Genomic DNA, 461373 nt, shown 5'->3' on the forward strand with positions numbered 1-461373 from the left:
AGCCCCCGAATCAGTGGCCCATATGACAACCAATACAAAAATGAACTTGGATAACCCTGTCACGATATGTCCTTCGATCACTTCATTCGGCGCATTCCTCGTAATGATGAAATAGAGGAAGCCAAAAGCTATGTACACGACCGTAATCAGCAGGAAACCAGCATCCTCAAACGTGAAACGGTTCTTTGCGAGTACTGTGTAGCTCAATAGAAGAATGACGGAGAATAACAGGATGTCCGTTTTATTGATATGTATGTCGAATATTGCGTTAATCTTGCCCAGTTCAGGGGACAAAAGCCCCCATAGCAGCAGGACACTCACGAAGGATGGTATTTTGTACTTCGCTATTTTGCGCATGCGCAAAAGCTCGATGAAGGCGATGGTCGCGATCAAGTAAATGAAAGCTTCGAACCATGCCCCGCCAAGCAGTACGAACACCATGAAAAATATACCTGCAATTATCGCTGTGATCAAACGTTGCTTCATTGTTAATTATTCACCTCAAATACCGCCATAGCGCCGTTTTCTGTTCTGGAAATCACTGATTGCCTGTTCGAATAGCATCTCGTCGAAATCAGGCCATAGTACTTCCGTGAACCAGAGCTCAGCATAAGCACTCTGCCAAAGCAGGAAATTGCTCAATCGGTGCTCACCGCTAGTACGGATAATCAAATCAGGATCTGCCAACTTTTCAGTATATAAATAGCGGGAAATACACGTCTCATCGATATCTGCCATCTGCAGTTTATTGTCGTGGATGTCCTGCATCATATTTTGCACAGCATGTACAAGTTCATACCGCCCGCCATAATTCAACGCAAAGTTGAGGATGAGACCATCATTATGTTTGGTCTTTTCCATCGCTTCTTTAACAGCTTCCCTCGTGAAAGACGGCAGTCCTTCCAAATCTCCGATCGTCTGTACTTTGACGTTCTCTTCGATAAGCTCCGGCAAATAAGTCGTCAGGAACTCTTTCGGGAGCTTCATCAAGAAATCCACTTCTGCTTGCGGCCGTTTCCAATTTTCCTTCGAAAAGGCGTACAAGGTAAGTACCTTTACATTGATCCGGTTGGCTGCTTTCACAATGCGCCGGACTGTCGTCATCCCTTCCTTATGTCCTGCAATCCGCGGAAGTCCCCGTTTTTTTGCCCAGCGGCCGTTTCCATCCATGATGATGGCCACATGTTCAGGGATATTCTCCAGCTTCAATGTCGATGGCTGTAACTCTATTCTTTTTTTCCTATTGAAAAAAGGAAGTTTAATCATCTTGAATCCTCCATTGGGCTTTATTCTCTGATGACTGGATAGCCATAGGCGCCCTGTGCAGTACTGCTCTTTCCCCTTCTCTCACAAAAAGAGCAAAAACCCCCTTTGGCAAGAGGGTCTTGTACTACTTATTTTACATGGTTAAGGGTCAAACTTCCATTATTTCTTTTTCTTTGTCCTTCGCAAGACTTTCAAGCTGGCTGATATGCTTATCCGTTTCCGCCTGCACATCATCCTGGAAGCCCTTCAAATCATCTTCTGTGATTTCTTTATTCTTTTCGGATTTCTTAAGCTGTTCGTTGCTGTCACGACGAATATTGCGGATTTGCACTTTGGCTTCTTCCAAATACTTGGATACAACCTTGACCAATTCTTTTCGGCGTTCCTCTGTCAGTGCAGGGATGCTCAAGCGGATCAAATTACCGTCACTGGATGGAGAAAGACCCAGGTCTGCTTTTTGAATCGCTTTTTCGATGTCGGAAATCGCTGTTTTGTCATAAGGTGTGATCACAAGCATACGCGCTTCCGGAGCAGTTACGCTTGCCAGCTGGTTCAATGGTGTGGAAGCACCATAATAATCTACAAAGACACTATCCAAAAGCGATGGATTTGCACGTCCTGCACGAACAGTGGCCAGCTGTCTCGAGAAAGCCTGCACTGCTTGTGCCATTTTGCTTTTCGCATCAGAAATGATTGCTGTTGACATTAGTTATTCCCCCTGATAATCGTTCCGATGCTCTCACCGGAAACTGCTTTTTTGATATTTCCTTTTTCACTGATAGAGAAGACAAGCAATGGAATATCATTATCCATGCAAAGTGAAGACGCAGTCGAATCCATGACGCCAAGTCCTTCATTCAAGACATCCAAATATGTCAACGAGTCATACTTCACCGCATCTGCCACTAGCTTGGGATCTGCGTTGTATACTCCATCGACATTATTCTTAGCCATCAAGATGACTTCCGCTTCGATTTCAGCTGCACGCAAGGCCGCAGTCGTATCTGTTGAGAAATATGGATTACCTGTACCCGCTGCAAAGATGACAACACGTTTTTTCTCTAAATGACGGATTGCCTTGCGGCGGATATAAGGTTCAGCTACCTGACGCATTTCAATGGAAGTCTGGACTCTGGTCGGAATGCCAAGGTTCTCCAAGCTATCCTGCAGTGCAAGGGAATTCATAACCGTTGCCAGCATCCCCATATAGTCAGCATTCGCTCGGTCCATCCCCATCTCGCTGCCGACTTTGCCGCGCCAGATATTACCGCCGCCGACAACAACTGCAACTTCCACACCCATTTCAGCTACTTCTTTCACTTGTTCCGCGATTGAACGGATGACTGCAGGTTCGATACCATAGCCAACCTGCCCGCTCAATGCTTCTCCACTCAGTTTCAATACGATTCGTTTATAGCGTGCTGTAGTCATCAGATCCTCCAAAGGTATGTATTTTGTAAAAAAGGGAACACCAAGTGTCCCCTCTTTTTTGTCGTCCTTATTTTTTAACTTGGCTCATTACTTCATCAACGAAGTTATCTTCGCGTTTTTCCATACCTTCGCCAACTTCATAACGAACAAAGTTCACTACGGAAGCACCTTTGTCGGTTACGTATTTCTTCACTTTTTGATCTGGATCTTTGATGAAGCTTTGTTCAAGCAAGCAGATCTCTTCGAAGAATTTACCAAGGCGGCCTTCCACCATCTTCTCAACGATGTTTTCCGGCTTACCTTCGTTCAGAGCTTGTGTTTTCAGTACTTCGCGCTCGCGTTCCACTTCGTCGGCGGCTACCTCATCACGGGAAACGTAGCGAGGGTTTACCGCAGCGACATGCATTGCGATATCTTTGCCAAGCTCGGCATCAGTGGTACCGTCAAGCAATGCCAATACACCGATGCGTCCGCCGCCATGGATATAAGCACCGAATGCTTGGTTTTCTGTTTTGCTTACTAGAGCGAAACGGCGAAGGGAGATTTTTTCTCCGATTTTCGCGATTGCAGCATTGACGTACTCGCCGACTGTCTGCTCATCATTGATTTTTTGATCAAGAGCTTCTTCCACACTTGCCGGTTTGTTAGCAAGGATGTGCTGCGCAAGTTCGTTAAGCAAGGATTGGAACTGTTCGTTTTTTGTAACGAAGTCAGTTTCACAGTTCACTTCAAGCAATACAGCATGATCGCCTTCTGTTGCGATGAAAGTGGAACCTTCAGCAGCGATGCGGTCTGCTTTTTTAGCAGCTTTCGCAATACCGTTCTCGCGAAGGTAATCGATCGCTTTCTCCATATCGCCGTCTGTTTTTGTCAATGCTTTTTTACAGTCCATCATACCTGCGCCAGTTTTTTCGCGCAATTCTTTTACCATTTGTGCCGTGATTGCCATCATAAATGCCTCCTTAGGGGTTTGGACAATTTATTTCTTGAAAAAAGGGTGATAAAAGGTCCCCCCTTATCACCCTTCATCCATTACTCGCTTACAGCTTCTGTAGCTTCTTCTTCAGTAGCTGGAGCTTCTTGGTCTTCCAATTCTTCACCTTGCTTGGATTCCAGGATAGCATCCGCCATTTTGGAAGTAAGCAATTTGACAGCGCGGATTGCGTCGTCATTCGCAGGGATCACGTAATCGATTTCGTCCGGATCACAGTTCGTATCTACGATACCGATGATTGGGATGTTCAATTTGTGAGCTTCTGCAATTGCGATTCTTTCTTTGCGTGGGTCGATAACGAATAGAGCGTCTGGAATTCTTTCCATGTCCTTGATACCGCCAAGGAATTTCACAAGACGTTCTTTTTCTTTAAGCAAACCTACTACTTCTTTCTTAGGAAGCACTTCGAAAGTTCCGTCTTCTTCCATGCGTTCGATGGATTTCAAACGGTTGATGCGTTTGCGGATAGTCTGGAAATTAGTAAGTGTACCACCCAACCAGCGCTGGTTGACATAGTACTGGCCAGAACGGATAGCTTCTTCTTTCACAGATTCCTGAGCTTGTTTCTTCGTACCTACGAAAAGAATAGTACCGCCATCAGCAGCAAGCTCTTTTACGTAGTTATAAGCTTCGTCGACTTTCTTGACTGTTTTCTGAAGGTCGATGATGTAGATGCCGTTACGCTCAGTGAAGATATATTTCTTCATTTTTGGGTTCCAACGGCGAGTCTGGTGACCGAAATGAACACCAGCTTCAAGCAATTGTTTCATTGAAATGACTGACATAGTGTTTTCCTCCTAATGGTTTTTTCTCCTCCGACTGCTTCATCTTTTATCGGGAACTGACAGATTGTCAGCACCTCCCGTAAAAATCGGCAGACGTGTGTATTAACACCAAAAATAAATATAGCACAGCTATTTCCGTCAATCAAGCATCTTAGACATGTTTTTGAACTTTCTTAGCTTTTTCCGTTCTTTCCCCCATTTTTCTTCATTAATAGGATCAATTCCACTTCCGTTTTTCCCATTCCAAGCTGTTTGGCAATTGCCGCAGGAGGGAGACCTTCGTCGTTAAGCTGGAGAACCCGCCCAAGATTGGACATGGTAATATCATCTTCTTCCTCGGTCGGCTGCGGAGGGGAATAATCTGATACAGGCTCTGTATCCACCACTGATTCCGGCTGGGGAGCAGACTGACTGTTTTCTTTTTTTGCAGCGGGGGTTGCCGGGGCCTGCGGCGACTCCCCTTTCAGAAGCCGTTCATTCTCTTCCCTTAGTTCCGCAAGAATACTGCCTAGCATTGCTTCGTACGCTTCCTTCTCCTCTTGATGCTGGCTTTCCTGCTGCGTCACCTTCGACTGCAACGCACGAATGGCAAGGAATGTCAGTACATGAAGGAGAAGGCTGGCAAATACTAATAATGTGAGCATGGAGACCCTTCTTTCTATATAAAGTGGAAATAGCTTTCAGCTGATTGCTGAAAGCTTGGCTAAGGATTCCCGTAATTTAAAGACGGCACGTTTGTGAATTTGTGAAATTCGCGATGTTGTCAATTCCAGTATGTGACCGATTTCCGTGAACGTCAATTCTTCCTTGTAAAAAAGGCTGATCACGAGCTGTTCATGATCATTCAGCTGCTTGATGCTGTCTGCCAGCTGACTTATGAGTTCCTTTTGCAGCATTGCTTCTTCCGGCTGCGGAGTCTTGAGATCTGGCAGGACATAGCTTGCATCCTGCTTGTCCTGCTTTGGCAAAGCCGGTTTGTCATCCATCGAAAGGACATTGGAAAATAACGCATCCCGCACCGCTTCTTCGACTTCTTCCCGGCTTAATCCAGTATGCTTGGCAATTTCCAGGCTGGTCGGTTTCCTCTCCAGCGCTTGTTCAAGTGCAGCGGCTGCTGCTTCTATTTTTTTCACTTTATCCCGCACCGTCCGGGGGAGCCAGTCTTCCTTCCGCAGCCCGTCCATGATGGCACCCCTGACACGGAAGGAAGCATAGGTTTCAAATTTGAGATCCCTGCTTGGCTCGAACTTTTGTAAAGCATCATACAACCCTGTATAACCGAAGCTTCTGACATCATCCCTGCTCACACTGGAGGGAAGGTGAGCAGCGATGCGCTGCGTATGGTATTCGACAATATGCATATACATCCGCATCAATTCATTGGCAGCTTCGCTATCTTTCTTATAAAACCAGCTGTTCCAATACTGCTGTTCTGTTTCCGATCCACAACTGATCATGAAACTCCCTCCTTTGTTTGCTGTTGTGTCCAAAGCTTGAAGCTGCTCCATCAGATGATCGCTTCCTCTTTATTGACTGTTTTGATCTTCAATCCGCATGTCTCTGTGTCAAATTCAATCGTACGTCCATTCGTTCCCCCGACATCCTTGCTCTCGATGGGAATGCGATATTCCCGGAGCTTCTGTTCCACTGCTTCGATATTACGCGGCCCGATCCGCATCTTTTCATCCGTCGACATAAAGGAAAACATCTGTGCCCCCCCTGCCAGCTTGGCTTTGCAGCGGCTGGTGCTCGCACCTAGTTCCAAAAGATTTGCAATCAAATCATCTAAGGAAGTGTCTGCATATTTATTGCGGTTCATCTGTGATTGCTTTGCCATGCTCGAATCAGGAAGCATGACATGCGCCATGCCTGCCAGTCTTTTTTGTTTATCATAAATGACAACCCCGACGCAGGATCCAAGCCCGGCAGTCCGGAGATGCTGCGGATGGACGGCGATCTTTGCATCCGCTATGCCTACATGCAAGATTTCCGATTCAGTCATTTTCCCCTACTCCTAAAGCAAGGAATAAATGGCTGAATGCATCGGGATCGAGCAGGAGCAGGAATTTACCTTCGACCAAATGCTGCTGCCGATTCGGATGGCTGAGTGAGATGACAGTATCGATGACAACTGTAAAATCACTTTCTTGCGCGATTTCAATCAAACCATTCGCCAGGATGGCTCCGCCCATATCGACACTGATCTGCGGAACCGATGGCTGCATATTCACCTTCGAAAAGTCGCTTATTGCGGACAGATAGCTTCCTGCCAATATGTTTCCCATCTCATGCAAAGCAGAAAGGTTGATGTCATCCTGGGATGTATTGGACCATGAGAAGCTTTCATCACCAGTTATATAATGTACGAATAGTTCCGCTTCCTTGGGCTCCAGGAGGAAAAACATATTTCCGGGTGCATCCCCCTGGACCCTAAGATAAATGGCTGCCAGCGGCTGTTCGGCTCCGCCGATTGATTCGATCAATTCATTGAAGTGACAAATCCGGACTGCCGGGACCTTCATATCGATGTCCTGCTGAAGCAGCGTGGAAAGAGCGGTGGCAGCATTGCCTGCCCCGATGTTTCCCGCTTCCTTCAATGCGTCCAGCTGATCCTCCGTTATACGCTGAAGATCATACATCAGCTTTCGATAGACTTGATCGCTTCGATCTCATGGAATTTCAGTACTTTTCTAAGATCAAGCAAAATGACAAGTCTGTCCTCCAAATTCACTACTCCATCAATGTAATCTATATCGATTGCCCCGATCACACGCGGTGCTTTTTCTATTTTGTTGACTGGGATATCGACAACATCATTGGCAGCATCCACAATCAAGCCGATCGATGTTTCGTCCAAGTCCACGATGATGATCCTAGTGTTTTCATCGACTGGGGTTTCCTCCAATCCAAGACGGCTTCTCAGATCAACAATCGGTGTGACGACCCCGCGCATGTTGATGACGCCTTTGATGAAATCTTCCGTATTCGGCACTCTTGTAATATGCTCCATCTTCTCGATTGAACCCACCTGTGTAACAGGCACTGCGTATTCCTCGTTTTTCAGCTGGAAAACGATCACTTTAACATCTTGTACGATTTCTTCTGCCATGATAAACCCTCCTTATTTGATCAGCGCATTGCTGTCGATGATAAGTGCAACTTGTCCATCCCCCAGAATGGTAGCCCCGGAGATGGCAAATATCTCAGTCAAGTAGTTTCCGAGAGATTTAAGCACTATTTCCTGCTGTCCGATGAAGCCATCCACAATCAAGCCGGCCGACTTATCACCTTTTTTGATGATGACGACAGAATAATGATCTGTCTCCTCATACACATTCGGTACTTGGAATACATCTTTCAAAGAAACAAGGGGAACGACTCTTCCGCGAAAATCGATTACAGCTTGGTTATGGACATGCATTACCTCCGATTTCGGAATGATTGCTGTCTCGATGATGGAAGAAAGCGGAACAGCGTATTTCTCTTTTTGGATTTCCACCAGCAATACACTGATGATGGACAAGGTCAGCGGCAGCTCGATGCTGAACAAGGATCCTTTTCCTTCTTCGGAGCTTATGGTAATCGTGCCGCCGAGTGATTCGATGGTATTACGGACGACATCCAACCCTACACCCCGGCCGGAAATATCCGAGATGGTATCAGCAGTGGAAAAACCGCTTTCCATGATCAAGCCGAATATTTGACTGTCATTCATGATTGCCGCTTGTTCTTTTGTGATAAGGCCGTTGTTTATCGCTTTCTCCGTGACTTTCTTCCGGTTGACCCCGGCGCCATCATCACTGATGTCGATAAAGACATGATTGCCTGAATGATAGGCTTTCAGCTTGATGGTTCCAGTTTCCGGCTTTCCTAGTTCCCGTCTTACTTCCGGAGTCTCGATACCATGATCCAGGCTGTTTCGTATCAAATGCACCAGCGGATCACCGATTTCATCGATGACTGTGCGATCAAGCTCTGTTTCAGCACCTTCAATCTGCAAATCGATTTTCTTGCCCAAATCCTTGGCAAGCTGACGGACCATACGCGGAAATCGATTGAATACCTGATCGATCGAAACCATCCGCATTGTCAATACGATGCTTTGAAGGTCGCCGGAAATCCTGGCCATTCGCTCCACGGTCTCATGCAGTTCAGGATTTTTAACATCCTCTGCGATCTGCTCGAGCCTGCCTCGGTCGATCACCAGTTCCTCGAACAGGTTCATCAGGATATCAAGTCGTTCAATATTCACACGGATCGTCTTATTGCTATGCTGCGCTTTTTTCTCGGTGGTTGTTTCGTCGGCTTTTTCTTCAGCAGCCGATGCTGCTGCTTCTTCTTTTGCCTCTTCCTGTGCATGCTTATATGTATCGATGTAGAAGTTTTGGATGTCAACTGCATCGATTTCGGATACTTTCAGGATTTTTTCTTCGATAAGCTCCTTCGACTCTTTCGTCACGACCAAAACTTCAAACGTCTGTTCGAATGCCTCATCCTCAAGCTGCGAAACATCAGGATTGGATTTGACCACTTCCCCCAATGATTCAAGCACTTCGAAGACCATATAGACCCGGGCAGCCTTCAGCATGCAATCTTCACGCAGCGTAACCTTCGCATAAAAGTTCTGAAATCCTTTTTCCTCGCTTTCCCGAAGTACCGCCAGCTCGAATTCGTCCAAAATCAGACCTGGTGTTTCATCAGTTTTTCCTTCGGCAGCCGTTGCTGTACTTTCCAGGGGTGCCTCGCCGGATTCAATCGCTTCCAGCTGGCGGACCAGTTCCGTCACCTCTTTGGTCCCTGCTCCCCCCGACTCGATATCCAGGACCATTGCTTCGAGACTATCGACAGCGTCGAAGACGACATCCAGTATGTCAGGATTGATCGTGATCTGGTGATTCCGGATTGCATCCAGTACGTTCTCCATCTGATGTGTCAAATTCGCCAAATCCTGATAACCCATCGTAGCCGACATACCTTTCAGCGTATGTGCGGAACGGAAGATTTCGTTGACCAATCCGATATCCTCGGGCTGTTTTTCCAATTCCAGCAAATGCTGATTCAAGCTTTGCAGATGCTCTTTGCTTTCTTCGATGAACACGCCTAAATACTGATCTATTTCCATTGGTTGACCCCCTCTAAAAGATTGACTCTCTGCTGTATAGCGGAAGCGATGGACTGTACCGGACATACGTGATGGAGCAATCCTGCCTCGGCAGCAGCCCTCGGCATACCATACACGACACAGGATTCCGCTGATTCTCCGATGCTGTAGACCGACGGATGCTTATCCCTGATCATGCGCAGACCATCCGTGCCATCCGCTCCCATGCCCGTCATGATGACAGTGCAAATATCCACATTTTCCAAGCTGCTGATGGATTCAAACATACGATCCACGGAAGGACGATGCCCTTTCACCGGTTCTTCCATCGTCAATTTCGCAATAAGCCGGCTGTCCGCCTGCTCAATCGTCAGGTGCTGACCTCCAGGAGCAATGTAAACCACACCATTTTTCAAGATTTCATTCTGCTGGGCTTCCTTTACACTTATCGCACTCAAGCCATCCAGCCTTTCCGCCAGGGACTTGGTGAATCCCACCGGCATATGCTGGACGACGACAACTGGCGCTGCGAGTGCAGAAGGAAGCTTTCCGACTACTTCCTGCAAAGCTCGCGGACCTCCAGTGGATGTACCGATCGCCACAAGACTGCGATCCGCCCGTTTCCTCTCAGGCGCCTTGGCGATCATCTTCACGTCAGCCGCTTTGACACGCTGTTTAACGGAGAGCCGGGAGGATGATGCAGCTACGACTTTGACAACCAACTCATCCCGCACCTTATCCAAATCCAAGGATATCGAGCCGGAAGGTTTCGCAATGAAATCAACTGCACCAAGTGACATGGCATGAATGGTCATGTCTGCACCTTGCTTTGTCAGGCTGGAAAGCATGACCACAGGCAGCGGATGCTTCCGCATGATTTCCTTGAGTGCTTCAAGTCCGTCCATAATCGGCATTTCAACATCCATGGTCACAACATCAGGTTTCAGCTGACTGATTTGCTCCAGTCCATCCTTGCCGTTCCGGGCTGTTCCGATAACTTCAAGCCGTTCATCACCATTCAGGAGGTCGGAAATGATTTTTCGCATAAAAGCGGAATCATCAACGACCAAAACGCGTATTTTTTCCATTGGGTGTCCCTCCTTTCATCCAGATTTCTTTTAATTTGCCGATGAATGATGTCCTTCCTTTAGCTGTCATGCCTTCTGCGGGTTTCAGATAATCGGAGGCAAGCTGTTTCATGATGGCTCCTGCTTTTGAATCCTTCTGATTGATAAACGGCTCCTGCATCTTTACCGATTTAGGGATCTGTTTATCCTCAGGAAGAATGCCCAGGAGAAGGATTTCAGCATGGAGGAATGTTTGTACAACTTCCTTCATGCGGTCAGCGGTATCCTGCCCTTCCTGCCTATCCATAGCCCGATTGACGAGGAGGTTCATGGGCAGATCAGCATTCATGCTTTTGATATGTTTAATCAGCGCATAGGCATCCATCATACTTGTAGGTTCTGTGGTCGTGACGATGATACTTTCGTCCGCTGCCAAAATGAAACCTGCACTTTCTTCTGTTAAACCGGCTCCCATATCAAGGATCACAAAGTCATATCTCTGCTGAGCCCTTTCAAATTCCTGCTGGAAGTGGGCAAATCCCCCACCATCCATCCGGAAAAATTCATCCATGGCGGCACCGGCAGCTATGAAATCAAGGTCATCGGGACCTGTTTCCACAATTTCTTCCATTCTCAATCTGTTCTGGATCATATCCACAAAGGAACGTTTGGCTGAAATGCCGAGCAGTATTTCGATGTTTCCCATGCCAAGATCCAGATCGATAAGAAGAACCGATTTCCCAAGCTTACCCAGAGCCAATGAAAAGTTCAGCGCAACATTCGATTTGCCCACTCCGCCTTTTCCGCTGGCTACAGCTATGGTACGCGCCAGCGCATTCCGCTTGACGCTCGCCCGGAGTTTGGCTGCTTGATCATACACGCGCAGTCGCCTCCATCACACTTTTTGCCAAATAGGATGCGGATGGGACGAGAATATCATCAGGTACATCCTGACCATGTGTCAGATAAGCCACTCCTATATGCGCTTGCTGAACCAAATTCAAAATAGCGCCATAACGGCTTGCTTCATCCATCTTCGTGAATATGAACTGCTTGATCGGCAAGTGGGCAAATTGTTCATAAACCTTGGACAGATCAGATGCCCTGGTTGTTATGGACAAAGCCAGATAAGTTTCCGCTTCGTGATCTAAGTCGAGTGTACGTTCCAGCTCTTTTACATAACCTGCATCCTTGAAATTCCTGCCTGCAGTATCAATGAAAACCAAGTCATAATCTTCCAGCTTCTTCCTGGCAGCCTGGTAATCTTCCAGCGAATAAGCAACTTCCAGCGGCACTTCCAGTATCTTGGCATATGTCCGCAGCTGATCGATGGCTGCGATCCTATATGTATCTGTCGTGATGAATGCAACCCGTTTTTTATCGACCAAAGCACTTTTTGCAGCAAGCTTGGCAATCGTCGTTGTTTTGCCTACCCCGGTCGGACCGACCAGATGGATGAACTTCTTCTCGAACCCGACAGGCTGCTGAACCTTTTCAAATCGTTTCACCAGGATTTCATAGAGTATTTGTTCTGCATCCTCATTCGAGTCGTTTCCCAAAAGATGCTCCATCAGTCCGGAAGCGATCTGCGGATGAACCTCGTTGTGCAGAAGCCGATCATATAAGCCTTGCAGCGGCAGGGCATAATGCCGAGTCTGGGTAGAAAGGGCAGATTTCAATTCCTGCTTCAGGGCTGTGATTTCAGCGGACAAATCCCTTTCAGCTGGACCATGCTCCATTTTTGACAAAGGGGCGGCACTTGAAATATCAGGTTTCTGATCTGCTTGACTGCCGCGGGTGACATCGGGATCAAGCGCCGCGATGACTTCGATCCGCTTCTTCTTGAAAAGACCGAGAAAACCGCCGCTTGTCAGTTCTTTGGTGCGCAGGATGACTGCATCCTTGCCAAGCTCCCGTCTGATTTGAATCATCGCTTCAGGCATCGTATCCGCTGTATACTTCTTCATTTTCATGCAACATTCACCATCCCGACACTCCTGATTTCTGTTGTATTATCCAATTCATTATAGGATAGGACGACTGCATGAGGCAGGCTGCGATCAAGCAGCTGGCGTATGTACATGCGGATCGTAGGAGAACACAGCACGATGACTGTCTCTTCCCGCAATGACAGACGCTCTGCCTGTTCCATCACTGACTGTACGATTTTTTGCTGAGACTCCGGATCCAAGGACAAATAATTCCCATGCTCTGTTTGCTGAATATGATCCGCTATCAATTTCTCGACAGCTCCGGAAACGGTGATGACTTGTAATGGCTGCTTATCCTTGGCATATTGCTTTGTGATCTGGGGCGCCAGCGCTTGGCGAGCATATTCTGCCAGCAAGTCGGTATCGGTCGTCATCCGGCCGAAATCAGCCAATGTCTCGAATATTACCGGTAAGTTCCTGACAGACACATGCTCACGAAGCAGTTTCGCCAGCACTTTTTGCACGTCTCCGACAGATAGCGGCTCTGGCGTGACTTCTTCCGCCAAGATGGGATACGATTCCTTCAAATGATCGATAAGCTGCTTCGTTTCCTGTCTGCCCAGCAACTCATGGGCATGGCGCTTGATCGTTTCCGTAAGATGAGTCGATACGACGGATGGAGGATCAACGACAGTGTAGCCGGAAAGCTCTGCTTCATCCTTCATTTCCTCACTGATCCATTTAGCAGGCAGGCCGAAAGCTGGTTCAAGGGTATCTATCCCATCCAAACCGTCATCTTCGACTCCCGGACTCATCGCTAAGTAATGATCAAGGAGCACTTCACCGGAAGCAACTTCATTTCCTTTGATCTTCAAACGATATTCATTTGGTCCAAGCTGGATATTATCGCGTATGCGAACCACAGGAATGACGATACCAAGCTCGATCGCAAGCTGCTTACGGATCATGACGATCCGGTCAAGCAAGTCGCCGCCTTGATTCGTATCAGCCAGCGGTATAAGTGCATAGCCGAATTCGAACTCGATCGGATCCATACTGAGCAGGTTCACCACATTGTCGGAAGATTTCATGGAAGTCTCTTCCTGTACTTCTTCCGACTCAACGTCCATTGTCTCTTCTCGCTTCTGTGCCCTTGATAGGAAGAAAGCAGAACCAGCCAGCACGGCAGCAATGGAAGTTGTCAGGAAGAAGTTGATCGGTGTCAAACCAAGCAAGAAAATTGTACCTGCTGCAATGTACAGCAAGCTGGGAAAACGGAATAGCTGTTTGGTCACATCGCTTCCGAGATTCCCTTCGGAGGCTACCCTTGTCACAACGATACCTGTTGCAGTGGAGATGAGGATTGCCGGAATCTGCGTCACCAATCCGTCCCCTACCGTAAGACGCATATACGTATTGATGGCATCCTGGAAACTCATCCCCAATTGCATCATCCCGATGATCAAGCCGAAGATGATATTGATCAATACGATGATGATACCAGCGATGGCATCACCTTTTACGAACTTGCTCGCACCATCCATCGCCCCGTAGAAATCCGCCTCATTTTCCACTTTTTCACGACGTTTTTTTGCCTCGACATCGGAAATCATGCCTGCATTCAAGTCGGCATCGATGCTCATTTGCTTTCCTGGCATCGCATCAAGGGTGAAACGGGCAGCCACTTCGGAGACCCGCTCCGATCCCTTTGTGATGACCAGGAATTGAATGATGACCAAAATGATGAAGACGACAAAGCCGACTAACGGATTATCCCCGATGACGAAACTGCCGAACGTCTCTACTACCCCGCCGGCATGGCCATCTGAGAGGATGGCTCTTGTGGTGGAGATATTCAGTGCCAATCGGAACAGCGTCAGCAAAAGTAAGAGAGAAGGGAAGATCGAGAATTGCAGCGCTTCCTCTGTATTCATCGCCACAAGGATGACAATCAAAGCAAGCGAGATATTCGTCAGGATCAAGATGCTCAAAAGCCAGCCCGGCATCGGGATCACGAGCATGACAATCACTAAAATTACTGCTATAAGTACTGACATATCCTTAAGTTTCATGTTGAAATTCCTCTTCTCTTACATTTTACGCTCCGTGCGGTATACGAAGGCGAGCACCTCTGCAACCGCTTGGAAAAATTCTTCCTGAATCGGCTGATTCAGCTCCACTTTTTTATATAATCCGCGTGCCAGCGGCTTGTTTTCCACCATCATTACATCATTCGCCTTTGCTATTTCCTTGATTTTAAGCGCTACATGATCCATGCCCTTGGCAATGACGATCGGCGTATCCGACTTTTTCTCGTCATACTGGATGGCAATCGCAAAGTGCGTCGGGTTGGTAATGACGACATCGGCTTTTGGAACCTCACTCATCATCCTCATCATGGACATCTGACGCTGCTTTTCTTTAATTTTGGAACGAATCAATGGATTACCTTCCGTGTTTTTATATTCATCCTTGATATCCTGTTTGGACATCCGGATATTCTTCTCAAAATCAAATCGCTGGTAAGTATAATCCAGCACTGCAATGAACAGCAAAGCCAAAGCAGCTGCAAAACCCATATATAATGTTGTCTTGCCGAAAAACTGCATGGCATTTTCCGGAGCTTTCGTAAACATGGTCATGACCGTGTCCATATTCTCCCAAAGCATATAGAAAGTCACTGCTCCTACCAAGCCGATCTTCAGCAAGGATTTCACAAGCTCCACCAATGCCCGGACAGAAAAGATACGTTTTGCTCCTTGGATTGGATCGATCTTCTTCAGATCGAATTTGATGTTTTCCCCGCTGAAAAGCAATCCGAATTGCGCAAAATTGGAAACCAGACCGGCAAGGATGGCGATACCCATCACCGGCCCGACGATCTTAGCCAAGGCTATGCTCATCTCCACAAGCAGTGTCTGCACGGTATTGGCGGTGATTTCCTGTGTGAGATATTCATCAAATACAATGGTGAATAGCTGTAAGAACTGATCTTTGAAATATCCGCCCATCAAAGCCAAGGCTCCCAAGGAAAATAAAAGCAATATGGCGGTATTGACATCCTGACTCTTGGCAACCTGCCCTTTTTTCCTTGTATCCTTACGCTTTTTCGGTGTCGCTTTCTCTGTTTTCTCACCAGCGAAAAACTGCAGATCCAAGCGGTATTTCATTTAAGACCCTCCAAACAGAACCATCAAATCACGCATCGTCACAAGCATATAATCAAACAGCTGCCGAACCACTGTCATATAAACGCCGATCGAAAGGAATAACAGGACAAATGCTACAAGTATCTTAATCGGCAGGCCCACGACAAACACATTCAGCTGCGGCACGGTCCTTGCTATTATTCCGATGGCTACATCAACCAGGAACAGACAGCCGACAATCGGTATACTCATCTGGAAGGCGATGAGGAACATCTGCCCGAAGGATCGGAGCACCAATTCCACAAATGACTGATCTCCAAATGGCACCATTTCATCCAAAGGAATCAGTTGATAGCTGTAGAAAATACCATCGATCAAGAGCAAGTGCCCATTGACGGACAGCAGGAACAGCGTTGCAATCGTGTAAAGGAATTGTCCTGTCAGAGGGCTCTGGGCTCTCGTAACCGGGTCGATGACATTGGCAATCGCAAAACCCATCTGAAAATCAATCAATCCCCCGGCAACATTGATTGCCTGAATGACGATGAAAGCAAGCAGGCCGATTGTCAGGCCGACCATTGCTTCTTTAAAAAGCAAAAGAAAGTACGTATGATCGACCGGAACTGTCGGACGATCGATCGTAAAGAAAATGATCAAAGCAAGGAAAAAGCTGAATCCAATCTTGAATGTCGTCGGCACATTCCGGTAAGAAAACAGCGGTACAGTCACAAAAAAAGCGACGAGACGGACCAATATCAATGCAAATGCCGGTACAACGGTATAATCAATCTGAGACAGCATCTGCTCAGCCCACAAATCGATCCAAATTCTGCAGTATGCCTGCAGTGAACTCGACCATTCTTGTCAGCATCCACGGACCGAAGAATACCAAACCGACCAATACGGCGACTATTTTAGGAATGAACGCAAGCGTCTGTTCCTGAATCTGCGTCGTCGCTTGGAATATGCTGACGATCAAACCGACAGCAAGGGCTACGATAAGCAAGGGTCCGCTGACAATCAGGACTGTATAAATACCGCGTTCTGCGATGGAAATAACAAATTCACTGCTCATAATACCTTACGCTCCTTCATTCGCTAAAACCCTCGCAGCAACGAGGATGTAACCAAATACCAGCCATCCACCAGGACGAATAACAAAATTTTAAATGGCAATGAAATGATTACCGGCGGCAGCATCATCATCCCCATCGACATAAGGATGCTGGCTACAGCCATATCGATAACAAGAAATGGGATGAAAATCATGAAACCCATTTGAAAAGCCGTCTTCAACTCGCTGATAGCAAAAGCCGGCACAAGTGTTGACAGCGGAATATCCTCGACTGATTCCGGTTTTTCCAGACCGGCATAATTCATGAATAAAGATAAATCCTTTTGTCGCGTTTCCTCCGCCATGAACGTCTTGATTGGTCCGCTCGCTTCCGTATAGGCCTCATCAAGCGATATTTCATCGTTCATCAATGGCGTGATGGCCTGGTCATTAATTTCACTGAAGGTCGGCGCCATGATGAAGAAGGTCATGAATAAAGCAATCCCGATCAAAACCTGTGTCGGCGGTGTCTGCTGTGTGCCTAAGCTCATCCTTACGAAGGATAGCACGACAACGATCCGTGTAAAACATGTCATCAGGATGAGAATCCCTGGTGCCAAAGAAAAAATGGTCAATAATAGCAGCAATTTTACCGAGGTCGATACATTCTCGGGGTCGGTTCCAGAAAATATATTGATAAAATCATTCATCGTCCGTATCCTTCCTTTGCTGCTGTTCCAATCTGTTGCGTGACTGCTTCAGCTTCCTTATTTCCTCTTTGAACTGTTCCTGGAAGCTGGATGCAGCCCCATCACTTTTCGCCGATTCTTCCTGCTGCTTCTCTTCCTGCTGTTTTTTGCCCGGCAATATATTGGCCAATAAGGCCGATGCCTTCATTTCCTGCTGATCCTGTTCCGTCAATTCCTTGATTGTCTGCTCATCTTCGATTTCAGTCAGTAAATCGACATTGTCCCCGACTCCAAGCATATAAACCTTTTCACCAACCCGGACAATCTGGACGGATTTATTGTTGCCAAGTGCAATACCGCCAATATTCTCCATCGCCCGGACTTGCTGGAACAGGCGATTCCGTTTATTCAAAAACTTGAGTAGGACATAGATCAGTCCGAGCACGACTGCCAGTGCCAATGCAAGCTTTACTAGATTCATAAAGGTAGATGTGCCTCCAGCTGCCGCATCGGCCGAATCAGCTGCTGGTGTATTCTCTTGTTGATTTCCGGCTTCATTCATATCTTTGCAGTCTTCCGATTGTGCAGCATCTTTCTTTAAACAATCCTCCACACTCGCTGCCGCTTCGGCAGATATGGGAGAAATGACTAGATGCATCAATACAAGGAGCATGCATGCCCAGACTGTTCTTTTCATCATTTCCTACTCACCTTTTTTAGCTCAATGCTTTTTGGATTGCCTCTACAACACGATCTGCCTGGAATGGTTTAACGATAAAGTCCTTCGCACCAGCTTGAATGGCATCGATGACCATCGCCTGCTGCCCCATGGCAGAACACATGATGACTTTCGCATCTGGATATTGGCTTTTGATTTCCTTCATAGCTGCAATACCATCCATTTCAGGCATTGTGATGTCCATCGTCACCAAATCAGGAGTCAATTCTTTGTATTTCTCTACAGCCTGCTGGCCATCTTGTGCTTCCCCTACTACTTCAAAGCCATTCTTTGTCAAAATATCCTTGATCATCATACGCATGAATGCAGCGTCATCTACGATTAGAATTCTGTTTCCCATATTTTCTCTTCCTCTCAATGGTCGAATTAGTTGATTGATTTTAATCTATCGGATTGACTAAGGATATCCGTCACACGTACACCGAAATTCTCTTCGATGACGACAACTTCACCTTTTGCAATCAATTTATCATTAACGTGGATATCCACTGGCTCACCCGCAAGCTTGTCCAATTCCACGACGGAACCGACAGACAGCTCCAGGATTTCCTTGATGGTGCGCTTTGTACGGCCCAGCTCGACGGAAACTTTCAAAGGGATGTCCATCAGCAAATCCAAGTTGCGCGGATTCCCAGACGTCGGTGCTGCTGGTGTATCAAAGCTTGTGAAAGCTGCTTGCTGCACATTCGGAGCAGGCTGGGAAGTCTGTGTCTGCTGCATGGTTTGTACAGGTGTTTCCCGGACAGACGGCTGTGCTTGGCTTGGAGCTTCCTGTACCGGCGGTGCTGTGACTTCCGGCTCCGACGCAGCAGGATGCAGCAGCTCATTCACCATATCCTTGGCAAAATCCGTTGATAGCAGCTGCATGATGGAAGAGTCGATCAAGTCACCGATTTTCAAATCGAATGACACACTTACTACCTGATCATCAGCAGGCAGCTTATCGGCTCCAGTACCCTCGGATAGATTCATCAATGCAATGGAAGGCGGAGAAATATCCACTTTCTTGCTGAATACGGTGCTCATGCTTGTAGCAGCTGCACCCATCATTTGGTTCATCGCTTCCTGTACAGCACTTTGATGGATCTCATTGAATTCTTCGGCTGGTGCATTTCCGTCACCGCCAAGCATTAAATCCGCAATGATTGCAGCATCCCGCTGCTTGATGACGAATAGGTTCGTCCCGGAAAATCCTTCGGTATAGCTGACCTCTATCGCCACATTCGGCTGCGGGAATTTTTCGTATAAATCAGACCGTTTGACGATGGAGGTTTTAGGCGTTGTGATGTCCACCTTTTGATTCAAAAGTGTCGATAATGTAGTTGCTGAACTTCCGAACGAGATATTGCCTATTTCTCCAAGTGCATCCACTTCCATCGAATCCAAATCTTCTTTAGGGAGGATCTGCTCATCATCTGTGCTGGTCGAACTATCATCTGATCCCTTCAATAATGCATCTATCTCTTCTTGGGATAACATATTGTCAGTCATTTTCTTCCCCCCCTGTTTCAATCTCTTCCATTATTTGTATCGCCATTCTATTTTTTTGTTTGCCTGGCTGTGCTTTAAACTTCACTTGGTTGTCCACTTTTATATCAAGCGGATGATCGATCGCCTGGTTCAGCATCAGTACATCGCCTTCCTGGAGCTTCATCAATTCCTCTACCTGAATCGAAGTCTCTCCAAGGATCGCCTTCAAGTCGACCGAAGCTTGCTGTATGCCAGTAGACAGGTCCCTCCACTCTCTCTCATTGCCTTGTCTGTCCACAGGAGCCTGCATCCAGTAATGAACGGAAAGCTTCGATACAATCGGCTCCAGGACGACATGAGGAATACAAATATTGATCATTCCTGACGTTTCACCGATTGTTGTGTTCAGTGTCACAACGACGACAGTCTCATTTGGTGACACCATTTGGAGGAACTGCGGGTTGATCTCAAACTCTTCCAATAAAGGATCCACATCCTCTATCGATTGCCATGCTGCTTTAAGGTTTTCCATTCCGGATTCGAATAATTGCGTCATGAGTATTGTTTCGATTTCAGTCAGATTGTTGATCTTGTTGACACTGCTGCCGCGACCGCCAAGTGTTCTATCAAGCATCGCAAAAGCGATGTTCGGATCATACTCCATCAAAATCTTGCCTTCCAGCGGTGACAGGCTATATGTGTTCAGAATCGTCATCGCCGGGATGGAACGAATGAACTCCTCATATGGTAGCTGATCGACGGATGCTACTGATATTTGGACAAATGTCCTTAGCTTGGCTGAGTAGAATGTCGTCAGCAGCCTGGCAAAATTTTCATGGATACGCGTAATGCTGCGTATCTGATCCTTCGAGAAGCGGAGTGCCCGTTTGAAGTCATACGTTCTCACTTTTTTGGCTTTCTCGTCCTGTTTCAGCTCATCTGCATCCATTTCACCGGAAGATATTGCGGATAACAGTGCATCGATCTCATTCTGTGATAAGACCTCTTCTGCCATGCACGTCACCTCCGTTCCTGCTTTTCAGTGATTTATTGTAAAACTTTGCTGACCGTATAGACATCCTCGATCGAGCCTTCTTGCATTTCTTCGTTCAATTTTTTCTTCAGATTTTTCTCCAAGTCTGTCAAGCCGGCTTGGAAATCTTCCTTATTCATCGCGGTCATTTCCTTGATCACGATATTTTTCAGCTGAAACTGTCTTGCAGTCACTTCTTCCTTCGCTTTCTCACCGTCGGTGATGAGCTGGAATTGGATTCGGACGATACTGCCATCCTCCAAGTCCGTCGTTATTTCATCGGTTGTCACGGAATTCGCAGCAAGCTCACTCGCCGAAGGTTCCTTCGCTTCCGATGTGGGGCTCGTGAAGAAGCTCCAAGCAGCATAGCCGCCAGCGCCCAGGATGATGACAGCCGATAAAATGATAATGATAACTTTAGCGTTCATTTTTTTCTTGTTTCTCCTTTGTTCCGATCAAGCCGATAGATTGATAGAATTCACGGATTTTCCTCGCCACTTCTATCTCTGACTCCCGAACGATGATCTTTTTGCTGGATGTGAGTGTGATTGTCGTATCGGGAAACGATTGGATTTGCTCAATGAAAAGCGCATTCAACGTAAATGTCTCTCCATTTAATTTAGTTAATTTGATCACTTTGAAAAGGGAGTAAGGCTACTCCCTTCACCTCCTGTTTATCGTTTCAGGTTGACAAGCTCTTCCAGGATCTGGTCGGAAGTCGTGATGATCCTTGTGTTCGCCTGGAATCCACGCTGGGCGATGATCATGTTTGTGAATTCCTCGGAAAGATCGACATTGGACATTTCCAATGCACCTGATACGATTTGGGCAGTACCATTCTCGCCAGGAGCAGAAATCTGCTCTGCTGACAGACCGGCATTCGGGCTATTCCGGTACGTGCTGTTACCATTTTTGATCAAGCCATCCGGGTTGGAGAACTTAGCCAGACCGATGGTTCCAGCTACAGCTACCTCTCCGCCTTCAGCAGTGTAATTAACCTCTCCTTGCCCGTTAATGCTGATGCTGGTAGCGCCTTCTGGAACCGTTATCGCCTCGCCGTTTACATCGAGCAGGAATTGACCGCTGCTATTCACGATCCTGCCGTCCCCATCCAAGTAGAAGTTACCAGCTCTTGTAAATCCGATATCGGCTGAATTCATATCATCATTCCCTGTCGGATTAGCGGATACGATGAACATTCCTTCACCTTCAAGCGCCAAATCAAGTGTCCGATCGGTATTCTGGCGGTTACCTTGGGTATGTACATTATCAATGGAACCGACTTTCGAACCTAGACCAACCTGACTTGCATTTGTACCGCCTGTTTGAGCTGTCGGATCAGTGGAAGCTTTGATTTGCTGATTCATCATATCCTGAAAAGTGATTCTGCTTTTCTTGTAACCGGATGTATTGACGTTTGCAATATTGTTACTGACTACATCCAAATTTGTTTGAAAACCTTTCATTCCTGAGATACCAGAGTAAAGTGAACGTAACATGCTTCATCATCCTTTTCTTTTTATTCGTTGCTTACCTTCGTAACAGCGTCTGCATAAATCGACTTTCCATTTTCAAGCTCCAAAACAGCATAGCCGCCTTGCTGTGTCACAGCCTTCACCTTGCTTGTGATGGTGTCCGTGATTTCACCTGTATCCAAATCGTATTCGTTGTAGGTGACATTTTTATCAATCATATGGCTGTACTCGATAACCGGAGACGTGTATGACGAATTGCCTGCCATATATTCGACAACCTCGGTCATATTCATTATTTGTTCCAAAGTGGTGAAGGAAGTCATTTGGTCAATGAACTTCGATTCATCCATTGGGTTTGTCGGATCCTGGTTCTGGAGCTGTACCATCAGGATCTGAAGGAAATCATCTTTATCAAGCGTAGAACTTGGTGTCCTCGTTTTTTGTGAATCCAGATAATAGCTGGAATCGATTGTGCTTGTGGTCGTCATATCCTAATTCCCTCCTGCTCAGAAAGAATTTCTGCAAAACTTGTATCCATGCTGTCTTGGATTTCCTGTTGCTGCTGTCTTTGCTGTCGGTCCTGCTGTCCTTCATTGTCATCCTGGAACTGCTGCTGGCTGTTTCTCTCAGGTGAGGTTGCTTGGAGCTGATCCACTCGCTCGGTAATGCTCACTTGATGAGGGGAAAACATATGCTTGAGGCTCGATATGTTGGAATCAAGCATGTCCTTCGCTTGTTTGGAAGCTGCAACGATCTGAACGGTTATATCCCCGTTCTCCCGGACCAATTTCACTTGTAAGTCACCTAGATTGCCAGGACGAAGCTGGATCGATAATTCCTTCAATCCGTTTCTGTCCGACAGCATACCGCTGAACTTTACAGCCTGTTCCAATTTTTGGACCAGCTCTTTGCCAGCTTGCTCCGGAGCCAGGTCAGCTTGCTTAAGATGGAAAACAAGCTGCTCTTGTTTCGATACTTGAAGCGTGCTTATTTGTTTGGGATCAAATGTCTGAAAATCTTGTTTTTGCTGTGTTGATACCGACTTGCTTGCTAAAGTTTTTTCATTGCTGCCTGCAGAGGCTTCCACAATCCGCCTGATAGCGCTCGCCATTTCTGTCAGCTTGGGCTGTGACTGCGCCTTTGACTCTTGCAATGCTGTTTGGCTTCTTGCGGACTCGCTATCCATCGTATTAGCGGCGGATACCAGCTTTGAAGTCTGCAATGCGGTTGATGGGTCTCGTTTATCAGAATGGGAAGATATGCCGGTAAGCATTGCCAAATCCTTTGATGAATTCTGATTGATGCCGGCAGCATCCGTCTGATTCTTGGATGGATTTCCTGCTTTTGTTACAGCAGATGACACCATTGAGCCCGGAGGCAATGTCTGCTGCAAGGCTGCTGTGATTCCATCAGCGTTCGCTGTAGCATTGCTTCCATTCAGTTGAGCCTGTAATTCTGCAAGCTGAGTCAACATATCATCGACCGCTGATTCCTGTCCCGATGGTTTGATATTTCGCAGAACTTGTTCCGCCTTGTCCCTTAACTGGCTTGGCAGGAATGCAGCCAAATTATTTTCCCCAAGCACTTGCCCGACAAGTTCCCATGCATCTTCAGGCAGCTCTTTGGGTTCAAGGGATTCCCCTGAACCCATCTTATTGAAGAATGCCTCCAAAACGACTTGCATATCCTGCTTATCCTGTAAATCCTTTATCACAGGAACGGAACTATCCGGATAGCTTATAGTCTCGTTAGCCGTGCCGGAAGCAGCTTGCTGAAACAGGCTTTGAAATAGATCACTACCAGCGGGCGTCCCCTTCTGCACATTTACAGCAGGAGCAGTCTGGAGTGAAGGAAAAGATGGGATCATATTATTCAACTTTCTCCCCCTCCTTCTCTGCTTCATCAACCATGGCACTGGTGTAGGATGCTGCTGCCTCAGGATCCATCGCAGCCAGGATCGTCCCCCGCTTTTTACCGGAAAGCTCCTGAAGAACTCCTAAAGCCTTCTCGTTATCCAGCTTACTGATGATTGCCGCTGCTTTTTCGTCATCCATCTTACTGAAGGAGGTCGCTGCTTCCTTGTATGGCGTCGCTGCTTCTTCCTCTTCTGTTGCTCCATCTCCGGAAGTGCCTTGCGCCTTTGCGGTATTGCTTGCTGGTTCGGTGCCGTTTAGCTGATTCTGCAGTTTGACGATCTGTTGATTGAGATCATCGATTTCTGCATTTTTTGCATCCTCGGTCTCTTTCATCATATCGATTGTTGCTTGCTGTTCCTTCAGCTGTTTTTTTAGTTTATCCGCATCAGCGGGGCTGCTTGAAGAAGATGCAGATTCATCATTGACCATATTGCCGATGACCGGAATACCTGATGCGAGCTTTGCAACAGATACACCCGAAAATTCCAATATTGCGATAACAAGTGCTGCTGCCAGTACAACCGGCAATAAAAAATAGAGAAAGAATCCTTTTCCTTTGCCTTTCTTCTTTTGTTGATCGTTTTTTTGCTTTGCCATATCCTATCGTGCTCCATTTGCTAAGAATTGGCGGATTGATATGTCATCCATCTGCCTTTTTTCTTCATCCTGCAGTTTCCGCCATGCTTCCTGCCGCTTCTTTTCCAGAAGCTTTTCGATTTTTTTCACTTCGATATAAGCTTCCGAAAGCAGTTCCTGCTTTTCCATCATGGCGTTGCGAGCAAATTGTACTGCTATCTGGGCCCGGTCTATCTGCCGGTTGATCGATTCCAGGAAGGCATGATGTTCGGATAACCGCTGGATAGGAACAGAAGCTGCCAAGCCTTTTGACAGCTGCTCTTCAGCACCTTCTTTTTTCTTGAGCAGCTCATATAAAGTCGTTGCCGCTGATTCGAACTGCTGCTGCTTCTCCGCAAAGGCCTGCTGTGCTGCTTTACGCTCACGCTCTTTCATACGCAGGATTTTTTCGAAAATCTTCGTGTCGGCCATCAGATCATTCCTTTCCTATCAGCTGCCTCATTTGCTGAATTGCGTCTGGACGACTTGTAAACTCATGCATCCCTTGCTTAAGGAAATCGAGAATCGGTTTTTGATAGCTGATTGCTTCATCGATTTCTTTATTCGTGCCTTTCTTATAAGCCCCGATTTGAATCAATTCCCGATTCTCTTCATATAGGGCCAGCAGCGTCCGAAGCCGCTGTGCGAGCCGATACACTTCTTCATCGGTGATTTGCGGCATGACCCGGCTGATTGATTTGAGAACATTCAGCGCCGGGAATTGTCCTTGCTCCGCCAATTTCCGATCCAGGACAAAGTGTCCATCCAAAATGCCTCGCACCGTATCCGCTATCGGTTCATTCATGTCGTCTCCATCTACAAGCACGGTATAAAATGCTGTAATAGCACCTGTTTCATTCGTCCCCGTGCGTTCGAGCAGCTTAGGCAGGGCAGCGAAGACAGATGGCGTATACCCTTTTGTGGTGGGCGGCTCACCAGAAGCAAGGCCAATTTCCCGCTGTGCCATCGCCACCCGGGTGACCGAATCCATCATCAAGTTGACATGCATTCCTTGATCGCGGAAATATTCACAGATCGCCGTTGCAGTGTACGCACCCTTAATTCGCATCAGGGCAGGCTGATCGGATGTCGCCACAACGATGATCGATCTTTTGATGCCTTCCTCACCTAAATCCTTTTCAATGAACTCACGCACTTCTCTTCCGCGCTCTCCTATCAAGGCAATGACATTGACATCGGCACTTGATTTGCGAGCTATCATCCCAAGAAGGGTGCTTTTGCCCACTCCGCTTCCGGCGAAAATACCGACGCGTTGTCCTCGACCGACCGTCAAAAGGCTGTCGATCACACGCACACCTGTTTCGAGCGGTTCCAGGATTCGCGGCCTCGTCATCGGATTCGGCGGATTCCGGTCCGTCGTAAAGGATTTCAATCCTTTCGGGAGCATGCTGCCATTCAATGGCTGACCCAACGGATCGATGATGCTGCCGATCAATCCATGGCCTATCTTGATTGACAATGGTGAACCGGTTGCTTCAACCAAGCAGCCAGGCCCGACATCCTTCAACGGTGCAAATGGCATCAGCAGCACTTTCTCGTCATCGAAGCCTACCACCTCGGCCAGGAATCTTTCTTCGGAAGCCGAAGATGGATGGATATAACATATTTCCCCGACACTGGTCACCGGTCCATGCGACTCAATCAGCAACCCGACGACTCTGTGAATCCTTCCGTATCGTTTGTAGGTATCCAAATTATCCAATTCATTTATGTATCGTCCGAGCATCAGTCCGCTTCCTCTCGCCTTAGCTCAAAGAGCTTCTCCCGAAGGACAGCCAGCTGCGAATCGATGCTTGCATCAATTCTTCCATGCTTGGTTTCCAGGATACAGCCGCCAGACGGCAAATCATGCTGCGGCATGATCATGAGCTCGAAATCCTTGCCTGTCAGCAAAGCCAGCTCCTCTTTTTGCTGGAGGACAAGCTCATAGCTGTCTGGATGGACATAAAGACGTAAATCGCTGCGCTCCTTCCAGTCGGCAATCGCGCCTTTTACAAGTGCCAAATAGCTTTCCGGATCAGCTGTCAATGTCTGATGCATGATTTTTTCCGCCAATTTCAGCCCAAGATCCAATAAAGCATCCTCACTTGCTTCGACTGTTTCTTTATAATCCTGCTGAGCCAGCTCGACAAGCTGCTTTGCTTCTTCGAGCTTTGATTCATACGATTGCAGCCCTTCTTGCTGTCCGGCAGCAAAGCCCTTCTGATATCCCTCGAGCTGAGCTTGTTCCATCAAATCCCGCTTTTGCGACTCCCATTGACTTCGCTCTTTTTCAACTGCCTGCCTTGCGGAAGTCAATATCTGCTCCGCTTCGTCTTTTGCATCCTTTATATGCTGCTGGCACCGCTCTTTCTCTGCTTGCCAGGATGCTGTGTCCTCAGTATCATCCCCGGTCTCCAGTGTCAGCTTGACCGGCCTGATATCAATCACTTTCGATTCCTTCACTGATACGGATTGCCAAATATTAGACAATGATGTCATCTCCTCCGCCGCGGGATATGATTATCTCGCCGACTTCCTCCAAACGCCGGATGACGGATACGATACGGCTTTGCGCTTCTTCTACATCTTTCAGACGGACAGGTCCCATGAATTCCATCTCCTCTTTGAATGTCTGCACCATCCTGTCAGACATATTCTGGAATACAATGTCTTTCACTTCGTCGCTCGCCACTTTCAAAGATAGCTTCAGATCATCATTCTCAACCTCGCGTATGACACGCTGAATGGCGCGGTTATCCAATGTGACGATATCTTCAAAGATGAACATACGTTTCTTGATTTCCTCGGCAAGCTCGGGATCCTGAACTTCCAATTCATCCAATATCGTCCTTTCGGTGCTTCGATCCACACCGTTAAGCACTTCTACCACTGCCTGGATACCACCGGTCTGTGTGAAATCCTGTGTAGCGGTAGTGGATAAATTCTTTTCGAGAATCTGCTCGACCTGACTGATGATTTCTGGTGATGTACTGCTCATCGTGGCAATACGCTTTGCCACATCTGCCTGCATATCCTGCGGCAATTCAGACAATATCTGACCGGATTGCTCTGGCTCCAAATAGGAAAGTACCAGTGCTATGGTCTGCGGATGCTCATTTTGGATGAAGTTAAGAATTTGTGTCGGATCTGCCTTTCTTGCAAAATCAAAAGGTCTTACTTGCAGCGTGGAAGTCAGCCTGTTCATGATTGCAGCAGCTTCTTCTGCTCCCAGAGCTTTTTCCAGAATCGTTTTTGCATATGCGATTCCGCCTTGGGATATATAATCCTGTGCAATGGCTATCTGATGAAATTGATCTATTATCGATTCTTTCTCTGCGCTGTCCACTTTCTTTACAGAAGAAATCTCCAATGACATTTTTTCGATTTCTTCTTCTGTCAGATGCTTATATACATTCGCAGCCGTATCAGCTCCAAGAGAGATCATCAAGATCGCTGCTTTTTGTTTTCCTGTCAAACGTCCTTTCACAGCTGCCATTCCTTCATTGCTCCTTTAATCTTCAGCCATCCAGCTTCGCAGCAGTTTGGCGAAGTCTTCTGGTGACTCTTTCGCTAATTTTTCCAATTGTTTTTGTTTCAATGTCGCTTCCGTTTCCGGTGTATCCTCTATTTCTTCAACCACAATTGGTTCTGGTGCCACTTGATCCTCCAGCAATTCGTCCTCATCTTCTTCCTGATTCCTCCTGGAACGGATAAGCATGAATACGAGTACTGCTACCGCGGCCAATAGGACACCGCCGGCAACATATGCCCATACTGGTATTCCGGAACCTGCTGCATCATCTGATTGTGCGCTTTGATTGTCAGCAAATGGCTGGAATACGACGGAGACACTGTTTTCCGGATTGATTGCCTCTGCAGCTTCCCTATCCACAGATGTCGACACGATCGAGTTCAGGATGGAGGTGATGCTGTCTTCTACTTGGGTTTGCTCTTGCTGCGTCAGCTGTTCAGCTTCCCCGTTTTCTCCAGTGGCATTCTTATTGCTGTCAACCGCGACTTGAATTCCGATATCGCGGATGCTGTAAGGACTTTCCGTTATTTCTTTCTTGATCTTATTGAACTCATAATTGACGGATTCTTTGACATTATTGTAGGCTCCATCGCCAGCTGCTTCATCTTCAGCAGCTACATTCGGCACCTCTTCTTCACCGGTCCCGGCCACTCCGCCGTTTTCTGCCGGTTCGCCTTCATACGTCTCTGTGATAGTCTCCACACTGACCGGCAAGCCTTCATTATTTTCTTCATCGACAGGCTCCACAAGTTCTTCCGTACGTGTCTCCTGGTCGAAATCGATATCCGTTGTCACGGATACGCGGACATTATCAGCTCCGACCATGGCTGCAAGCATTTGTTGCACACGCTGCTGAATCCCTTGTTCGACTTCCTTTTTGATGCCCATTTGGTTTGTATAGGCATCCCCGCCTGCTTGTGCCGTTTCCATGTTTATGTACTCAAAATCTTGGTTCGTTATGACGATGTTTTCTTCCGGAAGATTCGGTACGGTCTTGGATACCAGACGATACATCGCTTCTACTTGACTAGGCTCAAAATGGTACCCAGTCTCTGTGTTCAGTACAATGGAAGCCGATGCCTCTTCCTGTTCATCCGTGACAAAAACAGGATCCGAGGGCTTATTTATCATGACATCCGCACTCTTGATACCGTCTATATTGGTCAATAATGTGGATAATTCCGTTTGAAGGGCATCAAGTTTGATCACATCGAATTCATTATCCGTCATACCCCATGAAGCATTGTTGCTGAAGAACGAATAATCGATGCTGCCTGTTTCCGGCAGCCCTTCTGCCGCTAAATCAACGAGCAGCCCTTCTGCCTGTTTATCCGGAACAAGGATGGTGGTCCCATTTCCCTCGAGTTCATATTTAACACCTTGTGCGTCCAGCTCTTCCTTGATCTTGCCAGCTTCCTGGGCAGAAAGATCTTTATACAAAGGCACCATCGTCTCTTTCGTAGCAAAATATGAACTGATACCGATGATTAAAACAAGTACGATCGGGGTACATATCAACAGTGCCTTTTGCCAAACTGGTCTTGTCTGCCAGAAATTAGTTATCTTTTCTTTGTAACTTGCAATTCGCTGATTCATCTGGTTCCCCCAAAGCATAGGTCAAATTCATAATAAAAGCATATCTACTTTGACTGAGGATAGATTACCATCCTTATTCTACATAGACATGCGCATCATTTCAGTATAAGCATCGATTGCTTTCTTTTGCACTTGGACTGCCGCGTCCATTGCTACACTTGCTTTTTGAGACGCAATCATAACATCGTGCAGGTTATCCACTTTTCCCGCAGCAAGGGCCTGTGTCATCTTATCGGATTCCTGCTGCGTTTCATTCAAGCTTTCAATTGCGGATTTCAAGCTCTCCGTGAAGCTTGCTTGCGCCTCGGCTGGTGTCGACTGCTTTACTGCAGTAAGACTGTTGGTTCCTGCCAGGCCGCTGATCCCTTCAATTGCCATTTGTCACCCTCCTCTATTTTCCGATTTCCAAAGCTTTCTGAAGCATACCTTTTGTTGCATTCATTGCCGTGACGTTAGCTTCATACGATCTGGTAGCGCTAATAAGATCAGTCATTTCCCGTAATGGATCGACATTCGGCATTGCTACATATCCTTCTTCGTTCGCATCAGGTGAAGCAGGGTTATATACCATCTCGAACGCTGTGTCGTCTTCCGTGATTTCCGAAACCCTGACACCGCCGGAGCCACCTTTACCTCCTTGAGCCCGTTGCAGAAAGGAAGAAAAACCATTTGTATCCTTGGATTCCAGGGAAACCATTTTCCGTCTGTACGGAACATAATTTCCATCTTCATCAATGGTGGCCCGTGTCGTTTCAGCATTCGCGATATTGGATGACACAACATCCATACGCAGCCGCTGGGCCGTCAGCGCGCTAGCGCTTGTATTCAAGGAAGAGAAAATAGTCAAAATCAATTACCTCCTTTAATGACTTTGGAAAGACTGTTAAACTTACCGCTCATTCGATCAACAAGTGCTTGATAGTATAATTGGTTATCCGCTAATTCGGACATTTCCTTATCTATATCCACATTGTTGCCGCTATTCGTATAAGAGGTGCCTTCCTTTTTTGTCACCTGGAATTCAGATGTGTCAGTCGTACTGCCAAACGCAAGATGTTTAGGATTCGTACGCTTCGCAGTGAATGCAGAATCCATTGTGTCCTGCAGCGTTTCTTTAAAAGAAACGGTTTCCGCTTTATATCCGGGTGTATCAGCATTCGCTATATTATTGGCAATGGTTTGATTTTTTAGATTGGCATAATCCAGTGAACGATCCAATGCTTGAATCGTTTTGCCATATAGGTCCATTGTTACCCCTCCCAGAGTGCTATGTATGCCGTCGAATCAGCTCTAATGTACACGATTATTGTATTGAAAGGAGGAAGTTATGTCTATATGTTCTATGATAATTTTCTTATATTTGTAAAAATGGTCTAAGCATACTAAAACTTTTAACCTATTAAACATACATTTAATTACAGTTTTGACCGTATTTTAGATGTTAACTTTTTTGATGACATGATTAAAGCCTACTAAAGTTGATTCATATCCCGGTTTTTTTCCTTTCTGCACCAGAAAAACTAAATATATTTTACTACTCCCCCGAACGGAAAACGCGCGTTTTTTTGAAAGGGCTTTCTATTACATGAAATAAATATAGTATAAGAGTCATGAATAGCCACAAAAAAAGGGAAACAGGCTTTTTGGCCTGCTTCCCTTTTGATTAGCTTGTATGTTTTTGTAATTCAACCAGGAATTTATTATTAAGGACTTTAATGTACGTTCCTTTCATTCCTAAAGAACGGGATTCAATTACCCCTGCACTTTCCAATTTACGCAAAGCGTTGACAATGACAGAACGTGTAATACCTACACGGTCTGCCACTTTACTTGCAACCAGCAAACCTTCGCTGCCGTCCAATTCTTCGAAGATATGCTCGATGGCTTCCAATTCACTGTAGGAAAGGGAACTGATTGCCATTTGCACGACAGCTTTACTGCGAGCTTCTGTTTCGATCTCTGCTGATTTCTGATGAAGGATTTCCATACCGACTACCGTTGCACCATATTCGGCAAGCAGCAAGTCATCATCACTGAAATTCTCTGCAACCCGGCTGAGGATCAAAGTCCCAAGACGTTCACCACCGCCGATGATCGGAACAATCGTCGTCAATCCGCCTTGGAAAAGATCTTTGTTCTCCACCGGGAATGCTGTATAAGGACTGTCGATACCGATATTTGCAGTCGTCTGCTGTACTTGGAAAAGACCTTCCGTATACTCTTTAGGGAACTGTCTTTCCTCGAGCATTTGCTTCATCCTGTCATTCTCGATTGCCTGGTTGATCGAAAATCCCAGCAATTTGCCGCGGCGGCTTACGATGAAGATATTGCTCTCGATGACCTGCTGCAAGGTCTCGGACATATTGTTGAAGTTGACAGCCTTTCCTGCTGTCTTTTGCAGCATAAAGTTTATATCTCTTGCCTTATCTAATAATTTCATGATTTCCTCCTGTTATTTTATAAAATATACTGACTCAAATCTTTATTCTTTGCGATCGATGCCAGTTTGTCATCTACATAGCTAGGTGTGATCTGAATCGTTCCCATGCTTATATCCGCTGCCTCGAAACTTAAGTCCTCCAGCAGCTTCTCCAATATGGTATGAAGGCGGCGTGCACCGATATTGTCTGTTTCCTGATTCACCTCAAAGGCCACTTCCGCCAGTCTGGTAACAGCTTCGTCCGTAAATTCCACATTTATACCTTCTGTTTCCAATAAAGCCTTATATTGCTTCAGCAATGCATTGGAAGGCTCAACAAGTATCTTCTTGAAATCTTCGACAGATAGCTTTTCCAACTCTACACGGATCGGGAAACGTCCCTGAAGCTCCGGAATTAAATCAGAAGGCTTTGCCATATGAAAGGCACCTGCTGCCACGAACAGAATATGATCTGTTTTGACAGGTCCGTACTTCGTAGTCACAGTAGACCCTTCTACAATCGGCAGGATATCTCGCTGGACACCTTCTCGGGATACGTTGGCACCTTGGTCGCCCTTTGCAGCGACTTTATCGATTTCATCGATGAAGATGATGCCTGCTTGTTCCACGAGCTGAACGGCTTCCTGGGATACTTCGTCCATATCGATCAGCTTCTGCGCTTCCTGCTGCACAAGCAAGGGACGCGCCTCGGAGACAGGCAGGCGGCGCTTTTTCTTCTTCTTCGGCATGAATTGACCCAAGGCATCCTGCATATTCATGCCCATCTGCTCCATGCCCGAACCTTGAAGCATATCGAACATGGAGGCCTGCTGCTCCTCGATTTCAATTGTCACCATCGTATCTTCCAATTCCCCCATGGCAAGCATCCGCTCTGTACGGGCGCGCTTGGATTGGATTTCCTCAGAAGGCTTTTCATCCGGCTCTTCATTCTGCTGCTGGTTGAAAAGCATCTCAAATGGATTTTTGAAGTTATTCGACTGTTTCTTCGTTTCTGGCACAAGAAGCTTGAGCAAGCGTTTCTCCGCTTGTTCCCCGGCTTTGTCCTGCACAGCTTCCATTTTCTTTTCCCGGACGAGCCGCACAGAAGCTTCGACTAGATCCCGTACCATCGATTCCACATCACGGCCGACATAGCCGACCTCCGTGAATTTCGTTGCTTCCACTTTGACAAATGGGGCACCGACCAGCTTTGCCAGCCTTCTGGCTATCTCCGTCTTACCCACGCCGGTCGGTCCGATCATCAGAATATTCTTCGGCGTTATTTCATCGCGCAATTCACTATCGAGCTGCATGCGGCGATAACGGTTCCGTAATGCCACGGCTACTGATCTCTTTGCATTTTGCTGACCAATGATATAACGATCCAGCTGGGCCACGATTTGTTTCGGGGTCAAATTTGCCTCCATCATTACGCCTCCAATGTTTCCAACGTGATTTGATCATTCGTGAATACACAAATCTCTCCAGCGATTTCAAGTGCAGCCTGTGCGATTTCAGCTGCAGACTTTTCTTCGGAGTACCGTTTCAATGCCCGGCCTGCGCTGAGGGCAAAATTGCCTCCAGACCCGATTGCCAAAATATCATCATCGGGTTCGATGACTTCGCCGGTTCCCGAAACGAGGAACATCTGCTCCTTATTCATCACAATCAGCATCGCTTCCAGTTTCCGAAGGACTTGATCACTGCGCCATTCCTTCGCCAATTCCACCGCAGCCCTGGCAAGATTGCCATTATATGTTTCCAGCTTGCCCTCAAACTTTTCGAATAATGTGAAGGCATCGGCAACCGAGCCTGCAAAACCTGCCAGCACCTGACCCTTGAAAAGTCTTCTGACTTTCTTCGCTTTATGTTTCATGACGACTTGATTGCCAAGCGTCACCTGTCCATCTCCAGACATTGCGCATTCACCTTTATGGCGTACAGCGAAAATAGTGGTTGCATGAAATTCGGAACTCATGGCTATCCATCTCCTTTATTCCCGATTCGCTCTCGGATGGGTATTCATATATATCGTACGAAGTCGATCTTTCGTCACATGCGTATAAATCTGCGTGGAGGATAGATGTTCATGACCAAGCAGCTCCTGCACAGCACGCAAATCAGCACCCTCATTCAGCATGTGCGTGGCAAATGTGTGGCGCAGCTTGTGCGGATGCAGGTGCATATGTACAGCGGACTGCTCAACCAGTTTATTCAGGATGAGACGGATCCCCCGTTCCGTAATCGGTTTTCCCCGGCTGTTCAAGAACAGCTTGCCGGTTTCTTCCTTCGATTTCTCCAAGAGGCGCTCACGTCCGTCCTGTAAGTATCTGCGGATTGCTCTCTCCATGAAACTGCCAAACGGGACATATCTTTCCTTGCGTCCCTTTCCCCTTACAAGGACCGTACCGATGGACAGGTCTACGTCATCTATCTCAATCCCTGCACATTCACTGACACGCATGCCAGTTCCGTAAAGGCATTCGAGAATGGCTTGGTCCCTCTGGCCCAGCGGAGTCCCAAGATCCGAAGCCTCGAACAATTTCTCCAGCTCCTGTTCATAAAGGAAGCTGGGGACATAAGCAGGTGCCTTCGGCTGGACGAGGCGCAAGAACGGATTTGCCGAGACGACGTCTTCCCTCTCCAAAAACTTATAAAAAGAACGGAGACTTGATATCTTTCGCGATACAGTCCTTCTTGACAGCTTTTTCTCATACAGCCTGGTAAGGAATACACGGACGGCGGCAGGATCTGCTTGTTCAAATGATATAGATTCTGAATGGAGAAATCCCAGGAAAAAATTCACATCATTCAGATAATAATACACGGTATGCGGAGAAGCATGCTTCTCCACCTGCAGATAAGATTTGAACTCTTGGACGTACTGTTCTGCATTTTTCAAATTGATCGCCTCACTTCAAGCGTATAAAGCTTAACATAACTTCAAGCGCAGAAGCAAACGTTAGAAATCAAATTGTAGAAAAATTCTGAATCGGTGTCGATGCACATCAAGCATAGGGCAGTGTATGTGCCTATGCTTGTCTGCCTGCTCCAATTCCTGAAAGCAACTGTCTGTATGCGTGCTATGGTGCGAAAGACTCCGAGGATGATCGATGCTTCTGTGCTGCTTTTCGCGGAAGCATGGAACCCTGTTCGCCTGTAACGTTCGTCTTACGATTTCCTCTCAAGTGTGTCAAGCAAAATCCCTTTCCAATCCGTTATTATAGACCTCGTACAAAACTGTGTCAAATCATTTCCGGTTTATACTCTTATTTTCACAGAGTCTTAACAATTCAAGCAAAAAACCCCAGCTTTGAAAGCAGGGGTCATGTGTTTTACTGCTGAACTTCTTCCTTATAATCACAGCTGGAGCATGTGATCTGCGTTCCTTTTTTCGCTTTTTTCTCGACCAGCATGGAAGCGCATTTCGGACATGGTCTCGAGATCGGTTTATCCCAGCTGAGGAAGTCACAATCAGGATAACGATCGCAGCCGTAGAATACACGGTTTTTCTTCGACTTCCGTTCGACGACTTCGCCTTCCTTACATTTCGGGCAGGTTACCCCGATTTTTTTCAGGATCGGTTTTGTGTTGCGGCAGTCCGGGAAATTGGAGCAAGCAAGGAACTTACCATAGCGTCCCATCTTGTACACCATTTCATGACCGCATACCTCGCAATCGATTCCGGCTGGTTCATCACGTATCTCGATTTTTTCCATTTCCTGCTCGGCTTTTTTCAATCTGACATCAAAGCCTTTGTAGAAATCGTCAATAATCGATACCCACTCCGCTTTGCCTTCCTCGATATAGTCCAGGTCTTCTTCCATCTTGACGGTAAATTCCAGGTCGACGATTTCCGGGAAGAACTCTACCATTATGTCATTGACTATTTCCCCCAATTCGGTTGGGACAAAACGTTTATTATCCAACGTGACGTAATTCCGCCGCTGGATGGTATCCAAAGTCGGAGCATAAGTGGATGGTCTTCCAATACCCTTCTCTTCCATCGTACGGACCAATCGCGCCTCCGTATAGCGCGGAGGCGGCTGGGTGAAATGCTGATTCGGCTGGATTTCTTCAGCTTTCACTTTCATGCCTTCCTCCAGGTTCGGAAGTATGCGGTCCTTTTCGTTCTTATTATCATCGTTTCCTTCCACGTATACCTTCATGAAACCCTTGAATTTGACCTTGGAACCGGTGGCGCGGAATTCCACTCCTTCATTGAGGAGATGCACAGTCATTGTATCCAATACTGCCTGTGCCATTTGGCTTGCGATGAAACGTTCCCAGATAAGCTTATATAGTCTGTACTGATCACGCGATAAGATAGACTTCAGGCTATCTGGATGACGGTAAGCGGATGTCGGGCGGATACCTTCGTGTGCATCCTGCGCCCCTTCCTTCGCCTTGGCTTTCGCCCCGCTGCCAATATATTCTTCTCCAAAGGTTTCTTTTATATAGTTGGCGGATTCTGTCTTCGCAGTCTCGGAAATACGTGTCGAATCCGTACGCATGTAAGTGATCAGACCTGTAATGCCGCCTTCTTTACGGCCTAAATCGATTCCTTCATATAGCTGCTGTGCGACCATCATCGTTTTCCTGGCGCGGAAGTTAAGCTTCCTGGCTGCCTCCTGCTGCAGGGAAGAAGTGGTGAAGGGTGCTGCCGGATTGCGTTTGCGTTCCCGCTTGTTCACCTTGTCGATCAGGAAATCTTCGCCTTTGAGCTTCGCCAGTATCTGATTGACCTCTTCCTCTGAAGCAATATTCATTTTTTCTCCATCAAGGCCGTAAAAAGCGCCTTCGAAGTTCTTTTTGCCGGATTGGAAGACCGCATCGATCGACCAATATTCTTCCGGGATAAACTCATTGATTTCCTTTTCCCGGTCAATGATCATCTTCATTGCCACTGACTGGACACGTCCGGCACTTAATCCCTTTTTCACTTTTTTCCATAGCAGCGGGCTGATATTGTAACCGACAAGCCGATCCAATATCCGCCGTGCTTGCTGTGCATCCACTAAATCCTTATCTATGCTGCGCGGATGCTTAAAGGATTCCTTTATTGCATCCTTGGTTATTTCATTGAAGACTACCCGGCAGTCAGAATTTTCATCAATATTCAAACTATGGGCCAAATGCCAGGCAATTGCTTCCCCCTCACGATCGGGGTCGGCTGCAAGGAAGACCTTTTTCACTTTTTTGGCTGCGCTTTTCAATTCCTTCAAAACCGGTCCCTTGCCGCGTATCGTAATATAACGAGGCTCATAAGAATCCTCGACATCTATAGCCATTTGGCTTTTGGGTAAATCCCTGATATGCCCCATGGATGCTTTCACTTTATATTTTTTCCCTAGATAGCGTTCGATTGTTTTCGCTTTTGCTGGAGATTCCACGATTACAAGATAATCTGCCATATTATTTCCTCCCAAGAGGTTTTCTTTTTCTGTATGTCTAATGTAAACATGCTGTTCGATAAATCTTCCCTATTATTGAATACTTATATTCCGTTTGTCAAACATAATTTGTTATTTCTTGTAACGGAACATACATAAAAAAGCTAGTTTCTACTATATAAATTGTATCCATTTCGACTTATTACGTTCCCATTCATCAAGCAGCTGACCAGGCTCGAAAATGATCCCGGCTCCATCTGAAATCATCTGATGACAGCCCGCCGTCTGGTCCTCATAAGGATCCCCAGGTATGGCAAATACATCCTTTCCTTGCTCCAAGGCATGCATCACGGTATGCATCGAACCACTCTGTTTTTTTGCTTCGATCACGAGGGTACAGAAGCCCAGTCCGCTGATGATGCGGTTTCTTTCCGGGAAATGATGCTGCCTTGGATGCTGATCCGGGTAATACTCACTGACTACAAGCTGCCCATCCTCCAGGCAGTCGAATAAGTGCCGATTAGAACGAGGGTAAACGTGACGCAAACCGCTTCCCAATACGGCTATCGTATTGCCTCCGTTACGAATCGCTGCATGATGGGCCATACTGTCGATCCCCTTCGCCATTCCGCTCACAATCGTCCATCCGGCAGCTGCTAATGGATCCAGGATATAAGCGATTTTGGCCGATGCCGACGTTGTTGGCTGACGAGTTCCCACTACGCTGATTGCAGGCTGTCTGTTGAGCAGCTCGATTCTGCCGGCAGCATAAAGGACCAGCGGCGGGTCCGGAATATGGCTTAGAATAGCAGGAAAAGCATCATCAAAGCAAGTCAGCGTCTGGAACTGCTGCATGTCCTGTTCCAACACAGCCATATGTCTTTCCTCCTGCAATTCATGGAACAAGGTGAGGGCAAATGTTTCCGGGAGCTGATAATGAAGCATCAGTTCATGAGGGGATGCATGTAGAAGATTTTCCAGTTGGGGATCGCATGTGAGGATACGCTGCATGACCTTGCGGCGTCCCCGCAGTACACGATGCAGCAGCAGTAATTTTTCACGTTTGTCCAATTTTCCACTCCTGTCTCCAAAAGATAAGAAAGCAGGCCGGCAATCGGCCCACTTTCATCTTAATGCGTTTGACAGATTTCGTACAGTCCCTTTTCTTTCAATACCTCAATCAAAGTCTCTCCCATTACCGCTGGTGTATCCGCTACTTTTACACCGCATGCTTCCAGGACCTTGATTTTTTCAGCGGCAGTTCCTTTCCCTCCGGAAATGATCGCACCTGCATGACCCATACGTTTTCCTGGAGGCGCTGTCGCACCGCCGATGAAACCGACAACGGGCTTATTCATATGCTGACGGATCCATTCGGCTGCCTCTTCTTCCGCTGTACCGCCGATTTCTCCGATCATGATGACCGCTTTTGTCTCACGATCTTCATTGAATGCCTTCAGTACATCGATGAAATCCGTTCCGTTGACCGGGTCCCCGCCGATACCTACTGCCGTGGATTGGCCAATGCCAGCCTGTGTGAGCTGATGCACCGCTTCATACGTCAATGTACCAGAGCGCGATACGACCCCGATATGCCCTTTCTTATGGATATATCCAGGCATGATGCCGATTTTGCATTCTTCCGGCGTGATGACACCCGGGCAGTTCGGTCCGATCAGTCTGGTCTTCTTGCCTTCCATCGCCCGTTTGACACGGACCATATCCATGACCGGAATATGCTCCGTGATGCAGATGACCAAATCAAGCTCGGCATCGACGGCCTCCAAAATGGCATCAGCCGCAAATGGAGCTGGCACATAGATCACAGATGCAGTGGCGCCGGTTTCATGAACTGCCTCTTTGACAGTATTATAAACAGGCACGCCTTCCACCTCGGTACCGCCTTTTTTCGGCGTGACACCAGCAACGATGCGGGTGCCGTATTCAATCATCTGCTTTGTATGGAATAACGCAGTAGACCCCGTAATACCTTGTACGAGTACTCTTGTGTCCTTATTAATAAATACACTCATGATTCATGCCTCCCCCGTTAGTTTACAAGTGCGACGATTTTCTCTGCTGCATCTGCCATGGACGCTGCTGAAGTGATATTCAATCCGGACTCATCAAGAAGCTTCTTGCCCTGCTCCACATTCGTCCCTTCCAAGCGCACGACAAGCGGAATATCCAATCCGACTTGACGGGACGCCTCAATGACGCCTTCAGCGATGACGTCGCATTTCATGATACCTCCGAAAATATTCACCAAGATGCCTTTTACATTCTGATCGGCAAGAATGATTTTGAAGGCTTCGGTTACTTTCTCTGTCGTAGCACCGCCCCCAACATCAAGGAAGTTCGCCGGATCCCCGCCGTAATGCTTGATGATGTCCATCGTAGCCATGGCAAGGCCCGCTCCGTTAACCATGCAGCCGATATTCCCATCGAGGGAAATATAACTCAAGTCATGCTTGGAGGCCTCGATTTCCTTTTCATCTTCTTCATCCAAATCGCGCAATGCGACGATATCTTTATGTCTGTACAATGCATTTTCATCAAAATTCAGCTTCGCATCCAGTGCGAGTACTTGACCATCGCCAGTGGTTACAAGCGGATTGATTTCAGCAATGGAACAATCCTTCTCAACGAAAGCCTGATACAGGCTCATCATGAACCCGACAGCTTTGTTCAGTGATTCTGGCGGAATATTAATGGCAAATGCCAATCTTCTGGCTTGATAGCCAGTCAAACCGACAACAGGGTCGATCGTTTCCCGGAAAATCTTTTCCGGTGTCTCTGCTGCAACCTCCTCGATCTCTGTACCGCCTTCTTCTGAGGCCATCATCACGACCCGGGATGTGCTGCGGTCGAGAACAAGACCGATATAATATTCTTTCTGGATATCACAGCCCTCTTCGATGAGGAGCCGCTTCACTTCTTTTCCTTCCGGGCCTGTCTGATGCGTAACAAGCGTCTTGCCTAGGATTTCCTCCGCATATGTACGAACCTCATCCAAGCTTTTCGCGACTTTTACGCCGCCTGCTTTTCCGCGTCCGCCGGCGTGGATCTGCGCTTTGACAACGCATACATTTGTGCCCAGGCTTTCAGCCGCTTCCACTGCTTCCTCGACACTGAATGCCACTTTACCAGCAGGAACAGACACACCAAATTCACGCAAAACCTCTTTGCCTTGATACTCATGAATATTCATTCTGTACCCTCCCCGTCAGATTCCGTGCAAGACCATTGTAAACGATTACTTCTGCAAAAGTCTACCAAAAACTATAGAAAAGACAGAATCTACATAAAACTTATAACAAGGGATCAGGAAGAAGGTGCCGTTTTCTGTGAAAATGCATGAAAATGCTTTCATAAGAGAATTTATGGAATAAGCGCCCGGAAATCCGGACGCTTATTTTCCCGCCTGCTTGTCTGCCTGATAAATGAAAGCGAAGACCTCGGCTACCGCTTCATAAAGATCGGCCGGAATCATTTCGTTTACTTCCAGCTCCGACAATAGGCCGACCAATGCCGGATCTTGCTGGATCGGCACCCCGTTATCCCTGGCGCGTTTTATGATGGCCTCTGCTGTCAAACCTTTTCCGCTTGCAGTGAGGACAGGTGCCCGCCGTTTGGCTGCATCATATTTCAAGGCAGCTGCTTGGCGCATGTTCCTTCTATCTGTCATATACGATAATCGACACCTTTCTGTTCGGATGATCCAGCCGCCGGACCTGTACTGATACGTTCGGATTCCTTGACATCAGCGCCGCTGATTGTATATTTAACGGAAGACAGATGATAGCCGCTTGCCTCAAGGGCGGATTTCAGCTTGTGCTGCAGCGGACGCATCACTCGTTCCGCTTGCCCATCGGCTGTATAAATATGCAGGCTGACTGTTTTTTTCTGTACATACATATCGACTGCCATGTCGTTCAAAATTGGTAAATGCAAATAAAACAAAATCCTGCAATGGTCGGAGGATAGTTTTCCATCTTCTTCTTTTCTCCCCTCAAGTTCCATCAGCAGATCTTTATCGAATCCAAAAGGCGCTCCAGGCAGCTGAAGCTGGATATAGGTCATCTGCTTATCATCATGCACTTGAAGCAGCTGGCTTCCGGTGATTTGCTGTAGAAGCGGAGCAGATAGCTCAGCTCTTTCGGCACTATGCGCTGCGTGCTGCAGCAGCAAGCCTTTCAGTGGCAATTCGGCAGTTTTCGCTTCTTTTATATCATGTTCGAATGCATATCCCACTTGCCGGAATATATCCTGCAGCAGCTGTTTGAAAAAGGCTCCATCCTTGCTCTGCTCATTCATGCTCGAAGCTTGCAGCAGATGCAGCAATTCTGTTGTCTTTGCCAATAACTGCCCGTTGCCCATTTGGCCTTTTTGCAGCTGGCTGGATATGCCTTGAACCAAGGAAACCGATTGGAAAGCTTCCAAGGAATTGCGCAGGCTTAACACAACATCGTCCGGCAGCGCACGGTCAGGAAACATGGCGAGCAGCTGCCGTACTGTCGCCAGCACAGTCTGCAAGCCATCCCGGGCTGCTGCAGTATGCTTCCCGGCACGTTGCAGCTCCGTCAGGAAACCATCCATGACAGAAGCATATGGGGATGCAGCCGCCAGCCTAGCCGTCCCCATTGCAGGTTTGTGCTGCATATTCCGGGTATCCGACAACTGCTTTTCGAATGCCAGCCATTCTTTCTGCCATGCTTCAAACGATGGGGCATTGGATGGAAAAGAGGGACGGATGGCCAGGTACAAATCCTGTTTGCCCGCCTTTGCTTCCTGGATGATCTGTTGAATCAAATGCGCCTCATGGACTGCTGGTCCGGCAGGTGAAAGCTTGCCCAGTATTTGTCTGAGCGGCATAGCCCCGTCATTTTCAGCAGTCAGGTTATCGTTCAGCTGATTCAGGGAAGCTGTCATATCCCAAGTCTGACGAGCCGCGATTGCCTGCAAAATATTTCCCGTCAAAGGCAGCTTCCGATTCATCATCAGCTGCAGCGCATCCTGCCTTGCCTGCAATGGCTGCGAGTGCGGCTGCTGCAGAAGCTGGAGGGCTTGTTTCAGCTGCGGCATAGTAAACGGCGTCTGCTGCTTCAATAAGCCTTCGACAAAGGTGCTATTCATTTTATTCGGCTTATTGCCGGTAAGCTCTATCAATTGCGGAACGCCGTTTTCCTTTCCTGGAACCTGGGGCAGGACCTGCAATAGAGGGCGATCGCCGCCCTTCTTCACTTCAAACCAGTAAGTGCCGCCTGCGGATAAAGAAGTCTGCAATTCTGCTATGACTTGCTTGGCGCCGATTTGCAGCAGCGCTTTATTGTCCGGGAAAAACTTATTTATCCTGCCGGTAACGACCTCACCCTGCTGAAAGCTTTTCTCCTGCTGCGGGTGGGTTGCAGGCGGCAGGTGACACGGCCTTTGAATGGATAAATGATGCATGATACCCCTTCCTTCTTAAGCGCGGGAAAGTTCTTTTACAGGTGCAAAACTCAATCGATGCAAGGGTGTAATACCCTGCTTTTGCAATGCCTCCAGATGCTGCTTTGTCCCATATCCCATGTTTTCCTTGAATCCATAGCCTGGATATTGTTCATCAGCCTCTTTCATCAAACGGTCCCGTGTCACTTTGGCAATGATGCTTGCAGCTGCAATGGAGACACTCCGCTGATCCCCCTTGATAAGCGATTCATGGGTACAAGGCAATTCTGCAAGCGGCATGGCATCCACAAGTACATGGTCCGGCTGGCATTTTAGTTCCGCTGCCGCTTCCAGCATTGCTTGTTTGGCAGCTTGATAGATATTTACTTCATCGATCCTTCGGCTGTCCACGATCCCCACACCATAGGAGATGCACGTATCCATGATTTGATCATATAATGCTTCCCGCTTCAGCTCGCTCAGCTGTTTGGAGTCATTCAATCCGGCTATGTAAGCATCTTTGGGCAAAATCACGGCAGCAGCAACGACAGGGCCTGCAAGCGGTCCCCTGCCAGCTTCGTCTATACCTGCGATATACTGTTTTCCTTGCTCATAACAGTCGTTTTCAAAACTGCACATCCGATTGTATCGTTCGCGAAGTTCCCTTTCCTTCTCCGCTTTTCGTCTATGCGCATCCATCAGCTTTTTGACACCTGCACGATGATCCTCTTGCCAGGAGGAGAGCATTTCCTCTGAATATGTACCATCCTGTAAATGATTACGGATCTGCTGGATCGTCAATACATCTTTCATGAACAATCTCCCTTTTCTCTATTTATCGGTCATGCACAAAAAAAATAAAGACATACATAAAGAAATATGTATGTCCGTCCTTTCATTCCGCTTCTGGCTTTTCGAAAGTCACATTCGCAATCCGTTTGCTGCGGAGATCACGAATGATGATTTCATAAGTCTTTTCATAATTGATGACGCCGCCAGCTTCCAGCGCACCTCTGAATCGCCCGATATGCGTGAACATATCGACTGTATCCATGGAAATATCCTCGATTGCATATCTTTCTGCCAATTGAGCCGGATAATGCTCTTTCAAATAACCAAGGATGAAGGTCGCCACTTCTTCCATCGGCAGAATCTGGTCCTTGATCGTTCCAATGGCAGCCAGGACAAGACCAACCTGCGGATCCTCGAATTTCGGCCAGAGAATACCCGGTGTATCAAGCAGCTCGAAGTCTTTCTTTACTTTGATCCATTGCTGCTGGGTAGTGACACCTGGGCGATCGCCTGTCTTGGCTATTTTTTTACTTGCCAGACGGTTGATGAGCGTCGATTTCCCCACATTCGGAATACCAATGATCATCGCCCTGCCCGGCGGCGGATTCTGGACACCTTTACGCTTCCATTTTTCCCGTTTGGCAGCGTGCATATCGTGTGCGCGCTGAATGACATGCTGGATGTCGCCTTTTTCATCTGCATTGACTGCGAGAGCCGGCGTTCCTTGTTCCTCATAATGACGGATCCAGGCATCGGTAGCCGATTTATCCGCCAAGTCCTTTTTCATGAGTACAACCATTTTCGGTTTGCTGCCAAGCACCTTGCGAAGCATCGGATTCTGTGATGCTTCCGGCGCCCTTGCATCCACCAGCTCGATGACAAAGTCCACGAGCTTCAGTTTTTCTTCCACTTCTCTTCTAGCTTTGGCCATATGGCCGGGAAACCATTGAATCGTCACGAGAATATGTTCCTCCTATTTTGTAAGACCGATGCGATCCAGCGGCCAGAACGTCAGCTGTACTTTACCGACAATCTTATCTTCCGGTATCAAGCCGATGTATCTGCTATCGGTTGAATTTCTGCGATTATCCCCGAGTACGAGTACATAGCCTTCCGGAATCTCCTCGTAATTGCCCGGCAAATCTTCAAGCGTGAAATCATTCGTCAAATTACCGCCATCCGTAAGTGAGGCTTTCTCACTGTCCAAATAAGGCTCATCCACGACCTCTCCGTTGATATACAATGTATCATCGATCATCTCTACATGATCTCCCGGCACACCGATGACACGTTTGATATAATCCTTCGATTCAGTCGCATGAAAGACAATGATGTCCTTCCGTTCTGGATCACCGAAGCGATAGCTGAGCTTATTCACAATCATGAAATCATTATCATGCAAGGTTGGCTGCATGGAAGGTCCGTCGACTACAATCGGAGCAAACAGGAACATCCGAACGACCACTGCAATTATTACGGCAATGATCAAAGCCTTCAGCCAATCCAGCCACTCATTTTTCTGTTTGGCCATCTATAAGCCTCCAATTGTTTAGTGAATCTATTTCGTCTATATAGCAAAAAAAGAGCTTGACGAAGCAAGCTCTCTTTTCTGGTACTTAGCGGATTTCTTTGATACGAGCAGCTTTTCCGCGAAGTTTACGTAGGTAATAAAGTTTCGCACGACGCACTTTACCACGGCGGCTGACTTCGATTTTTTCCAAGCGCGGGCTGTGAAGCGGGAAAGTACGTTCCACACCGACACCAGAGGAAATCTTACGTACAGTGAAAGTCTCTGAAATTCCACCGTTTTGACGTTTGATAACGACACCTTCGAATACCTGGATACGCTCACGTGTACCCTCTACTACTTTAGCGTGAACTTTGACCGTATCTCCGGCACGGAATTCAGGATGATCAGCGCGAAGCTGTTCTTTTGTAATGTCATGAATTAGATCCTGCATTCTATTCAACTCCTTCTCACCAATGCTCATTCTCGCAAAAACACGACAGCGGAACATCGTAATATGGCACTCACCTTTGTAAGCACAGCATTAAATATATCATATTTGCATCTTGAATTCAAAGCATTATTTAATCTTTTTGCCACTTTTTCACTAATTCCCGCTCTTTATCGGTAAGTTCTGCGTCGACAAGGAGATCGGGTCTTCTCGTAGCTGTCCGGTACAGCGATTGCTCCCGGCGCCAAGCCTCGATTTTGCCATGATCACCCGAAGTGAGGACCTCAGGCACCTGCATGCCTCGGAAATCGGCTGGCCGGGTATAATGGGGGTGCTCCAGGAGACCGGTGGAGAAAGAGTCTTCCGGGGCAGATGAAGCATTGCCCAGTACATCCGGCAGGAGCCGGACGACACTGTCGATCACTGCCATGGCACCGATTTCCCCTCCTGTCAGGACATAGTCCCCGATGGAAATTTCGTCCGTCACGAGATTCTCGCGAATGCGTTCATCATATCCTTCATAATGACCGCAAATGAAAATGAGATGCTCCTCTTTCGCAAGTTCCTCAGCCTTCTTTTGGTTATACGGCTCACCCTGCGGGCACATGAGTATGACACGGGGCTTGGCTGATCCTTCGGTCACATGCTCTATTGCATCGAATATCGGCTGGGGGGCCAAGACCATGCCAGCTCCGCCGCCGTATGGATAATCATCGACTTTTTTATGCTTGTTGGTCGTGAATTCCCGGAAATTCACAAGATTCGGCTGAAAGGCCCCGAGGTCTTGGGCCCGTTTCAGGATGGAGTGCTGCAGCACGCCGTCGAACATCTCCGGAAATAGTGTCAGAATGTCAATTTTCATAGATCCAGCAATCCTTCCATCGGTTCGATCACGATGCGCTTGCCATCGACATCGATTTGCTTGACGACCGGCTCGATATACGGCACCAGCAAATCTTTCTGTTTCGGACGCTGCACAACCCATACATCATTTGCGCCAGGGGACAGGATTTCTTTCACCTTGCCAAGCTCCTCGCCTTCGACTGTCTCCACTGTACAGCCGATGATCTCATGATAATAAAACTCATTTTCTTCCAATTCACCAAGCTGATCCTCGCGCACTTTCAGGATGCCGCCTTTCAATCCTTCCACTTGATTGATGGAGGTATACCCTTGGAAAGTAAGCAAATCGAATGATTTATGCTGTCTATGCGTATTCACAATCAGCTTTTGCGGTTTGCTGTCCTCATCCTGGAACCAGTACAGTTCTTCCCCAGGCGCGAAGCGTTCATCAAAATCGGTGATCCGAACGACCCTGACCTCTCCTGCTATGCCATGGGTATTGACGACTTTTCCTACATTAAACATCTTCATTTCCATTGTATATCACCTTCATTATTCGATCCGGATGACAATGCCATCTTGGATGACGATTTTCTGCGTTGTAAGCTCGTCCCACTTCATGCCTACTTCAACTTCAACAAGAGCTTCAACCTCTTGGATCATGATTTCACTGCCGATCGGCAGCACATCCAGCTGCGTCAGCTGGAAAGCGATCGAAGACGCTTTTTCCTTGCGCTTTTGGATTTCTGCTTGGAAACGTCTGTGTACATCCTGCTTGGATACACCTTGTTTCTTTTCAAGTTTTCGTTTCTCGAACAACAGCTGTTGACACTCTTGGTCAAGTTGATGCGCCGATCTTTGAAGACGTTCCCTTATGGCTGCTTTGCTGGATTCGGTGATTACTTCATCGACGCGCAAGCTTCTGATTATCTTCATCGGTCACCTGGCTTTCTGCTGACAAAGCTTTTTTGACATGGTAAAAAAGGGAAAGGTTTCCCTCTCCCTTTTACAATATGTCCAGATAAATGCGTTTATCGTGATTGTCGGATGCGGCGCGCAGCACTGTACGCAGGGCACGTGCATTGCGGCCGTCCTTACCGATCACCTTGCCAATATCAGATTCATGCACTTGAAGCTGATAGATGACCTTATGCTGTTCTTCCCTTTGGTGCACGACGATCTGCTCGGGAAAATCAACAAGCGGAGCAACCATCGCTTCAATGAGTGCTTTCAGAATCGATCAGCCCTTTACTTCTGGTTTTTTGATTCGTGGAACTTTTTCAAAATACCTTCGTTAGAGAAAAGGTTGCGAACTGTGTCGCTTGGCTTCGCACCTTTAGCCATCCAGTCGAGTGCTTTCGCTTCATCCATTTTAACCTCAGCCGGGTTGACTGTAGGATTATATGTTCCGATTTGCTCGATAATACGTCCGTCACGAGGAGAACGAGAATCAGCAACTACGACACGATAGAAAGGGTTTCTTTTGGAACCCATACGTTTTAGACGAATTTTAACTGCCATGTTGTTGCACCTCCAAAATAATGTTTCTCACAAGATATGATTGTATCAGATTAAATAATCACTGTAAAGGGTTTTTACATTACATAAAAGGAAATTTCATTCCGCGCCCTTTTTTGCCCTTTTGCATGTTCGTCATTTGCTTCATCATTTTCTTCATATCCTCGAATTGTTTCAGCAGACGATTGACTTCGGAAACACTGCGCCCGGAGCCTTTGGCAATCCGTTTCTTGCGGCTGGCATTGATCAAGGACGGCTCCTGCCGCTCCTTGCGCGTCATCGATTGGATGATGGCCTCCACATGCACGAGCTGCTTCTCATCCAGCTGGACGTTCTTCATATTCTTCATTTTGCCTGCGCCCGGGAGCATGCTCAATAAATCATCAAGCGGCCCCATCTTTTTCACCTGGCTCATCTGCTCGAGGAAATCATCGAATGTAAAGCTCATGCTGCGCATTTTCTCTTCCAATTCGCGCGCCTGCTTTTCGTCCACATTTTCCTGGGCTTTCTCGATCAGGGACAGGACATCCCCCATACCAAGGATACGGGACGCCATCCGTTCTGGATGGAAGGCCTCCAGCTGATCTGTCCGCTCGCCCATACCGACGAACTTGATCGGTTTCCCGGTGACAGCCCGGATGGATAAAGCGGCCCCGCCTCGTGTATCACCATCAAGCTTGGTCAAAACAACCCCGGAAATGTCCAGTTGCTCATCGAAGCTTTCGGCTACGTTCACGGCGTCCTGACCTGTCATCGCATCGACGACGAGGAAGATTTCCGCCGGGTTCACATCCGTCTTGATCTGTATCAGTTCATCCATCAGCTTTTCATCTACGTGCAGACGGCCGGCTGTATCGATGATGACATAATCATGATGTTCTTCTTTCGCTTTCTTGATTGCCTCGTTGGCAATATCGACTGGATTCGCATCCGTACCCATGGAGAATACCGGCAGATTCAGCTGTCTGCCAAGTGTCTCCAGCTGATCGATGGCAGCCGGACGGTAGACGTCCGCTGCAACGAGCAATGGGTTCCGGTTATGCTTTTTGCGCAGCAGGTTCGCCAGTTTCCCTGTCGTGGTCGTTTTACCTGCACCCTGCAATCCGACCATCATGATGACAGTCGGCGGCCTATCGGCAACCGCGATCTTGCTCTGCTCGCCGCCCATGAGCTGTGTCAGCTCCTCCTGGACAACCTTGATGACCTGCTGACCAGGTGTAAGGCTCTCCATCACTTCCTGACCGACAGCCCGTTCCTTGATTTTATTGATCAGCTGCTTGACAACCTTGAAGTTGACGTCCGCTTCCAAAAGCGCAAGCCGTACTTCCCGAGTCATTTCTTTTACATCTTGTTCAGTGACTTTACCGCGCCCGCGTATTTTTTGGATCGTGCTCTGCAGTCGGTCGGCTAATCCTTCAAATGCCATGGAATCGACCTCCTAATCTAATTCTTTTATCTTTTGGATGAGATCTTTTGCACCAGACTGGTCATTGGCATCAACTGTTCCTTCCAATTCATCCAGCAGTGCGCTTCTCTCCTTGAAGCGATCATACAGATGCAGCTTTTTCTCGTAGCTTTCGATCATCGCTTCGGTGCGCCTGATATTATCATAGACTGCCTGGCGGGATACATCGAATGATTCGGCAATCTCCCCCAATGACAGATCCTCTAAATAATACATTTCCATATAACTGCGCTGCTTCGGCGTAAGCAGTGCCTGATAAAAATCGAATAAATAATTCATACGAGTCGTTTTCTCCAACATGCGCCGCACCCCTTGTTAAGTGAAATGCCTTTACAAAAATTGTAGCCAAATGAGCGTGCAGCTGTCAAGAAACTGCTACTCTGCCTGCTCCTCATCCTGCATCAAGTCGGCGAACAAGCCGTATACGAAGGCATTCGGATCGAATTCCTGCAAGTCCTCCATCTGTTCACCAAGCCCGACGAACTTGACTGGAATCTGCATCTCATTACGGATGGCCAGGACAATACCACCCTTGGCTGTCCCATCCAGCTTGGACAGCACGATACCGGATACCTTTGCCGTCTCCTGGAATGTCTTCGCCTGTGCGAGTGCATTCTGTCCCGTAGTCGCATCAAGGACAAGCAATACTTCATGCGGCGCACCTGGTACCTCGCGTTCGATGACGCGATGCACTTTGTTCAGCTCATTCATCAGATTCACTTTATTCTGCAATCGGCCGGCAGTATCACAAAGAAGGACATCCGCACCGCGTGCTTGCGCCGCCTTGATGCCATCATAGATGACGGCTGCCGGATCACTTCCGGCATTATGGCGGATCACTTCGACACCTGTACGCTCTCCCCATACTTGCAGCTGTTCGATCGCACCGGCTCTGAATGTATCCCCCGCCGCCATGACGACTTTCTTGCCTTCCTGCTTGAGCTTATATGCCAGCTTACCGATGCTGGTCGTCTTTCCGACACCGTTGACACCGACAAATAAGTAAATCGTAAGGCCATCCTCGTTGACGGTCAGTTTCTGCGGCTGTTCCTCTTCGTCCCCCTGGTAGATTTCCACCAGTTTTTCCGAGATGACGTCCTTCAATTGACTGCTGTCCTTGATATTCCGGCGCTTTGCTTCCATCCGTAGCTCATCGACCAAATCCATCACGGTGTTCACACCGACATCGGAGGCGATCAAGACCTCTTCTAATTCCTCGAAGAAGTCCTCATCCACTTTCCGATAGCGCGCCATCAGATTATTCATCCGGTCGGAGAAGGAGGTACGTGTCTTCTTGAGACCTTCCTTGTATTTTTCGGGTGTTTTTTCTTCTGTTTCATTGTTCGTGTTGGAGAATCTGTTTTTCAATTTCTGAAAAAAGCTCATATTGTTCTTCCTTTCTTATACCTTCACTAATGCCGGTGCATCCTCCAGACGGACAGATACTAGCCTGGAAACTCCAGATTCCTGCATCGTCACACCGTAAAGGACATCTGCCTCCTCCATTGTACCCTTTCTGTGGGTGATGGCAATGAACTGGGTCTTTTCACTGAATTGCTTCATATATTGCGCAAAGCGGCTGACGTTTGCATCATCCAGTGCTGCCTCCACCTCATCCAGGATACAGAATGGCACAGGCCTCACCCGCAGGATGGAGAATAGCAAGGCAATTGCTGTCAAAGCACGTTCCCCGCCTGAAAGCAGCCCCAGATTCTGAAGCTTCTTGCCTGGTGGCTGGGCGATGATATCGACCCCTGTCTCCAGCAGATTGCCAGAATCGGTCAGCTTGAGTTCTGCATGGCCGCCGCCGAAGAGCGAGCGGAATACTTCCGTGAATTCCGTTTTGATCTTCGTGAACACATCCTCGAACAGACGCTTCATCTCTTCATCCATTTCATCGATGACAGCAAGCAGTGTCGCTTTCGCTTGATAAAGGTCGTCCTTCTGTTCGGTAAGGAAGCTGTACCTTTCATTGATTCTGTCAAACTCCTCGATCGCTCCCACATTGACTGTACCAAGTTCTGAAATAGCACGCTTGATGAGTTTCACTTCTGTTTGGGCAGCTTCGATATCTTCCGCCCTCCCGAATGCAGCCAGTGCTTTCTCAAAGGTCAAGGAGTAGCTTTGCTGCAAGTTCATCAGACGATTCTCAAGCTCCACATCCAAACGGTTGGAACGGACCTCCTGATCCTGAACCTGCTGGACCAGGTTCTGATGGAGACGATTCGCTTCCTTGACAGAGAGTTCCTCTTGCTGCACCAGCTCATGACGCTCCTGGCGCTCGGCTTTACGCTCTTCGATCAAGGTTGTCGTTTGCTGCTTATGCAGCTGCTTCACCTTGATCAACTCGATTATCTCTTCCTCCGTCTGGCCATTCCCGGTAACCTCGGCCATTTGCTGCAATAGCTGCTGCTGTTCTTCGTATTTCCGTTTGGTCTCCTCCAGCTGCTTTGTAAGCTCCGCCAGTCTTTGCTGCTGATTCTCCAGCTTCGCAAGACTTTCTGCTGAACGTATCTGAAGGGCTTGCTGCTCTTTTCGTTTGGTCTCTTTCGTCTGCTGCCAAGCCTGATGGGCTTCTGTCAGCTCGCTGATTTCCTGCTGTATATCCTGAAGCTGCCCATCCAAATCGGCAAGCTCGGCCTCGAGCTGCTCAATGCGTTTCTCGACCTCTTCCCGTTCTGCATCATACTGGGCATTATCCTGATCATACATTACAAGATTATCATTGGCATGCATGAACCGGATATTCGTTTCGGTGTATGCAGCTTGAAGCTCCTGCTCTGCTTCCTGCAGCTGCTTCAAGTCCTGACGTGTTTCTTCTGCCGAAGCCTCCAACTGCTGAAGTTCTTCTTTCAGCTGGGCTACTTTCCGTTCGAAGACTTCCGTCCTTGCTTGGAAATCGGACAGTTTTTCCGTAACTTCCTGCATTTCCTTCTCCCTGGTGAACAATGATTGCGTGTTGCGCTTCTGCGCTCCCCCAGTCATCGATCCACCCGGATTCACCACATCTCCAGTCAGCGTAACGACACGATACCTCCTGCCCAAGGCAGCGGCAATCGCATTGGCATGCTGAAGATCTTCTGCGATGACAACATTGCCCAAAAGGAAGTCCACTGCCGGCTTATACACTGCATCGACCCGGATAAGATCTGCCGCAATGCCGACAAACCCTTCCCGATTAGCAGCATTCGCCACTACATTCGCCGGAATCTGCTTCGGCTGAATCGAAGATAGCGGTAAAAATGTCGCCCGGCCATTGGACGTCTGCTTCAGCCAGTTGATTGCCTGACGCGCACTGGCTTCGTTATCGACCACGATATGCTGCGCTTGTCCGCCAAGTGCTGTTTCCATCGCAGTCACATATGCCGAAGGCACATCGATCAATTCGATGACAGCTCCTTCGATGCCCGCGAGCTTTTCTTCCTGGCGTGCCTTGAGCACTGCTTTCACTCCTTGGAAGAAGCCCTGGAACTCTTCCTTCATTTCCTGCAGCATCTCCTGCTTCGAACGGAGCTTCTCGATATGCTGGTATCCAGTATAGAGCCTGCTCTGTGCATCCTGATACTGCTCACGCTTTTTGGCAGCTTCCAAGCGGAGTGAATCCGCCTTTTCCTCAGCCTGCTCCCTATTGGCAGCAGCCTCTGCCAAGCTTGCTGCCAGCTCATCCCGCTTCGCACTGATCTCGTCACGATTCTGAACGACATCCTTGTATTTCGTACGCTGACGATCCTTTTTCGCATCGATCCCTGTAAGCTGCTGCCGGAGTGAATTCGTTTCATTCCGCTTGGCGGCTTGCTCATTCAGCAAATCGATATAATCACTTTTCTTTTCCTCGATCTGTTCACTCAGATCCTCCTGCGTACGGGACAGCTGCTTGTCCAAGGTCCTGAGATCCGACTTGATCGCCTTGTTTTCCGTTTCCAACGCTGCCAGTGCAGCTTGTTCCTGCTCCAGCTGTTTCAATTGCTTTTCGAGCGTATGTCCCAGCTGCTCCGTGTCTCTCTCCAGCTTCTCCTTGTTCTCCGCCAGGTGCTTGGATCGTTCGTTCAGCAGCTGTTTCTTTCCTTCGAGATTCTCCAATTCCTGTGTGACGATGAGCAAGGAAGCCTGCAATTCATCTATGGAAGCATCCAGTGCCTGCAGCTCCGTTTTCTCAGACTCCAGCAGCTGCTCTTTCTCATTGATTGATTGCTTCTGACTTTCCAGCTCCTGCTTATTCTTCCCGAGCTCCTGGAGGACAGCTTGCCATTCCTTATGTAATTGCTCGATTTCGGCAACAAGCAATCCAATTTCGACATCCTTCAGCTGTGCTTTTTTCTCCAGAAAATCTTTTGCGATGGCAGCCTGTTCCCGCAATGGTTCAAGCTGACCTTCAATTTCATACGTAATATCTTCCACCCGGTTCAGGTTTTCCTGTGTTTCGGCTAGTTTATATTCTGCTTTCTTTTTGCGCTGCTTATATTTCAAAACGCCGGCAGCTTCTTCAAAGATCGATCGCCGCTCCTCCGGCTTGGAGTTCAGGATTTCCTCCACCTTCCCCTGACTTATGATGGAAAAGGCTTCCCTGCCCAGTCCGGAACCCATGAACAAATCAATGATATCCTTCAGGCGGCAGCTTTGGTTGTTGATCAAAAATTGGCTTTCCCCAGAACGGAATACCCGTCTGGTCACACTCACTTCCTGATACTCCAGCGGTAACGTCTGGTCAGCATTGTCCAATACGAGTGTCACTTCCGCTACATTCAGTGCTTTTCTCGTATCACTGCCTTGGAAGATGATATCTTCCATCTTGGATCCGCGCAGGCTTTTTGCCGACTGCTCGCCTAATACCCAGCGGATGGCATCGGTAATATTGCTTTTACCGCTCCCGTTCGGACCTACCACTGCTGTTACCCCTGGCACGAAATCCAGGGTCACTTTTTCGGCAAATGATTTGAATCCGACGGTTTCTAATCGTTTCAGGAACATACTCATTCTCCTATATGAAAGCTTTTCGCTTATTTCTGCATTGTGATTGATTTTTTCTTTCGTTTTTAACTTGTTTATTTTATCATAAACTAAAGGTACATAATAGGTATCAATTACGTCAAAGGAGGCTCACCCATGAAGCTCGAACAAGCATCAGAGGAGAACCTGGCCACGCTCATCAACGGCATTGCCGACCGGCTTGTCGTCGTCAACCGCTCCATCATGCAGCCGGAGGATTACCAGCTTGCCAATTACCATGAAATCAAGGAATTATATGATCATATCGAATCAAAAGGACAGCTCACCGTCTCGGAGACAGAGGCATTCATCCAGGAGCTGGCGAATTACCGTAAATAAAAAACGGCGGAGAGCAGCTTTGTTCTCCGCCGTTTTTCTATCCTTGCAGGGCTTCCAATGCAATCCTGGCAGCCTGCTGTTCTGCTTCTTTCTTCGTGCGGCCGACACCTGTACCAGCCAGATCCCCTTGGATCCTCAGCTCCGCCACGAACTCCCGATTGTGGGCAGGGCCCCTTTCATCGATGATCGAATACGTGATCACTTTGTCCTTGTCCTGCTGGATGACCTCCTGCAGCTTGCTCTTGTAATCCATCGCATGTGAAAAAGCACCTTGGCTGATTTTCGGAAAGACGATCTTTTCGAAGAATCCAAGCACCACCTCGAAATCCTGGTCGAGATATAACGCACCGACAAACGCCTCAAAAACATCGGCCAGCAACGCAGGACGAGTTCTGCCGCCGGTGCGCTCTTCCCCTTTGCCGAGAAGCACATAAGCACCAAGATCCATTTCTTTGGCGAACAGGACAAGGGATTCCTCCCTGACGATAGCAGCGCGGAGCTTCGTCATATTCCCTTCCGGCATATCCGGATAATGCTTGTACAAGAATTGGGACACACCAAGCTCCAGTACCGCATCGCCCAGGAATTCCAAGCGCTCGTTATCCGTCTTTTTCAGGTGGCGATGTTCATTCACATAAGATGAATGGGTCAAGGCATTCTGCAACAAAGCTTCATCATGGAAATGTATCCCGAGCTTCTCCTGCAGTGTAGATAAGTTCATTCTGCTGTCCCCACTTTCCAATTGGTGTGATGATGCGGAGAAAGTCCCGCCTGGATTCAAGCGGGACTTTCCTATGCATCATATTTAAATCTTACTGTTTGCTGTTTATGTAGTTTACAGCGTCGCCAACAGTAGCGATTTTTTCCGCATCTTCATCAGAAATTTCCATGTCGAATTGATCTTCCAATTCCATAACCAATTCCACCACATCAAGGGAATCTGCTTCTAGATCTTCTTTGAAAGAAGCCTCTAGTGTTACTTTGGATTCGTCTACATCAAGACGATCAACTACGATTTGTTTTACTTGCTCGAATACATCTGCCATAGGAAATTCACCTCCCTTCAGTATTATAGGACATTTTGTCCCGGAACACTATAGTTTTTTCAATCAGTTACATTACCATACCGCCATCGATATGCAGCGTCTGGCCCGTCATGTAATTACTGTCCTCGGATGCAAGGAAGCGCACGACACGTGCGACATCTTCCGGTTTGCCCGGCTTGCCAAGCGGAATCATGCTTTGCATAGCCTGTTTTTGCTCATCCGTCAGCTCATCCGTCATATCTGTCGTGATGAATCCGGGAGCGACAGCATTCACAAGGATATTCCTTGCGGCTAATTCCTTGGCAGCTGTTTTGGTGAAGCCGATGACACCAGCTTTGGCTGCAACATAATTCGCCTGTCCAGGATTGCCGCTCACACCAACGATGCTGGCTACATTGATGATGCGTCCGGATTTTTGTTTCATCATCTGACGTGTGACTGCTTTGGTACAGAGGAACACGCCCTTGAGATTTGTCTGGATGACCGCATCGAATTCGGATTCTTTCATGCGCATCAGCAGGTTATCACGTGTGATGCCGGCGTTATTCACTAGTATGTCCAAGCTGCCGAAAGCTTCGATGGTCTGCTTGACCATTTCTTTAACGCTTTCTTCTTCTGCTACATTCGCCTGGATCACAATCGATTCCTGCCCGAGAGCGCGGACTTCCTCGGCAACCGCTTCTGCCTTTTCTTTGCTTCCCGAGTAGTTCACCGCTACGTTCACGCCATTACGTGCTAGTTCCAAGGCGATTTCCCTGCCGATTCCCCGGGATGCACCTGTAACAAGTGCCGTTTTGCCTGTAAGCATCATTCTTCCTCCTTGTACCACGCCAAGAATGCTTGCAATGATTCAGGATCTTGCACATTGAAAGTAGTCGTACGGCGGCTGATTTTTTTCACTAATCCGCTGAGCACTTTGCCATTCCCCACTTCCACGATGGCATCCAGCTCATCATTTTGAAGCATGTTGACAATTGTCTCTTCAAAGCGGACCGGAGAGTATAACTGCTGCACGAGCAGCTGTTCGATTTCTTTTTGATCCAATACTTTTTCTGCTGTCACGTTCGCATAAACCGGAATCGATGCATCTGCTTTTTCCACATCTGCCAATACAGATGCGAATTCCTCTGCAGCTTGTTTCATCAATCTGGAATGGAATGGACCGCTCACATTCAGCGGAAGCACACGTTTTGCCCCTGCTTCTTTCAAAAGCGGTTCGGCAAGCTCGATTCCTTTTTTCGTACCGGAAATGACAACCTGGCCAGGACAGTTGATATTGGCAGCATCGACGATTTCGCCATGCTCCTTGTCAACCGTCTCAAGAGCAGCCCTGATATCTTCCAAACTTAATCCCAGCACTGCAGCCATGGAGCCTTGTCCTGCAGGATATGCTTTTTCCATCAGCTGTCCGCGTTTGTTGACGAGCACAGCCGCATCCTCGGCGCGAAATACGCCCGCTGCAACAAGTGCACTGTATTCACCCAAGCTATGTCCAGCCGCAACGACAGGTCGAACGCCCTCGTTTTGCAGTACTTGATAGATGGCAGCGCTTGTCAGGAGCAATGCCGGCTGGGCATTTTCCGTCTTTGTCAGCTCTTCGGCCGGTCCGTCGAACATCAGCGGTGTAATCGGCTGGGGCAATAGTTCATCCGCAGCCTGGAATAGACTTTTCACTTCTTCATATGCATGATACATTTCCTGTCCCATACCCACTGCTTGTGAGCCTTGGCCGGGAAATACAAAAGCTACTCGTTTCACTTATGCTTCCTCCTCATCTTTCTTGATGCCTTGTATGGTCTCTTCAATGATTTTTGTAACATTCTTTTCAGCCATTTGCTTTGTTTGCTGGATGGCAACCTGGATGGCACGCGCATTGGAGGAGCCGTGCGCTTTTACAACAGGTGCAGCTAGCCCGAACAAAGCCGCCCCGCCATATTCGGAATACTCCGTGCTGGCTTTGAGTTCCTTCAGCTCGGGTTTCATCATTCCGGCAGCAAGTTTTGTCTTCATATTCTTCAGGAAGGCTTTCTTGATCATCGAGAAGAACATCATTGCTGTACCTTCCGTCGTTTTCAGGGCGATATTGCCGCTGAAACCATCTGTAACCACCACATCATAATCTCCGGAAAGGAAGTCCCGTCCTTCGACATTGCCGACGAAATTGATCGGTGCTTTGCTGAGAAGCTCGAATGCCTTTTTCGTCAGGTCATTGCCCTTGCCGTCCTCCGTACCGACATTGAGCAATCCCACCCGCGGATTTTCTATTCCCCGGACCTTCTCTGCATAGATGGAGCCCATTACGCCGTATTGTAATAGATGATTCGCTTTTGCGTCAATATTGGCACCGACGTCGAGTAAAACAAAGCCTTTACCATCCACTGTCGGTAGTGTCGGTGACAACGCTGGACGTTCAATGCCTTTGATACGGCCTACGATCATCAGCCCCGCCGTCATCAGCGCACCTGTATTCCCTGCCGAAATGCAAGCATCCGCACGTCCTTCTTTCACTTCCTGTGCGGTCAATACAAGTGATGACTGCTTTTTGCGGCGGATGGCCCGTACAGGCTCGTCATCAGCTGTTATGAACTCCTCGGTATGTATGATCCGGATATTCGCCGGACGGACCTCGCCGAGATGCGGTTCGATCTTATTTTGATCCCCAACAAGTGTCAGCTCCAAAGAAGCATCTTTTGTTGCAGCAAGCACGGCACCTTTGACTATTTCTTCCGGTGCGTGGTCGCCCCCCATTGCATCGATTGCGATTCGCATAACTTATTTCCCTTCTTTGACGCTTGAGCGGAACATCTCAAACGTACCTTTGAATACTTGTTCTTGATCCACAGCACTATCCACCTGGATGACCGTCCGCTTCCTGTCCTGCCGGATCACCTTTGCTTTTGCCACTACCCTCTCATGGAGTTTCACTTGTCTGGTGAAGGTGATCTCGGAATGGAAAGTGAGTGCTAACGGATCATCGATCAGCGCGACAGCCAGGGAATTGGCCTGCGCAAACAGATGATGCCCCCTGGCAATCTGGTTCCGCGTGAAAACATGCTCTGGTTTGATATCCAATATGCTGATTGCCCGTTCATCCAGTTCCAAATCTATGATTTCCCCGATTACTTCATCGATATTGATGGATTTCACGGTTTCATTCCATTGGGAATTGGCAACGTGCTTGATTCGCTCCCTTAATTCCGGAATCGTCAGTTCCATCCTGTCCAGCCGGATCGTCTGGATGCTGACGCCGAATTTCTTAGCCAATTCCTCGTCTGTGATGAACGGTGTTTTTTCAATCGTTTCCCGGAGTAAGTCCTGTCTTTCTTTTTTGCTTCTTCTCATATCTCCACCGCCAAAATTAAGACTAGGTACTAAAAGTAATATATAATAGCAGCCCAGAATTTGCAACCGCCGTTTTAGTCCAATACGTTCCCATTCAGGGAAAACTCTGCGTCCAGGGCTTGTAATAGATTGCGATAAGACGGATCATTTTCCAGTCTGTTCTCCGCAATGATCTCTTCTGCATCTTTGCGTGCCGTTTCCAATGCACGATAGTCATGAACCATATCGCCTACTTTGAATTCCGGTATACCGCTCTGTTTTTTACCGAAGAAATCGCCAGGTCCTCGAAGCTGCAGATCTTGTTCGGAAAGCTCGAACCCATTATTTGTTTCTGTCATGATGCGCATCCGCTCTTTGCCGATTTCCCCTTTCGGTTCGGCTATCAGGATGCAATAGCTTTGGGCATCTCCCCGGCCCACACGACCGCGAAGCTGATGCAGCTGGGATAAGCCGAAGCGCTCCGCATCATAGATGATCATCAAGGTGGCATTTGGCACGTTGACCCCTACTTCGACTACCGTGGTCGAAACCAGCACTTGCGTCTCATTGGCCGCGAATTCCTTCATCACTTCTTCTTTTTCATCGGCCGGCAGACGCCCGTGCATGAGTCCGACACGGATATCAGGCTCAAACACCGCCGAGAGCATCTGATGCAAATCGACTGCATTCTGGATGTCCAGCTTGTCCGATTCTTCGATGAGCGGGCTGATCACATATGCCTGATGACCTGCTGCAACCTCCTTCCTGATGAAATCCAGCACCCTGTCAATCGTATTTTCCTTCACCCAATAGGTTTCTATTTCTTTACGGCCGGCCGGCATTTCATCGATGGCCGAAACGTCCATGTCGCCGAAAGCAGTGATTGCAAGGGTTCGCGGTATCGGAGTGGCTGTCATGAACAGCACATCAGGATGCAGACCTTTATCACGAAGCGTCCGTCTCTGGGCAACCCCGAAACGATGCTGCTCATCTACGATAGCGAGAGCAAGGTCACGGAAATGGACTTCCTCCTGGATCAGTGCATGAGTCCCCACCAAAATATCCACTTCCCCATTGGCAATTTGTTCAAGGACAGCTTTGCGGCGTTTCCCTTTGACGCTCCCGGTCAAAAGTGCCACTGTAGCAAAACCATCGAGCATGCCTGCAAGGGATTCGGCATGCTGTTCAGCCAGGATTTCAGTCGGCACCATGATCGCCCCCTGTTTCCCCGCTGTCACTGCCGCATACAGCGCAACCGCTGCAACCGCTGTTTTACCCGAGCCAACGTCCCCTTGCAGCAGACGATTCATTCGATATGGTGATTTCAGATCACGCATGATTTCCTTCAATACACGCTGCTGCGCGTTGGTCAGCGTAAAAGGCAATGTGGCAACGAATGCTTGCACCCTCTCATTGTCAAAGTCCAAGCTTCCCCCGGCAGAAGCTTCCCGTTTCCGTTTTCGGATGAATTGCATCTTCAGCTGGAAAAGAAGGAATTCTTCATATGTGAAGCGCCTCCTCGCATGGGCCAATGCCCTTCTGTCAGGTGGGAAATGCATATGCTGCAGCGCTGTTTTGCGATCAGGCATTTTGTATGCTGTCAAATAGGATGAAGGAAGGATTTCTTCGATTTCTTCGTCATATTGTTCCAGTGCCTGTTTCACACTTTTTTGCAGCTGTCTAACCGTCACCGACCCCTTCACTCCATAAACAGGCTGGACAGGCGTCAGTTCATCCGCTCCGCCGACCTTGAAGTTGCTGACCGTGATCTGCAGGCGGTGCTGATCCCATTTTCCCGTCATCGTCACTTTCCGGCCCGGCAGCAGCTGTTTCTGGGCAAATGCACGATTGAACATGATCGCCTTCACCGCAACATTTTCAACCAAAAGCGTCACAGTCAATTTGTTTTTCTTCCGTCCATAGTATTGCACATGGGCCGGGGAGGCGATTTCACCTTCAATCGTCACTTTATCGTCATGAATCAGTTCTGCGAGCGGCTGTACATCGAAAATGTCATAGCGATATGGCAGATGAAAAAGGAGATCTTCGACTGTGAAGATCCCCATATTCGCCAATCCTTCCGCAAGCTTCGCACCGATCCCCTTGACCTGATCAACCGGTTGCTTCAACACATTCCTCACTCTTTCCCTTTCTTAATTCCATTGATCATAGCCGCCAGTCTCCGTCCAGTCGGCGTGTCTGCCAGACCGCCTTCTGCTGTTTCGCGAAGCGCCGATGGCATAGACTGACCGATCCGATACATGGCTCCGATCACCTCATCACATGGAATCCTGCTCGTGATGCCTGCCAGAGCCATGTCAGCTGATACGATGGCATTGGAAGCGCCAGCTGCATTCCGTTTCACACATGGAACTTCCACCAAGCCAGCCACCGGATCACAAACAAGCCCCAGCATGTTCTTCAGCGTTATCGCGAATGCCTCCGCGCTTTGCTCCGGTGTGCCTCCTGCCATTTCCACAACGGCTGCGCTGGCCATGGCAGCAGCAGACCCAACCTCAGCCTGACAGCCTCCTGCAGCACCGCTGATGGAGGCATTGTTCGCCACAACGAATCCGAATGCCCCGGCGGTAAACAGAAAACGAACCATTTGTTCGCGTGTGGGATTCAATCTTTCCTTCACTGCGAACAATGCTCCAGGCACGCATCCGGCGCTGCCTGCAGTCGGTGTTGCACAGATCATCCCCATTGCTGCATTCACTTCATTCGTCGCGACAGCTTTACTCACCGCATCCAATAACAGATGACCGGAAAGCGTATTGCCTTTTGCCATGTATTGCTGCAGCAAAACGGCATCATTCCCAGTCAATCCAGAATGGGAGGTCACTCCCTTCAGTCCTCGCTCCACCGCTTCTTCCATTATCTTCAGATTGCGTTCCATCTGTCCCATGACGTCCTCGCGGGAACGCTGATGGATATCCATCTCCTGCCGTATCATGACCTCCGATATCGATATGCTGTCCGCATTTGCTTGTTCAAGCAATTCCGCTACATTGCGAAACATATGTCACTCCTCCTGTTCAATTGATCAATCGCGATACACGATTGATATGAGACGCTTTCTCCAGAATGTGCATGACATCATCCTCCACATTCTGATCCGTCTCGATCACCATAAGCGCATCCTTCCCGACATCCTTCCGGGAAACCTCCATATGCGCAATATTGATTTCGTGCTGTGCCAATATTTGTGTCACAGAAGCTATTGCACCAAAGCGATCATTGTGCATGATCAAAATAGCCGGTTTATTTCCTGACATACGCAGTTCAAATCCGTTAAGCTCCGTGATTTCCACTTTTCCGCCGCCGATGGAAACACCGACCAGCTCCATGCTGCCATCGTCTGTACCCAGCTTCACCCTTGCCGTGTTTGGATGTTCAGTGGCAGCTGTATCTTCAATGAATTCTATTTTCATATTTCGTTTGTCAGCTGTTTCCAGTGCGAACCTGATCCGGTCATCATCGGTGTCATAACCAAGCAAACCGCCGACAATCGCCAAATCAGTACCATGCCCGCGATACGTCTTTGCAAATGAACCGTATAAATGAATCGTCGCCCAAGTCGGCTCTTTCCCGTAAATCAATCTTGCGGCACGCCCGATACGGGCAGCGCCGGCAGTATGGGAACTGGATGGACCGACCATGACCGGTCCGATGATATCGAATACGGATTGATATTTCATAGGCTCACTCCTCCTGTGTCTATTTTATCATGCATCACACATATGTTCCTACTGCAACCAATGAAAAAAGCTCCTGTCAAGGAGCTTTCCCCACTCTTATTCAACTGCGACCAAGTACGTGTATACAGGCTGATTGCCTTCATGGATTTCCAGCTCCGCCTCCGGGAATTCCTCTTCGACGAAATCCTCCAGGCGGTCATCCGTTCCGGCCGCATCTTCCCCGCGGATAACCGTAATCAATTCATCTTCGTCAGTGACCATCTGCCCAAGCAAGAGCTCAAGGGCTTCGTCCGCAGAAGAAGCAGCGGAAATGATCTTACCTTCCAAAATAGCAATGAATTGTCCTTCCTTGATTGCGACACCTTCGATTGTCGTATCACGAACAGCATGTGTCACTTGTCCGGATTTCACTTGCGAAATTGCTTCTATCATAGCTTCGGCATTGTTGTCTGCCTCTTGGGAAGCATCAAAGGCAAGCAAAGAACGCATACCTTGAGGAATCGTCTTCGTCGGGACAACAAATGCTTGCACTTCCGCCATTTTAGCTGCCTGCTCCGCTGCCATTATGATGTTCTTGTTATTGGGCAATATATAGACAGAATCAGCATTCGCTGCTTTGATGGCATCGGCAATATCCTGTGTGCTCGGGTTCATCGTCTGTCCGCCTGAAATGACGATATTCGCCCCAAGGCTTTCAAACAACGCCTTCACGCCATCCCCCATCGCAACGGTGACAATGCCATGGCGGTTGCGTTCCTGCTTTTCTTTTTTACCGACGATCGCTGCATGCTGTTCCCGCATATTCTCGATCTTCATATTGATCAAGCTGCCGAACTTCTGGCTGTATGTCATGACTTCCCCTGGATATTCCGTATGGATATGCACCTTCACGACATCCTCATCAGCCACGACCAGCAAGGAATCACCTCTACCGTTCAATTCCTCCCGGTAAGCCTGTTCATCGAATGGATTCTCCTTCAGCTTGTCCGCTTCGAATTTGACCATGAATTCCGTGCAATAGCCATATGTGATATCGGCTGTATCCAAAAAGTCCTGCGCTTGCTTGTGATGCTCTGCACTCACAAGATTCTCCATCTTGCCATGCTGCACCTCAGCCGGAAGTTCTTCACCCGTCAAAGCAGCAAGGAAACCTTCATAAACCGTGACCAGTCCTTGACCCCCGCTATCCACAACACCGACTTCCTTGAGAACAGGAAGCAAATCGGGTGTACGGCTCAGGCTTTGCTTTGCAGCTTCCACCACAAATCTGAACAGCTCGACCGGATCGGCTTCCGCCCTTGATTTTTCAACAGCTGCCGCCGCTGCATCCTTCGCTACTGTCAGGATCGTCCCTTCGACAGGTTTCATGACTGCTTTATATGCAGTTTTAACACCAGCATCCAATGCATGGGCAAACTTGCCTGCAGTCAGGTCCTTATTTCCTTCCAGCGCTTTTGCAAAACCTCGGAAAAGCTGTGAGAGAATGACACCCGAATTCCCCCTTGCTCCCATCAGCAACCCTTTGGCAAAGGCCGAAGCGATCACACCGACTTCCTCACTGTCCGTTTCCTGGACAGCCTTCGCCCCCGATGTAATCGTCAAGTTCATGTTTGTACCTGTATCGCCATCCGGTACGGGAAATACATTCAATGCATCAATCGTCTTGGCGTTATCAGCCAGATGCTGTGCACCGGTCAGCAGCATTCCCGCAAATGTCTTCCCATCCACATTTCCAACACTCAAACTGTTTCCTCCTTAAATCTGCCGGCTATTCTAGTCTGCAGAAACACTGACGCCTTGAATATAAATGTTCACAGAGCTCGTCAGCACGCCCAATGCCCGATCCAATGTATATTTCACTTGGGATTGCACATTATGTGCGACCTCGGATATTTTGGTTCCATAACTTACAATGATGTGCAAGTCGATCTGGACTTTGTTGTCCGCCTGGGTCACGACTATTCCTTTTGAATAGTTCTCCCTGCGGAGTATTTCTGCTATGCCGTCACGTAATTGATGTCTGGAAGCCATACCGACGATGCCATAGCATTTTACCGCGGCACTTCCAGCCAATGTTGCGATTACATCCGTTGCAATCGTGATTCTTCCATCCTCTGTAGTCAGATGAAGGCTCATGCGGCTCCTCCTAACGCTTCTCAAATATATTCCTACTATACTATATGGAAGCTTCATTTGAAAGCGGATTAAAAATAGCCCTTTCTACAATGCCAGCTAAACATCATACTGTCAAGTAAATTTTCTTGATATATTTTTGTTAGATTATTGCATTACATGCCGAGTTGTGATAAATTTGTTTAGTGTTACAAACTACTCGTCATATTAGGAGGGATAACATGGGACGCAAATGTGTAATCACAGGACGCACTACTCGTTCTGGTAATGCTCGTTCTCATGCCATGAACGCTAATAAACGTACTTGGAAAGCAAACGTTCAAAAAGTTCGCATCCTTGTTGATGGTAAACCCAAAAAAGTTTACGTATCAGCTCGTGCGCTTAAAAAAGGTAACATCGAACGCGTATAAATAGCATTTCTAAAATACTTTTATGGTAGCATTCGCATGCGACAAAAAAAGCACCCTTTTTCGAAAGGAGTGCTTTTTTTCGTGCTAATCTTTTTTAAACGTTCCGATAATGACGCGGACAAAGCCACCGATGAACCTCGGGAGTTTAAAGGTATAGAATTTCATAAGTTCCCCTTCCTCCTTTTTCCTGAGCAGCCTAACGCTGTAGCTTTTAAACATCCTTGCTCTTTATCATTATTACTATGCCTGAGGTGAATGAATAAGTACCAGTTTGTGCAACAAGCTCATTGGAGATGGACAGTGTCCCGCCCCAATGGATCGAAGCATCTGTTAAAGGATATTTAAAGCCGGTCAAGGTTAGACCATCAACTTGCTCGGAGAAGGAAAGAAATGATACATAACGGTATGCATCATCTTGTTTTGTTTGGTATGTACCTGGCCGATGCATGCGGATCATGTTCTGCCTGTCGATGATGACAGCCTCATCGAATGCATCAAGCAGCCTGTACAGCATCTGGATGTTGATGAGCTCATGATCAAGCCTTCCGCCAGTCACTCCATAGACCGTCACTTCACTTGCACCGAGTTCTTGCGCGTGACGGATTGCCAGTTCGAAATCCGTTTCATCTTTTTCCGGAGGATACACAAGGACTTGATCGGCATATTGCCGGATCATCGCCAGGTCCTCCTCCGACACCGAATCGAAATCCCCTACAGCCAGTTTCATCCGGATGCCGGCAGATGCCAGCGCTTTTGCACCAGCATCCGCCCCTATCCAGATATGATGCTGTTCAGCGTGTAAATCCGGCAGGCTGCCCGCTCCGCCGACCAGCCCGATACTCCGCTTTGCTCCCATCTGTCATTCAGCCGCTTCCCGGATTGCTGCAATTGCCGCAGCCCGGTCTTCCTTGCCATAAACCGCACTGCCGGCAACAAGTACATCCGCACCAGCATCCGTACATAGTTTAGCCGTTTCAGTGTTCACACCGCCATCGATTTCGATTTCGAAATCGAGTTCAAGTGCAGCACGAAGCCTTGCTAATTCTTCCACCTTCTTCAATACGGAAGGGATGAAGCTTTGGCCGCCAAAACCTGGATTGACCGTCATCAAAAGCACCATATCTACCTCAGGCAACATTTCTTCTATCAAACCGACAGGCGTTGCCGGGTTCAACACGACCCCCGCCTTGACTCCCTGTTCCTTGATCATCATGATCGTCCGGTGCAGGTGGATGCAAGCTTCCTGATGGACAGTGATGATATCGGCACCGGCCTTGGCGAAAACTTCGATATATTGCTCGGGCTTCTCTATCATCAGATGAACATCCAGCGGAAGATCAGTCACAGGACGAATCGCCTCCACGATAAGCGGCCCGATCGTAATATTCGGAACAAAATGGCCGTCCATCACATCGACATGGATGTAATCGGCTCCGCCTTTTTCCACGTCACGGATTTCCATAGCCAAATTGGCAAAGTCAGCTGAAAGAATGGATGGTGCGATTTTTGTCATCATTAATACCTCGGCTTTCTCGATTTGATTTCCTCAAGGAACTGCAGGTAATGCATATAGCGGTACTCTGGAATCTCCCCTGCGCCGACCGCTTGCTTCACTGCGCATTTAGGTTCCTTGTGATGCATACAGCCCCTGAATTTACAGCTATCTTCCCGCTCCCTGAATTCCGGGAAGCATGACGGCAGTTCTTCGGCTTCCAATTCAGTGAACTCCAGTGAACTGAATCCTGGTGTATCTGCGACAAGGCCGCCTCCAATCGGTATAAGCTCCACATGCCTTGTCGTATGGCGGCCGCGTCCAAGACTTTCGGATATTTCTTTTGTTTCCAGCTCCAGCCGCGGATCGATCGCGTTGAGCATCGATGATTTACCGACCCCAGACTGTCCCGCAATCACCGAGATTTTGTCTTTCATATGCAGCTTCACTCGATCCAAGTTTGTCTCTTCCTTGGAGGACAGCATCTCGACCGGGTATCCGATCTGTTGATAATCGTCCTTGAACGCTTCTATCTCGGCCATCCCATCGGCAGACAGCATGTCCATTTTCGTAATGAAAATGACTGGCTCGATATGCTTCGATTCCACTAAAACAAGGAATCGATCGAGTAATGCCGTACTGAAATCCGGCTGTGCCGCCGATGTTACGATGATGGCCTGATCGATATTTGCGATCGGCGGCCTGACGAGCTCGTTTTTCCGCGGAAGGACGTCCAGCACATAGCCCTCCTGCTTTGTTTCCGCTTCGAATTCCACTTCATCACCGACAAGCGGCGTTATTTTTTGTTTGCGAAATACACCTCTGCCACGACATTGATAGGTCTCTCCCTCATCCGTGAGAACATAATAAAACCCGCTCAATGCTTTCATAATCTTACCTGATGGCATTTATTCACCTTCCCTGTCTTCATACGGAACCGTTTTTTCCAAGAATACTTCATCATCCCGCAGTACGCGGTATTCGGCTTCACCGCCTGCCGGTATGCTCAGTGTCAGTGTAATCTCCTCATCCTCCGTGATCGCCCGTTCATCATAAAGCTCCGTGACATCATGATCGGCATCGCCGACATAAATCTGAACAATCTGAGGGACCGAATCCTCCTGTCCCTCATCCGTCTGTTCCTCATCCCCCATCCCTGCATCTTCAGGCTGATAAGGGACAGTGAATGTCACTGTGTGCGTGGCAGGAGGCAGATTCTCCGGACCGGTCGAGACATACAGATCGACACTGCCATTTTCTTCAATCGATTGCCCCGCTCCCGGATCGTGACGGATCACGACACCTTCATCGACTTCGTCCGATGGCTGTTCGATGAAATTGCCATCAAGATCATTCTTATCCAGATAGGATTGGGCCTCTTCCTCCGTCATCCCGGTCAGATCCGTCAATGTCACTGCCTCTGGTCCCTTGCTCACTTCAAAAATGACCGTCGTGTCCTCCGGAACCACTTTGGATCCTGCCTGAGGCTGGATCTGGGAGATGATTGTCCCTACCGGTTCATCCGAGAACTCTTCATATGAGCGTACATTTTTATAGCCCTTATCATTCAACAGTTTTTCCACCTGGGAGAATGATTTGCCCTCGTAATCATCGAACTCTTCTTTTTCCTTGCCGATGCTTGTGTAGACCGTGACACTGGTTCCTTCCTTGATTTTACTGCCGGCTGAAGGATCCGTTTTGACGACATTTCCTTCTTCCACTGTATCCGATGCCGTTGCTTCACGTTTCACATGCAGATCCCGTTCGGACAGCTTATCAACCGCATCCGCATAAGAATCCCCAGTCACATCGATCATCGTGACTTCCTTCGGGGCCGTCGCCAGTACCAAGCCTACACCGGTACCAGCAAGCACTAAAATAATGACAGCTATCCACAAAAGGACCTTCCAGCGCTTTTTCTTCTTTTTCGGCTTCTCCGCTTGCCCCGGCGGATTCGTATGACCGTTATGTACGATCGTGTCGGCCAATGACGCCTTGTTAAGGTCCTTCTCCGAAATGATCGGAATGGCTTTGGTCGTTTCCCCATCGTCCTTAGGCGGCGTGAACCGCGGTTCATCCGCTCTTGCCGGATCAAGGCATGTTTCCAGATCGGCTTCCATATCATAGGTGCTCGTATAACGATAAAAAGGATCTTTCGTGGTGGCCTTCAGCACGATATTCTCCACGCTTTGGGGAATATCCCCCGTCCAGCGTCTGACGGATGGCGTTTCCGTCTGCAAATGCTTCAAAGCAATGCTCACCGCTGATTCCCCGGAAAAAGGCAGACGGCCGGTAAGCAGCTCAAACATGACGATACCAAGGGAATACACATCCGACTTCTTTGTTGCGATGCCTCCCCTTGCCTGTTCAGGGGAAAGATAGTGGACAGAACCCAGCATGGCATTCGTCTGAGTCAAAGACGTCGCACTCAAGGCTGTGGCAATTCCAAAGTCAGTCACCTTCACCTTGCCATAATCATCGATCAGGATATTCTGCGGCTTGATATCGCGATGGACGATTCCATTGGCGTGGGCATGGGAAATAGCAGAGGTGACCTGTTTCATGATATCTACAGTGTCAGGCACCACGACGGAACCATGGGTGTGTATGTATTGCTTCAATGTCATTCCGCTGACGTATTCCATGACCATGTAGTAAATGCCATCTTCATCGCCGACGTCATATATCGTGACGATATTCGGATGTGAAAGACTGGTAGCCGCATGGGCTTCCCGGTGGAATCTGGCGATGAATTCATCATCGTTGGCATATTCCAATTTCAGGACTTTGACGGCAACTTCACGATCGAGAATGATATCCTGGGCCAAATAGACATTTGCCATACCGCCTCCGCCGATCAGACGGTGTATTTCGTACCGTTCATTCAGCGTACGTCCTTCGAGCATGCTAAGCACCCTCCCGGACAGGTGTATCAGCCAAATCGGCTATGATCAATGAAATATTATCTTCCCCGCCTCGCTCGTTGGCAATCGTCACGAGCCGCGAAGCAATATTTTCGATCTCTTCCCCGGATGTGAGATATTGCAGAAGCTCCTGCTTATCCAGTTTATTTGATAGTCCATCCGAGCATAACAGCAGGCGGTCGCCAGCTTCCCAGGTGATGGACACCAGATCCATCTCCACTTCCTGATCGGTTCCCAGCGCGCGCAGCAGAACATTCTTGCGTGGATGGTGCTCGGCATCCTGTTCCGTGATCTGGCCTGATCGTACCAATTCATTTACAAGGGAATGGTCTTCCGTCACTTGCTTGAAGCCCTCTTCATTCAGCAGATAGCAGCGGCTGTCCCCGATATGGGCAATCGTCACAAAATCATCCGTACAAACGGCTGCAACAATCGTCGTTCCCATCCCCGACAATTCCTCGCTCTGACGCGACTCTTCATAAACACGAAGATTGACATCCTTGATTGCCTGCTTGATTGCCTCTTCGGCCTGCTTAGGGGAATCGAAGCTCTCTGCTGATTCCCACCAGCTGCGCAAATTGGAAATCGCCAGCTGACTGGCGACATCACCTGCTTTATGTCCGCCCATTCCATCGGCAATCACAGCTAGATGCTGTTTATGGGAATTAGAGAACACTCCGCCTGCATCCTCATTATGACTTCTGATCTGGCCACGGTCGGTAATGAAAAAACCTCTCACGCTTTTCACCTCATCTATATGCAGTCTGTTTGCTGCTCCAAGTTTATCCTACCACATTTCTTACCCTTTTCTAACAAGCCGGACAAGGAAAAAGCCATCCGTATTGAAATCCTGCGGGAAAATCTGCAAACCCGCCTCTGTCAAACCTGGCGCACCCTGAATGGCCTGCGGCAAATCATCACGGAAATCCGGGTCGACTTCGAATTCGGGGTGCTCCATCAGGAAAGCGCGGACAACTTGTTCATTCTCTGCTTGATCTACAGTACAAGTACTGTAGACAAGCTTCCCGCCTATTTTCAAAAGCGGTGCTACCTCTTCCAGTAAGTCAGCCTGAATGGAAGTAAGCGACAATACGTCTTGTTCGGACTTGTGATACTTGATATCTGGTTTTCCCCTGAGCACACCCAGTCCGGAACACGGGGCATCAAGCAAAATGCGGTCGAAACTTTCTTGTTCATGTTTTTCCTGCAGGTTGCGGGCATCTGCCTGGTTGGCCTCGATGATCGTCAGCTTGAGCTTCTCTGCTTTCTGCTGGACCTGTTTCGCTTTCTTGGCATGCAGGTCATATGCAAAAAGCCTGCCTTGATCCTCCATCGTTTCCGCAATATGGGTCGTCTTGCCGCCTGGCGCACTGCACGCATCCAGCACTGTCATACCGGCTGCCGCATCCACCATCCGACCGGCAAGCATACTCGTTTGATCCTGCACGGTAACTTGATTGGAGAGGAATAGGTCGCTTTTCAGGATATTGCCTTTCTCAATGATGATTCCTTGCGCATCGATGACAGAAGGACGGACAGTGAATCCTTGGGATTCCAGTTCCTCCATCGCCTCCTCACGCGAAGTAAGCAGCGGCTGCACCCGGACGCTTATCGGTTTCTCCACCTGATTCACAGCACACATCTCACGCGCTGTTTTCTCTCCGTATTGTGCGATCCAGCGCTCCACCAACCAGCGAGGATGACTCGTCTCCAATGAAATGCGCTCTGCCGGGTCCTTGATCTCATCCAGATCCGGAAAACCTTTTCGCTGCACATTGCGCAGTACAGCATTCACGAGTGATGCAATCCCTTTATGGCCCCGCTGTTTGGCGATTTCGACAGATTCATGGATGACTGCATGATCAGGTACCCGATCGAGCGCGTACATCTGATAAAAAGCAGACAGCAGGAGCCATTTTGCCCATGTTTCCAATTTCTTTGACACAAACTGGCCAAGGAAATACTCCAATGTCAATTTATAAGACAACGTTCCATAAACGATTTCGGTCAGCAGGGCCGCATCCCTGCTGTCAAAATCTTTGTTTCGAATCGCCTGGTCAAGGAGCAGATGGCTGTAACCGCCTTGATCCCCGATCCTGGTCAGCAATGTGACAGCTGTGTCACGCAGTTCATACTTCTTCATGCTCGCCCAGCCTTTCCCCGACTTGCATATCCTTGCCGACACCCCGCAAATAATCACCTGCAGTCATTTGTTTCTTGCCTGCCGGCTGCACCTGGGTCAATTTTACAGCTGTATTGTCCCCGCAAATAACGACGATGCCATCTGACCCGATTGCAGCGATTTGCCCTGGTTCCCCGTCGTACTTCCGTTCCAGAAGCTCGCTCCACCATACTTTGAAGGGCTTCCCTTTATAAGTGGTGAAGGCGACCGGCCATGGATGCATGCCGCGGATATGGTTGAATACTTCCCAATTCGAACGGCTCCAATCAATCACTTCCTGCTCCCGTTTGATTGTCGGGGCAAAGGTCACCTTGTCCTCATCCTGCTTGATCGGGGTCACTTTTCGAGCAAAGATATCAGGAAGGATATCATGGACCATTTCCGCACCCAGGACCGCCAATTTATCATGCATCGTACCAACATGATCTTCCATTGTAATCGGGACGGAACGCTGCAGCAGCATATCGCCTGCATCCAGTTTTTCCACCATGTACATGATGGTGACGCCTGTTTCCGCTTTCCCTTGCTGGATGGCGTAATGGATCGGCGCCCCTCCGCGGAGTTCCGGCAGCAAGGAGGCATGCACATTGATACAGCCATACTCCGGAAAATCAAGCAGCTCCTTCGGCAATATCTGGCCGAACGCAGCCGTTACGATCAAGTCAGGCTCATAGGAAAAGATTTCTTCATAACTTTCCTTGATTTTTTCCGGCTGATAAACCGGGATCCCGTGTTTCAGAGCTTCCTCCTTCACAGGTGAGCTGGTGAGGATGCGTTTGCGTCCTTTCGGGCGATCAGGCTGGGTGACGACGAGCACCACCTCGCAATCTTCCTCTGTCAGCTGTTTCAGTACGGGCACCGCAAAGTCCGGTGTACCCATGAATACGATTCGTTTCATTCTAATAAGCTCCTTTCCTACATGAGCGAATACGGCTGTAAATCAACATGTATTTGCAAATCTTCTTTTTTCCGTGCGTCTTCGTAGTGATGGAGGATCCTCCTGATCACATCCCGAAGGTTCGGTTCGTTTTTGTATTTTACCATGCACTGGAAGCGATATCTATCCTTGATCCGCGCCAGCGGCGATGGAGTCGGCCCGAGTATCCGGACTTGGTCGGACAGATGCTTCCGCAGCAGCTGGACGATCGTCTGTGTCGTCTGCATCGCCTTCACTTGGTTCTGGTGGCTGATGGTCATCAGGGCCAGATAATAGTAAGGGGGATATTGGAAGGTCCGCCGTGTTTGCATTTCCGTTTGGAAAAACGGGCGGTAATCGCCTGCTGCAGCTAATTCGACACTATAATGTTCCGGAGAATAAGTCTGGATGATGACTTCACCGGGCAAACTATGCCGTCCTGCCCTCCCGCTCACCTGTGTCAGCAGCTGGAATGTCTTCTCCGCCGCCCGGAAGTCAGGCAGATGCAGCATCGAGTCCGCTGCCAGGACACCTACAAGGGTCACTTTTTCGAAATCCAGCCCCTTAGCGATCATCTGGGTGCCGAGCAGAATATCAGCCTCGCCTCTGCCAAAGGCCCCAAGCAGTTTTTCATGTGCACCTTTTCTTCTTGTCGTATCGACATCCATCCGAATGACACGTGCTTCCGGGAGCAGCTGCGTCAGCGCTTCTTCCACCTTTTGGGTACCCGTTCCGAAGTAGCGGATCGTATCACTCTCGCAAGCCGGACAAATCGAAGGAATCGGCTCTTCATAGCCGCAATAATGACATTTTAGCTGTTCACTGCTCCGATGGTAAGTCAATGTGATATCACAGTGCGGGCACTCCACCGTATGTCCGCAGTCGCGGCACATGACAAATGTGCTGTAGCCGCGGCGATTCAGGAACAGTACGGTTTGTTCCTTCCTGACGAGCCGCTCCTTCATCTGTTCCAGCAAATCCCGGGAAAAGATCGATCGGTTGCCTGCATGCAGTTCATCACGCATATCGATGATCTGATAATCCGGCATCGCCGCCTGGTTCACACGTTCCGGCAGCTCCAGCATATGGTAGACTCCTTTTTCAGCTCGGGCAAACGATTCCAGGGACGGAGTCGCACTGCCAAGAACAATGGGAGCATGATGATATTTCCCGCGAAAAACAGCAATGTCCCTGGCGTGGTATTTCGGATGATCTTCCTGCTTGTAGCTTGTTTCATGCTCTTCATCAATGATGATGATACCTACATTCTCGAAGGGAGCGAAGATGGCAGATCTTGCGCCTACAGCCACTTTCACCTGCTTGCGCTGAATTTTCCGCCACTCATCATATTTCTCACCAGCGGATAATGCACTATGGAGAACGGCAACATCAGAACCGAATCTTCCTTTGAATCGATTCACTGTCTGGGGGGTAAGTGCAATTTCGGGAACGAGCACAATGGCTTCCTGACCTTTTTCCAGTACCTGCTGTATGGCCTGCAAATATACTTCCGTTTTCCCGCTCCCCGTCACGCCATGCAGCAGGAATACCTCATGTGATTCTGTCTGGATGCTTTCCAGGATCGGTTCGAGTGCTTTTGCCTGTGAATCGGAAAGCTGCAGCGGCTTTGTGCGTTCAATCTGCCTATCCTCGTATGGATCGCGGAGCACTTCCTTGTCATATGTCCGGAGCAAGCCCGCTTCCAGCAATGGCTTGAGGGTAGAAGCTGTCGTCTCATACATGTCGAGCAATTGCTTCTGCGCGATCGGTGCTGGCTCTTCGATGAAATGCTCAAGCAGCGCTCTTTGTTTCATGGCACGGGCATTCACGGACTCCAATGCCTCCTGAAGTTCTTCTGCACTCTTCTTGGCATCCACCATCCGGATTGTTTTCTTCGTTTCCTTGGAGTTGACTTGATAGTGCAGCTCGATCTGCCCGGCCTTGATTGCTTGCTGGAGCGTGGCCAAGGATACGCCGCTATGCTCGAACTGTTCGAAATCAGCAGTGTCTCCCTCCAGGAACAGCGGCTGCAGTGGTTCTGGCACCTCCCCTGTCCGAATGAGCAGTTTCCGATATTTCGCCTTCATTGCTTGGGGCAGCATCGCCTGGAGGGCAGTGATGTGGAAGCTCAAAGTCTGCTCTCCCATCCATACTCCCAAATCGAGCAATTCAGGTGTCAGTGCCGGAAGCAAATCCATCATTTCCTGTATTTCCTTGAGCCTGTCCACTTCGGCAGAACTGCCGATCTCCAGGACAAAACCCATGATGCGGCGATTTCCGAAAGGTACGACGACACGCATGCCCGGCTGCAGGACGCCGATCATATTCTCGGGAATCAGATAATCATACACGCGGTCGGTCTGACTGGCCGGGACGTCGACAACAACCTTCGCGATGTTCATTTTCTGTCAGCCTCCATATCTTCCAGGATTTCATCCAAAATCCGGTGAGCGATCTGTTTCTTCGTTTCAGAAGGGAGATGCTTTTCCTTGCCTACTTTATTCAAGTAAATCACTTCATTGGTGTCGGACTGGAAACCGCTGTCCGCTTTCCCGACTGTATTAACGCAAATGGCATCCAGCCGCTTGCGCTCTAGCTTGCCTTTGCCGTATGCCACGGCGTTATCTGTCTCTGCCGCAAAGCCGACAAGGAATTGATGCTGCTTCCGCTGTCCAAGCGTTTGAAGGATATCGGTCGTTCGTTCCATTTCAATGGACAAATTGCCATCCTTTTTCTTCATTTTGGAATCAAATGTCCGCGCCGGCCGGTAATCGGCGACTGCGGCAGCTTTAATGACAATGTCCTGCTCTTCATAAACTGCCAGCACTTGCTCGAGCATCTCCTGGGCGCTCGTGATATCCAGCCGCTTGACTCCCTGCGGTGCAGCCAGCTGGGTCGGTCCGCTCACAAGGGTGACGTCTGCCCCGCGCTTTGCGCAAGCTTCGGCAAGGGCATAGCCCATTTTGCCCGAGGAATGATTCGTAAAGAAACGAACCGGATCGACCGATTCCTGCGTCGGCCCGGCAGTGATCAACACGCGTTTACCTTCCAAATCACGTTTGGACTCCGTTTGTTCTTCAAGGATCCGGATAATGGACTCCGGCTCCTCCAATCTGCCTTTGCCGACATAGCCGCATGCCAGATAACCTGCTTCCGGTTCGATGAAGCGATAGCCCCAATCATCCAGCTGCTGCACATTACGGATTACGGCAGGATGCGCGTACATATGGACATTCATGGCAGGCGCTATATAGACAGGGGCCTCGGTCGCAAGCAATGTCGTCGTCAGCATATCATCCGCGATACCATTGGCAAGCTTCCCGATCAGGTTGGCTGTTGCCGGAGCCAATAGGAATATATCTGCCTTATCAGCCAAATCGATATGGGCGATTTTTTCCGGATGCTTTTCATCAAAAGTATCCATATATACCGGGTTACGGGATAAGGCTTGGAACGTAAGCGGCGTTACGAATTCGGCGGCATGCTTTGTCATGATGACATGCACATCCGCTCCCTTTTGCGTCAGTTTGCTAGTCAGTGCACAGGCCTTATATGCAGCGATCCCTCCGGACACACCCAGACAAATCGTTTTTCCTGCTAAATTCATTTCGCTTCCCCCTTCTGATGGACAATAAGAAAGAAACCCCCGCTTGGTGTTCACCATCGCGAGGGCATCTCAATCGGATGCACCTGGCATCCTCACCGTTTATTCTTCTGTATATTCCAATTGGTCAGCTTGAATTTCTTCCAGGGCAATACCAACATATTTATGCGATTTCGGGTTTGCAATCTTCGTTGTTTTCGTCTCCTGCAGCTGACGTGCACGCTGCGATGACAAAGTAACCAAAGTGTATTTAGAATTGATTTTTTCCTGTAGTTTATCGATAGACGGTTCTAGCATCATATCAATTTACCTCCAATGCTTTCTTGTATTCTTTTGCGACACGCTCGCGTTTGCAATGTTCGCTCTGGACGATGGACTGGATTTTCGACACGGCATTGTCCAGCTGATCATTGACGACGACATAATCATATGCATCCATCATCTCGATTTCATCCCGGGCTGCATTCAAACGATTCTTCACAAGATCCGGTGTTTCCGTACCTCGGCCGACGATGCGGTTTTTCAATTCCTCGAGACTCGGCGGAATGAGGAAAATGAAAACGCCCTGAGGGAAGTTCTCTTTCACCTGAAGCGCACCCTGGACCTCGATTTCAAGGAAGACATCATGGCCTGCCTCCAATGTCTCTTCTACATAATCACGCGGAGTGCCATAATAGTTATCCACATACTTCGCGTATTCCAGGAGCTTATTCTGTTCGATCAGCCCCTCGAATTCTTCCTTCGATTTATAGAAATAGTCCACCCCATCTTGTTCGCCCGGCCGCATGTTCCTGGTTGTCATGCTGATTGAGTAGCGAAGATGTGTGTCCTGTTCGAATAAAGCCTTCCTTACTGTCCCTTTTCCGACACCGGAAGGTCCGGACAGGATGAAAAGGATTCCTTTCTGTTCAATCATGTGCTTCCTCCTAGCTATTCCTCAGATAGTTCATCGTCACGCAGGACACGCTGTCCCACCGTTTCAGGCTGTACTGCCGAAAGGATGACGTGATCACTATCAGTGATGATGACAGCTCTTGTTCGCCGACCATATGTAGCATCCACCAGCTTATTCGCATCACGGGCGACCGTGATGATGCGCTTGATGGGAGCCGATTCAGGAGAAACTATCGAGATAATCCTGGTTGCAGAAACGACATTTCCGAACCCGATATTGATCAATTTCAGACTCATCATGCTTCTCCCTTCCTGCTGTACTGCTCTTTTGACTGGCGCTGCAAAATAATTATAATGATCTCTCCATCAAACAGAGGGATGATTATAATTATTTTACCTTTATCATTAAATAAAACATACTCATTCTACTTAATGAGACTATCCTATATATTATAAGTATACTCATGCATAAACTCAATACTATTCTATATTTTGCACTTGCTCTTTTATTTTCTCCAGCTCCGATTTCAGGCTGACAACGATTATACTGATGGAAGAGGCAGTCGACTTGGAACCGATCGTATTCACTTCCCGCTGCATTTCCTGCAGGATGAAATCACATGTCCTGCCGACCGCCCCCTCCTTCTCCAGGTTTGCAGCAAGCTGATCCAGGTGACTCTCCAGGCGAATGAGCTCCTCTGTTATATCGCCTTTTTCAGCAAGCAGTGCGATCTCCTGATGCAGGCGGCTTGTTTCCGGTAGTGCGCCGTCAACATAGCTTGCAATCCGGTCCTGGATGCGCTGCCTATATGCATCCATCACTTGGGGACGCAGCTCTGTCAGCTGTTTCAGCATCGCTTGAATGGCAGACATCCTGTTTCGGATATCACTTGCCAAAGCAGTTCCCTCTGTCGTACGCATCGATAGGAAAGCTTCCAGTGCTTCATCCAGCGCCTGGCCGACCAAATCAGGCAGTTCTGTCAGTTCGGGCTGCGCTTCTTCCACAAGGATATCCTCCGATTGCAAAAGCAGTGTGTCGAGGCTGATTTCGCCACGCAAATCAAAAGCGGATCTTATAGCCTTCAGCTTAACCATATAAGCCTCCGCCAATTCCCAGTCAATGGATATTTCACGTTTTTTCAATGCCCCGCCTTCCACATCCACTGACAGCTCCAGCTTCCCCCTGCTGACGTTTTCCTGCAGCCGCTCCTTCACAGCTGTCTCTAAAAAAGCAGCCGCTTTCGGCAGCTTGCATTTGATATCCAGATATCTGGAGTTGACACTCTTCAACTCGGCTGTAACCGTCAGGCTGCTTCCGGACGCTGTACCTCTTCCATATCCTGTCATACTTTTAGTCAAGCTGATCCCTCCGGCTTTTTGGTAGTCACAGTGTATCAAAATCCAGCCTGTTTGTCCTGCTTCAGCAACGAACCAAAAAAAAAGCATGCTGTCCGGATCAACAGCATGCCCGATGGACTTATCTTTTAATAAAACCAAATAAAACAGTCGGCACTGCACTAAGGGACAAAATCAGCATCCAGTCACGCATGAGCAGATCTGTCGTATGGAAAATCGGCTGCAGCGGACTGACGTAGATGACGGCGAGCAAGAGAATGATGGAGGAAAGAACGGCTCCGATAAGCCAGACATTCCCCAAAGGATTACGAGCGAATACCGATTTTTCACTCCGGCAGTCAAAAACATGGATCAGCTGTGCCATTACCAATGTAGCGAACGCTGCTGTCTGTGCATAAATGAGTCTTTCCGGATCTCCTTGATACATCAGCATGAAAGCAATGATGGTAACCGATCCGATCAAAATACCGCGAGTGACGATTTTCGTCCCCAGCCCTCTGGCAAACACCCCTTCATTCGGATGGCGCGGCTTTTGTTTCATCACTTCATCCTCCGCTTTGTCCATACCAAGGGCAATAGCCGGCAGACCATCCGTCACCAAGTTCACCCATAAGATCTGGATAGGGACAAGCGGCATCGGCAATGCCAGAATCATGGCAAACAGCATGACCAGGATCTCACCTACATTGGAGGCCAGCAGGTAACGTACAAACTTCCTTATATTGGAGTAGATTGTGCGTCCTTCCTTGATAGCTGCTTTGATCGTGGCAAAGTTATCATCCATCAATACCAGCGCGCTTGCCTCCTTGGATACATCCGTACCCGTCACACCCATGCTGATGCCGATATCACTGGCTTTGATTGCCGGCGCATCATTGACACCGTCCCCAGTCATGGCAACGATATGGCCCACCTTTTGCAAAGCTTGGACAATCCTTAGCTTATGCTCCGGCGTAACCCGGGCGAACACATACATTTTATCCACATCTGCCTGCAGCTCTTCGTCTGACATATGATCCAGGTCCTTCCCCTCCACCACCTTTCCGCCAGGCGGCAGGATGTGCAGCATATTGGCAATCGCCGTTGCCGTTTTGACATGATCCCCTGTGATCATGATCGTTTTGATGCCGGCTTTGCGGCAATCGATGATGGCATCCCTTGCTTCCTTGCGCGGCGGATCGATCAAACCGTTCATCCCGATGAAGATCATTTCTTTTTCCAGCTCTTCTTCTTTCGGTTCGTAGCCTGCCGGGAAATGGCGGACACAGATAGCAATCGTCCGAAGCGCTTTGGCTGCCATTTGATCGACAGCTTGATATAATTCCTTCTTATCTTTGTCGGCAAGCAGCTTTTTCTCCGTTCTGTGATATGCGGCTTTTTCGATTAAAATATCCGGCGCTCCCTTGGTGATTGCAACCAGGTTGCCTTCTGGATTCCTTACCAAGACGGTCATCCGTTTGCGTTTGGAATCAAAAGGTATTTCATGCACGATTTCATAACCGGAAAGCTTGTCTTCCTCGATTCCTGCTTTCTTGCCAGCGACAACCAATGCACCTTCAGTCGGATCACCATCGATCATCCAGCGTTTCTTTTTCCGGAATACCTTGGCATGGCTTGATAATACGCCATATCGAAGGAATTGATACAAAGTTTCCTCCTTTGAATCTTTTCCATCCCGGTAAAAACCGCCAGATGGATCATAGCCATCCCCAGTGACCGTGTACGTATTTCCATCCAGGTAAATCTCCTTGACCGTCATTTGGTTTTCGGTGAGTGTCCCGGTTTTATCTGAACAGATCACCGTAGCGGAGCCGAGGGTTTCCACTGCGGATAATCGTCTGACGATTGCCTTCTGCTTGATCATTCGCTGTACGCCGAGCGAGAGGGCGACGGTCACGATTGCCGGAAGACCTTCCGGAATGACAGCAACCGCAAGGGATACGCCGGCAAGCAGCATCTCGTATACAGGATTGCCGCGGTAGACGCCTGCCAAGACGGTCAAAGCTGTCAGGAGCAAGGCGATGACGATCAAGACCTTCCCCAGCTTTTCCAGCCTTCTTTCCAGCGGCGTCTGCTTACGTTTCGTGTCTACAAGCATTTCAGCTATTTGACCGACAGCCGTATCGGAGCCTGTCCCAATGACAATGCCGGTACCGCTTCCCCTTGTGACAAGCGTGCTCATGAAGGCGATATTCAGCTGATCCTGAGGCCCCAGCTGGTCAGAGTCGAGTTTCTCCGTCACCTTGGCTACCGGCAGCGATTCCCCGGTAAGGGCTGATTCCTCCGTTTCCAAGCTTGTCACGGAAACCAAGCGCAGGTCAGCAGGCACACGGTCGCCCGCCGACAGCGATACAATATCACCGACCACCAGTTCAGCGGACGAAATTTTTTCCCATTGTCCATCACGCAGCACCCTGGCCATCGGTGCATTCAATTCCTTCAGCTTGCTGAGTGACTTCTCGGCATTCCTTTCCTGGAAAAAACCGATCAGCGCGTTCAGCACGACGATCAGCAGGATGGCGATACTATCGATATACTCGCCCAGCATACCTGAAATGACTGTCGCAACAAGCAGCACCAGAACCATGAAGTCCTTGAATTGTCCAAAGAACAGCGCAAGCTGCGAAATGCCTTTCTCTTCTTTCCATTCATTCCTTCCGTCCCGCTTCAGCCGCTGCTGTACTTCTTTTGTGCTAAGTCCTTTGTGAGGATCGGAATTTGTTTGTTCAGCTGTTTCATCTGCTGAAATCTGATACCATCGCACATTGCATACCTCCACCCTTATTTCTAAAGTAAATGTATGCGTGCTTGTCCGATAAAATGCTATACTAGCAGAGAATGAGGTGAAACATTATGGCATTTGACGGAATCGTAACCAGGGCAATGGCCAAGGAGCTCCACGACACATTGGCAACTGGCCGTTTATCAAAAATATACCAGCCGACCGATACAGAAATCGTGCTCACCTTCCGCAGTCAAGGGAAGAATCACGCACTGGTCCTATCGGCGCATCCGAGCTATGCACGTGTGCATATCACAGACGATACTTACCAAAATCCGCAGAACCCGCCAATGTTCTGCATGCTTCTAAGAAAGCATCTGGCAGGCGGATTCCTGGAAAAAGTGGAGCAATATGAGAACGAACGGATCCTCCAGCTGAGCTTTGTCAGCAAGGACGAGCTTGGAGACACGACATCCAAGCGGATCATCATGGAAGTGATGGGAAAGCATAGCAACATCATGCTGGTCGATAACGAAACGGACATGATCATCGACAGCATCAAACATATATCCTCCAGTGTGAACCGGCACCGCACCATCCTGCCGGGGCAGACATACAAACTGCCGCCGAGTCAGGAAAAGCTGAATCCATTTAAGCTGGAAGCCGCCGAGTTTGCTCGGAAGCTGGACTTCAATGCAGGGAAAATGAACAAACAGATTTTGAACCTGCTGCAAGGCGTATCTCCTGTTTTGGCCAATGAACTCGCAGAACGGGCCTATATGGGCGATACAGAAAAATATGCGGAAGTTTTCGCCGGATTCTTCGAAAAGCTTAAGCAGGATGATTATGAGCCTACTTATTTCAAAGGCAAAAAAGAAGACTTTTATGTCATGGATCTCACTTCCATCGAAGGCAGCCGGGAACATTATGATTCGATGAGCGAGCTTATCGACAGCTTCTACTCCGGAAAAGCAGAACGCGACCGGGTCAAACAGCAGGCAGGCGACTTGATCCGCTTCCTGAAAAATGAACGGGAAAAGAACATCCGCAAGCTCAGCATCCACGAGAATACGCTGAAAAAAGCCGAAGAAGCGGACATCTATCAGCGTAAGGGAGAATTGCTCACAGCCCATATGCATCAAATCAAGCAAGGTGATACCGAAGCTGTCGTCACGGATTATTATGATCCGGAACAAAAGCAGCTCACCATTGCACTAAACCCGCATAAAACACCGAGCGAAAACGCCCAAAGCTATTTCAAACAGTATAACAAGCTGAAGAAATCGCGTACGATGGTCGAATTGGAGCTGGAAAAAACGAATGCGGAAATCGACTATCTGGATCAGCTGATCCAGCAGGTCGAAGGCGCCCGGGAGCAGGATGTCGAGGAGATCCGGGAGGAGTTGCGGGAGCAAGGTTATCTGAAAGCAAAAACGCAGCAGAAGAAAAACAAGAAATCAAACCTTCCAGAACCGGAAACATACACTGCAACCGACGGTACGACCATACTTGTGGGACACAATAACAAGCAGAATGAATATTTGACGATGAAGCTTGCAAACAAGCAAGATACTTGGCTTCATACGAAGGATATCCCAGGTTCCCATGTGGTGATCCGCTCTGCAGAACCGTCCGAGGAAACGTTGGAAGAAGCAGCTAAACTGGCTGCGTGGTTCAGTAAATCCAGACTTTCCTCCTCTGTGCCTGTCGACTACACAAAGATTCGGCATGTGAAGAAACCGAATGGCGCCAAGCCTGGTTTCGTGACATATGACCAGCAGAAGACATTATACGTCACGCCGGAGGAGAATCTCGTAAAACGATTGGCAAATAAATAAGGAAGTGCGCTCTGACAGCGCACTTCCGTATTTTATTATCTTGTAATAAAAGTTGCCGGCCAGATATGTACCGTATGCATCCTGTGCAAAATCCGGCACTTCCCCAAACAATACATACCCCTCCGACTTATAAAGCTTATTGGCAGGTCCCTCTTTTTCCGTATCAAGCAAGAGCAAGGTCTTGCCATCTTGCTTCGCCACTTGCTCCGCATGCTGCAAAAGATTCCTGGCAACGCCTTTCCTTCTCGCTTTCGGACTTGTCATCAATTTGGCAATTTCCGCCCGATGCTGCCCGTTTTCCTTATCGCTGTAATGGAGTTGGACAGTCCCGGCGATTCGGCCGTCAAGCAAAGCGATGAACAGACGGACATGTTCCGATAGCACTGACTTCCAATAGTTCAAAGCAGTCTCTTTGCTCATCGGATGCAAGTAATTCATCGATGCACCGTCAGCGACAACAGTTTGGAACAGACTTGCCAGTTCTTCTTTACATGGTTCGATCTGTGTGATTTCTTGGAATTCCATAAGTCCTGCCTCCTATTCGGATAAAATTCGCTTCAATGCCTCTGGCGCAATTCCAGCGAAATACCGAGCTGCCGGAAGCAAAGCAGCTTCTTGTAATGTATATCGTGCATGATGGAGGCCATATTCCTGTTCCACGCCTATCCGCACAAATGCTCCTTTGATTTTTTCCTGGTAAAAAGAAAAGTCTTCTCCTCCTGCAGAAGGCTCTAACACAGTCACTTTATAGCCATTTGACTTTGCTTTCTCCATCAGGAATTCCGTCCATGCCGGATCGTTATCGACCGATGGCGGGCCTGCTTGATAATCCAGTTCTGCTTCAGCACCATGAGAAGCCGCCTCATATCTGACGAGCAGATCCATCTGCTTTCGAATCTCAGAGCGGACATCTTTATTGAATGTCCGTACTGTTCCTTCAAGAAAGGCTGTTTCCGGAATGACATTCCAGGTGGAGCCGCTATGGAACTGCGTTACACTTATCACGCCGCTTTCGGTAGCGGGTATTTGTCTGCTGACCAGAGTCTGGAGACGATGGATGATATCCATCCCCACAATAATCGGATCCGTGCCAAGATGAGGTCTGGCAGCATGGGCTCCTTTTCCAGTGATGGTGATTCGGAACCGATCGACAGCGGCTGACAGAATACCTGGTTTTGTGCCAAGCTCTCCCAATGCCAAGTGAGGATCATTATGTAAGCCGAATATAGCTTGTACATCATCCAGCACACCAGTTTGTAAAACTGCTTGAGCACCGGTGGCGGTTTCTTCGGCTGGCTGAAAAATAATTTTCACCGTACCTTCCAGCTCCTCCTGCTGTTCCTTCAGCAATAAAGCTGCTCCCAGCATGACAGCTGTATGAAAATCATGACCGCAAGCATGCATGACACCTGGATGGACCGAACGAAAAGTCTCCTCTGCTTCTTCCTGAATCGGCAATGCATCGATGTCTGCTCGCAGTGCGATCACCGGACCAGGTTTACCAGCAATCTGTGCTACCACACCTGTTTCAAGTGAAGTATCGAGAATATCAATCCCTGCTTCCTCCAGCCATCTGCGTATACGCTCCGTCGTTTTGTATTCCTCGTGTGACAACTCAGGAAATCGATGCAGCGTACGCCTTGCTTCAATCAGTTTTTGTTCTAATGAGTTCTGAAATGCTGTCATCTTGCTCACATCCTTTTCTACCAGACTACCATAACCAATAAAAAAAGGATGCATATCTGCACCCTTTATAATGTATTACGCCAGTCCAGCAGTTCCTCTTTCTCCCGAGAAGTTATCGTCCCTTTTTCGACCAGTATATCCGCAAGCGCATCAAAATCAGTCAGCGTCTCAAATGGCACGCCAGCCGCTGAAAAATTATCATCCGCTTTCTTCAAATTATAACTGAAGATTGCCAGTACCTTCGTGACAATAGCTCCGGCTTCCTTTAGTGCATCGACAGTGTTGATGACTGAGCCACCAGTTGAAATCAAATCCTCGATGACGACGACATGTTTGCCTGCAACGTCAGCTCCTTCAATTTGATTGCCTTTTCCATGGCCTTTTTTGCTGGATCTAACGTAGACCATCGGCAGATTTGCTTTATCGGCAAGCCATGCCGCATGCGGAATCCCGCCTGTCGCACATCCGGCGATCATTTCGGTTTCCGGCAATTCGGCAAGCTTCTTCTGGAATTGTTTTGCTATGGCTGTGCGCACTTCCGGATGCCCCAATGTCAGCCGGTTATCACAGTAAATCGGCGAGTGGATGCCAGATGCCCAGACAAAGGATTTAGTGGGATCAATCTGGATCGCATCGATAGCCAGCAATGCTTCGGCAATATTAGTTGTAGTTGTCATAGTTTTTCCACTCCTCGATCACTCGTTCGTATGCTTGTTTCGGATCGGCAGCTGCCGTTACGCTTCTGCCGATCACCAAATAGTCCGCTTGCATTTTCCTGGCGTCCGCAGGTGTTGCAATGCGATGCTGATCGTTTTTGGCAGAGCCGGCAAGCCGTATCCCTGGTGTGACAGTGAGAAAGTCCGCTCCGCAAGCCGCTTTGATGCTGGCTGCCTCATGCGGGGAGCAAACCACGCCATCAGCACCTGCTTTTTGGGATAGCTCTGCCAGATGGAGCGCATATGCAGCCAGTTCCATCGGCTGCTTTAAATCGCTCTGTACCGTATGTTCATCCATGGACGTCAGCATCGTGACAGCTATTAATTTAGGTATCTTGCTGCTGGCTCCTTGCGACAGGCCTTCCTTTGCCGCTTCGATCATTTTAAGTCCGCCCAAGGCATGGACGTTGACGATATCCGCGCCCAGTACTGCTAGATTGCGCATGGCGCTTTTTACTGTATTCGGGATATCATGCAGCTTCAGATCAAGGAAAATCGGATGATCATTCTCTTTCAGCTGGTGAATGATGGATACCCCTTCTCGATAGAAAAGCTCCATGCCTACTTTCACCGGTACCCCGGTAAGCTCATGCCGGGCAAGGAATTGCAGCGCTTCTTCCCCGGTCGGGAAATCAAGCGCGAGATAGATTGGTGCCTGCATGTTCATGCCCCTTTCCGATGGCGTCCTCGACACTGGCAAAGCCATATTTTTGCAATACATCCGGCAAGTTCTGGATGATTTCAGGGCAGATGAATGGATGCTGGAAATTGGCTGTACCGACTGCCACTGCCGATGCTCCGGCGAGAAGGAATTCCAGTACATCCTCGGCCGTCGTGACACCGCCCATGCCGATGATCGGCAGATTGGTCATCTGGCGTATTTGGTATACCATACGGATGGCAACCGGTTTTACGGCCGGACCGGACAAGCCTCCGATTTTGTTGGCAAGCAGCGGCTTCCTTCCAGCCAGGTTGATTTGCATGCCTGTCAATGTATTGATCAGTGACAAGCCATCGGCTCCGCCTTCTTCGACGGCACGTGCAATGACTGTTATGTCGGTGACATTCGGTGAAAGTTTGACGTAAAGTGGTACGTCACTCACTTCCTTCACCGCAGCCGTGACCGTTTTGGCTAGTTCGGGATCTGTCCCGAACTGGACGCCTCCTTCTTTCACATTCGGACAGGAGATGTTCAGCTCCAGCGCTTTGATCACTGGATGCTTGCTGATTTTCTGTGCCACTTCTGCATACTCTTCTACGGTGCTGCCGGCTACATTGGCAATGATCGGCGTGTCATATCCGGATAAGAACGGCAGCTCTTTTTCCAGGATCTGATCCACTCCGGGATTCTGCAAACCGATTGCATTCAGCATGCCGGCATTTGTCTCGGCGACACGCGGCGTCGGATTACCGTACCGGGCCGTACCGGTTGCCGCTTTGATGGTGATTGCTCCCAGTAGATTCAAATCATACAGCTCGGCATATTCCTTGCCGAAGCCGAAACAGCCTGAGGCTGGCAGGATGGGATTCTTCATTTCCAGACCTGGAAGATCGACAGCTAGATTCATGAGAGCACAACCTCCTTGGCCCGAAAGACAGGTCCGTCTTTGCATATCTTTTTATAGCCGCTCGGACTATCCGGTGCCGGGACGACACATGCAAAGCAGGCGCCGATGCCGCAGCCCATCCGCTGTTCGATGGAAATGAATCCTTCCCGTTCCTGAAGTTGCGTCGAAACAGCTTTCAGCATGCCGGTGGGGCCGCAAGTAAAGTACTGATCGAAACCGATGGACCCCCTTGCCAGGATATCCGTGACAAAGCCTTTCTCTCCCGCACTGCCATCGTCTGTCGCCAGATGGTAGCTTCCGAGATTCCGGAAAGCTTCTTCATAGAATACTTGCTCTTTATTTTGGAACCCTGCCACCATCGTGACCTCCACACCTTTTTCCTTCAGGCATTGCGCCAGGTAGTACAGCGGAGGGACACCGATACCGCCTCCTACCAAGAGTGCCTTTTCCAGCTGCAGGCCATCGATCGGATAGCCTTGCCCGCAAGGACCCAGCGCATCAAGATATTCGCCGGGCTCTGCTTTGGCAAGTGTATTGGTTCCAGTACCGAGCAGCTTGAAAATGATCGTGATCGTGGAGTCCTGCTTGTTCACACCCGCAATACTGATCGGACGCCGAAGCATATGATTGTTCCCATCTCCGACAAGCAAATGAAGGAATTGACCGGGCAGGATATCCTCCTGCGCCATCTTCCCATGGAAGGTCATTTCCACAGTATCCTTCGCAATCGTTTTTTTGCTGATAATCTGGAGCTGTTCGTTGATCAAGAGAGGATACCTCCTGCAACAACAGGTTTTGCAGTGAATGTCATCGATTCGATGATCGTTGCAATCGCTTTGGCTGTATCCAGGCTCGTCAGGCAGGCAATGCCATGCTCGACCGCTTCACGGCGGATAAGGAAACCATCTGATCTAGGCTGTTTGCCGGAAGTGAGTGTGTTTACGACAAATTGCACCTCGCCATGTTCGATGATGCTGATGACATTCTGCTCGGAAGCGCCTACCTTACCTACTGTCGTGACTGGAAGACCTGCTTCTTCGACTGCTGCGCTCGTTCCTTCGGTAGCGTACAGCTGGAATCCGAGCGCATAAAACAGTTTGGCGATTTCCATCGCTTCTTCCTTATCTTTATCCGCTACCGTAAGCAGGATGGCTCCTTCCTGCGGTACGGACAGTCCGGATGCAAGCAGTCCTTTGTACAGTGCTTTTTCCAGCGTACGGTCATGTCCGATGGCTTCACCCGTTGATTTCATTTCCGGTCCGAGCAGGGTATCGACACTGCGCAGCTTCTCGAAGCTGAATACAGGTACTTTCACATACACATCCTCTGGTTCTGGCATGAGTCCGGAACCATAGCTCATATCAGCTAGCTTTTGACCCAGGATTGCTCGTGTTGCAATATTGGCCATCGTTACGTGCGTGATTTTCGATAGGAAAGGAATCGTGCGGCTGGCGCGCGGATTCACTTCCAGGACATAGGCTTTGTTTCGGTGGATGACGAACTGGATATTGATCAAGCCTTTTACTTTCAGTGCCTTGGCGATTTGCATTGTTGCATCGATGCATTGCTGGCGGCATTCTTCCGATATTGTCTGTGTCGGATAGACGGCGATCGAGTCACCAGAATGGACGCCTGCACGTTCGATATGCTCCATGATGCCAGGTATGATCGTTGTTTCTCCGTCACTGATGGCATCCACCTCCACTTCGATCCCAGTCAAGTATTGGTCGATCAGCACCGGATGGTCATGCCGGACATGCACACGTTTTTCCATGTAATGCTGCAATTCGCCTGCATTATAGACGATCTCCATATTGCTTCCGCCGATGACATATGATGGTCGGACAAGTACTGGATACCCGATTCTTTCCGCTGCAGCTGCTGCATCCTCCAATTTGGTGATGGATGCTCCTTCTGGTTTTGCAATCTTCAATTCCTCGAGCAGCTTTTCAAATTTATCCCGATCCTCTGCGGCATCGATTGCCTCTAATGACGTTCCGAGGATGTTCACCCCGCGGCGCTGCAATCCTTCGGCAAGATTGATTGCTGTCTGTCCGCCGAATTGCACGATCACACCAAGCGGATTTTCCAGATTCACGACGTGCATGACATCCTCCAGTGTAAGCGGCTCGAAATAAAGCTTATCGGATACGCTGAAATCCGTTGAAACCGTTTCTGGGTTGCTGTTGATGATGATTGCTTCATATCCCGCTTCCCGGATGGCCAGGACGCTGTGGACTGTTGCATAGTCGAATTCAATACCTTGCCCGATACGGATTGGGCCCGATCCCAGCACGATGACTTTCTCTTTATCAGAAGCGACCGATTCATTTTCTTCCTCGTAAGTGCTGTAGAAATAAGGTGTCTGTGATTCGAACTCGGCAGCGCAGGTGTCGACCATCTTGTACACAGGCTGAAGACCATTTTCAATCCGGAATTCATATACTTTGTCCTCTGCCGTATTCCACCAATGTGCGATTTCCCGGTCGGAGAAGCCTTTCTGCTTTGCTTCTTTCAATAAATCAAGCTCCCATGGCCGTTCCGCCAGGGCCGTTTCCAGACTGATCAGCGCTTCGATTTTCCAAAGGAAGAACCGATCGATTCTCGTCAGTTCATACAGCTGCTCCACGGCATACCCGCGGCGGAAGGCTTCTGCAAGAACGAACAAGCGCTCATCATCCGCTTTGACAAGCCGGTGCTCCATCTCTTCGTCGCTCATGCCATCCAAGCTGATGGACGCAAGACCATTCGCTTTGTTATCCAGGGAGCGTACTCCTTTCAGCAAAGCTTCTTCCACATTCCGACCGATCGCCATGACTTCCCCGGTTGCTTTCATCTGTGTACCTAATTTACGGTTGCCGCTGACGAATTTATCGAATGGGAAGCGCGGCAGCTTTGCGACCACATAATCCAATGCCGGTTCAAAGTATGCATACGTCGTACCGGTCACCGGGTTTTTGATTTCATCCAACGTCAATCCGACAGCAATTTTGGCAGCCATCTTGGCAATCGGGTAACCTGTCGCCTTGGAAGCAAGCGCACTGGAACGGCTGACACGAGGATTCACCTCGATGATGTAATAGTTGAAGCTGTGCGGATCCAAAGCAAGCTGTACATTACACCCTCCTTCGATTTGCAGCGCTTTGATGATTTTTATGGATGCATTGCGCAGCAGCTGGTATTCCCGGTCACTCAGTGTCTGGGAAGGCGCGACAACGATGCTGTCACCGGTATGGATACCGACAGGATCGATATTCTCCATATTGCAAACGACGATTGCCTGGTCGTTTTTATCACGCATCACTTCATATTCGATTTCCTTGAAGCCGGCAATATTACGCTCGATCAGGCATTGTGTCACTGGTGAGAGCGCCAGCCCGTTCTTCGTGATTTGTTTCAATTCTTCCAGATCATAGCACATGCCGCCGCCTGTGCCGCCTAGTGTATAGGCAGGGCGGACAATGAGCGGAAACCCGATTTCTTCGGAAAATGCAACAGCTTCCTCCACCGTCGTAACGATTTGGCTTTCCGGTACTGGTTCGCCGAGCTGATGCATCAAGTCGCGGAATTGCTCCCGGTCCTCCGCCTGCTGGATTGCCTCAAGGGAGGTACCCAGGAGTTCGACACCATATTCCTTCAGGATGCCTGAGTTATCCAGTGCAACTGCCAAGTTCAATCCAGTTTGACCTCCAAGGGTCGGCAGCAAGGCATCAGGCTGTTCCTTACGGATGATCTTGCTCAGGAATTCCACCGTGAGCGGCTCCATGTAAACCGTATCCGCAACAGTATGGTCGGTCATGATCGTGGCTGGATTGGAGTTGGCCAGGATGACCGTATAGCCTTCTTCACGCAATGCTTGGCATGCTTGTGTGCCGGAATAATCAAATTCTGCTGCCTGCCCGATTACAATCGGACCGGAACCGATGACGAGGATTTTTTGGATATCTGTACGTTTAGGCATAAGTGGCTTCCCCCTTGGCTGTCTGCTTGCTTTGTGCTGTCATTTTCAGAAAATCATCGAATAGATGGCGGGTATCCTCCGGACCTGGTGCAGCTTCCGGATGGTATTGGACACATATCACCGGGTGAAGCCGATGCTTCAGCCCTTCTACAGTGCCATCATTCAAGGCCTCTTGCGTCAGGATAAGATCCGTCGCAGCCAGTGATTCCTTGGTTACTGTAAACCCGTGATTTTGTGAGGTGAGGTAGGTTTTCCCTGTTTCCAGGTCTTTGACAGGGTGATTGGAGCCCCGATGTCCGAATTTCAGTTTTTCTGTATTGGCACCGGATGCCAATGCGATCAACTGGTGGCCAAGGCAGATACCGAAAATGGACACTTGCCCGATCAGCTCACGAATTGCCTGGATGGCCGGCTCCACATCTTTCGGATCTCCAGGCCCATTCGTCAGCATGATGCCATCAGGGTTTAAATGAAGGATTTGTTCGGCAGTGTAATGCCAAGGTACGACAGTGATATGGCAGTCGCGGGCAGCCAGTTCCCGAAGGATGCCATGCTTCATGCCAAAGTCCATGACCACGATACGTTTGCCGCGGCCGGGCACTACATATGGTTTAGCAGTACTCATACGTTGTACTTGATCGTTTGGAAGTGTGATCGATTCCCAAGAAGCGTGATTTTCTAGTGAATCTACTGCTTCTGTCAATCTAGCTTTCATCGCACCTTGCTTCCGGATGATTTTTGTCAGTTTACGAGTATCGATACCTGCAATACCAGGAATCTGATGGAACTGCAGGAAACCGTCAATTGTATGCTGTTTACGGAAATTGGAGGGTGCGATACTGGCTTCTTTTACGACTAGCGCTTGAATGGATGGCTGAATGCTTTCGAAATCATCGCTGTTGATGCCATAGTTACCAATCAATGGATATGTCAGCGTCACTATCTGACCGCAGTAGGAAGGATCGGAAAGAATCTCTTGATAGCCTGTCATGCCTGTGTTGAAGACGATTTCCCCAGTCGTTGCGGCATCGCTGCCGAACGCCGTTCCAGAAAATACAGTACCGTCCTCCAGGATTAATTGTCGTTTCTTCATTTTACCGCTTCCTTTCTGTAGACGATTTCCCCGTTGTAAATGGTCATCACCGGCTCCCCTTTATAACGCCAGCCGATGAATGGTGTATTCGTTCCTTTGGATTGGAATTGAGCCGGATCCACTTCTCCCTCAGCCTCTAGATCTAGTACTGTCAAATCTGCCGAAGCTCCCTCTTGGAAACGGCCGAATGGCAGTCCGAATGCTTCGGAAGGCTTGATGGTCAGCCAATCTATCAGCTGATGGAGCGTAAAGATGCCAGTCTCGACAAAATGTGTATGGAGCAAACTGAAAGCCGTTTCCGATCCAACAATGCCAAATGATGCGTCCAGCATGCTGACGTTCTTCTCTTCTGCTGTGTGCGGGGCGTGATCGGTCGCAATCATATCGATCGTTCCATCAAGCAGTCCTTCGATCAAAGCCTGACGATCAGCCTCCGACCGGAGCGGCGGATTCATTTTGAAGTTCCCATCATCCGTTTTGATATCTTCATCAGTCAGCAGCAAGTGATGCGGCGTCACCTCGGCAGTCACGCGGATGCCGGCACGTTTAGCATCCCGGATCACCCGGACCGATTCCTTTGTGCTCACATGACAGATATGATAGTGACAGCCAGCTGCTTCCGCCAGGAGGACATCGCGGGCGATATGTACGGACTCGGACACGCTGTTGATACCTGGCAGGCCAAGTCGCGCGCTTGCTGTACCTTCATGCATGACCCCGCCTGGTACCAGGCTGTCGTCTTCACAATGGGCTACGACCGGTATTCCCAATTCAGCTGCCCGTTTCATCGTTTCGAGCATCATCCCGGCTGACTGGATACCTAGACCATCATCTGTGAAAGCAAATGCTTCCCGCATGTTTTCCATGTCGACGATTTCACGTCCCAGCTGCTGCTTCGTGATTGCCGCATACTGCAGCACGCGGATCACGCCGCTTTCTTCATTTCTTTCCATGATGCTGGCAAGCGTCTCTGGACAATCTGGTGCAGGTCGGAGATTAGGCATCGCAGCGACAGTCGTGAAGCCGCCTCTGGCTGCCGCCTTTGTGCCTGTTGCAATCGTTTCTTTCTTTTCTGCCCCTGGTTCACGCAAATGCACGTGCACATCCACAAAACCTGCTGTCACAAGCTGACCTTCCAAATCTTCCACATGATCTTGTTCTGTTATCTCTATTTGACTGGCGATTTCTTTGATGATGCCATCCTCGATTTTCACCATTACATCTTCCAGTTTCCGATCAGCTGTTAACTGCTTCGCGTTTGTCAAGATTGTAGCCATGCTTGATTCCCCATCCTTCCAATAATGTTAAGATCACTGCCATCCTGGCTGCTACGCCATTTTCCATCTGACGGAAAATCCTCGAGCGTGGTGCTTCAACCAAGCCATCGTCGATTTCGATGCCGCGGTTGACTGGTGCAGGGTGCATGATGATGGCATGACGCTTCATCCTCTTTTCTCTTTCGACAGTCAATCCGTACTTCTCCAGATACCCCGTTTCTTCCCGCTTCGTTTCATGACGTTCAAACTGGATCCGGAGCAGCATCATGACATCACATTGTTCCACTGCTTCATCCATGTCCAGGACCGGTATCCCGATGGTATCGTCCATCCATTCAGGTTTGCCCGCCGCATAGACTTGCGCCCCCAATTTGCACAAGGCCATGGCATTGCTTCTGGCAACACGGCTGTGACGGATGTCCCCGGCAATCACGACTTTCAATCCCTCAAAGCGTCCATATTCCTGGTAAATCGTCATCAGATCGAGCAAGCATTGTGTCGGGTGCTCCCCTTTTCCGTCACCGGCATTGATCACCGGGATATCCAGCCTATCCGCAAGCATTGCGGCTGTGTGCTCTTCTGGATGACGGATGACAAGGACCGAAGCGCCGATCGATTGAAGGGTCTTCGCAGTGTCATAGACGGTCTCGCCTTTGGTCATGCTGGATGCCTCTGCGGCGAAGTCCAGCACTTCAAGCCCGAGTTTCCGTTCTGCTACGGTAAAGCTCATCTTCGTCCGTGTGCTCGGCTCGAAGAAAAGATTGGCTGCAAACAGCTGCTCCCTGTATCCAGATACCCCCTGTGCCTGTATGTCTGTAGCGAGCTGTACGAGCTGCAGCAGTTCCCCTGCGGTAAGATGCTTCATCGATACAAAATGCTTCATGTCCTTCTCCTCCTTAGTTGGATGCTTGTTTCTGATCTTCGACTGTGAACAGACTGCCATTTCCCAGGCCGGATTCCTTGCCCGGCAAAACAAGGTTCAAAATGACGCCGACTAGTGCTGCCAGGGCCATGCTGTTGATCTCGAGGTCAAGCTCGGCGATTTGGAAACGCAGGAACGCTCCTCCGATTCCGATGACCAAGATGATCGAACTGATGATCAAATTACGTTTATCACCTAAATCGAGCTGACTGTCGATCATCGTCCGGAGTCCGCTGGCAGCGATGATCCCGAACAGCATGATGCTCACACCGCCCATGACTGCAGATGGTACCGAACTGATCAGCGCAGTGATAAGACCAGTGAATCCAAACAAGATGGCAAGTATCGCCGTACCTCCGATGACGAAGACACTGAATACTCTCGTTATTGCCAGGACACCGATGTTTTCCCCGTAAGTTGTGTTCGGCGGTCCGCCAAGCAAGGACGCGATCATAGTCGCCACCCCATCACCTGCAAGTGAAGCGTGCAGTCCTGGCTTGACGAGCATATTCCGATCGACGATCTTGGACAAAGCCAGCTGGTGGCCGATGTGCTCGGATACCGTCACGACAGCGATTGGCACCATGGTGAAGAAGAGCTGCCAGCTGAATACATCTGCGACATTATAATCGACGAACGGAATGGTGAAATCCGGCACCGTGAAAATCCCGCTGAAGAAAGCGCCGATGGAATCAGCGGCTGCAATTTGGTTCCAAGCATCCTGTACGCCGCTCGTATCGACGATTCCCTGCGTGAGGGCGTAGATATATCCCCCGATGATCCCGATCAGGACCGGAATAAGTCCGAGGAAGCCCTTCAGGAAAATGGAAGCTGCCACTGTGATTGCCAGTGTGACGAGTGCCACGATGAAATATTTCGTGCTGTATTCTCCTGTATCAGGAGCATTCATTGCCATGTCCACTGCAGTCGGTGCCAAGGCCAGACCGATGACGATGATGACTGGTCCGACGACAATCGGCGGGAGGAGTTTCATGATTCCTTTCATTCCGCCCAATCGAATTGCGATTGCCACGATTCCGTATGCAAGACCTGCCAGAAAGCTGCCGATCATGGCCCCGCCGACACCGGCGGTTTCAATCGACTGCGTAATCGGGTAAATGAAAGCAAAACTCGAGCCTAAATAAGCTGGCACCGTCCCCCTTGTGATCAAAATGAATGCGAGTGTACCGACGCCGCTTGAAACCAGTGCCACCGCCGGATCAAGTCCGGTCAGCGCCGGTACAAGGATGGTTGCACCAAACATGGCAAATAAATGCTGTAAGCTGAAGATGACCCATTGGTTCCATTTTGGTACGTCGCGTATGTTAAGTGCTGGTTTCATTTTTACTCTCCTCTTTCCCTATAAAAAAAGCCCCTTTGCGATTTAGGTCGCAAAGGGGCACACGTCTGCCACTTCCCGTGACGACGTTGTTGCTTGCGACCTTGTAAGCCTCTCTGGACTTCCGTTAAAGGTCCTTATTCATTTTCATAGATATCCACGCTCTCGTGATCATCCGTCTCCTGTAATTCGACGACGATGACTTCCGATTGCGATGTCGGAATGTTTTTCCCGATATAATCGGCCCGGATAGGCAGTTCCCGATGGCCTCGGTCGATCAGTACAGCTAATTGGATCTGCGCCGGACGTCCCGCGTCCATGATCGCATCCATCGCCGCTCTCACTGTTCGTCCCGTATATAACACGTCATCGATCAAGATGACAGTCTTATTCGTCAAATCCGTTGCGAGCTTCACTGGCTGCACCATCGGCTCTTGATCCTTGGATGCATGTGCCAAATCATCCCGGTATAGTGTGATATCCACCTCTTCAAGCGGTACCGTCACTTGGTCGATTCCTTCGATTTTCTGCTGCAGACGCTGCGCGATGGGAACCCCTCTGGTCTGGATCCCGACAAGCACCAGATCCTCCGGTCCTTTATTACGTTCCAGGATTTCATGTGCAATCCGAGTCAGTGCACGCCCGATAGCAGCCTGATCCAGCAGGGCAGCCTTCTTGTTCATTTTTTCCCCACCTTTCCTTGACACGATGAAAAAGCCCCTTACCGCCATGAGACGATAAGGGGCAAGGATACACACACGTATCCCGTTTCATATCCGTTTCCTTATCAGCCTCTCTGGACTGTCTTAAAGGTTCTTATTCAGCTTCATTCAGTATCGCATGCCAGTGTATATCTGTCAAGCGTGGAATTTCAGCTTGTCCAATTCCTCTTGGAACACTTCCGGAACAGGGGCCTCGAAATGCAGCCATTCCCCTGTTATCGGATGATGGAAACCAAGAACCGCAGCATGCAGCGCTTGTCCATCGATATCCAATGTCCTGCGCGGTCCATATTTTGGATCTCCGGCAAGCGGATAGCCGATATATTGCATATGCACACGGATTTGATGCGTCCTGCCTGTCTCCAGCTTACATTCAATGTATGTAAACTCCTCAAAACGCTCCAGCACTTCAAAATGCGTCACGGCAGGCTTTCCATTTTCGACTACCGCCATCTTCTGACGATCATTCGGATCACGTCCAATCGGAGCCTCCACTGTACCGAATTCATGGTCGATGACACCATGGACGATTGCCCGGTATTTCCGTTCGATGTCATGATCCTTCAGCATATCCGCCAATTTTTGATGTGCTTTATCATGCTTGGCTACAACAAGCAGACCGCTGGTATCTTTATCGATACGATGCACGATGCCTGGACGCATCATTCCATTGATACCGGATAGATCCTTCAGATGGTAAAGCAGGGCGTGAACCATCGTACCGGACTGATGGCCATTCGATGGATGTACGACCATGCCGCGCGGCTTGTTCACAACTGCGATATCTGCATCTTCGTAAATGATTTCAAGAGGAATGTCCTCTGCTTCGATTGTCATCTCTTCAGGTTCAGGGATCGACCAAGCGATTACATCTCCCTCTTGGACAGTATATTTATTTTTCACCTTGGCGCCGTTCACCGTGACCAGATCATCCTTGATCCAGCTCTGGGCCTGACTCCTGGAGACATCCTCCTGGATATCGGACAACAGCTTATCGATGCGCAAGCCTGCTTCCTCGGCTGCGACTGTATGTTCCAACTGACTCATGCTTCTTTTCGTCCTTTCTTCTTTCGCTCATCCAGCAGCATCGCAAGGATGATGAGGATGACACCTACAACCAGACAGGAATCCGCCACGTTGAAGATTGGATAATGATAGTCACCGAATCGTGTATCGACGAAATCGACGACTTCTTTACGGAACAGCCTATCGATGAAGTTACCGACCGCTCCGCCCAGAACAAGCGACAGACCTGTACCCATCAATTTGCTTTCTTTGCTATATTTCACAATATAATAGCTGACTATGACAATGACTATCGCTGTCACAAGATAAAAGAACCAGAAATGCCCTTCTAAAATGCCCCATGCCGCCCCTCGATTGCGGTGTGACGATAAATACAGGAAGTTATCGATGATCGGGATCGACTCTCCCTCTGTCATATTCTTTACTACTGCCAATTTTGCAAGCTGATCGATTATGATCAGGATAATCGCGATGACAAAATACATGGACCCATTTCCTCCGTTCCATACAATCTATCTTGCATTTTACCATAGATACGGTGAAAAAGATTGCAGAGATAAAAAGAAAGCTCCGCCCAAAAGCGAAGCTTTCCATCCATTACGCGTGATAATGTGCTTCCACGATCTCTGCACAGCGTGAGCATAGATCCGGATGCTTCTCATTCTGTCCGACAGTCTCAGAAGCAACCCAGCAGCGTTCGCATCTGTCTGCAGGATGTTTCTCCACTCGGACGGCCACATGCTCATAATCTGCGGCTTCTGGATCTGCGTCCACCACATTGGCTTCGGATACGATAAGCAGCTGATGCAGATTGTCGATACCTTGAAGCAGCTGTTTTGTTTCATCATCTTTCGCAACGATTGTCAGTTTGGATTCAAGCGATTTACCGATCACTTTTTCACTGCGTGCGATTTCCAATGCTTTCAAAACGTCATCGCGGACTTTCATGAAATGATCCCATTTTGCAAGCAAGGCATCATGATCGGCAATTGCTGCTGCTTCAGGGAAGTCTGTCAGCTGGACGCTTTCTGCTTTTTCACCTGGGATATAGCTCCATGCTTCCTCTGTTGTATGGGCAAGGATCGGTGCAAGCATTTGTACAAGCGCTTTGACGATTTCATAATAAGCAGTTTGGATGCTGCGGCGGGCTGGGTTATCAGCAGCTTCGATATAAAGGATATCTTTACCGAAGTCCAGATAGAATGCACTTAATTCCACGGAACAGAAGCTCAAGACAGCAGAGTACACGTCGGCAAATTCAAATTTATCGTAGCTTTCGCGTACATGCTTGATCAAGTCGGATAGCTTCGCAAGCATGTAACGATCGACTTCGGTCATGTCAGCATGCGCCACACTATCCTTGGCAGGATCGAAATCATGCAAGTTGGCAAGCAGGAAGCGGAATGTGTTCCGGATCTTACGGTAGCCCTCTGATGTCTGCTTGATGATTTCATCGGAAATCCGGACATCGGATTGATAATCGACCGACGCCACCCATAGGCGAAGGATATCAGCACCATACTGCTTCATGATTTTCGACGGCACGACGATGTTGCCGAGTGATTTACTCATCTTCTTGCCTTTTCCGTCCAAAGCGAACCCATGGCTGAGGACAGCTTTATACGGAGCTTTGCCAGTTACGGCCACAGCAGTTGTCAAAGAAGAGTTGAACCAGCCGCGGTATTGGTCGGAACCTTCCAAATAAAGATCAGCCGGACGCTGCAATTCAGGGCGGTTTTCCAATACACCTTGGTGCGAGGATCCGGAATCGAACCATACGTCCATGATGTCTGTTTCTTTCGTGAAGATGCCGTTCGGGCTGTGCTCGGAAGTGAATCCTTCCGGAAGCAAATCTTTCGCTTCCCTTTCGAACCAGACATTGGAGCCATGTTCAAGGAATAGGTCGGACACATGCTGGATCGTTTCTTCCGTGATGATCGGTTCACCGTCTTCACCGTAGAATACCGGAATCGGGACACCCCACGCACGCTGACGTGAAATACACCAGTCTTCGCGGTCACGGAACATGTTATAAAGACGTGTTTCGCCCCATTTCGGGAACCATTCCACCTCTTTGATCTGCTCGATGATCTGATCACGGAATGCTTTGATGGAAGCAAACCATTGTGCTGTCGCACGATAGATGACTGGTTTCTTCGTCCGCCAGTCATGCGGATAAGAATGCGTGAAGAAGTCGAGTTTCAATAATGCGCCTTTTTCTTCAAGCAGTTCCGTGATGTTCTTGTTTGCCTTATCATAGAATACCCCTTCGAAACCAGGAGCTTCTTTGGTAAATACGCCTTTGTCATCCAATGGGCTGATGATCGGCAGTTTATATGGCTGGCTGGCGAAGAAATCCTCTTCCCCATGTCCTGGTGCTGTGTGCACACAGCCAGTACCGCTGTCTGTCGTAACATGTTCACCAAGGATGATCAATGAATCACGGTCATAGAAAGGATGCTGTGTCGTCACGTATTCCGCTTCTTTTCCTTTGAACGTTTTCAATACTTGCAGATCATTCCATTCAAGCGTTTCCGCTACACTATTGAGCAGATCTTCCGCAACGACATATTTCTCCGCACCGACTTGCGCTACCACGTATGTCACTTCCGGATGAAGGGAGATCGCAACGTTTGCAGGCAATGTCCAAGGAGTCGTCGTCCAGATGATGAACTTCTCATCACCCTCGAAAAGATTTTTACCGTCTTTGACTTGGAAGGCAACATAAATCGATGCAGAACGTTTATCCTGATACTCGATTTCAGCTTCAGCCAAAGCCGATTCAGAGGATGGGGACCAGTAAACCGGCTTCATGCCTTTATAGATGTAACCTTTTTTAGCCATCTCCCCGAATACCTTGATTTGTGCTGCTTCATAGTCTTTCGTCAATGTGATGTATGGATTGTCCCAATCACCGCGGACACCAAGCTGCTTGAACTGGCTGCGCTGGTTATCGATTTGCTGCAAGGCATATTCCGCACAGAGACGGCGGAATTCCGCAACCGTCATTTTTTTGCGGTCGACTTTTTTCTTGGTCAGCGCCTGCTCGATCGGCAGGCCATGTGTATCCCAGCCTGGAACATATGGTGCATGGAAGCCAGACATGGATTTATAGCGGACGATGAAGTCTTTCAATACTTTATTCAACGCATGCCCCATGTGCAAGTCGCCATTGGCATATGGAGGTCCGTCATGCAATACGAAGAGCGGACGCCCTTCTGTTCTGTCCTGCACTTTTTGGTAGATATTTTTTTCTTCCCATTCCTGCTGCATTTTCGGTTCTTTGTTCGGCAGATTGCCGCGCATCGGGAATGCCGTTTCCGGCATCAGCAGTGTGTCTTTGTAATCCAATGTTCTTCCTCCTTGTCATGACCGAGCTTGGGGTAAAAAAAGAGCCCCTCAGCATCCCAAAAGGGACGAGAGAGACTCGCGGTACCACCCTTATAGACGGATTTCATCCGTCCACTCGAAATTCGTAACGTGAATGAGACGTCCATTTCTACTGCTTGCGGTTCGAATGGAAACTAACGGGTGATGTTCGGAAGAAATACCCTGCCAGGCTCTCACCTTCCCCGGCTCGCTTTGAAGCGTATGGACTTCCTACTGTCCCGATCACAGTCTTTTTATCTTGGTCATGTTGTTTGCTAATAATAGTAAAATTATATGTAAGTTTGTGAAAAACGTCAAGCGGGCTTTATTCCGCCGGCTCTTCCTCAGGCTCATACGCAACCTCTGTGGCGAATAAACCATCCCAATCATCCGTTTCAATCATCTCAAGCTGTGCTTCCACAAGCATCTTCAAGCGTGTCCGGAATACTTTCGCCTGCTTTTTGAGTTCCTCGACTTCCAAGGCAATCTGACGTGATTTCGTGAGGGACTCGTTGATGATCCGGTCTGCATTCTTCTCCGCTTCCTTGATGATCAGCTTGGACTCTTTCATTGCATTGCCCTTCACTTCTTCTGCCGTTTCCTGCGCTACAAGGATCGACTTATTCAAAGTCGTTTCAATGTTATTGAAATGACCAAGGCGTTCCTCCAGCTGCTGGACCCGTTCTTCCAAGTCCTTTTTCTCCCGGATGATGATCTCGTAATCCTTGATCACCCTGTCGAGGAAGTCGTTTACATCATCTTCATCATAACCGCGGAATCCGCGGGCGAACTCTTTATTGTGGATATCCAAAGGTGTTAATGGCACGACGGCCACCTCCTGTTAAAAGATCTAATAATTGCTGTTATTCGACAAAGATAGCATAAAACAGCCATTTCGGCTACTTTAATTTTTCCAATGTGATACGCAGCTTGTCCTTCTTGGTCGTACCCTTCACTTGTGCAAGCTTGCCCCGCCCTTTGCCGCGCAGGGAAATGAGATCCCCTTCAGCCAGCTGATAGCTGACATCTTCGACAATCCTGAAGTTGACTTTGACGAGGCCTTTTTGAATCCGCTCCGCCGCCTGCTGCCTTGACAAACGGAAAAGCTCCTTCATCACAGCATCCAGCCTGAGGGAGGATACAGTGGCTTCCACACGCAGCCACTCCAGCTTTTCCGGCCTGAAATTCGCCGGATCGACTGTCTCCCATGATACCTTCGCTCGTTTGACTTCCACTAAATTCGCACGTATGTAGACGGCGATGTCCGAAGTGGTGAAAAGCTGGATGACACCATCACTCACACTGATATCGCCCAGCTTCTTGCGATCGATGCCCAGGGAAAGAAATGAACCCATCACATCACGATGTTCAAGCGTGACAAATTTGGCGGGATAGGCGGCTTCGAGCAGCTCGATGCTGAAATCCTCCGGTGTTATCGTGTCATAGATCGGGGCGATGATGCCCCGCTTTCTTTCTGCGTCCTCGGATCCGCCCGAAAAAGCCCACTGCAGTTCTGGCTGGCCGCTTAGCAGCTGCCGGAAAATAAGCTGTTCCCGTGGATCCAGGAAATCGGTCACCCGAGGCTGGTACTGACGTTCCACTTGTTCCATCCAGGAAAGGATCTGGTCGATGAAAGGACGCTCCTCTTCCCGGTAATGCTGATAGATACTCACGTAGTCATATACTCCTTAATCAATAGAAAATCATCGCGTAAATGGTATATAACCCACTCCGTGCCAAATTGAGGACGATGATCGCAACGATCGGCGACAGATCGATCATCCCCAGCGGCGGAATGAACCTGCGGAATACATCCAAATACGGCTCACAAATTCGTCCCAGGATCTCCCCGAACGCTGACTGCCTGGCTCCAGGGAACCACGACATCAGGATATAGACGATCAATGCCAGGGAATAAACCTGGAATGCTGCACTAATTATGTTCCAAAGCATCTGCTTTTACCACCTCTTATTATAGTCATCCTGTTCCTCTACCATATCGGATATACTGCCGGTAAGCTCGATATTGTCCGGAGCGCATAGGAACGTCTGACTGCCCAGCTTTTGAATATCACCATTGAGAGCGTAAACCGTTCCGCTGAGAAAATCAACGATTCGCTTCGCCTGATGGTGGTCGACACGCTGCAAATTGAGCACGACTGCCCTTCTGTTCACCACATGATCAGCAATTTCCTGCGCTTCATTATAAGTCCTTGGCTCACAGAGGACGACTTTGGAGGAGGATTGTACACTTTTCAGGCTCACAACATTCTGAGCCTGGCTCTGATTCCGCCCGCCTTGTCGGTAAGGCTCGATTTCTTCTTGTTCTTCAGCCTGTTCCTCGACGTATTCATACTCCTCGTCATCCACAGTAAAGAAATTCTTCATCTTATTCTTGAAACTCATATTATTCACCTCGCTTATTGATATGGACCTACAAGGGCAGAGCCGACCCGGACATGTGTCGCTCCTTCTTCTATTGCAATTTTGAAATCATTACTCATTCCCATGGATAACATGGTGCACGGTGCATGGGCCATATTTTCAGCTGCCGCTTCATCACGCAGCTTCCTCAATCCGCTGAAAACACCGCGGAGCACATCTTCATCCTGTGTATTGGGTGCCATTGTCATCAACCCGACAACCTCGATCGCAGGATATGCCGCAAGCTTCCGGATGAAAGCAAGTGTTTCATCTGGTGACACGCCGGATTTGGTTTCTTCTCCGCTTACGTTGACCTGCACAAAGCACTTGATTTTCCTGGCAGCCCGTTTCTGTATTTCCTTTGCCAATGAAAGCCTATCGAGTGCATGCAGATAATCCACTTGATTGATGACATCTTTCACTTTCCTGGATTGCAGATTGCCGATGAAATGCCAATTGGCTTTTTCCCCGATTGCGGCCTGCTTCTCCAGGAAGCCCTCGATCCGGTTCTCACCCAAATCGACAATCCCAGCATCGACAGCTTCTTTTGTTCGTTCAATTGTAACATATTTCGTGACTGCAAGGAGTGTAATATCCTCGGATTTCCGGCCGGATTGGGCCGCTGCCGAGCTGATCTCCTCCCTGATCCGTTCCAGATTCTGTTTTACTGTATTCATACTTGCTCCTCTTTCATTCCGATAAAACCGAGCATTCTGCCGGTTTTCCCCTGATCCTCCCGGTGTGAATAAAATTCCGGGGAATCATATGTACAATAGGCTGCTGTCAGTATGTTACCGCTCATGATTCCTGCCCGCTGCAGATAAAGTCGGTTGAGCGCCTGCAAATCAAGCTGGAATCGGCCATGAGCATGGGAATCAAGCACCTCATCCCGGAATTGTACCGGAATCTGCTGAACGATACGACCGTCCACTTCATACCTGTTTTTGGAAATGCACGGTCCAATCATTACCTGCAGATTATCCTTGTCTGCTCCACGGGCACAAAGCGCCTCGACCATTTTCCCTGCCATATCGGCGACGGTTCCGCGCCAGCCAGCATGCGCCATCCCGATCCATCCATTGGCTGCATCACAGAAGTAAAGCGGCACGCAGTCGGCAAAGAATGCAGAAAGCAGTATTCCTTTTTCCTTGGTGATCAGGCCATCGACTGCCGGCAGGCTGTCTGCCAAATCCCTGCTGCCGCGGCCAGCTTCCTGTTTTGTGACGACTGCTATTTCCGTTCCATGGACCTGTTCCCCCAGGACCCATTTATCCAATGGAAAATGAATGGCGTCTGCAAGCAGCTCACGATTCCGGATGACATCCTTTGGATCATCCCCGACATGCAGCCCCATATTCAGACTATCAAAAGGTGCTTTGCTCACACCATGGTATTTTGTCGTAATCCCGCTGACGATGCTGTCAGGAGCTGACCATCCGCCAAGCTCCATATACAGCCCCTTCAGACTGGAAGCTGTTTCCTTCATATGGTACCCACTCCTCTGATTGCTTTTATAGTACCATATTTCCGTCTGTTTCTGTACAAGATTACTTGCCAGCTTCTTCGGTGATCGATACTTGCTCTGGACTCTTGATCAAAATGACATCCGTCCCGATTGTGATGATCTGATTCCACGGGACAACCAATTCTTCTTCCTTGCCGAACAGCCCCATCATTTTACCGCGGAGTGTCACGACGATCGCTGAAATATGCCCGTTTTGTGCATTGATTTCCAAGTCGGATACATTCCCTACCCTTTTCCCGTTTTCCATCAAAATTATATCCTTCATCTGCAATTCGGTAAGCGTCATGATTACTTTGCTCCTTTGCTGCTTTTTTCTAGTCTATGCGGCCAAGCTGGTCATTTAGCATCCAAACATAAAAAAAGACACCGGACAGAGGTGTCTTTCATTCGAACATTTGTTTATTCATCTCTTCGATTGCGGCTTTTTCCAGGCGTGATACTTGTGCTTGGGATATTCCGATTTCATCTGCCACTTCCATTTGCGTCTTTCCTTGGAAGAAGCGCTTGTTAAGTATCATTTTCTCCCGCTCGTTCAAGCGATGCATACCTTCTTTTATCGATAGGTTATCCAGCCAGGCCGCATCATTCTCCGATTCGCTGCGCAGCTGGTCCAAAACGAAGATAGGGTCGCCTCCATCATTGTAAATCGGCTCGAATAAAGAGACCGGATCCTGGATGGCATCCATGGCAAAGGTGATGTCTGAGGGCTGTACGCCCAGCTCTGCTGCAATTTCTGCCGTTGTCGGATCCTTCGATGTCTGAGCAATCAGCTTCTCCCTCACTTGCAAAGCTTTGTATGCTGTATCGCGTAAGGAACGCGATACGCGGATCGGATTATTGTCCCTGAGGTAGCGACGGATTTCCCCGATGATCATCGGCACTGCGTATGTAGAGAAACGCACATTATGCTTCAAATCGAAATTATCTATGGATTTCATTAGTCCGATACAGCCTACTTGAAAAAGATCGTCGACATATTCCCCTCGGTTATTGAAACGCTGGATGACACTGAGAACGAGACGGAGATTCCCATTGACGAGTTCTTCCCGGGCTGACATGTCGTCCTCCTGCTGCATGCGGATGAATAGCTTTTTCATTTCTTCATTTTTGAGCACTGGCAGTTTCGAAGTATCTACTCCACATATTTCAACTTTCTGTCTCGACATATTCCTTGACCTCCCGATTGAAGATGCGATGCAAGCACAGTATCTCCCCTCGGGAATTTTTTTATGCAAAGACAAAAAGTGCCTGACATTGTCCGGGCAGGGACAAATACAGGCACCAGTAAGGGTTAAAGCATTTTATTAAATTCTTTTTGCAGTCTGCGGATGATTTTCTTTTCCAGCCTGGAAATATACGATTGGGAAATGCCGAGCATATCGGCCACATCCTTTTGGGTCTTCTCTTCCTGGCCGACTAGCCCGAAACGCAGCTCCATGATTTGCTTTTCCCTGTCATTCAGCTGTTCCAGTGCTTTTTTCAATAAGTTTTTATCCACATTTTTTTCGATATCCTTGGTGATGATATCATCATCTGTCCCCAGAACATCCGACAATAATAATTCATTGCCATCCCAATCGATATTGAGCGGTTCATCGAAGGAGATTTCCGATTTCAATTTGCTGTTCCTGCGCAGGTACATGAGAATTTCATTCTCGATACAGCGGGACGCGTATGTCGCAAGTTTGATTTTTTTCTCTGGGTTGAAGGTATTCACCGCTTTGATCAAACCGATTGTTCCGATACTGATCAAATCCTCGATGTTGATCCCGGTATTTTCGAACTTCCTTGCTATATACACTACCAAACGCAGATTCCGTTCGATAAGCATCGCCCTGGCAGATTTATCTCCTGTCGGCAAAAGCTGAAGCAATTTGAATTCTTCTTCCTTCGACAGTGGGGGAGGCAATGCCTCGCTGCCGCCGATGTAATAGATTTCCTTCCGCTTGATCCCCAGCTTTACAAGAATCTTATACCACCATAATTTCAGCTTCCATGCTCTTTTCCCCATGTTTATCTCCCTTCTTCTTAGCCCGCTTGCGTGCTGGCATCATGTACAAGTGACGGATGGAGCAGACAGTGATACCGATGATCGGTTGTCAGATTGCCGAATTGAATGCCGATCCAGACCCGATCTGTTTCGATTATCTTTTGATCCAACTCAATCAGAATGCTGTCCGGCTTTAAGACAAGCATAAGTGCTCCTTCCCCATTGACACCCTGATACGGAACGACAGAAAATTCATATGCCCAGTTCTTCGGCAGCAAATCCAAGTCCAGCTGCTTGTTCGCCTCCTCCAGCAGCCGCCATTCTTCTTCATCGAACCAATTTTGCAAAAAGAGGCGATCACAGATTATGACTGGCCGCTTCGTCAGCGGATCCGATAAGTGATTCCCGCTATCGATGAAGCCCTCTGTCTTATGTGGAATGCCATTGATGCTCACTTGGACGGCATGCAGCTGATCATAACGGAATTGTTCAAAACGCTGCTTGTCCATCCTGCTCTTGGTAAAATACAATGCGATCGGAAACATGATGGCTACGAACAGCCAGCTGACGTGATCACCATATCCTGTGCTTACCGTCAAAAAGGAGGCAGGGGTAAATGCAGCTTGGGTCTGCAGCATATAATGGATGGCGAACAGGCTGCCTCCCGCTGCAAAGGTGATGAAATAAAAAAGCAGCAGCAGTTTTAAGAAACGGGTGACAGAACGGAATCCAAAAGCAGCCCAAATGATCACCATGGAAAAAAGCAGCTTTCCTGCCGGGTGGACCAGATAGCTTTCTGGAAAATAGACAGTTACTGGAACGATGAGCGAGGCAATGAAGGCGCCAGTGAATATACGGAGCTTGTGTACTTGAAGCCTTGCAATAGCCTGTGTGGATAATAGCAGCAGCCAGTCCAAAAACAGATTGAGTGTCCAGACCGCATCCAGATAGATTGTCACGTCAGCTCTTCCTTTCTCCTTTGATAGATGAAGCTAGTATAACGGAGAGCCGATTCAAATACTGTCAGTTTATGCATGATATGCCGCACTATTTTTATGTATTTTCCGTCTAATTTGTCTAACATTTTTCTGCATAAAAAAAAGGATAGCATCATAGGATGCTATCCTTTTAGAATCATCTTCTGCGGTTGCGGTTGCGAAGGAATGTCGGGATATCCAATGTATCCTCTTCCTGCTTGCGCGGCTGCGGAGACGGTGCTTCGCGGCGCGGCTCTTCCCGTTCTCTCCTTCTTTCCGTCGGAGCGGGCTGCTGCGTGCTTTGTGTCTCTTTTTGTACCGGGCGGGCTTTCGGACGGGGTGCGTTCATCGCTTGCTGGATCTGCGCCTCATCGAAACCTGTCGCAATGACCGTCACGACGATCTCGTCTTTCAGATCTTCATTGATGACGGAACCGAAGATCACGTTCACTTCCTGATCGGCTGCGCTTGTTACGATATCGGCAGCTTCCTGTACTTCATACAGGCTCAAGTTCGCTCCGCCGGAGATATTCATCAGGACACCATGCGCCCCATCGATCGACGTTTCAAGCAATGGAGAGCTGATGGCTTTCTTTGCAGCTTCCGTCGCCCGATTCTCACCCGTGGCGATACCAATGCCCATGAGCGCCGATCCTTTGTCAGCCATGATTGTCTTCACGTCAGCGAAGTCGACGTTGATCAGACCAGGAACCGCAATCAATTCGGAAATACCTTGTACACCTTGACGGAGGACATTGTCCGCTTCGCGGAATGCTTCAAGCATCGGTGTATTTTTATCGACGATTTCAAGCAAACGGTCATTCGGGATGACGATCAGTGTATCAACACTGCCTTTCAGGGCATCTGTACCTGCCAGAGCCTGTGTCTGACGCTTCCGTCCCTCGAAGGAGAATGGACGGGTCACGATTCCGACTGTCAATGCACCGAGCTCCTTGGCCACTTGTGCGATGACCGGGGCAGCACCGGTACCAGTACCGCCTCCCATACCAGCTGTAACAAATACCATGTCAGCGCCTTGCAATGCTTCCTGGATTTGCTCTTTGCTTTCCTCAGCAGCTTTACGGCCCACTTCCGGATTGGCTCCTGCACCAAGACCGCGTGTCAATTTTGCGCCAATTTGCATCTTGACATCTGCTTTTGATAGATTCAATGCTTGCGAATCAGTGTTCACCGCAATGAATTCGACGCCTTGGACGCCATGTTCGATCATCCGGTTGACGGCGTTGCTTCCGCCGCCGCCGACGCCGATGACTTTTATCGTAGCTAATGTTTCCATATTTGTGTCAAACTCTAACATCTTAACGTCCTCCTATTTACAAACCGTCTCCCTTTCCCGAGTTGACGTGTCTGTCTTAATCGAAAAAGTACTTGAACAGGTTGGCGATACCTGATTCTTTCTTTTTTTCTTCGCCTTTTTTCTTTTCTGATTTAGCAGGTTTAGCCGGTCTTCTTTCCGGTTCCTCGAAGTCTCCTTCTGTCACGGCAGAGAAGATTTCCTTACCTTGTATTCTCGCATTCCGATAGGCAAATTGCAAGATTCCAACGGCACTTGTGAACTGCGGTTCCCTCACTCCCAGATAATCCGGGATCGCAAGCCTCACATTCGCTTGAAAACAATCCTGCGCAAGCTCCAGCATGCCAGGCATCATGGATGTTCCTCCAGTGAGGACATATCCGCCCGGCAATTCGGGGAAGCCCATCCGCTTGATTTCACTGTCTGCATATGCATAGATTTCCTCTACACGGGCTTCTGCAATATCAGCGACATCAAGCTGGGAAAAAGTCTGTTTCTTATTGCTGCCAATGATGGAAGCTTCGAATGTCTCTTCCTCCCTGGCGTCATCATAGAAGGCATGTCCATATCCAATTTTGATTTCTTCCGCTTCTTCTGATGAAGTCTTCAAACCGATCGAGATATCCTTGCTGATGTTGTCACCGCCAAGCGGAACGACACTTGTCGCCATCAGCTGGCCATTGCCGAACACAGACACGGTCGTATTGCCCCCGCCGATGTCGATCAAGCCCACTCCAAGGTTCTTTTCATCCTCCGAAAGGGCTACAGCCCCTGCAGCCAAAGGCTGCAGACATATATCCATCACTTCTAAGTTGGCTCTCTCGACGCATTTCAATAGATTATGTAAGACTGTGCGGGAACAAGTAATGATGGTCCCTTCCATTTCCAGCCGCACACCGATCATACCGCGCGGGTCATTGATGCCGTCCAAGCCATCCACGATGAACTGCTTCGGAATGACATCGACGATTTCCCTCTCCGGCGGAATGGATACGACCTGAGCCGCATCAATTACACGCGCGACATCCTCATCGTCTATTTCCCTTGTTTCACTGGAAACAGCAACCACACCGTGACAGGATTGCAGCTGGATTTGATTCCCATTCACCCCGACGACTACACGCTCGATTTGCATGCCTACCATCCGCTCGGCCTGCTCCACTGCATTCCGGATTGATTGGACGGTCTGATCGATATCAACGATGGCGCCTTTTTTCAAACCTTTTGATTTTGCCGTACCGACACCGATTATATTAAGGGAATCAGGAAAGACTTCCCCGATAATCACTTTAATTTTTGATGTTCCTACATCTAAGCTGACTAAAATTTCACTGTTGTTCACGTAAGGCACCTCCTAATCCTAGAGACATGTCGCCCAGCATTGATTTTTTTCACGTTTTCATTGAAATGTAACTATTTGTATGCAGACACTAGACACGCATCATTATAACAAATATCACGGTGAAAATTGCCGAAAAAGCGACATTCTAACAGAAATTAGCCAAATATACACTTATTTGATTCGACTATACCGCATATAGCTTGTTTATTCTACATAAATTGACAAAATGCTATGATTTTCTGCTTATTGTCCCTCTTCTGTCTCTTTATCTTTGTCTTTGTCTTTTTTCCCGGAAGGCTCGAAATAAGTGCCCACTCCCATATGGAGCACTCCATCCACCTCTGGGTCAAGCTGTGCTGCGATGCTTGGATAAGCCTCCATGTTGGTGGCAAATGTACGAATCGTGCCTTGGACTTCCCTTCCGTCATTCATGAATAGCTGGATGACATATGGATTGTCCTCGGTAGGCTTGTAGTAAATCTCAGAAATGAGCCTGGTGATCGAATCTGGCAGCTGATCAAGCTCCTCTGCCATCTCATCCAGATATTCATCATCCGAAAAACCATAAAGAATCGGGGCATCGGATTTTGGCTGGTCCCACTTTTTCTCCGAAATGCTTCCATTCGTGAGCAGTGCGCGATAGCTGCCGTCCAGCTGGAGATAGCCCACTCTCCCAAGCTCTGTCACATTAATCGTGACAGTTGCGGGAAAGCCTCGGCTGATCGACACTTTCTCGACTTCCTCATTCTTCTGTATCCGCTTGATCACCTTATCCTTATCGATCCGCCACATATTATCCGACGTCGTCAACCCGCTGCTTTGAATGATAGTATCATCCGGAAGGAAATCATTCCCTTCCACTTCCAAACGATGGATATTGCTGAGTGGTGATTGCAAGTAGACAATGATGGAGATAAGTACGAAGAAGATAGACAAGTAGAATATCAGCCTTCTATTCGCCTTCTTTTTCCTCGCTTGCTTTAATTTTGGAATGCGGTCCTCAATGGAAACAATTTTCTTTTTTTCGCTCATTTCCTCTTCTTCCTATGCTGTACAGTCAAAAACTGCTTGTATTGTAATTATAAAATTATAACACATTCGTATAATGGAAGGAGTCTGTAACCAACAAATTATCTGGAATTCAGTGTCTGAGAAGGTCTCTTTACCTAATTATATAAGAAGTCGCCAATCTCCTTCTTCAATAGCCAAGAAATAAAACTTCCATCCATCTTCTATCGTTTGATTCTATTTCCATTATTTTTCCTCTGCTGCCTTCTCCCCTATTCTATCATGACATTCGTTTCCGCGTGCCCTCTTTTGTCGGTCTGGCTTCGCTTTTTCAAGGTGGTAAAAATACCCAGATTCCATCTGATGCCCTTCCTTTCCCGAATCGCTGTTGCTATGTAAAGGTTAATGGGTCCTTGCAGCAATGCATGGACCCATATGCAGAAAAAGAAACCTCTCCTCAGGAGGTTTCTTCCCACAAATCATCCGATGATCCTACGATCTGCTTTGCCAGAATATCACGGGCCAAATTGTTGGAAGGACCCATAACAATACCCGCTCTGGCATCACGGTAAAACCTTTCCAGCTTACCAATTTTATAGCCATAGCCGCCGGTTATGTCCATGGCAGCCTGCGCAATCACATTCACTGTTTCCGAAGCATGGATCTTAAAGGATAGCAAATCTTGCCGGGTGGATGGGCACAGCTCTTTCGATCCGCTGGTCAGCTGCTGATCGATGTCCGTGCGGAGTTTATGCAACCACGCAGCAAGCCCTTTATATTGAATGGCAGCTTTGGCGAGCAGACCACGGATAACCTGGTAGTCGGCCAGACTTTTGTCCACATCACGATGGTGATTCCGTTTGGCATATGCTGTGACCTCTTCGACTATTCCGCCAGCCAATCCTGTCCAGACAGAGCCGAGGCCGAGCAAATAAGCGACACTCCCTTCTACAATGGACCTGCCAGCTCCCTCGCCCCCGAGCAAATTTTCCTCAGGCACTTGCACGCTGTCCAATGTCAGCGAGGAACTATGGTTTCCTCTCACTCCGAGGGCATCCCAGCTCCCGAAGCTGAGACCAGGATTAGTTCCTTCAATGATGAAATAACTCAAATCATCGGCAGCGCAAGCACCAGGGGACCCGGTTTGAACAATATAGAAATCAGCAAAGCCGCTGCTTGTCGTAAAGGATTTTTCCAAATGGAGCTCATAACCGCCCGGTGTCCGCTTTGCTTGGCTTGTGTTTATCCAGTACCTGCCTCCTGAAGACCTTTCGCTTGTTGAAGTGGTGCCAAACCAGCCATCTTGTACAGGTTTCAGCCACTTCTCGTGCTGCTCCTCCGTGCCGAAACGGTAAATGGCATCGGCCGCCTCTACGTGCATGGTGTAGACAAGACCCGTGGATGGGCAATGAGCGGCAATTTTCTCGGCCACAATCGAAAATGCTTCATAGCCTGCACCAAGCCCGCCCAGATCCTCCGGAAGCAAAATTCCATTCAGCCCTTTTGCTGCAAGCGCCTGTATATTCCCCTTCGGAAAAATTTTCTCCCTGTCCATCCGGTCCGCCGAAGGGGCGATGGTTTGTTCCACTACTTCATCAATGAGAGACTGAATGACCTTTAGTTTTGTTTCATATATTTTTTCCATGACGTTACACCATTTGCTTTCCTTGTTCCTGAACTGCTCTCCCGGCCAGACGTGCCGGATGATGTCCCGGCAGTCTGCTGCTTCCGCTTAAATTCTCACGCAGCGTAGTACCTTCATAGTTCTTTCTGATTCTTCCCCGCTCCTGGAGGATCGGCACTACATGATCAGCTAAATCTTTAAATGTTCCGGGTGTCACTGCATAGGCTATATTGAAACCATCCACGCCGGTCTGTTCCACCCAATCCTCCATCGCATCTGCAACTTGTTCAGGTGTTCCGGCCACCACCGGCCCCATCCCCCCGACACCAACGAATTCGGCCACTTCCCGTACAGTCCATTTTTTATCCGGTTCTATTTTCGTGAATATCTCCACTGCCGAGTGGATCGCTTCATTCTCGACAAAACGAAGCTCTTCGTCCGGGTCATATTCGGAAAAATCGATGCCGGTCCAGCCCCCGAGCAATACCAGACCTCCTTCATAGCTTGCATGCCTCCGATAATCGGCCAGTTTCTCCCGGGCTGCTTCCTCTGTCTCCCCTACAATCGGAGTGAAGAGACTCATCACTTTAATTTCCTCCCGATCACGGCCTTGACGTTCCGTCTCCTCGCGAAGTTTATCTACATAGCTCTTTGTCACGGTGACAGTAGGCGTACTGATAAAGACACACTCCGCATGCTTGGCGGCAAATACCCGTCCCTTTGACGATGATCCTGCCTGGAAAAGCACAGGTGTCCGCTGCGGGGAAGGCTCGGAAAGATGCGCCCCAGGAACTGTGAAATACGTGCCTTTATGGTGGATATCGTGTACCTTTTCGGGATCGGTGTATACTTTGCGTTCCGTATCGCGGACGACCGCTCCGTCTTCCCAGCTGCCTTCCCAAAGTTTATAGCACACTTCCACGTATTCCTCAGCAATGTCATAGCGCTCATCATGTTTGATTTGAGTATGCAGACCTAGATTTTTGGCTGCACTCTCCAGATAGGAGGTGACAATATTCCAGCCCACTCTCCCCTTGGTCAAATGATCCAAGGTGGATACCCGGCGTGCAAAGCTGTACGGATGCTCATATGTGACCGAGGCTGTGATGCCAAAGCCTAAATGCTTTGTGACTTGAGCCATCGCCGGAACCACGAGCAGCGGGTCATTGACAGGCACTTGCGCAGCCTGGCGCACTGCCCCATCACGCGAATCCTGGTAGACATCGTATGTCCCCAATACATCCGCCAAAAATAATGCATCGAACTGACCGCGCTCCAATATCTGCGCAAGTTCCGTCCAATAATCCAAATCCTTGTAGCGATGCGCCTGATCCTCAGGGTGTGTCCAGAGCCCGGGTGATTGGTGTCCGACGCAATTCATATCAAATGCATTCAAATAGATCCGTTTATTTGTCATTTGGTGATCCTCCTTTGATTATCTGACAGCAAGCTCATCCATCGCATGTATTTGAGCTTTCGCAGCTGGGGCCAAAAATGGCGTCAATAGAAAACTAAGTGCATAAAGAATGGCAAATCCCCATACAACGCCGATGATGCCCAGGTAATTGTTCAGTATCCCGACAAGCACGGGCCCCAGGAACTGACTGGCTCCTGCGCCCAAATTGAGTACGGATATCGCCGCACCGCGATTGGCAGGAGCAAGTGTCGGCAGGATGGCAGACAGTGGGACAAAGGCTGCAATCGCCGCACCGAATAGGATGGCGTTCAATAAAAGCAGCGGGATGTTTGCTCCGAAGGCCGCCGGAATGTAGTAGTAAAGCAGCGAGCAGACAGCAGCTCCGACACAGCCGAACCAGCGGACCACCTTCACCCAGCCGATCCGGTCGCCAAGCATGCCGAACAGAACCCCTGCTGCCATATTGCTGACAGACTGTACAGCCCACAGCTGCAGCCATTGACTCGTTGATATATCCAAGAAACTGGTGAAGAATCCAGGCATGACAACGACAAATCCGTACCATCCAGCTGTATTGATTGTCCGGAGCAGACCGCCGGCAGCAACCCGCGGGCTTTCCCATAGGATCGTGATCCCCTTCAGCGCTTCGGCCCATTTATTTTCTTTAAGCTGATCCTGGATCCTAAACCCTTCCCGATCTTTATCATCCACCAAGGCAATTCCCAGAATCCCCCCCAGGATGATCCAGATAAGCGAGCTCCACAGCGTGGCCATTTCCCCGATGAAAGGAAGGAGGACACTTGGATAATAGGAGCCAAGAAACCCTATTCCGCCCGCGAACATAAAGAAAAACCAGCCCATTGCCGTTGCCAGCTTTTGCTTCTCGGTACGGTAGGCAATCCACACGATGAAAGCAAAGGCAAACAGCGGATAGCCGAAACCGCGGAGGCCGTACATGAGCACCATCATCGAAAAGCTTTCTAAATAAAGACCGAGATACAGAAAACCGATTTCGAAAACCACCCATGTGAACAGCCCGATCAGCATCGTCTTGCGCGGTCCGATGACCTCCCCAAGCACACCGGCAAGCCAGGAAGCGAAAGTAAGCACAATCCCATAAGCGCTGAACATGATCGCTGACTGATTGGCAGTGAAGCCGATATCGACCACATACTTAGACAAAAATGCTTGCTCGATACCATCACCGGTCATGAATAATAAAATGGCAAGCAAACCGCCAATGACTTGAACAGGCATCCCAAACAGTGTTCTCTTAGCTAATGGTGCGCTCATCATTCTCCTCCCTCACTTTACAGCCGCAGCAGCATGAGTGCGGCGGATCGCCTCAGCCAGCTGATTCGTCTGTGTTCTGAGCCTTTCACCGGTTTCTTCATCTGCAATCGGATTCTCCGGGTTCTCCTTGTTGATGTGATGATCGCATAGATACACACCCTGCAATGCTTCACCCTTAAGATTGGCGATAAGCGGCTTTAATGCATAATCTATCGCGAGCAGATGTGCCGGGCTGCCGCCTGTCATGATCGGAAGCACTGGCTTATTCCTGAATGCGTCCTGCGGGAATAAATCAAGTAGAGCCTTCAATATGCCTGTATAGGCTGCTTTGTAAACAGGGGAGGCAATAATCAATCCTTTCGCGTTTCTGACTGCCTGGCTTGCCGCCGAGATTGCCGGACTGTCGAATTTCGCATACAGAAGATCCTCCGGCTCAAAATCGGTAACACAAATCTCGCTTACGGAATAACCTTGCTCTTTTGCCTGCTTGCCGGCATACTTTGCTGCCAGCTGCGACCGCGAATGTTTGGATGGACTTCCTGAGAGAATAATAATGTCAGTCAATTTGTCATTTCTCCTTTTTCCGTGGTAGAGTGACTAAACGAAAAAAAGCTCCCTTTTCCGAAGAAAAGAGAGCGTGATATAATCGCCCGCACTCTTATCTTCCAAGAATTTAATCTTGCTGGATTTAGCACCTTTCTGACATCGTCAGAGGTTGCTGAAGCTTCATCGGGCCAGTCCCTCGGCTTCTCTTGATAAGAACTGTATGAAATTGTCTTCAATGATACGTGCACCGCTCAAAAAAGTCAATGCTAATTGTGCGAAAATTTCCAATATAGTACTTTTGTCATTTCGTTTGTTCTGTTCATATCCCTTCCATCCTGATCCGTGTTGCCCATACTGACTTTTAGAGTCTGCTATACCTGCTGACATTCAATAGAATGCCGACGGAACTCAAGGTAAGTGTCAGCGACGATCCCCCATAGCTCAAAAACGGAAGCGTAATGCCAGTAACCGGTATCAAACCAATGACCACACTGATATTGATCATGCATTGAATGGCTATCATCCCGGTGATGCCCAATGCCAGCAAGCTGCTGAAACCATCCGGGGCCCGGAGTGCAACTTGGATGCCGCGCCATAAAAACAGCAGGAAAAGCAGCATGACGCCAGCACCGCCTATGAAGCCTAGCTCCTCTGCTAAAATAGCAAAGATGAAATCCGTTTGCGGCTCCGGCAGATAGAAAAATTTCTGCAGGCTATTCCCTAGCCCAAGCCCCATCAAGCCTCCTGGACCGATTGCATATAGGGACTGGATGATCTGAAATCCTTCACCCAAAGGATCTTGCCATGGATCGAGGAATGCGGTGATGCGCTGGATGCGATACGGCGCTGACAAAATCAGCGCAGCAAATGCAGCCAAGCCCAATATGCCCAGTCCGACAAAGTGAGTGATCCTCGCTCCGCTGACCAGAATCATCACCATGCATGTAAGCACAAGGACAACGCCAGTTCCAAGATCCGGCTGGAGCATGATCATTCCGAATGCCGTAAAGACGAGCAGGAGTGATGGCAGGAACCCTTCCTTCAGGGAAGTTATATATTTCTGTTTAGCCGACAGATAGACGGCCAAATAGATGATCAAACCCAGCTTGGTGAATTCCGAAGGCTGGATGCTGAAGGCCCCTACACCGATCCAGCTCCGCGCACCGCCCCGAACCATTCCGATACCGGGAATGAGGACGGCGATAAGTAAAATGAAGCAAATCAGCAGGAGTATCTTGGCATATTTCCGCCAATTTTCATAATGCACCCTGGATATGATGAGCATCGCTCCCAGCCCCACCCCGGCAAACAGCAGCTGCCGTTTCGCAAAAAAGAAGCCATCGCCGAATTTATACTCCGCCCATATCGCAGAAGCACTGTATACCATGATGATGCCGATTGTCAGCAAGCCCCCTATGGATGAGAGCAATAGCCAGTCCGTCTTCGGAAGATTAGATTTACGCAAAGAAAAACCCCATTTCCTTGGATTGGAATTGGGGGTCCGCATGCAGCGAAGCGGCTGAGCAGGACAAGCCCCTACTCTAATGTATGCACCGCTTCAACAAACATGTCTCCTCTTTCTTCGAATGTCCGGTACTGATCCCAGCTTGCACAAGCCGGCGACAGCAGGATGACATCGCCGCTTTCCGAAATGCGATAGGCGATGGAAGCTGCCTCTTTGACATCCTTGGCGTGTTCGATAAGTTCGATGCCAGCCATATAGGCAGTCTCCCGCAGTTTTTCAGCCGTTTCACCGAACACGATCAACGCCTTGACATGTTCCATGAAAGGAACGAGTGTTTCAAATGTATTACCGCGATCCAAGCCGCCTGCAAGCAGGATGGTAGGCTGGTCGAAAGAAGATAATGCCTTGGATGTTGCCAGGATATTGGTGGCCTTGGAATCATTATAGAATGCCCGGCCATTGATATGTTTGATATACTGCAGACGATGTTCGACGCCTGAGAATGTCTTCAATACTTGCTGGATGCCTTCATTGGTCGCCCCTGCCAGCTTGGCAGCGGCAACAGCAGCGAGGATGTTTTCCAGCTGATGGCCGCCGACAAGGAGAATGTCCTTGATTGCTGCCACTGGCTCTTCCTTGAAGTATACATGCGTATCATCATACCACGCACCGTCTTCCAGCTTTCGTGCACCGGAAAAAGGAACCAGCGTCGCTTTTGCCTCTTTGACGATTTCACGCAGACGTTCATCCTCCGCGTTATAAACAAGATAATCGCTCTTATCCTGATTGCGGAAGATGTTCGCTTTTGCCTGCACATAGTTCTCGAGGGAATGGTGATAATCCAAATGTGCCTCAAAGATGTTCAGCATCACGCTGATATGGGGACGGAACTGATCGATGCCTTGAAGCTGGAACGATGAAAGCTCCAAAACAAGCCGGTCGTCCTCAGTTGTCCTATTGGCCACTTCAGAAGCAGCTGTTCCTATATTACCGGCGACGTAGGTGCTTACCTGACTTTCCTTGAGCATCTCATAAGCAAGCGTTGTCGTAGTCGTTTTCCCATTGGAACCGGTAATGCCGATCAATGTGCCCTTATGGAGCAGCCCGGCCAGCTCCACTTCCGTCAGCACAGGAATATTCCTCTCCATGGCTGTCTGTACGATCACATTTTCATAGCGGATGCCTGGATTTTTGATTAAAACATCAATACCATCCAGAAGCTCCACTTCCTGCGGACCAAGCTTCACTTGGGCACCTTTTTGTTCCAGTATTCGGACCAGCTCTTCCTGGTTGGATGCATTCAAATCACTTACACGGACATCGCGCCCATGGGCAAGCAATGTAGTGGCAGCTGCAAAGCCGCTTTTGGCCAATCCAAGTACAAGGACGTGCTGATATGGGAAGTTTGTTTCGAAATCACGCATCATAATCCCACCTTCATGTAAACACCGATGACAGCAAATAATAGTCCGACAGCCCAGAATGTCGTGACGACACGCCATTCAGACCATCCGGACAACTCATAATGGTGGTGAAGCGGACTCATCTTGAATACCCGTTTCCCAGTCGTCTTGAATGAAATGACCTGGATCATGACGGAAAGTGTCTCGATAACGAAAACACCGCCGATGACAATCAGCAAAATTTCCATTTTAGTAAGGATGGCTACCGCTGCAATCGCTCCGCCGAGACCCAAGGATCCTGTATCCCCCATGAATACCTTCGCCGGGTGTGCGTTGAATACAAGGAATCCGAGCAATGCACCGACTACAGCCAACGCAAATATTGTGATCTGTGTCTGCTGGACGTCGTAGTATGCCACGACAGCAAAAGCCCCAAAGGCGATTGCTGCAGTACCTGCAAGCAAGCCATCCAGACCATCTGTCAGATTGACGGCATTGGAAGCGCCGACCAGCATGACAAGGATCAAGAAGAAATAGCCCCAGCCAAGGTCCCACTGAATCGATGTCCCCGGAATTTGTATGTACGTACCGAAATCATTGTATCGAAGCAGTGCATAAAAAATAATCGCAATGATGATCTGACCGATCATCTTTTGTTTGGATGTCAATCCAAGGTTCCGTTTCATAGCTACTTTGATGAAATCATCCAGGAAACCGAGTAAGCCATATCCGATCAAAACGAATAGAAGCAGCCACGTTTCCAGGCTCATTTGAATATTTCCAACTGCATGCATGATCCAGGTGGATACGACAATGCTGATCATGATCATCACGCCGCCCATCGTCGGTGTACCCGACTTCTTCATATGGGATTGTGGTCCTTCCTCACGAATACTCTGACCGAATTTCAACCTGCGTAGAAATGGTATGATTATTGGAGAAATAAGGACGGTGACGATGAATGCTACCGCAATTGTCACAAGTAATAGTGCCACGTTCATTGATGTTTTCCTCCTTTAAAAAAGCACCCGTCCAGTTAAATGCCGGCGCCAGTGGCGCCATTATTCTGATTACCAGCTATTAATTCTCTTCCATAACAGCGATTGTGTCAAGTATGGATTCCATCTTCATGCCTCTTGATGCTTTCAGCAGCACAATCGTATCTTCCTGCAGCAGCGGCACCAATGCCTCTGCCAAGGATTGCTTATCATGGAAGTGGACTGCAGTGATTTGTTCACCTTTCAATGCATCCGCTATCTCAGCTGCGTCCTCACCGACGGTAAATACATGGGAAGTATCCGTCGTTATCGCATTGGCAATTTCCCGATGATAGCGTTTTGATTCTGCCCCTATTTCATAAATATCCCCAAGTACAAGGATACGTTTTGCATACGGCATCTCCTGCACTGTCCGTATTGCTGCCTTCATCGAAGTCGGGGAAGCGTTATAAGCATCATTGATGATCTTGCTTCCATTCAGTCCAGCAAGCAGTTCCATTCGCATTCCCGTCATGGATGGGGCATTCAATGCGTGCTGAATAAGATCCCGGCTCAGTCCCAGCTGTCTGCCCAGCACAATCGCATAGCCTGCATTCCGTACATTATGCGTCCCAAGCAAGGAAAATGTATATTTTTCACCGTTCACTGAAAAAACAGTCGCTGCATCACGTGTCTGTTCGATGTGCAGATGCTGCTTATTATGCTCTTCGAAACCACAAGTGACTGTCGTCTTTTTACCATGATGATAGGATAAAAGAGGCTCGTCACCATCGATGATCAACATGCCATCCTCAGCCAGGCCGGCAGTTATCTCGCTCTTTGCCTTGGCAATGCCTTCCCTGGAACCAAGGAATTCAATATGTGATTCACCGATATTCGTTATGATTGCGTAATCCGGCTGCGCAATGCGGGATAATAATTCAATTTCACCGAAATTGCTCATCCCCATTTCCAATACCAGCACCTCACAGGAAGGCTGCATGGATAAAATTGTGAGCGGCAAACCGATATGATTATTCAAATTCCCCTTGGTCGCGAGAACTTCGTATTTTTCTTTCAAGACACTCGTCACCAAATCTTTGGTAGTCGTTTTACCATTGGAACCAGTGATGCCGACAACGATGGGGTCGACTGCTTCCCGATGCGCTTTTGCCAGTTCCTGAAGGGCTTCCAGCGTATCATCGACAAGAAACAGGACAATCGCAGCAGCTGCTTCCGGAACCGGGACTGATTTGTCCCAAAGGGAAGCGACTGCCCCTTGCGCTATTGCCTGTTCGATGAAAGCATGCGCATCGAATCTTTCTCCCCTGATCGGGACGAATAAACTGCCCGGCGCTTCCTTTCTGCTGTCGGTATTTACTTGTGCAATCTCAAAATCCTGCTGCTTCGTTGCATCTGGGAAAAGATCATATAAGAAATCACTTGTAAATAGCATGGTCATTCTCCTAATCCCGCTCTTTTGATAGCTTCCGCTGCGACAAGACGATCATCGAAATCAAGCACCTGATCGCCGACGATTTGATACGTTTCATGTCCTTTTCCTGCAATCAGCACGATATCATCCGCTTGTGCAAGCCCGACGGCACGTTGGATTGCTTCTTCGCGATCCGGGACAACGACGTATTTGTCGGATTCCAAACCTCGGATCATATCCTCAAGGATCGCTTGTGGATCCTCCGTGCGTGGGTTATCGGCAGTGAAAATGGCTGTATCCGAATATTGGACGGCTTTTCCTGCCATAAGCGGGCGCTTCGTCTTGTCACGGTCGCCGCCGCAGCCTACCACTGTTATTATCTTGCCCTTCACAAAGGATTTTATCGTCGTCAGGACATTCTCCAAGGAATCCGGTGTATGTGCATAGTCGACAATCACACCAAATGACTGTCCAGCCATGACAGGTTCGAATCTCCCCGCCACTCCGGTCGTCTCTTGCAATGCCTTGCAGATTGTGTCAAAAGGTACGCCGCTGCATATAGCTGCACCCACGGCAGCAAGCATGTTGTAGACATTGAACTTGCCCATCAGCTTACTGGTGATTTTTGCTTCGCCCTTTGGCGTCTGCAGCAGGAAGCTAGTGCCATTGGATGCAAGCTGGATATCCTTGGCCATGATATCTGCCGGTTTATCAATTCCATAAGTGCAGACCGGCTGAGCAGTCGATTTTATCAAAGCCTCTGCATAATGATCATCCGTATTGATGACTGCGTATTTCGGATGCCCCGGATCGAAGGTATTGCCCAGCTGGGAGAATAGGAGACTTTTCGCATGGAAATAATCCTCGAAGCTAGCGTGATAATCCAGATGATCCTGAGATAGATTCGTGAATACCGCCACATCGATATCGGTACCATGCACCCGCCCCCTGTCCAATGCGTGGGAGGAAACCTCGATGACAGCCGTATCGACTCCTTCATCGACCATCTTCCGGAATCCTTTCTGGAGGAAGACAGCGTCCGGTGTCGTATTTTTCACCGGATATGCCTCGTCCTTGATCTTCATCTGGATCGTCCCGATGACACCTGTTGCTTCTTGATTGGCACGGAATATGCTTTCCAGCAAATAGGTCATGCTCGTCTTGCCATTCGTACCAGTGATACCGATGACACGCATTTCCTTCGATGGATGATTGTAGAAAGCATTCGCTATTGGAGCCAGAGCACGCAGAGTGTCCTTCACAAGTATGACTGGAATGGATACATCAAGCGGGCGCTCGGCAAGTATTGCAGCCGCTCCTTGATCCTGCGCCTGTTTGGCAAATGTATGTCCGTCGACTACGGCACCATCTATACAAATGAATAGATTGCCAGATTTGACTTCCCGGGAATCGATCGTCACACCAGTGATGTCAATTCGTTCATGGTCCGCCTGCTGTTCGTAGAAAGGCAGTGCGGATAATAAAACTGCAAGTTTCAATATTGCCACGTCCTTCATTTTTCCTTACAAAATGCAAAGTATAGTTTTTTAATCGATTGAAGCCTAAAAACCTTTCCCCATTATACCAGAATTTATGTCTGCAGTAATGGTTCATCTGATTTATTCAGGCGGGTTTTCCGATAAATAAAGACGGACAGTGGAGCCTGATTCCAGCTTTGTCCCAGCTTTTGGTTCCTGATCGACGATATATTCGCCGCTTCCGCTCAATTCCAGATTAAGCGTCGTATAGTATTCTGTCAGCTCGCGCTTACTCATCCCAATGAAGTCCGGTGCTTCTGCCGGAGGTTCTTCAGGCCAGCTGTATGATTTCTCCAAGCCGTCCGTCTGCGGCTCCACTCCCATGGAGCGAAGACTGTCCTCCAGGATCGTACCCACGATCGGCGCAGCCACTTTACCACCGAATTGAATGGTGTTCTTCGGATTATCGATTGCGACATAGACGACTATTTCCGGATTATCGGCCGGAGCGAATCCGATAAAGGAAAGAATATAGTTATTCTCCATGTAGGTGCCGTTCGCTCCCACTTTTTGCGCTGTTCCCGTCTTCCCGCCAATCCGGAACCCTTCACGGTAAGCACCGCGCCCAGTCCCTTTCGCTACCACGTTTTCAAGTGCATAACGCACCTGTTCCGAGGTATCCTCGGAAACAACCCGCCGTTTCATCACGGACTCGGTGGCTGTCTCCGTCTTACCCGTGACCGGATCCTTCCAAGACTTGGCGATATGCGGCTGATAAAGGTATCCCCCATTGATGGCTGCCGATACACCCATCACCTGCTGGATCGGCGTCACGGATACTCCTTGTCCGAAAGCAGTGGTGGCTGTCTCTACCGGTCCTATCTGTTCGGGATCGAATAGGATGCCTTTGCCTTCCCCCTGCAGGTCGATACCGGTTTTCTCACCGAACCCAAAGTCCTTGATATAAGAGAACAGACGCTCCGTGCCAAGCTTCTGCCCCATGGATACAAATCCCGGGTTGCAGGAATTCTGCACGACCTCCAAATAGGTTTGATCACCGTGGCCGCCGCGCTTCCAGCAATGCAGTGTAGCACCGTCCACCTTGATGGCGCCGCTGTCATGAAAGTGATCATTCTCCAAATCGATCACCTTCTCCTCCAACGCCGCTGCGAGTGTGATGATTTTGAATGTACTACCAGGCTCATAGGAACTCCAGATCGGCAGATTCCTGTTATATGTGTCAGGGTCGGCTTCCTTATAATTCTCCGGGTCGAATGAAGGTCTGGACGACATAGCGAGCACCTCTCCTGTATCAGGATCCACCGCCAAGGCAATCGCACCATCCGGATTATATTTCGCTTCTGCATTATTCAGTTCCCGCTCCACTATGGTCTGGATGTCGGAATCGATTGTCAGCTGAAGGTCCTTGCCATCGGTCGGGGGCTGATAGACATCGGCCATATCCTCCAGTCGACGCCCTTTTGCATCCGAAAAGAACGACAGACTGCCGGCTTCCCCGCTCAGCTCCTCATCATAGTTAGCCTCCAGTCCCATCAGCCCCTGATTATCGATACCGCTGAAGCCAAGGACATGGGACAAATAATCCCCATTGGGGTAGTGCCGTTTTGAGTCTTTGGCAATATAAACGCCTTCCATGTCGAGGGCTTGAATCGCTTTTGCCTGTTCTTCTGAAATTTTCCTCCCTTCCGGATGAATCCTTTCAATCGAGGCCTTCTTCGTCACATGCTGCAAAGCCTTGTCCTTTTCCATCCCAAGAATCTCCGCAAGCTTCTCGGCCGTTTCATCCGGATCCTTGATTTGACGCGGCACGACCATGACGGTCGGCGCAGAAACATTTTCTGCCAGCACTTCCCCATTCCGATCGAGTATTTTTCCTCTTTCAGGTTCGAAGGTGATATTACGGCTCCAGGAATCCTCAGCCTTGTCCACTAGGTCCTTGCCAAGGACGAACTGAACATATGCTAATCGGATCCCGATGACAAGGAACACGATGAAAGCCAAAATAAAAACAGTGACCAACCGCTTGCGCATCGTAACATTGGATACTCTCTTCAAACAAATCTCTCCCTCGTATACAAAGGTAGGCTTGTATCCATGTTATGTACGTTTGCAAGCGGATAGACCACTGTTAGTTTTACGTCGAGAATTCGACAGCCAGATAATCGTTCTTATTCAGCTTCGTTCCCTTTTTGATACTTTGGGTTTTTGCATAACCGGTGTGGATCGTCTCCACATCCAGCTCCAACAGCTCGCCCAATTCCAGTACTTCACGCATCGACCAGCCTTTGATATCCGGCATTGTCGGTTCATCCGTGACGATGATGGCTCGTTCGCCTTCGATAACCTCATCGCCGCTTGAGACATTCGTTTTGGCAACTTTGTCTCCTTCACCGACGACAACCACTTCCATGCCAGTGTCCTCCAATGCTTTCTTCGTTGCCCGAGTGGACATACCAGCAATATCCGGGACGCGTTTTTCTGTCACTTCTTCCTGATTATCCGTTTTATCCGGGCTGATATCCATATAGTGCAGCGCATTTTCCATCACATTCTTGAATATGAAGGAAACAGGTTCACTGCCGGTTTCCGTATCGCTCAATTCAGGCTGCAGCACGGAAACATACATGATCAATTCCGGATCATCGGCAGGCGCCATGCCAAGGAAGGAGAATAAATAATTATTCTTACCCTTCATATACCCGCCGCCTTCTGGATTGGGGATTTGTGCGGTACCGGTTTTTCCGGCCACACTATAATCATCCAGTTTGTACGGTTTACCAGTACCATGCTCGGAGGTCACGACCGATTCAAGGATTTTCAATGTCTCGTCTGCCGTTTCTTTCGAAATTGGTTCCGCTTGAACCTTCGTCTTTTTCTGCTTGACTACTTTTTTTGTGTCCGGATTGACGATCTTATCGATGATATGCGGTGTCACCATCTTCCCGTCATTCGCAATGGCACTTGCGGCAGTGATCATTTGGATCGGAGTTGCCGTCGTCCCCTGCCCATATGCTGTGCTGATTCTTTCAGCTTCGTAATTATACAGGATCGTACCCGGTATCTCACCTGGCAAATCAATGCCCGACTTTTGATCAAAATGGAATCTTTTCAGGTATTCAAGGAACTTATCTTCTCCGATTTTATTCGCCACCAGATTAGCGACCGCAACGTTGGACGAACGCTGAATCCCTTCCAGATAGCTGATCGTACCCCAGGATTTATTATAATCCCCGATCGTCGTATCCTTATCGACCTTATATGTTCCGGATTTATATGTTTCATCCGGATTCCATTTCCCTTCTTCGATTGCAGAAGCGACCGTGAACATTTTCATGGTCGATCCTGGCTCCATCGGATTGGAAATGGCGTCATTATACCAGTTCTCCACATTTTCCGGATTATTTGGATCATAGCTTGGGCGGTTGCTCATCGCTACGATCTCACCGGTTTTTGGGTTCATGACGATAGCACTGATTTTCTTGGGATTCCACTTATCATCTACCTGAGTGAGTGTATCCTCCAGTAAAGTCTGGATTTTCTGATCGATGGTCAGATAGACATTATCTCCATCTTGGGCTGCCTTCACTTCTTCATCCGGGTTCAGCAGCTTGAATCCATAACCATCCCGTTCATAGGATATATTTCCGTTTTTGCCCGAAAGCTGATCATTCAGCTGCTGCTCAATTCCTGTCATCCCTGTGATGACTCCATCTTTTCGCTGGGCAAGGCCGATGACCTGGGAGGCAAACGTCCCGTTTGGATAAAAGCGCTCAGCTTCTTCCGTAAACTGGATGCCTGGTAAATCCAAAGCTTCGATCTCTTTTTTTTGATCTTGGGAAAGTCCGCTTCCTGCAGAACCGAATTCCACTTGCCATAGACCTTTATCGATACCCTTTTGCAGACGTTCCTTTAAATCTTCGGGATCAGCATCGATGATTTTCGCTAGTTCCTCTGCTGTCTTGTCAACATCTGTCACATGGATCGGATGCTCTTTATCCGCGGAATACTTTTCACTGACAATCGCATAAATAGAATAAGTTGGCTGATCATACGCCAACTCCATTCCATTGCGATCCAGTATTTTCCCTCTCGTCGCCTCCAGCGTATACGAGTCGGTCCGTTTATTTTCCGCAAATTCTTTTAAATTGACTCCGGCAACTTCCCCGGAGGCTTGTATGAACAAGAAACGTCCAGCTATGACAAGAAAGAGCACGGCAAAGAAGGATAACAGAATCATCGCCATTCTTTGTGACGTCTTGTTTCTTTTCATATTAACAGTACCTTTCTCATTCCGAGACTTTATTGGCCTCTTTTACTTTTGCACTTTGCACTTTAAGACCTGCATCACGTGCGATATCGATGATGCGTTCAGGCTTGCTCAGTTCCTTTACTTCATAAGTCAGATCTTTGTTGGCAACCTGTTGATGGCTGATTTCGGTATCCAGTGCTTCCAAGTCGCGGTTCAGATTATATGTGGAAGCCGCGAAGGTTACGAAATAAGCTGCTGCAGCCAAGATGACCAAGCTGAAGAATGTATAAAGAATCTTCTCCCCTGGCGTAATCCATGTTTTCTTGTGGACCTTTACTTTTACCTGCCGTTTTGGCTGCTGCTGCGGTCTTTGCGCCGGACTGCCTTGCTGCCAGCTTCTTGCTCGTTCTGCGCTCAAGCTTATTCCTCCCCTTTTTTAGAATTCGAATTTGGAACTCCATGGTTTTATCTTCTCGGCTACACGGAGTTTGGCGGAACGGGATCTTCTGTTATCTTCCAGTTCCTCGACACTAGCAACTATCGGCTTTCTCGTGATAAGAGCAAATGGCGCCTTACTGTCTTCCGGTAAAATCGGGATATTCCGCGGTACCGGCAGGGGCGTGCTCCAAGTCTTGAACGCCTGCTTGCACATCCTGTCTTCCAGTGAGTGGAAGGTGATCACAGACACCCTTCCCCCAACTGCGACCAGCTCCGCTGTTTGCTGCAGCGCTTCCCGGAATGCTTGCAATTCATCATTCACTGCAATCCGGATCGCCTGAAAAATCCTTTTGGCGGGATGACCGCCTTTCCTTCTTGCTGGTGCAGGAATTGCTTCCTTGATCACTTCGACCAGCTCGAATGTCGTTTCAATCGGTTTCGTTTCTCGTCTATTCTCTATTTTTCTTGCAACCTGCTTGGAAAAATTCTCTTCGCCATATTGGAAGAATATCCGCACAAGCTGTTCGTAAGACCACGTATTGACCACCTCGTAGGCAGACAGCGCCTGATTCTGATTCATGCGCATATCAAGCGGCGCATCGTGCTGATAGCTGAATCCTCTTTCTGCCTGATCAAGCTGCGGGGAGGACACGCCGAGGTCGAATACAACCCCATCCACTTCCGTGACGCCCCTTGCCTCCAACTCGCTTTTTAGGTGACGGAAATTCGCCTGGATATATTCGATTCGATTGCCATACTCCGCCAATCTGGCCGATGTGGCCTCGATGGCTTGCTTGTCCTGGTCAAAAGCATACAGTTTTCCTTTTTCGGATAACTGCTTCAAGATCACTTCGGCGTGACCGCCTCCACCCAAGGTGCAATCCACATATGTACCTTCCGGCTTCACAGCGAGCCCTTCAACCGTCTCCCTGTTCAGCACACTATAATGTTCAAACAAGCTTTTACATCCTTTCGGCTGCCATCAAATATCGAAATCAAGCATATTTTCAGCGATTTCAGCAAAAGATTCCTCAGATTCATCAAAATAGGAATTCCATTCGCTCTCCGCCCAGAATTCGATCCGGCCGGACACGCCAATGATGGCGACGTCCTTCTCCAGCTTCGCGTATTTCCTAAGCGGTGCAGGGATATTGATTCTTCCCTGCTTATCAAGCTCGCATTCGACTGCTCCTGAAAAGAAGAAACGAGTGAATGCACGGGCATCCTTCTTGGTCAATGGCAGCTTTTTCAATTTTTCTTCCAGGAGTCTCCATTCCTCCATAGGGTATCCAAACAAGCATTGGTCCAATCCTCTTGTCAGTACGAACTTCTCGCCCAAGTCTTCTCGGAACTTGGCAGGCACGATAATACGTCCCTTCGTATCGACCGTATGCTGGAATTCCCCCATAAACATAGACTCCGCCCCCACTTTCCACTTTCATAGTACCACATCCCCCCACATTTCACCACCTCAATATTCACACTTTTTATTAGCATTTTCTCCCTTACCCAGCGTTATTTCGGACGTTTCTGCACAAAAAAACGTGCCTGGTCGTCGACCAGGCACGCATTCTGTTCCATTATAACTTTACGATATAGTGAGAGGTTGTGAAATCATAGTTTTTTTGCGATAATTCGCGCCAAATCCCCACTCCATGACTATTCCAGAACGAAAATACATTCCATGTCCGCTCTTGAAGCCCATTTTGCGGGTGGAGAGCGCATTGTATATGATCAAAATGGGATAATGCCACCCTATGCTGTTCTTTGATCCTGGATTCCATTCGCTTAACGAGAAAATCGATGTCCTCTTCCAGATGACGAAGATTCTTTTCCGCCAAGCTGCCAAGATCGTCGGCAATGGATGCAGCACTATGCCGCAGCGGTGCATGCAATTCAGCCATCGCCTGCTTCACTTGTTCGGATATGACTGCAATCGGCGGCTGCTGCTGTGCAGCAAGATAGTGGATTTTTTCAGCTTCGACACCTGCAGTGATGGCTTTTTCAAGACTTAATCGATAACGTCCGAGCAGCTTCTCCACCTTGCTGTCAAGCAGCGTGAAAGAAAGGCGCGGCATGACGGGCGGCATTTTGAAACCAACTGCCTCAAATCCCGGCTTCAAATTCGCCCAATATTGGATTTCCCCGGGACCGGCGATGAAAGCAAGTACCGGCAGCAAGTAATCCTGCATGAGCGGACGGGTGACGACATTATTACTGAGTCTTTCCGGGGAGGATTCTGCTATATGCAGCAGCTCTTCCTCGGTGAAGATTGCTTCATCACTTTTGCCTCGCCACTTGCCTTCGGCGTCACGGACGAGCAGCGTCCTTTCTCCTTCGATATAACAGAACAGGTTGCCATCTTCCATTTCTGCACCCAGGACGTCTGTATAACCCATTTGCTGAAGCCTCTGGGATGCACCATAGACACCATGGCTTATTTCGCGCTGCTTTTCGATCAGCTCACGGAAGAATGGGCGCTCTATATTGCGCAGTTCCGGATCACCCGAATCAAGCAGGACGAGTCCGCTATCTTTATATAGATAATGGATGAGCTTGGCGAAGAAATCGACGAATGTTTCAGACTGATGAAGGATATCACCGATGATCCGGTGCATATCCTTCGTATGAGCCGTTTCCGGCAAAGAAGCGATCACTTCCTCCAAGAAAGCATGCGTCAATCCATTGTCCAGCTTTATATCGGAAGCAGCTATTTTTCCCGTCAGGTGCTGTTTCCACTTTAGTTTCTTCATATCATTTCGGATCGGGAGGAATATGTGATTGATTTCCTCCACATCATGATCCTCACCCGCTATCCAGAAAACCGGTATGACAGGCGCGCCAAGTTTTTCACTTTGCTCCGATGCAAGCGCGATAATCGAAGTGATCTTATGCAATGTCAATAAAGGGCCTGTGAAAAGTCCAGCCTGCTGGCCGCCGACGACAGCGACAGCTTGGGGATCTGCCAATCTGTCGATATTTTGGAATGTTGCTTGATCGGCTCCCCACTCCTTATTTCGTCTATGGAGCAGTTCCGCCAATTCCTCCCTCGGATATTTTCTAGCTTCGAGCTCTTTCAGCCTGGACTCATAGCTATCCTGATGAAATGGGGTGAAATCGAAACTTTCCATTATCGAAGGAAGCTCTGCCCGATAATCAGCCACCAATTTGTTTGGACTTCCCAGTCCCATTGGTTGTATTACCATAATAAGTACTCCTTTTTATTTACATGTGAATATATGTATTATTGTCTGATGAAAGTGATGATGACACCTGCCACTAACAGCAGGATGTACAGCGGACCGAACAAAAGGAAGCAGATGCGCAAGAATACCCGCCACACATGCTTGAATACGATTTCGCCTCGGTATTTATGATGCATCAGCACGATCACGATGAACAATACCGCAAGGAATCCAATCATATATCCGATTACTGTATGCTGTAAAATTATTTGCAACATAATCATAACAGAAAAGATATAGAATACGGCAGTAGTTTGCACGCTATGAAGAAAAGCATTCCGCCTCTTCCGGATGATCCGTCCTGCAATCATATAATATATCCAGGTTGCAAGCGGCGGGACAGTGATTGCCGCCGCCAGGAGGTAAGCAATTAAGTGGGTCATAGATTAGTCCTCTCCTGCCGTTTTCGTAAGTCCATGTATACTATGATAAACAAAGTCCGTATAAGGGACATCATGTTTTGCATGTTTGCGGATATAGCCGGATATGGCTTCGATCTCGGTAAATGCGCCAGCTTGTATATCCTTATACATCGAGGAACGATTGGCTTTTGTAGCCTGTATGATCCGCCGCACATTTTCCCATTGCTCTTTCCTATCGAAACCGAGTGTTTCAGCGGCTTCCTTGCATAACATCCGCGCAATATGCTCAAATGGCTGCCGCTCCAACAGTTCACCATTTTCAATCCGATAAATGGCAGTCAGCGGATTGATCACGGCATTCGCAATCAGTTTTGTCCCCAGCATCTTATACCAATCACGCTCATATATAAAAGGGAAATCAGCTTCATGGAGCCGTCCTGCCAACTCAAAAGCGTGCCCGCCTGACAAATCAGCCAGCCGGATCACAGCTTCTCCTGTATGCTCCACCGTACGGGGATCCATTCTTAAGGCTCCATGTTCGACAGACCCAACGATAATCGGATAATCAACATCCACCTTGCGCAGCATATCTGTATGCCCCATCCCATTTTGGAGGAATACGACTGCCGATCGGGCATGCAGCTTTACCTTATCCCAAATCTCCGTCAAATCATATTGCTTCACACAGATAATCCATGCATCCGCTTCTGTTGATTCCTGTAAATCCTCAAAAGCTGATGCCGTAACTGCTATCACTTCTTCCCCGATACGCAGGCCTTCAGCTGCAATCCTCTTGGACTGGTGCCGTGTCCTTGTCAGAAGACGCACATCATGAAATCTGCCGAGTTTAGCGGCGAGAAGCAACCCGATCGCCCCTCCGCCGATCACATTGATTTTCATCCCCGTTCCCCCATTCGTCCTTTACCTAATTGTTTATTTTAGCAAAAGAACCGACATAATGGATACAAGAAATATAACGCTTGAATTTGTAAACGTTTTCATATATATTGGAAATATGGAGCACAGAGCAAAATTTTTTAATACGGAGAGGGGATTCTGTATGACATTTGCTAAAGTGGAAAAACTGCCGGTGAACTATAAAACTGCCGAGGATTTTGAACGCTTTGCGGCACAGGGGAATGCAGAGCTTTCCATGCTGGATGAATTCCGGCTGAGTCTGATCGAATGTGAAGATGACACGTTATTTTATGGTATCTACATGGACAATGAGCTAGCGGCCAGAATGGCTCTGACCTTCGTGGATGAACAGCGCGACAACACCTTTTATCCTCCAAAGGGCTACGTGGAAATAACCAAACTGGAGGTGCTTCCAGCTTATCAAGGCAATAAGCTTGGTTCCTCCCTGGTTGAATTCGTCCAGTCCTTCGCCAAGCCAGTCCGCACGAAAGCAAGGATCAACTCGGAAGCCTTTTGGACGAAACTTGATTTTAAGGATAGCCAAAAACAAGAAAATGGCTTGTCCGTCATGACATGGCAGCCGACAAAATGAAAAAGCCCGATCGGGCTTTTTTTATTTTGTCTCGGCTTCGTCAATCACCCAGCGGCAAAGCTTTTCCATTTCGATGCATGCATCCTGATATCGTTTGAGTTGATCCTTCAGCTTGGCATTCTCTGCTTGGAGCGTCCGCAGCTCTTCTTGCGGTTCCTTTTTCGGCACTTGAATGTTCTGCTTGACCTTCTCAAGCAAATCGATCGCTGCTTCCAAACTGATGGATTCCTTTTCCTCTTTCACCTGCGCAGCTTCTTTATTGGATGCAGGGAGCTGCTGTTTGCGCTGCTGCTTGGCAATTTCGATATCTGCTTGATAATACTGACGGAGCGAGGCATTCCAGCGAAAACCGCAGGCTGCTGCTGTTCGGTTCAGCTTCACTGCGACATCCCGGAAGGCATCGAGCTGGGTCTTACCTTCCTGGATATAGTCCAATACTGTATTTGCCAGCAGTACATCCTCTTTATCCGACCATGCATCTTGTCTAGTACTCTTCAAAATGCTTCCCCCCTCTTCCATTCTGCTATCAATGTATGCAAGAGGGGAAAATACTAGACTAGAAAAAGGACGATAGAATATAAAAAAACATCTGCCGGCAATATTGCCGGCAGATGTCGTCTTTCTTACGCCTCAACCACTGCTTTTCCATCGTAATGTCCGCAAGATCTGCAAACGTGGTGTGGTTTTGTAAGTTCTCCACAGTTAGAGCATTCTACCATTCCAGGTACATGCAATTTTTTGTGTGTACGGCGTTGGTTTTTGACTTTTTTAGAAGTTCTTCTTTTAGGTACTGCCACGGTCCTACACCTCCTTCAATCGTTACAATGCTTATTCGTCGTCCTTCTTCAAGAGAGCCTGCAGCTTCTCAAGTCTCGGATCGATCTTGTCCTGCTGGGCTTCCTCACTGGCAAGCTGCCAGCCTTCTCCCTCTGTCACGGCATCATCATATACCTGCTGATCATCGGAAAATACACGAAAAGGAACATCCAAGAGGATATTTTCCTCTATATACGGTTTCAAGTCAAGCAGTTCTCCCTCAACAGGATGAATCTCCGACTCGTCATCCGCACTTGCATAAGGAGACAGCGTAAACAATTCAGTCGCGTCGATATGAAATTCGTACGGCACATCCACCAAAGTACGCGCACATGGCAAAATCATCTTGCCATCGATTGCGAACTTGACAGTAATGTCGTTTCCATATGATGTAGCCTGACCGCTGACCTTCACCGGATCAATTCGACGAATGTCATTCTTGCCCTGGATGTCTGACACATCCACTTGCTCTGTAAATTCGAAAGGTTCAAGACCTTTGGCTTTAAGCTTTTGAACCGGAATTTTCACGTTAATTCACCTCATGGCAACAAAAGTAATTGTAAAAAAAAACAGAAGCTTTGTCAATATATTTTCTTTACACCACGGCAATAATTAGCCTATATTCATAGTAACAGAAACGAAAAGTGAAGAAAACCGTTCAGGAGCGAAGAAGGAAGCGAGAAAGCCCGGAAGGAGGCGTCCTTCCTCCTGCAGGGATTTATCACTTCCGGCGCAGCTCCTGGTTTTCGGAACTGGACAACACCCGAAAAGCGAAGAAAACCGTTCAGGAGCGAAGAAGGAAGCGAGAAAGCCCGGAAACTTCACCTGACACAACACACACCGAAAGGAGCCTATTTATGAAGTCATGCGGCCTCATCGTCGAATATAACCCTTTGCATAACGGTCATGTTTATCATATACAGCAGGCGCAGAAATTAACCGGCAGCGACTGTATGATTGCGGTGATGAGCGGGAATTTCACACAGCGTGGTGAACCTGCCATTTTGGATAAGTTCAGCCGGACAAAGACGGCGCTTTCTGCCGGGATCGATTTGGTTATTGAATTGCCTTTCCTATTCGCCGTCCAGCATGCCGACCTGTTTGCCAAAGGAGCTGTTTCCATTCTGCATGCCCTGCAAGCTGACCATTTGGTTTTCGGTTCTGAAGATGGATCGATTGCAGCATTCCATCGGGCATTGTCCGGCCAGCAGGCGAATCAGGCAGCATTTGAGTCGGTTTTGAAACAGAAGCTCGGCAATGGGTTATCCTATCCTGAAGCAAACCGGGCAGCATATGAAGCCGTCGGGATGGATTCCTCCCTTGATCTTGGCAGTCCGAATAATATTTTAGGTTTCGCTTATATGAAGGCCGCCGAGGAGCTGGGCACCCGTTTGCAGGTACATACAATCCGCCGTATCGAAGCAGGCTATCATGATCAGTCCATTTCCGGTCCTATTGCAAGTGCCACCTCTATCCGGACTGCTTGGCTCGACAATGATAAAGAAGCAGTCAAACAAGCAGTACCCGGGAGCACATATGAACTATTATCTGGAGAATATCTTCATGGCTGGGAAGAATATTTCCCGCTTTTACGCTATCTCATCCTCACTCGGCCTGCAGAAATGCTGCGCCAGATCCAGGGAATGGAGGAAGGATTGGAATATCGATTCAAGAAATATATAAATCAGTCGCAGGATTTCAAACATTTTCTGACGCTGATCAAAACAAAACGATACACATGGACGAGGCTGCAGCGCGTATGCGTCCATTTGCTTTCCAATACCCAAAAACAATTCGCCGACGAGCATCTGGAAGGACCTGCATGCCCTTATATCCGTGTACTTGGCATGACTAAAAAGGGACAGGCATTCCTCGCTTCCCGAAAAAAACAGCTTGATGTGCCGCTTTATACACAATTGAAGGATGGCGTGCATCCAATTTCCGATTTGGAGCTGCAAGCAGCAGATGCGTATTACAGTATCTTGCCACCTGAAATTGCAGCTGCATCCCGAAGGCAGGAAATTTCCCCGCCCATCTTCGTATAATAAAAAAGGATGCATCGCTGTGATGCATCCTTTTTGTTTATTTGGCCGGCATTTGTTCTAAGTAGTCTTTCGCATCTTCAAATGTATCGACCGGTATGATTTTCATATCTGTACCGATGTCTTCTGCAGTTTGTTTGGCCACTTCAAAGTTGGAATCTTCAGCCCCTTGCTCATTCGGGGCAAAGAAGATATCACAGCCCTCTTTATCCGCTGCTACAACCTTTTTATCGATTCCGCCGATGCGGCCGACATTGCCTTCATAATCCACTTCACCTGTCCCGCAGATCTGATAGCCCTTCGTCAAATCTTCTTCTTCCAGCTGATCATAGATTTCCAAACTGAACATCAGCCCGGCACTCGGTCCGCCGATTTGGCCGCTTGAGAAAGTGACTTTCGGATCCTCTGTCACATCGCGATCGGTGACGAGTGTTATACCGATTCCAGGTATTTGGGTATCAGGAAGCGCTTGGAGCTTCAGCTTCTTCTCCAGCTGTTCATCATCCCGCTCTATTTGCAGGGTAATGGTATCGCCTATTTTTTTGGAAGTGACATAGTCGGTCAGATCAGCTGCTTCTTTCACTTCCTGGCCATCCACGGCTGTAATGAGATCGCCCTGCTTCAGCTGGCCGTCCGCAGGCAGGCCTTTGACTACGGAGACGACGTACACGCCTTTATAATCGATTTGCAAATCCGCACCAGCTGCCTTGTAGGCAACGACTGTGGATGCTTCCTGCGAGCTTTCCATTTGCATCAGCTGTGCTTGTGTATATTCCTCTTCGGAAATCCCCTCCGGTATGACATCTTCCAATTTTTCTATTTGGTGATAAGGAAGTATTTTAGCCATCACATATTGGAATGGTGTCGCCTGTCCGCCACGCACGGTGACTAGATGCATATCGCCTTCGCTCTTGTCGCTGCCCTCTACGGATACGATCGGATCAAGAGCATCTGCTGCACCCGGCTTGTATACATAATACGGCATTCTGTAAACACCGGAGAAACAAAAGACGATAAGCAGCAGCAGAATGACGAACAGGATATAACGTTTGTTCTGTTTCATCTGTTCAGTTCCCCTTCTGTGCCCGCTATCTTCACTTATTCAGAAGAAGAAGCATATTTCCCTTTTGAGCACGCGTATAGTTAAGATAGCCTGTACAAATCGGCTGTATTTAAGTGTACTACTTCGAATTCAAGAAGTACAGTTGTCACAAATCGGAGGGATAGTTGTGCAAAAAATGAAATCGGTTCTGCTGGCTGGTTCTGCATTATTGTTGGCATTCAGTCTTATCATGTATCCTGACCCTTCCCTGCAGGCCAGCATTCGTGGATTGAATATGTGGTGGGAAGTGGTTTTTCCATCCCTCCTGCCTTTTTTCATAACTGCAGAACTGCTGATTGCTTTTGGCATGGTACGTTTCATCGGTGTTTTCTGCGAACCGATCATGCGGCCATTATTCAATGTCCCTGGCGTCGGCAGTTTCGTATTGGCTATGGGCATGGCAAGCGGCTATCCTTCAGGCGCAAAGCTGACAAGCCGCCTCCGTCAGGAAAAACAGCTTACGAAAATCGAAGCTGAGCGACTTGTATCATTTACAAATGCCAGCAACCCCCTTTTCATCGTCGGCGTCATTGCCGTGAGTTTTTTCGGAGATGCAGAGCTGGGCATCCTGCTTGCCATTGCGCATTATGGAGGGAATATCCTGGTGGGGATTTGCATGCGTTTCTATGGCCGTACGGAATCCCGCTCTAGTTATGTACGGGAAAAAGGATTGGTCAACAGAGCTTTCCGGGAGCTGCACGAAACGAGAATGGCGGATAAAAGGCCATTCGGTAAGATCTTTGGGGATGCCGTCGTCAATTCCATCCAAACCTTGCTCATGATCGGCGGATTCATCATTATGTTCTCTGTTTTCAATAAGCTATTATTCATTTTAGGTATCACGGATTTACTGGCCAATGGGCTCCGGATCGTGACGGCTATCTTCGGTGTTCCGGCAGACTTGGTCGTCCCGATGTTTTCCGGCTTATTCGAAATCACGATGGGCGGCCAAATGATTGCCCAAGCAGCGGGATCGAACTTCTTTTTCCCCATTATCGTCGTCAGCTTCATCCTTGCTTTCAACGGCTTTTCAGTACAAGCTCAAGTAGCCAGCATCCTTGCCGAGACAGATATCCGTTTCGCCCCTTATTTCTTTGCACGCCTGCTGCATGGATTCATTGCAGCCGGATTAGCCGCCACCCTATTCGGGCCGCTTTATGGCAACCATCAAGAAACAAGCCTGGCTGCATTCTTACAAGAAAAAACAGCTCCCGATACAATTACGGAGCTGCTTCATGAACTAGCATCTGTCGGACCTGCTTTCACCATCATCATGCTTGCCATGGCTGCATTGATCCTGATGAAACGCCGAATGATGGATTAAAACTTTTGCTTGATGGCTTCCTGTACAGGAGCCGGCACGAGCTTGCTGACATCGGCACCAAAGCTTGCCGCCTCCTTGACGATGCTGGAGCTCAGGAAGCTGTAGGCCGAATCTGCCGTAATGAAGAGCGTCTCCAATCCGGGTTCCAAGTGACGGTTGATTCCGCTGATTTGCATCTCACTTTCAAAATCGCTCACAGCCCGCAATCCGCGGATCAATACCTTAGCATCATGTTTCCTGGCAAAGTCGACAGTCAAACCCTCGGCCCTGGCAACCGATACATTCGGTAAATGTTTAACCGACTGCCTTAAAAGCTCCATTCGCTCCGCTTCATTAAAAAGCGGTTTCTTCTTGCTGTTGACTGCCACGGCAACAATCACTTTCTCGAATATAGCTGCCGCCCGCTGAATGATATCGACATGGCCATTGGTTACCGGATCAAAGGATCCTGGGTACATTGCAATCGTCATTGCTCATCCTCCCGCGCAACTTGATAGATCGTAATTGCAGTTGTATTTCCATAGACATCCCTTTTCACTGCTTGCAATCCAGCGATGAACTCTGGCAGCTCCTTCTTGGCATCGTGTTCACAGACAATGCGGCCATGTGGCTGTAGTATGCCAGCTTCGCTGATTCGCTCGAGCAAGTCCTCGTATGACATCTTTTGATAAGGCGGATCCAAAAAAATCAGGCTGAATCGTTTTTCCCTTTTCGCGACGGCCTTCAGTGCGCGCAGAGCATCGTTCCGATAAACTTCCGCCTGATGTGTCAGCCTTAGTGCAGTCAGATTCTGCTTGATCGTTTCGACGGCTTTGCCTTGCTTATCGACAAAAATACAATGTGTCATTCCCCTGCTCAATGCCTCGATGCCCAGTCCGCCGCTCCCTGCAAACAAATCAAGGCATTCCCCTCCATCAAAAAAAGGACCAAGCACTGAGAACAGGCTTTCCTTCACTTTGTCCGTCGTCGGTCTTGTAAGCTGGTTCGGCACAGCCTTCAATGCCCTTCCTTTATGCTCCCCTGCAATAACTCGCATCACATTACACTCCTTCAAAAAAACGATGTATATTCCTTCCTGAACCGGACCATACTGTACTATTGAAGCGGCTATCACGCTAATAGCTGCTTCATGAACACGGAGAAGACTTACGTTTCCCCATAAGCTCTTCCTCCGGTTTCTCCTCTCCCTTTGCCTGTTGTTTTCACTGGAAACAAAGGCGCCTGCAGGGCATTTCCCTGCAGGCTTTTTTTATATCCCGATCTTATAATCGTATTCTTTCGCTTTATCCTGTTTCGCATTCTCGAAATCGGTACGAACGAATGGACGATAGCTCAGGGCAGTCCTGGAAACGAACGGCAGTCTTTGCAATGCCGCTTCCTTCTCTTCGGCCTCCTCCATATTCACATAAATCATTGCATACTTCTGCTTCTTGGATACGAAAACCAAATGTCCGTGCCGCTTCAGCTGCTTGATATTTTTCATATGCTGGAACCATACGACGATTCCCTGCCGTTTTGTCAACATAAATGATGTTCCTCGCTTTACAGCTTTTTTCTTAGTGTAGCAAAGCCTGGCCCCTCGGAGCAACACAAAAAAACCGGCAAGCTAAAAAGCTTGCCGGATAATGTCAGGAAGCACACCCGCAGGCGCCGCCGCTTCCGCAGCCGCAGCCGGAGTCCTTCCAAGCTGCCCCTGCCCGTGGTGCCTTGACATTCTCGCTCACTGTTACAGCGAGTTTGGCACTAATATCATCAAGCAGTTTTTGCAGATTCCGTTCTGCTATCTTAAAGGCCGCAACGTTGGCATCCATATCCATCTCACGCTTCTTGCTGCGGATTTCCTTCATGATGAAGCTGTAATCAGGGTGGTATCGGCCGAATCGCTGCACTTCTTCATATTGTTCCTTTATTGCTGTGAATGCGTCGATTTTAGCTTTCGTCTCACTATCCTGGTAGAGCTTGGCTTGCGCGGAGCTATATGCTGCCATGACATCTGATTCACGAATCATCTGCCCCAATCGCTCAGATTTCTCCAATAGTTCAACGAATTCCATAGTTGCAAACATAGAACCACCTCCCCTACTATCATACCAAATAATAGGGAAATGAAAAGTGTTTAATCCCGCATCGCCCTCGCCATTTGTATCAGCATATTGACCATGCTCAGCTGCTCCCCGAATTGTCCGATGCGCTGTGGTACCGTTTTGCCGTAGAAATGCTTCGCCTGTTTTTCCAGCTCGGCGAATGCGTCCGGATCACGGGCGAGTGTACGATACCATATCGGATGAAGCCTGACAAAACGGAGCAATTCCTCCCGATGCTGCAGCCTTTGATATATTTCCTGCCGCATCATTCAACCTCCCTTTAGTCCCTGTGGAAAAATGTGGGTGCCTGCTTCTTTGCCGGCAGCTGCTGCTTGACTCCTTGATATTGGGCTATCAATTGCTTGATATTATCCAGTGCACCATTCAGCTGATGGATATGACCCTGCAGTTTCTGCAAATCGAATTGATTTGCCATGCCCATCACCTTATTGAACATCTCTTTGCCTGCTTCCTGTGACTCTGTATCCGCTCTCCCTGTCTGTTCTTCGTTTTCTTTATATGCCTGCCAGCTTGGATCCTCCTCACCCAACAATACCCACTTTTCATAGTAAGGCTGCCATCCTGTCTGATTTTGCCTGACCTCACGGATCAGCTTTGGATGCTGTTGGACGAATTGTCTGAATGCCTGGATCGAAGGATGCAAATTCGTATCTGACATTGCCATTCATCTCCTAACCTGAATATGACCCTCTCTGCCCAATATATGAAAAAACAGGTGCAATGACACAAATGACCGGGATCCTTTAACGGAAACCCGGTCATTGCAAGAGGAAGTTCTGGGTATAGTAATAACGATACACACCCACCCCAAGTTCTTCATATGTTGCATCAAGCATCGTTTTTCGGTGACCCTCGCTGTTCAGCCAGCCGATCATTGCTGCCAGGGCATCTGTATAGCCAGCGGCAATATTCTCCCCCGCACTTTGGAAACGCACTTGACCATCTGCCAGTCTGTCACCCAGCTCCTCGCCATTCGGCGTCACATGTGAGAAATACTGCTGTTTTTGCATATCCTCACTATGACCGAGGGCAACCGCCGCAACTTCGTCATTCCATTTCAATGGCGGGACATCGAAATGTGCACGCAAGACATTGGTTATATCGATGATTTGCTGCTCCATCCCATCCTGCACTTGCTGCCAATCATCGTCGGAAAGCTGCGGCTGCTCAGGCAGCCCGCCTGTATAGGTCACATCGTATGGCCGTTCCAAGATCAGCTGTTCGTCAGTCAGCACACGGACTGCCGTAAGTTCATCATCGAAGGTATCAAAGTAAAATTGGGCGAACAGCCCATCCCCGATTTGGGCAAGCGGCTGGATCTGCTGATCCTTCTCCTTTAGCTTGAATGTGTACCGATTGCTTCCATAACGAAAAGATACCTCTTCCTCAAGAGGATAATCCTCTTCCACTTCCTCACGGCTTGCGCCGATTTCTGTTTTGGCAAGCGATGCTTCGCCGACTGCGAAGGCAGTGATGATACGATCATCCTTTACGCCATACTGGGCATAGGCATCGCCTTTATCATATATATACCAATCATAGCCGTAAGAGGATTTGTCAATTCTATCCGGTTCGCCTTGATCCTCTTTTAATGTTTCCGGTTCCTGGTTGATCCACCGTTCCATATCGCCGTTCGGCTTCTGGGCAGCTTCTGCTTTTTGCGCATTCTCAGTATTTTTCTGTCTTGCATCCTGGGCTGGGCCAAGATAATCATCTTTATTCCAAAAGAACAGAACACCCGCCCCCACTACGAGAAGCAATAACACAATTCGCAAGCTCTTCAAGCATCCTGCCCCCTTTCCATCAGTTGCCCCCTATTATAATATAAATCCCAATCCAGAGATAGCCGACTCCTTCGACAAGCTTCACATACCATCTGCTGGCAGCAGGTGACCGTATGTCCTGAACTGGACCAAACCGTCAATCTCACCAAGCTTCCGGAAGCCGCATCTTGTCAAAACTTGCTGCTTATTGCTTCCTCCGGTTTACAGAAGGCATGGATCGTTTCGATGCCATGCTGCAAAAGCCAATCGCAAATGCCCACGATTGCTTCATCCTCATACCTTTTTCCTGACATCTCCTTGCGAATATGGAAATGCAGCTCCGCTTGCATCGAGTCATATACCGGTTGTTTAACCATGATATGCCCGACCATTTCCTTCTTGTATTTTGTATGCAGGATCCACGGTCCGAATCCGGATTTTATCAGCCCAGTTTCCATTTCCTCTAAATAAAAGGGCAGCTCTGCTTTCAAAGCATTCGTCGGCCAATCGGTCACATGCGATATACCCTGCTCATAGAAGAAGGTGACCGGGTAGCGAACGAGCTGCTTCCCCATTTCCAGTGTCATAGCTTTCAAATTCAAGCGCGGTGTTTCCATATCCATTCCATTTCCCTCTCTCCAAAAAAGCACATTTACCATTCTATTCCCGTAATTTCCATCTCCATAAACACAAAAAAAGACACCTCCTTATAAAGGAAGCATCTTCGCAATAGGATCAGAATATCGCAGGAGTTGTAAATACTACAAGTGCGATAAAGAAAATCATCAAGTAATTCAGGCTGTAGACAAACATCCATGTAGCCCATTTCAAGTCATCTTTCATGAAGAATCCAGCAATGCCGATCGCAAGCCACCCAACATTCAATACGCTGGCAATGGCGACGAACACGGTTCCTAGCGTTGTTAAGTAAAATGGCAGCGGAAGCAAACATGCTGTGTAAACGACAATCTGACGTTTCGTGATTCCGAAGCCATAAACCGATGGCAGCATCGGTATATTCGCAGCCTTGTAATCTTCCGCTTTTCTCATGGCCAAGGCCAAGAAATGCGGTGTCTGCCAGATGAACATGATGGCGAAAACGATCCAAGCCTCTGTGCTCAAGCTTCCATCGATGGCGGCATAACCGATCAGCGGCGGAACCGCGCCGGAAAAGCTTCCGATCGCTGTATTGATTGTGTAGCGGCGCTTGGACCACATCGTATAAAGCACTACATAAGCAAACCAGCCGAACATGCCGATTAGTGCTGCTTGCCATGTTGTAAGGAAAAGGAATCCCACACCGAGGACCGTGAAGCCGATCCCCATCGTAAGTACGACAGAAAGAGGGATGGTACCTGTTACAGTCGGCCGTTTCTTCGTCCTCTGCATGATATGATCAATGTCACGATCATAATAGTTATTGATGACACAACCGCCTGCAATGACCAGCCCGCTGCCGATCATCATGTAAATAAATGCGGGGATATGGTCGACAAATTGCTCATTTGTCATATAAAGTGCGAGCCAGAAACCACCGAAAGCGGTCAATAGATTCGAATTTATAATACCTGTTTTTATAAGTGCTTTAAAGTCTGTCCAAAGACTAGTGGCAGAATCAGCCTGTTCGGCGCCATTCAACACTTGTGAAGAAGTTGATTCGATTTTTTCCACACCAGCACATCCTTTCTGCTTGGTTACACATAATTCTTGTATTCTATCACACTTTTTACATTGTAACACGTCAGACTTCTTCAAATGAAACGGTTTATGACAATTTGCTGAACTAACTCCAGTCTTTACAGCTTATTGCTAAAATAGACGGTCACAGGTCATAAAATTGACAAGAAATTCTTCTATTTTAAAAGCCCTTTCGTGTTACGATAGGCATGATTGTTTTTATCATTGCTTAAAGTCTGTATAAGAGGTGTTCATACATGAAATTATTGAAATTCTTATCGGTGATCGGCAGTGTGGGGATGCTGTTCGTCCTATTGGGCGGCGCCCTGGTCACCAAAACGGGATCCGAAGATGGATGCGGACAGAGCTGGCCATTATGTGAAGGGGCTTTGACCAATATCACACCGGAATTGGTCATTGAATCCGCCCATCGTTTCGTTTCTTCGGCAATGGGCGTCGTCATCATCTTGCTTGCAATCCTCGCATGGCGAAAAATCGGACACATCCGCGAAGTGAAATTCCTGTCCGTAGTGGCTGTATTCTTTCTGATTCTCCAAGCACTGATCGGTGCTGCAGCAGTTGTTTGGCAGCAATCGGACACCGTGCTGGCACTTCATTTCGGCATTTCGCTGATTTCTTTCGCTTCTGTCCTGCTGCTTACCCTTTTGGTTTTCGAAGTGGACAAGAAGTTTGATGCGCGCGCACTTGTGATCAGAAAAGGAATGCGGATCCAATTTTATCTGCATACCATTTTCATTTATCTCGTCGTCTATACCGGAGCCCTTGTACGGCATATGAATGCCAGTCTTGTATGCGGGGACTTCCCGCTCTGTTCCAACTCTGATCCAGGTCTCTTTGGGTTAAGCACGGCACAGATGGTACAGATGCTCCATCGCGGCGCTGCCATGCTGGCGCTTGTCTGGTCCTTCATCATCATGGTGCAAGTGATCCGCCGTTACAAAGAGCATGCAGTGATGTCCAAAGGCTGGATCATCAGCTTCTGTCTCTTGGCAGCACAAGCAATAGCCGGTGTGCTTGTCATTTTCACCGGTATGAATCTATTTGTAGCCCTGCTCCATTCTTTGATCATCAGCGTCTACTTCGGAATAATGACGTATTATATCATGCTGTCCTTCCGCAGCGCGAAATATGAAAAGGAATAAAAAAATCCACTGCCGTGTCGGCAGTGGATTTTCCTTTATTCAAATTCCAAAAGCAGATCTCCGACTTGAATTGGCTCTCCATCCTTTACATGGATATCTTTGATGGTTCCATCGAATGGCGCCTGCACCGTCGTTTCCATCTTCATTGCCTCCGTGACGAGCAGCTGCTGCCCTTTTTGCACTTGCTCACCAGCAGCTACCAACGCCCTGATGACAGTTCCAGGCATCGTTGCACCAATATGCTTCTTGTTCTGTTTATCCGCTTTCGGTGTCGTTTTGACTGTTGCCTGCACCTGTTCATCACGCACAAGCACCTCACGAGGCTGCCCATTGAACTCAAAGTATATCGTCCGCATTGCATCCGGACCGGCCTCGCCTATTGCGACCAGCTTGACGATCAAGGTTTTCCCTGGTTCGATTTCCACTTCGATTTCTTCATCCAGCTTCATGCCGTAAAAGAATGTCGGTGTAGTCAGAACGGATAGATCTCCATAGGCTTCCTTGAATGCCGCATACGTTTCGAACACCTTCGGATAGAGGGAATATGCCACGATATCCTGCTCGGTAGCTTCATCCACCATCTTTTCCTGGAGCTCACTCCGCAGCTGATCAAAATCCACTGGCGGAAGCAATTCACCAGGGCGGGCTGTAATCACTTCCCGATCCTTCACGATCACCTTCTGCAGCTCTTTCGGGAACCCGCCATATGGCTGTCCAAGATAGCCTTGCGCGAATTCGATTACAGAGTCCGGGAAATCGAGTGAAGCTCCTTTTTCAATGACACTATTTTCATCCAAGTCGTTTTGCACCATGAATAATGCCATATCGCCGACCACCTTGGAGGATGGCGTTACTTTGATGACATCCCCGAATAAGTCATTCACCCTTCTGTACATGACTTTCACTTCGTCCCAACGATCGCCCAGCCCGACCGCATTTGCCTGCTGCAGCAGATTGCTGTATTGACCGCCCGGCATTTCATGCAAATAGACTTCTGCATGCGGGGCTTTCATGCCGCTCTCGAAGTCACTGTATTGATTGCGCACATCTTCCCAATATAATCCGAGTTCATCATAATTCCCGACATTGATGGATGGTCGGCGCTCCATCCCCTGCATGGCGTGATAAAATGTGCTGGCACTCGGCTGAGAAGTCAGACCCGCCATGGAACCTGCTGCAACATCGACTACATCCACACCAGCTTCTACGGCCTTCACATATGTCAGTACGCCATTTCCGCTTGTATCATGCGTGTGCAAATGAATCGGCAGCGATACGGCATCCTTCAAAGCACTGACAAGGTCATAGGCAGCCTGCGGTTTAAGGAGACCTGCCATATCCTTGATCCCGATGATGTGGGCACCGGCCGCTTCCAGCTCCTTCGCCATCTTCGTATAATATGCAAGATCGTATTTCGTCCGGGATGGATCGAGGATATCTCCGCTGTAGCAAAGCGCAGCTTCTGCCACCTTGTTTTGATTGCGCACGGCTTCGATTGCCGGCTTCATATTTTCAATCCAGTTCAAGCTGTCGAAGATACGATATACGTCGATACCGGCTTCTGCGCTTTCTTTGATAAACTTCTCCACGACGTTGTCCGGATAATTCTTATAACCGACTGCATTGCTTGCACGGAGTAGCATCTGGAATAATACATTCGGCATTCTGTCCCGAAGTTTGGCCAGCCTCTCCCAAGGATCTTCCTTCAGGAATCGATAAGCGACATCGAAGGTCGCTCCTCCCCACATCTCGACTGAGAATAAGTTAGGCAATAGCTTGGAAGTCGGTTCGGCAATCGCCAATAGATCTTTTGTCCGGACACGAGTTGCAAGCAGTGATTGGTGTGCATCGCGGAAAGTAGTATCCGTCAGCAATACCTCTTCCTGTTCCTTCAGCCAGTTTGCCAGCCCTTCAGGACCATGGGCATCCAGGATTTGTTTCGTACCATTTTGATATTCGAGCCCTTTGTCAAGCTTAGGAATCCTCGGTTTCGGAAAATCAGGCTTTTCGACTTTACCGCTGCCATCGAACCCATTCACGGTTGTATAGCCAATATACTGAAGCATCTTCGTTCCTCTATCCTGCCGTTTAGGGAAAACGAATAATTCAGGTGTTTCATCAATGAAGTTAGTCGTATAGTCAGCTGACAGGAATTTTTCATGCAGGATGACATTTTCAAGGAACGGTATGTTGGTCTTGATACCGCGAATCCTGAACTCCCGCAGGTTCCTTTCCATCTTGTAAGCTGCTTGTCTGTAGTCCGCGGCCCAAGTCGATACCTTTACCAGCAGGGAATCATAGTAGGAACTGATGACGGAACCCTGGAAGGCATTTCCGCCATCCAGACGGACACCGAATCCACCGCCGGAGCGATAAGCCATGATTTTACCTGTATCGGGCATAAAGTTATTAAGCGGGTCCTCCGTTGTGACACGAGCCTGGATTGCATAGCCATTCGTTTTGATCTCAGATTGCGGGGGAATGTTAAGGCGTTCATCCGACAGGCTGTACCCCTGTGCCAGAAGCAGCTGCGTTTGAACGATATCCACGCCGGTGACCAATTCGGTGATTGTATGTTCCACTTGCACACGCGGATTCACTTCGATGAAGTAGAACTTATCATCTGCCACAAGGAATTCGACTGTCCCAGCATTCAAATAGGAAACATTTTTCATTAATTTGACTGCCGCATCACAAATATCGGCCCGAAGCGTTTCAGGAAGTCCGACACTCGGAGCTACTTCGATCACTTTTTGATGTCTTCGCTGTATCGAACAGTCACGCTCGAACAAATGGATGACATTCCCCGCATTGTCCCCTAGGATCTGCACTTCGATGTGCTTCGGATTTTCGATTAATTTTTCCACGTATACTTCATCACTGCCGAACGCAGCTTTCGCTTCTGATTTCGCTCGCTCGTACGCTTCAGCCAGCTCCTCGGCAGATCGAACGACACGCATGCCGCGGCCTCCGCCGCCCAAGGAAGCTTTGATGATGATTGGATAGCCATGGCTGTCGGTGAATGCTTTCGCTTCATCCAGGCCTTTGATCGGTCCGTCACTTCCGGGGATTACCGGTATTTCCGCAAGCAGGGCTTGCTGTCTTGCTTTCACTTTATCCCCGAACATATCAAGCTGTTCACTGCGCGGACCGATGAAGATTATGCCTTCCTCTTCACAGCGTCTGGCAAAATGAATGTTTTCCGATAGGAATCCATAACCCGGATGGATGGCATCTGCACCGGAAGTTTTTGCAATTTCTAGAATATTCTCGATATCAAGATAGGCATCGATCGGCTTCTTGCCTTCGCCCACCAAATATGCTTCATCCGCTTTGAAGCGGTGACTGGAAGATTTGTCCTCCTTTGAATAAATCGCGACCGTCTGTATCCCAAGCTCGACACAAGCCCGGAATACACGGATCGCAATTTCACCTCTGTTTGCTACCAGTACCTTATTGATTCCCCTTAGTTCGTCCATCGTTCTCCTCCTCTAGTCTTTCCCCTTGTTTGTGTAGTTGTACTAGTGGTGCGGATCCTCTGTCGATTGGAGGGACGTCTGCCCCGCTTGTCCTGCGTGAAGGTACTCTCTGTCACGAAAAGTTCTTGTGAACGTACATGCCTTGCAATATTATTCAGAATACCCATCGAAGCGAATAAAATCATCAAGGATGTACCGCCGTAACTGACAAATGGCAGTGTCACACCTGTAATTGGCAATAGACCGGTGATTGCACCCAGGTTGATGAAAGTCTGGATCCCCACCATCGACGAAATGCCTATTGCCAATAAAGAACCGAAGCTGTCACGGCATTGCTTGGCAATGTAGAAGCCGCGCAACACGATGATCGCCAGCATAGCCAAAACAGCGGCCACACCGATGAATCCCAGCTCTTCGGCTATGACGGCCATGATGAAATCCGTATGCGGTTCCGGCAAATAACCCAGCTTCTGGACTCCCTGTCCCAGCCCATCGCCGAAAATGCCGCCATTGCCGATTGCAAGATAAGATTGGACCAATTGAAACCCGTCATCCTGTACATGCTCCTCATCGAATGGCTGATAGGCACCTGTAAAACGGGAAATCCGTTCTTCATTGACCATGTGGGGCAATACAGCCAATATCAATACAACACCAGCCAATATCAGGATAGACAAATGCTTGAACCGTATCCCCGCACTAAGGATGATCGAGCAGGAAATCAGGAATACAATCGATGCAGAGCCTACATCAGGCTGGATGACGATCAAGCCTAATACCATCCCCAATACAATCAAAGGCGGCAGGACACCTTTTGAAAAGCTATGCAGATATTTCTGTTTTTTGGCGTAAACTGCCGCCAGATAAATGATCATACCCACTTTCGCCAGCTCTGCAGGCTGCAGGCTGAAGAACCCAAGATTGAACCAGGACCTTGATCCATTCACCTTGCCCGTGAACAAGACGCCCACAAGCATGATGATGATGATGACCATGATCGGCTTGATCCATTTCTGGAATTTTTGATAGGGCACAAGGCAGAAAAAGGCAAAGACAGGCAGTGCCAAACATATCCAAATCAAGGTCCTGACAAAGAATGCAGTAGCTGGTTCGCCGAACTTGACAACCGCAACTGTATAGCTTGCACTGTAAACCATCACGGCTCCGAAAGCTGTCAGCAGCAATGGTGTGAATAGTAAAGTAAAATCGAAATTACGCAATCTTTTTTTCATCTTAAAGCTCCCATAGTATGTATTTTACGAACTTCTTAATCCGCCAGATTCATAGAATAATAAAAAAACCCCGCCAAATTAAAGGGCAATGGGGTTTCATCTTTCATATGGGATGCCCGTACAAACAATTGCAGACGGCCTGCCGGTCCTGTTACGGACGCATAGACCGCTGTGCCGCTTCATGCAGCACATTCAACTGCCTTTCCAAGTTTTCAAGAAGCTCTTTTCCATCCTCTTCTTTCACAAGGTTCAATCGAATTGCAAAATCTATTTCACGTGACAAACCAAACATTTGTGTATCGAGTACTTCTTCATATAGCGGACACTGCGGCATCGTCAAATTGTCCATCTGTACTTTGATTAATTTAAGTATTTTATCAGCATCCGCCAAAAGAAGGGCATATGCTTTCTCTTGATTACTAACGGTGATCTCAGATATCAATATTATCCCTCCGTTAAACAGACTTCTTCTTTACAATTCTAGCGGTAGTCCTGGTAAATTGCAAGACACGTCCACCTATTAATTTTGTCGAATCATTGTCACTTGTCACATTCTTTATGTTAAGCTATATCTATAGATACTCTGGAAAAGGAAGTGTCGTTTATATGGTAATCACCTTGACAGGGAAAGTGGATTTCCCGCTAACACTCGATCCATCAGTCTGGATTTTCGATGATCGCAAAATCCTTTTTGAAAACGCTTTTAAAGAAATCGAGCCAGTTCCCGCCGCCGAAGAAAAGCATTGGGACCGCTCTGTCTATCAGCAAAAGATGAAGCCCCCCATCAATAAAAGCCTTACAAGAGAAGAGAGAAAACAGGCATTGGAGAACAGCTATGTCATGCCCATCGCTGATTTTCTCTCCACGGCCGGCATACAGGATGATGCCACGCATGCCGTATTCGTGACAGAAAACGGGGAGGAAATCGTTCCTTTGGACGAGCTTGAGGCCAGTCTGTTCCTATTTGCCATAGATGGTCGCAGCATCAAAGAATCCGGTCCTGCCCACTGCTACCTGCCAAGCAGGAAAGAAGACCCGATCAAGGCCATCCGGCAGATAAAGATCTGCTGAGCTTTCGGTATAGGAACTTCCCCGGGCGGATATGACTGGTAGAGTCTGTCGGCAGCATACGCACATTGGCTCATCGTATGGTAAACTGGAAAAGTATTATACTCTTTGAGGTGATAGCATGCGTGTGCAATGTGTACTCTGCGATAAAGTAGAAGAAATAGATGATGGAAGTCCGCACGCAAAGAAATTGCGGAACCGCCGTAATACGATGCATCTATGCAGCGAATGCTCGGATCGCATCTCCCAGCGGACGAAGGAACGAAAAGCGACCGGTAATTTCAATCTGTACCGGGAAAAGAAGACGGATGAACCTTTAATTTGATAAATGAGGTGAGACGATGTCAAAAGGATTGGCTTTGTTGACCGCCATATTGGTGATTGCCTGCTTCGTAGCCGCAGGTGTGACAATCAGCTACCAAAATTACGGCTGGATGACTTTCGCGATCATTGCCGGATTCTTCATCATGGGGGCCGGAATCTTCGCAAAACGAAAAGGGCAGTAAAAAAAGACGGGATTTCCCGTCTTTTTTCATTTCAATTCAATATAATCCTCGATCAATTCCCGATGGATGCTGCTGTTGGCTGCAACTATCGTTGTCCGATTAAGGAAGTCGACCGGCTCGCCGGCTGCATCAGTCAGCTTGCCTCCTACTTCCTGCAGAAGCACGAAACCGCCTGCGTAATCCCATGGCTGAAGACTGAAGGTCAAATAAGCATCCGTTATCCCTTCAGCAAGGAAGGCAAGCTCCAATGCTGCCGATCCATAAGCACGAGAGCCCATTGCACGATAAATGAGCTGCTGCAGCTTTTCCTCATTCACACGTCGATTAGGACAGAGCCAGAAGTGATTCAGCTCGATGATGGATTGATCGATCGTCTTTTCCGGGAGCATGGGCAGCTTGACATCATCCTTGTAAGCTCCTTCTCCTCGTTTCGCATGATAAAGCGTATCCTCCATCACATTGTAAACTATCCCGATTTCCGCTATACCGTCATGTATGATCCCTACCGATATGGCAAAATTGGTTTTCTGATGGACGAAATTCATCGTACCGTCAATTGGATCGATTATCCAGACTGTTCCTTTCGTTTCGGATACAGCCTCGCCGATGCCTTCCTCCCCCAACACTTTGTGTGATGGGTAGTTTTCCCGGATTTTCTCCAAAAAGAAGGATTCCACTGCCTTGTCCATCTTTGTCACAAGATCTTTCGGGCTTGACTTTGTCATGATCTCCAATGGTTCATCCATCTTCCCTTTGATAAGCCGCCCCGCTTCCAGTACCCACTGCCGTGCTTGCTTATGCAATGTATGCTTCATTGATTGCTCCATCATGTGGTCCCCCATTCTTTCCACTAGCTTATCACAAATATGCTCAGGATTCGAACCGATTCAATTGCTCACTCAGCAACCGAAGCTTCTCCTTCGTTTCCCGAACTGCCTTGTCATCATCTTCCTGCATGGCATCATGCAGTGTCATAAGATAATAATCGATTTCCAGACGTATGGCAGGCACCTTTTCCTCTGCTTCCCTTTTCCTTAAAGCCTCCATCACATCACGCATCTTCGCCCCTCCCATCCTTTGATTCCAATCTGTGAAGTTGTTTCTTTTTACCACTGCAGCGCGGTTTGTAAACCTTTCCTTGCTTGCAATTTACTTTTTGGACAGGTATGATGAAGGGAGATTTCTGCAAGGAGTGACAATGATGACCGCATTATTCACGAAAGAAGATTTCGACGTTTTTTCAATAGATGGATTGGAAGAAAGAATGGAAGTGCTCCGCAGCCGCTTGTCCCCGAAATTGGAAATGCTCGCTGCAGAGCTTGCGCCTTATGCGGAGCAAGTGACAGATCATGATATGTACGTCCATGTCGCAAAGCATGCACGCCGTACGAAGAACCCCCCAAAAGATACATGGTCCGCCCTTGCTTCCAGTAAACGCGGCTATAAGAAACTGCCTCACTTCCAAATCGGGCTTTGGGGTACACATGTATTCGTCCAATTTGCACTTATTTACGAAAGCCCATTGAAGGAAACTGCCGGACGTAAAATGACGGAAGCGAAGGAACAGATTTTGGATTCCATCCCTTCCCACTATGTCTGGTCGATGGATCATATGAAGCCGGATGCTTCCCCTATATCCGAAGAGCTTTTCGACAAGATTGCAGACCGCTTGCAGCATGTCAAAAAAGCAGAGCTTGTCTGCGGCGTCCATTTGCAGCCTGAGGACCCAGCGCTTGCTTCGAAGGAAGCATTCCTTAAAGTATGCAAGGACGTACTGAAGCATACAGCCATCTTGTACGAGCAAGCTGCGTTTGAACCTGTATAACACGGAATCCCCCTCCCGATTTAAGGGAGGGGGATTCTATTTACATTTTAATTTTTTCACCTGAGGCTGCTGCCCTTGCTTTTTTCACCGCTCTATAGCTGGAGTAGCCGGAGTCTTTCTCAAATCTAGCGTCCAGCTGCTTTTCTTCCGATTTGGAAGGTACAATCTGTTTGAAACGTTCGTATGCCAGCAGCAGGTCCTCCCGAAGGATGCCCTCTTCATACGTACGTTCCACCAAAGAAAAGAAATTCACGACATCAATGATTTCCTCTTTTGTCCAAGTTTCATCTATTGGATAGCTGTAATTCATCCTACCCCTCCTTTTCCCTGGATAATAGTGTAACACGAAAATAACTTTCCATGCGATGCTAGCAATCCGGATGCAGTTTTGCTATAATTCTTTTGTTTTTAACATGTAAAGAGGTGTCAGCTAAGATGTTTTCACAAGAACAAGCACCACTGTTCGATGGTTTGCGCAGGCATGCTGCCAACAAACCATTACAGTTCCATATCCCAGGACATAAAACCGGAAAGGGAATGGATCAGGAATTCTCAGCATTCATAGGTGAGAATGCCCTTTCCGTCGATTTGATAAATATAGAACCACTGGATGACTTGCATCACCCTCATGGTATGATCCAAGAAGCACAGCAGCTTGCAGCCAAAGCCTTCGGAGCGGATTACACATTCTTTTCCGTCCAAGGTACAAGCACACCGATCATGGCTATGGTCATGAGTGTATGCAAACCGGGAGATAAGATCATCGTCCCCCGAAACGTCCATAAATCCGTGACAAGTGCGCTCATCTTTTCCGGCGCCATTCCTGTTTTTGTACATCCTCAGCTGGATCACAAGTTGGGCATTTCACACGGTATCACGCCAGAAGCTGTTGAGAAGGCTTTGGAGGCGAATCCGGATGCAAAAGCTGTACTAGTCATCAATCCGACATATTTCGGGGTGGCTGCCGATTTAGCCCGTATCGTCGATATATCCCATCGTTTTCAAGTGCCTGTCCTCGTCGATGAAGCACACGGCGTCCACATTCATTTTCATGATGACATGCCTGTTTCGGCGATGGCTGCAGGGGCAGATCTTGCCGCTACCAGTGTGCATAAGCTTGGCGGTTCTTTGACACAGAGCTCGATTTTGAATTTGCGTGAGGGGTTGGTGCGGCATGAACAAGTACAAACGGTGCTTTCCATGCTCACTTCCACGAGTACTTCTTACATCCTGCTGGCATCCCTCGATGCTGCGCGCCGGCAGCTTGCCACCAAAGGGCGGGAAATGAACGCCCATGCCATCAGGCTGGCAAATGACGCCCGAAAGCAAATAAATGACATAGACGGTCTGTATTGTGCAGGGGAAGAAATCTTGGGCTCAGAAGCAGCATTCGCCATGGATCGGACCAAACTGCTGGTATCGGTGAAACAGCTCGGTATATCAGGAAGTGACGCAGAACGCTGGCTGCGGAAGGAAAAAAATATCGAGGTCGAGCTTTCCGACTTGTATAACCTGCTGTTCTTGATTACACCTGCTGATACAGAAAATGAGATCCGGCAGCTCGTGGATGCACTGGCAGATTTGGCAGATCTTCACCAAGCAGATATCTCGTCCGCGGAATTGGAAGTGTCCGTTCCTGAAATACCGGTCTTGTCTTTAAGTCCGCGCGATGCTTTTTATGCTGACACCGAAGCCATTCCGCTTGCAGAAGCAGAGGGACGGATCAGCGCTGAGTCCATCATGGTCTATCCGCCAGGAATCCCCATCTTCATTCCAGGTGAAATCATCAGTCCTGATAACATCAGCTATATCAGAAGAAATCTGGATGCAGGATTGCCGGTCCAGGGATTGATGGATGAGTCGATAGAATATATTCGCGTCATCAAAGAACATCGTGCCTTTCAATGAAAAACTCCCCGAATGGGGAGTTTTTTTATGATGGCCGCTCTATTGTGTCCGGATCGACAAGCTGATATCCCTTTGCCCTCAGTCCATTTACGATGTCTGGTACGGCACTGGCTGTCCATTCCCGATCATGCATAAGCAAATTGGCGCCATTACCCAACAATTCAGTATTGACCATGATATCAGCCAAAGCTGCACTGTCCTGGTATTGGCTTTCCCAATCATAACCATAGGTCCAGTTCATCACTGTCATCCCCTCATCTTCTGCCAGCTGTCTGCTGTAATCCGTATTTTCACCGAATGGCGCTCGGAAAAACGCAGGCTTCTCCCCTGTGATTTCCTCTACCTGCTCATCCACTTCAAGAATCTCCTCTTTTATCTCTTCTTCCGTCAGGTCATTTAGATTGGCATGACTGTATGTATGGTTTCCGATCGCAAATCCCATGTCATGTATTTTTTTCAATGTATCTTTCGCATCATCCGTCGTCAGGAAATGACCATTCACAAAGAAGATTGCCGGTGCATCGGCTTCCTTCAATGATTTCGCTATCTCAAGTGCATGCTTATCCGGAGCGTCATCGAAGGTCAAAAGCGCGACCTGTGGTTCGGCATCGTCAAGCGGAACAATGGAAGATACTTCCGACACCTTATATTGTGCCTCCTGCTGCTCTTCTTGCTTTTTTTCCTGCGCTTCCTCAGTCTGCTCCTTTTCAGGAGCTTGTTCTTGATCAACTGAAGTACTCGCCCTTGTTTCGGTCTGTTCAGCCTCATTCCCTGCTTGCTCCGAACTTGCACAGCCGCTGATCAATACACCGGATAAGCATAGGAGCATTGGAAATAATAAAAATTGCTTCACTGTAAAACCCTCCATTTTGACATATTACTGCCATTATAGTGGAAAGTTTTGGACTTGTAATGCAAAAACGTCAAAATATGTCGAGCCCGGGAGAAATATGCAGGTTAAGGTTTATGAATTTGGCAGAACGGGTAGGAAGCTGAAGTAGAGATTGTTATAATGATCATTCATGCAGCATTTTTCAAACTTTAAAGCAGAAAGGATTTATTTATGAAAAAAACGACTAGTGTATTTTGGTGGGGAATTGGTATTGTGGTTGCTTTTCTTATTTGGGGAAGCATTCCACAATCCATCCTGCCGAATGGAAATACTGCAAATGTAACGAATGTCATTCAAACCTTCCTAATCGACCGATTTGGCTGGTTTTATCTGCTGACGGCCACCTTGCTGTTAGGCTTCGCCTTCTTCCTGATTTTTTCGAAGTATGGAAAAATCACGCTCGGAAAACCAGATGACGAACCGGAGTATAGCTATATATCCTGGTTTGCGATGCTATTCAGCGCCGGTATGGGGATCGGTCTTGTATTCTGGGGAGCATCGGAACCTCTCAACCACTTTAATTCCCCTCCAACCGTGGTCGACGAAGCCAGAACAGCTGAAGCTGGCACGACCGCCATCTCTTACAGCTTCTTCCACTGGGGATTGCACCCATGGGCTATTTACGCCACCCTTGCACTGGCAATTGCCTACTTTACCTTCCGCAAACAATCCAGCGGGGGAGTGATAAGTGCAATTCTGGAACCAGTATTCGGGAAAAGGATTTATGGCCCCCTTGGAAAAGTCGTCGATATAATTGCTGTATTCGCTACCATTTTTGGCGTTGCTACTTCGCTGGGCCTTGGAGCAATCCAAATCAGCGGGGGAATATCGTATTTATTCGAAGGGATCGAACCAACCTTCACGATCGAACTGCTCATCATCGTAGTCGTGACGGTACTCTTTATCGGATCAGCACTGACCGGCTTGGACAAAGGGATAAAAATCCTTAGTAACGCCAACATAATATTCGCCGTGCTGCTGATGCTTGCCGTACTTTTGCTTGGTCCCACCAATTTCATTCTTGATTCACTCGTTACATCATTGGGACAATACGTACAGCACCTTCCGGAATGGAGTTTTCGTCTGACGCCATATGATACAGATAACTCATGGATTGGAGATTGGACATTATTTTATTGGGCTTGGTGGATTGCATGGGCTCCTTTTGTCGCAACCTTCATCGCCAGGGTATCACGCGGCCGTACGATAAGGGAATTTGTGACTGGTGTACTGCTGGTACCGACCATCTTCGGTGCAATCTGGTTCGCTGTATTTGGATCTACAGGCATCAATATGGAATATTTCCAGAATATCGACCTGTTCAGCGACATTTCATCACTGGGTGAAGAAGTAGGATTGTTCGCCATGCTGTCGCATCTTCCTGGAGGAATGATTCTCTCCATTTTGGCACTGCTGCTTATCGCGACATTCTTCATCACTTCTGCAGATTCAGCGACATTCGTCCTAGGCATGCAAACGACCAATGGAGATTTGAACCCCTCCAAGACGGTCAAATTGATCTGGGGATTGGTTCAATCAGCAACTGCTGCAATCTTGTTATGGGTTGGCGGAGAGGATGGTCTTGGAGCACTCCAGACAGCTTCCATCATAGCAGCTTTCCCATTTGCGATCATCATGATTCTCGTTGTATTTTCACTCATCAAGACTTTGAAAAAGGAAGTAAAACGTCTTAATTTAATTGACAAGAAGAAAAAGCAGACACAAAGGACAGGAGATTAATATCTCCTGTCCTTTCTTTTGCAGGATGGTTCATCAAATTCAGCGAAAGCAGGCTGGCATCCTCAGAGTCCGAGACAGCGTTTATGAAATCGGAAGGAATACCGCAGCCGTTCATTCCAAGAATGCAGTACTAAAACTACTCAGAACGCTTTCCGCAAACCGATTATATCGTTGCACTCGGCTCATACTCCTCATTTACTCAGAGAACTGACAAGGATCCGGAGATTGATATGATGTATGGAAAAATAAAAAAAGAGCCTATCCGTCGGGGATAGACTCTTTTTCCAATTATCTTACGATATGGATCGGAGAGCCGATTGCAACTTCAGCAGCTTCCATAGTGATTTCACCAAGAGATGGGTGAGCATGGATTGTAAGTGCAATATCTTCAGCTGTGATTCCGGATTCAACCGCAAGACCAAGCTCAGCAATCATATCGCTCGCATTAGGACCAGCGATTTGAGCACCGAGGATGACACCGTCTTCTTCACGAGTGATAAGTTTCATGAAACCATCACTGTCGTTAAGAGATAGCGCACGTCCGTTTGCAGCGAACGGGAACTTAGCAGCTTTTACTTTGTAGCCGGCATCTTTGGCAGACTGTTCTGTATGACCGACAGATGCAAGTTCAGGCTCAGAGAAGACTACCATCGGAATGCCATTGTAATCGATCGCAGATGGTTTACCGCTGATTGCTTCCGCAGCGATCTTACCTTCGTAAGAAGCCTTGTGCGCAAGCGGAGGACCTGCAACGATATCACCGATTGCATAGATGTTTTCGATGTTTGTGCGGCATTGCTCATCGATTTCGATAAGACCGCGGTCAGTCATCTTGATACCCACTTCTTCCAAACCAAGTTCGGAAGTGTTCGGACGGCGACCTACAGTCACAAGGACATAATCAGCTTCGATGGTTTCTTCTTTACCTTTTGCTTCGTATGTCACTTTGACACCGTCAGCAGATTCTTCAACGCCTTTAGCCATTGCTTCTGTGACTACGTTCACGCCTTTTTTCTTCAGTCTCTTAGAAACAAGGCTTGTCATTTGTTTCTCGAAACCGCTAAGGATATCTTTCATACCTTCAAGGACTGTTACTTCCGTACCGAAGTTAGCGTAAGCAGTACCAAGCTCGATTCCTACGTAACCGCCGCCGATGACGACAAGTTTCTTAGGAATTTCTTTCAGGTTAAGGGCACCAGTTGAATCCAGGACGCGATCGGAGTATTTGAAAGCAGGAAGTTCGATCGGTGTAGAACCTGTTGCAATGATACAGTTGTTGAAAGTATAAGTTTGGGAAGTTTTCTCATCCATTACTTTCACTGTATTTTTGTCAACGAAGTAAACTTCACCTTTGACAACATCTACTTTGTTACCTTTTAATAGACCGCCGACACCGGAAGTCAGCTTGTTTACAACACTAGCTTTCCAGTCTTGCACTTTGGAGAAGTCCACTTTTGCACCTTCAGTGGAGATACCAAGATCAGCATCGCCATGTGCATATTCCGCTTTGTGACCTGCTTGGATCAATGCTTTGGAAGGAATGCATCCTACGTTCAAGCACACACCGCCAAGGTTTCCTTTTTCAACTACAGTTACTTTTTGACCTTCTTGTGCAGCGCGGATGGCAGCTACATAGCCGCCGGGTCCCGCACCTACCACAAGAGTGTCTAATTCGATCGGAAAGTCTCCTACTACCATTTCTTATCCCTCCATCATGATTAGTTGTGGATCAGCCAATAGACGTTTCAAGTGATTCATCGCTGTTTGAGCAGTCGCACCGTCAACGATTCTGTGGTCGAAGCTTAGAGAAAGTGCAAGTACTGGAGCTGCAACGATCTCGCCATCTTTAACGACCGCTTTTTCAGCGATGCGCCCAACACCAAGGATAGCTGCTTCAGGGTAGTTGATTACCGGAGTGAACCACTGACCGCCTGCAGAACCGATGTTAGAGATAGTGCTGGAAGCACCTTTCATTTCGTTCGGAGCAAGTTTACCATCACGTGCTTTTACAGCAAGCTCGTTGATTTCCTGGGAAATAGCGAAGATGGATTTGCGATCCGCATTTTTTACAACTGGTACAAGAAGACCTTTTTCAGTATCTGCTGCGATACCGATGTTGTAATAGTGTTTTGTGACGATCTCATCTGTCGCATCATCGATGGAAGAGTTCAAGATCGGGAAGTTTTTCAATACAGAAACAAGCGCTTTGGCAACGTATGGAAGATACGTAAGCTTGATTTCTTTTTCAGCTGCGACAGCTTTGAATTTCTTGCGATGAGCAACAAGCTCAGTTACATCCACTTCATCCATCAATGTAACGTGAGGAGCTGTTGTTTTGGAAGTAACCATCGCTTTAGCGATCGCGCGACGGATACCGCTCATTTTCTCTCTGGATTCAGGGAATTCATCACCAGAAACAACCGGAGCAGATTTTTGTTCAGCAGCAGTTTCCTGAGCAGCTTCAGCTTGTGGAGCTTTAGCAGCGCCGCCGTTTTTGAAGCTGTCGATATCTTCAGCAAGCACGCGGCCGCCTTTGCCGGAACCGGAAACTTGTTTGATATCTACGCCTTGCTCGCGTGCATATTTACGTACGGAAGGCATCGCGATGACAAGATCGCCTGAAGGAGCTTCAGCTTTAGGGCCCTCTTCCTTGACTTTTTCAACAGTCTCATTGGACTCTGTCGCATTTGCTTGAACGGAAGTCTGTTCCTGCTCAGCTGGAGCCGGAGCATTTCCGCCTTCAGCTTCGCCACCTTCACCGTCGAATGTGATAAGTGTATCACCAACGACTGCGACTTCACCTTCAGCAACGGAAATCTTGCTTACTGTACCATCATAAGGAGATGGGATTTCAACTACTGCTTTATCGTTTTGGACTTCGCAAAGCACGTCGTCCTCTGCTACTGTGTCGCCTTCTTTGACGAACCATTTTACGATTTCACCTTCGTGAATACCTTCACCGATATCCGGCATTTTGAATTCGAAAGCCAAAATAATTACCTCCTGATTTTGCTATTAGAAATTGATTACTTCGTTCGCTTTTTCTACGATGTCGTTATGGTTTGGAAGCCATACTTCTTCAGCTTGTGAGAAAGCAAAGACTGTATCCGGTGCAGTTACACGCATTACTGGAGCTTCAAGATGCAGGATAGCGCGCTCTTGGATTTCGGAAATCAAGTGAGCTGCGATACCAGCTTGACGCTGTGCTTCTTGTACAACTACCACACGGCCGGTTTTCTTGACAGAAGCAAGTACTGTATCAAGGTCGATCGGGCTCACTGTGCGCAAGTCGATCACTTCGGCAGATACGTTGTTTTTCTCAAGTTCTTCAGCTGCTTTCATGGAAGCCTGTACCATGGCACCGTAAGCGATGAGTGTCACATCAGTACCTTCACGTTTTACAGCTGCTTTGCCGATTTCCACAGTGTATTCCTCTTCAGGTACCTCTTCACGGAAGGAACGGTAAAGTTTCATGTGCTCAAGGTAGATGACCGGATCGTTATCGCGGATCGCAGAGATCAAAAGACCTTTTGCATCATAAGGATTGGAAGGGATGACCACTTTAAGACCAGGCTGCTGTGCCATGAGGCCTTCAAGGGAATCCGCATGCAATTCAGGAGTGTGTACACCGCCGCCGAATGGCGCACGGATTGTTACAGGAGCACTTTGCGTGCCGCCGGAACGATAACGCAAACGAGCCAATTGTCCGCTGATTGCGTCCATTACTTCGTAAACGAAACCAAAGAATTGGATTTCCGGTACCGGACGGAAGCCTTCGATCGCAAGACCTACAGCCATACCGCCGATTGCAGACTCAGCAAGCGGTGTATCGAATACACGCTCTTCGCCGAATTCAGCTTGCAAACCTTCAGTCGCACGGAATACACCGCCGTTTTTACCAACGTCTTCCCCGAAGATCATAACGTTTTCGTCATTCTTCAGTTCCGTACGGAGAGCATCAGTGATTGCTTGGATCATTGTCATTTGTGCCATGACTTACTTCGACTCCTTTTCTTTGTACACTTCCAATTGTTCTTCAAGGTTAGAAGGAAGGACTTCGTACATATTGTTGATCAAGTCGGATACTTTCATTTTCGGATAGTTATCCGCCTCTTTGATCGCAGCTTTGATTTCTTCTTTCGCTTGCTCGATCACTTTGTTTTCTTCTTCTTCGGACCATAGGCCTTTAGCTTCCAAGTACTTGCGGAAACGAACCAATGGATCCTGTTTTTCCCACTCGGAATCCATATCTTCGGTACGGTAGCGAGTCGGGTCGTCACCAGCCATTGTGTGCGGGCCGTAACGGTAAGTAAGTGTTTCGATCAATGTCGGGCCTTCGCCGTTGATCGCGCGTTCGCGAGCTTCTTTCGTAGCTGCATAAACCGCAAGGACATCCATGCCATCAACCACGACGCCAGGGATACCTACTGCCACAGCTTTCTGAGCAAGTGTTTTCGCTTTTGTCTGTTTCTCGCGAGGTACAGAGATTGCGAATTGGTTATTCTGTACAATGAAGATAGCCGGTGCATCATATGCCCCTGCGAAGTTCATGCCTTCGTAGAAGTCACCTTGTGACGTACCGCCATCGCCAGTATAAGTAATCGCTACGGATTTTTTACCGCGGCGTTTCATGCCAAGTGCCACGCCAGCAGCTTGTGTATATTGTGCACCGATGATGATTTGCGGGCTCAATGCGTTGACACCTTCAGGGAATTGGTTTCCATGGAAGTGTCCACGGGAAAATAGGAATGCCTGATAAAGAGGAAGACCGTGCCAGATCAGCTGCGGTACATCACGATATCCAGGCAGGATGAAGTCTTCTTTCTCCAAAGCGAAGTGCGTACCAAGCTGGGAAGCTTCCTGACCTGCTGTTGGTGCGTAGAAACCTAGTCTACCTTGTCTATTCAATGCAATGGAACGCTGATCAAGGATGCGCGTATATACCATTCTGTGCATTAATTCCTTCAATTCTTCATCTGACAAATCCGGCAAAGCTTCTTCGTTTACGACTTCGCCATTTTCGTTAAGGATTTGAAACATTTCAAACTGTTCTTCAATACCTTCTAGCGTACGTTTCAAAGCTAGTCACCTATCCTTCCTAGAACTATATTTACTGTAATAGCCTTTCCAAAAACACAGGAAGTACCACAATAGTTTACTGTACTCGGTGCATCCCCTCGTTTAACCGGTTACAACAAAAGTACACAAAACTGTTACATAAATCATGATAACGAAAAGTGATACAATTCATGTCCTGTTATAGTTTAGCTTATCTTGCCGGAAAACGTCAACATCTTAGATTGGATATTGCTGATTATTTATGAAAACGGTATTAAGGAAATCTTCACAATTCTCGGTTTGACATCTGTACTACACAATATTTTAACACTGTATCAGTAAAATCTAAAACCCTTCTCTCATTCCGAGAAAAGGGTTTCCGTTCATCCATTTTCCACATTCAGGCCAGCAGCTTCATAAAACTGCTGTTTTTGTTCATTGAATGCTTCTGTATGCTTATTGAATTCTTCATTGGCTGCTTTGATATCATCATAACCCGCATTGATCTTTTCGATTTGGCTCGTCAATTCATCCTGGGTGATATCGTCTTGCTGGAACATTTCATATAAGGCGTTATCTTCATCCAAGGCTTTTGTATACGCGTCGTGGAGCCGATCATAGGCATTGTATCTGGCTTCCATTGTATCATAGAGTGTCTGTGCCTTTTCTTTGGCGCCGTCACTTTCCAGGTCATCGATGATGGAGTCGATCTTTTTGAATTCTGCTTCCGCTTCATCCAAGCTTTCTTTTTCCTTGGCAAGGGCATCCTTGCGCTGTCTGATCAAATCGATCGCTTCCTTTGATTTGCTCTTGATCTGATCCAGCTCATCCTCGCCATACTGCAGAATCTCATTGTATAGATCCTGTTCTTTCTTTTCCAGATCCGTCAGAGAATCCTGCTGTTCGACATATCCAGATTCAAGGGATATGGCCTCCTCCAAATGATTGTATACCTGTTCCTCCGGTGACGCATTGTTGCACGCAGTGAGTCCCACGGCGCTCCCCATCAGGAGCAGGCCTATTCCTAACTTGCGCAAAACGTATCCTCCTCTGCCATGTTTCCCACAGCTTCTATGTATTCCCCTACATTGTATAACAAACCCCAAAAACGTGAAAGTGCGATAAACAAATCTGCAGATTGATTCTGGTGTCATATAAACATTCTTGTGATACACTAAGGAACGGAAAAGTAACAGCGCAAGGAGTGATCAGCATGATTACCATGGATGATATCATCCGCGAAGGCAATCCGATTCTCGAACAAGTTGCAGAAGAAGTGGAATTGCCTGCATCGGAAGAAGATAAACAAACATTGAAAGAGATGCTCGAGTATTTGAAGAATAGTCAGGACGAGAAAATAGCGGCAAAATACGACCTGCGCCCTGGCGTTGGCCTGGCTGCACCGCAAATCGGCATATCCAAACGCATGATTGCGGTCTATTTCGAAGATCCGAACGGGACTTTTTATGAATATGGCCTTTTCAATCCTAAAATCGTCAGTCATTCTGTCGAAAATACGTATCTGATGAGCGGTGAGGGCTGCCTATCCGTTGATCGCGAAATACCTGGCTATGTACCAAGATATGCCCGCATCACAGTCAAGGCGGTCACATTGGAGGGCAAGGAGGTCAAATTACGGCTGAAAGGCTATGCTGCAGTCGTCTTCCAGCATGAAATCGACCACTTGAACGGAACGATGTTCTACGATCGTATCAACAAGGAGGATCCTTTCGCACAGCCGGATAATTCCAAACCGATAGAACTATAAAAATGCGCACTCGAGACGAGTGCGCATTTTATTTATATCAATCCAGCCTTCTTCAGACCAAGTGCAAGACCATCTTCATCCACATGGGCTGTCTGGATGTCGGCCAGCTCCTTCAATTCAGGCACGGCATTCCCCATTACAATCCCAGTGCCTGCGAATTCAATCATTTCCAAGTCATTCAATCCATCTCCGCACGCATAAGCTGCATGTACGGGAATGTCTGCAGCTTCCAGCAATTTCGTCACACCGATTTTTTTGGAGCCATCAGCAGGCAGGACGTCACAGGAAAGCGGATGCCACCGGATGAAACGGACATGCTCATGATGGTCGGAATAAGCTTGCTCCTCCTCTTCCTCACAAAATAGGAGTGATTGGTAGATCGGTTCGTGATGGAAGTAGTCCTTATCGATTTCCGGATATGTAAATCCCAGGGATGCCAGGCTGTCCCGGACAAAACTGTTGTCAGTCTCCGATGCCTTCATGATCGTATCTCCCATGAATACCATGGCATGCCCTTTTTCGGACGCTTCATCATACAGATGCAGCAAATGCTGCCTTTCAATCGGATTGCGATGGATCACTTCCCCTTCAAAGACGACATATTGACCGTTATAGCTGACAAAAGAAGTAATGTCGAGTTCCTTGCGGATATCCTCAAACATGAATGGTGCCCTTCCTGTCGCTATCGCCACGTAATGACCATTATCCTTTAACGCCTGGACGGCATCCTTTGTTGCCTGCGGTATTTCACCTTTTGTATTCAGGATCGTGCCATCGATATCCAGGAATACGATACTTTTCCCCATTGTACATCCTCCTCCTAGTCTTTCCTGCCCTTGCATCTTTCCTCTCCACTTCTTATAATCGAGTATAAGTTATGCAGGTTCGTCGAAAAATATCTTTACATGAATCCCAAGAGAAAACAACCATCCCTTCCTTTTATCGGCAGTTTTTTTGAAAGTATGCTGTGTTTTAGTTTTCATCTTAGCGTTTTCATACTATACTGTAGGTAAGAGGGATTGGACCGGTAAACGTTTTTTCTTGCTTTTCTGCGAAAACGAAAGGAGTTGCTTCGTGTGCTCAAGCGTTTGAAGGAAAAGTTAAAGAAACGGTGGAAAGATTTATTTGGCCAAAAACGACGAGTGCCTACTACGTGCGGACAAGATCTAACTGAATAGCAATACGCCAGCAATTCGGTTTCATACAGACTTGCTCCGTTCGTTATGGATATAAAAGTAATTGTCAACCATGAGAATAGGAGAGATAGATATGGTATTTAAAGTATTTTATCAGGAAAACCCTTCCGAAATTCCTGTACGCGAGCGCACCAAAAGCTTGTACATGGAAGCGGAAAACGTAAGACAGGTACGGAAAGCATTGGCAGAACGTGACATCAACATCGAGTTCATCCAGCCGCTCGATGAGGCACATCTTGCATATGAAAAACAATCTGAAGACTTCAAACTGGAGCAAGCGAAATGAAATTCGTAAAAAATGACCAGACAGCTGTTTTTGCCATTGGCGGACTCGGAGAAATCGGCAAAAACATGTATGGTGTCCAATTCCAGGATGAGATCATCATCATCGATGCAGGGATCAAATTCCCGGAGGACGAGCTTCTTGGTATCGATTATGTGATTCCTGATTTCACTTATATCGTGCAGAACCAGGACAAAGTCAAAGGCTTGTTCATCACACACGGTCACGAAGACCACATCGGCGGCGTACCTTACCTCTTGAAAGAAGTCAATATCCCGATTTATGCCGGAAAGCTCGCTATGGGTATGATCAAAAACAAACTGGATGAGCATGGCCTCTTGCGTAACGCCAAGCTCAATATTTACGGGGAAGATGACATCATCAAATTCAGAAAGACTTCCGTAAGCTTCTTCCGTACTACACACAGTATTCCGGAATCATTCGGTATCGTCGTCAAGACCCCTCCTGGCAATATCGTGCATACCGGTGACTTCAAATTCGATTTCACTCCAGTCGGACAGCCAGCTGATATAGCGAAAATGGCTGAAATCGGCAAAGAAGGCGTACTTTGCTTACTTTCCGACTCAACAAATAGTGAGGTACCAGGATTCACCATGTCTGAACGTGTTGTCGGTGAAAGTATCAGCGATATTTTCAGACGTGTCGACGGCCGTTTGATTTTCGCTACTTTCGCTTCCAATATCCACCGATTGCAGCAAGTAGTTGAATCAGCAGTGAAAACAGGCCGTAAAGTTGCCATTTTCGGCAGAAGCATGGAAACGAACATCAATTTGGGGATAGAACTTGGCTTCATCAATGCACCGAAGGATACATTCATCGATTCGCATCAGATCAACCGTCTGCCGGCGAATGAGGTTGTCATCCTATGTACCGGATCCCAGGGTGAACCAATGGCTGCCCTGTCCCGGATCGCTAATGGTACACACCGCCAGATTCAGATCCAGCCTGGTGACACAGTCGTGTTCTCGTCTTCCCCGATTCCAGGGAATACAGTCAGCGTAAGCCGTATCATCAACATGCTGTATCGTGCTGGAGCAGACGTCATTCATGGCGCCTTGAACAATATCCACACTTCCGGTCACGGCAGCCAGGAAGAACAGAAGCTCATGCTTCGCTTGATGAATCCGAAATACTTCATGCCGATTCACGGCGAATATCGCATGCTGGTCGAGCATATGAAACTTGGTAAGCTTTGCGGTATTGATGAGGAACAATCATTCATCATGGATAACGGTGATGTACTGGCATTGGGTAAGGATAGTGCTGCGATTGCCGGCAAGATCCCTTCCGGCTCCATCTATGTGGACGGCAGCGGTATCGGTGATATCGGGAATATCGTATTGCGCGACCGCCGCATCCTGTCCGAAGAAGGACTTGTCATCGTCGTTGTCAGCATCAATATGAAGGAATTCAGAATTGCTTCCGGCCCGGATATCATTTCCCGCGGCTTCGTCTATATGCGTGAGTCTGAAGACCTCATCAATGAAGCACAGAAGATTGTTTCGGCTCATTTGAATAAAGTAATGGAAAGAAAAACGACACAATGGTCCGAAATCAAAAATGAAATCACGGATACCATCGCGCCGTTCCTGTTCGAAAAAACAAAACGCCGTCCGATGGTGCTCCCGATCATCATGGAAGTATAAAATGAAGCCTGAGCATGCGCTCAGGCTTTTCTTATTTCAAGAGACGTTTGACAGACTCTTTCATATCCGGAAGCTCTATTTTACCAGTAGAGAAAAATTCCTTGATCAGATATTCTGTGTATTTCACTGCTTGCTGGTAGGATATCTTTCCTGGCAGCGGAGCCATATCCTCGATCACCACATCGATAATGGCTGGTTTATCAGAAAGGAACGCTTGCTTGATGCTCGTTTCCAGATCCTCGAACTTTTCAACACGATAGCCTTCACCGCCGCATGATTGACCGAATTGAGCGAAGTTCATTTCCCCCATATCGATACCATAGTTGGGGGTCCCGATTGTTGCTTGCTCGAATTTAATCAAACCAAGCTGACTATTATTCAGCACAATTACTTTCACTGGTAAATCGTACTTCACCGCTGTGACAAAATCCTGCATATTCATACTGAAACCACCATCCCCGCAAATGGCAATCGCCTGCTTTCCAGGATAGGCCAGCTTGGCCGCGATGGCACCAGGCAGCCCGCAGCCCATCGTTGCCAGACGTCCGGATACGACAAAGTCCTGCTGGGTCAAAGGCAGATATCTTGTCGTCCAAACCGTGACATTTCCTACATCGCAGGAAATGACGGCATCCTTATCCATATTGTTCTCCAGGGCATACATTATCTGCGGAGGCTGTATCGGTGATTCCTCCCTTTTCTTTTGTATTTGCAGCTGTGTATGCCATTCCCTCATCTTTTCTTGATACTTTTCGATATAAGATGTGTCCAGCTTCTCATCCGTCATTTGTATCAGTTCCTGGAGCAATTCCTTGCTATCCCCCGGTAATCCGGCTTCCACTGGATAGATACTTCCGATTGCGCTTGCCTTGATATCTATCTGGATTGCCGGCAAATCATCCGGCAGGAATGATCGATATGGAAAACTGGTTCCTACAAGCAGCAGCAAATCCGCTTCATTTATCGCTTCATAGGAAGGTGTTGTCCCGATCTGCCCATGCTGTCCCAGATTATAGCTGTGATGATCCGGGATGATACCCTTGCCAAGCAGACTGAGAATGATCGGGGATTTAATATGCTCCGCAAATGCCATCAGCTCCGTACGCGCATGCTTTGCTCCTTTACCAGCCAGGATGATCGGTTTTTTTGCCTGGTCGATCAATTTGACTGCTTCTTGAAGATCCTGCTTGGCAGGAGCAATTCGAGGTCTGGCATAGTTGGCTGAAGTCTTGCCAGGTTTCCCTGGATGCTTCTGGGCAAACAAATCATCCGATACGACCAAGACGCTTACCCCGGAATTGGCATATGCTTCCCGGATCGCTTGATTAAGAAGATCCGGCAGCTGCTCGAAGGATTCCGCCCTTTCATTGAAGGCAGCGACATCCTCGAACATCTGTTCAAGCTTCACTTCCTGGAAAGCTCCTGTACCTAGCTCGTTGCTCGGCACTTGTCCGACGATGGCCAGGACTGGCGCCTTGTCTTCCCGTGCATCATACAAACCATTCAGCAAATGGACCGCTCCCGGCCCTGCAATCGACAGACAGACCCCAAGTTTTCCGGTCAGCTTGGCATATGCAGCGGCTGCGAGTGCACCAGCCTCTTCATGGCGGACCTGGATGAACTTCAACTCATCCTCCTTCTTATGTAAGTCGCTGATGAACTCATTGACGGAATCACCGGGTATACCGTACACATGATCGACACTCCATTCAAGCAGCTGATCTGCCAATACTTCTCCCGTTCTTCTTTCGAACATGATATCATCTCCCGTTTCTGAATTATCCTCCTTTTGTATGTAACCTTTTTGATACATAAAAAAACCCAAACAGTCTGAATCTGTTTGGGTTCATGGTTCAATCCTCGGCAATGGCACGTTCAAAACGTGCCAAATCACGGTCTGCACCAATGACAATCAATATATCCTCTGCACCGAGTTCCTCATCCGGCGAAGGACTTACATTGATTTCATTTGCCTGCTTGATGGCTACGACGTTACAGCCATATGCTGCGCGGATATCAAGTTCTATGAGAGATCGGCCAGCCATTTTCCTTCCGGCCTGTACCTCCACGATACTATGTTCATCACTAAGTTCCAAGTAATCAAGGATGTTATTGCTGACAATTTTATGGGCAATCCGTCTTCCCATATCACGTTCGGGATGGACAATGTGATCTGCCCCTATCTTGCTCAGGACCTTTTCATGGTAATCATTTTGAGCTTTGACGGTTATTTTCTTGATGCCAAGCTCCTTCAGCATGAGTGTGGTCAGGATACTGGCTTGAATGTTTTCCCCGATGGCGACAATCACATGCTCGATATTCCGGATACCCAATTCTTTCAGTACCTGTTCATCCGTGGTATCGGCAATGACTGCATGGGAAGCGATATTGCGGAACTCATTCACTTTGTCTTCTTCAATATCGATTGCCAGTACATTATATCCTTCCCGGCTAAGTTCCATGCAAATACTCCCGCCGAAGCGGCCCAGTCCAATTACAGCAAATTCTCTCTTCATCTTACTTCCTCCACTATTTCATAAACTAATCCTAGTCTATCACAAAGAGTAAAGGTTGTATCACTTCTTTCCTTTTACATACTCCGCATCGAACAAGAACATCCGCATCACAAGGATCAAAGAAGGAATCAGCATGAGAAGACCACCGGCAAATGCAATCAGCAGCGCGATTCCCATCGCCGGCAATGTTGCATCTGCCGTTACCTGGATTTCATTGTACAGCAAGTAGGGCATATGGCCGATGCCATATCCCAATAGCGCAAAGAAAAACTGCAGCATGACACAAATGAACGACAGACCATAATTCCTTTCTCTATAGACCAGATAAATGCCGATCAGGAAGAACAGCACAGAAATCCCGAACAACCACCAGAGATCGAGCATGTTGTCATAATGCTCTGGATTCTGCCTGCTGATGAATATGAACGCTGTCAAGCTTGCAATGATTTGTGGAGCAGCCCAGAATAGCGCATAAGAACGAAGCAATTTGCGGGCAGGCTCATCACCGGCTTTATTCGCATAATACGTCAAAAAATGAGCGCTGATATATAGGACAGAGACAACAGCCAAAAATACAACCGCCCAAGAGAAAGGGTTGGTCAGCAATTCTTGATGGCGTAAATAAACGCTGCCATTTTCGTGGCGTATGAACCCTCCCTCGGATATCGTCAAACCAGTGGCGATCGCTGCGGGAATGAATAATCCGCTGGCTCCATACAGGAAGGTATATAATTTACTTTTCCTCGATCCATAATTCTCAAAGGCGTAAAAAGAACCCCGTATGCCAATCAATAATAAAATGATCGAACCCGGTATCAGCATCGCAGACCCGTAATAATACCCTGCATCCGGAAAGAAGAAGGCCAGACCGTAGAAGAAGAAGATGAAGAATACATTCGTGATCTCCCACACGGGTGATAGGTATCTGGCGATCAATCGATTTAGGATATGATCTTTTTTCGTCTGCATTGCATAATAAGCGAAAAAGCCTGCCCCGAAATCAATGGATGCGATAATCAAATACGCGAACAGGAAAAACCATAGTGCCGATAATCCCAGTATTTCGTAATTCATTTTTGATCACCTCCAAATAACGTATCGGGAAAACGCATTTCCCACTCTTTCTGGATCGGATTCTTTTTATAGAGTCTGACGAGCACAAGCGTCACGAATGTACCCAGCAGTACGTAGAGGACCAAAAACGCCGCAAATACATAATGGACATATGGGGAAGAGATGGCTCCTTCCGCAACACGCATATACCCCCGCAGAATCCAGGGCTGGCGTCCCACCTCTGCATAAATCCATCCAAATTCAATCGCCAGCATGGCAAGCGGTGCATTCACTACAATCGCCCTTAATAGCCACTTATTATATTGATCCCGTTTCTTCCAGAACATAAATACGATAAAAAGCATGCTGATCAATATCCCAAAAGCTCCGAAGCAAACCATTAAATCAAACATATAATGAATCCACAGCGGCGGTATGAGGTCTTCATCGACTTTATCCAGACCAGTGACCTCACTGTTGAAATCACCGAAAGATAAAAAGCTTAACAGCTTGGGCAGATGGATGGCACCCTGGATTTCGTTATCCTCCGTAAGCCTGCCGAACAGAATCAAATCCGCTCCTTTTTCGGTCTCGAAATGCCACTCCGCTGCCGCTAGTTTTTCCGGCTGATAGCTTGCCAAAAATTTAGCCGAAGCATCACCTGCAATCGCGGTGAAAATGGAAAAAATCAGCGTCATGATCATGGTAAGCTTCAACGCTTTCTTGTAATACGCATTGTTACCGTATTTCAGGATGAAAAATGCCGTGATGGCGGCAAGTATGGCTCCGGATGTCATATAGGAAGAAGTCAGTACATGGAACACCTTTGAAGGAGTCGCGGGATTGAGCATCGCCATTATCGGTTCCACCGACGTGATGGTGCGCCCTTCCAAGGTAAAGCCTTGCGGTGTATTCATAAAGGCGTTTACAGTGGTGATGAAAACAGCACTCATCCCCCCGCCTATCACAACCGGAAGCGAAAGATACCAATGTGTATACCTGCCCTTGAATCGATCCCAGGTATAGATATAGGCCCCAAGAAAAATAGCTTCAAAGAAGAAGGCGAAGGTTTCCATGAATAACGGCAATCCGATTACATGGCCGGCAATCTGCATGAAGGTCGGCCACAATAAAAACAGCTGCAGACCGATCGCAGTTCCGGTGACAACGCCGACTGCGACGATGATGACATAGCCTCTTGTCCATCTCCTTGCCAGCAATACATATTTGGGATCCCGCTTGCGGATACCGACATATTCCGCAGCACATATCAATAATGGAACTCCCGCACCTATTGTCGCAAAGATGATATGGAAAACGAGCGTCATAGAGGTGAGCATCCGCGCTAAAATTACACTATCATAAGCGAACAAAATGTATCCCTGCTTTCTGTAAAGATAATCGCTTCTCTTGTTATGCCCAAAGAAATGAAAACTACCCAAAACAAAGAGCGTATCTCCGGTGAGATACGCTCTTTGTCATTTTCCGTCAGACTGGAATTGAGTCTTTACCAGTTCGAAATACTTGCCTCTCCCATTCATCAACACCTCATGACTGCCCTGCTCCAAGATACGTCCATGTTCCAATACGATGATATTATCCGCTTCCCTGATCGTGGATAGGCGATGGGCAATCATGATGGCTGTGCGCCCTTTCAATAAGGTCTGCAATGCATGCTGAATTTTCAGCTCCGTTTCCGTATCGATGCTGGCAGTCGCTTCATCAAGGATGATGATCCGGGGATCAGCCAGCATGGTCCGGGCAAAGGACAGCAGCTGCCTCTCTCCTGCCGAGAGGATGTTTCCACGCTCCTCCACCTCTGTATCATAGCCATCTGCCAAACGGCGGATAAAATCATCCGCCCCGACAGCCCGTGCTGCCTCCATCACTTGTTCGTCCGTTGCTTCAGGATTGCCAAAGCGGATATTCTCCATGATGGTCCCTGAGAAAATGAATGTATCCTGCAAGATGACACTGATCTGCCGTCTGATATCTTCGAGTCTTACATCACGCAAATCCTCTCCATCAATCCTCACACTGCCTGCAGTGGGGTCATAGAAACGGCTGATCAGATTGGCAATGGTCGATTTTCCCGAGCCCGTATGGCCGACAAGCGCGACCGTCTGTCCTGCCTTGATATGCAAATCGATTTCATGCAGCGCAATCCGATCCTGATCATAAGCGAACACAACTTCTTCAAAGCGGATATCACCTTCCATGTCGGGCAATGCCTTTGCATCCTCTCGAGTTTCCACATTCGGTTCTTCATCCAGGAACTCGAAGATACGCTCCGAGGAAGCCATCGCGACGAGCAGCTGATTATAAATCTGCCCCAATCGCGAAATCGGTTCCCAAAACATGCCCAAGAAGAAGGCGAAGGTAACGAATGTCCCGATTTCGATTTGATTCGTTAAAATCAAATGTGCACCATAGGCAATGAGAATGACTGTCCCGATTGCATTACTCATCTCTACGAACGGACCGAAATACGCACTCTTTTTGGTGGCGATCCGCTCACTTTCGAAGTTATCCCGATTCAACGCTTCGAAATAATCCGTGTTCTCCGGCTCCTGGGCGTAAGACTGCGTCACACGGATCCCCTGGATGGCTTCATTCAGATGTGAATTCATGCGGGATTTCTGCATCCTGACCTGCTGCCAGGAACGCCTGATGCTTTGCCGCAGCTTTGTGGAAATGAAGAACATGAGCGGCAGGATGACCAGTACTGCAATGGCCAATTTTGGACTTAAGAAGAACAATATCCCGATGATGCCGATCAGCATGATGGAATCAGTCAGCAGATTGATGATTCCATTCGTGAAAAGCTCCTGCAAGGAGTTGATATCATTAAGTATCCGTACAAGAATCGAACCAGCGGACCGCGTATCAAAAAAGCGATGCGACAGATGCTGGATATGACGGAAAAGCGTCTTCCGCAGATCATAAATAACATGCTGTCCAAGGACGTTGACCCATTTGATCCGCAGTATATTTGCCACATAGTTCAGCACATATAAAGCGCCGATCCCCGCTACCAAATAAATGAGGAATTGCGTGTCCCCGGATGCTATGGCCATATCAATCGCCACCTTACCGATCAAAATCGGTATGATCAGCCTGATGATCGTAGACAGCAGCATCGCAGCGATCGACCCCGGCAGCAGCTTCCTGCTATAGGGCTTCATAAACCCGAGCAGCCTTCTGATTTGTCCCCAGTCGAACGGCTTTTCCATCACTTGGTCCTGGGAATAATGAAATCTATTCGTATGGCGTTGCTTTTTGTATTGCAGATTTTCCATGGGCTTCCTCCTTACTGTGCCGATCGCATGATCGCGTTTTGATCTTGATACTGGATTTCGTAGATACGCTGGTATAAGCCGCCATTTTGCAGCAGAAACTCATGGGTTCCCCGTTCGGCGATCTCGCCATCATCAAGCACAAGGATTTCATCTGCATGCTTTACAGACGATATACGATGGGCAATGATAAAGGTTGTGCGATTTTTCATCACTTCTTTCAATGCCTGCTGAATCTTCACTTCCGTCTGCATATCGACAGCACTTGTAGCGTCATCCAAAATCAGGATGCTCGGATCGATCAGCAGCGCCCTGGCAATCGCTATTCTCTGCTTCTGCCCTCCGGACAGGCCCATTCCGCGTTCGCCAAGCATCGTATCGTATTGATCAGGCAGCTCCATGATGAAATCATGTGCTTGTGCACGCTTGGCTGCATCAACGATTTGCTCGAAACTGACTCCATCAGGATTCCCATATGCAATATTCTCTTTGATTGTCGTCGAAAAGAGGAATGCCTCCTGCAGGACGAAGCCGATGTGCTGCCTCAGAATCCTTAAATCATAATCTTGCACAGGCCTTCCATCTATATGGACACTCCCTGCAGTAGGTTCATAAAAACGGGTGATCAGCTGTGTGATACTCGTCTTACCCGAACCAGTCCCTCCGACAAGCCCGATGATTTTCCCTGGAGGGGCATCGAAACTGATATTCTTCAAAGCCATATCGTCATCCTTCACATATTGAAGGGTAACTTGATCAAACGTTACGTGACCGCTGATTCGCTTTATGCCGATCGGGTGCTCCCGCTGTCCGATATCTTCCTTTGCCTCCAGGATTTCCAGCAGCCTTTCTCCGGAAGCTTTGGCCTGGGAAAACATATTGATGATGAAACCAAGGTTCGCAAGCGGCCCTAGTATATAGGAAACAAGGCTGAAGAAAGCAACGAGCGCACCTAGCTCCAGCTTTCCGGAAATGACCAGATACCCTCCATAGGAAATGAGGAGGACCATGCAAATATTTCCGATCAGCTCCATGAGCGGGAAAAACTTCGCCCATACTTTTGAAGTGAAAATGTAGTTATCTCGGTAAGTGGAATTGTCAGCAGTAAAACGGTCAATTTCGAATTCTTCTCTGGCTAAAGATTTGACTGTATTCATCCCGCTGATATTTTCCTGCACACGCGTATTGAGTACACCGAGTGATGTCCTGATATTGCGGAAAGCAGGATGGACACGCTTATCGAAGCGATAGACCACAACAGCAAGAAAGGGCATGGAAACCATCGTGACAAGCGCAAGCGGTACGGAGTATGCGAACATGACAGCCAGACTGATCACAATCAGCAATACAACCCGCAGGAATTGGCCTATTCCTGCAGAGAGGAAAAAACGGATTCCTTCGACATCCGCGGTCAATCGGGACATCAAATCGCCTGTGCGCGCATTATCATAATACGTGAAGCTCAGGCGCTGCAATTTCTGGTACAGGCTGTTTCTCATCTTGAATACGGTCTGAACCCCGAATAAATCCCCAAGATATTGCTGAAGGAAATTCGCTGCACCCTTTAAAAGCATCAATAGGAGGAATCCAGCCGAGATGATCGGAATAAGCCCGTACTGATTCCCAAGGACAACATCATCGATTGTGATCTGCAAAATGATCGGATAGACGACCGTAATGGCCGTCACCACTGCAATGAATAAAAGCGATAAGTAGAAGTTGCGTCGATAAGGCCAATAAAACTCCTTCAATTTCTTGAATATATCCAAAACCTTTCCCCCTCCACGGATAGTCGCATGTTCTAATATATCGGGTTCCGAACTAATTTACCAGAGGGAAATTAACGATAATTTAAAAAAGTTTGAATTCATCACATAGAAAAAAGCATCGTTTATACGATGCTTTGGTAATGCTCCTGCAGGAAGTGTATATAGCGTTCCATATCCTCTCTTTTTTGAAAGCTCGCTTGGGCAGTCTGGGCGCTGCCGCCGCCCTTCCCTCCAAATTCGGGCAGGGACTCACGGAACAAATTCCCGCAGTGGAAACCTTCAAGTGCATGGGATACGACCAGCTTCTGTTCATCAAGGTTCGAGAGGATGACAAATTGCTTGCCAGCCTCCAGCAGCGTGACTGCCATGCGCTGCAGTGCTTTGACATTTTTCCCTTGATAGGAACGGGCAATCACGCTCGTTTCCGTTTGAGCAAGCTCGCGCAACTCCAATACTTCCAGCTGTCTTTCCAGCTCTTCTGCCTTTTTGACAGCTGATTGGAGATCCGTTGATTGCTTCTTGATCCGTGTCAGGACATCCTTGCTGCCCGTCTGGAATTGCGCGGCGACTTGATCCACGATGGCGAACATCTCCCTGGTGGTTTCCAAAGAACGCTTCCCGCATTGGAAATAGATACGCTGCCCTTGCTTTTGCTTCTCTGTTTTAAGGATTTTGATCATTCCGATTTGACCAGTGGAGGCAACATGCGTTCCGCCGCAAGGGTTGTATTCTACTCCATCTATTTCAACGATTCTTACATCTTCCGTGACGGTCGGCTGCTTGACGACGGGCAACTCGGCGAGCTCAGCGGCAGTCACATAATAATTTGATATCTTCCGATCATCATAAATAAGCTCATTGACCTTCTGTTCGACAGAGGCCAGCTCATCCTCCGTCAGCCTATCGCCCGGCAAGTCGATTGTGACATCCTCTTTCCCAAGGTGAAATCCAACCGTCCCTCTTCCGGATACCAGACGAAAAGCAGCAGAAAGCAGATGCTGTCCAGTATGCTGCTGCATCAAATCGAATCGGTGCTCCCAATCAATGCTGCAGTCGACCATACCTTCTGGTCTTGTTTCCAGTCCGTAATACGGTACACCATCTTTGCTTTCCACCGTTTTTACTTCCAATCCAGCAATTGTCCCTTGATCAGCGGGCTGTCCCCCGCCTCCTGGATAAAATGCTGTTTCCTTCAGGGAAACAAAATAAAGCCCATCCTTTTCATATGTATCGTCTATTTCTGTCTGCCAAGCTTTGCAGAATGCGTCTTCCCTGTATAGCAGCTTGCTCATATCGATCATCCTTTACTATCTGATAGAGCAAGCTTACCATGAATCATGTATGTGCAGGAAGCATGCTAGCTGTATTTTAATCCATCAAGCTGATTGAAGAGCAATGTCGTGAGGTTTCCGCCGGATTGTTTATGACGGATCCTGCCATTCCTGTCCAGTAAAACGATGCTAGGCAGCTTCTGGACCCTGAATATATTCTTCATTTGGTGTCTTTGATCGAGATAGACAGGAAGCCCGATCCTATTTTCAAACACATAATCGTCGATCAATTGCTTATCCAGATCCGCTGCCGAGCGAGGAACATGGACCAATAAGATATCGAAGAATCGGCCTTCATATTCTGCAAACTCCAGGAACAGAGGAAGTTTCTCCTTACATACAGCACAGCTTACAGACCAAAAATAAACGATGAGCGGACGTCCTCCGGCTTTTGCATCTGGCGGATAAAGCCAATTTGCCGCCTGCTGGTCGATTATATCCGGTAATTGAGGTATCACGATGAGACATCCTCCTTCGATAGCAGCTCATCACCCGGCTGCCAATTTACGCCGCAAGCTTCTCCAGTCTGCAATGCTTCCAAGACGCGCAGCAGCTCAGATGTATCCCGCCCCACCAAATCGGCATGCATCAAATAATAACAAATTTCACCCTGAGGATTTACGATTATGGTGGATCGCATAGATGTATAGCTTTGGCCATCCAGTACACCGTAGGCTTGGGATACTTTACCTGTGAAATCAGAGGCCAGCGGAAAACTGATGTGCTGGATCCCATTATGCTCGCGCGGTACTTGCTGCCAATCAGCATGGGATTGGATACTATCAGTGGAAATTGCAACTACCTCGGCATCCAATTCCCGCACTTCATCGATCCGATCTGCTAAGTCATTCAATTCAGTGGGACATACTGTACTGAAATCACGAGGATAAAAAAAGAGCACCAGCCATTTCTTCGCATCAACGCTTTGCTTCATGCTGACTACAGCCGTTTTTCCATCAGGCAAGACAGCTGGCAGCTCAAACTGCGGTGCAACACTGCCGATCACGGGCTTTCCCCTCCTTTTATACTGTGTCACTATATGCTTAACCGCGTCATTTGTTACAGGACGTTTCATCAACGTTCCATGAGGGTATCATCCTATGAGCAACAATTCGAAAAAGGAGACAGGCTATGAACTTTCTGACAGACGGACTACAATTAAACTATGATGGCTTGATTGAAAAAACCATATCAATCGGCCTGCAGCTGCTGCTGATCATCATCGGGTACTTCATCCTTCGAGCCATCGGGAAAAAACTGATCAGCTCCAGCTTGAGTAAAGCAAGCAGCAAACAGCGCATTTCGACAAGCAGAATGAAAACGCTCGAGAAGCTGCTGATCAATACATACGGGTACACCTTGATATTCCTTTTGATTGTCATGGTTTTCGGTACCTTCCATATCCAGATCGGCCCGCTGATTGCAGGTGCAGGTATCATCGGTCTTGCCATCGGATTCGGTGCCCAAGGTCTGGTAAGTGATATTGTGACTGGATTCTTCATCCTTCTGGAGCGTCAAATCGAAGTCGGCGATGTTGTAACGACGTCTGGATACAACGGTGTGGTGGAGGAAGTAGGTTTGCGGACGACACAGGTGCGCAGCTTCGATGGCACACTGAATTTCATCCCGAACCGAAATATCAACGGCATCAGCAACCATTCCCGCGGCAATATGCGGGCGATGGTCGATATCGGCATCAGCTATGAAGATGACATTGATCACGCACTGAGCGTCCTGCAGGAAATATGTGATACATTCAAGGAAGACGAACGCTTCCGAGAAGGACCTGATGTCATCGGCGTCGAAGCACTGGGAGCTTCGGAGGTCACCTTGCGGATCATCGGTCATACCGCCAATAATGAACAGTACGGGGCAGAACGTGATATGAAGAAAGCAATCAAGGAGGCCTTCGACAGAGAAGGCATCGAGATCCCTTATCCACATCAAGTTTTTCTTCAGCGGACAGCAGAAGGCGCAAAGCAATAAGCTTTGCGCCTTTTATCATGCTTGATCGATATAAGCAGAAACCGCTTCGACTCCGTAAGATAGTGCCAGTTCATCCGGCTGCAGCTTGCTGTGATGCAGACCATACGGCGAGTCTACCCCTAACCAGAACATAAATCCCGGTATTTCCTTCAGCATATAGCCGAAGTCTTCTCCAGTCATTGCAGGAGAGGCTGCTTTAAATGTCAAAGATGTCTTATCCAATGCATTTCGGAATGCTTCGACCTTGTCGCTGTCATTGAAAACTTGATAATAATTGGATCCGTAATCGATGCTGATTTCACAATCATGGCTGATTTCAAATCCCCTTGCCTGCTGCTCGATATGCTGTTTGATCAAAGCAATGGCGCCGGGATCCATCGTCCGGATCGTCCCCTCCAAACGAGCAGTTTCTGCAATCGTATTTTGAACGAAGCCGCTTTCCATCTTCCCGATCGTGATGACGGCACTTTGCAGCGGGTCCAAGTTCCGGGCGACGATTCCTTGTATATTCGTTACAAAGGTACTGGCTGCCACGACCATATCCCGTGTCAAATGCGGATATGCAGCATGTCCGCCTTTGCCCTTGAAATCGATGAACAGCTCACTCGTATTGGCGAACAATAAGCCTTCCCTGGAGGAAACCGTACCGACAGGCAGCTCAGGGGCGATATGGAGCGCGAATATTTCATCCGGCCACCATTCTTTTAAAATACCGCTCTGCATTAGAGGCAAAGCACCACCCGGCCCTTCCTCTGCAGGCTGGAAAATGAAAACGATGTTTTGTGCAGGCTGGTCCTTGGCACAAGCCGTCAATGCACCTAAAGCGATGGTCATATGCAAATCATGGCCGCAGGCATGCATACGACCTTTATGCTCTGACTCATATGGCAATCCAGTGGCTTCCGTGATCGGCAATCCATCGATATCGGTCCTATAGGCAATCGTTTTTGAGCCGACTGAACCAGCAACCCTGACGATGATGCCAGTCCGCCACAATTTGATATCCAAGTGCTCTTGCGGGAGATTGCGGATATATTCCAGCAAATAGGCCTGCGTTTTTTCTTCCTGGAAGCCTAGCTCTGGTATGCGATGCAAATCCCGCCTGATTTTGATCAATATATCTTCCATACAATCACCTGCTTTTATCTGATAATAAAAAAAGGAGCAGCAGCTGCTCCTTTTCCTTTTAGTTCAATTTACGAAGTTCCTGACGAATCTCTGTCTTGGATTTTGTCTGGTCATCGATTTCTTTCAGTACACGTGCTGGTGTTCCGCCAACGAGTGTGTTTGGAGCTACATCTTCCGTTACAATCGCGCCAGCGGCGACGATTGCTCCTTTACCTACTGTGACGCCTTCCAATACTACAACATTCGCACCGATGACAACATCATCCTCGATTACGACTGGTTTAGCGGATGGCGGCTCGATGACACCCGCCAAGACAGTTCCGGCACCGATGTGGCAGTTCTTGCCAACAGTCGCACGACCGCCCATTACGACGTTCATATCGATCATCGTACCTTCACCGATGACAGAGCCGATATTGATGGAAGCACCCATCATGATGACTGCGCCATCACCGATTTCAACTTGATCACGGATGACTGCGCCTGGCTCGATGCGGGCATTGACTCCTTTCATATCCAAGAGCGGAATCGCAGAATTACGGCGGTCATTCTCGATGACATAATCCTCGATTGCTGCAGTATCTTTCAAAAAGCCTTCCAATTCGCTCCATTCTCCGAATAGAACTGCTGTGTTCGCTTCAGGGAAAGCTTTTACACTCTCTGGGTAAGTCAGCGTGTCCAGGCCACTTCCTTTGACGTATACTTTGACTGGTGTAGATTTTTTACTATTCGAAATGAAAGAGATGATTTCATTTGCGTCCATCATTTTCACGGTTATTGCCTCCTATGTAACAACGTATGGGATTACTTTATCAAAACTTTTACTAATCAACAAGCATTTTCGGACATGCTTTCCTGCTGCCTGTACTTATATGCTCAGACATTGGTCTTATCGGCGGCCGGATGATAATGCACTTGTTCATGCAAGTACCTGTTCATCTTTTTGAGGATCGCCCGCCGAGTCAGGATACCTTCGAAATATCCCTCATCATCGAGCACGCATAGGAAAGCTTGATTCACGACAGCCTTCAGTGCTGTCAGGAAGCTATCGGATTTCTTCAACACCGGCACATCCGTCAGCATCGTTTCCGACACCTTCAGATCGGATAGCTTCTCCATTTCGAACCTTTCCATGCCGAGTACTTCATTCAGGATTGCTGTCTTTGAAATCATGCCTTTCAACCTGTACGTATGATCAAGTACGGGAATGACAGAATAACCTGATTTGACCAGCACAAGCAAAGCGTGCTCCAGCGGGTTATTCGTTTGGACATGAGCGACTTTTTCAGACTCGATCATCAAGTCCTCCACCGTCATTCCGGTGAGTTCCTGCAACTCTAATTTTGCCATTCGATCTCTCCTTTTGTCAGCGGCAGTAGAAGGAGGTCAATCACCTTTTCCAGTTTACCATATACCGCTATAGGCTACCAATTTCGACAATGTCCGCAAGCTGTCACATTTGGGCATCTGCACCATAAAATATTTCCAGGATTGACTCCGTTTTTATGGTGTAAAGCTAGAAAAAGCAGTATACTGAAACAAAGCAGAAATGAGGTAATTAATTGGAAACTTACATGTTCACGAAAAAAGAAGAAGCAGCCCACTCCATCACCCATGGCTTCGGTGCATTGCTCAGTATCGCGGCGCTTGCTGTTGCGCTCGCCTTGGCAAGCTTCACGAAAGATCCCTGGGTCATTGTCTCCGTAGCGATCTATGGGACGACAATGCTGCTTATGTATCTCTCTTCGACAATCGTCCATGCATTGCCCGAGGGGAAAGTGAAGGATGTTTTCCAGATTTTCGATCACGCAGCCATCTACCTCTTCATAGCAGGTACCTATACACCCTTATTGCTGATCAGCCTCAGAGGCTCGCTTGGATGGACGATCTTTGGCATTGTTTGGGGAATCGCTCTTGCGGGAATCATCTTCAAGATTTTCTTCGTGAAAAAATTCCTTATCATGTCGACAGTCTTTTATGTCTTGATGGGCTGGATGATCGTTTTGGTATGGGAACAGATGCTGGCAGTTTTGCCGCAGCAGACAATCCTGTATCTTATCATCGGCGGCCTTTTCTATACAATAGGCGCTGTGTTCTATGTTTGGCGCAGGATTCCATACCATCATGCGGTTTGGCATCTATTCGTACTGGCGGGATCGGCGTTTCATTTCTTCGCCATCCTATTCCTCATCTAATGAAAAAAAGGCATTCTCCCCATTGTATAGGGGAAGAGTGCCTTTATTACGAAAAAGAAGGTGCATTCATGAAGAAGACTTGGATTTCAGCAGCAGCAGGGACGATTTTAGCCGGGGCCGGCATCGGGTATACATATGCACGGTATATCGAGCCGGCCAAACTGGTGACGAAATCATATACACTGACCAGTGAACGGCTCCCCAAGGCCTTTCACGGACTGAAGATCGTCCAGTTCAGTGATCTGCATTTAGGTTATCATTACTCCATCAGAAAACTCAGACGCTTAGTGCGTCATATACAGGCTCAGCAGGCAGACGTCATTGTGTTCACCGGTGATTTTGCCGATCGGCCCATTCGGCTGAAATGGAAGCAGGAAATCGTCGATTGCCTGACTGCACTCCAAGCTCCATTAGGGAAGTTTTGGATATTTGGGAATCATGATTACCGCGACGAAAGCGATGCAATCGTTGCGAAATATATGAAAGCCGGAGGATTCACCCCCCTGCATAATACCGCTGCATTATTGAAGCGCGAACAGGAGCATATCGTGCTGGCTGGCATTGATGATATCATACGCAGTTCACCGAATTTGCATGCTGCCACCAAGCATAGCGATGAAGATTCTTTTACTATATTATTGGCGCATGAACCAGATTTGGCCGAGAACGTAAAACATCTGCCAGTGGATGTCCAGCTGTCAGGCCACTCACATGGCGGCCAGGTCCGGATTCCGTTTTACGGGGAAGTGATTGTCCCTCCTTATGGCAGGCGCTACGTGGACAGCTATTATGAAGTCGGCTCCAGGCCCCTGCATGTTTTCGTCTCGAGAGGGGTCGGTACGACAAGAATGCCCATCCGTTTCGCCTGCCCGCCGGAAATATCCGTCATTTCCTTGCAGCACGGACCGAAAGATGTGGAAATCAACTAAAAAAGAGCTTGCCAATCGTACTTCTTTTTTGTACGATAGTACCATTCTCCGATAGGGTCTATTCCTGCACTAGGAGGTTACTCGAATGAAAGTGAACTGGACATTAGAGGATATCGCAAAAGCGTTGTTCGTTGTGAATCGGCACGCGAAGACAGCTCCTGATCCAAGCCACTTGTATCAACTGAAAAAACAAGCTGTAGCAAAGCTGCTGGAGCAGAACAAAGCAAAAAAAATCGGTTTGCATTTCTCTGAACACCCAAAACTCAGCAGACAGCACTCCACCGTGCTGGTACAAATAGCAGACTATTACTTTCATATCCCAGCTGCAAAGGAAGATTTCAAGATACTCCCGCATCTGGGAGAATTGGACAAGACTTTTCGGAATCCGAAGCCGAATCTATCCCTATCCCAGGCAAAGCGGATCCTTTCCGGCTATTTGGATTTACCGCAGCAGGATACCAGGACAAAACAGCAGCCATCCATTAAAAGATCGGCATTCTATACGCCATCCTCACTCGGTCAGTTCACCTGGCCCGACAAGAAAAAGCGGCGCAGCTAAGGGACTGACCCTAAACTGTACGCTTTTTCTTTTTATTACCTACGAATACACTTAATTTAACGAAAATGAGCATGCTGCAAATCAACGTCATCACCAAAAGGACCTTGTTTTTTGAAGACTCCCACCACAGCCAGTCAAACCCAGACAAATACACCAATAGGACATGTACTGTGATTACAGCCAGAATCGAATACCATTGCTTTTTAACCAGCCAGCGAATACAAAAGAAAATCACTGCAAATATGGACAATACAGCCAACAGCCCCATCACCGGTACAATCATCATTGTCATCCCTCCCTTATCAGTTTCTGCTAAAATTCATCGATTTAAACAGAAAAGGAACCCCGCCTTGACGGGATTCCTTGTAATCTTGCACTATGGTATAATGTATCAATGGTCATTCCAAATGATCAGACTGGATGCCGTACTTATCATCCAAGGATTCTTCGATCCGAAGCATCGCCTGGTCATCCTGCAATAACTCATTTTTGTTTTGCGTGATCAATTCCTCTAAAGAAAGCTTACGGGGTCTCATTTGCATTAGCCTCCTAAATATTTTCCTTTAGCTATTCCCAATACTATCACGTTATAATCAAAATTGTTTGAACATTATGTTAAGAAAATATGTAAATGGAGGTACATAATATGGAACAGCTTATCAATTCGCATGTTAAAAACATACAGATTTCCGGCATTCGCCGTTTTTACAACTTGGTGGCAGATAAAAAAGATATGATCAGTCTGACGATCGGCCAGCCCGACTTCCCGACTCCGCTTCATGTCAAAGAAGCCGGGATCGAAGCGATTCAGTCAAATCAGACAACATACACACCGAATGCAGGGCTGATGACCTTGCGGAGTGCCATCAGTGATTTTTATTCGAAATATGCCCCCGCCTATCGGGCAGAGGATGAAATCATCGTCACTGTCGGAGCATCGCAAGCAATCGATATCACATTGCGCACCATCCTTGAGCCTGGTGATGAAGTGATTTTACCTGGTCCAGTCTATCCAGGCTACGAACCGCTCATCTCACTGGCAGGCGGCATCCCCGTTCTGGCAGATACCTCTTCCAATGGATTCAAGCTGACACAATCCATCTTGGAGCAATATATTACGCCGAAGACAAAATGCATCATCCTGCCATACCCTTCCAATCCGACAGGTGTCACACTTACCTATGATGAGTTGAAGGTGATGGCAGACTTTCTTGCTGAAAAGGATATTTTCATCCTATCGGATGAAATATACAGCGAGCTGACCTATGATGAAGCCCACGTCTCGATTGCCCGCTTCCCGCAGGTAAGGGACAAGACGATAATCATTAACGGTCTGAGCAAATCCCATTCGATGACCGGCTGGCGAATAGGCTTTACATTGGCACCTGCATGGCTGAGCGACCATATGCTCAAAGTACATCAATATAATGCTACTTGTGCCACCTCCATCAGCCAGTACGCTGCAATCGAAGCACTTACGAACGGTTTGGAAGATCCCGTCGAAATGCGTGAAGCCTACCGCGTACGCAGGGATTATTGTCTGGAGCGACTTTCGAAGATGGGGCTTGCTGTAGAGAAACCAAACGGAGCGTTCTATATATTTCCGAAGTTCCCAATCAAGAAGATGACATCATTGGAGCTGGGATTGGCACTGGTTGAACAGGCTGGACTTGCAATCGTGCCTGGAGATGCATTTTCTGAATATGGGGAAGGATATATGCGGATATCGTATGCATACAGTATGGAGCAGCTAGAGGAAGGAATGGACAGGCTGGAACGCTTCCTCGATTCCAATGCATTGGCATAATAAAAAGGACAGGTCTTTTTGGCACCTGTCCTTTTTATATCTTTCTTTTTGCTTCATATAGATTCAGCAGCTTGTCCAATTCCTGGCTTTTCGCTATCGATTCACTGCTTGTGAACCCTTTTTCGAATGCTACTTCCGCCATCTGCTCACGCAGTACTTCAATCTGCTGCGTCAGCCTATTTAAATTGATTAGTTTATTGGAGTGCTGCAGGCAATATCTGGCGTGTTCAGGCAATATCAATTTGATCACCATTATTCCTTCTATAGTTACAAATCTTTTCCATTACTTATCATGCCAAAAGATCGAATGAAAGTAAAGTTTATCAACCACTTTTCACACTTTTTACATATATACTCGACAGACATCCTCCTTCTCTCCTATCATTCGTCAATAGCTGGCGAAGCAAATCACTTCCATTTTCTTAGGCCAGCCAGTCATTTGTCACAGTCCGGCCCCATTCAGCACTTAAGGAAATCATATTGAAAAATGGGCAAACGACCATACGCCTTCCTCTGCTGCACCATATAGTAAGGTGTAAGCTTTAGGAGGTGAAACAGAATGGGTTACGGATACGGTGGCTTCGGCGGTTTCGGCGGAGGTTGCGGTTATGAAGGCGGTAATGTCGGCGGCTACGGCGGTGGCAACGGCTTTGCTTTGATCGTCGTACTTTTCATCTTGTTGATTATTGTTGGTGCAGCATTCTACTGCTAATAACCAAACAAAAGACGGCATCCTTTCCGGATGCCGTCTTTGCAATTTTTATCCGATGATGATTCGTTCCTTTGGATAATGGAAGTTGGCTGCTTGGGAATTACGGTGCAGGGAATACAGGAATGTCAGGATACCGACACGCCCCAGGAACATGAGCAGCATCAGGACAATCTTGCTTGCATCACTCAAATCAGCCGTAATCCCCAGGCTTAAGCCGACTGTACCAAACGCACTGCATACTTCGAATAGCACTTCGGTGAGCGAGAAAGGTTCGATCGAAGCAAGGATGACAGCAGATACGAATACCAGGATCATCCCGAAAATAGTCACATTGATTGCTTTGAATAAATCTTCCGGGTGGATTTCCCGGCGAAGGACCGTGATCTGCTTATTCCCCCTGGCAAAGTGGTACAGCGCGATGACAACCAATGCTAAGGTAGTGGTCCGGATACCGCCCCCTGCACTGCTCGGAGAAGCGCCAACGAACATCAGCGCAGACATGAACAACTGATTTTGTTCAGTCAAGTCCGCAATATCCATTGTTGCAAGCCCTCCGCTCCTTGTGGTCACTGATTGGAACAGGGAGTAAAACAAAGTCTCATGCCAGGATTTCCCGACAAAGAAATTCCTGGAGTCAAGCAATGCTATGATAATTGCACCAGCAATAATAAGCACCATGAAAGTTATGGTTGTCAGCTTCGTGAATAAGGAAAAACGAATAAAGCTGCGCTCTTCCTTGGAAGCAAAGATGTACTGCTTCACCTCGATAAGCACCGGAAAGCCGATTGCTCCGAGAATGATCAAAAGCATATGTACGAACTGTACGAAATAATCATGCTGAAAAGGGATGAGTGACTGCCCCGTTATATCGAAGCCTCCATTGGTCGTTGCACTGATGGAGGCGAATAGCCCTTGAAAATATGCTTCACCTGCTGTAGGGAAATACTGCAGGTAATAGGTTCCCAAAACAAGGAATCCGATCAATTCTATCGATAAAACAACGACCAGGATCTGCCGCATGAGACTGACCGCTCCGCGGAACGACATTTGGTTCTGATCCGCCATGATTAGACGGCGTTCCTTAAAGCCGATTTTCTTCCCGAACAATAGCCAGACGAAGGTGCCAAGCGTCATGACACCTATTCCGCCGAGCTGCATCGTGAACGCAATCAGTATGATTCCAGTCGTGTTGAAATATTCTTGTATGGGAACAGAGGCAAGCCCAGTCACACTGATGGCACTGACAGATGTAAAAAGTACATCCACGAAGGAGATATCCATTCCTTCTTTATGAGCTACTGGCAAGGCCAATAAGCAGGTAGAAATAACAACTGCCGTAAAATAAAAAAGAATGATCAGTCTTGTTGGCGAAATATTGTTGAGCCATCGCCAACGCGGGTCATAGGTACGCATACATGAACTCCTTCGTTGCATCTTTCAAATGTAATCTATTATAGCAGGTATGGTATAAGGAGAATAGCTCTTTTTCAGAACTGCTTACTCAGCTCTGCCGATTCCGCTTGAGAGGATTTCTCCCTCTTCCAGCCCATCCTTGCGAAGCTTTTTGATTGCAGTAAGCAAATCCAGCCGGTCTTCCCTTGCAAGTCTGCCCCGCATGATTACATTTCCTTCATCCCCTAAATCATTGACCTCCAATACTTGTATCAAAAACAAGGCCAGCCGATTCTCAGGTTTTGTGATCCTTACTTCCGCAAGCAGGACTTTGCGGTCCTCAGATAATGTCTGTACGACCTCCAAATCCTCTTTGCCAAGGACTGCTTCCAATACCCATTCGTTATCCTCCTCCTTATTGATGATCAAGCCCTCCGATAGTTTCATTTCCTTCCCTTCCATCGATCCTTGATCCGTGGAATATAAGGTTAATTCCACCAATTTGAAAGTTTTCACTGCTCCCACTCCTTTTATGTAACCAGTTATATCTTTTCTCTATCTTAATGCTTTTCGTATGTATTGGATAGGGGATGTTTCCTAAGAATATATGTGCCAATGCGCAAGAAAAACCGCCCTTCCGGCGGTTTTCTCATGCTTTGAATGCTTTTACATAATATAATTCCTCATTCAGATCCCCTGCCGTCACGTCAAACCCTGCCTTCGACAATTTATCGGTAAGCAAGCCGGCACTCTGATCCTTGCTGAAACCAAGTGCAACAACAATGCCCTTTTCGATGGTGATTCTGTATATCTCCTGAACAGCTAACTCGAGATCATCCGTATTGTCCAATACAAACGCTGCCAGCCCGCGCTGGAAGGATGCATCCGGAAAATTCAGTCTGCCCACTCCGCTCGGCATCCGATCGATATTCGATAGTGTCTCTTCCTCTGCACGGAGCGATAATTCCTCCAATAAAGCTTCATCTTCTTCAAGGGCAGTCACACGATCCTTCGTTTTATGGGCAATCGGTATAACCAGCTCCCCGTTACCAGCACCAAAGACGATCACTTTTTCTCCGCCCTCTATTTCCAGGAGCTCCAGCACCTCTGCTGCCGAAACTTCTGTTGTCTTATTCACCATACAGCTCTCTCCTTTTACAATCGATTAGTTCTGTATTGCCTATACCATACGAAACTAAACGTATCTTCCCTAGGCTTTCACGGATTCATAATTTCTATCCTCGATCGGTTCTCAACCCACCAATCATAACCTAAGTCATCTCTATCTCTGATTTCGTATGATCAAACCAAAATTGTTTCAGTATTTGCTGAGCGGGTAGATATTCCATACAAGATCAACATAAAGGAGAGATGAACATGAAACCCTATCTGAAAGAGTATACAAACGACGAAAAGCTTCAGGAAGACATTCAGCAGCTGAGTACAAAAGGTGTAAACAAAGATAATATTTATGTCTTGTCACATGATGACGACAGAACAAAGCGTGTATCCAGCAAAGTGGACGCCAATACAATCGGCCTATCCGAGATGGGTGCCAAAAGTGCGGTCGGGAGCATGTTCAGTAAACCTGGGGATGAGCTTCGTACAAAACTGAAGGAAATCGGCTTTTCCCAAGAAGAAGCCGAGGATTTCGAGGAGGATCTGGATGAAGGGAAAATCTTCTTGATTGTCACCGAAACGGAAAATGTCGAATGCTTGCTTATTTAAATGAACAGGCACTGTTCCGATGAACAGTGCCTGTTTATCATTTCTTTGGCAAAATGAATTTCGGCTGGGCCAAAACCAGAATGAGGATGACTATGATACTCGCGATGAAGCTCGGCAGCAAGTAGGAGCCATTATATATAAGTGAATATGCCCATACACTCTGCCCGGGAGCGGCTGCTGATCCGAAAAAGACCATCCCGCCTACAAAATGTGAAGCGAACCGTCCAATACTTCCAATCAGTGTTCCAATGATCAGGAATCCAACAAGCTTGGTTCGGTTATTATCTTTTGCCGCTTTACGAGCTGATCCAGCCGTCACAGCTGCCAGACCAACTAAAGTGAAGGCCAAAGGATAATCCAAAAAACCTTGGACAACATGTATGATATAGGGGTTGGTGACTAATTGAAGCAGCCCGGTAATCAACCCGGTTGCAAGTCCTCCTTTCCATCCCCAGCGAAACGCCATCAAAAATATCGGGACCATCTGCAAGGAGATACTGCCTCCCTGTGCCCATGCTTTAAATGAAAATAAGTCCAGTACGAATGCGAGCGCGGCGAATATTGCCACCTCCACTAAAAATAAAACCTTGCCTCTTGATTGCATATTGCTTCTCCCCTACTAAAAAAATGCAACAAAAAAACAATGCCGCAGGGAGATCCTTCCGATGGCCCTTACGCATTGTTTCCCCATCAAAGAAGCTACATCCCTACGCGAGTGCTAACTCACAGGTTCAAAGGGTCTGGACATATGTCCATCTCAGCCGGAATGGCTCCCCCTGCAGGCTTTTTGGTTCCGATTTGTTTTCTGTTGTCTATCTATTATATAGAAAAATGATAGCGCTAGCAACTATTATTGAAATTTCCTATATATGAAATTTTACCCAAGTGCTAATTTTAGCAATTTTATTACTTTTACTTCATATAACGAAATTGTTTGAATTCGAGAAAAACTATGACGTATAATGGACAATGTTCTTTAAAAAGGGAGGATTAAAAATGGATACACCAGCTACAATCCCACAGGGGAAGAAGCATCCAAAGGGATTGTATCTTCTCTTCTTCACGGAATTGTGGGAAAGGTATAGCTATTATGGAATGCGCTCTGTCTTGATGCTTTACTTGACTGCCGCAGTGATAAGCGGCGGCTTGGGAATGAGCACACAGCATGCTGCTTTCATTTACAGTTTATACGGAGGAGTCATTTATTTCACGCCTATCATCGGCGGCTATCTGACAGACAAATATATTGGTCTGCGTACAGCAATCACGATCGGCGGTATCACAATGGCGATCGGAGATTTCACAATATTTCTATTCAACAGCCAATTGGGTCTATATATCGGGATTCTTTTCTTGATCATCGGTAATGGTTTCTTCAAACCGAATATTTCAACCTATGTAGGTGAACTATATGACCCAAGAGACAAACGGAAAGACGCTGCTTTCACAATATTCTATATGGGAATCAACCTGGGGGCATTCTTCTCCCCATTGATCGCTGGTTTCCTTGCAGAAGATCTATTCCACTCTGTAGACGCTGATGGTATTGAACACTTTGGCTTTAAATGGGCATTCCTGGCTTCTTCCATCGGAATGATCATCGGTCAGTTGATTTTCAGCTTGTTGGGTAAACGTTACTTAGGTAATATCGGAACAAAACCTGCTCGTACTGAAGTCGCCGCGAAAAGTGTTCCAGCAGCAAAAATGACAAAAGCAGAAAAGAAACGTACTGGCGCTGTACTGATTCTATTTGTCTTTGTTATCTTCTTCTGGGCTGGTTTTGAACAAGCAGGCACTTCCCTGACACTTTATACAAGGGATTTCATCGATCGGAATATTGGCGGCTATACGATACCGGTTTCCTGGTTCCAATCTGTCAACCCGCTATTCATTGTCATCCTTGCTCCGATCATATCCGCAATCTGGTTGAAACTAAGCAAATCAAAACGCGGAGATTTGCGAACAACGACAAAAATGTCCCTCGGTATGATTCTCCTGGGATTAGGTTTCATGATTCTGGTTCCAGCAGTACTGTATACAGGCAGTGATGAAACGGATATAATGCACAAAGCTAATATTTTATTCATCATCTTTACTTATCTATTCCATACTATAGGTGAGCTTTGCCTATCTCCGGTAGGACTATCCATGGTAAGTAAAGTAGCGCCTATTAAGATAGCTTCCCTATTGATGGGTGTCTGGATGGCAGCATCCGGTATTGCCAATATCATCGGCGGACAGCTTGCTGCATTGACAGCAACTCTCGGTTATCTGGAGATATTCAGTGTAATCGGTGCCGCAGCTATCATAGTTGGTATCATCCTGCTGGCGGTTTCCAAAAAGCTGCAGTCCATGCTTGATGCCAGAGACTGATCCATAAAAACACAGTTCCTTTTTAGGAGCTGTGTTTTTTATATGTATTCCCTTTCCTTCGCTATGTAAACTGCTTGTGAACGATTCTGGGCACCCAGCTTATCCATCAGCTCCGAGAAATAGTTTCTGATTGTACCCGGCGATAAAAATAGTTCTGCAGCTATTTGTTTGGTGGAGTATCCTTTTTCCGCCAGCTGGAGGATTTGCTGTTCACGCTCACTTAACGGGGTATCCATTCCCTGTACGAATTGATACGTTATCTCGGGACTTATCACGGTGCGCCCATGATAGGCAATGTCCCTTACCGCATGTGCAAGCTGATCACTCGGCGTATCCTTCAGGAGATACCCCTCGACGGTCATCTTCATAGCTTCCTTGACATAAGCAGCAGTGGAAAAGGTCGTCAGCATCAGCACCTTTTCGGGGCGGTTATTTTCCCGCAACCATTTCACGACTTCCAATCCGCTATATTTCGGCATCTCGATATCAAGAATCAGCAGATCATATGTTTTGGTTTGAAGCGCATGCAAAACCTCCTCGCCGGTAGCCGCCTGACAAGCAACAAAGAAATCTTCCTCTAAATCTAGCATCGTTGCCATCGCACCCCGAAGCATGTTCTGATCATCCGCCAACAGCATATGAATCATGCCCAGTTCCCCCTTCGGTTTGCAGCGGTACATTTATTGTCACATGCAATCCACCATCCTGCCTTTTTTTGAAATGAACTTTCCCCTTCATCAGCCTCACTCTTTTCCTTATACCATCCACACCATTTCCTTCTTGCCATTCCCTGCCATCAAAGATCCCGTTGTCCTCCACTTCCAATTGGAGTTCGCTTCCGGACGGAATGAGGCGCATCTTACAGAATGTAGCGCGGCTATGACGGATGACATTTGTGACAGCTTCTTTGACAATATAAGCAAGCAGAGTTTCCTTCGAACCATCCTTCATCGGAGGCAAATGCTGTTCCAATTCAAAATCGATTCCCGCCTCCTCCAGTCTGGATTGAGCTGCCTCCAATTCCTCCTGTAAGGATACCAGCCGCATATCACTAACGATTTCCCGCATCTCCCGGAGCAGGGATCTGGCCAGCAGCTGAATATCATGTAATTCCTGTTCCGCCCGCTCTTGATCCTGATATACAAACTTCTTCGAAATATCACTTTTCACCGAGATGGTGGATAATGTCTGCCCGACTGTATCATGCAAATCCCGGGCGATTCGATCCCGTTCCCTTTCTTTGATTAATTCTTCTACTCGATTGTTCGCCTCGGATAACTCCTGGTTGACTGCTTCCCATTTATGATTCCATGTCTCCTGTGCCTTCCAGGCGGCAGGAGCGATTAAGGCAATCAAAATACCAGGCAATATATACCCCCAATTCAGATTCGTCAAACCAATCCTATCTACAAGCAGCAAGCCTGCTGTCACACTATTGATTGCCGCATAACCCGACCAGAATTGCCATGACTTCTTCACTCCATATAACATGCTCATTGCATATAAAAGTATATAAAAATAAGATACGGATACGAGGAAAACGAGAAAAGAGATTAGCAATATCATGACCATGGAAGCAGCAAACGTTCTTTCAGGCCGCCAATACATCTCCCGATAGCAGATAAACACAGCAAGCAGTATAAGCAAAGTAAGCCAAAAACATAAACCTTCCAGAAAAAATAGATTCACACATGAATAATAGAAATACAGCAGCCAAAGATGCGGTATATAGCCTTCCTCTTTCGGAAATAAGCGGAATTTTTTCATCTATACACTCACCTCCTTTGTCTGTAGTGCAGCGACATTGCTCCTATAAAGCATACCAAAAAATAACAAACCAGAATGATGATATTGGAAATTTCAATACCCTCACCGGATGCAATGCTCCATGCACCAAATGCATACTGGTAGGAGGGCAGCCACTTCCCGAATATCTGCACCCATGCCGGGAATGTTTCCAGAGGCATCCAAAGCCCTCCCAAAATGGCCAGCCCTAATACCACAATATTCGCTATTGCGGATGCTGTCTGTATTTTCTTGGATTGTGCAATCAAGACACCAATCGCCAGAAATAGAATCGAGCCAGCCAGCAGCCAGACACTTGTCATCATCCATTCCCCGACAGGGCGGTCAAATCGCTTCCAGGCATTTACGGCAAGGAAGAATACTGTGACAATGAATGTATGGAGCAAGAGTTGGGTAAAGATGCGCGCAACGAAGTACTGTGAGACTGTGACAGGATGTGTAAAAAGATAGTCCATCCAGGTTTGCTTGCGGTCATACATAATCTGGATACCGAATGTTTGCACAGAAGTCACAACCAAGCTATAACAGGTCATGGAGATCAGGAAAAAATAATCAAAATCCATTCCGCTGATCGTTACGCCTCTATTCATATAAGTAAATAAACTATAAAAAATGAAGGGCATCAGCAAAGAAAAAAATAGGAAATATCTATCTTTTATCATACGCTGTAACTCCATGCCCGTTGTCAGGATAATAGACTTCATAGGCCAGCCCCCTTCCTATTCAACCCTTCCACATACCTTTTTAGCGTCTCGCCTTTGATTTCCAGCTGCTTCAGTTGGATATTCCTTTGGATAAGCAATTGCAGTTCCTTATCTGCGTCATCTGTCAGCTTCTGGAATACCCCGTCCCGCAGCGTGTATCCCAGGGAGAATAACAGCTTTTCATCCTTGGAATCTGTACGGAAGCTTATCGACTGCCTAAGCCGCCTGATATCCTCAATGGCCCGATCCACCCTTATCACACCGCTTTCCAGATACAGCAATCGATCGGTAAGCTCTTCTGCTTCCGATGGAATATGCGTCGTAACCAATATGCCGATTCCATCAGCACGTATCGCTGACAATTGCCGGCGAAACAGACGCTTGGCTTCCAAATCCATTCCAGCTGTCGGTTCATCCATGATGAGCAGCTTTGGCTTTGCAGCTATAGCTAATCGGAACAACAGCCGCTTCATCTGGCCTGTACTTAAATTTTCTGCCAGCATCTTACTTTTTTCATCCAAACCGGCATCTTTCAAAACAGTGCTGATGTGTGATCGTTTGCCATGCAAGGAAAGTACATAAGAAATAAATTGCCTGATTGTCAAATTCCCCATAATGGAGGGTGACTGCGGTACATAACCAATCCGCGGCCGGGTCCCCGACCATTCCATCTCGCCATGATCTTGTTGCAGCATCCTTAAAATGATCTTAATCAAAGTGGATTTACCAGCTCCATTGGCACCGAGCAAGAGGATGCTCTCTCCCTCCGACATTCGAAACGTAATATCTCTAAGAACCGACTGTCCATGAAATGATTTACTTATATGATGCAGCATCAGCATAAAACCACCTCCTGCTAACAAGATATCACGTCAAAACGCAGCAAGTAAGAAAGGAATGTCATGAAGAAAGCTGACATTTGTCATCATATCGTCCACTCCATGAAAAAAGATGGGATACTTCCTCAAAATGAAGCCCCATCTTTTTCCAGAATCCCCCGTCACAGCATGTTTTGCCATCAAGCAATTGTATTTGATTTCAGCAATGCCTCCTCTTCTTTCTCCAACAAGCTTTGGAACGCTTTTAGGGAAACCTCTATATGTTCTTCCTTCGGTTTTGATGTTGTCAGGAATTGAGATGCGTATGTAATCCATTTGAATGGCATGACAAGCAATCGGAAGTACTTGTTTTCATTCATCATCACTTCTCCATAGAAAGGAAACCACAGCATGATCTTCAGCCAGGATGGAAATGGAATGAATACCATGATCACCGTGTACGCCATGAGTAAAAACATGCATCCCGTCCCGCACCATTCATGAATGCGGGAGGTCTTTTTCCCTTCTTCTGCATGAAGCGGCCGGCCCTGCAGATACAGGTTATGGACAATATGTTCGGCAGCATGATATTTGCTGACGGGCGTCACTTTGATGATAATTGTCATCATGATCAAACCAATAAGCATTCCGGAAATAAAGCCCGCCTCAGCATCTCCTGATTGAGAAGTGAAGAAGTCGAATACTGCCTGAATACGATAATTCATTGCAATCGGGGCAAGGAGGAATAGAAGGCCTACCCACCACTTCATATAGAAGCCATAGATGGTATCGGCGAAACCTCTGAGTCCTGGAATCAGAAGCATATGATTTAACCAATGCGGTAATGATTTAGGCCGTTTCACCTCAACACTTATCTCACCATTTTTATTTCTTGTCGCGCGAGATTGATAGTTTTTCCCGTAAAAGGAGACAGCATCACCATGTGCCATGCCGCCATTGACTGATAACTCATTTATTTTGATAACGATTCTCTCCTTAAGTCGAAGTCATTTATATCGCGTGTCGTTATATCGTTTAACAATATATCTCACTCCGATATATTAATCCTTCTTGCTCCAATTTTCAACCCCTGATCTGTCCATTGTTAAAAAATGAGCTGTTTCTGATATGCTATAATAGGAACTCGCAACAGCATATCCGACAAACATGAAACAGCTGATTGGAGGTAACCGAATGAAAAAAGCCTCACCAACGCAATACTTGCCGCTTACACATACAACTTTCTATATATTGCTTTCCCTCACCACCCCTCTTCATGGATATGGCATCATGCAAAAAGTAGAAGAGATGAGCAAAGGCGATGTGAAATTGGGTCCAGGAACTTTATATGGGGCATTAAGTAAATTGGAAAAACAAAAAATCATCGCTAAAACCGGTGAAGACGGAGAACGAAGAAAAAGCTATGTACTTACCGAACTGGGAAAACAGGTTGTGAAGTCCGAGTGGAATCGACTGCAATACTTGGTTGAGGTAAGTCGGCAAAAGGTTGAAAGTATCGAGGTGGAGGATCTATGACTGCAAAAAGAACACCCAAGCTCTTTTTCGTCTGACATGCAAAGAAATGCCGGGTATAAAATATTCTATACCTTCGAGAAAATCGAGTCTGCTTCCTAATATTTACAGACTGGATGATAAAGCCACACGCGATGACGATCTCCATGAATACAAGACGATTTTTCAGGATGCAGGCTGGGAGTATGTCACCAGGTACGGTGATTGGCATTATATCCGAACGGAAGAATCTCCGGGGCAAACTGCTGAAATTGACACAGAGCGTGAATATCAAATCGAAAAAATATAGCGGCCTGCTGTTATTGCAGCCCGGATGACACTCCTCCTGTATGGCTATTCTAAAAAATTCACTAGCATTGGATATGTCAGTTACATCATTGTCCTTGATATTTCTATGTATTTTCAAAATCAGCCAAAAGATTTCAAAGTTAACAGAATAGAAAAAGCGGTTCTTCCTGCTTTGGTTAAGCAGAGGAACCGTTTTTTTCTATCTTACAGACAAAAAGATTGCAGAGAAAAACAATTCCTCTGCAATCTGCCCACTATCACTCTGCAGTCAATCTTAAGAATTCCTCAATATCCCGCTTGCATACCTCTATAGCTTTCAGCCAGAATGCCTTCCGGGTCAAATCCTCCTGTAAATGCTTCATTGCCAAGTCTTCCACCGTCATTCGACCAGTATCCTTCAGCAAAGCATTGTAGGAGCGTTCAAAGTCTGCCGGATTCTCGGCAGCTTTTGCATAGATACCCGTACTGAACAAGTAACCGAATGTATACGGGAAATTATAGAATGGTACGTCTGTTGCGTAGAAATGCAATTTGGACGCCCAGAATGTCGGATCATATTCATCAAGCTGATCATTATAAGCTTCTTTCTGAGCTTCCACCATCAACTCACGCAGGCGAGCTGCCGATACGAGCCCGTTTTTGCGTTCTTCATAAAATCTTGTCTCGAATAGGAATCGGGCATGGATATTCATGAAGAAAGCGATACTGCGCTGAATTTTTTCCTCGATCAATGCGATTTTTTCTTCCTTCGTTTCAGCTTCTTTTACCGCAGCATCCGAAACGATCAGTTCCGCCAAAGTGGAAGCTGTCTCTGCTACGTTCATCGCATACTCCTGATTCAGCTGTTCCACATCATTCATCGCATAGCTATGGTAAGCATGGCCCAGTTCATGGGCAAGCGTCGATACATTGGAAGCAGTTCCGCTGAATGTCATGAAGATACGGCTTTCTTTTTTGTCCGGGAAGCTGGTACAGAAGCCGCCAGGACGTTTGCTATTACGGTCTTCCGCTTCGATCCAGCGCTTCTCGAATGCTTGCTGTGAGAAATCAGCCATCTGGCTGCTATATGTGCGGAAATGCTTGACGATGAAATCCGCAGCTTCATCATAAGAAACATGTTTCGTTGCAGAGGAGAGCGGCGCATCGATATCATACCAGCTCAGTTTTTCCAAGCCTAAAATCTCCGCTTTGCGCTGCAAATATTTTACGAAGGCATCCTTCTCATCCGTGATTGCTTCCCACATAGCATCCAGAGTTTCCTGGGACATGCGGTTATAAGCCAGCGGTTCTTTCAGCACATTGTCCCATTTACGGTGTTTGTATGTCTGCAGACGGAAGCCAGCCAGATGGTTGAGCGTTTCAGCAAAGAAGTCTTCCTTCCCTGTCCATGCTTCCTGCATTCTGGAAAACACGTGCTGACGGACTTTCCTGTCAGCGGCATCAAGTTTATTGGCGGCTTGGCCGACGGAATAATATTTTTCCTCCCCATCGATTGTCAATGGTACTTGGATGCTGCCGACAATCGTGTCATACATGCTTCCCCAGCCATGGTAGCCATCAATGGCCAAATCATTGAGCAGTACTTCCTGCTCAGGAGCCAGCTTCTGTGCTGCCTCTTTTTTGCGCTCATCCAGGATGAACGCATAATTGATCAATTCAGGCTGCTCAAGCAGCTGCTCCCATGTCTGCTGCGGCACTTGTGTAATGACTCTATCGACACCGGTAAGCGTACCGCTGTAAGCCGCCACCAGTTCATCTTTCTTCCCGGACCATTGCTTTGCTTTCTTATCCGTTACATCCTGTGCCACCAGGCACTCGACGAATGCAACGACCTCAAATACGTGTTTTGCCGATGATTCCCATTTCTTCAGGATACGCACCAAGCCCTCCGTATCCTCCCCTTGCTCGGGAACCTGGAAGGATTCAAGAGCCTGCTTCCATTCACTTAAGGCCTGTTCTGCTTTCCCTGCATATTCTGCCAGCGCAGGAGAATTGCTTCCTCCAGGAAAAATCACATCCAGATTCCATGTTTGTCCATATTTATTTGTCATATGTATACCTCCCTTGAACTACCTTTTCTATTATACGCTTCGCCATATTGACTGAAAAGTTTTAGTGTTCGATATTTTTCGTCACAATTGAAATTCAGGGCACAATCAATCCCATCCTAAAGAACCTGTCGACCCATGCCTTCTTCAAATCAATATGTTTCCAACCTGCTTAGGATGCGATGAGAATGCGTTTTGCCGGGATTATACATGAAATGCCTCTCATTTTTGTCTGATCTTTATCCCTAAAATATTCCCATATATATCCAAATAGGCGTTTCGTTGAAAGCAAGAGCTATAAAAAAGTTTTTTGCCAGATTATCTAACAAACATTCCCCACTACCAGCGTATTGGTAACGCTTTCAATTAGTTTGAATGATTTAAAGAATCTGAAAATTTATCCAATTAGCTGTTGACCTAGCTTTGGTTAGGCGTTATGATAACTGACAATCAATCAAATAAATGAATTTTCTAATTATTTAATCCATTTGTTTTTCGCATTCAAAAACATAAAGAAAAAGAGAACTTTTGCAGCTGGGAGGTGTTTTGATTCCATGCGCAGTGACATGATCAAAACAGGGATTGACCGAGCTCCGCACCGCAGTTTGCTTCATGCGACCGGGGTAAAGACATCAGATTTGGGAAAACCATTCATTGGTGTATGCAACTCTTACATCGATATCATTCCAGGACACATGCATCTGAACAAATTTGCCGAAGTAGTAAAAGATGCGATCCGCCAAGCAGGCGGGATTCCTTTCGAATTCAATACAATCGGAGTGGATGACGGGATTGCCATGGGCCATATCGGCATGCGTTACAGCTTGCCAAGCAGGGAGATCATTGCCGACAGCGCCGAGACCGTCATACAAGCGCACTGGTTCGATGGCGTCTTCTATATACCGAATTGCGATAAGATAACACCCGGCATGCTGATGGCAGCAGCCAGGACGAACGTACCTTCCGTCTTTGTTTCGGGAGGACCGATGGAAGCCGGGATTAGTCCTGATGGCAAGCCGCTGAGCCTTGTGTCCATGTTTGAAGGCGTAGGCGCCGTGCAAAACGGTACAATGACCGAACAGGAATTGGCGACGATCGAAACACTGGCTTGTCCGACTTGCGGATCTTGCTCGGGAATGTTCACTGCAAATTCGATGAACAGTTTGATGGAAATGCTCGGCATGACAGTGCCTGGAAATGGGACACTGCTCGCTACATCCGACGAGCGTCATGAGCTGATTTATGAAGCAGCCCGGCATTTGATCCGACTTGTCAAAGAAGATATTCGTCCACGCGATATCTTGACGAAAGAAACCTTTGATAATGCTTTTGCCTTGGATATGGCCATGGGCGGGTCGACAAATACCGTCCTCCATACAATCGCGATCGCTCATGAAGCCGGCATTGAATACAATCTGGCAGATATCAATAAAATTGCCGAAAAGGTTCCTTACCTATCCAAAATCAGTCCTGCATCCGATTATTCCATGCACGACGTCCACCTGGCCGGAGGGGTCAGCGCAATCATCAACGAGCTCTGCAAAATCGACGGACTTCTTCATAAGGAGCGGATTACCATTACCGGTAAGACGATAGCCGAGAATGTGGAAGACTCCGAAATCTTGAATAAAGAGGTCATCCGCCCGCTGGATAATCCATATAGCCCTGTCGGCGGACTGAGTGTCCTGTACGGCAATCTGGCACCGGACGGCAGTGTGATCAAGGTCGGGGCTGTGGATCCTTCCATCAAGAAATTTCTCGGGGAGGCGATCGTCTTCAATTCACAGGACGAGGCGCAGGAAGGGATCACCAATGGGACTGTGCAGGCCGGCGATGTCGTTGTCATACGCTATGAAGGTCCAAAAGGCGGCCCAGGGATGCCGGAGATGCTTTCCCCTACTTCCGCCATTGCCGGCCGCGGCTTGGCAAAAGAGGTTGCCCTCATCACAGACGGCCGCTTCTCGGGTGCCACTCGAGGTATCTCGGTGGGTCATATCTCCCCCGAAGCTGCCGAGGGCGGGCCGATCGCTTTCGTGGAAAATGGCGATCCTATCCTCATCGACTTGGAAACACGCAGCATTGAATTACTCGTCGATGAAGCTGTCCTTGAAACACGCCGCCAAAATTGGAAACAGCCGGAGCCAAAAATCAAATCTGGCTACCTGGCGAAGTACGCAAAGCTTGTTACATCCGCCAACACTGGCGGTGTGATGAAAATATAACCAACACGAAGACGGGACCATAGTGACGGAGGCATTATATTCACAGAGAGCCGGGGATGCTGGAATCCCGGCAATATAATCCGTCATCTCTCCTCCCTGAGCGCTTAGCTGAAAATATAACAATCAGTAGGCTGAGCCAGGTGTACGGCACCTGTTATCAAAACGGAGCTGATATTGATCGGCTCCATGAGGCAGCTTACCGTAAGGGAGCTGTGAACTTGGGTGGTACCGAGAAAAGCAAAGTCTTTTTTCCCCATTTCTTGCTGAATTGCTTGAATGGAGAAAAAAGGCTTTTTTATATATCAAAAACTACTGGAGGGATAAAACATGAAGGTGAAGGCACAAGCCGTACAGGAAAGAAAGCCTGCAGCCAAAGCTCCCAAAACAGGTGCAGATCTGTTCGTCGAGGCATTGCAGGCGGCTGGAGTCGATACGATTTTTGGCTATCCGGGAGGGGCCGTGCTTCCGATTTATGATGCTTTGTATCGGGCAGAACCACGGTTCCAGCATATCTTGACCCGACATGAACAAGGAGCCATCCACGCTGCCGAAGGTTATGCCCGCGTCTCCGGAAAGCCCGGGGTCGTCATCGCAACATCAGGACCTGGTGCAACGAATCTTATCACCGGAATCGCCGATGCCATGATGGACTCCCTTCCCCTTGTCGTATTCACAGGTCAAGTCGGCAGGAGCGTCATCGGTACCGATGCATTTCAGGAATCGGATGTGATTGGCATCACCACTCCGATCACCAAGCATAATTATCAAGTCCAACGGCAGGAGGATATGCCCCGGATCATCAAGGAAGCATTTTATATCGCCACAACCGGGCGGCCGGGACCTGTTGTGATTGATATCCCGAAAGATATCTCCGGTGAGGCTTATGCCTCTTCTGCTGACGTGGGTGACATCCACCTTCCAGGCTATCAGCCGACAACGAAGCCCAACAGCAACCAAATCACAAAGCTTACCCAAGCGATTGTACACGCAAAACGCCCGGTTCTTTTAACAGGGGCAGGTATCCTGCATGCCAAGGCATCCGAAGAAATCCATGCCTTTGCCAAACGGTTCCAGCTGCCCGTCGCCTCCACCCTGCTTGGCCTCGGTTGCTTTCCGGCCAGCGATGATCAGTTTCTCGGCATGGCAGGGATGCATGGGACATATGCCGCAAACCGCGCCCTGTATGAATGCGACCTGCTGATCAATATCGGTGCCCGATTCGATGACAGGCTTACTGGCAACCTGGAGCATTTTGCCCCGCAGGCAACGATTGCACATATCGATATCGATCCGGCGGAAATAGGCAAAATCATCCCTACGGCCATCCCTGTGGTGGCGGATGCAAAAGCAGCGCTGCAGGCACTTCAAGCAGCAGAAGCCGAAATACCAGACATTCAGTCCTGGCGCGATCATTTGCAGCAATACAAGGAAGAATTCCCGCTTTGGTACAATAACCCGGCGCAGGAACTCATACCGCAATGGGTGATGGAAGCTGTCCACAAGGCAACAAAAGGAAATGCCATCATCACGACGGACGTCGGACAGCACCAAATGTGGGCAGCGCAATATTACGGATTCGATCAGCCAAATCGCTGGGTGACATCCGGCGGACTGGGAACAATGGGATTCGGTTTCCCTGCTGCCATCGGAGCCCAGCTGGCAAGTCCCGACAGTACAGTCATCAGCGTGGTCGGCGATGGCGGATTCCAGATGACGATGCAGGAGCTTTCCGTGCTGCAGGAAAGGAAGCTCCCGGTCAAGGTCTTGATAGTCAATAACCAAAGCCTTGGTATGGTAAGGCAATGGCAGGAATTCTTCTATCAAGAGCGATACTCTGAATCACTGCTTGATATCCAGCCTGATTTTATCAAGCTGGCGGATAGCTACAGCATCAAGGGTATCCGTCTGGAGACACAGGAGCAGCTTATTGCAGCTCTCCCCTCCATGCTTCAATCAGACGAAGCCGTCGTGATCGACTGCCGAGTACTGCGGCAGGAAAATGTATTCCCGATGATAGCACCCGGAAAAGGACTGCATGAAATGATTGGAGTGAGTCGATGAAGCGAATCATTACCGCCACTGTCCAGAATAGAAGCGGCGTACTGAACCGGATAACCGGTCTGATGCAAAAAAGGCAATTCAATATCGATAGTATCTCTGTCGGCAAGACAGAAGTGGAGCAAGTCAGCCGGATGACATTCGTCGTCGAAGTGGAAGACATGCAGAAGCTGGAACAGCTCACAAAGCAGCTTCACAAGCAAATTGACGTCCTGAAGGTAGCCGATATCACCGATAACGCCATTGTCGCCCGGGAGCTGGCACTGGTGAAAGTCGTATGCCCCCCTGCCAGCCGGAATGAGCTCCAAAGCATCATTGCTCCTTTCCGTGCAAGTGTGGTCGATATCAGCAAGGACAGCATGATCATTCAAGTAACAGGCGACACGGATAAGATCGAGGCTTTCCTCGAGCTGGTCCGTCCATATGGTATCAAGGAATTGACAAGAACCGGAGTCACGGCCTTCCTGCGTGGGCATCAGCCGCAAGCTGCGGATGGAAACACGTATTCACTTATAACCAATTAAACATGGAGAGGAATGAATGAACAATGGCAAAAGTCATCTATCACAATGATATTCAAGAAGAGGTTTTGAGAGGAAAGAAAATCGCGGTGATCGGTTATGGTTCCCAAGGTCATGCCCATGCACAGAATTTGAAGGAAAGCGGATTCGATGTGGTGGTCGGCGTTCGTCAAGGTAAATCCTGGAATCAGGCAGCCGAGGATGGACATGATGTGCGATCTGCATCGGAGGCAGCTCAAGCCGCGGATATCATCATGATGCTTGTACCGGATGAACTTCAGCCCGCCATCTATAAGGAAAGCATCGAGCAAAACCTGGAGAGCGGGAATGCCCTGGTATTTGCCCATGGCTTCAACGTTCATTTCAATCAAATCACACCTCCATCGGATGTGGATGTATTCCTGGTCGCTCCAAAAGGACCGGGCCATCTTGTTCGCCGTACTTACACGGAAGGAGCCGGTGTACCTGCCCTATACGGTATCTACCAAGACGTGACCGGGACAGCGAAAGAAACAGCACTTGCTTATGCGAAAGGCATCGGAGCAGGCCGTGCCGGCATCTTGGAGACGACATTCCAGGAAGAAACCGAAACAGATTTGTTCGGGGAGCAGGCTGTCCTTTGCGGCGGGCTTACCAGTCTTGTCAAAGCGGGCTTTGAAACATTGACAGAGGCCGGCTATCAGCCGGAGGTTGCTTACTTCGAATGCCTGCATGAATTGAAACTGATCGTCGACCTCATGTATGAGGACGGTTTGGAGGGCATGCGCTACAGCATCTCTGATACAGCACAGTGGGGTGACTTCGTTTCGGGACCGCGAGTTGTCAATGATGAAACGAAAGCCCGTATGAAAGAAGTATTGGAAGATATCCAAGACGGGACATTCGCCAAAGGCTGGATCTTGGAAAACCAAGCCAACCGCCCGCAATTCAACGCAATCAATGCGAAGGAAACAAACCATCAGATCGAAACAATCGGCCGTGAGCTCCGTGAATTGATGCCATTCGTCAAACAAGGAAAGAAAAAACAATCCGCTGAGGAAGTGATTGTCCATGGCTCAAATAAAATTTTTTGATACAACGCTTCGGGATGGTGAACAGACTCCAGGAGTCAACCTGAACAAACTGGAAAAGCTTGAGATCGCCCGTCAGCTGGAACGCCTCGGAATGGATGTATTGGAAGCGGGCTTCCCCGCTTCCTCCGAGGGCGATTTCCTCGCTGTCCAGGAAATTGCCCGGACAATCAAGACGACAGCTGTCACGGCATTGGCACGGGCAAAGAAAAGCGATATCGATATCGCCTGGGAAGCATTGAAGGATGCGGAGCAGCCACGACTCCATGTATTTTTGGCCACCTCCCCTATCCATATGGAATACAAGCTGAAAAAAACACCGGAGGAAGTACTGCAGACGGCTGTCGACATGGTCACTTATGCCAAGAAACGATTTCCGATCGTCCAATTTTCAGCAGAGGATGCCTCCAGATCGGAGCTGCCTTTTTTGGCACGAGTCACAGAGGCCGTCATCGATGCTGGTGCCACAGTCGTGAATCTGCCTGACACTGTAGGTTATGCTGCCCCGGCCGAGTATGGGAAAATGTTTGCTTATATGAAGGAACACGTTCGAAATATAGAAAAAGCAGATCTGTCCGCACATTGCCATGATGATTTGGGAATGGCAGTCGCCAACAGCATAGCCGCAATCGAAAGCGGTGCGACTCAAATCGAAGGCACGGTAAACGGTATCGGCGAACGTGCCGGCAATGCCGCACTTGAAGAGATAGCGGTTGCCCTTCATATCCGGAAAGATGCATATCAGCACTCCTCCCGCCTCGTCCTGCATGAAATCAAACGAACGAGCAGCTTGATCAGCAAATTGACGGGGATGACAGTGCCAGGCAATAAAGCAATTGTCGGAGACCATGCATTCGCCCATGAATCCGGCATCCATCAAGACGGGATGCTGAAGCATGCCAAAACGTATGAAATCATTACGCCCGCACTTGTAGGGATGAATGCTACCAATCTGGTACTCGGTAAACATTCCGGACGGCATGCGTTCAATACGAGAGTCGCAGAAATTGGATTCATGCTTGATGAGACACAGCTGCAGGAAGCTTTTGACCGCTTCAAGCGTCTGACAGATAAAAAGAAAGAAGTAACGGATGAGGACCTTTTCACCATCGCACTGGACATCCAGACAAAGCATGACCCTGTGAAGATATATGAAGTGAAAGCCCTTCAAGTGACGATGGGACCGCAAAATTTGCCGACAGCCACCATTGCCTTGCAGACACCTGAGCAAGGGATCAAGGAGACTGCACGCACGGGGCATGGAACCGTGGAAGCTATTTACAATACATTGGCAGCCTTGATCGATGAAGAAGTGACATTGATGGACTACCGTATCCATTCAGTCGGCAAAGGAGAAGATGCGCTTGCCGAAGTCCATGTTCAATTGCAAGTCGACGGCGAAGACTATACCGGCCGCGGCACGGCAAATGATGTCTTGAAAGCTTCCAGCCATGCCTTTGTCAACGGTGTCAACCGCGCTTTGCGTGCTGCAACGCTGAGAAAAGTGCAAGCTTTAATCTAATCTGACCTGGAGAGTGCTGATCATGCAAAAGAAAATCGTACTGCTACCGGGAGATGGCATCGGGCCTTCTGTGACAGAGGCAGCTGCTTCTGTCCTGCTGCGGGTTGCCGACATTTTCTCCCACACTTTTACTTTCGATGAAAAAAATATCGGCGGCGCTGCCATTGATTCATGCGGGGAACCGCTGCCTGCAGATACACTCCAGGCTTGTCAAGGAGCGGATGCCATTTTACTCGGAGCCGTGGGAGGACCCAAATGGGACCGGCATCCTCCTCATCTGCGGCCGGAAAAAGGACTGCTGCAGCTGCGCAAGGGCTTAGGCCTCTTTGCAAACCTGCGTCCTGTCAAAACCTTCCCCTCTCTGCTTGCCAGCTCTCCGCTCAAGCAGGAAATCGTCGCAGGAAGCGATTTATTGATTGTAAGGGAACTGACAGGCGGGCTATATTTCGGGACCCCGAGCGAACGCCGCAACGAAGGGCAGACGGTTGTCGACACCCTTCATTATGAAAGGTATGAGATGGAGCGGATAGTCGAAACCGGTTTCCAAAGTGCCATGCTTCGGAATAAACGTCTCGCTTCCGTCGACAAGGCGAATGTACTGGAATCCAGCAAGCTATGGCGGGAAATCGTCGATGAAAAGAGCAAGGATTATCCCGAAGTGACCGTGGAGCATATGCTTGTTGACTCAACTGCCATGAAACTCATTACCAATCCAACCTACTTTGATGTCATCGTCACCGAAAACCTTTTCGGCGATATCCTGAGCGATGAAGCATCCGTACTCACTGGATCACTCGGCCTCCTCCCTTCAGCCAGCTTACGGGAGGATACACTTGGCCTTTACGAGCCAGTCCATGGCTCCGCTCCGGATATAGCCGGTAAGGATATTGCCAATCCGCTTGGCACCATCCTCTCGGCAGCGATGCTCCTTCGCTACTCCTTCGGCATGGAAAAAGAAGCAAAGGCCGTGGAGAAAGCTGTGGATGAAGTGCTCGAAAGCGGATACGGAACCCAGGATATGCAAGGGAATCCGGAAACAATCGTCGGTACAGAAAAAATGACCTCCCTTGTCATCGATCAGCTGATGACAGCAAAAGTAAGTTCGTAAGGAAAGGACTTGAGAACAATGGAGAAACCGAAGACGATCATCGAAAAGATATGGGAAAAACACACCGTTGTACAGGAGCCTGATAAGCCGGACCTCATGTATATCGACTTGCATCTTGTGCATGAAGTGACCTCCCCCCAAGCCTTTGAGGGGCTGCGCCTGGCAGGCCGGAAAGTGCGGCAGCCGGAGCGGACATTTGCAACTGTCGATCATAACGTACCGACGATACATAGGTCGGTGATCCGGGATGAGGTTGCGCGTAAACAGATGGAAACACTAAGGTCCAATTGTGCTGAGTTCGGCATCCGTCTAGCCGATATCGACCATCCGGATCAAGGTATCGTGCATGTCATCGGCCCGCAGCTCGGACTTACACAGCCTGGCAAAACAATCGTCTGCGGCGACAGCCACACCTCCACCCACGGAGCCTTCGGTGCCTTGGCCTTTGGCATCGGTACAAGTGAAGTGGAGCATGTCCTTGCGACCCAGACACTTTGGCAAAATAAACCGAAGACGCTGAATGTGCACATCGAAGGCACCCTTGGAACCGGCGTGACAGCCAAGGATCTGATTTTGGCTATCATCGGTAAATTCGGCGTCAAATTCGGCACCGGCTATGTACTCGAATACACCGGTGAAGCCATTCGGAACCTGTCGATGGAGGAACGGATGACAATCTGCAATATGTCGATTGAAGCAGGGGCGCGAGCCGGCTTGATAAGTCCGGATGAAACGACATTCGAATACCTTCGCGGCAGGAGATACGCCCCGGAGGGCCCTGCTTTCGAAGCAGCCGTTTCCGAATGGCGGCAGCTTGCCACCGATGAAGGTGCAGTCTATGACCATACGGTGCATTTGGATGCATCAGAAATCGAACCGCAGGTGACTTGGGGGACGAACCCAGGTATGTGTCTGCCGATATCGGCAAATGTGCCGGACCCGGCACTCATCGAGGATGAGGACGAACGGGCAGCTGTCGAGCAAGCACTGGCATATATGGGATTGGAGCCGAACCAGCAGCTGACTTCCATCGAAATCCAGCATGTTTTCATCGGCTCCTGTACAAATTCACGCATCACGGATCTGCGCAAGGCAGCAAGTGTCATCCGGGGAAGAAAGGTTCACCCTGCAGTCCGCGCCATGGTCGTTCCAGGTTCCTTCACTGTCAAGATGCAGGCGGAGCAGGAAGGGCTGGATAAGGTTTTCAAGGACGCAGGCTTCGAATGGCGGGATGCAGGCTGCAGTATGTGCCTGGCAATGAATGATGATGTCGTGCCGGCAGGCGAGCGCTGCGCTTCGACTTCGAACCGGAATTTCGAGGGGCGGCAAGGTACCGGTGCCCGCACCCATTTGGCCAGCCCGGAAATGGCGGCAGCGGCAGCTATCGAAGGAAGATTTGTCGATGTCCGGCAAATTGCGGCACCAACTGTCTAAGGAGGGATGGAAAATGGAACCGATCCATACACATAATGGACTTGTCTACCCGCTTCCAAAGCGCAATGTCGACACGGACCAAATCATACCGAAGCAATTCCTGAAACGGATAGAGAGATCTGGTTTCGGACAATTTCTTTTCTATAATTGGCGATTTGATGAGAAAGGCCAGCCACGGCAGGACTTTACATTGAATCATCCGAAATACAAAGGAGCGTCCGTTTTGATTGCCGGTGATAATTTCGGCTGCGGATCTTCCCGCGAACATGCTCCTTGGGCGCTATTGGATTATGGTTTTAAAGTGATCATCGCACCTAGCTTTGCAGATATCTTTTATAATAATACGACCAAGAATGGCATACTGGCCATCAAACTATCCGAGGAAAAAGTAAACTACCTGCTCAAACAGGCAGAACAGGATAAATTTATCCTCACGATAGATTTAGAAAAACAGAAAGTCTATGATGGGCTGGGGTTCCAGGCAGTCTTTGACATTCCTGCATATAATAAGCATATGCTATTGAATGGACTGGACGAGATCGGCATCACCTTGACCTATGCCGATCAGATAGCACAATTTGAACAGACACATAATTGAAGGAGCGTGAAGGCTTTGGGGATTGCTTAAGTCAGAAAAAAATACAAGCAGCTGCAGACTTTTTGAAGGATTTGGTACATCATACACCGATCAGGACCTCCACGACGCTTGACAGGCTCTTGGACAGGAACATTTATATGAAGATGGAGAACGAACAGAAATCAGGCGCATTCAAAGTTCGAGGTGCCTGCTTCAAGATCGGCAGTATGAAGGAAAATGACGCTAAACGAGGTGTCATCGCGGCTTCTGCAGGCAACCATGCGCAAGGCGTTGCTTTAGCAGCTGCAAAACGCGGCATCACAGCTAAAATCTATATGCCGATCCATACACCGAAGCCGAAGGTGGAAGCAACAAGGAACTATGGTGCAAAAGTCGAGCTGGCAGGCGAAACCTTCCAGGAAGCGCTACTCGCCGCCCAAAAAGAGCAGGAGCAAACAGGAGCCACCTTCATCCATCCTTTCGATGATGTGGATATCATCGCCGGACAGGGTACAATCGCAGTGGAAATGCTGGCAGATCAGCCAAATCTCGACTGCATCATCGTTCCGATCGGAGGCGGCGGGCTCATCAGCGGTATCGCTTTTGCCGCCAAGCAAATCAAGCCTTCCATCCGGATAATCGGTGTGCAGACGGAGGCAGCCTGTGCAACTTATCATGCATTCCACAAACATCTGATACCATCCTTAACTTGCACGACCATCGCGGAGGGCATTGCCGTCAAGGAGCCGGGCAAGGTAACGATGCCATTGATCCAACAATATGTGGATGATGTCGTCACTGTTTCGGAGCATGATATCGCAGCTGCCATCCTGCAGCTGCTCGAGCGGCACAAAACACTTGCAGAAGGAGCCGGCGCTGCTGCCTTTGCAGCCTTGATGCGCCATCATCAGCGTATACAGTCCAAGCATTGCGGTATCGTCATCAGCGGTGGGAACTTCGATCTTCAAAAGCTGTCTGGGCTGCATGAACTCACAATGCATCTCCCCGCCAACAGCATGGCATAAAAAAAGAAAGAGCAGGAAGCATGATGCCTCCTGCTCTATTTTTCTTTTTCCGGCTTCAGTCTGCCAGCTTGCTTCAGCTGTTCGCGAAGCAAATATTCAATCTGAGCATTCACACTGCGAAAGTCATCGTCTGCCCATTTCTGTACCATATCATAGATTTCCTGGTTGATACGCAACGGAAAACTCTTTTTCTTCGCCATAACACCCCTGCTTTAATACAGTGATCCATTGTTTACGACGGGCTGTGTCCCGCGGTCGGAAACAATGGCCACCATCAAATTGTTCACCATCTGCGCCTTACGCTCCGGATCCAGCTCCAGTTCACCATCATTCAAAGCTTCAACAGCATCCATCGACATACCGACCGCCCCTTGGACAATCATCTTACGGGCTGCGATAATCGCAGCAGCCTGCTGGCGCTGCAGCATTGCCTGGGCAATTTCGGTTGAATATGCCAAATGAGTGAATCGTGCTTCCATCACTTCCACTCCCGCTTCATTCAGGCGTGCTTCCAGTTCCGCTTGCAGCTTACCAGTGATTTCATCCCCATTCTCGCGCAGGGAGATGCCCGTTCCAGTGAAATTATCGTAGGGATAGTTGGAAGCGATATGCCGGACGGCAGTCTCGCTTTGGATAGCAACGAATTCTTCGTAATCATCCACGTTGAATGCCGCTTTCGCTGTATCAATTACACGATACACAATCACTGCAGCGATTTCAATCGGATTACCTTCTACGTCATTCACTTTAAGTGTCTTGGAATTGAAATTGCGGATACGCAATGTGATCCGCTGTCTGGTTGTAAGAGGAATAGTCAGGAACAAACCATTGGCTCGGATTGTACCGACATACTTCCCGAAGAATGTCACGACGTAGGCTTGATTAGGGGGTACAATGACGACGCCGGTTACCAGCAGTACGGCAACCATGAACAACAGGATAGCCGGGATGATCGCCTGCTGCACCAAACTGAATACACCTGCACCAGCACATATGAGGATGATCAATACACCCAGGAACCCATTCAAGGCAGCTGCTTGTTTTTCTTTCATACATGTCACTCCTACATTTTTATATTAAAGTGATATCACTTTAATATTATTATATATTCTGACAACAGACTTTGCAACACGCAGACAAGCTTATATACTGAAAATAAAAAAGAACGGGGTTTTTACATGTTCTATCACGCTTTCAGACCTTTTCGCCTGCTGCACCGCTATCTTGTCGATAAAACATATCCTCAAGGAGCTTCCATTGCCGAAAGATACCGCGTCATCCGCAAACTCGGCTCCGGCAGCTATGGAACGACTTATCTTTGCGAAGATATCGTGCAGCAGCAAACATGTACCGTGAAACAGCTTCGCCGCAGCCGACAGAAACGAAAGAAATACTTCCGCATGTTCCAGCAGGAATACGAATTGCTAAAAGAATTGGATCACCCTTCCATTCCAGCCTCTTCCTCCTTTTTCCACACGGATGACGGCTACTTTTTCGTCATGGATTTCGTTGCTGGCGAGAATCTGGAACAGCACATATTCGATACAAAAAAACAATACCGTGAAAAAGAGGCACTTGAGCTGACCATCGATATAGCAAACATTGCTGCCTATTTGCATGATCGCCGCATTTACCACGGTGACATCCGTATCCCGAATGTCATGCTGGCACATGGACATGCCTCGCTGATCGACTTTGGGCTGGCCAGACAGTTCTGCGGCCCAAGGACCCCGGCTGAACAAAATCGTCTGGAGCAGGATCTGTTCGATTTAGGGGATATTCTGCTTTATCTTCTATACACAACCTTTGAGAAAACCAATCAAAAAGCCCTTCCATGGACGGAAGAGCTTACTTTATCAAATGCATGCAGACATGTTCTTGAAAGGTTACTGGGCATCCGGGAACCATTTCGTTCCACCTCGGAAGCAATCGATGCGCTGGAAAAAGCAAAAGAAGCAGCAGATTAACTGCTGCTTCCGTATCCCCGGCGCTTGTAACGGCTGCTGCCGCCATAGCGATTACGGCCATATCCACTGCTGCCGCTCGAGCCATAATGCCTTCTGCCGCGATGGCCGCTGGAATCATAACGGCGGCCTCGATAGCCGCTGGAGTCATATCTTCTGCCACGGCGATGGCTGCTGCCGCCGGATTCTGTTATTTTACGGATGAATTTTTTGAACATAGATTTACCTCCCTGAAAGGAACTAGTCCATTTACGAAAATCATATCATGTTCGTTGCAGAAAGTATGTTTCTTTACAAAGTCTTAATAATTTGTCAGAGAAATGAAATGAGCTTCTCCAGCTTTGCTTCGAAATCCTCCATCCGGATAAATCTGCCTTCCCTGATCTGTTCCTTCCCCTCGTCGAATACCAAAATAGTCGGGGCGCCGAATGCCAGGAATCTGCCTGTCACTTCCTGCACCTCGCCAGCATCGATATATCCAAGCTGTACATTTGGATACTTTTGCAGCATTTCCTCCATACGAGGCAGCAATGCTTCACAAACACTGCACCCCGGCGAGGAGATGAACAAGACTGCAAGTCCATTGCCATTGATGAATTCTTCTGCGGCCTCGATGCTTTGCAGCTTCACTCGTATCACCTGCTTCTTTTTGGTTCTTTTCTCCATCATATAGAATGATACCCCAGTTGGCGAATGATATGGTATAGTAGGATTCGGGGATATCCAAACATATTTTGACAAAATTCCAGATTAGCAGATTAAAGGAGAAACACATACATGCCAAATGATGAAAGACAGGAGATGCGCCGCTCACGGAAAAAGCGGAAGAAATCCCGCAAGAAGCGCATCATCCGCAATATATTTCTGATTGTTTTACTTTTGATTCTCATTCCGGCAGCATATGCTGGTTATCTTTATGTAAAAGCCGGGAATTTGGCCGATGATTCCTTCGTGGACGATGGCCGGGAAAAATCCACGCTGCGTGACAGTGCAGTAGATCCTGCAAAAGATAGCGTCAGTGTCCTCTTCATCGGATCCGATTCCAGTGCCAAACGGGAACAGGATAATATCGGCAAACGATCCGATACGATGATTCTTGCCACTTTCAATAAAGATGATAAAAGCATCAAGATGCTGAGCATCCCGCGTGACACGTACACCTATGTACCTTATTTGGAACGCAATACAAAAATCAACGGTTCATACAATGGCGGCCCTACTGCCACTGCCGAAGCAGTGGAAGAACTCCTTCAAGTGCCGGTTGATTATTATATCGATGTGAATTTCGAGGCTTTCATCAGCGTAGTCGAAGCTTTGGGCGGTATCACAGTCGATGTGCCATATGAATTGAAGGAAATGAACTCCAAGGATGAAAAAGGCGCCATCCACTTACAGCCCGGTGTCCAGACATTGAACGGGGAAGAAGCCCTGGCCCTGGCCCGGACAAGAAAACAGGATAGTGACTTTGCCCGCAATGATCGTCAGCAGCAGATCATCGAAGCGATGATGGATAAAGCGACGGATATGAGCTCTGTCCTTAAATATTCAAGCCTTCTCGACGCTGTCGGCAATAACATGACGACGAATATGACATTCGATGAGATGAAGAGTTTCATTTCCTATGGCGTAAACAATGATTTGACGATCGAAAGCCTGAAATTGGAAGGGCAAGGCGGCAACGGAATCGTCCCCGGCTATAATGCCTATGCTTTCCTTCCCGATCCAACGTCATTGGCCAATGCCACACAGGAATTGCGTGACCAGCTGGAGCTCCCTGCCCTCGATGCTTCAAGCTCAACTACGACAACCTCACCTTGACAAGGTGAGGTTTTTTCATACCTCCTTTGGTACGATGACATTTATTTCCCCCGGCAAGACTTCGGCTGTAAAAGGCAGCGGCTCCCCTTCATCTCCATCGATATTGACGACAAGCTCTGTATCGGAAGCGACGCTGATGTTACTTAATTGAAAATAAGCCACTTGCTCATTGGATGCCAGATTCCCTTTAATGATGTCAGGTATCAGCTTGACCGCCTTCGGAATGGATAACTCCTCCAGAATGAAGACATGGAATAGATGGTCATCCACTTCCGCCAGATCCGCAAACTTCTCGAGACCTGCGACGGAATTAGTCAGCGCAACCAGCAGCATATAAGCTTTGCCGCCATAGACTTCTTTTTCATCAGAATGGATTCGAATACCAAAAGGAGTTTTATCACGGAACGCCTTGGCCCCCTCCATCAAATACGCAAAATGACCATACTTGCTTTTCTCTTCTGGTGTGACATCATACACAGCTTCCGCAATCACCCCCACAGCAAGTACGTTCATAAAATATCTATTTCCCAATTTGCCAACATCGACTGCTTTCGTATGATACTCCTCCAGTAAAGCCAGTGCCTGTTCAGGCTTACGAGGAATGTTCAAGGCACGGGCAAAATCATTCACAGTGCCAAGCGGAACAAAAGCAAAGTCGGGCTTTTGACTTTTTTCAGCCAAGCCATTGATGCATTCATTGATTGTCCCATCACCGCCCATTGCCAGCAGTGTCTGATATGTACCATCACAAGCAGCTGCAGCGAATTCGGTCGCATCTCCTTCTTTTTCCGTGTACTTTATCACCACTTGCTCATGCCGCTTTCCAAGTAACGCCACTGCTTGTTCCTCGTACTGCATTGCCTTTTCCTTCCCCGAGGAAGGATTGATGATGAGCATCGCCCGCACAGTTTCCGCCTCTTTCCTTTTTTCTTTTTTATACCCAAGACCGGAACGAACGAAACCAAAATATATTTGACGTCAATCTAATTAGATAGTAATTGAACCAAAAAGGAGATGAAAAGATGCAGCTCGATAAATTAGTCCGATTCCATAAAGCTGTAGGTGATGCCACACGAATGCGAATCATTGCCTTATTGAAGCGAGGCCCGCTTCATGGGCAGGCAATCGCACATAAGCCTGGCTTAAAAACCCCCACTATAACGCAGCACATGACAAAGCTGCGGGAGGATGGCATTGTCTTTCAGCACAGGGATGGCAATACTATCTATTTTCACTTGGACGAACAGCGTCTGGAAAAACTTGCAGCCAGCATCCTCCATCTCGGGAAGGAAAGAATCCATCCAAGCTACCAGATCAATACAGAAGAAAAGCTGGAGCCAGTCAAAAACTTTTTCATCTCGGACGGTAAGCTGACACAATTGCCAGCATAGCAGAAAAAAGAGCAGTGGTCCTGGCTTATATGATCCAGCACCTTAAAAGACATCATATCTATGAAGAGCAAGAACTGCATGCTTACATCCAGCAATATCATGATGATCATGCAACCATCCGCCGTGAATGAATCATGCATCATTTCTTATAGCGCGACGGCATTAAGTATCAGCTCAATCTGGAAGAAATGTGGCCAGCCTCTTTTTAAAGCAGCTTCTTTTCCAGCATCAATTAGATATATTTCAAGTTTTCAGGAATAATGCCGCCGTAAAAACCATCAATACAATCAGGATGATTCCTGTCACTTTCCAGCTCAAGCCGCCGACCAAATCAGCGAGATTGCCATTTTCATTCTTATTGAATGCATCGCTCACATTGCCAGCTGGATTCTGTTTCACTTCTTCTTGCCTCAATCTTTCTCTCCATATTTCCGGAGTTTCTGTTTCTTTACTCATACCAGCACCCCTTTTCTTTGAACAAAGCCAGCTTTCGTGATGAAAGCTGGCTTCTATCATTCAATCCAATCCCTCAATGGATATTTGTTCGATTGTGGCTGCTTTTGCCCCGTCTTGCACCGCAGCTTCAAAGCTTACTTTGTCGCCTTCCTTCAGGAAGATTGCGTACGGTGCATCGGTTGAGTTGATACTGTAGATGACATCCTGATCTTTCAGCAGGAACTGGACCGTTTTCGCCCCGGCATCATTTCCGGAAATATAAATTCGATTCACTACCCCGCTCACTTGCTGCATCGGTGCATCCCCAGTCGATTCGGCAGTACTTATATCTGCTGCGAGCTGCAGCCGATACGCTTCCAATGTGCTTTTTGCATCATCGCCGAAGACGACATAGTCGGAATCATTCGCGCGCACATACGCATACTGCTTGAAGATCCCATTGGAATCGAGCACACTGATCACCCAGGTCGGATTGCCATCGATATTGTACAGAACAGGCATCTTCCCTTCCCATTTCTTTTCGGGATATTCTTTTTCGACGACTTCGACAGCTCCCGAAGAGTCCATGATGCCATTGTTCTTCTCCCCGCCGTAGAATGTCACTTCCCCGGTACGGCCATCGACCATCGAATAACCAAGCGCAGAGTCGATATTCTCCTTCGGTGATTTGAAGTCAGTGAAGTACTGGATACTGCCGTCCTCGGCAAAAACAGCTGTGACACCGTGCTCCGTGCCATTATCATTCGGTATTTTCACACCTGCTTTCCCGAAATGACGATTCCAGAATCCGCCGCTGTACTCTCCGTAATATGTGTTCAGCTTGCTTGCCATTTCTGGTGAAATCGTGTTCTCGATGAAATCAGGAGCCTGGTCGGCGTCATATATATCAGACTCTCCATTATACGGATTGACCACGACGACCTGGATATCGTCACCATTCGCCTTTCGAGTGAATAATTTCGGCTGGTAAACAGTCTGGACGTACCATGCCTTTCCTTCTTCATCGACCTCCAGCCGTGCCTCTCCTTCCTGGATATAGGCAGGATAACGAGAATAGATGATACGCTTCAGATCCTTATGAAAATAGGCCGACGGCACATAGGATAATTCATCTTCGACAAACTCTGGCTGCGCGCCGAGATCGGTCGCATCAATGACAAAGTACCCCGTTGTTTCCCCGCCTTTCAGCCATTTAAAGAACCCATCGAATTCAACTGGAGCGATATATTCATTCGTTCCGCCCACCGTCTGCGTCTGAAGGCTGCCGAGATGATAAAGCTGGGTATCCGGCACGACACTCATTTTCTTATTCATCTTGTTCCGGACCGAGCTGGGCGCAATTGCGATGGGTGTCTTGTCCTCATCCAGCGGCTTGGCTTCTTCCTCACTCGATTTGACGACATGATCATATGTCGACTGATACACAGCAAAATTGGCAATCACACAAACGACCGCCCCGATAACAAGCAACGCTAATAGTACGCCCGCAAGCGAAATGCCTGCATTCCTCTTTTTCTTTTCGGCTTGTTTGCCGGCCAGGAGCCCAAACGCAGCGAAAAATATACCGATTGCGTTCAGCCATAGGATATTTTGAATGATGAATGCTGGTAAAACGAAATAGATAGTGATGAGCAGTACAAGGTAAGCTGCAATGCCTGCAGCTAAGTATTGCTTAAGCTTTGCCCTTCCCCCTCCAGCTGCCAAATCCGCTAAAGCGATCAGGATAAAGCCCGTAAGACTGGCTAATGCAATAAGAAAAATCATCCTGTTCCTCCTTTTGAAGTCATACCGCTTATACGGTATAGAAGACAGAAATGTTTCACATATATCAAATAATGTATTCGTAAAATGGCTGAAGCATAATAAGTCAAATGAAAGCAGGGAAGTTCTTACGTCCTTGCCGGCTGAATCGAATTTTATATGGACGAGGACAAAACGCCACTCTGTTCATCGCTCTCAAATGTGATATATTGATTTTATGAAAAGTATAAATCAAATCCCTCGCATATCTTTACGTGATCAAGTGTATCAGCAATTAAGAAACGCAATCATCAATTTGGAACTGGAGCCTGGTGAGCGCGTGAATGACAAGCTATTGGCAGAAGAATTCGGTGTCAGCAGAACCCCTGTCAGAGAAGCATTCAAACGATTGGAGGATGAAGGTTTAATCATTTCTTCCCCTGGTTCTGAAACAAAGGTCAGCCTGGTAGACAAACGGCAAGCCAAGGATGCTTTCACCGTCGTGGCCTCCCTCCACGAGCTGGCAGCCCGCCTGGCAGTTCCCCATTTGACGGAGGAACATGCTGTACATATGCGGAAAATAAATGCCGATTTTGAATCTGCCATTAAAGAAGAAAAGCGATTGGAGGCGATCCAGCTGGACGATCGATTCCATGAAGTGATTCTCAGAGCATCCCGTAATCCAGAGATTATGGTAGCGCTGGAGCGGCTGATGCCTAAGATCAGGCGGCTGGAACTTTTGAAGTTCAATGCATTCGATGGCATGAATTCGGTAAAACAGCATCATGCTATCATCCAGTCGATCGAAAAGGATAAAAGCGATCTTCCAGGATTACTGAAACAAAACTGGCTGAGTTTATCCAGTCAGCTTACCAGCGACACCTCCAGTTAAAGCTGCTTTCTTCAAAGCAGCTTTTTTGCATTTAATTGGTAATTTTTCTTACAAACTAATAGTACGGCAGCTTATTCCATGCTATGATGACACAAAACCACCAAATTGATATATTGGTTTTAGGTTTTAAAGAAAGGGGTTATTTCATGGTTACGATCAGTGAACAGGTTCAGCAGCATGAGGTACATGATCCATCCGTTCTGCAAAGGGCACGTGATATACTCAACAATTGCGCCTCTCCCCGTCTCATGCAGCAGGAAGTCATCCATGCAGTACAGCGAAATGCCATCTGGCGCGGAGAGGAATGTCTTAACCTTCTTGCTCCCGAGGCACCGACAAGCCCCACAGTCAGAAACCTTCTGGCATCAGAAGCTGGCACCCGAGCTGCTGAGGGCCATATCGGCCCCACCCAGCGCTGGTTTGCCGGAACCACTCATATCGACGAAATTGAATCGCTCTGTGTGGAATTGCTGAAAAAAGTTTTCAAATCAAATTATGCAGATCACCGACTTGTCGCAAGTATGCTTGGCAACCTGACAGTTTACACAGCATTGACCAAGCCTGGTGATGACATCATGACGATCCCGCAGCCAACAGGCGGTCACTCCAGCAATCGTAACGACGGTCCTGCGGGTATACGCGGCTTGAATATTCATGATGTTCCGATGGATCCCGCAGAATTGACAGTTGATTTGGATGCTTTCAAAGCAAAAGCACGTGAAATCAAACCCAAACTCGTGGCACTCGGAGCATCCATGACATTATTTCCCTTCCCTTTGAAAGAAATGTCCGCCATCGTGGCAGAATGGGGCGGAAAAATATTCTTTGATGGTGCGCATCAGCTCGGCCTGATCGGCGGCGGACAATTCCAGGATCCACTTCGGGAAGGTGCTGTGATCATGACTGGCTCTGCCGGTAAAACATTCAGCGGACCGCAAAGCGGCATCATCGTATGGAATGATCCAGAAATCAATAAATCGGTAACAGATGCCATCTTCCCGGCTTTGGCTGCAACACATCAAGTGAATCGAGTGGCTGCATTAGCCGCAGCGGCAGCAGAATTCCTTGCTTTTGGCGAAGAATATATGGCACAAATTGTCAAAAATGCACAAGCCTTGGGGACTGCCCTCCAGGAACGAGGGCTGACGATGCTCGGAGCCCATAAAGGCTTCACCCGCACACATCAGGTCATTGCCGATGTCCGTGCTTTTGGAAACGGACTGGACATCGCCAAAAAACTCGGACAAGCGAATATCATTACAAATAAAAACCTCATTCCGACTGACCGGCCTGAGGATTGGGATTATCCAAGCGGTTTGCGCATCGGGACGACTGAAGTGACCAGATTAGGGATGAAAGAAAAAGATATGGACACAATCGCAGATTTCATTTTAGCTGTATTGGAGGATAAAAAAACACCGGAAAAAATCCGGAAAGAGGTCATTGAATTCCGTAAACCATACCAGAAAATCCATTATTGCTTTGATTGATGGCTGCATGATAAAAGGACCCTATGGTGAACATGACTGTTCACCATAGGGTCCTTCTTTCGCTTTATTGAATCGAGCCCTTCATATTCTCGTACATACCAGCGACAGCTTCATCGATTTCTTCCCTGGTCATTTTCCTGGCTTTTTCGGATCGGGCGTAGCCCATTTCCAAGCTGCCTGCTTCCATTTGTTCAAATATCGCATCGGCAAACTCATCCACCGGGGTTCCGAATGTGTGCAGCCCTGCGCCGCCCAGATCCGTATTCACTGCTGGAGGCGCCACCTCGATTACTTGGACAGAAGTGTCGGAGAGCTGGTGTCTGATGCTGACCGTAAAGGAGTGCATTGCTGCTTTGGTAGCCGAATAAATCGGTGCGATCGCCATTGGCGTAAATCCTAAGCCGGAAGTGACATTAATGATAGCTGCAGCATCTTTCTTTGCGAAATATGGCGCAAACAGCATGGCAAGATGCATCGGCGCCTCGATATTCGCTGTTATTTCTTGATTGAAATAACTCCAGTTATCCTTCGCATCGGCTGTCAGAATATTATAGCGCTGCTGGATTCCCGCATTATTTACAAGTACATTCACCTCTGGATGGTTTTCTGTCACCCAATCGAACAGCTCGATGCGATCTGTTTCCGATGAAACATCCGCCACGCGTGTGATAAGATCCGGATACTTTTCCTTTGCTTCCTGGAGTTTTGCTTCCCGGCGTCCGCAAACGATCACCTTGCTGCCAGCTTTGATGAACCTTTCCGCAAAAGCAAAACCGATCCCGGAGGCTCCGCCCGTGATCAATACTGTATTTCCTGACAAATTCATATCCGTCCCTCTTTCCCATATATCCTTGATAAGCCTATTTATTTTATCCTAGATACAATTCAGTCATCAAATAATCCGTCTTACAGTAAATCTTAGTCGGCAAATATCTTGTCAAAACAGAAATACAACTGATTATTCACCGGCTTGGATTCGAATATAATCTTCCCAACTTTTACATAGCCTTTTTTCTCGTAAAAACCCAATGCATTTCGGTTCTTGGAAAAGGTGTCCAAGCGAATACCGGCATACCCTTGTTTCAATGCCGTTTCCTCGGCGAATTGCAGTATTTTTCCTCCATATCCTTTCCCTTGTGCCTCAGGATGTATACAAAAAGTGTGGAGAATTAAATTGCTGCCTTTTTTGCTGCGCCAATCCACTCTCTCCCATTCCGGGGATTCCCATTCATTCAATACAACCGCTCCCAGGACTCGTTCCTCTCTTTTCAGTACATATAATTCCTTGGCTTCAATTTTTTCTTTAAAGTAAGTCAGGTTGGGATAGTTTTCATCCCATTGAAATATCCCGCTTTTTTGGAGTTCCGCATTGCTTTCATCAAATAATGTTTGTATGGAATGCAAATCCATTGATGTAGCTGACTCAATGGATGCCTTATTCGCTTTGTTCACGTTTGCCCACCTTCTTCTCAGCAGCCATTTACATAGCCGGAAAGGATATTCTTTGTTGGAAAGCTGTCTTCTGATGTTTAGTATGACACCGCACTGCTAAATAATGTCGATATGATGAAAAAGAGGATCTCAGCCAAGCTGCAAGAAGATCTTTTCGTGCATTAGAAAATGATTGGCCGCACTGCTTCAGGATGCAGTTCATACACATTGTTTTCCCTCCGCATGAACCGATGCACGATCCATTCCCTCCTCATGGTGGCATAATCATCATGAAACTGCCTTCCAGAGCTTCTTGGATGGCTGTCTTATCATCCCACGAAATATGCTGATCCTTCCTTGTTCGGTAACTTAATTCCCGACGGTGAATTCATCATATACAACTATTCCCTTCCCATCTGATGAAAGCTCCTTTATCAGCCGGTAATCACCCTCGGTGAATCTGTGATCAAGGAGGTCCGTTTCAATGGATCCTTCGCTATTGGTACCGGGCTCAATGATCCAGCCATCCGATTGGACTGCACTATCCCTTTTAAAAGGAACTTGAAACCATTTTTGTTGTGCGTCATCATATTTTTCTATCACAAAATCCCGTCCCTCCGCCAAGGTTAAATCACTTTCATTCATAACTACGTAAGGTATTTCAATAGGAGCAGCAATGGTGCTGTCTTTTATCTCAAGTGATATGGACGGATTCGTTCCGCTTATGCCATTTCCATATCGACTCGGTTCCAGCTCTCTTGCGCATCCGAACAAAACCAACAGCAAGAACAGCAAAATGAATCGCTTCACCCCAACTACCCCCTTTTGACCAACTTTATCACAATTTTCACTTAGCAAAAATAACCATCACTCGTCAAATTCAGAATAAACCAAAATTAGGGGTTGATTCTGAGGGAGGGAAGCATTATCATAAAAACTTATAAGAATACTCGGGTTAAGAAGGGGTGTTTCGATGATCCAAATGATCTTAACAGGCTTGTTATGCGGAGCCCTGCTTGGCTTTGTCATGCAGCGGGGCCGTTTTTGTTTGACAGGCGGCTTTCGCGATATGTATTTAGCGAAAGATAACCGGATGTTTTATGCCCTGCTGATTGCAATTGCCATTCAAAGTATCGGCGTTTATACATTGATCAGTTTGGGAGTTTTTGAATTCAGTGCAGGTACACTGCCCATCATTGCGGTAATCATCGGTTCTTTCATCTTTGGTATCGGTATTGTTTTTGCTGGCGGCTGTGCAACAGGCACTTGGTATCGTGCCGGGGAAGGTCTGATCGGCAGCTGGATTGCACTGGCAGGTTATATGCTTACAGCTGCCATGATGAAGTCTGGTGCATTGCTGCCCTTGGACACAACGGTAAAAGAAGTACAGCTGGAGAATAACTCCATCGCCGCAACTTTCGGGGTGAACAATTGGATATTGATCGGCTTATTCACTGTGATAGTCGGGTTGATCGTTTATCGTACGCTGCGCAAACCACAAGTAAAGATTCCTGGTTTGAAGCCAAAAAGAACTGGTCTGGCACATATTCTATTCGAGAAGCGCTGGCATCCTTTCATAACGGCAATTCTCATCGGGCTCATTGCTATCCTGGCTTGGCCATTGAGTGTTGCTGCCGGACGCATCTCAGGTTTGGGCATCACGACGCCTTCTGCAAATATCCTTCAATTTTTAGTGACAGGGGAATGGAGCTTCATCAACTGGGGTGTCTTCCTTGTGCTTGGCATCTTCATAGGATCTTTGTTCGCAGCAAAAATGAGCGGTGAATTCCGGTTCAGGCTGCCTGATGTGAAAACAACCATCCAAAGCTTCAGCGGCGGAATCATGATGGGCTTCGGTGCAGCCTTAGCGGGCGGCTGTTCGATCGGCAACGGTCTTGTGATGACTGCCATGATGACGTGGCAAGGATGGATTTCGTTGGCATTCATGATTTTAGGAACATGGACAGCTTCTTACTTTGTCTATGTACGGCCGCGTAAGAAAACCAGACAATCAACACATGCAATACCAGCATAAAGGAGTGTATTCAAATGAAGAAAACATTGGAAGTAATGGGAATGGTCTGCCCCTTCCCATTAGTGGAAGCAAAGGAAGCCATAAAAGACCTGCATTCCGGCGATGAGCTGGAGGTGCAATTCGATTGCACCCAGGGAACCGAATCCATTCCCAGATGGGCTGCCGAAGCAGGTCATGAAGTAACTGCATATGAGCAATTGGGTGAGGCCGCTTGGACAATAACGATCAAAAAGAAATAGCTTGTCAAGATTATCATCATCGACTGATGCACAACAAAAAATCAGATGGTCCAACAAGAAACCCTTTACAAATCGTTTTTCTTTTTTTACTATTAACCTATCAATTGCATAACGAGCGACGCACTGGGGGAGCTGGCAACGGCTGAGAGGAATCATGTGATTCTGACCCTTTGAACTCGATCTGGATAATACCAGCGTGGGGAAGTGCAGCCAGAATGGTCCTATTCTTTTGTGTATATTCTGCGACTGCGCCCTATGGTGCCGTCGCTTTTTTATTTGCAAAAAATCAGGAGGATTCTTTATGGAAATGCAAAATCAATGCGGAACAAGCAGAATCGCAGGCTGCAGCTTTTCGGTTTACCCGATGGCGGACAGATTCAAGGAAATCATTTTGGAGGCATTGGAAGCCGTCGATACCTCAAAAGTATGGATCGAGACGGATGATGTGACAACGCTTGTGCGCGGAAGGATTCCGCATGTATTCGATGTCACCTCTGCTATATTTTTGGCAGCAGCCAAAGACGGTGAGCATGTCGTGTTCAATGGCACTTACTCGATCGGCTGTCCTGGTGATTCTGCAGGAGATGTCTATATGGCCGAAGACGAGGTCAAGCTCAACCTTCCGACCACGGGAGGCATGAAGCTGGATACCGCATCCAAATTCTCGCTCTATCCATTAGGCGGCGGCAATTATATGGACACCATCTACAGCCAGATCGAGAATATGCGCTCTCACGGTATCGCTGTATCCAAGTCTCATTATTCCACCCGGCTTGATGGCAATGCCGTTGATGTTTTTGAAGGATTGGAGCATGTATTCACCGAAACGGAGAGCTCCGGATCTTCCCATACCGTCATGACGGTCACCATGTCAGCTAACAGTCCTTCTGCCAAGGATGTGATCAAATGAAAAGCTGGCGGATGAAGGATATTGTCGTCATGGCTGCGCTTGCTGTCGTATTCGGTATTGTGTATCTATTATTCCTGCCTGTCAACGTGGTGATGATGGGGCTTGTCGGACCGATCGGGACCGATATCATCTTTGGAGTCTGGTTCCTTGTCTCCATCGTGGCTGCCTATATCATCCAAAAACCTGGTGTCGCCCTTGTTTCGGAAACGATTGCCGGCATCGTCGAGGTGCTGATCGGCAGCAGTGCCGGTCCAATCGTCATCCTTACGGCTATCGTGCAGGGACTTGGTTCAGAAGCTGTATTTGCCATGACACGCTATCGTTCTTATCATGTGTTCGTATTGATGGGTGCCGGCGTGGGCGCCGCCATCACAAGCTTCATCTGGGGATACTTCCGCGGAGGCTTTGCCGCGCTTGATCCTTCCTATGTTGCGCTTATGTTGATAGTACGGATCATCAGCGGCGCTGTCATTAGCGGCCTGATCGGTAAAGCTATCAGTGAGGCGCTGGCTAAAACAGGAACGTTGACGAGCTTCCCGCTCGGCAAAATGCATCGCCAGCGAAAAGCAGGATGAAAAAGCCGATTCTGGAAGTCGACCAGCTGACCGTTGCCTTCGCGGAAGAAAGCAGCCCCACTTTATCCAAGTTGAGCTTTAGGATGCTGGAAGGTGACAGCATGCTCCTTCTTGGACCAAGCGGTTCCGGGAAAAGCACACTCACCTATTGCCTGAATGGTTTATATCCGAAAGAGCTCGACGGGGAAATGAGCGGTGACATCTTCTTTGCCGGTACGAATATCGAGGATTACAAAAGCGGGAAAATCAATTTGGAGGTCGGGACTGTATTCCAAGATCCCGAAACTCAATTTTGCATGCTGACGGTGGAGGATGAAATTGCCTTCGGGCTGGAAAATAAGAAGCTGCCTGCAGGAATGATGGATGCAGAAATTGATCGTGTCCTCCATCTTGTCGGTTTACAGCACAGGCGAAAGGACCGGATTCATACCCTTTCCGGCGGACAGAAACAAAAGGTGGCATTGGCAGCAGTGCTGGCGCTCCAGCCTAAATTGCTCATTCTCGATGAGCCGACGGCCAATCTGGATCCGGCTGCGAGTAAAGATCTTGTGCAAACTATCCGCCGTTTACAGGAACAACAGGATATCACGCTCCTGATCATCGAACATAATATCGATTACTGGCTGCCGATCGTCAATCGTGCTTTATTATTAGATCGTGACGGCACCCTATTCTTCGATGGTGCACTGGATGATGCCATCAATCTTTATGATGAGGAACTGGGGCGGCGCGGCATTTGGCTGCCCGAAGCTGTTCGCCTCGCCAAGCAAGCACAGCTTCCGAAGCCTTGGCCGCTTACGATCAACCTGCTTCCCGATGGTTTGCAGTTCCAGGCATCAGCAGCGGAAACAATACAATCCAGGGATAAACTCATCCGTATGGAAAATGCTGTTTTTCAACATCAAGAAAAAGTCTTGCTGAACATCCCGTCCCTCGACATCCAGCAGGGTGAATTCCTGGCAATCACAGGAAAAAACGGCAGCGGCAAGACGCTTCTTTCCAAACTGCTGACCGGTCTGCTCAAACCCAATGACGGAACAGTCGAATTTCTCGGCAAAAGACTCAGCCGCTGGAAAACGGATGAGCTTTACCGGCAAATAGGCTATGTGTTCCAAAATCCAGAGCACCAGTTCCTCACCGACTCTGTCTGGGGAGAAATTGCCTTTGGCCAGGAGATAAACGAGGGAAGAATCCAGGATATCCTGGAGGAAATTCAATTAGCTGCACAAGCTGACAGGCATCCTTTCGCCTTGAGCCAGGGGCAAAAAAGACGGCTCAGCGTGGCGACGATGCTTGTCCAGGAACCACAGCTGCTTGTCCTTGATGAACCTACATTCGGCCAGGACAGCCATACGACCGACGTGCTGATGGATCTGATCTGCAAACATCACCAGCGCGGCTGCACCATTGTCATGATTACACACGATATGGAGCTGGTCGATCGTTATGCCACACGCGTTTTGATTGTCGAGCAAGGCAGCATCGTACAGGATGACAAGCCAGGGACCATTTGGTCCACGGCCAATCTGACCGACTATGGACTCTCCCTCCCTGCCAGAGAAGCTTATCGAAAGCGCAAACAGGAGGCGAGCCTTTATGCATAACATCAACCCAAGCGTCAAAGCTGGAACCGTGACGCTTGCAGCGATCATCATCGCTTTCCTTTTTGATCCGATCGCACTCCTTCTGTATATTGGCTGGACAATCGCTGTTACATTGCTGTTCGGGAGGGTACAGATAAAGAAATATCTTCTTTATCTGCTCCCCTTCACATTATTCGCGCTTGGCATGCTGGTTTCCACACTGCTGTTTGCAAAGACACCAGAAAATCCAGCCATCACCCAGCAGTTCCTGTTCTGGGATTTGCCGAAGGAAACGGTACAGGATGCACTCGCATTGGCCATCCGCGTATTCAGCTATGCCACGCTGTCCCTGCTTTTCGTCCTGACTACAGACAAAGTGGCATTCATCTTGAGCCTGATCCAGCAATGTCGTGTTTCACCCAAGCTTGCGTACGGTATTCTGGCCGGCTATCGCTTCCTGCCATTATTAAAGGATGAGCTATCGACAATCCGTTCAGCCCATCTCATCCGAGGCGCCAGAACCAAGACCAGCCGTTTTACCAGGTACAAACAATACACCCTCCCGCTGCTGGCCAGCGCCATCCGCAAAGCCGAGCGTACAGCCGTTGCCATGGAATCCAAAGGTTTCACAGGCGAGAGGGACCGTACATTTTACCGCTCCTATCACGTACGCTGGACCGATTGGGCATTTGCCATCGTCATGTTGGGAGCCCTCCTTCTCTGTATCGTTGTTTCTGGATCGTTTCAGTAACAAGCAGAAGGGTTATACTGGATGAAAAAAAGGAGAGATGACCATGTGCGGCAGATTCACCTTGCTCACTCCCTGGGAAGAGCTCCTGCGTACATATGACGCAGTCTCTGAAATGGAAGCGCTAGAGCCCAGCTATAATATCGCACCTACCCAGCAGATTGCCGCCATCATCCACGACGGAAAGAATCGACGGCTGGGAAGCCTGCGCTGGGGACTGATTCCGCCATGGGCACCCGACAAGAAAATCGGCAGCAAAATGATCAACGCCAGAGCCGAAACACTGTTGGAAAAACGCAGCTTCAAAAAAGCCTTCCAGCACCAGCGTTGTCTAATACCAGCTGACAGCTTCTATGAATGGAAAACCGAAGACGGCAAAAAACAGCCCATGCGCATCCAGCGTAAAGACAAAACTCCCTTTGCATTCGCCGGCCTTTGGGAAAAATGGCAGGATGAGGATGGCAGCAATGTCTTCACCTGCACCATCATCACAACCAAAGCCAATAGCTTCATGCAGCAGATCCATCACCGCATGCCAGTCATCCTGCCAGCCAACGCTCAAGGCATGTGGCTTGACCGGCATGAACATGACCCAGACAAATTGCAGTCATTGCTGGAGCCTTATACAGAGGAATTGACAGCATATCCAGTATCAACGCTGGTGAATTCACCGAGGAATAATAGGGAGGAATTGATTAATCCATTGTGAAAGGAGCATGTATGAAACTGCACCCCTATCAGACTTTAGCTAAAATTGGGGGTGCTTTTCATATGGTTATTTTCGTAAATCTTTCACTCATGTTGCCAGATAACCTTCCTCATTTTAGAACAATGCCATTAATGCGTCTCAACCCTTTTCTGTTTCATTTCTAACGGATAACTCACTCTTATCCCCATAGAAAAAACACCTCCAGATCTTATTTCAGTAAAAATGGTTCTTTTTCAATCTTGAAGGTACTTTATTTGTCTAGAGCATTCCCGCAAAATAAAATCTTTTTTCTTAAAACTCTTATAGTTTGCCATACGTGGTTCGATAACCTTCCTCACTTAAGGCTTCTGCTAACCTAGAAAGTGACCAATCTCTATTATCTTGCTTCAGTTGAAATAAACGTTTCACTACTTCTGCATGTTGGTTATGTATTTTTAATTCTTTATTACCCTTTTGCTTCGTGTAACCAAAAGGTGCCCTTCCTCCTGCATAGCCACCTTCCTTTGCTTCTTGTTTCTTCTCTTCGTTAATTTAAGGGCAATTACAAGCCGTTGATATTGGTCTAATAACTCCATTTAGCCATTGAATGTGTATCAAGTTCCAGCCTTGTTTCTTACAGTACGTTTTAATTTCATCTTCTTGATATTTCAAGGCTATATCCATCTTTTGCTTGTCCTTGTGTTCAAACTCGTATATACCCAATAACGTTCAAGTTTTCACCCTCCCGTTACATAAATTTTAATTTTCGTAACGCTTTTTAGCGAATAGCGAGTATTATAAGACCGTCTCTAGGAAAAATACAACCCAAAATTTATAAGCACAAGCAATATAAGAACTCTCTTTCATGTTACCTTATTGTTTATCGCCACGAGCTTTGTCAATCTCGTTATTAGTTTGTCAGCAATTCCATATCATAACTATCTCTGCCATGTGAAATGTCATCTCGCCTATTTCTCGTTCTTATTCCGTTCCTCAAAGTGTTAAAACAATGCTTCATGATGGTACAATCTTTATGAGTTATGAATTTCAATTAAGCATCATCAATGTCATACAAAGTTTAAATTTCTAACAAAAAATAAAAGCACTTGTTGCCTAATAAGGCAATCAAGTGCTTTTAGTTAACATAGTCTTGAACATTACTGCACTGGTCCCATAAATTCAGTAATAATAAGAATATGTTCCTTCAATTTTACTTTCTTTAGGTTCTCAACTTTTTCCGCGCCACCTAAACCTAATAGAGGGGTGTATCCAAAACACTCATCATAGTTAGGGGCACTGTATTTACTAATCGCTTCAGGATAAGGCTGCCACATTAATTCATCGTTCATAAAATCATTATCTTTTAAGTCATCAAAAAAGAAATCAAATCCGGATGAAACAACATTAACATATCCTTTCCTAAAGTTTAATAAATTTACATACTTATCTTTTTCCCATACTATAATATCACCCATTGCGGTTGTAAAAATAGGAATGGCCTGCTCATACCTTAGATAACTTCTCTCTAAAATATCTAAATAATCGTCTGGATTAATAACTTTTAAAAAGTCATTTACGAAAGTACCAAAACCATATTTTTTCCATGTTTCTATTAATTCTTCAGGTAGTTTATCCTTATATTTTAAAATAATATCATCATCAACTGTTTCATGTTTTATAAAATCGCTAAATATAGTTTCCAATTAACATACCCTCCTTTAATTATTGAGTTAATTTCACATTTAAATAAGTATTCTTTAGCTGCTCAGATGACATATTCTTCGCCATTTCCCTAATTTGCTCATCAACAACATCAATTCTATATTTCCATTGTGAACCTATCGAGGAATTTACTCTTTTATCCCCCATACCTCCAATAATGTCTGTTCTTCCTCCAGCTATTTGATCTGGATTATGAAGTGCTGCTTTTGTTTCCAGCCATTCTGAAGCTTGCTTTGTCGCCTCTGCTCTGGAAAGTCCTTGTTTTCGCAGTTCAGCAATTTTATCTTTAAGTGCTTCTTGTCTAGCCATTTTTTGAGCTGCATTTCCTTCTATTGCTCTACCTTCAGCAATATATCTGTCTCTATTTTTCAGATACTCATCAACTGTAAGTTCATTCATACCTTTTTCTTGATCTTTCAATTGTCTTGCAAACTCTTCGGAATCATGTTTAACATTTCTTTTAAAATTAACTTCAATTTCTTTTATTCTAGGTACATCATCTAAACCTCTTACATTACCCGTACCCTTAACAGCACTTCCATCCACCCCAGAAGTCTTCGTCCCTCCAGGATGCACTCTCCCTACATTGCCACCGCTTACCTGCCCTGCATCCGCAGATCCTTTCACTGGCCCTACGCTGTTGACGGTTGTTACGCTATTTCTCATCATGATGGGACTTACGCTGCCGGCGATATTACCGTGGCTGAATGATAGATTCTCTGCTCCGGCTGCCTTTTGCAGTTCCAGGACTTTGTCTTGCTCCCGGGCTGCCAATTGGCTATTGCGGATACGTTCTTTTGCTTTTTGTTCCGCTACTTCCTGTAGATTTACTACATTATTTCCTGAAGCTCCGATGTTTTTTGAAGCGGATGTATCTACCTTGGTTGTATCCTGGATAGGGAATTCAATGACTTTACCGGTTTCTTCAACGTTATCACTTTTCACTCTTACATCCAGCTTATTCGTCTCTGAAGAAGTTTTCAACTGTTTTAAATCATCTGCAAGGTTTTTCATTCCTTGGGTGCCTGGATTGCCTGTATTCAGTGTTATAGCGTCGGCTTTGCCCAGCAGTTTACTGCCTGTTCGGGCGCTTCCGCTGAAGCTTGTCACTGCCCGGTTCACCGGGATGATATCCAATGGTGCCAGTATACCGCGTGTCACTCGTTCAGATGTGTCAAGCTCCCGGCCGGATGCCCAGTCCTTTCCGGAGATGGCACTGCCCAATTCCACACTGGCATAGGCAGCTCCCAATACGGCACCGGCTGGAGGACATACTACGGTGACAGCGACAGTGACGACGAGAGCGGCCATATTAATCCAGAATTCCTTCGTGAACTGGTCGTCTTCAATCGATTCATATTCGAATGCCCGCGTGTTGACCGCAGCTGTCCGATAGTCTTCTTCGCTGATATCCTCATCTGGATTTTCGACCTTCCACTTTTCAAATTCAGCTTTGATCTGATCGGCGTAATAATTATCTCCGCTAAGAATATCATCGATGGAGATTTCCGTTTTCTCCGTTTCATAAGTCGAATATGCCCCATATCCATATGGCATGCTTTTCACCTCGACCGCGCCGATGTGATTTTTGGTTGTATAGTTGGAAATGGAGGCATCCCGGACCGTTTGGACAAATTCATCGATATCTTCATAAAAAGGCTGATCGATCGTGTCTTCGACGATGGTCCCAACGTCTGCGCTGAATTTCTCCAGCACAAGATAGTCCTCATAGAGCCGCTGGTACTTATCTTTGTCGCTTGTATACGAGAAGGAAACGACACCATCGGGGTCATACTTATCTACAGCGTCACTGGCCTTCTCCAAATTCTTGGTGACATCCTTCATCGTATCGATGCCGCCTTTTCCCCAGGCACCCAATTCAATGAAGCTTCGGATACTTTCTCTCGTATTCTCCCATTGCTTACTTCGATAATTTACATCCAATCGCTATACCTCCAATGCTTCGATGATTTTTGCCGCGATTGCTTCGTCGGTTTCAATCATCTTCTCGAGTGTATGGATAACCAATGTGGAAATACGAGCATAGTGATCCTGTAATTCCATGAATTTCTCATTGGCGTCCGGATAGGCTTCCATGGCTTCCATGGCTTTCCCCGCTTTGTAGAAATTCGTATCTTTGATTTTTTCGATAGCCGGGAGAGCATTCGATTCCAATTCCGTCATGATGGCAAGCAGCGTCTTGTATATGTTTGTGATCTCCGTCGGATCGATCATGATACTGCTTGCGGAACTGCCTTGTGAAGTATGCAATCACCTTACCTCCTTCTGTCGATACGGAAAGTCGAGAGCATCGAATAAAAGCTTCAAGAACCAATATTGGCTCGCTTGGTAGTATTGCTTCTGATACGTATCAATCATGATCAGTTTGCCAGCATAAGTGAGTACAAGCCATTGCTGATAATAGTTTGGATTACGGGCGATCTGCGGTTTCACCCGCGGATGGAACAGCTCGATATTGACCATGTCACTGCCTGCTTTCAATTGATTGACTGCTTCCTTCTCTTCAGGCAGCAGCTCTCTTTGCAGGAAGTTCTTTTCTCCTTCAAGCGGCTCCCGATTCATAAGAGGCATCCTCTCACCGAGAAGCTTCAGCACGAGCGGTTTTGCCATGACATATAGTCTATAGGAAGTCCCTTCTTCCGTCTCCGCCAGAATGATTACCTCATCCGCTTCTTTTTCCCGGAAGGCAAACATCAAATTATTGATTCGTACATACTTCTGACTGAAAAAGTATTGATACAAGGTTTTGATGATGACGGCACCATCTTTTGTCAGCTTGCCTTCCTCTGTGAAGATTCCTTTTTGGATGAGCTGTTCATGCGCTTTGGACCAAGGCTCTTCTCCTTGAAGCTGATAGATTTTCTTATCAGGCAAACCGAATAAGGCTTCTGCGTCAAAAGCCGCGGCAAGCAAATATAATTCCGTCACATGAAAACTGTCATTTTCCTGCTGGCTCATAGACTTTTCACTTCCCTGACCGATTTATGATTGGAAAAGTCAGCCTTATAATCTTCCAGATTATCCAGCGCTTTCTTCTGCAGGTTGGCTGCATCCTTCAAATCCGCATGATATTGGATGAGCAGCTCCAAATAGGCCAGGAAACTGTCACGTGATTTTCCCTTCCAGTTCGAACCCTGCACCAGCGCCAGCAGTTCCTCGCTCTTGGCATACGTATTATCCAATGATTCCTTGAGCTTAGCCGCAGCATCTTTGGCGGAGCTCCATCCCTCCTGATCGATCACTACATCCTCTGCCATCGCTCAATCCTCCTTTGCTTCTTCGATCGCTTTGCGCTTGTAATACAAATAGCGATCGTACGCCTGATTGCTGGCACTCACCAGCTTGCTCCGATAATCCATCTCCTTATCGATATAATCCGAGAACTTTGCATCCAGCCGTTCCTGCGCTGGAAGAAAATCATTGAACGGCATCGCATCCTCCGCCACACAAGGCATACTGCTTTTATAGGAGGAGAAGGAGGACTCTGCTTCTTTTATCAGCTTGTCGTGCTCTGCCTTTAAGTCCTCCAGCTTATTGTATAGCTTGAGATATTCATCCCGTTTACGCTCATTTTCTGTACCGAAGAGCCATTCCAACACTTTTACTCACTCCTCACTTTGCTATCAGGCAGGTGCTTTTTTCAACTGATCGAATAATTGAGCAATGTCTTTTTACACAAAACCTACGTTATTCCAGTCGCATTAATCATCAGACAACCGCTCTTATAATTACATACATACTGCGTTATACTATGAAACCACAGCAACTATCAGTAGTTGCTACCATCTTCCCATCGCAAGCTATAATCAAGTGCTTCAGCGTATTGCCAAACCAGTCTCTCAAACTGCAATATTTATGACTGTATTTAACTAAATTCCCTTTCCTATATGTGTTCTGTAACCAACACTCATCTCCACATAAGTAACGCCAGACATACTTGTCTTGTATTCAATAAATACTGGTGTATCCTGCTCTAACCGATTCACTTGTAAATAGCCGATCAAATCCCAATATCTCTTTTGAGATTCATAATTGAAATTCTCCATTATTCTCGTCATTACCATTGGGCTTAAAGTGAAATAACTGCGAAATCTAACATCTTCTTTTGGATCGACTAGACCTTTTATTGTATCTTCTTTAACTGTTAAGAAAATCTCTGCTGTCATAATTTCGCTCTGAGGATCACTAATAATAGAGAAAAACATGTTACCAGACAAATGCAGCCCGCTTCCTTCCAATATCATTCTAAAATCGTCAATAGCTTTATCGATTTCATCAGGATGGAAAGCATAATATTTAGAAGCTACATTACGATAGGCAACCTTGTGATTCGATATCAATTGGAATCGCCCCGCTTTATAGGTACATAGACATCAATGATAATGTCCTCATATACTTCTAGTAAAAAGCAATAATATGTGTCTTCCAATTCTATACCTGCTGAAATTGCATAATCCTTAACTTTGGTGTATGCAGTTTGAAAATCTAATTCTTCTGAAGCCTGGCGTAAGACTAATGCCTCTTCCACTTTAAATTCCGGCTCAAATCTAAAATTCGGATGTTCCTCTAGTTCCACCCATTCATTAATTGGGAGAAAATATTCGAACAAGCCAAACTTAGGTTCATTTTCCACTGGTTTAACTGAAAAGAAAACTGGACCATTCCGATAGATATCTTCGTTCAAGGTAAAGTTCTCCATTATCACAACGCCTTCTTGCCAGTCTTCACGCAACATGGTATTTTTATATATTAATACATTTGAAAAATAGAGTTGTTTCGCTTCAATAGTCACATGAATGTCCCCCTAATTTTCTTACCTAATCTTATATGCCTTCTTTTTCTTCTTTTTTGGGGTTTTAAATCCGAATGGTTTTAAATTCCCTTTACGATTGTGATTAAAGCTTTCATAACGAATCTTACAATATAAAATTACCAGCTGCTCTGGCAGTACAAATAGCATTGTCATATAGATAAGGATACAGAGCGTCCCCATAATGAAGATATCGAAATTCGCTATAGGAATAATCCTGAATAAGTATTGAATTATAAATACTGCACCAACACCTATAGCTATAAAGACAGGTAAATGACCTCTGACGAAATCTTCCCACTTCTTTCTCACTTTGTCTTTACGGCTATCAGCTCTGTATTCTCCTCGCTTTAGAAGTAGAAATAAACGAACGCTAGTTACTACAAAAACTAACCCTCCAGCAAACAAAGCCAATCTAGTTATCATAAGTAAATTATTTTGTGAAATCCCGTATACATTCCCAAATGCAAACAACGCAAATAAAAGCGGAAAAGCCCCAAACAAATTTTGAGAAACAATTATAGAAATGAAATATTGAATCTTTTCGTAACGTTTATAGAAGAACGGCAATCCAAAAACCAACCCAAAAAGACTTAATACAATTGTTATGTATAGATGCGCCTTGTAAATGTCCTCTTTATTTGGATAGATAGAGTATTCGAATACTACGACGTACACAAGCAAAAATAATATAGCATTAAGAAAGATTGAGACAATCAGTACGGCTCCAAGAGATGATATACTTTGACGTGTTTCAAGTGAATTTCTTAGAGCCCAGAAGTCCATCTCCTCTAAATTTCGTCTTCCCATATTTACTTACCTCCTGCTACTTAAACCACCCTTTAAATTTATGAAAACCATCCTTAACCATCCCGGTTAGAGATTTTCCTTTTTTCCATTCCTTGCTAATAGCCCAGTTTGCTACAACTCCAAGACCTACCCCTATCGCAGTCCCGACACCTGGAATTGGGATAAACGCAGTACCTGCAGCTGTAAATGCAGCTTGAACACCAGTACTTATGGCAGTGTCTATAGCAGTATCTTCTGCAGCTCTTACATGCGCCTCGGTTCCTTTTAGACCATCTTTCTTAGCATCATTATAATTACTGTAGTAACCAAGACCGACTCCCAGAGGTGCTATTGCTTTTCCGGCTGTCTTTGACATACCTTTAGCAGTATCATCCAAATCACTCACTAATGATTTTACATTAAAAGTATCTTTTATCCCGCCTTTAAATCCATTACTCCAGTCTTGTTTAAAGGATTCAAATTTTTCTCCGAAGGATGCTTTCTTTTTCCAACCATTAAGCGATGGATATTTCTCCACCACAGGCTTACCTGTAGTAGACCATATATGCTTACCTGTTTTTTTATCATAATACATTAACGTTGCTTTCTGTTTATACTTTACTCTCGTGTCATAACTCCAGTGCTTTTTTGCTATACCGGACTTTTTATGTTTCAGTTGCTGCCTCGCATGATAATCCGGTTCTACCCCTAGCTTTTTTAAAGCTTCTTCTGAAGCATAGATACGGTAAATTGGTTTGCCCGTAGTTTTATCAACTGATCGCGATACTGTTAATCCTAAATCTTTTGCCGCCTGCATTACAGGCTTATTGGTTGTATATCCAGATACAGCATCCTTGATATAGGTAATATTTGTGGTTGCCTTGTTTAGAGCAGCCATGACATTAGCTAATGATGAATCAGCGCCAGTTTCAAAACGATCAGTCCCGGATTTCTTCCCCGCCTCCGTCATTGCGTTACCTATTTGATCGATCACTTTAGCTAAATTATCGATGTCTCCATAGTTTGAGGAATGATAACTTTCCAGGTTATCATTTATAGTCTTTACAACCTCTTCCGACTTTTCTTTCTGGGTGGTCGCTTCCTTAAGCTGTGGTTTATCCACATTACAAATATCCAGAAGTCCGTCAATTGTTTTATGGATGGAAGATTCACTTGTTTCCAGTTTAGCATGTTGAGTGTCTACTTCTTGACAAGTTTCTACCAGATAATCATTCTCAATGATAGCAGCTTTATCTGTATCCACGACAGTAGCAAAAGTCTCTATATGATTGGTTAGATTCACCTCTAATTCTTCCCATAAATCCTGAAACAATTTTATAGTCAGTCCATGTACATTGGTAAAATAACTTTTTGCATTAGCAGCTGCTCTCCCCCTAAAGGAATCCATCTTTGTAATTTTGTCGATATCTGAATTTATTCGCTCCAGAACCTCTGTAATATTACTTGAAATATTGGCTAAGTCCTCCGAAAAGCGGCTAACCTCACGCATGTCCACTTTATTTCCCATTAATTAATCCCCCATGAACAATTTATTCAGCGGACGGTTGTATCATTTCTTTCCTAGCTGCTCGTCAGTGTCCCGTATTGTTTCTCCTACCTCTTTCAATGTTTGGATATCCTGGGCAAGTAATGTCTTATATTTATCCAAAAGTTCAATAGCTTTGACCATTTGTTCTAGATCTTTCGTAAAAGGGGAAATATTTGTTTTTTCAAGGATATAACTTTTATGCTGGCTAAAAAGCAATGCTTCCGCCGAAGCTTTCAGACTGCTGACATTGGTCTCGAAAACTTCCATATTAATTGCTACTTCTTTCCCCATAAACTCACTCCTTCTTCATTTCCAGCTTTATCCGACCTTCTAAACTGCTCAAAGATACAGACAGCTTCTCTGCACCTGCCAGACAGTTAGCACGGTTCGCTTCGCAGCGGACTATTTCATCATCAATTGCTTCTTTTGCTTGCTTCGTTTTTTTTACAAAGAGCTGTATTTGTTCTTGGTATTCTGCATAAGCGTCAGAGAATCGAGTTTCCTCTTTCCCCTTCCAGCGCTTTTTATCAATTTCGTGCGTGTCAATTTTATTTTTATCTGCTTCGAGTGTAGTAATATCTGCCTGAAGAAGGTTAGAAGCCTCCTGGAGGCGATTAATTTTATCGCCCCATCTGTTGGCTTGGCTTCTTGCATCACTGATTCCATTTAGCAAGGATTGCTTACGTGATTGCAAAATGCTCAGATTCTTACTCAAGGATAAGCTCCTCCTATTCCGGAATTTTCACCTTCACATGCTGGTGATCCATCGCGACATAGCATTCATACGGTTCAGGATATTTCTCCTGGCGGATGAATGGCTGCTTGAAGAGGTCCTGATCGCCAAGGCGCATGCCGACAAGGCCAAAGATGGCCTGGCTGCGCAGATACTTCGGTACTTGTTCGTAGCTGGTGCCAAGATAATTGTAGACACTGCAAATAATGAAGTAGATGCCGGCTTTGGCTCCCCGTTCCATCATGAGTGTCGCTTCTTCGAGTGTGAGTCCGGCACGTTCGGTGAAGTCCTGCAGATCCGCAACCTGGACAAGCCACATAGGTTCCGTGATACCTTCTGCGTTGCGCTGCTTGATTTCGTGGATGATTTCATTTTTTATCGTGGCGACTCCAATGCTGTCGGAAACGTATGCATGCATATCTTTTCCGATACCAGCAAAATCCTGATCCTCCGTATCGATCAGCATGGTTTGATAGACATCTTTCAATAAGGTCATATTCTTTGCCACCGAGTTGATCATGCGATCCAGTCTGTCCTTTCGATCGCTGATGACAGTCAAATGATCATATAGGGCCGGATTGTAGGCAACAGGCAATACTTCCTCGAAATCCAGTCCAAGCGGTACTTTCTTTTCTTCCACGATCCGTTTCGTACGGCGCTGCTCCTTGAACTGCTGGAAGTCGACGACGCCTTCTGGCATCATCGGGATGGCATCCGGATAATCACCATCCCACGCTTCATTCATATCATTGGCCAAATCTTGGATCCGATCGAGGATTTCCAATACTTCCTGACCGTGTTCAGGCAGCATTGTCTGGAATAGTGCCGGATCCTCGATTTTCATAAGGCCCCGCCCTGGTATCTCTTCGATTTCGATGTCGGTCCGGCCGACAATCGATCTTGCTTCGTTGGAATCAATCAAGTACAGCGCGATTTGGGTCTTGATATTGGACAGCAGCGGCATTCGCATTGCACTCTGACGGCCGGCACTGATGATCAGATGGATCCCGATGCTGGCACCTTCACGAGCAATCTGCGTGATGACTTTTTCGAAATCATCATTGAAATCACTGTCCCTGACAGATTCATAGTTATCGATCACAAGGCAAATATTCGGTACTGTTTCGCCGCTTGCTTTTTCGAACAGCTCTATGTTGGCTACGCCAAATTGACTAAGCTTTTGTTTACGCTGCCTCATGACATCTGCAAGCATGCGGGTTAGTTTCCCCACCTTTTCCACCTGGTCGATAAGGAAGGTATCTGCCACATGCGGCAGGTTTTTCAATGGAAGCAGACCGTTCGTGCCAAAATCAAGCAGGTATACATGCAAATGCTCTGGATTATGCTGCTTTACCAAATCGATGACGACAGTCTGCAGGAACGTGGACTTGCCGTAGCCTGGGCTTGAGAATACGGCGATATGACCGTCCTTCGATAAGTTCAAAGTCAGTGGGATTTGCTGCTGCAATTCCGGCTGGTCGAGCAGGCCGATCATTGGCTCAAGAGGCTTTTTCGGTTCTTTCCATGCATCCCGGAATGCCACTGGATGCAGTTCCGGTCCATAAATCTTCTCCGGCAGGGGCGGCAGCCATGGACGTGCCAATGGTTCGATCTGCTGCTCCTCCGTGTAATCGGCGATATGGTCAATGATTGCGTCAAGCTCTGATGGTATCTTCTCGATGGACTCCTTCTGCTCGAGTCCGCTTAAATCTTCCGTCAGAATATCGTATTGTCCTAAATCATTGATACTGTAAATAGTAAGATCCACATGATCTTCATTGTTTTTGTCCGGTACATAATCCGCGCCGCTCCATGCGCTTTGGAACAATTCATAGATTTCATTGTTCCCGACTTGCAGATACGCCCGGCCTGGCAGGGTGATTTCCGCTGCATCAGGTGTTTTGATGATTTCATTCGAATCGCTGGCATTCTGCACCTTCAATGCCAATTTGAATTTGGAGTTAGACCAGATTTGATCATCCACAACCCCGCTTGGTTTCTGTGTTGCCAGGATCAAATGAATTCCCAATGAACGGCCGATCCGAGCCGTCGATACAAGCTCCTTCATAAAATCAGGCTGCTCTGATTTCAATTCGGCGAACTCATCCGAAATCAGGAATAAATGCGGCATTGGTTCTTCCACTTTTCCTTGCTTGAACAGCTTCTGATATTGGTTGATATGATTTACATCATGCTCCCCGAACAAACGCTGCCGTTTCTGCAGCTCCGCTTTAATGGAAGCCAAGGCCCGCTTTGATTGAGCACGATCCAAGTTGGTGATCGTCCCCATCAAATGTGGAAGCCTGCGGAACAGATTCGCCATACCTCCGCCCTTATAATCGATCAGGAGGAAGGCCACCTCATATGGATGGAAGTTTACCGCAAGCGAGAGAATATAGGATTGGATGATTTCCGATTTACCAGATCCCGTCGTACCCGCCACCAATCCGTGCGGTCCATGCGCTTTCTCATGGAGGTTAAGCTGGACAATATCCTCTTTCCCCCGCAGTCCAAGCGGCACGGCGAGTGTCTTATATGTCTCATTGGAGCGCCAGCGAGCTTGGATTGCCAGCTCTTCGACTTTTTCCACTCCGTACATTTCCAGGAAGGTCACTTGTTCCGGGATGGAGTTCTTCAGGTTTTGCAAATGATTCAGCGGTGCCAATGCCCGGGAAACAGTTTCTTTATCGAAATCCTTCGGGAAATGATCCGGCTGGAATGCTTTATTGACGAGCTCCCCTTCTTCCAGGATGATCTTTCCGTCGCTGCTGTCACGGATATCGATGACAGTCTTCACATGCTCCGGCAATGCACGCATGACATCCTGGACGAAGACGAGCGATACACCATATTGGCTCGGATCTTCATTGAAGAATTCCATGATGGTATGATCCAGTATCAGTTTCTCATCGGTGATCAGCACGACGTAATGAGGGGAGAAATAAATCTTCTCATTGGAATTGCTTTTTTCATCGACCTGCAGCTTCCGCTCTTTCAGCACTTGATAGAGGCTGTGAAGTACCTGATCACGCGAACGTTCATGATAGATGAAGCCGCGGACGTTGATATCACGCACACTTGCATGCGGCAGCCAGCGCATCCAATCCCATTCTTCCTTCTCTTCTTCCGGGAAAATCGTCACGAACTGCAGATCATGATAGCTGTGGAATAATGCTAGTTGCATGACCAATAGCTGAAGCTGTTCCAGCACGAGCCTGCGCTGTCCTATATATCCGACAGGTCCCTTCATTAAAGAAGTGACGACCGGGACATCATGCAATTCCTTGAACTGCTCGAGCAAATGCCTCGCTTCATCCATCAAGTCATCCTGATCCTGGGTGAATTCCTCTTCGTTGAATGAAATCTCGAAGCTGGTGTCCACACGTCCCAATCCCGTCCGGAAATTCAGGAAATCATGATGATAGATTGTCTTTTCATAGATTCGCGCTTCCGTGGCAGCTGCCATTTCCGATATCCTCTGTACATCAGGGTAATGGTAATGCAGCGCATGTCTCTGTTCCTCACTCGCATGATAAAGTTCCTTCGTTTTACGCTTCAGGTATTTTTTGTACGTTTCTTCCCTATGCTTCATATCCGCTTTGTATTTCCGTACATTCTTCACATAAGACGTGATCGAAAATATAACCGTCACAATTGTGGCGAGCACCATTACGATAATGAAAATCCCTCGCGGCTGAATCAGGGAAATTGCAACCAAAGCCGCAATCATGACAAGCGGCGGTACGATATTCCTCGCCAATTGCTCACTCGGTTTACTTGGTTTGCTGGCTGGTTTTGCAATCGTCCGTTTCTCTTCCGGTTCCCGGTAAATGATACGCGGTGAACGATGATAGTCCGGATACTCCCCTGCGTAGGGTTTCTCCTGGCCGATCAGTTCCATGAATGACGCTTCCATCTTCCCATCGGATAGGATTTCAATCGCATCTCCATATACTGTCAGCAAGACACCATCAGCAAATAAAATATCTCCGTCCTCGACCGCTGCGTCATCTTTCAGGAGCTGATAGTTATGGTAGACATTCCCGCTTCGTACATCCAAACGGAAATCGGATTCTCCTTCATCCCGCAAAAGGACGAAATCAGCATTCCAATCCGCTTTGCGTATATCATCATAGGCAGCCGCGCCAAATGTGATCGTTTGCTGGCCGGCAATATCAAACACGTTGGCTTTGTCAGCGTCAAGCAAATGAAGATGCAGTTCCCCTATTTGCTTTGCAGTGCGAATCTCTTCCTGCTCATAGGTTAATCTCCGGCCATCCCATTCCAGTACTGATTCCGCTGTCAGCCCGCTTACAGTCACCTGATCTTTGCGCTTGCTCCCAATAGTCAGCCTTTGAGCTGATCGTTCCGGCAAATGGCATTTATGCAGTTTATCTTTATAAGCTACAAGCAGTATTTTATGCGCCATCTTTCCTTCTTCCTCTCTGTGCACTCCATCCATCGCTGATAGACATCATTTCTCTTCTTGGTCATTTTTTTCTTCTTTTGCGTTCTGCTGTTCTCCTGAAGCTGATTCTTGATCGGATTCCTCACCTAAAGGATCTAAATCATATTCCTCCACCAACTGATCCAGCTGATTTTGAAGCTCCTCCACTTGACTGTCCCGATCCGTCCCGGAAAGGTCAGGATTGTTTTTCACTTGTTCGATTTTCTTGATCAATCCGTAAATGATCAGCTGCGGATCATCGAGATATTTGGCTTTATCCAAAGAAGTATCCAATTCACCACGTCCATTGTAGATCCAATAAAGCAAGTAATCCTGGTCACTTTTCAGTGTGACATTCTTCAATATCGATTCTTTTTCCTCATCCGATAATGCTTCCACCTGGATATAGGAATACGCCAGTGCATATTTTGTCTGGCTCGGAAGCTTTTCCGGATCCTCTTCTGCCAATGTCGAAATGACTTTGTTATAGTTGTCTGCCAGGAACTCCCCATGGGCATCCAATTGCTTATCCTGGAATGGTTCCTTGATCAGGGCAAAGTACACGAGCGGGACAGCAAGCAAAACACTGAGGGTGATCATGATGATCGACAAACGCTTATACAATCGGAACCGTTTCGCCGGTACAAAGCTCATCGTCTTATCTGTTTTATTCTGTTCCTTTGTGTAATTTTCCAGAAGGAAGCGCCTCAATGCTTCGATCGATTCAAGCTTTTGGATGCCCTTCTCAAAATCGGACTCATTCGCATTCTCCAGGGAGCCATGATAAAGCTGATCGAATGTGTACTTCTTGGAAAACATGGCGATGCACATGCATTTATATTGTTTAAGGAATGTCTCTGACTGCATATCGAATGGGGGTGCGATATGACGGACACCGCGATGGATCACCTGCGGCATCAAGTTCTCATCAAATACGAGATTGTCAGGATGAAGGAAAAAAGTGATCCGACTTGATAGGAATTGCTCCAGCTTGCCAATATTGCTCAAAACGCGCAGCTTATCATTTTGGCGCAGCTTCTGGATGTCGGACCACTTTTTACGATCGGGATGGATGGTATAGATGAATTCAAAAGTATCCTCCTGTTCCTGTATCTCCATAGGTGCAAACAGGTCGGAAGGCTGTTGCATCAAGTGCAGCTGCCGGATATCCTTCACCGAGGTTTGTGATACTGGAAGCGTTATATGGACTGCTTGCTTTTCCTGCTTCAGCGTATATGTAATATTATCCAATTCCATTTTTTTCTCATTCATGTTTTGCTGGCTCCTTCACAATTAGCACAGACGGCTTGATAGATTACAAGACTACAAGTATATCGCCATCTGTCACCGGATAGTCTCTTAGGTAGTCATCATCCGCCAGGACAAGGTGCTTGGTTATGATTTTAATCGTCGAATAGGTATCACTTTGATCCAAATGCAATGTATCCATCACATGATGGAGCAGCTGCTTCACCGTCAGCTGAGTGGGAATGCGCAAATCATACACAGAACCTTCCCCGAAGATATGCTGAAAGTCCATCGTGACATTGATATGTTTCGTATTGACCATCGTCCTTCTCCTAATCCAATAGTTTTCGCATCAGCATATATAGGCCGATACATAATGCAAGTGCAATTCCGATCAGGAATACTAATACACCATTTCCTGAATCCTTTTCAGGCTCATCTGCTTCATTTTGACCGTTCGCTGCTTCAAAGACATAATCTGCAGTGAACAATGTTTTCTGCACTTCTTCCAAAGGGGATTTTTGATGGAGTTCAAGTGTAAAGACTCTATCCTGCAAAGCTTCTGCTTGTTCCCTTTTCGTTTCAGCTTTTTGCCGGATTTCATCTGTCGTTTCGCCATTGAACAATCCCGGGAACACTTTTTCCTTTTCTGTTTCCTTCAAATCTGTTTTCACATCTTCTTTTTGGATACGGTCGATTTGCAATTGAAGGCCACCGCGTTCACTTTCCTCTTCACCAGAATGAGTTTCTGCTGATGCTTCGATAGGCAGAAGCATCAGCAGAAAGATGGTGAATATGAACGCCAAATCAACCCACTTCCGTTTGGTCGTCATCGGCATTATCTACTCCTTTTTCCGATTGGCTGAGCACCAATAGGTTGGCCAGGGCCCCTGCCGCAGCTGCGATTACCAATACAAAGATCGCAACGACGTAGTTGACCGAGCCTTCTACAATACGAAGCATGAATGTTTCCATGTACTGCAGAGGAGAAAACTTCTCGATTGTCGGGAACGCTGTGCTTGCTGTCCCGATTGCATCTGTAAAGAACAGATACAGACTGAAAATCGCAAGCAGGATGAACATACCGATCATCTTCACCTGCCGCAGCAAGTACGTCGCCACCAGCAGCATCGCCATGATGAGCAGGGCCATGACAGCAGTCAATTGCAGCTTATTCAGATCGTCAATCGGCAAATAGTAGCTCGAAACGATCCCGATGACGATACCTTCCAGCAATCCGATACCTGCTGTGATGACAGTGATCGGGGCATTTTGTATCATCAGTGATGTATCTGCTGCGAATTGGTCGTCTTGCTTGCGTCTCATATGCAAGGTTGAGATGACATAAGCCGTAAAGAGGACGACGATGAAACTGATCAGCACTAGATAGTAAGGTGTGAAAATTGTTTTACCTTGCGCTGCAATCGTACCCTCATTGCTTGTTTGAACAGGATTGGAAAGGAAGTCATAGAGATTCTCATTCTGCCTGTCGCCAACCCGGCTGTTTGCCAGCACTTCGGTGAAGTTCTCGGCGAAGTCCTGATCATTGGACAATTTGTCTGTCAGATTGGAAGCAAGCTGTTCTGCATCACTCACTATGTCAGTGCCGCTCTGCTCGATTTCCCTTGCTTGTGTATCGATATTCTCGAAGGTCTCATAGACTTGATCAGCCGTGTCCGTGTTGCTTTGCGCTTGCTGGGCTAACGTCTGACTCGAAGTCAGCAGCGGCTGGAATTCGCTGCCCAAAGTAAGCACGGCTTCCTGTTCACCTTGTGCATTTGTCTGAATCTCTTCCTGCTCCTCCAGCAGTCCAAGTGCTTGTTCACGCCAAGCAGCGACATCCTCCAATGTCTGGCTCACATTCTCATTCAAGACAGCCGCTTGCTCCGTTGCAGCGGCAACCTGGCTGGTCAGTGTATCAGCATCTGCAATGGCCTGCTGTACTTTTGTTTGGTAATTACCAACCTTCTGACGGAATGCTTCTGCAGGTGTGCGAAGCTGTTCCGTTACGCTGCCGGTGATTTGGCTTGTCATGTAGTCTGCGAGCAAGTCCTTGATGTCTTTTTTGTTGAACAGGTAATACAGGGAGTCTTTGTCAGCTAGATCCCTCAGGTTGCCAGAACCAAAATCATCAGGCAGACTGTGCAGACCAAAGCCAAAGTAGCTCTCATATTGCGAGCCTAGTTCCTGATAGGCAGAAATGGTATTGGTCACTGTATGGATCAATGTCTCTGTCGTATCATCCAAGTCCTCCACCGGCGTACTGATTTCGTGCCGGATGGTATGGTCTTTGATATAAAGCTTCTCTGGCTCTTCAGGTTTTTCTTCTTCACCCGGTTCTTCTTCTTCCGGCTTATCATCATCCGGCTGGTCGGCGGAATCATCAGGCGTGCCTGGTTCCATCGTATCATCAGGGTTTTCCGTATCATTCCCCCCCTGATTATCTTCTTGATCATCTGCCGGGGGATCAGTTGGCGTTTCTGCATTTTCATCCGGCTCAGTTCCACCCCCAGGCGAAGTTCCCCCGCCGTCTGATGGTGTTTCCTCTGCCGGAAGCTCTTCTTCCGTTTTACCTTCCTCAGGTGCTTGATCGCCGTTGTTCACTTGTGTGGTTGCAAGCAGATTGCCTGCTGCAGGTGTATAAGCTAATTCATCTGGTTTATCGACATCTTCTAAATCCTTTTGTTCTAACGTCCAGCTCCACGCAATCGGTTTATATACATCAAAGCTTCCTTCATCCTTTTTCAATGTAAGGCTGACTTTGAATTCACCTTCACGGTTTGCTGGCAGTTTCACTTCTCCGTCCACCAGGGATCCCGTATAGCCTTGTTCTTCTTCCCCAGGAAGCTGGATGCCCAAATATTCAACAGAGAAGCCTTTCGGGACTTCCAGACGGAAAATCTGACCTTCTTTTTTATTTTCAGGAATGTGAACAGTATCCGTTACCTGGACACCTTCTTTGGTCAGTTTTTCATTCAATCTCTCAAACTCATCTTTCAACGTCGGAGAGGGGTCCCGATCAATATTCACGGGCTTGAAATCACTTTGATATTTTTTCGTCATTCGAATGACATTACCGATCTCATCCACAGTACTTTCCGGTAATCCTACATCCTGAAAGTCCTCAATCTCCAAAGATGGCAGTTTTCCGATTGCATGGTTGATCCTGTTCCGAGCGACTTGATTGGGGTCTTCGAACAGCATGTTGATGTTCAAGTTCTGGTCTTCGGCCAGCTCTTTATCAATCGTATTCCTGATTCTGTCTTCGATTTTAGCCCGGAATTTTTCATTGCTTTCTGTCAGATATGCATCAATATCCTGCTGAAGGGAAGCGACTCTTTCAGAGGAATCCTGCAGCTGTCGCTGTAGGGAAACGGAACCAGAATAGATATTTGTTGTATTAAGAGGGGTTGCCGGCTGGCGCATGATCGAATCGGCGGCATTTTGCTGGGCTGCAGCAAACTGACGGTTGATTGCTTCATTCGTTGAAACCAGCTGATCCAGGCGCTGATCCACTTCCCCTGCAGTCAATCCCTGACTGAATTGATTGATTTGATCCTGGAAGCTTAGTAGATTCGTATTATTTGCTTCCTTTATATTCATCACTTCATCCAAGCTGCTGACGAAGTCTTCTCCCAATTGACTTTCATCGGCAAGCTGTTCCTCGTAGGAATTCAATAACTCCCCAAAGCTTGTAAAACTATCCTTGGATACTTCGGTATTTTCCCTTACCATACCGAATTGGTCGGTGTATCCGGACAACGGCTGGAATATATCGGAGTTATAAGCGTTCGTATATACTGCTTGGCGGTTGACCATTTGACCGATATTGTCCTGCGCGTTCTGCAGATTGCCTATGATGCTGGCGAAATAGACATCGATGATCCTTCTGTTAAAATCATTCAGTATATCACTTGCCGTTTTCTCCGCCTGTTCTTTCATACGCGGATTCTCGGATGCATTGATCTTATACTGCAGCACGACCTGTTCCGGTGCTTCCGCCGTTATATTCAGCGATTTCTCCGAAAAGTCGTTAGGAATCACGATCATCATATCGTATGTATTATTCTTCAAACCGCTTTCCGCGACTCCGCGACTTACGACAAACCACTCATTGTCATCACTTTCACTGACAGAATTGACAAAGGCATCCCCAAATGCCAGTTCGGTTCCATTCAAAGTGGCTCCCTGGTCTTCATTGACAAGTGCCACTGACATATTCTGTGTCTGGGGCTGTTCAGCTGTCTTGGTCGTTTCCTGATGTAAAGTTAAGTAAGACAATCCAGATGCCAGCAGTACGATCAGTACCAAAAATAATATCCATCTCTTATCGAACTTCTTCAATATACACTCAACTCCTGGTGTCTCCTGTTTACGTAATATATCGTCCTACGTGCGTGACTGCCTAGCTCTTTTGAACAGTAATCGGGCCACATAACGCATGCGTCATGCAGCCCACCCTGTCGTGTAATGCGACGGTCAAACAGCAGCCGGATGGATGCTTATCTGAATCCGAAGTTTTGTGATAATGCTTCGTCTTGCTCTTGTACTGCCTGAGCTGTTTTCTCAAGCTGCTGCTGGATATCAAGCATAAGCTGTGAGAACTCCTTGACTTTTGGCTGCAGCTGTACGAATTGATCATCAAAGCGATCGAATGCTCTACCTTCCCACTCTGAACGAAGTTGCACTTGCAATGCAGATAGTTCAGAAAGAATGTGATCGATCTGTGAAGAACTATTACCATATTTTTTTGCATGGGCTTGTAACTGCTCCGGGGTCATACGAATTTGTCCCATTTGCTCAGCTCCTAATTAAGTTTTTTACAGAAGGTTGTAGCACTGCCAGTAAATGTATACCCAGTACCTTCTCAAATAAATCCTAAAGAAAGCACTATTCAAAGTCAACGGAGGATGAAATGATTACCAGAAATTGAGCGTTAAGTCCTGATTCCGCCCAGGATTATAACCCCATACAGCAATAAGAAATGATTTCGAACCATTATAAAAGTCTTATAAACTGGAATTTTGATGTTTTATGGAGAAATAAGACAAATAATGATATTTTACATTTTTTTCATCAAATTATATGCTGGCAAATTCAATTTCAAATACAAAAAAGAGGTGTATCCGCACACCCCTTTCCTCTTAAGCTATTAATTTCAACCCTACTGCCGAAGCAAGTATCATCGCAATACAAACAAGTCTCTTCCAATCCTTTGATTCCTGAAAGAAAAGCATTCCGACGATTGCTCCTCCGGCAGTTCCTATGCCGGTCCAGATAGCATAAGCCGTCCCCATCGGAAGGTAGGACATACTGTAGGACAAACAGCCAAAGCTCCCGGCAAAGCCGAGGATGAACAAAGCTATATTCGCAAAACTCGGTTTCTCATTGAGTTTATTGATCATCGTGACTCCCAGCACTTCGAACAAACCAGCTACAATCAGCACAATCCAAGCCATCAGGCACCCTCCTCCTGATTATTCCCGGTCACAAGCTTAAGCCCGATCACACCGGCCAGCAGAACTGCAATCAATAATACCTTGACCAGCTTGAACGGCTCACCGAAGAACAGCATATCCACAATCACCGTTCCGGTCGATCCGATGCCGACGAATACCGCATATACCGTACCGACAGGCATATGCTTGCTTGCCCGCAGCATCAAATAAAAGCTCAGCAGGATACAAATGATCGTCCCTGCCCATTCGATTGCATTATTTGCGTGCTTTAAGCCGATGACCCATAATACTTCGATCAGACCAGCCAGCACGACACTGAGCCATTGTTTTGTCATCTTGATTCCTCCAATCAAAAAAGCCCGGGAGATAGCAATCTCCCAGGCTTTTGTCCCTCCGTGTCACAGCGATGCTGTGCGTTTTCTCTCGGACCAGACCAGCTAGCTGCTGCGGAACCCTAGAAAACTATTTCCCATATTTACACTCAGGTCATTATAAAGGATGGAAAAACACGATGCAAGCAATTAATTATAGGAGTATTTATAATGGTTAAGTCAGGAGGAATCACAATGCAAACATTCAAAACCTTATTCCAGCGGCGCATCAAGCTGAATGAAGCCCCCTCATTCAGCACGCTGCCGGTCCTGCTACAAAAATTTGCCCAGGAAATTCCGTTTGAGAACTTACGGATCATCGAACAGCGGCAAAGTCATCTATCGAAAGAAGGACTGCAGGAGAAAATACTTATCCAAAGCGAAGGCGGTGTCTGTTATGAACTGAACACCCTTTTATATCATTATTTAAAAGAAGGCGGATGGGATGTCACGCTGCTGTCTGCTTGTATATTTGACCAGAAAAGGAATGATTGGAGCATCACAGGCAATACCCATGCAACGATACTACTGGAACATGATGGCGAAAAATATATAGTGGATGCTGGATTTGGTGCGAATATACCTTTATCCCCAGTACCACTGGCAGGAAATGCCGTGGAAACTGCCAATGGACAATTCCGTATTGAGCGTGCAATGGAAAATTATATACTGGAACTGAAATTAGCGGATCGCGATGAGGATTGGCGCATAGGTTATCGGTTTTCACCAGCAGATACCATCACCGATTTGGCAGAACTGCAGCATATGCAGCAAATTATCGAGACGCATCCCGATTCCCCTTTCAACAAAGGCAAGCTGCTCACAAAACGGATCAACGAAGGCCTTTACGTTCTGACACCTTCTTCCTTTACAGAATGGCAAAACGGCGTCCCTTCGAAGCGACAGATAGATGAAGAAGAATATTACGAGCTGCTGCAAACGACATTTAACATGGAGAGGCCGCTGTAAATGCAGCCTCTGTTCAAGAAGCCCATCTAGGTGAGGCTTTCAACTCCGTACTGCTATATACATTGTTCCGAACAGCTTTCACTCGAACTAGGAAAAAGCGTTATAATGAAAACAAGTACATGCCAGCCCATCTATTTCTTTTGGCAAAACAAGAATTGTCAAGCTGTCGGTTTCAATTGAAAATGAAATTCGGGAAGTTTAATTCTTAACTTATATGGGAGGGGATTATGCATGAATGATTTCATGGAAGCGTTCTCGTTGACAAAGCCTATCATTCAGGCGCCAATGGCTGGCGGCATTGTCAAACCGCGTCTCGCAGCAGCTGTTTCCAATTATGGTGCATTAGGAAGCCTGGCTTCAGGATATCTTACACCCGGGACCTTGGAAGAGCAAATCAAGGAAATGTTTGAACTGACGGAGGGCTCTTTTCAGGTTAATTTATTCGTGCCATCCGACAATGGAATTCCTCATGATGAAGATGTACTGCGATGGAAACAGAATGTTCCACTAGGTGAGAAAGCAAGTCCTTTTACAAGGATCCAGGAAGAATGGGATGACTTTTATGCAAAAGTTGAATTGATACTGGAAAATGGGGTCAAATATTGTTCATTTACTTTTGATCTTCCTCCTGAAGATGCTGTCAAGGAGCTGAAAAAAGCTGGCTGCCGCTTGATCGGGACAGCTTCATCGGTCAAAGAAGCAATCTTGATGGAAGAATGCGGCATGGATGCTGTTGTGCTTCAAGGTAGTGAAGCCGGCGGGCACCGGGGAGCCTTCTTAAAAACGAAAGGCGATCCTGGTATAGGTTTAATGGCTTTGATTCCGCAGGCTGCAGATGCAATCAATATCCCAGTCATTGCTGCTGGCGGAATCACGGACCATAGAGGTGTGAATGCAGCATTGACATTGGGTGCCAAGAGTGTACAAGTAGGGACGGCTTTCTTGACTTGTCACGAAAGCAATGCGCATCCTGCATACAAACAAAAAATACTCGCAGAAAAGGAAACCGCTACAAGATTGACCAAACTTTTTTCGGGAAAAGAAGCCCGGGGCATTGTGAATAACTGGATGGAAGATAAGAAACTTGATGAACAAAGAGTCCTCCCTTATCCTTATCAAAATACAATCACGAAGCCCATGCGACAGCAAGCTGCTCTGGAGGATGACCCGGAGCAAATGTCATTATGGGCCGGCCAGGGCATTCGGTCCCTAAATAAGGAAACTTCCGTAAAAGAACTTTTAGATAAGCTTTGCCAGGAGAATATCAGAGTTTAAGTTGAAGAAATAGACAGCTTCTTATATAAAAAGGTGCCTGCAATTACAATCCTTTAGCCATCCATTCGATGAACGCATTGATTATGAGGGGGGCAAAGCTCTAAAAAAAAGAAAGAGGCTGGGACATAACTAATTCCCCAGTACTTAAAACCGAATCTTATTCTTGAGCGCCGCTTCGGTAAAACACTCCGCTAGGATAGATAACTAATCAAAAAACCGAACTTATGCAAATTTTCGTATGAAGATTTGCAATATAGTTCGGTTTTTTGTTTGGCTAAAACACTTTTATCCCAGCCTCTTTCTTTAATTCAATTTCTCGCCTTGATAAACATCTGCTGCCAATGGTGCGCTGAGCATTTCCTGGGCAGCTTTGCTGAATTTTTGGAAGTGGCTGCTGGCATTATGTGCTTGCACAGCCTCCATGTCCTTCCAATTTTCCACCATGATAAAGCTGTTTGCATCTTTTGGATCTTGGAACAGATCATAGCTGTTATTGCCAGCTTCGGCACGGCTTCCTTCCATGACTGCTTCGATTTCCTGAAGGAATTCTTCTTTTTTCTCTGGTTTCACTGACATTCTAGCGTGGATGATGATCATTGTTTCTCTCTCCTTATTTCCATTCTGTGATTTGTTCTACCGGCATTCGGTAGGATTTGTAGCCTGCATCTGCCGCTTTTCCGATGGAAATCAGCATGACAGGAACATATCGATTTTTATCCAAATCGAATGCTTCGGCGATTTGGTCCTTCTCAAACCCGCCAATCGGATTTGTATCGTAACCATATGCTTTCGCAGTCAGCATGATCTGCATGGACACCAAACCGCCATCGATAAGGATTGTTTCCCGATTTTGCTGTTCCGTGATACCGGAAAGCAGATTACGGATCGAGATTACTTGCTGATCTTTGACCTCCTGCGGCATCATACCATGTTCCACCGCTTTTCCATAGATTTCTTCCAGGTAGTCAAGATTATTCATATCCGCAAAAACAGCGATTACTGCAGCGGAGGTTTTGACCTGCTGCTGATTGAATCTGGCAAGCGGAGCAAGCTTCGCTTTTGCTTCCGGAGTCTCAATGACCACAAAGCGCCACGGCTGCAGATTAACGGAAGAAGGAGCTTTTGTTGCTGCTGTTAGTATTTCGGTCATTTCTTCCTTGCTGATTTTAACTTCTTCGTCATAAAGACGGATGGAACGGCGGTCCTGCACGATTTGCAGGAAGGCCTCTTTATCATATATGTGGTTCATTCATTTTCTCCTCCCAGCTGATTCTTTGTGACACGTGAGACATTTTCACTTACTTTGCTCAGCATGCGCAGGAATTGAGCCAGTTCTTCTTCCGAAAAGCCCGATAGCGTTTCTTCCACGAACTTGCTCTTTTCCTGATAGGATTGCTCGATGTGCCGCTTTGCTTCATCCTCCAGCTTCACCCATGTAGCACGCTGATCATCTGCTTTTTTATAGCGGATGATCGTCCCGGCCGCTTCAAGCTGCTTTAGATGTCTTGTGACAGCTGCAGCATCGATATTCACTTCCCTTTGCAGTGCTGACTGGGTGACCTCCTCATGCTGCAACAGATAATGAAGGATCTCCACACGTGAGGTGCTGGCTCCTAAGCAAGCCTCGAACTTCGAACAGAGCTCCTTGTTCACTGCCTGCAGCTGCAGGAAAATTTGTAGACGGATAGAACAAGCAGTCATCGGCTTATCTCCTTTGTAAAATATTTGACGCGTCAATAATTGACACATCAATCATATACCTTGCCAATCTTCCTGTCAAACGACCTGCACAAAAAAGAGCAGGGATCCCCCGCTCTTATTGCGTCGTTTCCTTCCAGCTGTCATCCATCACCATTTTACCTGGCCATGTATAAGCTGTCAGCCCGCCATCGACGATCAAGTCTTGCCCTGTGATATAGGAGCTGTCGTCCGACGCAAGGAATAAGACAGCTTTGGCTATTTCTTCTGGAGCACCTAATCTTCCCATCGGAGCAAGCCATTTATTTGATTCACGGAATGCTTTCCCCTGCTCCTCTTCCTGCGTCCCTGTCAGTTCATCGATCAATGGCGTCTCGATTGTACCGGGAGAAACGGAATTCGCCCGGATGCCTTGCCTGCCGTAATCTATCGCGGTGGCTTTCGTGAAGTTGATGATGCCGCCTTTGGCTGCATTATAGCCTGACCTGTCCAGATCAGCGAAGCTTCCGCTCATCGAGGCATTGTTGACGATTGCGCCTTTTTTGTTTTCCAGCATCAGCGGGAGGAGGAACTTGCTCATCAGGAAGGTTCCCCGCAAATCTGTCTTCTGGATGCTGTCGAATAACTCAATCGGGTACTCATGTACCTTACCGCCTTCTTGATCGATGCCGGCATTATTGAAAAGCACATCCACCCTTCCGTATTTTTCCTTCACTTGATCAGCGAATCGCTGCACGCTATTTTCATCGGAAACATCTATTTCAAATGCTTCTGCATTCCCTCCGGCAGCTTGAATCGATTCTATCAGATCCTTCAATGCTTCTTCCTTGATATCTGCAGCCAGTACAGTAGCCCCTTCTTCAGCGAATAGGGAAGCAGTGGCTCTGCCAATACCAGTGGCTCCGCCTGTCACAACTGCAATTTGATTATCCAGCTTACCCAATGCTGACAACTCCTTCCTGTATCCTTCCCTAATCTTTTTCCGGACAGGAAAGATGTAAAACATGCTTTTCGTCGGAGATATCGGCAAATAATCAAAAGGATTGTGTAGCTTTGGATGAGCCTGTCCATCTTAACGATAGAAAACATGGTTGCCGATTTGTTTCACTTGCACCTGTGTTTCGGCTATCCAGTTTGTCGTGGCGGTTTTGGGATTCATGAACCAGACAATATCCTGCATATCATCCCTTCGCACAAGTGCATCAGCCACTGCTTGTACCGTTTCATCAGTCGGATGGCTCTCCCAGATAACACCAGAGCTTACAGGCTGAAACTGTCCTTCCTGCATGATCACATCATGAATGCTGTCAGGAAATTCATCACTCTCCATACGATTGAGTACGACGGTGGCCACTGCTACTTTACCTATATAGTCCTCTCCGCTTGTTTCAGCTTGGACCAATTTTTGGAGCAGCTCTATTTCTTCGGCAGTATATTGTTTCTGTTCGATGACCGCTTCGGACAAGTGTGCAGAATGCTGATCATCTCTATCAGATAAAACGCTGGAATGAGGGCCTTTCACGGAATGAGTGTCCTTTTCAGGCAGCACGGGCTGTGTCCTTGCATCTGCAAAGACCTTGGCAGGATTGTCATCCTGGTTCAGATTATGGAATGGTAAGTATAGAACGAGACAAAGGTTGCTGACAAAGAAGAAAATCAATAATGAAAGCGTAAGAAGTTTCTGCATAATCCAGTCCTTTTCTGCGTCATATAAGTACATGATCAACTTAATACCCAGTCATCCAGTCTTACAAACATGGACATATCATCACTAGTGTATGAACCTTTTTGCGAATTAGTCCTGTAAATGACTTTCTTTCCTGGAAAACTTTCCTCCTGTGCCGGATACTTGCCCATCCTCACTTGGACTTTCATGCATACTGTGAAGGAATAGGAGGAATGTTGATGAGCTACACTTATTATTTGCATCCATATGGACAATCGACTTATACAGCAGACTATCGAACGAACCAAGAGGACCAGAGATTCGGATTTGCTTTTATCCCGTTCATTGGCGGGCTGGCTGGCGGACTTCTTGGCAGTGCTTTGATCAGTGGTCCTGGATATGGTTATAAATATGGATACAACACACCTTATCCGGTGCCATATCCTGTTCCTTATCCATATCCGGCACCTTATCCGTACAATTATTATTATTCCCCCCAACAGCGTTAAAATAGAGGGACAGCCTGTCTGTCCTTACATAATTACCGGCAGGAGTGCCACACTATCGGCAGGAGGTGGATATATGAAGCAAAAACAAAATAATTCAGATCAGCGTGATAAAGCAGCTGAAGCTATCGGGCTGGATCAGGATGAGCAAGTGATGAATGGTGATTATGGTCATCCGGAAACTGAATTTGAAAATAATGCCGCCCGCAAACAAAACAAAACACAGCTCTAGAAGAGCTGTGTTTTGTCATATCAAATGAATTTGGAAGCTATATAAGTCACGACCAGCCATACTGCCAGGGCAATGACAATCCCGAGCATGAATCCTTTGATGAATGTAGACCGACTGCGCACAATCTGCACCTCTTTTGCTTTTTACCTATAGTCTGTACTTATACGCCTGTTTTTATGAGTGCGCAGTCCACTCCTTATTTCTTAACCGCTGCAGTTCTCTTGGCATCTTGCTTTTGTCCTGTCTGCCGCTGTTTCTGATAATCCTCCCGGAATTTATCTTTTGCTGCGGAAAAGATGCAGAGCATGCCCAACCCTCCCATTATTTTGATACTTTTGTTTTGCCAGGTTGTTCGAAAATAAAACTTCTTTTTTCCCGGAAAATTCATATCAAGAATCACCTTTTTTGCGGTGAAGATCATCTGTTATTGGTGCACATGATAACGAGTACGGATGTGTCGGAAGTCTTCACCACACCTTTCCCTCAGGTTGTATGCTTGTCGATATCTTCTGCGTGAGAGGCAATCCCTTTTTCTGGTCCTATCATATGATCCAGGGGGAAAATACATGCTTTTTAAAGATAAATTTGATTATAAGAGCATAAGGGTATGATTTCCTCATTTCTATTCAGATGCATAGTATGACTCTGCTGCTTTCGCCGCCTGCTTCCGCAATACGGAAAATGGCATACTGCCTCTTTCCCGCTTCAGCTTAACGAGCAGCTGCTGCCAAATTGCCTCTTCCCTGATGCTGTCCAGCAGCTCATGCCCCTCCCAGGTTAATCCGTAGATGAGCAGTTCTTCTTCCTCTTCTTCCTCATCGAATACAGTTTCCAGCTTGATGAGCTTCGCTTCCTTCATCAGCTGCAGATGATAATTCATTTCTTCCTCGGAATACTCATCCTCCTCCGTCACTTCCAGTGCAAAACCTCCTTCTGTGTATTCCGCCTCGATATCAAGCAGGAGACTCCTGATAATGGACATATCCCGTTTCAACGGCATCACCTCTATCTCATTATTTCTGTCTCCATTTTTATTTTCCTTCAAAGAAAATGGACTCCCTCGATCCGGGAGTCCATTTTTGTCAACGCAGGAGTATTTTTTCGCGGGAATCTGCCGGCACCATTCCTTTGACCTGTAAAGTCAGCGTATCTCCCTCATTCCATTCCGGAACGGATATAGGAAGCGATGCTTGATATTCCCTGCCGTTTACACGGATCACGTAATGTCTTTCGGTTCCTTGGAACTGACTGATCATTATTTCCCCCTTCAATCCTTCTGCCTCAGCCGGCAGCAGCTGCCATTCTTCAGGTCTGACTGGGTAAAGCTGCTGCTGTTTCAATTGTTCCGAAACACCATTATCCTGCCAGCGATAGGTACTGCCTTGAGGAATGAAGTGATTGCCTTCCCATGTTCCCTCCACTAAATTTGCCTTGCCGACAAATGTAGCCACAAACGGTGTTTCCGGATGCTGATATATCTCTTCCGGCGCAGCTGCCTGCTCGATCCGTCCACGCTGCATGACAAGCACCCGATCAGCCATCGCCAGCGCTTCTCCTTGATCGTGGGTGACATAAATGATGGTGGCACCAAGCTTTTTATGTATCTGCTTGATTTCCTTGCGCATGCTGATACGTAATTCTGCATCCAAGGCACTGAGCGGTTCATCCATGAGCAGAATGTCTGGTTCCGGCGCAATCGCCCGTGCCAGGGCAACGCGCTGCTGCTGGCCTCCCGACAAAGCTGCCGGGTATCTCTTCCTGAATGACTCCATCCCGACAAGCCGCAAAACCTCCGTCACCCTGTCAGCTTGCTCCTTGGCTGTGCGTTTCTTGGAAAATCGATGATTTTTCAATGCGAATCGGATATGCTCTTCGACTGTCATATGCGGCCAAAGCGCAAAGGATTGGAAGACCATGCCTATATTTCTGTTTTCAGGCTTGCTATAGTACTTGGAGTTGGCTACTTCTGTTTCGTCGAATCGAATCGTTCCTGCCGTGGGCTGCATAAAGCCGGCAAGCAATCGAAGCAAAGTCGTCTTGCCGCAGCCAGAAGGACCAAGTATTGCAAGGAATTCTCCATCTTGGATCGTCAAATCGATCTGGCTTAAAGCAGCGGTTTTGCCATAGTGCTTTTCTAATCCCTGCAATTTGATCACATTGATCTCCCCCTTTGCTTCCATTTACGCTGCATAACGAGATAAGCGATGCCGCCAATCAGGATCGCCAACACGATCAATGATGAAAATGCCGTCGAATAAGTACTGTAACCTGCTTGCTCGAAACTGAAGATGATCACACCCACTGTTTCGGCACCGCTGGACCAAAGCATGCTGGAAACGGTGAGCTCCGTCAGTGATGTAAGGAAAACGAGTAAGGCACCGCTAAGGACACCCGGCAGGATCAAAGGCAGGACAATTTGCCTCCATCTCGCAAAAAAGTCCGCGCCGTTTGTCCTGGCTGCTTCCTCCATCCGTGCATCCAGCTGGCTGAAGGCTGTATAGCTGCCGCGGAATTGCAGGACAAAGAAGCGAGTGATATAGGCAATCAATAGGATGGCAGGTGTTCCATATACACCTGGATACCATCCTGGCAAGGGCTGCATCCACATCAAAATGATGCATAGCGCCAATACGGTACCAGGAAGCGCATAAGGCATCGTAATGATTGCTTCCATCACTTTCGGCAATCTGCCCTGCTTATGAGAACGGTAATAAGCGAACAATGTTCCGAAAAGCAAGCAGATGACAGCCGTTATGAATCCAAGAAGCAAGCTGTTGCTTAAGGAGCGGAGCACTTTTTCATCTTCGAAAAGGATATAGCGGTAATTTCCCAGGGAAAGATTCTGCCAGGTCAAATCAACACCGTATGCCTGAACCAGACTGACCGCAGCCATTGCCAAAAAAGGCACCAGGCTGGTGCCCAAAAGAAAGATCCACAGCACCGTTTGCATCAGTTTCCGCCCGAATGGCTTAAGCTGGGTGCGGGGCTCATAGTCTGGCACAGTCGTTTCCGTGACTTTGCTCCTCCGCAGGAACCACACTTGGATCAAAGTGGCGGCTATCGCAACGATACCAAGCAGCACGGAAAGTACTGCAGCCCGACTGAAGGCACTCGGTCCATATCCGATGACCTGCTCATAAATATAAGTACTGAGTACACGTATATTAGCCGGGATACCGAGGATGGCAGGCACCCCGAAGTTATCCAGATTGGAAAGGCACGCAAGCAATCCCCCGCTGCATATCCCCGGCAGAGCCATCGGCAGGATCACTTTCCTCCAGCAGGTCAAGCGTGAAGCTCCCGAAACAAAAGCTGCAAGCTCTGCCTCACGGGGGATTCTGCGAAACACTTGCACTGTCATCAAATAAACAAGCGGATAATGCGAAATCCCAAGTACGAATATAATGCCCCCGGGACTGTATAAATCAGGTATCAGCCAATCCGGCAGACCCCCAAGCGGGCCTGAACTGCCGAAAAACTGCACCCAAGCCAGCGTCGTGATATAAGATGGGATGATGAAGGGCAAATAGATGAACAGCTGCATCAGCGACTTGCCCTGCACATCCGTATATGCCATCACTGCAGCCATCGCGATCCCAAGAAACATCGATATAGCAGTGCTGCCAGCGACGATATAAATTGTATTCCAAAGCGTTTTCCATGTAACGGACTCCTGGAGCACTTCAGAATAAGCACTGACCGAAAGACTTTCTGCCGAGGTGAAACTCATCAAGGCGAGCCGTATGATCGGCAGCAGGAAAAAGAAGAAGAGAATCAGCATCCCGATCAGAGCAGGGAACCCGCGGAAAGCGGTATGACCGCCTCCTTCCAGCAGCCTTGATTTCATCGTCAGTTGCATGGGTGGCCCTCCTTTTGCTTATTTGCCGAAAAGATCCTCGAACTGCTGCTTGTCTTTATTGCGGGACGTATACAATGCTTCCGTATCCGCCTGCAATACTGTCATCTCGTCGTAAGTCTTCAATCCCTCAGGGGCATCGATTCCTTCCCTGATCGGGGTATATCCCAATTCTGCCGCCAGTTCCTGGCCTTCCTCGGATAAGACATAATCAACAAATGCCTTGGCCGCTGCAGCATTATCCGTATCCTTGGTAATCCCGATCGGTTCGGTGATGACAGGAACACCTTCTTCCGGGTAAACAAGCTCGACTGGAGATCCGTCGGCTTTGGCCCTGGCAACGAGATAGTCGACGATGACGCCATATCGTTTCTCACCGGAAGCAACCGATTTCAACACATCCCCATTCCCTTTTACAACTGCTGTTCCTTGTTCCTTCAATTGCTCGTAGAATCCCCAGCCGAAGTCATCCTGTCTTGTCAAAACACCCAGATTGTAAGCCGCAGCACCGGAATAAAGCGGACTGGGCATGACGATTTCCCCTTTTGCATCAGCTTCTGTCAACGCACCCCAGCCAGTGGGGACATCACCGGACTCTGTATTGGCGACAATACCCGTCGCCATGATTTTCGTACCTGTATAATAGTGATCTTTATCCTCGAATTCATCCGGTACTCCAGCCAATTCCCCCGACTCATATGCCTGCAGCATATCTTGCTCCTTCAAATCTTCAAAGGTCACACTATCTGCCACGAGCAGGACATCCGCCTGTACATCCCCTGCCATCTTCTCGGCATTCAGCTTGGAAATCACTTCTTCCGTACCGGAACGATACGTTTCCACTTCCACTTCCGGATAGCGTTTTTCAAAGCCCTCCACCAATTTCTGTGCATCCGCATCAGGCTGGGATGTGTAGAAACTGAGTGTGCCGGCGATTTCTCCATCCGAAGCCCCTGCAGAGCTTCCAGCGTCCTCTTGGCCGCATGCTGTCAGTGCAAGCAATACAGTTCCCATAAAACCAGCCATCCATTTTCTTTTCATCCCAATCTCTCCTTTATTCCGATGTATTCGTCTCCATGGACTTGAACCAGCGTTCCACTTGCTCCTGTTTCCGCTTATAATGCGTTCGCAATTCAATCGGTGAAACAGTTATGTATCCTTCTTTCAATAAAAGATAATCGCTTGTCGGATGGAAGGTCGCTAGCTCTTGCAGCTGATCCTTCAGCCAATAATATACTTCCCCATGCGGATCATGCAGACCGACGAAACGATACCTCGAAACACTCATGTCCATCGGAATCACTTGAATTCCTTTGAATTGGCGCTTGTCGATATTCGGCAGATTGACATTCAAAAAGCCGACCGATTTCGCCCGATGCTGAAGCATCACCTCAGCAACCTGATAAAATAGCGTCTTGACTTTGGAATAGTTCACATGTTTCAAAGAGCCGCTATTGAGGCTGACGGAAGCAGCCGGAATATTATATAGGGATGCTTCCACTGCAGCAGCCATTGTACCGGAGTGATAAATATCCCGCCCCAGATTCGGACCAGCGTTTATTCCCGAGAAAAGGAAATCCGGTTTCTCCGGCAGCAGCACCTCCATCCCAAGCTTGACGCAATCAGCCGGGCTCCCATTCAAGCTCCAAGCGCCTGCCACTCCCGGAAAATGGAACATTTCCTTGACTCGGACAGGCTGTCGGGCCGTGATGCTGTGATTGACTGTACCGAATTCCTGATCCGGGCATACAACATAGACTTCTCCGAAATGCTGCAATGTCTCGATCATTGCCTCGACACCCGGAGAGAAAATACCATCTTCATTGGTAACCATGATCTTCATGTGATACCCCCTTTGCTTTGAGCGACAGCAGCTATGCAGTTCCCCACTGCGATATGCACTGCCAATTCCTGATGCTCAAACCATGCTGTCATTGACGAAAATTGATGAACCCTCACAGCATTACTCCTTTCATTTGTTCGTATATTGTTAACTTTACAAGCTATTTGTGAAGCTGGTGTTTAAAGAAATGTGAAGATATGTTTAATTGTTGTAAAAAGTTAGATTATTACAGAATAAAATGCAATAGCTGCCAGATTCCTATTCTTTCACAAATTAATAATTCTTTATGTAAATAATTTACAATTTTCATATAATTGTAGAATAGCAAAAAAACATTCCTTCAAATGAAGAAATGTCCAGGAATGAAGATGACTTTATACCCAATACAACCAATACATCTTTGTTAAAAATGCAGATTATACTAAAATTCCACAAAAACTTAATAGTATATTCGATATATTCTGTATACATCCGCCATAACTTATGCGAAAATAGAATCAGAAATACAATTTTAATAGGTCAGGAGTGTGTTCGATGCTCTATAAAATTGTCCGAGAAGCAAACGGAACCAAAACCTACCTAAAACATTCCAATTCTACTTCAGATATGCTGTTCCGCAACGAAAAGGAAGCGACATATCTGATGAAGAAGCTTAATGCACAGACGAAAAGTGAAATCCGATGGTCAGTCCAAGCTTGTATAGATCAGAAGCCATATCCTTGATGGATATGGCTTCTTTTACGTGTTAAGTCCCTCTGTCAGCAGCTTTTGAAACAGCCTGTAAATCATCTCCCTCTCTTTTCCCTTTACATGCTCCTCCAAGAAATAACGTTCTCTTTCAAGCAGCAGGAGGATAGCTGCTGCTGCCTTGGAATGATCTGCTGGCGTCATATTTTCCAAAATGTCGGAAAACACGCGAAATACCAGTGGCGGCAGAAGTTGTTCCGCCCTCTTCAATCCAAGCTGTGCTCGATCCGGGTAATGATGATGCAGCAGCATTCTTGCCAGCGGTTCCGTTACCTGATGCAGCATTGCAGCTGCCCATACACCATTGCCGCGAAGCGCCGCCTTGCGATACTGGAATAAAAACCATGTCAGGTCTATTACTTGATCGCCGTATTCCCGATCTGTCATGGTAAGTTTTTGTTCTGGTCTGTAAGGTTCCAGCAAGCTATCCGGATCGTAAAGAACCCGAAAATAATCGCTTTGCTTAAACGATTCTTCGGTGACCGTGAACAGGTCCACATGCAGCAGGTTATCGTACACGATGATCAGCTGCGGCGCGATGATGAATAACTCCTCGCTATACAGAACCTCCTTATACTGTGACAGCAGATGCAATCTCTTCGGGAGAAATCGATGTACATCCTTTTCGTCCACCAGACAATATAAATCGATATCTGAGTACGGGTCCTCTTCGCCCCGCCCGAATGATCCTTTCACAAATACAGCTTTCACCTCTTCCACATTTGCAAGGATACGTGTCAGCCCTTTCAATGCCGCTTGCTGCATCGAGGAACCCCCTTTTCCATATATTCCTATAACTTTACACCACTTAACAAAAAAATCCAACACCCTCGGGGTGTTGGATTTCTCGCTGCTTTTAATTCAAATATGGAATTGGATTCACTGCGTTCGATTTGCTTCCATTCCAAGGACCAGTATGCAATTCAAAATGAAGATGCTGTCCCTGAGACATACCTGTGTTACCCATCGTTCCGATCTGCTGACCTTGGGATACACGCTGACCCGAACTTACATGCATAGCTGTCAAATGCGCATATACGGTTGTATATGTTTTTCCGTCAATGGAATGTGTTACAAAGATTACATTACCATAACTGGAAGAATAATAGGCCCGTGACACCGTTCCGGAAGCTGCAGCCCAAATCGGCACATTGGATCCTCGTTTCGCAATATCGATTCCATAATGGAATGTACCCCATCTCGGACCAAAACCAGACGTGATGCTGCCCGGCGCCGGGGTGATGAAAGTACCATTGCCCGCAGGAGCCTGAGATGGCTGCTTCTCCTGCTGTGGAGTGACATCCGCCTGCGATTCCGCCGGAGCCGAAGCTGGCTTGGACACTTGCTGCGTGTCAGCTGCCTGCTTCTCGGCGGTTTCCTGCTTCGGCTCTTCTTTCGCTGCCTCTTCACTGGCAGAAGCTGCTGCTTTTTCCTGTGCGGCTTTCGCTGCTTCCTCCTCCGCCGCCATCCTGGCAGCTTCTTCCTGCTTCGCTTGCTCGGCACGCTGGCGTTCAGCTTCCCGGCGCGCTTCTTCCTCCGCCTTTTGTTTGTCGCGATAAGCAGCTTCAGCAGCGATTGCTTCTTCCTGGGCTGCAAGCAAGTCAGCCTCCTCGCTCAGACTGAGAAGCTCCTCGGAAGTCACATCATATTCCTTCATGACATCCGCAATAAGCTTGTCCTTCTCTTTCTGTTGGGCCGTCAAGGACTGCTTGGTCTCCTCCAGAATAACTGCCTGCTCCTCCACTCGTTCAAGCTTCGATTGGCGTTCTGATTTCTTGGATTCTATATCGTTCAAATCCTTCTGCTGCGCCTCCATCAATTCCTGGTCCGCTCCCATGATGGTACTGACAGCATCTACTCTATTCAGGAAATCCGAAAAACTCTTGGATTCCATGATGACATCCAAATAACTGATTTGGCCGCCGTTTTTCTGCAAGGAATGCATCCGCTCCTTCAGCAAAGCATGCCGTTCTTCGATACGGACCTCCAAGTCGGCAATCTCCGTTTTCAGCGTTTCGATATCCTTCTCCAATCCGGATATCTCTGATTCCGTATCGGCCAATTTCGTGTTCGTTTCACTGATTTCCCCATCGATTTTCTCCAGATCGGACCGAAGCTTTTCTGCAGCCGCCTGTAAATCATCCTGCTGCTCTGCTTTTTTAGATCGTTCCTTTTCGTTCTCCGATTTTTTCCGTTCGACTTCATCTCGCTGTTCATCCAAATCCTCATAGGCATATGCAACATTTCCTGATACCGGCAAGGCTAGTGCAGCAGATCCGATCACTGCAGCCAAACCGATATGCAGCCATTTTTTTCTCACTTCTGTTCCCCCTGTGAATCCATTATGATTGTTTATCCATAGCCCTGGTATGATTAATCTGTAATGAAATAGAAAATAAAGTAATCTCCGGAAACAGTATACTATACGAAAGTGTGACAAAACATTACAAAAATATTTCAATTAAGGTATCTATATCAAAAAATAGTACGCTTTTCTGTAGAAAAACAAAAAAGCATGCACAATTTTGTGCATGCTTTTCATAAAATAAATAATACGACGAATGACACGATATAAATGAATGCCAAAAGTATTGCCAAGATGGTGAAAGGCACTCGCATCTGCTTACTCTTTACAGCCCCAAAGATCAAGAGCCCGACAGTAAGCAAGGCAACCGCCATGATCAGAATCAAACGCACGCCTGCTGGCATGATACAGCATCTCCTTACAAATAATCTATTCCTTCATCATAAAACGTTATATTTCTTTATTATAACATGTCAAATCAGCAGCCCGCCTTGATTTATGTCCATTCTTTAACAAAACGGCTGCATATATACATTCTGCTATGTGATTTCTTCTGCATATCCAAAGATGACTGCTTTCACTGCCCAGCTTTCTCATCAGTACCTACTAGGGATCCTATCAGAACCTATCCAGGCGGAAAGGCTCCATATCCACTGTCAGCTCTTTCTCCATTGCCATCTCACTCAGTGCTTCGCCTGCGGCACTCGCGAACTTGAATCCATGACCTGAAAAACCGAGGGCGAACATGACTTCTTGATGTTCCGGATGATGATCGATGATGAAATCTTCATCAGGTGTCATGCTGTACATGCATGTTTTCCCTTCTCGCAGACGGAATGTGCCCCTGGCCATGAAACGGGATAGGAAGGCTAGCAGCTCTTCTGTATCTGCATCTTGGAAAGGTGATCCCTTTTTATCCGGGTGTATCGGCATGCCGGTATCATGCCGGCCGATTTTGAGTCCAGTTCCATCGATATCCGGAAATCCGTAATACGTCCCCATTTCTGTATCGAAGCTGAAACAAGGAAACTTGCTTTCCTGGAAAATAGCATCTGCATGCAGCCAAGCAAACGTTTTTCGGATGACTGTAATCGGCAGCTGCAGTCCAAGCTGCGATAGCACTTCTCCTCCCCACGCTCCTGCGGTCACGATCAGCTTCTTTGCCTTGTATGTAGTATCAGCCGTTGTCAGTGCGACAGTGCCTTTATTGATTTTTACTTCCCGTACTCGCTGCCCGCCCGCTAATACTGCCCCGTAAGATACAGCAAGCTCAGCATAGCCATTCAGGATCGTATCGGTCCGCAGATAACCTCCATCCTTCTCATAGGCTCCTATGTAATCATTTGGGATGGTCAATCCCGGCCAGCGCTTTTGCAGCTGTGCAGAAGTATGCTTTTCCACTTGCAAGGCATACTTATCTCCGCTCTTCAGGACATTTTGGATGAAAGGGCTCGACTCAGGCCCGCAGTTCAGTACTCCTGTCTCCACCAGGATTGTTCGCCCAATTTTCCCCTCCAAATCCTTCCACAATTCTTTGGAACGGAGCGCAAATGGTACATATGCTTCCCCTTCTCCATATGCATAACGAATGATCCTGGTTTCGCCATGGTGGCTGCCGTGGACATGGGGGGGATGATAGCTATCCACCATCAGCACCTTCTGTCCTTTTTTGGCCAGCTGATAACCTGCACTCAGCCCCATGGTTCCTGCACCCAGAATGATGACATCATATAACATCCGATCACCTCCATGATTCTGATAAACCAAGCATAAACAAAGAGGAGTTCGCGGACAAGCCATAGAAACATAATATTCCCGGTAAACAAGCTGCATTTTACCTAGTATAAAGGATGCAATTATGCGCCATCATACTGGAAGTGGTCACAAACCCGAGTAGTAGAGAAATCCTACAGGAGAGGAGGGCGGATAAAATGGATCACCAATTGGACAATGCAATCAAATATATTGATAAAACCCTGGCGGAAGGGCAGTTTGATCCTCTGATGCGCCTGGAAATGCTGGAAATGAAGCAGATGCTCGAACGAGCGGCAAATCAGGATAAAAGTCCCTAAAACGGCTCTATATCAATGTTTTATGCGTTCCTGACACTGGTTGAATTAACAGAAACTATCCATTATAGTTATTTCTGTCATTATTTTTCTAAGTCAGGAGCGATTATACATGGAACCTCAGCAAAGAGAAAATCAAACCAACAGCCAAATGAGAATCATGCAATGGGTATGGACATTGGTACTGACAGGGATTCCGATTGTCAATATCATCATGCTGATCATTTGGGCAGTTGACCGGACAAATCCGAGGAGAAATTATGCCATTGCCACATTCATTGTCATGGCCGCAATCATCGTCCTTTATTTCATCATCTTCATGATTGCCATGATCATCGGTGTCGCCTTGATTCCGGATACAGATCCAACCTATTCGGACACATACTATTATTGATGACTTGTCAGAAAGTTAGCAATTCTAACGCTAGCCTTCTAAAATCTCCGAAAATATCATATGATAGAGGTTGCAGACAATAATAGAGGAGTTTTTAGTCGTGACAGAACTTACGAAAACCGAAAGTCTGGATAAAATTCTTGCTGAGATGAATATGCGTTCCAAGAAGAAACGTGCACGCAAGAAATTCATCAAGCAGGCAATGCAGCAGCTGGCAACTGAAAATCAAACAGTAGCAGCTGATAAGCCAGCCGAAACTAAAGCAGCATATGCTTATGATAAGCTCCCTGTCGGATTCATGATCAAGACCGGTAAACAGCATTTCCCTGAGGAAGCTGTCTTCCGTTTCTACTACAATCAGAACCATCCGCAGGAGTATAAAAACAAAGAATTGCTGACAGAACGTTTCCAGACACTAGTGGAAGCAGCAACTGGTACAACCAAGACCAGTTTGATTGAAGCTATCAATCAACAGACTTCCAAATGAAAATGACCGCCCCGGCCTTTGCCTTGGGCGGTCATTTTTGTTTAGTGCTGTCGATTTCAATATCCTGCAAAGCCTGGCTTGCGAGCTGATCGGCTTCTTTGTTTTTCTTTCTGTCTACATGGACATATCGCACAGCATTCCCGAAATCTTTCACGATATCATCTATCTTATCCGCCCAATATTTCAAATCTTTTTCATAAATGGGCCACTCCCCGGCCATCTGATTGACGACAGTGAGGGAATCCATATATACCTCGATTTCCTGATTTTCCACTCCCATTTCATCCAATATACGCATGGCAAAATGCAATGCTGCATATTCTGCTTCATTGTTGGAATTCAGCTGCTCCATCACTTGATTGCGGCGGATCCGGAATTCATCCTGATTTTGTTCGTAGTTGATAACACACCCCAGCCCTGCTCTGCCAGTTCCTTTATCAAATCCTCCATCTGCATGAATCCGGACATGATGCGGCTCTGTCTCTAATTCCTTCATGTACTTCCTCAATTCTTTCATTGTCCATTCTGTCTCATATTGATCCATTACTTCCATTTCAGGTATCCTGCCGTTTTGCTGCATATCTTCCATAAGCAAGAGCACGATTCCGGGCGGCATATAATCCGATATGAATTCTGCTTCCGCACCCTTTGATGTCCGATATGTCATTTTCATACGAAGTTTCAATTTATCGTCACCTCTCCTATTATTCTACCCCATCTGCTTCATTTTTTATTTTTTTGGTTAAAAACCTTTGCTTTGTTTTCAGAATTATTGTATAGTACCAAAGGGCGAACGAAATGAAAGATAACATTAAAAATAATTCGTCTTTAGAGGGGTATAATCATGGAAAATGTATTTGATTACGAAGATATTCAACTAATTCCCGCAAAATGCGTAGTGAACAGCCGTTCAGAATGCGACACGACTGTCACACTTGGAAACCATACATTCCGTCTGCCGGTCGTACCGGCGAATATGCAGACGATCATTGATGAAAAAATTGCCGTTTACTTGGCAAAAAATAATTATTTTTATGTCATGCATCGCTTTGAACCCGAAACACGGGAAGCGTTCATCCGGACCATGCAGGAACAGAATCTGATTGCATCCATCAGTGTCGGCGTGAAAGAAGAAGAATATGATTTCATCGAGTCTCTGGCAAGCAAATCATTGGTGCCTGAATTCATCACGATCGATATTGCACATGGTCATTCCAATTCTGTGATCCGTATGATCCAGCATATCAAGAAACACCTGCCAGACAGCTTTGTCATTGCTGGGAATGTCGGGACACCGGAAGCTGTACGGGAGCTTGAGAATGCCGGCGCCGATGCCACGAAAGTAGGAATCGGACCTGGTAAGGTATGTATCACGAAAATCAAAACCGGCTTCGGGACCGGCGGCTGGCAGCTGGCAGCATTGCGCTGGTGTGCCAAAGCAGCAAGCAAACCGATCATCGCTGACGGCGGTATCCGCACACATGGCGACATCGCCAAATCGATCCGCTTTGGCGCATCGATGGTCATGATCGGCTCCTTGTTTGCCGGCCATGAAGAATCTCCTGGTGAAACAGTCGAAAAAGATGGCAAACTGTACAAAGAGTATTTCGGTTCTGCATCAGAGTTCCAAAAAGGCGAAAAACGCAATGTCGAAGGTAAGAAAATGTTCGTCGAGCATAAGGGATCCCTGCAGGATACATTGACTGAAATGGAACAGGATCTTCAGTCCTCCATTTCCTATGCTGGCGGTACAAAATTGGATGCAATCCGCAATGTTGATTATGTTGTCGTTAAAAACAGCATCTTCAACGGGGACAAAGTATATTGATCAAATGAAAGCTGTCGAGCGATCCTCGGCAGCTTTTTGTCGTCTTGAAGTCTGATCTCCTTTAAGCCCTCTACATTGATAATCATTCTCATTGACTGTCCCTCGAAATTCTGGTAGCGTTAAAGAGGAACAAGTTTGATGAGGAGGCAATCCTATGTTTGTCAATCAAGTTATTTTTGAAGGTGCAATCGACGCTAAAGATAAAATCATAAATAAAGTGAAGCATACGATGGAGGAGCTGACTGATGTAGCCGGCTTGCATTCTGCCGAGTGCTGGAACAAAGATACGAAAAAAAGTGATACAGTTGCCTATGCCATTGTGACGAAATGGGATAAGAAGGCGGATTTCGTGGCTTGGATTTCCCGTGAATCCCATGTGGCAGAGCATCGTGCCATGCGCAAAGAGAAAAAGGATCAAGCACCTGTCATGACAAAAACCTTGCTGCAATACGAAGAAGCTAGCTTCGCTTGATCAGAAAGAGGCTGGGACATAACTAATTTTCCAGTGCTTAAAACCGAATCTTATTCTTGAGCGCCGCTTCGGCAGGACACGCCGCTTTCCACGGGCACGGCCTCAGCCTCCTCGTGGAAAGGTCACCACTGCGGGGTCTTCAGCTCACGCTGTTCCCGTAGGAGTCTCCGTGTTCTCCCTACGCTAGGATAGATAACTAATCAAAAAACCGAACTTATGCAAATTTTCGTATGAAGATTTGCAATATAGTTCGGTTTTTATTTGGCTAAAACACTTTTGTCCCAGCCTCTTTCTTTATACTCTATTAATCGTAAAGACAAAACTGTGATCATCATCAGAAGACAGCCTATGTTCCGGGTGTACCGGCGCTCCCCAGCTATCATCTCCCCCCACGCCCATCTGCTTGCCGGATACAGTCAATACAGTGTAATGAATCGGCGGCAGCTCATAGGGATGATTTGCTTGTTCAATCTCCAAGGCAGTATACGGGGAAGCATTACATGTGAGCGGCAGATCATAAGCGCGCAGCACTGCCCCTCTTCCTTTTGCATCCGTGACTTTCAGCCACCGCACTCCAGTCCTGGTACCGGATTCCTGCGGCCGTACATATGCCGTACCGTTCGTATCGACCGTATTCTTGAATCGGATAAGTCTTGCTCCGTGATTCCTGTCTGCATAATTTTCTTCAGGCCCCTTCGCAAACCATTCCAGATTACGATAATCTGCAGAGGTGCGGAATGAGAGGGAAAAAGTTGGCAAATCAGGTAATCCTTCTGCTCCTTGACAGTTCGCTTTCACTCGGATGGCTCCATCAGGGAAAACCGAATATATGGTTTGAACCTGCAGTTTTTCCGCTATCGAAAAAGCATAGGTGAATGTCACATCGACTTGCTCCTCTAAAACATCCACCGCTATATCGGTACATCTTCTCGCCACACTTGCCGCGAGCCATACCCCTGCAGTATAGCTATGCTGATATCCGTCATCATTATCCGTACTGGCTCGCCAAAATGTCGGATAAGGGGGTGTCTCGATCAGTTCCTCCTCATCATAACAAAGTGATGTCATGCTCCCTGCCGCTCTCGAGAACTGGACACTGAAGCCATATCCATGCACCCCGATATTCACATCCCCTTCGACAACCCGGAGCTGACCTGCTGCTTTCGCAATGACAGGTGGTTTCTTTTCCCATACATATTGTCCGAATGCGACTTCGAATCCAGCTTCTGCCCACCTCGTGCTCTCACGTAATCTCATGCTGGCATCAATCGTATAGGTTCCCGGCTCTGCTATCACATCAGCAGGAATATCGAGGGGGAATTCCGCTTGCCCCCCAGCACTTACCGACTGATCGATTTTATCTTCATGACAAGCCACACCATCTCTTTTGACCGCCCAGACCAGATCATACGCAGCTGTATCAGCAAAGAGATTTTCGTTGCGCAGCACGATGCTTTTATCCTTCACATCCAGCTTGATGTTCTGATACAGATATTTGACTTCCTGCATTTTTGGGGAGAGCCTGCGGTCGGCAAACACGATGCCATCGGTACAGAAAATATAGTCTGTCGGTCTGTCATGGAAATCGCCGCCGAATGCAAGATACTCCTGCCCATACCGATTCTTCTTCCAGAGCGCTTGGTCGATATAATCCCAAATGAACCCGCCCTGGTACATCGGATATTGATTTTCCAGCTCCGTATATTTGTACATTCCGCCCAGTGAGTTGTTCATCGCATGTGTATATTCACAATTAATGAACGGCTTTTGCGGGTCCTTTTCCAAATACTCGATAATATCCGCTGCTTTTGCGTACATCCGGCTTTCCATGTCACTCGCTTCCTCGTATTCGCGTGCATGGAACACCCCCTCATAATGGACGAGCCTGCTGGGATCCTTTTCCCGGAAATAATTCGCCACATTGACGATCACCTCTCCTGCATATGATTCGTTCCCGCAGGACCATATCAAGATGGATGGGTGGTTTTTATCCCGTTCCAGCATCGAAATGGCGCGATCCATCACGATATCCTGCCACTGGGGCAGATTGCCCGGTATATTCCAGGATGGATCCACCTGACCGAGCTTTTGCCAGCTGCCATGTGTTTCAAGATTCATCTCATCAATGACATACAATCCATATTCATCACATAGTTCATACCAACGAGTCTGATTCGGGTAATGGGAAGTACGGACAGCATTGATATTATGCTGCTTCAGCGTCTTGATATCCCACAGCATATCCTCCTCGGTGACGGCGCGCCCAGTACGTGCATTGAATTCATGGCGATTGACACCTTTGAAAACGATTCTTTTGCCATTCAGGCACATCACTTTATCAATCAGCTCGAAGCGCCGGAAGCCGACGGACTGCGGGACGACCTCGACAAGCTGATCGTCCTCATTGAAGATTTTCAAATATAGTGTGTACAGATAGGGATCCTCTGCACTCCATAGCTGCGGCCGATCGACTTTGAACGTCACGACAGCCGTCTGCTCCTGGAATAGCCCTTCTGCTTCCTGCATCAAGCTGCCCTTTTTGTCATATAAACTGCCTATGATCCTTGCCCTTGCCGGGATTGTCTCTTGGAAGAGCATTGCAGCCTTCAAAGAACCTTTGCTGTACGTATCATCCAACCTCGCTTGAACGGATAAATCAAACACATGCAGCTGGGGCGTCGTGTACAGATACACATCGCGGAAGATACCGGAAAAGCGCCAGAAATCTTGATCCTCCAGCCAAGCGCCCGTGCTGCGCTGGTACACCTCGACAGCCAGTTTGTTTTCCCCAGGCTGAAGGTAATCCGTCAGTTCAAAGTCGGCCGGTGTGAAAGAATCCTCGCTATAGCCGACAAACCTGCCATTCAGCCATACATAGAAAGCAGACTCCACGCCTTGAAACGATATATACAAGGGCATATTTTCCATCTGTCTGGGAACGGTGAAATGCCGAACATAGCTGCCGACAGGATTATCTTCCTCAGGAATCTGCGGCGGCCGGATATCGTGCACACCATCCCAAGGGTACATCGTGTTCACGTACTGCGGTGTCCCATACCCTTCCAGCTGGATATGAGCTGGAACCGAGATGGAATCCCAATAGCTGCAATCGAAATCTGCTTTGAAAAAATCAGCCGGCCTGGCGTTGGGATTCTTGGCATAATGAAACTTCCATTTCCCATTCAGGCTTTGACGCCATGGCATGCTTCCTTTTGCTTCCGCCTGCTCCAGCGTTTCGTAGTAAACATGGTCCGAATGTGCCAGAACGCGATTCACGGCGAACACACTAGGATCGTTAAGCCAATCCAAACTTGGGGTGATACCCGTATTGATTGTCATACCCTCTTCCTCCCTATATAGCTGTTATTTCACTGAACCCATCATTCCTGCGACGAAATGCTTCTGCATGAAGAAGAAAATGATCGCTGTCGGCAATGTTGCGATGACGATTGCCATCATGATCATGCCGTAATCCGGCGAATAGCTGGAACCAAGATTCGAAATGAGCAATGGAATCGTCTGTTTATCAGGAGATTGCAGGACAACGAGCGGCCAGAGATAATTATTCCAGCTAGCCATGAAAGTGATGATGGCCGCTGCAGCGTATGTTGTTTTCATTGTCGGTACATAAATTCGGAAAAAGATACCGATTTCCTTCAATCCATCTATCCGGCCAGCCTCCAAAATCTCTTTTGGGAACATTTTCGTGCTCTGACGGAAGAAGAAAATCAGGAAGGCTGTCGTGATTGTCGGCAGCACGACCGCTGTCAATGTATCGATTCCGATAAACGGCAAAACCGGCGTGATGGAGCCGAACATGCGAAACAGCGGCACCATCAGAGCAGCAAATGGGATCATCATGGATAAAAGCAAAATATTGAAGACGACATCCTTCGCTTTGCTGCGGTAAATTTCAAATCCATAGCCTGCCAGGGAAGCGATAAGCAAGCTGAGGACGGTCGTAGCAACAGCGATGATCGCCGAGTTCATCAATGCGGGCACCAAATCGACCGACCCTAATAGGTTTTTGAAATTCTCGACAAAATGCCCACCAGGAAGCAATTTCCCCCTTGTAACGTCTGCAGACGTGTTCGTCATGCTGACGATCATCCAGTAAAAGGGGAAAATGGAGATGATCGCGCAGATGCTGAGAAACAGATAACCAATCACTTTATTGGAAAGGTTCATTTTTTATCACCTGCCGCTTTGAATTGGATGATCGAGAATATGACGATCAGGATCACGATCGCATAGGAAACAGTCGCTGCATAGCCAAAATCAGGTGTGTACTTGAAGGACAGATTATAGATATATTGTGAAATGGTCATGGTCGCATTACCGGGGCCTCCAGCCGTGATGTTCATGACTTCATCGAACAATTGGAGCGTGCCTATTGTCGAAGTGATCGATGTGAAAAGTATGATCGGCTTCAGCATCGGAATCGTGATTTTGAAAAATTGCTGGATGGCGGAAGCACCATCGATTTTGGCAGCTTCATAGATGGAGCGGTCCACATTCTGCAGGGCAGAAAGATAAAAGATCATATTATAACCAGTCCATCTCCACGTGATGGCCAGGATGATGGTGATTTTTGCCCAGAAAGGATCTGTCAGCCACTGTATCGGCTCGGAAACGAGATTGATTTTCATCAATGTCATATTTACGATTCCATCAGGCGCGAACAAGTATTTGAATACCACCGAATAGGCAACAAGCGACGTGACGCAGGGCAGGAAAATGGCAGTCCGGAAAAAGCCCTTCCATTTCAGCGTCTTGTCATTCAGCACAACTGACAGGAATAAAGCCAGCAAAATCATGACAGGTACTTGGATGATCAAGTAGATCACTGTATTTTTCACCGTTGTCAGAAAAACCGGATCCTGGAATAGACGGATATAATTCTCGAAGCCGACAAACGACAGATTCACGCCGCTGCCAGATTGAAACGATAATAGCAGCGCCTGTACCATCGGGAAGAAATAAAAGATTCCGATCAGCAGGGAAGCCAATGTGACAAATGACCAGCCGACCATTGTATTTTTCAGCCTAAGGGAACTGGCTTTACGCGGTGCTGGTCTTTGGGCAAGTTTTTCCGGCCCGAGTTTTTCAGGAATATTCATGAAGGCGGACTCCTTTCGAAAGAGGCCCCGGGAGCCAATGCGTCCTCGGCGTCCCAGGGCCATAGATTTACTTCGCTTGCTGCTCTGCCAGCGACTGAGCATTTTCCAAGACTGTGTCCAGATCCTCGCCATCCAGATATTTCTGGATTTCATTCGCCAGGATATCTTCGATCACATACGTGTGCAGCCCATAATTGACTTGCGGAATCTCTTCTGTCCAAGCGGCGAAATCGGATAGTATCTTCTGGCCGCCGAAGAATTCATCTTCTGCCTGGTATGCTTCCCCGTCTGCTGCAGGCTGGTACGTTCCAAGACCGCCGACCTCTTCAACAAACCGCTGGTAATAATCAACATTCGCTCCGAATGTCTTGCCCAAGAATTCAGCGGCTTTTTCCTTTCCGGGAACGTTCAGTACATACCATGAGCTGCCCCCAAGATTGGAAGCATTGACGGACTCGATGCCAGGAAGCTTTGGAAACGGTGCGACAGCCCACTTCCCTGATTGTGATGCTTCTGCTTTGATGGAAGGAGTGATCCAGTTGCCGCTTGGCACCATGGCAATATCGCCATTATTGATTGCTGCGATGAACTGGCTCCAGTCGGAATGCGGCTTCACCAAGTCTGCATCGATCATTTCCTTGTACAGACGGAAAGCCTCTTTCAGCGCTTCATTATCCGCAATGTCAGGCGTTACACCGTCCTCCTCCAAATACCAAGCCCCACTTGACTGAATCATCATGCGCAGCAAACCAAGATCTTTCGGATCCTGTGTAAGCATTTGCTTTCCTGTTGCATCCTTGACGGCTTTTCCAATTTCGATCACTTTCTCCCAATCTGTGTTTTGCAGATCTTCTATACTGTAGCCTGCTTCTTCCAAGTAGTCCGTCCGAACATACAGCCCAGCCACACCGGAATCGAACGGTACACCATACTGCTTGCCTTCGAAGCTGGTTGTCGGAATTTTATACTTCGCGAAATCATCGGTGGAAATGCTATCGTCGACTGCATAAAACATATCTGGATAGGACTGCAGGAAGCTTTGTGCACGATAATCTTCAATCAGCACGATATTAGGAAGTCCTTTTGTCGTTCCAGAGCTGAGGCTTGTGTTCAGCTTTTGGATAATATCATCCTGGGCATTTTCGATGATTTCGATATTCAGCTCGCTGTTTTCTTGTTGATAAGCTGTTTTCGCCAGCTCCATTGCTTTTATGTTGAAATTCGGATCCCATGCCCAGACTTTGATATCGTTCGTATCAGCGTCTGCCTCCGAGCTGGAACCCGAAGAACATGCAGACAGAACGAGCAAACCAACAAATAAAAGTGCAAATAATCTCTTCATCCGTTTACCTCCCCTTTTTTGTAAGCGCTATCTCCTTGATTCCATCGTAGCATGCACTTCTCGGACCCCGTTAGGAGATTATTAAGCGATCCTTGGATTAAATCACCATTTTGACAGCGCTTACAGTTTGGTATTAGGATTATTTTTCGTTATTTGCATTATTTATCGTACCCTTCTTCCCTCTGCATATAGATAAAGAGCCTGATATGATGCTAGATGATGTTCTTCCCCTCTTCCTTTGAAGCTGGCAGTCTCAGTTTGACTCTCGTACCCAGCCCCTCTTTGCTTGCAATGGATACGCCATAGTCCGGTCCATACAGCAGCTGCATGCGTTCATGGACATTTTTCACACCGATACCCGAAAACAGCTGCCGATTACGATTCGTATGAGGAAGGCTTTCTATATTGGCGGCCATCCCGTCTCCATCATCAGCAATTTCGCAAATAAGATCATCTGCCTCACGCCAAATGAGGACCGAGATGGTTCCTTCGGCAGTCTTATTGAAAGCATGGAAAAATGAATTTTCGATAAAGGGCTGCAGAATCAGCTTAGGAATGCGATATTCCATGCAATCCGGTGCAATCATGAATTGAACCTGTATTCTATCCCCATATCGCTTCTGATTGATCAACACATAGTTTTTCAGGTTTTCAACTTCCAGCTCGACTGTGACCGACTCATCCACATTGCCGACAGTATTCTGAAGCAGGGTGATGAACGCGTCAATCGTCTTTTCTGCTTCTTCCCGTTCCCCCATCTGGACCAAGAACTTTATGGAAGCCATCGTATTATAAAGAAAATGCGGATTTATCTGCTGCTGTAAAGCAGCCAATTCAGCATGACGCTGCTGCTTTTGTGCTTCGATGAGTCTTTCCACATATACTTGCAGTTCATCCATCATACTGTTGAAAGCCGATCCAATCTGCTTCGTTTCATATGTTCCTTCATATACAAGCCGACGCTGCAGACCTTTTTTCGGGACTGCTTCAATATCCTTGACAAGCTTGGAAAGCGAGTTGGTCAAACGCTTCGTTACAAGGAAAACAATGATCAGGGCAAGAACAACAACTCCTGCAAGTAATAACACTATCTGTTTCGTATCGATCAGGTTTCCGACAGCGGTTTGTTTGTCCACCATATTGACAAGGTACATATCGAAATAAGGCAGGTATTCTGCCAACATGATCTGATTGGTATCCTGGAATTCGATTTCCCGGTACCTGACTCCGGCAGCTTCCATACGCTCTGCTTGCTGACTGAGCTCCGGCAGCGATTGTCCAATCGTGCTTGCCAGACTGCTGGAAACCACTTTGCCATTTCTGTCCACCACATAAAAATCATTCCCTGGTTTTACATAGTCGGTATAGAAGGAACGCAGCTGCCCTTCTTTGATAGGAAAATACACAGCTCCCAGGGCTTGCTCCGTTTCCCTATCGCGCAGAGCCTTCGCCGCGATTACATAATTATCATTTGCTTCCTGTGAATCTTGAAAATAAAGCAGCTTATTCGGCTGCTCTGTGATCGTTTCTGTGATTTCGTGTCCCCGGATTACGCCGGGGGAAGCCGGCCAATACGTGAAATTCGTCGTATAGGTGATCCTCTCCCGATCAGCGATGGCAATCTCGACATTCTGGTTGCCAAGACGCTCCCTGATATGATCAATCTGCTGCATGACATGGAAAAGACTTTGCATACGCGCATTATCCGGTTCTTCCTCGGATAAAAATGCCTCTATCGTACTGCTTTGATCCACATTGGAGGCTGCCATCACAATACTGTAATTCAATTCTTCAAAATCATACTGAATCTGATTGATGATTTGTGAATTTGTGATGCTGAACTTCTCGACGAAAAACTGCTCGGCCATCCTGATCGTCGCAAACGTAACTGCAATAGCCACCAAAATGATGAGTCCAACTGTCACAAGGAACATCTTCATGAACAAACCATTCGGATGGAGACGGTCTTTGATCACATGCATCAGTCCTCCCCTCCTCAGCTCATCATCCGTTTCCGTCGATATTGCGAAGGAGAATAGCCTGTTTGCTTCTTGAAGACTCGACAAAAATAGCTGTGATCAGAGAACCCTACTTGTTCGCTGATTTTTGAAATAGGGATATCGTTTTGTCTTAGCAAGTTGATGGCCGCCTCGATCCTGACACGATTGAGATACCCGCTGAATCCCTCCCTGCTATGTGCGGAAAAGTAATTGGATAGATAAGAAGGGCTGAAATGGAAATGATTCGCAATATCCGATAACGATAACGCTTCATGGTAATGCTCCTTGATGTACGCGGTCAGCTTTCGCATATGTCCCTGGCCGCCTTCGCTTTTTACAAGGCATTCCACTTCCTTTAAAAAAGATGCAATCGTTTTATTGGCTTTGTATATATCTTCCGCTTGGACAACACGCTGGAAGTAATCATACTTCCTCTTCTCCAGCAGCTCCGTCTGATACTTCCCATTGCCAAGCAGCACAATCAGATTGAACATGACGTTATTGAGAAAAGCTTTGTACTCGGCTATATCCTGTTTATAATTTTTAGCCGACCGCTCCATATGCTCCTGTACATGACGAAACGCCTCCTGAAAGTCATCCCGCTTGCACGCTTCGATAAACCCATCCATTTCGAATTCACACTCTTCAGCAGTATCCAGGGGAAGGCTCGCTTCCGAAAGATAACCCTTATCCGGAAAATAAAAACGATAGCTCTCCAACTGCTCGAGTTCCTTTTGTTTTTCTTTCAGCTCCAAAATATCATCGAAAGGCCTTGTAACACAGATGCATGCTGAAGCCGGGACATCCGGGAACGCATTTTCATCAAGTATTTCCTCGCCGTTCCATAGGGAAATTTCGTTATCCGCACCTGATATGATAGGGAAAAAGCTCCCGTTCTTCATTGCCGTATTGCGAATGGATCCTGCATCCTGGCTTGCCTCCTGCCTGATGCTAACTACTTGGAAATGCTTAGATGGGAAATAGGCTGCTATTTCTTCATGAAAAGACGTATCCACCCCTTCAAAAAGGCGCAGCAGCTTTTCCTTCCATGTTTTATCATGTTCGCCTGTGCTAAGATGAAAATCTTCCAACTGTCCTGCAGCAAGACGCAGCGCTTGCAGCAGGACCTCTGCATTCAGCTTCGGTTTCAGGATATAATCGATGACTCCATTTTGAAAAGCACCTCTTACATAATCGAATTCACTGAAACTGCTCAGTACGATCAGACCGATATGCGGGTATTTTTCTTTCACGATCCTTATCAGAGCCTCTCCATCCATGATCGGCATGACGACATCTGTGACAACGATATGCGGGTCCAGCTTCTCAATCAGTTCCAATGCTTCTCTACCATTGGAAGCTTCGCCGACAATCGTGAACCCTTCTTTCTCCCAATCCAGATAATGTTTTATACCTTGCCGAATAAGAATTTCATCATCAACGATCAACGTCCTGCACAGTCCTTTTGTATCCAAGCATGACACCCCTTTACCAGATCATTGCCTGACTTTTAGAAAGCGCTTTCTTCAATAGTGTTCCAGATGCCCTCATCTGTCAAGGCGACCGAAATCACCCGTCTTTAAATAACAAAATTTGTTCGCCGCTGTGTTATGATGAGGACAACTAAATTCAGCTGGAAGGAGAATGACAATTGACGCTGCGCGAACGAAGGAGAAAACGAAAAAAGGAAGACAATCCAAATTATAAATGGGATGTTGTCGAGCTTCTGTTTTGGGTGCCGGAACTGCTTTTCCTGCCACTCCGCTTGCTCCTTTGGATAAGCCGAGGCATCATGAGGCTGCTTCAGAATAGTCCGTGAGAAAGGAGAATTAAAGGGCGATTCCCCCGCATTCATGAGCACCATCCATTTCGGAATCCGCTCGAGGAAACAAACGATGCTTAGCTCATGTGTTTTGTTTTCCTGAAGACGGGAACACAACGTCCAAAAGCACCTGAGAAAGGATGAAACACGTTGAAAAAAGTCAAGCTTGGTGCAAGTGACTTGGAAGTAACGCAAATTGCTTTGGGGACATGGGCCATGGGCGGTTATTTGTGGCAGCGTGAACCAGATGAAGACAGTGCGAAACGGACTGTCCATGCAGCCATTGACCAAGGCATCAACCTGATTGACACCGCACCAGATTACGGACTGGGAAAATCGGAAGAATTCATCGGCAGGGCTTTGCAGGAATCCGGCATTCCGCGTGATGAGCTCATTTTGGCTGGAAAACCTGGCGTCAATTGGACCGATGATACAAAACTGTTCCGGGATATGCGACCTGAAAATGTAGAAAAGGAACTTGATTTGACATTGAAACGCCTGGGTACGGATTATCTCGATCTTTATCAGGTACACTGGCCTGATCACGAAATCCCGATGGAAGAGATTGCCGGCGTCATGAACGACTTATTCCGCAAAGGAAAAATCCGCGCCATCGGAGTCAGTAATTTCACACCGCAGGAGATGGAAGCTTTTCAAAAGGAAGCACCGCTTCATGTCACCCAGAATCAGTTCAACATGCTGCAGCGCGGACTATGGGGATGGTTCGATTATGCGCAGCGACATCAAATCGGCGGATTGGCTTGGGGACCGATGGCACATGGTTTGCTGGCAGATGGCTTGACCAAATCGACGACATTCCCTGAAAGAGATTTCCGCTCTTCCCATCCTTTATTCGAAAGCGGAAGGTTCGAGGCTATCCTGGATGCAGTCGAGCAATTGAAGAACTTTGCTGCCAATCGCGAGAAGACGATGGCACAGCTCGCAATACGCTGGGTACTGGAACAGGACGGCGTCGATGCTGCCATCTGGGGTGCTTACTCACCGGAACAGCTCGATGAAGTGACGGGAGTGACAGACTGGACGCTAAGCAAAGAGAATCTGCTTGCCATCGACCAAATCCTGAAGCTGCACATCGATGACTGGAGCAGCAGCTATCTGGATGCATACGCCCCTGCGGAAAGATCACAAGTGCATGCATAAAAATGAAGCACCCGCCAAGATGCGGCTGGTGCTTTTTTATTCCATCATTGTGTCTTGTTTGCCGGGTTATGCCCCGCATCCATGCTGGATTTTTATCCGAATGGACATTCACATGATCAGCTATCTATCTGAATGAAATCGCCCCTGTCACCATAGCCACAAGAATAATGAATATCGAGGTCAACACAGCCCATTTGACTGCATAGCGCTGAAATGCCCCAAGGTCGACCTTCAGCATACTCACAAGAAGTATAGTGGAAGCTACAAGCGGACTCATGAGGTGCACCGGCTGCCCCAGGATAGATGCCCTGGCGATTTCGATTGGATCAACCCCATAAGCCGATGCAGCTTCGGCGAAAATCGGTACCATCCCGAAGTAATAGGCATCATTGGAAAGGACAAAAGTCAATGGAAGACTGGTGATGGCGACAACCAACGGGAAAAGCTCTCCCATGGAAGGCGGAATGAATGCAACAATCGAGCCGGCTATGGCATTAACCATTTCCGTTCCAGACAATATACCGGCAAAAACACCTGCTGCGAACACAAGCAAGACAACCGTGATCGCATTGCTTGCATGCTCGGCGATGCGTTCCTTCTGCACCTGCAGGTTCGGGTAATTGATGGTCAGCGCCAAAACAAATCCGATAAGGAATAAAACTGCCGGATGCATGATTCCCATAACAAGCAGCACCAGTATGGCTATGACAAGAAACAGATTAATCCAGCGCAGCTTTGGCCGTTTAAGTAAATCCCCTTCCAAGGCCGCTGCCATATACGGTTCCGGATCATAGGAATTCGACTCTACCTTCGATACTCCGATGCGTTTGCGTTCCCTGAGACCCAGCATGAAGGCTGTAAAGATGACAAAAATGATACCCCCGATCATCGTCGGAAGAAGCGGGATGAAGAATTCGGACGGATCCAACCCCAATACGGCAATCGCCCTGGTTGCCGGGCCTCCCCAAGGTGTCATACCACTGATGATACTCAATGCCAGCATCGCAACTGTCGCCATTATCAATGGATTCATACCAATCCGTTTGTAAAGGGGCAGCATTGCAGATACCGTGATCATATAAGTGGTCGTTCCATCTCCATCCAATGCAATCAGCATTGCCAGAACAGCCGAACCAATCGCAATTTTGACCGGATCCCCCTTTACCAGCGCAAGGATTTTCTTTATCAATGGATCAAATAGCCCGGCATCAATCAGGATGCCGAAAAACAGGATTGCAAACAGCAGCAAAGCCGCCGAACTGGCTACCGTTTGCAGTCCGTCCAAAATCATATCACCGACACTTCCTCCAAAACCGCCTATCAAAGCGAAGAATATCGGTGTGATCGTCAAGGCAACAATGGGAGAAAGCTTTTTAGACATAATCAATACAGTGAATACAATCATCATGGAAAACCCAAGTATAGTCAGCATGCTCATTCCCCTCTCTCTTGAATACGCTTTCATTAGTTTGCTTGAAGAAGCATTTGACTTAGCATATTACATAGCAGGAGATAAGTTAAATATAACTATTTTTTCGATACTCATAAATAAATTTTATATTGTGACATGCTGTTCCGTTTTAAGGAACCCTATAAATGCTTTGACGACTTGGAGATCCAGCGACTTTGGATCATACATCAGCCATGTATCACGAAGCAATGGCTCCTTCTTATCATTCATCAATCCAATACGATGCAGCTGGTCGGATTCACGAAGACATATCTCCGGAACAATGGAATATCCCAGCCCATGTTTGACCATTTCCTTACAGGTTTCCTGACGATCCACTTCCATTGCTGTAAGCGGTGCATGCTGCAAATGCTCATGGATCCATCCATCGATGATCGTTTTGAGCGATGTGTCTGTATTGTATTTAATGAAAGGCAGCAAAGGCAGCTGACCGATACTGATTTTTTGTTTGGAGATAATATATAGTTGTTCTCTTGTCAGAATTTCTTTGACCCCTTGCCAGCGATGATTTCCTCGCAGGATGCCCAAATGCACATCTCCCCCATCCAATAATTTCATCACCCTTGTACTCCAGCCAGTTTGTACATTGTACTGGACATTCGGATGGATGGAAGAGAATTTTGCCAGCAATCCAGGCAGCTTATATTGGGCGAAGTTACTGGAAACCGCTAAACGAAGCGTACCTTGCACTTCTTTACCCAGGTTAGCTATTGCATCCTTTGTTTCTTGCAGCTTTCGCAGCATCTCAACCGCATAATCCGCAAGGTATTCCCCTTCAGCCGTCAATGTGATTCCCCTGTTCCGTTTGGTGAACAGCTTAACATGAAAGCTCTCTTCAATCTTTTGGATTCTGTACGTCAAAGAGGGCTGAGACGTGAACAACCTCTCTGCAGCTTTTGTGACACTCTTTTCTTCCCCTAATAACTTCAATAAAAGCCAATCTTTCTCATCCATTACGCACCCTCCTAGGTACTTACTCACAGTTATAAAAAAAATCTTAACTAAAGGAAAAATAATTGTATTTTATTTTATTAATACCCGGGACTATGCTGACAGTATAAACTAATTCCTTCAAAAAAGGACGTGAGCAGATGGAAAAGGTTCCTGTTGTCTACATGCGCGGAGGTACAAGCAAAGGTGTTTTTCTTCATGAAAGAGACATGCCTGCCGAAAAAGAGAATTGGACGCCGTTCCTTCTCGATTTGATGGGAAGTCCGGATAAACGGCAAATTGATGGATTGGGAGGAGCCAATTCACTGACAAGCAAAGCTGCCATCATACGGAAAGCAGAACCGGAAGAAGACTTTGATGTCCACTATACCTTTGCTCAAGTAAGCATTACAGCTGAAACAGTCGATATGAACGGGAACTGCGGCAATATTTCGTCTGCGGTGGGCCCTTTTGCAATTCAGGAAGGGCTCGTCCCTGTCACAGAGCCCATCACAACGGTGAGGATCTGGAACACGAATACCAAAAAGCTGATCATTGCCGAAGTAGCAGTAAAGGATGGCAACGTACAAACGTCGGGTACGACCTCCATCCCCGGAGTGCCGGGTCATGGTTCCGGGATAACCTTGACATTTTGTGATGCAGAAGGATCCGTCACAGGTGAATTACTCCCTACCGGGAATATTACCGATTCACTGGAAACAAGCTTCGGCAGCATCGACTGTTCCATCGTTGATGCTGCAAATCCCCTGGTTTTTATTGAAGCTGCTTCTCTGGATATAGAAGGAACCATCCTGCCTGATGCTTTTACGGAAGCAAAACTTCAGCAGTGCGAGGAAATACGCGCTGCCGCTGCTGAACTGTGCGGTTTTGCAAGCAGGGATCAAGCTACCAAGCTCTCCCCTGCAGTTCCGAAACTAGCATTGATAGGAAAACCAAAAGCATTTATAGATATGAACGACAACACCCATTCCGCTCAGGATATGGATATCCATGTGCGTATGCTATCCATGCAAAAGCCTCATGAAGCACTCGCCATAACCGGTGCCATTTGCACGACTGCTGCATGTGCCATTACGGGTACGCTGCCACAAAAGCTGGCAAGAAACACAGCCGGCAGTTTGAGAATTGCCCATCCATCAGGTGTGACCGAGACAGCATACTCCAGCTTATCAGAAATAAAAGTAATCCGCACCGCCAGAAGGATCATGGACGGCATTGCTTATGTAAAGCATGACTACAACATGCGAGAAGCTATCCCTTTGAAGGAGTAAGAAAAGCTGTCTGTTATGACAGCTTTTCTTTTGAGTTGAGCTTATCCACAGCCAATGTAATATTCTCCCTTAAATAGGAAGGTGCATCTTTATGTACCAGTATATCCTCTGTCGTCATCCACATTACTTCCTCCACTTCCTCCCTGCTCTTGGCATAAGGTACACCGGATTTATGCCGGCATAAAAATACTATATCGATCACATGCGTCCCTTTGCCGGTAACAAAGGAAGTGCTGTTCACAGTCATCCCTTCCACATCAATCCCTATCTCTTCGAAGATCTCACGCTTCAGTGTCTTTTCCAGGATATCAGCAGATGCACCTTCCAATTCACATTTACCGCCAACCATGGATAAACATCCCGCCGCATGCTCCTCTTTTTCACCTCTTTTGATCAGCAGCCACTTACCATCGCGGGGGATGGCTCCTTCCACATTGATGACAAACACTGGACTTCTTCCTCCTTTTTGATCCTGGACCTCACTTAAAACCACTGGATTCATGATACACTCATAATATTACCGAAAATTCCCATCACGTGAATTATACAGGAGGGATTTTCTTGTGAGGAAGTGGCAAATCAAAGGTTTTCATTAATCGGCAACCGGCAAATCAAGTTTAAAGAAATCCGCGTAATCATTTAAGTGATAATCAGCTATACTGCTTTTACCCTGATACATGCATGCTGCGATACCAAGATCCTTGGCAGGCTGCAAATCCAATTCCCTGTCCCCGATGACTAAATCGATACCATGTTTTTCATGCAGGTACTTATAAGCTGCACAATCAGGTTTACGAGGGAAGCCATCATCGATTGTTACCATGTCAGCAAAGTACTTCTCCCAGCCATAATATTGCAAGATAGCCAAGACTCCTTCCCTATGTTTATGGGTCATGATGACATTCTTATTGGCATACTGAAGTATTTCTTCGACATGATCAAACGGCTTTAAATCTCGCGGCACTAAATTCTTTATGAGCGTTTTTATTTCTGCCTCTTTCTCTTGCGGGACGTCATAGTGTTCTATTGCATGAGAATAAGATATTTTTAAATTATAATAGATATCCTCCTTATCGATTGCTTCTCCTATCACGGAAGATAGTGCATTGGTATAAGCTGGATATGTATCAAATAATGTTCCATCAAAGTCCCATAGTATATTCAAGAGAACCACCCTTTCTGCAGATCCATTCATTACCAAATCACTATTAGTCTATCATAGTGTTTTTATTTTGGATTACATATTTCAGCCTGCACGTATTTCAAAGAAGGATCCATCAATCAGTTTCTCATACTTTAGAAGAGTCCTTATCAGCAACCATTGCTAAGTCGTTAAATCGAAAACGAAGGAGAGGTTTATTTGGTACAAATAAAAAAAATCGGGCATTTTTGCGCAAATGACGATAAAGGTTTCATAATAAATGAAGCAAAAAATGAAAAAGTCGATCCAGTATATTTTGATTTGATAAAGAAAGTGGTTCAAGTTTATAAGGACCAGTTGGGCTCGAGCCTTCATAGTGTATATATCAGGGGATCCATTCCGCGCGGATTGGGAATATGCGGTGTTTCTGATTTAGATACAATCTGCATCACGAATATTGAAATAAATGAGCTGGAGTTAAAGTGGGTCAGCAAAGCTGAAGAACAGCTAAACAAAGCCTTCAGCTGTGTAAACGGAGTGGAATTGAGCTTCTGTCACATCGAGGAATTTAATGATACGAGGATTTTTTCCATCATTCCATTTATGATCAAAACACATAGTATATGTGTATATGGAAATGATGCAGGACGTCACCTGCCTTCTTATAAAGCTGATAAGACGCTCGCCAATGATCATATTTTTCATTTACAGCATTGCATGGAAACAGCAAAAAAAGACCTGCAAGGAAATGAAGATGTAGAAGATATCTTGGATTGTTGTGTTTGGATCATGAAGATCATCATCAGAGCCGGGCTTGCCCTGATATTGGAAAAAGAAAGACGATATACACGGGATTTGTATCCTGCATATGAAGCGTTTGCCAAGCATTTTCCTGACCAAGAACAAAACATGAGACAAGCACTCCATTATGCAATCAATCCTGTTGCGGATACGGATCAATTATGTTCATACCTAGAAAAAATGGGGCCATGGATGATAAAAGAATCCGAAATATGGTTATCCCTTCACAATCCACAAAGGAGAAGAAATATGCCACTGGACAATCAATACATATAATTGCCTTCTTTCTAGAAAGTGTACACAAAAAGCCCACCTGATCCTGCAGCAGGTGGGCTTGTATCATTATTGAATTAATTAAAATCCTGCTTCATACTGCTTCGGTACATTCGTCTCTTTCCTGAGCTGCTTGGCAGCTTCCAATGTCCAGTAAGGATTTCTGAGCATACCTCTGCCGACTTGTACAAGATCTGCTTCTTCATTTCCGATGACTGCGTTGGCCAGGATTGGATCATCCAGTCTTCCGACAGCAATAACCGGAACTTGCAGTGCCTCTTTGATTTGACGTGCTAGCGGCACTTGGTAAGCTGCATGTGTTCCAGGTCTTCCTTGCGCCGCAATCTGACCTTCGCCGCCGGAAGAGATGTCAAACATGTCTGCTCCCGCTTCTTGGTATGCTTTCGCAAACTCGATGCTTTCTTTGATGCCATAGCCTCCTTCTACATATTCCTGTGCTGAAATACGTACAATCAGCGGCATATCGCCTGGCATTTCCGCTTTAGCTGCTTGGATGACTTCCCGTCCGAATTTCGTCAGATCCTGACCATACTCATCATCCCGTTTATTGGTAAGCGGGGAATGGAATTGATGGATGAGATAACCGTGGGCACCGTGAATTTCGATGGCATCGAAGCCGGCCTGCACGGCACGTCTTACTGCCAGACGGAATTTCTCGACCATTCCTTTTACTTCTTCGGTAGTAAGTGCTCTTGGTGTTTTGGAATTTTCATCAAATGGAATCGCAGATGGCGCGACCGGTTCAGGTGCATCTTCTGCTTTACGCCCAGCATGCGCGATTTGGATGCCGATCTTCGCTCCATGGCTGTGCACTGCATCCACAATCCTTGCAAGAGCTGGCACCTGTTCATCTGACCATAATCCCAAATCATAGTCCGTGATTCGTCCATCAGGCTCTACATCAGTCATCTCCACAATGATGAAGCCTGTTCCGCCCACTGCCCGGCTGACATAATGCTGATAATGCCATTCATTGGCAATTCCATCTTTCTTATCGACGGAATACTGACACATTGGCGGCATGACGACTCTGTTTTTCAGTTCCAGATTCTTTATTTTGTATGTACTGAATAAATGTTTCATTTTGAAGACTCCTTAGGATTCATTTATATGCATCACGCATGCATTTAATTTATCGTGTTTGGTGCTGTACTGTCAAATGATGCGCACAAACAAAAAGTACCTTATCAGGTACTTTTAAAATACGTCATATTATAGTTTCTGCAATAATTGCTTCCATATACCTTCCGCATCAAATTGAGCCAGATTGTCCCTTATTACTTCATAGAATACACTAAGGCCTCGCTGCAGTTTCTTCTCCCCTGATTCTGTCATTTGTGTATAAGTCCCTCTGCGATCATCCGTACAGACATGTTTCTGCAAAGCTCCGCAGCTGGCTGCTTCCATCTTCCCCACCAAGCGGGAAAGGGCACTTTGGCTCAGCCCGATCAATTCCTGAAGCTGCTGCAGACGGAGTTTTTTCTGCGGAGCCTTAGAGAGATGGTACAGCACGTAAAACTCTTTTATCGATAGACTGCACTCTTTTTGCAGAACATTTTCCAATTCCTTCTTCAGCTTCATTTGTAAATTATCAAGTGCCAGCCACTCATTCATGAAATCTTGGCTTGTATTCATTGGATTTCCACCTATTCTACTATCAAATGCTATACGTTTTACTATACTGTACTTGATACTGGACCTCAATCCGTAATTGAAACAGCAACCAATTAAATAATCGGGTACTTCCAAAAAAAACAGACCATGTACCTCACATGGTCTGCTGGATATTCTTTATGGTTAATTTGATTGGTACTGCTTCTGGTCGATTGGATCAGAAGCATTCTGTTCACTAAGTTTCTCGGACAATTCATGACCTTCCAAATCGACATTCGGTATGATTTTATCCAGCCATTTCGGCAGATACCATGCTGCATGCCCCATTAGTTTCATTACTGCCGGGATGATCGCCAACCTTACGATGAAGGCATCGAACAAGACACCGAATGTCAGGGCCAATCCCATTGATTTGATCATTGAATCCCCAGCGAAAATGAATCCCGCAAACACAAAGATCATGATCAAACCTGCGGCTGTTACGACAGGCCCGCTGTACTTTAGACCAGCAAGAATTGATTTTACGGGATCCTTCGTTACTGTATATTCTTCGTGCATGCGGCTGACTAGGAATACTTGATAATCCATAGCCAAACCGAAGAGGATGCCAATGACCAGGATTGGCAGAAATGCCAGGATCGGTCCCTCTTGAGGAATACCGAAGAGTCCATTTAAATTGCCGTCTTGCAAGATGAATACGGAGAATCCTAGTGTGGCCGTCATGGTGAGTAAGAAGCCGGCCACTGCAGTAAGCGGAACCAGCAAGGAACGGAACACGATCAGCAGCAGGACAAAAGCAAATCCGACTATGATCGCACCGAAGACGGGAATTGCATCGTTCAATTTTTCTGCGATATCAATATTGATTGCTGTCAGACCTGTGACCTGGAACGTGATCTCTTCCCCGCCATCATTCAAAGAAAGGTCTCTTATTTCGTGGACAAGATCGGCAGTACCACTGTCATTCGGGCCTGTTTCCGGTACCACACTGATAATGGCATACCGCCCGTCCTCATTAGGCATTGCAGGCGTCGCTTGACTTACATTATCCAACTTGGCAATTTCTTCTGTTGCTTTTTGGTATTGTTCAGATTGATCTCCGGTGGTTTCGGACGCATCAACCAGTACAGCCAACGTTCCATTGAAGCCATCTCCAAAACCATCTGCTAATAAGTCATATGCTTGCCGCGCTGGATCGTCTTCTGCTTTCATCCCATCATCCGGCAGCCCTAACCGCATATCTGCAGCTGGGATGCTGATTATTAACAGAATGACGACGCTGATGATAGCAATGATCAAAGGATGCTTCGTAATGAAACGCCCCCAGCCGTTGGATTCTGTTTGTTCTTTTGACTCTTCGGAGAACTTACTCAAAAGACGATTCGCCTTATTGATTCTGCTGCCGATGAGAGCCAGGACAGCAGGGCCGGCAGTAATCGAAACAAGCACCGCGAAAAGCACACTCAATGCAGCCGTGATTCCCATTGCTGCCAAAAATGGGATACCAACCACCGTCAGCCCGCACAAGGCTACGATGACTGTCAGACCAGCGAATATCACAGCTCCCCCAGCTGTACCGTTAGCCCTCGCAATCGATTCATTGATTTCGACTCCATCTTTCACCTGCTGCCTGTGCTTCGAGAAGATGAACAGGGCATAATCTATTCCGACAGCCAATCCAATCATGACGGAGAGTGACAAACTGAAAGATGTAATATCGAAAATACTAGAACCGATCAATGTCAAACCTATGCTGGTGATCAAACCTAGCAATGCGTTCAGAATCGGCAGACCCGCAACCAGGAAAGATGCAAAGGTAATGCTTAAAACAATGAAGGCCATGACGATACCGATCACTTCGGAGATGCCCCCGATTTCAAGCTCAAATGGCATGATGTCTCCCGAAAGTTCCACCTGCATCCCTTGGTCTTCAGCAATTTTCAAACTCTCTTTCGCATGTTCCAAAGAAGATGCAGGTACATCTTCCGCAGCCTCTTTATAAGTTATATCGGCATAAGCCACAGTTCCATCTGCGTTGATGGTTTGCGCTTCAAACGGGCTTGCCGCAGATTCCACTTCCTTATCTTCCTTTATCTTGGTCAACACATCGCTAATCGCCTGCTGGGCGTTTTCCGATGTGAGATTCTCATCATCCTCGGCACCGAATACTATGCGCAAAGAACCTTTATCAGGCCCGCTGGGGAACTCCTCCTGCAATAGATCATTGGCTTTTTCAGACGGTGTACCAGGTATGCTCATATCGTCCGAGAAAGACGGCTTCAAGACCAAGGCAACGGAGAAAATGATCGCGATCAGTGCAACCCACACTGCCAATACTGTCTTTTTATGCAATGCACTCCATTTACCGAGCTTATATAACAATGTTGACATAAAAATCTCCCTTCTGATATCTAACTTACCTCATCATTTTAGAAGAATGGAATTCAGAAGGGATGTACGTTTGGGCAAATCATCAAAAATATCATAAATTATTGTGATTCAGATGAATCAGTCCCGCTTCGATCGCTACTGCTACCGCTTCCGTTCTAGAATCCACACCAAGCTTATTGAATATCCCTGTAAGTCTGGATTTGATGGTCCTTTCCGAAACGCCCATATCAAATGCAATTTCCTTGCTGGTCATGCCCCTTGCGACAGCTTGGAGGATGACGATCTCCATACGGGAAAGCTGCACTTTTTCTTTTAGGTTCCGTCTCTTTTCCTGATAATTTCGGATTCTTTTCATCATGTCATCCCCTATCAGCGTCTTCCCGCTCATCGCAGCATCCAAGGAATGAAACAAAGATTCCAGACTGGTATCTTTCAGCAGATAGCCTTTCGCTCCGTAATCGAATCCTTCTGCCAGCAATTGGTCTTCATTATATGTCGTCAAAATAATGATAGGCAGATCGGGATGTGTGACGGATAAATTCCGGATCGCTTCCATCCCGCTCATCACAGGCATATATAGATCCATTAAAACGATATCCGGCTCCAATTCATTTACCAGCTCGATCGCTTCCGAGCCATTCCCTGCTTCACCGATGGTTTTATAGTTTCGGTTTGTTTCTATCAGCAGCTTGAGTCCTTCCCTGACTACTACATGATCATCTGCTATCAGTACTTTATGCGTCACCGTACTTCCCCCTTCAACGGAATGCTGACTGTCACTTTTGTTCCGTTCCCGATTCTGCTGTCTATCTTGATATCTCCTCCCAAAATCCTCATCCGCTCCTTCATCCCGATCAATCCATAATGACCTTGCTTATGCAGACTTTCATCCACGTCAAAACCAACTCCATCATCAGTGATCACCAGAAGTACATCCTTTTCCTGCGTGGATGAAACAGCTATGGCGACTTTACTAGCTTTGGCATACCTCGCAATATTCAGCAGACACTCACTTACGATCCTGGAGCAATGTTCTGTTACTGTCGGGGATACGGAATGCACGATCGCAAAGTCAAAATTGCAAGTTATGCCGGTAGCCGCCGCGAACTGCTGGATATGCTCACGTAAAATATATTCCAAATCCGTGCTTTCTTCATGAAGCCGCAAGTCGTCAATTACAAGACGGGAATTCGCCATCACCGTTCCTGCCCCCTCTATCGCCACTTGCGTTATCTGTTGGGCACGTTCGTAATTTCCATTGGATAGGTGGGCATTTATCGCCTCAAGCTGCATCTTGATACCGGCTAACCCCTGAGCTAGCGTATCATGCAAATCGCGTGCCATCCGCTGCCGCTCATGGTGCAGCGTCAAATTCTCGACCTGATGATGGACCTCCTCCAGTTCCTGCAGGAATTGCTGGGTCCTTATCCTTCCATTGACCTGCTTGAAGAAGATGGCAGCGTAGGCAACGATGATGATCGTGGAGGGAACAGCAACAACAAAGAAAATGAACAAGCTTTCTTTCGGAACAATGATAATGGATGCAATGATGGACAGACCTATCAATATAACAAAAAAAGCGCTCCGTTTTTGTCCGACCATTCCTATTACCTGCCCTAAAAGCAAAGGAAACAATGCAATGATCGTTGCATAGAGGTCGTACATAAAAAAGGCACTGCCATACACGATCATTCCCTGTACGACAAAGTACATCCAGGCTCTTTTCGGCAGGAATCGGTCGGAAAACCAGTATAATATGCTAAAAGTGAGTATCAATAAACTGAAAAGTCCATAATGCAGGAACGAACTGCCCGCCCCGATTTGCAGGAACATAGACGCAGTAAAAGCGATGAAAATCCAAATCAAGCCCGGGATCCTTGCTGCCACCATGTTATTGTATTCTTGTTTTATATTGTTTTGGTGATCTGCATAGTTGTCCATTTAATATCTCCTAAAATATACGTAAGATTATTATGCACTATAATCAGATATTCTGTCTTTCCCCTTTGGGCATCTGAATCGTTTTTGTTACATACATAAAAAAGAGAAAAAACCGGCTGCTGCTTGCTGCAGCTGCCGATCCTTCATCTGTTATATTTCGCATCGAAATCTTCATCCGACTGAAATAAATCAGCCCTTCAACAAAACCTACGATAGCTGGAATGATGGTCCATGAAAATACTAAATACAGAATCCCCATCCAGATTTTCCCTAAATAAAATTGTGAATTCCTAAATTACTCAATAAAATCCCTAGTACACCCGCAACGATCTTATTCTTCATGGCTGCTCCCTTAGACGAAATAACGCCGGGTCAATGGCATGATCAATCAAAACCATTCACGAATGAATCCCCCATGCCGATCAAATTCCTTTTTGCTATTTCCCATAGCCCTTCCTGATAATCTTTATCCCAGTCGCTGATGCACAATTCGGGCAGATGATCTGCTGGAAAATATTCTTTTGTTTTTTCAGCGGCTTTATTCAAGAATGCTTCACTGACTTCTCCCTGATGAAAAATGATATGCGAGGGGTTCAACAATGCGCTGATGGTCTGGATCAATTTTGAGATTAACGCTGCAGATTTCTCATCTCTCTTTTCAAACCTGGTCCCGGGAAGGAATCTGTTATCCTCACACAAGGGAATGAAGGAGATTTCCCCGCTGAACATCGTATGTCCCCTCACCAGGTTCCCATTGATCAGAATGCCGGCACCAGGTCCATTTTTCCCCATGTATAGGTACACGAGGGATACTTCATTCGACAATCCCCTTCTCTTCTGATAACCAATGACTGCTGCATTCATATCATTTTCAATGGTTAAACCAACTGGCAAATTCAAAGCGGTACTTATATTTTGGTTTGCATAAAGCGGATAGTCCGGGATATAGCTTACCCTCTCACCGTTCACGGCCCCGGGTATACCCATCGCGATCGTTCTTATGGATGGGTTGTCTGCAAGTTTTGTCTGCAGGAATGCAGCTAAATCAGAAGGATCATGCTCCAATAAGCTCTCTGCAGTTGCTTCAAGGATTTTTTGGTTACGTGCATCAGTAATGACATACTTCGTTTCCTCTTTTTCAAGATAAATCAGCAATGCATGGGAAAAGTCCGGATTATAAGCATAGCTGCGCGCTCTCCTTCCTCCTGCCGATGGAGTAAGGCCCAAGGAGAGTACTTCTCCTCGGTTTACCATCTCCCCGATGAATTTGCCGGCAGTGGGAAAGCTTATCGAAAGAGCCTCGGCAATTTCTGCCTTGGACATCCTATGATGATCCATCAGCAAACGTCTTATTCCCTTTGTTATTTTCATCTTCACCTTATCCTGCATCGTCATCCGGTCATCCAACTTGAACACTTCCCTTTATACTTAACGCGGGCGGGATTATCACCGACTGTCCCCCTCTATATGGTGATTTCGACAATATTTCCTTCCGGATCTTCTATGACACTCTCATAATAGCCATCTCCCGTTGTGCGCGGATTTCCCTTGATTGTATAACCGTCCGCCTTAAGTTTTTCAGTCAAACTGTCCACCGCTTCTTTACTGCCAAGAGAAAATGCAGTATGTGCCCACCCTAAATGATCGGGGGTCGATTGTCCATTTATCGTCTCCTTCCTCATCAACTCCAATCTCGAACCATCGGAAAAGGCAAGGAAATAAGAAGAAAAGCCCTTCTTTTCATTTACATATAAGCTGTTGCTTTTTGCGCCAAAATAATGCGTATAAAACTTTCTCATCTTTTCGATATCTTTCACCCAAATGGCAATATGTTCAATTTTCAACATCAAAACCCCTTCCGCTACTTATTAAACTAGTTTAATAAGTGCATAAATTTTAGCTCACCAGCAGCTAAAAGCATCTTTGGAATGGTAAGCAAATTCTCTTCATTCGCAAAAACTGGCTACTGCTTGTGTACGCTCACACGCATTCGCAACCACAATCTGTAAAAATGGCAGATACATTAATTCCGTATCATTCTCCCTTCTCCTGCAGTAATTACGTCTGAAGCATACATCCTGGAATCGATCTCATGTCAAATAAAATATTATTTACAATCATTTCCTTCAAACAACACATAATGTACACAGGAGCTATTTATAATGAGAAAAATGAAAAAAGTAAAAGGAGACGTAAGATGTTATTGCTTTTATTTGGTTTGCTTATTGTAGTCATTATAACCATCACAACGCCTAAAGATCTTTTTCATTCTTCGGACGACATCTCTGCAGCAGTCACGCAGCAAGCTAAAATTGACGCTGAAAATTATATAAATTCGACTCGAAACCAGAACCGCTCTTGATTTTCACTCACTGGCTGCGCTTTTCGTACACTGCATTAAAAAGAGCATGCCCAAAGCATGCTCTTTTTGCCGACTAATCGAGATATTCCTTGCTGTGGATGAAGTGTACAACTTCAAAGCGTTTTCGTCAGTATAAAGTCCGTCTGTTCCTCGTCCCCCATATAAAAAGAATGTGCTCCAGTTTTTACAAATCCATTTTTTTCATAGAAAGCAATTGCATTTGGATTCTTTTCCCATACCCCGAGCCAGATAATCTTCTTCTCCAAGTCCCCCGCTATTTCCACCGCTTTATTCATCAGGTGATTGCCCAGCCCCTGTTTTTGAAATTTCGTCCTTATATAAATCCTTTCAATTTCAAGAGACTCTTCGTCCATTTTTTCAGTCTGCGCTTCCCCGGTGTTCACTTTAAGATAACCAGCAAGTTCCTCTTCCTGATAGATGAAAAAGAACGAAGAAGCGCCATTCATCAATTCCTTCTCTAATTGTGCCAAAGTAAATGCTTTATCCAAATAAGCCTTCATATTTTCAGGTGTATTCTGTTCTTTGAATGTATCATTGAATGTTTCGATACTAATCTTTTGCAGCATCGATAGATCTGCAAGGCTGCATCTTCTGATAGTTATCGGCATTGACGATTGCTCCTTCATGACATCAATAGTCTCTTTTATTTCCTTTTTTAACATATTCCCAATCTTTTTCCACATTCTTTCTCGCTCTTTGCAGAAGCTGAAAAAGGCTTTCGATTTCAGTTTCAGAAAATCCATTCAGTGCGACCATGTTGGAATGATCATTTTCTCTGATGATCGAATGGTAAACCTCTTTTCCCTTCTCGGTCGGGAACAGTTTTTTTATCTTCCGATTATGCCGATCATCCCGCTTTTCAATGAAGTCATTGGCCGCAAGTTTTTTTATGGCACGCGCTGCGGTCGTTCTATCCACCTTGATCATCTCTGCTAACTTCTCTTGGATGATTCCTGGGTTCTCCACTATACGCACAAGGTACAAATACTGTCCCTTGGCAAGGTCAAATTCTTTAAATTCGATATTGCTGATAGAATCCAAAGCCCTGGCAATCATTCCGATTTCCCTCAGGATTTCTTTCATATGGACACCTCTATCGGATTGATATGTTTGCTATCATAGTAAATCAATTTTATTGCATTTGCAATAAAATTATAGAGAAAACTCCTGCTTAAAATTTAAGAAACAAGGTTTAACTTCTTTTAAATCGGGGATATAAATAAAGTTGGGAGGATAGTGATGAGGTGCGTTTATCTGAAAAAAAAACTAATGTATAGGGAGCTAGTCCGATTAATGCATGATTTTGAAAGATGTCCGAATGATTACATCAAGAAGCACATTAACCAAGACATCGCTTAAATAAAAAAAGCAATTCAATATGAAAATTAACTCTCCGCTTATCGTAGATCAAGACGGGGAGTTTTTGTTATGTAAAGGAAGTTTGCTGCTGCTCAGCTGAAGTGTTTCTCCTCTCGGCATAAGTCTTCCATTAAAAACTTAAGGGAATCAATCACCTTTATATTTCTTGATTACTAGGTTAATCTTAAGGTAATAAATCAACTAAATGGAGCGCTCAATCATGGATGAAAAGGAACTGAATCTAATAAAAAATTTGTTCAATTATCAAAGGATGCGAATTTTAAGAGCCCTGCAAGGCAAAGAGAAAACAATTAAAGAGATAGCCAAGGATCTGGAGGAGAAACCATCCAGGCTTTACTATCATATCAATCAATTAGAGGAAATAAACTTGATAAAGGTAATAAGAGAGGAGAAAGTGAATAATCTGACTCAAAAAATATATACTGCAAACACCCCTGATTTCAACGATGAATTCAATTGGGTTGGAGAAACTGCTTCCCGAAATAAAGATTATATCTTTACTCAACTCCATTCCCATATCGAAGCAGCTCTATCAGCTATATATAATGATTTAGAGAATAATCCTTCCTCCCCCCATTCAGAGGCCAGCTTGATAAATGCCTCCTTGACTAGAGATGAATGGAAAGAAGTGAATAAAAAAATACGTGATTTAATCTCTGAAAGGGATAAGGAAAACTCAAAGAAGGAACTTTTACATTCCAAATACATCATTCTTACGTACTTGGAAGGATAAAAAAATCACTCTTAGGAGTGACTTTTTACTTGAGCGACTTTAAAATGATACGCTGCTGACAGATTCATTTTGGAAGGGAAATTCCTTAAAGGTTTACTGATGATCCAAAAGGCAGCTACGAACAGCAGCCCCACACCTCCGCTCACGAAAATGATAGTACTGTTTAAAACTGTCGCCATCCCTCCTCCAATAAGAGACCCCAATGGGGCTGCAATGCCTGTCATACTTGCAATCAAAGAGAAAACCCTTCCGAGGTGACTGCTGGGTACCATTTGCTGGATCACAGCAATGAATATCACATTGGTCATGCCGATGGTTATATAACTAGCAGAAAACATTACCAAAGAAATCAAATTATTTTCGATGAATCCAGCCGAAATCCAGGAAAAACCGGATAAAGCAAATCCAACGATGGTAATGACGCCTATTGGAAACCTTTCAAGAAAGTTTGCTGCCATTGCCCCTAACAGCAACCCAGCTGACAGCCCGCCTAGATAAAAACCATATAAATGCGCACCGCCTCTATCCGAGGTAAACTCAGGTAAGACTGCAGTCAGAGAACCAATCATAAAATTCGCCACTGCTGATGCGAGTAAAAATTTCGGGATAATACTTTTTTGAACACTTCTGCATCCCTCGAATAAGTCGTTCTTATAAGCAAGTATACTTTCCCGAAAAGAACCCTTCCCTCTTTTCATTTTGCTGCTGGATTTGTTTATCCTCAAAAAACTAAATAGCAATGCTGCCATCATGAAAAAAATTGCATCTATCCAGAAGACAGCTATCATACCGACAATGGTTATAAAGATTCCTGAGATGCCAGTGAGAATTATATCCAAAGATTGGTACGTGATATTCATAAGCGAATTGGCTCTGACTAGCTTTTCCTCTTTGACAATTTTGGGGACTAAAGCATATTGAGTAGGATAGGTTAATTGCTGGATTGCAGACATAATCGGCATGACTGTCAGGACAACCCAAACTGTGAGGAAATCAAAGTAATACAGGATAGGAATGAAACATAAAATGCCCCCTTGCAGCAGCTGATTTAGGATTAGTATCCAATAGTGGCTCAAGCGATCTACAATTGGTCCATATAGAAATTGCAGGGCTTGGGGTGCCATAGTAAGGAATCCGGCCAAGCCTGTATAAAAAGAACTACCAGACAATTGATAAACCAAAAGCATGGCCGCTATAGCGTAAATGCTGTCGCCGATATTTGTTATGACTCGCCCTGATAATAATACATAAAATGATCTTCCCAACATCAACACCTCCATTAAAATTATTTTAACGATAAATTAATTTTCTCGCTACATGTTTTGGGTATAATAAAGAAGAAATCATTCGACAATTATCAACAAACTTATGGACGGACAAACCGGAATGATCGGGATAAAAGTCAGACGATAACTTCGTACCTGTGATGCCGTACTGTCAGCAAATCAATGGGATTAACCCTAAAACAAAGGGAGTTAAGCGAATATGCTAATCATGCAGAAAGCCTATAACCGCTATGGTTATAGGCTTCCATTTGTAAAAAAAGATTAAAAACCGTCGAGGGCAATAATCAAAACAGCGCATAGCTTCCTGCGTACAGAAGATAGCGTAATCCCAGATCGACTCTTTTGTAAATATTCACCTTGGCTGGCCCGACATGGATAAGTGACTATCAATCGATAAGGGCCTCATTCATACGGAACAAAAGCTCTCCGAATATTTCCCTTTCCTCATCCGACCAGTTCCTGAGCATCTCCCGGTAACTGCCGATCCGCTTCTTCTTGTCTTCCTTCAGCTTTGCTTTCCCCTGCTCCGTTATATAAAATATACTGCTTCTTTTATCGTTTGGATCCTGTGAGCGGGCAATCAGTCCCTTTGCTTCTACGGCAGCAGCTTGACGCGATAAAGTGGATATATCCAGCTTGAAGCTATCTGCCAGGGCTTTCAATCGTGCCGGGCCACATGCCTCCAGCTCCCGGAGCAGCAGGTAGACAGCTCGTTCCAAATCGCCTATCTTGTTCTCCGAGTTGTCTTTATATACAGCCCTCCTGATCAATGTAGTCATTTCATATTCAATACGTTCAATTGATTCCCTTTCCGTTGGCTTCATTTCCTTCCTCCTCATGACAATCGCAATATATTGACAAACCGACACATTATTGTATAATACAAATATATACTTGTACTATACAATAAAATCATCAAATAATAAAGCGTTATTGATAGGAAAGGAGGGAAGCTATTCTTCTTGTGGGTACAAGGGAATGGCTTTATTTATGAGAACCATCCGTATTATCATACAAGTCGCGATTTTGTCCGTTTTTTCAGTGGCAGGGACTATGGTGCATAATTTGCTTCACATCCCCCTTCCCGGCAGTATAATCGGACTGATTTTGCTGCTCATTTGTTTATCATGCAAATGGATCCCAGTCAGCCTCATCAGTGATGGAGCTGGATTTTTGCTGGCAATCCTGCCCTTACTATTCATCCCGGCCATGGTCGGGATCATGGATTATCCATCCTTTTTCTCCATCCATGGCGCCATCCTGACAGCCGTTGTGATCGCAAGTACTGTGATTACCATCATTACGGCTGGAGCAGTAAGCCAGTTCATGGAAAAGAAAATCAATAAGCGAAAGAAGAGAACAGCATGCAACCATTCATCCTCGCAGTCGGTATAATCCTGGCGACAGTCGGTGTTTATGTCGCGGCTGGGAAATTATACAAGCGTTTTCCTTATCCTTTTTTCATCCCGGTGATTACGACCACTGCCGTCCTGATCATCCTTTTACTGCTTTGCAATATGTCATATGAGGATTATATGGTTGGAGGGAAATGGATCAATGCCCTCCTTGGTCCAGGTGTAGTGGCACTGGCTTACCCTCTTTATAATAACCGGAAAATCCTCCTGCAGAATATAGCGCCGATCCTATCCGGCGTTTGTATCGGGGCTCTTTTCGGCATGAGCAGCGGGATCGTATTCGTCGAATTACTCGGCAGCAGCCATGATCTGATTGTCTCGGTCATCCCTAAATCAATCACGACTCCCGTAGCATTGCAGCTCACGGACACATTGGGAGGCATTCCATCCATGACGGCTATCTTCGTCATGATCGCCGGTATTTCCGGCGTTGTGATCGGACCTTTGATCCTGAAATGGGTGCGTGTGCACAGCTTTGTCGGCAAAGGCATTGCCCTTGGCAGTGCTTCCCATGCATTGGGTACTGCAAGAACGATGGAATATGGCGAACTGGCTGTATCGATGAGCTCGGTCTCGATGACATTGAGCGCTCTGCTGGGATCCGTTTTTGGCCCGATAGTCGTATGGCTGTTTCAGCTTTGACAAGGCTTTATCTTTCTTCTCAAATTCCAATAATCTGATCGGTAATCCGAATGGTGTCATTCCAGATATGCACCATTCGGATTTTTCAATTGAAATGGAGATCTCCTCTCTTCCTCCTGCAGGTCGGGATCATTTCATGCTTTCTTGACATGCCCAGGTATTATGTATTACTATATACCAGTAATAAGTAATGACGAATATCAGTAACACTGAATATAAGTGTTGCATAGCAATAAGTATAGTTAACGAAAAATGGAGGGGCAGAATTGGAAAATATTACAGAAATGCTGAAAGGGGTGCTGGAGGGCTGTGTTCTTGAAATCATCAGCCGCGGTGAAACCTATGGCTATGAAATTACACAGCAGCTGCGGGATCTTGGCTTCACCGATGTAGTGGAAGGGACAGTTTATACGATCACCATGCGTCTTGAGAAAAACAATCTAGTGGACATCGAGAAAAAAGCATCCACCATGGGGCCACCGAGAAAATTCTACAAACTCAATGCAGCGGGGCAGGAGAGACTCAAATCTTTTTGGGAAAAATGGGAATTCGTTTCAAGCAAAATTCACGAACTCAAAACAAATCAAAAGGAGAAATAAAATGAGCATCATAAAAAAGATTATCGGAGATTTGGATGACAAACGGGAATGGAAGGCAATGGAGAAACGTGCGAATGCACTTCCAAACGAGTACCAAGATGCGTACAGCGCCATCAAGAAATATATGTGGGCTTCAAGCGGCCTTTCCGACTGGCAGGACATCAGCCGCATCTTCGGCGGCATTCTCGACCTCTTAGAGCAAGGTGCTGCTGAAGGCAGGAAAGTCACAGATCTTACAGGTGAAGACGTAGCCGATTTCTGTGATGAACTAGCAAAGGACACGAAAACCTGGAAGGACAAATATCGCACGAAGCTGAACGATTCGATTAATCGCAGCTGATGGCAACAAGGAAATAAAATGGCTGATCACTGAATAGCTGGGCGATAAATGAGATTGCACCATTCCTGTTCAGTTATATTTTCATCCGGTAATCAGTGTTACTGATTACCAGTAGAGATTGAGGTGATTCAACCACTGCTTCCCTATCCAGTTCATCGTGTTGGCCCCTGTATCTTAAAAGCATGGAATCCTTTGACATCTAGGATTCCATGCTTTTTCATTCCGACTGATTTATGAGCCCGCGACTTCTCCCCTAAACCTTTTATTTACGGTCATAGCTCCAAGATCTCTGCCACAGCCTCTCCTTTACTGATCAAAGATCGAACCCGCATAGTAATTACTGGAAGATAATGATATATTATGAAGGTGATTTTTTATAGAAAGAAGGCTGCTCCCTACATGGCCATTAAAATAACACGAAAAAAGAATTTTTACGGTGGTCTAGACCATATTAAATTATATGTCAATGATCAGATGCTGACCAAGCTTAGAAATGGCGAGACGTATGAGTTTGAACCAGACAGCAATCTTGTCGATATAAGGACCAGCGTCCAAGGCATTTGGAACAGTGATAAAATGAAGGTCAAGGATGGATCTTCCATCACGATAAAAGTGAACCCCTTAATAAAAAACTTGCATTTGATCAGTCTTCCAGCTCTGACTTGCGGTATATGTATTAGCTATCATTTTTTCCTCATTACTTTTATATTACTTTTTGCCATGTCCCTGCTAGCTGATGGCAAAAGTCATATTTTGAGTGTGGATAACGACTGATTTCCACGTATGCCCATTAGGTTCAGCTGCATAACACTGCTGTTAAGCAAGATGCGGACCAACCGCTCTCAGTTTGCGACTAAAAGAGTACTGACGCTATTTGGCCGTTTTGTAGGCTGATCCATTGATGCATTATAAGGTCCTGTCCACATCTCACAGGAGCATCAGGAGGCTATGAAAGCAACAGGCATTACCGCTGATCATGTCTCCATCGAATCGTTTCATGCTTTTATATAGATGCAGCCCCCAGTTAGTTTAAAAAGGGGCTGCATCGCTAAGCTTTCATTCTCACGGCAATGCATTAAAGAAAATGCGTGTCCCTGTAAGGAGGGACACGCATCATTCATTCTTTCTTCAGCTTATATCCTATTACAAGGATAAGTATCCATACTGGCATAATATAAAGAGCCAAACGATAATCCGGCATGAAGCCGATGATGACAAGTACCGCTACGAGGAATAAGAGTACGACATAATTGGTGACAGGATACAGCGGCAGCTTAAAAGATAATTTGCTTGCTGCCTCCCTCCCTATGCGCTTCCGAAATGCCAAATGAATGATAATGATCATGATCCAGTTGATGACACCTGCAACAGTCGCAGTAGCCATCACGTAGCCGAATACCTTTTCCGGGAATAAGTAATTAATGATGACAGCAATTCCTGCCACTGCCGAAGAAAGTAATATAGCTGGTACTGGTGCACCTGTCCGTTTCCCGACACGGTGCAGGAACCGGGGGGCGTTGCCTTGCTTCGCCAAGGAATGCAGCATGCGTCCATTACTGTACAAACCGCTATTGTGCGCCGACACAGCTGCCGTCAAAACAACCAGATTCAATATTCCAGCTGCTGCCGGGATACCGATACCATCCAGTATTTGGACAAATGGACTGCTTTCCCCGTCAATCTGATTCCATGGGAAGATAGACGTAATCACAATCATCGTACCCACATAAAAGATCAAGATGCGGTAAACAACTTGATTGATTGCCTTGGGAATCGTCTTCTTAGGTGTCTCCACCTCACCTGCAGTTATACCTACAAGCTCAACGCCGCCGAAGCTGAACATCACGGGGACAATGGAAAGTAGAACGCCTACCATCCCATTCGGCAAGAACCCTCCTTCATCAAAAAGATTGGAGAATCCAGTCGGTACGCCTTCATTTCCAATACCAGTGAAGATGATTACCAGGCCGAGCACTATCATGCCAATGATGGCTATCACTTTGATCAGAGCGAAATAAAACTCGAATTCACCATATAACTTGACACTTAATAGGTTTATACAAGTAATTATGATCAGGAAGCCGAATGCTGTCACCCAAGTCGGCACTTCCGGAAACCAATACTGGACATATACACCGACGACCGTCAACTCAGCCATCGTTACAGCAACGTAATTGAACCAATAGTTCCATCCCGAGAAGAAACCGAAAAAGTCTCCTAAGTTCTCATAAGCATAGTAACTGATGGAGCCAGAATTTGGATTATCGACAGAAAGTTCTCCCAGGGCCCGCATGATCAGGAAAATCATCAAGCCGCCCACCAGATAAGCAAGCGGGATAGCCGGACCTGCCAATCCAATGGAAGACGCAGAGCCATAAAATAAACCGGTTCCAATCGCCCCGCCCAGTGCAATCATCTGCACATGGCGATTTTTCAAACCTTTTTGTAAATCATTTTTCGATCGATTGTTTCTTTCCATATCAAAGCCCCTTGCTGCCAATCTTACCCACGTTGTTCTATTTATTTGATAGCAAAGCAGCCTACAAATATACCCTCTATTATAATTGCCCAAAATTATAAAAGAAATAGTGAATGATGTGGGTCATAGTATATGTTATATCAAATGAACTTAATGATAAACCTAAAAATATTCTTTACTTTTTCAATTAGAGGATTCCGATAAGAACACTGCCTGAGAACTGCACATTACATAGTGATCAAGGGTCGGTGTATACATCATATGAGTATCAGAAAGCTGTAAAAGCAAAAGGCATTACCATGAGCATGTCCCGGAAAGGAACGCCCGCTGATAATGCCACCATCGAATCGTTTCATTCCTCACTAAAGTCTGAAACGTTCTATCTCAACAGTATCGATCGAACTACGACGGCCATCGTAGAGCGTACTGTCGAAGAATACATTCATTATTATAACAATATTCGTATTCAAACGAAACTAAATAACCAATCACCGATACAATATCGACAATTGGCTGTTTGAAGGTGTTTTGATCCCTGTCTCAAAAACGGGGGTCAGTCCCATGGTTATAGGCTTTCTCAATGATGATTCCGACTGGACTTGAACCAGCGACCCCTACCCTGTCAATTTTGTTTCGAGCGTAAATAGCGTATTTATAGGGGTTTTTCCGTCTTTTAAGTCCATATAGTCCATTAAAATGATCCAAAAAAATTAATTACGTTAGCATACACGTTAGCAAATGGCACTAGACGAACCTGTACTAGTCATTACCACAAAACAGAACTGATACAGAGATCGACTAAAACTTAAGATGCATCATCGCTGTCGCTATATGTTACATAAATCGGCGGTTTATTCATTTCATCTATTTGCTCGCTGAAGCTGTTCACTAAACCAATGACCTTAAATGAAAACATAGAAGCAATATCAAGATTTTCTCTACGACGTAAAAAGTTCTCTGCTTGTACTGCATCTATGATCTTTCCTTGCTGCCCCTTACTTACAAGGATTGAATTAGCTAAAGAATGGAACTTTTCATCCTCCGCAAAAATCTCTTCTGCAAGTCGGGAGAGTGTGCCTCTTAAATAACTAAAGTCTTCTTCAGGGATTATGGGTTTTGTTAATTTTACAGTAAACTCCGGCATTATATCTCCCTCGCTAAATCAAACATTTTTGAAAGATTTTCTTCTTCTCGAAAAAGTTGTAGTATAGCACTTCGATATCTCTCGACGAAATCACGGCCTGTTGCAACTGACTTTTTCATCCGCTCTATATCTTCATCAAGATGCGAGATATTCAGTCGCGGTATAGTCTCAATGATTCTCACTTCTTTTATTTTCATTAACATATATTTGTGCTCTTCTAACATCGCTGCATAACTTCGCGGACTTGATTCAATGCTACTAATTCCACTAATGATTTTCGATCTTCTACTATTAAAGATGTGGGTTAACTCTTCATAGACAGTCTTTTCTAGATTATTGATATACTGTAGTTTATTTTCTAATGAAACAATTCCTTCATTATAAAATCTTAGTGCAGCAGACATATTAACCTTAATTGGTTTTCCTCCACTCACACCTTCAGAAGTATAGATAACATCCTTGCCCACGTACGTCTTGTTCCCATTCGTACGAGCATTTAATAATTCGTTAATGCTATGACTATCAACTATACTTGCTAAACTATCCAAAATCCCGCTGTCTTTAATATTTTTCATTGCGTCATTATAAGCATTATAGAGATTATAAATTACCATTCCTAAGGCACCATCAGCAGCCAGCTTATCAAGGAACCTACCTTCTTCGTCTGTATCAACATTAAAAGTTAGAGCATTCTGCACGTATTCGAGTTCTTGTGCAAGTTTTGAGATTTCATCAATCATAATTTTCTTTTGTTCTTCCGTTATATAGCCTTCTTCAAAAAGTCTCCCAAAGATAACCTCAGAATTGTCGGTTATTAAGTTAAGCTTATCTATTAGTGGGGGGAGATTACTATCGATTGCTTTAAGTGTTTCATCCACTTCCGACTGATTTAGTAAATACCATTGACCAAGACTTGGAAAGGAATTTATATCTTTTATATAGTCATAATTGACTCCAAGTGTTTGTCGCAGCACTTCAGCAATGCCGCCTTTTTGATCGGCTGAAGCATATACGACTCCTAAATCAATAAATTCTTTCAGTACATCATCCGGAATATCGTCTATAATCGTTTTAATGCCGCTTAATTCTGGGTTAGTATCAAAATATTCAATCTCACCAAGTGCTACTAAGCCGCCTTTTTCTGTAATCCCATAGAGAGGGTCGTCTGTGGAGATGACTTGATGGATATTTACTTTTGATTCTTCGAAGAACTCCTTAGTAAAATTTACTAAATCTTGTTTCGGAATATCGTATATTTCATCTGAAGCTACAATCCCGAATTCTTTATTTACGGCTTCAGCAAATTTATTGTCATACGTGTACTGGGCATATGGTGACACTTGTAATCCATTGATGCCATAAACACTATCATAAGTTCCGTCTGAGATACCTGTGACAGTTCCATTCTGATTCCCAAGAGAATGACCCAAAGCATTCACTTTAACCTCATCGTTAATATTGAAATATCTTTTAGCTTCCAAAGTAAATTCTCTAGCGGCTTGTGCTTGGTCAACAGTCTGTCCTAAGTATCCTCCTTTTATGTTATAAGCCCAGTCAACAAAAGTGTCTGACTGGGTTCCTTGGTTTATTACATATAGCTCTTTCTCTCCTCCTTCTGAAACAAGAAGGGCGGTACCATCATAACCTGTTTTCTCAGGATCAACCGTTTTAGAATCTGATGAATGGAGTACTTCCAAGTCACCATCAAATACCTCTCCAGTTTCTTCTAGATAAATGTATTTAAACTTCTCTTCAAGCTTTGAAGAAGATAAATTTTCATATTCTGTATTAACCAGTCTTAACCACACATCTGTTGAAGTGATCTTTTCCAAAGACATTAATATCATTCATTCCCTTCTTTGAGGAATTGAATAGAGCTTAATATCTCAACTAAAGAGTCTTTTATTGGCTTAGCCTTCGTTTCACATTCTTCATCACTTAAACCTTCCTTACAAACAACAGAAGCGAATATCTGAATCTGTTGATTATTGTCATTCCATACTAAACCAGATAACCCTGGATAAATACCATCTTTATTTTCAGCATATTGTATATGCTGATCACTTTTAACTGACTCTAAGGACTTAAATTCAAGTGTACCGCTACTTCGTGCTGTTATACTCTCTTTGCTGTTCTCTTCACTGCTCATAAAATCATAATAATGTAATTTCACTACAGGTACTGCATCTATCTTATCTCTTTCAGATTTAGGTAAAGAGAGCTCAATCATTTCACTCCCATCATTCTCATCTTTATTGTAGCTTTCTCTAATGACAACCAAATTCTCTGGAAAGTCCATTGTAAAACTGTTCGATCCGGACTTAAATGAGTAGTACCCTTCCTTTGTAGGCTCAGATTTTTGTATAAAGTCACGAGTGAATTCATCCTGAAATGCTGCAACATCCGGTAATTCAGATGAATTCATTTCAGAAGGAGATCCTGACTGTTTATCACCGCCCATACTACACCCTCCTAAAATCAACGTTGTTAAAATAAGAACAATTACGAATTTAGTTCTCACTAAGCCTAACCCCCAATGATGAAGTTGCTTTTGTCTTAAAAAATTATATTAAAAATATCCAGTCATTTCCATAATATTGATATCTAAATAAAAAAACAATACTTAAGTCGAGGTCTGTAAGTCCCTTAAGAGAAATCCCTACAGTACCAAAGTACCGATTCAATCAATAATTTTATACATAAAATAGTTCGAAATCGTGTAGTATACATATCTATTAGCAGCGAAGAAACAAGTAAAGAAGAAATATCAGGATAAATAGAAGATGGATACACAGATATCTCTTAACCAAGTAAATCTCTAGTATTTTTTTCTTTTCTAACTCTACTAAATCCTTGCACTTGTCTTCAGTTGCATATGGTAGTTGTGACTGATAATATCGCTCTATGAGCTTATAGTCGCTATCCACACTCGACTTCATTTCATATATCTGTTGATCCAAATCAGTTCTTTCCAGTCCTCTTCGGGAGCTTTTTGTTTGGAAAATGCAGCTCCTCCTTTACGCAAGGATGGCATATGGTATACCAAATAGCAAAGCAGCAACAATTACAAAGCCTAACATAACAAACCCCTGTGTCTTCCAAAAAGACTTCTTCTCCTCCTTTGATTTAAAAAGAAACCTAGATAGGAAAAAAATTATAAAAGTCAATAATCCCGCAGCTAAAATCGTAATTGATCCCATTAGGAACATCCCCAGAAACCCCTACGTAGCATGAGTTCCGAGCTTTAATTTAGTGATTCCGACTGGTCTCGAACCAGCGATCTCTCCCTGTCAATTTTGTTAAGAATATAAATAGGGTGTCGGCCTTTTGTTTATTAAAGCTTTTTTCTTAGTCCAATTCAGATTGTTTGTGTAATTTAGCAGGTTTTCAAATTCCATCCCGCGTTTTCCATAGTTAATAGCCAAGCAACTCTTCCTCTCTTATCCGTCTGGCGTACATCTTCGCCTGAAAGATTCTCTCCCGTATATACAGATGTTCTAACTCCGGCAGACTCATATCTTTAACAAGCCGGTCGCCTTGTCTGGTAATCCTGAACCTATTCAGCTCCTCAACCAGGAAGGTTTGCCGGTCTTTACCTGCTTTTATTTGTTCGGGTGTAAGTGACTCGGCCGCCTGTGCACTCATTTGTTTCTCCTCTCCAGTTCTGCCTGTACGTTCCGCAGAATCTCTTGTTGTTTGCTTACATATGATTCGATAGGATCGTCCGCAGTCATATGCGTACCGATTCGATAGGCTGCATCTCTACCTAACGTCCGCAGTTGTTCTGCAGACAAATTCTCTAAATCTATCAAATGCTTTTTAAAACAGGTGGTTTACATCGTGGAGAGGTTTTAGGAATAGATATGGATAAAGTATAGACTTTGAAAATAACTGCATCTATATTCGACGATCTGTACAATATACAAAACAGTATGATCTTAGAGTAAAGTCTACAAAACCTGACGAGGAATGAACTGTGACTTTTGATGAGATAACTATGAAAGAAATATCGGCTTACCGAAAAGAGCGTAAACGAGAAATTATGAAAATTCGTGAAGAGTACAAAGGTTATAAAGATGTTTATGGTGAAACGTTAAATCTTCCCTTTGCTCATGCTGATGGTAAACCCTATTCACCGCATACGGCTTCACAATTTTGGCGACGGTTGCTCAATCAGTACAATCTCAAAGATATATCATTCCATGACCTACGCCACTCCTCTGCAACTTATCTACTTAGTAAAGGGTTTAGCGTAAAAGCAATCCAAGAACGATTAGGCCATAAAGATTATAAAACAACAATGAACTTATATGCTCACTTAACTAAAAAGATGGAGAATGAAACAGGAAACGCATTTCTAGAAATACGAACTGGTAAAAGTTAATTTGGTCGGTCGTTATAGAAGATTGCAGAATATAAATCATTAATCACGATACAAAAAGCCTATAACCGCAATGGTTATAGGCTTTCTCAATGATGATTCCGACTGGACTTGAACCAGCGACCCCTACCCTGTCAATTTTGTTATAGACGTAAATAGCGTATTTTAAGGGGTTTTTTTGACCATATAGTCCTTTAATTCCGTTAAAATCAGTTCAAAAAAATAATTACGTTAGCATTGACGTTAGTAAATAGCCCTTTGTCCATCTGTATTAGTGAAATCAGAAAAACAGCACTAATACAGTTATCCTCAAAAAGTCTCGACTTCGTCTACTATGATTCAATACATATTGCAAATGCAGGCTTCACTATTTGAAGATTAATTTGTCATATACTGCTTATGGCCATTTAAATAAAACGTATTCTTACAACGTCGTATCCTCACATCTTCATATTCAATGGTAATTATACCCAAGACAAAAGAACGGTTTTTTGTAAATATCCACTATATCCCTGTGATTGTAGTACCTGTTTTTGTATAATTTTATGCAGTAAGCATCATAAGAGCGGAGGTATTACTCTGTGAAAACTAAATTTCTAATACTAATATTATTAACAGCGTTTGTGTTAGGAGGATGTAGTATGTCAAACGGAAAAGGATCTGCTTCACCTTCCGAGATGGATCCACAAGATTTACCGGATGTACCGGCATTTCAAAATGAATTTACTCGTGATTTTCTTACATCAACAGAACCGGTTCGAGAAGGATATTACCCGTTTGAAGCGAAGTCCGGGAAATTTACAATGGATTTCCCAGGAGATATGAATATAGTTGAGAGAAGTTATAATAAATCCTCAAAGAATGACAGTGAATTTCTCACTATATCTCATATCGATGAAAGCCTTGACGTATTCACCACTATACAATTAAAATACTATGGTTTTATGAGTGACGTGGAGTCAACTAAGGATGGACTGTCCGCTAAGAAAAATGAAGAACTTCAATTTCAGTCAAAAAACACTGAATTTGAGGGACAGAACATTGAAGTTGCTGATTATACTGATGGAATCAATCCTGGATTTGCAACATTGATTTGGAATGATAATAAAGAGAACATACAGATATTCACTAGTATGATCTGTGGTGATAACCTTTCTTCAGATGAGTGCTCAAAATTAGTAGAGGATGAAAAAGAAAGGGTATTAAATATATTCCAATCCATAAAGTTGACGCAGAATGAAGGTGAGTGATTTTTATGTCATTGGATAAAATCACAACAACTAATGTGTGGATGCGACTTACAAATACAGAGTACGACAATCTGAAACCTGATGAATTAGAGGTAAAATTTAAATCTATTTATTTAGAAGAAACAGGCGAACTTTTTGAGGGAGAGGTCAAAATTTATCATTCATCTGACTCAAAAAATACATCTAATCTTGAGTCGGGTTATGATGGCACCTCACTTTTAGTATCTGAAGGTGGAGAAGAAAAGTTATATGTGATAAACCAAGGTTCTGTAGATGGAGCTGATTGGAATGAAAATATAAAAGGGCCGTTTGCAGGAAAATCCACAAAACAGGCTGAAGCAACAAAAGTTTTTGTAGATGATTCTAAGAATCACTTTGGCATAGAAGATGATACAGAAGTTGTTTCTTTTGGTCATTCACTGGGAAACCATAACAGTACAATCACTGGTATTGTAGATGATACATTTGATGAAATATATGGAGTTAACGGGCTTCAACTACCTCCACTCGAAGTATATGATTATGACCCAACTTTTTTTGAAGCAGTTAATCAACATTTCGGAATTAAAAATCCTGATAATGTAACTAATATACCTTCTAATGATCTCGCAGAATTTACAAAAGACTATTACAAAGATTCTCCAGTAAAAATTCATCAAAAAATCTCCAAGGATGATCCGCTGTTTGCTGTTACAGAGAAAGCCGGATTTGTTACATTTGGTAATGTAGAAATGATAGACACGAATCCAGAAGTTGACGGAATTAAAAATCTAATTGATGATATCCCAGATGATGTAATAGCAAGCTTCAGAGACCTGGCGATTGATTATTCAGTTGCTGATAATAAAGGCGGCGTAAATGAAGTTGCTTCTCAGCTTCTTGGAGTAAAGTTGGAGTACCTCGAAGGAATTAAAGGTAATATGGACGTTTTACAATGGTACGCATTCGATCACGATGAATTTGATGAGACAATAAAGGCATTAAAAGATAACTTACCTCCATTATTAGAAAAGGTAATTGTAATAACCCAAAATGCTGACACTATATTCGGCCGGCTTTATGAAGAAGGATATATAACAGAAGACCAAAAAAATATAATGATAAAAGAAGTTGCCAACTTAGAAAAAGATTTATCCGAGGCGTATGCTGCTATTTATGAAAATGCAGACATAAACGAAAATCTTAATGAGTTGTATCTGTACGGTGACTATCGCTTGTATAAAGCATTTCAGAAACTTAAGGGTTCATTTACGGGTTCAATTGAAAATATTCTAAACAGTGGATTTTTAGAAAGGCTGGAATCCATTAAGGATAGCCACAGTATTAATGAAATGCTTATTGCTTTGGCTGGCGGAAGTAAAAGCTATTCGGGGAAAGACTTAATTTATACTACTACCAGTGCCAGCGGGGAACCAATTGAAGTAAATATGTCAGCTGCTTTAAGGTTATACCGCGAAGGTGCGTTAATATTTGAGAACAAGATGTCTGCCATTGCAAAACTGGAAAAAACTGTTCACGAAGAAATACAGTTAGCTTTCAAGGAAGAACGAAAAAAAATACTCGACGAAATATATCACATCGAAAGTAATCCCAAAGGGTACGCATATAGTCGAGGTTGGATGCACAGATATCCCCTTTATGAAGTTGAATCACTAAAGGTGATGGATAACGTGTTTCCGCTAGAAAAAGCTGATTTGGATGAACAGATATATGAAATGAAGTCGAGTGTGGATAGCGGCTATAAGCTCATAGAAGACTATAGAAAAGCTGTAGAAGATTTATTTGCGGAAGAGGAAAAGCTATCACAAATGTTTGATTTGGTAAGGGGGATCTAATGGATGGAATTCACAGACTATGAAATGACTCAAATAATTCCGAAAGATGATCACAGCCATAAAATTAGGATGCTGAAGAACCTCGCTGATGATATCCAGAGCCAGGACGAAAGATTTTATGCTTTGGCGAAAAGTACGATTGAAGGAGAAGGCCAAAAAGGTAAAATAGCTGCACAACTAGGTCTTGCCGCAACACTTCGAAAGCAGAAAGAACAAGGCTTATATATGTCCCTTACTATGAAAATAATTCAAGTCGTAGGTAACTTTAGCGAGCAAGTAGAAAGTAACAAACAACAGAAGATAGTTATTAGGTACAAAGAAAGCGCAGAAATAAAATAATTCCCTCAAAAAACAGCAACTGTTTCCGTATGAAACAACTTTGCTGTTTTTTAAAATCATAAAATTCTCCTTTACTTCAATTTTGCTTCTCTTATGGACTAACCTTTTCCTTAATTAAATATTTAATAGAAACTAACGGATGAATCAAATCTCTTCGGGGGCTCTTTGTTTGGAAAAATGCAGCTCCTCCTTTAAGCAAGGATGGCATATGGAATACCAAATACCAAAGCAGCAACAATTACAAAGCCTAACATAACAAACCCCTGTGTCTTCCAAAAAGACTTCTTCTCCTCCTTTGATTTAAAAGGAAACATAGCTAGGAAACAAATTATAAAAGTCAATAATCCCGCAGCTAAAATTGTAATTGATCCCATTAGGAACATCCCCAGAAGTATTCCATCTGCAATAAATTCTAATTTTTGTATTCCATCATCTATCGATTTGAATACCTCATTCAAGCCATACTCCTCCCCTTCAATTACTACAGATTGCACGATAAATCTATCGGATAACCTCATATAGATTCCTCCATAAAGCTAAATAAATTACGGATGCAAAAACCGCCTATTATTTCCAATCGCTATTAACTACTAGTATATCAAAAATAGTGTCGTCAAATTTATCCTTTCTGAAGAATACAAAGAGGAAAGAGACTTTCTCTTATCCTCAATAAATGAATATGATGCGATAGGAATACACCTTCGATTTATGTATTTAGAACGGGCTCCTACCAATACTCTAAAGAACCAAATCATTTTGTTAGGGTCGCCTAGAAGACTATGCTACTCTTTTCCCTGAGCATTTACCCTTCTAACAACCCGGCGCTACTATTAACCTCAAAATATAAAAAGCCTGAAACCCTTGTATCGAAAGTGAAATTAAAAACCTCCAATCCAGGTTCGCGCGCCCTATGTGACGGCTTCCGTCTTATAATTTCGCTCAGGAACTAGCGGCACTCTTCTGAGTGTTATGCTTCGTCCCAAGGTAAACACCTTCTGCACCTGCATCAAATGCCTCATTAACCTACCTTGTGCTTGTCTACAATGCCTCCTGTTGCTATACCCGGTATACTTACTGCTTCTTTTATTATAGGGACTATCGACAATGTTTAAATTTGAACGTTTGGAGTGGCTCCCCACGCTTCAAAGCCTGTCGCAACAATAATGTCCGCGCCTGCCACTTCTGCTATTTTTGCGCCTTCCACGGTTGGATTTGGAGATTCTCGGAAAATAACTGTAAATCCGAGTTCGTTCAATTTTTTAATCTCTTGCTCTCGTTAGGAGAACCCATTGCAACCATAAATTTCACTTTTTCTTCAAGAGATAATTTAAGCATTGGAGTAAACAAACGAACAGCGTTTGCTACGCTGAAGAGCAAAGATCAGTTTCCATTAATGTAACTGAGGATTCTACTGTAGATTATTCTCTAAATACAGGAGGATTTTAAGTTATTATGTCGAATTAGACATAATCCATAAGAGGGAGGGTTCTTAAGTAATGCCAAGAAAAAAAACAATAGGTTTTAACTTTTTTAAACCCGTGATCGAAACACACAATGGGGACACCATAACATTTGATTTATCAGATATTTTTGAAAATATAAGAAATGAATACTTTGATGCAAAAAGGAGAATTGATGCTGGCTTAGGACCTATAGAATATAAGATAAACTATAGTTATAATAATGAACCAGCAAGGCTATCAAGCGTACAAGTAGATGTAGAAAGACAATATTACCATTTAGTGTTTGATAAGCTAGATTACCAAGTGCCTTCGAGAACCACCTTACATGGTGAATCTACTGCACTTGAGTTAGCTGATAATGAGTATATTGGAATTGATGTTAATATTCTTTATGATGCTGAGCATCATATCTTAATGATACAAAGGAACAGAAATTCATTAGGTCCTTCAGGAATAGAAACATTTCTTTCCACAATAATAGATAGTTATACTGAAAATATAAATGGAACATTTCATCTTGCAATGGTATCTGATAACACAGCTAGAACAAGAGCTTTGAATCAATCTGCATATCGGAAAATACATATGAAAGTCACAGGACAAAGAGTTACTGGATTAATGGAGAGATTAGGGATTAATAATAATAGAGACGTCGAGACTATAGAAATCTCATTTAATTCAAGAACTACAAGAGATGGAAAAATTGATGATGATTTTGCAAGACAAATATTAAGGGAGTATATAGAGGATGTAGGAAATGATGTACAAAAACTTCAAATAAGAGCCAGAGAGGATGAGGAAGGAGTCGTAGAGCCAATAGACTTAGTTGATCATAAATTGCAAGCTTTTACGGATTTTGAATTTATCGAAGATAGATATATAAATCCAGAAAGCGTATTTGTAAGAATGATAGAGATTTTTGATGACGGGGGTTACAAATTACAAGTATTGAGGATGAGATAGCTTGAGATTGTCTTACCGTTTACAATTAGCTGCTATAGTTATTTCTGTTATTATATCATTAATTATGTTTCGCTATTCAACTCTGTATAATTTTAAAGGTTATGATAAAGCCTTGGAAGGGATACTACTCATATCGAGTATCAGTTTAGGATTTTACGGAGCTTGCATCGGTGTATTAGCGTCCATCTTTAACACCAAAGCAATCCAGGGTTTAATGAGTGAAAAAGGAGAAAAGCTTGAATTTATAATCATTACCTCTCTTTCATTGTTTATTGGTTTTATAACTGTATCTTTCACTATATTCTTTCAAGTTTTATTAGATAATGGCAATGTAAGTGAAACTATACTAAGGTGGACTAACAGCATTTGGAGTGGAGTAGTAATTAACTTTATTTGTAATCAAATAATTTTTGTTACAATATCATTTATGATTTTCTTCTTTAACAAAGAAGAAAATCCCAAAAAAGATGTTTTTACACCTACGCTTAAGACCAAGTAGAAGGGGAGCCAGTTAAATTCGGACCCCCTTTTTTTAAAAAATCTATAAGCATGGAAGGGCTGAAAATCGAGTTTCTTCTATTATATATGCTCTACAGATTCATATTCTTTAACCAACCGATAAAAGGTAGTTTTATTTAGATCCAGATTCGTCATCGCCTTAACTGCTGTTATCTCTCCTGATTTCCAAAGCTCATATACTTTAAACTCCTCTGACGTTTCGATTTTCGGTCTACCAAACTTCACACCATTCTGCAGTGCAACATCTATTCCTTCACGCAGCCTTTTTCGAATTCGATCACGTTCCTCTCGGGCCATCCAGGAGGTAATCTGTAATACCAAATCAGCAATGAAAGTTCCCATACTGTTGTTGTATTGCGTCGTATCTAGTAGGGGCATATCCACAACGATATCAGCTTGAATTGTTCTTTGTTATATCATTCCACTCTTGCAGGATTTCTTCTTGTTCCTACCGAACCGGTCTAAGGAGTGAATATACGAGTGAATATACAAAATATCGCCTTTTCTGATGATCCGTTTCAGCAGCTGATAGTTGACTCGGTTAAAATCTTTTCCACTTTGCTTATCGATGAAGATGTCTCGTTTATCCAGGCCCTGGTTCTTCATGGACTGTATCTGCCGACCTTCATTTTAATCTTTGCTGCTTACTCGTATGTATCCAAACTTTCTCACCTCCATATTATTACTCCTCAACGTCTTATTCTATTAAAACGTTCGCAAAAGTCACCTAAAATAAAGAACGTTCAAAAATATTTTAATAGGTTTTTGAATGTCGATTTAGTTATTATTCAATTAGAATGAGAGTATTCGTAAAAGTGTACTTTTATGAACATCTATTAATTTTTAACTAAAAGAAAAAAATGCCTTACGGCAAGATTTTGTCATTATTAATCAAGATAGTCAAACATGGATCGTAGAACCCACCTTTTATTCCATTTACTTTATACGGAGTAATTTTTGCACAGGATGCACTTCCATCTGATGAAAACAGATTTAATACACCTCGAAGAGAAGACTCTGCTTTTTTATAGTATTCTGGATCGTTAGTTATCTCAGCTAAATTTTGATATACACGTCCCGTATAGGCACTCCAATAATGTGGAAAAGTGTCCCCATACAATTTACTTTTTCCAAACCAATATCCATCCCTATGCCTTATGGCAGTTTCGTAGAGGTGATAATCGGGTTGTAGACCATTAAAAAGTTCTAATATTTCTACATGTCTTTTTGCTTCGCAAAGAAACTCACTATCATCTGTTAACTTATACATTTCAAGTAAAAGATTTGCAGCGGGCGCTACAATGCTCTGTTCAAAGTTCACTTCTGATTTGGGATAGTTAATACCATAACGATTGATAGTATTTACATGTTCATTAAAGTAACTAAAATCTTGTGTCTCACAGTATCTAATTTGGCTTCCTCTAGTAAGGTAAGCATTTCAAACATTGGCATTTCAATCGGATAAAAATTAGCTCCGCCTTGCTTATAGTACGCCAATAACACTTTCCCCATATCCTTTAAGTATTCTTCACTCTTCCATGTTAGATATAACTCCTTAAACAGGACCGCCAACCAAGAATAGTTATATAACCGATGAATATCGTTATTTCTTTTTATATCGTTAAATACCATACCTGTCTCTTCATCATAAAGCTCTCTTCTGATGTAATTTATATATTTTATTAAGCTTTTTTCAATTTGCTCATTCTCATTGTTTCTTAGAAAACGAGCAAGTAATACTCCCATTCCAAATCTTTCTCTGCCCCCGTTATGATTATGATAGTGAGAATAAAACATTTGATGATCTTCATTATCATAAATTAGTAAGGCACCATCTAGGTGGCTATTAATTTTATGGTATTGTTGCTTATTCACGATAAATTCACATCTGCTTTGCGTCAATTTTTCTATTTTAGGCAGCACCAGTACCTTTGCTTCCGCCATAATTCCACCTATCTTTACAGAATAGCAATACTCTCCAGGGGGCAAATCTTTCTCTCTGATTTCCAGCATATTTTTTTCTTTATTAAATTCAATTGACTTTCCATCTCTTGATATTTCGATTTCATGGTTTATTAAATCTTCATGGTGTAGTATATCTATCTGGATTGCTTCTTGTTCAAATAAAGTATAATTTTCAGCTTGTATATGTACATAATTGGGATAAGTTAGAAGTGTATTATAAAAGTCTTCTTTTCCTTTATGCCAAAATAGTTCCCATTCAATAATGTAAGATTCTCCAGGTGCTAACTGAAACGGAGCTACATGTAACAAAAAGTCTCCACGATCATTACTGATTAATGATAAATCACGCTCAACACTATATGACTTTAAACTTCCTTTTGTTAAGATTAAACCTAGATGTGGCGCTTCCACTACCATTCTCAACCCCATAACATAACTCACTTCTCCACCACACCAAATATGAGCATGACTTTTCTTCACAGTACAAATATCTGCTGAGTCATAATCATCATTAAAAGTTGTGTAGATTGAGGTATCCCCTAGCTTTGAAAAAAAATCAAACTCACTATTATTCTTAAACTCATAAACTTCTTTTAAAGTATTATGATCAGTAAAACTGTGAATTACTGTTGTTTCGATTCCTTTAGGTGCTTCAATAGTTCCCCATAGTCGTATTCCTTCCACCCAATTCATCTTGTATGGGTCGTCCTTATGCCATATTGAACTAATGTATTTTTCTCTATATTCAACTGTGAAAGGGCTGTCCTTAATATCATTCGTTTTTTTTATCTTCATCAGACCTCCCCCTATCCTTCGTTCTGAGACTTCAATATTAATATTGATTAATCATTCCTTTAACAGATTATATCTAAAAAAATTTGAATAATAAATTAAAAAATCAGTTTCTTTTGTTGAAACAACAGAGTACTTTTAACAGTAAGGCATACACGCTGCTTTTGTCCGCCGCTTAATTGTGAGGAAATAGATTTAAAACGTAGGGATCCAGTCCGAAAATCTCTTCGACAGCATTCTATAATAACTAGTTGTTTTAATTCATGTAATGGAAACCCTAACTGCCTGGACTTTTGATCAATATCCTGTTTGATTCCAGATATTATTGTATTAATTCTCATCATCTTTAGAACCTGAACAATGGACAATCTTCTTTATTAAAGAGTGTACAAACAAAAGACTGATATCAAGATCGATATCAGTCTTTTAAGAAATAATGTTACCTTTCTTCAGTTATGACTAGCCAAATTCCTGATAGGATGAGTGCTAACCCAATCCAAAATGTCTTTCCTATAAAGTGGTCAAGTATATACTCTAATGAACGTTGTCTTATATTACTTTATTGATACGGTTGTACTTTTGTAATTCTCGATTTAGAACTTCACCTATACGTTTAATGCCTTCAATGATTGTTTCGCTATTTGTATTGGAGTAGTTAAGACGTAGTGTGTTGGTCTTTGTGCTATTTGGGAAGAAAGATATACCTGGAACTATAGCCACATCATGTTGCATGCACTCCATAAAAATCTTACTTGAATCCATAAATGTCGGAAGCTCTACCCAAATAAATAAACCTCCCTCTGGTTTACTGTAGGATATATTATCTGGGAAGAATCGATCGATGCTTTCAAGCATTGTTTTGCACCTTTCTTTGTATACAACTCTAATCTTTTTAATATGATTCTCTATATCATACAATTCCAAGTATTTAGCTGTAATACGCTGAGAAAAGCTATCAGAATGTAAGTCTGCAATTTGTTTAAACGCAACTAATTTCTCAATTATTATATTATCTGCGCAAATCCAACCTAATCGAAGACCTGGAGCGAAAATTTTCGAAAAGGTACTAAGATAAATTACCCGTCCATCCATGTCAAAGTGCTTTACTGGAGGAAGAGGAGTTCCAGAAAATCGCACAGCGCCATAAGGATTATCTTCTATGATTAAACAGTCATATTGACTGGCAAGTTCCACCATTCGCTTTCTTCTCTCTAGTTTAAGAGTTCTACCTGTAGGATTTTGAAAATCCGGTACAGTGTAAATGAATTTAGCTTTAGAGTTTTTCTGAAGCTTTTCCTCCAATGCTTCCATAAGCATACCGTCTTCATCCATTTCCACTTCCACAAAATTAGCCTTATACACCTTGAAAGAGTTAATTGCCGCTAAATACGTAGGGCTTTCGCATATGATTGTATCACCCTCATCAAGAAAGAGTTTTCCTAGTAAGTCAATAGCTTGTTGAGATCCAGATGTAATTAAAGTTTGCTGAGGATTTGCTTTAATTCCAATTGTGTCCATACGCTTAACTATCTCGTTTCTGAGTGGTAGATATCCTTCAGTTGTACTGTATTGAAGAGATGCTGCTCCATCAGTTTTAAGTACAGCATCACAAGCTATCCTCAATTCTTCGACTGGAAATAACTCAGCGGCAGGAAGTCCTCCTGCAAATGATATTACTTCTGGATGCTCAGTAACTTTGAGAATTTCCCTTGTTTCAGAATGTCTCGTTAATTTAGCTCGTTCTGCATACTTACCGTGCATGTACATGCCCCTCTCATATATTCAGTTAATTTCGAATAATCATAACACTTATAAGAATACCGTACAATGCTGTAATTGTATGCCGAACAATTAATGCCGAATATCTTTGTTTTTATTATTGTCTCAGTTCCAACTCTCATAATCGATACTTGTTTAGTAAGGAGATCCCCATAAAAACAACTCTCCCTTTTTAGTTGCGCAGAAAGGGAGAGTTGTTTTTATTCTCATATTGAATTGCTCTTTTTAATAATATAATGTCTCGGTTAATAAGCTTCCTCATAATATAATATGGGCACCTTTCGAAATCGTCCATTAATCGGACTAGCTCCCTATTAAAAAGTTCAAATTCAGATAAGTGCACTGCGCCTCTATCCTCCTAACTTTATATAATATCCTATCCTTACATAGTTAATCCGCTATTCTCTATTCCTGTTTTTTAGAAACTATTTATATTTATGTGTTGCTAGTGAGCCATTTGATAAGCGTTAATTTGATGTTGGTCCTATTTAATTTTTTCAACATTGTCATGAAGAATATTGTCACATTTTACTGTACAACATTACACAATTTTCCGATTTTCTCCACTTCTACAACGATTTCGTCTCTAGTTTTAATCGGACAACTCCCAGATGGTGAACCCGTAGCTAAAATATCACCTGGCTCCAGTGTCATTACTTGCGAGATCCAGCTGATTAAATAAGGAATGCTGAGGGACATTTGATTGGTATTTCCGTCTTGGACAACACGACCGTTTAATGTCGTTACAATCCGTAAATTTGTAGGATCTATTCCGGTAACAATATACGGACCTAAAGGTCCAAACGTATCAAACCCTTTGCCACGTGTAAACTGGGGATCTTTTCTTGTAAGATCTCTCGCTGTAACGTCATTAAATATTGTGCAGCCAAACACATAATCAAGCGCATCTTCTTCCTTAATATTTTTTCCGCGCTTTCCTATGACCAAGGCTACTTCTCCTTCAAGTTCTACTTGGTTGGTTAAGTCATTTGGAGGAAGAACGATTTTATCCTTGTCTGGAATAAGTGAAGATAATGGCTTTAAAAATAGAAAAGGTTCTGTACGGTTTGGCTCTCCACCAGTTTCCTTTGCATGATCCGCATAAGTCCAGCCGAAATTAATCACTTTAGAAGGCTCTACAGGCTCTAAAACCTTCACGTCACTATATTTCACTTTTTCTCCATCATACTTTATTTCGTTATCAACAAGTTCAGTAAAACTGCTAGACAGTTGTAGTATTGTCTCACCATCAACAATACCGAAGTGTTTTTTCCCATCTTGATGCTGGTAGCGAACTATTTTTTGTGTTTTTTGTAAGACCTGCATTATAAATTTACTCCTTTGGTAAGTAAGATACAGTTACTTAGAATAATATAATTTTAATACTTCACAAAATTTCGAAACCGTATTAGTAATTATATTAATAATAATAGACCTAATTAACGTCCATTCTATCTCAGTTTGTGTCGGATTAGTTAATAAATTACATATAACAATAAAATTATTATATTTAATGAGTTTTCTATCGTGGAATAGATACTAGCGGTCCCTGAAAACTGTTTTACCTTAACCAGAATAGTTTCAGCTTATAGCGGAGAACCACCAGTACATAATTTCCATTTTTTATTTTACTTAATATTCCATGTGTTTCCGATGATCAACCCGTTTACGAAAAACGTAATAGCTCCAGATTTGAGAGCCTATCACGAATGGTAAAAGCCCCAAAGCAATATAACTCATGACCTTAAGAGAATAGTCTGCTGAAGAAGCTGTCTTCACAGTCAAACTATAAGCTTCATTTAACGAACTAATCATCACCCGCGGGAACAATCCGATAAATACGGAAGCAATCAGCAGGATCATGATCAAACCTGACATTAGGAATGCCCAGCCATCACGTTTACGTGTGATGAAGTAGGCTGATGCGATATAAACTATAACACCCACCACAAATAAATATTTTAAAATATTGCTATGGACACTGAACATATCTGTTTTAAAAGATGTCATCCCAAGAAATGCAATCAGCAAGATTGCGTTAATTGGCAGCAATATCTTTGCAATACGGCGGCAACGCTCTCGCAAATTATCCACCAACCTTAGTGTACCGAAGATAAGTCCATGCCATAAACAAAGCATTGTAAGTGTTACGCCACCCAGAACTGTATAGAGATTAATAATATCAGTTACATTTGCATGAACTGTCATATTCTCATCAATCGGCAATCCTTGTATTAAGGCAGTGAACATAATACCAAATGTAAGCGGAGGAATGATGCTACCAAATAAAATTACCCAATCCCATATTTTACGCCAAGTTGGATGCGCCACTTTTCCTCGAAATTCAAAAGCAACCCCACGCCCAATCAAACCAAATAGGATGAAGGCAAAACAGAGATAGAATCCGCTTAGCATGGACGCATACCAGTTAGGGAAAGCAGCAAACATCGCACCAATCGCTGTGATGAGCCATACTTCGTTGGCATCCCAGTATGGTCCGATTGAATTGATAAACGCTCGTTTTTCTAAGTCATCTTTGGCAACAAACTTACTTGCAATCCCGACACCGAAGTCGAAACCTTCCAAGAAGAAAAAGCCAACGAAAAGAACAGCAACGAGAATGAACCAAAATTCATTAAGAGAAAGCATGTTGACCCTCCTTCGTGTATGGATCTGCTATCGGATCTGTCTTCTCGATATCATGATTTGGACCTTTTTTAATTTCACGGACAAATAGTGTAATCATGACCGCAAATAGAATGACATACAAAACACAGAAGGTAATGAGGGAAAATAAAACTTCTCCAGCACTAACACCCGCGCTAACCGCATCTTCTGTTTTCATATATCCAAACACAACCCATGGCTGACGCCCAATTTCAGTCATAATCCATCCAGCAGAGCTTCCGATGAATGGAAAGCTGATTGCAATAACCATCAATCTTAAATACCATTTGCTAGTAGTAAGTTTTTTTCTGGCATACAAGTACGCACCCCAGATTGTAAGAACAGCAATTGCACCGCCAAGTGCACACATGACACGGAAACTCCAGAATGCAGTTTTAACTGGCGGGATGTAATTACCTGGCCCGTAAAGATCTTCATAACGTTGCTGCAGGGTATTCATGCCTTCAACTGAACCTTTAAACTCTCCATAGGACAAGAAACTTAGAGCATATGGTATTTTAAGCTCACCTGTATTCTCCTTGGCTTCGGTATTAATATTAGCAATCACAGTCCATGGAGCCGGATCAGCACTGTCTTCCCAAAGCCCTTCACTAGCAGCCATTTTCATTGGCTGCGTTTCAACTAAGTACAGCGCCTGCTCGTGACCGGACAATGCTATACCAATACCACTGATTAAACCAACTACGATTGCAACTTTAAACGATTCTTTATAAAACTCCACGTGCCTCTTACCTAACAACGCAATGGCACTAATACCAGTAATAAACAATGCTCCTGTTGCAAAGGAGCCAAAAACTGTATGCGGGAACTCAACCCATAGCTGACCATTTGATACAATTGCAAAGAAATCACTCATCTCAAGTCTGCCATGTTGCAGTACTGCACCTACTGGATGCTGCATGAATGAGTTTGCAGCTAGGATGAAGAATGCAGAGAAGATTGTACCTAGGGAAACCATCCAGATACACCACACGTGCACCCATTTCGGCAGACGATCCCAGCCGAAAATCCACAAACCAAGGAAAGTAGATTCCATGAAGAATGCTAACAATGCCTCTATAGCTAGCGGTGCTCCGAAGACATCCCCTACGAAACGGGAATATTCGGACCAGTTCATTCCGAACTGGAATTCTTGTAGGATACCGGTTACGACACCCACTGCAAAGTTAATAAGGAATAAGTGTCCCCAGAACTTCGCCATTTTTTTGTATTTGTCTTGTTTCCTGACAACATACAATGTTTCCATGATTGCAATAATTAATGCCAATCCTATACTTAGTGGAACGAATAGGAAATGGAACAATGTTGTTGAAGCAAATTGGATTCGTGAAAGTTCTACTACATCCATTTTGCCGCCTTCTTTCTCTACTAGATTTTTCTGGAAACCATGTGATATACATCACAATGTCCTGTTATAGTATACTCCCGCTTATCTGTATCGGAATGTGAAATGTTGAACAAATTGTGGCGTAATAGTCACAGCTTTGTTAACAAACAAAAATAATTATTAAGAGAGGAATTTTTAAAGATATTACTTCTTCAAATAGATAATCTTAGAAATTTAATAAATAAGGAAGAACTAACTAAAAATTTTATTAATCATACATCGTTATCAATTAGTATTTTATTGTAAGATAAAATACCATATACAGGAAACGCAACTATATTAATGTTTACAATGGCTGTTAATTATAATGATATTCGTAAAAAAACTAAAAGCCTATTGCCAAATAACTCTTTGGCAATAGGCTTTTATATCATGATACACATGTTATATTTTTTTACTAACTTGCTATCTCTAGTAATTGAGCAGACCGTATACTGTAGGCAATTTCTTTCTTACCTTGTTTCTTGTACACATTAATATAATCTGAAGATACGTACAGGCTGTATTCGGTAAACCTTTTTCCTTCAGTTACGGAAATAACCAAGGGCTCTCCATTTTTCTCAGGTGCAAAATAATACTTCTCAAGGTAATTAGCATCATTAAAATATTGTATAATTTCATCTTTTCTTCCGCCAATAAATTGTACATCACCATATTTCACTTTACAGTTCTCCGGTGTTATTTGAGGATGTATCTTATATTTATTTAAAATTTTCTCTACGACTGAACTAGGTAGGGAAGCTGGAATAATCTTTATTAAACTAAACACAATTAATATTGCTATAAAAACCCATGTCACTTTCATCTACTCCTATTTTTAATATTATTTAAAGTTCTATTCTAAGATAATAACCAACTTAGAATAGAACTTTATCTTCTCACTGCTATTATGTTAGTTATGATAAAAGGTTATGTCAACTACTTCTAAATGTAGTATATGGCTGTATTATGAACATTTTTAAAAACTAGACGCTATTCTAGTCATTCAGCAAGAATTTCGTTCATCCTGATTAAAAGGTCCCCGAATATATCAATTTCCTCATCTGACCAACTCTTTAACATTTCTTGATATCGACTACTCCGCTTCTTTTTGTCTTCCGTTAATTTTGTTATTCCTAAATCTGTGATATGAAATAAGCTACCTCTCTTGTCATTCGGATCCTGTAATCGACTAATTAAGCCCTTAGCTTCCGCGGAAGTAGCTTGACGCGATAAGGTTGAAGTATCCAACTTGAAGAATTCCGCCAAATCCTTCAAACGTGCCGGGCCACGTGCCTCAAGTTCTCTGAGCAGAAGATATATGGCTCGGTCCAAGTCTCCTATCTTACTGCCCGAGCTATCTTTATATACAGCTCTTCTGACTAATGTGGTCATTTCATACTCAATACGCTCAATTTTGTTACTTTCTTTGAATGGCATTTCTGGTTCTCCTCCTCTTGACAAGATTGACAGATTAACTTTTCGTTGTATAATACAAGTATATAGTTGTACTATACAACAAAATATTCAAATAATAAAGCGTTTTCCTATTTAGTTTTGAGAGGGGGAAGGCTGTTTTTCTTTGTAAATAAGAGGACGGCTTCATTTATTTATGATAGCAATACGTATTATTTTGCAAATTACTATATTATCTGTTTTTTCTATTCTAGGAACTGTACTACACAGTTTGCTTCATATCCCACTTCCCGGAAGTATCATTGGGTTGATTCTATTGCTATTTTGTTTGTCCTACAAAATAGTTCCAGTCAGCATCATCAGTGATGGAGCGGGATTCTTGTTAGCAATCTTTCCATTATTATTTATACCTGCAATGGTTGGTGTAATGGACTATCCATCCTTTTTCTCCATCCATGGAGCTATCCTTACAATAGTGGTAGTGTTGAGCAACATCATAACTATCATTTCAGCTGGAATAGTAAGCCAGTTCATGGAAAACAAAATCAATAAAGGGAAGAAGAGAGAATCATGCACCAAATAGTCTTCGCAATCAGTATAGTTTTTGTTACAGTCGTTATTTATTACATGTGTGTTAAATTATATAAGCGGTATCCCTACCCATTCTTCATCCCGGTCATTACAACTTCTGTAGCTTTAATCATTCTGCTAGTTTCTTGTAATATGTCCTATGATGATTATATGATTGGGGGGAAATGGATCAATGCCTTGCTTGGTCCAGGTGTGGTAGCACTAGCTTATCCTCTCTATAATAATCGGAAGGTTCTTGTGCAAAATATAGCTCCTATCTTAACCGGAGTTTGTATCGGGTCTCTACTCGGAATGACTAGTGGTATTTTATTTGTCGAAATGCTTGGCGGTAATCATGATCTAGTTCTTTCGGTAATACCTAAATCAATTACGACCCCTGTCGCACTGCAGCTAACGGATACATTAGGAGGCATACCATCTATGACGGCAATCTTCGTGATGATTGCAGGTATATCTGGAGTTGTCCTTGGTCCGTTGATCCTCAAATTGGTACGCATCTCTAGCTATGTAGGAAAAGGAATTGCACTGGGCAGTGCTTCACATGCCTTAGGTACTGCAAGAACAATGGAATATGGTGAACCAGCCGTTTCAATGAGCTCTGTATCGATGACATTAAGTGCGTTGCTAGGCACTGTCTTTGGTCCAATAATTGCATGGGTATTTCAACTTTGACAGGACTCCTTTACCGAGTTTATCTTTAATTATTAAACCGGATGGTGTGAATACTTGCACCATTCGGTATTTATTCAATAAATTTAATGAGATATAGCTACATTTCTTCAAACCTATAACTACTGCAAATATGTGTTTATTCACGTAAAAAAACCGGCCAAAATAGCCGGTTTTTATTTTCTTCCTTTATAGACTTATATTTGGTTACCTCTACTGTCTATTCAAAAACTACAATAATTTATTCCAAACGCTCAAGGCTTATCATTTCTTACCTTTAACATACTCCGCATCGAACAGGAACATCCGCATCACAAGGATCAAGGAAGGAATTAGCATGAGCAAGCCTCCAGCAAAAGCAATCAACAAAGCTGCTGCTGATGCTGGTAATGTGGCATCTACCGTAATCTCAATCTCATTGTAAAGCAAATATGGCATATGACCAATTCCATACCCTAAGAGAGCGAAAAAAAACTGCAGCATGACACAGATAAAAGATAGGCCATATTTCCTTTCTTTATATACAAAATATATTCCAATGAGAAAGAACAATACAGACAGCCCGAACATCCACCAAAGATCCAGCATATTATTATAATGCTCCGGATTTTGTCTGCTGATAAAGATGAATGCTGTCAGACTTGCAATAATCTGCGGCGCTGCCCAGAAAAGCGCATAAGACCGGAGCAATCTACGCGCCTGATCATCCCCTGCTTTATTAGCATAATACGTCAAAAAGTTAGCACTAATGTAGAGTACAGATACAACTGCTAAAAATACAACTGCCCATGAAAATGGATTTGTCAGCAACTCCTTGTAACGCAAGTAGACGCTGCCGTTTTCATGACGTAAAAATCCTCCCTCAGATATCGTCAAACCAGTCGAGATTGCAGCTGGAATAAATAGGCCGCTAGCTCCATATAGGAATGTATATAGTTTACTTTTTCTTGATCCATAATTCTCAAAGGCGTAAAAAGAACCGCGTATACCAATCAATAATAAAATTATTGTTCCAGGTATCAGCATGGCTGTCCCATAGTAATATCCGGCATCTGGAAAGAAGAAGGCTAGACCATAGAAGAAGAAAATGAAAAATACATTCGTTATCTCCCACACGGGAGATAGGTATCTGGCAATCAGGCGATTAAGAATATGATCTTTTTTTGTCTGCATTGCATAATAGGCGAAGAAACCGGCTCCAAAGTCAATTGACGCAATAATTAAGTAAGCAAACAGGAAGAACCATAGTGCTGATAACCCTATTATTTCGTAGTTCATTTTTGATCACCTCCAAACAGCGTATCAGGAAAGCGCATCTCCCACTCTTTTTGAATCGGATTCTTTTTGTATAGGCGATTTAACACTAGTGCATAAAAAGTACCTAATAACACATACAAAATCAAAAATGCTGCGAATGCATAATGAACATATGGTGAAGTGACTGCTCCTTCGGCTACACGCATATACCCTCGCATTATCCATGGCTGTCGTCCAACTTCCGCATAAATCCAGCCAAATTCAAGAGCTAGAACTGCGAGAGGCGCATTAAGTACAATTGCCCTCAATAGCCACTTATTATATTGGTCTCGTTTTTTCCAAAACATAAAAATAATAAAAAGCATACTGATCATAATACCGAAAGCCCCAAAACTAACCATTAAATCAAACATATAGTGTATCCATAAAGGCGGTATCAGATCTGCATCCACTTTATCCAAACCTATAACCTCACTATTGAAATCGCCAAAAGCCAAGAAGCTAAGCAATTTGGGCAGATGAATAGCCCCTTTTATTTCATTATTCTCTGTCAGCTTGCCAAAGAGGATTAAGTCTGCTCCTTTTTCACTCTCAAAATGCCACTCAGCAGCGGCAAGCTTTTCAGGCTGATAATTCGCTAAAAATTTAGCAGAAGTATCACCAGCTATTGCTGTGAAGATGGAAAAAATCAGCGTTATAATCATAGTCAGCTTAAGTGCTTTCTTATAATACTTATTGTTTCCGTATTTCAAGATAAAGAATGCCGTAATCGCGGCAAGAATAGCTCCTGACATCATGTATGCGGATGTGAGCACATGGAATACTTTTGAAGGAGTTGCCGGATTCAACATTGCCATTAGTGGCTGCACCGACATAATCGTTCGTCCTTCAAGCGTAAAACCTTGCGGTGTATTCATAAAAGCATTTACACTCGTAATGAACACCGCGCTCATCCCCCCGCCAATTACAACCGGAAGAGATAGATACCAATGTGTATACCTTCCCTTGAATCTATCCCATGTATAGATATAGGCTCCTAAAAAGATCGCCTCAAAGAAGAAAGCAAAGGTTTCCAGAAATAACGGAAGTCCAATAACATGACCGGCAATTTGCATGAAGGTAGGCCATAACAGAAATAACTGAAGGCCGATTGCTGTTCCAGTTACTACACCGACAGCAACTGTTATAACGTATCCTCTTGTCCATCTTCTTGCTAATAATACATAATTACGATCACGCTTCCGGATTCCTACGTATTCTGCTGCACAGATCAATAAAGGAACACCGGCACCGATTGTGGCAAAAATAATATGAAAGCAAAGCGTCAAAGAGGTAAGCATCCGCGCTAAAATAACACTGTCATAAGCGTACAAGTTTATTCCTTCCTCCTGGGTTAATTTTCGTTTCTCTTGTTATGCCCTTAAAAACGAAATTTACCCAAGAGAATGAGCGTAAGTAGCAGATTGAACTGCAAACATCCTATATCTATATTTAAAGTTAATGATGAGCTCTTTTTAATATATTTAGAACACTGTTAAATTTCACTTACCTTTATTTAACACTATATCTACCGCCATATTCCTTGATACCTATACATTTCCATGTTGTAAACATATTTAATCATCACCACATCATTAAAAACATACCTTAATTATTCACGCAACTTACAAGATAGTAATAATACCCTCACTTTTAAAGAAAACAAAGGACTGGTTATACGAGGACAAGCTAACTTACTTTTTGAATTGTGTATTTAATACTTTCGGTAATATAAGCAATACTTGAATTGTAATTCGGCAATACACGTGTCTTAGTATCCCTCGATGCTTATAAAACCGAGTGACTGCTCCCAAAAACCCTTGATATCAATGGTTTTCTCAATTTCTTTCACTTTTCATTATTTAATCTTGAAAGTTTTTTCGGTAATGTAAGTAGTATTCATTTTTTATCCTCGGTAATACAAGCAGCTAAAATTTGTGGCGGATAAAATTCAATCATTCTTTTGGACAATTTAAAAGGTCGTTCTTTTAAAGAACGACCTTAATTTTATGGTGATACAATTCCTTTGGTCTCTTCACTTAAAGAATTCATATAATCCTCAATCTCAACGAATGGCGTTAATCTGTAATCAACCTGAATACCTGTTCTTTCAACATTGTAAGAAACCCAATTTAAAACTAACCTCAAGAATGCTCTCTTTTCTCTTGAAGAGTATTCATTGATATCCCTGGAAAACCGCATTACCTTTTCTTCAAAGAAACATTCAGCAGGTAGTTTTTGTAACTTAAGGGATACCATTTCAGCTTCCTTTTTCTCCAACTCTATCTTATCAATTGCAGAAGAAATGATACGAGTATACCTTCCTTCCATTACACTTAACTTGTATCTTAGTTTCTGCAAATCCTCATTAATTTTCTCTATTCTATTTTTAAGATTCTTCGCCCATTGAGTTATGGTTTGATTATAAACATCCTTGTAATTATATAAAGATCCATTCCATCTTGAAGACAGATTGGCAATAACCTTAGACTCAAGATCTTCTTTATCAACATTATATTTACAGTTGACACAACTATAATAGTTGTACTGCTTTTTTGATCCCGATGGCGTCGCATTCTTGGTTGCGAGGGTCCTACCGCATTTCATACACTTAACTATCCCCTTTAAGATAAAGGGACTATTAAAACGGCCTCTTAAAGACTTATCTTTCCTGAACGATTGTGTAATCTCCCATACTTCCTCACTAATCAATGCGGGATGGTGATTCTGGAAAAGGCTAATCTGTTCTAACTGCTTCCTTTTACTATTATGGTACCCAGTACGTGCATTCCAAGTCATATCACCAATATACCAGCGATTATTGAGGATATAGCGTACACTGGAATCCTCCCATTTTTCGTTATTGTTTGGGGAGAGAACAGGAGATTTGCTTAGAAGAAGAGCAATATCCTTATCGCTATATCCGTTACTATATAAATGAAAGATTAGTACCACTACTTTAGCTTCATCATTTGGTACTAGTTCCTCTCTTGTCCCGCTGCTGTAACTATAACCAAAGGGTGCCTTTGACCCTGGTCGCTTTGGTTTCTCTCTTTCTAATATAGATTTGATATATGATTTCGCTGTATTCGATTTTTTCTCTGATTCACTATGAGCTCTTACAACTTTATATTGTGTTATAGGATCGTTAGGATCCCATTCCGTTTCATCTAAGCTTGAAAAGAATTTAAACCCGTTACGGAATGATTTTATCGTTACATATATATCATTAATATCAGTAATAGAGCGGGATATTCTTGACTCATCATAAAAAAATAAAGCTTGAGCTGTCTCATTTGCCTCTATAAACTTTATCATTTCAGTAGCACTCTTACGGTTATAAACCATTGTATGATACGCTGAAGTAGCTTTATCAATAAATAACACTAAAGAGAGATAGCCTTCTTTTTTCGCCTTACTCACTATATATCTTAGTTGGATTTCTAAAGAATGCTTATCAGATTGTTTTTGATCAGACCACCGTATATAAGCAATCCCCAAAGGATATAAATTTGTCTTGTCCTCTGAAGTTACTATATTAAGATCTGGCAAATCTATAGCTATATCTGTGTGAAGGTTAATTCCATTATAGAGATAGTTATAATTAAAGAATAATTGCTGCATTGTCAATCTCCTCCTGTACATAGTCTCCAAAATTACACAACATCCTTATGAAATCTTCACTTACTTCTATAGATGAAATGAAAAACTGAATTAGAATTTTCGTATTAGTAACTTGTAATCTTTTCTTCAGATGATCCCTTACAATTTCAGCTAAATCAGATAACTCCATCTTTGCTTCTTTTAATCGAATGAGTTGCTGATCGATTTCATCAATCTGGTTCATTAAATCTTTTTCAGAGAGTAATAGATTATCACTTATTTCATCTCTCATAATATTCCTGACTATCTTGTTGTGGAGTTTATCTACTTCTATTCTTTTGTTATTTTTTAACGTGTTCAATTGCTTTTGTAATTCTACTATTACTGCATTACATTCTTTGTACACTTCTTTTAGATTTAAATTTGATACATAAGAGCGCAGCTTTACCTCTACTTCTTCTAATAGTGCTTGACGTGTTATTGTAATTTCTTTATGTTTTCTCCTGCAGTAGAATACTGCAGGATTGGACAATGTTCTTCTTCTACTCATACTTCTTTTGCAAATCGCGCATTCTGGAATAATTATATTTTCTTTTGAATATTCCTCGAGTGCGTTATAAATTATGTCTCTGTTTTTCTCTAGTTTAAACTGTACCTTATTAAAATCAGCCACTGACACTAATTCTTCTACGTGATCCAATCTTTGTAACTTACCGTTAATATCCGCACAACCAGCGAAAAAAGGGTTTCTTAAATATTTCATAATTCTCAAGTAATCTTTACTTCTTAACTCGGCGGCGAAATTTTCTATTACTTTGAGTACCTCTAATCCATCGCTCGACTTTATAAAAGACTCGTAAAGTCTTCTTAGAAAATCACTGTCTTTATTGGCAATAAATTTAACCTTATCTTTGGTGGTTATTACTCTCTCAAAACCATAAACTTGTGTCGGGCGAATTTTTCTTGCGTCACGTGAACGATTTGCAATATTGCGGCCATCCATTTGAGTAAAGATGCCGTGCATGCCTTCGGAGTCTACATCAACAGTATAAGGACTTTGTTCAACTGCAGTAAAAACTACTTCGACTTTGTGCTTGTTTAGAAGCTTTATAATATTCATATATTCATAAAAATTTCTTGCCAATCTGTCTCTCGAATAGACTACTACTATTGAAATATTACCTGCTTCAACCTGTGCAAGTAATTTCTTTAGTTCAGGTCTTTTCTTAATTTCTACCTTATTCGCAGAAACAGCAAAATCATTAAAGAATTCAATATTCGTTAGATTGTTAGAAGCTACATAGTTCTTAGCTAATTTTAGTTGCATCGCCACACTTTGACCTCTGCTACTAACTCTAGTGTAAATAGCTACTTTTCCCTTTCGAAATGCATTATGTATCATTTTGATTTTCTCCTTTAGAAATTTGATAAAAATCTGGTGACATTAACTCCGCCTGGAGATCTAAGTCGATATCCAATTCTTTAATAATTGTTCGATATATAATCATTCTGATGAAATGAAATGATTCTTTTGTTAGTTCTTCGTTTGTTGTTACTTTTAGTATCTTTATTTCAGACATAAATCTTCTCCTCTCTAATACTTTTAAGACAAGTATTGGCATAGAGGGGGATTTATAAACTATTAATCTATATTAAGCTCCAATTGTATTTCTATAGTTTCTGCTTTATTTATCGGCACTACTATTTCGTATGTATTTTCTTTTTTCAGTAAGTTTTCCTCAATAAGATTAATTAAGCTTTTCATTTTTATCCCCCAGAATATCAACCATAAAATCTTGAATGACCTTTTTATTGACGCCAGCCTCTTCTGATACCTTTAAGATTGCTTCAATCCATTCTTTGCTCACATTTAGATCACTCAATTGATATCTCCCCTTAATAAAACTAGATAATAAGTTATATTGCGATATTTTTTGATTTTCAAGGGGTAAATAAAAAAATATCGCCTTAGGCGATATAATCTTCGTAAAAACTGCATAGCGCCAGTACTTCAGCGCCTGCTAATTTTTTTTTGTATTTTTTAAACTCTAAGTCTCGGTCAGTACTGAATCGGGGTGAATTATTACATATCCTCTTTAATTTATAAGCAGCTCGACGGTTGTGCTCCTCTATATCACAGCTTATAAAACGAAATTGTCCGCACTTTTTTTGGTGGTATTCAACAAAATATCGAATTAAGTTAGGCTTACTAACAAATCCCCAGTTTAAGAATTGTTTTTGAGTAGGATTCTGGTTAGCAAAAGTAACGTCGACTTTCTTTAGTTTTCCACACTTTGTTCTAAGTAAGCGGCGGCCACTAGAATCAACCACTTCAAGAAAAAAATCTGTATAAGATATTTTATTTCCTAAAATTTGTTGACCTGGTCCTTCTGTATACACCTGTGAGAAAGAGACATTCTCTTTAAGATTAATCAAATAGTTACTCCAGTCTATAAAATAGAATGTCTTCCTAGCAGGGAATGAATTACTGTCTAGTGTTTCTCTAACAGACACCCAAACAATTAAATCTGTACTTACAAAATAACCCTGAGAATTTATTATAAACTCTCGCTTTCTTTCTTTACTCCATTCCATTCTTACATTCCCCCTGTTCTTAGAACAGTTATTTTCCAAGAACAAAAGATTTATACCTAACTTTCACCCTCCATATTATTTTCCAAGCTTTTTGAAAAAGTTTTTTCCACTTCTTATTTTGGTGGTTCTATCATTATAAGCAGAACTTTGCTAAAAAGTTTTTTCCACTTCTTATTTCGATGGTTCTATCATTATAAGCAGAGCTTTGCTAAAAAAGTTTTTTCCACTTCTTATTTCGATAGTTCTATCATTAGAAGCAGAGCTTTAATAAAAAAGTTTTTTCCACTTCTTATTTTGATGGTTCTATCATTATAAGCAGAAGAATAATTCGATTTTTATTAGAAGAAAATTTTTACAATCAACTAATTAGTACAAAAAGGAGTATATAAATGAACAAGAATTACGAAGATTACCCTATGATACTCTCCGCTGAAGATGTCGCGGACATACTAAAAGTCTCAAAATCAACAGCCTATGCTCTTATGAACGCTCCCGGTTTTCCTCTAATCAAGCTCAATGGTACAAATAGAGTAAAAAGGGTCTTAAAAGATAAATTCATTGAATATATCAGTTGAATATTGTCAAACCTGCAATTATTACTCTATTAATCTATTAAGGTGGTCAATATTTATGAAAGGTCATATTTATAAACGCGGCAAGACATATACGTACGTTATTGACGTTGGGAGAGATCCTGAAACCGGACAAAGAAAGCAAAAATCCAAGGGTGGCTTTCAGAAAAAGAAAGAGGCAGAACAAGCTTTACGAAAGGCTTTAGATGTATTAGAAAAAGAAGACTTTCACTCACCATCAAAAGAGAACTTTTCAATTTTTATGCAAAAGTGGCTCAATACACATTACAGATTTCGGGTTAGTGAAACAACTATAAGCATAAGCACTTATACGATTAACAAACACCTTCTTAACAATAATCCATTTCTAAACAAACAAATTTCTAAAATAACCACTAGGGATATAGACAATTTTTACGGATATAAACTCAATGAAGGTCTTTCAACAAGTACAGTTCGTAAGCTGCATAACTTACTGAATAAGGCCCTAGGACAAGCACAAAAATGGAATATGATTATTTCAAATCCTGTAGCAAGTGCTGATCCTCCTTCTATAAAAAAGGCAGAATTCCTGATATGGAATTCTGCTGACATCAATAAGTTCTTAACAACCATAAGAAATGAGCGGCTATATATTTTATTCTTTTTGGCAATTCATACCGGAATGCGTAAAGGTGAACTCTTAGCCCTTAGATGGGCTGATATTGATTTAGAAAGAAGAGTTATAAATGTAAGACGCTCACTGTCCAATATTCCTGGTAAGGGATACTTACACAAAGAATTAAAGACTAAAAAATCCAAAAGAAATATAACCATCAGTGAAGACGTTGCAGAAACTCTTCTTCAACATAAAAAAGAACAAGAGAAAATTATTGAGCTATTTGGAAATGCTTATGTAGAAAATGACCTTATAATATGCACTAATGAAGGTAAAGAGCAAGATTTGCGTAATGTAACAAGGGTGATGAAAAGATTAATCCAAGAAGCCGGAGTGTCCAAAATTAGATTTCACGATTTGAGACATACCCACGCCTCTATTCTTCTATCTGAAGGTATAGACGTTGTAGAGGTTTCTAGTCGATTAGGCCACACAAATCCGAGAACGACATTGGAGACTTATGCGCACTTAGTCCCAAATAAGAATAACAATGCTGCTGACCGTTTTAGTAAGGCATTGAGCAAAGATCTATTTATGGAATGAAGGAAAAAAATTCACAAAACACCTTCTCTTTTATTATTAAAAGCTATATCCTAATACCAAAGATAGGAAAAAAGACATAATTAGAGAGAAGGAACACTGTGAAGAAGTTCGATTTGAATATCGAAAAGGTTTTAGAACATTGGTCTATAGCCCACGCCTTAAGAGAGATTATTGCAAATGCACTTGATGAATCTATATTAAGTAACACTAAGCAGCCGCTCATACAAAAGGACAACAATGGCTTGTGGCATATTAAAGATTATGGCCGCGGTCTAAGATATGAGCATCTCACTCAAAACGAGAATACAGAAAAAACAGAGAATCCAAATAAGGTTATTGGAAAGTTCGGCGTAGGTTTGAAAGATGCACTAGCTACTTTTGATCGGCGGCAGATTGGGGTCTTAATTCACTCCAAGTACAGCGATATTACTATTGAAAAGGCTCCAAAAGATGACTTTGAAGATGTTGTAACATTGCACGCTATTGTAAAAGAACCGACTAATCCTGAAATGGTTGGTACAGAATTTATCTTCTCGGGTCTGCAAGATAGCGATATAAATGATGCAAAGGACTTCTTTCTACTTTACTCTGGTGACAAACTTATTGAAGAAACTAAATATGGTTCTATATATGTTAGTCGTAAAAAGAGCGCCAGAATATATGTAAATGGAATATGTGTAGCAGAAGAGGAGAACTTCTTGTTCAGCTACAATATTACATCTCCTACAAAGAAACTCCTACAATCTCTAAACAGAGAAAGAAGTAATGTTGGCAGAAGCGCTTATACTGACAGAGTTAAATCAATATTGCTTGAGTGTACAAGCAACGAATCTGCTGAACTACTAGTTGATGACTTACAGAATATGCAAACGGGTGTAACGCGCGATGAATTGCAATGGATAGACGTGCAGCTTCACGCCTGTAAAATACTTAGTAGTAAGGAAAAGGTATTGTTCTTGACCGCGTATGACTTGATGGATGGCGGCAAATATATAGATTACGCTAAAGAAGAAGATATTCGGATAGTAACGGTTCCGGACAATCTTGCGCTAAGGCTCCAATCCAGTAAAGACTTAAATGGCAAGGAATTCCGTAATTTAGATGTTTTCGCCGCTGAATGGAATCAGAATTTTGAGTTTAAGCTAGTCGATTATAAAAAGCTTAGTAATAAGGAAAAAGAAGTGTTCGATCATAAAGACACTATTTTAAACTGGTTCCCACATCAAAGAAAAGCAGTAAAAACGATTGTTATTTCTGAGACAATGCGGCCGGATAATTACAGCGGAGACGATGCACTGGGTTTATGGGAACCTGCTAATAAACGAATAATCATTAAACGTAGTCAACTTTCGAATATCCAAGCATTTACTGGAACATTTTTGCACGAGCTTGTTCACGCATTTACTGGAACAGATGATGTGACACTTGAATTTGAGCAGGAACTAACCAGAATGCTAGGTATAATAAGTCAGATGACCCTTAATACAAACAAGAAAAAAGAGTCATTCATCAGACGTTATTTTAGAAAACAATAAAAAATTAAAGGGGTTCACAATGTATGAATTGCTGTATCAATTGTATTAATAACAAACAGATTTCATATGAAATAATTAAATTAAATCTAATTGGAGATTGCTCTTTTTGTGAAGGTAAAGATTTAAATATATGTGATATAAAATCAAGTATTTTCGCTTATCCTAAACGTTTAATATTACGGTTAAATAAAAGTGATAGTGGATTTAGAATACAAAGGTTCCTAACAAAGCAAATTAACCTATTCAATCCAGAGTTACCTCAAGAAGTTATAGATAATTTAATCATACATATGACAGGTGGTTTAAGGAACCTTGAAGACCTCCAAGGGAATTTTGCAGTTCCATACCATCTTTCATCCCTTGTTGGTGAATGGAAAAATTTCAAAGATGCCGTCAAATATTCCAATAGATTTGGTTTTGGTATTTCTGAGAGGCTATCGGAAGCTCTAAGATATATACTTATAGAAAATAAATATACACTAACTAAAAATGAGCACTATTTCAGAGCAAGATTGGGATACGATAAAATAAAAGTAGAACAACGACACGGATACCCAGGTGAGCAAGTAGTAACAATAAAAGATATGGAGGTAGCCTTTTCAGGAGATAAAATTATGGCTCCTCCTTCACATCTTGTTAATGAGGGCAGACTTAATCCTCGGGGGATTTCATACTTGTATGTTGCAGAAAATGATATAACTGCTATTGCTGAAGTTCGTCCGCACAAACACAAAAAAGTATCAGTCGCAAATGTTAAAACTAATGATACTCTTGAAGTTTCTTGTTTCGACAATAGAACATTCTTTGAAAAACCTACTCTAAGTGAACAATTAGATTTTTATCTTCTCACCAATTTCCTAAATAGTGAATTTTCAAAGCCAATTGATGAAGACACAAGATATTTAGATTATCTTCCTACTCAATATGTATCTGAACTGGCAAAGAATCTTAAAATAGAAGGTATAAGGTATAGCAGTTCATTAGAAGATGGTTTTAACATCTGTATTTTCAACACAGAAAAAGTGGAATTTGTAGAGTCCGATATAGCCAAGATTTCTTCTGTAAAGCTTGAAATAGAAAGATCGAACACTTATGAGTACAAAGTTATCAATGGTGGTCAACTTTAATTAAATACGTTCCTTTATTATTAAGATGGAATTATTAAGATGGAATATCCGTTCCATCTTTTATTTTGCCCACAAGGACTTTCAAATTAAACATCAAACAATAAATTCATACTCTCCTTTATCAGTGGAATGTTAGCAAAATGTTAGCATTTGCCCCTCTAACACCTTTGTACTACTCTTTACCTAAAACGCAAAAAAGGCTGGAACCCTTGCCTACCAAGGGTTCCAGCCTTTTTTCAATTAGTGATTCCGACTGGACTTGAACCAGCGACCCCTACCCTGTCAAGGTAGTGCTCTCCCAGCTGAGCTACGGAATCGATATGTAATGTAACGTCTTGTATTATTCTATTAGATATATACAAGATTGTCAACACTATTAGGAAAAGTTATTTCGGGTAACATAAAACAACTGTGTTGACTTTCCGTTTTAAGGGGCGTATAGTAGCAAAAGTAACCAACCGGTTTTTATAAAACTTATGGGTTTTGAGTGAGGGAATGTAATGGATAAAAAAACGGAGATTTTAATGGCCGCGAAGCGGAAGTTTGCGGAGTTTGGGTTCCAGCAGGTGTCGATGCAGTCGATAGCGGAGGCTTGTAAGATATCGAAGGCCTCCATTTACAAACTGTTCGGTTCCAAGGAGGAACTGCTGAATGAGCTGATTGAAAACAATCATGCGCAGCTGCGGAATAAGGCTGCTTTGATCGAGGCAGATAAGAGCTTGACGCCGGATATTCGTTTTGAGCGGAAGATTGTGATGGAGATCGAGTCTTTCAAGGAGAACAAGCATTTGATCCAAATGCTGATGTTCTCTCCCCCTTTCAAGGAATCATCAGATCTTCAGCAGCATATGAACAATGTCCGGGGCATTCTTATCAAATGGCATCAGGACATGCTGTTGAATCTTTATGGAAACAAGATAGAACCGTACAAATGGGATATGACACTCAATCTGCTTGGACTGCTGAATCCTTATTTAAGAATGATGGCGGATGGCGCAATCCTGAAAAAGCCGGCGGAGGTTGCGCATGAAATCAAGCTGGTGATGGACGCTATTATTGCTGATAAACTGAGCCGCGCTCCCCTATTGAATGAGCGGCATATCCAGCTTCATTTTCATGCGGATTTGCCCGAGGCTCCTGGAAAAGAGGAACTGCTGCACACATTCTTGCAGCAAATACATGAGCTTACAGTAAACGATCTGAAAGATGGTTCGCTGACAGAGGCTGTGGTTCATCTGAAGCAGGAATTGGCTAAGGAGGAGCCTGCTCCCTATTTGATTGATGCACTGCTGACTTACTTAGATCAACATAGCAGATTAAAAGAAAGTATCCGAGCCATTCGGTTACTGCTGTAAGGAGGAATATAAATGGCTGAACAGACTGCTCAGGTCAACCGGATGGCGACGGTGACGATTTTCATCATCGGTGCTTTCGTGACGATTTTGAACCAGACATTGTTGGTTACGGCTTTGCCCCATATTATGAGTGACTTTGATATTACAGCAGATCAGGGACAATGGCTGACAACTGCATTCATGCTGACAAACGGGATCCTGATTCCGATTACAGCATTCTTGATTGAGAAATATTCGACGCGGAAATTGTTCTTGTTTGCGATGACCACCTTCAGCATCGGAACGCTGGTTGCAGCAGTGGCACCAGCGTTCAGTCTTTTGCTGGTGGCTCGAATCATCCAGGCAATCGGAGCCGGTATCATGATGCCGCTCATGCAGACTGTCTTCCTGACGATCTTCCCGCCGGAAAAGCGCGGGACGGCAATGGGGATGTTCGGGCTCGTCATCGCATTTGCTCCGGCAATCGGTCCTACGCTCAGCGGCTGGATCGTCGATAGCTTCTCTTGGCATTACCTGTTCTATATCGTCCTGCCAATTGCTGTCATCGATTTGGTTTTGGCCATTTTCGTATTGAAAAATGTAACGACATTGAAGGAATCCAAGATCGATGTGCTCTCTGTCGTATACTCATCCATCGGGTTCGGCGGTATTCTGTATGGATTCAGCTCCGCTGGTACGAGCGGCTGGGTCAATTGGGAGGTCATGGGCACACTCGGCATAGGGGCGCTGTCCTTGATCCTGTTCATCATCAGACAGCTGCAGATGGAAAAACCATTGCTGGAGTTCCGCGTGTTCAAGAACTTCACCTTCACGATTACGACGATCATGGGTATGCTCGTATTCGGGCTGATGATCGGGACAGAAACGATCCTGCCGTTATATACGCAAAACCTGCGTGATGTCAGTGCATTCCATTCCGGATTGATGCTGCTTCCAGGGGCGATCATGATGGGTATCCTCTCTCCGTTCGTGGGGGCGATCTTTGATAAGATCGGCGCGAAGCTGCTGGCAATTATCGGTTTCTTCCTGATGACAGTGACGACTATTCCATTTGCTTTCCTCGAACTGGATACGTCGCTTTCCTTCATCGTGATCATCTATACGCTTCGCATGGCTGGTACAGCGCTTGTCATGATGCCGCTCACGACAGCCGGGATCAATGCTTTGCCAAACCATTTGATTCCGCATGCGACGGCGATGAACAATACATTCCGACAGGTTGGCGGCTCGATCGGTACGGCTATTCTGATCACCATCATGACGAATACGATAAAATACGGCGACTTCACAAATCCTGCCGATGCCCAAATTACTGGCATGGATGCTGCCTTCCTTGCAGCAGTCCTTCTGTCGGCAATTGGTTTGATCATGGCGTTTTTCTTAAGAAGGAAAAATGATGACGGCAGCAATAGGGTCACAGCCAATAAGCCGGGTATGGAAAACTAAAAAATAGTATAGGTTCATGGACAGAGCATGCTATCCGCGTGTTCTGTTTTTTTGCCAATCAAACCAGATGTTTTTTGTCATAATAGTAATATCCTGTAAAAAAGGGAGGTCGATGCCCATCATCAAGAAAAGGAAATCAATCATTATTCTCGGGATGATGATTGTCTTTGCAGGGATGGTTTATGTCGCCCTGCCTTACTTCCATGTCAAGCATGATAGGACTTTGGAAGTCAGCTTGAATGAAAAAGTGAAGGACGAACACACAAATACCGTATTTTTAGGAGATCTTATTACATATGACTGGAAAAGAGCTCATCTCTTCCATCCTTACACGGAGGAAGCAGATATGAAGTAAACATTGGGCAAAAAGTTTCACGACCCAGTGGGGATATCGCTGCGGGATGATATGGAGCTCTTAGTAATTGTAAAAGAAGACAATTCGTTTGAATATGCCGGAATTCAACTCGGTCACGGTATGATTCGACCTACTGAAACCTGCTTAACTCCTGAAAAGGATGAAATGGAGATCATCCATCCTTGATATTCTCCGAGATCGACCGGCAGCTGCCGGTCGATTTGTTTTGGATTGCATTAGCTTTCCCCTTTGTTATACGATTCCAATCGTTCTTGCCGTGTCCCGGTATGCAGTTCGAAAAGGTTGTGTAAAAGTAGATGGACTTCCCCTTCCCTTCAAAAGCCCGAGTCCGTGTCGGTCTTATTTCCAGACCCGCCTTTCCCATTCTATCTGCATCTACTTTAATGCAGCATGATGATATGTCCGATTGACAATTCCCCTTGGCTGCATAACAGCAATCCATTGTCCGCCTTCCCGGAATAATTTCCCAGTATATAGGGGGTGGCTTTTGATACCGCTGCCGTAAACTTCTTCTGCATCCAAAACCTTTTGGAAAAGGTCTGCAGTCCGATTGAGATCCCTGACAATGAAAGTAATGTAGCTTATGCCCTTGATCACGTTGTTACCCTGCAGTTTCAGGAGTCTCCCTTAGCTTATCTTCTGCCTCTGCCACGATCACTTGCCGCAGTTCCTCCAGCACCGGATGAAAATCGGTATGCGATTTTAACAAATAAATCATCTCCTTCTCTATATCGAGCCATGTTTCCAGCGATGCTTCATTATGCTGCAGCTGAGCCTCCAGCTTATCCAGGGCATTGGCCACTTTGGCTTCGAATGTTCCTTTCGCTTCGAATTCCTGCCAAAGCAGCTGCAGCTCCTTCCCCGGTTCTTCTGCAAGCATCGCCCTGATATCATCCATTGCCTTTTCCTCCGCCAAACGCTTCTGTTCTTTCCTTTTTGCATCATAAAGCGTATCAAAAGCGGGTATGTCCTTTGCTTCTGCTTCCACAAGGTCATGAATCATGATCATCTTCAGTAATTTTGCCATGTCTAACTTTTCTTCTATGTAAGGTTCCAACAGTACAGCCATCAAGCCGACGCGCCACGTATGTTCCGCGACACTCTCCTGCCTGCCGTTTGAAAGCCAGCTATGCCTCATTTCAAATTTAAGCTTCTCGGCAAGCTTCAATACTTGCATGATTCCTTTTATCTGTTCCACTGGCATCATCCCCTTTCCATCATCTTACCATAATTCCCATGTGAAATAAGTCGTATTTTGCCTTAAGTAAACTTATTTTCTGTCATGATTATTTTTTTCTTTCATGCACTTGACTTTCCCATTTGCATACTTTAATTTTGCCTTAAGGAAAAACACATGCATGTGGCTAATAATCCAATTCGTCAAAGGAGTGTCTTATGTGAAAAAGCTATTCTCTTTCGTACCTTTGTTACTGGCTGTCTTTTTACTTGCTGGCTGTGGTGCTTCCGATTCTGCTTCTGGTTCCGGTCCTGAGAAAGGGAAATTACACGTGACCACGACTATCGCTCAAATCGCTGATGCTGCCGAACAAATCGGCGGCGAGCATGTGGAAGTCGTTAGTCTGATGGGGCCGGGAATCGATCCCCATTTATACAAAGCGACACAGAGCGATATCCAAAAACTCCAGGACGCCGATGTGATCCTTTACAATGGCCTGCACCTGGAAGGGCAAATGCTCGAGGTATTCGAATATATGCCAAAAGAGATACCTGCAATAGCAATCGGGGAAGCTGTTGATGACGCAACGCTATTATCGGATGCCGAGGATGCCAGCCTTCCAGATCCGCATATTTGGTTCGATATCGATATCTGGAAAACTGCCATCAGTAATATCACGGATATATTCATAAAAGAAGATCCGGATAACAGGGAGGATTACCAGGCGAATGAAGCTGCCTATTTCGACAAGCTGGATGAGCTGAAAAGCTATGCTGAAGCAAAAATGGCATCCATTCCAGCGGAGCGGCGGGTGCTCGTCACAGCTCATGACGCCTTTCATTATTTCGGCGAGGCTTATGATATGGAAGTGATGGGGCTACAAGGATTATCCACCGACTCCGAATTCGGTTTAGCTGATATCCAACAATTGATCGATACACTGACAGAGCGAAAAATCGGGGCAGTATTCGTGGAGTCGAGTGTGTCCGAGAAATCGATCAACGCCGTGATCGATGGGACCAAAGAAGCTGGTCATGACGTAAAAATCGGCGGCGAACTCTATTCTGATGCCATGGGTGAAAAAGGGACAGAGGAAGGCACCTACATCGGCATGTACCGCCATAATGTCGACACCATTGCAGAAGCTTTGAGATAGGAGGAGGACAGATGGAAGCTTTGAAAATAAAGGATTTAAACGTTGCTTATGACCGAAAGACTGTTTTGGAACAAGTCGGCATGTCCATCCCCAAGGAAACCCTGACGGCCATTGTCGGTCCGAATGGTGCTGGTAAATCGACTTTGATCAAAGCTGTCCTCGGGATGATCAAGCGGTCTTCAGGGGAGATTTCGATACTAGGAAAGCCTTACCATCCAAAAAATCGCAATGTAGGCTATGTACCGCAGCGAGGATCGGTGGACTGGGACTTCCCCACGAATGCCCTGGATGTCACCTTGATGGGCCGTTACGGTCATATCGGCTGGTTCAAGCGGCCTTCCAAACATGATATCGGTCTGGCAAGGGAAGCGCTGCAAAAACTAGGAATGGAGGAATATGCCGATAGACAGATCCGGCAGCTTTCCGGCGGGCAGCAGCAGCGTGTATTCCTGGCTCGGGCACTTGTTCAGGATGCCGATGTTTACTTCATGGATGAACCATTCGTCGGAGTGGACGCCAAGACTGAAAAAGCGATAATCGGTTTGCTGCAGGAATTGAAGCAAAAAGGTAAGACTGTCATTGTCGTCCATCATGATCTTCAAACCGTTCCTGAATACTTCGATCACACACTTCTGTTAAATAGGACCGTAATCGCGGATGGCCCGACCGAAGAAGTATTCACCAAAGAGTTGCTGCAAAAAACATATGGCGGCGCACTGGCATTCTTCCCTGCGCCGGACGAACGGATCGGAGGGTGATCACATGCTGCAGGAAATGTGGCATGCACTGCTGCACCAGCCGAATACACAATGGGTGGTCCTGAGCACGATGCTGCTTGGGATAGCCAGCGGCGTCCTGGGAAGCTTTGCCCTGCTAAAGAAGCAAAGCTTGATTGGAGATGCTGTGGCGCATGCTGCGCTGCCCGGGATCTGTACCGCCTACCTTTTCATAGGCGAAAAGCAGCTGCTGGTCCTTTTGATAGGCGCTGCAGCTGCTGGCCTTTTGGCAACCTATTTGATTCAGCTGATCACGATGACGACACGGATAAAGAAAGATACTGCCATTTGTATGGTGCTGAGCGTTTTCTTCGGTATGGGCATCGTACTGCTTACCCGGATCACACGTCAGGCGCAAGGAAATAAGAGCGGTCTGGATAACTTCGTTTTCGGTCAGGCAGCAGCCATGACAAGAACTGATGTCTATACGATGGGTGGTGCGGCCGGCATTTTGATCCTCATTGCATTCCTTCTATTCAAAGAATGGAAGCTTCTGATTTTCGATCCCGGCTTTGCCAAGAATAGCGGCTTGTCCGTCGGTTTGCTCGAAACGCTCTTCTCCACCCTGCTGGTCATGACAGTCGTGATCGGCATCCAGGCAGTCGGTGTCATCCTCATGGCTGCTTTGCTCATCATTCCCTCGATCAGTGCCCGGTATTGGACGGATCGACTTGGCTCGATGGTGATCATCGCTGGCGGAATCGGAGCCTGCTCCGGCATTGCCGGCGTCCTTATCAGTACAGTCAGCACCGGCCTGGCAACAGGTCCCCTTATCGTTGTCACGGCGGCCCTTTGTTTTATAGTATCTTTCACTTTCGGCCGTAAGCACGGCCTTGTCCAAAAACTGACGGCGCACCGGGTTCGGACGGAACACCTAAAGGAGGAAGGGATATGACCTACGAAGGCTGGATTTTGCTTACTGCCTGCCTTGTCGGCATCAGCTGCGGCATGGTCGGCTGTTTCCTGATTGTCCGGCGCATGGCAATGCTTGCCGATGCCATCAGTCACAGCGTACTGCTTGGAATCGTGCTCGCCTTCCTGATCGCCAACAGTCTTAACGGGATTTACATGCTGATCGGTGCAACGATCATCGGTTTTGTTACGACCTTCGCCATCCAATCACTTCATCATGCCGGTGTCCAGGAAGATGCCAGTATCGGCATCGTGTTTACCACCTTCTTTTCCATCGGAGTCATCCTGATTTCATTATTTGCAAAGGATGTCCATTTGGATGTCGAGCATGCGCTGATGGGTGAGATTGCCTTCATTCCATGGGATACCCAAATCCTATTCGGCTTCGAGATACCAAAGGCAACAGCGATGCTTTTGGGTATAAGTGTGTTTGCTTTGCTCATCATCCTGCTTTTCTATAAGGAATGGAAGCTCACTTCCTTCGATGCAGCACTCGCTCTGACACTCGGCTTGCCGGTTACTTTGATCCATTACCTGCTGATGGGGCTTGTTTCCATCACGGCCGTTGGTTCGTTTGACGCTGTCGGTGCCATCCTTGTCGTCAGTATGCTCGTCGTACCTGGCGCTTGTGCGTATTTACTCACGGATCGATTATCAGCCATGCTCCTGTACAGCTGCATTTTCGGCATCCTTAGTGCCGTGATCGGTTATTATGGCGCACTATGGCTCGATGCTTCGATTTCCGGATCCATGAGTACAGCCGGCGGGATCCTGTTTTTGCTGACATGGATGTTTTCACCGCGGTATGGTTTATTGCGTCGATTCTTCATCACAGCCTGATAAGCAAATGGCTTACGCCATTTGCTTTTTTCATTCCTCCCCTTCCCATTCATGGTAAAATGGCATCACAACCCTTTCATAAAGCGAGGTTTAGCAGATGAAACGAAATGGCAAGATGGAAAGCACCATGATCGACAGCATCTATTTGGACGAAAGCCTGGAGATACGCTGGTATAAGCCGGAGTCCTTCTCCCCCATGTATAAATACCAGCTATGCATCATGCAGGATGGAAACGACTATTTCCAAATGGGACGGATAGCGACGTTAAGCGATCAGCTGCACAGTGACGGACAGATTAAAAATACGGTTTTTGCTGGTATCCATTACCGCGATCGGAACGACCGAATCGATAAATATCATCCAGACGGAAAGAAACACGAAGCATTTTTGCAGTTTCTATTGCATGAGGTGCTGCCAGTGCTGGAGGATGACCTGCCCACTTTACATATGGGAGCGACCAGGACACTGATGGGCGATTCCCTTGCTGGCACGCTCTCGCTGGTTGCCGCCCTTCGTTTCCCGCATACTTTCGGAGGCGTCGTGATGCAGTCTCCATTGGTGGATGAAGCTGTCATGCGGGAAGTGCGCGAGGCCAAGCAGCTGGATAGCCTGTCCATTTACCATACGGTCGGAACGAATGAGACCTCTGTCCCCACTTCCTTCCATAAAGAAATGGACTTTGTGGAACCGAATCGAAGCTTACAGGAATACTTCCGCTCCAAGGATATCGATTATACCTACCGCGAGCTGCAGGACGCAGAGCATACATGGAAGTATTGGCAGCGCGATATGAAACAGGTGCTGACAGACGTTTTCGGCTGAACGGTTGGCCGCATACAGCAGGCACTATCTCTGGTATAATAAGGGACAGAAGCAAACGATACGCATGCTATTCATTCTTAATTGGAGGTACTTTAGATGAACTACACTATTGCAATTTTCCCATCTGAGCAAGTTCAGCAAGAAGCCAATTCGTACCGCAAAAGATACGATTCCGCGTATGCACTCATCAAACCGCATATGAAGGTGAGGCAGCCATTCACATTGAATGAAGAAGATCTCATCGATGCAGTGAGCGAGCTCAAACGGATTGCACGCGAAACAGCTCCCTTCTCCTATAAAATAGAAAAAGTCAGCACGTTTGCACCTGCTCATAATACACTTTATTTCAAAGTGACTCCTTCTGAGCAGCTTAAAACCTTGCACGAGAAGCTCTACCACGGCTTCTTCGAGGGTGAGAAAGAATATGCATTCGTCCCCCATATCACGATTGCACAGAATCTTTCAAGCGGGGAATATGGGGATTTGTATGGAACGCTGAAGCTGAAGCAATTCCAATATGAAGAGCAAGCCGAACAATTCCATTTGCTCGAGCAGCAAGCGGACGACAAATGGATCGTGAAAGAAACTTTTACATTAGGCGAGGAATGAAGAATGGACATAATCGTTGCAGAAAACAGCCGCCAGCAGCAGGATGCCTTCCAAGTGAGAACATTGGTTTTCGTGGAAGAACAAAAAGTGCCGGCGGATCTTGAAATCGATGAGCTGGAGAACGAGAGCATCCACTTTGTCGGGTATGAAGATGATATTCCTGGAGCGGCCGGCAGAATGCGCTTCGTCAACGGCTACGCTAAAATGGAACGCATTTGTATCCTGAAGGAATTCCGGGGCAAGCATTACGGCAATGAACTGATGCGCGCCATGGAGGACGAGGCCAAAAGACGCGGCATGCAGAAGGCGAAACTGAATGCACAGACCCAGGCGATCCCTTTTTATGAACGGCTGGGCTATACAGTCGTTTCCGATGAATTCATGGATGCCGGCATCCCGCATAAGACAATGACGAAACAGCTGTGAGGCTCCCCTTTTGGGAGTCTTTTTTCGTATAGCTCTTCCACCTTTGGGCATGCTTTCTCTTAGAAGGGATGTGACGGTACGTGGGAGTTTATGGAGAGATAATTGTAGAAGTGATATTTGGATTCGTTGGTCTTTTCTTATTGACGAAAATGCTTGGAAAGACACAAATGAACCAAATCACGCCTTTTGACTTCATTGCCGCAATTGCAGCAGGGGAGCTGTTCGGGAATGCTTTGTTCGATCCCGAGGCTGGTATCCCTCATATTGCAGTGGCCATCATCACATGGGGGATACTCATGCTGATCGTTGAAAAATTGACACAGAAATTCAAACGAACGCGCGGATTCTTGGAAGGTAAGCCATCCGTCATCATTTCGCAAGGCGAAATTCAATATGAGGATATGAAAGTGAATAAAATGGACTTCAATCAATTGATGCATCAGCTTCGGGCCAATAATGTCTTTTCCCTTGCCGAGGTCGATTATGCCATCATCGAAGCAGATGGCAGTTTGAGTGTATTGAAAAAGAGCGCCTATCAGACACCGACACGGGATGATCTGAAGCTGAAGGAACAGCCCAATCCACTTCCTGTATCCTTCATCCTTGATGGGGAGATCATCGAGGACAATGTCATCAATTGCGGGAAATCACTGGAGTGGCTGAGGGATGAAATCAAGAAGCAAGGGTTTGATACAGCGGCAGATGTGGCGTATGCAGAATGGACACACACGAATGGTTTATTTACCAGAGCTTATCATTGAATCAACAAAGCATATCGATATGACGTCCTTTTCCAGTCAGCAGACTATATGTCTGTCTATCAAAGGGCGTCTTTTTGTCTGCTTGCTTTCTCTCCCGGAGCTGTAGCGAGGCTTGATGGGCAAGCCGATCTTGGACGTATCGCTCAAACGTTTCGGGCTTTCCATCCTGCACAACCGGATTCGCCCGCTCAATCGTATATCTGCTGCTCTTCCTTACCCCATTGAGCCTGTTTTGATAATCCATGTATTGATTTGCAGATACTGGCAGTGTCCAGCTCATGACATCCCTTCCTTTCCTTTTTATGTATTCTTCTATTCCCTTCTTCTTCCTTGTCTAACCATATAAAAAAAGCAGCCGAAGCTGCTTTGATCAGAACCAGAAATTCCGGCGTCTCCTGTCCTCATCGTCATCTTTATCATCATCATGTTTTTTGTCTTTATCTTCATCATGTCCGTTATCGCGGTGATCATCTCTCTTGCGGCGATGGCCGAAGATCGGATCGAAATCATGATCACGGCCATGCTTTTCTTTTTCTTTATCGTCCGTATCCAATATCACTTTATCGGCTTTGATGATAAGATTCTTGACATGGATAACCTTTTTTTCTTCAGACATGCTATCACTCCTTTTCCTAAACTCAATTCTGAAATAGTTTATGTTCCATGGACTTTATGGTGTGCAGCTTTTGCCTATATTGCATTTTTTTCTTCCATATTCACCCACGACTTATTCCATAAAGGTGTAAATCGCCCACACACAACATAGGGCATCTCATATCTTATTAAAGACGATACGTCATCACTTTATCAATTCGAGAGGGGTTAAACATCATGAGCTGTGGATGTGAAAAAGGCACAGGCTGCGTCAAGGACATCCTTAAAGAAATCGCCAATGCGCAAAAGGATATCTACACGGAATGCTGTGCCACAAGCGCGGAACAATCCATCAATGATCTTCTTGGCAACTGGGGAGGATCCACTGGTTTCGATACAGTACCTTTCATTCTCTATAACAAGGACGGTTCACCTTTCCGGGGAGTAGGAGTTGTACCTGGGGCTACACCTGGAACACTTGGTCCGGTTGCAGCGAGCTTCTATTTCCGCGTAAAGACTGTATACGAAGACGATTGTGCTGTCCTTGAATTGCTGCGCGATCCAGCGGACTTAGACTTGACACCTGATAGCATCGATGATCAAGCAGTGGCAAACTTAACTGCGACTGGTCTTTGCTTCACTGTCGATTTACACTGCTTCTGCCATATCACAACGCTTCCTGCAATCTCTGCTTTCAATGGAAATTCCGGAACACCAGGAGTTCCGACCATTTAAAAAAAGAAGTTCAATCTTGGAAAACAAGATTGAACTTTTTTTATTAGAACCCAAGCAGCTTTATGTCCTTGACACTGGATAACTTAATCTCTCTTTTGAATGGACGCCTGATTGATTTGAACTGTATCACATCTTCTTCTATTCCCGATATAGTTCCTATGAAGCTATTTTCCTCTGTTACTATCTCACATTTCATTCGGGGAATTTGAGATGGCAGATTTAACAGGTATCTAGTCTTTTCGGAAATAGAGAGATCCTTGAAGTCCCCTTTTTTCGTTTTCCTGACTGTTTCTTCTGCTGGCTTTTCTTCAGCAGATTCTACAGCCGTCACTGATTCAGCATCGCCTGTTGTCACTTTCTTGTCATCCTTTGTCGTACGATAAGCCTGCTGCATTTCTGCTTGCGGCAGATCAAGCTTCGGCTGGGCAATGAACAGCAGCGGCTGCTGACGCCGTACCTTTCCTTTGGACATGCGATGTCCTCCTCTGCATAGTTTCTTACTCAGTATATGCACCGGACCGATTGGTGTGCCCAGAATCAGCAAAGAAAAAAGACTGTCCGCAGACAGTCTTCATTCAAGCAGCTCACGCAAATCTTCTATATATTCCCCTGATCCGGTCACGATCAGAAGGTCATCCATCCGCAATACTGTATCCCCATGCGGGACAATGGAATCTTTGCCGCGGAAAATCCGGACGATGATCAAATCCCCATGGAAGGGAAAGCGGCGGAGCGATACACCCTCATAAGCAGCATTCTGCATCGATACTTGATAGAGGGCATTATCCTGATTCGTCAGGATATTCATTAAACTCGGCGCTTCGATAAGGGCTTTCAGCAGCAAATTGGTCGACAGAAGGACAGAGAACACTTCCACGCCCTTATCCTTTAATTCATCGCTTAGAACAGGGTGTTCGATACGTGCGATGACACGATCGACACCTGATTCCTTCGCATAGAGTGCGATGTCCTTGTTTTGGGCTTCATCGCCGGTGGATACGACAAGGATATCCACATTGAATACACCCAGTCTTTCCAGCTGTGCAGGTTCATAGTTCTCCAGCTCCTGGATATCGAATTCCGGATGCGCCAGACTTTCATCGATTTTATCCTGTTTCGTGTGATACAGATGCGTCCTGTAGTGGTGCCCATCCAAGTTCCGGACGGATGGCATCGTCAGCTGGTTGGCACCGATGAAGCCAACATCGTACTTTTTATCCGTATCCGCATAACGCACATAGAACCGCTTAAAGAACCAAGGCGTAATGATACAGCTGATCACAGCTACAAGAATCAGTGCCCCTTCCATTTTGGCATCGATGATACCGATCCGTTTCCCGATGGCAGCTGCTGCAATGACCAATGAAAGCGTGGATGTCAGGATGGTCCCTGCACTGATCACGGAACGCCAGTCATACCACCTTCGCAAGTAGAGAATGGGAATGAGCTTTGACATAAGCAGTGCAATCAGAAGCAATGGGATAAGGGTCAATATTTGCGGATCTGTCAGCAATGAACGCAAATCCATTTCGACCCCTACCATGACGAAGAATATAGGAATAAGGAAACCATAGCCGAAGCTGTCCAGCTGATGGACCAGCTCCTGGTTCGGGGACAGCAGCGAAACAAGTGTCCCGGCCAAGAATGCTCCCAGGATATTCTCCGCACCGACAGACTCGGATACGGCCACAAGTACAATGATGAGCGTGAAAACCGCTCGTGTCCCTATCTGGACGGTTCCCTTGGACATTGTCTCGATGAAGGAACGCTTCTGGAAAATCTTTCCGATAAAATACAAAAGGACACCAACTCCGAATAGGATGAGCAGCAGCCACATATTGCCTCCTTCATCACCATAGATGGAAGCAAACACCGCCAATAGGATCATCGTAGCCAAATCAGCGATGACGGCTATCATAAGGATGGTCTGTCCGAATGTCGACTTCATCATCTGCGCTTCCTTCAATGTCGGTACAACGACCCCCAATGAAATGGTGGAGATGATCAGCGTCATGAGAAAGACATTATCGATAAAGCCAGCCAGGACGAATACATATGACAACCCAATCGATAAGACGAGGATACCAAGGAATACAATAACCGATATGACGAACGGCGATTGAGATGGCTGTTTATCCTTTTTCCGTCTATCCTTCCCAGCAAAAATAGAAAAATCGATTTCGAGTCCGCTCAAGAACATCAAGAAGATGAAACCGAGGGTGGACAATGTGTCCAGCCACGTGCTTTGATTGACTAGGTCAAAACCGCTTTGACCGATGATAAGACCGACGATTATTTCCGCTACGACTACAGGGAGCGCACGGAGCTTCAGACGGTTCATGAGAATTGGTGTAAGGAATGCTGCCAAAATGACAACGACTAAGGATATGATGGATTCATGCTCCATGCCGGACCCTCCTTTTTTCTATTGTGGTAAAAATCCCATGAAGGCTGTTGCCAGCCCGAAATAAATCAAGATTGATATGATATCATTTATCGTCGTGATAAAAGGACCCGAAGCGACGGCCGGGTCGATCTTCAGCTTATGCATGATGAGCGGAATAACAGCCCCAGCTAAAGTTGCTACTATTAAGGTCGAGAGGATAGATAACCCGATAAGCAGCCCCAGGTAAAAACTTTTTTGCCATATGATTACCACCAATGTAATGATAATGCCGCAGATGACACCGTTAATGATGCCTGTCAGACCCTCTCTGATCACCATGCGCATTTTCCCTCTTTTTGCCACATCTCCCGTTGCCATGCCTCGTACTGCAACAGCTAGCGCTTGTGTACCCGTATTGCCGCCCATCCCCCCGATAACTGGGATGAAACTGGCAAGAATCGCAACTTTGCTGAGTGTATCTTCAAACTGACTTATCATGCTTGCCGTTATCATACCAAGGAATAGAAGTGCAATGAGCCACGGCAGCCGTTTACGGGCAGAAACGAAGGCACTGTCCTCCCCTCTTTCCGTATCACTGACACCGGCTAAACGACTGTAATCCTCGTCTGCTTCTTCTTCCATGACATCCAGGATATCATCGACGGTAATGATGCCCAGGATATGGTTTTGAAAGTCAACGACCGGCAGCGCCAGGAAGTCATAATCGCGCACCATTTGCGCGACGTGCTCCTGATCATCCCCGACAGAGACACTGACGATCCTGTCACTCATCACTTCGGAAATGAGCCAGTCCTTCTCGGCTATGATCAGATTACGCAAGGAAATGACGCCTACCAATTTTTTATCTTGATCGACTACATACGTATAATAAATCGTTTCGGCATCCGGCGCTTCAGCCCGGAGATGCAGCATTGCTTCCCGCACTGTATCAGCCGCACTGACACTGACGAATTCCGTCGTCATGATACTTCCAGCTGTCTTATCTTCATAATGGAGCAGATGCTTTATTTCATCTGCTGCATCCTTTTCCATGATGGTGATGAAGCTTGCAACCTTATTTTTGTCCATTTCTTTCAGGATATCCACCGCATCGTCGGCTGACATCTCCGCCAATACTTGCGCCGCATACCTCGAGTACATCTCTGTGAAATAAATATCCGCATTCTCCTGATCGACATTTTCCATGATTTCCGCTGTTTCATCAGGTGACAGATAGGAATAAATCTGTTTACGGATTTCTTCAGGCTGTTCCTCGAACACGGCAGCCTGATCATACGGGTGCAGCTCTAGGTATTCTGCACGAAATTGATCGATCTGCTGATTGGCTAGTGCCTCCCTGATTTTATTTTGGTATAGTAAGATTTCTTGGTTTTCCAAATGATCCATACGCCTGCCTCCTTGCTTGCAAGAAATTTCAATAGTAAGTAACGTGCAGCAGTTTGTCAACGGAAAATATCCTATTTTATTAAAGGTTTAAGAAACTTTAATAGAGTACACTTAATTTATCGGTCATTTTGTTGTAAACTGTAACAAGATTATATTCCACTCATTTGCAAAATCTAATCGCTTTTTAAAGCAGCTAGAGATGCGGAAGGAACGAAAGAAAGGTTTTGTGTATGAATTCTAACAAATTTCGGTTAGATCTAACAATTATATTAGTATTGATACTGCTTGGTATCGTCTCTTCATTCACTTTATATGAGCTGCAGCCGACTCTATCAGGGATTGCAGCCCAGACCCAATATATGCCGCGGCAGATTATGTGGTACATTGTGGGAGGGGTTGTCATTGCTGTCATGATGCTGCTTGACTACGACCGGCTCCGTCAGCTTGTATGGATTTTTTATGGAATCGGTATGGTTATGCTCCTTATGCTTTTCTTCCGATTCCCATCGGCCATCATCAATGAAGCGAATGGTGCGACAAGCTGGTTCATCCTGCCTGGTATCGGCTCGATGCAGCCATCTGAATTCGTAAAGGTATTTGTCGTCATTGCTTTGGCGCATGTGATCATGTCCCATAATGAGAAAAATACGATCCGCACGAATAAATCGGACTTGTTCCTGCTTGGGAAACTGCTTGCCGTCGCACTGCCTCCGATGCTGTTGGTTGCGTCACAGCCTGACCTTGGCGGTTTCTTGGTATTGAGTGCCATCCTTGGTGCAACCATCCTGGTCTCTGGAATAAGCTGGCGGCTCCTTTTGACCATACTCGGGATTGTATTGGGTGCCGTTGCATTTCTTGTCATCCTGTCGTACATCTTCCCGAACCAAGTTGGTTCTTTCTTGCAGGAGACGATCTTCAAGCACGTTGAAAGCCGCTTCCTAGGCTGGCTTTACCCAGAAAAGTACCCGGATTCCAGCTACCAGTACCGCTTGGGACTGATGGCGATCGGATCGGGGATACTATTCGGCAAAGGCGCTTCCAATTTCCAAGTATCCATTCCGGAGCGTCATACGGATTATATCTTCTCCGCTATCGCTGAGCAGTTTGGATTCATCGGATCGGCGCTTGTCCTTTTCCTATTCTTCATCCTCATCTATCGGATGATCCAAGTAGGATTGGAAAGCAATGAACCGTTTGGAAGCTATCTTTCAGCAGGGTTCATCGGGATGTTCACCTACCAAATATTCCAGAATATCGGGATGTCGGTGGGACTGGTTCCGATTACAGGGCTTCCGCTCCCATTCCTCAGTTACGGAGGAAGCTCGACACTTGCTTATATGATTGCAATCGGCATCGTGCTCAACATTCATTCCAGGACCCGGACATACATGTTCGAAACACAGAAATAAGCCATATGAAAAAAGGGAAAGCTACGTTAAGCTTTCCCTTTTTGTATAGGAGTGATAGATATGAAGATCGATTTTATCGGGGATGTTCATGGCTGCAACCTTGAGCTGCACGAGCTTTTTGATGAATTAGGTTATGAGCTGGAGGATGGACTGCCTGTTCACCCTGAAAATCGGCAGCCATTTTTCATTGGTGACTTGACTGATCGCGGTCCCGATTCATTGGGCGTGATTGAACTCGTGTATCGGCTTGTTGAAGAAGGAATCGGCTATTATGTCCCAGGCAATCATTGTGATAAGCTTTACCGATATTTGGTCGGGAATAATGTCCAAGTAAAGCACGGCTTGGAAACTACGGTGGCAGAACTGCAGAACAGTCCGCCGAACAAACGGCGAAAGCTGTCCAATATGTTTATGCAGCTCTATAAAAAAGCTCCGCTTTACAAGCGGATTCCAGAACTTGGTGCTATTGCCGCGCATGCCGGAATCAAAGAGTCCTTGATCGGCAAAGAAGGGAAAAAAGTGAAAAGCTTTGTCCTTTATGGGGACACGACTGGGGAGATGGACGAGCTGGGCCGTCCGGTAAGATTGGATTGGGCCAAGCATTATCATGGGGATGACTGGGTCATCTATGGCCATACTCCTGTTTTGGATGCCCGCATCATCCATCATACGATCAATATCGATACAGGCTGTGTATTCGGGAACAAGCTGACTGCCTGCCGCTTCCCGGAACGCAGTCTGCACAGCGTTCCCTCGCAGCAGCCATTCGTCGAAGAGAAATTCCGCTCATTCGATTAGGAAATCCTCCGGAATCGGGGAATGGAAAGTCAGCAGACGTTTCGTAAATGGATGGACAAAACGCAGCTGCTGGGAATGCAAAGCCTGCCGGTTGATGACGTTTGTCTTTCCGCCGTATAGTGTATCCCCAGCCAATGGATGACCAATGTTTGCCATATGGACGCGGATTTGATGTGTCCTCCCTGTGGCAAGCTTTACTTCCACCAGTGTATGGCGGTTGAAGGAAGCCTGGCGACGGAAGTATGTGACTGCCGTTTGTCCATCCGCTCTTACTTCCCGCTCGATGATCGAGCCTTCCTTCCTGCCGATCGGCCGATTTATCGTTCCTGAAGATTCTGTCATGGTGCCTTCCACCAGCGCAGCATAGGACCGCTGGATTTCCCCTTGCTTCTGATCAGCAGCCAAGAGCGTATGGGCATAACGATGCTTGGCCACCAGCATCAGTCCCGATGTATCACGATCCAATCTTGTCAGGATATGAACTGTATACGGCAGACCTTGTTCCTTATAGTGCCACAGCAAGCCATTGGCAATCGTACCTGACGGCTGGTTCATCGATGGAATCACCGCAACACCAGGCAACTTATCCAATACGAGTACATGCTCATCTTCATAGACGATCGGCAAATCCAGCGGCTCTGCCTCCATATAGGAACCTGCTTTTTCCTCTGGCAGCTCCACTTCCAAGCTATCACCTGCCTTGCCGACATGCCAAAGAGGCGCCGTCTGCTGGTTGAGCGTCACCAGCTTGGGCTCCTCCTTCAATGTTTTGAATAATCTTCTTGAAACTCCTTGGGACTTCAGGAAATCCTTGATGACGATCTCCTCAGCCAAGGTCCAGCTTAATTTCATATTGTCTACCTCTTATCTGCAATGAATGAGTCATGCACCCGTTTCCAGAATGGAAATGGCCGGAAGCGGGCAAAACGGACACGCTGCTTCGCGACCGAGCAGGTGATCGATTCGATATCCGAATGATTTTCGGTCATATGATCGATGGCAATCAGGAAACTTTTATCCAATGTCGGCCGGAGCGTACAAGGATGATGGCTCGGCAAAATAAGCGGGGAACCGATCGTCCGGAACACACGGTTATTGATGGAAGCAAGCTCCGTCACTTGGATCGATGCCAAGGAAGGATGGATGATGGCTCCATTAAGCGCTTTATTATAGGCTGTACTTCCGGAAGGCGTCGAAATGACGAGTCCATCTCCCCGGAATGTTTCAAAATGCTCGCCTTTGATCGATACATCAAGGACAACCGAACCATCTGGTGTCTTGACGGAACATTCATTCAATGCCAGATGCTCGTCCACTCTCCCATCCTTGTGGGTGATGGAAATGTCGAGCAGCGGATATTCCACGATGTGGTATGGTTTGTTGGCAATCTGCAGCAGCAGCTTTTCCAATTCTTCCGGTACCCAATCGGCATAGAACCCCAAATGACCGGTATGGATCCCGATGAATGCCGTGCTGTCCAGCCGATGGACATATGTATGGAAATTCTCAAGGAAAGTGCCGTCTCCACCGACGGATATCGCAAGATCAGGCTCCTTCTCATCGTACTCGAAATTGAAATGAGCCAAATGTTCGACAATCGTTTCTTTGATGCGGTCCGACTTCTCATCTCCCCGTGACAGAACCGTATATTTCATCCCTGCTAACACCCCTATTTATGCTTTTTGATTTGCTGCTGATCATGATAAATCCGCTGTGCTTCCTGCACTTCATCCCGGATTTTGGACATTTCCTCATCCAGCCGGAATGCAGCTTCAGCGGCTCTTTTCAATCTTGTCTTCAATTCAGATGGTATCTGGCCATCGTATTTATAATTGAGGGAATGCTCATTTGTAGCCCAGAAGTTCATTGCAAGTGTACGGATTTGAATTTCGGCAAGTACTTTCTTTTCTCCATGGATCGTTTCAACCGGATATTCGATGATCATATGATAGGAACGGTATCCGCTTTCCTTCGTTTCCACGATATAGTCGATTTCATTGACGATTTTGAAATCATTGCGTGCTTTTAGCATGCCCACAACCGTGTAGATGTCATCAACGAACTGTGTCACGATCCGCAGCCCTGCAATATCCTGTATTTCCTGATGCAGTGCATCGACTGTGACCTGCTTATTCGCTGCTTTTTGGAGAATACTTCGTATCGGTTTCACCCGTCCGGTGATGAACTCAATGGGAGAATGACGTGATTCATTTTCGAATTGAGCACGCATCCCCTTCAGCTTCACTTTCAGTTCTTCTACTACCTGTACATATGGTGCTAAAAATACTTCCCAATTCATGCTCTACATAGCCCCTTTTCTTACCAGCAGCGTCTAGTTGTTCCAGATGCATTCTATCTGCTTTCAGTGTATCATAAAAGCAGCTTGGCATTACAATCGAAAACACAGATGTTCGCGCAGGGGGTATCAGTATGCCGCAAGAAATCGAAATCGAATTCAAGAATCTGCTCACGGAAGCGGAATTCAAGAAACTATATCATGCATTGGAAATGGAAAGCGCACCTGTCATCCAGCAGGTCAACCATTATTTCGAAACAAAGGACTTTCAGTTGAAACAACAAGGATCCGCCTTGCGGATAAGGGAAAAAAACGGGAGATTTCAATCCACGCTGAAACAGCCGCAAGGAGATGGGCTGCTGGAAACGCATGATGATTTGACGGAGGAGCAAGCCAAAGCATGGCTGCAAGGGCAAATCACGCTTGGCCCTGATATCAGCAAGCAGCTCAAGGAAATGGACATATCCGCTGCTGAATTGAATTATGGCGGCTCCCTGGAGACTATCCGGCGGGAGAAATCATATAATGATACCACGATTGTCCTTGATAAAAGCATCTATGGTGACACCGTCGATTACGAATTGGAGCTGGAAGCCAGCAGCTATAAGCATGGGGAGAATGTGTTCCAAACTCTTCTTGACGCTCACGGCATAGGGAAGCGAAAGACGCCGAACAAGATCCAGCGCTTCTATGACAGCCTCCAAAACAGATAAGTTGCCCAATCCAATGGCAGCCTGCTAAAATGAATTACAGTCAACCCCATATAGGGCAGATGTTATGTTGATTGCTCTTTGCATTAGAAAGGAAGAATCATGAATCAAGCTGAAACATTATATGATGGTATTGGCGGACAGGCAGCATTGGAACGCCTGGTGGATGCCTTCTACCGACGAGTGGCAGTGGATCCGGATTTAAAGCCGATTTTCCCGGAAGATTTGACGGAGACCCGCCGCAAACAACAGCAGTTCCTGACACAATTCTTAGGCGGGCCGCCGCTCTATACAGAAGAGCATGGTCATCCGAAGCTAAGATATCGGCACCTCCCTTTCAAAATCACACCTACGCGTAAGGATGCATGGCTTTCCTGCATGGCAGCTGCCCTCGCGGAAACTGACATAGAGGAACCTTATAAAAGCATAATCTTTGAACGACTTGCGCTTACCGCACATCATATGATGAACACACCAGACGAAGAGAAAGGAGAATCGATATGAGCTGGGAATCTTCCAATTCAAAACAGCAAAGGCTTGAGGATGACTGTGGCGGATTTTGCGGGCTGTTTCCTTCCTCAAAGAAACCCGTGGAGATTTACGTTTTTATCGATCCGCTTTGCGAAGATTGCTGGTCACTCGAGCCTTTTCTCAAGAAACTAACAATGGAATATGGACAATACTTCACTTTGCGTACCATATTGACCGGCGATTATCAGCCGCTTGTACGCGAACGGAATGAATGCACGTACCCGAAGGCTGTCCTGCAGCCCGATAATATTTTATGGAATAATGCCGTTTCCTTCCCGTGGCGGACTTCACTTGCAATAAAAGCAGCAGAGCTGCAAGGAAGAAAAGCCGGCACCCGCTTCCTGCGGACGATCCAGGAAGCATTGTTCCTGAACAAGCAAGATATCACAGCGGATGAGATCCTGATCGAATGCGCTAAAATCGCTGAACTTGATTTGGAGGAGTTTCGCGAGGATATGTACTCCCCATCAGCGAAGAAAGCATTCCAATGCGATGTGAAGCTGACGAAGGAATTGGAAATCGACGAATCCCCCTCCATCGTATTCTTCAATGAATCCGAGGAAGATTCCGGTATCAAGATTTCCGGTTTGTATAGTTACGACGTGTATGTCACCGTCCTGCACCAGATGCTGCAAAGAGACCCGCAGCCGGCAGAGAAGCCCCCTGTGGAGGAATTCCTCTCCAGCTATAAATTTGTCGGCAGCAGGGAGATTTCATTGATCTATGACTGGACGAATGCCCAGACAGAAAAGGAAATGAAAAAGCTGCAATTGAAACAAATGGTCGAACGAATCCCCATCCAACATGATACTTTCTGGAAATATAATATTACTTCAAAAGCTGAATAACGTTTTGCTGCACTCATTCCTGACAGCCGTACACTCGTGCGGCTGTTTTTCGATGGCTGGAAACGGTCGAAGATCGGCATGCATCGGAAAGCTTCGACTTAAAGTTTCCGGTCAACTGGCACTTCCGGCATCGTTTCATGGTATTCCATCAATTCAAGCTGAAAACCACCTCCCAGAACACGCTTTAGAGCGCCTGTGAGGCAGTGGATGACCGGAAGCTGCCTCCTTATAATGGCGGGAGAAAAGCATCCCACGGGTACCTGAATGGCCATCCATGGTATGTACGCAGACAAGGCTTGTCCAACATCAGCATCCTTCCCCCTCCAATGAAACAGCAGCGTCACAATTCCAGTCCCTGATACAGGAGCCAATACAAAAAGGCCTGCCTAATGGCAGACCTTTTTGCATGTATAACTTCTACTGAGGGGATGGGAGAACAATAATCCAAACAAAGGGGACTTGTTTGTGATGTTTCTCACAAATATAATGTACCAAATATACGATGGAATAGCAACTATTATGTGCACATTTTCACAAAAAAGTCACAAGCTCGTTTAGTCTAGTCTTTCATATGGCTGCATAAAGTGTTGGTAGTCGGAGGTGTTGTTATCATGAGAGGAATCGGCATCCTATTGATCGCCTGTGTCATTTTTGCTTTATGTTTCAATATTCTCGGCCTGCTTCATCTCGTATCCATGCTCATCACTTTGCCTGTATTATTTTTATCGCTGCTTGCCGCTTGCTATTTCTTTACCCGAAAAAGAACATACAAAGGCATAAAAAAACCGACGCGATAGCGTCGGTTCAGATTGTAGAGAAATCCCAGTTTCTCTACAATCTTTTTTTATTCGATACTCTTCTGCTTTCTTTAAAGGGCTGTTTTATAAAAAAGATAGCCAGCCACCTACCTATCCTAGCTTTGCTAGGTGGTTGGCTATCTTTTTTATGTTCTGACAGGTCGCTGTCATCAGCGCCTGTTCCTGCACTTTTTCTCTTCCTCGTAACCTACAATAGCGAAGCCCGTGGAGTTGTTTCGCATCCGCAAAGCTTCGCTCTATCGTTTCTTTTCGCAATTTATATAATAACTTTCCTGAGTGGCTCAGGCGATTTTCCCGCACCCAATCTTTACTACCTTCCCAAACATGCCTTGTGATAACTTTTCGATGATTTCTTGATTTCGTACATGTGGCCAACAGTGGGCAAGCAGTACATTGTTTAGGGTCAGATGCGTATTCTTTATACCCTTCTCGATTTGTTGTTCGCAGAGGTAATGTTTGTCCGTTTGGACAAACATAATGATCTTTCTCTGGGACATACTTGAACTTCCATTTAGGCATTAATCCTTTAGTAGGATGAAAACGTCGGTGACCGATGACAGCGAAAATATTCTGTTCATTCAAGGCGTGACAGATTGGCGTAGTGAGATAACCGGAGTCCAGAGCGACAGCTTCCACATCAAAATTAAAGCGTTCCTTCTGTCGTTCAAGGCGCTCCAAATAAGGCCGTGAATCGTGCACATTTCCGGCCGTGACATGGACATCGGTAATAATATTATATTTCATATCCGTAGTTCTATGATCTAAGTAGAAAAAGCCTTCAGGCTTTCCTTCTCGATACATATAGCCACTCTCTGGATCAGTCGTGCTTTCTTTCACTACTTTCGTTTCTGTCACCTCCTCTCGTGACTTTAAAGCTTTTTTCCTTGTTTTGTACGTTCTTCTTGGATTGCTTTATCCAATTCTTCCTGATATGAACGAGTAGCTTCCTGTACTTCCTTCTTGATGAACTTTCTTTTATTCGCATTGGCTTTTAAGTGGGTGGAATCAGTGAATAAGACGCGTCCTCCAACCATACGATGCTTCATTGCCTGTTCTACAATTTCATCAAAGATTTGTTGGAAGATATCTGTGCCCTTGAATCGATTACAACGATTCCAGCTTATTGTAGAGTGGTGAGGGACTGGGTCCGTGAGTTTAAGTCCTAAAAACCAACGGTAAGCAATGTTTGTCTGGATTTCTTTCTCTAATTGCCTTTCGGAACGGATACCGAAAAGGTAGCCGATAAAGATCATTTTAAAGAGGACAAGAGGATCTAGGGAAGGACGGCCATTGTCCGCCGAATAATAAGGACGAACTTTTTCACGGATGAAGGAGAAATCTATGTGGGTTTCTATCTTACGCAATAGGTGGTTTTCAGGGACAAGTTCTTCTATAGTTACGATTTCAAGAGCTGTTTGGTCATTCTCTCTGGAATTTAACATCTTGGCACCGCCTTTTAGTCGTTTCTTCTATTATAAAAAAGTAAGAAAAAGAAGTGAACTCAAAATAAAAAGGCTGTCGAGACTTTCTCGACAGCCTGACCGACGCGATAGCGTCGGTTCCTCTTATTTCTGCAAAAGTTTCTCCATTTCATCCAATTTGGCTTCGAATACATCGAGTGCAGACAGGATCGTCTGTTTATCCGTCATATCCACTCCTGCAGATTTCAATACTTCGATTGGGTAATCACTGCTTCCAGCTTTCAGGAATCCGATATATTTCTCGACTGCAGGCTGCCCCTCCTCCAGGATCTTAGCGGATAAGGCAGTTGCAGCTGCATAGCCAGTTGCATATTGATATACATAATAATTGTAATAGAAATGAGGGATACGCGCCCATTCCATACCGATTTCTTCGTCGATTGTCAAACCATCGCCGAAGTATTTCTTATTCAGATCATAATACATGGATGTCAGCTTCTCTGCAGTGAGCACTTCCCCATCCTGCTGGTGCTTATGGATCATATGCTCGAATTCCGCAAACATCGTCTGACGGAAGACAGTACCGCGGAATCCTTCCAGGAAGTGATTCAGCAAATACAGCTTCTCTTGCTCATCGTCCGCATTATTGATCATGTATTCATTCAGCAAAGCCTCATTGCAAGTGGATGCAACCTCGGCAACGAATATGGAGTAATTGCCGTAGCGATAAGGCTGATTGTTCCGCGTGTAATAACTATGCACCGAATGACCGAATTCATGTGCCAATGTGAAAAGGTTGTTCACATTATCCTGCCAGTTCATCAGGATATATGGATTCGTGCCATATGCTCCGGAGCTGTACGCACCGCTGCGTTTGCCTTTATTCTCTTCCACGTCGACCCAGCGGTTTTCAAAGCCTTCCTTCAGGATGGACTGATAATCTTCTCCCAAAGGCTCCAGTCCTTTAAGCACAAGCTCCTTCGCCTCTTCATAGGATACTTTCATATCCACGTCCTTGACAAGAGGTGTATAGAGATCGTACATATGCAAATCATCAAGCCCGAGGACTTTCTTGCGCAGTGCCACATAGCGATGCAATAATGGCAGACGCTCATTCACCGCTTCCACAAGGTTATCGTATACCTGCTCCGGGATATTATTATTATCCAGCGCCGACTGCCGAGCTGACTCGTAGTTTCTTACTTTTGCATAGAAGTTATTCTTCTTCACCGTACCGGATAGGGTGGAAGCGAATGTATTCCGGAACTGACTGAAGGTATCATACATGGACTTGAATGCATCCCTGCGGACGCGCTGATCCTGAGATTCCAGGAATGTCACGTAGCGCCCATGCGTAACATCCACTTCTTCTCCTTCTTCATTCTTGATGCTCGGGAAGGTCAAATCCGCGTTATTGAGCATTCCGAATGTGGCGGAGCCATTATCGGTCACTTCGGATGCCTGTGCGAGCAAGGTCTCTTCCTTTTCAGACAGCACATGAGCCCGCTGACGGCTGATTTCATTCAACGTATGCTCGTACAACTTGAGATCATCATTTCCTGCCAGGAATTCCTGTATGCGATCCTCCTCAATTGCAAGCAATTCCGGAACGATATAGCTCATCTTACTGGAAATCTGTGTGATCAATAGTTCCGCTTTTGATTGCAATGCTTGATAATGCCCATTCGTCGTATCCTGGTCATAGCGCATATGCGCATATGTATAAAGCTTGCCGATGCGTTCGGATAGCTCATCCTGCAGCTTGAACATTTCGTACAAGGTTTCTGCAGACTCACCAAGCTTGCCCTGGAACGCCGAGATTTTGTCTCCATCCTCGGCCAGCGCCTTGCGCTCTTCCTCCCATAGTTCGTCAGTCGCGAATATATCCTCCAGGTTCCAGGTTCTTTCTACTGGTACCTCGCTTCTTTTCGGTAAAGACTTAGCTGATTTTGACACGAACATCCTCCTCCATTGCTGCTTGCCTTTTTCTGTTCCAAAGACTATTTCGTATAGTTGTAGGGAAAATCCTTCAATTATAAGCATTTTCTCTCTTATATTATATATAAAAGCGGCAGATTCATGCGAAGAAAACGATTATGTCATTCCTGAAAATGGAGAATGCCTTTTCTTTACGTAAGCATCCGTTCCCAATCGTTCGAACCATCCATGCTGGCACAGACGGTCCATATAGGATTCAACCGGATGCAGATCTGCAAAAATCGCAAACGGCTTATTCAGGGCTTCCCACCTTCTGCTGACATATTTCAGCTGCTCAAGCGTGACGCTTTTCATGATAGGCAAGGGATCCAATTGCTTCAGCCATAGGTCGGTCTGCCATACATACGGTGGCACGGACATATGGTATTGGGATTCGACGGGATGTAATAGATGCAAAGGCATGGATTGAAGCGATACACCACGTTCATATAATTGCAGGACCCATCGCTTCAGATGGGCAGAAGCGTACGTCAGCGGCCTTGCTGCCATTTTCGCTTGAAAGTCGGTCCATACTTGATCAATTTGGCGGACGTTTTTCGGAAGGGCTTGAAAAAGCTGAGGGAAATGGATTTGCTGCAGAGGACGAAAATAAAACTGACCGACAGTCCGTTTCTTTCCCGTCAAAAGGATATGCTGGACATTGCAAAAAGCTTCACTATCCGAACAATAGTACAAAAGCTGTAAAGGCATATCCCGCTTGTATTGCAGGAGGAAGCGCTGATCTCTTTTCGAAAGATCGAGCATATACGTGGATGTACGCTTCATCCGATTACCGCCGAGTATCCATATCGGCAGGATTCCATTACATCCATATGCTTCATTCCGTCTGTACAACTCTTCATCCGATAGGGATGCACATTGATATTCGATTGCCAAAAGCCTTCCTCCGGGAGTATGAAGCAGCAAATCAGGCCGTCTTTCCGACTTCCCGATACGTTCCTCCACTTTCACAGTATAGCCTTGCCTCTTCAACCAGCGGAAAAGCTGCAGCTTGCCGCGCATATGATATAGGCTTTCCCCGGTTCTGGTTAATTCGCAATCTTGAATCTGCTCATGGGCAAAATGAGGAATCACTTTCCTGCCTGCACGAATGATGACGGCCTTTTTACAGGCAGGACAGAAGAAGCGGCACTTCCTTAATTCATGGATCCGCTCTGTCCGATATGCAGCCAGCAGCACCAGCCGCCCATCCTCCAATTCCGCCTGCAGCATATGCTTCACCTCCTTGAGGACAGTATATCCCATCAAACAGGCAATACGGAAAAACAGTTATAAAAACGCATTTTGGGGCAAAAAAAATAGACATTCCGTAAGTGAATGTCTATCTACGAGGGAAGTATTTCTTCACGTTTGTAAGTGCGTCATTGGCGAAGATCACCTTGCCATACTCTTCCAATCGGTAAATTGTAGTTTGGGAATCATATCCAAACTCCAGGATTTGACTCAAGACGTCCTCCTGCTCATCATCTCCAAGTACTGTGTCATCAAATTCCACATAAAGCATATATTTATCTTTGTAGTGGAATAATTTGTTCTCGATGCCGTATGTCTCCTCGAAGTAATGGCTGAGCTGGATCACATCTTCGAAATCCCTGAATTGAATGATGAAGGATAGCTCTCCTGCATCCTCTTCTTCCCCATCCTCTTGATGGGAGCCGAATTTCTCTTCAAGAACAGAATCGACTTTCTCTTCCACCGATGATTGAATGGCTTTATCGTCCACATTCAGCTCCAGGCTTTCGCCATCCTTTGAAAGCTGGGCCTTTGTGACGACGATTTCCAACCCTTTATCCATAGCCTGCACTTGAATCCAAAGCGGACCATCGACACTGAAGTCTTCTTTATAATTGACTTCATCCATCATCTGCCAGAACAATTGCTCACTTCTTTCGCGGTTATACCAAATATCCTCTTTATCAAAGCCGCGATCTTCAATATCCAGATAAGATATATAAAATTTGATTGTATTTTCATTAATTCTTTCTATTTCCATGGTTTTCTCTCCCTCCAGTAAAGTGGCAGGTGAAAAACGCCCTCTTGCCTTTACACTTCCCGTATTCCCTTACCCTCAATCTAACTTTTTCTGTGTATGTTTCTATTTTATGATAAATCCTCCCGCATGGAAAACAGAAAGGCTTACATTTGCCGAAAAAAGGCGAATGACCCTTGGGATTCTGTCCATTGTAGCGCATTTCAGATAATTTGTCATCCGAATGGCACAAAGAAAAAGACGCGGATCCGAGTGGATCCGCGTCTTTTATCTGTGAAAGGTCAGTTGACCATGCGCTGTGCTTCACGCAGTTGGAATGTACGCACAGTTCTTGGCAAGAAGCGGCGAATTTCGTCTTCATTATAACCGACCTGCAAACGTTTCTCATCAAGGATGATCGGACGTCGCAGCAAGCCAGGGTTTTCTTGAATCAAGCTATATAACTTCTTCAATGGTAATTGATCTAAGTTCATATTTAGGCTTTGGAAAACCTTTGAGCGTGTAGAGATGATCTCGTCGGTACCATCTTCTGTCATACGCAGGATTTCCTTGATTTCTTCAAGTGATAATGTCTCGGAGAAGATGTTCCTCTCTGTGAACGGAATATCGTGCTCTTCTAACCAAGCTTTAGCTTTGCGGCAAGATGTACAACTTGGTGAGGTATAAAGTGTTACCATTTAACTTCACTCCTCAATACAGAATATGTTTCTATTTCATTGCCCATGGAAAGATTTTATTTAAAATAATTTTAATTTAATCTCTCTATGTACAAGTATACTACAGCGGTCAAGTTATTGAAAGACTTCCTGAAATATACCACAGTTTTTACACAAATATACGTTTGTATCGTTATTATGGTTCCTGTTTACCCTTCCCTCAAGGTTTAAAACCCATTTTGATAAATTATTTCTGTTTTTCTTTCAATGCATCAAAAATGCTATCCTTTGCAGCATCCTTTGAGAATGTCAATGCTTCATCCGAAGGCTGATAAGCTTCCCCATATAGCTGCTTGTCTTTGTATGTGTGAATCTGTTCGTACATATCCCGCATAGCATCGAATATCTCTTCTTCTGTTTCTTGATTTGGCGCCCAATAAAGGATTTCCATTGGATTTTCCTTATCTGTCGCCAAGGAACGGCGATTGTATCCAATCGTCTGAGCATGCTGAAACCCCAGTCTTTCATAAAAGCGAAGCCGCTTCTTGGAATCGGAATCCTCATACTGGAGGGGTTCGACTTCCAGGAGAATCGGCTTTCCCTTTTTCTTCAGCTTTTCGATCAGCTTACCGCCGATTCCTTGTCCGCGGGTCTTGGCAGCAACATATAGATAATCGATAAACAGGAAATGGTCGAATTCGGCATACATCAGGACATGGTCCTCACTCTCATCCTTGAAATATACATCGGCTTTTTCCTTCAGCAGCAATTCCATATGCTCCCTCGACTTCATCTCCTCTACCGGAAAGTACTTGCTAAGCTTCTCATACCAATTCATAAAGCAGCTCCTTTTATAATTCGTCATAGCTTAGTTATACCCGCAGAGACCCGCAATAAACAAAACAGCCCCCTACCGGGAGGCTGCTGCTTTGTATCAAGGTGTATAATCCACATCTTCCGTATAGCTGTTCGCTGCATTCCAAATGAGAAATTCGTCGATACCATTCTCATTTAGCGCTTGGATCTGCTCTTCCACTTCCTGCTTGCCGTACTGTTTGGAAGATACCCATGGTGCTTCGAAATCCTGGATCCATGGCCTGGATTTCGGTTTATTCTCCAGCTTGCCAAGTACTTCATTTTCTACCTTTGCGTATTCCGCTGTAAGCTCATACGGATGGTCATTCGGGACGTCCAAGCCAAAATAAGAGGTCCAGTGACTCGGATAGATCATCGAGGAAATCACGTCGACGTTTGAAGAAATCTTGGAGAAATTCTGTCCGATACCGGGCGCTTCCTCAAGTGTGGCTGCATAACCAAAGATATCGACCGATGTCTGGACATCATAATTTGCCAATTCCCCTTTGGCATATGCAACAAAATCCGTCACCGCGTTCACCCGCTTTTGTACGTCATCCGTATTCTCATCTTTATAATCCCCGAGATCGTATTGGAGTTCATCATCTTTCGTTTCAAAGCCTTCCGGGAAGCGCACATAGTCAAACTGGATCTCCTGGAACCCCATCATGGCTGCTTCCTTCGCCAATTCTACATTGTATTCCCATACTTCATGCTGGAACGGGCTTACGAAAGCTTCTCCCCGCCCATTTTTCCAGACACTGCCGTCCTGATTGGTAAAGGAAAGTTCCGGTTTTTTCTCGGCTAATAATGTATCTTTGAATACAACGATTCGTGCAATCGGATAAATTTTATGCTTTTCCAATTCCTTCAGCATCTTTTGCGGATCATCGATATAGTTTTTGGCTATATCATAATATGGCGATTTTTCATCCGGTGTATATGTAATGTTTCCATGATCGTCCTTTATATCGATGACCATGGTGTTGAGATCCGTATCGTCCACCAGCTTCACCAAGCTATCGAACTTTGCCCCTCCTGCACTGGGTCCGGTTACGTAAATTCCTCTGACTGCGTCAGGGTAATCAAAGGACAGATCCGATGAATATGTAAATCGTTTCATGACTTGCGGCACCTCATATGTCTGGACTGTGGAGGCTCGTGCGGTCAGCTGCTTTCCTTCCAGCTGTTCCCCTTCATTTGCAGCGAGTGCGGACGTCGGCAGCAAAGCGGCAGCAGAAAAAGCGGCAGTCAGCATCGTCTTCTTGAATTTTCCCATTCTATCAATCTCCTATTTGGTATTAGCTTCATTATAAGGGAGATATTTGGCAGATGAAACCGGTTAAAGACGAAATAACCAATTTATTGTCGGATCATTCCCCTTCTTCTTTATTTAACCTGATCCTGACACCAGCAAACCGAAAAGAACCGCAAGCCATAAGCTTGCGGTTCTGAATCACTTCATAATTGGATTTTGCTGTTCTTTCTTATACGCTTCGAATTCCTTTGATGTGCAGAGCACCCAATGTTTCGGGCTGATTTCACGGAATTCCGGCTCTTCGCTCGTATCATGCTGGCTTGGATCATAGACGATACGTTTGCGGTTGCGCTCATATATCGGATCCGGAAGCGGTATGGCAGAGAGAAGGGAACGCGTATACGGATGCACTGGATTTTTGTACAGTTCATCGGCATCGGCCAATTCGACCAGCTTACCGAAATACATAACGCCAATCCGGTCACTGATGTATTTTACCATGGAAAGGTCATGAGCAATGAACAGGTAAGTAAGTCCTTTTTCCTTCTGAAGCTGCTTCATCAAGTTGACTACCTGTGCCTGGATGGATACATCCAGTGCGGAAATCGGTTCATCGGCAATGATGAATTCGGGATCTACAGCAAGGGCCCGAGCGATTCCGAGACGCTGACGCTGACCGCCGGAGAATTCATGCGGGTAGCGGTTGGCATGCTCTTTGTTCAAGCCGACTGTTTCCAGCAGTTCATATACTTTCGCTCTCCGTTCTTCTGCATTCTTCGCCAAGCCGTGGATATCGATTCCTTCAGCAATGATATCCATGACGGTCATACGTGGGTTCAGGGAAGAATACGGATCCTGGAAGATCATCTGCATTTGGCGGTTGAATTTCTTCAATTCCGCTTTATTCTTCTTCCCTTGCACGTTTTCACCTTTGAAAAGAACTTCGCCATCTGTGGAGTTGTACAGACGGATGATGGAACGGCCAGTTGTGGATTTGCCGCAGCCTGACTCGCCGACAAGTCCGAATGTTTCCCCTTTATAAATATCAAACGTCAATCCATCCACTGCTTTGACGACGTTATTTCGTCCAAGTTTGAAATGCTGCTTCAGATTCTTGATTTCAACTAATTTTTCCTGACTCATTATCGCGTCGCCTCCTCAGAATGGTCCATAGACTCGATCCGCTTCTTCACTGACTCAGGAGGGTCGATCTTCGGTGCATCTTCATGCAGCAGCCATGTAGCAGCATAATGCGTATCAGATACTTTGAACATCGGCGGCTCCTCGACGAAGTCGATCTCAAGCGCGAATTTATTACGCGCCGCAAACGCATCCCCTTTTGGCGGTGCAATCAAATCAGGTGGTGTACCGGGAATAGCAAACAATTCCTCCTCGTCACTTTCCAGTGTCGGCATAGAACCGAGCAGCCCCCATGTATACGGATGTTTCGGATTATAGAATACTTCATCGACTGTTCCGATTTCCACGATCTTACCAGCATACATTACCGCCACCCGGTCTGCCACGTTGGCCACAACACCAAGGTCATGGGTAATGAAGATGATGGAAGTTTCCACTTTCTTTTGAATGTCTTTCATCAGCTCCAAAATCTGAGCCTGAATCGTAACATCCAGGGCAGTAGTCGGTTCGTCGGCAATCAAGATACGAGGATTACAAGCAAGTGCCATCGCAATCACGACACGCTGCCGCATACCGCCTGAGAACTGATGCGGGTATTGCTTCATACGAGCTTCCGGATTCGGAATCTGCACCAAGTTCATCAGCTCAATTGCTTTTTTCTTTGCCTCTTCCTTGCCCAGTTTTTGATGCTTAAGCAAGCCTTCCATGATTTGTTTACCGACTTTCATCGTTGGATTAAGAGAAGTCATTGGATCCTGGAAGATCATCGCAAGCTCTTTACCGCGGATTGCCTGCATACTTTTATCTTTCAATTTCGTAATATCTTTATCCTCAAACATGATGGAACCTTCTTTAACAAAGCCGTGCGGTTTCGGAAGCAGCCCCATCAATGCTTTTGTCGTAACGGATTTCCCGGAGCCTGACTCCCCTACGATCGCAAGTGTCTCCCCTTTTTTCAGATCAAAGGAAACGCCCCTTACTGCTTGTACTTCACCGCTATGGGTTTTAAATGAAACTTTGAGATTATCAACCTCAAGAATATTATCTTTTTTCAAGGTAGTCGCCTCCTTTATTTATTTCCTCATCTTAGGATCGAATGCATCACGTAGTCCATCACCAAGGATATTGAACACAATCATTATGATGGAGATTAGCACTGCCGGAAATACTAGCATAGAAGGTGTAGTTTGCAATGTTTTGAAACCATCATTGATTAACGTACCGAGCGATGCTGCCGGCGAAGGCAATCCAAGACCGATAAAGCTTAGGAATGCTTCAAAGAAAATTGCAGACGGAATGGAGAACATTGTGTTAACAATGATGAGACCCATAACGTTTGGTATTAAATGCCTTCCGATGATTTTTCTGTTTGGAGCACCCAAAGTACGAGAAGCTAATACAAACTCATGGCCTTTGAGCTTTAATACTTCTCCTCGCACAATTCTAGCCATACTCGTCCATCCAGTTATAGTCAATGCTATTATAATCGCCCAGATGCCCGGATCAAGTACTAAAATCATTAAAATAACCACTACTAAGTTAGGAATCCCAATGATAACTTCCAAGAATCGCATCATGTAGTTATCTACTCTTCCACCATAGTACGCAGCTATACCGCCATATGCTACACCGATAACCAGATCAATTAAGGCTGCGGCTACAGCAATCAGCAAGGAAACCCTTGTACCATCCCAGACACGTGTCCAGATATCCCTACCTAACCTATCCGTACCGAAATAGAAATATTCATCTTCCAATCCTTTTGCTGCGTATTTATCATATGTTGCTTTAACTTCAGCGGAATTCGGACTACCATCGCCTTCATTGATAACTTCGAAGGTAATGAACTCCTTTTGTTCTTCCGATTGAGTCTTAAACTGTGTATTTGCCTTCATTTCAGCAGTCTGAACATTATTACCATAAAACGTTTTTGTTTCTTTTCCATCAAAGCCCAAAAATGAAATATTTTCAAGGCCCGGGATTCTTGGAGCCATCAAAGAACGGTTCAAATCTTGTTCTTTATAGGTGTAATCACTTAAAACAGGAGCAAATATACTCATTAATACGATTACAAGCAAGATGAAAAAAGAAATCATGAAGAACACATTTTTTCTTAAGCTTCTCATCGCATCTTGCAAAAGTGTACTACTTTTACGAGCAATAATGTCACTTTGCTCTTGCGTACGGTCTGCCGGACGGAAGAGGTTTTTATCGATTTGTCGTTTTTGATTTTCCATGGTCTCAGTCCTTTCCAGCAAGCCTTATTCTAGGATCAATCAATCCATATAGTATATCGATGATTAAAATCATAACAATGAATACTACAGCGAAGAACAAAGTTGTACCCATGATAATAGGAAAATCATTTGTATTTACTGATGTTACAAATTGCTGACCAATTCCAGGAATTGCAAAGATTTGCTCGATAACGAGTGTACCTGTTAATAGACCAACAGCTAATGGTCCAAGAATTGTTATCAACGGAATAAGCGCGTTCCTGATACCATGCTTGAAAATAATAGCTGCTCCGGAAAGCCCCTTCGCTCTTGCGGTAGTAATATAATCTTCATTTAAAACCTCAATCATTTCTGTTCGCATAAACCTGGCACAGGTTGCCATAGGGAAAATTGCCAAGGCAATGGTTGGTAAGATGGTATATTCAAATCCATTCCACGTCGCAACCGGGAGGATCCCCCATTTTACAGCTAAAAAGAACTGAAGTATGCCCGCGAAAACGAAAGATGGAATCGAAGTACCAAGTACTGCAACTATGGTTGAAACATAGTCTGTAATTCCATTATGGTAAATAGCGGACAATAGTCCCAGCAGAATACCTACGACCGTACCAATAATAAGAGCCTGCGCTCCAAGCTGGGCAGATGTTTCTGCTCTGCCTTCACCAAACAAGATACTTGTAACTGAACGGTTGTCATATTTGAAAGAGATACCAAGATCCCCTTGAACCAAACCGCCTAAATATTTTACATACTGAACTGGTATCGGATCGTTCAATCCATATTTTTCATAGATAACTTCTTGTTGTTCCTCAGTCAATTTGTTTGCGTTCGCTAAAGGCGAACCGGGCAGAAGCTTCATTAGCATAAATGAGATAGTTGCAATAAGGAATAGCGTGATGATCATATAGATGATACGCTGCCCTATATACCGTGCCATAACGTGCACCTCCTGTTTATTGTCGCAAAATTCAACATTATTAGATAATAACCACCAATGGAAAAGAGAGTATATACCATTTGGATATACTCTCTTTCCCTTGATTCTTCTCGTATAAGTTTAATATTATATAAACTTATTCTTGAACGGCAGCATTATCAGCATAAGCCCATTTGTACTCGAAATCGTTTCCAGCAGGGTTTGAGAATACGCCTTTCATTTTTGGACTAACTAAGTAAGAGTAACCGGCTTGATACAGTGGTGCAATTGCTGCATCGTCAAGCAATACTTTTTCTGCATCAAGGAAATCTTGCCAGCGAGCTTCAGGGTCCGTAGCATCTTCATTTGCTGCTTTTTCAACTAAAGAATCGTACTCTTCGCTTGAATATGCCATACGGTTATTCTCGCCATCTGTCACGAACAAGTTCATGAACGTGTTAGGGTCGATATAGTCAGGACCCCAACCGGATACTTGGATATCAAAATCACCGGCTGTATCCAAATCCAATCTTTGCTGGAACGGAACTTGCATAATATTGATAGTCAAACCTTCTAGATTTGTTTCTAATTGCTCTTTCAAGTAGTCAACCATTTGTGTGGAAAGATCTGTATCGCCAGTAAGGATTTCCAGCGTAATCTCATCTTGGCCCAACTCTTCTTTTGCAGTAGCCCAAGCTTCTTTAGCAGCTTCCACATCATAAGTCAGGAAGTCTCCATTTGCTTCACGGAAATCAGTACCATCTGGACCTTTAACGAAATCTTTCGGCATCAAGCCATTGGATACAGTGGATCCATTATTAAGAACTACGTTTACCAGACCTTCTTTATCAATAGCCTGTGCAATCGCTTTACGTGCATTGATGTTTGCGAGAGGTGTTTCCTCGCCTTTACGGTTCTGATTAAGTTTTAGATACCAAGAAGCCATATCAGGTACGGCAAGGTAGTCTTCATCATTGATACGCTGGTCTACAAACTCAGCAGTCAAGCTTGTACGGTCAACCTCACCAGTGTCATAAAGGTTAACTCCCGTAGCTGTATCTTTTACAACTTGGAGATTAATCTCTTCTAGCTGAACCGCATCAGCATCCCAATAAGTATCATTCTTTTCGAACTTCATAGAGCTGCCATGGTTCCATTCTGTCATCTTGAATGGACCGTTGGAAAGCAGGTTATCCGCTTCAAGCGCATAATTTTCGCCTTGTTCTTCAACGAATTTCTGATTCAAAGGCATGAAAGTAGGGAATGTAGTTAATGACTCGAAGTATGGAACTGGCTTTTCAAGCTGCACTTCCAGAGTGTGGTCGTCAACTGCTTTAACACCTAGTTCAGATACATCCATTTCGCCTTGGTTGATAGCAGTGGCATTCTTGATAACGCCGCCCATCATATACGGACCGTACTCGGAACCGGTATCAGGGTTGATTGCTCGCTGCCAAGCATAAACGAAGTCGTGTGCTGTGACAGGGTCTCCATTTTCCCATTCCGCATTGTCGCGAAGGGTGAATGTCCAAGTAAGACCATCTTCACTCACTTCCGGATCGCCAGTGGCAATACCTTCTACAGGAGTTCCATCTTCACCCAAGCGGTAAAGTCCCTCTTGGATCTCTGAAGTCCATTGGATACCGTATTGGTCATCCGCTAGAGAAGAATCCATCGATGGAATCTCGTCTCCGATTGTTAGGTTGAATACCTGTTCGCCGTTAGCAGAGCCTTCAGCGCTTTCTCCGCTGCCGCCATTTCCGCCGCTGCCGCTTGAACTGTCAGAGCCGCCGGAACATGCAGCAAGGAATGAACTAAGTACTAAAACAAGTGCAAGTAATAGCCAGTTCGTCTTTCTCATGTAATACATGACCTCCCCAAAGATTCTGAAATTTTATAACTTTCTCACGAACTACTTGTTCGCAATTAGAATTATACAAGTTTTCTCACAATTTGTGCACCCCTAATTTTATAGCAATTTTACAAAAGTCCGAAAACATTGCATTTTCATAACAAAAAATAGGACTATTTAACTAGTTTATTTTGCTGATTTTACACTTTATTTTATGTTTTTTACACAATTCCAAGTATAATGTCCCCTATGGACAACTCTTTGTCATAGGAATAAATGTTCCCCATCATCTTATGCTATAATTGTTCATAATCTTTAGAAGGCGGTAATGTATGTTGTTTGGTAAATGGAACTGGATTCTACTATTGATTAACTTAGTGATTACAGCAGTACTTTTCTTTCTTTCAGATCAGCAAAGTCTCTTATCGCTGATCAACTCTATCTTTTATGTAGCTTTCTTCTACTTCATCGTAGGTATGCTATTATTCGTTATCAAAGGCAGGGTGCTCGATGGAATAACGAGAAGCTTCCGGAGATTCGGCAAAGTAATGAGCAAGGGCCTGTTCGACTTCGAAGAAAATGGTGTCCCTTCTGAGTGGGTGAACCGATCATTCCTGAGCCATATGCTATTCCAGGCTGCTGTCCTGATTGGACTGATGCTCATCCTTCTGGCAATCTTTTATCTGTTTTGACCGACTTGCAAACCAGTCGAAACATGCATATAATGAATAATTAACAGGAATAAAAAGCGACGAAGAAAATGTAGTACGGTACTCCTCTGGTCAAAGAGAGCTTGTGGCTGGTGAAAACAAGCACCACGAGTAGCGGAAATTGGGTTTTTGGAGCTGCGGGTTTCCCCCGCCGTTTTTGCAGGCGTTAACTGCATCAAGTGATCCTTCGTAGTGGAAGGATAATTAGGGTGGCACCGCGGTCTATTCGTCCCTGCAGCAAAAGCAGGCAAACGAATGGATTTTTTTTGTGCCTTGGGAGGAAAAGTAAGATGAAAACTATTTTTTCTGGTATTCAGCCAAGCGGCAGTTTGACACTTGGCAATTACATTGGCGCTTTGAGCCAATTTCCTGCCCTGCAGGAAGACAATCAATGCTACTTCTGTATCGTGGATGAGCATGCCATCACCGTACCGCAGGACAGATTAAAGCTGAAGCAGCAAATCCGCTCACTTGCAGCCCTTTATCTGGCTGCAGGAATCGATCCTGAGAAATCGGTTCTGTTCATTCAGTCCGAGGTACCGGCGCATACCCAGCTCGGCTGGATGATTCAATCCATCAGTTACATTGGTGAATTGGAACGAATGACGCAGTTCAAAGATAAATCCGCCGGTAAGGAGGGTGTATCTGCAGCATTGCTGACGTATCCACCGCTGATGGCGGCTGATATTCTGCTATACAATACCGATATCGTCCCAGTAGGCGATGATCAGAAGCAGCACCTGGAGCTGACGCGCAATGTAGCGGAACGCTTCAACAATCGTTTCAATGATATCTTTACCGTTCCGGATATCCAAATCACGAAGGTCGGTGCACGGATCATGTCCTTGCAGGAACCGACGAAGAAGATGAGCAAATCCGATGCAAATCTGAAGGCTTCTATTTTCATCCTGGATGAGCCGAAGCAGATCGAGAAAAAAATCAAGAGTGCCGTTACCGATTCCGAGGGTGTCGTGCGCTATGATAAAGAAAACAAACCTGGTGTCAGCAACCTGCTCACCATTTATTCGGTAGCGACGAATAAGACAATCGAGGAAAGCGAGCAAGAATTCGCCGGCAGCGGTTATGGTGATTTCAAACAAGCAGTAGCGGATGCCGTGGTTGCCATGCTGACTCCGATCCAGGAACGCTACTATGAATGGATGGAAAGCGATGCTTTGGACGAAGTGCTGGATAAGGGCGCAGAACGCGCACAAGCGGTTGCCAACAAGACCCTGCGGAAAGCGAAAAAAGCGATGGGGTTGGGACGCGGAAAATAAAAAAGAAACCGGCAGATCATTCTGCCGGTTATTTTTATGAGGTTTTTGCCTGATCATTCTTTTCGAGTTCCCAGAGCTTTTCATAAAATGGCTGGCCTTTCACCATTTTTTCGCAAAGCTCCTCTTGCTTCTTGCTCCAGCCGACCGAAACTCCATCATAAAGCTTCTGCCATGCTTCCCGGAATTCAAGTGAACGATTCACATGGTATTCTTCAGGCTTCCATTCTGTCAGCCAATATCTGACTTGATCCAGATTCCCGCTCGTTTCAAGCTGATCCATGGCCATCATCAAAAGCTGCTTCAGCTGTCGTTCCTTCCTCGTCAGTCCAATCATCAAGTCAGGCTTCAGGGATAGGATATGATATTCCTTCTCCTCCCCTTCTTCTTTCCACTCGAATGTTTCAGGCTGTACATCTTCTATCATTTGATAGACAAGCCTTTCCTGCCGAGGGATCAGCCGGCTTTTCCTGACTGGTGTGATATATCCCATCGTATCGATTGCAAGGATTGCTTTTCCGTTCGTCACAATGCATGCATAATCAATGGCAATCCGCTCTTGGTTCTTACGCAGGAAGGCTTTCCGGTGGATCATATCCAGCATCGCCTTCGGAAGCTCCTGGAGGTCATTTTCGATGTATGCGAATAGCGCATCTTCTATGTAGAGCAATGGTACCTGATCAAGCAGTTCGATGCCATCTTCTTTCCGCCATTCATGAAAGGAGCATACATTGTAGCCATTTTCTTCGCCTTCAAACCAGTTCACCCAAATATCATGCATAAATAACATAGATAACCCTCACTTTGCTTTTCGATTCTGCTATTCCGACGACGGTCACGCTTGCATGCAGCTATATTCATTGGGTGTAAGAGCGTGTTCCGTGTGGGTTGTAGTAGGATACATTATGACCAACCAGCAAAGATTTATTCTTGTATTTAGATGATTTGGCAAGAAAAAAACCTCCTATATAATAGGAGGTTTTCGTCTTATTGATATTGTTTGAAAACAAGGGCCGCATTATGACCGCCGAATCCAAGTGAATTGCTCAGGGCAGCACGGACTGTTTTCTCACGCTTCACGTTTGGTACATAATCCAAGTCGCAAAGCGGATCTTTTTCTGCCAAATTGATTGTCGGAGGGATGACGCCATCCTGAATCGATTTGACACAAATCACCGCTTCGACTGCTCCTGCAGCACCAAGCATATGACCTGTCATTGATTTCGTTGAAGATATAGCCGTTTTGTAAGCATGATCACCCAGCAGCTGCTTCAGGGCAGCTGTCTCGAACTTGTCGTTCAATTCAGTGCTTGTCCCATGTGCATTGACATAGTCGATGTCTTCAGCCTGCAGACCAGCATCTTCCATGGCTTGACGCATGGCACGTACAGCGCCTTCACCCTCCGGTGCAGGTGCTGTGATATGATAAGCATCGCCTGATGAACCGTAGCCGACGATTTCCGCATAGATAGTAGCACCGCGTTCCAGTGCCGATTCCAATGATTCAAGAATGAGAATGCCGGCACCTTCACCCATTACGAAACCGTCGCGGTTAGCATCAAACGGGCGGCTAGCAGTCTTTGGATCATCATTGAAGGATAATGCCTTCGCCGCAGAGAATCCAGCAAATGCCATCTTTGTCAATGGTGCCTCTGTTCCGCCAGTGATCATGATATCGGCATCCCCGCGCTGGATGACTTTGAAAGCATCCCCGATGGAGTTAGCCCCGGAAGCACATGCTGTAACTGTGCAGGAGTTTATCCCCTTTGCTCCAAGCTGGATCGATACTTGTCCGGAAGCCATATCCGGAATCATCATCGGAACGAAGAATGGGCTGACCCGCCGAGCACCTTTCGTCATCAGCTTTTCGAATTGTTCTTCATAAGTACCCATACCGCCGATACCGGAGCCGATCCAGACTCCGATACGATTCGCATTCTCATCCGTGATGGTTAATTCAGCATCCTCTACAGCCATTTTACTGGCCGCGACGGCATATTGCGTAAACAAATCCATACGCTTAGCATCTTTTTTATCCATATAGTCTTCTGGGTTGAAGTCTTTCACTTCCGCTGCCACTTTCGCAGGGAAGTCGTCCTTATTCACCCGAGTGACATAATCGATTCCTGATTTACCTTCCAAGAGATTCTGCCACGTTGTTTCGGCGTCATTCCCTACCGGTGTCACCGCGCCTAGACCTGTGACAACAACTCTTTTCTTTTCCATACAATTGTTCCTCCTTCTCCAGCAATCATTCACGCTGAAGCTGTTCTGACTGGTCGAATGATAAATGATGACCATATTAAGAGCATAATCTGAAGTATATTGTAACGTATTTTTCTTATTCTGTAAGCTCTTAAGTTAAACAAAATATATTCCCTTTCATTTTTCAGGATAAACACATAGACAAGACACAGTGATAGTGCATATTCTATCGCATGGAGGTGTGCAAAGATGAGGAAAGACGATTCCCGACTGGATGAATTTCTTTTTGGTAAAAGAAGAAATGCGCGACAGGAACCTGAAGAGCTGAAAAAAGATGATACGAAAAAAGATTTCAATCTAATGGAGACTGCCGGTACTATCATGGAAACCTATGAGCAGCTTTCTCCATATGTAAAACACCTGAAGAACCACGCCAAAAAATTCATTTCCAAAAAATGAAGAAGAGCCGGGCAGGATCACTTGTAAAAACGGCTGTATTGTTCATAGTGTCTGTGTAAAACAGCTAAATCATCCATTACATCGCGTTTGAGGGCTATCACCGTTCTATCCTCCTGCTCCGGACACACCTCTTTTGCATAGAAGTGATATTTTTCTATGGCCCTGTTTCCCGATAATATCTTGCTGATTGTTTGCATCACTGGCTTGACAGGAAGCGCATGCCGGCAAAAATAGTCATCTTCAAACGGTATCCGCTTCCCATTCCACCTTATAGCATCCACATCCCTGGGCATCCATTCCCCATATAATATAGGAAGCAAAATTTGATTTTCGATATTCGGATCGATATCTGCTTCATAACTGATATCCACATGACGATACGCTAAGTCATCCTTTTTCCCCGAACCGAAAAAACTGATATGGGCATCATAATCCTTTTTTTGGATACCTTCGCTGAACAAGGCATGACGGCCAAGATACATGCTCAGATGCTCTTCTCTATCCGATAAGGATTCTTCATGCTGGCCTGATACTTCATGACCATCTTCCAGCAGTGCCTGGACGAGATGATATCCTTCCCAGCAGTAGCATTGACTTACAAGAAATTGCATAAAACACACCTCTCCTATTCATGTGAGGATTTGCACAAGAATTGTTTTTCTTTTTAGCCGGAACCTGCTATGATAGATGTATATGTGTGAATGATAGAGGTGATACTAATGCGGTTTATTGTAACCATTATTTGGGCGTTCGCCCTAAGTGCTGTCGTAGCATTCGTTCTGACAAGCATGTCCGGTGATTCATACGATATGTCACTCGTCTACGTTATGACAATAATCTTCAGTCTGGGTGTATGGACTGTATCTGCAGCGCTCTCCAAAGGGGAAAAGCATGAATAAAACCTTGCCGATCGGCAAGGTTTTTTCTATTACCACGGAATCAGGCTGAGTGCCGCCAAACCGACGAGCGGTAAAACGAGCCGGCGGAAACGGCCGCCAGGGTAACCAAATCCATATCCGTACCCAGGATATCCAAAAGGATTACGATAATCGTCATCCTCTACAAAATCATACTGTTCGTCTGCTGGTATGGCGAGATGGACATATTCATCATCCACATCCAAGATGATGCCATCCAGCTGATATCCATCCATCAGCTGGATGAGAACATATTGATATTTGTGCTGTTTGCACATATCCATCATATGATGAGCTTGCGAATAAGTCTGTTCATGTGAATTTGTCACGATTGACCTTCCCCCTTTACATCATCAGCCTATGCCGGGGAAATGCCGCGCGTGCAAAAAAAGCCCTCTTGCAATGCAAGAGGACTGCTTATCAATCCGGAATCCCAAGTGCAATTTTAGCATAGCGGGACATACGGTCCTTGGACCAAGGCGGATTCCAAACGATATTCACTTTCGTATCTTTGATTTCCGGAATATCTGCCAAGACGCGTTTCACATCCTGTTCGATGTGACCAGCCAGCGGGCAGCCCATCGCAGTCAATGTCATGGTGACGATTCCAGTACCTTCTTCATCTATGTCCACTCCATATACAAGGCCCAGATTGACGATATCAATTCCCAGCTCGGGATCGATTACATTTTCCAGTGCTCCGAGCACATTTTCTTCCAATGCCTGATCCATTCCTGTTCCTCCTTTAAGCCAGTTAAAAACTGTTTACCTGCATCTATTTAAACATATTTTCACCAAAATAGAAATAAACTGCTACAGTACCTTCTCCAGCCAGGCTGTTCCGGCAAGCATAGCTTTTCTGGAGACCTTGTGGCCTGAACCTTCTTCTGTTACATACGTGAACTGTTTGGCATTCCCCGCTTTGTTTTCGAGTGTCTCATAAAAGCTGCGCGAATGCGCATAAGGAACGACCGGATCTTTGTCACCGTGCCAGAAGAACAGCGGCCGATTGCCGATGGTCTCCGGGTGCAGGGAAAGGTCGATTTTCTCAAGGGAAGCATAAAGCTGCTCCAATTCCTCTTCCGATACATTCATTTCCATGCCGGATTGTTTGACTGCCTCTACCATCCCGCGGGCAAATGCTGCAATCTTCGGCGATCCCATCATCACCATACCAGCCTTGATCCAATCGAATTGGGTGAGTGCTGCGCAAGTCGTGATGCCTCCCATGCTTGTACCACCGATGGCAAATCGATCATCCTGAATCAATCCTTTATCGGATGCATACTGATGGATCTGCTGCAAATCATGCAGATTTTCTTTTACAATGCCGAAGAATTCCAACTGCCGTTTGCTGCTGCTCACATCATCTTCCCGGATACCATGGTGAAGCGCCTCCGGCAACAGCACGCGATACCCCTTGGCTGCCAGCATATACGCGATTGGCAAATTATGCTCCCTGGCACTCGTGAAACCATGGAAATATGTAAATACCGGAAGTGCTTTATCCTCAGCGCCCGCCTGCTCTACAAGAAGCACTGGCACCTCGTTCCAGACTTCTTCTTTTATGACGATCATTTGCTTCATCCTCTTCAACGTTTTCCATTGCCTACTGCTTCATCTTAGTATGTCCGGGCTGCTTTTGTAAATCGATACTCCCTCGTCTTGACGATTTCTTTACAGATGATGAAGAGAAGGATACACTATAATGAACAATATAGAGGTGATAATGGATGGAAAAACATTTGATAGCACTTGATTTAGATGGAACACTTTTGACAGATGACAAGCACATCTCCGAAAAGAATAAACGAGCCATTGAAGCAGCAATCCAAGCTGGCCATGTTGTCGTCATCGCAACGGGAAGACCGCATCGTGCCTCGTTGGCTTATTATCGCGAACTCGGCCTTACTACCCCGATGGTCAATTTCAACGGCGCCCTCATACATCATCCCGATGATAAGAAATGGGACGCTGTCCACTCCCCCATGCCGATACGTACTGCCAGGAAAATCGTGGATACATGCCATAAACTCGATGTAAAAAATATCATTGCAGAAGTGATGGATGATGTGTATATCGATCGCTTTGACCAGTACTTATTGGATTTATTCCATTTAGAGGAAGAAGATGATCCGATCAAAGTCGGCAGCTTGACGCAAATGCTTGAGGATGACCCGACCTCCTTGCTCATTTACCCGCACGAAAACCAAGTCGCTTCCATACGGGAGACACTGGAGAAGGAGCATGCGGAAATAATTGAGCACCGTCGCTGGGGCGCACCGTATCACATCATTGAAATCATCCGAAAAGGGCTGAGCAAGGCAGTCGGCCTGCAGAAGATTTCCCATTACTACGGAATCCCGCAAAAAAATATCATTGCTTTCGGGGACGAAGATAATGATTTGGAAATGATCGAGTACGCTGGTGCCGGCGTTGCGATGGGCAATGCCATCGCTCCGTTGAAAGAAATCGCCGACTATACGACAGGATCAAATATGGAAGATGGCATCGCTTCCTTCCTTCATTCGTATCTGAAGCTGGAGGTCCCGGCGAATTAACAGTTTTTACAACTCATACTTGTACGGCTCAAGGAACAAAATAAAAGCGTAATCGGGTAAAGCCGGTTATGCTTTTTACTTCTTTAGACGTTCGGAGGGGTAACGAATGAGCAAGAGAAGTAAATCCAAACGGTTCACAAGTCAGGGAGCACAATCGGTCAGGCAGCATGACGATGTTTTTGTCTATCGTGAACGCTTCAGCGACACTGTGAAGAAGCATCAATCAGAAAGCCATAATGGAGGGTTTTAGGATGGAAAACTTCTTCGAAAGAGCCAAGCAAAAAGTGCAGGGCTTGACAAATAAGCCAAGCCAGGAAGATTCTGCAGCAGTGCAGGAGGCTATCCAATCTGCATATAACGATGCAACTGCAGAAGAAAAGCAGCAATTGCAGGACTTGCAGCAGGAGCTCGACCAGTAACAAAAAGGAGCAGATCCGTAAATGGATCTGCTCCTTTTCATAAACGAGGACAATTGCCCAGGAAATAATCAACTGAAAGAGTGGAAGCATGTCGATTGCTGTCAAAGATACCCTCTGCAACCTTCTTCTTTTTCCCCTGGAAGACAAAGCAAGTCATTTCCCGCTTTTTAATTTGTCCTCCATCTGCTATGATAGTGGTAAGTATGGACGCTAGGAGGTCAATAGCATGAGTGTAAGAGTGGAAAATACCCCGAATCCGAATGCAAAAAAATTCACTACTGATAAAATCATCTTTGAAGGCAATGGCAGTGTATCCGTCATGCCCGGACAAACAAGCGAATATGACATCATGAACCAGTTGATGACGGTCGAAGGTGTCGATAATGTATTCGGCTTCCAAAATTTCATTACCATCAATAAGCTGCCGAACGCAGATTGGGACGAGCTTTCTGCCAAAGTCGTCGCCGTCATGGAAGAAGCAGGCTATTAAAAAAGCTGAGGAGCGTACTGGCTCCTCAGCTTTTATTTATCTTTTCGGAAGAATCCGTATATCCCTGCTGTTTCGACAACATTCATGAAAGCGGATGGATCCACTTCCTTGATGATATGTTCCAAATCGTATAACTCATAACGGGTGATGACGAGCATGAGCATATTTTTGTCTTGCTGTGTGTATCCGCCTTTTACGGGAATGATCGTAATTCCGCGCACCATCTTGTTATAGATGGCCTTTGACAGCTCGTCCGCTTTCGTGGTGACAATCATGGCCGTCACTTTCTCATAACGTGTATGAATGGCATCGATCACTCTAGTGGAAACATACAGCGTCACCAAAGTATAAAGGGCGTTCGCGGGCTCATTGAGCAAACCAGCAAGAAGGATGATGATCCCATTCAGCAGCAGGAAGTAAGTACCGACAGGTCTATCCTTCAGCCGGGATAAAATCATGACGACAATATCCATCCCTCCGGTGGAAGCTCCCCACTTCAGTGTCAGGCCGACTCCGACACCAGCAATGACACCCCCGAATACCGCATTCAAGATGATATCATCCGATAAAGCATGAATCGGAAGCACTTCCAGCATGACGGTCATGCAAGCCACCGAAAATAGACTGTATATCGTGAATCCTTTGCCCACCTTCATCCAGCCCAAGATTGCAACTGGCACATTCAATAGGAAAAGCCATATTCCTGTCCCGATCGAGGTGATGCCAAGCACTTGTGCGAAGAAATCATATAAAAGCTGTGCAGCCCCGGTAAAACCGCTCCCGTATACACTTGCTGGTATCAGGAAGAAGTTCAGTGCCACTGCATTGAGTAAAGCACCGAATATAACGACCACGATACGTTTCACTTCAAAATAGAACAATTATGTACCTCCTTATAAGTCCATACATCAAAAGGTTGCGCAGAACGCCCGAAAGCTATTCCTGCGCAAAAGCCTGCGAATCATTATAGCCGAAATCCGGCAGAAAGAAAATAGTTTTTACTATGTAAGGAGCCGAAAAAGCTCCCAGAGTCAGACACGTATCTTCACATCATGATGCCGCAGCCAAAAATCGATCTGGCCCAAATGTGCAAGCAGCTGCGGTCCTGTCATCAATTGCCCGAACCAAGGAGCAGTGACATCCTGCCCTTTGCTTTTGACCAATGCTGTGATTGCCTGCCGATCAAACAAGTCAAATAAACGCGCATCATCGTCCCGGAGGATCTCTTCCATCCATCCGACGACAGCTGCGGTGTAAACCGGGTTATGCGTTTTAGGGTATGGACTTTTCTTTCGATAAAGCACTTCATGCGGCAGGATACCCTCGAGTGCTTTGCGGAGTATACCCTTCTCCTTGTTACCGTATGTTTTTACTTCCCATGGGATATTCCATACATATTCCACCAATCGGTGATCGCTAAACGGGACGCGTGCCTCGAAGCTTGCACCCATGCTCATCCGATCCTTTCGATCCAGCAGGGTCGGCATGAACCAGTGCATGTTCAAATAAAACATTTGGCGCCGTTTTGCCGCTTCTGCTTCCTCTCCCGGCAGCAGTGGTGTTTCTTCGATCGTTTCTTGATACCTATCAAGCATATAGCCGTGCAAGTCCAGCGTCTGCTGCCATTCTTTCTTCAGCAGACCATTGCGTACTTCAGATGAACGAATCCAAGGAAAGCCTTCCCTGTTCAAATCGTCCTCCCGATAAAACCATGGGTACCCGCCGAATATTTCATCCGCACACTCCCCTGACAGAGCCACTGTCACGTTTTCTTTGATACGTTCACAGAACCAGAACAAGGATGCATCTACATCCGCCATACCCGGCAAATCGCGGAGAATTGCTGCCTCCTTGAGCGATTGGGCGAGGAGCAGATTATCCATCACATATGTCTTATGGTTCGTGCCAAAAGCCTTTTGCATTTTCTCGACAAACGTCTGGTCGCTCGCCGGCTGAAAATCGCTTTTCATAAAAAATGTATCATTCCCATCAAAGTCGATTGAGAATGTCGAAAGCTGGCCTTTCCCTGTCTCTTTGTAGTGGTTCGCAGCAATTGCCGTGATGGCGCTGGAGTCCACTCCGCCTGATAAAAAAGTGCCAAGCGGTACATCCGAGACGAGCTGCCGGATCACTGCATCCGTCAGCAGCTCCCTTACTTTTGCAGCAGTTTCTTCTATGGAATCCGTATGCTCCTTACTTTCTACATTCCAATACCGAGTCAGTTTCAAACCATTTCGATCGAATTTGCCGATATGAGCCGCCCGCAATTCCTTGATACCTTTAAAAACACCATGACCAGGTGTCCGTGAAGGACCAAGCGCCAAAATCTCCGAAACGCCCTCTTCATCAAGGACAGCTTCCACATCCGGATGAGCCAGTATCGCTTTCAGTTCCGAACCGATCAGCAGCCCGCCCTCCTGCTCCATATAAAAAAGCGGTTTTACGCCCAATCTGTCTCTAGCGAAAAAGAGTGTTTCGGTTTTGTCATGCCAAATGGCGAATGCAAAAATCCCATTGAATTTTTCAACACAAGCATCCTGCCACTCGATATAGCTCTTCAGCAGCACTTCCGTGTCGGAATGGCCTTGAAATGTCCATCCCCGCTGCTTGAGTTCTTTTCGGATATCTTCTGTGTTGTACAGTTCTCCATTGTACACCAATGTATAAGTCCCGCGTTCATCGCTGTGCTGCATCGGCTGTTTGCCCCCAGCAGCATCCACCACAATCAGACGCCGGTGACCGAACAGGACATGTGATGCGCCCCAATCGTTGTACTCATCCGGACCCCGTTTTGATAATGTCTGAGCCATTTTCTGGATCACAGGTTGCTCCTGCGCCAGATTCCTTTTGAAATTAACCCATCCGGTAATACCGCACATATGCCCGCTCTACTCCTTTTCTCGCCTTTTTCATATAATAAGCCGTTACTTCTACAACATATGAAAAGCGGCGCCAAACGTGAGCAAAAGAAAAAAACCTGCCAAAAAAGGCAGGTTTATGGCAGGAATCCCATCGGCAGGATACCAAAGCCAAGCAGCAATGTAATGATCAGGGCAATGAAGAAAATGATCCACCAAACTTTTGCGGACTTCTCCTTCTTCATTTTGACAAGGATCATCTCCATGCAAATGATGACAATGAGACCGGCAATTCCTTTGATGATTGCTTGAGCAGTAAAGGCAGAACCATCCTCATCGAGATATCTCCATAATAAGACAAATCCGGTATACAGGATAAGCAGATAATCCAGCCGAAGGATCATATGCGGGATTGTTGCCTGTTTCTTCTTTTTCTCACTATATAATACCAGCGCGAAAAAGAAGAGCAGAAGTCCAAGCCCCCAGCCGATGATATGTGTCAGTATCATTCCGTCCATGATGCGCCTCCTTATGTATTAGTACCCGTCCATCATACCATGATTCCCATTATTTCGGCATCAAGACACACGCCGTATATTTTTCTTCCGCAGCGGCTGAATCTTACCATATGTCAATATGCGCCACACCCATTCACCCGGTCCGAAAGTGAAGAAACGGAACCACATGCGGCTTAGGATCACTTGGATGACGAATACACCGACGACAAAGCCCACAAAGCCAAGCAAAGAAAATCGCCCATATAAACCGAAGCCGACTCCATAGAATACTAGGAACATCAAGACAGATTGGAAAAGATAATTGGACAGTGACATGCGCCCGACCCAGCTCAACTGCCGCGCAAGCCAGCTGAAGAAAGGGAGATTTGAAACGAGCGTTATGACAGAAAGATAAAATAGCGCACTTGCCGGTCCGCCGATCGTATCCTGGATAATGGTCAGCCAGAGAGGTGTACCAACCAAATATGGTCCCGCTTTGAATAGAAGGAAGAAAAATCCGGTAATCACCGTTAACCAAACCAGCTTCCGACGGTTCGCAACGGGATCATGGAACAGCTTCACACGGGCAAGATAGGCACCCAGCAGCATGAATGGCAGCAGCACGAATACACTCATTATGATACCTACTACCCCGCTTGCGGATGTCCAGTCAGACAGATTCTGCCGTAAAACTTCTGTGTAGCTGCCATTACCATAAACTGTGAGTTTATTTTGGATGTCCATCATACTGACCATCAATTCTTCCATATCAAGACCAATCAGTGAAGCACTCCACACAGATAATAAATTGAATAGAAGTCCTGGAATGAGTAATATCGGGATCATCATCAGCAATACCCACCTTGGTGTATAAAGGAAAGGGATCAGCAGCAATCCAATAATCGCGTATGTAAAGAGGATATCGCCGTGCCAAATCAGGAACGCATGGATTGCCCCAAGCCCGAGCAATACCAGCATCCTCCTGCTAAGAAACCAGCCGGGACGGATGCCATCACGTTTGCGGCTATCGAATATGAGCTGCATCCCGAAACCGAATAGGATGGAGAATAAGGTATAGAAGCTGGCTTGGAAGAAAATATCGATGCCGCCTAAAAGAAAGCTATCCAGCTGCGAATCCCATTCAGGGGAATCGTAGCCCGGCATATAATACGGAGATCCGAATGAGGGCGCATTCACCATAAAAATACCCAGTATGGCTGCTCCTCTTGCAGCATCAATCCAGTGAAGCCGCTTTGTCTGGGGCATGGGTCTGATTTTATCCTTCATTTCATTCCGCCTTTCGTTAGTACAGATGGATCATTTACAAAAATGATATGGATGACATCTGTCAGAATTGCTAAAATCAGTATATCACATGCTGCATAGCAGAAAGGATTAATTTATGTTTAAGAAACTAGCTTCCGATGCTTTAGGTCTCTCCGATATTGGTACGATCATTTCCCCGAATGATTATGATAAGACAGATGCTGATGATTACGTGATGAATGAAGATGATGAAAAGATATACTTCCTGATCAAAACCAAACAGGATGAATACTGCTTCACGAACCTTTCCATCATCCACGTCGACGGCGATAGTGCTGTCTCATCCAAGCGCACACTGCGCCGTTATCCATATTTGCAGCATCGCATCAGCAATGTCTATTTGGAGACGGCCGGGAAAGTCGATCTGGATATCGAGATTAAATTCTCCATCGATGATCAAGTGATCAGCATCGATGTGAAGAAGGATCAAATCGATCAGCTGAAGGATCTTTATAAAGCGCTTCTGCGCATTGCGGAAATCAATTATGAAAACAGCTTATACACAGACATGGCCCATACCAGCTTGGACAAGGCAGCCGCCATTTTGCAGCAGTCCCGCTACACGGACGGCACCTTGGATGATACATACCGGAAGCTGACCGAATTCGGCTTCGAATGGCTGTCTGCTACAAAAGATAAATACCACTCACATGATTTCGGGGCTGTATACGAAAAATACATCAATAACTAAAAGAAGCGTGACTCGCAGCATGCGAGTCACGCTTTTTATGATGGTCCTTCCCATCTCCCGTCATATTTCGTATCCGAGCTCAGGACTTCCTGTGCAAATGGACATACCGGGACAATCTGTTTCCCTTTTTCATTCGCATATGCTGCTGCATGATCGATCAAATCCGTCCCTAGGCCTTTCCCCTGCTTATCTTCCACCACCATTGTATGTTCAATGACAATATCATCCGATTCCCGGAATGTCACTTCTGCATCCGGCCGTTCCGTATCCCCGATATAAAATCGTCCTTTCCCTTGTTTGATATCAGCCATCCTATCACTCCTTTGTGCCTTTACTCTACCCGCTTGGAGAGCCGGCTATTCATCTGGCCGTCTATGGTTTGCCATCTATGAATGAGGGGTAAAATCCTATGATCAAACACAAAAGAAAGGCGTTCTTTATGTTTATCAAATTTTTCCCCAGATCCATCAGAAAATATCTGCATATGACACGCAGACAGCGTAAACATGAAGTACAGCTCAACCTCTGGATGATGCCGAGCCTTTATATTGCAGGGACAATCATTCTTGTGGCAATTCCGTTATTATTGGATTTATATTTCGATTTGCCTGCCAAAACCACCGGCTTCTTCAATGCATCCGCCTCCAACACTGGTACTCTTGTCAGCGCGCTGGTCAGCGGCACATTGCTTTTGGCTGCCTATACATTGAACTCCATACTGGTGGTATTGACGAGCTTCAGTTCAGAGTATTCGCCGCGCATGCTCTTTAACTTCATCTCTGACCGTACGACACAGCATATTCTCGGACTCTTTTACGGGAGCTTTGTCTTTATGCTCGTCTCTTTCTTGTTCGTGACGAACAGCTCCAGGGATTATTTCACCGCTGTGCCTATTTCTTGTACAATTGTCACCCTGACAGCGGTGATTGCCTTTGCTATCTTTGTCAACCATACGACAACCTGGATGCAGATGCATAACATAGTGGATGCAATGAAAAGCGAGTCGGAAAGGATCATTCAAACCACGTTGATCGATGAACTGGAGCCATATCGTCGTGATGAACCCGGTTACACATTTGAAGATTACCCAGGCTATACCTATAAGGCCTCCAATTCGGGCTATATCCAGCTGATCAACTTTGTCGATATGATCAAGCAAGCCAAGGAAGACGATGTTATCGTGAGGCTGGATGCAAAGGCCGGTGACTTCGTTTTAAAAGGCAACCGTTTGTTCAGTTATCGCGGGCCAGGTGCCCAAGATCTGCAAATCGGCAAATATAGCAAAATGATCCAAATCGGACATAAACGTTCTGAGATTCAAGACGTGGATATGAGTATGAACAAACTAAGCGAGATAGCAATCAAGTCCATCGGTAATGATGATCCGACTTCCGCTATCAATACCTTTCATCAAATGGCTGATCTGATGATCAATATGGATGCATCGACGACATTGCATCCTTATTTGCAGGATGAAGATGGACAGACACGCGTCGTTTATAACACTGTGACTTTTTCCACTTATCTGCATGAAGGCTTCGGCCGCATTCGGCATTACACACAAAAGGATTATCTCTTGATTGTGGAAATGATCCAGATTTTCATCCGGATGGCAGATTCCATTTCCGAAAAGAATCACTCGATCATCTGGGAATTCGTCCAAGATACGATTTTCCATATTCCGCAAACCGCATTCTACCGATCTGATCGGATTCGGCTGCTCCATTGTTTGAAGCAGCTGGCAGATGTCACCGGGAAAGAAATGGATTATTACGAATTGGAAAGGCATCTCCAGCCAAATTAAAGAAGGAGACAGCACGCTCGCTGTCTCCTTTCTTATACTTGCCGCAAAAAACCTTTGTCAAAGAAATAAAGATACTTCTCCTTGACTGGTTTCTTCCAGATACGTTCGATTGCAAGAGCATACAATTCAATCTGCACCCGATATTTCTCCGTCAAGGTCTCAGCTCTTCTGGCCGGATCTTCTCCATAGAGTGTATCCGTCTTGTAATCCAGCAGCACAAGTCCATCGTCCTCCACAATGATTTGATCGACTACCCCCTGGACAACAACCTTATCGGAAGCTGCTCCTGTCCAGTCGCTGTACAGTTCATTAGCGGGCAGCGCCAGTGTGAAAGGTGTTTCCCGATAGAAGTGCTCAGCCCGGCGCAGACGATTTGCTATTGGTGAATCAAGGAAATCAAGGATCCTCTCCACATCGATCGACGCAGCAGCCTCTTGCTGCAAGAATTCCTTCTCCACTAATTCTTGCAGGTACTCCTCGAGCTGCTTCTTATCCCATTCCTTCCGGATATCAAGCTGCTGCATGACAGTATGGACCGCACTGCCCCGTTCAGCCGGCGTGAGTTCCTTCGATTCCTGCAGGAAATGCGGCCTGCTGGCAATCGGAGCTCTTTGCTGGATCCGGTTCACTACGCGGATATCGCTGTAGCTGTCCCGTATTTCCCGCTGCCGCTTGATTTCCGTCACAGTCTGTTTTGCCCGGAATCTTGTTGCCTCTGAATGCGGATATTGATAAGTCAGGCGGTTCTCGACTTCGGCTTTCCAATCAGCATCCTCTTCACCAGGCTTCCACTCCGTGATGCGCTGAAGCAGCTCTTGATTGGCTTCTTCCTCTTGCTCTTCCGATGTAAGGTAATCTTTGCTTTCTTGGAGGCGTATCCTCCATTCCGAGCGATCAGCAGTAATTTCTGCCGGCAGCTGCATGGACAGCTCCCCTTCCCGGAGCTCCATCGCTTGCTCATGCCGCAGCAGGGCCGGCGCAACCCAATCCAAATAGGAGGTCGCTTCCAATCGAAAATGCGAAGGTAATACCCAATCTGGATGATCGGCAACCCGCCGCCATTTCTGAAGCTTCTTCTCCAAAGATGCAACATTCCCGACCATGACCAGCTTTTCCTTTGCACGCGTCAACGCAACGTACAGCACCCGCATTTCTTCGGCCAGGGATTCCCGCTGCTTCTCCGCTTTTAATGCATGATAGATCAAAGTAGGATACATGAGCCGCTTCACCGGATCGATGTATTTGCTGCCAAAGCCCAGATCTTTATGCAATAAATAACGTTCCCTGAGATCCTGCTGATTGAATGTTTTATCCATCGCACCTGTGATGACAACAGGAAACTCAAGTCCTTTGCTTTTATGGATGGTCATGATCCGGACAACATCTTCCTGTTCCCCCAAAGCCTTCGCAGCTCCGAGGTCATCCCCTCGTTCTTCCATACGTTCTATGAATTTCACAAACCGGAACAGACCGCGGAATGATGTATTCTCATAATTTCTCGCCCGATCATACAGGGCACGAAGATTTGCCTGTCGCTGCCTTCCTCCCGGTATGCCGCCTACGAAATCATAATATCCCGTCTGCCGCATGATGGACCAAATCAGGGTCGATAATGCCCCCTGCCTTGCTTCCATCCGCCAAGAACGAAGCCACTCGAGCAGCCGCTCGATTTTGATCGAGATGGCATCATCCGTTGTCCGTGCATACGATCTGGCTGCATCATAATAGCTGCTCCGCTGATCCGCCAATCGGATTTTAGCTAAGTCATCCTCTTTCAGACCGATGATGGGGGAGCGTAAAACAGCAGCGAACGGTATATCCTGCAGCGGATTATCGATGATCTTCAGCACACTCATCATCACTTTGATCTCGATAGCGTCAAGATAACCTGTCGTCAGCTCGGCATATACCGGGATACCCTGCTGCTTCAGTTCTTCCATGATGCTTGGTGCCCAGGTCATGGATCGGAGGAGTATGACGATATCCCGATATTGGATATCACGCTGCTGCTGCGTGGATTTATCGACAACTTGCATCGCAGCATGCCCTTCATGACCGATCCATTGCTGAATCATCCTCGCGTAAGCACGCCCTTCCAGCTGGGCTTTTTCCAAGTCCTCCACCGTTTCCGTGTCGGTGTCGGCTTCTTCCATTTCTTCCGTACCATCCCGATTGATGATGACCAGCTCCACATCGGCATCATCATGCTTCAGCTCATCATACATTTTATTTGCGTAGATAAGCTCTGCTTCCTTTTCATACTGCATTTCCCCGACATCCTCGGAGAACAGCTGGCGGAAGATATAATTCGCGCCATCCAGCACCTGCTTCCGGCTGCGGAAGTTGCTGGCCAAATCGATGCGCATGCCTGGATTATCCGGTTCGGAAAATGCCTTGTACTTATTCAGGAACAAAGTCGGTTCCGCGTGCCGGAATCGATAGATGCTTTGTTTGACATCCCCGACCATGAACATATTCCCGCTGCCTTTACGATCGGATAGCAGCGTGATCAGCGTTTCCTGTACAAGGTTCGTATCCTGGTATTCATCCACCAGCAATTCCTTGAACCGGCTTTGATAGGTTTCGGCAATGCTTGACGGAATGATTTGATCTGGCGTGCTGTCATCATCGATCAGCACCTCCAGACAAAAGTGCTCCAAATCGGAGAAATCCACCAATGCCCGTTCCCGTTTCTCCATTTGATAGCGGCTGCGGAATTGCTTGACGAGCAAAGCAAGCTGCTTGATCGACGGATAAAGCTCGAGCATATCTGCCAGATAGACTTCCAGCTTCCGTGAAAACCAGTCCCCGGCAAGCTTCCCCCATCTCTTTTTATAGGAATCACGCAATGCTTTTGCCTGGGCTTTCTTTGTATCATCACAATCGACTTTTTTACCGGAAAGCCTGCCGAAGGACTGCTCCTTGATGAAATCCACCGCGTCATCCCAGCTGCCTCCTACAAGACTCTTGGCTTCAGCAATGAAATTCCTTTCCGCTTTGAAAGTGTCTGCGTAATGATATGGTCCATCCGGCTCGCATGTCAGTGCGAGTGCCTGATCGGCCTCCTGCAGCATGGCCTGCAGCTGATCGTTTGCTTCCCGCTTCAACACTTGCAGCCAAGGAAGATCACCCTCATCCTTCACATCCGAAACATTATACAGCTCCGCCATTCCATCCAGCCACGCATCCGGATACGGATTCTGGGTAGCAAAATCATATAATTTCAGAATCAAATCTTCTACTTCCAAGTCATTGCGGTCATTGCTGAAGCGATCGACGACACCGAAGAAGGCCGCTTGCTCATCGCCTTCCTTACCGTACCATTCCTCCAGCAGCTCACCCATGACCTCCTGACGGATCAAATCTGCTTCCAAATCATCCGCGATTCGAAAACCTGGATCCAAATCCAGCAAATACGCATATTTGCGCACGACATCCAGGCAGAATGAGTGAAGCGTGGAAATGGACGCATGCTGCAGCAATGATAGCTGCTTGCGAAGATGCTGGGATGATGGATTCGCCTCCAACGCCTTTTCGAGAGCCGATCCGATCCGGCTGCGCATTTCTTGCGCTGCTGCATTCGTAAAGGTCACGACAAGCAGCTGATCAATGTCCACCGGATCCTCTTGATTCACAAGCTTCTGGATGATCCGTTCGACAAGGACAGCCGTCTTCCCCGATCCCGCTGCTGCCGCCACCAATATATCATGTCCTTTGGCATCGATTGCCAACTGCTGTTCCTCAGTCCACTTCACCATGTCGCTCCACCTCCTTCTTGATGCTGTTCAGCACTTCGTCATCCTTCATATCCTTGATGGCACGATATTTATTACCGGCAAGTGATGCATCGAACTGGCAAACCGCCTTGAATTCACAGAATGTACAAGCACTTTGATCATGGTGCCGATATGGATTCAAATGCACGCCGCCATTGGTGATATCCAATCCCGCTTGCTCCATCAAAAATCTGGTATGCTGCTGCAGGGCGCGGAACGTGTCTTCATCCGCCGTCTGGGATCCTGCCCTGAACCCGCCATCCTTCTTCAGGCCAGCCGGGATGATTTTACTCATACCCGATTCGAGTGATGTATCCATCATCCGGGCAACCGATTCCTGCTCAAGAAGCATGCCTTGCATTTTGAATTTCTTGAAAATCTCTTCTTCGATATCAACCTGCGACCTGCTTGATTGAGATATCAGCGGGTTGTGCACATGGAAATACAGCACCCCCGCAGGAGTCGCCTTGAGACCTAGCCATTCCTCTGAATGTGATAGGACAACATCCAGATAGGCGAGCATCTGCAGAGCCAGACCATAGTACACCTCGGTCAGATTCAGCGCCTTGCTGCTGGATTTATAATCGATTATGCGAAGGAACAGTTCTTCCTGTTCGATCGCCTTGTCAACCCTGTCGATCCGTCCCCTCAGCTGCACATCATAGCCGTTTGGCAGTGCGATCTCAATCGGAGGCAGTGTCTTGTCCTCGCCGAAATCAAGCTCAAGCCCGACAGGGGAGAACTTGCTTTGCCTTGCCTGCTCACTCAGTGTATAGGCAGCCCGTGCAATGATTTCCTGCAGCTTCTGCTGGATGTACTTGAAGCGGTTGGAGCTATGGAGTATCTGGTTCTGCAGCACAGGCGCGAGATTCCCCATTGCCCGCTTCGCGTAACCAGCGGCATCGTTTCGATTAAGCTGCGCATAATCCCTGCCCTCCAGCTGCACCCAATCGGTGATTTGCTTCAATGCCTCATGGAAAAGCTGACCGATATCCGGGGCGTCCAATTTGTACGTCCGTCTGTTTTCCAAACCGAGACTGTACTTGGCGAAATGCTGATAGGAACATCGATAGTAAGTTTCCAGGCGGGATACACTTGCTTTCACCTTTTTCGGGAAAAGCTGCTCCTTTGTCTCTTCCTTCAAATCTTCTGCCTCATTTCGGTAAAAGAGGCTTTGAAGGATCCTTCCCGTCAATTCACCTGCGCTTTCCTGGCGAATGAACCAGTTGAGCACGCTATCCCAGATCGGATGGATCGGATAGCTGCGCAATTTACGGGCAAGCTGCGTCGTAAGCGCAGACCGGGTCTGATCGATGGTTGCAACAAAGCGGGCCGTATCCAGGCTGTCCTCCGGATCCTGAAGCATACGCTCATCGCAGCACCAATCGAATAAATCCTTCATGCGCTGTACGAGCGAAGACGCCATTTTCGCCTTTCCTTCCTGATCACTGATCGGATAGCTTACCCAAAGCCGTTCACTTGCTGCCGTAAAAGCGAGATACATATAAAAGCTTTCATCCAGGAGCTGGCGCTTGCTCCCTGCTGCAAGCTGCAAACCGTATACCGCCAGTACTTCCCGATCCTCTTCACTGATGAGTCCGTCATTCCTGGGCTTCATCGGCCACACACCCTCGTTGACCCCAAGCAGGAACGCACATTTCAATCCGCTCACCTTGCTATGATCGATTGTCCCGACGATCACCTGATCCAGACTGGGCGGGATATGGGCGAATTCCAGCGATTCGAAGCCGGTTTCCATCGTATGACGGAATACTTGCAGGGAAACGCGCTCTTCGCCGACTATCTCCACGGCTTCATCCAGCAGCTGGAGCACGGCATCCCAGACCTGGTCTTGTTCCCTTGCCCTTTCCAATTCACCACGCTCATCGAAAGTGACTTGCATTTCTTCCAGGCGCTGCGGCACTTTCAGCTGTTCCAGCCAATCGTAAACCGCAATCGAGCGTTCACGGAATGTCTTGCCCTCCCGCAGCTTCCGATCGAATTTCTTCATCGCTTCAGCTACCTGCCGGCGATAATGATTGATCCGTTTCTGCGTTTCCAATTCCTTATCCGTCTGCCGGGTCGATTCAAAGCCGCGGAACCGCTGGAAGATCCAATCTTCTTTTTGCAGCCAGCGATCCCTGGAGCGGATGCCATATTCCAGACAGTAATTCTCCAATTCATCTATCGCTTCTTCCGTCAGCGGATAGACTTCATCGCTTGATGGGATGAAGCCGGTCTTCAAGACGCGGAACACGGCCTCATAACGCCAATTCCCATCGACCACTTCCATTCCGGAACGGATCAATTCCAGCAGCGGATGGTGGATCATCGGCTTTTTCTGATCGATGAATACTGGAATATGATAATCCTTGAACACCGTTTCAATCAGCTCGTGGTACACATCCGCCTGTCTCAAAAGCAATGCTATGTCCTGATAACGATAGCCCTTCTCCCGTACAAGTGTGATGATTTCCTGCGCCACCCCTTCGACCTCCGCCCTCGGATGGACTGCCTGCGCCAGCGTGACCGGTACTTCCCCTTTCAGTGATGGTGCGGGGCGAGTTTCAAAATGCTTCTCCAAATGCAGGAAGGCAGGGTTATGGCCAAAACGTCCCTCCTCCGGGCTCAGCTGCTCGATGGAGGTGATCGGAACATTCCGCTCCTGTGCCGTCTGTTTGATTTGAAGAAATGTATCGTGTGTGCGGGCGAACAAATCAAGCTCATCTACATCCTGACGGTTCGCTGCGTCCAATGTAAGTGTCACGGTGACTTGCTCGGCTTCCGTCATCAGGGCACCGATTACCTCCAGCTCCTGCGGCGTGAATTGATGGAAACCATCCAGATAGATTTCCGCCCCTTTCACAGACCGCGACAGCGGGATTTTGGAAGCCAATACTTGCAGCTGATCCTCGCTGTCAATATATTTATCGCGCAATAGCGCGGTCAGACGATCGTATATATAACTGATATCCTCCAGCTTATCCCGAAGCGTGCGTTCCGGGGAGTGCGGCAGCTGAAACTGCTCCATTTCCTGTATTTGGGCATGAAGAAGCTCCGGCGTAACCCGATATCGCTTCAGCTCTGTGATCATGCTTTCCAGCTGCCCCATGAAACCATTCTTCTCGATCGCTTTTTGGAAGACATTCCAGTCGGATTTCCGTTCCTCGGTGATTTTCCGGAGCATCATCTGGATACCGGTCGAGCTGATGAACTGCTTGGTCGCACCGCCTGTCTCCTGCAGAATATACCAAGCCAACCGCGACAAGCTGTACACTTGTGCGCGGATGCTGCCCTCTACGCCGGTTTGTCTGATCAGCGCCTGCTCCTGCTGAAAAGTCATCTGATCCGGAACGAGATAAAATATATTCGGCCCCATCGGATCTTCGTTCAATTTGGCTGCTATCTCATCCAGACAAGCCCGGCTTTTCCCTGCCCCAGACCGGCCGACGATAAAACGTACACCCATGCTACACTTCACTCCTGTCTCCCAAACTAGTAATCTTATTTTATCATGTTCCGTCGCTGAAAGGAAAACAAACGCGTACATTTGTTCGATTGCATATATTGGAAAAGCTCCTTATCCAAGATAAGGAGCTAAGCACCAAGGCCCGTTGCAGACATTGGCCAGAATTGGGCATCCACCTTCCCGACAACCTGTTCAATCGGAATGAAACCAAATGCACGGCTGTCCAGGCTGTCGCGGCGATTATCCCCCATGACGAACAGCATTCCATCCGGTACAGTCGTTTGCCCGGTCACATCCTCCAATGTAAAATCATACGTCAATCGACCATCGATATCATCCTTATAGGCTTCCAGATAATGCTCCGGGCGGTATTCCCCATTCACGAACAGCCTGTCATTCCTCACTTCCAGTGTATCACCAGGCATTCCAATCACTCGTTTGACATAATCCTCATCTTCGGTTGCATGAAAGACGATGACATCAAAACGCCGAATACTATCTGCATCGTTCCTGAATTTGTTCACCATCAGGAAGTTGCCATCCTGCAAGGTAGGCTCCATCGACTCCCCTTCCACCCGATAATCCGCAAAGACCCATTCCCTGAAACAGACGAGCAAAAGCACGATGCCGGCAAACAGGAAGAAAAACCTCCAACGTTTTTTCTTTTTCATGTACTTTCCTCCGGTGTGAGTGTTTTGGAACACTTTACCCCGGCAGGTACAGCTTCAATCCTTATCGGACTGCTCCTGCTTGCCGTTCTTCTTCAATCTTCCTTCCACGTACTTGCCGATCATCCAAAACAGGATGATGGCAACGGCGACAACGACAGTCTTGATCGGATTTTCCGCAAAAGATGTCAGACTGTCCCCGATATAAGCAATCGAGAAGATCATCAGTGCCTTACCGAGAAATACTGCCAGCGCGAATTGCTGCAAGCTGATTCTCGATAACCCGGCAACGACATTGATGATAGCCGACGGGGAAAATGGGAAGCATAATAAAATGAATAGCGGACCGAAACCATGACGATCCAGCCATTCCGTTATTCTCTTAACTTGTTTATTATGACGCAGCCAATTGATCACCCGTGTATGGCGGTAGCGCCGTATCAGCCAAAAGACCGTGATCGCACCAAGTGACGTGCCAATCCATGAATACAGGAAGCCCCATAGCAGGCCGTACGCCACCGTATTCGTAAGCACGAATACAACAAGCGGCAAAAACGGCAGGAAAGCTTCAAAATAAGGAAGCAATATGCCGGGTATAGGACCCAGATTCTCATATCGATCCAGCAGGGATTTTACATAGTCGTCCCATGTTCCATTGCGGAACATTTCCATCAAATCGTTCCATCCAAAACCTAAGACCATCTAACCATTCTCCTATTCCCAGCTAAAAACATCTTTTTACCATTTTAAACGAAAAGCCCGAGCCTGCAAAGTCTGACAGGATAACCCCTTCTTTTCCTGCATTTGGTTGGTGATTAAATAATTACCTGTGCTATCCTGTTTCCGCTTCGCATAGCAATAGGATATAATGGAACTTATGTTCGCAATAGGAGGAAAGGCATATGCGCTGTCTTAGTGAGTCGGAATATAAGCTGGGATCCCGCTTCCTGTTTCTGTCCATGGCCATTGTTGTCCTGCAGCAGGATATCCGGATCGTGGAAGAAGGAAAACACAAGATAAAAACATATCTTTTGCATAACTTACAAGCAATGGAGAAAGCTGCGCTGGAGGAGCGCCGAAAGCTGCGCATCCAGCTCCGCCAGCGCAATATGCAGATTGTGACCGCAGAGAAGAATGACGCATTCACTACGTTTTTATTCATCACGAAGGAATGCGAGGAAAAGCGGAATTATTTCAATCCGGCAATACGGAAGAAAGTCGAAGCCATCCTGATGGAGCTCACACAAAAGGCTCTGCTATCTGATCCCCGCTGTACTTCCACAAATGCCTGATCCGCTTATCCAGCAGGAAACGGTATTGCGCAGTACGCTGGACCTGATTCATCATCGATCCATACGACACATCCAGGATAAGTGTGTGACCATTCTTGAAAGTAAGGCTTGTACGCTGATGGGCTGCGGCTTCAATCCGCTTGATATGGGAATGTGAAATCCAGGAGCATGTGTGGGCAAGAGGAGAAGAAGTGGGAAAGAAGTACATACCGCTGACGGGGTCAACGGATATCGGGGCTTTATGCGTTATTCCGCAAATTTCCTTCACCCCAGCCTGTCTGCCCTTCAAGCTGCTTCCATAGAACTTGCAGGCCACATCGATGAATTTGCTGGGAGAGGCACGAAAAGTGAAACTGTTCTCTGTCTCGAGCACCTCACAGCCAGGCTGTCCGTTTTCAAGAACCTTCGGAAGCACTGCCATTGTAAGAGGAGTAAGTTCAGCCACAGCCGGGCTCTGTTCAATCTGCTGCATCTTAAACATTCCTTTCTGATGCAGGAAAAGAAGGTTGTCTCTACAATAGCAAAATCGGGACAGAAAAACAGGGGAATCAGATTTTCTTAATGGAATCCTTACAAAAACAGGCAGAGATATAAAAACTCTACCTGTTTTTTTCATATTCCGTTATTTTTTCAATACGATCTCGATTGGAAGGATGAGTGGAACGCAGCCATTCAAAAACCGGCCAAGGATCTGGATCGCCTTTGGAGACCTCCTGCATCTTTTCGAACATGCGGATGCCTGCTGCTGTATCAGGTGCATGCTCAAGTGCATAATCATCGGCCTGACGCTCCATCTCACGTGATACATAAAGGGATACAGGGGTACTTGCAAACTGCAGCAAGCCCAAGATCAAGAGAAAGAGCGGCACAGCCTGCAGCTGATGCGCAGTGATTTGCTTCTTAGCCAATATCTTGTCTGAGACCCTTTTGGTCACCCAGAGGAGAAGAAAGCCAAGAACCAGAAAACCGGCTGTTCCCCAATACACATGATGCAGTACGTAATGGCCGATTTCATGGGTGACAATGAACAGCACCTCATCTTCTGCCAATCCATCTATGGTTGTATCATACAATACGACACGGGCACTGCCGAACAAACCAGTTACATACGCATTATATGTCACCGTCTTTGCACTCTTATCGACCTCCAGGAGTGTCGCATCCGGGATACCCGCGGCATCGGTCAGCTGCTCGATATCCGTTCGCAATTCCCCATCAGGAAGGGGATGGAAGTCTTCATAGAGAGGATCGATCCACATCGGCTGGATGTACACGACGAAAATAGCGCCAGGGACGAGCAGAAGCCACAGCACGATCCACCAGCTTTTACGGAATCGTTTCATCAGGAGCTGCGATAGGAATACCACTGCCGTGACTGCCAGATAAAAGAGAAGTAAGCTCAGCAAGTATTCCCCTGCCCAATCCCCAAATGGCTGGACACTGATCTGCCCTTGGCGCGCATTCCAAAATCCCGCCAAACGGAATGGCAGCTGCACAATACCATACAAACCGGTCAAAAGGAGCAAGAAAACCGCTAATGCGAATAGCTTGGGAAGCCGCTGTTCCAACGAGGCTGCGAATTCCTGCAGCTTACTGTCCTTCCAGACTGCAAAAAGGAAAATGGGCAATAGCGGCAGCCGTGAAAAATAAACTGCATGCCCAATGCTGGCATATGCGCTGACATCCCGATTCAAATCGGGATAGGCCAGCAAAAAGAAACTCCAGATTGCCAAGAGATAGACGGCATAAGCAAACAGTACTTTTTTCATCCGATTCCTCCTGTAAAAAAAGAGACGGCCTTAAGGCTCGTCTCTTGCATGATCAATACATAAGATCGATGAAATCGTCTTTTTCGATCTTACCGAGGTAATGGCTCACATTCACATCCGCCAGCGCTTGCTGGATCGACTCACGCTCATAACGGACACCTCTTAGCTTTTCTTCCAGTTCACCGACTTCCCCGACACCGAAATAATCGCCGAATATACGGATCTGTTCAATGATGCCGTTTTTCACATCCAAGCGGATATCTACATTGCCTGAAGGGAATTTATGGGTCTGCTGAATATTGAAGCTCGGTGATTTGCCATAATTCCATTCCCATTTTTGATAACGTTCTTCGCTGATTTTGTGAATTGCTTTCCAATCGTCTTCTGTCAGCTTGTAACGCGGAACATCCTTCGTATCCTCGACATCGAAAATATAACGAAGCAGGATTTCCTTGAATTCGTGCATAGGGATTTTTTCATCCATGAATTCAGAGATATTCGCCACCCGGCTGCGGATGGATTTGATCCCTTTGGATTCGATTTTCTCTTTCTTCACCTTCAAGGCAGAGACAACATGCTCAATTTCAGAATCGTACATCAGTGTACCATGGCTGAACATCAGCCCGCGCGTGGAGAATTGCGCATTCCCGGAGATTTTACGTTCGCCGACAAGCAAATCATTGCGTCCTTTCAATTCAGCGGGGACGCCGAGCTTATTCAATGCATCCGTCACAGGTTTTGTGAATTTTGCGAAATCCTGGAAGCTATTGCCGTCATCTTGGGTGATGAAGCTGAAATTCAAGTTCCCCAAATCATGATATACAGCTCCTCCGCCAGAAAGACGGCGCACGACCTTGATGCCGTTATCATCCACATACTTCGTATTGATTTCTTCGATTGTGTTCTGGTTCCGGCCGATGATGATGGACGGTTCATTGATATAGAAAAGCAGGTATGTATCGTCCTTGCCGAAATTTTTCAGCACATATTCCTCAATCGCAAGGTTGATCCTTGGATCTGTGATTCCTTCATTATCGATAAAACGCAAAATAAAGACCCCCAGTGTCAGAAAATGTTTATCCTAGTAATATTCTACCGAATCATAAGCCCTTTATCAATCCAGACAAAATGGGAAGGTCTCACCCTTCCCATTCCAATCCTTCATATGCCAGCTTCACTTCACCGCTGAACACACTGCTTGCTTCCTCCAGAAGCTGCCGATGTTCGCCGAAATGCGGCAGATGACTCAGGAAGAGCGTCTTCACGCCCGCTTGCTCCGCAATACCGCCAACCTGCAGGCTGTTCATATGACCTGCCGCTTCCCCGTCCTGATGCTGATAAAAATTACAATCGGTGATGAGCAGGTCTGCACCTTTGCTGAACTCCGCCCATTCCTCCAAATAACTGGAGTCGGCTGTATAGACGATATCCGATACACCATCGGAAATCCGCATGCCATAGCAAGGTACGGGATGCTTCGTTTTCATGAAAGTAATCGCGAAGGGACCAATGCTCAAAATTTCATCCGGCTGATAGGCTATCCCTTCCGTGAATTTATGGCTCAAGCTCTTGAAGCCTGCCTCGTCCTCTTCATGGCCATATATCGGCAGCACATCCTCTGTTCCTCTCAAACTGTTCTGCACCTGCCAAACGTGCTGCAATGCACCAATGTCCGCTACATGATCCGGATGATAATGACTTACAACAACTGCATTCAAGTCCTTCGGATCGACAAAAGCAGGCATTCTGGATAGTGCACCGCTTCCACAATCCAGCAGCAGGGAATATCCATCCTTCTCCACTACATAACAGGAGCTGGCACTCTCCCTGCCAGGATATGCTCCCCAAAATCCTATTACTGTCAATTTCATATCAATCTGCACCTCTCCTTCTACTGATACCATTACCGATTTCCCTTGCCATTAATCCCTGCTTCCATAGGTCCTCCCTTTAGGGGGCTGGTCTACTTCATGCTTATATGACATAATATAACAAAAACAGAAAAAACGCATATGGGGGGATATCCATTGAGACCGGAATTGACACGAATGACAAAAGCAGATGATTTCTTGGATTATTATTGGCTGAAAGAAGAACTCGTCCAATTCTGCCGTGAAAACGGACTTCCTGCATCAGGTTCCAAAATGGAAATCACCGCGCGGATCGAAAGTTTCCTCCGGGATGGCAGCATGGAGAAACCGACCCAAGAACAATCCCGCAAAAGGAAGAAAACCGCTGAACCGCTCAGCCGCTCCACCATCATTACAGAAGATCATCGCTGCAGTCAGGATGTGCGTGCATTTTTCAAAAAAGAAATCGGCGAGCACTTTCATTTTTCCACTTACATACAAAGCTATTTCCGGGATAATGTCGGGAAGACATATGAAGATGCCATCCGCGCATGGCATGAAGAAGAAATCCGCAAGCAGGGTCCTGCATATAAAAAGGACATTGCTCCTCCATTCGAGTATAATCGCTTCATTCGTAAATTCTTTTCTGATCCCGCCAATAAAGACAAATCATGCGCCCAAGCTGTCAAGGCTTGGAACAAGAAAAAAAGCAGGCCTTATTCCCATAGTTCCTGACCATTGAAAAAAGCTTCTCCCTCAGGAGAAGCTTTTTTCACGCAAGTAAGCCAGTACGTTCTGTACAGCTTCCTCACCGCTGTCGATACAATCGGGAATACCGATTCCATCGTAGGACCCTCCTGCCAGGAATATGCCCGGCAAGTGGATTTTCATGTTGGCACGCACATCGGCAACGCGCTTCAGATGACCGACAACGTATTGCGGCATCGCTTTTTTCCAGCGGCTGACAACGGAAAAGAGCGGCTTGCTTTTTATTTTCATGATCTTGTTCAAATCCTTCAAGGCAATTTGGACGATTTCCTCATCCGATAAGTCCACCACTCCACTGTCATCGGGTCTGCCGACGTAGCAGCGAAGCATAACTTTGCCATCCGGTGTGGTACCTTCCCACTTTTTATGCGTCCATGTACAAGCAGTGATCCGATATTTACTGTTACGGGAGATAACGAAGCCCGTACCGTCGATATCCTTCTTGATTGCCGATGCATCGAATGTCATTGCTACCGTGGCAACGGATGTCGCCTTCATTTCCCTCAGCTGTTCCATGAAATCATACTGGCTCAGCATGCGCTGGACAGCAAAGAAAGGAGACGCAAGGACGGCGGCATCTGCACGATATACCTCGCCGTTACCGAGCAGCAGATGATAATGATCGTCTTTGCGCTCAATATGATCCACACTTGTTTCCAGTTGGACGGTTCCTGGATCAAGCTGCTTTTCCAGCCCGTCCACCAAGGATTGCAGTCCATTCTTCAAGGAAAGGAATGCACCTGGCGGCTTCACATTTTTCTTCTGTTTCGGAGGCTTCGGCATCGTGGCCTGCAGTCCTTTGATCACACTTCCGTACTGCTGCTCCACTTCATAGAACTTCGGATATGTCGCCATCAGGCTCAATTCATCGATATCGCCGGCATATACACCAGATAATAGGGGCTCGAGCACATTTTCCACCAGCTCATCGCCAAATCGGCGACGGAAGAATAAGCCCATGGATTGATCCTGTGCTTCTTTTCCTTTCGGCAGCATCGGTTCCACACTGATACGTGCTTTCGCCTTTGTTGACAAAAGGCGTGACTGATAGAAAGGTTTCAATTCCGTCGGCACACCCATGAAAGCACGTTTCGGCATTTTATGCAGTTTCTTGCCTGCCAATATAAAGGATTGACCTGTATTGTTCCGGACAAGATCCTTCTCCATGCCGATATCATGAATCAAGCGCGATGCTGATTCCTTACGTGCTAAAAAGGAATCCGGACCGCGTTCGATCATGAATCCATCTTTTTTCAGCGTCTCGATCTTCCCGCCAAGGCGGCTGGAAGCTTCAAACAGCTTTACCTCATAGTCCAGACGATAGGCGCGTATCTGCTTTTGCAGGTAATAAGCAGTCGTCAGGCCGGCAATGCCGCCCCCGACGATTGCAATCTGTTTTTTCTCAGCCATGTCGCTCAACTCGTGCCTGCTGATCCAAAACCACCTTTGCCAATGTATCGATGAACTGCTGATCTGTATTCGGCATTGCCGGACGGTAGTATTTTGCACCTAATTCGTCACACACGACCTTACATTCGTAGTCATTATCATAGAGTACTTCCAAATGATCCGCGATGAATCCAACTGGAGCATAGACGAAGGAACGGTAGCCTTTTTTCTCGTAAAGCTCGCGTGTAAGATCCTGTACATCCGGTCCAAGCCACGGATCAGGCGTGTTCCCTTCACTCTGCCAGCCAAGCTCGACATTCTTGATGCCAGTCTGCTCCTGGATCAACTCAGCTGTACGCTTCAACTGATCTGGGTATGGATCGCCATGCTGAAGGATTTTTTCCGGAAGGCTGTGAGCAGATACGATCAATGCTGCTTTTTCACGTTCTTCCTTGTCCATGCCAGCGAAAATTTCGGAAATCTTATCTGACCAGTGTTTGATGAATCCCGGCTCATCATACCAGCTTTCCACGGACGTAATCTGAAGGTTGCCAGCTTCGGCAGCTGCTTTTTGGGCACGCTCGTTATAGGATTTGACACTGAATGTACTGTAATGTGGTGCCAATACGAGGGAAATGGCTTCTGTGATACCATCCTTCGCCATTGCAGCAACACCGTCTTCGATCCAAGGCTCGATATGCTTCAGGCCAAGATAAGCTTTGAATTCGATGGCATCCTGCGCTTTGTTCAGCGCTGTTTCAAGTGCAGCAGCTTGTTCCTGCGTGATACGGGCAAGCGGGGAAATACCGCCGATTGCTTTATAACGGCTTGTCAAATCCTCCAGCATCTCCGGTGTAGGCTTATGTCCATGCCGGATATCCGTATAATAACGCTCGATATCTTCTTCTTTATATGGCGTGCCATACGCCATTACCAGTAAACCAACTTTTTTCTTTGTCATGTCTTACACCTCGGGTTAAAGAATAGAATTTTGTTTTGCGGAATACGAATGGATGAAGGTAGTCAGCTTCTTCAGCACACTTGGCTGTATTTCCGGCGTCACGCCGTGGCCAAGGTTGAATACATGCGGACCAGCCTCCCGGCCTTGATCCAGGATCGATTTTGTCCGCTCCTCCAGCACCTTCCAGTCACTTGTCAGGAACGCTGGATCGAGATTGCCTTGAAGTGTCTTCGTAATGCCTTTCTCTCTTGCTTCCCGGATGGATAGTCTCCAGTCCAAACCAATGACATCCACCGGCAGATCATTCCATTCCAATATCAAATGGCTTGCCCCCACACCGAATAAGATGAGCGGGACATTGGTTTCACGCAATTCACTGAAAATGCGCTCCATTGTCGGCTTGATATACATGCGGTAATCCGCAGCATTCAGCGCACCTACCCAGGAATCGAAAATTTGGATGGCAGACGCCCCCGCCTTCACTTGTGCTTTCGCATACGTGATGGATACTTCGGCAAGTTTGTCCATCAATGCGAACCATGCAGCAGGGTCACTATACATAAGCGATTTCGTTTTATGATAATTCCTTGACGGTCCGCCTTCGATCATGTAGCTCGCCAATGTAAACGGCGCACCGGAAAAACCGATTAACGGTACTTCCAGCTGTTCTTCTGTCAGGAGCTTGATCGTATCCAGGATATAAGGTATATCCCGCTCTGGATCCAAAGTGCCAAGCCTCTCCACATCCTGGACGCTGCGGATGGGGTTGGCGATCACCGGTCCGATTCCTGACTTGATATCGACATCCACACCGATTCCAGGCAGTGGCGTCATAATATCCTTATATAGGATTGCAGCATCGACATCGTACTGCTCGACCGGCAGTCTCGTCACATAAGCTGCAAGCTCCGGCTGATGCGTGATCTCAAACAAGGAGTATTTCTCTTTCAGCTCGCGGTATTCTTTCTGCGATCTCCCTGCCTGGCGCATATACCATACCGGCGTGTAATCCGTTGCTTCCCCGCGGAAAGCACGCAGCATTGTATCATTTTTGATCTTAGGCATAATCCTTCTCCTTCGTCTCCTCATTATCCGTTTCCAACTATACGAAATTTCATTGGCGTTTGCATACATTTGGCTCATAAAAATCGCTATTTTTTGTAGATTTGTGTCAGAGTCGTGAAATTTGTCAGAATCCGAAACCAGAAAGGACTGTATGGTTGGATTCTGCGCCGCTTTCATCCGTCAGCGGATTGAATGGAACCACATAGTAGGAAGTGTCTTTCAGCGGATTGACTTTATCCACTGTGAAGGATCCCTTCCCTTGTACTTCCCCGATTTTCTCTGCGCCATCGTCCGTTTCTTTATAAATATGATAGACGATCCGCTTGTCATCGCTCGCCGTCCACGTCAAATCGGCATTGACTAGTCTCAAACCTCCGAAACCATAGGAAATCGATGCATCCGTGATTGTCGGCAATTCAACCGGACCGCCGATATCCTCCGCATTCTCCGGCTTTTCAAAGCTTGATGACATCGTCCGGTATTGGGAAACTTGACGCAAGATCGATTTCGTGAGTGCTGTCGGCATCGAGCTGCCGCTCTCCAAATAGTTTTCTTTTGTCGAATTGTCGTATCCCATCCAGCTCACTGCGACATATTCAGGGGTATAACCGGCAAACCATGCGTCTTTATCAGCACCATCCACTAGCGGATGCTGTGTCGTACCCGTTTTGCCAGCCAACGCTCCATAATAGGTCCCTGCAGTTCCAGTACCGCCCGTGACGACTCCTTGCAGCATGCGAGTCATATCCCAGGCCGTCTGTTCGGAAAATACATCCTCCGTCTGTGGATCTGCTTCGAAGGCTGCTTCCCCGTTCCGGTCATAAATCACGTTGATGGACTGGGATTCGACCCACTGCCCCTCATGGGCAAACGTGCGGAAACCTTCTGCTATTTGCAGCGGTGTCAAACCTTTCTCCAAACCGCCAAGGGCGATGGACAGACCTTTATCCGGCAGATCGATATGCATCTTTTCCAAGTATGACTTGCTCGTATTGATACCGATCTGATCGAGCAGCCAAACAGCCGTCGTATTCTTCGATTCCTGCAGGGCTTCATACATCGTGATATCGCCCTCGTACTGATCATCATAGTTGGAAACCGTGTAATCCCCCTCATATGTTTCCTTCTCATCAGGTAGCTCACTGTACGCATTATAGTCTCCCGTATCCAGTGCCGGCCCGTAAACAGCGAGCGGCTTCATCACAGATCCGGGCTGCCTGGGCACCGTCACCCTGTTCATGTCCCCATACTTGAAATCACGCGCCCCCACAGCCGCGACGATTTTGCCGGAGTTCTGATCAAGCATGACAAAAGCCCCCTCGACGCCCTCTGTCGAGCCATCGAAATACGTATCATCCTTCATTGTCTCGTAAGCCGTACGCTGGATATCTTCATCCACGTTCACTACGATCCGGTAACCTCCGGTGCGCAGGTCCTCCAAAGATAAATCATATTTCTCCTGCGCTTCTTCTGCCACCAGATCGATATAGCTCTCGATCCAAGGACGCTCCTGTTCCTCTTCAGGCTCCGTCACGCCAAGGTCCTCCGCTTGTGCGGCGTCTTTTTCTTCCTTCGTGATATAGCCCTGCTCCTCCATCTCATCCAGCACCAAATTTCGTCTTTCCTTTGCCAGATCCGGATTATTATTCGGCGAGTACGTATTGGGCGCTTTGGACAATGCGGCCAGCATCGCACTCTCTGAAAGAGTCAAATCGCTTGCGCTCTTGTTGAAGTAATAGTTGGCAGCTGACTCGATGCCATAAAGACCGTGCGCGAAATAAATTTCATTCAGATAGTATTCCAGGATCTGATTCTTCGTGTAATGCTTCTCCAAGTAGATGGCAGCCATCGCTTCCTTCGCTTTTCGAGTGAAAGTCTTATCATTCTTGAAGAAAAGATTCTTCGCTGTCTGCTGCGTTATCGTGCTTCCGCCTTCCACTTTGCTCATCGCCAGGATATCGCGGTACAGCGCTCTGGCAGTCGCCCGCAAGTCGATACCATGATGGCTGTAAAAACGGGCATCCTCAATGGAAACAAAAGCATTTTTAACATGCTCGGATATTTCATCGAATTTGACAGGCTTCCGGTTTTCTTCATAAAACTGTGCAATCATTTCCCCGTCTTGGTTTTCGACAGTCGAAGCAGCCTTCAGTGTCAAATCATCTTTATCGATAACGAGTCTTCCCCCGAAAAACAAGAGGATATAGACAGCAGTCAAACCTGCCAATATGACACCTGCCCCGAAAAGATAAAAAGTCTTTCGGCGCATACGCAGGTGCTGCTTATGTTCTGATCGTTTCATAACGTTCGTTTCACCTCTTACGTATCCCCATGTTCATTCTATAATCCTTATTATACGACAAAAAATGCCATTTACCCATCTTTCCTGCCGTTTGGGGTCCTGGCTTGCATTGCGTATCATGGAATTGCTACACTGACTCTAACATAATGCCGGGAGGTTGAATACAAATGATTGCATACTTCACCAATGGTACAACAGAATTCCTTCGTCAGCTGAAGAAAAAAGAGCAAGCGAAAATCTGGGTGTTCGAAGGTCCGGAGGGCGCTCTTGCCTATACAGAGGAACCAAATGCAGCAAAATTCACAGCACCTCGTACATATGAACAGGTAACAGGCACAGGTGATATCCCTGACGAAGGGTACATCGCGATTAACAACATCCCTGTCACAGAGGAGGGACGCCCTATATTTGAGGATGTCTTCAAGCGCAGGGCAGGCAAAATCGATCAAACGCCTGGTTTTAAGGCGCTCCGAGTGTTGAGACCTCGATCAGGCAACACATATCTTGTACTGACGGCTTGGGAAGGCAAACAGCACTTTGAAGATTGGAAGAAGTCCGAAGCATTCCAGCATGCCCATAAAAAAGATGCCGATCAGCCGAAGCGGCCGCCATTCAGCGCAGGTCCGGCTTACGTCACCACCTATTTTATCGACAATGAAGAATGACAAGAGCCTGTCCATGCGGTTGGACAGGCTCTTGTCTTTGCCTATTCAATATGAACGAGCTTTTTCCCGTCTTCCAAGCTTATGCTGCAGCCACTTATATAACAAAATCCAAATCAATAAAAAGACCATTCCATAAGCAAAACCAGCCAGCACATCGGTCAAGTAATGGACACGAAGGACATATCGGCTGAAACCGATCAGCAATACGATCAAAGCTGCCAGGAAAGCAGCGATATACCGCTGGCTGTTCTTAAGAAAATGCCACAGGAAATACAGGATGATGCCATATGTGATGAGAGATACCATCGAATGGCCCGAAGGAAAGCTGAAACCCTCCCCATCCACCAATGCCAGTATAATTGGACGTTCCCGCTCCACAAGCCCTTTAATTAGAAAATTGAATTGATAGCCTATGGCTGTCGCCGTAAACACGACACCTGCACCGATCAAATCCCGTTTTTTCAAGGCTAAGAAAAGACCGAATAAAAATGCAAGGACGGTCAAAACAGTACTGGAACCAAACTCTGTGACCCAGCGAAAGAAATCATACCAAATCGTATCCTGCAAGGATCGAGCAAACGGTGCCGTCCACCGGTCCAGCAGCGGATCCGGATGAAAAGCGACATCGAGCGTCAATGCAGCAGCTATGATGATGGAAATCGTAAATAGCAGTATATATTTTCTTCTGTGTGGCAGCTCCATCTTTTCACCTCTGAATGATTTTACTACGATGATGGTTTAGAAAACAAATGCACGGGGAATATACTCTACAGATAGCCAATCAGAAAGGATGATAAACATGGCAGACAACGTAAGGAAAATCAAAGAGGATTCCCAATTACAAGAATTGATCGATGGCTTGAATGTAGACTTGGCGAACGAATACGCAGCTTCCATCATGTATACTACATACAGCGCGGCTGTTTCAGGTCTATATCGCACGGTATTGAAACCATTCTTCGAGGATGAGATTTCGGATGAAATCGGCCACGCAAAATACCTGGCGGATAAAATCGTCACTCTGGGCGGTACCCCTACCACTGTTCCGGCAGAAGTACCCTATCACACAGATGTAACAAAAATGCTGACAGAAGCCCGTGATGCGGAACAGGCTACAATCGAGCGGTACGAAAAACGCAAACAGCAGGCTGAAGATCTCAATATGACGGAGCTTGTCACAAAGCTGGAGGATTTGATTGCCGATGAAACAAACCATCGTGACGAACTGAACCGCCTTTTGAATGACTCCCGTCTATCCTGATAAACGAAACCCATAATCTGATGGTTATGGGTTTCGTCATGTCTTTTTTCTGAATAAAACAATAATTATTATTAAAAAATGTGCTATACTGGTCTTATTTCACACAAATGAAGGAGGCTGGTGCAGCATGCTAACAGAATTATTCAGCAAAATCGATGAATTGTATGAGGATATGGTTGCTACAAGAAGATACCTTCATCAGCATCCAGAGCTGTCCTTTAAAGAAGAAAAGACAGCTGCCTATATCGCGGATACATACGAAAAGCTTGGCATCCCTTATAAAAAAAATGTCGGAGGAAATGGTGTAGTCGCCACTTTGAAAGGTGGTAAGCCAGGTAAAAAGATTGCACTGCGGGCAGATTTCGATGCTTTGCCGATTCAGGAAGAAAACGAGGTTCCTTATAAATCGACAGTTCCCAATGTGATGCACGCTTGCGGGCACGATGGACATACGGCCACTTTGCTGGGCATCGCCAAAGCAGCAAAAGCTCTGCAGGATGAATTACCGGGCACACTCGTATTCGTCCACCAGCACGCAGAAGAATATGCCCCAGGCGGTGCTAAATCCATCATTGAAACTGGTATTTTAGATGATGTCGATGCTGTATTCGGAACACATCTATGGTCCAACACTCCGCTGGGCACGATCGAAACCGCGGATAAAGAATTCATGGCCGGAGCGGACCGCTTCGAGATCGAGATCATCGGTAAAGGCGGACATGGCGCTCAGCCGCATCAAACCAAAGATGCTGTCTTGATTGGTTCTCAAGTAGTGACAGCATTGCAGCAAATCATCAGCCGCCGCTTGGATCCACTGCATACAGCTGTCATCACGATCGGTACGTTCGAGGCTGGGGCCGCCTTTAATGTCATTGCCGATTCAGCGAAGCTGACTGGTACCGTGCGCACTTTTGACACGGCTGTTCAAAAACAGATCAAAGCGGAAATCGAAAATGTGCTGAAAGGTATAACAACAGCTAATGGCGCAAGCTATAAGTATGAGTATATCGAAGGATATCCGCCCGTGATCAATCATCCGGCCCAAGCACAGCTGGTTCTGGATGCTTCCAAGGAAGTGGCAGAAGTCCGGGAAGCCAACAAAGTACTGCCAACTATGACAGGCGAGGATTTCGCTTATTATTTGCATAACAAGCCAGGAGCATTCTTCTTCACAGGAGCCAAGAAAGAAGATCATTACTATCCGCATCATCATCCGAAATTCGATTTCGATGAACGTGCAATGGTCATCGCTGCCAAAACATTGCTCAGCACATGTATGGCATACCAATAAACAATAAAAGATCAGCGCGGACTTCGCGCTGATCTTTTATTTTAGCATGCGGATCCGGTAAGCATGCATTGCCGCAGTACCTAGCTGTTCAAGAAACTTGCCATTTATGATGGCACCGACAAAGGCTCCGACACCTGGCAGAAGCTGGACCATTTTGATTAAATCGATATAATCCCGGTATTCCTGCTGCAGCACACGCCAATTGACGTCTTCGATGGCCCCGCTTACGTCATTCCAATGACGGATTTCTTCCCAAAGCTTCACCCTTGTTTCACCGCTTGAGAAAGTGGCGCTGAATATTTGCAGCAGAAATACCCTTTCGCTGAATCCCGTCACATCGAAGCCATAAATCCTGCCTATATCGAATAAACATTTCATCTTGATGCTGAGCAGGAGCGGGAAATCGGCCATGCCTAAAAGGATGCCTCCGGCCCCAGTGCCTGCTCCTTCCAATCTCGCTGTCGTTTTGTAACGATTGATCACTTTCCGGACTTCTTTTTCCCTTTGTTCAAAACTCCACTTCTCTTCAACCTGAATTGGATAGATATAGTTGGAGGATGTCAGGCTGAGCTCGATCATTTGGCGGATTGCAGCCGTGATTGCGCTATGCACCGCCGCTGGGATCTTATCGGTGATCGAATCCTGGGCACCCTTGGAAAATCGCTGAAACCTGCCGCTGCGCCGCTGCAGGGAATGATAATAGAACATTGCTTCCTTCAGTTTTCTTTCCTTATAATGATCTTCCCCCATCCGACTCCCTCCTATTTCAACCGTTTTGGCACATACATCCGGACAAATCCAAGTCCAAATGCCACGCCGGCCGCAAGCGCCAAACCGAACCCAAGCACATCCGCACGGAGCAGGAATACCAGGCTAAGCAATACCGCCTGTATGACTGCCAATTGCTGCAAAAGAGCTAATAAAGCACGTTTCCGGGTAGCATCCGGTACCGGATAAAGATCCATCCAGGCTATGGTCCGATGATGCTTCCACAAACCGATGAGCTGGAACCCGGTTAAATAAAGGAATAACAAAGCAAACGCCAGCTGCACCCAAAGATTGGGAATGAAGTAAATGATGACCCCGGCAAGGATCGTCAGCCGCAGGAACAGTCCGAAGTAGTCCCCTCCCCTGACGAAAGTGACCCGGAACAGATAATCATACGTATGTGTCTGCTCGAAAGGAACACGCCCCGTAAACAGATTGACGACAAATTGACGCTTATGGACTTTTGTCTTCAAATGCGGAACATCGGCAAATTGGTTCGCAATTCGGTAAAACGCCTGCATACGGGCCTGATCTTTTTCAATCAGCAAGTCCCAGGCCAGCCCGCCTTGCTTTCTGCTGATGCTATAGTCTGCGATGAGCAGTACAACAAATAGAACTGTCAAAACGGCAGCAGCCAGCAAATCTCCGCGTAAAAAGAGCCAAAAGCATCCGATATTCAAAACCACACGCAGCGTCTGTTCCATTCTTCTTATATTGACATTCCGGACTTTCAGCATCCACCAATTCATATGTAGATTCCATAGCTTAAATACAAGCAGGACGACAAATACAAGGAGATAGGATACAAAGCCTTCCCCAAGTCCAGCCGCAAAAAACAAAGGCGCCAGCACCGCTGCAGCCAGGATGAGCATGTAGAGCTGGGTGAAGAAGCTATAGCCGATCGTCAACTTGAAATAACGATGCAGCTTTGACTCAAGCGGAAGCAGGAACACGATATCCGCTTCCTTCAATAACGTTCGAACCGGGCTGTAGCTCGCCAAAAGACCAAATACGGCACCAATCAAAAGCGGTGCAGGAAAATCCGGAGCCAATGTTTCAAGCCACTGCTGATAATAATAAGCAAGCCCCGAAAGCAGGAAGAGCATGGCTATCATAAGATGCTGATTGAATATATAACGCAGATAACGGTTCATTTCCTTCATATGCTCGGAAAGCCGCTGCTTGAAAAATGTCTCCGCATTAAACATGGCTGTCTTCTTCCTTCGTCAGTTGGACATACAAATCATCCAGCGTCGCATCCTGCATACCGAATTCATTGCGCAGCTCCTCCATCGTACCAGCCGCCCGCAGCTTTCCGTCATGCAGGATGACGATACGATCGCAGTAACGTTCCGCAGTGGCCAGGATATGCGTGGACATCAATACGCCAGCCCCATTCTCCTTGGCTTGATTCATCAGCTGCAGGTATGACTGAATGCCGAGCGGATCAAGCCCGACGAATGGTTCATCCACAATATATAGATTTGGTTCGACCAGGAATGAACACATGATCATCACTTTTTGACGCATCCCCTTTGAAAAATGGACCGGGAACATCTTCAGCTTCTTTTCAAGCCTGAATTCTTTCAGCAAAGGCGGAAGCCGTTTATCAAAATCCTCCTGCGACAGATCATAAGCCTGTGCAGTCAAACGCAAGTGATCATATAACGTCAATTCATCATACAGCACCGGCATTTCCGGAATGTACGAAAAATTGCTCCGATATGTCTCAGGTGAAGCGGCAAACGTGCTCCCATTGATTTGGATACTGCCGCCCTTGGGCTGCATGAGTCCGATGATATGCTTGATTGTCGTACTCTTTCCAGCTCCGTTAAGGCCGATGAGGCCGACAATTTCCCCTGCATCGACTTTAAAAGATATATCATGCAGGACATTTTTATGTGTATATCCGCCTGTAAGTGAATCTATATGTAATAAAGGCTGCATTATCCGTTCCCCTTTCTTAAGGCACTCTCCTGCTAAAAGTTTACCAAAGCCCGCCGTATTTGCCAAAATAAAACGGTTATAACCTCCATCAGGCTTGCACATACTAATTTCGAAGCAAAGAAGCTGCCAAGAGGGTTTCCTTTCAAGCAGGACCCATTCATTTGAAAATGAGGTGTTGGCAGGAGATACAAACCGCTACGTCCGAAAGTAAGCTGATTTACAACCTGTAAGCAAGCTGAAAGTGTACTGGCGCAAACTCCGTAAGCCGCTGTACAGTTCGAAATGGTTTTACTCTTGGCAGCCTTGCTTCAGAGGCAGACACTCCCAAAACGCGAAGAATTCCAACATTCCGGCCGTTACGGGATGTCTGCCTATTTCATTCGACATACTTTACAAGCATGTCCATTCCTTTATACAATATGTATACATATTAAAGGAGTGATCGTATGCACGAAAAGGATTGTATCTTCTGTAAAATCGCAGCTGGCGAACTGCCTTCGGCAAAAGTCTATGAAGATGACCAAGTACTTGCTTTTATGGATATCGGCCAAGTGACGAAGGGACATACCCTCATCATTCCGAAGACACATACGAAGAATATATACGAAACACCGCCCGAAGTGGCCCAGGAAGTATTCGCACGTGTACCCCGGGTGGCGAATGCGATCAAAGATGCTTTTCAGCCAGCTGGATTGAACATTTTGAGCAACACAGAAGCTGCAGCAGGACAGACTGTCTTCCATCTGCATGTGCATTTGATCCCTAGGTATGGAAAAGAGGATGGCTTCCACGCCACTTTCGAGCAGCATGACAGTGTTGCCAGTGAGCACCTTGCTGAATTGGCGGAAGCAATCAGCAGTAAAATCAAGTAAGCGCATCCCAATAGGTTTCACTGCTACATAAGACGAGAAAATAGTATAATGAAGTAGGAAGGAGTGATAATGATGGCTAATGGCAAATCAATCGCTTTAGGTATACTCGTAGGCAGCACGGTCAGCGCTGCAATCACTTTGCTTACAGCACCATCTTCCGGCAAGGAACTGCGCGCAGACGCAAAACAGCGCACTGACGAATGGAAGGTCACATTCAACAATCTAAAAAATGAAGGAACACAGCTGAAAGAACAAATCGCCAGAACGTCCAAAGAAGGCGCTGCTATGTTCAAGGAATTATCAGCTGAAGTCAAGACTTCCATCGAAAGCTGGAAACGCACAGTTGAACCGCATCAGAAAAATATCCAGAAAAGCTTGTCTCAAATCGAGAAAACCTTGAAGGAACTGGAAGAAAAAGCGAATCAGAAAAACAGTGATGCATGAAAAATGCTCTCCGTGATGGAGAGCATTTTTTCATTGACCGTAAATCAAAAGAGCCCTTTCTTTAAAAGAAAGGGCCTCTTATGACAGCCATTTTATTTCGCTTCCAAATCCTCAATGGAATTTGCATCTACGTACTCAGGTACAACCAAGCCTGTTTTCGCACCTTCCAAGTTAGGCCCTAAGTCAACAACCTTGTCTTTGTATTGTTCATACAAATCACCATGTGTAGTCGGAAGCCAAGCCGCTACCATGGCATCCGCTTCTCCATTGGCAACTGATTGCCACATAACTGCATTATCAAGCGGCGTAATCTTTGTCTTGTATCCCAAGTCATCCAGCACAACCTTCATAACATTCGTGGAAGCGACCTCGGAATCCCACTCGACATAAGTCAGGCTTACTTCCTGACCATTGCCTTTCTCGGCTCCTTTAGTCCACTCAGCTACTTTATCTTGATGATCATCCACCCAGTTGCGTGCTGCATCTGCAGGGTCTGTGCCTTCGCTCACTTCCAGCATGACTTCTCCCATATCATCTGTCGTCCAATTGAATTGATCAAGCACTTTGTTCGCACCAGGGACATCGTCGGCAAATCCTTGGCGAGTCATTGTATTGATTGTTTCTTCACTTCCGAATGAACCTTTTGGATCTTCCAGATACTTCAGGTCATATTTGCTGAACATCCAATGCGGTGTCCAGCCTGTAATGATGATCGGCTCTTCATCCTTGATAGCTTCACCTAACGTTGTAGCCATAGCACCGCTGGAGGATGGCTGCAATGTCCAGCCGTCCAACTGATCATAATCTTCGATTGCTTTTTCTGTCGCACTCATGACACCCGCACCGGCTTCAATCCCGGTGATCGTGTAATCCACTTGCTCACTGAAGCTGTCAGAGCTGGAGCTGTCATTCCCGCATCCTGCTGCTACCAATGTCAACGCCAGTCCAGCTGCCACACCTAATGTTTTCCACTTTTTCATGAAATCGAACTCCCCTTCTATTTATTGAAAGCGCCCATTTCGGGCTGCATTCATTTAGTTGGTTTTATCTTTGTAAATATTTTGGGTAAAACGGTCAATGATGATTGCAAGCACAACAATGCTCAGACCAGCAACGAATCCCGGGCCGACCTGCGCTCGCTGCAAGGAAGACAATACTTCACGGCCAAGACCGGGAGCACCGATCATGGATGCGATGACAACCATGGAGAGCGCCAGCATGACTGTTTGGTTGATACCTGCCATTATGGTGTATTTTGCCATTGGCAATTCGACTTTGAATAGCTTCTGTGCCCCAGTGGAGCCAAAGGCATCTGCAGCTTCCACCAGCTCATCGGACACTTGGCGAATGCCAAGATTGGTAAAACGTACAGTAGGCGGAGTCGCAAAAATCAAGGATGCAAAAATACCTGGCACAACACCGATACTGAAGAATGCCACTGCCGGAATCAAATAAACGAAGGCTGGCATTGTCTGCATAAAGTCTAGAATAGGCGTGATGATGGATTGTGCAATTTTACTTTTAGACATCAGAATACCGATAGGAACACCGATGATGATACACAGAATACTGGAAGTCAGCACCAGTGTGAACGTATCAATCAGCTGGTCCCACAATCCTTGGTTCCAAATGAACAATAGACCGACGATACTGAATACTGCCAAACCGAATTTCTTTCCTGTCATGAAGAAGGCTAATAGGGCAACCAGCAAAATAAAAATGACAGGCGGAATAGCATCGAGACCTGATGTGATCATGTCCATCAAATCGCCTAAACCATCCTTTATCGGATCGAACAGGAACGCGAATGTATCGGTCAACCAATCGACGAAATCAGATGTCCAGTCTGCAACTGGCAGTGCTTCTACGTTCTCCATGAAATCAAGCATGTTCGTTCACCTCACCCTCACCAGCAAGCGCGCCGATAACCGCACCCCTGACGATAATTCCCAATAGCTTTCCGTTTTCCGTAACGGCCAATGGAACCGGCGAATCATGGATGACCGCGAACAAGTCATGCAGCGGTGTATCCTTCTCTACTGTCGGTACATCCCGCTGAACGATTTCTAATAAGTTTTTCACTTCATTCTTTCTCGCTTCATTCGCCGCATCTGCAGTTATGATACCTTGCAGTACACGTTTGCCATCGACAACCAGGATACTGGACAGACCAGCTTCCCGCATGCGTTCCAATGCCACCCGAGGTCCATGCTTATCTATGCTGACTGTTTCTGGCCGTTTCATGATTTGCTGAGCAGTAAGTACTTTTGCTCGATCGACATCCTCTACGAATTTCTCGACATAACTATTCGCCGGATTCATGAGGATTTCCTCAGGAGTGCCAATCTGGACGATATGCCCATCTTTCATCAAAGCGATGCGGTCACCGATTCGCAGTGCTTCGTCCAAATCATGCGTGATGAACAGGATGGTCTTCTTCATGGTTTCCTGCAAGTCCAATAATTCATCCTGCATATCTTTCCGGATCAGCGGATCGAGCGCTGAAAAAGCTTCATCCATCAGCATGACTTCGGGATCATTGGCAAGGGCTCTTGCCAATCCGACACGCTGCTGCATACCACCGGACAATTGCCCTGGATATTGATCCAGATAACTGCCCAAGCCAACAAGCTCCAGGGATTCCTTCGCTTTCTTGGTTCTTTCCTCTTTGCTGATTCCTTGTACTTCCAGTCCATATTCCGCGTTCTGCAGAATCGTCCTGTTCGGGAACAAACCAAATCGCTGGAAAACCATGCTCAGTTTTTCCCGGCGTACCCGGCGAAGTTCCTTTTTATCCATTTTTGCCAGGTTTTCTCCATCGATATAAACATCACCCGTTGTTGGTTCAATCAGATGGTTGATCAGACGCACCAATGTGGATTTACCACTTCCAGAGAGACCCATGATAACAAAGATCTCACCTGCTTCCACTTCGAATGATGCACGATTGACACCAACTGTGCTTCCTGTTTCTTTAAGTATCTCTTCTTTTGTCTTGCCTGCTTCCGCCAATTCCAGCGCAGACTTGATATTCTTCCCAAACACCTTGGATAGATTTTCCACTTTGATGATCGGCACCATATTCACCTCTTTTTTTTCGTAACATGATTGTCATCATCGAGATAACATCCTGTAACATTGTTTCGACTCAATTCATGTTAAACAAAAAGTTCATCCAACACAAACCTGATAAAATGTTGTTTCAGTACCTAAAGTTCGTACAGAATATACTGTACATAATTTAGCCCCTCTTTTACTCCTTTTTCCTTATAAATGCTCCCGAATGCTGTGCCATCCAGCAGTTCCTTTCATTCCTCGTTTCATGTAAGCTTGATACAAACGCATAGATAAAGGGGAGGTAGAGACTATAGTGAATGAAGGGATTTCATCATACGAAGCGCTTATAGTCGAATTGACAAGGACAGGGGAAATGTTCCGATTGTCCGCAACAGAAGCTCGGCTGCTCGCCGTGTTATATGTAGAGAAACATGCACTCACCCTGGATCAAATGGCAAAATCAATCGGAAAAAGCAAAACTGCTGTAAATATAGCAATCCGCAATTTATCCCATCTGGAGCTTGTTGATCGTGTGTGGGTGAAAGGATCAAGAAAAGATTTTTATACAAATGTCAATTCCGTATATAAAAAGCTGATGACGCTGCAAGTCAAGCAATGGCATGCGCAGACAAACCGGCAGGTCGAGGTCATCGAACACTTGAAACAGACCATTCCAAAAGATGATCCGGAATGGAAGACTATGCAGGAGAAACTGAGCAGCAGTCGGCAATTCCACGAAGAAGCAACAGCCATCCTCAAAAAATTAACCGCTATTAGCTGATACTAATAGCGGTTTGACATCATTGTTTTCCTCTCCGAATTGCTTTGATCCATAAGAAAAACCCCTTCCCGCAGGAAGAGGCTTTCTCATTTATCTTTAGGTTCCAGATCTTCAATGGAATCTGCATCAACATAGCTTGGTACGACCAAACCTGTCCTTGCACCTTCCAAACTGGCGCCCAGATCGACAACTTGGTCTTTATATTGCTCATACAGATCACCATGCGTCGTCGGCAGCCATGCTGATGCTGTTGCATCCGCTTCACCTTGCGCGACAGCCTGCCACATGATGGCATTATCAAGTGGTGTGATTTTTGTTTTATATCCAAGATCATCAAGGACGACCTTCAAGACATTCGTAGACGCGACCTCAGAATCCCATTCCACATAAACAAGGCTGACTTCCTGCCCATTGCCTTTTTCGGCACCCTTTGTCCATTCAGCGACTTGGTCTGCATGCTCATCGACCCACGCCCGGGCTGCCTCGGCTGGTTCAGCTCCCTTATTTATTTCAAGCATGACTTCCTCCATATCCTCTACTTCCCAATTAAACTGGTCAAGGACTTTATTCGCACCTGGCACATCATCTGCGAAACCTTGACGAGTGAGCGTATGGAGGGATTCAGCTTCGCCATAGGAGTTTTTCGGGTCATCCAAGTACTTGAGGTCGTATTTGGCAAACATCCAATGCGGGGTCCATCCTGTAATGACGATCGGCTCTTTATCCTCGATTGCATCTTCCAAGGCAATCGCCATTACGCCGCTTGAAGACGGCGTGATGGTCCAGCCATCAAGCTGATAGTCCTTAAATGCTTTTTCCGTCGCTTTCATGACCCCGGCACCGGCTTCGATACCTGTAACCGAGTAATCCACTTGTTCACTAAGGCTGTCTGAGCTGGAGCTGCCATTGCTGCAGCCCGCAGCCATGAGTGACAATGCCAGACCAGCTGCAGCACCCATTGTTTTCCACTTTTTCATGTAACCAAACTCTCCTTTTCCGCATGATACGGAAAGCCTGTTACAGGCTTCATCCATTACTTGGATTTATCTTTATAAATGTTTTGTGTAAAACGATCAATTATGATTGCCAGTACAAAGATACAGAGGCCGGCCACGAAACCTGGACCTACTTGTGCCCGCTGCAAGGAAGCCAATACTTCACGGCCAAGACCAGGTGCACCGATCATGGAAGCAATGACGACCATTGACAGAGCCAGCATGACCGTTTGATTGACACCAGCCATGATTGTGTATTTCGCCATTGGCAATTCCACTTTGAAGAGCTTCTGTGCCCCTGTCGAGCCAAAAGCATCCGCCGCTTCCACCAACTCATCGGATACTTGGCGAATACCGAGATTCGTAAAGCGGACTGTTGGAGGCGTCGCAAAGATCAGCGAGGCAAAGATACCAGGGACAACACCGATGCTGAAGAAAGCAACTGCCGGAATCAAATAAACAAAGGCTGGCATTGTTTGCATAAAGTCCAAAATCGGAGTGATGATCGCTTCGGCAATCTTACTTTTGGCCATCAGGATACCAATCGGAATACCGACAATGATACAAATGATACTAGCTATCAGCACGAGCGTGAATGTCTCGATCAATCGATCCCAAAGTCCCTGATTCCAAATAAATAGCAATCCGATAATGCTGAATACCGCCAACCCGAATTTCTTTCCTGTCATGAAAAAGGCCAATATAGCGATCAATAAAATGAAAATGACAGGAGGTATGGCAGTCAAACCTTGTGTGATGATGCTCATGAAGCTATCCAGTCCGTCCTTGATCGGATCGAACAAGAAAGCAAATGTTTTCGTCAGCCAGTCGACAAAATCAGTCATCCAATCCCCAACTGGTATAGCTTTTACGTTTTCCATGAAATCAAGCATGTTCGTTCACCTCACCCTCACCAGCAAGCGCGCCGATCACCGCACCCCTGACGATTATTCCCAATAACTTTCCGTTTTCCGTAACGGCCAACGGAACCGGTGAATCATGGATGACAGCGAACAAGTCATGGAGCGGCGTATCCTTCTCAACTGTCGGTACATCACGCTGTATGATCTCCGATAAATTTTTCACGTCATTTTTCCGGGCTTCGTTCGCTGCGTCGGCCGTGATGATACCTTGCAGGGTTCTCTTACCATCCACGACAAAGATACTGGACAGACCAGCTTCCCTCATCCGTTCCAACGCAACACGCGGGCCATGCTTCTCTATGTTGACAGTCTCCGGACGTTTCATGATCTGCTGTGCAGTAAGTACTTTTGCTCGATCGACATCCTCAACGAATTTCTCGACAAACTTATTCGCCGGATTCATAAGGATTTCTTCTGGTGTACCGATCTGAACGATATTCCCGTCTTTCATCAAAGCGATACGGTCACCAATGCGGAGCGCTTCGTCCAAATCATGTGTGATGAACAGGATGGTTTTCTTCATCGTTTCCTGCAAATCCAATAATTCATCCTGCATATCTTTCCGGATCAGTGGATCAAGAGCTGAAAAAGCTTCATCCATCAGCAGCACCTCAGGATCATTCGCCAGTGCACGGGCAAGCCCCACACGCTGCTGCATACCTCCGGACAATTGCCCCGGATATTGATCCAGATAGCTTCCCAGACCGACAAGCTCCAGGGATTCCTTCGCCTTCTTCGATCTTTCCTGTTTGCTGATTCCCTGTACTTCCAGTCCGTATTCCGTATTCTGCAGAATCGTCCTGTTGGGGAATAATCCGAATCGCTGGAATACCATGCTCAGCTTTTCCCGACGTACCCGGCGAAGCTCCTTCTTATCCATTTTCGCTAAGTTTTCTCCGTCAATATAAATGTTACCAGTCGTCGGCTCAATCAGGCGGTTGATCAAACGCACCAGCGTGGATTTACCACTTCCCGAAAGACCCATGATAACAAAAATTTCCCCTGCTTCCACTTCAAATGATGCACGATTGACACCAACTGTGCTTCCTGTTTCTTTTAAGATCTCTTCCTTTGTCTTACCAGCTTCCGCTAATTTCAGCGCATTCTTGATGTTTTTCCCAAACACCTTAGAAAGATTTTCCACTTTGATGATCGGCACAGTATCCACCTCTTTTCCAAATAATCTTCTGTCACCCGTCTTCGATAATCAGGATTTTTCCCTATCACGTTGTTTCGACCTTATTAATACTAAACATAATCAGCAAACATATCAAACGAAATGAATCGTTGTATCTGAACATATAGTACGTACAGAATATACTGTACAATGTATACGACCCTATTACTCCTATTTCCTTCAGAATACTCCTGAATGCTATGTGATGTAGTATTTCGGTGATGCAGCTGAAGCTATATTATATGTAGAAAACCGTCCAATCACTCTGGATCTAATGGTAATATTGCTCGGAAAAGCAAGACACCTGTCCATATAGACATTCGCAATCTTGCTCACCAGGACCTTGCGGAACGCGTTTGGATAAAGGGAGAGAGGAAGGACTTCTTTTCGAGTGTCAGTCCAGCATATGAAAAGTTGACGATATTGCATATGCAGCATTGGATGATCAGGCCAAACGTCAAGTCGAGACCTTCCAGTACATCGAGCAGGCCATTACTGACAGTCATCCTAAAATTCCTGTATCATTCAAAAATCGTTATCCGGCAGCCTTGGCTTTTTTAAGGCAGACAGCTGGGATCCTCAAAAAAAACCGCTATCAGCTGGAGCTAATAGCGGTTTTTCATATCCAATAATATCAATTCGTTCACCAGATCTTTGTATGTATCATCCTGCTTTTCTTCACGAAGTGCCAGCAGTACATCCCAATAATAAAGCTTCTCGGGCAGCATCCCGACGAATTCCAGGAGCAGGGATGTGTAATCGAGCAATCCTTCCTCCTTCTGCTCCTTGTATAATCGATTAAGCCGCTGGAGCATTTCCAAGACACTAGCATATTCCTCCTCATTTATATCCCGTTCAATGAGGAGCTTACGGAAAGGATATTTATCCAACACTCCTGTCTCTGCAATCAACTGCAGATGAAAAGACAGCGTACTCTTTTTTTCTTCCTCCATAAAAACGCTTCCTTTGTCTCTCAAAATGGCCGTTTCACGTAAACGGATCTTGTTCTTATATTTTAAAGTAAAATTTCCAGGAAAGCTATTGATTTTCCCGATCAAACGTACTAATATCTCTTAAGTGAAGAAAAGCTCACCCTAAATTCATGCCTACAGAAGGGAGCCATGGCCATGAATTGCTGGAGAAGTGTCGATGTGAAGAAAGATCTCGGTGCCAATCGGATTAATCTAATCTCGACGATGATCGGAATACTGGTGTTCATCATTTTATATCCGATGCTGACGCTGATCCATCCAAAAATAAAAATCGACGAAACAGATTTATTGCTATCATTGATTTCCATATACCTGCTTCCTTTTATCCATAGCATCACACATTTGATTCCTTTTTGGATATCCGGGAAGCGCTGTGAATATAAACTGCGTTGGATCGGACAATTCATCCCGATCATGCAATTCAGGGTCAGGACCGAAACAAGCAGGGGCATTCCGTTCCTTTCCTTGCTCATGCCGACCGTCTGGATTACATTGCCTTTGCTGATTGCAGCCATTTTCATGGATGTGATGCCTATCTATTACATCCTGATTGTCAGTGTCAATGCAGGAATGACCTTCTCGGATGGCTTTTACCTATGCAATTTACTGCAGGCACCGCGCAAATGTATCATTGCAGGGACAGATAAAAGCTATGATATACTGGTTAAATGACGCTCCGCCTTCGGAGCGTTTTTACATATGGAAAAACTGTGGAATTACAATTATTGATTGTCTTTTCCCTATTATTATATGATATATTGTCTAAAGGGAAACGGTGGAAATGCCGCCATACAAATTTCAAGTGGATTAGGAGTGTTTGTTTTTATGAAGAAATTGGCTATCGCTGCAGTATTCGCGACAAGCGTTGTCGCACTTTCAGCATGTGGTTCCGGTGAGACAGTGGTAGAATCAAAAGCTGGGGATATTTCCAAAGAAGATTATTATCAGGAACTAAGTGATAAATACGGAGCACAAGTGCTGCAGACAATGGTTCTGGAAAAGGCCCTTGACGATAAATATGATGTAGATAAAGAACAGATCGACGATCAAGTGAAAAAAATGAAAGACCAATATGGGGATTCATTTGAATCTGTACTGCAGCAAGCTGGCTATGCAGATGAAGACGATTTCCGTGAAGCTGTGAAAACAAGCCTTCTTCAACAAAAAGCGATTGCAGATGGAGTCGATGTTTCCGATGATGAAATCAAAACTCGCTATGAACATATGAAGACAGATTTGAATGCAAGTCATATCTTAGTTGCCGACGAAGATACAGCGAAAGAAGTTAAACAGAAGCTGGATGACGGGGAAGATTGGGACAAGCTCGTGGAAGAATATTCCACAGACACTGCAACGGTAGAAAATAAAGGCTCCTTGGATTGGTTCACTGCGGGTACTATGGATTCCGCCTTTGAGGATGCTGCTTACAAATTGAAAAAAGGTGAAATCAGCGATCCTGTAGAAACTAGCTACGGCTGGCATATCATCCGTCTGGATGATACCCGTGATACAGAACAAGAAGTCGGTTCCCTTGATGAAGAACGCGACCAAATCAAGACTGAGCTGGCCATCCAGAAAGTAGACTCCGCTAAACAGCAGGAAAAAATCAATAAAATCCTGAAGGATGCAGACTTTGATATCAAGATCGACCAATACAAGGATTTGGTCGATGATATGACTTCCACATCAACTACTTCCGGCTGATCATAAAAAAGACCGAAACAATTGTTTCGGTCTTTTTTCATTGTTTTTTATCTGCACGTCTGGCTCTTTCTTCCTCGATGCGCTCCATGTACACATTTCCTTCCCGCTCGATGAACTGCTGCTCCGCCTGATAATCATGCCTCTGCGTCCGGAATGCCATGAAGCCGCTGCCGATCATGCAGAGGAAAGCAAGCATGACCCACAATGGAATATCCGGCATTGTAATACCCCCTTGTCCTTGTTGTGTAATATCTATGCCGATGGACAAGGATTCATGACACGGATCAGGAGGCTTGACGCTGTTCTTTATGATAGCGCTTGAACATCATATTATAAACGAAGGCACTTACCAGAGCCAACAGAGCAAGGATGGTGAATGCGAACTGATAGCTTACATAACTGACGACAACCAGACTTAACGGTGCAAGCAGCTTTCCTAATGTGAAGCGCAGACTTGCAGCAGAAAAGTATTGCCCCCTGCTCTCTTCCGTTGCCAATGATGCGACGAAACTTTCCTGTAAACCGACTACCATAAGCTCCCCTATCGTAAAAAGGATGATTGCCACTACAAAGATCCAGAAGCTTTCCGTCAATCCGTACAAAAGAATACCTGCCGCATAGGCAATGCTGGAGCCCACGAATACACGGGCAATTCGGAATTTCGTGACAAACTTGGTCGTAAATACGGTAAATAGGGCAACCAATAACCCATTCAGCGCCAGAATAAGTGAGAATGCTTGTTTGCCATCCACTTCGATACGGAAATCCCCGAGTGCAAATACAGTCTGATTCGTGATGACTTCGCTCGTGTATACAGCAATCAGGATATCCAGCTGCATGAATGTTTGGGCAACCAATACACCGGCAACGATGAAGAGCAGGAATGTACGGTCTTGAGCGATGATCCTATACGTCTGCATCTCTTTCCAGACAGCTTTATACCATGTTGCATGATCAGCTTTTGCTTGTCTTTTATCCGGCACTGTTTCCCTGATGAAGATTTGCATGATGATGAACAATATAGCTGTAAGCATAAAGCCTGCCAGCAGCATTTGGAAACGGTATGAGTAAAATAACACGGTGCCGATCAGCGGGCCCACCACAACGGCGATATTCACACTAGTGTAAAAAACGGCGAAAACAGAAGCCCGATGTTTCTCCTGGACCACATCGGCTACCATTGCGTGTGATGCCGGCCAATACAGCGCACTCCAAATGCCGAGGAAACTGAACGCAAGGAAGGTCAGGGCTGATGAAGTCAGCCATGGTGAGTTCGCGGACGCGAACACCAGGAAGGTGATGGATTGCCCTGCAACTGCAATGCTCATCATCCTTCTCCTCCCAAAACGGTCAGCGCAATATCCCCCTACCAGACTTGCCAGGACGGAAAGGGCTTGGGATAGCATAAGCAGCCAGCCAGCCCTGTCCTTTCCGAAAGCATCCTGGAAGAAAATCGTCATGAACGGGAAGTAAGCCCAAAAAAGGAAGTTCATCATCGCTTCCCCAAGCAGACGGATTTTTAGATTCCGATCCCAATCCTTCCATTTCATATACTTCCCTCTATTCTATTGTTTTCTCTCTTTCCAGCAGTCACTCCCGCTCAAATACAGGCTTATAGAAACTGCGGTTTTCCAAGGAAAAGACACGTTCCGAGAAATCTCCCGGTGCTACCTTATCCATTACACGCTGCAGGGTATTCATTTTTGCATCGATCAAATCGATCATATGCAGCAGCTCTGCTTCACGGACAAGCGGCGGCTTCGGACTGCCCCACTCCCCTTTGCCATGATGGCTGAGGATCATATGCTGTAAAATCATCACTTCCTCCGCCTCTATTTGCAGTTCCCGGGCTGCCCTGGCAATTTCATCCGACATGATGGATATATGGCCGAGCAGTTTCCCTTCCACTGTATAAGAAGGATTAGTGGCACCGGATAGTTCCCGTAATTTACCGATATCGTGAAGGATGATCCCTGCATATAGTAAATCCTTATTGATTTCGGGATAAAGATTCTTCAATTCCCGGGCTATCCGCAGCATCGAGACAACATGGTATGCAAGCCCGGAAACGAACTCATGATGATTGCGTACTGCCGCAGGGTAAGCGAGCAGCTGCTCCTGATAATTGGATAGAAAATACCGCGTAATCCGTTGCAGATTGGGATTTTCCATTTCAAAAATGAATGATGTCAATTCTTCCAATAGCTGCTCCTTGGACAGCGGTGCCCGCTTGACGAAATCATGCGCATGAACCCCATCCGCTGGTTCCGACAGACGGATAGCCTGAATTTTAAGCTGCAGGCGGCCGCGGAATGCATTTACCTCTCCTTGGATTTTAACCACTTGATCTGCTTGGTATCGCTGTTCATCTGCAGGTGATGCGTCCCATAGCTTCGCTTCGATGTCTCCGGTATCATCTCCCAGTATCAAGGTCAAAAAAGCTTTTCCATTACTGGCAATCGCCTTATCTGCTTGTTTGATCAGCAGAAAGCCATCAAATTTATCCCCTACCTGAAAATATCCGATTCCTTTTTTCAACGCTTTTCTCCTCCCTCATAAATACAGCCCTCACTATGCTAGCAAGGGCTTCATGCTCCCAGCGCCAGTTATCTCTTTGGCGGCTTTGGAACGTATTTGAATATCTCTCCTGATTCGACCACATTGATGAACTGCAGCAGCCACATATAATAATCACGCGCATATAACAGGCGGTCAATATCTTTATCAATCTTCCCGACCAGTTCGGGATCATCCACTTCTTCTTTCAACTGCTTCAGTTCCTCGATCGTCTCCTCCGCTTCTTCCAAATTCGATTGGGTGCTTTTCTCCCACTTATTCCCGAAGAGTGACGTAAAAGATTTGTACCAGTCTTCCTCCGATTTATATAGATCCTTGCGTATACCTTTTTTATATGCCGGCTCCACCATTTTCATTTCTGCCAACGCTCTGACACCTGTGGACATGCTTGTTTTACTCATCTCCAAAGCATCCCTCATATCATCAAGCGTCATTGGCCGATCCGCAAAATACAGCGCACCATATAGCCGGCCAACAGATGAGGTGATCCCATATAAATTCATATTCTTGGCAATGACCTGTATGAACTTTTCGATCGTTTCCTCATATTTAGCCCAATTTTCTTCATTACTCGGCACTGCCCGACCCTCCAGCTTACAATAATCCAATTTTTATCTTAATCAGTTTACCATTATTGTCGTCTTTTTGCGAATGCTAAAACGCTATCAGGAACTAGTTTTCTGTGTCTTTTCAAGCTGAAGCACTTCGAATTCCCGGGACCATTCGGTTGACGGCTCTTCCCACGTGAATAAAATGATTTGCTGGACATTTGCAGCAGCTTGGAGTATCGGCAAGAAACGTCCCCTCCTGGCAAGATCCGTGTGGCTGAATGCATCATCGATCAATAGCGGAAAACTCTCCTTTACACCAAGATGCCGGGAAAGCGCAAGCCGCAGACAAAGATAAAGCTGTTCGATTGTACCTCTGGATAGCTGTTCAACCTCGATATTCCTGTCAAGCTTATCCTTTACAATCAGCTTCCCTTCCTCTGTCAATGCGAGAGCGGAATACGTATCTGCCACTTCAGAGAAAATCCTTCCCGCTTCATTCAATACTATAGGAAGTTTTTCTTCCTGGAAGATTCGCTTCGTTTGTCGCAGCATATCGTAAGCAAGCTTACGTACAGCCCATTTCCTTCCAGCAGCTGTCAGCAATTGCTTTTGACGCTGCAATTCGTGGTAAGCCACCGAAGCTTCTGTATCCGATTCAAGATCGGCCAGCTTTACCTGCAGCGTCGCTGCTTGCTGTCGATATCTATCCAGTTCCTCTTCGAGAGTCTCCTGCTCCATTTCGAGATTGGCAATCAGCCGCTCCGCTTTTTCCTGCTCGAATTCGATTACATCCTCCGAAGACTGTCCGTCAGGCAGGATCGCTTTGATCTGCATTCGATAGTGCTCCAGCTCTTCCGTAAGCCGCCTCTTTTTCCGATCCAGCTCAGCTAGCTGCAGGAATTGATTGTCATCCTTGGCGCCCGCACGTGAAAGCAACTGCGCCTTTTGTTCCTGTAAAGGCTGTATCTGTTTTTCAAGTTCAGATCGCTGCTGCTCGATGTCATGCCGGCGAACTGACAGCTGCTCCTTCATATGCCTTAGCTTCTGCTGTGTCCCCAGTATGTATTCAGCCTCTTCGATCGTTGCCTCGGCGGATAAATCACCCGGCAGATTCAAGATCCGCTGCAGCTTGGAAATGGTTTTCTTATAGTGATGCTGCTGTTCTGACAGCTCTCGTTCTGCCCTTTCAAGCGCAAGCTCCAACTGCTCCCTTGCCTTCCATTCCTGGGTTGCCTGCAGCCAATCGACCAGCGGAATCTCTTTCAAGAAAGGAAATCGCTCCCTCCATACACCCGCTTTCTGCTGCAAACCTTCTCTTTGCTGCAGCTGATTCGACTGTTCCTGCAGCAATTCCATAAGCTGCATTTCCATTGGATGGCGCTGCTCCTCCAACTGCCGCCAGCGGATTCTTAAATCCTGCTGCTCTTCCAATTTCTCTTCTTCGTAAGAGGAGGAACCCGAAGATTTTCGGCCAAGATGCCAAAACAATGCGGCACCGCCCATCAGCAAAATGCTGCTGGAAACCAAGATCCAATTTACCGTTATGGTGCCGATACCACCCAAAAACAATGCCAAAACAAGCAAAAGACTGGCAGGAGATACAATCCCCCTCCGAAAATGATCAGTCGCATGCTGGTTATCCTTTTGGCCATGAAGCTCCCGGTATTCCTTTTCTGACAGCAAACGCTGCTGGATCCGTTCCTGAAGATGATCCATCTTTTCTATTTCCTGCCTTTTAGAAGCAATAGTCTGCTGGGTTCGTTCGCTATCTGCTTGTAGAATCATCATTTCTTCCTGCATTGGCCGCCATTCTTTGGCCGCTTCCGACAAATAAGCATCAAAAAAGAAATCTTCTGGATATGGATAGCTCAAACGAATGCCTGCCATTTGATTCCGCAGGTTGGCGGATTCATCCTTCAATTGCTGTATGCGTTTCTTGACGCTTTCCCAGTCGGTTCTGACTGTTTGTTCATACAGCTCTTTGTATGCATCATCATTCATCAATTGATTTTCAGTTGATTCCAACTCTTGTTGAAGGGCAGCAGATTCTTTTATATGGACGTGATATTGTGCCTCCAATGGCTGCAGCTGATGCTGGATTTCCTGCAGCTGCTCCAGTCCTTCGGCAGGAAAGACTGCCGAAGGTTCTATCTGCTGCAGTTGTTCCTCTGCAAAAGCCGCTTTCCTATGCCATGGAATAGCTTGCAATTTTTGCTTTTGGACACTGATTTTTCCCCGGAGCTGGACCTTGCTGGCTTGCAGGTCAGCAATCTTTTCCAGTATCTCCTGTAATTTTTCCTTATCCGGGAGATAAGCCGCCTCTTTTTGCTCCAGCTCCTGTACCAGACGCTCTTGTTCAGCAAAAGCATGCAGCATGGCATTTATTTTCGGCTTTCTTCCCTGGGGACGAAACAGCTGCTGTAAATCCTGCTGCAGCTGTTTCTCCAGCTTGGGCACTGCAGCTGCACCTGTTTGTCCTGCATTCAGCAGGACTTGACCGAGCTGCTCCTTATCTGTCATCTGCAAGGAAATGAGCTGTTCCGTATCCAGGACGAATACTTGACGATATACCGAAAGATCCATACCTCCAAGCCGTTCATTCAGCCATTGCTGATCCTTCTGCTCGCCTTCCGAATAGCATACAGCCTGCCCATTGTGCCGATCCTGGATCCGCTCCACCATGACCTCTCCATCAGGAAACCAAAGCGTAAGCCTTCCGCCGGCTGTACCGCCTGTCCTTGGTAAAAAAGACTCCAAATCACGTGTACGCATACCGAACAATATATAAATGATGAATGCTTTCAATGTCGATTTACCAGCTTCGTTTTCCCCTTGAATGATGATCGGCGACTTGCTTTGAAAATCGAAGGTATAATCATGCAGTTTACCAAAATCGTATATATGTCCACCAATGATATGCATGTTCATTCCACCTCCAATAAAGTCTGAAGCAGCAATTGTTTCGCCTCCTCCAGCATCTCCTGCAATTCACTTTCCGAATAGGACTGCTTGATTTTACGGAACTGACGATTTCTCAGCAGCTCCTCCAAGCTGTCCCTCATCTCATCCGGCTGAAAGGAAGTGCTGAGCAATGCAGCTGTAAAATCGCTGCGCTGCCGGAATTGCTCCTGCTTCACGTCAAGGGAGGCCTGGATATCATAACTTGCCAGGACGAGCTGGCTGCCGAGGTTCTGCTGCTGTTCATTCACGATGTCAAGCAGCTCTTCCAGTCTATCCTCCTGCTCCCAAGCCACCACCTGATGGGCCGGCCCTCGGAAGGTCACGTGCAGAACACCCGCCCCGAACGCTTTTTCCCATTTCAGGCATAGCTCCATCAAAGCCTTTTCCGCGTCATATAATGCCAAGCCTCCCTCCATGTCAAACACCACTTCCTCAAATCGCAGGTCCTGCAAAGGTACAAAAGTCATGGAGCAGGTGTGTCCCTCCAACTCCACCAAGTAGCAGCCCTTTTCCCCAGCCTCTTTGCGGTGCCTGCCCTGGATATTGCCTGGATAGGCAATCGGCGGCTGCTCAGATAATATCTCCCGCTTGTGAATATGCCCCAATGCCCAATAATCAAAGCCAGTGCGCTTCAATTCATCTATGCCGAAGGGTGCATAGACATCCGCAGCACTGCCTGTGGCAATGCTGCCATGGAGCATTCCAATCTGATATATTCCTGTGCCCCTTGCTTTATAATCCTGCGCCTTTCTTGATTTGATATGCCTGGTTGTATAACTGAATCCATGAATGGCAGCTGCCGGCTCTCCATTCTTTTCATATAGGAAAGTTTCCACTTTTTCAGTCTTGAAAATATGTACATTTTCCGGATAGATCATCATCGGCTGCTTTCCTGTAAAATCATGGTTGCCATACTGTATATACACTTCGATCCGATGCTTTTGCAGCTCCCTGCAAGCTTCCCGCAAAGCAACGAGCGCTTTTAAGGATTGTCTGTTGGAATCGAAAATATCCCCTGCAAGCAGGACGAAATCAACGCTATTATCGATGGCGCATTGTACCAGCCTTCTCAAGGATTCGAATGTGCTCTCCTGCAGACGTTTTTTCATCGCGGGATGTGCAGCAGTCAGCCCCTCCATTTGACTATCCAAATGCAGGTCGGCAGCATGGATGAATGTTAATTTTGGCTGCATAGAATAATCCTTTCATGTGCTTTTCTTTCTATAGTAGCACGCCATACTTACGAATGCACGTTCGGTTTCCGAACAAAAGAAAACCTCTTTGCCGATGGGCAAAGAGGCTGCTGCTTACTGCATGTCAGGCTGTCCGTAAAGCTCTTCCAGAGGCTTCGTGATGATGCGGCTGATATCGTTGATTGCGACATTCAAGCGCTGTTCCTGCTCCATTAATTTTGCAATCTGTTCGTTCTGCTGCACAACTTGCACGACGCTTTGTGCTTTTTGTACTTCTTCTTCGGTGATTTCCTGTCCCTGCATTTGTTTTTGCTGCAATTCCAGCTGGATGTTACGGAAGTTTTCGAACATCTGCTTGGAAGATGAATCGTTCATTACCGTATCATAAGCGGCTTTCAAGCCTTTGAATTCTTCACTTTCACGAATTGCTTTTTCTAAGTCATACGCATGATCGTACATATTAGCCATGGTACGTACCTCCTCATTTTTACTCAAGTTCCACTATAACAAACCGACAGGACGCTGTATAGTTCAAGCCATCAGATAAAGAGCGCAATGACTCCTTGAACGATTCCGATGAGGCCCCCCAACAGGAAACCAAGATAAGTGATCAGCTTGAATTCTTTATTGGAGATGGCCAGAACAAGCTCCTCGACTCGTTCCAGCGGAAAACCGGACACTTCTTTTTCGACCATCTTGGAGAGCTCCAATTGCTCCATGATCACAGGCACTTGATCAGCGAGGCGACGGAGAATACGCCGTACCAGTACTGTCAGCTTGTCCTCCACCACTTTATCCTCTGCATTTTCCATATACACATGAATCGGTGTATCGAGCAGCTCATCAAATGGTATCGACTTCCTTATCAGTTGATGGATTGCATCATCCACCATATCCACACCGATTGCTTCGGTCACTTCACCTACTTTTTTGCTCAACAGTTTATCCATTTCTCCGGCAAGCAGCTGATGCAGCCAGCGATAAGTACCTTCAGCACCGATTGATTCCATGATCACAGGCTGAATCTTGTCAACGGCACTGTTTGGATCCATGAAAGAAGACAGCATGCTGCCTAAAAAGCCCCTGCCTTGGAGAAAGTTCTGAACCAGCTCCTGTATCTTCCGCCGGCCATCATAGCTGTCAACATAAGCAAGCAGCATCTGCTGAATATGAGAAGCAGCCCGCCCGGCTGCCAGCTCTGTCTTTTCCTTCAATTCAATCGGCAATAAGCTACCAAGCTCTTTATCAGTCTGCTTTTCAAGCTGTCTGCTTAAGAAACCAGCTGTCTTCTCATGCAGATCGTTTATATCAACCGTTATATTTAAATCAGAAAGCAGCTGCCTTGGTGTACGATCAGAACGAATGAATCGAAGCACTTCCCGTTTCACCCATATATTCACCTTCATCCGGAAGCCTTCGTCAATCAACCTCGCCTGCATCCCTTGAGGGGTAAGCAAATGCTCTGTTACAGTCTTCCCAAGCGAACGAGCCAAATCATTCCTGCGTTTTGGGATCAATCCTGGTGTAAAGGGCAGCCGCCATCTTCCTATATAAATGGCGCGATGAGGCTTGAACAGCATCTTGATAGCCAAGTAATTCGTGGCTCCGCCAATCAGCGCCCCGATAATCGCCATGGATAAAATCAACCAAATATCTCCACTATTCATGTTTTATCGACCTTTCTGTTTACTTCGGTTTTAGTATAATACAAATAACACCAATCACAAAGAAACAGATTGTCCGGATAGGAGAATGTACATGCTTGAAGAACTGGAAAAACTAATTTCAGGTATCGTAAAAACAAACAGTTTTGATGGCCTTGATACAGATCGATACCATTGGTTCCGAATGGAGGATGGCGAAACCATCGGTCTGCCTGCTGAGAAGCTGAGTGAACGAGAGCTCGCTTTGCTTTATCATATCGGTTCACCCGTCACTTTACCGAACGAAAGCAATACGGATACAGCTTGGTATCAGCTGCTGCACGGGGAAGCAAAAGCAGATGGATTGATGCAAAGCCAGCTTTATGCGGACGGCTGCCGCTTCATTTTTTTCAGCATAGAAGGCCAAACGAAAGCAGCATCCTTCCGGGAGGCAATGGATAACTTGACCGATAATCCGCTTGCCTATATTTGGTTCACCAAACACACTGGCGTGATAATCGAAAGCCGCCAGAAAGAACCTATTTTTTATGAAGAAGCCGTCGACATGCTTATGTATGACTTATCAGCTTCCATCCGCCTATTCATCAGTCCTTGGCTGCCTTCCGTGGAGGAGGCAGCCAAGCAATATGAATGGCTCCTTGCCACATTCCAGCAATTGCCCTCCCATACCGCCAAACATGTACTATATTTTCAGGAAGCTGTTCCTCTATTGTTACATGCGCTGCTGCCAGACAATGATCGTGAAAATATCGCGCGGCACATTTTGCAAGGACTGGATGAGGATGACGAGCTGCTGCGGACAGTGCGTATGTATTTCGCCTGCAACCAGAACCTGACCTTGACCGCCAAGAAGCTTTACATACATCGCAATAGCTTGAATTACCGCTTGGATAAGCTGACAGAAAAAACCGGCCTCGACATCCGGAAATTCCAGGATGCCTTTGCCCTTTTCTGGGCGCTCCATAATCTTCCATAAAGAAAGAGGCACCTCGAATGGGTGCCTCTCTTGCCATCGATATGAAATTAGAATTGACCGCCGCTAAGCTGAGACTGAGCAGAAGCTACAAGACGTTTCGTGATCTCTCCACCAACAGAACCGTTAGCACGAGAAGTTTCGTTACCGCCTAGAGTCACTCCGAACTCTTGTGCGATTTCGTATTTCATTTGATCGATTGCTTGTTGTACGCCTGGTACTACCAATTGGTTTGAATTGTTGTTCGCCATGTTTGTTCACCTCCTATGCCTTTAGTTTGGGCAGGAAGGTGTTTTTTATCACGATTACTTATTGGAACTCCTGGTCAAACATGGCATTACTTCGGATAGGTCATCTCTTCCGGCTTGATATAGGAATCGAATTGTTCTTCCGTCAGCAATCCGCTTGCCACCGCAGCTTCTTTCAGGGTCGTATTCTCAGCGAATGCTTTCTTGGCAATCTTTGCTGCATTTTCATAACCGATATGCGGGTTCAAAGCTGTTACGAGCATCAAAGAATCCTGAAGGTTTTTTGCGATTTTTTCTCGATTCGGCTCCAGCCCGATCGCACAGCGGTCATTGAAGGATATCATACTATCCGCAAGCAGCTGGGCAGATTGAATGAAGTTGTATGCAATGACCGGTTTGAATACATTCAGCTCGAAGTTCCCTTGGCTGGCTGCAAAACCGATGGCTGCATCATTCCCCATCACCTGTACAGCTACCATTGTAACGGCTTCGCTTTGAGTAGGGTTCACTTTACCAGGCATGATGGAGCTTCCCGGTTCATTGGCAGGGATTTCGATTTCGCCGATGCCACAGCGCGGGCCGCTCGCCAGCCAGCGCACATCATTGGCTATTTTCATCATATCTGCTGCCAGACCCTTCAGTGCTCCATGCGCATACACGATTTCATCATGGCTTGTCAGAGCATGGAATTTATTTGCGGCCGATCGGAATTCCTTTCCTGTGGCAACGGACAATTCATGACAGACTTTTTCAGAGAAGTCAGGATGTGCATTCAAGCCTGTCCCGACTGCTGTTCCGCCAATTGCCAATTCCTGCACATACGGAAGGCTTGTCTTGATCATCTGCTCTGATTTTTCCAGCATGCGATGCCAGCCGCTTATTTCCTGTCCAAGCGTAAGCGGAGTTGCATCCTGGAGGTGCGTGCGCCCGATTTTCACGATGTCCTGATATGCTTCGGATTTCTCCTTCATTGTTGTTTTGAGCTTATTCAAGGCAGGCAGCACGGTATCTTCCAGCTGTGTCATAGCAGCTATATGTAAAGCTGTCGGGTAAGTATCGTTTGAGCTTTGGGATTTATTCACATCATCATTCGGATGCAGGCGCGCTTCTTTCCCTTGTTCCTCCAGCCACTTGTTTCCGACAAAAGCAATGACTTCATTCACATTCATATTGGATTGCGTGCCGCTGCCTGTCTGCCAGACCACCAGCGGAAAATGCTCATCCAGCTCCCCATTCATGATTCGATCGGCAGCAAAACCGATAGCGTCACTTTTATCTTTCTCAAGCAAACCCAAGTCATGGTTTGCCTTTGCAGCACTTTTTTTCAGCAAAGCGAAAGCGTATACAATTTCCTTCGGCATTCTTTCTGTACCAATCGGAAAATTCTCCTTGCTGCGCTGCGTTTGTGCTCCCCAAAACTTATCTGCAGGAACTTGGATTTCTCCGATTGTATCTTTTTCCATGCGAAATTCCATTTTACTTCCCCTCTCCTAGATCTTCATTTGATAAGGCACCTATATTGTAACAAATAATCAAGCTTTTTGCGGCTCTCATCTTCGGAAGGTTGGCTATGTTTTCATTTTTGAAAAAATTTAATAATTTGGCTACCTTTCCTGGATACAATATGTTAGAATCAAGGTGAGTTAATCATTATTCAATTTCTTGTGCAGCAATTGTAAGCACATTTGGACCAGTAAGTCTCTGGCATAGTATGCCGCTAATAATGTATGTGACCTCCCATCACATAAATTGGAGCCACCGCCCATTTGGACAGTGGCTCTTTTTCAGTTCTTAAGATCGGACTTCATTTGGAAATGCTCCTCCAATGTCGATCCTTCTTCATAGATTTGTTTTGCAAGATCCTTACCGACATAGCGGATATGCCATGGTTCATAGCTATAACCGGTAATGTCAGACTTTCCTTCCGGATAGCGGATGATGAATCCATATTCATGTGCATGCTCTGCCAGCCATTTCCCTTCATCCGTGTCGATGAATGTTTCTTCCAGAGCAAGCGCCATCTCCGCAGAAGTCAAATCGATGGCAAGTCCTGTCTGGTGCTCACTCCGCCCAGGCCTGGACGATACTTTATCCGTTTCTTCCTGCCCTTGAGTAGCAACGTTATTCTCGTATATTTCCTTTTGTCTTGCTTCCGATCTATAGCCGCTCGCTGCTACCAGCTCCATACCGTCTTTCTTGGAAGCGGCAAACAGCTCTTCCAATGCTTCGGCTGCCTCTTTGCGCAACTTCCGCTTTTCCAGATGCTCATCAAAATAAAACGGTACATCCGGTTCGACCAGATCCTTCGGTTCCCAGCCATCGGGGAACTTCCTTGTTTTATTCACGACAACCTCGATACTATCAGGATTATCGACTGTCACAGGGTTTTCGATGGTGCCCACTACATCATCAGCTTCCACCTGATGCTGGTCAGGCTTTGCATCAGCAGTCTGTTCCTTTTCGGTTCCTTCTTTTTCCTGATTCTGCTCTGCCTGCTGATTTTCTGTCTGTTTCTCAGCCGTCTTATTCTCATTCGTATCTTGCTCCTGGCTGGTTTGCTCGCTTTGACATCCTGCTGCGACTAATACAGCGCCAAGCACAGCAAACAGCATCAAACGCTTCATTTCTAAAATCTCCTCTTCGCACTTCTTATTTTTTGAAGCTATTATAGCATAGCTATCAAATTTTTTCGCACGTAAAAAGACCTGCCTTGTCCAATGACAGGGCAGATCCTGTAATTTTATTATATCATTCCAGAACATAAGGGCGATAAGCTTCACTCAATTCCCTGAATCGTTCCTCATCTTTATTATCGATGCATGCATTGATCTGGGCTTCCAGTCTATTCTTGTTCCAGGTAAAGTAAAATTCATCCAGCATAAGTCTTGTGGCCAGCTTCACTTCAAACGAAATCTCCCGCTTTGCTTTCACATAAGAACGCTTCCCCTTCGTTCTTTGCAGACGATAGACAACTTTATGCTTTTTCATGGAACGATTCCCCCTGGGTTCCTTTTTTCCATTATGCTGGATAAACATTAATTTTGCAACAATTTTCTGATTAGTTGATTAAATTAATGTAAATGCGGAACCGGATTGTGTCTTTGCTCCTCTGGAACGGGAGGTTTGATGAATTTTAATGTGAGCAAGGCTGCAATAAGGGCTGCGCCGGCAAATGTCACAATCAGCCAGATAAGATCCGCCTTCAGCAGAATAGCAACCGCCGGAGGACCAGCCGCCACACCTACATAACGCATGGCGCTCAGCAAGGACGTGATCGTGCCCCGCACATCCTTTTCCATATTGCTTGTGACCAATGAGTCCAGACATGGCAGTCCCGCTCCGATTCCCACACCCGCAACAAGGAAGACAGCCATCATGAAGACAATTCCTTTCGAGAAATAGAGTGCGATCGTTACGACGCCTGCACAGACCGCTCCTGTGAATGTGATCCATTTCATCAGTCTGCCATTGCTCTTGATCCATTTGCCCGTCAAATAAGAAGAAAGGCATAATGCCGCCAGCGGTATGGCCAAAACCGCTCCCTTGAGTATGCCATGCATACCATACTTTTCTTCCAGTACAGTGCTCAAATAAAAAAGGATGCCAAAGAGAAGGAACATAAGAATGGCACCGATAAGGAAAGTTGCTGACAGCCAGCCGCCATGTTCATGGAATGCCGCCTTCGTGTTTTTCATGAATGTTTTGAAATCATTGCCTTTCTCATCGTCTTTTGGCCTTTTGATAAGGAAGAGGACAAGCAAAAAGGAAATTGCACAAAAAACAGGGATTGCATAAAACGGCAGATACCAAAGGAAACCTGCCAGCAGCGCCCCAAGCACAGGGCTTAATACTTTTCCGAAGGTGTTGGCCGTTTCGACAATACCGAGTGTGGCACTGACATCTTCCTCTTTATCGAACATATCCCCGACAAGCGGAAGGACAACCGGCGCTGCCCCGGCTACCCCTACTCCTTGCAGGATCCTCCCTATCAAAATCCAAAGGTATGGACTTTCACTCCCGGTGGCAAAAATTCCAGCTATAAGTCCGCCTGCCCCGGCAATGACCAATGAAGGAAGAATGACAGCTTTGCGCCCGAAACGATCAGACAGAAAGCCGGCTATAGGAATGAATATGATGGCTACAATCGAATAGAATGTAATGATGAAGCTCGATTGGAGTTTGGTGATATCCAGTTCCTCCTCCATCAATGGAAGCACCGGCAGCAGCATGGAATTCCCAAGTGTCATGATCAAAGGGATCGATGCAAGCGACACAATTGACCAGCGCATATCCTTCGGCGATTTACCTGCCGATTTATTTTGTTCACCCATATGTCGTCTCCTGCCTTTCGCAAACTACTTTCATTTTCTGCAAGGCACGAGGTTTTTATCCAAATTAAAAAATCCCAGCTAAGTCTGGGATCAATTTGCCTGCGGCAGCAGGACCGAAGTATCTGCATAAGTCCAATAACAATTGCGCCAGCCTTGCTCCCTGGCCAGCTTCTCGAAATTTTCTGCCTCACTTCCGTAGAATCGGATGATCGCTTGCTCCGGCGTCTCGGCCTCGGGACTGATCACGATATCCAGTTCCTTATAAAAACGCATTCCTTCCAAGGTGCCTTCAATGATGATCTTTTCCTGGCTCATTTTTTTCAACCCCTTCGTATATTGATCAAGCAGAAGAATATAATGTACTATCTTGTACCCATTCTGGACAGGCTTTAACCATTCCTGCCCCAGGATGAGATCGGAGGAAATTTTACATATGAGCCAGTATGATAATTTGCGGGCTGGTGAGAAAGGAGCCTTGCTCAGTATAACAGCTTATTTGCTGTTATCCTTCATCAAACTGCTCGCCGCTTACATCGGGGATTCCGATGCGCTGTTTGCGGACGGGCTTAATAATACAACGGATGTCATAGCATCCGTCGCTGTACTGATAGGATTGCGTATATCGCGGAAGCCGCCCGACCTCGAGCATAAATACGGACATTTCCGGGCGGAGACAATCGCATCGCTTGTCGCTGCATTCATCATGATTTCTGTTGGACTTCATGTCCTGTTCGACACCTTCGAGCGATTGATGGAACCAGACTACGTCCAGCCTGATATGCTGACAGGCTGGACTGCCTTGGGAGCTGCTTTTGTCATGATGGCAGTCCACCGATACAACGCAGCCCTAGCTAAACGCATCAAAAGTTCAGCATTGATGGCTGCCGCTCAGGACAATCGTTCTGACGGATTGGTGAGTTTAGGTGCTTTCATCGGGATTTCGGGAGCCCAGTTCGGCTATTATTGGCTGGATCCGCTGGCTGGATTCATTGTCGGGATATTGATATGCAAAACGGCTTGGGATATTTTCTATGACGCAACGTATTCCCTAACGGATGGATATGATGTGGATAGATTATTAAAAATTCGTCAAAGCATCCTGCAGGATGAGGATGTACTCGAGGTCGTCGAAATCAAAGCCAGGCTCCACGGCAATCAATCCCTGGTCGATGTCATCATCCGGGTCGATGCCTCCCTCAATGTAAAAGAAAGTCACGCCATCACCGAAAGATTGGAAAAGCTGCTCATAAAAAAGCACGACATCTTCCATACCTTCATCCATATCGAACCATAAAAAAGCCTATACCGATATACGGTACAGGCTTCTCTTTATTCATCATCTTGATTTGTCAGGATGACAGGGCCATCCTTGGTGATGACGATTGTATGTTCATATTGAGCGGACAAAGAACCGTCAATCGTACGGGCCGTCCAATTGTTATCATCCATCTGGCTGCCCCACTCCCCGATATTGATCATCGGCTCGATGGTGATGACCATACCCTCTTTTAGGCGAGGTCCTTTGTTCGGCAAGCCAAAATGCGGGATATGCGGATCCTCATGGATTGTTGGACCGATTCCGTGTCCCGTGAAATCACGTACGACAGAGTAACCTTCTGCTTCCGCATATTGTTGGATTGCATGGCCGATATCGCCGATTCGGGCGCCTGGCTGTGCTTTTTCGATCCCTTTGTACAAAGATTCCTTGGTTACATCCAGCAAACGCTGGGCTGCTTCACTTATTTCACCCACTCCATACGTCCAGGCAGAATCAGCTAATCCGCCGTTCAAATTCACGACCATGTCGATAGTGACGATGTCCCCATTTTTCAGCGGTTCATTCCTTGGGAATCCGTGACAGATTTCATCATTGATGGATGCACAGGTTGCATAAGCATAACCATTGTAACCCTTTTGCTCTGCTGTTGCACCGTGCTTAGCCAAGTACTCCTCGACAAACTGGTCAATCTCCATTGTTGTGATACCCGGCTTGATCATGCCGCGGATCTCCTTATGGACATTTGCGAGCAGCTCACCAGCAGCCCGCATCATTTCTATTTCACGCGCACTTTTGCGATTGATCATTCGTTTCTCTTCCTTTCTGACGACAAAGCTTACTTATCCACTATAAAGTGTATCATATTATGCCAATCCGGTTAAATCGTTACGCTGATTATTCAATCCAATTGATCGTCGTCTTTCAGATTGGAGTGATTCGCTATCAAGAGGGCAATCACAAGCAATACGATTGCCGATGCATACAGAAGGATGGTGTGAGGATGTTCATGATCGATGATGATAAGCCGAATGATCGCCGTTATCCCAATATAGATAAAATAGCGAAGCGGAAAGTGATAGTCATGGGTAAAGTACTTGATGATCAAGCTGATAAATTCGAAATAAAGAAAATAAACGATGATGCCTTCAGCCAGATAAAAATAACTGACCTCTTCATTCTGGATCAGCAGGACATCAAAGATGAATACTGTTTTTTTCAATAGGAAAACAACGAGGATCATCGCGAGGATGGTAAGGGTAAAATTCAGTATCGTCTGGAGAAACACAGCTATGAATGCTGTCCTTCTCTGTAACTCACGCATATTCATCCCTCCCAGGCTTGTCTTAAATATATTGGGAGTAGGCGTATTATATGCAGTGAGGGTATTGGCTTTTTTTATATAAATCCCCCTTGAATATTTGGCAAATAACGACCAGAATGGAAGTAACATACAAGGAGGTTGTCCAGTGATACAAATCGACCATGTACATAAACAATATGGAAATAAAATTGCCGTGAACGACATCAGCCTGACAGTTCCAAGCGGAAAGATTTTTGCCTTCCTTGGTCCGAATGGAGCCGGCAAATCAACCACGATCAAAATGATTACCGGAATCCTGCCGGTTGAATCCGGATCGATCACCATCAATGGCAAAGATATTACGTCAGACACCATCGCCGCAAAAAAAGAATTCGGTTATGTTCCTGATAGCCCCGATCTTTTCCTGCGTCTCAATGGCCTTGATTATCTTCACTTCATTGGTGATATTTATGGCATTGCACCGGACATACGGACAGAAAGAATTGAGCGGTACGCAAAAATGTTCAGTATTTATGAGGCATTGGGGAATCAAATCAAGACATATTCGCATGGTATGCGGCAGAAGCTGTTCATAACCGGTATGCTTGTCCAGCAGCCTTCTGTCTGGATCCTTGATGAACCGATGACAGGATTGGATCCAAAATCCTCCTATCAGCTAAAGGAACTGATGCGTCAGCATGCAGCGAACGGACATACCGTCTTTTTCTCCTCACATGTCCTGGAGGTTGTGGAACAGCTTTGTGATGAGGTGGCCATCATCCGTAAAGGCGAGCTTCTGTTCCAGGGAACTCTACCGGAAATGCGGGAGAGATTCCAGTCTGATGATAGCTTGGAGCATATTTTCCTGGAGTTGACACAGGATGCATAAACCGATCATTGCACTTACTCGTATTCAGCTGAAAATGCAATATGCCAACGTATTCAGAAAGCCAAGCGTGGTGATCGGCCTGATAGTCGGGTTATTCGGGTTGCTCGTCATCGGTGTGACTTTCGGAGGATTCATGCTGCAGGTCATCGAAACGATGTATGCTTTGCTCGAACCATCGGGAAACACCGATGTCATACTGGGAGCACTATTCCTCATGAATTTTTTCATTGTGTTTATCCTATCTCTGATACTGATCATGAACACATTCTATTTCACGGAAGATATCACTTCCTTCCTTCATTTTCCGGTGCACTCGTATCAGCTTCTGATCGCGAAATCCTTGAATCCGCTCCTTTATGTATATTTGATTTCTGCTGCTTCCTACTTGCCTGTCAGCATTTATTATGGATTGCTTTCCAGTGCGGATTTCATGTACTTTTTCTATGCCATACTGCTGTTTTTGCTGATCCCGCTCATTCCTTACGCGCTGGCAGCGGCAGTTGTCATGTTCGCGATGCAGTTTATCAACAAAGGTACGAATAAGGACCGCAGTAAAATAATCGGCGGAATCATCGGCTTTGCTCTGCTCATCTTACTGAACGTAGTTTTGCGTTTACAGACTGACCCGGATAAAATTGCCCAGATGATTGCAGCCAGCTCAGAAAAAGGCGGCTTGCTTCAAGTGGCGACGCAATACTATCCACCTGCCACGCTGATGACGAACTTACTGACTTCATCTGACTCCTTGCAACGCTTGCTTTTCTTTGTCACTGTATTATTATCGGCATTTCTAGCGGCTGTGCTTTTCTATGCGGCTGCCCAAAAATTCTACCTGAAGGGAGCATTGGGGCTGAACACAGGCTCCGGCAAGGTATTCAGCGGTAAAGGGATATCCAGAAAGCAGCGATCGATCATCCATGCGTATCGCACAAAAGAAATCCAGACCATATTCCGGACGCCTACTTTCTTTTTGCAATGTGTGGCCGGGGCACTTCTCATGCCAGCACTGCTGCTTGTGATTTTCTTCATGGGGGATTTCAGCAATGCTGCCGCTTTGGTGCAGGATATGGATGGCAGTATGCTATTTGTCATCATTTTAGCTGCAAATATATTTTCGATCGGCCTCAATCCAATCAGTATCGTCAGCTTTTCAAAAGACGGTCAAAGCTGGGAAGCCCATCTATTCCTGCCATTAAGCATGAAGCAGATCGTCTTGGCCAAATTACAGGCTGCATTCCTGATTAATCTGCTGCCGATCGCTGTGCTGTTCGTGATAGCGATCCCCGTCCTGCAGTTGAATATTGGAGAAGCATTGCTTTGGGCATTCCTTGCGCTGCTTATCAATGCTGCCGTGACTATCATCGGTATGCTGAGTGATCTGCTGTATCCAAAGCTTGGCTGGACAGAGGAAACGGAGCTGTTCCAAAACAGATTGGCAAGCCTGGTTGCCCTCGTTCTCTCTGTAGGCTCCATGGGTTTTCTGATTGCTCTTTTATTTGTTCTTCAAACGCAGATGCTGATCTCCCTGCTGTTCACGATGTTATACATCGGAGGGCTTATCGCTCTCTTGCTCTACATTGTCAGCCGATTACTGAAATCAGCCGACCGTACAACGCTGACCAGATGAAAAGAAGCTTTGCACGGAATTTGTGCAAAGCTTCTTCGTTTATGAATTAATAGTGATAGCCATGCCCATAGCCGTAGCCATGATCGCCACCTACATAAGATGAACCGACAATGATCAAAAGGATGAACAATACAACCAAAAATGCGAAGCCGAAGCCGCCTTCATTTCCTTTAGACATTTTGTTTCCCCCTTTTCCTACAGGATACTGCAGTGTATGTGCAGAACCCAAAAAGGAAAGGGCAAATACCTACTCCGGCTCAAACATAATCCTTCACTGCATATCTTTTACCATTTTCGATTTTTTCCCCAGTGAGGATGTCCGCGAGCACGCCTGCCACAAACATCGGATTTCTTAATGATTTATTTGTCACATAATCCCGGAACTTCTGGACATCCTGGAATTGCTCCGGTTCGCTGGAACGAATATCTGCTTGCATGTCCGTATCCATGATGCCGGGATTATAAGCAATGGCAATATTACCGGTACCAGCTTCTGCTTCCTCGAGGGCCACTGTTTCCGTATAGCGATTAAGGCCGGCTTTCGATGTACTGTAAGCACTCCAGCCGTGCACGGAACGTTCCGCTGCACCTGAAGTGACATTGACGATCACAAGTGGCACTTCGTATTTTTTGGCATACTTGAGAAAAATCGAACAAGCAAGGATCGGGGATGTCAAGTTGATGGCCATATGCGTTTCCAATTCCTCCAAGCCATAAGCATCAGCGGTCGCAATCGGACCGACTACCCCTGCATTGTTGATCAAATAGACCGTATCATCAGCTTTTGGAAAAATATCCGCTGCCATCTCCTCGAAAAGCTTCGCACTGGCAGATGTGTCCTGCAAGTCACCAAATCGATACGTATAACTTGCATCCCCTCCCCCTTCATAGGAAGCAAGGGCTTCGTTATTTCCCCTCGCCACACCGATCACTTGCATCCCTTTATCCATTAATCGTTTCGCGATCGCCTCCCCCAAACCTCGGGAAGCACCAGTCACTACTGCTGTTTTCATTTTTTCTCCTCCAATTCCTGTAAAATCGCTGGTATCCCTGCATAGATTCCGACTATCTCCTTCATCGGCATACGTACAAGTCCGCTGGAAGACGGTGCAACAAATTCGACTACCCCTTGTGTTACGGGAGCTGCCTGGACGCCCCAGCCCGCTTGTTTCACCTTGCTGTATTGCTGGTAGACACCTTTGCCGACAAAGCATGCCACCTTCGGGCGAAAATATTCCAATTTATCACGGAGCAGCCGCGCCCCTTCTATGTATTCCTCCTTGGTGATATCCGCTGCTGCCTTGGTAGGCCTGGCTACGATATTGGTGAACCCGATGCCTCTTTGCAGCAGATCTCGATCCTCGAAAGCTTCAAATTTCCGTTCGGTTATACCCGCCTGATACAATATATTCCAAAAACGATTGTTGCGATTTGCATAATGATGACCGGTTTCAGCTGAACGAACACTTGGATTGAAGCCGACGAACAATAGCCGCAGTCCTTTGTCAATATGATCCGGTATCGGTTCAAGATTCATTTCTGCACCTCCGCTCTGCTACCATTGTAGCCTGCCCTTTCCAAAGACGCAAAAAAAGCACAGTGAGATGTGCTTTTCTCAATCATTTATATAGATTGCCTGGCTGCCAAGCTGTTCCCAAGCTTTTTCGAAATTTTCCCGATCCACTTCCTGGTTCTTCTGTCCATATGGATTATTGAGGAATACCGTATCATCTGTATAGCCGGTAACCGCGACACTATGGACACTATAAGTTACATCGACTTGTCCATTAGGCGTATCCCACGATTCCATATCACCCGTAGGAGTGAAGCTGGAAGTTGTAATGATCCACACCGGCTTGCCATCATCCAAGGGATTGTAGATAGCTTCTTCGACAGATTTTCCAGTCACATCGACTGCCTTATCCCCTGCAACCTCTTTGGCAACATCCATGACAGGCTCATGATAAACACCAAGTCCAGGTCCATTCTGCATATCCCCGACAAAGCCCTCATTTGGATCACCGTGCTGCCCGTTGTCATAATTCAGCGGTACATATGCAATCATATCTGCCAAATCGTTCTTCGTCACATCATAACCTGCATACTGCAGAATCATTGCCAAGCTGGTGACTTCACAGCCATTATAAAGCCTTGGGGCGTCCATCTGATTGAGAAGCGGCACATCCAAAGGACCATCCTCTACCGCGGATATTTCAGGCACCCCCTCTTTATCGGAAATCTCTTCCTTCCTCATTGATATGTCTGATTCCGCCCGTAAATCATCGGAACGATTCTGGTAGGTCAAAATCGCCAAAACAAGAGATACAGCCGCTAAACATGCCAAGATGACAACATACCTATTTTTCATATATTTTTCTCTCCTGTTGGATAGCTAGTTGAATGTACGATACTAATTATAAAGTAGCCTAGCTTCCAATAACAATATACATCAATTTTTTAATAAAAATCAGGACTATCGCCATACTAATCAGGAGGTGATTGGTAATGAGCAGAAAAAAAAGCCGTAATGAAAAAGCGGCTGTAAGCGTAAACAGACAAGGATTGACAGAGGATGCCGCCAACCAGGAGCCGAAAAGCCAGCTGGAACAGCGTGCCAAGAAAAAGAATACCAAGATATGAAAATAAGCACAGCCCCTCATTCGGGACTGTGCTTTTATTTTTTCTTTGCAACGACGAACCAAAGCTGTGCATCCTGTTCCGCACCGGCTTCGAAATCCACTCGCTGTTTGTGAAGTGTCATCTCGACAACCTGGTACTTCTCCTCAAGCAGCGCATATAATTCTTCTTCTTGGAAGAAATGCGCAATCCGGTCTTGCACGAGGAATGTATCCTTTTCTATTTCGACTCCTGCACCATACAGTTTCTCATCCCTTGCTGAAAGACAAGAGAAAATCAACAATCCATCCTTGCGCAGCAAGGAAGTGAAGTGATGAAGTAAGTGTTCTCTTTCTTCTTCCGTATACATATGAAGTATATTCGATAGATAAATGCCGTCGAATCTTTCCGTCGATGGATAAGGCAAATTCAAATAATCCCCGACAAAATGATTCACATTGGACAAACCGGCAGCCTTCGCATAGCTGCTTGCCCTCTCTATTGCTACTTCCGAAATATCACAAGCCGTCACTTCGAAGGAATATTCCCCGAAGAAGTTGCTGTTCCTCCCATATCCGCAGCCTGGTACAAACAGCTGTTTTGCCTGATACGCTGCAAAATATGGATAAGCCATCACAGCTGATGGTGTTGCTTCCGTTCCCCAAATGTCCCCTGCTTCAAAACGACTATTCCAATAAGTTTGTAACGTCATACTCACAGTGCCATTTCCCCCAGCATAGAGTGTTATACATAGTTTAGGTAAATTTATTTACAAAGAATTTACTAAGCATAGTGTAACATGTTTGGACAAGGATGAAAGGGGTATTTATAAAAAAGATTGTAAAGAAATAATTACTACAAATTGTTCAGTCCTTCACTTGGTCCCACTCTTCCCGAAGCAGTCCCATTCGGATCGAATCATAGTACTTCCCATCAAAATATCTGCATTTCCTCATCCGCGCCTCCATCGTCATCCCCAGCTTCTCTCCGAGACGGATCATCCGATCGTTCCCGGACCAAGTCGTATAGCCCACCCGCACCAGCGGCATGCTGTCGAACAGATGGGTGATCCAATGCTTGAGTGCCGCCGTCCCATATCCACCGTTCCAATAGGCGGGATCATAAATTACGATACCCATCTCAAGCCATCTGGAAGGCTCATGCTCCCAGTAATAACTGACTGTACCAATAATGATTCCATCTGCTTCTATCACCCATTTTTCGGGTGAATCATCTCCGTATCGATAGCTTGCCAAGAATTCCTCCTGACTCAGATGCACCAAAGGAAAATATGGTGCGTCCCATTTCTTCCATTCCGGGTCCCTTTCCCCGTATTTCAATTTCCATAGAATGGGGCCATCCTCTTTTCTCGGCGGCCTGATTCTGACATTGTTCATAACACATCCCCCTCCATTTTCACCTGCGCCCATTGCTGGTGCCAATCCTTCTGCCTGACTCTTTTCAAAAAGATAGAATGGTAGCTTGTCCCTGCTGCATACAAGGGGGTCGGCACAACACGGCAAGCGAGCAAATCAGCCACTCCATATGGAGCAAACAAATATAGTTTGTCTTGTTTCAGGCTGACTCCAATGCTTGTAGCTGTTTCCGGATAACAGGCGATTGCATGCGCCGTATTCCGGAAGGCTGGCATTCCATTGATTTCATGCATCCTTGCCTGGTTTTTGACTGACCATGGTACAGAAGGCATCATGTGCCTGAGCTCGTTTTCGTATCTTTTTTCTGTCGCTTCATCTATATCTGATGCATCAAAATAAACGACATCCACATCCGCAAGCGGCGTCCGAATTGCATTTCCATGCTGCACATCCCAGACCTTTGACCTTACAAAACCAGCACTGATGCAATGATCCGGAAGAAGCAGTGTTGCTGCAGCTTCAAGCACTTCCATCATCCATGCATCCTGTTTGATTGCATCCACTATATCTTCTTCTGTTTTGAGCATAGCCCGACTTCCTTACTGAACCGAATTTCCTTCTCCCATTTTGGGTTCATAGCGATACTCCTCCAAATCGACACGACCGTCCAAGATTTCCAAACCTTCCTCATAAAGCCTCTCCTGCTGTTCATTCCTTGTCTCATCATCTCTTATCTTCAATCTGCCGTCTGCACTTATGACACGATGCCATGGCAGGTCATATTTTTTGCTCATGCTATGCAGTATCCTGGATACTTGCCTGGCAGCTCGCGCTTTTCCTGCAGCTTTACCGATTTGGCCATAGGTCATGACTTTTCCTTCTGGTATTGATTTTATGATGCGTATCACTTCCTCCGTAAAGTGCTCCAACGCTTCTCCTCCTTTTTCAGAAGTATCTGTGAACCAGTATAGCAAACTTCCTGACGCTGGGATAATCGCCCAGAAATATGATAAACTTTAGCTGTGTAGTCTGGTGATACTTCTTTGTTTAACATCATGCTGGACGGGCTATGTAGTAAACGAGAGGAGAATGTGTGATGAAGCATATTGTATTTTTCGACGCAAGCTGCCCCCTTTGTTCCACTGCAAAGCAAGTGATCCAAAAACTGGATTGGCTGGATAACGTAAAATGGATCCCGGTACAGAATATCGAGAACTACGAGCGCTTCCGTTTCCTTGCCAAAGGAGATGTGTATGACCGTATCCATATGATGTCTTTCAAAGGTGATATTTACAAAGGTCATGAAACTGTCAAAAAGATATTGACCCTGCTTCCCCTAACGGCTGTCTTGGGCTGGATCTTGCATCTGCCATTTCTTGATCCGTACTTGGAAGCCCTCTACAAATGGGTATCGGACAACAGACATGAATGGTTCGGCACAAAAGAATTGAAGGCAATATAAAAAACGGGCATTTGCCCGTTTTTTAAAGATATTTTTTCAATACACGCTTTCCTTCATAGCTGAACAGGACGTTTTTGCCCTCGATGACCGTTTCCAGATGGACGAATCTCCCCCAGAGCTGATAAAAGTAAGGCAGCGTCCGCTCCAGATATGTCAAATCCAGCTCGACCCCTTCATAATGATGCTTCAGGTATAACTCGCCATTGGACATATAGTCGCCGTCTGTGACAGTCAGATAAGGGAATCCTCCATTGACCCGCATCGTGATCAGCTGATCGCGGACCTCTTCCCAGTCCTTATCGGTGATTTTATATTCATTGCCTTGTTTCTGGAACAGATACATATCTTCCCGATGCACGAGATCCTTTGTCAGGTAATTACGCAAGAATGAAATATCGGACTCGATTTCCCGCACTTCGAACATTTTTTCCCTGCCGGAGCCCGGCTTCACACCATACCGCTTCATTTCTTCTGTCGGATTATCAAACCGCTCCTCGATGTCTTCAAAGATTTTGATGCCGAGATAATACGGGTTGATCTGGGTCGGGGAAGGCTGGACGACACCTGCGTTAAGCTTGGCATATTCGATTGCTTCATCACTTGTCAGATCCAGCTCGCGAAGAATACGAGCATGCCAATAGGAAGCCCATCCCTCATTCATGATCTTCGTCTCCAGCTGCGGCCAAAAATACAGCATTTCCTCCCGCATCATTGTCAGGATATCCCGCTGCCAATCTTCCAAGGTCCGGCTGTACTCTTCGATGAACAAGAGGATATCTTTTTCGGGCCGCGGCGGGAATGCTTTCTTTTTTCGTTCCTTCTTCTCTTTTGATCTATCCCGATCCACAAACCATAAATCATCATACTCAGTTGTCTTTTCCGTACTCTCTTCTGTCTCTTCCTCGTCAATTTCCCATCCAAGCTTCGGCCTCAATAGCGACGGATCGATATGCTCCTGTATTGCCAGGACGGCATCAAGGAAGTCTTCCACTTCTTTCTGCCCGAATTGCTTTTCATAAGCGGCAATTCGTTCGGCTGTAGCCGCCATGCTATCGACCATATTCCGATTCGTATTTTGGAACCGGACATTGTTTTTAAAGAAATCACAATGAGCAAGCACGTGGGCAACGATCAATTTGTTTTGAACAAGGCTGTTCGAGTTCAGTAAAAAGGCATAGCAAGGGTTGGAATTGATCACCAGCTCGTAAATCTTACTCAAGCCAAGATCATATTGCAGCTTCATCTTATGAAATTGCTTCCCGAAGCTCCAATGCGTGAACCTTGTCGGCATACCATAAGCACCGAATGTATAAATGATGTCAGCAGGACAGATTTCGTAGCGCATCGGGTAGAAATCCAGACCAAAGCCTTTGGCAATTTCCGTTATTTCCCCAATAGCCCTTTCCAATGCGATATGTTCGGATTGCAGCACGGGCTTTCTCCCCTTTGTACGTAATAGTACTCATACATATGCCAGCAATACGGAAAAAAGACTCTTCATCCGCCCCTTTTTGCAGCAGAAGCTGTACTGTCTGAGTCTTTAATTCATGCATTTCAAGCCGGCTCTGAAAATCGTCTTTACGTACGGAATGCTTTGTAATGAAATGGATCCATCCATCTGCCCAACCGGTCTTTTCGGAATCGTCCATCCCAATCCGCTTCCTTGATAATGCTTATTCCTTGAGTCCTCCATCGTATGCATCCGTTCAAACACCCGATCCTGCTGGGATTCACTTGTGCCTTTGCCCTTATCACAGACTTCTATAAAAGCTGTATCATCTTCCCTGCTCAACCTCAGGCCAATCAGTTTCCCATCAGCTCCATAGGAAATTGCGTTTGATACAAGGTTATGCAAAACCCTGATGATCGCTCTTTCATTCCTCATTACATGGATCCGATGCTCCGGAATATCAATTTTCATTGCTGTCTGCAACCGTAATCCCGTCCTGGAATATAGGCATTTTCTTTTCTCTTACTTCCTTAGGTTGGTTATTATGAATCCAGCTGGGCGCCCTGCCACCGCTCCTCTTCAGGCATAAAAAAATCCAGTCCGCGGAAAAGGATTCCCCCTTTTTCCGCAGACCGGATTCATTCAAAAAGCTTATTCACTTACTTTCTGATAATAATACACAAGTGTTTCCATCCCTTTATCAAAGCTTTCCAATGGGAAGCTCTCATTCGGGGAATGGAGTCGATCTTCCGGTGTACCGAAGCCAAGTAATACTACCGGCATTTCATATACGGTATCAATCCACTCAACAACTGGAATAGATCCGCCCATACGGACGAAGACGGTTTCCTTGCCGAATGCCTGGGTCAGGCTCTGGGCTGCTTTTTGGATCAGCGGATGATTCGGATCGACTTTATATGCCTTCGCTTTGAACGGCTCCGGCCTTACCTCGACCCGCACGCCAGCAGGCGCATGCTTCTTGATATGAGCCGTGATTTTTTCCACGATATCAACCGGATCCTGACCAGGTACCAGGCGGCTGGTGATTTTCGCGGTTGCTTCAGCCGGGATGATCGTTTTCGTACCCTCTCCTTGATAACCGCCATACATGCCGTTGATCTCCAGCGTCGGGCGGGCCATCGTATGCTCTTTGGCGGTGTATCCTTTCTCGGATACTGCTTCTGGTACACCGACAGTCTGGGCAAAGTCCTCCCCTGGTGCTTGTGCCATCAGATTACGCTCTTCTTCCGGCAGTTCCTCCACGCCATCATAGAAGCCTTCCACTTGGACGACTTCTTCTTCATCCTTCAAGGAACTCAGGATATGAGCCATGGCCTGCAGGGGATTGCGGACGGCACCGCCATACATACCGGAATGCAAGTCACGATCTGGCCCGTAAACGGAGAATTCAAGTGCAGCTGCACCTTTCAAGCCATAGAGCATGGTTGGCTGCCCTGCGTCAACCATCCCTGAATCACTGATGATGGCAAAATCCGCTTGGAATTGTTCGGTCTGCTCATGCAATACCGCATGCAAATTCGTGCTTCCGATTTCTTCTTCGCCCTCGATGCATACTTTCACATTGATCGGCAAGGCTCCTTCTGTTTTCATGAACGCTTCGAAAACGGCCAGATGCATGAATACCTGTCCCTTGTCATCACTCACGCCGCGAGCATAAATGCGGCCATTCCTTTCCGTCGGTTCGAATGGTTCGCTATCCCAAAGCGGAAGCGGATCTGCAGGCTGTACATCATAATGGCCATAGAAAAGTGCAGTCGGTTTATCGGGCCCAGCCCCCAGCCATTCACCTGTTACGATGGGGTGGCGTTCTGTCTCCTGGATGGTTACCTTATCAAAACCGATTTCCTTCAAATAATCAGCCGTGAAGACAGCTGTCCTTGCAACATCTTCTTTATATGTACTGTCTGTGCTGATACTGGGGATACGCAGATATGCATATAGCTTCTCCAGCAATTTCTCCCGATTTTCCTGTAAATAAGCGACAACTTGATTCGTCATAAGCGCCATCCTTTCTTTTCTTACTAGTGTAGCACAAATCGACTGTTTCTTGTTTAGCTTGTACTTGCTGGTGGAAACTAAAAAGGAAATACCAAGCTATGTCAGGAGGAGAATGATGGGCAATGTGTTGATTGTCGCCACAAACCATGACAGCCTGAAACAGACACCCCGTACAACAGGACTTTGGTTCAGCGAGCTGACGAATTTTTATGATAAGCTGAAGCATCGTCATATCATGACGGTCATCAGTCCAAAAGGTGGGGAAATCCCGCTGGATCACCGCAGCCTCATAGGTTTGTTCAAAAGCCACAAGCTGCGCAAGTATTACCGGGCTCCCGGTTTCAGGAGATTGCTGGAGCACAGCCTCTCGCCGGGCGAAGTGAATGCATCTGATTATGACGCCATTTACTTCACCGGAGGTCACGGTACGATGTGGGATTTTCCTGAAAATAAAGAGCTGCAGCAGCTTACGGGAGCTATTTATGAAAACGGCGGAATTGTCGCAGCCGTCTGCCATGGCCCGGCAGCCTTGCTCCATGTCAAGCTTTCCGATGGTTCTTATCTGCTGCAGGATAAAACCGTGACTGGTTATTCCGACCGGGAAGAAGCAATCAGTCTGAACAAGCATGAAATTCCCTATTCCCTGGAGGAAAACCTGAAAATACGCGCCCTTACTTATCGTAAAGACGCCATTCCATTCAAAGGGCATGTGGAAGCAGACGACCGGGTGATCACCGGACAAAATCCTGCCAGCGTCAAAGGTGTTGCCAAAGCAGTCATCAACCGTCTGGAACAAAAGGAATTTGCTGAGCATCCCCGTTCCTTCCGGGCAGTTCTCAGGATTCCGGAAGAAGAACAAATACTAAGAAGAAAGCCAGCCCCATGATCGGGACTGGCTTTCTTCAATCTTCCATCGCTTGCTTCAAATCTTCAATCAAATCTTCACTATCTTCGATTCCGACACTGATTCGGATCAAACCATCCGTAATTCCGAGTTCAGCCCTGCGCTCCTGCGGTATGGATGCATGTGTCATCTTGGCAGGAAGGGAAATGAGACTCTCAACGGCACCAAGGCTTTCCGCCAAAACGAAGTATTTCGTCTTACGAAGCACTTGATCCGCCTTTTGCGCACTGCCGACATCAAAGGAGATCATACCGCCAAAGCCCTCGGCTTGACTGGCAGCAATATCGTGGCCTTTATGCTCGGGCAGCCCTGGATAATAGATTGTGCTCACTCCCGGATGTGCTTTCAAGAATTCGATCAGCTTGGCACTATTCTTTTCGATTGCTTCCATGCGGATACCAAGTGTCTTGATTCCGCGAAGAAGCAGCCAGCTGTCCTGCGGTCCGAGTACGGCACCAGCTGAATTTTGAATGAAGTGCAGCTCTTCGGCCAGTTTGTCATCATTGACGACAACAAGTCCCGATACGACGTCGCTATGCCCACCGATATATTTCGTCGCACTATGAAGGACGATATCTGCACCAAGATCGATCGGATTTTGCCAATAAGGCGTTGCAAAGGTATTATCGACAATCAGCAGCAAGTCATGCTTTTTCGCAATCTCTGCCATCTTTTTGATATCCGTGATTTTCAATAATGGATTGGTCGGTGTCTCGACATAGATGGCTTTCGTCTCTGGGGTTATCGCTTGTTCAACAGCTTCCGGTGAGCTTGTGTCAACAAACGTGTGACCCAGCTGATAGCGAGTGAGCACTTTTGTTGCCAGACGGTAGCTGCCTCCGTACACATCATCCGTCATGACAATATGACTGCCTGATTCAAACAGCATCATCACAGAAGTTATTGCTGCCATACCGGAACTGAAAGCAAAACCGGCTTTCCCGTTTTCCAAAGCAGCAATGGTTTCTTCCAGCGCATGACGGGTCGGGTTGCCTGTACGGGAATATTCATAGCCTGTATGTTCACCAGGTCCGGGTTGTTTATATGTGCTTACTTGGTAGATAGGAACACTTACCGCCCCCGTCTTCTCATCCGATGTAATTCCGCCGTGAATCATTTTCGTCTTTCTTCTCATCCTAATCCTCCTTGATATATCCGCTGGCTGAGGTATCGTTCGCTGCTGTCGGGGAAGATCGTCACAATCGTCGTCCCGGGCTTCGCATTTTCTGCTTCTTTAAGCGCTGCACAAAAAGCAGATCCCGAAGAACTCCCGACAAGCAGCCCTTCTTTGGCAGCCAGTTCCTTTACATAATGAAATGCATCGTCATCCGTGATCGTATGGATTGCGTCAAAATAAGCAGTATCCATATAATCAGGCAAAAACTCCATGCCTATCCCTTCCGTACGGTGCGATCCAGGTTCGCCTCCGTTCAGGATGGAGCCCTCCGGCTCGACGATCACCGTTTTCACATCAGGCTTTTGATCCTTCAGGTAACGTGCGGTTCCCATGAACGTTCCGCCTGTCCCGCCTCCGGCAACGAAAATATCG

General features: G+C 46.1%; 479 protein-coding genes, 1 tRNA gene, 5 pseudogenes, 4 riboswitches and 2 other annotated features (2 of these 491 only partly in view). Of the genes and pseudogenes, 126 read left to right on the plus strand and 359 right to left on the minus strand.

Annotated elements, in window-relative coordinates; all coding sequences use genetic code 11:
• The 61 genes from MHI54_RS00820 to smc form a co-directional block, all read right to left on the minus strand.
• Positions 1-486, minus strand: the 5' portion of a protein-coding gene (locus MHI54_RS00820) for a phosphatidate cytidylyltransferase (RefSeq protein WP_095214729.1). 339 nt of this gene lie to the left of the window's left edge; the window shows 486 of its 825 coding nt (coding positions 1-486); its start codon is at positions 484-486; its stop codon lies beyond the left edge, outside the window.
• Positions 487-501: 15 nt separating this feature from the next.
• Positions 502-1266: an isoprenyl transferase gene (locus tag MHI54_RS00825; RefSeq protein ID WP_095214728.1), complete on the minus strand. Its 765-nt coding sequence runs from the start codon at positions 1264-1266 to the stop codon at positions 502-504.
• 148 nt (positions 1267-1414) lie between these two features.
• Positions 1415-1972 carry a ribosome recycling factor gene (gene frr, locus MHI54_RS00830; RefSeq protein WP_095214727.1) on the minus strand — a complete coding sequence of 186 codons (558 nt, stop codon included), beginning with the start codon at positions 1970-1972 and terminating at the stop codon, positions 1415-1417.
• The gene (gene pyrH / locus MHI54_RS00835) at positions 1972-2697 is read right to left on the minus strand and encodes a UMP kinase (protein ID WP_095214726.1); all 726 of its coding nucleotides are present in this window, start codon (positions 2695-2697) and stop codon (positions 1972-1974) included. Before pyrH ends, frr begins: the two co-directional genes overlap by 1 nt.
• A gap of 67 nt (positions 2698-2764) precedes the next feature.
• A complete protein-coding gene (tsf, locus tag MHI54_RS00840) occupies positions 2765-3646 on the minus strand; it encodes a translation elongation factor Ts (protein ID WP_095214725.1) in 882 nt (293 codons plus the stop codon).
• Between the two features lie 83 nt (positions 3647-3729).
• Positions 3730-4476 carry a 30S ribosomal protein S2 gene (gene rpsB, locus MHI54_RS00845; RefSeq protein ID WP_340082128.1) on the minus strand — a complete coding sequence of 249 codons (747 nt, stop codon included), beginning with the start codon at positions 4474-4476 and terminating at the stop codon, positions 3730-3732.
• Positions 4477-4649: 173 nt separating this feature from the next.
• Positions 4650-5120, minus strand: coding sequence for a hypothetical protein (locus MHI54_RS00850; protein WP_340082129.1), 471 nt, complete (start codon positions 5118-5120; stop codon positions 4650-4652).
• Between the two features lie 36 nt (positions 5121-5156).
• Positions 5157-5933: a FliA/WhiG family RNA polymerase sigma factor gene (locus MHI54_RS00855; RefSeq protein WP_340082130.1), complete on the minus strand. Its 777-nt coding sequence runs from the start codon at positions 5931-5933 to the stop codon at positions 5157-5159.
• 50 nt (positions 5934-5983) lie between these two features.
• Positions 5984-6478, minus strand: a complete 495-nt coding sequence (locus MHI54_RS00860) for a chemotaxis protein CheD (protein ID WP_095214722.1) — start codon at positions 6476-6478, stop codon at positions 5984-5986.
• Positions 6471-7115: a chemotaxis protein CheC gene (locus MHI54_RS00865; protein WP_340082131.1), complete on the minus strand. Its 645-nt coding sequence runs from the start codon at positions 7113-7115 to the stop codon at positions 6471-6473. The genes MHI54_RS00860 and MHI54_RS00865 overlap by 8 nt, the downstream gene beginning before the upstream one ends.
• Positions 7115-7585: a chemotaxis protein CheW gene (locus tag MHI54_RS00870; RefSeq protein ID WP_095214720.1), complete on the minus strand. Its 471-nt coding sequence runs from the start codon at positions 7583-7585 to the stop codon at positions 7115-7117. Before MHI54_RS00870 ends, MHI54_RS00865 begins: the two co-directional genes overlap by 1 nt.
• Before the next feature lie 12 nt (positions 7586-7597).
• Positions 7598-9598 carry a chemotaxis protein CheA gene (locus MHI54_RS00875; protein WP_095214719.1) on the minus strand — a complete coding sequence of 667 codons (2001 nt, stop codon included), beginning with the start codon at positions 9596-9598 and terminating at the stop codon, positions 7598-7600.
• Positions 9589-10665, minus strand: coding sequence for a chemotaxis response regulator protein-glutamate methylesterase (locus MHI54_RS00880; protein ID WP_095214718.1), 1077 nt, complete (start codon positions 10663-10665; stop codon positions 9589-9591). The genes MHI54_RS00875 and MHI54_RS00880 overlap by 10 nt, the downstream gene beginning before the upstream one ends.
• Positions 10637-11524, minus strand: coding sequence for a MinD/ParA family protein (locus tag MHI54_RS00885; RefSeq protein ID WP_158221470.1), 888 nt, complete (start codon positions 11522-11524; stop codon positions 10637-10639). Before MHI54_RS00885 ends, MHI54_RS00880 begins: the two co-directional genes overlap by 29 nt.
• Complete coding sequence (gene flhF, locus MHI54_RS00890) at positions 11517-12617, minus strand: flagellar biosynthesis protein FlhF (RefSeq protein WP_095214716.1); 1101 nt, start codon at positions 12615-12617, stop codon at positions 11517-11519. Before flhF ends, MHI54_RS00885 begins: the two co-directional genes overlap by 8 nt.
• Positions 12614-14647, minus strand: coding sequence for a flagellar biosynthesis protein FlhA (gene flhA, locus MHI54_RS00895; RefSeq protein ID WP_095214715.1), 2034 nt, complete (start codon positions 14645-14647; stop codon positions 12614-12616). Before flhA ends, flhF begins: the two co-directional genes overlap by 4 nt.
• Positions 14648-14665: 18 nt before the next feature.
• Entirely contained in the window at positions 14666-15745 is a 1080-nt protein-coding gene (gene flhB / locus MHI54_RS00900; protein ID WP_095214714.1) for a flagellar biosynthesis protein FlhB, read from the minus strand.
• Complete coding sequence (gene fliR, locus MHI54_RS00905) at positions 15746-16525, minus strand: flagellar biosynthetic protein FliR (protein ID WP_095214817.1); 780 nt, start codon at positions 16523-16525, stop codon at positions 15746-15748. It lies immediately after the preceding gene.
• A gap of 4 nt (positions 16526-16529) precedes the next feature.
• Positions 16530-16799, minus strand: coding sequence for a flagellar biosynthesis protein FliQ (gene fliQ / locus MHI54_RS00910; protein ID WP_095214713.1), 270 nt, complete (start codon positions 16797-16799; stop codon positions 16530-16532).
• A gap of 23 nt (positions 16800-16822) precedes the next feature.
• Positions 16823-17488, minus strand: a complete 666-nt coding sequence (gene fliP, locus MHI54_RS00915; protein WP_095214712.1) for a flagellar type III secretion system pore protein FliP — start codon at positions 17486-17488, stop codon at positions 16823-16825.
• A complete protein-coding gene (gene fliO / locus MHI54_RS00920) occupies positions 17481-18167 on the minus strand; it encodes a flagellar biosynthetic protein FliO (protein ID WP_095214711.1) in 687 nt (228 codons plus the stop codon). The genes fliP and fliO overlap by 8 nt, the downstream gene beginning before the upstream one ends.
• A gap of 16 nt (positions 18168-18183) precedes the next feature.
• Positions 18184-18546 (minus strand): response regulator, encoded by a 363-nt coding sequence (locus MHI54_RS00925; protein WP_038560215.1) that lies wholly within the window; start codon positions 18544-18546, stop codon positions 18184-18186.
• Between the two features lie 26 nt (positions 18547-18572).
• Positions 18573-19697, minus strand: a complete 1125-nt coding sequence (gene fliY / locus MHI54_RS00930; RefSeq protein ID WP_095214710.1) for a flagellar motor switch phosphatase FliY — start codon at positions 19695-19697, stop codon at positions 18573-18575.
• Entirely contained in the window at positions 19690-20691 is a 1002-nt protein-coding gene (gene fliM / locus MHI54_RS00935) for a flagellar motor switch protein FliM (protein WP_095214709.1), read from the minus strand. The genes fliY and fliM overlap by 8 nt, the downstream gene beginning before the upstream one ends.
• Before the next feature lie 32 nt (positions 20692-20723).
• Entirely contained in the window at positions 20724-21137 is a 414-nt protein-coding gene (locus MHI54_RS00940; protein WP_095214708.1) for a flagellar basal body-associated FliL family protein, read from the minus strand.
• Positions 21127-21345 carry a flagellar FlbD family protein gene (locus MHI54_RS00945; RefSeq protein ID WP_095214707.1) on the minus strand — a complete coding sequence of 73 codons (219 nt, stop codon included), beginning with the start codon at positions 21343-21345 and terminating at the stop codon, positions 21127-21129. The genes MHI54_RS00940 and MHI54_RS00945 overlap by 11 nt, the downstream gene beginning before the upstream one ends.
• 38 nt (positions 21346-21383) lie before the next feature.
• Positions 21384-22208, minus strand: a complete 825-nt coding sequence (gene flgG / locus MHI54_RS00950) for a flagellar basal body rod protein FlgG (protein WP_095214706.1) — start codon at positions 22206-22208, stop codon at positions 21384-21386.
• Between the two features lie 20 nt (positions 22209-22228).
• Positions 22229-22672, minus strand: a complete 444-nt coding sequence (locus MHI54_RS00955; RefSeq protein ID WP_095214705.1) for a flagellar hook capping FlgD N-terminal domain-containing protein — start codon at positions 22670-22672, stop codon at positions 22229-22231.
• Complete coding sequence (locus MHI54_RS00960) at positions 22669-24051, minus strand: flagellar hook-length control protein FliK (RefSeq protein WP_233134816.1); 1383 nt, start codon at positions 24049-24051, stop codon at positions 22669-22671. The genes MHI54_RS00955 and MHI54_RS00960 overlap by 4 nt, the downstream gene beginning before the upstream one ends.
• Before the next feature lies 1 nt (position 24052).
• Positions 24053-24697 carry a hypothetical protein gene (locus tag MHI54_RS00965; protein ID WP_095214703.1) on the minus strand — a complete coding sequence of 215 codons (645 nt, stop codon included), beginning with the start codon at positions 24695-24697 and terminating at the stop codon, positions 24053-24055.
• Positions 24698-24700: 3 nt separating this feature from the next.
• A complete protein-coding gene (gene fliJ / locus MHI54_RS00970) occupies positions 24701-25147 on the minus strand; it encodes a flagellar export protein FliJ (RefSeq protein ID WP_095214702.1) in 447 nt (148 codons plus the stop codon).
• A gap of 4 nt (positions 25148-25151) precedes the next feature.
• The gene (fliI, locus tag MHI54_RS00975; RefSeq protein WP_095214701.1) at positions 25152-26462 is read right to left on the minus strand and encodes a flagellar protein export ATPase FliI; all 1311 of its coding nucleotides are present in this window, start codon (positions 26460-26462) and stop codon (positions 25152-25154) included.
• Positions 26462-27208, minus strand: coding sequence for a flagellar assembly protein FliH (gene fliH / locus MHI54_RS00980; protein ID WP_158221468.1), 747 nt, complete (start codon positions 27206-27208; stop codon positions 26462-26464). Before fliH ends, fliI begins: the two co-directional genes overlap by 1 nt.
• A complete protein-coding gene (gene fliG, locus MHI54_RS00985) occupies positions 27201-28214 on the minus strand; it encodes a flagellar motor switch protein FliG (protein ID WP_095214699.1) in 1014 nt (337 codons plus the stop codon). Before fliG ends, fliH begins: the two co-directional genes overlap by 8 nt.
• A 15-nt stretch (positions 28215-28229) precedes the next feature.
• Entirely contained in the window at positions 28230-29846 is a 1617-nt protein-coding gene (gene fliF / locus MHI54_RS00990) for a flagellar basal-body MS-ring/collar protein FliF (RefSeq protein WP_095214698.1), read from the minus strand.
• A 78-nt stretch (positions 29847-29924) separates the two neighbouring features.
• On the minus strand, positions 29925-30224 hold the full coding sequence (gene fliE, locus MHI54_RS00995) for a flagellar hook-basal body complex protein FliE (RefSeq protein ID WP_095214697.1): 300 nt from the start codon (positions 30222-30224) through the stop codon (positions 29925-29927).
• A gap of 13 nt (positions 30225-30237) precedes the next feature.
• Positions 30238-30693, minus strand: a complete 456-nt coding sequence (flgC, locus tag MHI54_RS01000) for a flagellar basal body rod protein FlgC (RefSeq protein ID WP_340082132.1) — start codon at positions 30691-30693, stop codon at positions 30238-30240.
• A 2-nt stretch (positions 30694-30695) separates the two neighbouring features.
• The gene (flgB, locus tag MHI54_RS01005) at positions 30696-31094 is read right to left on the minus strand and encodes a flagellar basal body rod protein FlgB (RefSeq protein ID WP_095214695.1); all 399 of its coding nucleotides are present in this window, start codon (positions 31092-31094) and stop codon (positions 30696-30698) included.
• Between the two features lie 415 nt (positions 31095-31509).
• On the minus strand, positions 31510-32286 hold the full coding sequence (gene codY / locus MHI54_RS01010; RefSeq protein ID WP_095214694.1) for a GTP-sensing pleiotropic transcriptional regulator CodY: 777 nt from the start codon (positions 32284-32286) through the stop codon (positions 31510-31512).
• 17 nt (positions 32287-32303) lie between these two features.
• The gene (gene hslU / locus MHI54_RS01015) at positions 32304-33692 is read right to left on the minus strand and encodes an HslU--HslV peptidase ATPase subunit (protein ID WP_095214693.1); all 1389 of its coding nucleotides are present in this window, start codon (positions 33690-33692) and stop codon (positions 32304-32306) included.
• 2 nt (positions 33693-33694) lie between these two features.
• Entirely contained in the window at positions 33695-34243 is a 549-nt protein-coding gene (hslV, locus tag MHI54_RS01020; protein WP_095214692.1) for an ATP-dependent protease subunit HslV, read from the minus strand.
• A gap of 15 nt (positions 34244-34258) precedes the next feature.
• Complete coding sequence (gene xerC / locus MHI54_RS01025) at positions 34259-35167, minus strand: tyrosine recombinase XerC (protein ID WP_340082133.1); 909 nt, start codon at positions 35165-35167, stop codon at positions 34259-34261.
• A 433-nt stretch (positions 35168-35600) separates the two neighbouring features.
• Positions 35601-37679: a type I DNA topoisomerase gene (gene topA / locus MHI54_RS01030; RefSeq protein WP_095214690.1), complete on the minus strand. Its 2079-nt coding sequence runs from the start codon at positions 37677-37679 to the stop codon at positions 35601-35603.
• Positions 37680-37832: 153 nt separating this feature from the next.
• Positions 37833-38729 carry a DNA-processing protein DprA gene (dprA, locus tag MHI54_RS01035; RefSeq protein WP_095214689.1) on the minus strand — a complete coding sequence of 299 codons (897 nt, stop codon included), beginning with the start codon at positions 38727-38729 and terminating at the stop codon, positions 37833-37835.
• A 59-nt stretch (positions 38730-38788) separates the two neighbouring features.
• On the minus strand, positions 38789-39691 hold the full coding sequence (gene sucD, locus MHI54_RS01040) for a succinate--CoA ligase subunit alpha (protein ID WP_095214688.1): 903 nt from the start codon (positions 39689-39691) through the stop codon (positions 38789-38791).
• A gap of 17 nt (positions 39692-39708) precedes the next feature.
• Positions 39709-40869 (minus strand): ADP-forming succinate--CoA ligase subunit beta, encoded by a 1161-nt coding sequence (gene sucC / locus MHI54_RS01045; RefSeq protein WP_095214687.1) that lies wholly within the window; start codon positions 40867-40869, stop codon positions 39709-39711.
• 201 nt (positions 40870-41070) lie between these two features.
• The gene (locus MHI54_RS01050) at positions 41071-41346 is read right to left on the minus strand and encodes an EscU/YscU/HrcU family type III secretion system export apparatus switch protein (protein ID WP_095214686.1); all 276 of its coding nucleotides are present in this window, start codon (positions 41344-41346) and stop codon (positions 41071-41073) included.
• On the minus strand, positions 41343-43109 hold the full coding sequence (locus MHI54_RS01055) for a hypothetical protein (RefSeq protein ID WP_340082134.1): 1767 nt from the start codon (positions 43107-43109) through the stop codon (positions 41343-41345). Before MHI54_RS01055 ends, MHI54_RS01050 begins: the two co-directional genes overlap by 4 nt.
• Positions 43110-43124: 15 nt before the next feature.
• A complete protein-coding gene (locus MHI54_RS01060; protein ID WP_095214684.1) occupies positions 43125-43901 on the minus strand; it encodes a ribonuclease HII in 777 nt (258 codons plus the stop codon).
• Positions 43902-43983: 82 nt separating this feature from the next.
• Positions 43984-44838: a ribosome biogenesis GTPase YlqF gene (ylqF, locus tag MHI54_RS01065; RefSeq protein WP_095214683.1), complete on the minus strand. Its 855-nt coding sequence runs from the start codon at positions 44836-44838 to the stop codon at positions 43984-43986.
• Positions 44839-44853: 15 nt separating this feature from the next.
• On the minus strand, positions 44854-45411 hold the full coding sequence (lepB, locus tag MHI54_RS01070) for a signal peptidase I (RefSeq protein ID WP_095214682.1): 558 nt from the start codon (positions 45409-45411) through the stop codon (positions 44854-44856).
• Between the two features lie 85 nt (positions 45412-45496).
• On the minus strand, positions 45497-45841 hold the full coding sequence (gene rplS, locus MHI54_RS01075; RefSeq protein ID WP_095214681.1) for a 50S ribosomal protein L19: 345 nt from the start codon (positions 45839-45841) through the stop codon (positions 45497-45499).
• A 130-nt stretch (positions 45842-45971) separates the two neighbouring features.
• Positions 45972-46700 (minus strand): tRNA (guanosine(37)-N1)-methyltransferase TrmD, encoded by a 729-nt coding sequence (gene trmD / locus MHI54_RS01080; RefSeq protein WP_095214680.1) that lies wholly within the window; start codon positions 46698-46700, stop codon positions 45972-45974.
• Positions 46697-47218 (minus strand): ribosome maturation factor RimM, encoded by a 522-nt coding sequence (gene rimM / locus MHI54_RS01085; protein ID WP_340082135.1) that lies wholly within the window; start codon positions 47216-47218, stop codon positions 46697-46699. Before rimM ends, trmD begins: the two co-directional genes overlap by 4 nt.
• A 15-nt stretch (positions 47219-47233) precedes the next feature.
• The gene (locus MHI54_RS01090) at positions 47234-47617 is read right to left on the minus strand and encodes a YlqD family protein (RefSeq protein ID WP_095214678.1); all 384 of its coding nucleotides are present in this window, start codon (positions 47615-47617) and stop codon (positions 47234-47236) included.
• A 70-nt stretch (positions 47618-47687) separates the two neighbouring features.
• Entirely contained in the window at positions 47688-47918 is a 231-nt protein-coding gene (locus tag MHI54_RS01095) for a KH domain-containing protein (RefSeq protein WP_340082980.1), read from the minus strand.
• An 11-nt stretch (positions 47919-47929) separates the two neighbouring features.
• The gene (gene rpsP / locus MHI54_RS01100; RefSeq protein ID WP_095214676.1) at positions 47930-48202 is read right to left on the minus strand and encodes a 30S ribosomal protein S16; all 273 of its coding nucleotides are present in this window, start codon (positions 48200-48202) and stop codon (positions 47930-47932) included.
• A gap of 79 nt (positions 48203-48281) precedes the next feature.
• The gene (gene ffh, locus MHI54_RS01105) at positions 48282-49625 is read right to left on the minus strand and encodes a signal recognition particle protein (RefSeq protein ID WP_340082136.1); all 1344 of its coding nucleotides are present in this window, start codon (positions 49623-49625) and stop codon (positions 48282-48284) included.
• A 12-nt stretch (positions 49626-49637) separates the two neighbouring features.
• Entirely contained in the window at positions 49638-49964 is a 327-nt protein-coding gene (locus tag MHI54_RS01110; protein ID WP_340082137.1) for a putative DNA-binding protein, read from the minus strand.
• 75 nt (positions 49965-50039) lie between these two features.
• Positions 50040-51050: a signal recognition particle-docking protein FtsY gene (gene ftsY, locus MHI54_RS01115; protein WP_095214673.1), complete on the minus strand. Its 1011-nt coding sequence runs from the start codon at positions 51048-51050 to the stop codon at positions 50040-50042.
• A gap of 15 nt (positions 51051-51065) precedes the next feature.
• On the minus strand, positions 51066-54632 hold the full coding sequence (gene smc, locus MHI54_RS01120) for a chromosome segregation protein SMC (protein ID WP_340082138.1): 3567 nt from the start codon (positions 54630-54632) through the stop codon (positions 51066-51068).
• Positions 54633-54767: 135 nt separating this feature from the next.
• On the opposite strand from smc, the gene MHI54_RS01125 reads away from it, so the two are divergent.
• Positions 54768-54989: a DUF1128 domain-containing protein gene (locus MHI54_RS01125; protein WP_095214671.1), complete on the plus strand. Its 222-nt coding sequence runs from the start codon at positions 54768-54770 to the stop codon at positions 54987-54989.
• Between the two features lie 37 nt (positions 54990-55026).
• Here MHI54_RS01125 and rnc read toward each other — a convergent pair whose 3' ends face one another.
• The 11 genes from rnc to MHI54_RS01180 form a co-directional block, all read right to left on the minus strand.
• A complete protein-coding gene (gene rnc / locus MHI54_RS01130) occupies positions 55027-55710 on the minus strand; it encodes a ribonuclease III (protein ID WP_095214670.1) in 684 nt (227 codons plus the stop codon).
• A 91-nt stretch (positions 55711-55801) separates the two neighbouring features.
• Positions 55802-56035, minus strand: coding sequence for an acyl carrier protein (gene acpP / locus MHI54_RS01135; RefSeq protein ID WP_340082139.1), 234 nt, complete (start codon positions 56033-56035; stop codon positions 55802-55804).
• Between the two features lie 67 nt (positions 56036-56102).
• Positions 56103-56846, minus strand: a complete 744-nt coding sequence (gene fabG / locus MHI54_RS01140; protein ID WP_095214668.1) for a 3-oxoacyl-[acyl-carrier-protein] reductase — start codon at positions 56844-56846, stop codon at positions 56103-56105.
• On the minus strand, positions 56843-57793 hold the full coding sequence (gene fabD / locus MHI54_RS01145) for an ACP S-malonyltransferase (protein WP_095214667.1): 951 nt from the start codon (positions 57791-57793) through the stop codon (positions 56843-56845). Before fabD ends, fabG begins: the two co-directional genes overlap by 4 nt.
• Positions 57794-58804: a phosphate acyltransferase PlsX gene (plsX, locus tag MHI54_RS01150; RefSeq protein ID WP_095214666.1), complete on the minus strand. Its 1011-nt coding sequence runs from the start codon at positions 58802-58804 to the stop codon at positions 57794-57796.
• A 3-nt stretch (positions 58805-58807) separates the two neighbouring features.
• On the minus strand, positions 58808-59377 hold the full coding sequence (gene fapR, locus MHI54_RS01155) for a transcription factor FapR (protein ID WP_095214665.1): 570 nt from the start codon (positions 59375-59377) through the stop codon (positions 58808-58810).
• A gap of 74 nt (positions 59378-59451) precedes the next feature.
• Positions 59452-61488, minus strand: coding sequence for an ATP-dependent DNA helicase RecG (gene recG / locus MHI54_RS01160; RefSeq protein ID WP_095214816.1), 2037 nt, complete (start codon positions 61486-61488; stop codon positions 59452-59454).
• Between the two features lie 5 nt (positions 61489-61493).
• On the minus strand, positions 61494-62378 hold the full coding sequence (sdaAA, locus tag MHI54_RS01165) for an L-serine ammonia-lyase, iron-sulfur-dependent, subunit alpha (RefSeq protein WP_095214664.1): 885 nt from the start codon (positions 62376-62378) through the stop codon (positions 61494-61496).
• A gap of 16 nt (positions 62379-62394) precedes the next feature.
• Positions 62395-63057: an L-serine ammonia-lyase, iron-sulfur-dependent subunit beta gene (gene sdaAB / locus MHI54_RS01170; RefSeq protein ID WP_095214663.1), complete on the minus strand. Its 663-nt coding sequence runs from the start codon at positions 63055-63057 to the stop codon at positions 62395-62397.
• Positions 63058-63153: 96 nt separating this feature from the next.
• The gene (locus MHI54_RS01175; protein WP_095214662.1) at positions 63154-64800 is read right to left on the minus strand and encodes a DAK2 domain-containing protein; all 1647 of its coding nucleotides are present in this window, start codon (positions 64798-64800) and stop codon (positions 63154-63156) included.
• Positions 64801-64830: 30 nt separating this feature from the next.
• The gene (locus MHI54_RS01180; protein WP_095214661.1) at positions 64831-65193 is read right to left on the minus strand and encodes an Asp23/Gls24 family envelope stress response protein; all 363 of its coding nucleotides are present in this window, start codon (positions 65191-65193) and stop codon (positions 64831-64833) included.
• 218 nt (positions 65194-65411) lie between these two features.
• Here MHI54_RS01180 and rpmB point away from each other — a divergent pair, with 218 nt between their 5' ends.
• A complete protein-coding gene (rpmB, locus tag MHI54_RS01185) occupies positions 65412-65600 on the plus strand; it encodes a 50S ribosomal protein L28 (protein WP_038560076.1) in 189 nt (62 codons plus the stop codon).
• An 84-nt stretch (positions 65601-65684) separates the two neighbouring features.
• Here rpmB and spoVM read toward each other — a convergent pair whose 3' ends face one another.
• From spoVM to MHI54_RS01260, 15 genes are all read right to left on the minus strand, one after another.
• Entirely contained in the window at positions 65685-65819 is a 135-nt protein-coding gene (gene spoVM / locus MHI54_RS01190; RefSeq protein ID WP_340082140.1) for a stage V sporulation protein SpoVM, read from the minus strand.
• Positions 65812-66456, minus strand: a complete 645-nt coding sequence (locus MHI54_RS01195; RefSeq protein WP_095214660.1) for a thiamine diphosphokinase — start codon at positions 66454-66456, stop codon at positions 65812-65814. Before MHI54_RS01195 ends, spoVM begins: the two co-directional genes overlap by 8 nt.
• Before the next feature lie 3 nt (positions 66457-66459).
• Positions 66460-67113 (minus strand): ribulose-phosphate 3-epimerase, encoded by a 654-nt coding sequence (gene rpe / locus MHI54_RS01200; RefSeq protein ID WP_095214815.1) that lies wholly within the window; start codon positions 67111-67113, stop codon positions 66460-66462.
• 2 nt (positions 67114-67115) lie between these two features.
• On the minus strand, positions 67116-68000 hold the full coding sequence (gene rsgA, locus MHI54_RS01205) for a ribosome small subunit-dependent GTPase A (protein WP_095214659.1): 885 nt from the start codon (positions 67998-68000) through the stop codon (positions 67116-67118).
• Positions 68001-69998 carry a Stk1 family PASTA domain-containing Ser/Thr kinase gene (gene pknB / locus MHI54_RS01210; RefSeq protein ID WP_095214658.1) on the minus strand — a complete coding sequence of 666 codons (1998 nt, stop codon included), beginning with the start codon at positions 69996-69998 and terminating at the stop codon, positions 68001-68003. It abuts the gene before it with no gap.
• Position 69999: 1 nt separating this feature from the next.
• Positions 70000-70755, minus strand: coding sequence for a Stp1/IreP family PP2C-type Ser/Thr phosphatase (locus MHI54_RS01215; protein ID WP_095214657.1), 756 nt, complete (start codon positions 70753-70755; stop codon positions 70000-70002).
• A gap of 60 nt (positions 70756-70815) precedes the next feature.
• Positions 70816-72159, minus strand: coding sequence for a 16S rRNA (cytosine(967)-C(5))-methyltransferase RsmB (gene rsmB / locus MHI54_RS01220; protein ID WP_095214656.1), 1344 nt, complete (start codon positions 72157-72159; stop codon positions 70816-70818).
• The gene (fmt, locus tag MHI54_RS01225) at positions 72146-73096 is read right to left on the minus strand and encodes a methionyl-tRNA formyltransferase (RefSeq protein WP_095214655.1); all 951 of its coding nucleotides are present in this window, start codon (positions 73094-73096) and stop codon (positions 72146-72148) included. Before fmt ends, rsmB begins: the two co-directional genes overlap by 14 nt.
• A 17-nt stretch (positions 73097-73113) precedes the next feature.
• Entirely contained in the window at positions 73114-75516 is a 2403-nt protein-coding gene (gene priA / locus MHI54_RS01230; protein ID WP_095214654.1) for a primosomal protein N', read from the minus strand.
• Positions 75513-76721: a bifunctional phosphopantothenoylcysteine decarboxylase/phosphopantothenate--cysteine ligase CoaBC gene (gene coaBC, locus MHI54_RS01235; protein WP_095214653.1), complete on the minus strand. Its 1209-nt coding sequence runs from the start codon at positions 76719-76721 to the stop codon at positions 75513-75515. Before coaBC ends, priA begins: the two co-directional genes overlap by 4 nt.
• A gap of 99 nt (positions 76722-76820) precedes the next feature.
• Positions 76821-77018 (minus strand): DNA-directed RNA polymerase subunit omega, encoded by a 198-nt coding sequence (gene rpoZ / locus MHI54_RS01240; protein WP_095214652.1) that lies wholly within the window; start codon positions 77016-77018, stop codon positions 76821-76823.
• A gap of 1 nt (position 77019) precedes the next feature.
• Positions 77020-77634, minus strand: coding sequence for a guanylate kinase (gmk, locus tag MHI54_RS01245; RefSeq protein WP_095214651.1), 615 nt, complete (start codon positions 77632-77634; stop codon positions 77020-77022).
• A 14-nt stretch (positions 77635-77648) separates the two neighbouring features.
• Positions 77649-77909 (minus strand): DUF370 domain-containing protein, encoded by a 261-nt coding sequence (locus MHI54_RS01250; protein WP_093726648.1) that lies wholly within the window; start codon positions 77907-77909, stop codon positions 77649-77651.
• Between the two features lie 183 nt (positions 77910-78092).
• Positions 78093-78971, minus strand: coding sequence for a YicC/YloC family endoribonuclease (locus tag MHI54_RS01255; protein WP_158221467.1), 879 nt, complete (start codon positions 78969-78971; stop codon positions 78093-78095).
• Positions 78972-79089: 118 nt separating this feature from the next.
• Positions 79090-81732: a cation-translocating P-type ATPase gene (locus MHI54_RS01260; protein ID WP_340082141.1), complete on the minus strand. Its 2643-nt coding sequence runs from the start codon at positions 81730-81732 to the stop codon at positions 79090-79092.
• A gap of 89 nt (positions 81733-81821) precedes the next feature.
• Between MHI54_RS01260 and MHI54_RS01265 the strand changes: the two genes are divergently transcribed.
• Positions 81822-83528 (plus strand): NFACT RNA binding domain-containing protein, encoded by a 1707-nt coding sequence (locus tag MHI54_RS01265; RefSeq protein WP_095214648.1) that lies wholly within the window; start codon positions 81822-81824, stop codon positions 83526-83528.
• Here the strand turns inward: MHI54_RS01265 and MHI54_RS01270 are convergent.
• The 45 genes from MHI54_RS01270 to MHI54_RS01490 form a co-directional block, all read right to left on the minus strand.
• A complete protein-coding gene (locus tag MHI54_RS01270) occupies positions 83478-84053 on the minus strand; it encodes a GNAT family N-acetyltransferase (RefSeq protein ID WP_340082142.1) in 576 nt (191 codons plus the stop codon). The genes MHI54_RS01265 and MHI54_RS01270 overlap by 51 nt on opposite strands.
• A 12-nt stretch (positions 84054-84065) precedes the next feature.
• Positions 84066-85214, minus strand: a complete 1149-nt coding sequence (locus tag MHI54_RS01275; RefSeq protein ID WP_340082143.1) for an amidohydrolase — start codon at positions 85212-85214, stop codon at positions 84066-84068.
• 65 nt (positions 85215-85279) lie between these two features.
• Positions 85280-85891: an orotate phosphoribosyltransferase gene (gene pyrE, locus MHI54_RS01280; RefSeq protein ID WP_095214646.1), complete on the minus strand. Its 612-nt coding sequence runs from the start codon at positions 85889-85891 to the stop codon at positions 85280-85282.
• Entirely contained in the window at positions 85875-86591 is a 717-nt protein-coding gene (pyrF, locus tag MHI54_RS01285; RefSeq protein ID WP_340082144.1) for an orotidine-5'-phosphate decarboxylase, read from the minus strand. Before pyrF ends, pyrE begins: the two co-directional genes overlap by 17 nt.
• A complete protein-coding gene (locus tag MHI54_RS01290; RefSeq protein WP_095214644.1) occupies positions 86563-87498 on the minus strand; it encodes a dihydroorotate dehydrogenase in 936 nt (311 codons plus the stop codon). The genes pyrF and MHI54_RS01290 overlap by 29 nt, the downstream gene beginning before the upstream one ends.
• The gene (locus MHI54_RS01295) at positions 87495-88265 is read right to left on the minus strand and encodes a dihydroorotate dehydrogenase electron transfer subunit (protein WP_340082145.1); all 771 of its coding nucleotides are present in this window, start codon (positions 88263-88265) and stop codon (positions 87495-87497) included. Before MHI54_RS01295 ends, MHI54_RS01290 begins: the two co-directional genes overlap by 4 nt.
• Positions 88262-91459, minus strand: coding sequence for a carbamoyl-phosphate synthase large subunit (gene carB, locus MHI54_RS01300; protein WP_340082146.1), 3198 nt, complete (start codon positions 91457-91459; stop codon positions 88262-88264). The genes MHI54_RS01295 and carB overlap by 4 nt, the downstream gene beginning before the upstream one ends.
• The gene (locus tag MHI54_RS01305; protein WP_340082147.1) at positions 91452-92552 is read right to left on the minus strand and encodes a carbamoyl phosphate synthase small subunit; all 1101 of its coding nucleotides are present in this window, start codon (positions 92550-92552) and stop codon (positions 91452-91454) included. The genes carB and MHI54_RS01305 overlap by 8 nt, the downstream gene beginning before the upstream one ends.
• Entirely contained in the window at positions 92549-93829 is a 1281-nt protein-coding gene (locus MHI54_RS01310; protein WP_340082148.1) for a dihydroorotase, read from the minus strand. The genes MHI54_RS01305 and MHI54_RS01310 overlap by 4 nt, the downstream gene beginning before the upstream one ends.
• A complete protein-coding gene (locus MHI54_RS01315; protein WP_340082149.1) occupies positions 93789-94712 on the minus strand; it encodes an aspartate carbamoyltransferase catalytic subunit in 924 nt (307 codons plus the stop codon). Before MHI54_RS01315 ends, MHI54_RS01310 begins: the two co-directional genes overlap by 41 nt.
• 13 nt (positions 94713-94725) lie before the next feature.
• Complete coding sequence (locus MHI54_RS01320; RefSeq protein WP_095214638.1) at positions 94726-96093, minus strand: solute carrier family 23 protein; 1368 nt, start codon at positions 96091-96093, stop codon at positions 94726-94728.
• Positions 96094-96227: 134 nt separating this feature from the next.
• Complete coding sequence (pyrR, locus tag MHI54_RS01325; RefSeq protein WP_095214637.1) at positions 96228-96773, minus strand: bifunctional pyr operon transcriptional regulator/uracil phosphoribosyltransferase PyrR; 546 nt, start codon at positions 96771-96773, stop codon at positions 96228-96230.
• Between the two features lie 174 nt (positions 96774-96947).
• A complete protein-coding gene (locus tag MHI54_RS01330) occupies positions 96948-97859 on the minus strand; it encodes an RluA family pseudouridine synthase (RefSeq protein ID WP_095214636.1) in 912 nt (303 codons plus the stop codon).
• Positions 97856-98323: a signal peptidase II gene (gene lspA / locus MHI54_RS01335; RefSeq protein ID WP_340082150.1), complete on the minus strand. Its 468-nt coding sequence runs from the start codon at positions 98321-98323 to the stop codon at positions 97856-97858. The genes MHI54_RS01330 and lspA overlap by 4 nt, the downstream gene beginning before the upstream one ends.
• Positions 98324-98435: 112 nt before the next feature.
• Positions 98436-101189: an isoleucine--tRNA ligase gene (gene ileS, locus MHI54_RS01340; protein WP_340082151.1), complete on the minus strand. Its 2754-nt coding sequence runs from the start codon at positions 101187-101189 to the stop codon at positions 98436-98438.
• 58 nt (positions 101190-101247) lie between these two features.
• Positions 101248-101463: a binding site (T-box leader), on the minus strand.
• A 69-nt stretch (positions 101464-101532) separates the two neighbouring features.
• Positions 101533-102033, minus strand: coding sequence for a DivIVA domain-containing protein (locus MHI54_RS01345; protein ID WP_095214633.1), 501 nt, complete (start codon positions 102031-102033; stop codon positions 101533-101535).
• 73 nt (positions 102034-102106) lie between these two features.
• Positions 102107-102880: an RNA-binding protein gene (locus MHI54_RS01350; RefSeq protein WP_095214632.1), complete on the minus strand. Its 774-nt coding sequence runs from the start codon at positions 102878-102880 to the stop codon at positions 102107-102109.
• A 19-nt stretch (positions 102881-102899) separates the two neighbouring features.
• The gene (locus MHI54_RS01355) at positions 102900-103160 is read right to left on the minus strand and encodes a YggT family protein (RefSeq protein WP_095214631.1); all 261 of its coding nucleotides are present in this window, start codon (positions 103158-103160) and stop codon (positions 102900-102902) included.
• Positions 103161-103166: 6 nt separating this feature from the next.
• Complete coding sequence (locus MHI54_RS01360) at positions 103167-103613, minus strand: cell division protein SepF (protein WP_095214630.1); 447 nt, start codon at positions 103611-103613, stop codon at positions 103167-103169.
• 14 nt (positions 103614-103627) lie between these two features.
• Positions 103628-104308: a YggS family pyridoxal phosphate-dependent enzyme gene (locus MHI54_RS01365; RefSeq protein ID WP_340082152.1), complete on the minus strand. Its 681-nt coding sequence runs from the start codon at positions 104306-104308 to the stop codon at positions 103628-103630.
• Positions 104305-105117, minus strand: a complete 813-nt coding sequence (gene pgeF, locus MHI54_RS01370) for a peptidoglycan editing factor PgeF (RefSeq protein WP_340082153.1) — start codon at positions 105115-105117, stop codon at positions 104305-104307. Before pgeF ends, MHI54_RS01365 begins: the two co-directional genes overlap by 4 nt.
• Before the next feature lie 61 nt (positions 105118-105178).
• The gene (locus MHI54_RS01375; RefSeq protein ID WP_340082154.1) at positions 105179-105442 is read right to left on the minus strand and encodes a YlmC/YmxH family sporulation protein; all 264 of its coding nucleotides are present in this window, start codon (positions 105440-105442) and stop codon (positions 105179-105181) included.
• Positions 105443-105539: 97 nt separating this feature from the next.
• Positions 105540-106322, minus strand: coding sequence for an RNA polymerase sporulation sigma factor SigG (gene sigG / locus MHI54_RS01380; protein WP_095214627.1), 783 nt, complete (start codon positions 106320-106322; stop codon positions 105540-105542).
• A 125-nt stretch (positions 106323-106447) separates the two neighbouring features.
• The gene (gene sigE, locus MHI54_RS01385; protein WP_095214626.1) at positions 106448-107167 is read right to left on the minus strand and encodes an RNA polymerase sporulation sigma factor SigE; all 720 of its coding nucleotides are present in this window, start codon (positions 107165-107167) and stop codon (positions 106448-106450) included.
• A 17-nt stretch (positions 107168-107184) separates the two neighbouring features.
• On the minus strand, positions 107185-108105 hold the full coding sequence (spoIIGA, locus tag MHI54_RS01390; protein WP_340082155.1) for a sigma-E processing peptidase SpoIIGA: 921 nt from the start codon (positions 108103-108105) through the stop codon (positions 107185-107187).
• Between the two features lie 175 nt (positions 108106-108280).
• Positions 108281-109441 carry a cell division protein FtsZ gene (gene ftsZ / locus MHI54_RS01395; protein WP_340082157.1) on the minus strand — a complete coding sequence of 387 codons (1161 nt, stop codon included), beginning with the start codon at positions 109439-109441 and terminating at the stop codon, positions 108281-108283.
• 55 nt (positions 109442-109496) lie between these two features.
• Positions 109497-110780: a cell division protein FtsA gene (ftsA, locus tag MHI54_RS01400; RefSeq protein WP_340082158.1), complete on the minus strand. Its 1284-nt coding sequence runs from the start codon at positions 110778-110780 to the stop codon at positions 109497-109499.
• Positions 110781-111023: 243 nt separating this feature from the next.
• Positions 111024-111812 (minus strand): cell division protein FtsQ/DivIB, encoded by a 789-nt coding sequence (locus MHI54_RS01405; protein WP_095214622.1) that lies wholly within the window; start codon positions 111810-111812, stop codon positions 111024-111026.
• A gap of 433 nt (positions 111813-112245) precedes the next feature.
• Complete coding sequence (locus MHI54_RS01410; protein ID WP_095214621.1) at positions 112246-113433, minus strand: acyl-CoA dehydrogenase family protein; 1188 nt, start codon at positions 113431-113433, stop codon at positions 112246-112248.
• A gap of 4 nt (positions 113434-113437) precedes the next feature.
• On the minus strand, positions 113438-114829 hold the full coding sequence (locus MHI54_RS01415; RefSeq protein WP_095214620.1) for an LLM class flavin-dependent oxidoreductase: 1392 nt from the start codon (positions 114827-114829) through the stop codon (positions 113438-113440).
• Positions 114830-114847: 18 nt separating this feature from the next.
• Positions 114848-116122 carry an MFS transporter gene (locus MHI54_RS01420; RefSeq protein WP_233134795.1) on the minus strand — a complete coding sequence of 425 codons (1275 nt, stop codon included), beginning with the start codon at positions 116120-116122 and terminating at the stop codon, positions 114848-114850.
• A gap of 12 nt (positions 116123-116134) precedes the next feature.
• Positions 116135-116686, minus strand: coding sequence for an NADPH-dependent FMN reductase (gene ssuE / locus MHI54_RS01425; protein WP_095214619.1), 552 nt, complete (start codon positions 116684-116686; stop codon positions 116135-116137).
• Positions 116687-116777: 91 nt separating this feature from the next.
• Positions 116778-116884, minus strand: a riboswitch (SAM riboswitch).
• Positions 116885-117029: 145 nt separating this feature from the next.
• Entirely contained in the window at positions 117030-118133 is a 1104-nt protein-coding gene (gene spoVE / locus MHI54_RS01430) for a stage V sporulation protein E (protein ID WP_340082161.1), read from the minus strand.
• A gap of 71 nt (positions 118134-118204) precedes the next feature.
• Complete coding sequence (gene murD, locus MHI54_RS01435; RefSeq protein WP_095214617.1) at positions 118205-119557, minus strand: UDP-N-acetylmuramoyl-L-alanine--D-glutamate ligase; 1353 nt, start codon at positions 119555-119557, stop codon at positions 118205-118207.
• Complete coding sequence (gene mraY / locus MHI54_RS01440) at positions 119557-120537, minus strand: phospho-N-acetylmuramoyl-pentapeptide-transferase (protein WP_340082162.1); 981 nt, start codon at positions 120535-120537, stop codon at positions 119557-119559. Before mraY ends, murD begins: the two co-directional genes overlap by 1 nt.
• A gap of 79 nt (positions 120538-120616) precedes the next feature.
• Positions 120617-121969: a UDP-N-acetylmuramoyl-tripeptide--D-alanyl-D-alanine ligase gene (gene murF, locus MHI54_RS01445; RefSeq protein ID WP_095214615.1), complete on the minus strand. Its 1353-nt coding sequence runs from the start codon at positions 121967-121969 to the stop codon at positions 120617-120619.
• Positions 121970-121971: 2 nt separating this feature from the next.
• The gene (locus tag MHI54_RS01450; RefSeq protein WP_233134811.1) at positions 121972-123420 is read right to left on the minus strand and encodes a UDP-N-acetylmuramoyl-L-alanyl-D-glutamate--2,6-diaminopimelate ligase; all 1449 of its coding nucleotides are present in this window, start codon (positions 123418-123420) and stop codon (positions 121972-121974) included.
• A 147-nt stretch (positions 123421-123567) separates the two neighbouring features.
• The gene (locus MHI54_RS01455) at positions 123568-125502 is read right to left on the minus strand and encodes a stage V sporulation protein D (RefSeq protein ID WP_095214613.1); all 1935 of its coding nucleotides are present in this window, start codon (positions 125500-125502) and stop codon (positions 123568-123570) included.
• Between the two features lie 79 nt (positions 125503-125581).
• Complete coding sequence (locus tag MHI54_RS01460) at positions 125582-127717, minus strand: penicillin-binding transpeptidase domain-containing protein (RefSeq protein ID WP_095214612.1); 2136 nt, start codon at positions 127715-127717, stop codon at positions 125582-125584.
• A gap of 16 nt (positions 127718-127733) precedes the next feature.
• The gene (gene ftsL / locus MHI54_RS01465) at positions 127734-128114 is read right to left on the minus strand and encodes a cell division protein FtsL (protein ID WP_340082163.1); all 381 of its coding nucleotides are present in this window, start codon (positions 128112-128114) and stop codon (positions 127734-127736) included.
• A gap of 18 nt (positions 128115-128132) precedes the next feature.
• Positions 128133-129092 (minus strand): 16S rRNA (cytosine(1402)-N(4))-methyltransferase RsmH, encoded by a 960-nt coding sequence (gene rsmH, locus MHI54_RS01470; protein ID WP_095214610.1) that lies wholly within the window; start codon positions 129090-129092, stop codon positions 128133-128135.
• Positions 129093-129116: 24 nt separating this feature from the next.
• Entirely contained in the window at positions 129117-129548 is a 432-nt protein-coding gene (mraZ, locus tag MHI54_RS01475; RefSeq protein ID WP_095214609.1) for a division/cell wall cluster transcriptional repressor MraZ, read from the minus strand.
• Between the two features lie 166 nt (positions 129549-129714).
• Positions 129715-131340 carry a bacillithiol biosynthesis cysteine-adding enzyme BshC gene (bshC, locus tag MHI54_RS01480; RefSeq protein WP_095214608.1) on the minus strand — a complete coding sequence of 542 codons (1626 nt, stop codon included), beginning with the start codon at positions 131338-131340 and terminating at the stop codon, positions 129715-129717.
• Between the two features lie 38 nt (positions 131341-131378).
• Positions 131379-131762: a DUF3397 domain-containing protein gene (locus MHI54_RS01485; protein ID WP_095214607.1), complete on the minus strand. Its 384-nt coding sequence runs from the start codon at positions 131760-131762 to the stop codon at positions 131379-131381.
• A gap of 3 nt (positions 131763-131765) precedes the next feature.
• Complete coding sequence (locus MHI54_RS01490) at positions 131766-132641, minus strand: 2-dehydropantoate 2-reductase (protein ID WP_095214606.1); 876 nt, start codon at positions 132639-132641, stop codon at positions 131766-131768.
• 160 nt (positions 132642-132801) lie between these two features.
• Between MHI54_RS01490 and MHI54_RS01495 the strand changes: the two genes are divergently transcribed.
• Positions 132802-133251, plus strand: coding sequence for a GNAT family N-acetyltransferase (locus MHI54_RS01495; RefSeq protein ID WP_158221466.1), 450 nt, complete (start codon positions 132802-132804; stop codon positions 133249-133251).
• A gap of 21 nt (positions 133252-133272) precedes the next feature.
• Here MHI54_RS01495 and MHI54_RS01500 read toward each other — a convergent pair whose 3' ends face one another.
• The 3 genes from MHI54_RS01500 to MHI54_RS01510 form a co-directional block, all read right to left on the minus strand.
• On the minus strand, positions 133273-133749 hold the full coding sequence (locus MHI54_RS01500) for an RsfA family transcriptional regulator (protein WP_095214604.1): 477 nt from the start codon (positions 133747-133749) through the stop codon (positions 133273-133275).
• Between the two features lie 125 nt (positions 133750-133874).
• Complete coding sequence (rpmF, locus tag MHI54_RS01505; RefSeq protein ID WP_095214603.1) at positions 133875-134048, minus strand: 50S ribosomal protein L32; 174 nt, start codon at positions 134046-134048, stop codon at positions 133875-133877.
• A 31-nt stretch (positions 134049-134079) separates the two neighbouring features.
• The gene (locus MHI54_RS01510) at positions 134080-134595 is read right to left on the minus strand and encodes a YceD family protein (RefSeq protein ID WP_340082164.1); all 516 of its coding nucleotides are present in this window, start codon (positions 134593-134595) and stop codon (positions 134080-134082) included.
• Between the two features lie 329 nt (positions 134596-134924).
• On the opposite strand from MHI54_RS01510, the gene MHI54_RS01515 reads away from it, so the two are divergent.
• Positions 134925-136112: a nucleotidyltransferase gene (locus MHI54_RS01515; protein ID WP_340082165.1), complete on the plus strand. Its 1188-nt coding sequence runs from the start codon at positions 134925-134927 to the stop codon at positions 136110-136112.
• Between the two features lie 37 nt (positions 136113-136149).
• On the opposite strand, the gene MHI54_RS01520 is transcribed toward MHI54_RS01515, so the two are convergent.
• Positions 136150-137172 carry a SepM family pheromone-processing serine protease gene (locus MHI54_RS01520; protein ID WP_340082166.1) on the minus strand — a complete coding sequence of 341 codons (1023 nt, stop codon included), beginning with the start codon at positions 137170-137172 and terminating at the stop codon, positions 136150-136152.
• 160 nt (positions 137173-137332) lie between these two features.
• Between MHI54_RS01520 and ylbJ the strand changes: the two genes are divergently transcribed.
• Positions 137333-138535 carry a sporulation integral membrane protein YlbJ gene (gene ylbJ / locus MHI54_RS01525; RefSeq protein WP_095214811.1) on the plus strand — a complete coding sequence of 401 codons (1203 nt, stop codon included), beginning with the start codon at positions 137333-137335 and terminating at the stop codon, positions 138533-138535.
• On the opposite strand, the gene coaD is transcribed toward ylbJ, so the two are convergent.
• The 9 genes from coaD to cyoE form a co-directional block, all read right to left on the minus strand.
• Positions 138532-139005 carry a pantetheine-phosphate adenylyltransferase gene (gene coaD, locus MHI54_RS01530; protein WP_095214599.1) on the minus strand — a complete coding sequence of 158 codons (474 nt, stop codon included), beginning with the start codon at positions 139003-139005 and terminating at the stop codon, positions 138532-138534. The genes ylbJ and coaD overlap by 4 nt on opposite strands.
• Positions 139002-139589 carry a 16S rRNA (guanine(966)-N(2))-methyltransferase RsmD gene (rsmD, locus tag MHI54_RS01535; protein ID WP_255374697.1) on the minus strand — a complete coding sequence of 196 codons (588 nt, stop codon included), beginning with the start codon at positions 139587-139589 and terminating at the stop codon, positions 139002-139004. Before rsmD ends, coaD begins: the two co-directional genes overlap by 4 nt.
• Before the next feature lie 195 nt (positions 139590-139784).
• The gene (locus MHI54_RS01540; RefSeq protein ID WP_093726711.1) at positions 139785-140060 is read right to left on the minus strand and encodes a DUF2129 domain-containing protein; all 276 of its coding nucleotides are present in this window, start codon (positions 140058-140060) and stop codon (positions 139785-139787) included.
• A 103-nt stretch (positions 140061-140163) separates the two neighbouring features.
• Positions 140164-140601 carry a YlbF family regulator gene (locus MHI54_RS01545; RefSeq protein WP_095214597.1) on the minus strand — a complete coding sequence of 146 codons (438 nt, stop codon included), beginning with the start codon at positions 140599-140601 and terminating at the stop codon, positions 140164-140166.
• 50 nt (positions 140602-140651) lie between these two features.
• Positions 140652-140885: a YlbE-like family protein gene (locus MHI54_RS01550; protein ID WP_340082167.1), complete on the minus strand. Its 234-nt coding sequence runs from the start codon at positions 140883-140885 to the stop codon at positions 140652-140654.
• 14 nt (positions 140886-140899) lie between these two features.
• A complete protein-coding gene (gene ylbD / locus MHI54_RS01555) occupies positions 140900-141298 on the minus strand; it encodes a spore coat protein YlbD (protein WP_158221465.1) in 399 nt (132 codons plus the stop codon).
• Between the two features lie 100 nt (positions 141299-141398).
• Positions 141399-142424 (minus strand): CAP domain-containing protein, encoded by a 1026-nt coding sequence (locus tag MHI54_RS01560; RefSeq protein WP_340082168.1) that lies wholly within the window; start codon positions 142422-142424, stop codon positions 141399-141401.
• A gap of 170 nt (positions 142425-142594) precedes the next feature.
• Positions 142595-143026 (minus strand): GNAT family N-acetyltransferase, encoded by a 432-nt coding sequence (locus MHI54_RS01565; protein WP_340082169.1) that lies wholly within the window; start codon positions 143024-143026, stop codon positions 142595-142597.
• Between the two features lie 112 nt (positions 143027-143138).
• Positions 143139-144065: a heme o synthase gene (cyoE, locus tag MHI54_RS01570; protein ID WP_340082907.1), complete on the minus strand. Its 927-nt coding sequence runs from the start codon at positions 144063-144065 to the stop codon at positions 143139-143141.
• A 272-nt stretch (positions 144066-144337) separates the two neighbouring features.
• Between cyoE and MHI54_RS01575 the strand changes: the two genes are divergently transcribed.
• Entirely contained in the window at positions 144338-145243 is a 906-nt protein-coding gene (locus MHI54_RS01575; RefSeq protein ID WP_095214591.1) for a heme A synthase, read from the plus strand.
• A 35-nt stretch (positions 145244-145278) separates the two neighbouring features.
• Here the strand turns inward: MHI54_RS01575 and pyc are convergent, their stop codons facing one another.
• From pyc to MHI54_RS01590, 3 genes are all read right to left on the minus strand, one after another.
• The gene (pyc, locus tag MHI54_RS01580) at positions 145279-148722 is read right to left on the minus strand and encodes a pyruvate carboxylase (RefSeq protein ID WP_340082170.1); all 3444 of its coding nucleotides are present in this window, start codon (positions 148720-148722) and stop codon (positions 145279-145281) included.
• On the minus strand, positions 148710-149954 hold the full coding sequence (ftsW, locus tag MHI54_RS01585; protein ID WP_340082171.1) for a putative lipid II flippase FtsW: 1245 nt from the start codon (positions 149952-149954) through the stop codon (positions 148710-148712). Before ftsW ends, pyc begins: the two co-directional genes overlap by 13 nt.
• A gap of 151 nt (positions 149955-150105) precedes the next feature.
• Entirely contained in the window at positions 150106-150396 is a 291-nt protein-coding gene (locus MHI54_RS01590; protein ID WP_038559874.1) for a YlaN family protein, read from the minus strand.
• Positions 150397-150560: 164 nt separating this feature from the next.
• On the opposite strand from MHI54_RS01590, the gene MHI54_RS01595 reads away from it, so the two are divergent.
• The 3 genes from MHI54_RS01595 to MHI54_RS01605 all read left to right on the plus strand — a co-directional run bounded on the left by MHI54_RS01595 (position 150561) and on the right by MHI54_RS01605 (position 151528).
• Positions 150561-151025 (plus strand): hypothetical protein, encoded by a 465-nt coding sequence (locus MHI54_RS01595; RefSeq protein WP_095214588.1) that lies wholly within the window; start codon positions 150561-150563, stop codon positions 151023-151025.
• A gap of 118 nt (positions 151026-151143) precedes the next feature.
• A complete protein-coding gene (locus MHI54_RS01600; RefSeq protein ID WP_095214587.1) occupies positions 151144-151347 on the plus strand; it encodes a YlaI family protein in 204 nt (67 codons plus the stop codon).
• 16 nt (positions 151348-151363) lie between these two features.
• On the plus strand, positions 151364-151528 hold the full coding sequence (locus MHI54_RS01605) for a DUF5325 family protein (protein ID WP_158221463.1): 165 nt from the start codon (positions 151364-151366) through the stop codon (positions 151526-151528).
• A 26-nt stretch (positions 151529-151554) separates the two neighbouring features.
• Here the strand turns inward: MHI54_RS01605 and MHI54_RS01610 are convergent, their stop codons facing one another.
• Both MHI54_RS01610 and MHI54_RS01615 read right to left on the minus strand, forming a co-directional pair.
• Complete coding sequence (locus MHI54_RS01610) at positions 151555-152358, minus strand: inositol monophosphatase family protein (RefSeq protein ID WP_340082172.1); 804 nt, start codon at positions 152356-152358, stop codon at positions 151555-151557.
• A 40-nt stretch (positions 152359-152398) separates the two neighbouring features.
• Positions 152399-152587: a hypothetical protein gene (locus MHI54_RS01615; protein WP_340082173.1), complete on the minus strand. Its 189-nt coding sequence runs from the start codon at positions 152585-152587 to the stop codon at positions 152399-152401.
• Between the two features lie 139 nt (positions 152588-152726).
• Between MHI54_RS01615 and MHI54_RS01620 the strand changes: the two genes are divergently transcribed.
• Entirely contained in the window at positions 152727-153353 is a 627-nt protein-coding gene (locus tag MHI54_RS01620; protein WP_233134794.1) for a DUF1054 domain-containing protein, read from the plus strand.
• Positions 153354-153393: 40 nt separating this feature from the next.
• Here the strand turns inward: MHI54_RS01620 and MHI54_RS01625 are convergent, their stop codons facing one another.
• Complete coding sequence (locus tag MHI54_RS01625) at positions 153394-153663, minus strand: UPF0223 family protein (RefSeq protein WP_095214583.1); 270 nt, start codon at positions 153661-153663, stop codon at positions 153394-153396.
• A gap of 125 nt (positions 153664-153788) precedes the next feature.
• Between MHI54_RS01625 and MHI54_RS01630 the strand changes: the two genes are divergently transcribed.
• Positions 153789-155261 carry an aminotransferase class I/II-fold pyridoxal phosphate-dependent enzyme gene (locus MHI54_RS01630; protein ID WP_095214582.1) on the plus strand — a complete coding sequence of 491 codons (1473 nt, stop codon included), beginning with the start codon at positions 153789-153791 and terminating at the stop codon, positions 155259-155261.
• 25 nt (positions 155262-155286) lie between these two features.
• Here MHI54_RS01630 and MHI54_RS01635 read toward each other — a convergent pair whose 3' ends face one another.
• Complete coding sequence (locus tag MHI54_RS01635; protein WP_340082174.1) at positions 155287-156114, minus strand: polysaccharide deacetylase family protein; 828 nt, start codon at positions 156112-156114, stop codon at positions 155287-155289.
• A gap of 210 nt (positions 156115-156324) precedes the next feature.
• Here MHI54_RS01635 and MHI54_RS01640 point away from each other — a divergent pair, with 210 nt between their 5' ends.
• Positions 156325-157893, plus strand: coding sequence for a BCCT family transporter (locus MHI54_RS01640; protein WP_340082175.1), 1569 nt, complete (start codon positions 156325-156327; stop codon positions 157891-157893).
• A 288-nt stretch (positions 157894-158181) separates the two neighbouring features.
• Here the strand turns inward: MHI54_RS01640 and lpdA are convergent, their stop codons facing one another.
• From lpdA to MHI54_RS01665, 5 genes are all read right to left on the minus strand, one after another.
• Complete coding sequence (lpdA, locus tag MHI54_RS01645) at positions 158182-159591, minus strand: dihydrolipoyl dehydrogenase (protein WP_095214580.1); 1410 nt, start codon at positions 159589-159591, stop codon at positions 158182-158184.
• Between the two features lie 3 nt (positions 159592-159594).
• Entirely contained in the window at positions 159595-160884 is a 1290-nt protein-coding gene (locus tag MHI54_RS01650; RefSeq protein WP_095214579.1) for a dihydrolipoamide acetyltransferase family protein, read from the minus strand.
• Between the two features lie 24 nt (positions 160885-160908).
• Complete coding sequence (locus MHI54_RS01655) at positions 160909-161886, minus strand: alpha-ketoacid dehydrogenase subunit beta (RefSeq protein WP_095214578.1); 978 nt, start codon at positions 161884-161886, stop codon at positions 160909-160911.
• Positions 161887-161889: 3 nt separating this feature from the next.
• Positions 161890-162933, minus strand: coding sequence for a pyruvate dehydrogenase (acetyl-transferring) E1 component subunit alpha (gene pdhA / locus MHI54_RS01660; RefSeq protein WP_198946018.1), 1044 nt, complete (start codon positions 162931-162933; stop codon positions 161890-161892).
• A 401-nt stretch (positions 162934-163334) separates the two neighbouring features.
• Complete coding sequence (locus MHI54_RS01665; RefSeq protein WP_158221462.1) at positions 163335-163988, minus strand: YkyA family protein; 654 nt, start codon at positions 163986-163988, stop codon at positions 163335-163337.
• A 176-nt stretch (positions 163989-164164) separates the two neighbouring features.
• Between MHI54_RS01665 and def the strand changes: the two genes are divergently transcribed.
• Positions 164165-164719, plus strand: a complete 555-nt coding sequence (gene def, locus MHI54_RS01670; RefSeq protein WP_095214575.1) for a peptide deformylase — start codon at positions 164165-164167, stop codon at positions 164717-164719.
• 32 nt (positions 164720-164751) lie between these two features.
• On the opposite strand, the gene MHI54_RS01675 is transcribed toward def, so the two are convergent.
• The gene (locus MHI54_RS01675) at positions 164752-165525 is read right to left on the minus strand and encodes a Cof-type HAD-IIB family hydrolase (protein ID WP_095214574.1); all 774 of its coding nucleotides are present in this window, start codon (positions 165523-165525) and stop codon (positions 164752-164754) included.
• A 463-nt stretch (positions 165526-165988) separates the two neighbouring features.
• Between MHI54_RS01675 and MHI54_RS01680 the strand changes: the two genes are divergently transcribed.
• A complete protein-coding gene (locus tag MHI54_RS01680) occupies positions 165989-166201 on the plus strand; it encodes a DNA-directed RNA polymerase subunit epsilon (protein ID WP_095214573.1) in 213 nt (70 codons plus the stop codon).
• Positions 166198-167865 (plus strand): ribonuclease J1, encoded by a 1668-nt coding sequence (rnjA, locus tag MHI54_RS01685; protein WP_095214572.1) that lies wholly within the window; start codon positions 166198-166200, stop codon positions 167863-167865. The genes MHI54_RS01680 and rnjA overlap by 4 nt, the downstream gene beginning before the upstream one ends.
• Before the next feature lie 31 nt (positions 167866-167896).
• Here the strand turns inward: rnjA and MHI54_RS01690 are convergent, their stop codons facing one another.
• The 9 genes from MHI54_RS01690 to MHI54_RS01730 all read right to left on the minus strand — a co-directional run bounded on the left by MHI54_RS01690 (position 167897) and on the right by MHI54_RS01730 (position 178836).
• The gene (locus tag MHI54_RS01690; RefSeq protein ID WP_095214571.1) at positions 167897-169621 is read right to left on the minus strand and encodes a pyruvate oxidase; all 1725 of its coding nucleotides are present in this window, start codon (positions 169619-169621) and stop codon (positions 167897-167899) included.
• Positions 169622-169718: 97 nt separating this feature from the next.
• Complete coding sequence (locus MHI54_RS01695) at positions 169719-170381, minus strand: TrkA family potassium uptake protein (RefSeq protein WP_095214570.1); 663 nt, start codon at positions 170379-170381, stop codon at positions 169719-169721.
• Positions 170382-170441: 60 nt separating this feature from the next.
• Positions 170442-171455 (minus strand): cytochrome d ubiquinol oxidase subunit II, encoded by a 1014-nt coding sequence (locus MHI54_RS01700; RefSeq protein ID WP_095214569.1) that lies wholly within the window; start codon positions 171453-171455, stop codon positions 170442-170444.
• Positions 171452-172774, minus strand: a complete 1323-nt coding sequence (locus MHI54_RS01705) for a cytochrome ubiquinol oxidase subunit I (protein WP_095214809.1) — start codon at positions 172772-172774, stop codon at positions 171452-171454. Before MHI54_RS01705 ends, MHI54_RS01700 begins: the two co-directional genes overlap by 4 nt.
• A 138-nt stretch (positions 172775-172912) precedes the next feature.
• Positions 172913-174733 (minus strand): ABC transporter ATP-binding protein, encoded by a 1821-nt coding sequence (locus tag MHI54_RS01710; RefSeq protein ID WP_340082176.1) that lies wholly within the window; start codon positions 174731-174733, stop codon positions 172913-172915.
• An 11-nt stretch (positions 174734-174744) separates the two neighbouring features.
• Entirely contained in the window at positions 174745-176499 is a 1755-nt protein-coding gene (locus MHI54_RS01715) for an ABC transporter ATP-binding protein (protein WP_340082177.1), read from the minus strand.
• Between the two features lie 122 nt (positions 176500-176621).
• A complete protein-coding gene (locus tag MHI54_RS01720) occupies positions 176622-177791 on the minus strand; it encodes a DHHA1 domain-containing protein (protein ID WP_340082178.1) in 1170 nt (389 codons plus the stop codon).
• A gap of 65 nt (positions 177792-177856) precedes the next feature.
• Complete coding sequence (locus MHI54_RS01725; RefSeq protein ID WP_340082179.1) at positions 177857-178288, minus strand: TlpA disulfide reductase family protein; 432 nt, start codon at positions 178286-178288, stop codon at positions 177857-177859.
• The gene (locus tag MHI54_RS01730) at positions 178285-178836 is read right to left on the minus strand and encodes a peroxiredoxin (RefSeq protein WP_340082180.1); all 552 of its coding nucleotides are present in this window, start codon (positions 178834-178836) and stop codon (positions 178285-178287) included. The genes MHI54_RS01725 and MHI54_RS01730 overlap by 4 nt, the downstream gene beginning before the upstream one ends.
• Positions 178837-178961: 125 nt before the next feature.
• Here MHI54_RS01730 and MHI54_RS01735 point away from each other — a divergent pair, with 125 nt between their 5' ends.
• Positions 178962-179816, plus strand: coding sequence for a mechanosensitive ion channel family protein (locus MHI54_RS01735; RefSeq protein WP_340082181.1), 855 nt, complete (start codon positions 178962-178964; stop codon positions 179814-179816).
• A gap of 15 nt (positions 179817-179831) precedes the next feature.
• Here MHI54_RS01735 and MHI54_RS01740 read toward each other — a convergent pair whose 3' ends face one another.
• The 3 genes from MHI54_RS01740 to cbpB form a co-directional block, all read right to left on the minus strand.
• Positions 179832-180944 (minus strand): N-acetyldiaminopimelate deacetylase, encoded by a 1113-nt coding sequence (locus tag MHI54_RS01740; protein ID WP_340082182.1) that lies wholly within the window; start codon positions 180942-180944, stop codon positions 179832-179834.
• Positions 180945-181002: 58 nt separating this feature from the next.
• Entirely contained in the window at positions 181003-181716 is a 714-nt protein-coding gene (dapD, locus tag MHI54_RS01745; RefSeq protein ID WP_198946016.1) for a 2,3,4,5-tetrahydropyridine-2,6-dicarboxylate N-acetyltransferase, read from the minus strand.
• 104 nt (positions 181717-181820) lie between these two features.
• Positions 181821-182294 carry a cyclic-di-AMP-binding protein CbpB gene (gene cbpB, locus MHI54_RS01750; RefSeq protein ID WP_095214561.1) on the minus strand — a complete coding sequence of 158 codons (474 nt, stop codon included), beginning with the start codon at positions 182292-182294 and terminating at the stop codon, positions 181821-181823.
• Between the two features lie 224 nt (positions 182295-182518).
• Between cbpB and MHI54_RS01755 the strand changes: the two genes are divergently transcribed.
• The 3 genes from MHI54_RS01755 (at position 182519) to MHI54_RS01765 (ending at position 184627) form a co-directional block, all read left to right on the plus strand.
• Entirely contained in the window at positions 182519-183139 is a 621-nt protein-coding gene (locus MHI54_RS01755; RefSeq protein ID WP_095214807.1) for a hemolysin III family protein, read from the plus strand.
• A 68-nt stretch (positions 183140-183207) separates the two neighbouring features.
• Entirely contained in the window at positions 183208-184068 is an 861-nt protein-coding gene (locus MHI54_RS01760) for a metallophosphoesterase (protein WP_158221459.1), read from the plus strand.
• An 85-nt stretch (positions 184069-184153) separates the two neighbouring features.
• The gene (locus MHI54_RS01765; protein WP_095214559.1) at positions 184154-184627 is read left to right on the plus strand and encodes a YkyB family protein; all 474 of its coding nucleotides are present in this window, start codon (positions 184154-184156) and stop codon (positions 184625-184627) included.
• A gap of 10 nt (positions 184628-184637) precedes the next feature.
• Here MHI54_RS01765 and MHI54_RS01770 read toward each other — a convergent pair whose 3' ends face one another.
• Both MHI54_RS01770 and MHI54_RS01775 read right to left on the minus strand, forming a co-directional pair.
• The gene (locus MHI54_RS01770; RefSeq protein ID WP_340082183.1) at positions 184638-184913 is read right to left on the minus strand and encodes a hypothetical protein; all 276 of its coding nucleotides are present in this window, start codon (positions 184911-184913) and stop codon (positions 184638-184640) included.
• A 112-nt stretch (positions 184914-185025) separates the two neighbouring features.
• Positions 185026-185163 carry an FbpB family small basic protein gene (locus tag MHI54_RS01775; protein WP_158221458.1) on the minus strand — a complete coding sequence of 46 codons (138 nt, stop codon included), beginning with the start codon at positions 185161-185163 and terminating at the stop codon, positions 185026-185028.
• A gap of 110 nt (positions 185164-185273) precedes the next feature.
• On the opposite strand from MHI54_RS01775, the gene MHI54_RS01780 reads away from it, so the two are divergent.
• The gene (locus MHI54_RS01780; protein WP_340082184.1) at positions 185274-186434 is read left to right on the plus strand and encodes an aminotransferase A; all 1161 of its coding nucleotides are present in this window, start codon (positions 185274-185276) and stop codon (positions 186432-186434) included.
• Between the two features lie 34 nt (positions 186435-186468).
• On the opposite strand, the gene MHI54_RS01785 is transcribed toward MHI54_RS01780, so the two are convergent.
• Entirely contained in the window at positions 186469-186687 is a 219-nt protein-coding gene (locus MHI54_RS01785) for an aspartyl-phosphate phosphatase Spo0E family protein (RefSeq protein WP_143594456.1), read from the minus strand.
• Between the two features lie 372 nt (positions 186688-187059).
• Between MHI54_RS01785 and MHI54_RS01790 the strand changes: the two are divergent.
• Positions 187060-187146 (plus strand): annotated as a pseudogene (locus MHI54_RS01790) (YjcZ family sporulation protein); the annotation flags it as partial.
• Between the two features lie 48 nt (positions 187147-187194).
• Here MHI54_RS01790 and MHI54_RS01795 read toward each other — a convergent pair.
• The 3 genes from MHI54_RS01795 to MHI54_RS01805 form a co-directional block, all read right to left on the minus strand.
• Positions 187195-188559 (minus strand): TrkH family potassium uptake protein, encoded by a 1365-nt coding sequence (locus tag MHI54_RS01795; protein WP_095214554.1) that lies wholly within the window; start codon positions 188557-188559, stop codon positions 187195-187197.
• Between the two features lie 84 nt (positions 188560-188643).
• Positions 188644-189054, minus strand: coding sequence for a YwpF family protein (locus MHI54_RS01800; protein WP_095214553.1), 411 nt, complete (start codon positions 189052-189054; stop codon positions 188644-188646).
• A 133-nt stretch (positions 189055-189187) separates the two neighbouring features.
• Positions 189188-189679 carry a methyltransferase domain-containing protein gene (locus MHI54_RS01805; RefSeq protein ID WP_340082185.1) on the minus strand — a complete coding sequence of 164 codons (492 nt, stop codon included), beginning with the start codon at positions 189677-189679 and terminating at the stop codon, positions 189188-189190.
• A gap of 236 nt (positions 189680-189915) precedes the next feature.
• Here MHI54_RS01805 and MHI54_RS01810 point away from each other — a divergent pair, with 236 nt between their 5' ends.
• Positions 189916-190266: a general stress protein gene (locus tag MHI54_RS01810; RefSeq protein WP_340082186.1), complete on the plus strand. Its 351-nt coding sequence runs from the start codon at positions 189916-189918 to the stop codon at positions 190264-190266.
• A gap of 37 nt (positions 190267-190303) precedes the next feature.
• On the opposite strand, the gene thiT is transcribed toward MHI54_RS01810, so the two are convergent.
• The gene (thiT, locus tag MHI54_RS01815; RefSeq protein ID WP_095214550.1) at positions 190304-190870 is read right to left on the minus strand and encodes an energy-coupled thiamine transporter ThiT; all 567 of its coding nucleotides are present in this window, start codon (positions 190868-190870) and stop codon (positions 190304-190306) included.
• A gap of 83 nt (positions 190871-190953) precedes the next feature.
• A riboswitch (TPP riboswitch) is annotated at positions 190954-191053 on the minus strand.
• Positions 191054-191262: 209 nt separating this feature from the next.
• Here thiT and MHI54_RS01820 point away from each other — a divergent pair.
• On the plus strand, positions 191263-192639 hold the full coding sequence (locus MHI54_RS01820) for a peptide MFS transporter (protein ID WP_095214549.1): 1377 nt from the start codon (positions 191263-191265) through the stop codon (positions 192637-192639).
• A gap of 38 nt (positions 192640-192677) precedes the next feature.
• Here the strand turns inward: MHI54_RS01820 and MHI54_RS01825 are convergent, their stop codons facing one another.
• The 5 genes from MHI54_RS01825 to MHI54_RS01845 all read right to left on the minus strand — a co-directional run bounded on the left by MHI54_RS01825 (position 192678) and on the right by MHI54_RS01845 (position 196917).
• Positions 192678-193286 (minus strand): response regulator transcription factor, encoded by a 609-nt coding sequence (locus MHI54_RS01825; RefSeq protein WP_158221457.1) that lies wholly within the window; start codon positions 193284-193286, stop codon positions 192678-192680.
• Positions 193261-194406 carry a sensor histidine kinase gene (locus tag MHI54_RS01830; RefSeq protein ID WP_095214548.1) on the minus strand — a complete coding sequence of 382 codons (1146 nt, stop codon included), beginning with the start codon at positions 194404-194406 and terminating at the stop codon, positions 193261-193263. Before MHI54_RS01830 ends, MHI54_RS01825 begins: the two co-directional genes overlap by 26 nt.
• An 8-nt stretch (positions 194407-194414) precedes the next feature.
• Entirely contained in the window at positions 194415-195149 is a 735-nt protein-coding gene (locus MHI54_RS01835) for an ABC transporter permease (RefSeq protein ID WP_095214547.1), read from the minus strand.
• Positions 195146-195991: an ABC transporter ATP-binding protein gene (locus MHI54_RS01840; RefSeq protein ID WP_340082187.1), complete on the minus strand. Its 846-nt coding sequence runs from the start codon at positions 195989-195991 to the stop codon at positions 195146-195148. Before MHI54_RS01840 ends, MHI54_RS01835 begins: the two co-directional genes overlap by 4 nt.
• A gap of 176 nt (positions 195992-196167) precedes the next feature.
• Positions 196168-196917, minus strand: a complete 750-nt coding sequence (locus MHI54_RS01845) for a DUF1385 domain-containing protein (RefSeq protein ID WP_340082188.1) — start codon at positions 196915-196917, stop codon at positions 196168-196170.
• A gap of 244 nt (positions 196918-197161) precedes the next feature.
• Between MHI54_RS01845 and MHI54_RS01850 the strand changes: the two genes are divergently transcribed.
• Entirely contained in the window at positions 197162-197503 is a 342-nt protein-coding gene (locus MHI54_RS01850; RefSeq protein ID WP_340082189.1) for a helix-turn-helix transcriptional regulator, read from the plus strand.
• A 182-nt stretch (positions 197504-197685) separates the two neighbouring features.
• Positions 197686-197817: a hypothetical protein gene (locus tag MHI54_RS01855; protein WP_255374696.1), complete on the plus strand. Its 132-nt coding sequence runs from the start codon at positions 197686-197688 to the stop codon at positions 197815-197817.
• Positions 197818-198045: 228 nt separating this feature from the next.
• Here the strand turns inward: MHI54_RS01855 and MHI54_RS01860 are convergent, their stop codons facing one another.
• On the minus strand, positions 198046-199839 hold the full coding sequence (locus tag MHI54_RS01860; protein WP_340082190.1) for a M3 family oligoendopeptidase: 1794 nt from the start codon (positions 199837-199839) through the stop codon (positions 198046-198048).
• 551 nt (positions 199840-200390) lie between these two features.
• On the opposite strand from MHI54_RS01860, the gene ilvD reads away from it, so the two are divergent.
• The 9 genes from ilvD (at position 200391) to ilvA (ending at position 211373) form a co-directional block, all read left to right on the plus strand.
• Positions 200391-202058 carry a dihydroxy-acid dehydratase gene (ilvD, locus tag MHI54_RS01865; protein ID WP_340082191.1) on the plus strand — a complete coding sequence of 556 codons (1668 nt, stop codon included), beginning with the start codon at positions 200391-200393 and terminating at the stop codon, positions 202056-202058.
• Positions 202059-202385: 327 nt separating this feature from the next.
• Complete coding sequence (gene ilvB / locus MHI54_RS01870) at positions 202386-204119, plus strand: biosynthetic-type acetolactate synthase large subunit (RefSeq protein ID WP_095214540.1); 1734 nt, start codon at positions 202386-202388, stop codon at positions 204117-204119.
• Positions 204116-204640, plus strand: coding sequence for an acetolactate synthase small subunit (ilvN, locus tag MHI54_RS01875; RefSeq protein WP_340082192.1), 525 nt, complete (start codon positions 204116-204118; stop codon positions 204638-204640). Before ilvB ends, ilvN begins: the two co-directional genes overlap by 4 nt.
• A gap of 23 nt (positions 204641-204663) precedes the next feature.
• Positions 204664-205710 (plus strand): ketol-acid reductoisomerase, encoded by a 1047-nt coding sequence (gene ilvC, locus MHI54_RS01880; RefSeq protein ID WP_095214538.1) that lies wholly within the window; start codon positions 204664-204666, stop codon positions 205708-205710.
• The gene (locus MHI54_RS01885; RefSeq protein WP_095214537.1) at positions 205688-207229 is read left to right on the plus strand and encodes a 2-isopropylmalate synthase; all 1542 of its coding nucleotides are present in this window, start codon (positions 205688-205690) and stop codon (positions 207227-207229) included. Before ilvC ends, MHI54_RS01885 begins: the two co-directional genes overlap by 23 nt.
• Before the next feature lie 22 nt (positions 207230-207251).
• Positions 207252-208337: a 3-isopropylmalate dehydrogenase gene (leuB, locus tag MHI54_RS01890; protein ID WP_095214536.1), complete on the plus strand. Its 1086-nt coding sequence runs from the start codon at positions 207252-207254 to the stop codon at positions 208335-208337.
• A gap of 18 nt (positions 208338-208355) precedes the next feature.
• On the plus strand, positions 208356-209771 hold the full coding sequence (gene leuC, locus MHI54_RS01895) for a 3-isopropylmalate dehydratase large subunit (protein WP_095214535.1): 1416 nt from the start codon (positions 208356-208358) through the stop codon (positions 209769-209771).
• Positions 209772-209784: 13 nt separating this feature from the next.
• Entirely contained in the window at positions 209785-210369 is a 585-nt protein-coding gene (gene leuD, locus MHI54_RS01900) for a 3-isopropylmalate dehydratase small subunit (RefSeq protein ID WP_340082193.1), read from the plus strand.
• 71 nt (positions 210370-210440) lie between these two features.
• The gene (gene ilvA / locus MHI54_RS01905; protein WP_340082908.1) at positions 210441-211373 is read left to right on the plus strand and encodes a threonine ammonia-lyase; all 933 of its coding nucleotides are present in this window, start codon (positions 210441-210443) and stop codon (positions 211371-211373) included.
• 35 nt (positions 211374-211408) lie between these two features.
• On the opposite strand, the gene MHI54_RS01910 is transcribed toward ilvA, so the two are convergent.
• Both MHI54_RS01910 and MHI54_RS01915 read right to left on the minus strand, forming a co-directional pair.
• Positions 211409-211573 carry an Arc family DNA-binding protein gene (locus MHI54_RS01910; protein WP_093726782.1) on the minus strand — a complete coding sequence of 55 codons (165 nt, stop codon included), beginning with the start codon at positions 211571-211573 and terminating at the stop codon, positions 211409-211411.
• A gap of 12 nt (positions 211574-211585) precedes the next feature.
• Entirely contained in the window at positions 211586-212425 is an 840-nt protein-coding gene (locus MHI54_RS01915; protein WP_340082194.1) for an SPFH domain-containing protein, read from the minus strand.
• 126 nt (positions 212426-212551) lie between these two features.
• Between MHI54_RS01915 and MHI54_RS01920 the strand changes: the two genes are divergently transcribed.
• On the plus strand, positions 212552-213340 hold the full coding sequence (locus tag MHI54_RS01920; RefSeq protein WP_340082195.1) for a protein kinase: 789 nt from the start codon (positions 212552-212554) through the stop codon (positions 213338-213340).
• Here the strand turns inward: MHI54_RS01920 and MHI54_RS01925 are convergent.
• Together MHI54_RS01925 and MHI54_RS01930 are read right to left on the minus strand one after the other, a co-directional pair.
• Positions 213337-213555, minus strand: coding sequence for a hypothetical protein (locus MHI54_RS01925; protein ID WP_340082196.1), 219 nt, complete (start codon positions 213553-213555; stop codon positions 213337-213339). The genes MHI54_RS01920 and MHI54_RS01925 overlap by 4 nt on opposite strands.
• A gap of 94 nt (positions 213556-213649) precedes the next feature.
• The gene (locus MHI54_RS01930) at positions 213650-214006 is read right to left on the minus strand and encodes a thioredoxin family protein (protein ID WP_340082197.1); all 357 of its coding nucleotides are present in this window, start codon (positions 214004-214006) and stop codon (positions 213650-213652) included.
• A 108-nt stretch (positions 214007-214114) separates the two neighbouring features.
• On the opposite strand from MHI54_RS01930, the gene MHI54_RS01935 reads away from it, so the two are divergent.
• Positions 214115-215155, plus strand: a complete 1041-nt coding sequence (locus tag MHI54_RS01935) for an LCP family protein (RefSeq protein WP_340082198.1) — start codon at positions 214115-214117, stop codon at positions 215153-215155.
• Between the two features lie 15 nt (positions 215156-215170).
• Here the strand turns inward: MHI54_RS01935 and MHI54_RS01940 are convergent, their stop codons facing one another.
• Entirely contained in the window at positions 215171-216052 is an 882-nt protein-coding gene (locus MHI54_RS01940) for a diacylglycerol kinase family protein (protein ID WP_095214805.1), read from the minus strand.
• A gap of 125 nt (positions 216053-216177) precedes the next feature.
• Here MHI54_RS01940 and MHI54_RS01945 point away from each other — a divergent pair, with 125 nt between their 5' ends.
• Together MHI54_RS01945 and MHI54_RS01950 are read left to right on the plus strand one after the other, a co-directional pair.
• Complete coding sequence (locus tag MHI54_RS01945) at positions 216178-216546, plus strand: metalloregulator ArsR/SmtB family transcription factor (RefSeq protein WP_340082199.1); 369 nt, start codon at positions 216178-216180, stop codon at positions 216544-216546.
• A gap of 29 nt (positions 216547-216575) precedes the next feature.
• Positions 216576-216677: a DUF2087 domain-containing protein gene (locus tag MHI54_RS01950; protein WP_340082909.1), complete on the plus strand. Its 102-nt coding sequence runs from the start codon at positions 216576-216578 to the stop codon at positions 216675-216677.
• A 112-nt stretch (positions 216678-216789) separates the two neighbouring features.
• On the opposite strand, the gene MHI54_RS01955 is transcribed toward MHI54_RS01950, so the two are convergent.
• A complete protein-coding gene (locus MHI54_RS01955) occupies positions 216790-217002 on the minus strand; it encodes a DUF6366 family protein (RefSeq protein ID WP_340082200.1) in 213 nt (70 codons plus the stop codon).
• Between the two features lie 60 nt (positions 217003-217062).
• Positions 217063-218766 (minus strand): DNA-binding protein, encoded by a 1704-nt coding sequence (locus MHI54_RS01960; protein WP_095214528.1) that lies wholly within the window; start codon positions 218764-218766, stop codon positions 217063-217065.
• 214 nt (positions 218767-218980) lie between these two features.
• On the opposite strand from MHI54_RS01960, the gene MHI54_RS01965 reads away from it, so the two are divergent.
• The gene (locus MHI54_RS01965) at positions 218981-219634 is read left to right on the plus strand and encodes a GntR family transcriptional regulator (RefSeq protein ID WP_095214527.1); all 654 of its coding nucleotides are present in this window, start codon (positions 218981-218983) and stop codon (positions 219632-219634) included.
• A 146-nt stretch (positions 219635-219780) separates the two neighbouring features.
• The gene (locus tag MHI54_RS01970) at positions 219781-221124 is read left to right on the plus strand and encodes a serine hydroxymethyltransferase (RefSeq protein WP_095214526.1); all 1344 of its coding nucleotides are present in this window, start codon (positions 219781-219783) and stop codon (positions 221122-221124) included.
• 64 nt (positions 221125-221188) lie between these two features.
• On the opposite strand, the gene MHI54_RS01975 is transcribed toward MHI54_RS01970, so the two are convergent.
• The 4 genes and pseudogenes from MHI54_RS01975 to MHI54_RS01990 form a co-directional block, all read right to left on the minus strand.
• Positions 221189-221950, minus strand: coding sequence for an SDR family NAD(P)-dependent oxidoreductase (locus tag MHI54_RS01975; RefSeq protein WP_340082201.1), 762 nt, complete (start codon positions 221948-221950; stop codon positions 221189-221191).
• Positions 221951-222042: 92 nt separating this feature from the next.
• Positions 222043-222576: a GNAT family N-acetyltransferase gene (locus tag MHI54_RS01980; protein WP_095214524.1), complete on the minus strand. Its 534-nt coding sequence runs from the start codon at positions 222574-222576 to the stop codon at positions 222043-222045.
• Between the two features lie 161 nt (positions 222577-222737).
• Positions 222738-222845 (minus strand): annotated as a pseudogene (locus MHI54_RS01985) (DUF2087 domain-containing protein); the annotation flags it as partial.
• 79 nt (positions 222846-222924) lie between these two features.
• Positions 222925-223365 carry an immunoglobulin-like domain-containing protein gene (locus MHI54_RS01990; RefSeq protein ID WP_095214523.1) on the minus strand — a complete coding sequence of 147 codons (441 nt, stop codon included), beginning with the start codon at positions 223363-223365 and terminating at the stop codon, positions 222925-222927.
• A 163-nt stretch (positions 223366-223528) separates the two neighbouring features.
• On the opposite strand from MHI54_RS01990, the gene MHI54_RS01995 reads away from it, so the two are divergent.
• The 7 genes from MHI54_RS01995 to MHI54_RS02025 all read left to right on the plus strand — a co-directional run bounded on the left by MHI54_RS01995 (position 223529) and on the right by MHI54_RS02025 (position 229354).
• Positions 223529-224590 carry a YeeE/YedE family protein gene (locus MHI54_RS01995; RefSeq protein ID WP_158221455.1) on the plus strand — a complete coding sequence of 354 codons (1062 nt, stop codon included), beginning with the start codon at positions 223529-223531 and terminating at the stop codon, positions 224588-224590.
• A gap of 14 nt (positions 224591-224604) precedes the next feature.
• Positions 224605-224829: a sulfurtransferase TusA family protein gene (locus MHI54_RS02000; protein ID WP_095214522.1), complete on the plus strand. Its 225-nt coding sequence runs from the start codon at positions 224605-224607 to the stop codon at positions 224827-224829.
• A gap of 115 nt (positions 224830-224944) precedes the next feature.
• Positions 224945-225049, plus strand: a riboswitch (TPP riboswitch).
• 87 nt (positions 225050-225136) lie between these two features.
• Entirely contained in the window at positions 225137-225739 is a 603-nt protein-coding gene (locus tag MHI54_RS02005; protein WP_095214802.1) for a YkoF family thiamine/hydroxymethylpyrimidine-binding protein, read from the plus strand.
• On the plus strand, positions 225736-226314 hold the full coding sequence (locus tag MHI54_RS02010) for an ECF transporter S component (RefSeq protein ID WP_095214521.1): 579 nt from the start codon (positions 225736-225738) through the stop codon (positions 226312-226314). Before MHI54_RS02005 ends, MHI54_RS02010 begins: the two co-directional genes overlap by 4 nt.
• Positions 226311-227918, plus strand: a complete 1608-nt coding sequence (locus MHI54_RS02015; protein ID WP_095214520.1) for an ABC transporter ATP-binding protein — start codon at positions 226311-226313, stop codon at positions 227916-227918. The genes MHI54_RS02010 and MHI54_RS02015 overlap by 4 nt, the downstream gene beginning before the upstream one ends.
• Entirely contained in the window at positions 227911-228648 is a 738-nt protein-coding gene (locus MHI54_RS02020) for an energy-coupling factor transporter transmembrane component T (protein ID WP_095214519.1), read from the plus strand. The genes MHI54_RS02015 and MHI54_RS02020 overlap by 8 nt, the downstream gene beginning before the upstream one ends.
• A 43-nt stretch (positions 228649-228691) precedes the next feature.
• Entirely contained in the window at positions 228692-229354 is a 663-nt protein-coding gene (locus tag MHI54_RS02025; RefSeq protein WP_095214518.1) for an SOS response-associated peptidase, read from the plus strand.
• 1136 nt (positions 229355-230490) lie between these two features.
• Here MHI54_RS02025 and MHI54_RS02030 read toward each other — a convergent pair.
• The 20 genes from MHI54_RS02030 to MHI54_RS02125 form a co-directional block, all read right to left on the minus strand.
• Positions 230491-231036 (minus strand): T6SS immunity protein Tdi1 domain-containing protein, encoded by a 546-nt coding sequence (locus tag MHI54_RS02030; protein ID WP_095214517.1) that lies wholly within the window; start codon positions 231034-231036, stop codon positions 230491-230493.
• Between the two features lie 19 nt (positions 231037-231055).
• Positions 231056-232999, minus strand: coding sequence for a polymorphic toxin type 15 domain-containing protein (locus MHI54_RS02035; RefSeq protein ID WP_233134788.1), 1944 nt, complete (start codon positions 232997-232999; stop codon positions 231056-231058).
• A 3-nt stretch (positions 233000-233002) separates the two neighbouring features.
• The gene (locus MHI54_RS02040; protein ID WP_095214516.1) at positions 233003-233326 is read right to left on the minus strand and encodes a hypothetical protein; all 324 of its coding nucleotides are present in this window, start codon (positions 233324-233326) and stop codon (positions 233003-233005) included.
• Positions 233327-234034 (minus strand): DUF5081 family protein, encoded by a 708-nt coding sequence (locus MHI54_RS02045; protein WP_095214515.1) that lies wholly within the window; start codon positions 234032-234034, stop codon positions 233327-233329. It lies immediately after the preceding gene.
• Positions 234031-234333: a hypothetical protein gene (locus MHI54_RS02050; RefSeq protein ID WP_095214514.1), complete on the minus strand. Its 303-nt coding sequence runs from the start codon at positions 234331-234333 to the stop codon at positions 234031-234033. Before MHI54_RS02050 ends, MHI54_RS02045 begins: the two co-directional genes overlap by 4 nt.
• Positions 234334-234336: 3 nt before the next feature.
• Positions 234337-234675, minus strand: a complete 339-nt coding sequence (locus MHI54_RS02055) for a chorismate synthase (protein ID WP_095214513.1) — start codon at positions 234673-234675, stop codon at positions 234337-234339.
• 270 nt (positions 234676-234945) lie between these two features.
• Entirely contained in the window at positions 234946-235416 is a 471-nt protein-coding gene (locus MHI54_RS02060; protein ID WP_095214512.1) for a DUF5085 family protein, read from the minus strand.
• Complete coding sequence (locus MHI54_RS02065; RefSeq protein WP_095214511.1) at positions 235413-235868, minus strand: DUF5085 family protein; 456 nt, start codon at positions 235866-235868, stop codon at positions 235413-235415. Before MHI54_RS02065 ends, MHI54_RS02060 begins: the two co-directional genes overlap by 4 nt.
• A 21-nt stretch (positions 235869-235889) precedes the next feature.
• Positions 235890-236696 (minus strand): hypothetical protein, encoded by an 807-nt coding sequence (locus tag MHI54_RS02070; protein WP_095214510.1) that lies wholly within the window; start codon positions 236694-236696, stop codon positions 235890-235892.
• A gap of 16 nt (positions 236697-236712) precedes the next feature.
• Complete coding sequence (locus MHI54_RS02075; RefSeq protein WP_340082202.1) at positions 236713-238203, minus strand: T7SS effector LXG polymorphic toxin; 1491 nt, start codon at positions 238201-238203, stop codon at positions 236713-236715.
• Positions 238204-238245: 42 nt separating this feature from the next.
• Positions 238246-238515 carry a TIGR04197 family type VII secretion effector gene (locus tag MHI54_RS02080; RefSeq protein ID WP_095214508.1) on the minus strand — a complete coding sequence of 90 codons (270 nt, stop codon included), beginning with the start codon at positions 238513-238515 and terminating at the stop codon, positions 238246-238248.
• Between the two features lie 4 nt (positions 238516-238519).
• On the minus strand, positions 238520-238939 hold the full coding sequence (locus MHI54_RS02085) for a DUF5082 family protein (RefSeq protein ID WP_340082203.1): 420 nt from the start codon (positions 238937-238939) through the stop codon (positions 238520-238522).
• Positions 238940-238952: 13 nt separating this feature from the next.
• Entirely contained in the window at positions 238953-243386 is a 4434-nt protein-coding gene (essC, locus tag MHI54_RS02090; RefSeq protein ID WP_095214506.1) for a type VII secretion protein EssC, read from the minus strand.
• A 45-nt stretch (positions 243387-243431) separates the two neighbouring features.
• Positions 243432-244676, minus strand: coding sequence for a type VII secretion protein EssB (gene essB, locus MHI54_RS02095; RefSeq protein ID WP_095214505.1), 1245 nt, complete (start codon positions 244674-244676; stop codon positions 243432-243434).
• Between the two features lie 43 nt (positions 244677-244719).
• Entirely contained in the window at positions 244720-244974 is a 255-nt protein-coding gene (locus tag MHI54_RS02100) for an EsaB/YukD family protein (RefSeq protein ID WP_095214504.1), read from the minus strand.
• Positions 244975-244984: 10 nt separating this feature from the next.
• Positions 244985-245485 (minus strand): type VII secretion protein EssA, encoded by a 501-nt coding sequence (essA, locus tag MHI54_RS02105; protein WP_340082204.1) that lies wholly within the window; start codon positions 245483-245485, stop codon positions 244985-244987.
• Positions 245460-248996 (minus strand): type VII secretion protein EsaA, encoded by a 3537-nt coding sequence (esaA, locus tag MHI54_RS02110; protein WP_340082205.1) that lies wholly within the window; start codon positions 248994-248996, stop codon positions 245460-245462. Before esaA ends, essA begins: the two co-directional genes overlap by 26 nt.
• Before the next feature lie 158 nt (positions 248997-249154).
• Positions 249155-249448: a WXG100 family type VII secretion target gene (locus tag MHI54_RS02115; protein WP_095214501.1), complete on the minus strand. Its 294-nt coding sequence runs from the start codon at positions 249446-249448 to the stop codon at positions 249155-249157.
• A gap of 348 nt (positions 249449-249796) precedes the next feature.
• On the minus strand, positions 249797-250111 hold the full coding sequence (locus MHI54_RS02120; RefSeq protein WP_095214500.1) for a multidrug efflux SMR transporter: 315 nt from the start codon (positions 250109-250111) through the stop codon (positions 249797-249799).
• Entirely contained in the window at positions 250111-250446 is a 336-nt protein-coding gene (locus MHI54_RS02125; protein WP_095214499.1) for a multidrug efflux SMR transporter, read from the minus strand. Before MHI54_RS02125 ends, MHI54_RS02120 begins: the two co-directional genes overlap by 1 nt.
• Positions 250447-250483: 37 nt before the next feature.
• Positions 250484-250580, minus strand: a riboswitch (guanidine-I (ykkC/yxkD leader).
• A 97-nt stretch (positions 250581-250677) separates the two neighbouring features.
• Between MHI54_RS02125 and MHI54_RS02130 the strand changes: the two genes are divergently transcribed.
• Positions 250678-251451, plus strand: coding sequence for an arylamine N-acetyltransferase (locus MHI54_RS02130; RefSeq protein ID WP_340082206.1), 774 nt, complete (start codon positions 250678-250680; stop codon positions 251449-251451).
• 231 nt (positions 251452-251682) lie between these two features.
• Positions 251683-252726: a nitronate monooxygenase gene (locus MHI54_RS02135; protein WP_095214497.1), complete on the plus strand. Its 1044-nt coding sequence runs from the start codon at positions 251683-251685 to the stop codon at positions 252724-252726.
• A gap of 303 nt (positions 252727-253029) precedes the next feature.
• Here MHI54_RS02135 and MHI54_RS02140 read toward each other — a convergent pair whose 3' ends face one another.
• The 5 genes from MHI54_RS02140 to MHI54_RS02160 form a co-directional block, all read right to left on the minus strand.
• Entirely contained in the window at positions 253030-253323 is a 294-nt protein-coding gene (locus tag MHI54_RS02140; RefSeq protein ID WP_095214496.1) for a putative quinol monooxygenase, read from the minus strand.
• A gap of 13 nt (positions 253324-253336) precedes the next feature.
• Entirely contained in the window at positions 253337-253975 is a 639-nt protein-coding gene (locus MHI54_RS02145) for a nitroreductase family protein (RefSeq protein WP_095214495.1), read from the minus strand.
• The gene (locus MHI54_RS02150) at positions 253972-254427 is read right to left on the minus strand and encodes a MarR family transcriptional regulator (protein WP_095214494.1); all 456 of its coding nucleotides are present in this window, start codon (positions 254425-254427) and stop codon (positions 253972-253974) included. The genes MHI54_RS02145 and MHI54_RS02150 overlap by 4 nt, the downstream gene beginning before the upstream one ends.
• 115 nt (positions 254428-254542) lie before the next feature.
• On the minus strand, positions 254543-255367 hold the full coding sequence (locus tag MHI54_RS02155) for an SDR family oxidoreductase (RefSeq protein ID WP_340082207.1): 825 nt from the start codon (positions 255365-255367) through the stop codon (positions 254543-254545).
• Between the two features lie 129 nt (positions 255368-255496).
• The gene (locus tag MHI54_RS02160; protein ID WP_158221452.1) at positions 255497-256111 is read right to left on the minus strand and encodes a cell wall hydrolase; all 615 of its coding nucleotides are present in this window, start codon (positions 256109-256111) and stop codon (positions 255497-255499) included.
• 218 nt (positions 256112-256329) lie between these two features.
• On the opposite strand from MHI54_RS02160, the gene MHI54_RS02165 reads away from it, so the two are divergent.
• Positions 256330-256599: a hypothetical protein gene (locus MHI54_RS02165; protein ID WP_095214491.1), complete on the plus strand. Its 270-nt coding sequence runs from the start codon at positions 256330-256332 to the stop codon at positions 256597-256599.
• A 73-nt stretch (positions 256600-256672) separates the two neighbouring features.
• Positions 256673-256828 carry a DUF4021 domain-containing protein gene (locus tag MHI54_RS02170; RefSeq protein ID WP_143594450.1) on the plus strand — a complete coding sequence of 52 codons (156 nt, stop codon included), beginning with the start codon at positions 256673-256675 and terminating at the stop codon, positions 256826-256828.
• 622 nt (positions 256829-257450) lie between these two features.
• Here MHI54_RS02170 and MHI54_RS02175 read toward each other — a convergent pair.
• Genes MHI54_RS02175 through surE form a run of 5 tightly spaced genes read right to left on the minus strand, consistent with a single transcriptional unit; the run spans position 257451 to position 262527 of the window.
• Positions 257451-257873: a DUF2513 domain-containing protein gene (locus MHI54_RS02175; protein ID WP_095214489.1), complete on the minus strand. Its 423-nt coding sequence runs from the start codon at positions 257871-257873 to the stop codon at positions 257451-257453.
• A gap of 37 nt (positions 257874-257910) precedes the next feature.
• Positions 257911-258984, minus strand: coding sequence for an ABC transporter ATP-binding protein (locus MHI54_RS02180; protein WP_198946014.1), 1074 nt, complete (start codon positions 258982-258984; stop codon positions 257911-257913).
• Positions 258981-260687 (minus strand): iron ABC transporter permease, encoded by a 1707-nt coding sequence (locus tag MHI54_RS02185; protein ID WP_340082208.1) that lies wholly within the window; start codon positions 260685-260687, stop codon positions 258981-258983. Before MHI54_RS02185 ends, MHI54_RS02180 begins: the two co-directional genes overlap by 4 nt.
• A gap of 18 nt (positions 260688-260705) precedes the next feature.
• Entirely contained in the window at positions 260706-261725 is a 1020-nt protein-coding gene (locus tag MHI54_RS02190) for an ABC transporter substrate-binding protein (RefSeq protein WP_340082209.1), read from the minus strand.
• A 13-nt stretch (positions 261726-261738) separates the two neighbouring features.
• The gene (surE, locus tag MHI54_RS02195; protein WP_095214485.1) at positions 261739-262527 is read right to left on the minus strand and encodes a 5'/3'-nucleotidase SurE; all 789 of its coding nucleotides are present in this window, start codon (positions 262525-262527) and stop codon (positions 261739-261741) included.
• Between the two features lie 534 nt (positions 262528-263061).
• On the opposite strand from surE, the gene MHI54_RS02200 reads away from it, so the two are divergent.
• Entirely contained in the window at positions 263062-263250 is a 189-nt protein-coding gene (locus MHI54_RS02200) for a hypothetical protein (protein WP_095214484.1), read from the plus strand.
• Between the two features lie 15 nt (positions 263251-263265).
• On the opposite strand, the gene MHI54_RS02205 is transcribed toward MHI54_RS02200, so the two are convergent.
• From MHI54_RS02205 to solA, 4 genes are all read right to left on the minus strand, one after another.
• Positions 263266-264039 carry a nucleotidyltransferase domain-containing protein gene (locus tag MHI54_RS02205; RefSeq protein ID WP_340082210.1) on the minus strand — a complete coding sequence of 258 codons (774 nt, stop codon included), beginning with the start codon at positions 264037-264039 and terminating at the stop codon, positions 263266-263268.
• A gap of 91 nt (positions 264040-264130) precedes the next feature.
• Positions 264131-265594 carry a peptidoglycan DD-metalloendopeptidase family protein gene (locus tag MHI54_RS02210; RefSeq protein ID WP_340082211.1) on the minus strand — a complete coding sequence of 488 codons (1464 nt, stop codon included), beginning with the start codon at positions 265592-265594 and terminating at the stop codon, positions 264131-264133.
• 218 nt (positions 265595-265812) lie between these two features.
• Positions 265813-265983: a hypothetical protein gene (locus MHI54_RS02215; RefSeq protein WP_158221451.1), complete on the minus strand. Its 171-nt coding sequence runs from the start codon at positions 265981-265983 to the stop codon at positions 265813-265815.
• Between the two features lie 214 nt (positions 265984-266197).
• Positions 266198-267316, minus strand: coding sequence for an N-methyl-L-tryptophan oxidase (gene solA / locus MHI54_RS02220; RefSeq protein WP_095214482.1), 1119 nt, complete (start codon positions 267314-267316; stop codon positions 266198-266200).
• 194 nt (positions 267317-267510) lie between these two features.
• On the opposite strand from solA, the gene MHI54_RS02225 reads away from it, so the two are divergent.
• The 3 genes from MHI54_RS02225 to MHI54_RS02235 all read left to right on the plus strand — a co-directional run bounded on the left by MHI54_RS02225 (position 267511) and on the right by MHI54_RS02235 (position 268529).
• Positions 267511-267651 (plus strand): hypothetical protein, encoded by a 141-nt coding sequence (locus MHI54_RS02225; protein ID WP_158221450.1) that lies wholly within the window; start codon positions 267511-267513, stop codon positions 267649-267651.
• 109 nt (positions 267652-267760) lie between these two features.
• A complete protein-coding gene (locus MHI54_RS02230; protein ID WP_095214481.1) occupies positions 267761-268042 on the plus strand; it encodes a hypothetical protein in 282 nt (93 codons plus the stop codon).
• A gap of 100 nt (positions 268043-268142) precedes the next feature.
• Positions 268143-268529, plus strand: coding sequence for a hypothetical protein (locus tag MHI54_RS02235; RefSeq protein ID WP_095214480.1), 387 nt, complete (start codon positions 268143-268145; stop codon positions 268527-268529).
• A 31-nt stretch (positions 268530-268560) separates the two neighbouring features.
• On the opposite strand, the gene MHI54_RS02240 is transcribed toward MHI54_RS02235, so the two are convergent.
• The gene (locus tag MHI54_RS02240) at positions 268561-269214 is read right to left on the minus strand and encodes a reverse transcriptase-like protein (protein WP_340082212.1); all 654 of its coding nucleotides are present in this window, start codon (positions 269212-269214) and stop codon (positions 268561-268563) included.
• A gap of 159 nt (positions 269215-269373) precedes the next feature.
• Here MHI54_RS02240 and guaC point away from each other — a divergent pair, with 159 nt between their 5' ends.
• On the plus strand, positions 269374-270357 hold the full coding sequence (gene guaC, locus MHI54_RS02245) for a GMP reductase (RefSeq protein ID WP_095214478.1): 984 nt from the start codon (positions 269374-269376) through the stop codon (positions 270355-270357).
• A 154-nt stretch (positions 270358-270511) separates the two neighbouring features.
• Positions 270512-270829 (plus strand): antibiotic biosynthesis monooxygenase, encoded by a 318-nt coding sequence (locus MHI54_RS02250; RefSeq protein ID WP_095214477.1) that lies wholly within the window; start codon positions 270512-270514, stop codon positions 270827-270829.
• Between the two features lie 294 nt (positions 270830-271123).
• Here MHI54_RS02250 and MHI54_RS02255 read toward each other — a convergent pair whose 3' ends face one another.
• From MHI54_RS02255 to MHI54_RS02280, 6 genes are all read right to left on the minus strand, one after another.
• Positions 271124-274168, minus strand: a complete 3045-nt coding sequence (locus MHI54_RS02255) for a glycoside hydrolase family 2 TIM barrel-domain containing protein (RefSeq protein ID WP_340082213.1) — start codon at positions 274166-274168, stop codon at positions 271124-271126.
• A 24-nt stretch (positions 274169-274192) separates the two neighbouring features.
• Entirely contained in the window at positions 274193-275017 is an 825-nt protein-coding gene (locus tag MHI54_RS02260) for a carbohydrate ABC transporter permease (RefSeq protein ID WP_095214475.1), read from the minus strand.
• Entirely contained in the window at positions 275014-275862 is an 849-nt protein-coding gene (locus tag MHI54_RS02265) for a sugar ABC transporter permease (protein WP_340082910.1), read from the minus strand. Before MHI54_RS02265 ends, MHI54_RS02260 begins: the two co-directional genes overlap by 4 nt.
• Positions 275863-276016: 154 nt before the next feature.
• Positions 276017-277291 carry an extracellular solute-binding protein gene (locus tag MHI54_RS02270; protein ID WP_340082214.1) on the minus strand — a complete coding sequence of 425 codons (1275 nt, stop codon included), beginning with the start codon at positions 277289-277291 and terminating at the stop codon, positions 276017-276019.
• 212 nt (positions 277292-277503) lie between these two features.
• Positions 277504-279273: a histidine kinase gene (locus MHI54_RS02275; RefSeq protein ID WP_340082215.1), complete on the minus strand. Its 1770-nt coding sequence runs from the start codon at positions 279271-279273 to the stop codon at positions 277504-277506.
• 14 nt (positions 279274-279287) lie between these two features.
• Entirely contained in the window at positions 279288-280766 is a 1479-nt protein-coding gene (locus MHI54_RS02280; protein ID WP_340082216.1) for a response regulator transcription factor, read from the minus strand.
• A gap of 176 nt (positions 280767-280942) precedes the next feature.
• On the opposite strand from MHI54_RS02280, the gene MHI54_RS02285 reads away from it, so the two are divergent.
• Entirely contained in the window at positions 280943-281110 is a 168-nt protein-coding gene (locus MHI54_RS02285; protein WP_340082217.1) for a hypothetical protein, read from the plus strand.
• Positions 281111-281263: 153 nt separating this feature from the next.
• Complete coding sequence (locus MHI54_RS02290; protein WP_340082218.1) at positions 281264-282274, plus strand: aldo/keto reductase; 1011 nt, start codon at positions 281264-281266, stop codon at positions 282272-282274.
• Between the two features lie 124 nt (positions 282275-282398).
• Here MHI54_RS02290 and MHI54_RS02295 read toward each other — a convergent pair whose 3' ends face one another.
• Both MHI54_RS02295 and MHI54_RS02300 read right to left on the minus strand, forming a co-directional pair.
• A complete protein-coding gene (locus MHI54_RS02295) occupies positions 282399-283706 on the minus strand; it encodes a citrate:proton symporter (RefSeq protein ID WP_340082911.1) in 1308 nt (435 codons plus the stop codon).
• A 123-nt stretch (positions 283707-283829) separates the two neighbouring features.
• The gene (locus tag MHI54_RS02300; RefSeq protein WP_340082219.1) at positions 283830-284699 is read right to left on the minus strand and encodes a LysR family transcriptional regulator; all 870 of its coding nucleotides are present in this window, start codon (positions 284697-284699) and stop codon (positions 283830-283832) included.
• A 137-nt stretch (positions 284700-284836) separates the two neighbouring features.
• Here MHI54_RS02300 and MHI54_RS02305 point away from each other — a divergent pair, with 137 nt between their 5' ends.
• A complete protein-coding gene (locus MHI54_RS02305; RefSeq protein WP_095214467.1) occupies positions 284837-285967 on the plus strand; it encodes a PrpF domain-containing protein in 1131 nt (376 codons plus the stop codon).
• A gap of 13 nt (positions 285968-285980) precedes the next feature.
• Here the strand turns inward: MHI54_RS02305 and MHI54_RS02310 are convergent, their stop codons facing one another.
• Positions 285981-286415 (minus strand): NUDIX domain-containing protein, encoded by a 435-nt coding sequence (locus MHI54_RS02310; protein WP_095214466.1) that lies wholly within the window; start codon positions 286413-286415, stop codon positions 285981-285983.
• Positions 286416-286559: 144 nt separating this feature from the next.
• Positions 286560-287132, minus strand: a complete 573-nt coding sequence (locus MHI54_RS02315; protein WP_095214465.1) for an HAD-IA family hydrolase — start codon at positions 287130-287132, stop codon at positions 286560-286562.
• A 195-nt stretch (positions 287133-287327) separates the two neighbouring features.
• On the opposite strand from MHI54_RS02315, the gene MHI54_RS02320 reads away from it, so the two are divergent.
• Positions 287328-288185 carry a nucleotidyltransferase gene (locus MHI54_RS02320; protein WP_340082220.1) on the plus strand — a complete coding sequence of 286 codons (858 nt, stop codon included), beginning with the start codon at positions 287328-287330 and terminating at the stop codon, positions 288183-288185.
• A 78-nt stretch (positions 288186-288263) separates the two neighbouring features.
• On the opposite strand, the gene MHI54_RS02325 is transcribed toward MHI54_RS02320, so the two are convergent.
• From MHI54_RS02325 to MHI54_RS02370, 10 genes and pseudogenes are all read right to left on the minus strand, one after another.
• Positions 288264-289286 (minus strand): NADH:flavin oxidoreductase/NADH oxidase, encoded by a 1023-nt coding sequence (locus MHI54_RS02325; RefSeq protein ID WP_095214464.1) that lies wholly within the window; start codon positions 289284-289286, stop codon positions 288264-288266.
• A gap of 129 nt (positions 289287-289415) precedes the next feature.
• Positions 289416-289838: a MarR family transcriptional regulator gene (locus tag MHI54_RS02330; RefSeq protein WP_095214463.1), complete on the minus strand. Its 423-nt coding sequence runs from the start codon at positions 289836-289838 to the stop codon at positions 289416-289418.
• 162 nt (positions 289839-290000) lie between these two features.
• Entirely contained in the window at positions 290001-292208 is a 2208-nt protein-coding gene (locus tag MHI54_RS02335; RefSeq protein ID WP_340082221.1) for an MMPL family transporter, read from the minus strand.
• Between the two features lie 91 nt (positions 292209-292299).
• Positions 292300-292953: a response regulator transcription factor gene (locus MHI54_RS02340; protein WP_095216351.1), complete on the minus strand. Its 654-nt coding sequence runs from the start codon at positions 292951-292953 to the stop codon at positions 292300-292302.
• Positions 292950-294149, minus strand: coding sequence for a sensor histidine kinase (locus MHI54_RS02345; RefSeq protein WP_095216352.1), 1200 nt, complete (start codon positions 294147-294149; stop codon positions 292950-292952). Before MHI54_RS02345 ends, MHI54_RS02340 begins: the two co-directional genes overlap by 4 nt.
• A gap of 143 nt (positions 294150-294292) precedes the next feature.
• Positions 294293-294491 (minus strand): annotated as a pseudogene (locus tag MHI54_RS02350) (NINE protein).
• Between the two features lie 42 nt (positions 294492-294533).
• A complete protein-coding gene (locus tag MHI54_RS02355) occupies positions 294534-295556 on the minus strand; it encodes an ROK family protein (protein WP_340082222.1) in 1023 nt (340 codons plus the stop codon).
• 56 nt (positions 295557-295612) lie between these two features.
• On the minus strand, positions 295613-295993 hold the full coding sequence (locus MHI54_RS02360) for a VOC family protein (protein ID WP_340082912.1): 381 nt from the start codon (positions 295991-295993) through the stop codon (positions 295613-295615).
• A 631-nt stretch (positions 295994-296624) separates the two neighbouring features.
• Positions 296625-297140, minus strand: coding sequence for an N-acetyltransferase (locus MHI54_RS02365; RefSeq protein WP_095216355.1), 516 nt, complete (start codon positions 297138-297140; stop codon positions 296625-296627).
• Between the two features lie 22 nt (positions 297141-297162).
• Entirely contained in the window at positions 297163-297615 is a 453-nt protein-coding gene (locus MHI54_RS02370; protein WP_095216356.1) for a MarR family transcriptional regulator, read from the minus strand.
• Between the two features lie 496 nt (positions 297616-298111).
• On the opposite strand from MHI54_RS02370, the gene MHI54_RS02375 reads away from it, so the two are divergent.
• Positions 298112-298645, plus strand: a complete 534-nt coding sequence (locus MHI54_RS02375; RefSeq protein WP_340082223.1) for a helix-turn-helix domain-containing protein — start codon at positions 298112-298114, stop codon at positions 298643-298645.
• Positions 298646-298656: 11 nt separating this feature from the next.
• Here the strand turns inward: MHI54_RS02375 and MHI54_RS02380 are convergent, their stop codons facing one another.
• Positions 298657-299913 carry an MFS transporter gene (locus tag MHI54_RS02380; RefSeq protein ID WP_158221553.1) on the minus strand — a complete coding sequence of 419 codons (1257 nt, stop codon included), beginning with the start codon at positions 299911-299913 and terminating at the stop codon, positions 298657-298659.
• Positions 299914-300317: 404 nt separating this feature from the next.
• Entirely contained in the window at positions 300318-300755 is a 438-nt protein-coding gene (locus tag MHI54_RS02385) for a MarR family transcriptional regulator (protein WP_095216359.1), read from the minus strand.
• Between the two features lie 166 nt (positions 300756-300921).
• Between MHI54_RS02385 and MHI54_RS02390 the strand changes: the two genes are divergently transcribed.
• From MHI54_RS02390 to MHI54_RS02410, 5 genes are all read left to right on the plus strand, one after another.
• The gene (locus MHI54_RS02390) at positions 300922-301326 is read left to right on the plus strand and encodes a CidA/LrgA family holin-like protein (RefSeq protein ID WP_095216366.1); all 405 of its coding nucleotides are present in this window, start codon (positions 300922-300924) and stop codon (positions 301324-301326) included.
• The gene (locus tag MHI54_RS02395; RefSeq protein WP_095216360.1) at positions 301296-301988 is read left to right on the plus strand and encodes an LrgB family protein; all 693 of its coding nucleotides are present in this window, start codon (positions 301296-301298) and stop codon (positions 301986-301988) included. The genes MHI54_RS02390 and MHI54_RS02395 overlap by 31 nt, the downstream gene beginning before the upstream one ends.
• Before the next feature lie 266 nt (positions 301989-302254).
• Positions 302255-302587, plus strand: a complete 333-nt coding sequence (locus tag MHI54_RS02400; protein WP_095216361.1) for a PadR family transcriptional regulator — start codon at positions 302255-302257, stop codon at positions 302585-302587.
• A gap of 1 nt (position 302588) precedes the next feature.
• Positions 302589-302927, plus strand: a complete 339-nt coding sequence (locus MHI54_RS02405; protein ID WP_095216362.1) for a DUF1048 domain-containing protein — start codon at positions 302589-302591, stop codon at positions 302925-302927.
• Between the two features lie 399 nt (positions 302928-303326).
• Positions 303327-303701 carry a hypothetical protein gene (locus tag MHI54_RS02410; protein WP_340082224.1) on the plus strand — a complete coding sequence of 125 codons (375 nt, stop codon included), beginning with the start codon at positions 303327-303329 and terminating at the stop codon, positions 303699-303701.
• 343 nt (positions 303702-304044) lie between these two features.
• Here MHI54_RS02410 and MHI54_RS02415 read toward each other — a convergent pair whose 3' ends face one another.
• Positions 304045-305406, minus strand: a complete 1362-nt coding sequence (locus tag MHI54_RS02415; RefSeq protein ID WP_340082225.1) for an amino acid permease — start codon at positions 305404-305406, stop codon at positions 304045-304047.
• Between the two features lie 191 nt (positions 305407-305597).
• Here MHI54_RS02415 and MHI54_RS02420 point away from each other — a divergent pair.
• Positions 305598-305927, plus strand: a pseudogene (locus MHI54_RS02420) (IS3 family transposase); the annotation flags it as partial.
• Between the two features lie 284 nt (positions 305928-306211).
• Here MHI54_RS02420 and MHI54_RS02425 read toward each other — a convergent pair.
• The 4 genes from MHI54_RS02425 to MHI54_RS02440 form a co-directional block, all read right to left on the minus strand.
• Entirely contained in the window at positions 306212-306550 is a 339-nt protein-coding gene (locus MHI54_RS02425; RefSeq protein ID WP_095216367.1) for a hypothetical protein, read from the minus strand.
• Positions 306550-308397, minus strand: a complete 1848-nt coding sequence (locus tag MHI54_RS02430) for a DUF6792 domain-containing protein (RefSeq protein WP_095216368.1) — start codon at positions 308395-308397, stop codon at positions 306550-306552. Before MHI54_RS02430 ends, MHI54_RS02425 begins: the two co-directional genes overlap by 1 nt.
• Positions 308394-309011 carry a hypothetical protein gene (locus MHI54_RS02435; RefSeq protein ID WP_095216369.1) on the minus strand — a complete coding sequence of 206 codons (618 nt, stop codon included), beginning with the start codon at positions 309009-309011 and terminating at the stop codon, positions 308394-308396. Before MHI54_RS02435 ends, MHI54_RS02430 begins: the two co-directional genes overlap by 4 nt.
• A gap of 953 nt (positions 309012-309964) precedes the next feature.
• Positions 309965-310195: a hypothetical protein gene (locus MHI54_RS02440; protein ID WP_095216372.1), complete on the minus strand. Its 231-nt coding sequence runs from the start codon at positions 310193-310195 to the stop codon at positions 309965-309967.
• A gap of 331 nt (positions 310196-310526) precedes the next feature.
• Between MHI54_RS02440 and MHI54_RS02445 the strand changes: the two genes are divergently transcribed.
• The 4 genes from MHI54_RS02445 to MHI54_RS02460 all read left to right on the plus strand — a co-directional run bounded on the left by MHI54_RS02445 (position 310527) and on the right by MHI54_RS02460 (position 314355).
• The gene (locus MHI54_RS02445; RefSeq protein ID WP_095216373.1) at positions 310527-310934 is read left to right on the plus strand and encodes a site-specific integrase; all 408 of its coding nucleotides are present in this window, start codon (positions 310527-310529) and stop codon (positions 310932-310934) included.
• 638 nt (positions 310935-311572) lie between these two features.
• Positions 311573-312181 carry a hypothetical protein gene (locus MHI54_RS02450; RefSeq protein WP_340082226.1) on the plus strand — a complete coding sequence of 203 codons (609 nt, stop codon included), beginning with the start codon at positions 311573-311575 and terminating at the stop codon, positions 312179-312181.
• A gap of 5 nt (positions 312182-312186) precedes the next feature.
• The gene (locus MHI54_RS02455) at positions 312187-314016 is read left to right on the plus strand and encodes a DUF6792 domain-containing protein (RefSeq protein ID WP_340082227.1); all 1830 of its coding nucleotides are present in this window, start codon (positions 312187-312189) and stop codon (positions 314014-314016) included.
• Between the two features lie 3 nt (positions 314017-314019).
• Complete coding sequence (locus MHI54_RS02460) at positions 314020-314355, plus strand: hypothetical protein (RefSeq protein ID WP_340082228.1); 336 nt, start codon at positions 314020-314022, stop codon at positions 314353-314355.
• A 191-nt stretch (positions 314356-314546) separates the two neighbouring features.
• Here MHI54_RS02460 and MHI54_RS02465 read toward each other — a convergent pair whose 3' ends face one another.
• Positions 314547-314873 (minus strand): hypothetical protein, encoded by a 327-nt coding sequence (locus tag MHI54_RS02465; protein ID WP_340082229.1) that lies wholly within the window; start codon positions 314871-314873, stop codon positions 314547-314549.
• A gap of 590 nt (positions 314874-315463) precedes the next feature.
• Positions 315464-315610 carry a hypothetical protein gene (locus MHI54_RS02470; RefSeq protein WP_340082230.1) on the minus strand — a complete coding sequence of 49 codons (147 nt, stop codon included), beginning with the start codon at positions 315608-315610 and terminating at the stop codon, positions 315464-315466.
• 241 nt (positions 315611-315851) lie between these two features.
• Here MHI54_RS02470 and MHI54_RS02475 point away from each other — a divergent pair, with 241 nt between their 5' ends.
• Both MHI54_RS02475 and MHI54_RS02480 read left to right on the plus strand, forming a co-directional pair.
• On the plus strand, positions 315852-316781 hold the full coding sequence (locus MHI54_RS02475; RefSeq protein WP_340082231.1) for a DUF6731 family protein: 930 nt from the start codon (positions 315852-315854) through the stop codon (positions 316779-316781).
• 1 nt (position 316782) lies between these two features.
• On the plus strand, positions 316783-317280 hold the full coding sequence (locus MHI54_RS02480) for a hypothetical protein (RefSeq protein WP_340082232.1): 498 nt from the start codon (positions 316783-316785) through the stop codon (positions 317278-317280).
• Between the two features lie 80 nt (positions 317281-317360).
• Here MHI54_RS02480 and MHI54_RS02485 read toward each other — a convergent pair.
• Positions 317361-317891, minus strand: a pseudogene (locus MHI54_RS02485) (recombinase family protein).
• On the opposite strand from MHI54_RS02485, the gene MHI54_RS02490 reads away from it, so the two are divergent.
• Positions 317781-318101 (plus strand): hypothetical protein, encoded by a 321-nt coding sequence (locus MHI54_RS02490; protein ID WP_340082981.1) that lies wholly within the window; start codon positions 317781-317783, stop codon positions 318099-318101. The pseudogene MHI54_RS02485 and the gene MHI54_RS02490 overlap by 111 nt on opposite strands.
• A 561-nt stretch (positions 318102-318662) precedes the next feature.
• Here the strand turns inward: MHI54_RS02490 and MHI54_RS02495 are convergent.
• From MHI54_RS02495 to MHI54_RS02525, 7 genes are all read right to left on the minus strand, one after another.
• On the minus strand, positions 318663-320060 hold the full coding sequence (locus MHI54_RS02495; protein ID WP_340082233.1) for a hypothetical protein: 1398 nt from the start codon (positions 320058-320060) through the stop codon (positions 318663-318665).
• 546 nt (positions 320061-320606) lie between these two features.
• Positions 320607-321818 (minus strand): PLP-dependent aminotransferase family protein, encoded by a 1212-nt coding sequence (locus MHI54_RS02500; protein ID WP_340082234.1) that lies wholly within the window; start codon positions 321816-321818, stop codon positions 320607-320609.
• A gap of 546 nt (positions 321819-322364) precedes the next feature.
• Positions 322365-323162 (minus strand): fumarylacetoacetate hydrolase family protein, encoded by a 798-nt coding sequence (locus tag MHI54_RS02505; protein WP_340082235.1) that lies wholly within the window; start codon positions 323160-323162, stop codon positions 322365-322367.
• A gap of 306 nt (positions 323163-323468) precedes the next feature.
• Positions 323469-324485, minus strand: coding sequence for a cytochrome d ubiquinol oxidase subunit II (gene cydB / locus MHI54_RS02510; RefSeq protein ID WP_340082236.1), 1017 nt, complete (start codon positions 324483-324485; stop codon positions 323469-323471).
• Positions 324472-325872, minus strand: a complete 1401-nt coding sequence (locus MHI54_RS02515; protein WP_340082237.1) for a cytochrome ubiquinol oxidase subunit I — start codon at positions 325870-325872, stop codon at positions 324472-324474. Before MHI54_RS02515 ends, cydB begins: the two co-directional genes overlap by 14 nt.
• A gap of 436 nt (positions 325873-326308) precedes the next feature.
• On the minus strand, positions 326309-326716 hold the full coding sequence (locus MHI54_RS02520) for a YfmQ family protein (RefSeq protein WP_340082238.1): 408 nt from the start codon (positions 326714-326716) through the stop codon (positions 326309-326311).
• Between the two features lie 176 nt (positions 326717-326892).
• The gene (locus MHI54_RS02525; RefSeq protein WP_340082239.1) at positions 326893-327330 is read right to left on the minus strand and encodes a MarR family transcriptional regulator; all 438 of its coding nucleotides are present in this window, start codon (positions 327328-327330) and stop codon (positions 326893-326895) included.
• A 172-nt stretch (positions 327331-327502) separates the two neighbouring features.
• Here MHI54_RS02525 and MHI54_RS02530 point away from each other — a divergent pair, with 172 nt between their 5' ends.
• Entirely contained in the window at positions 327503-327889 is a 387-nt protein-coding gene (locus tag MHI54_RS02530; RefSeq protein WP_340082240.1) for a CidA/LrgA family protein, read from the plus strand.
• On the plus strand, positions 327877-328569 hold the full coding sequence (locus tag MHI54_RS02535; RefSeq protein ID WP_340082241.1) for an LrgB family protein: 693 nt from the start codon (positions 327877-327879) through the stop codon (positions 328567-328569). The genes MHI54_RS02530 and MHI54_RS02535 overlap by 13 nt, the downstream gene beginning before the upstream one ends.
• 261 nt (positions 328570-328830) lie before the next feature.
• Here the strand turns inward: MHI54_RS02535 and MHI54_RS02540 are convergent, their stop codons facing one another.
• The 7 genes from MHI54_RS02540 to MHI54_RS02570 all read right to left on the minus strand — a co-directional run bounded on the left by MHI54_RS02540 (position 328831) and on the right by MHI54_RS02570 (position 336060).
• Positions 328831-329844: a cytochrome d ubiquinol oxidase subunit II gene (locus tag MHI54_RS02540; protein WP_340082242.1), complete on the minus strand. Its 1014-nt coding sequence runs from the start codon at positions 329842-329844 to the stop codon at positions 328831-328833.
• Positions 329841-331196 carry a cytochrome ubiquinol oxidase subunit I gene (locus MHI54_RS02545; RefSeq protein ID WP_340082243.1) on the minus strand — a complete coding sequence of 452 codons (1356 nt, stop codon included), beginning with the start codon at positions 331194-331196 and terminating at the stop codon, positions 329841-329843. The genes MHI54_RS02540 and MHI54_RS02545 overlap by 4 nt, the downstream gene beginning before the upstream one ends.
• Positions 331197-331869: 673 nt before the next feature.
• Entirely contained in the window at positions 331870-333486 is a 1617-nt protein-coding gene (locus MHI54_RS02550) for a recombinase family protein (protein ID WP_340082244.1), read from the minus strand.
• Positions 333467-334867: a recombinase family protein gene (locus MHI54_RS02555; protein WP_340082245.1), complete on the minus strand. Its 1401-nt coding sequence runs from the start codon at positions 334865-334867 to the stop codon at positions 333467-333469. Before MHI54_RS02555 ends, MHI54_RS02550 begins: the two co-directional genes overlap by 20 nt.
• Positions 334857-335045, minus strand: coding sequence for a hypothetical protein (locus MHI54_RS02560; RefSeq protein ID WP_340082246.1), 189 nt, complete (start codon positions 335043-335045; stop codon positions 334857-334859). The genes MHI54_RS02555 and MHI54_RS02560 overlap by 11 nt, the downstream gene beginning before the upstream one ends.
• Positions 335046-335213: 168 nt before the next feature.
• Positions 335214-335348 carry a hypothetical protein gene (locus MHI54_RS02565; RefSeq protein ID WP_340082247.1) on the minus strand — a complete coding sequence of 45 codons (135 nt, stop codon included), beginning with the start codon at positions 335346-335348 and terminating at the stop codon, positions 335214-335216.
• Positions 335349-335433: 85 nt separating this feature from the next.
• Entirely contained in the window at positions 335434-336060 is a 627-nt protein-coding gene (locus MHI54_RS02570) for a hypothetical protein (RefSeq protein ID WP_340082248.1), read from the minus strand.
• Between the two features lie 389 nt (positions 336061-336449).
• Between MHI54_RS02570 and MHI54_RS02575 the strand changes: the two genes are divergently transcribed.
• The 4 genes from MHI54_RS02575 to MHI54_RS02590 all read left to right on the plus strand — a co-directional run bounded on the left by MHI54_RS02575 (position 336450) and on the right by MHI54_RS02590 (position 340495).
• Positions 336450-336635: a helix-turn-helix domain-containing protein gene (locus tag MHI54_RS02575; protein WP_340082249.1), complete on the plus strand. Its 186-nt coding sequence runs from the start codon at positions 336450-336452 to the stop codon at positions 336633-336635.
• A 55-nt stretch (positions 336636-336690) separates the two neighbouring features.
• The gene (locus tag MHI54_RS02580; protein WP_340082250.1) at positions 336691-337833 is read left to right on the plus strand and encodes a site-specific integrase; all 1143 of its coding nucleotides are present in this window, start codon (positions 336691-336693) and stop codon (positions 337831-337833) included.
• A 98-nt stretch (positions 337834-337931) separates the two neighbouring features.
• The gene (locus tag MHI54_RS02585) at positions 337932-339368 is read left to right on the plus strand and encodes an ATP-binding protein (protein ID WP_340082251.1); all 1437 of its coding nucleotides are present in this window, start codon (positions 337932-337934) and stop codon (positions 339366-339368) included.
• Between the two features lie 23 nt (positions 339369-339391).
• Positions 339392-340495 (plus strand): RES family NAD+ phosphorylase, encoded by a 1104-nt coding sequence (locus MHI54_RS02590; protein ID WP_340082252.1) that lies wholly within the window; start codon positions 339392-339394, stop codon positions 340493-340495.
• Positions 340496-340739: 244 nt separating this feature from the next.
• Here MHI54_RS02590 and MHI54_RS02595 read toward each other — a convergent pair.
• Positions 340740-340812: transfer RNA gene (locus MHI54_RS02595), tRNA-Val, on the minus strand.
• Positions 340813-340995: 183 nt separating this feature from the next.
• Between MHI54_RS02595 and MHI54_RS02600 the strand changes: the two genes are divergently transcribed.
• The 3 genes from MHI54_RS02600 to MHI54_RS02610 all read left to right on the plus strand — a co-directional run bounded on the left by MHI54_RS02600 (position 340996) and on the right by MHI54_RS02610 (position 343651).
• Entirely contained in the window at positions 340996-341850 is an 855-nt protein-coding gene (locus MHI54_RS02600; RefSeq protein ID WP_095216381.1) for a TetR/AcrR family transcriptional regulator, read from the plus strand.
• Between the two features lie 12 nt (positions 341851-341862).
• Positions 341863-343296 carry an MDR family MFS transporter gene (locus tag MHI54_RS02605; protein WP_340082253.1) on the plus strand — a complete coding sequence of 478 codons (1434 nt, stop codon included), beginning with the start codon at positions 341863-341865 and terminating at the stop codon, positions 343294-343296.
• A gap of 112 nt (positions 343297-343408) precedes the next feature.
• Positions 343409-343651: a hypothetical protein gene (locus MHI54_RS02610; RefSeq protein ID WP_340082254.1), complete on the plus strand. Its 243-nt coding sequence runs from the start codon at positions 343409-343411 to the stop codon at positions 343649-343651.
• 396 nt (positions 343652-344047) lie between these two features.
• Here the strand turns inward: MHI54_RS02610 and MHI54_RS02615 are convergent, their stop codons facing one another.
• Positions 344048-344269: a hypothetical protein gene (locus MHI54_RS02615; RefSeq protein WP_340082255.1), complete on the minus strand. Its 222-nt coding sequence runs from the start codon at positions 344267-344269 to the stop codon at positions 344048-344050.
• 4 nt (positions 344270-344273) lie between these two features.
• Positions 344274-344849 carry an HD domain-containing protein gene (locus tag MHI54_RS02620; protein ID WP_340082913.1) on the minus strand — a complete coding sequence of 192 codons (576 nt, stop codon included), beginning with the start codon at positions 344847-344849 and terminating at the stop codon, positions 344274-344276.
• Positions 344850-345069: 220 nt separating this feature from the next.
• On the opposite strand from MHI54_RS02620, the gene MHI54_RS02625 reads away from it, so the two are divergent.
• From MHI54_RS02625 to MHI54_RS02660, 8 genes are all read left to right on the plus strand, one after another.
• Positions 345070-346005 (plus strand): zinc ABC transporter substrate-binding protein, encoded by a 936-nt coding sequence (locus MHI54_RS02625; protein ID WP_340082256.1) that lies wholly within the window; start codon positions 345070-345072, stop codon positions 346003-346005.
• 11 nt (positions 346006-346016) lie between these two features.
• Positions 346017-346763, plus strand: coding sequence for a metal ABC transporter ATP-binding protein (locus MHI54_RS02630; RefSeq protein ID WP_340082257.1), 747 nt, complete (start codon positions 346017-346019; stop codon positions 346761-346763).
• Between the two features lie 4 nt (positions 346764-346767).
• Positions 346768-347676 (plus strand): metal ABC transporter permease, encoded by a 909-nt coding sequence (locus MHI54_RS02635; RefSeq protein ID WP_340082258.1) that lies wholly within the window; start codon positions 346768-346770, stop codon positions 347674-347676.
• Positions 347673-348533 carry a metal ABC transporter permease gene (locus MHI54_RS02640; protein ID WP_095216388.1) on the plus strand — a complete coding sequence of 287 codons (861 nt, stop codon included), beginning with the start codon at positions 347673-347675 and terminating at the stop codon, positions 348531-348533. The genes MHI54_RS02635 and MHI54_RS02640 overlap by 4 nt, the downstream gene beginning before the upstream one ends.
• Before the next feature lie 97 nt (positions 348534-348630).
• The gene (locus MHI54_RS02645; protein ID WP_095216389.1) at positions 348631-349356 is read left to right on the plus strand and encodes an alpha/beta hydrolase-fold protein; all 726 of its coding nucleotides are present in this window, start codon (positions 348631-348633) and stop codon (positions 349354-349356) included.
• Positions 349357-349452: 96 nt separating this feature from the next.
• Positions 349453-349965, plus strand: a complete 513-nt coding sequence (locus MHI54_RS02650) for a 2'-5' RNA ligase family protein (protein ID WP_095216390.1) — start codon at positions 349453-349455, stop codon at positions 349963-349965.
• A gap of 3 nt (positions 349966-349968) precedes the next feature.
• Complete coding sequence (locus MHI54_RS02655; protein ID WP_095216391.1) at positions 349969-350391, plus strand: GNAT family N-acetyltransferase; 423 nt, start codon at positions 349969-349971, stop codon at positions 350389-350391.
• 80 nt (positions 350392-350471) lie between these two features.
• The gene (locus MHI54_RS02660; RefSeq protein WP_233135080.1) at positions 350472-351152 is read left to right on the plus strand and encodes a DUF421 domain-containing protein; all 681 of its coding nucleotides are present in this window, start codon (positions 350472-350474) and stop codon (positions 351150-351152) included.
• Position 351153: 1 nt separating this feature from the next.
• Here the strand turns inward: MHI54_RS02660 and MHI54_RS02665 are convergent, their stop codons facing one another.
• Together MHI54_RS02665 and MHI54_RS02670 are read right to left on the minus strand one after the other, a co-directional pair.
• Positions 351154-351432 (minus strand): hypothetical protein, encoded by a 279-nt coding sequence (locus tag MHI54_RS02665; protein ID WP_095216392.1) that lies wholly within the window; start codon positions 351430-351432, stop codon positions 351154-351156.
• Positions 351433-351522: 90 nt separating this feature from the next.
• Positions 351523-351768, minus strand: a complete 246-nt coding sequence (locus MHI54_RS02670; protein ID WP_095216393.1) for a hypothetical protein — start codon at positions 351766-351768, stop codon at positions 351523-351525.
• A 215-nt stretch (positions 351769-351983) separates the two neighbouring features.
• Between MHI54_RS02670 and MHI54_RS02675 the strand changes: the two genes are divergently transcribed.
• Entirely contained in the window at positions 351984-352481 is a 498-nt protein-coding gene (locus MHI54_RS02675; RefSeq protein WP_095216394.1) for a CotY/CotZ family spore coat protein, read from the plus strand.
• A 43-nt stretch (positions 352482-352524) separates the two neighbouring features.
• On the opposite strand, the gene MHI54_RS02680 is transcribed toward MHI54_RS02675, so the two are convergent.
• The 3 genes from MHI54_RS02680 to mgtE all read right to left on the minus strand — a co-directional run bounded on the left by MHI54_RS02680 (position 352525) and on the right by mgtE (position 356274).
• Positions 352525-352953 carry a CotO family spore coat protein gene (locus tag MHI54_RS02680; protein ID WP_095216395.1) on the minus strand — a complete coding sequence of 143 codons (429 nt, stop codon included), beginning with the start codon at positions 352951-352953 and terminating at the stop codon, positions 352525-352527.
• Positions 352954-353052: 99 nt separating this feature from the next.
• Positions 353053-354888: a monovalent cation:proton antiporter family protein gene (locus MHI54_RS02685; protein ID WP_095216396.1), complete on the minus strand. Its 1836-nt coding sequence runs from the start codon at positions 354886-354888 to the stop codon at positions 353053-353055.
• Positions 354889-354906: 18 nt separating this feature from the next.
• Positions 354907-356274 (minus strand): magnesium transporter, encoded by a 1368-nt coding sequence (mgtE, locus tag MHI54_RS02690; RefSeq protein WP_095216397.1) that lies wholly within the window; start codon positions 356272-356274, stop codon positions 354907-354909.
• A gap of 230 nt (positions 356275-356504) precedes the next feature.
• Between mgtE and MHI54_RS02695 the strand changes: the two genes are divergently transcribed.
• Together MHI54_RS02695 and prpE are read left to right on the plus strand one after the other, a co-directional pair.
• Positions 356505-357683: an FtsW/RodA/SpoVE family cell cycle protein gene (locus tag MHI54_RS02695; protein ID WP_095216398.1), complete on the plus strand. Its 1179-nt coding sequence runs from the start codon at positions 356505-356507 to the stop codon at positions 357681-357683.
• A 60-nt stretch (positions 357684-357743) separates the two neighbouring features.
• Positions 357744-358481, plus strand: a complete 738-nt coding sequence (gene prpE, locus MHI54_RS02700; RefSeq protein WP_095216399.1) for a bis(5'-nucleosyl)-tetraphosphatase PrpE — start codon at positions 357744-357746, stop codon at positions 358479-358481.
• Here prpE and MHI54_RS02705 read toward each other — a convergent pair.
• The 3 genes from MHI54_RS02705 to MHI54_RS02715 are packed head-to-tail and all read right to left on the minus strand — an operon-like array spanning position 358470 to position 360780.
• Positions 358470-359333, minus strand: coding sequence for an RluA family pseudouridine synthase (locus MHI54_RS02705; protein ID WP_095216400.1), 864 nt, complete (start codon positions 359331-359333; stop codon positions 358470-358472). The two genes, prpE and MHI54_RS02705, sit on opposite strands and share 12 nt — an antisense overlap.
• 5 nt (positions 359334-359338) lie before the next feature.
• Positions 359339-360136: an NAD kinase gene (locus MHI54_RS02710; RefSeq protein ID WP_095216401.1), complete on the minus strand. Its 798-nt coding sequence runs from the start codon at positions 360134-360136 to the stop codon at positions 359339-359341.
• Positions 360137-360150: 14 nt separating this feature from the next.
• Positions 360151-360780: a GTP pyrophosphokinase family protein gene (locus MHI54_RS02715; protein ID WP_095216402.1), complete on the minus strand. Its 630-nt coding sequence runs from the start codon at positions 360778-360780 to the stop codon at positions 360151-360153.
• 131 nt (positions 360781-360911) lie between these two features.
• On the opposite strand from MHI54_RS02715, the gene MHI54_RS02720 reads away from it, so the two are divergent.
• The 3 genes from MHI54_RS02720 (at position 360912) to MHI54_RS02730 (ending at position 362866) form a co-directional block, all read left to right on the plus strand.
• Complete coding sequence (locus MHI54_RS02720) at positions 360912-361490, plus strand: CYTH domain-containing protein (RefSeq protein ID WP_095216403.1); 579 nt, start codon at positions 360912-360914, stop codon at positions 361488-361490.
• A gap of 99 nt (positions 361491-361589) precedes the next feature.
• Positions 361590-361991: a globin gene (locus MHI54_RS02725; RefSeq protein WP_198946046.1), complete on the plus strand. Its 402-nt coding sequence runs from the start codon at positions 361590-361592 to the stop codon at positions 361989-361991.
• Positions 361988-362866, plus strand: a complete 879-nt coding sequence (locus MHI54_RS02730) for a ClpXP adapter SpxH family protein (RefSeq protein ID WP_340082259.1) — start codon at positions 361988-361990, stop codon at positions 362864-362866. Before MHI54_RS02725 ends, MHI54_RS02730 begins: the two co-directional genes overlap by 4 nt.
• Before the next feature lie 908 nt (positions 362867-363774).
• Here the strand turns inward: MHI54_RS02730 and MHI54_RS02735 are convergent.
• The 12 genes from MHI54_RS02735 to MHI54_RS02790 all read right to left on the minus strand — a co-directional run bounded on the left by MHI54_RS02735 (position 363775) and on the right by MHI54_RS02790 (position 378016).
• Positions 363775-365126 (minus strand): IS1182 family transposase gene (locus MHI54_RS02735; protein WP_340081544.1). Its coding sequence is split into 2 segments (ribosomal slippage): positions 363775-364559 and positions 364559-365126, totalling 1353 coding nucleotides; the frame shifts between segments, so codons are not numbered across the junction.
• 123 nt (positions 365127-365249) lie between these two features.
• Entirely contained in the window at positions 365250-367067 is a 1818-nt protein-coding gene (pepF, locus tag MHI54_RS02740) for an oligoendopeptidase F (RefSeq protein ID WP_095216407.1), read from the minus strand.
• A gap of 132 nt (positions 367068-367199) precedes the next feature.
• Positions 367200-368315 carry a competence protein CoiA family protein gene (locus tag MHI54_RS02745; protein ID WP_340082260.1) on the minus strand — a complete coding sequence of 372 codons (1116 nt, stop codon included), beginning with the start codon at positions 368313-368315 and terminating at the stop codon, positions 367200-367202.
• A gap of 109 nt (positions 368316-368424) precedes the next feature.
• A complete protein-coding gene (mecA, locus tag MHI54_RS02750; RefSeq protein WP_340082261.1) occupies positions 368425-369096 on the minus strand; it encodes an adaptor protein MecA in 672 nt (223 codons plus the stop codon).
• A gap of 278 nt (positions 369097-369374) precedes the next feature.
• The gene (gene spxA, locus MHI54_RS02755) at positions 369375-369770 is read right to left on the minus strand and encodes a transcriptional regulator SpxA (RefSeq protein ID WP_093726917.1); all 396 of its coding nucleotides are present in this window, start codon (positions 369768-369770) and stop codon (positions 369375-369377) included.
• A 226-nt stretch (positions 369771-369996) separates the two neighbouring features.
• Entirely contained in the window at positions 369997-370587 is a 591-nt protein-coding gene (locus tag MHI54_RS02760) for a GNAT family N-acetyltransferase (RefSeq protein ID WP_095216410.1), read from the minus strand.
• 96 nt (positions 370588-370683) lie between these two features.
• Positions 370684-371883: a putative glycoside hydrolase gene (locus MHI54_RS02765; RefSeq protein WP_233135083.1), complete on the minus strand. Its 1200-nt coding sequence runs from the start codon at positions 371881-371883 to the stop codon at positions 370684-370686.
• Positions 371884-372060: 177 nt separating this feature from the next.
• Entirely contained in the window at positions 372061-373005 is a 945-nt protein-coding gene (locus tag MHI54_RS02770; protein WP_340082262.1) for an ATP-binding cassette domain-containing protein, read from the minus strand.
• A complete protein-coding gene (locus tag MHI54_RS02775; protein ID WP_340082263.1) occupies positions 373005-374057 on the minus strand; it encodes an ABC transporter ATP-binding protein in 1053 nt (350 codons plus the stop codon). The genes MHI54_RS02770 and MHI54_RS02775 overlap by 1 nt, the downstream gene beginning before the upstream one ends.
• 18 nt (positions 374058-374075) lie before the next feature.
• Positions 374076-375239, minus strand: coding sequence for an oligopeptide ABC transporter permease (gene opp3C, locus MHI54_RS02780; RefSeq protein ID WP_340082264.1), 1164 nt, complete (start codon positions 375237-375239; stop codon positions 374076-374078).
• A 4-nt stretch (positions 375240-375243) separates the two neighbouring features.
• The gene (gene opp3b, locus MHI54_RS02785; protein WP_095216414.1) at positions 375244-376176 is read right to left on the minus strand and encodes an oligopeptide ABC transporter permease; all 933 of its coding nucleotides are present in this window, start codon (positions 376174-376176) and stop codon (positions 375244-375246) included.
• Positions 376177-376312: 136 nt separating this feature from the next.
• Positions 376313-378016 (minus strand): peptide ABC transporter substrate-binding protein, encoded by a 1704-nt coding sequence (locus MHI54_RS02790; protein ID WP_095216415.1) that lies wholly within the window; start codon positions 378014-378016, stop codon positions 376313-376315.
• A 323-nt stretch (positions 378017-378339) separates the two neighbouring features.
• On the opposite strand from MHI54_RS02790, the gene MHI54_RS02795 reads away from it, so the two are divergent.
• Both MHI54_RS02795 and trpS read left to right on the plus strand, forming a co-directional pair.
• Entirely contained in the window at positions 378340-378699 is a 360-nt protein-coding gene (locus tag MHI54_RS02795) for a DUF3899 domain-containing protein (protein ID WP_095216416.1), read from the plus strand.
• 50 nt (positions 378700-378749) lie between these two features.
• Positions 378750-378954 (plus strand) — a binding site (T-box leader).
• Between the two features lie 53 nt (positions 378955-379007).
• Positions 379008-379994 carry a tryptophan--tRNA ligase gene (trpS, locus tag MHI54_RS02800; RefSeq protein WP_095216417.1) on the plus strand — a complete coding sequence of 329 codons (987 nt, stop codon included), beginning with the start codon at positions 379008-379010 and terminating at the stop codon, positions 379992-379994.
• A gap of 34 nt (positions 379995-380028) precedes the next feature.
• On the opposite strand, the gene MHI54_RS02805 is transcribed toward trpS, so the two are convergent.
• Together MHI54_RS02805 and fabF are read right to left on the minus strand one after the other, a co-directional pair.
• The gene (locus MHI54_RS02805; RefSeq protein ID WP_095216418.1) at positions 380029-380781 is read right to left on the minus strand and encodes a DUF3603 family protein; all 753 of its coding nucleotides are present in this window, start codon (positions 380779-380781) and stop codon (positions 380029-380031) included.
• Between the two features lie 197 nt (positions 380782-380978).
• Positions 380979-382217, minus strand: coding sequence for a beta-ketoacyl-ACP synthase II (gene fabF / locus MHI54_RS02810; RefSeq protein WP_095216419.1), 1239 nt, complete (start codon positions 382215-382217; stop codon positions 380979-380981).
• A gap of 228 nt (positions 382218-382445) precedes the next feature.
• On the opposite strand from fabF, the gene MHI54_RS02815 reads away from it, so the two are divergent.
• Complete coding sequence (locus tag MHI54_RS02815) at positions 382446-382655, plus strand: hypothetical protein (RefSeq protein WP_095216420.1); 210 nt, start codon at positions 382446-382448, stop codon at positions 382653-382655.
• Positions 382656-382672: 17 nt separating this feature from the next.
• Here MHI54_RS02815 and MHI54_RS02820 read toward each other — a convergent pair whose 3' ends face one another.
• Positions 382673-383266 (minus strand): hypothetical protein, encoded by a 594-nt coding sequence (locus MHI54_RS02820; protein ID WP_095216421.1) that lies wholly within the window; start codon positions 383264-383266, stop codon positions 382673-382675.
• 108 nt (positions 383267-383374) lie between these two features.
• Here MHI54_RS02820 and MHI54_RS02825 point away from each other — a divergent pair, with 108 nt between their 5' ends.
• Positions 383375-383554, plus strand: coding sequence for a DUF2929 family protein (locus tag MHI54_RS02825; protein WP_143594499.1), 180 nt, complete (start codon positions 383375-383377; stop codon positions 383552-383554).
• Positions 383555-383583: 29 nt separating this feature from the next.
• Here the strand turns inward: MHI54_RS02825 and MHI54_RS02830 are convergent, their stop codons facing one another.
• From MHI54_RS02830 to MHI54_RS02840, 3 genes are all read right to left on the minus strand, one after another.
• Entirely contained in the window at positions 383584-383901 is a 318-nt protein-coding gene (locus MHI54_RS02830) for a hypothetical protein (protein ID WP_233135089.1), read from the minus strand.
• A gap of 91 nt (positions 383902-383992) precedes the next feature.
• A complete protein-coding gene (locus tag MHI54_RS02835) occupies positions 383993-384304 on the minus strand; it encodes a metal-sulfur cluster assembly factor (protein ID WP_095216423.1) in 312 nt (103 codons plus the stop codon).
• 81 nt (positions 384305-384385) lie between these two features.
• Positions 384386-385150, minus strand: a complete 765-nt coding sequence (locus tag MHI54_RS02840; protein ID WP_095216424.1) for a prolyl oligopeptidase family serine peptidase — start codon at positions 385148-385150, stop codon at positions 384386-384388.
• A 155-nt stretch (positions 385151-385305) separates the two neighbouring features.
• On the opposite strand from MHI54_RS02840, the gene MHI54_RS02845 reads away from it, so the two are divergent.
• The 4 genes from MHI54_RS02845 to MHI54_RS02860 all read left to right on the plus strand — a co-directional run bounded on the left by MHI54_RS02845 (position 385306) and on the right by MHI54_RS02860 (position 387042).
• Entirely contained in the window at positions 385306-386133 is an 828-nt protein-coding gene (locus MHI54_RS02845) for a Cof-type HAD-IIB family hydrolase (protein ID WP_340082265.1), read from the plus strand.
• Between the two features lie 106 nt (positions 386134-386239).
• Positions 386240-386383, plus strand: coding sequence for a hypothetical protein (locus tag MHI54_RS02850; protein ID WP_198946047.1), 144 nt, complete (start codon positions 386240-386242; stop codon positions 386381-386383).
• Position 386384: 1 nt separating this feature from the next.
• Positions 386385-386552: a DUF3813 family protein gene (locus MHI54_RS02855; RefSeq protein ID WP_143594500.1), complete on the plus strand. Its 168-nt coding sequence runs from the start codon at positions 386385-386387 to the stop codon at positions 386550-386552.
• 226 nt (positions 386553-386778) lie between these two features.
• Positions 386779-387042: a NifU N-terminal domain-containing protein gene (locus MHI54_RS02860; RefSeq protein ID WP_093726897.1), complete on the plus strand. Its 264-nt coding sequence runs from the start codon at positions 386779-386781 to the stop codon at positions 387040-387042.
• 32 nt (positions 387043-387074) lie between these two features.
• Here the strand turns inward: MHI54_RS02860 and MHI54_RS02865 are convergent, their stop codons facing one another.
• The 4 genes from MHI54_RS02865 to MHI54_RS02880 form a co-directional block, all read right to left on the minus strand.
• Positions 387075-387923: a YitT family protein gene (locus MHI54_RS02865; protein ID WP_095216426.1), complete on the minus strand. Its 849-nt coding sequence runs from the start codon at positions 387921-387923 to the stop codon at positions 387075-387077.
• Between the two features lie 150 nt (positions 387924-388073).
• On the minus strand, positions 388074-389921 hold the full coding sequence (asnB, locus tag MHI54_RS02870; protein WP_340082266.1) for an asparagine synthase (glutamine-hydrolyzing): 1848 nt from the start codon (positions 389919-389921) through the stop codon (positions 388074-388076).
• A gap of 116 nt (positions 389922-390037) precedes the next feature.
• Positions 390038-390418 carry a DUF1516 family protein gene (locus MHI54_RS02875; RefSeq protein WP_233135090.1) on the minus strand — a complete coding sequence of 127 codons (381 nt, stop codon included), beginning with the start codon at positions 390416-390418 and terminating at the stop codon, positions 390038-390040.
• Positions 390419-390478: 60 nt separating this feature from the next.
• Positions 390479-391684 carry a DUF418 domain-containing protein gene (locus tag MHI54_RS02880; RefSeq protein ID WP_095216428.1) on the minus strand — a complete coding sequence of 402 codons (1206 nt, stop codon included), beginning with the start codon at positions 391682-391684 and terminating at the stop codon, positions 390479-390481.
• 115 nt (positions 391685-391799) lie between these two features.
• Here MHI54_RS02880 and MHI54_RS02885 point away from each other — a divergent pair, with 115 nt between their 5' ends.
• A complete protein-coding gene (locus MHI54_RS02885; RefSeq protein WP_095216429.1) occupies positions 391800-392414 on the plus strand; it encodes a PH domain-containing protein in 615 nt (204 codons plus the stop codon).
• Positions 392415-392449: 35 nt separating this feature from the next.
• Here MHI54_RS02885 and MHI54_RS02890 read toward each other — a convergent pair whose 3' ends face one another.
• On the minus strand, positions 392450-392725 hold the full coding sequence (locus MHI54_RS02890; protein WP_340082267.1) for a GNAT family N-acetyltransferase: 276 nt from the start codon (positions 392723-392725) through the stop codon (positions 392450-392452).
• A gap of 98 nt (positions 392726-392823) precedes the next feature.
• On the opposite strand from MHI54_RS02890, the gene MHI54_RS02895 reads away from it, so the two are divergent.
• The gene (locus MHI54_RS02895; RefSeq protein ID WP_095216431.1) at positions 392824-394218 is read left to right on the plus strand and encodes a DUF2254 domain-containing protein; all 1395 of its coding nucleotides are present in this window, start codon (positions 392824-392826) and stop codon (positions 394216-394218) included.
• Between the two features lie 32 nt (positions 394219-394250).
• Here the strand turns inward: MHI54_RS02895 and addA are convergent, their stop codons facing one another.
• From addA to MHI54_RS02915, 4 genes are all read right to left on the minus strand, one after another.
• Positions 394251-397976 (minus strand): helicase-exonuclease AddAB subunit AddA, encoded by a 3726-nt coding sequence (addA, locus tag MHI54_RS02900; RefSeq protein ID WP_340082268.1) that lies wholly within the window; start codon positions 397974-397976, stop codon positions 394251-394253.
• Complete coding sequence (gene addB, locus MHI54_RS02905) at positions 397960-401463, minus strand: helicase-exonuclease AddAB subunit AddB (RefSeq protein ID WP_340082269.1); 3504 nt, start codon at positions 401461-401463, stop codon at positions 397960-397962. Before addB ends, addA begins: the two co-directional genes overlap by 17 nt.
• A 128-nt stretch (positions 401464-401591) precedes the next feature.
• The gene (gene lepB / locus MHI54_RS02910) at positions 401592-402134 is read right to left on the minus strand and encodes a signal peptidase I (protein ID WP_095216434.1); all 543 of its coding nucleotides are present in this window, start codon (positions 402132-402134) and stop codon (positions 401592-401594) included.
• A gap of 54 nt (positions 402135-402188) precedes the next feature.
• Positions 402189-402833, minus strand: a complete 645-nt coding sequence (locus tag MHI54_RS02915; RefSeq protein ID WP_095216435.1) for a TVP38/TMEM64 family protein — start codon at positions 402831-402833, stop codon at positions 402189-402191.
• A 200-nt stretch (positions 402834-403033) separates the two neighbouring features.
• Here MHI54_RS02915 and MHI54_RS02920 point away from each other — a divergent pair, with 200 nt between their 5' ends.
• Positions 403034-403423, plus strand: a complete 390-nt coding sequence (locus MHI54_RS02920; RefSeq protein ID WP_095216436.1) for a hypothetical protein — start codon at positions 403034-403036, stop codon at positions 403421-403423.
• Here the strand turns inward: MHI54_RS02920 and MHI54_RS02925 are convergent.
• The 4 genes from MHI54_RS02925 to MHI54_RS02940 all read right to left on the minus strand — a co-directional run bounded on the left by MHI54_RS02925 (position 403371) and on the right by MHI54_RS02940 (position 407063).
• Positions 403371-403895: a competence protein ComK gene (locus MHI54_RS02925; RefSeq protein ID WP_340082270.1), complete on the minus strand. Its 525-nt coding sequence runs from the start codon at positions 403893-403895 to the stop codon at positions 403371-403373. The genes MHI54_RS02920 and MHI54_RS02925 overlap by 53 nt on opposite strands.
• Before the next feature lie 127 nt (positions 403896-404022).
• Positions 404023-405192 (minus strand): M48 family metalloprotease, encoded by a 1170-nt coding sequence (locus tag MHI54_RS02930; RefSeq protein ID WP_340082271.1) that lies wholly within the window; start codon positions 405190-405192, stop codon positions 404023-404025.
• A 52-nt stretch (positions 405193-405244) separates the two neighbouring features.
• Positions 405245-406240 (minus strand): lipoate--protein ligase, encoded by a 996-nt coding sequence (locus MHI54_RS02935; RefSeq protein WP_340082272.1) that lies wholly within the window; start codon positions 406238-406240, stop codon positions 405245-405247.
• Between the two features lie 91 nt (positions 406241-406331).
• On the minus strand, positions 406332-407063 hold the full coding sequence (locus MHI54_RS02940; protein WP_095216445.1) for an MBL fold metallo-hydrolase: 732 nt from the start codon (positions 407061-407063) through the stop codon (positions 406332-406334).
• Between the two features lie 156 nt (positions 407064-407219).
• Between MHI54_RS02940 and MHI54_RS02945 the strand changes: the two genes are divergently transcribed.
• On the plus strand, positions 407220-407777 hold the full coding sequence (locus MHI54_RS02945; protein ID WP_340082273.1) for a DUF6434 domain-containing protein: 558 nt from the start codon (positions 407220-407222) through the stop codon (positions 407775-407777).
• Between the two features lie 21 nt (positions 407778-407798).
• Here the strand turns inward: MHI54_RS02945 and hemY are convergent, their stop codons facing one another.
• From hemY to MHI54_RS02965, 4 genes are all read right to left on the minus strand, one after another.
• On the minus strand, positions 407799-409220 hold the full coding sequence (hemY, locus tag MHI54_RS02950) for a protoporphyrinogen oxidase (RefSeq protein WP_095216523.1): 1422 nt from the start codon (positions 409218-409220) through the stop codon (positions 407799-407801).
• Positions 409213-410160, minus strand: a complete 948-nt coding sequence (gene hemH / locus MHI54_RS02955; RefSeq protein ID WP_095216522.1) for a ferrochelatase — start codon at positions 410158-410160, stop codon at positions 409213-409215. Before hemH ends, hemY begins: the two co-directional genes overlap by 8 nt.
• A 15-nt stretch (positions 410161-410175) precedes the next feature.
• A complete protein-coding gene (hemE, locus tag MHI54_RS02960; protein WP_340082274.1) occupies positions 410176-411225 on the minus strand; it encodes a uroporphyrinogen decarboxylase in 1050 nt (349 codons plus the stop codon).
• Between the two features lie 124 nt (positions 411226-411349).
• Complete coding sequence (locus tag MHI54_RS02965) at positions 411350-413527, minus strand: PBP1A family penicillin-binding protein (RefSeq protein ID WP_340082275.1); 2178 nt, start codon at positions 413525-413527, stop codon at positions 411350-411352.
• A gap of 167 nt (positions 413528-413694) precedes the next feature.
• On the opposite strand from MHI54_RS02965, the gene MHI54_RS02970 reads away from it, so the two are divergent.
• Entirely contained in the window at positions 413695-414192 is a 498-nt protein-coding gene (locus tag MHI54_RS02970; RefSeq protein ID WP_095216519.1) for an antibiotic biosynthesis monooxygenase, read from the plus strand.
• Between the two features lie 45 nt (positions 414193-414237).
• Here the strand turns inward: MHI54_RS02970 and MHI54_RS02975 are convergent, their stop codons facing one another.
• A complete protein-coding gene (locus MHI54_RS02975) occupies positions 414238-414894 on the minus strand; it encodes a phosphatase PAP2 family protein (protein WP_095216518.1) in 657 nt (218 codons plus the stop codon).
• Between the two features lie 97 nt (positions 414895-414991).
• On the opposite strand from MHI54_RS02975, the gene MHI54_RS02980 reads away from it, so the two are divergent.
• Together MHI54_RS02980 and MHI54_RS02985 are read left to right on the plus strand one after the other, a co-directional pair.
• A complete protein-coding gene (locus MHI54_RS02980) occupies positions 414992-415453 on the plus strand; it encodes a ferritin-like domain-containing protein (protein ID WP_095216517.1) in 462 nt (153 codons plus the stop codon).
• 127 nt (positions 415454-415580) lie between these two features.
• Positions 415581-416744, plus strand: coding sequence for a M20 family metallopeptidase (locus tag MHI54_RS02985; RefSeq protein ID WP_095216516.1), 1164 nt, complete (start codon positions 415581-415583; stop codon positions 416742-416744).
• Between the two features lie 36 nt (positions 416745-416780).
• Here MHI54_RS02985 and MHI54_RS02990 read toward each other — a convergent pair whose 3' ends face one another.
• From MHI54_RS02990 to MHI54_RS03000, 3 genes are read right to left on the minus strand one after another with little or no spacing between them, the layout of a single operon-like run.
• Positions 416781-417494: an EcsC family protein gene (locus MHI54_RS02990; protein ID WP_340082276.1), complete on the minus strand. Its 714-nt coding sequence runs from the start codon at positions 417492-417494 to the stop codon at positions 416781-416783.
• 11 nt (positions 417495-417505) lie between these two features.
• Positions 417506-418720 carry an ABC transporter permease gene (locus tag MHI54_RS02995; RefSeq protein ID WP_340082277.1) on the minus strand — a complete coding sequence of 405 codons (1215 nt, stop codon included), beginning with the start codon at positions 418718-418720 and terminating at the stop codon, positions 417506-417508.
• Positions 418713-419459: an ABC transporter ATP-binding protein gene (locus MHI54_RS03000; protein ID WP_340082278.1), complete on the minus strand. Its 747-nt coding sequence runs from the start codon at positions 419457-419459 to the stop codon at positions 418713-418715. The genes MHI54_RS02995 and MHI54_RS03000 overlap by 8 nt, the downstream gene beginning before the upstream one ends.
• Positions 419460-419905: 446 nt before the next feature.
• Here MHI54_RS03000 and MHI54_RS03005 point away from each other — a divergent pair, with 446 nt between their 5' ends.
• Together MHI54_RS03005 and MHI54_RS03010 are read left to right on the plus strand one after the other, a co-directional pair.
• Positions 419906-420331, plus strand: coding sequence for an HIT family protein (locus tag MHI54_RS03005; RefSeq protein ID WP_095216512.1), 426 nt, complete (start codon positions 419906-419908; stop codon positions 420329-420331).
• 69 nt (positions 420332-420400) lie between these two features.
• Positions 420401-420775: a YtxH domain-containing protein gene (locus MHI54_RS03010; RefSeq protein ID WP_340082279.1), complete on the plus strand. Its 375-nt coding sequence runs from the start codon at positions 420401-420403 to the stop codon at positions 420773-420775.
• 92 nt (positions 420776-420867) lie between these two features.
• On the opposite strand, the gene MHI54_RS03015 is transcribed toward MHI54_RS03010, so the two are convergent.
• Genes MHI54_RS03015 through MHI54_RS03025 form a run of 3 tightly spaced genes read right to left on the minus strand, consistent with a single transcriptional unit; the run spans position 420868 to position 423853 of the window.
• On the minus strand, positions 420868-421755 hold the full coding sequence (locus tag MHI54_RS03015; RefSeq protein WP_340082280.1) for a glycine betaine ABC transporter substrate-binding protein: 888 nt from the start codon (positions 421753-421755) through the stop codon (positions 420868-420870).
• A 54-nt stretch (positions 421756-421809) separates the two neighbouring features.
• Positions 421810-422664 carry a proline/glycine betaine ABC transporter permease gene (locus MHI54_RS03020; protein WP_095216509.1) on the minus strand — a complete coding sequence of 285 codons (855 nt, stop codon included), beginning with the start codon at positions 422662-422664 and terminating at the stop codon, positions 421810-421812.
• The gene (locus MHI54_RS03025) at positions 422657-423853 is read right to left on the minus strand and encodes a glycine betaine/L-proline ABC transporter ATP-binding protein (RefSeq protein WP_340082914.1); all 1197 of its coding nucleotides are present in this window, start codon (positions 423851-423853) and stop codon (positions 422657-422659) included. Before MHI54_RS03025 ends, MHI54_RS03020 begins: the two co-directional genes overlap by 8 nt.
• A gap of 292 nt (positions 423854-424145) precedes the next feature.
• Here MHI54_RS03025 and MHI54_RS03030 point away from each other — a divergent pair, with 292 nt between their 5' ends.
• A complete protein-coding gene (locus MHI54_RS03030) occupies positions 424146-424613 on the plus strand; it encodes a hypothetical protein (RefSeq protein WP_095216508.1) in 468 nt (155 codons plus the stop codon).
• An 86-nt stretch (positions 424614-424699) separates the two neighbouring features.
• On the opposite strand, the gene MHI54_RS03035 is transcribed toward MHI54_RS03030, so the two are convergent.
• The 4 genes from MHI54_RS03035 to MHI54_RS03050 form a co-directional block, all read right to left on the minus strand.
• Positions 424700-425590 carry a glycine betaine ABC transporter substrate-binding protein gene (locus MHI54_RS03035; protein WP_095216507.1) on the minus strand — a complete coding sequence of 297 codons (891 nt, stop codon included), beginning with the start codon at positions 425588-425590 and terminating at the stop codon, positions 424700-424702.
• 56 nt (positions 425591-425646) lie between these two features.
• Positions 425647-426501, minus strand: a complete 855-nt coding sequence (locus tag MHI54_RS03040) for a proline/glycine betaine ABC transporter permease (protein ID WP_095216506.1) — start codon at positions 426499-426501, stop codon at positions 425647-425649.
• Positions 426494-427690 carry a glycine betaine/L-proline ABC transporter ATP-binding protein gene (locus MHI54_RS03045; RefSeq protein WP_095216505.1) on the minus strand — a complete coding sequence of 399 codons (1197 nt, stop codon included), beginning with the start codon at positions 427688-427690 and terminating at the stop codon, positions 426494-426496. Before MHI54_RS03045 ends, MHI54_RS03040 begins: the two co-directional genes overlap by 8 nt.
• Positions 427691-428313: 623 nt before the next feature.
• Positions 428314-428661: a DUF1878 family protein gene (locus MHI54_RS03050; protein ID WP_095216504.1), complete on the minus strand. Its 348-nt coding sequence runs from the start codon at positions 428659-428661 to the stop codon at positions 428314-428316.
• A gap of 174 nt (positions 428662-428835) precedes the next feature.
• Between MHI54_RS03050 and MHI54_RS03055 the strand changes: the two genes are divergently transcribed.
• Both MHI54_RS03055 and MHI54_RS03060 read left to right on the plus strand, forming a co-directional pair.
• Positions 428836-429372 (plus strand): DUF3267 domain-containing protein, encoded by a 537-nt coding sequence (locus MHI54_RS03055; protein WP_158221562.1) that lies wholly within the window; start codon positions 428836-428838, stop codon positions 429370-429372.
• A 153-nt stretch (positions 429373-429525) separates the two neighbouring features.
• Positions 429526-430404, plus strand: a complete 879-nt coding sequence (locus MHI54_RS03060; RefSeq protein WP_095216502.1) for a peptidylprolyl isomerase — start codon at positions 429526-429528, stop codon at positions 430402-430404.
• Positions 430405-430441: 37 nt separating this feature from the next.
• Here MHI54_RS03060 and MHI54_RS03065 read toward each other — a convergent pair whose 3' ends face one another.
• The 8 genes from MHI54_RS03065 to MHI54_RS03100 all read right to left on the minus strand — a co-directional run bounded on the left by MHI54_RS03065 (position 430442) and on the right by MHI54_RS03100 (position 439332).
• Positions 430442-430624, minus strand: coding sequence for a sporulation YhaL family protein (locus MHI54_RS03065; protein ID WP_095216501.1), 183 nt, complete (start codon positions 430622-430624; stop codon positions 430442-430444).
• Positions 430625-430688: 64 nt separating this feature from the next.
• Complete coding sequence (locus MHI54_RS03070) at positions 430689-431954, minus strand: MFS transporter (RefSeq protein WP_340082281.1); 1266 nt, start codon at positions 431952-431954, stop codon at positions 430689-430691.
• A 40-nt stretch (positions 431955-431994) separates the two neighbouring features.
• Positions 431995-432942, minus strand: a complete 948-nt coding sequence (gene yhaM / locus MHI54_RS03075; protein ID WP_095216499.1) for a 3'-5' exoribonuclease YhaM — start codon at positions 432940-432942, stop codon at positions 431995-431997.
• Between the two features lie 68 nt (positions 432943-433010).
• Positions 433011-433559 carry a GbsR/MarR family transcriptional regulator gene (locus MHI54_RS03080; protein ID WP_095216498.1) on the minus strand — a complete coding sequence of 183 codons (549 nt, stop codon included), beginning with the start codon at positions 433557-433559 and terminating at the stop codon, positions 433011-433013.
• Between the two features lie 87 nt (positions 433560-433646).
• The gene (locus MHI54_RS03085) at positions 433647-436454 is read right to left on the minus strand and encodes an AAA family ATPase (protein WP_340082282.1); all 2808 of its coding nucleotides are present in this window, start codon (positions 436452-436454) and stop codon (positions 433647-433649) included.
• A 2-nt stretch (positions 436455-436456) separates the two neighbouring features.
• A complete protein-coding gene (locus MHI54_RS03090) occupies positions 436457-437686 on the minus strand; it encodes a DNA repair exonuclease (protein WP_340082283.1) in 1230 nt (409 codons plus the stop codon).
• A 114-nt stretch (positions 437687-437800) separates the two neighbouring features.
• The gene (locus MHI54_RS03095; RefSeq protein WP_340082284.1) at positions 437801-438154 is read right to left on the minus strand and encodes a YlbF family regulator; all 354 of its coding nucleotides are present in this window, start codon (positions 438152-438154) and stop codon (positions 437801-437803) included.
• Between the two features lie 71 nt (positions 438155-438225).
• Complete coding sequence (locus MHI54_RS03100) at positions 438226-439332, minus strand: DUF445 family protein (RefSeq protein WP_158221560.1); 1107 nt, start codon at positions 439330-439332, stop codon at positions 438226-438228.
• Between the two features lie 112 nt (positions 439333-439444).
• On the opposite strand from MHI54_RS03100, the gene MHI54_RS03105 reads away from it, so the two are divergent.
• Positions 439445-440326 (plus strand): helix-turn-helix domain-containing protein, encoded by an 882-nt coding sequence (locus tag MHI54_RS03105; RefSeq protein ID WP_340082285.1) that lies wholly within the window; start codon positions 439445-439447, stop codon positions 440324-440326.
• A 47-nt stretch (positions 440327-440373) separates the two neighbouring features.
• On the opposite strand, the gene MHI54_RS03110 is transcribed toward MHI54_RS03105, so the two are convergent.
• The 6 genes from MHI54_RS03110 to MHI54_RS03135 form a co-directional block, all read right to left on the minus strand.
• A complete protein-coding gene (locus tag MHI54_RS03110; protein ID WP_095216492.1) occupies positions 440374-440574 on the minus strand; it encodes an alpha/beta-type small acid-soluble spore protein in 201 nt (66 codons plus the stop codon).
• An 86-nt stretch (positions 440575-440660) separates the two neighbouring features.
• A complete protein-coding gene (fumC, locus tag MHI54_RS03115) occupies positions 440661-442046 on the minus strand; it encodes a class II fumarate hydratase (protein ID WP_340082286.1) in 1386 nt (461 codons plus the stop codon).
• A 309-nt stretch (positions 442047-442355) separates the two neighbouring features.
• Positions 442356-443195 (minus strand): M15 family metallopeptidase, encoded by an 840-nt coding sequence (locus MHI54_RS03120; protein ID WP_340082287.1) that lies wholly within the window; start codon positions 443193-443195, stop codon positions 442356-442358.
• A 124-nt stretch (positions 443196-443319) separates the two neighbouring features.
• Complete coding sequence (locus MHI54_RS03125) at positions 443320-443559, minus strand: IDEAL domain-containing protein (RefSeq protein ID WP_340082288.1); 240 nt, start codon at positions 443557-443559, stop codon at positions 443320-443322.
• A gap of 83 nt (positions 443560-443642) precedes the next feature.
• The gene (locus tag MHI54_RS03130) at positions 443643-444902 is read right to left on the minus strand and encodes an MFS transporter (RefSeq protein ID WP_095216488.1); all 1260 of its coding nucleotides are present in this window, start codon (positions 444900-444902) and stop codon (positions 443643-443645) included.
• Between the two features lie 90 nt (positions 444903-444992).
• Complete coding sequence (locus tag MHI54_RS03135) at positions 444993-445217, minus strand: hypothetical protein (protein WP_095216487.1); 225 nt, start codon at positions 445215-445217, stop codon at positions 444993-444995.
• Positions 445218-445335: 118 nt separating this feature from the next.
• Between MHI54_RS03135 and MHI54_RS03140 the strand changes: the two genes are divergently transcribed.
• A complete protein-coding gene (locus MHI54_RS03140) occupies positions 445336-446196 on the plus strand; it encodes a cation diffusion facilitator family transporter (protein ID WP_095216486.1) in 861 nt (286 codons plus the stop codon).
• Between the two features lie 35 nt (positions 446197-446231).
• On the opposite strand, the gene map is transcribed toward MHI54_RS03140, so the two are convergent.
• Positions 446232-446987, minus strand: coding sequence for a type I methionyl aminopeptidase (map, locus tag MHI54_RS03145; protein WP_095216485.1), 756 nt, complete (start codon positions 446985-446987; stop codon positions 446232-446234).
• 92 nt (positions 446988-447079) lie between these two features.
• A complete protein-coding gene (psiE, locus tag MHI54_RS03150; protein WP_340082289.1) occupies positions 447080-447502 on the minus strand; it encodes a phosphate-starvation-inducible protein PsiE in 423 nt (140 codons plus the stop codon).
• A gap of 145 nt (positions 447503-447647) precedes the next feature.
• Between psiE and MHI54_RS03155 the strand changes: the two genes are divergently transcribed.
• Together MHI54_RS03155 and MHI54_RS03160 are read left to right on the plus strand one after the other, a co-directional pair.
• Positions 447648-448370, plus strand: coding sequence for an ABC transporter ATP-binding protein (locus tag MHI54_RS03155; RefSeq protein ID WP_340082290.1), 723 nt, complete (start codon positions 447648-447650; stop codon positions 448368-448370).
• Complete coding sequence (locus MHI54_RS03160) at positions 448363-449997, plus strand: hypothetical protein (protein ID WP_340082291.1); 1635 nt, start codon at positions 448363-448365, stop codon at positions 449995-449997. Before MHI54_RS03155 ends, MHI54_RS03160 begins: the two co-directional genes overlap by 8 nt.
• A 46-nt stretch (positions 449998-450043) precedes the next feature.
• Here MHI54_RS03160 and MHI54_RS03165 read toward each other — a convergent pair whose 3' ends face one another.
• The 4 genes from MHI54_RS03165 to MHI54_RS03180 all read right to left on the minus strand — a co-directional run bounded on the left by MHI54_RS03165 (position 450044) and on the right by MHI54_RS03180 (position 452365).
• A complete protein-coding gene (locus tag MHI54_RS03165) occupies positions 450044-450175 on the minus strand; it encodes a YjcZ family sporulation protein (RefSeq protein ID WP_095216481.1) in 132 nt (43 codons plus the stop codon).
• Positions 450176-450254: 79 nt separating this feature from the next.
• Entirely contained in the window at positions 450255-451010 is a 756-nt protein-coding gene (locus MHI54_RS03170; protein WP_095216480.1) for a (S)-benzoin forming benzil reductase, read from the minus strand.
• Positions 451007-451534: a mismatch-specific DNA-glycosylase gene (locus MHI54_RS03175; protein WP_340082292.1), complete on the minus strand. Its 528-nt coding sequence runs from the start codon at positions 451532-451534 to the stop codon at positions 451007-451009. Before MHI54_RS03175 ends, MHI54_RS03170 begins: the two co-directional genes overlap by 4 nt.
• Before the next feature lie 78 nt (positions 451535-451612).
• Positions 451613-452365, minus strand: coding sequence for a C39 family peptidase (locus MHI54_RS03180; protein ID WP_340082293.1), 753 nt, complete (start codon positions 452363-452365; stop codon positions 451613-451615).
• A 137-nt stretch (positions 452366-452502) separates the two neighbouring features.
• On the opposite strand from MHI54_RS03180, the gene MHI54_RS03185 reads away from it, so the two are divergent.
• Positions 452503-452637 carry a small, acid-soluble spore protein L gene (locus MHI54_RS03185; protein ID WP_139180856.1) on the plus strand — a complete coding sequence of 45 codons (135 nt, stop codon included), beginning with the start codon at positions 452503-452505 and terminating at the stop codon, positions 452635-452637.
• Between the two features lie 34 nt (positions 452638-452671).
• Here the strand turns inward: MHI54_RS03185 and MHI54_RS03190 are convergent, their stop codons facing one another.
• From MHI54_RS03190 to MHI54_RS03205, 4 genes are all read right to left on the minus strand, one after another.
• Entirely contained in the window at positions 452672-453325 is a 654-nt protein-coding gene (locus MHI54_RS03190) for a class I SAM-dependent methyltransferase (RefSeq protein WP_233135097.1), read from the minus strand.
• A 154-nt stretch (positions 453326-453479) separates the two neighbouring features.
• A complete protein-coding gene (locus tag MHI54_RS03195; protein WP_340082294.1) occupies positions 453480-454010 on the minus strand; it encodes a GNAT family protein in 531 nt (176 codons plus the stop codon).
• Positions 454007-454576 carry a nucleotidyltransferase family protein gene (locus MHI54_RS03200; protein ID WP_340082295.1) on the minus strand — a complete coding sequence of 190 codons (570 nt, stop codon included), beginning with the start codon at positions 454574-454576 and terminating at the stop codon, positions 454007-454009. Before MHI54_RS03200 ends, MHI54_RS03195 begins: the two co-directional genes overlap by 4 nt.
• A 12-nt stretch (positions 454577-454588) precedes the next feature.
• Positions 454589-454918, minus strand: a complete 330-nt coding sequence (locus MHI54_RS03205; RefSeq protein WP_095216474.1) for an MGMT family protein — start codon at positions 454916-454918, stop codon at positions 454589-454591.
• Between the two features lie 167 nt (positions 454919-455085).
• Here MHI54_RS03205 and MHI54_RS03210 point away from each other — a divergent pair, with 167 nt between their 5' ends.
• Positions 455086-455451: a DUF393 domain-containing protein gene (locus tag MHI54_RS03210; protein ID WP_095216473.1), complete on the plus strand. Its 366-nt coding sequence runs from the start codon at positions 455086-455088 to the stop codon at positions 455449-455451.
• Positions 455452-455473: 22 nt separating this feature from the next.
• On the opposite strand, the gene MHI54_RS03215 is transcribed toward MHI54_RS03210, so the two are convergent.
• The 3 genes from MHI54_RS03215 to MHI54_RS03225 all read right to left on the minus strand — a co-directional run bounded on the left by MHI54_RS03215 (position 455474) and on the right by MHI54_RS03225 (position 458920).
• On the minus strand, positions 455474-456883 hold the full coding sequence (locus MHI54_RS03215; protein ID WP_340082296.1) for a SpoVR family protein: 1410 nt from the start codon (positions 456881-456883) through the stop codon (positions 455474-455476).
• A 108-nt stretch (positions 456884-456991) separates the two neighbouring features.
• Positions 456992-457384: an ATP-binding protein gene (locus tag MHI54_RS03220; protein ID WP_340082297.1), complete on the minus strand. Its 393-nt coding sequence runs from the start codon at positions 457382-457384 to the stop codon at positions 456992-456994.
• Positions 457385-457552: 168 nt separating this feature from the next.
• Positions 457553-458920 (minus strand): dipeptidase, encoded by a 1368-nt coding sequence (locus MHI54_RS03225; RefSeq protein WP_340082298.1) that lies wholly within the window; start codon positions 458918-458920, stop codon positions 457553-457555.
• A 112-nt stretch (positions 458921-459032) separates the two neighbouring features.
• Here MHI54_RS03225 and MHI54_RS03230 point away from each other — a divergent pair, with 112 nt between their 5' ends.
• Positions 459033-459806, plus strand: coding sequence for a type 1 glutamine amidotransferase domain-containing protein (locus MHI54_RS03230; RefSeq protein ID WP_340082299.1), 774 nt, complete (start codon positions 459033-459035; stop codon positions 459804-459806).
• A 16-nt stretch (positions 459807-459822) separates the two neighbouring features.
• Here MHI54_RS03230 and MHI54_RS03235 read toward each other — a convergent pair whose 3' ends face one another.
• Together MHI54_RS03235 and MHI54_RS03240 are read right to left on the minus strand one after the other, a co-directional pair.
• Positions 459823-460959, minus strand: a complete 1137-nt coding sequence (locus tag MHI54_RS03235) for a bifunctional cystathionine gamma-lyase/homocysteine desulfhydrase (RefSeq protein WP_095216469.1) — start codon at positions 460957-460959, stop codon at positions 459823-459825.
• Positions 460956-461373 carry the end of a cysteine synthase family protein gene (locus tag MHI54_RS03240; protein ID WP_340082300.1) on the minus strand. The gene runs 509 nt beyond the window's last position, so 418 of the gene's 927 nt are visible here — the last part of the coding sequence; the start codon falls outside the window, past its right edge; it ends in the stop codon at positions 460956-460958. Before MHI54_RS03240 ends, MHI54_RS03235 begins: the two co-directional genes overlap by 4 nt.

The organism is Terribacillus sp. FSL K6-0262 (assembly GCF_037977385.1).
Taxonomy (GTDB): domain Bacteria; phylum Bacillota; class Bacilli; order Bacillales; family Amphibacillaceae; genus Terribacillus.

What these genes read in the sequence shown, in the direction of transcription:
- MHI54_RS00825 (WP_095214728.1), bottom strand. Translation starts at nt 1,266, where the DNA reads ATGATTAAACTTCCTTTTTTCAATAGGAAAAAAAGAATAGAGTTACAG.
- frr (WP_095214727.1), bottom strand. Translation starts at nt 1,972, where the DNA reads ATGTCAACAGCAATCATTTCTGATGCGAAAAGCAAAATGGCACAAGCA.
- pyrH (WP_095214726.1), bottom strand. Translation starts at nt 2,697, where the DNA reads ATGACTACAGCACGCTATAAACGAATCGTATTGAAACTGAGTGGAGAA.
- tsf (WP_095214725.1), bottom strand. Translation starts at nt 3,646, where the DNA reads ATGGCAATCACGGCACAAATGGTAAAAGAATTGCGCGAAAAAACTGGC.
- rpsB (WP_340082128.1), bottom strand. Translation starts at nt 4,476, where the DNA reads ATGTCAGTCATTTCAATGAAACAATTGCTTGAAGCTGGTGTTCATTTC.
- MHI54_RS00850 (WP_340082129.1), bottom strand. Translation starts at nt 5,120, where the DNA reads ATGCTCACATTATTAGTATTTGCCAGCCTTCTCCTTCATGTACTGACA.
- MHI54_RS00855 (WP_340082130.1), bottom strand. Translation starts at nt 5,933, where the DNA reads ATGATCAGTTGTGGATCGGAAACAGAACAGCAGTATTGGAACAGCTGG.
- MHI54_RS00860 (WP_095214722.1), bottom strand. Translation starts at nt 6,478, where the DNA reads ATGACTGAATCGGAAATCTTGCATGTAGGCATAGCGGATGCAAAGATC.
- MHI54_RS00865 (WP_340082131.1), bottom strand. Translation starts at nt 7,115, where the DNA reads ATGTATGATCTTCAGCGTATAACGGAGGATCAGCTGGACGCATTGAAG.
- MHI54_RS00870 (WP_095214720.1), bottom strand. Translation starts at nt 7,585, where the DNA reads ATGGCAGAAGAAATCGTACAAGATGTTAAAGTGATCGTTTTCCAGCTG.
- MHI54_RS00875 (WP_095214719.1), bottom strand. Translation starts at nt 9,598, where the DNA reads ATGGAAATAGATCAGTATTTAGGCGTGTTCATCGAAGAAAGCAAAGAG.
- MHI54_RS00880 (WP_095214718.1), bottom strand. Translation starts at nt 10,665, where the DNA reads ATGGAAAAAATACGCGTTTTGGTCGTTGATGATTCCGCTTTTATGCGA.
- flhF (WP_095214716.1), bottom strand. Translation starts at nt 12,617, where the DNA reads ATGAAAATGAAGAAGTATACAGCGGATACGATGCCTGAAGCGATGATT.
- flhA (WP_095214715.1), bottom strand. Translation starts at nt 14,647, where the DNA reads ATGAAACTTAAGGATATGTCAGTACTTATAGCAGTAATTTTAGTGATT.
- flhB (WP_095214714.1), bottom strand. Translation starts at nt 15,745, where the DNA reads ATGAAATACCGCTTGGATCTGCAGTTTTTCGCTGGTGAGAAAACAGAG.
- fliR (WP_095214817.1), bottom strand. Translation starts at nt 16,525, where the DNA reads ATGCTGTCTCAGATTGATTATACCGTTGTACCGGCATTTGCATTGATA.
- fliQ (WP_095214713.1), bottom strand. Translation starts at nt 16,799, where the DNA reads ATGAGCAGTGAATTTGTTATTTCCATCGCAGAACGCGGTATTTATACA.
- fliP (WP_095214712.1), bottom strand. Translation starts at nt 17,488, where the DNA reads ATGAATGATTTTATCAATATATTTTCTGGAACCGACCCCGAGAATGTA.
- fliO (WP_095214711.1), bottom strand. Translation starts at nt 18,167, where the DNA reads ATGATGAAAAGAACAGTCTGGGCATGCATGCTCCTTGTATTGATGCAT.
- MHI54_RS00925 (WP_038560215.1), bottom strand. Translation starts at nt 18,546, where the DNA reads ATGGGAAACAGAATTCTAATCGTAGATGACGCTGCATTCATGCGTATG.
- fliY (WP_095214710.1), bottom strand. Translation starts at nt 19,697, where the DNA reads ATGACTGACAATATGTTATCCCAAGAAGAGATAGATGCATTATTGAAG.
- fliM (WP_095214709.1), bottom strand. Translation starts at nt 20,691, where the DNA reads ATGGCAGAAGAGGTCTTATCACAGAATGAGATCGATGCACTGTTATCC.
- MHI54_RS00940 (WP_095214708.1), bottom strand. Translation starts at nt 21,137, where the DNA reads ATGAACGCTAAAGTTATCATTATCATTTTATCGGCTGTCATCATCCTG.
- flgG (WP_095214706.1), bottom strand. Translation starts at nt 22,208, where the DNA reads ATGTTACGTTCACTTTACTCTGGTATCTCAGGAATGAAAGGTTTTCAA.
- MHI54_RS00955 (WP_095214705.1), bottom strand. Translation starts at nt 22,672, where the DNA reads ATGACGACCACAAGCACAATCGATTCCAGCTATTATCTGGATTCACAA.
- MHI54_RS00960 (WP_233134816.1), bottom strand. Translation starts at nt 24,051, where the DNA reads ATGATCCCATCTTTTCCTTCACTCCAGACTGCTCCTGCTGTAAATGTG.
- MHI54_RS00965 (WP_095214703.1), bottom strand. Translation starts at nt 24,697, where the DNA reads ATGGCAAAGCAAAAAAACGATCAACAAAAGAAGAAAGGCAAAGGAAAA.
- fliJ (WP_095214702.1), bottom strand. Translation starts at nt 25,147, where the DNA reads ATGGCCGACACGAAGATTTTCGAAAAAATCCTGCGTATGAAAGAGCGT.
- fliI (WP_095214701.1), bottom strand. Translation starts at nt 26,462, where the DNA reads ATGCTCGGACGATACATAAATGAATTGGATAATTTGGATACCTACAAA.
- fliG (WP_095214699.1), bottom strand. Translation starts at nt 28,214, where the DNA reads ATGGCAGCTGTGAAAGGACGTTTGACAGGAAAACAAAAAGCAGCGATC.
- fliF (WP_095214698.1), bottom strand. Translation starts at nt 29,846, where the DNA reads ATGAATCAGCGAATTGCAAGTTACAAAGAAAAGATAACTAATTTCTGG.
- fliE (WP_095214697.1), bottom strand. Translation starts at nt 30,224, where the DNA reads ATGGCAATTGAAGGGATCAGCGGCCTGGCAGGAACCAACAGTCTTACT.
- flgB (WP_095214695.1), bottom strand. Translation starts at nt 31,094, where the DNA reads ATGGACCTATATGGCAAAACGATTCAAGCATTGGATCGTTCACTGGAT.
- codY (WP_095214694.1), bottom strand. Translation starts at nt 32,286, where the DNA reads ATGAAATTATTAGATAAGGCAAGAGATATAAACTTTATGCTGCAAAAG.
- hslU (WP_095214693.1), bottom strand. Translation starts at nt 33,692, where the DNA reads ATGGAGGCAAATTTGACCCCGAAACAAATCGTGGCCCAGCTGGATCGT.
- hslV (WP_095214692.1), bottom strand. Translation starts at nt 34,243, where the DNA reads ATGAGTTCCGAATTTCATGCAACCACTATTTTCGCTGTACGCCATAAA.
- topA (WP_095214690.1), bottom strand. Translation starts at nt 37,679, where the DNA reads ATGGCAGATTATCTTGTAATCGTGGAATCTCCAGCAAAAGCGAAAACA.
- sucD (WP_095214688.1), bottom strand. Translation starts at nt 39,691, where the DNA reads ATGAGTGTATTTATTAATAAGGACACAAGAGTACTCGTACAAGGTATT.
- sucC (WP_095214687.1), bottom strand. Translation starts at nt 40,869, where the DNA reads ATGAATATTCATGAGTATCAAGGCAAAGAGGTTTTGCGTGAATTTGGT.
- MHI54_RS01050 (WP_095214686.1), bottom strand. Translation starts at nt 41,346, where the DNA reads ATGACAGATAGAAGGAACATGCGCCAAGCAGCTGCCTTGAAATATGAT.
- MHI54_RS01055 (WP_340082134.1), bottom strand. Translation starts at nt 43,109, where the DNA reads ATGCATCATTTATCCATTCAAAGGCCGTGTCACCTGCCGCCTGCAACC.
- MHI54_RS01060 (WP_095214684.1), bottom strand. Translation starts at nt 43,901, where the DNA reads ATGAAAGATGTATTGACGATCCAGCAGATCCGTAATCATTTACAGGAT.
- lepB (WP_095214682.1), bottom strand. Translation starts at nt 45,411, where the DNA reads ATGGCCAAACAGAAAAATGAGTGGCTGGATTGGCTGAAGGCTTTGATC.
- rplS (WP_095214681.1), bottom strand. Translation starts at nt 45,841, where the DNA reads ATGCAGGATCTAATTCATGACATTACAAAAGAACAGCTTCGCGCTGAT.
- trmD (WP_095214680.1), bottom strand. Translation starts at nt 46,700, where the DNA reads ATGAAAATTGACATTCTGACACTATTTCCGGAGATGTTCGACGGCGTG.
- rimM (WP_340082135.1), bottom strand. Translation starts at nt 47,218, where the DNA reads ATGGAAATGAAGATGTTTAATGTAGGAAAAGTCGTCAATACCCATGGC.
- MHI54_RS01090 (WP_095214678.1), bottom strand. Translation starts at nt 47,617, where the DNA reads ATGAAGATAATCAGAAGCTTGCGCGTCGATGAAGTAATCACCGAATCC.
- rpsP (WP_095214676.1), bottom strand. Translation starts at nt 48,202, where the DNA reads ATGGCAGTTAAAATTCGTCTAAAACGTATGGGTTCCAAAAGAAACCCT.
- ffh (WP_340082136.1), bottom strand. Translation starts at nt 49,625, where the DNA reads ATGGCATTTGAAGGATTAGCCGACCGACTGCAGAGCACGATCCAAAAA.
- MHI54_RS01110 (WP_340082137.1), bottom strand. Translation starts at nt 49,964, where the DNA reads ATGTTGGAGAAAACGACTCGTATGAATTATTTATTCGATTTTTATCAG.
- ftsY (WP_095214673.1), bottom strand. Translation starts at nt 51,050, where the DNA reads ATGAGCTTTTTTCAGAAATTGAAAAACAGATTCTCCAACACGAACAAT.
- smc (WP_340082138.1), bottom strand. Translation starts at nt 54,632, where the DNA reads ATGTTCCTGAAACGATTAGAAACCGTCGGATTCAAATCATTTGCCGAA.
- MHI54_RS01125 (WP_095214671.1), top strand. Translation starts at nt 54,768, where the DNA reads ATGAAGCTCGAACAAGCATCAGAGGAGAACCTGGCCACGCTCATCAAC.
- rnc (WP_095214670.1), bottom strand. Translation starts at nt 55,710, where the DNA reads ATGAACTTATCTACACTGCAGGAGAAGCTCGGGATACATTTCCATGAT.
- acpP (WP_340082139.1), bottom strand. Translation starts at nt 56,035, where the DNA reads ATGGCAGATGTATTCGAGCAAGTAAAACAAATCGTAGTTGATCGTCTT.
- fabG (WP_095214668.1), bottom strand. Translation starts at nt 56,846, where the DNA reads ATGATGCTTACAGGCAAAACGGCACTTGTTACAGGTGCATCCCGGGGA.
- plsX (WP_095214666.1), bottom strand. Translation starts at nt 58,804, where the DNA reads ATGCGAATCGCAATCGATGCAATGGGGGGCGACCACGCACCGGAAGAA.
- fapR (WP_095214665.1), bottom strand. Translation starts at nt 59,377, where the DNA reads ATGAGAAGAAGCAAAAAAGAAAGACAGGACTTACTCCGGGAAACGATT.
- sdaAA (WP_095214664.1), bottom strand. Translation starts at nt 62,378, where the DNA reads ATGTTTCGCAATGTAGCGGAATTGCTTGAACAAGCAAATGCGGACAGC.
- sdaAB (WP_095214663.1), bottom strand. Translation starts at nt 63,057, where the DNA reads ATGAAATATCAATCCGTATTCGATATCATCGGACCGGTCATGGTCGGT.
- MHI54_RS01180 (WP_095214661.1), bottom strand. Translation starts at nt 65,193, where the DNA reads ATGAGCCTTCATCTGACTACAGAGGATGGAAGAATCACGATTGCAACG.
- rpmB (WP_038560076.1), top strand. Translation starts at nt 65,412, where the DNA reads ATGGGACGCAAATGTGTAATCACAGGACGCACTACTCGTTCTGGTAAT.
- spoVM (WP_340082140.1), bottom strand. Translation starts at nt 65,819, where the DNA reads ATGTTTAAAAGCTACAGCGTTAGGCTGCTCAGGAAAAAGGAGGAAGGG.
- MHI54_RS01195 (WP_095214660.1), bottom strand. Translation starts at nt 66,456, where the DNA reads ATGGGAGCAAAGCGGAGTATCGGGCTGGTCGGCGGAGCGGGCAGCCTG.
- rpe (WP_095214815.1), bottom strand. Translation starts at nt 67,113, where the DNA reads ATGACAAAAATCGCACCATCCATTCTTTCAGCTGACTTTGCCAATTTG.
- rsgA (WP_095214659.1), bottom strand. Translation starts at nt 68,000, where the DNA reads ATGCCATCAGGTAAGATTATGAAAGCATTGAGCGGGTTTTATTATGTT.
- pknB (WP_095214658.1), bottom strand. Translation starts at nt 69,998, where the DNA reads ATGCTCGAAGGACGTACGCTGAATGAACGGTACGAAATACACCGTCTG.
- rsmB (WP_095214656.1), bottom strand. Translation starts at nt 72,159, where the DNA reads ATGAAGAAGTATGAACTGCGTGACACAGCTGTCACATTGCTGACCAGG.
- fmt (WP_095214655.1), bottom strand. Translation starts at nt 73,096, where the DNA reads ATGAAACGAATCGTATTCATGGGTACACCGGACTTTGCGGTGCCCGTA.
- priA (WP_095214654.1), bottom strand. Translation starts at nt 75,516, where the DNA reads ATGAACATCGCGAAGGTTGTTGTCGACGTCCCGGCCAGTCAGACCGAC.
- coaBC (WP_095214653.1), bottom strand. Translation starts at nt 76,721, where the DNA reads ATGAATTTAGCAGGAAAAACGATTTGTCTGGGTGTGTCCGGAGGGATC.
- rpoZ (WP_095214652.1), bottom strand. Translation starts at nt 77,018, where the DNA reads ATGATGCTAGAACCGTCTATCGATAAACTACAGGAAAAAATCAATTCT.
- gmk (WP_095214651.1), bottom strand. Translation starts at nt 77,634, where the DNA reads ATGATTGAACAGAAAGGAATCCTTTTCATCCTGTCCGGACCTTCCGGT.
- MHI54_RS01250 (WP_093726648.1), bottom strand. Translation starts at nt 77,909, where the DNA reads ATGAGTCTGAAATTGATCAATATCGGGTTCGGAAATGTCGTTTCTGCA.
- MHI54_RS01265 (WP_095214648.1), top strand. Translation starts at nt 81,822, where the DNA reads ATGGCATTTGACGGAATCGTAACCAGGGCAATGGCCAAGGAGCTCCAC.
- MHI54_RS01270 (WP_340082142.1), bottom strand. Translation starts at nt 84,053, where the DNA reads ATGGAATTCCAAGAAATCACACAGATCGAACCATGTAAAGAAGAACTG.
- MHI54_RS01275 (WP_340082143.1), bottom strand. Translation starts at nt 85,214, where the DNA reads ATGACAGCATTTCAGAACTCATTAGAACAAAAACTGATTGAAGCAAGG.
- pyrE (WP_095214646.1), bottom strand. Translation starts at nt 85,891, where the DNA reads ATGACAACTACAACTAATATTGCCGAAGCATTGCTGGCTATCGATGCG.
- pyrF (WP_340082144.1), bottom strand. Translation starts at nt 86,591, where the DNA reads ATGCAGGCACCAATCTATCTCGCGCTTGATTTCCCGACCGGGGAAGAA.
- MHI54_RS01290 (WP_095214644.1), bottom strand. Translation starts at nt 87,498, where the DNA reads ATGAATCTAGCTGTCGATCTTCCAGGTCTGGAAATGAAGAATCCCATC.
- carB (WP_340082146.1), bottom strand. Translation starts at nt 91,459, where the DNA reads ATGCCTAAACGTACAGATATCCAAAAAATCCTCGTCATCGGTTCCGGT.
- MHI54_RS01305 (WP_340082147.1), bottom strand. Translation starts at nt 92,552, where the DNA reads ATGAAGAAACGACAATTAATCCTGGAGGACGGTACTGTATTTTCTGGA.
- MHI54_RS01310 (WP_340082148.1), bottom strand. Translation starts at nt 93,829, where the DNA reads ATGGCTACAATCTTGACAAACGCGAAGCAGTTAACAGCTGATCGGAAA.
- MHI54_RS01315 (WP_340082149.1), bottom strand. Translation starts at nt 94,712, where the DNA reads ATGAAGCATTTTGTATCGATGAAGCATCTTACCGCAGGGGAACTGCTG.
- MHI54_RS01320 (WP_095214638.1), bottom strand. Translation starts at nt 96,093, where the DNA reads ATGAAACCAGCACTTAACATACGCGACGTACCAAAATGGAACCAATGG.
- pyrR (WP_095214637.1), bottom strand. Translation starts at nt 96,773, where the DNA reads ATGAACAAGAAGGCTGCCCTGCTGGATCAGGCTGCTATCGGGCGTGCA.
- MHI54_RS01330 (WP_095214636.1), bottom strand. Translation starts at nt 97,859, where the DNA reads ATGAGTCAGTTGGAACATACAGTCGCAGCCGAGGAAGCAGGCTTGCGC.
- lspA (WP_340082150.1), bottom strand. Translation starts at nt 98,323, where the DNA reads ATGTATTTTGTCATCGCGATTATCCTGATCATAATCGATCAGCTTGCA.
- MHI54_RS01355 (WP_095214631.1), bottom strand. Translation starts at nt 103,160, where the DNA reads ATGCTTTGGAACATAATTAGTGCAGCATTCCAGGTTTATTCCCTGGCA.
- MHI54_RS01360 (WP_095214630.1), bottom strand. Translation starts at nt 103,613, where the DNA reads ATGAGTTTCAAGAATAAGATGAAGAATTTCTTTACTGTGGATGACGAG.
- MHI54_RS01365 (WP_340082152.1), bottom strand. Translation starts at nt 104,308, where the DNA reads ATGAATACAGTAAAACAGAATCTGGAACGGATCAGGGAGGAGATCAGC.
- pgeF (WP_340082153.1), bottom strand. Translation starts at nt 105,117, where the DNA reads ATGAAGGAAACAGCTTCCAGTCTGAAGGGGCTGTATATGGAGCTTGGC.
- MHI54_RS01375 (WP_340082154.1), bottom strand. Translation starts at nt 105,442, where the DNA reads ATGACGCTTACCGAATTGCAGATGAAGGATATAATTTTGATGGAAAAC.
- sigG (WP_095214627.1), bottom strand. Translation starts at nt 106,322, where the DNA reads ATGTCGAGACAGAAAGTTGAAATATGTGGAGTAGATACTTCGAAACTG.
- sigE (WP_095214626.1), bottom strand. Translation starts at nt 107,167, where the DNA reads ATGGGGAAAAGAGCATGGAAGCTGAAATTATGGTGGTATAAGATTCTT.
- ftsZ (WP_340082157.1), bottom strand. Translation starts at nt 109,441, where the DNA reads ATGTTAGAGTTTGACACAAATATGGAAACATTAGCTACGATAAAAGTC.
- MHI54_RS01405 (WP_095214622.1), bottom strand. Translation starts at nt 111,812, where the DNA reads ATGAGCGAAAAAAAGAAAATTGTTTCCATTGAGGACCGCATTCCAAAA.
- MHI54_RS01410 (WP_095214621.1), bottom strand. Translation starts at nt 113,433, where the DNA reads ATGGAAAAAATATATGAAACAAAACTAAAGGTCATTCAGTCTCTCATT.
- MHI54_RS01415 (WP_095214620.1), bottom strand. Translation starts at nt 114,829, where the DNA reads ATGACAAATAAACGGATCTATTTGAATGCATTTGATATGAATTGCGTC.
- MHI54_RS01420 (WP_233134795.1), bottom strand. Translation starts at nt 116,122, where the DNA reads ATGAGCGCACCATTAGCTAAGAGAACACTGTTTGGGATGCCTGTTCAA.
- murD (WP_095214617.1), bottom strand. Translation starts at nt 119,557, where the DNA reads ATGCGTGATTTCGAAACAAACTTCCCATATCAGCACGTCCTTGTACTT.
- mraY (WP_340082162.1), bottom strand. Translation starts at nt 120,537, where the DNA reads ATGAACGTGGCACTATTACTTGTGACAATTGCGGTAGCATTCATCGTC.
- murF (WP_095214615.1), bottom strand. Translation starts at nt 121,969, where the DNA reads ATGCTATTTACAAGTGATTTCTTATATGATCTTTTCCCAGATGCAACG.
- MHI54_RS01460 (WP_095214612.1), bottom strand. Translation starts at nt 127,717, where the DNA reads ATGAAAAGAAACAAGACGTCACAAAGAATGGCGATGATTCTGTTATCC.
- mraZ (WP_095214609.1), bottom strand. Translation starts at nt 129,548, where the DNA reads ATGTTTATGGGGGAATTCCAGCATACGGTCGATACGAAGGGACGTATT.
- bshC (WP_095214608.1), bottom strand. Translation starts at nt 131,340, where the DNA reads ATGGTAATACAACCAATGGGACTGGGAAGTCCAAACAAATTGGTGGCT.
- MHI54_RS01485 (WP_095214607.1), bottom strand. Translation starts at nt 131,762, where the DNA reads ATGACCCACTTAATTGCTTACCTCCTGGCGGCGGCAATCACTGTCCCG.
- MHI54_RS01490 (WP_095214606.1), bottom strand. Translation starts at nt 132,641, where the DNA reads ATGAAAATCAATGTGATCGGCGGAGGGGCGATCGGGTTGCTTCTCGCC.
- MHI54_RS01495 (WP_158221466.1), top strand. Translation starts at nt 132,802, where the DNA reads ATGACATTTGCTAAAGTGGAAAAACTGCCGGTGAACTATAAAACTGCC.
- MHI54_RS01515 (WP_340082165.1), top strand. Translation starts at nt 134,925, where the DNA reads ATGAAGTCATGCGGCCTCATCGTCGAATATAACCCTTTGCATAACGGT.
- MHI54_RS01520 (WP_340082166.1), bottom strand. Translation starts at nt 137,172, where the DNA reads ATGAAACAGAACAAACGTTATATCCTGTTCGTCATTCTGCTGCTGCTT.
- coaD (WP_095214599.1), bottom strand. Translation starts at nt 139,005, where the DNA reads ATGACGATTGCAATGTACCCAGGATCCTTTGATCCGGTAACCAATGGC.
- MHI54_RS01540 (WP_093726711.1), bottom strand. Translation starts at nt 140,060, where the DNA reads ATGTTGACAAAACGGCAGGGAATCGTCGTATGGTTCCAGCATATGAAA.
- MHI54_RS01545 (WP_095214597.1), bottom strand. Translation starts at nt 140,601, where the DNA reads ATGTTTGCAACTATGGAATTCGTTGAACTATTGGAGAAATCTGAGCGA.
- MHI54_RS01550 (WP_340082167.1), bottom strand. Translation starts at nt 140,885, where the DNA reads ATGCGGCAGGAAATATATCAAAGGCTGCAGCATCGGGAGGAATTGCTC.
- ylbD (WP_158221465.1), bottom strand. Translation starts at nt 141,298, where the DNA reads ATGTCAGATACGAATTTGCATCCTTCGATCCAGGCATTCAGACAATTC.
- MHI54_RS01565 (WP_340082169.1), bottom strand. Translation starts at nt 143,026, where the DNA reads ATGGATATGGAAACACCGCGCTTGAATTTGAAAGCTATGACACTGGAA.
- MHI54_RS01575 (WP_095214591.1), top strand. Translation starts at nt 144,338, where the DNA reads ATGAAATTATTGAAATTCTTATCGGTGATCGGCAGTGTGGGGATGCTG.
- pyc (WP_340082170.1), bottom strand. Translation starts at nt 148,722, where the DNA reads ATGGACGAACTAAGGGGAATCAATAAGGTACTGGTAGCAAACAGAGGT.
- ftsW (WP_340082171.1), bottom strand. Translation starts at nt 149,954, where the DNA reads ATGAAAAAAAGATTGCGTAATTTCGATTTTACTTTACTATTCACACCA.
- MHI54_RS01595 (WP_095214588.1), top strand. Translation starts at nt 150,561, where the DNA reads ATGGTAATCACCTTGACAGGGAAAGTGGATTTCCCGCTAACACTCGAT.
- MHI54_RS01600 (WP_095214587.1), top strand. Translation starts at nt 151,144, where the DNA reads ATGCGTGTGCAATGTGTACTCTGCGATAAAGTAGAAGAAATAGATGAT.
- MHI54_RS01605 (WP_158221463.1), top strand. Translation starts at nt 151,364, where the DNA reads ATGTCAAAAGGATTGGCTTTGTTGACCGCCATATTGGTGATTGCCTGC.
- MHI54_RS01610 (WP_340082172.1), bottom strand. Translation starts at nt 152,358, where the DNA reads ATGATGGAGCAATCAATGAAGCATACATTGCATAAGCAAGCACGGCAG.
- MHI54_RS01615 (WP_340082173.1), bottom strand. Translation starts at nt 152,587, where the DNA reads ATGCGTGATGTGATGGAGGCTTTAAGGAAAAGGGAAGCAGAGGAAAAG.
- MHI54_RS01620 (WP_233134794.1), top strand. Translation starts at nt 152,727, where the DNA reads ATGATGACCGCATTATTCACGAAAGAAGATTTCGACGTTTTTTCAATA.
- MHI54_RS01625 (WP_095214583.1), bottom strand. Translation starts at nt 153,663, where the DNA reads ATGAATTACAGCTATCCAATAGATGAAACTTGGACAAAAGAGGAAATC.
- MHI54_RS01630 (WP_095214582.1), top strand. Translation starts at nt 153,789, where the DNA reads ATGTTTTCACAAGAACAAGCACCACTGTTCGATGGTTTGCGCAGGCAT.
- MHI54_RS01640 (WP_340082175.1), top strand. Translation starts at nt 156,325, where the DNA reads ATGAAAAAAACGACTAGTGTATTTTGGTGGGGAATTGGTATTGTGGTT.
- lpdA (WP_095214580.1), bottom strand. Translation starts at nt 159,591, where the DNA reads ATGGTAGTAGGAGACTTTCCGATCGAATTAGACACTCTTGTGGTAGGT.
- MHI54_RS01655 (WP_095214578.1), bottom strand. Translation starts at nt 161,886, where the DNA reads ATGGCACAAATGACAATGATCCAAGCAATCACTGATGCTCTCCGTACG.
- pdhA (WP_198946018.1), bottom strand. Translation starts at nt 162,933, where the DNA reads ATGTTTCAAATCCTTAACGAAAATGGCGAAGTCGTAAACGAAGAAGCT.
- def (WP_095214575.1), top strand. Translation starts at nt 164,165, where the DNA reads ATGATTACCATGGATGATATCATCCGCGAAGGCAATCCGATTCTCGAA.
- MHI54_RS01675 (WP_095214574.1), bottom strand. Translation starts at nt 165,525, where the DNA reads ATGGGGAAAAGTATCGTATTCCTGGATATCGATGGCACGATCCTGAAT.
- MHI54_RS01680 (WP_095214573.1), top strand. Translation starts at nt 165,989, where the DNA reads ATGGTATTTAAAGTATTTTATCAGGAAAACCCTTCCGAAATTCCTGTA.
- rnjA (WP_095214572.1), top strand. Translation starts at nt 166,198, where the DNA reads ATGAAATTCGTAAAAAATGACCAGACAGCTGTTTTTGCCATTGGCGGA.
- MHI54_RS01690 (WP_095214571.1), bottom strand. Translation starts at nt 169,621, where the DNA reads ATGTTCGAAAGAAGAACGGGAGAAGTATTGGCAGATCAGCTGCTTGAA.
- MHI54_RS01695 (WP_095214570.1), bottom strand. Translation starts at nt 170,381, where the DNA reads ATGAAGAGAGAATTTGCTGTAATTGGACTGGGCCGCTTCGGCGGGAGT.
- MHI54_RS01700 (WP_095214569.1), bottom strand. Translation starts at nt 171,455, where the DNA reads ATGAATTACGAAATACTGGGATTATCGGCACTATGGTTTTTCCTGTTC.
- MHI54_RS01705 (WP_095214809.1), bottom strand. Translation starts at nt 172,774, where the DNA reads ATGCTCACCTCTATGACGCTCGTTTTCCATATCATCTTTGCGACAATA.
- MHI54_RS01710 (WP_340082176.1), bottom strand. Translation starts at nt 174,733, where the DNA reads ATGGAAAATCTGCAATACAAAAAGCAACGCCATACGAATAGATTTCAT.
- MHI54_RS01720 (WP_340082178.1), bottom strand. Translation starts at nt 177,791, where the DNA reads ATGAGCAAGCTGCTATACAGGGAAGACGCATTCTGCAAAGCTTGGCAG.
- MHI54_RS01735 (WP_340082181.1), top strand. Translation starts at nt 178,962, where the DNA reads ATGAACTTTCTGACAGACGGACTACAATTAAACTATGATGGCTTGATT.
- MHI54_RS01740 (WP_340082182.1), bottom strand. Translation starts at nt 180,944, where the DNA reads ATGGAAGATATATTGATCAAAATCAGGCGGGATTTGCATCGCATACCA.
- cbpB (WP_095214561.1), bottom strand. Translation starts at nt 182,294, where the DNA reads ATGGCAAAATTAGAGTTGCAGGAACTCACCGGAATGACGGTGGAGGAC.
- MHI54_RS01755 (WP_095214807.1), top strand. Translation starts at nt 182,519, where the DNA reads ATGTTCACGAAAAAAGAAGAAGCAGCCCACTCCATCACCCATGGCTTC.
- MHI54_RS01760 (WP_158221459.1), top strand. Translation starts at nt 183,208, where the DNA reads ATGAAGAAGACTTGGATTTCAGCAGCAGCAGGGACGATTTTAGCCGGG.
- MHI54_RS01765 (WP_095214559.1), top strand. Translation starts at nt 184,154, where the DNA reads ATGAAAGTGAACTGGACATTAGAGGATATCGCAAAAGCGTTGTTCGTT.
- MHI54_RS01770 (WP_340082183.1), bottom strand. Translation starts at nt 184,913, where the DNA reads ATGATGATTGTACCGGTGATGGGGCTGTTGGCTGTATTGTCCATATTT.
- MHI54_RS01775 (WP_158221458.1), bottom strand. Translation starts at nt 185,163, where the DNA reads ATGAGACCCCGTAAGCTTTCTTTAGAGGAATTGATCACGCAAAACAAA.
- MHI54_RS01780 (WP_340082184.1), top strand. Translation starts at nt 185,274, where the DNA reads ATGGAACAGCTTATCAATTCGCATGTTAAAAACATACAGATTTCCGGC.
- MHI54_RS01785 (WP_143594456.1), bottom strand. Translation starts at nt 186,687, where the DNA reads ATGGTGATCAAATTGATATTGCCTGAACACGCCAGATATTGCCTGCAG.
- MHI54_RS01795 (WP_095214554.1), bottom strand. Translation starts at nt 188,559, where the DNA reads ATGCGTACCTATGACCCGCGTTGGCGATGGCTCAACAATATTTCGCCA.
- MHI54_RS01805 (WP_340082185.1), bottom strand. Translation starts at nt 189,679, where the DNA reads ATGGTGAATAAGACAACAGAAGTTTCGGCAGCAGAGGTGCTGGAGCTC.
- MHI54_RS01810 (WP_340082186.1), top strand. Translation starts at nt 189,916, where the DNA reads ATGAAACCCTATCTGAAAGAGTATACAAACGACGAAAAGCTTCAGGAA.
- thiT (WP_095214550.1), bottom strand. Translation starts at nt 190,870, where the DNA reads ATGCAATCAAGAGGCAAGGTTTTATTTTTAGTGGAGGTGGCAATATTC.
- MHI54_RS01820 (WP_095214549.1), top strand. Translation starts at nt 191,263, where the DNA reads ATGGATACACCAGCTACAATCCCACAGGGGAAGAAGCATCCAAAGGGA.
- MHI54_RS01825 (WP_158221457.1), bottom strand. Translation starts at nt 193,286, where the DNA reads ATGATTCATATGCTGTTGGCGGATGATCAGAACATGCTTCGGGGTGCG.
- MHI54_RS01830 (WP_095214548.1), bottom strand. Translation starts at nt 194,406, where the DNA reads ATGAAAAAATTCCGCTTATTTCCGAAAGAGGAAGGCTATATACCGCAT.
- MHI54_RS01835 (WP_095214547.1), bottom strand. Translation starts at nt 195,149, where the DNA reads ATGAAGTCTATTATCCTGACAACGGGCATGGAGTTACAGCGTATGATA.
- MHI54_RS01840 (WP_340082187.1), bottom strand. Translation starts at nt 195,991, where the DNA reads ATGCTGATGCTGCATCATATAAGTAAATCATTTCATGGACAGTCGGTT.
- MHI54_RS01845 (WP_340082188.1), bottom strand. Translation starts at nt 196,917, where the DNA reads ATGGCACATGGTGATGCTGTCTCCTTTTACGGGAAAAACTATCAATCT.
- MHI54_RS01850 (WP_340082189.1), top strand. Translation starts at nt 197,162, where the DNA reads ATGAAAAAAGCCTCACCAACGCAATACTTGCCGCTTACACATACAACT.
- MHI54_RS01855 (WP_255374696.1), top strand. Translation starts at nt 197,686, where the DNA reads ATGTCACCAGGTACGGTGATTGGCATTATATCCGAACGGAAGAATCTC.
- MHI54_RS01860 (WP_340082190.1), bottom strand. Translation starts at nt 199,839, where the DNA reads ATGACAAATAAATATGGACAAACATGGAATCTGGATGTGATTTTTCCT.
- ilvD (WP_340082191.1), top strand. Translation starts at nt 200,391, where the DNA reads ATGCGCAGTGACATGATCAAAACAGGGATTGACCGAGCTCCGCACCGC.
- ilvB (WP_095214540.1), top strand. Translation starts at nt 202,386, where the DNA reads ATGAAGGTGAAGGCACAAGCCGTACAGGAAAGAAAGCCTGCAGCCAAA.
- ilvN (WP_340082192.1), top strand. Translation starts at nt 204,116, where the DNA reads ATGAAGCGAATCATTACCGCCACTGTCCAGAATAGAAGCGGCGTACTG.
- ilvC (WP_095214538.1), top strand. Translation starts at nt 204,664, where the DNA reads ATGGCAAAAGTCATCTATCACAATGATATTCAAGAAGAGGTTTTGAGA.
- MHI54_RS01885 (WP_095214537.1), top strand. Translation starts at nt 205,688, where the DNA reads ATGGCTCAAATAAAATTTTTTGATACAACGCTTCGGGATGGTGAACAG.
- leuB (WP_095214536.1), top strand. Translation starts at nt 207,252, where the DNA reads ATGCAAAAGAAAATCGTACTGCTACCGGGAGATGGCATCGGGCCTTCT.
- leuC (WP_095214535.1), top strand. Translation starts at nt 208,356, where the DNA reads ATGGAGAAACCGAAGACGATCATCGAAAAGATATGGGAAAAACACACC.
- leuD (WP_340082193.1), top strand. Translation starts at nt 209,785, where the DNA reads ATGGAACCGATCCATACACATAATGGACTTGTCTACCCGCTTCCAAAG.
- MHI54_RS01910 (WP_093726782.1), bottom strand. Translation starts at nt 211,573, where the DNA reads ATGGCGAAGAAAAAGAGTTTTCCGTTGCGTATCAACCAGGAAATCTAT.
- MHI54_RS01915 (WP_340082194.1), bottom strand. Translation starts at nt 212,425, where the DNA reads ATGAAAGAAAAACAAGCAGCTGCCTTGAATGGGTTCCTGGGTGTATTG.
- MHI54_RS01920 (WP_340082195.1), top strand. Translation starts at nt 212,552, where the DNA reads ATGTTCTATCACGCTTTCAGACCTTTTCGCCTGCTGCACCGCTATCTT.
- MHI54_RS01925 (WP_340082196.1), bottom strand. Translation starts at nt 213,555, where the DNA reads ATGTTCAAAAAATTCATCCGTAAAATAACAGAATCCGGCGGCAGCAGC.
- MHI54_RS01930 (WP_340082197.1), bottom strand. Translation starts at nt 214,006, where the DNA reads ATGATGGAGAAAAGAACCAAAAAGAAGCAGGTGATACGAGTGAAGCTG.
- MHI54_RS01935 (WP_340082198.1), top strand. Translation starts at nt 214,115, where the DNA reads ATGCCAAATGATGAAAGACAGGAGATGCGCCGCTCACGGAAAAAGCGG.
- MHI54_RS01940 (WP_095214805.1), bottom strand. Translation starts at nt 216,052, where the DNA reads ATGCTCATCATCAATCCTTCCTCGGGGAAGGAAAAGGCAATGCAGTAC.
- MHI54_RS01945 (WP_340082199.1), top strand. Translation starts at nt 216,178, where the DNA reads ATGCAGCTCGATAAATTAGTCCGATTCCATAAAGCTGTAGGTGATGCC.
- MHI54_RS01950 (WP_340082909.1), top strand. Translation starts at nt 216,576, where the DNA reads ATGATCCAGCACCTTAAAAGACATCATATCTATGAAGAGCAAGAACTG.
- MHI54_RS01955 (WP_340082200.1), bottom strand. Translation starts at nt 217,002, where the DNA reads ATGAGTAAAGAAACAGAAACTCCGGAAATATGGAGAGAAAGATTGAGG.
- MHI54_RS01960 (WP_095214528.1), bottom strand. Translation starts at nt 218,766, where the DNA reads ATGATTTTTCTTATTGCATTAGCCAGTCTTACGGGCTTTATCCTGATC.
- MHI54_RS01965 (WP_095214527.1), top strand. Translation starts at nt 218,981, where the DNA reads ATGAAAAGTATAAATCAAATCCCTCGCATATCTTTACGTGATCAAGTG.
- MHI54_RS01970 (WP_095214526.1), top strand. Translation starts at nt 219,781, where the DNA reads ATGGTTACGATCAGTGAACAGGTTCAGCAGCATGAGGTACATGATCCA.
- MHI54_RS01975 (WP_340082201.1), bottom strand. Translation starts at nt 221,950, where the DNA reads ATGAATTTGTCAGGAAATACAGTATTGATCACGGGCGGAGCCTCCGGG.
- MHI54_RS01995 (WP_158221455.1), top strand. Translation starts at nt 223,529, where the DNA reads ATGATCCAAATGATCTTAACAGGCTTGTTATGCGGAGCCCTGCTTGGC.
- MHI54_RS02000 (WP_095214522.1), top strand. Translation starts at nt 224,605, where the DNA reads ATGAAGAAAACATTGGAAGTAATGGGAATGGTCTGCCCCTTCCCATTA.
- MHI54_RS02005 (WP_095214802.1), top strand. Translation starts at nt 225,137, where the DNA reads ATGCAAAATCAATGCGGAACAAGCAGAATCGCAGGCTGCAGCTTTTCG.
- MHI54_RS02010 (WP_095214521.1), top strand. Translation starts at nt 225,736, where the DNA reads ATGAAAAGCTGGCGGATGAAGGATATTGTCGTCATGGCTGCGCTTGCT.
- MHI54_RS02015 (WP_095214520.1), top strand. Translation starts at nt 226,311, where the DNA reads ATGAAAAAGCCGATTCTGGAAGTCGACCAGCTGACCGTTGCCTTCGCG.
- MHI54_RS02020 (WP_095214519.1), top strand. Translation starts at nt 227,911, where the DNA reads ATGCATAACATCAACCCAAGCGTCAAAGCTGGAACCGTGACGCTTGCA.
- MHI54_RS02025 (WP_095214518.1), top strand. Translation starts at nt 228,692, where the DNA reads ATGTGCGGCAGATTCACCTTGCTCACTCCCTGGGAAGAGCTCCTGCGT.
- MHI54_RS02045 (WP_095214515.1), bottom strand. Translation starts at nt 234,034, where the DNA reads ATGAGCCAGCAGGAAAATGACAGTTTTCATGTGACGGAATTATATTTG.
- MHI54_RS02050 (WP_095214514.1), bottom strand. Translation starts at nt 234,333, where the DNA reads ATGGCAGAGGATGTAGTGATCGATCAGGAGGGATGGAGCTCCGCCAAA.
- MHI54_RS02070 (WP_095214510.1), bottom strand. Translation starts at nt 236,696, where the DNA reads ATGGGAAGACGAAATTTAGAGGAGATGGACTTCTGGGCTCTAAGAAAT.
- MHI54_RS02075 (WP_340082202.1), bottom strand. Translation starts at nt 238,203, where the DNA reads ATGGGAAATAAAGTGGACATGCGTGAGGTTAGCCGCTTTTCGGAGGAC.
- MHI54_RS02080 (WP_095214508.1), bottom strand. Translation starts at nt 238,515, where the DNA reads ATGGGGAAAGAAGTAGCAATTAATATGGAAGTTTTCGAGACCAATGTC.
- essC (WP_095214506.1), bottom strand. Translation starts at nt 243,386, where the DNA reads ATGGCGCATAAAATACTGCTTGTAGCTTATAAAGATAAACTGCATAAA.
- essB (WP_095214505.1), bottom strand. Translation starts at nt 244,676, where the DNA reads ATGAATGAGAAAAAAATGGAATTGGATAATATTACATATACGCTGAAG.
- MHI54_RS02100 (WP_095214504.1), bottom strand. Translation starts at nt 244,974, where the DNA reads ATGGTCAATACGAAACATATCAATGTCACGATGGACTTTCAGCATATC.
- essA (WP_340082204.1), bottom strand. Translation starts at nt 245,485, where the DNA reads ATGACGACCAAACGGAAGTGGGTTGATTTGGCGTTCATATTCACCATC.
- MHI54_RS02115 (WP_095214501.1), bottom strand. Translation starts at nt 249,448, where the DNA reads ATGGGACAAATTCGTATGACCCCGGAGCAGTTACAAGCCCATGCAAAA.
- MHI54_RS02120 (WP_095214500.1), bottom strand. Translation starts at nt 250,111, where the DNA reads ATGGCTTGGATTGTGCTGATTGTAGCTGGTTTGTTCGAAGTGCTGGGA.
- MHI54_RS02125 (WP_095214499.1), bottom strand. Translation starts at nt 250,446, where the DNA reads ATGACAAAACAATGGCTCAGTGTCGTGCTGGCTGGTCTGATCGAAGTA.
- MHI54_RS02130 (WP_340082206.1), top strand. Translation starts at nt 250,678, where the DNA reads ATGCAAACATTCAAAACCTTATTCCAGCGGCGCATCAAGCTGAATGAA.
- MHI54_RS02135 (WP_095214497.1), top strand. Translation starts at nt 251,683, where the DNA reads ATGAATGATTTCATGGAAGCGTTCTCGTTGACAAAGCCTATCATTCAG.
- MHI54_RS02140 (WP_095214496.1), bottom strand. Translation starts at nt 253,323, where the DNA reads ATGATCATCATCCACGCTAGAATGTCAGTGAAACCAGAGAAAAAAGAA.
- MHI54_RS02145 (WP_095214495.1), bottom strand. Translation starts at nt 253,975, where the DNA reads ATGAACCACATATATGATAAAGAGGCCTTCCTGCAAATCGTGCAGGAC.
- MHI54_RS02150 (WP_095214494.1), bottom strand. Translation starts at nt 254,427, where the DNA reads ATGACTGCTTGTTCTATCCGTCTACAAATTTTCCTGCAGCTGCAGGCA.
- MHI54_RS02160 (WP_158221452.1), bottom strand. Translation starts at nt 256,111, where the DNA reads ATGCAGAAACTTCTTACGCTTTCATTATTGATTTTCTTCTTTGTCAGC.
- MHI54_RS02165 (WP_095214491.1), top strand. Translation starts at nt 256,330, where the DNA reads ATGAGCTACACTTATTATTTGCATCCATATGGACAATCGACTTATACA.
- MHI54_RS02170 (WP_143594450.1), top strand. Translation starts at nt 256,673, where the DNA reads ATGAAGCAAAAACAAAATAATTCAGATCAGCGTGATAAAGCAGCTGAA.
- MHI54_RS02185 (WP_340082208.1), bottom strand. Translation starts at nt 260,687, where the DNA reads ATGCAACTGACGATGAAATCAAGGCTGCTGGAAGGAGGCGGTCATACC.
- MHI54_RS02190 (WP_340082209.1), bottom strand. Translation starts at nt 261,725, where the DNA reads ATGAAAAGAAAATGGATGGCTGGTTTTATGGGAACTGTATTGCTTGCA.
- surE (WP_095214485.1), bottom strand. Translation starts at nt 262,527, where the DNA reads ATGAAGATCATGGTTACCAATGAAGATGGTATTTTCTCTCCGGGTGTC.
- MHI54_RS02200 (WP_095214484.1), top strand. Translation starts at nt 263,062, where the DNA reads ATGCTCTATAAAATTGTCCGAGAAGCAAACGGAACCAAAACCTACCTA.
- MHI54_RS02205 (WP_340082210.1), bottom strand. Translation starts at nt 264,039, where the DNA reads ATGCAGCAAGCGGCATTGAAAGGGCTGACACGTATCCTTGCAAATGTG.
- MHI54_RS02215 (WP_158221451.1), bottom strand. Translation starts at nt 265,983, where the DNA reads ATGCCAGCAGGCGTGCGTTTGATTCTGATCATGGCGGTTGCCTTGCTT.
- solA (WP_095214482.1), bottom strand. Translation starts at nt 267,316, where the DNA reads ATGTTATATGATGTCATCATTCTGGGTGCAGGAACCATGGGGCTGAGT.
- MHI54_RS02225 (WP_158221450.1), top strand. Translation starts at nt 267,511, where the DNA reads ATGGATCACCAATTGGACAATGCAATCAAATATATTGATAAAACCCTG.
- MHI54_RS02230 (WP_095214481.1), top strand. Translation starts at nt 267,761, where the DNA reads ATGGAACCTCAGCAAAGAGAAAATCAAACCAACAGCCAAATGAGAATC.
- guaC (WP_095214478.1), top strand. Translation starts at nt 269,374, where the DNA reads ATGGAAAATGTATTTGATTACGAAGATATTCAACTAATTCCCGCAAAA.
- MHI54_RS02250 (WP_095214477.1), top strand. Translation starts at nt 270,512, where the DNA reads ATGTTTGTCAATCAAGTTATTTTTGAAGGTGCAATCGACGCTAAAGAT.
- MHI54_RS02255 (WP_340082213.1), bottom strand. Translation starts at nt 274,168, where the DNA reads ATGACAATCAATACGGGTATCACCCCAAGTTTGGATTGGCTTAACGAT.
- MHI54_RS02260 (WP_095214475.1), bottom strand. Translation starts at nt 275,017, where the DNA reads ATGAACCTTTCCAATAAAGTGATTGGTTATCTGTTTCTCAGCATCTGC.
- MHI54_RS02265 (WP_340082910.1), bottom strand. Translation starts at nt 275,862, where the DNA reads ATGGTCGGCTGGTCATTTGTCACATTGGCTTCCCTGCTGATCGGAATC.
- MHI54_RS02270 (WP_340082214.1), bottom strand. Translation starts at nt 277,291, where the DNA reads ATGAAGAGATTATTTGCACTTTTATTTGTTGGTTTGCTCGTTCTGTCT.
- MHI54_RS02275 (WP_340082215.1), bottom strand. Translation starts at nt 279,273, where the DNA reads ATGCATGTGATCAAAGACCGTCTCCATCCGAATGGTTTGTTCATGAAG.
- MHI54_RS02295 (WP_340082911.1), bottom strand. Translation starts at nt 283,706, where the DNA reads ATGCTGACTATACTTGGGTTTTCCATGATGATTGTATTCACTGTATTG.
- MHI54_RS02300 (WP_340082219.1), bottom strand. Translation starts at nt 284,699, where the DNA reads ATGGATGAGAAAGATTGGCTTTTATTGAAGTTATTAGGGGAAGAAAAG.
- MHI54_RS02305 (WP_095214467.1), top strand. Translation starts at nt 284,837, where the DNA reads ATGGAAAAGGTTCCTGTTGTCTACATGCGCGGAGGTACAAGCAAAGGT.
- MHI54_RS02325 (WP_095214464.1), bottom strand. Translation starts at nt 289,286, where the DNA reads ATGAAACATTTATTCAGTACATACAAAATAAAGAATCTGGAACTGAAA.
- MHI54_RS02330 (WP_095214463.1), bottom strand. Translation starts at nt 289,838, where the DNA reads ATGAATACAAGCCAAGATTTCATGAATGAGTGGCTGGCACTTGATAAT.
- MHI54_RS02335 (WP_340082221.1), bottom strand. Translation starts at nt 292,208, where the DNA reads ATGTCAACATTGTTATATAAGCTCGGTAAATGGAGTGCATTGCATAAA.
- MHI54_RS02345 (WP_095216352.1), bottom strand. Translation starts at nt 294,149, where the DNA reads ATGGACAACTATGCAGATCACCAAAACAATATAAAACAAGAATACAAT.
- MHI54_RS02365 (WP_095216355.1), bottom strand. Translation starts at nt 297,140, where the DNA reads ATGCCGATAACTATCAGAAGATGCAGCCTTGCAGATCTATCGATGCTG.
- MHI54_RS02370 (WP_095216356.1), bottom strand. Translation starts at nt 297,615, where the DNA reads ATGAAAGAAATCCTGAGGGAAATCGGAATGATTGCCAGGGCTTTGGAT.
- MHI54_RS02375 (WP_340082223.1), top strand. Translation starts at nt 298,112, where the DNA reads ATGGATGAAAAGGAACTGAATCTAATAAAAAATTTGTTCAATTATCAA.
- MHI54_RS02380 (WP_158221553.1), bottom strand. Translation starts at nt 299,913, where the DNA reads ATGTTGGGAAGATCATTTTATGTATTATTATCAGGGCGAGTCATAACA.
- MHI54_RS02385 (WP_095216359.1), bottom strand. Translation starts at nt 300,755, where the DNA reads ATGAAGCCAACGGAAAGGGAATCAATTGAACGTATTGAATATGAAATG.
- MHI54_RS02390 (WP_095216366.1), top strand. Translation starts at nt 300,922, where the DNA reads ATGAGAACCATCCGTATTATCATACAAGTCGCGATTTTGTCCGTTTTT.
- MHI54_RS02395 (WP_095216360.1), top strand. Translation starts at nt 301,296, where the DNA reads ATGCAACCATTCATCCTCGCAGTCGGTATAATCCTGGCGACAGTCGGT.
- MHI54_RS02405 (WP_095216362.1), top strand. Translation starts at nt 302,589, where the DNA reads ATGAGCATCATAAAAAAGATTATCGGAGATTTGGATGACAAACGGGAA.
- MHI54_RS02410 (WP_340082224.1), top strand. Translation starts at nt 303,327, where the DNA reads ATGGCCATTAAAATAACACGAAAAAAGAATTTTTACGGTGGTCTAGAC.
- MHI54_RS02415 (WP_340082225.1), bottom strand. Translation starts at nt 305,406, where the DNA reads ATGGAAAGAAACAATCGATCGAAAAATGATTTACAAAAAGGTTTGAAA.
- MHI54_RS02425 (WP_095216367.1), bottom strand. Translation starts at nt 306,550, where the DNA reads ATGCCGGAGTTTACTGTAAAATTAACAAAACCCATAATCCCTGAAGAA.
- MHI54_RS02430 (WP_095216368.1), bottom strand. Translation starts at nt 308,397, where the DNA reads ATGATATTAATGTCTTTGGAAAAGATCACTTCAACAGATGTGTGGTTA.
- MHI54_RS02435 (WP_095216369.1), bottom strand. Translation starts at nt 309,011, where the DNA reads ATGGGCGGTGATAAACAGTCAGGATCTCCTTCTGAAATGAATTCATCT.
- MHI54_RS02440 (WP_095216372.1), bottom strand. Translation starts at nt 310,195, where the DNA reads ATGAGTGCACAGGCGGCCGAGTCACTTACACCCGAACAAATAAAAGCA.
- MHI54_RS02450 (WP_340082226.1), top strand. Translation starts at nt 311,573, where the DNA reads ATGTCAAACGGAAAAGGATCTGCTTCACCTTCCGAGATGGATCCACAA.
- MHI54_RS02455 (WP_340082227.1), top strand. Translation starts at nt 312,187, where the DNA reads ATGTCATTGGATAAAATCACAACAACTAATGTGTGGATGCGACTTACA.
- MHI54_RS02460 (WP_340082228.1), top strand. Translation starts at nt 314,020, where the DNA reads ATGGAATTCACAGACTATGAAATGACTCAAATAATTCCGAAAGATGAT.
- MHI54_RS02465 (WP_340082229.1), bottom strand. Translation starts at nt 314,873, where the DNA reads ATGAGGTTATCCGATAGATTTATCGTGCAATCTGTAGTAATTGAAGGG.
- MHI54_RS02475 (WP_340082231.1), top strand. Translation starts at nt 315,852, where the DNA reads ATGCCAAGAAAAAAAACAATAGGTTTTAACTTTTTTAAACCCGTGATC.
- MHI54_RS02495 (WP_340082233.1), bottom strand. Translation starts at nt 320,060, where the DNA reads ATGAAGATAAAAAAAACGAATGATATTAAGGACAGCCCTTTCACAGTT.
- MHI54_RS02500 (WP_340082234.1), bottom strand. Translation starts at nt 321,818, where the DNA reads ATGCACGGTAAGTATGCAGAACGAGCTAAATTAACGAGACATTCTGAA.
- MHI54_RS02505 (WP_340082235.1), bottom strand. Translation starts at nt 323,162, where the DNA reads ATGCAGGTCTTACAAAAAACACAAAAAATAGTTCGCTACCAGCATCAA.
- cydB (WP_340082236.1), bottom strand. Translation starts at nt 324,485, where the DNA reads ATGCTTTCTCTTAATGAATTTTGGTTCATTCTCGTTGCTGTTCTTTTC.
- MHI54_RS02515 (WP_340082237.1), bottom strand. Translation starts at nt 325,872, where the DNA reads ATGGATGTAGTAGAACTTTCACGAATCCAATTTGCTTCAACAACATTG.
- MHI54_RS02520 (WP_340082238.1), bottom strand. Translation starts at nt 326,716, where the DNA reads ATGAAAGTGACATGGGTTTTTATAGCAATATTAATTGTGTTTAGTTTA.
- MHI54_RS02525 (WP_340082239.1), bottom strand. Translation starts at nt 327,330, where the DNA reads ATGCCATTCAAAGAAAGTAACAAAATTGAGCGTATTGAGTATGAAATG.
- MHI54_RS02530 (WP_340082240.1), top strand. Translation starts at nt 327,503, where the DNA reads ATGATAGCAATACGTATTATTTTGCAAATTACTATATTATCTGTTTTT.
- MHI54_RS02535 (WP_340082241.1), top strand. Translation starts at nt 327,877, where the DNA reads ATGCACCAAATAGTCTTCGCAATCAGTATAGTTTTTGTTACAGTCGTT.
- MHI54_RS02540 (WP_340082242.1), bottom strand. Translation starts at nt 329,844, where the DNA reads ATGAACTACGAAATAATAGGGTTATCAGCACTATGGTTCTTCCTGTTT.
- MHI54_RS02550 (WP_340082244.1), bottom strand. Translation starts at nt 333,486, where the DNA reads ATGCAGCAATTATTCTTTAATTATAACTATCTCTATAATGGAATTAAC.
- MHI54_RS02555 (WP_340082245.1), bottom strand. Translation starts at nt 334,867, where the DNA reads ATGATACATAATGCATTTCGAAAGGGAAAAGTAGCTATTTACACTAGA.
- MHI54_RS02560 (WP_340082246.1), bottom strand. Translation starts at nt 335,045, where the DNA reads ATGTCTGAAATAAAGATACTAAAAGTAACAACAAACGAAGAACTAACA.
- MHI54_RS02570 (WP_340082248.1), bottom strand. Translation starts at nt 336,060, where the DNA reads ATGGAATGGAGTAAAGAAAGAAAGCGAGAGTTTATAATAAATTCTCAG.
- MHI54_RS02575 (WP_340082249.1), top strand. Translation starts at nt 336,450, where the DNA reads ATGAACAAGAATTACGAAGATTACCCTATGATACTCTCCGCTGAAGAT.
- MHI54_RS02580 (WP_340082250.1), top strand. Translation starts at nt 336,691, where the DNA reads ATGAAAGGTCATATTTATAAACGCGGCAAGACATATACGTACGTTATT.
- MHI54_RS02590 (WP_340082252.1), top strand. Translation starts at nt 339,392, where the DNA reads ATGAATTGCTGTATCAATTGTATTAATAACAAACAGATTTCATATGAA.
- MHI54_RS02600 (WP_095216381.1), top strand. Translation starts at nt 340,996, where the DNA reads ATGGATAAAAAAACGGAGATTTTAATGGCCGCGAAGCGGAAGTTTGCG.
- MHI54_RS02605 (WP_340082253.1), top strand. Translation starts at nt 341,863, where the DNA reads ATGGCTGAACAGACTGCTCAGGTCAACCGGATGGCGACGGTGACGATT.
- MHI54_RS02610 (WP_340082254.1), top strand. Translation starts at nt 343,409, where the DNA reads ATGCCCATCATCAAGAAAAGGAAATCAATCATTATTCTCGGGATGATG.
- MHI54_RS02620 (WP_340082913.1), bottom strand. Translation starts at nt 344,849, where the DNA reads ATGCAAGTATTGAAGCTTGCCGAGAAGCTTAAATTTGAAATGAGGCAT.
- MHI54_RS02630 (WP_340082257.1), top strand. Translation starts at nt 346,017, where the DNA reads ATGGAAGCTTTGAAAATAAAGGATTTAAACGTTGCTTATGACCGAAAG.
- MHI54_RS02635 (WP_340082258.1), top strand. Translation starts at nt 346,768, where the DNA reads ATGCTGCAGGAAATGTGGCATGCACTGCTGCACCAGCCGAATACACAA.
- MHI54_RS02640 (WP_095216388.1), top strand. Translation starts at nt 347,673, where the DNA reads ATGACCTACGAAGGCTGGATTTTGCTTACTGCCTGCCTTGTCGGCATC.
- MHI54_RS02645 (WP_095216389.1), top strand. Translation starts at nt 348,631, where the DNA reads ATGAAACGAAATGGCAAGATGGAAAGCACCATGATCGACAGCATCTAT.
- MHI54_RS02650 (WP_095216390.1), top strand. Translation starts at nt 349,453, where the DNA reads ATGAACTACACTATTGCAATTTTCCCATCTGAGCAAGTTCAGCAAGAA.
- MHI54_RS02655 (WP_095216391.1), top strand. Translation starts at nt 349,969, where the DNA reads ATGGACATAATCGTTGCAGAAAACAGCCGCCAGCAGCAGGATGCCTTC.
- MHI54_RS02665 (WP_095216392.1), bottom strand. Translation starts at nt 351,432, where the DNA reads ATGAGCTGGACACTGCCAGTATCTGCAAATCAATACATGGATTATCAA.
- MHI54_RS02670 (WP_095216393.1), bottom strand. Translation starts at nt 351,768, where the DNA reads ATGTCTGAAGAAAAAAAGGTTATCCATGTCAAGAATCTTATCATCAAA.
- MHI54_RS02675 (WP_095216394.1), top strand. Translation starts at nt 351,984, where the DNA reads ATGAGCTGTGGATGTGAAAAAGGCACAGGCTGCGTCAAGGACATCCTT.
- MHI54_RS02680 (WP_095216395.1), bottom strand. Translation starts at nt 352,953, where the DNA reads ATGTCCAAAGGAAAGGTACGGCGTCAGCAGCCGCTGCTGTTCATTGCC.
- MHI54_RS02685 (WP_095216396.1), bottom strand. Translation starts at nt 354,888, where the DNA reads ATGGAGCATGAATCCATCATATCCTTAGTCGTTGTCATTTTGGCAGCA.
- mgtE (WP_095216397.1), bottom strand. Translation starts at nt 356,274, where the DNA reads ATGGATCATTTGGAAAACCAAGAAATCTTACTATACCAAAATAAAATC.
- MHI54_RS02695 (WP_095216398.1), top strand. Translation starts at nt 356,505, where the DNA reads ATGAATTCTAACAAATTTCGGTTAGATCTAACAATTATATTAGTATTG.
- prpE (WP_095216399.1), top strand. Translation starts at nt 357,744, where the DNA reads ATGAAGATCGATTTTATCGGGGATGTTCATGGCTGCAACCTTGAGCTG.
- MHI54_RS02705 (WP_095216400.1), bottom strand. Translation starts at nt 359,333, where the DNA reads ATGAAATTAAGCTGGACCTTGGCTGAGGAGATCGTCATCAAGGATTTC.
- MHI54_RS02710 (WP_095216401.1), bottom strand. Translation starts at nt 360,136, where the DNA reads ATGAAATATACGGTTCTGTCACGGGGAGATGAGAAGTCGGACCGCATC.
- MHI54_RS02715 (WP_095216402.1), bottom strand. Translation starts at nt 360,780, where the DNA reads ATGAATTGGGAAGTATTTTTAGCACCATATGTACAGGTAGTAGAAGAA.
- MHI54_RS02720 (WP_095216403.1), top strand. Translation starts at nt 360,912, where the DNA reads ATGCCGCAAGAAATCGAAATCGAATTCAAGAATCTGCTCACGGAAGCG.
- MHI54_RS02725 (WP_198946046.1), top strand. Translation starts at nt 361,590, where the DNA reads ATGAATCAAGCTGAAACATTATATGATGGTATTGGCGGACAGGCAGCA.
- MHI54_RS02730 (WP_340082259.1), top strand. Translation starts at nt 361,988, where the DNA reads ATGAGCTGGGAATCTTCCAATTCAAAACAGCAAAGGCTTGAGGATGAC.
- pepF (WP_095216407.1), bottom strand. Translation starts at nt 367,067, where the DNA reads ATGTTCGTGTCAAAATCAGCTAAGTCTTTACCGAAAAGAAGCGAGGTA.
- MHI54_RS02745 (WP_340082260.1), bottom strand. Translation starts at nt 368,315, where the DNA reads ATGCTGCAGGCGGAATTGGAGGATGGGCGGCTGGTGCTGCTGGCTGCA.
- mecA (WP_340082261.1), bottom strand. Translation starts at nt 369,096, where the DNA reads ATGGAAATAGAAAGAATTAATGAAAATACAATCAAATTTTATATATCT.
- spxA (WP_093726917.1), bottom strand. Translation starts at nt 369,770, where the DNA reads ATGGTAACACTTTATACCTCACCAAGTTGTACATCTTGCCGCAAAGCT.
- MHI54_RS02760 (WP_095216410.1), bottom strand. Translation starts at nt 370,587, where the DNA reads ATGAATTGGTATGAGAAGCTTAGCAAGTACTTTCCGGTAGAGGAGATG.
- MHI54_RS02765 (WP_233135083.1), bottom strand. Translation starts at nt 371,883, where the DNA reads ATGGGAAAATTCAAGAAGACGATGCTGACTGCCGCTTTTTCTGCTGCC.
- MHI54_RS02770 (WP_340082262.1), bottom strand. Translation starts at nt 373,005, where the DNA reads ATGAGTCAGGAAAAATTAGTTGAAATCAAGAATCTGAAGCAGCATTTC.
- opp3C (WP_340082264.1), bottom strand. Translation starts at nt 375,239, where the DNA reads ATGGAAAATCAAAAACGACAAATCGATAAAAACCTCTTCCGTCCGGCA.
- opp3b (WP_095216414.1), bottom strand. Translation starts at nt 376,176, where the DNA reads ATGGCACGGTATATAGGGCAGCGTATCATCTATATGATCATCACGCTA.
- MHI54_RS02790 (WP_095216415.1), bottom strand. Translation starts at nt 378,016, where the DNA reads ATGAGAAAGACGAACTGGCTATTACTTGCACTTGTTTTAGTACTTAGT.
- MHI54_RS02795 (WP_095216416.1), top strand. Translation starts at nt 378,340, where the DNA reads ATGTTGTTTGGTAAATGGAACTGGATTCTACTATTGATTAACTTAGTG.
- trpS (WP_095216417.1), top strand. Translation starts at nt 379,008, where the DNA reads ATGAAAACTATTTTTTCTGGTATTCAGCCAAGCGGCAGTTTGACACTT.
- MHI54_RS02805 (WP_095216418.1), bottom strand. Translation starts at nt 380,781, where the DNA reads ATGTTATTTATGCATGATATTTGGGTGAACTGGTTTGAAGGCGAAGAA.
- fabF (WP_095216419.1), bottom strand. Translation starts at nt 382,217, where the DNA reads ATGGAAAAGAAAAGAGTTGTTGTCACAGGTCTAGGCGCGGTGACACCG.
- MHI54_RS02815 (WP_095216420.1), top strand. Translation starts at nt 382,446, where the DNA reads ATGAGGAAAGACGATTCCCGACTGGATGAATTTCTTTTTGGTAAAAGA.
- MHI54_RS02820 (WP_095216421.1), bottom strand. Translation starts at nt 383,266, where the DNA reads ATGCAATTTCTTGTAAGTCAATGCTACTGCTGGGAAGGATATCATCTC.
- MHI54_RS02825 (WP_143594499.1), top strand. Translation starts at nt 383,375, where the DNA reads ATGCGGTTTATTGTAACCATTATTTGGGCGTTCGCCCTAAGTGCTGTC.
- MHI54_RS02835 (WP_095216423.1), bottom strand. Translation starts at nt 384,304, where the DNA reads ATGGATCAGGCATTGGAAGAAAATGTGCTCGGAGCACTGGAAAATGTA.
- MHI54_RS02840 (WP_095216424.1), bottom strand. Translation starts at nt 385,150, where the DNA reads ATGATCGTCATAAAAGAAGAAGTCTGGAACGAGGTGCCAGTGCTTCTT.
- MHI54_RS02845 (WP_340082265.1), top strand. Translation starts at nt 385,306, where the DNA reads ATGGAAAAACATTTGATAGCACTTGATTTAGATGGAACACTTTTGACA.
- MHI54_RS02850 (WP_198946047.1), top strand. Translation starts at nt 386,240, where the DNA reads ATGAGCAAGAGAAGTAAATCCAAACGGTTCACAAGTCAGGGAGCACAA.
- MHI54_RS02855 (WP_143594500.1), top strand. Translation starts at nt 386,385, where the DNA reads ATGGAAAACTTCTTCGAAAGAGCCAAGCAAAAAGTGCAGGGCTTGACA.
- MHI54_RS02860 (WP_093726897.1), top strand. Translation starts at nt 386,779, where the DNA reads ATGAGTGTAAGAGTGGAAAATACCCCGAATCCGAATGCAAAAAAATTC.
- asnB (WP_340082266.1), bottom strand. Translation starts at nt 389,921, where the DNA reads ATGTGCGGTATTACCGGATGGGTTAATTTCAAAAGGAATCTGGCGCAG.
- MHI54_RS02875 (WP_233135090.1), bottom strand. Translation starts at nt 390,418, where the DNA reads ATGGACGGAATGATACTGACACATATCATCGGCTGGGGGCTTGGACTT.
- MHI54_RS02880 (WP_095216428.1), bottom strand. Translation starts at nt 391,684, where the DNA reads ATGAAGGATAAAATCAGACCCATGCCCCAGACAAAGCGGCTTCACTGG.
- MHI54_RS02885 (WP_095216429.1), top strand. Translation starts at nt 391,800, where the DNA reads ATGTTTAAGAAACTAGCTTCCGATGCTTTAGGTCTCTCCGATATTGGT.
- MHI54_RS02890 (WP_340082267.1), bottom strand. Translation starts at nt 392,725, where the DNA reads ATGGCTGATATCAAACAAGGGAAAGGACGATTTTATATCGGGGATACG.
- MHI54_RS02895 (WP_095216431.1), top strand. Translation starts at nt 392,824, where the DNA reads ATGATCAAACACAAAAGAAAGGCGTTCTTTATGTTTATCAAATTTTTC.
- addA (WP_340082268.1), bottom strand. Translation starts at nt 397,976, where the DNA reads ATGGTGAAGTGGACTGAGGAACAGCAGTTGGCAATCGATGCCAAAGGA.
- addB (WP_340082269.1), bottom strand. Translation starts at nt 401,463, where the DNA reads ATGGGTGTACGTTTTATCGTCGGCCGGTCTGGGGCAGGGAAAAGCCGG.
- lepB (WP_095216434.1), bottom strand. Translation starts at nt 402,134, where the DNA reads ATGAAAAAGAAAAAACGTTGGAGGTTTTTCTTCCTGTTTGCCGGCATC.
- MHI54_RS02915 (WP_095216435.1), bottom strand. Translation starts at nt 402,833, where the DNA reads ATGGTCTTAGGTTTTGGATGGAACGATTTGATGGAAATGTTCCGCAAT.
- MHI54_RS02920 (WP_095216436.1), top strand. Translation starts at nt 403,034, where the DNA reads ATGCGCTGTCTTAGTGAGTCGGAATATAAGCTGGGATCCCGCTTCCTG.
- MHI54_RS02925 (WP_340082270.1), bottom strand. Translation starts at nt 403,895, where the DNA reads ATGCAGCAGATTGAACAGAGCCCGGCTGTGGCTGAACTTACTCCTCTT.
- MHI54_RS02930 (WP_340082271.1), bottom strand. Translation starts at nt 405,192, where the DNA reads ATGAAAAAAGTACTGTTTGCTTATGCCGTCTATCTCTTGGCAATCTGG.
- MHI54_RS02940 (WP_095216445.1), bottom strand. Translation starts at nt 407,063, where the DNA reads ATGAAATTGACAGTAATAGGATTTTGGGGAGCATATCCTGGCAGGGAG.
- hemY (WP_095216523.1), bottom strand. Translation starts at nt 409,220, where the DNA reads ATGGCTGAGAAAAAACAGATTGCAATCGTCGGGGGCGGCATTGCCGGC.
- hemH (WP_095216522.1), bottom strand. Translation starts at nt 410,160, where the DNA reads ATGACAAAGAAAAAAGTTGGTTTACTGGTAATGGCGTATGGCACGCCA.
- hemE (WP_340082274.1), bottom strand. Translation starts at nt 411,225, where the DNA reads ATGCCTAAGATCAAAAATGATACAATGCTGCGTGCTTTCCGCGGGGAA.
- MHI54_RS02965 (WP_340082275.1), bottom strand. Translation starts at nt 413,527, where the DNA reads ATGAAACGATCAGAACATAAGCAGCACCTGCGTATGCGCCGAAAGACT.
- MHI54_RS02970 (WP_095216519.1), top strand. Translation starts at nt 413,695, where the DNA reads ATGATTGCATACTTCACCAATGGTACAACAGAATTCCTTCGTCAGCTG.
- MHI54_RS02975 (WP_095216518.1), bottom strand. Translation starts at nt 414,894, where the DNA reads ATGGAGCTGCCACACAGAAGAAAATATATACTGCTATTTACGATTTCC.
- MHI54_RS02980 (WP_095216517.1), top strand. Translation starts at nt 414,992, where the DNA reads ATGGCAGACAACGTAAGGAAAATCAAAGAGGATTCCCAATTACAAGAA.
- MHI54_RS02985 (WP_095216516.1), top strand. Translation starts at nt 415,581, where the DNA reads ATGCTAACAGAATTATTCAGCAAAATCGATGAATTGTATGAGGATATG.
- MHI54_RS02990 (WP_340082276.1), bottom strand. Translation starts at nt 417,494, where the DNA reads ATGGGGGAAGATCATTATAAGGAAAGAAAACTGAAGGAAGCAATGTTC.
- MHI54_RS02995 (WP_340082277.1), bottom strand. Translation starts at nt 418,720, where the DNA reads ATGTTTAATGCGGAGACATTTTTCAAGCAGCGGCTTTCCGAGCATATG.
- MHI54_RS03000 (WP_340082278.1), bottom strand. Translation starts at nt 419,459, where the DNA reads ATGCAGCCTTTATTACATATAGATTCACTTACAGGCGGATATACACAT.
- MHI54_RS03005 (WP_095216512.1), top strand. Translation starts at nt 419,906, where the DNA reads ATGCACGAAAAGGATTGTATCTTCTGTAAAATCGCAGCTGGCGAACTG.
- MHI54_RS03010 (WP_340082279.1), top strand. Translation starts at nt 420,401, where the DNA reads ATGATGGCTAATGGCAAATCAATCGCTTTAGGTATACTCGTAGGCAGC.
- MHI54_RS03015 (WP_340082280.1), bottom strand. Translation starts at nt 421,755, where the DNA reads ATGAAAAAGTGGAAAACATTAGGTGTGGCAGCTGGACTGGCGTTGACA.
- MHI54_RS03020 (WP_095216509.1), bottom strand. Translation starts at nt 422,664, where the DNA reads ATGCTTGATTTCATGGAGAACGTAGAAGCACTGCCAGTTGCAGACTGG.
- MHI54_RS03035 (WP_095216507.1), bottom strand. Translation starts at nt 425,590, where the DNA reads ATGAAAAAGTGGAAAACAATGGGTGCTGCAGCTGGTCTGGCATTGTCA.
- MHI54_RS03040 (WP_095216506.1), bottom strand. Translation starts at nt 426,501, where the DNA reads ATGCTTGATTTCATGGAAAACGTAAAAGCTATACCAGTTGGGGATTGG.
- MHI54_RS03050 (WP_095216504.1), bottom strand. Translation starts at nt 428,661, where the DNA reads ATGGAGGAAGAAAAAAAGAGTACGCTGTCTTTTCATCTGCAGTTGATT.
- MHI54_RS03055 (WP_158221562.1), top strand. Translation starts at nt 428,836, where the DNA reads ATGAATTGCTGGAGAAGTGTCGATGTGAAGAAAGATCTCGGTGCCAAT.
- MHI54_RS03060 (WP_095216502.1), top strand. Translation starts at nt 429,526, where the DNA reads ATGAAGAAATTGGCTATCGCTGCAGTATTCGCGACAAGCGTTGTCGCA.
- MHI54_RS03065 (WP_095216501.1), bottom strand. Translation starts at nt 430,624, where the DNA reads ATGCCGGATATTCCATTGTGGGTCATGCTTGCTTTCCTCTGCATGATC.
- MHI54_RS03070 (WP_340082281.1), bottom strand. Translation starts at nt 431,954, where the DNA reads ATGAAATGGAAGGATTGGGATCGGAATCTAAAAATCCGTCTGCTTGGG.
- MHI54_RS03085 (WP_340082282.1), bottom strand. Translation starts at nt 436,454, where the DNA reads ATGCATATCATTGGTGGACATATATACGATTTTGGTAAACTGCATGAT.
- MHI54_RS03090 (WP_340082283.1), bottom strand. Translation starts at nt 437,686, where the DNA reads ATGCAGCCAAAATTAACATTCATCCATGCTGCCGACCTGCATTTGGAT.
- MHI54_RS03095 (WP_340082284.1), bottom strand. Translation starts at nt 438,154, where the DNA reads ATGGCTAATATGTACGATCATGCGTATGACTTAGAAAAAGCAATTCGT.
- MHI54_RS03105 (WP_340082285.1), top strand. Translation starts at nt 439,445, where the DNA reads ATGCTTGAAGAACTGGAAAAACTAATTTCAGGTATCGTAAAAACAAAC.
- MHI54_RS03110 (WP_095216492.1), bottom strand. Translation starts at nt 440,574, where the DNA reads ATGGCGAACAACAATTCAAACCAATTGGTAGTACCAGGCGTACAACAA.
- fumC (WP_340082286.1), bottom strand. Translation starts at nt 442,046, where the DNA reads ATGGAATTTCGCATGGAAAAAGATACAATCGGAGAAATCCAAGTTCCT.
- MHI54_RS03120 (WP_340082287.1), bottom strand. Translation starts at nt 443,195, where the DNA reads ATGAAGCGTTTGATGCTGTTTGCTGTGCTTGGCGCTGTATTAGTCGCA.
- MHI54_RS03125 (WP_340082288.1), bottom strand. Translation starts at nt 443,559, where the DNA reads ATGAAAAAGCATAAAGTTGTCTATCGTCTGCAAAGAACGAAGGGGAAG.
- MHI54_RS03130 (WP_095216488.1), bottom strand. Translation starts at nt 444,902, where the DNA reads ATGGGTGAACAAAATAAATCGGCAGGTAAATCGCCGAAGGATATGCGC.
- MHI54_RS03135 (WP_095216487.1), bottom strand. Translation starts at nt 445,217, where the DNA reads ATGAGCCAGGAAAAGATCATCATTGAAGGCACCTTGGAAGGAATGCGT.
- MHI54_RS03140 (WP_095216486.1), top strand. Translation starts at nt 445,336, where the DNA reads ATGAGCCAGTATGATAATTTGCGGGCTGGTGAGAAAGGAGCCTTGCTC.
- map (WP_095216485.1), bottom strand. Translation starts at nt 446,987, where the DNA reads ATGATCAATCGCAAAAGTGCGCGTGAAATAGAAATGATGCGGGCTGCT.
- psiE (WP_340082289.1), bottom strand. Translation starts at nt 447,502, where the DNA reads ATGCGTGAGTTACAGAGAAGGACAGCATTCATAGCTGTGTTTCTCCAG.
- MHI54_RS03160 (WP_340082291.1), top strand. Translation starts at nt 448,363, where the DNA reads ATGCATAAACCGATCATTGCACTTACTCGTATTCAGCTGAAAATGCAA.
- MHI54_RS03165 (WP_095216481.1), bottom strand. Translation starts at nt 450,175, where the DNA reads ATGTCTAAAGGAAATGAAGGCGGCTTCGGCTTCGCATTTTTGGTTGTA.
- MHI54_RS03170 (WP_095216480.1), bottom strand. Translation starts at nt 451,010, where the DNA reads ATGAAAACAGCAGTAGTGACTGGTGCTTCCCGAGGTTTGGGGGAGGCG.
- MHI54_RS03175 (WP_340082292.1), bottom strand. Translation starts at nt 451,534, where the DNA reads ATGAATCTTGAACCGATACCGGATCATATTGACAAAGGACTGCGGCTA.
- MHI54_RS03180 (WP_340082293.1), bottom strand. Translation starts at nt 452,365, where the DNA reads ATGAAAAATAGGTATGTTGTCATCTTGGCATGTTTAGCGGCTGTATCT.
- MHI54_RS03185 (WP_139180856.1), top strand. Translation starts at nt 452,503, where the DNA reads ATGAGCAGAAAAAAAAGCCGTAATGAAAAAGCGGCTGTAAGCGTAAAC.
- MHI54_RS03190 (WP_233135097.1), bottom strand. Translation starts at nt 453,325, where the DNA reads ATGACGTTACAAACTTATTGGAATAGTCGTTTTGAAGCAGGGGACATT.
- MHI54_RS03195 (WP_340082294.1), bottom strand. Translation starts at nt 454,010, where the DNA reads ATGAACAATGTCAGAATCAGGCCGCCGAGAAAAGAGGATGGCCCCATT.
- MHI54_RS03200 (WP_340082295.1), bottom strand. Translation starts at nt 454,576, where the DNA reads ATGCTCAAAACAGAAGAAGATATAGTGGATGCAATCAAACAGGATGCA.
- MHI54_RS03210 (WP_095216473.1), top strand. Translation starts at nt 455,086, where the DNA reads ATGAAGCATATTGTATTTTTCGACGCAAGCTGCCCCCTTTGTTCCACT.
- MHI54_RS03225 (WP_340082298.1), bottom strand. Translation starts at nt 458,920, where the DNA reads ATGACGAATCAAGTTGTCGCTTATTTACAGGAAAATCGGGAGAAATTG.
- MHI54_RS03230 (WP_340082299.1), top strand. Translation starts at nt 459,033, where the DNA reads ATGATGGGCAATGTGTTGATTGTCGCCACAAACCATGACAGCCTGAAA.
- MHI54_RS03235 (WP_095216469.1), bottom strand. Translation starts at nt 460,959, where the DNA reads ATGAGAAGAAAGACGAAAATGATTCACGGCGGAATTACATCGGATGAG.